At 49.9% G+C, this 461,373-nt stretch carries 364 protein-coding genes, 10 pseudogenes and 1 riboswitch (1 of these 375 only partly in view); of the genes and pseudogenes, 79 read left to right on the forward strand and 295 right to left on the reverse strand.

The features are described 5' to 3' along the window. The 7 genes and pseudogenes from PCH01S_RS01825 to PCH01S_RS01850 all read right to left on the reverse strand — a co-directional run. On the reverse strand, nucleotides 1–284 hold a 284-nt coding region (locus PCH01S_RS01825; RefSeq protein WP_042226320.1), incomplete at its 3' end, for an alpha/beta fold hydrolase. Nucleotides 285–563: 279 nt separating this feature from the next. After that, nucleotides 564–2,544, reverse strand: a pseudogene (locus PCH01S_RS01830) (GTP-binding protein). Nucleotides 2,545–2,720: 176 nt separating this feature from the next. Then, nucleotides 2,721–3,185 (reverse strand): annotated as a pseudogene (locus PCH01S_RS31175) (MFS transporter); the annotation flags it as partial. Then, nucleotides 3,145–3,495, reverse strand: a complete 351-nt coding sequence (locus PCH01S_RS31180) for a class I SAM-dependent methyltransferase (protein WP_409372151.1) — start codon at nucleotides 3,493–3,495, stop codon at nucleotides 3,145–3,147. The gene PCH01S_RS31180 and the pseudogene PCH01S_RS31175, both read right to left, overlap by 41 nt. Before the next feature lie 220 nt (nucleotides 3,496–3,715). After that, complete coding sequence (locus tag PCH01S_RS01840) at nucleotides 3,716–4,204, reverse strand: YfbM family protein (protein ID WP_042226322.1); 489 nt, start codon at nucleotides 4,202–4,204, stop codon at nucleotides 3,716–3,718. A 296-nt stretch (nucleotides 4,205–4,500) separates the two neighbouring features. After that, on the reverse strand, nucleotides 4,501–4,926 hold the full coding sequence (locus tag PCH01S_RS01845; RefSeq protein WP_129112504.1) for a hypothetical protein: 426 nt from the start codon (nucleotides 4,924–4,926) through the stop codon (nucleotides 4,501–4,503). 132 nt (nucleotides 4,927–5,058) lie between these two features. Then, complete coding sequence (locus PCH01S_RS01850) at nucleotides 5,059–6,402, reverse strand: D-serine ammonia-lyase (RefSeq protein WP_407670189.1); 1,344 nt, start codon at nucleotides 6,400–6,402, stop codon at nucleotides 5,059–5,061. A 161-nt stretch (nucleotides 6,403–6,563) separates the two neighbouring features. On the opposite strand from PCH01S_RS01850, the gene PCH01S_RS01855 reads away from it, so the two are divergent. After that, entirely contained in the window at nucleotides 6,564–7,109 is a 546-nt protein-coding gene (locus tag PCH01S_RS01855; protein WP_042226326.1) for a helix-turn-helix domain-containing protein, read from the forward strand. Between the two features lie 129 nt (nucleotides 7,110–7,238). Here the strand turns inward: PCH01S_RS01855 and PCH01S_RS01860 are convergent, their stop codons facing one another. The 4 genes from PCH01S_RS01860 to PCH01S_RS01875 all read right to left on the reverse strand — a co-directional run bounded on the left by PCH01S_RS01860 (nucleotide 7,239) and on the right by PCH01S_RS01875 (nucleotide 10,102). Continuing rightward, on the reverse strand, nucleotides 7,239–8,075 hold the full coding sequence (locus PCH01S_RS01860) for a hypothetical protein (protein WP_042226329.1): 837 nt from the start codon (nucleotides 8,073–8,075) through the stop codon (nucleotides 7,239–7,241). Between the two features lie 13 nt (nucleotides 8,076–8,088). Beyond that, nucleotides 8,089–8,568 (reverse strand): zf-HC2 domain-containing protein, encoded by a 480-nt coding sequence (locus PCH01S_RS01865; RefSeq protein ID WP_042226332.1) that lies wholly within the window; start codon nucleotides 8,566–8,568, stop codon nucleotides 8,089–8,091. Nucleotide 8,569: 1 nt separating this feature from the next. Next, nucleotides 8,570–9,103 (reverse strand): RNA polymerase sigma factor, encoded by a 534-nt coding sequence (locus PCH01S_RS01870; protein WP_042226335.1) that lies wholly within the window; start codon nucleotides 9,101–9,103, stop codon nucleotides 8,570–8,572. 336 nt (nucleotides 9,104–9,439) lie between these two features. Further along, nucleotides 9,440–10,102 (reverse strand): undecaprenyl-diphosphatase, encoded by a 663-nt coding sequence (locus tag PCH01S_RS01875; protein WP_053228618.1) that lies wholly within the window; start codon nucleotides 10,100–10,102, stop codon nucleotides 9,440–9,442. A 393-nt stretch (nucleotides 10,103–10,495) separates the two neighbouring features. On the opposite strand from PCH01S_RS01875, the gene PCH01S_RS01880 reads away from it, so the two are divergent. Beyond that, on the forward strand, nucleotides 10,496–11,251 hold the full coding sequence (locus tag PCH01S_RS01880; RefSeq protein ID WP_042226336.1) for a YheC/YheD family protein: 756 nt from the start codon (nucleotides 10,496–10,498) through the stop codon (nucleotides 11,249–11,251). Nucleotides 11,252–11,276: 25 nt separating this feature from the next. On the opposite strand, the gene PCH01S_RS30150 is transcribed toward PCH01S_RS01880, so the two are convergent. The 6 genes from PCH01S_RS30150 to sufC form a co-directional block, all read right to left on the reverse strand. Then, nucleotides 11,277–11,459 (reverse strand): hypothetical protein, encoded by a 183-nt coding sequence (locus PCH01S_RS30150; RefSeq protein WP_129112505.1) that lies wholly within the window; start codon nucleotides 11,457–11,459, stop codon nucleotides 11,277–11,279. A 98-nt stretch (nucleotides 11,460–11,557) separates the two neighbouring features. After that, nucleotides 11,558–12,049: a MarR family transcriptional regulator gene (locus PCH01S_RS01885; RefSeq protein ID WP_042226337.1), complete on the reverse strand. Its 492-nt coding sequence runs from the start codon at nucleotides 12,047–12,049 to the stop codon at nucleotides 11,558–11,560. Between the two features lie 101 nt (nucleotides 12,050–12,150). Beyond that, nucleotides 12,151–13,638 carry an MDR family MFS transporter gene (locus PCH01S_RS01890; RefSeq protein ID WP_042226339.1) on the reverse strand — a complete coding sequence of 496 codons (1,488 nt, stop codon included), beginning with the start codon at nucleotides 13,636–13,638 and terminating at the stop codon, nucleotides 12,151–12,153. Nucleotides 13,639–13,744: 106 nt separating this feature from the next. Next, nucleotides 13,745–15,130 (reverse strand): Fe-S cluster assembly protein SufB, encoded by a 1,386-nt coding sequence (gene sufB, locus PCH01S_RS01895; RefSeq protein WP_042226341.1) that lies wholly within the window; start codon nucleotides 15,128–15,130, stop codon nucleotides 13,745–13,747. A gap of 27 nt (nucleotides 15,131–15,157) precedes the next feature. Continuing rightward, nucleotides 15,158–16,474 carry a Fe-S cluster assembly protein SufD gene (gene sufD / locus PCH01S_RS01900; RefSeq protein ID WP_042226343.1) on the reverse strand — a complete coding sequence of 439 codons (1,317 nt, stop codon included), beginning with the start codon at nucleotides 16,472–16,474 and terminating at the stop codon, nucleotides 15,158–15,160. 16 nt (nucleotides 16,475–16,490) lie between these two features. Continuing rightward, nucleotides 16,491–17,318, reverse strand: a complete 828-nt coding sequence (gene sufC / locus PCH01S_RS01905; RefSeq protein ID WP_042226344.1) for a Fe-S cluster assembly ATPase SufC — start codon at nucleotides 17,316–17,318, stop codon at nucleotides 16,491–16,493. A 439-nt stretch (nucleotides 17,319–17,757) separates the two neighbouring features. Here sufC and PCH01S_RS01910 point away from each other — a divergent pair, with 439 nt between their 5' ends. Continuing rightward, entirely contained in the window at nucleotides 17,758–18,153 is a 396-nt protein-coding gene (locus tag PCH01S_RS01910) for a winged helix-turn-helix transcriptional regulator (RefSeq protein ID WP_042226346.1), read from the forward strand. 77 nt (nucleotides 18,154–18,230) lie between these two features. Here the strand turns inward: PCH01S_RS01910 and PCH01S_RS01915 are convergent, their stop codons facing one another. After that, on the reverse strand, nucleotides 18,231–19,655 hold the full coding sequence (locus tag PCH01S_RS01915) for a hypothetical protein (protein WP_042226347.1): 1,425 nt from the start codon (nucleotides 19,653–19,655) through the stop codon (nucleotides 18,231–18,233). Nucleotides 19,656–19,977: 322 nt separating this feature from the next. Between PCH01S_RS01915 and PCH01S_RS01920 the strand changes: the two genes are divergently transcribed. Together PCH01S_RS01920 and PCH01S_RS01925 are read left to right on the forward strand one after the other, a co-directional pair. Continuing rightward, the gene (locus PCH01S_RS01920) at nucleotides 19,978–20,829 is read left to right on the forward strand and encodes a CPBP family intramembrane glutamic endopeptidase (protein WP_241688678.1); all 852 of its coding nucleotides are present in this window, start codon (nucleotides 19,978–19,980) and stop codon (nucleotides 20,827–20,829) included. 18 nt (nucleotides 20,830–20,847) lie between these two features. Beyond that, nucleotides 20,848–21,456 carry a TetR/AcrR family transcriptional regulator gene (locus tag PCH01S_RS01925; RefSeq protein ID WP_042226352.1) on the forward strand — a complete coding sequence of 203 codons (609 nt, stop codon included), beginning with the start codon at nucleotides 20,848–20,850 and terminating at the stop codon, nucleotides 21,454–21,456. Between the two features lie 97 nt (nucleotides 21,457–21,553). On the opposite strand, the gene PCH01S_RS01930 is transcribed toward PCH01S_RS01925, so the two are convergent. The 20 genes from PCH01S_RS01930 to PCH01S_RS02025 all read right to left on the reverse strand — a co-directional run bounded on the left by PCH01S_RS01930 (nucleotide 21,554) and on the right by PCH01S_RS02025 (nucleotide 62,908). After that, on the reverse strand, nucleotides 21,554–22,747 hold the full coding sequence (locus PCH01S_RS01930; RefSeq protein WP_042226353.1) for a MalY/PatB family protein: 1,194 nt from the start codon (nucleotides 22,745–22,747) through the stop codon (nucleotides 21,554–21,556). Continuing rightward, entirely contained in the window at nucleotides 22,740–23,093 is a 354-nt protein-coding gene (locus PCH01S_RS01935; protein WP_042226355.1) for an immunity protein Imm33 domain-containing protein, read from the reverse strand. Before PCH01S_RS01935 ends, PCH01S_RS01930 begins: the two co-directional genes overlap by 8 nt. Nucleotides 23,094–23,397: 304 nt before the next feature. Beyond that, nucleotides 23,398–23,727: a hypothetical protein gene (locus tag PCH01S_RS29540; protein WP_084706498.1), complete on the reverse strand. Its 330-nt coding sequence runs from the start codon at nucleotides 23,725–23,727 to the stop codon at nucleotides 23,398–23,400. An 88-nt stretch (nucleotides 23,728–23,815) separates the two neighbouring features. Further along, nucleotides 23,816–24,850: a nitroreductase family protein gene (locus PCH01S_RS01940; RefSeq protein ID WP_042226357.1), complete on the reverse strand. Its 1,035-nt coding sequence runs from the start codon at nucleotides 24,848–24,850 to the stop codon at nucleotides 23,816–23,818. A 97-nt stretch (nucleotides 24,851–24,947) separates the two neighbouring features. Beyond that, nucleotides 24,948–25,250: a hypothetical protein gene (locus PCH01S_RS01945; protein WP_241688679.1), complete on the reverse strand. Its 303-nt coding sequence runs from the start codon at nucleotides 25,248–25,250 to the stop codon at nucleotides 24,948–24,950. An 898-nt stretch (nucleotides 25,251–26,148) separates the two neighbouring features. Beyond that, nucleotides 26,149–27,099, reverse strand: a complete 951-nt coding sequence (locus tag PCH01S_RS01955; RefSeq protein ID WP_042226362.1) for a LacI family DNA-binding transcriptional regulator — start codon at nucleotides 27,097–27,099, stop codon at nucleotides 26,149–26,151. A 314-nt stretch (nucleotides 27,100–27,413) separates the two neighbouring features. Continuing rightward, nucleotides 27,414–28,457: an NAD(P)/FAD-dependent oxidoreductase gene (locus PCH01S_RS01960; RefSeq protein ID WP_042226364.1), complete on the reverse strand. Its 1,044-nt coding sequence runs from the start codon at nucleotides 28,455–28,457 to the stop codon at nucleotides 27,414–27,416. Between the two features lie 206 nt (nucleotides 28,458–28,663). Continuing rightward, entirely contained in the window at nucleotides 28,664–30,031 is a 1,368-nt protein-coding gene (locus tag PCH01S_RS01965) for a PepSY-associated TM helix domain-containing protein (RefSeq protein WP_042227367.1), read from the reverse strand. Between the two features lie 359 nt (nucleotides 30,032–30,390). Then, the gene (locus PCH01S_RS01970) at nucleotides 30,391–31,779 is read right to left on the reverse strand and encodes a M20/M25/M40 family metallo-hydrolase (protein ID WP_042226367.1); all 1,389 of its coding nucleotides are present in this window, start codon (nucleotides 31,777–31,779) and stop codon (nucleotides 30,391–30,393) included. 14 nt (nucleotides 31,780–31,793) lie between these two features. Further along, nucleotides 31,794–33,074 (reverse strand): ACP S-malonyltransferase, encoded by a 1,281-nt coding sequence (gene fabD, locus PCH01S_RS01975; protein WP_042226368.1) that lies wholly within the window; start codon nucleotides 33,072–33,074, stop codon nucleotides 31,794–31,796. Nucleotides 33,075–33,095: 21 nt separating this feature from the next. Beyond that, nucleotides 33,096–33,812 (reverse strand): thioesterase II family protein, encoded by a 717-nt coding sequence (locus tag PCH01S_RS01980; protein ID WP_084706499.1) that lies wholly within the window; start codon nucleotides 33,810–33,812, stop codon nucleotides 33,096–33,098. Nucleotides 33,813–33,851: 39 nt separating this feature from the next. Then, nucleotides 33,852–34,823, reverse strand: a complete 972-nt coding sequence (locus PCH01S_RS01985) for a hypothetical protein (protein ID WP_042226370.1) — start codon at nucleotides 34,821–34,823, stop codon at nucleotides 33,852–33,854. Nucleotides 34,824–34,856: 33 nt separating this feature from the next. Next, complete coding sequence (locus PCH01S_RS01990; protein WP_042226373.1) at nucleotides 34,857–45,122, reverse strand: non-ribosomal peptide synthetase; 10,266 nt, start codon at nucleotides 45,120–45,122, stop codon at nucleotides 34,857–34,859. 13 nt (nucleotides 45,123–45,135) lie between these two features. Then, nucleotides 45,136–45,906 carry a CPBP family intramembrane glutamic endopeptidase gene (locus PCH01S_RS01995; RefSeq protein ID WP_241688680.1) on the reverse strand — a complete coding sequence of 257 codons (771 nt, stop codon included), beginning with the start codon at nucleotides 45,904–45,906 and terminating at the stop codon, nucleotides 45,136–45,138. Between the two features lie 29 nt (nucleotides 45,907–45,935). Then, nucleotides 45,936–46,745: a CPBP family intramembrane glutamic endopeptidase gene (locus PCH01S_RS02000; protein ID WP_042226377.1), complete on the reverse strand. Its 810-nt coding sequence runs from the start codon at nucleotides 46,743–46,745 to the stop codon at nucleotides 45,936–45,938. Nucleotides 46,746–46,749: 4 nt separating this feature from the next. Next, nucleotides 46,750–47,622 carry a CPBP family intramembrane glutamic endopeptidase gene (locus PCH01S_RS02005; protein WP_042226380.1) on the reverse strand — a complete coding sequence of 291 codons (873 nt, stop codon included), beginning with the start codon at nucleotides 47,620–47,622 and terminating at the stop codon, nucleotides 46,750–46,752. A 306-nt stretch (nucleotides 47,623–47,928) separates the two neighbouring features. Further along, the gene (locus PCH01S_RS02010; RefSeq protein ID WP_042226382.1) at nucleotides 47,929–60,081 is read right to left on the reverse strand and encodes a non-ribosomal peptide synthetase; all 12,153 of its coding nucleotides are present in this window, start codon (nucleotides 60,079–60,081) and stop codon (nucleotides 47,929–47,931) included. Nucleotides 60,082–60,109: 28 nt separating this feature from the next. After that, nucleotides 60,110–60,493: an aspartate 1-decarboxylase gene (gene panD, locus PCH01S_RS02015; protein WP_042226385.1), complete on the reverse strand. Its 384-nt coding sequence runs from the start codon at nucleotides 60,491–60,493 to the stop codon at nucleotides 60,110–60,112. Nucleotides 60,494–61,155: 662 nt separating this feature from the next. Continuing rightward, complete coding sequence (locus PCH01S_RS02020) at nucleotides 61,156–62,217, reverse strand: glycosyltransferase family 2 protein (protein WP_042226387.1); 1,062 nt, start codon at nucleotides 62,215–62,217, stop codon at nucleotides 61,156–61,158. 262 nt (nucleotides 62,218–62,479) lie between these two features. After that, nucleotides 62,480–62,908 (reverse strand): MarR family winged helix-turn-helix transcriptional regulator, encoded by a 429-nt coding sequence (locus tag PCH01S_RS02025; protein WP_042226389.1) that lies wholly within the window; start codon nucleotides 62,906–62,908, stop codon nucleotides 62,480–62,482. Nucleotides 62,909–63,071: 163 nt separating this feature from the next. Here PCH01S_RS02025 and PCH01S_RS02030 point away from each other — a divergent pair, with 163 nt between their 5' ends. Beyond that, nucleotides 63,072–64,382 (forward strand): amidohydrolase family protein, encoded by a 1,311-nt coding sequence (locus PCH01S_RS02030; RefSeq protein WP_042226391.1) that lies wholly within the window; start codon nucleotides 63,072–63,074, stop codon nucleotides 64,380–64,382. A gap of 111 nt (nucleotides 64,383–64,493) precedes the next feature. On the opposite strand, the gene PCH01S_RS29550 is transcribed toward PCH01S_RS02030, so the two are convergent. Continuing rightward, entirely contained in the window at nucleotides 64,494–64,703 is a 210-nt protein-coding gene (locus PCH01S_RS29550) for a LysR substrate-binding domain-containing protein (RefSeq protein ID WP_241688681.1), read from the reverse strand. Nucleotides 64,704–64,959: 256 nt separating this feature from the next. Here PCH01S_RS29550 and PCH01S_RS30155 point away from each other — a divergent pair, with 256 nt between their 5' ends. After that, the gene (locus tag PCH01S_RS30155; protein WP_129112506.1) at nucleotides 64,960–65,304 is read left to right on the forward strand and encodes a hypothetical protein; all 345 of its coding nucleotides are present in this window, start codon (nucleotides 64,960–64,962) and stop codon (nucleotides 65,302–65,304) included. Between the two features lie 309 nt (nucleotides 65,305–65,613). Continuing rightward, nucleotides 65,614–65,988: a hypothetical protein gene (locus PCH01S_RS02035; RefSeq protein WP_042226394.1), complete on the forward strand. Its 375-nt coding sequence runs from the start codon at nucleotides 65,614–65,616 to the stop codon at nucleotides 65,986–65,988. 180 nt (nucleotides 65,989–66,168) lie between these two features. Here the strand turns inward: PCH01S_RS02035 and PCH01S_RS02040 are convergent, their stop codons facing one another. Together PCH01S_RS02040 and PCH01S_RS02045 are read right to left on the reverse strand one after the other, a co-directional pair. Next, nucleotides 66,169–68,100 carry a fructose-bisphosphatase class III gene (locus tag PCH01S_RS02040; protein ID WP_042226396.1) on the reverse strand — a complete coding sequence of 644 codons (1,932 nt, stop codon included), beginning with the start codon at nucleotides 68,098–68,100 and terminating at the stop codon, nucleotides 66,169–66,171. A 271-nt stretch (nucleotides 68,101–68,371) separates the two neighbouring features. Beyond that, entirely contained in the window at nucleotides 68,372–68,971 is a 600-nt protein-coding gene (locus PCH01S_RS02045; protein WP_042227370.1) for a DJ-1/PfpI family protein, read from the reverse strand. Between the two features lie 48 nt (nucleotides 68,972–69,019). Continuing rightward, nucleotides 69,020–69,099, reverse strand: a riboswitch (ZMP/ZTP riboswitch). A gap of 305 nt (nucleotides 69,100–69,404) precedes the next feature. Between PCH01S_RS02045 and PCH01S_RS02050 the strand changes: the two genes are divergently transcribed. Then, nucleotides 69,405–70,709, forward strand: coding sequence for an erythromycin esterase family protein (locus PCH01S_RS02050; protein ID WP_042226398.1), 1,305 nt, complete (start codon nucleotides 69,405–69,407; stop codon nucleotides 70,707–70,709). 226 nt (nucleotides 70,710–70,935) lie between these two features. Here PCH01S_RS02050 and PCH01S_RS02055 read toward each other — a convergent pair whose 3' ends face one another. After that, nucleotides 70,936–72,141: an MFS transporter gene (locus PCH01S_RS02055; RefSeq protein WP_042226401.1), complete on the reverse strand. Its 1,206-nt coding sequence runs from the start codon at nucleotides 72,139–72,141 to the stop codon at nucleotides 70,936–70,938. A 126-nt stretch (nucleotides 72,142–72,267) separates the two neighbouring features. Between PCH01S_RS02055 and PCH01S_RS02060 the strand changes: the two genes are divergently transcribed. After that, the gene (locus PCH01S_RS02060; protein ID WP_042226403.1) at nucleotides 72,268–72,897 is read left to right on the forward strand and encodes a TetR/AcrR family transcriptional regulator; all 630 of its coding nucleotides are present in this window, start codon (nucleotides 72,268–72,270) and stop codon (nucleotides 72,895–72,897) included. Between the two features lie 229 nt (nucleotides 72,898–73,126). Here PCH01S_RS02060 and PCH01S_RS31075 read toward each other — a convergent pair whose 3' ends face one another. Genes PCH01S_RS31075 through PCH01S_RS02075 form a run of 3 tightly spaced genes read right to left on the reverse strand, consistent with a single transcriptional unit; the run spans nucleotide 73,127 to nucleotide 75,093 of the window. Beyond that, nucleotides 73,127–73,342: a hypothetical protein gene (locus tag PCH01S_RS31075; protein ID WP_255246819.1), complete on the reverse strand. Its 216-nt coding sequence runs from the start codon at nucleotides 73,340–73,342 to the stop codon at nucleotides 73,127–73,129. 29 nt (nucleotides 73,343–73,371) lie between these two features. Further along, complete coding sequence (locus PCH01S_RS31080) at nucleotides 73,372–73,632, reverse strand: FAD-dependent oxidoreductase (RefSeq protein WP_241688683.1); 261 nt, start codon at nucleotides 73,630–73,632, stop codon at nucleotides 73,372–73,374. A gap of 42 nt (nucleotides 73,633–73,674) precedes the next feature. Beyond that, complete coding sequence (locus PCH01S_RS02075; RefSeq protein ID WP_042226406.1) at nucleotides 73,675–75,093, reverse strand: MDR family MFS transporter; 1,419 nt, start codon at nucleotides 75,091–75,093, stop codon at nucleotides 73,675–73,677. 239 nt (nucleotides 75,094–75,332) lie between these two features. Here PCH01S_RS02075 and PCH01S_RS02080 point away from each other — a divergent pair, with 239 nt between their 5' ends. The 4 genes and pseudogenes from PCH01S_RS02080 to PCH01S_RS02095 all read left to right on the forward strand — a co-directional run. Further along, the gene (locus tag PCH01S_RS02080) at nucleotides 75,333–75,800 is read left to right on the forward strand and encodes a MarR family winged helix-turn-helix transcriptional regulator (protein ID WP_042226409.1); all 468 of its coding nucleotides are present in this window, start codon (nucleotides 75,333–75,335) and stop codon (nucleotides 75,798–75,800) included. Between the two features lie 355 nt (nucleotides 75,801–76,155). Beyond that, a complete protein-coding gene (locus tag PCH01S_RS02085) occupies nucleotides 76,156–77,502 on the forward strand; it encodes a glycoside hydrolase family 64 protein (RefSeq protein WP_042226410.1) in 1,347 nt (448 codons plus the stop codon). Nucleotides 77,503–77,807: 305 nt separating this feature from the next. Then, nucleotides 77,808–78,281, forward strand: coding sequence for a MarR family transcriptional regulator (locus PCH01S_RS02090; protein WP_042226412.1), 474 nt, complete (start codon nucleotides 77,808–77,810; stop codon nucleotides 78,279–78,281). A 155-nt stretch (nucleotides 78,282–78,436) separates the two neighbouring features. Next, nucleotides 78,437–79,060: pseudogene (locus tag PCH01S_RS02095) on the forward strand (MFS transporter); the annotation flags it as partial. 226 nt (nucleotides 79,061–79,286) lie between these two features. Here PCH01S_RS02095 and PCH01S_RS02100 read toward each other — a convergent pair. Continuing rightward, the gene (locus PCH01S_RS02100) at nucleotides 79,287–79,967 is read right to left on the reverse strand and encodes a TetR/AcrR family transcriptional regulator (protein WP_042226414.1); all 681 of its coding nucleotides are present in this window, start codon (nucleotides 79,965–79,967) and stop codon (nucleotides 79,287–79,289) included. Nucleotides 79,968–80,108: 141 nt separating this feature from the next. Here PCH01S_RS02100 and PCH01S_RS02105 point away from each other — a divergent pair, with 141 nt between their 5' ends. Then, on the forward strand, nucleotides 80,109–81,461 hold the full coding sequence (locus tag PCH01S_RS02105; RefSeq protein WP_042226415.1) for an MATE family efflux transporter: 1,353 nt from the start codon (nucleotides 80,109–80,111) through the stop codon (nucleotides 81,459–81,461). Nucleotides 81,462–81,618: 157 nt separating this feature from the next. On the opposite strand, the gene PCH01S_RS02110 is transcribed toward PCH01S_RS02105, so the two are convergent. After that, the gene (locus tag PCH01S_RS02110; RefSeq protein ID WP_241688905.1) at nucleotides 81,619–82,194 is read right to left on the reverse strand and encodes a TetR/AcrR family transcriptional regulator; all 576 of its coding nucleotides are present in this window, start codon (nucleotides 82,192–82,194) and stop codon (nucleotides 81,619–81,621) included. Nucleotides 82,195–82,694: 500 nt separating this feature from the next. Here PCH01S_RS02110 and PCH01S_RS02115 point away from each other — a divergent pair, with 500 nt between their 5' ends. Next, complete coding sequence (locus PCH01S_RS02115; RefSeq protein WP_042226420.1) at nucleotides 82,695–83,663, forward strand: ABC transporter substrate-binding protein; 969 nt, start codon at nucleotides 82,695–82,697, stop codon at nucleotides 83,661–83,663. Between the two features lie 166 nt (nucleotides 83,664–83,829). Here the strand turns inward: PCH01S_RS02115 and PCH01S_RS02120 are convergent, their stop codons facing one another. Next, entirely contained in the window at nucleotides 83,830–85,332 is a 1,503-nt protein-coding gene (locus PCH01S_RS02120) for a monooxygenase (RefSeq protein ID WP_042226422.1), read from the reverse strand. Nucleotides 85,333–85,356: 24 nt separating this feature from the next. Then, nucleotides 85,357–85,758: a RidA family protein gene (locus tag PCH01S_RS02125; RefSeq protein WP_042226424.1), complete on the reverse strand. Its 402-nt coding sequence runs from the start codon at nucleotides 85,756–85,758 to the stop codon at nucleotides 85,357–85,359. 296 nt (nucleotides 85,759–86,054) lie between these two features. On the opposite strand from PCH01S_RS02125, the gene PCH01S_RS02130 reads away from it, so the two are divergent. Then, nucleotides 86,055–86,531 (forward strand): MarR family transcriptional regulator, encoded by a 477-nt coding sequence (locus PCH01S_RS02130; protein ID WP_042226426.1) that lies wholly within the window; start codon nucleotides 86,055–86,057, stop codon nucleotides 86,529–86,531. A gap of 343 nt (nucleotides 86,532–86,874) precedes the next feature. On the opposite strand, the gene PCH01S_RS02135 is transcribed toward PCH01S_RS02130, so the two are convergent. The 16 genes and pseudogenes from PCH01S_RS02135 to PCH01S_RS02195 all read right to left on the reverse strand — a co-directional run bounded on the left by PCH01S_RS02135 (nucleotide 86,875) and on the right by PCH01S_RS02195 (nucleotide 97,694). Then, a complete protein-coding gene (locus PCH01S_RS02135; RefSeq protein WP_042226428.1) occupies nucleotides 86,875–87,360 on the reverse strand; it encodes a hypothetical protein in 486 nt (161 codons plus the stop codon). A gap of 625 nt (nucleotides 87,361–87,985) precedes the next feature. Next, nucleotides 87,986–88,588, reverse strand: coding sequence for a DUF998 domain-containing protein (locus PCH01S_RS02140; RefSeq protein ID WP_241688684.1), 603 nt, complete (start codon nucleotides 88,586–88,588; stop codon nucleotides 87,986–87,988). 29 nt (nucleotides 88,589–88,617) lie between these two features. Next, the gene (locus PCH01S_RS02145) at nucleotides 88,618–89,490 is read right to left on the reverse strand and encodes an alpha/beta fold hydrolase (protein WP_322786822.1); all 873 of its coding nucleotides are present in this window, start codon (nucleotides 89,488–89,490) and stop codon (nucleotides 88,618–88,620) included. 3 nt (nucleotides 89,491–89,493) lie between these two features. Continuing rightward, nucleotides 89,494–89,559: pseudogene (locus tag PCH01S_RS31190) on the reverse strand (hypothetical protein); the annotation flags it as partial. Next, nucleotides 89,532–89,921 (reverse strand): SRPBCC domain-containing protein, encoded by a 390-nt coding sequence (locus PCH01S_RS31025; RefSeq protein ID WP_255246820.1) that lies wholly within the window; start codon nucleotides 89,919–89,921, stop codon nucleotides 89,532–89,534. The gene PCH01S_RS31025 and the pseudogene PCH01S_RS31190, both read right to left, overlap by 28 nt. Further along, nucleotides 89,881–90,027, reverse strand: coding sequence for a hypothetical protein (locus PCH01S_RS30755; RefSeq protein WP_164977138.1), 147 nt, complete (start codon nucleotides 90,025–90,027; stop codon nucleotides 89,881–89,883). Before PCH01S_RS30755 ends, PCH01S_RS31025 begins: the two co-directional genes overlap by 41 nt. Continuing rightward, nucleotides 90,024–90,359 carry an ArsR/SmtB family transcription factor gene (locus tag PCH01S_RS02150; RefSeq protein WP_042226433.1) on the reverse strand — a complete coding sequence of 112 codons (336 nt, stop codon included), beginning with the start codon at nucleotides 90,357–90,359 and terminating at the stop codon, nucleotides 90,024–90,026. The genes PCH01S_RS30755 and PCH01S_RS02150 overlap by 4 nt, the downstream gene beginning before the upstream one ends. A gap of 165 nt (nucleotides 90,360–90,524) precedes the next feature. Next, nucleotides 90,525–91,187, reverse strand: coding sequence for a nitroreductase family protein (locus tag PCH01S_RS02155; protein ID WP_042226435.1), 663 nt, complete (start codon nucleotides 91,185–91,187; stop codon nucleotides 90,525–90,527). Nucleotides 91,188–91,320: 133 nt separating this feature from the next. Continuing rightward, nucleotides 91,321–91,734 carry an RrF2 family transcriptional regulator gene (locus tag PCH01S_RS02160; RefSeq protein WP_042226436.1) on the reverse strand — a complete coding sequence of 138 codons (414 nt, stop codon included), beginning with the start codon at nucleotides 91,732–91,734 and terminating at the stop codon, nucleotides 91,321–91,323. A gap of 172 nt (nucleotides 91,735–91,906) precedes the next feature. Beyond that, entirely contained in the window at nucleotides 91,907–92,818 is a 912-nt protein-coding gene (locus tag PCH01S_RS02165) for an NAD(P)/FAD-dependent oxidoreductase (protein ID WP_042226438.1), read from the reverse strand. A 53-nt stretch (nucleotides 92,819–92,871) separates the two neighbouring features. Further along, a complete protein-coding gene (locus tag PCH01S_RS02170; protein ID WP_042226439.1) occupies nucleotides 92,872–93,771 on the reverse strand; it encodes a class I SAM-dependent methyltransferase in 900 nt (299 codons plus the stop codon). A 139-nt stretch (nucleotides 93,772–93,910) separates the two neighbouring features. Beyond that, complete coding sequence (locus PCH01S_RS02175) at nucleotides 93,911–95,356, reverse strand: MDR family MFS transporter (RefSeq protein WP_407670220.1); 1,446 nt, start codon at nucleotides 95,354–95,356, stop codon at nucleotides 93,911–93,913. A 113-nt stretch (nucleotides 95,357–95,469) separates the two neighbouring features. Continuing rightward, nucleotides 95,470–95,952 (reverse strand): DinB family protein, encoded by a 483-nt coding sequence (locus tag PCH01S_RS02180; protein WP_042226441.1) that lies wholly within the window; start codon nucleotides 95,950–95,952, stop codon nucleotides 95,470–95,472. A 57-nt stretch (nucleotides 95,953–96,009) separates the two neighbouring features. Further along, complete coding sequence (locus PCH01S_RS02185) at nucleotides 96,010–96,642, reverse strand: ThuA domain-containing protein (RefSeq protein WP_042226443.1); 633 nt, start codon at nucleotides 96,640–96,642, stop codon at nucleotides 96,010–96,012. Between the two features lie 172 nt (nucleotides 96,643–96,814). Further along, a complete protein-coding gene (locus tag PCH01S_RS02190; protein ID WP_042226445.1) occupies nucleotides 96,815–97,216 on the reverse strand; it encodes an Rrf2 family transcriptional regulator in 402 nt (133 codons plus the stop codon). A gap of 130 nt (nucleotides 97,217–97,346) precedes the next feature. Beyond that, nucleotides 97,347–97,694, reverse strand: coding sequence for a VOC family protein (locus tag PCH01S_RS02195; protein ID WP_042226447.1), 348 nt, complete (start codon nucleotides 97,692–97,694; stop codon nucleotides 97,347–97,349). Nucleotides 97,695–97,919: 225 nt separating this feature from the next. Between PCH01S_RS02195 and PCH01S_RS02200 the strand changes: the two genes are divergently transcribed. Then, complete coding sequence (locus PCH01S_RS02200) at nucleotides 97,920–98,777, forward strand: arginase family protein (RefSeq protein WP_042226448.1); 858 nt, start codon at nucleotides 97,920–97,922, stop codon at nucleotides 98,775–98,777. A 163-nt stretch (nucleotides 98,778–98,940) separates the two neighbouring features. On the opposite strand, the gene PCH01S_RS02205 is transcribed toward PCH01S_RS02200, so the two are convergent. The 4 genes from PCH01S_RS02205 to PCH01S_RS02220 form a co-directional block, all read right to left on the reverse strand. After that, the gene (locus PCH01S_RS02205; RefSeq protein WP_042226450.1) at nucleotides 98,941–99,471 is read right to left on the reverse strand and encodes an AAA family ATPase; all 531 of its coding nucleotides are present in this window, start codon (nucleotides 99,469–99,471) and stop codon (nucleotides 98,941–98,943) included. A gap of 89 nt (nucleotides 99,472–99,560) precedes the next feature. Continuing rightward, on the reverse strand, nucleotides 99,561–100,274 hold the full coding sequence (locus tag PCH01S_RS02210) for a CPBP family intramembrane glutamic endopeptidase (protein ID WP_042226452.1): 714 nt from the start codon (nucleotides 100,272–100,274) through the stop codon (nucleotides 99,561–99,563). Between the two features lie 290 nt (nucleotides 100,275–100,564). Continuing rightward, a complete protein-coding gene (locus PCH01S_RS02215) occupies nucleotides 100,565–101,803 on the reverse strand; it encodes a 2,3-bisphosphoglycerate-independent phosphoglycerate mutase (protein ID WP_042226454.1) in 1,239 nt (412 codons plus the stop codon). Between the two features lie 17 nt (nucleotides 101,804–101,820). Next, on the reverse strand, nucleotides 101,821–103,308 hold the full coding sequence (locus tag PCH01S_RS02220; RefSeq protein WP_042226455.1) for an SLC13 family permease: 1,488 nt from the start codon (nucleotides 103,306–103,308) through the stop codon (nucleotides 101,821–101,823). Between the two features lie 246 nt (nucleotides 103,309–103,554). On the opposite strand from PCH01S_RS02220, the gene PCH01S_RS02225 reads away from it, so the two are divergent. The 5 genes and pseudogenes from PCH01S_RS02225 to PCH01S_RS02235 all read left to right on the forward strand — a co-directional run bounded on the left by PCH01S_RS02225 (nucleotide 103,555) and on the right by PCH01S_RS02235 (nucleotide 106,976). Beyond that, nucleotides 103,555–104,457 (forward strand): LysR family transcriptional regulator, encoded by a 903-nt coding sequence (locus PCH01S_RS02225; protein ID WP_042226457.1) that lies wholly within the window; start codon nucleotides 103,555–103,557, stop codon nucleotides 104,455–104,457. A gap of 462 nt (nucleotides 104,458–104,919) precedes the next feature. After that, a pseudogene (locus PCH01S_RS31710) lies at nucleotides 104,920–105,147 on the forward strand (response regulator); the annotation flags it as partial. Beyond that, a pseudogene (locus tag PCH01S_RS31715) lies at nucleotides 105,124–105,229 on the forward strand (DNA-binding response regulator); the annotation flags it as partial. The pseudogenes PCH01S_RS31710 and PCH01S_RS31715, both read left to right, overlap by 24 nt. 95 nt (nucleotides 105,230–105,324) lie before the next feature. Further along, nucleotides 105,325–105,555, forward strand: a complete 231-nt coding sequence (locus tag PCH01S_RS31720) for a winged helix-turn-helix domain-containing protein (RefSeq protein ID WP_409372154.1) — start codon at nucleotides 105,325–105,327, stop codon at nucleotides 105,553–105,555. After that, entirely contained in the window at nucleotides 105,552–106,976 is a 1,425-nt protein-coding gene (locus PCH01S_RS02235) for a HAMP domain-containing sensor histidine kinase (RefSeq protein WP_042226460.1), read from the forward strand. Before PCH01S_RS31720 ends, PCH01S_RS02235 begins: the two co-directional genes overlap by 4 nt. 137 nt (nucleotides 106,977–107,113) lie before the next feature. On the opposite strand, the gene PCH01S_RS29565 is transcribed toward PCH01S_RS02235, so the two are convergent. The 5 genes and pseudogenes from PCH01S_RS29565 to PCH01S_RS02260 form a co-directional block, all read right to left on the reverse strand. Further along, nucleotides 107,114–110,266: a fibronectin type III domain-containing protein gene (locus tag PCH01S_RS29565; protein ID WP_084706501.1), complete on the reverse strand. Its 3,153-nt coding sequence runs from the start codon at nucleotides 110,264–110,266 to the stop codon at nucleotides 107,114–107,116. Nucleotides 110,267–110,763: 497 nt separating this feature from the next. After that, a pseudogene (locus tag PCH01S_RS02245) lies at nucleotides 110,764–111,051 on the reverse strand (penicillin-binding transpeptidase domain-containing protein); the annotation flags it as partial. A 122-nt stretch (nucleotides 111,052–111,173) separates the two neighbouring features. Next, complete coding sequence (locus PCH01S_RS02250; RefSeq protein WP_042226462.1) at nucleotides 111,174–114,338, reverse strand: hybrid sensor histidine kinase/response regulator; 3,165 nt, start codon at nucleotides 114,336–114,338, stop codon at nucleotides 111,174–111,176. 194 nt (nucleotides 114,339–114,532) lie between these two features. After that, a complete protein-coding gene (locus PCH01S_RS02255) occupies nucleotides 114,533–115,540 on the reverse strand; it encodes a zinc-dependent alcohol dehydrogenase (RefSeq protein WP_053228626.1) in 1,008 nt (335 codons plus the stop codon). Nucleotides 115,541–115,664: 124 nt separating this feature from the next. Continuing rightward, complete coding sequence (locus PCH01S_RS02260) at nucleotides 115,665–116,498, reverse strand: AraC family transcriptional regulator (protein ID WP_042226464.1); 834 nt, start codon at nucleotides 116,496–116,498, stop codon at nucleotides 115,665–115,667. Nucleotides 116,499–116,660: 162 nt separating this feature from the next. On the opposite strand from PCH01S_RS02260, the gene PCH01S_RS02265 reads away from it, so the two are divergent. Next, the gene (locus tag PCH01S_RS02265; RefSeq protein ID WP_042226465.1) at nucleotides 116,661–117,638 is read left to right on the forward strand and encodes an arsenic resistance protein; all 978 of its coding nucleotides are present in this window, start codon (nucleotides 116,661–116,663) and stop codon (nucleotides 117,636–117,638) included. Nucleotides 117,639–117,731: 93 nt separating this feature from the next. Here PCH01S_RS02265 and PCH01S_RS02270 read toward each other — a convergent pair whose 3' ends face one another. From PCH01S_RS02270 to PCH01S_RS02310, 8 genes are all read right to left on the reverse strand, one after another. After that, nucleotides 117,732–117,947, reverse strand: a complete 216-nt coding sequence (locus PCH01S_RS02270) for a DUF6366 family protein (RefSeq protein ID WP_042226468.1) — start codon at nucleotides 117,945–117,947, stop codon at nucleotides 117,732–117,734. Between the two features lie 130 nt (nucleotides 117,948–118,077). Then, nucleotides 118,078–118,974 carry an RCC1 domain-containing protein gene (locus tag PCH01S_RS02275; protein WP_042226470.1) on the reverse strand — a complete coding sequence of 299 codons (897 nt, stop codon included), beginning with the start codon at nucleotides 118,972–118,974 and terminating at the stop codon, nucleotides 118,078–118,080. Nucleotides 118,975–119,447: 473 nt separating this feature from the next. Continuing rightward, complete coding sequence (gene cysC, locus PCH01S_RS02280) at nucleotides 119,448–120,011, reverse strand: adenylyl-sulfate kinase (protein WP_042226472.1); 564 nt, start codon at nucleotides 120,009–120,011, stop codon at nucleotides 119,448–119,450. 47 nt (nucleotides 120,012–120,058) lie between these two features. Next, entirely contained in the window at nucleotides 120,059–121,855 is a 1,797-nt protein-coding gene (locus tag PCH01S_RS29570; protein ID WP_084706502.1) for an ATP-binding cassette domain-containing protein, read from the reverse strand. A gap of 25 nt (nucleotides 121,856–121,880) precedes the next feature. Continuing rightward, nucleotides 121,881–123,722: an acyltransferase family protein gene (locus tag PCH01S_RS30760; protein WP_164977139.1), complete on the reverse strand. Its 1,842-nt coding sequence runs from the start codon at nucleotides 123,720–123,722 to the stop codon at nucleotides 121,881–121,883. 115 nt (nucleotides 123,723–123,837) lie between these two features. Continuing rightward, nucleotides 123,838–126,834 (reverse strand): sulfotransferase, encoded by a 2,997-nt coding sequence (locus PCH01S_RS02300; protein ID WP_042226474.1) that lies wholly within the window; start codon nucleotides 126,832–126,834, stop codon nucleotides 123,838–123,840. A 278-nt stretch (nucleotides 126,835–127,112) separates the two neighbouring features. Then, nucleotides 127,113–127,820 carry a DNA alkylation repair protein gene (locus PCH01S_RS02305; protein WP_042226476.1) on the reverse strand — a complete coding sequence of 236 codons (708 nt, stop codon included), beginning with the start codon at nucleotides 127,818–127,820 and terminating at the stop codon, nucleotides 127,113–127,115. Nucleotides 127,821–127,861: 41 nt separating this feature from the next. Continuing rightward, on the reverse strand, nucleotides 127,862–128,770 hold the full coding sequence (locus PCH01S_RS02310) for a LysR family transcriptional regulator (protein WP_042226478.1): 909 nt from the start codon (nucleotides 128,768–128,770) through the stop codon (nucleotides 127,862–127,864). A 143-nt stretch (nucleotides 128,771–128,913) separates the two neighbouring features. Here PCH01S_RS02310 and PCH01S_RS02315 point away from each other — a divergent pair, with 143 nt between their 5' ends. Next, nucleotides 128,914–129,933: an alpha/beta fold hydrolase gene (locus PCH01S_RS02315; protein WP_042226480.1), complete on the forward strand. Its 1,020-nt coding sequence runs from the start codon at nucleotides 128,914–128,916 to the stop codon at nucleotides 129,931–129,933. Between the two features lie 227 nt (nucleotides 129,934–130,160). Here PCH01S_RS02315 and PCH01S_RS31815 read toward each other — a convergent pair. From PCH01S_RS31815 to PCH01S_RS02400, 18 genes and pseudogenes are all read right to left on the reverse strand, one after another. Next, nucleotides 130,161–130,247: pseudogene (locus PCH01S_RS31815) on the reverse strand (NAD(P)-dependent oxidoreductase); the annotation flags it as partial. 85 nt (nucleotides 130,248–130,332) lie between these two features. Then, nucleotides 130,333–130,812: a GyrI-like domain-containing protein gene (locus PCH01S_RS02320; RefSeq protein WP_042226481.1), complete on the reverse strand. Its 480-nt coding sequence runs from the start codon at nucleotides 130,810–130,812 to the stop codon at nucleotides 130,333–130,335. 307 nt (nucleotides 130,813–131,119) lie between these two features. Beyond that, a complete protein-coding gene (locus PCH01S_RS02325) occupies nucleotides 131,120–131,614 on the reverse strand; it encodes a DUF4358 domain-containing protein (protein ID WP_042226482.1) in 495 nt (164 codons plus the stop codon). Between the two features lie 4 nt (nucleotides 131,615–131,618). After that, the gene (locus PCH01S_RS02330; RefSeq protein ID WP_042226484.1) at nucleotides 131,619–132,776 is read right to left on the reverse strand and encodes a DHHW family protein; all 1,158 of its coding nucleotides are present in this window, start codon (nucleotides 132,774–132,776) and stop codon (nucleotides 131,619–131,621) included. A gap of 14 nt (nucleotides 132,777–132,790) precedes the next feature. Further along, on the reverse strand, nucleotides 132,791–134,197 hold the full coding sequence (locus tag PCH01S_RS02335) for an MBOAT family O-acyltransferase (RefSeq protein ID WP_042226486.1): 1,407 nt from the start codon (nucleotides 134,195–134,197) through the stop codon (nucleotides 132,791–132,793). 33 nt (nucleotides 134,198–134,230) lie between these two features. Beyond that, nucleotides 134,231–134,944: a GDSL-type esterase/lipase family protein gene (locus tag PCH01S_RS02340; protein ID WP_084706528.1), complete on the reverse strand. Its 714-nt coding sequence runs from the start codon at nucleotides 134,942–134,944 to the stop codon at nucleotides 134,231–134,233. Between the two features lie 59 nt (nucleotides 134,945–135,003). Beyond that, nucleotides 135,004–135,819, reverse strand: coding sequence for a polysaccharide deacetylase family protein (locus PCH01S_RS02345; RefSeq protein WP_084706504.1), 816 nt, complete (start codon nucleotides 135,817–135,819; stop codon nucleotides 135,004–135,006). 187 nt (nucleotides 135,820–136,006) lie between these two features. After that, nucleotides 136,007–136,711 carry a response regulator transcription factor gene (locus PCH01S_RS02350; protein WP_042226488.1) on the reverse strand — a complete coding sequence of 235 codons (705 nt, stop codon included), beginning with the start codon at nucleotides 136,709–136,711 and terminating at the stop codon, nucleotides 136,007–136,009. A 131-nt stretch (nucleotides 136,712–136,842) separates the two neighbouring features. Next, on the reverse strand, nucleotides 136,843–138,669 hold the full coding sequence (locus PCH01S_RS02355; protein WP_042226490.1) for a sensor histidine kinase: 1,827 nt from the start codon (nucleotides 138,667–138,669) through the stop codon (nucleotides 136,843–136,845). Nucleotides 138,670–139,046: 377 nt separating this feature from the next. Continuing rightward, nucleotides 139,047–139,592, reverse strand: coding sequence for a 50S ribosomal protein L25 (locus PCH01S_RS02360; RefSeq protein ID WP_042226491.1), 546 nt, complete (start codon nucleotides 139,590–139,592; stop codon nucleotides 139,047–139,049). Nucleotides 139,593–139,954: 362 nt separating this feature from the next. Further along, nucleotides 139,955–140,722 carry an ABC transporter permease gene (locus PCH01S_RS02365; protein WP_042226492.1) on the reverse strand — a complete coding sequence of 256 codons (768 nt, stop codon included), beginning with the start codon at nucleotides 140,720–140,722 and terminating at the stop codon, nucleotides 139,955–139,957. Further along, nucleotides 140,723–141,493 carry an ABC transporter ATP-binding protein gene (locus tag PCH01S_RS02370; protein ID WP_042226493.1) on the reverse strand — a complete coding sequence of 257 codons (771 nt, stop codon included), beginning with the start codon at nucleotides 141,491–141,493 and terminating at the stop codon, nucleotides 140,723–140,725. A gap of 15 nt (nucleotides 141,494–141,508) precedes the next feature. Next, nucleotides 141,509–142,375 (reverse strand): pentapeptide repeat-containing protein, encoded by an 867-nt coding sequence (locus PCH01S_RS02375; protein ID WP_042226495.1) that lies wholly within the window; start codon nucleotides 142,373–142,375, stop codon nucleotides 141,509–141,511. A gap of 14 nt (nucleotides 142,376–142,389) precedes the next feature. Continuing rightward, entirely contained in the window at nucleotides 142,390–142,719 is a 330-nt protein-coding gene (locus tag PCH01S_RS02380) for a PadR family transcriptional regulator (RefSeq protein ID WP_042226496.1), read from the reverse strand. A 325-nt stretch (nucleotides 142,720–143,044) separates the two neighbouring features. Further along, nucleotides 143,045–144,256, reverse strand: coding sequence for a macrolide family glycosyltransferase (locus PCH01S_RS02385; protein WP_042226498.1), 1,212 nt, complete (start codon nucleotides 144,254–144,256; stop codon nucleotides 143,045–143,047). 72 nt (nucleotides 144,257–144,328) lie between these two features. Next, complete coding sequence (locus tag PCH01S_RS02390; RefSeq protein WP_084706529.1) at nucleotides 144,329–145,708, reverse strand: MFS transporter; 1,380 nt, start codon at nucleotides 145,706–145,708, stop codon at nucleotides 144,329–144,331. Nucleotides 145,709–146,168: 460 nt separating this feature from the next. After that, a complete protein-coding gene (locus PCH01S_RS02395) occupies nucleotides 146,169–147,068 on the reverse strand; it encodes an EamA family transporter (protein WP_042226500.1) in 900 nt (299 codons plus the stop codon). A gap of 202 nt (nucleotides 147,069–147,270) precedes the next feature. Further along, entirely contained in the window at nucleotides 147,271–148,158 is an 888-nt protein-coding gene (locus tag PCH01S_RS02400; RefSeq protein WP_042226502.1) for a LysR family transcriptional regulator, read from the reverse strand. 179 nt (nucleotides 148,159–148,337) lie between these two features. Here PCH01S_RS02400 and PCH01S_RS02405 point away from each other — a divergent pair, with 179 nt between their 5' ends. Further along, nucleotides 148,338–149,345, forward strand: coding sequence for an alpha/beta fold hydrolase (locus tag PCH01S_RS02405; protein WP_042226504.1), 1,008 nt, complete (start codon nucleotides 148,338–148,340; stop codon nucleotides 149,343–149,345). A 139-nt stretch (nucleotides 149,346–149,484) separates the two neighbouring features. On the opposite strand, the gene PCH01S_RS02410 is transcribed toward PCH01S_RS02405, so the two are convergent. From PCH01S_RS02410 to PCH01S_RS02430, 5 genes are all read right to left on the reverse strand, one after another. Then, complete coding sequence (locus tag PCH01S_RS02410) at nucleotides 149,485–150,246, reverse strand: SDR family oxidoreductase (protein WP_042226506.1); 762 nt, start codon at nucleotides 150,244–150,246, stop codon at nucleotides 149,485–149,487. A 67-nt stretch (nucleotides 150,247–150,313) separates the two neighbouring features. After that, nucleotides 150,314–150,760, reverse strand: coding sequence for a MarR family winged helix-turn-helix transcriptional regulator (locus PCH01S_RS02415; protein ID WP_042226508.1), 447 nt, complete (start codon nucleotides 150,758–150,760; stop codon nucleotides 150,314–150,316). A gap of 217 nt (nucleotides 150,761–150,977) precedes the next feature. Then, complete coding sequence (locus PCH01S_RS02420; protein ID WP_042226510.1) at nucleotides 150,978–151,964, reverse strand: ABC transporter substrate-binding protein; 987 nt, start codon at nucleotides 151,962–151,964, stop codon at nucleotides 150,978–150,980. A 70-nt stretch (nucleotides 151,965–152,034) separates the two neighbouring features. After that, a complete protein-coding gene (locus tag PCH01S_RS02425; RefSeq protein WP_042226511.1) occupies nucleotides 152,035–152,880 on the reverse strand; it encodes a helix-turn-helix domain-containing protein in 846 nt (281 codons plus the stop codon). A 421-nt stretch (nucleotides 152,881–153,301) separates the two neighbouring features. Next, entirely contained in the window at nucleotides 153,302–153,718 is a 417-nt protein-coding gene (locus tag PCH01S_RS02430; RefSeq protein WP_042226513.1) for a fibronectin type III domain-containing protein, read from the reverse strand. Nucleotides 153,719–154,005: 287 nt separating this feature from the next. Between PCH01S_RS02430 and PCH01S_RS02435 the strand changes: the two genes are divergently transcribed. Then, the gene (locus PCH01S_RS02435; protein ID WP_174446775.1) at nucleotides 154,006–154,659 is read left to right on the forward strand and encodes a glycosyltransferase; all 654 of its coding nucleotides are present in this window, start codon (nucleotides 154,006–154,008) and stop codon (nucleotides 154,657–154,659) included. Nucleotides 154,660–154,990: 331 nt separating this feature from the next. After that, nucleotides 154,991–155,230, forward strand: coding sequence for a hypothetical protein (locus PCH01S_RS02440; protein WP_042226516.1), 240 nt, complete (start codon nucleotides 154,991–154,993; stop codon nucleotides 155,228–155,230). A 157-nt stretch (nucleotides 155,231–155,387) separates the two neighbouring features. On the opposite strand, the gene PCH01S_RS02445 is transcribed toward PCH01S_RS02440, so the two are convergent. From PCH01S_RS02445 to PCH01S_RS02455, 3 genes are read right to left on the reverse strand one after another with little or no spacing between them, the layout of a single operon-like run. Then, a complete protein-coding gene (locus PCH01S_RS02445; protein ID WP_042226517.1) occupies nucleotides 155,388–156,071 on the reverse strand; it encodes a hypothetical protein in 684 nt (227 codons plus the stop codon). Nucleotide 156,072: 1 nt separating this feature from the next. Beyond that, complete coding sequence (locus tag PCH01S_RS02450) at nucleotides 156,073–156,942, reverse strand: ATP-binding cassette domain-containing protein (RefSeq protein WP_042226518.1); 870 nt, start codon at nucleotides 156,940–156,942, stop codon at nucleotides 156,073–156,075. Nucleotides 156,943–156,948: 6 nt separating this feature from the next. Next, the gene (locus PCH01S_RS02455) at nucleotides 156,949–157,335 is read right to left on the reverse strand and encodes a GntR family transcriptional regulator (RefSeq protein WP_042226520.1); all 387 of its coding nucleotides are present in this window, start codon (nucleotides 157,333–157,335) and stop codon (nucleotides 156,949–156,951) included. A 233-nt stretch (nucleotides 157,336–157,568) separates the two neighbouring features. On the opposite strand from PCH01S_RS02455, the gene PCH01S_RS02460 reads away from it, so the two are divergent. Then, a complete protein-coding gene (locus tag PCH01S_RS02460) occupies nucleotides 157,569–158,273 on the forward strand; it encodes an ABC transporter ATP-binding protein (RefSeq protein ID WP_042226522.1) in 705 nt (234 codons plus the stop codon). Further along, entirely contained in the window at nucleotides 158,273–160,600 is a 2,328-nt protein-coding gene (locus PCH01S_RS02465; RefSeq protein WP_042227389.1) for an ABC transporter permease, read from the forward strand. The genes PCH01S_RS02460 and PCH01S_RS02465 overlap by 1 nt, the downstream gene beginning before the upstream one ends. Before the next feature lie 166 nt (nucleotides 160,601–160,766). On the opposite strand, the gene ppsA is transcribed toward PCH01S_RS02465, so the two are convergent. Both ppsA and PCH01S_RS02475 read right to left on the reverse strand, forming a co-directional pair. Continuing rightward, nucleotides 160,767–163,361 (reverse strand): phosphoenolpyruvate synthase, encoded by a 2,595-nt coding sequence (ppsA, locus tag PCH01S_RS02470; protein ID WP_042226524.1) that lies wholly within the window; start codon nucleotides 163,359–163,361, stop codon nucleotides 160,767–160,769. Nucleotides 163,362–163,690: 329 nt separating this feature from the next. Continuing rightward, on the reverse strand, nucleotides 163,691–164,149 hold the full coding sequence (locus PCH01S_RS02475; RefSeq protein ID WP_042226525.1) for an SMI1/KNR4 family protein: 459 nt from the start codon (nucleotides 164,147–164,149) through the stop codon (nucleotides 163,691–163,693). A 320-nt stretch (nucleotides 164,150–164,469) separates the two neighbouring features. On the opposite strand from PCH01S_RS02475, the gene PCH01S_RS02480 reads away from it, so the two are divergent. Then, the gene (locus tag PCH01S_RS02480) at nucleotides 164,470–176,310 is read left to right on the forward strand and encodes a DUF7507 domain-containing protein (RefSeq protein WP_042226526.1); all 11,841 of its coding nucleotides are present in this window, start codon (nucleotides 164,470–164,472) and stop codon (nucleotides 176,308–176,310) included. A 487-nt stretch (nucleotides 176,311–176,797) separates the two neighbouring features. On the opposite strand, the pseudogene PCH01S_RS31820 reads toward PCH01S_RS02480, so the two are convergent. Continuing rightward, nucleotides 176,798–177,592: pseudogene (locus tag PCH01S_RS31820) on the reverse strand (transposase); the annotation flags it as partial. Between the two features lie 246 nt (nucleotides 177,593–177,838). Between PCH01S_RS31820 and PCH01S_RS02490 the strand changes: the two are divergent. After that, complete coding sequence (locus tag PCH01S_RS02490) at nucleotides 177,839–178,258, forward strand: GNAT family N-acetyltransferase (RefSeq protein ID WP_042226528.1); 420 nt, start codon at nucleotides 177,839–177,841, stop codon at nucleotides 178,256–178,258. A 231-nt stretch (nucleotides 178,259–178,489) separates the two neighbouring features. Here the strand turns inward: PCH01S_RS02490 and PCH01S_RS02495 are convergent, their stop codons facing one another. Further along, on the reverse strand, nucleotides 178,490–179,089 hold the full coding sequence (locus PCH01S_RS02495; protein WP_042227391.1) for a DJ-1/PfpI family protein: 600 nt from the start codon (nucleotides 179,087–179,089) through the stop codon (nucleotides 178,490–178,492). Nucleotides 179,090–179,553: 464 nt separating this feature from the next. Between PCH01S_RS02495 and PCH01S_RS02500 the strand changes: the two genes are divergently transcribed. Beyond that, complete coding sequence (locus PCH01S_RS02500) at nucleotides 179,554–181,341, forward strand: sulfatase-like hydrolase/transferase (protein ID WP_241688686.1); 1,788 nt, start codon at nucleotides 179,554–179,556, stop codon at nucleotides 181,339–181,341. 75 nt (nucleotides 181,342–181,416) lie between these two features. On the opposite strand, the gene PCH01S_RS02505 is transcribed toward PCH01S_RS02500, so the two are convergent. From PCH01S_RS02505 to PCH01S_RS02525, 5 genes are all read right to left on the reverse strand, one after another. After that, on the reverse strand, nucleotides 181,417–182,634 hold the full coding sequence (locus PCH01S_RS02505) for a sialidase family protein (RefSeq protein ID WP_042226529.1): 1,218 nt from the start codon (nucleotides 182,632–182,634) through the stop codon (nucleotides 181,417–181,419). A 45-nt stretch (nucleotides 182,635–182,679) separates the two neighbouring features. Next, nucleotides 182,680–183,045, reverse strand: a complete 366-nt coding sequence (locus PCH01S_RS02510; protein WP_042226530.1) for a hypothetical protein — start codon at nucleotides 183,043–183,045, stop codon at nucleotides 182,680–182,682. Nucleotides 183,046–183,448: 403 nt separating this feature from the next. Beyond that, nucleotides 183,449–184,633, reverse strand: a complete 1,185-nt coding sequence (locus PCH01S_RS02515; RefSeq protein ID WP_042226531.1) for an aminotransferase class I/II-fold pyridoxal phosphate-dependent enzyme — start codon at nucleotides 184,631–184,633, stop codon at nucleotides 183,449–183,451. Next, complete coding sequence (locus PCH01S_RS02520) at nucleotides 184,626–185,564, reverse strand: D-alanine--D-alanine ligase (RefSeq protein ID WP_042227394.1); 939 nt, start codon at nucleotides 185,562–185,564, stop codon at nucleotides 184,626–184,628. The genes PCH01S_RS02515 and PCH01S_RS02520 overlap by 8 nt, the downstream gene beginning before the upstream one ends. Before the next feature lie 27 nt (nucleotides 185,565–185,591). Beyond that, nucleotides 185,592–187,082, reverse strand: a complete 1,491-nt coding sequence (locus PCH01S_RS02525; RefSeq protein ID WP_042226533.1) for an aminotransferase-like domain-containing protein — start codon at nucleotides 187,080–187,082, stop codon at nucleotides 185,592–185,594. A gap of 307 nt (nucleotides 187,083–187,389) precedes the next feature. Here PCH01S_RS02525 and pdxR point away from each other — a divergent pair, with 307 nt between their 5' ends. Further along, nucleotides 187,390–188,841, forward strand: coding sequence for a MocR-like pyridoxine biosynthesis transcription factor PdxR (gene pdxR, locus PCH01S_RS02530; RefSeq protein WP_042226535.1), 1,452 nt, complete (start codon nucleotides 187,390–187,392; stop codon nucleotides 188,839–188,841). On the opposite strand, the gene PCH01S_RS02535 is transcribed toward pdxR, so the two are convergent. From PCH01S_RS02535 to PCH01S_RS02545, 3 genes are all read right to left on the reverse strand, one after another. Next, a complete protein-coding gene (locus tag PCH01S_RS02535; protein ID WP_042226536.1) occupies nucleotides 188,838–189,581 on the reverse strand; it encodes a YggS family pyridoxal phosphate-dependent enzyme in 744 nt (247 codons plus the stop codon). The genes pdxR and PCH01S_RS02535 overlap by 4 nt on opposite strands. A 50-nt stretch (nucleotides 189,582–189,631) precedes the next feature. Continuing rightward, the gene (locus tag PCH01S_RS02540) at nucleotides 189,632–190,168 is read right to left on the reverse strand and encodes a pyridoxamine 5'-phosphate oxidase family protein (protein ID WP_042226538.1); all 537 of its coding nucleotides are present in this window, start codon (nucleotides 190,166–190,168) and stop codon (nucleotides 189,632–189,634) included. Between the two features lie 245 nt (nucleotides 190,169–190,413). Then, nucleotides 190,414–191,736, reverse strand: a complete 1,323-nt coding sequence (locus PCH01S_RS02545) for an erythromycin esterase family protein (RefSeq protein ID WP_174446784.1) — start codon at nucleotides 191,734–191,736, stop codon at nucleotides 190,414–190,416. A gap of 351 nt (nucleotides 191,737–192,087) precedes the next feature. On the opposite strand from PCH01S_RS02545, the gene PCH01S_RS02550 reads away from it, so the two are divergent. After that, on the forward strand, nucleotides 192,088–192,963 hold the full coding sequence (locus tag PCH01S_RS02550; RefSeq protein ID WP_042226540.1) for a CPBP family intramembrane glutamic endopeptidase: 876 nt from the start codon (nucleotides 192,088–192,090) through the stop codon (nucleotides 192,961–192,963). A gap of 242 nt (nucleotides 192,964–193,205) precedes the next feature. On the opposite strand, the gene PCH01S_RS02555 is transcribed toward PCH01S_RS02550, so the two are convergent. The 7 genes from PCH01S_RS02555 to PCH01S_RS02585 all read right to left on the reverse strand — a co-directional run bounded on the left by PCH01S_RS02555 (nucleotide 193,206) and on the right by PCH01S_RS02585 (nucleotide 199,293). Continuing rightward, nucleotides 193,206–194,072, reverse strand: a complete 867-nt coding sequence (locus PCH01S_RS02555) for an SDR family oxidoreductase (protein WP_042226542.1) — start codon at nucleotides 194,070–194,072, stop codon at nucleotides 193,206–193,208. After that, a complete protein-coding gene (locus tag PCH01S_RS02560) occupies nucleotides 194,069–194,578 on the reverse strand; it encodes a hypothetical protein (protein ID WP_129112507.1) in 510 nt (169 codons plus the stop codon). The genes PCH01S_RS02555 and PCH01S_RS02560 overlap by 4 nt, the downstream gene beginning before the upstream one ends. Nucleotides 194,579–194,686: 108 nt before the next feature. Continuing rightward, entirely contained in the window at nucleotides 194,687–195,253 is a 567-nt protein-coding gene (locus PCH01S_RS02565) for a MarR family winged helix-turn-helix transcriptional regulator (RefSeq protein WP_042226544.1), read from the reverse strand. Nucleotides 195,254–195,462: 209 nt separating this feature from the next. Continuing rightward, entirely contained in the window at nucleotides 195,463–197,718 is a 2,256-nt protein-coding gene (locus PCH01S_RS02570; protein ID WP_042226546.1) for an ATP-binding cassette domain-containing protein, read from the reverse strand. 308 nt (nucleotides 197,719–198,026) lie between these two features. Next, nucleotides 198,027–198,446 carry an SRPBCC family protein gene (locus tag PCH01S_RS02575; protein WP_042226547.1) on the reverse strand — a complete coding sequence of 140 codons (420 nt, stop codon included), beginning with the start codon at nucleotides 198,444–198,446 and terminating at the stop codon, nucleotides 198,027–198,029. Beyond that, entirely contained in the window at nucleotides 198,443–198,796 is a 354-nt protein-coding gene (locus tag PCH01S_RS02580) for an ArsR/SmtB family transcription factor (RefSeq protein WP_272509795.1), read from the reverse strand. The genes PCH01S_RS02575 and PCH01S_RS02580 overlap by 4 nt, the downstream gene beginning before the upstream one ends. Before the next feature lie 155 nt (nucleotides 198,797–198,951). Further along, entirely contained in the window at nucleotides 198,952–199,293 is a 342-nt protein-coding gene (locus PCH01S_RS02585; RefSeq protein WP_042226550.1) for a winged helix-turn-helix transcriptional regulator, read from the reverse strand. 105 nt (nucleotides 199,294–199,398) lie between these two features. On the opposite strand from PCH01S_RS02585, the gene PCH01S_RS02590 reads away from it, so the two are divergent. Next, complete coding sequence (locus PCH01S_RS02590) at nucleotides 199,399–199,791, forward strand: RidA family protein (RefSeq protein ID WP_042226551.1); 393 nt, start codon at nucleotides 199,399–199,401, stop codon at nucleotides 199,789–199,791. Between the two features lie 26 nt (nucleotides 199,792–199,817). Then, a complete protein-coding gene (locus PCH01S_RS02595) occupies nucleotides 199,818–200,165 on the forward strand; it encodes an SMI1/KNR4 family protein (RefSeq protein WP_255246826.1) in 348 nt (115 codons plus the stop codon). Nucleotides 200,166–200,516: 351 nt separating this feature from the next. On the opposite strand, the gene PCH01S_RS02600 is transcribed toward PCH01S_RS02595, so the two are convergent. From PCH01S_RS02600 to lpdA, 4 genes are all read right to left on the reverse strand, one after another. Continuing rightward, nucleotides 200,517–201,530 (reverse strand): hypothetical protein, encoded by a 1,014-nt coding sequence (locus PCH01S_RS02600; protein ID WP_053228630.1) that lies wholly within the window; start codon nucleotides 201,528–201,530, stop codon nucleotides 200,517–200,519. Further along, nucleotides 201,527–203,362, reverse strand: coding sequence for an AAA family ATPase (locus tag PCH01S_RS29165; RefSeq protein WP_053228631.1), 1,836 nt, complete (start codon nucleotides 203,360–203,362; stop codon nucleotides 201,527–201,529). The genes PCH01S_RS02600 and PCH01S_RS29165 overlap by 4 nt, the downstream gene beginning before the upstream one ends. Before the next feature lie 271 nt (nucleotides 203,363–203,633). Further along, on the reverse strand, nucleotides 203,634–205,640 hold the full coding sequence (locus tag PCH01S_RS02610; RefSeq protein ID WP_042226555.1) for an endonuclease MutS2: 2,007 nt from the start codon (nucleotides 205,638–205,640) through the stop codon (nucleotides 203,634–203,636). 413 nt (nucleotides 205,641–206,053) lie between these two features. Next, a complete protein-coding gene (gene lpdA / locus PCH01S_RS02615) occupies nucleotides 206,054–207,439 on the reverse strand; it encodes a dihydrolipoyl dehydrogenase (RefSeq protein ID WP_042226556.1) in 1,386 nt (461 codons plus the stop codon). 196 nt (nucleotides 207,440–207,635) lie between these two features. Here lpdA and PCH01S_RS02620 point away from each other — a divergent pair, with 196 nt between their 5' ends. Further along, nucleotides 207,636–208,202 (forward strand): TetR/AcrR family transcriptional regulator, encoded by a 567-nt coding sequence (locus tag PCH01S_RS02620; RefSeq protein ID WP_042227403.1) that lies wholly within the window; start codon nucleotides 207,636–207,638, stop codon nucleotides 208,200–208,202. A 36-nt stretch (nucleotides 208,203–208,238) separates the two neighbouring features. Here the strand turns inward: PCH01S_RS02620 and PCH01S_RS02625 are convergent, their stop codons facing one another. From PCH01S_RS02625 to PCH01S_RS02645, 4 genes are all read right to left on the reverse strand, one after another. Continuing rightward, the gene (locus PCH01S_RS02625; protein ID WP_042226557.1) at nucleotides 208,239–209,102 is read right to left on the reverse strand and encodes a hypothetical protein; all 864 of its coding nucleotides are present in this window, start codon (nucleotides 209,100–209,102) and stop codon (nucleotides 208,239–208,241) included. Nucleotides 209,103–209,235: 133 nt separating this feature from the next. Then, a complete protein-coding gene (locus tag PCH01S_RS02630) occupies nucleotides 209,236–209,517 on the reverse strand; it encodes a hypothetical protein (protein ID WP_042226558.1) in 282 nt (93 codons plus the stop codon). Between the two features lie 290 nt (nucleotides 209,518–209,807). Further along, the gene (locus tag PCH01S_RS02640; RefSeq protein ID WP_042226561.1) at nucleotides 209,808–210,335 is read right to left on the reverse strand and encodes a GNAT family N-acetyltransferase; all 528 of its coding nucleotides are present in this window, start codon (nucleotides 210,333–210,335) and stop codon (nucleotides 209,808–209,810) included. Nucleotides 210,336–210,492: 157 nt separating this feature from the next. Continuing rightward, on the reverse strand, nucleotides 210,493–211,359 hold the full coding sequence (locus PCH01S_RS02645) for a DMT family transporter (RefSeq protein ID WP_042226562.1): 867 nt from the start codon (nucleotides 211,357–211,359) through the stop codon (nucleotides 210,493–210,495). A 197-nt stretch (nucleotides 211,360–211,556) separates the two neighbouring features. On the opposite strand from PCH01S_RS02645, the gene PCH01S_RS02650 reads away from it, so the two are divergent. Beyond that, nucleotides 211,557–212,933, forward strand: coding sequence for an aminotransferase-like domain-containing protein (locus PCH01S_RS02650; protein ID WP_042226564.1), 1,377 nt, complete (start codon nucleotides 211,557–211,559; stop codon nucleotides 212,931–212,933). 84 nt (nucleotides 212,934–213,017) lie between these two features. Here PCH01S_RS02650 and PCH01S_RS02655 read toward each other — a convergent pair whose 3' ends face one another. The 4 genes from PCH01S_RS02655 to PCH01S_RS02670 form a co-directional block, all read right to left on the reverse strand. After that, nucleotides 213,018–213,239 (reverse strand): helix-turn-helix domain-containing protein, encoded by a 222-nt coding sequence (locus PCH01S_RS02655; RefSeq protein WP_042226565.1) that lies wholly within the window; start codon nucleotides 213,237–213,239, stop codon nucleotides 213,018–213,020. 9 nt (nucleotides 213,240–213,248) lie between these two features. After that, nucleotides 213,249–213,731, reverse strand: a complete 483-nt coding sequence (locus PCH01S_RS02660) for a DUF2975 domain-containing protein (RefSeq protein WP_042226566.1) — start codon at nucleotides 213,729–213,731, stop codon at nucleotides 213,249–213,251. Nucleotides 213,732–213,975: 244 nt separating this feature from the next. Then, entirely contained in the window at nucleotides 213,976–214,629 is a 654-nt protein-coding gene (locus PCH01S_RS02665) for a M48 family metallopeptidase (protein ID WP_042227404.1), read from the reverse strand. A gap of 400 nt (nucleotides 214,630–215,029) precedes the next feature. Continuing rightward, a complete protein-coding gene (locus PCH01S_RS02670) occupies nucleotides 215,030–215,302 on the reverse strand; it encodes an LCI fold-containing protein (protein ID WP_042226568.1) in 273 nt (90 codons plus the stop codon). 420 nt (nucleotides 215,303–215,722) lie between these two features. On the opposite strand from PCH01S_RS02670, the gene PCH01S_RS02675 reads away from it, so the two are divergent. Continuing rightward, nucleotides 215,723–217,210, forward strand: a complete 1,488-nt coding sequence (locus PCH01S_RS02675) for a carbohydrate binding domain-containing protein (protein WP_042226569.1) — start codon at nucleotides 215,723–215,725, stop codon at nucleotides 217,208–217,210. Between the two features lie 104 nt (nucleotides 217,211–217,314). Here PCH01S_RS02675 and PCH01S_RS02680 read toward each other — a convergent pair whose 3' ends face one another. Beyond that, nucleotides 217,315–218,193 (reverse strand): LysR family transcriptional regulator, encoded by an 879-nt coding sequence (locus PCH01S_RS02680; protein ID WP_042226570.1) that lies wholly within the window; start codon nucleotides 218,191–218,193, stop codon nucleotides 217,315–217,317. Between the two features lie 114 nt (nucleotides 218,194–218,307). Here PCH01S_RS02680 and PCH01S_RS02685 point away from each other — a divergent pair, with 114 nt between their 5' ends. Beyond that, entirely contained in the window at nucleotides 218,308–219,690 is a 1,383-nt protein-coding gene (locus PCH01S_RS02685; RefSeq protein ID WP_042226572.1) for an MFS transporter, read from the forward strand. Nucleotides 219,691–219,762: 72 nt separating this feature from the next. Here PCH01S_RS02685 and PCH01S_RS02690 read toward each other — a convergent pair whose 3' ends face one another. The 3 genes from PCH01S_RS02690 to PCH01S_RS02700 all read right to left on the reverse strand — a co-directional run bounded on the left by PCH01S_RS02690 (nucleotide 219,763) and on the right by PCH01S_RS02700 (nucleotide 221,960). Continuing rightward, the gene (locus PCH01S_RS02690; protein ID WP_042226574.1) at nucleotides 219,763–220,260 is read right to left on the reverse strand and encodes a MarR family winged helix-turn-helix transcriptional regulator; all 498 of its coding nucleotides are present in this window, start codon (nucleotides 220,258–220,260) and stop codon (nucleotides 219,763–219,765) included. 54 nt (nucleotides 220,261–220,314) lie between these two features. Further along, the gene (locus tag PCH01S_RS02695; RefSeq protein ID WP_042226575.1) at nucleotides 220,315–221,337 is read right to left on the reverse strand and encodes a hypothetical protein; all 1,023 of its coding nucleotides are present in this window, start codon (nucleotides 221,335–221,337) and stop codon (nucleotides 220,315–220,317) included. Nucleotides 221,338–221,573: 236 nt separating this feature from the next. Continuing rightward, the gene (locus PCH01S_RS02700) at nucleotides 221,574–221,960 is read right to left on the reverse strand and encodes a flagellar basal body-associated FliL family protein (RefSeq protein WP_042226577.1); all 387 of its coding nucleotides are present in this window, start codon (nucleotides 221,958–221,960) and stop codon (nucleotides 221,574–221,576) included. Between the two features lie 358 nt (nucleotides 221,961–222,318). On the opposite strand from PCH01S_RS02700, the gene PCH01S_RS02705 reads away from it, so the two are divergent. Beyond that, nucleotides 222,319–222,771: a VOC family protein gene (locus tag PCH01S_RS02705; protein WP_042226578.1), complete on the forward strand. Its 453-nt coding sequence runs from the start codon at nucleotides 222,319–222,321 to the stop codon at nucleotides 222,769–222,771. Nucleotides 222,772–222,926: 155 nt separating this feature from the next. Here the strand turns inward: PCH01S_RS02705 and PCH01S_RS02710 are convergent, their stop codons facing one another. The 4 genes from PCH01S_RS02710 to PCH01S_RS02725 form a co-directional block, all read right to left on the reverse strand. Then, complete coding sequence (locus PCH01S_RS02710) at nucleotides 222,927–223,904, reverse strand: alpha/beta hydrolase (protein ID WP_042227405.1); 978 nt, start codon at nucleotides 223,902–223,904, stop codon at nucleotides 222,927–222,929. A gap of 115 nt (nucleotides 223,905–224,019) precedes the next feature. Beyond that, a complete protein-coding gene (locus tag PCH01S_RS02715) occupies nucleotides 224,020–225,009 on the reverse strand; it encodes an alpha/beta fold hydrolase (RefSeq protein ID WP_084706507.1) in 990 nt (329 codons plus the stop codon). 217 nt (nucleotides 225,010–225,226) lie between these two features. Then, nucleotides 225,227–226,594 (reverse strand): sensor histidine kinase, encoded by a 1,368-nt coding sequence (locus tag PCH01S_RS02720; protein WP_042226581.1) that lies wholly within the window; start codon nucleotides 226,592–226,594, stop codon nucleotides 225,227–225,229. After that, on the reverse strand, nucleotides 226,591–227,265 hold the full coding sequence (locus tag PCH01S_RS02725; protein WP_042226583.1) for a response regulator transcription factor: 675 nt from the start codon (nucleotides 227,263–227,265) through the stop codon (nucleotides 226,591–226,593). Before PCH01S_RS02725 ends, PCH01S_RS02720 begins: the two co-directional genes overlap by 4 nt. Before the next feature lie 360 nt (nucleotides 227,266–227,625). Here PCH01S_RS02725 and PCH01S_RS02730 point away from each other — a divergent pair, with 360 nt between their 5' ends. Beyond that, the gene (locus tag PCH01S_RS02730) at nucleotides 227,626–228,747 is read left to right on the forward strand and encodes a winged helix DNA-binding domain-containing protein (protein ID WP_042226585.1); all 1,122 of its coding nucleotides are present in this window, start codon (nucleotides 227,626–227,628) and stop codon (nucleotides 228,745–228,747) included. 202 nt (nucleotides 228,748–228,949) lie between these two features. Here PCH01S_RS02730 and PCH01S_RS02735 read toward each other — a convergent pair whose 3' ends face one another. The 10 genes from PCH01S_RS02735 to PCH01S_RS02780 form a co-directional block, all read right to left on the reverse strand. Next, on the reverse strand, nucleotides 228,950–229,339 hold the full coding sequence (locus tag PCH01S_RS02735; RefSeq protein ID WP_042226586.1) for an OsmC family protein: 390 nt from the start codon (nucleotides 229,337–229,339) through the stop codon (nucleotides 228,950–228,952). 166 nt (nucleotides 229,340–229,505) lie between these two features. Then, a complete protein-coding gene (locus PCH01S_RS02740) occupies nucleotides 229,506–230,078 on the reverse strand; it encodes a hypothetical protein (protein ID WP_042226587.1) in 573 nt (190 codons plus the stop codon). Nucleotides 230,079–230,330: 252 nt separating this feature from the next. Further along, nucleotides 230,331–231,200 (reverse strand): methyl-accepting chemotaxis protein, encoded by an 870-nt coding sequence (locus PCH01S_RS02745; RefSeq protein ID WP_042226588.1) that lies wholly within the window; start codon nucleotides 231,198–231,200, stop codon nucleotides 230,331–230,333. A 21-nt stretch (nucleotides 231,201–231,221) separates the two neighbouring features. Further along, the gene (locus tag PCH01S_RS02750; protein ID WP_042226590.1) at nucleotides 231,222–232,676 is read right to left on the reverse strand and encodes an aldehyde dehydrogenase family protein; all 1,455 of its coding nucleotides are present in this window, start codon (nucleotides 232,674–232,676) and stop codon (nucleotides 231,222–231,224) included. A gap of 209 nt (nucleotides 232,677–232,885) precedes the next feature. Continuing rightward, on the reverse strand, nucleotides 232,886–234,430 hold the full coding sequence (locus PCH01S_RS02755) for a choice-of-anchor Q domain-containing protein (RefSeq protein ID WP_042226592.1): 1,545 nt from the start codon (nucleotides 234,428–234,430) through the stop codon (nucleotides 232,886–232,888). 107 nt (nucleotides 234,431–234,537) lie between these two features. Beyond that, the gene (locus PCH01S_RS02760) at nucleotides 234,538–235,494 is read right to left on the reverse strand and encodes a carbohydrate kinase family protein (RefSeq protein WP_255246821.1); all 957 of its coding nucleotides are present in this window, start codon (nucleotides 235,492–235,494) and stop codon (nucleotides 234,538–234,540) included. Continuing rightward, complete coding sequence (melA, locus tag PCH01S_RS02765) at nucleotides 235,494–236,795, reverse strand: alpha-galactosidase (protein ID WP_042226595.1); 1,302 nt, start codon at nucleotides 236,793–236,795, stop codon at nucleotides 235,494–235,496. Before melA ends, PCH01S_RS02760 begins: the two co-directional genes overlap by 1 nt. 23 nt (nucleotides 236,796–236,818) lie before the next feature. Next, a complete protein-coding gene (locus PCH01S_RS02770) occupies nucleotides 236,819–237,643 on the reverse strand; it encodes a carbohydrate ABC transporter permease (RefSeq protein WP_042226596.1) in 825 nt (274 codons plus the stop codon). 15 nt (nucleotides 237,644–237,658) lie between these two features. After that, a complete protein-coding gene (locus PCH01S_RS02775) occupies nucleotides 237,659–238,594 on the reverse strand; it encodes a carbohydrate ABC transporter permease (RefSeq protein ID WP_042226597.1) in 936 nt (311 codons plus the stop codon). A 16-nt stretch (nucleotides 238,595–238,610) separates the two neighbouring features. Next, on the reverse strand, nucleotides 238,611–239,747 hold the full coding sequence (locus tag PCH01S_RS02780; RefSeq protein ID WP_241688687.1) for an ABC transporter substrate-binding protein: 1,137 nt from the start codon (nucleotides 239,745–239,747) through the stop codon (nucleotides 238,611–238,613). A 390-nt stretch (nucleotides 239,748–240,137) separates the two neighbouring features. Here PCH01S_RS02780 and PCH01S_RS02785 point away from each other — a divergent pair, with 390 nt between their 5' ends. From PCH01S_RS02785 to PCH01S_RS02800, 4 genes are all read left to right on the forward strand, one after another. Further along, nucleotides 240,138–241,181 carry a LacI family DNA-binding transcriptional regulator gene (locus PCH01S_RS02785; RefSeq protein ID WP_042226600.1) on the forward strand — a complete coding sequence of 348 codons (1,044 nt, stop codon included), beginning with the start codon at nucleotides 240,138–240,140 and terminating at the stop codon, nucleotides 241,179–241,181. Nucleotides 241,182–241,516: 335 nt separating this feature from the next. Next, entirely contained in the window at nucleotides 241,517–242,311 is a 795-nt protein-coding gene (locus PCH01S_RS02790; RefSeq protein WP_174446776.1) for a DeoR/GlpR family DNA-binding transcription regulator, read from the forward strand. Continuing rightward, entirely contained in the window at nucleotides 242,301–243,446 is a 1,146-nt protein-coding gene (gene nagA / locus PCH01S_RS02795) for an N-acetylglucosamine-6-phosphate deacetylase (RefSeq protein ID WP_042226604.1), read from the forward strand. The genes PCH01S_RS02790 and nagA overlap by 11 nt, the downstream gene beginning before the upstream one ends. Nucleotides 243,447–243,539: 93 nt before the next feature. Further along, nucleotides 243,540–244,934: an alpha/beta hydrolase family protein gene (locus PCH01S_RS02800; protein WP_042226605.1), complete on the forward strand. Its 1,395-nt coding sequence runs from the start codon at nucleotides 243,540–243,542 to the stop codon at nucleotides 244,932–244,934. Between the two features lie 14 nt (nucleotides 244,935–244,948). On the opposite strand, the pseudogene PCH01S_RS29585 reads toward PCH01S_RS02800, so the two are convergent. Beyond that, nucleotides 244,949–245,198 (reverse strand): annotated as a pseudogene (locus PCH01S_RS29585) (ATP-binding protein); the annotation flags it as partial. A 338-nt stretch (nucleotides 245,199–245,536) separates the two neighbouring features. Here PCH01S_RS29585 and PCH01S_RS02805 point away from each other — a divergent pair. After that, the gene (locus tag PCH01S_RS02805; protein ID WP_042226607.1) at nucleotides 245,537–246,094 is read left to right on the forward strand and encodes an RNA polymerase sigma factor; all 558 of its coding nucleotides are present in this window, start codon (nucleotides 245,537–245,539) and stop codon (nucleotides 246,092–246,094) included. Next, a complete protein-coding gene (locus PCH01S_RS02810; protein ID WP_241688689.1) occupies nucleotides 246,091–246,996 on the forward strand; it encodes a hypothetical protein in 906 nt (301 codons plus the stop codon). The genes PCH01S_RS02805 and PCH01S_RS02810 overlap by 4 nt, the downstream gene beginning before the upstream one ends. 159 nt (nucleotides 246,997–247,155) lie before the next feature. Here PCH01S_RS02810 and PCH01S_RS02815 read toward each other — a convergent pair whose 3' ends face one another. From PCH01S_RS02815 to PCH01S_RS02840, 6 genes are all read right to left on the reverse strand, one after another. Continuing rightward, complete coding sequence (locus PCH01S_RS02815) at nucleotides 247,156–248,184, reverse strand: lytic polysaccharide monooxygenase (protein WP_084706508.1); 1,029 nt, start codon at nucleotides 248,182–248,184, stop codon at nucleotides 247,156–247,158. 287 nt (nucleotides 248,185–248,471) lie between these two features. Further along, the gene (locus PCH01S_RS02820) at nucleotides 248,472–250,208 is read right to left on the reverse strand and encodes an ABC transporter ATP-binding protein (RefSeq protein ID WP_042226609.1); all 1,737 of its coding nucleotides are present in this window, start codon (nucleotides 250,206–250,208) and stop codon (nucleotides 248,472–248,474) included. Further along, entirely contained in the window at nucleotides 250,177–252,009 is a 1,833-nt protein-coding gene (locus PCH01S_RS02825; protein ID WP_042226612.1) for an ABC transporter ATP-binding protein, read from the reverse strand. The genes PCH01S_RS02820 and PCH01S_RS02825 overlap by 32 nt, the downstream gene beginning before the upstream one ends. A gap of 40 nt (nucleotides 252,010–252,049) precedes the next feature. After that, a complete protein-coding gene (locus PCH01S_RS02830; protein ID WP_042226614.1) occupies nucleotides 252,050–253,012 on the reverse strand; it encodes an ABC transporter substrate-binding protein in 963 nt (320 codons plus the stop codon). Between the two features lie 193 nt (nucleotides 253,013–253,205). Then, nucleotides 253,206–254,189, reverse strand: coding sequence for an AraC family transcriptional regulator (locus PCH01S_RS02835; RefSeq protein ID WP_042226615.1), 984 nt, complete (start codon nucleotides 254,187–254,189; stop codon nucleotides 253,206–253,208). 165 nt (nucleotides 254,190–254,354) lie between these two features. Continuing rightward, entirely contained in the window at nucleotides 254,355–256,025 is a 1,671-nt protein-coding gene (locus PCH01S_RS02840; RefSeq protein WP_084706509.1) for a DUF6138 family protein, read from the reverse strand. 329 nt (nucleotides 256,026–256,354) lie between these two features. Between PCH01S_RS02840 and PCH01S_RS02845 the strand changes: the two genes are divergently transcribed. Continuing rightward, entirely contained in the window at nucleotides 256,355–257,173 is an 819-nt protein-coding gene (locus tag PCH01S_RS02845) for a DUF2935 domain-containing protein (protein WP_129112508.1), read from the forward strand. A gap of 113 nt (nucleotides 257,174–257,286) precedes the next feature. Here PCH01S_RS02845 and PCH01S_RS02850 read toward each other — a convergent pair whose 3' ends face one another. Beyond that, nucleotides 257,287–258,063, reverse strand: a complete 777-nt coding sequence (locus PCH01S_RS02850; RefSeq protein WP_042226616.1) for a class I SAM-dependent methyltransferase — start codon at nucleotides 258,061–258,063, stop codon at nucleotides 257,287–257,289. 132 nt (nucleotides 258,064–258,195) lie between these two features. Continuing rightward, the gene (locus PCH01S_RS30165) at nucleotides 258,196–258,357 is read right to left on the reverse strand and encodes a hypothetical protein (protein ID WP_164977140.1); all 162 of its coding nucleotides are present in this window, start codon (nucleotides 258,355–258,357) and stop codon (nucleotides 258,196–258,198) included. 175 nt (nucleotides 258,358–258,532) lie between these two features. Between PCH01S_RS30165 and PCH01S_RS02855 the strand changes: the two genes are divergently transcribed. Further along, nucleotides 258,533–259,756, forward strand: a complete 1,224-nt coding sequence (locus PCH01S_RS02855; RefSeq protein WP_042226618.1) for a leucine-rich repeat domain-containing protein — start codon at nucleotides 258,533–258,535, stop codon at nucleotides 259,754–259,756. A 160-nt stretch (nucleotides 259,757–259,916) separates the two neighbouring features. Here the strand turns inward: PCH01S_RS02855 and PCH01S_RS02860 are convergent, their stop codons facing one another. Next, on the reverse strand, nucleotides 259,917–260,360 hold the full coding sequence (locus tag PCH01S_RS02860; protein WP_042226620.1) for an SMI1/KNR4 family protein: 444 nt from the start codon (nucleotides 260,358–260,360) through the stop codon (nucleotides 259,917–259,919). A gap of 374 nt (nucleotides 260,361–260,734) precedes the next feature. Here PCH01S_RS02860 and PCH01S_RS02865 point away from each other — a divergent pair, with 374 nt between their 5' ends. Then, nucleotides 260,735–261,364: a cysteine hydrolase family protein gene (locus PCH01S_RS02865; RefSeq protein ID WP_053228632.1), complete on the forward strand. Its 630-nt coding sequence runs from the start codon at nucleotides 260,735–260,737 to the stop codon at nucleotides 261,362–261,364. Nucleotides 261,365–261,667: 303 nt separating this feature from the next. Here PCH01S_RS02865 and PCH01S_RS02870 read toward each other — a convergent pair whose 3' ends face one another. Next, a complete protein-coding gene (locus PCH01S_RS02870; RefSeq protein WP_042226622.1) occupies nucleotides 261,668–262,690 on the reverse strand; it encodes a serine hydrolase domain-containing protein in 1,023 nt (340 codons plus the stop codon). 37 nt (nucleotides 262,691–262,727) lie between these two features. Further along, nucleotides 262,728–263,552, reverse strand: coding sequence for a MerR family transcriptional regulator (locus tag PCH01S_RS02875; RefSeq protein ID WP_042226623.1), 825 nt, complete (start codon nucleotides 263,550–263,552; stop codon nucleotides 262,728–262,730). Nucleotides 263,553–263,861: 309 nt separating this feature from the next. Between PCH01S_RS02875 and PCH01S_RS02880 the strand changes: the two genes are divergently transcribed. After that, nucleotides 263,862–264,218 (forward strand): winged helix-turn-helix transcriptional regulator, encoded by a 357-nt coding sequence (locus tag PCH01S_RS02880; RefSeq protein WP_042226625.1) that lies wholly within the window; start codon nucleotides 263,862–263,864, stop codon nucleotides 264,216–264,218. 79 nt (nucleotides 264,219–264,297) lie between these two features. Here the strand turns inward: PCH01S_RS02880 and PCH01S_RS02885 are convergent, their stop codons facing one another. The 11 genes from PCH01S_RS02885 to PCH01S_RS02935 form a co-directional block, all read right to left on the reverse strand. Next, on the reverse strand, nucleotides 264,298–264,858 hold the full coding sequence (locus PCH01S_RS02885; RefSeq protein ID WP_174446785.1) for an NAD(P)H-dependent oxidoreductase: 561 nt from the start codon (nucleotides 264,856–264,858) through the stop codon (nucleotides 264,298–264,300). A gap of 213 nt (nucleotides 264,859–265,071) precedes the next feature. Next, entirely contained in the window at nucleotides 265,072–265,974 is a 903-nt protein-coding gene (locus PCH01S_RS02890; RefSeq protein WP_042226629.1) for an SDR family oxidoreductase, read from the reverse strand. A gap of 296 nt (nucleotides 265,975–266,270) precedes the next feature. Beyond that, nucleotides 266,271–266,750, reverse strand: coding sequence for a cysteine hydrolase family protein (locus PCH01S_RS02895; RefSeq protein WP_042226631.1), 480 nt, complete (start codon nucleotides 266,748–266,750; stop codon nucleotides 266,271–266,273). Between the two features lie 398 nt (nucleotides 266,751–267,148). Next, nucleotides 267,149–269,065, reverse strand: coding sequence for an ABC transporter permease (locus PCH01S_RS02900; protein WP_042226634.1), 1,917 nt, complete (start codon nucleotides 269,063–269,065; stop codon nucleotides 267,149–267,151). Beyond that, nucleotides 269,049–269,834 (reverse strand): ABC transporter ATP-binding protein, encoded by a 786-nt coding sequence (locus tag PCH01S_RS02905; RefSeq protein ID WP_241688690.1) that lies wholly within the window; start codon nucleotides 269,832–269,834, stop codon nucleotides 269,049–269,051. The genes PCH01S_RS02900 and PCH01S_RS02905 overlap by 17 nt, the downstream gene beginning before the upstream one ends. Before the next feature lie 81 nt (nucleotides 269,835–269,915). After that, on the reverse strand, nucleotides 269,916–270,938 hold the full coding sequence (locus PCH01S_RS02910; protein WP_042226637.1) for a sensor histidine kinase: 1,023 nt from the start codon (nucleotides 270,936–270,938) through the stop codon (nucleotides 269,916–269,918). Between the two features lie 12 nt (nucleotides 270,939–270,950). Further along, nucleotides 270,951–271,634: a response regulator transcription factor gene (locus PCH01S_RS02915; RefSeq protein WP_042226638.1), complete on the reverse strand. Its 684-nt coding sequence runs from the start codon at nucleotides 271,632–271,634 to the stop codon at nucleotides 270,951–270,953. Between the two features lie 219 nt (nucleotides 271,635–271,853). Next, complete coding sequence (locus tag PCH01S_RS02920) at nucleotides 271,854–273,935, reverse strand: serine hydrolase (RefSeq protein WP_053228633.1); 2,082 nt, start codon at nucleotides 273,933–273,935, stop codon at nucleotides 271,854–271,856. 375 nt (nucleotides 273,936–274,310) lie between these two features. Continuing rightward, complete coding sequence (locus PCH01S_RS02925; RefSeq protein WP_129112509.1) at nucleotides 274,311–275,759, reverse strand: catalase; 1,449 nt, start codon at nucleotides 275,757–275,759, stop codon at nucleotides 274,311–274,313. 253 nt (nucleotides 275,760–276,012) lie between these two features. Beyond that, nucleotides 276,013–276,522: an SRPBCC family protein gene (locus tag PCH01S_RS02930; protein WP_042226640.1), complete on the reverse strand. Its 510-nt coding sequence runs from the start codon at nucleotides 276,520–276,522 to the stop codon at nucleotides 276,013–276,015. 35 nt (nucleotides 276,523–276,557) lie between these two features. Further along, nucleotides 276,558–276,896: an ArsR/SmtB family transcription factor gene (locus PCH01S_RS02935; protein WP_084706532.1), complete on the reverse strand. Its 339-nt coding sequence runs from the start codon at nucleotides 276,894–276,896 to the stop codon at nucleotides 276,558–276,560. 333 nt (nucleotides 276,897–277,229) lie between these two features. On the opposite strand from PCH01S_RS02935, the gene PCH01S_RS02940 reads away from it, so the two are divergent. From PCH01S_RS02940 to PCH01S_RS02950, 3 genes are all read left to right on the forward strand, one after another. Beyond that, the gene (locus PCH01S_RS02940; protein WP_042226642.1) at nucleotides 277,230–277,682 is read left to right on the forward strand and encodes an Lrp/AsnC family transcriptional regulator; all 453 of its coding nucleotides are present in this window, start codon (nucleotides 277,230–277,232) and stop codon (nucleotides 277,680–277,682) included. A gap of 48 nt (nucleotides 277,683–277,730) precedes the next feature. Then, nucleotides 277,731–278,711 carry a drug/metabolite exporter YedA gene (gene yedA, locus PCH01S_RS02945; RefSeq protein ID WP_084706510.1) on the forward strand — a complete coding sequence of 327 codons (981 nt, stop codon included), beginning with the start codon at nucleotides 277,731–277,733 and terminating at the stop codon, nucleotides 278,709–278,711. A 342-nt stretch (nucleotides 278,712–279,053) separates the two neighbouring features. Continuing rightward, on the forward strand, nucleotides 279,054–279,431 hold the full coding sequence (locus tag PCH01S_RS02950; RefSeq protein ID WP_042226644.1) for a hypothetical protein: 378 nt from the start codon (nucleotides 279,054–279,056) through the stop codon (nucleotides 279,429–279,431). A gap of 86 nt (nucleotides 279,432–279,517) precedes the next feature. Here PCH01S_RS02950 and PCH01S_RS02955 read toward each other — a convergent pair whose 3' ends face one another. The 9 genes from PCH01S_RS02955 to PCH01S_RS02995 form a co-directional block, all read right to left on the reverse strand. Then, on the reverse strand, nucleotides 279,518–280,567 hold the full coding sequence (locus tag PCH01S_RS02955; RefSeq protein ID WP_241688691.1) for a DUF1835 domain-containing protein: 1,050 nt from the start codon (nucleotides 280,565–280,567) through the stop codon (nucleotides 279,518–279,520). Between the two features lie 62 nt (nucleotides 280,568–280,629). Beyond that, a complete protein-coding gene (locus PCH01S_RS02960) occupies nucleotides 280,630–281,385 on the reverse strand; it encodes a sulfite exporter TauE/SafE family protein (protein ID WP_042226645.1) in 756 nt (251 codons plus the stop codon). Between the two features lie 357 nt (nucleotides 281,386–281,742). After that, complete coding sequence (locus PCH01S_RS02965; RefSeq protein WP_042226647.1) at nucleotides 281,743–282,483, reverse strand: YheC/YheD family protein; 741 nt, start codon at nucleotides 282,481–282,483, stop codon at nucleotides 281,743–281,745. A gap of 15 nt (nucleotides 282,484–282,498) precedes the next feature. Beyond that, a complete protein-coding gene (locus PCH01S_RS02970; protein ID WP_042226648.1) occupies nucleotides 282,499–283,611 on the reverse strand; it encodes a 2-aminoethylphosphonate aminotransferase in 1,113 nt (370 codons plus the stop codon). Next, nucleotides 283,608–284,768, reverse strand: coding sequence for a phosphonopyruvate decarboxylase (gene aepY, locus PCH01S_RS02975; protein WP_042226650.1), 1,161 nt, complete (start codon nucleotides 284,766–284,768; stop codon nucleotides 283,608–283,610). The genes PCH01S_RS02970 and aepY overlap by 4 nt, the downstream gene beginning before the upstream one ends. After that, nucleotides 284,768–285,667, reverse strand: coding sequence for a phosphoenolpyruvate mutase (aepX, locus tag PCH01S_RS02980; protein WP_042226652.1), 900 nt, complete (start codon nucleotides 285,665–285,667; stop codon nucleotides 284,768–284,770). Before aepX ends, aepY begins: the two co-directional genes overlap by 1 nt. A gap of 42 nt (nucleotides 285,668–285,709) precedes the next feature. After that, entirely contained in the window at nucleotides 285,710–286,438 is a 729-nt protein-coding gene (locus PCH01S_RS02985) for a YheC/YheD family protein (protein ID WP_042226654.1), read from the reverse strand. 345 nt (nucleotides 286,439–286,783) lie between these two features. Continuing rightward, a complete protein-coding gene (locus PCH01S_RS02990) occupies nucleotides 286,784–287,836 on the reverse strand; it encodes a flavin-containing monooxygenase (RefSeq protein ID WP_042226657.1) in 1,053 nt (350 codons plus the stop codon). A gap of 36 nt (nucleotides 287,837–287,872) precedes the next feature. After that, nucleotides 287,873–288,463 carry a TetR/AcrR family transcriptional regulator gene (locus PCH01S_RS02995; protein ID WP_042226658.1) on the reverse strand — a complete coding sequence of 197 codons (591 nt, stop codon included), beginning with the start codon at nucleotides 288,461–288,463 and terminating at the stop codon, nucleotides 287,873–287,875. Nucleotides 288,464–288,696: 233 nt separating this feature from the next. Here PCH01S_RS02995 and PCH01S_RS03000 point away from each other — a divergent pair, with 233 nt between their 5' ends. After that, nucleotides 288,697–289,404, forward strand: a complete 708-nt coding sequence (locus PCH01S_RS03000; RefSeq protein WP_042226659.1) for an HAD family hydrolase — start codon at nucleotides 288,697–288,699, stop codon at nucleotides 289,402–289,404. Nucleotides 289,405–289,461: 57 nt separating this feature from the next. Here PCH01S_RS03000 and PCH01S_RS03005 read toward each other — a convergent pair whose 3' ends face one another. The 3 genes from PCH01S_RS03005 to PCH01S_RS03015 form a co-directional block, all read right to left on the reverse strand. After that, on the reverse strand, nucleotides 289,462–290,382 hold the full coding sequence (locus PCH01S_RS03005) for a VanZ family protein (RefSeq protein WP_042226661.1): 921 nt from the start codon (nucleotides 290,380–290,382) through the stop codon (nucleotides 289,462–289,464). A 231-nt stretch (nucleotides 290,383–290,613) separates the two neighbouring features. After that, nucleotides 290,614–290,925 carry a hypothetical protein gene (locus PCH01S_RS03010; protein ID WP_042226663.1) on the reverse strand — a complete coding sequence of 104 codons (312 nt, stop codon included), beginning with the start codon at nucleotides 290,923–290,925 and terminating at the stop codon, nucleotides 290,614–290,616. A gap of 72 nt (nucleotides 290,926–290,997) precedes the next feature. Further along, nucleotides 290,998–291,612: a TetR/AcrR family transcriptional regulator gene (locus PCH01S_RS03015; protein ID WP_042226665.1), complete on the reverse strand. Its 615-nt coding sequence runs from the start codon at nucleotides 291,610–291,612 to the stop codon at nucleotides 290,998–291,000. 200 nt (nucleotides 291,613–291,812) lie between these two features. Here PCH01S_RS03015 and PCH01S_RS03020 point away from each other — a divergent pair, with 200 nt between their 5' ends. Next, nucleotides 291,813–292,805, forward strand: coding sequence for an NADP-dependent oxidoreductase (locus PCH01S_RS03020; protein WP_042226667.1), 993 nt, complete (start codon nucleotides 291,813–291,815; stop codon nucleotides 292,803–292,805). A gap of 181 nt (nucleotides 292,806–292,986) precedes the next feature. Here PCH01S_RS03020 and PCH01S_RS03025 read toward each other — a convergent pair whose 3' ends face one another. Both PCH01S_RS03025 and PCH01S_RS03030 read right to left on the reverse strand, forming a co-directional pair. After that, on the reverse strand, nucleotides 292,987–294,216 hold the full coding sequence (locus PCH01S_RS03025) for an MFS transporter (RefSeq protein WP_042226669.1): 1,230 nt from the start codon (nucleotides 294,214–294,216) through the stop codon (nucleotides 292,987–292,989). Between the two features lie 3 nt (nucleotides 294,217–294,219). Continuing rightward, the gene (locus tag PCH01S_RS03030; RefSeq protein WP_042227420.1) at nucleotides 294,220–295,215 is read right to left on the reverse strand and encodes an ROK family transcriptional regulator; all 996 of its coding nucleotides are present in this window, start codon (nucleotides 295,213–295,215) and stop codon (nucleotides 294,220–294,222) included. A gap of 327 nt (nucleotides 295,216–295,542) precedes the next feature. Between PCH01S_RS03030 and PCH01S_RS03035 the strand changes: the two genes are divergently transcribed. The 3 genes from PCH01S_RS03035 (at nucleotide 295,543) to PCH01S_RS03045 (ending at nucleotide 299,437) form a co-directional block, all read left to right on the forward strand. After that, nucleotides 295,543–296,481, forward strand: coding sequence for an ABC transporter substrate-binding protein (locus PCH01S_RS03035; RefSeq protein ID WP_272509790.1), 939 nt, complete (start codon nucleotides 295,543–295,545; stop codon nucleotides 296,479–296,481). A gap of 135 nt (nucleotides 296,482–296,616) precedes the next feature. Beyond that, the gene (locus PCH01S_RS03040) at nucleotides 296,617–298,281 is read left to right on the forward strand and encodes an AraC family transcriptional regulator (RefSeq protein ID WP_042226673.1); all 1,665 of its coding nucleotides are present in this window, start codon (nucleotides 296,617–296,619) and stop codon (nucleotides 298,279–298,281) included. Between the two features lie 94 nt (nucleotides 298,282–298,375). Then, the gene (locus tag PCH01S_RS03045) at nucleotides 298,376–299,437 is read left to right on the forward strand and encodes an NAD(P)/FAD-dependent oxidoreductase (RefSeq protein ID WP_042226675.1); all 1,062 of its coding nucleotides are present in this window, start codon (nucleotides 298,376–298,378) and stop codon (nucleotides 299,435–299,437) included. A 341-nt stretch (nucleotides 299,438–299,778) separates the two neighbouring features. Here the strand turns inward: PCH01S_RS03045 and PCH01S_RS03050 are convergent, their stop codons facing one another. Next, the gene (locus PCH01S_RS03050) at nucleotides 299,779–300,534 is read right to left on the reverse strand and encodes a putative protein N(5)-glutamine methyltransferase (RefSeq protein ID WP_042226677.1); all 756 of its coding nucleotides are present in this window, start codon (nucleotides 300,532–300,534) and stop codon (nucleotides 299,779–299,781) included. Between the two features lie 247 nt (nucleotides 300,535–300,781). Beyond that, nucleotides 300,782–301,450 (reverse strand): helix-turn-helix domain-containing protein, encoded by a 669-nt coding sequence (locus PCH01S_RS03055; RefSeq protein ID WP_042226679.1) that lies wholly within the window; start codon nucleotides 301,448–301,450, stop codon nucleotides 300,782–300,784. A gap of 185 nt (nucleotides 301,451–301,635) precedes the next feature. On the opposite strand from PCH01S_RS03055, the gene ytaF reads away from it, so the two are divergent. After that, nucleotides 301,636–302,265, forward strand: coding sequence for a sporulation membrane protein YtaF (ytaF, locus tag PCH01S_RS03060; protein WP_042226681.1), 630 nt, complete (start codon nucleotides 301,636–301,638; stop codon nucleotides 302,263–302,265). Between the two features lie 430 nt (nucleotides 302,266–302,695). Here ytaF and PCH01S_RS03065 read toward each other — a convergent pair whose 3' ends face one another. The 3 genes from PCH01S_RS03065 to PCH01S_RS03080 all read right to left on the reverse strand — a co-directional run bounded on the left by PCH01S_RS03065 (nucleotide 302,696) and on the right by PCH01S_RS03080 (nucleotide 305,154). Further along, nucleotides 302,696–303,118: a DUF3995 domain-containing protein gene (locus PCH01S_RS03065; RefSeq protein WP_042226683.1), complete on the reverse strand. Its 423-nt coding sequence runs from the start codon at nucleotides 303,116–303,118 to the stop codon at nucleotides 302,696–302,698. A 478-nt stretch (nucleotides 303,119–303,596) separates the two neighbouring features. After that, nucleotides 303,597–304,112 (reverse strand): TetR/AcrR family transcriptional regulator, encoded by a 516-nt coding sequence (locus tag PCH01S_RS03075; RefSeq protein WP_042226686.1) that lies wholly within the window; start codon nucleotides 304,110–304,112, stop codon nucleotides 303,597–303,599. 43 nt (nucleotides 304,113–304,155) lie between these two features. Further along, on the reverse strand, nucleotides 304,156–305,154 hold the full coding sequence (locus tag PCH01S_RS03080) for a phosphotransferase (protein WP_042226687.1): 999 nt from the start codon (nucleotides 305,152–305,154) through the stop codon (nucleotides 304,156–304,158). Between the two features lie 170 nt (nucleotides 305,155–305,324). Here PCH01S_RS03080 and PCH01S_RS03085 point away from each other — a divergent pair, with 170 nt between their 5' ends. Continuing rightward, entirely contained in the window at nucleotides 305,325–306,512 is a 1,188-nt protein-coding gene (locus PCH01S_RS03085) for a multidrug effflux MFS transporter (RefSeq protein WP_042226691.1), read from the forward strand. A 106-nt stretch (nucleotides 306,513–306,618) separates the two neighbouring features. Here the strand turns inward: PCH01S_RS03085 and PCH01S_RS03090 are convergent, their stop codons facing one another. From PCH01S_RS03090 to PCH01S_RS03100, 4 genes are all read right to left on the reverse strand, one after another. Continuing rightward, complete coding sequence (locus PCH01S_RS03090) at nucleotides 306,619–309,003, reverse strand: polyprenyl synthetase family protein (RefSeq protein WP_042226694.1); 2,385 nt, start codon at nucleotides 309,001–309,003, stop codon at nucleotides 306,619–306,621. 241 nt (nucleotides 309,004–309,244) lie between these two features. Continuing rightward, a complete protein-coding gene (locus PCH01S_RS03095; RefSeq protein ID WP_084706512.1) occupies nucleotides 309,245–310,972 on the reverse strand; it encodes an ABC transporter ATP-binding protein in 1,728 nt (575 codons plus the stop codon). Nucleotides 310,973–311,211: 239 nt separating this feature from the next. Beyond that, nucleotides 311,212–311,382: a DinB family protein gene (locus PCH01S_RS29595; protein WP_084706513.1), complete on the reverse strand. Its 171-nt coding sequence runs from the start codon at nucleotides 311,380–311,382 to the stop codon at nucleotides 311,212–311,214. A gap of 75 nt (nucleotides 311,383–311,457) precedes the next feature. Further along, a complete protein-coding gene (locus tag PCH01S_RS03100) occupies nucleotides 311,458–311,862 on the reverse strand; it encodes a hypothetical protein (RefSeq protein WP_042226696.1) in 405 nt (134 codons plus the stop codon). Between the two features lie 241 nt (nucleotides 311,863–312,103). On the opposite strand from PCH01S_RS03100, the gene PCH01S_RS03105 reads away from it, so the two are divergent. From PCH01S_RS03105 to PCH01S_RS03115, 3 genes are all read left to right on the forward strand, one after another. After that, nucleotides 312,104–312,808 carry an MBL fold metallo-hydrolase gene (locus PCH01S_RS03105; protein WP_241688692.1) on the forward strand — a complete coding sequence of 235 codons (705 nt, stop codon included), beginning with the start codon at nucleotides 312,104–312,106 and terminating at the stop codon, nucleotides 312,806–312,808. Nucleotides 312,809–313,240: 432 nt separating this feature from the next. Beyond that, complete coding sequence (locus PCH01S_RS03110) at nucleotides 313,241–314,209, forward strand: ABC transporter substrate-binding protein (RefSeq protein ID WP_053228635.1); 969 nt, start codon at nucleotides 313,241–313,243, stop codon at nucleotides 314,207–314,209. Between the two features lie 96 nt (nucleotides 314,210–314,305). Then, entirely contained in the window at nucleotides 314,306–315,919 is a 1,614-nt protein-coding gene (locus PCH01S_RS03115) for an AraC family transcriptional regulator (protein WP_042226700.1), read from the forward strand. Between the two features lie 74 nt (nucleotides 315,920–315,993). On the opposite strand, the gene PCH01S_RS03120 is transcribed toward PCH01S_RS03115, so the two are convergent. From PCH01S_RS03120 to PCH01S_RS03270, 32 genes are all read right to left on the reverse strand, one after another. After that, the gene (locus PCH01S_RS03120) at nucleotides 315,994–316,344 is read right to left on the reverse strand and encodes a DUF1801 domain-containing protein (RefSeq protein WP_042226702.1); all 351 of its coding nucleotides are present in this window, start codon (nucleotides 316,342–316,344) and stop codon (nucleotides 315,994–315,996) included. Beyond that, nucleotides 316,341–316,793, reverse strand: coding sequence for a YciI family protein (locus tag PCH01S_RS03125; protein ID WP_042226704.1), 453 nt, complete (start codon nucleotides 316,791–316,793; stop codon nucleotides 316,341–316,343). Before PCH01S_RS03125 ends, PCH01S_RS03120 begins: the two co-directional genes overlap by 4 nt. Before the next feature lie 108 nt (nucleotides 316,794–316,901). Then, a complete protein-coding gene (locus PCH01S_RS03130) occupies nucleotides 316,902–318,167 on the reverse strand; it encodes an RNA polymerase sigma factor (RefSeq protein ID WP_042226706.1) in 1,266 nt (421 codons plus the stop codon). Continuing rightward, nucleotides 318,164–318,598, reverse strand: a complete 435-nt coding sequence (locus tag PCH01S_RS03135) for a YciI family protein (protein WP_042226708.1) — start codon at nucleotides 318,596–318,598, stop codon at nucleotides 318,164–318,166. The genes PCH01S_RS03130 and PCH01S_RS03135 overlap by 4 nt, the downstream gene beginning before the upstream one ends. 189 nt (nucleotides 318,599–318,787) lie before the next feature. After that, nucleotides 318,788–319,624, reverse strand: a complete 837-nt coding sequence (locus tag PCH01S_RS03140; protein WP_042227426.1) for an alpha/beta fold hydrolase — start codon at nucleotides 319,622–319,624, stop codon at nucleotides 318,788–318,790. Between the two features lie 352 nt (nucleotides 319,625–319,976). Continuing rightward, nucleotides 319,977–321,245 carry an MFS transporter gene (locus tag PCH01S_RS03145; protein ID WP_042226711.1) on the reverse strand — a complete coding sequence of 423 codons (1,269 nt, stop codon included), beginning with the start codon at nucleotides 321,243–321,245 and terminating at the stop codon, nucleotides 319,977–319,979. 160 nt (nucleotides 321,246–321,405) lie between these two features. Then, the gene (locus PCH01S_RS03150) at nucleotides 321,406–323,427 is read right to left on the reverse strand and encodes an ABC transporter ATP-binding protein (RefSeq protein WP_042226713.1); all 2,022 of its coding nucleotides are present in this window, start codon (nucleotides 323,425–323,427) and stop codon (nucleotides 321,406–321,408) included. A gap of 14 nt (nucleotides 323,428–323,441) precedes the next feature. Next, nucleotides 323,442–325,190 (reverse strand): ABC transporter ATP-binding protein, encoded by a 1,749-nt coding sequence (locus PCH01S_RS03155; RefSeq protein WP_042227427.1) that lies wholly within the window; start codon nucleotides 325,188–325,190, stop codon nucleotides 323,442–323,444. Between the two features lie 54 nt (nucleotides 325,191–325,244). Then, entirely contained in the window at nucleotides 325,245–326,759 is a 1,515-nt protein-coding gene (locus PCH01S_RS03160; protein ID WP_042226716.1) for a GMC oxidoreductase, read from the reverse strand. Nucleotides 326,760–326,797: 38 nt separating this feature from the next. Further along, the gene (locus PCH01S_RS03165; protein WP_042226719.1) at nucleotides 326,798–327,046 is read right to left on the reverse strand and encodes a DUF6137 domain-containing protein; all 249 of its coding nucleotides are present in this window, start codon (nucleotides 327,044–327,046) and stop codon (nucleotides 326,798–326,800) included. A gap of 16 nt (nucleotides 327,047–327,062) precedes the next feature. Beyond that, nucleotides 327,063–327,704 carry a histidine phosphatase family protein gene (locus PCH01S_RS03170; protein ID WP_042226721.1) on the reverse strand — a complete coding sequence of 214 codons (642 nt, stop codon included), beginning with the start codon at nucleotides 327,702–327,704 and terminating at the stop codon, nucleotides 327,063–327,065. A 38-nt stretch (nucleotides 327,705–327,742) separates the two neighbouring features. Beyond that, nucleotides 327,743–328,768, reverse strand: a complete 1,026-nt coding sequence (locus tag PCH01S_RS03175; RefSeq protein WP_042226723.1) for an LLM class flavin-dependent oxidoreductase — start codon at nucleotides 328,766–328,768, stop codon at nucleotides 327,743–327,745. 27 nt (nucleotides 328,769–328,795) lie between these two features. Beyond that, nucleotides 328,796–330,082, reverse strand: coding sequence for a type III PLP-dependent enzyme (locus PCH01S_RS03180; RefSeq protein ID WP_042226725.1), 1,287 nt, complete (start codon nucleotides 330,080–330,082; stop codon nucleotides 328,796–328,798). A gap of 28 nt (nucleotides 330,083–330,110) precedes the next feature. Then, a complete protein-coding gene (locus PCH01S_RS03185; RefSeq protein WP_042226728.1) occupies nucleotides 330,111–331,370 on the reverse strand; it encodes an ATP-grasp domain-containing protein in 1,260 nt (419 codons plus the stop codon). Beyond that, nucleotides 331,367–331,630 (reverse strand): acyl carrier protein, encoded by a 264-nt coding sequence (locus PCH01S_RS03190; protein WP_042226731.1) that lies wholly within the window; start codon nucleotides 331,628–331,630, stop codon nucleotides 331,367–331,369. Before PCH01S_RS03190 ends, PCH01S_RS03185 begins: the two co-directional genes overlap by 4 nt. A 69-nt stretch (nucleotides 331,631–331,699) precedes the next feature. Next, nucleotides 331,700–332,608, reverse strand: a complete 909-nt coding sequence (locus PCH01S_RS03195; RefSeq protein WP_042226734.1) for a BtrH N-terminal domain-containing protein — start codon at nucleotides 332,606–332,608, stop codon at nucleotides 331,700–331,702. Continuing rightward, nucleotides 332,589–333,008 (reverse strand): gamma-glutamylcyclotransferase family protein, encoded by a 420-nt coding sequence (locus tag PCH01S_RS03200; RefSeq protein ID WP_042226737.1) that lies wholly within the window; start codon nucleotides 333,006–333,008, stop codon nucleotides 332,589–332,591. The genes PCH01S_RS03195 and PCH01S_RS03200 overlap by 20 nt, the downstream gene beginning before the upstream one ends. 73 nt (nucleotides 333,009–333,081) lie before the next feature. Beyond that, complete coding sequence (locus tag PCH01S_RS03205) at nucleotides 333,082–333,780, reverse strand: SDR family oxidoreductase (RefSeq protein ID WP_042226740.1); 699 nt, start codon at nucleotides 333,778–333,780, stop codon at nucleotides 333,082–333,084. A gap of 11 nt (nucleotides 333,781–333,791) precedes the next feature. Next, complete coding sequence (locus tag PCH01S_RS03210) at nucleotides 333,792–334,841, reverse strand: zinc-dependent alcohol dehydrogenase (RefSeq protein ID WP_042226743.1); 1,050 nt, start codon at nucleotides 334,839–334,841, stop codon at nucleotides 333,792–333,794. Between the two features lie 23 nt (nucleotides 334,842–334,864). Continuing rightward, on the reverse strand, nucleotides 334,865–335,692 hold the full coding sequence (locus PCH01S_RS03215) for a PIG-L deacetylase family protein (RefSeq protein WP_042226745.1): 828 nt from the start codon (nucleotides 335,690–335,692) through the stop codon (nucleotides 334,865–334,867). A 2-nt stretch (nucleotides 335,693–335,694) separates the two neighbouring features. Continuing rightward, nucleotides 335,695–336,801: a 2-deoxy-scyllo-inosose synthase gene (locus PCH01S_RS03220; RefSeq protein WP_042226747.1), complete on the reverse strand. Its 1,107-nt coding sequence runs from the start codon at nucleotides 336,799–336,801 to the stop codon at nucleotides 335,695–335,697. A gap of 2 nt (nucleotides 336,802–336,803) precedes the next feature. Further along, on the reverse strand, nucleotides 336,804–338,102 hold the full coding sequence (locus PCH01S_RS03225; protein ID WP_042226749.1) for an aminotransferase class III-fold pyridoxal phosphate-dependent enzyme: 1,299 nt from the start codon (nucleotides 338,100–338,102) through the stop codon (nucleotides 336,804–336,806). A gap of 41 nt (nucleotides 338,103–338,143) precedes the next feature. Continuing rightward, entirely contained in the window at nucleotides 338,144–341,818 is a 3,675-nt protein-coding gene (locus PCH01S_RS03230) for a hypothetical protein (RefSeq protein WP_042226751.1), read from the reverse strand. Between the two features lie 46 nt (nucleotides 341,819–341,864). Continuing rightward, nucleotides 341,865–343,679 carry a hypothetical protein gene (locus PCH01S_RS03235; protein WP_042226753.1) on the reverse strand — a complete coding sequence of 605 codons (1,815 nt, stop codon included), beginning with the start codon at nucleotides 343,677–343,679 and terminating at the stop codon, nucleotides 341,865–341,867. Further along, entirely contained in the window at nucleotides 343,669–344,907 is a 1,239-nt protein-coding gene (locus PCH01S_RS03240; RefSeq protein WP_042226755.1) for a glycosyltransferase family 4 protein, read from the reverse strand. Before PCH01S_RS03240 ends, PCH01S_RS03235 begins: the two co-directional genes overlap by 11 nt. 18 nt (nucleotides 344,908–344,925) lie before the next feature. Continuing rightward, complete coding sequence (locus PCH01S_RS03245) at nucleotides 344,926–345,678, reverse strand: radical SAM/SPASM domain-containing protein (protein WP_042226757.1); 753 nt, start codon at nucleotides 345,676–345,678, stop codon at nucleotides 344,926–344,928. A 29-nt stretch (nucleotides 345,679–345,707) separates the two neighbouring features. Further along, nucleotides 345,708–346,964: a DegT/DnrJ/EryC1/StrS aminotransferase family protein gene (locus tag PCH01S_RS03250; protein WP_042226759.1), complete on the reverse strand. Its 1,257-nt coding sequence runs from the start codon at nucleotides 346,962–346,964 to the stop codon at nucleotides 345,708–345,710. A 651-nt stretch (nucleotides 346,965–347,615) separates the two neighbouring features. Continuing rightward, nucleotides 347,616–347,786, reverse strand: a complete 171-nt coding sequence (locus PCH01S_RS30175; protein ID WP_156972782.1) for a hypothetical protein — start codon at nucleotides 347,784–347,786, stop codon at nucleotides 347,616–347,618. A 111-nt stretch (nucleotides 347,787–347,897) separates the two neighbouring features. Further along, nucleotides 347,898–348,959: a suppressor of fused domain protein gene (locus PCH01S_RS03255; protein ID WP_042226762.1), complete on the reverse strand. Its 1,062-nt coding sequence runs from the start codon at nucleotides 348,957–348,959 to the stop codon at nucleotides 347,898–347,900. Nucleotides 348,960–349,083: 124 nt separating this feature from the next. Next, nucleotides 349,084–349,701, reverse strand: coding sequence for an NAD(P)H-dependent oxidoreductase (locus PCH01S_RS03260; protein WP_042226763.1), 618 nt, complete (start codon nucleotides 349,699–349,701; stop codon nucleotides 349,084–349,086). A gap of 47 nt (nucleotides 349,702–349,748) precedes the next feature. Beyond that, complete coding sequence (locus PCH01S_RS03265; RefSeq protein ID WP_042226765.1) at nucleotides 349,749–350,402, reverse strand: TetR/AcrR family transcriptional regulator; 654 nt, start codon at nucleotides 350,400–350,402, stop codon at nucleotides 349,749–349,751. A 156-nt stretch (nucleotides 350,403–350,558) separates the two neighbouring features. Beyond that, on the reverse strand, nucleotides 350,559–351,353 hold the full coding sequence (locus PCH01S_RS03270) for an iron-hydroxamate ABC transporter substrate-binding protein (RefSeq protein WP_241688694.1): 795 nt from the start codon (nucleotides 351,351–351,353) through the stop codon (nucleotides 350,559–350,561). Nucleotides 351,354–351,840: 487 nt separating this feature from the next. On the opposite strand from PCH01S_RS03270, the gene PCH01S_RS03275 reads away from it, so the two are divergent. Beyond that, on the forward strand, nucleotides 351,841–352,386 hold the full coding sequence (locus PCH01S_RS03275) for a DUF6022 family protein (protein ID WP_042226768.1): 546 nt from the start codon (nucleotides 351,841–351,843) through the stop codon (nucleotides 352,384–352,386). Nucleotides 352,387–352,553: 167 nt separating this feature from the next. On the opposite strand, the gene PCH01S_RS03280 is transcribed toward PCH01S_RS03275, so the two are convergent. From PCH01S_RS03280 to PCH01S_RS03300, 5 genes are all read right to left on the reverse strand, one after another. Next, entirely contained in the window at nucleotides 352,554–353,120 is a 567-nt protein-coding gene (locus PCH01S_RS03280) for an NADAR family protein (RefSeq protein ID WP_042226771.1), read from the reverse strand. Continuing rightward, nucleotides 353,117–354,007 carry an NUDIX hydrolase gene (locus PCH01S_RS03285; protein WP_042226774.1) on the reverse strand — a complete coding sequence of 297 codons (891 nt, stop codon included), beginning with the start codon at nucleotides 354,005–354,007 and terminating at the stop codon, nucleotides 353,117–353,119. Before PCH01S_RS03285 ends, PCH01S_RS03280 begins: the two co-directional genes overlap by 4 nt. Nucleotides 354,008–354,250: 243 nt before the next feature. Continuing rightward, the gene (locus PCH01S_RS03290) at nucleotides 354,251–354,835 is read right to left on the reverse strand and encodes a YdeI/OmpD-associated family protein (RefSeq protein ID WP_042226776.1); all 585 of its coding nucleotides are present in this window, start codon (nucleotides 354,833–354,835) and stop codon (nucleotides 354,251–354,253) included. Nucleotides 354,836–354,916: 81 nt separating this feature from the next. Further along, a complete protein-coding gene (locus PCH01S_RS03295) occupies nucleotides 354,917–355,483 on the reverse strand; it encodes a UbiX family flavin prenyltransferase (RefSeq protein ID WP_042226779.1) in 567 nt (188 codons plus the stop codon). Nucleotides 355,484–355,551: 68 nt separating this feature from the next. Next, on the reverse strand, nucleotides 355,552–357,045 hold the full coding sequence (locus tag PCH01S_RS03300) for a UbiD family decarboxylase (RefSeq protein ID WP_042226782.1): 1,494 nt from the start codon (nucleotides 357,043–357,045) through the stop codon (nucleotides 355,552–355,554). Nucleotides 357,046–357,182: 137 nt separating this feature from the next. Here PCH01S_RS03300 and PCH01S_RS03305 point away from each other — a divergent pair, with 137 nt between their 5' ends. Next, nucleotides 357,183–358,082: a LysR family transcriptional regulator gene (locus PCH01S_RS03305; protein ID WP_042226785.1), complete on the forward strand. Its 900-nt coding sequence runs from the start codon at nucleotides 357,183–357,185 to the stop codon at nucleotides 358,080–358,082. Between the two features lie 134 nt (nucleotides 358,083–358,216). Here PCH01S_RS03305 and PCH01S_RS03310 read toward each other — a convergent pair whose 3' ends face one another. The 3 genes from PCH01S_RS03310 to PCH01S_RS03320 form a co-directional block, all read right to left on the reverse strand. Beyond that, complete coding sequence (locus PCH01S_RS03310) at nucleotides 358,217–358,822, reverse strand: VanZ family protein (RefSeq protein WP_042226788.1); 606 nt, start codon at nucleotides 358,820–358,822, stop codon at nucleotides 358,217–358,219. 278 nt (nucleotides 358,823–359,100) lie between these two features. Then, nucleotides 359,101–359,781 (reverse strand): metallophosphoesterase family protein, encoded by a 681-nt coding sequence (locus PCH01S_RS03315; protein ID WP_042226789.1) that lies wholly within the window; start codon nucleotides 359,779–359,781, stop codon nucleotides 359,101–359,103. Between the two features lie 202 nt (nucleotides 359,782–359,983). Then, nucleotides 359,984–361,084, reverse strand: coding sequence for a threonine aldolase family protein (locus PCH01S_RS03320; RefSeq protein WP_042226791.1), 1,101 nt, complete (start codon nucleotides 361,082–361,084; stop codon nucleotides 359,984–359,986). A gap of 177 nt (nucleotides 361,085–361,261) precedes the next feature. Between PCH01S_RS03320 and PCH01S_RS03325 the strand changes: the two genes are divergently transcribed. Continuing rightward, nucleotides 361,262–361,762 (forward strand): NUDIX hydrolase, encoded by a 501-nt coding sequence (locus PCH01S_RS03325; RefSeq protein ID WP_042226794.1) that lies wholly within the window; start codon nucleotides 361,262–361,264, stop codon nucleotides 361,760–361,762. Between the two features lie 435 nt (nucleotides 361,763–362,197). Beyond that, nucleotides 362,198–363,634 (forward strand): MFS transporter, encoded by a 1,437-nt coding sequence (locus tag PCH01S_RS03330; RefSeq protein WP_042226798.1) that lies wholly within the window; start codon nucleotides 362,198–362,200, stop codon nucleotides 363,632–363,634. Nucleotides 363,635–363,781: 147 nt separating this feature from the next. On the opposite strand, the gene PCH01S_RS03335 is transcribed toward PCH01S_RS03330, so the two are convergent. The 4 genes from PCH01S_RS03335 to PCH01S_RS03350 all read right to left on the reverse strand — a co-directional run bounded on the left by PCH01S_RS03335 (nucleotide 363,782) and on the right by PCH01S_RS03350 (nucleotide 369,515). Next, nucleotides 363,782–365,320, reverse strand: a complete 1,539-nt coding sequence (locus PCH01S_RS03335; RefSeq protein ID WP_042226801.1) for an ABC-F family ATP-binding cassette domain-containing protein — start codon at nucleotides 365,318–365,320, stop codon at nucleotides 363,782–363,784. 401 nt (nucleotides 365,321–365,721) lie between these two features. Then, the gene (locus PCH01S_RS03340) at nucleotides 365,722–367,443 is read right to left on the reverse strand and encodes a proline--tRNA ligase (RefSeq protein WP_042226804.1); all 1,722 of its coding nucleotides are present in this window, start codon (nucleotides 367,441–367,443) and stop codon (nucleotides 365,722–365,724) included. A 551-nt stretch (nucleotides 367,444–367,994) separates the two neighbouring features. Further along, on the reverse strand, nucleotides 367,995–368,549 hold the full coding sequence (locus tag PCH01S_RS03345) for a GNAT family N-acetyltransferase (protein WP_042226806.1): 555 nt from the start codon (nucleotides 368,547–368,549) through the stop codon (nucleotides 367,995–367,997). A gap of 177 nt (nucleotides 368,550–368,726) precedes the next feature. Further along, entirely contained in the window at nucleotides 368,727–369,515 is a 789-nt protein-coding gene (locus PCH01S_RS03350) for a GNAT family N-acetyltransferase (protein ID WP_042226808.1), read from the reverse strand. A gap of 190 nt (nucleotides 369,516–369,705) precedes the next feature. Here PCH01S_RS03350 and PCH01S_RS03355 point away from each other — a divergent pair, with 190 nt between their 5' ends. Next, entirely contained in the window at nucleotides 369,706–369,912 is a 207-nt protein-coding gene (locus PCH01S_RS03355; RefSeq protein ID WP_042226810.1) for a hypothetical protein, read from the forward strand. A gap of 22 nt (nucleotides 369,913–369,934) precedes the next feature. On the opposite strand, the gene PCH01S_RS03360 is transcribed toward PCH01S_RS03355, so the two are convergent. Both PCH01S_RS03360 and PCH01S_RS03365 read right to left on the reverse strand, forming a co-directional pair. Beyond that, nucleotides 369,935–371,584, reverse strand: coding sequence for an AraC family transcriptional regulator (locus PCH01S_RS03360; RefSeq protein WP_042226812.1), 1,650 nt, complete (start codon nucleotides 371,582–371,584; stop codon nucleotides 369,935–369,937). 19 nt (nucleotides 371,585–371,603) lie between these two features. After that, nucleotides 371,604–372,587, reverse strand: coding sequence for an ABC transporter substrate-binding protein (locus PCH01S_RS03365; protein ID WP_042226814.1), 984 nt, complete (start codon nucleotides 372,585–372,587; stop codon nucleotides 371,604–371,606). A 281-nt stretch (nucleotides 372,588–372,868) separates the two neighbouring features. On the opposite strand from PCH01S_RS03365, the gene PCH01S_RS03370 reads away from it, so the two are divergent. Continuing rightward, nucleotides 372,869–373,510 (forward strand): beta-class carbonic anhydrase, encoded by a 642-nt coding sequence (locus PCH01S_RS03370; RefSeq protein ID WP_042226816.1) that lies wholly within the window; start codon nucleotides 372,869–372,871, stop codon nucleotides 373,508–373,510. A 126-nt stretch (nucleotides 373,511–373,636) separates the two neighbouring features. Here the strand turns inward: PCH01S_RS03370 and PCH01S_RS03375 are convergent, their stop codons facing one another. The 4 genes from PCH01S_RS03375 to PCH01S_RS03390 form a co-directional block, all read right to left on the reverse strand. After that, complete coding sequence (locus PCH01S_RS03375; RefSeq protein WP_042226818.1) at nucleotides 373,637–374,287, reverse strand: DedA family protein; 651 nt, start codon at nucleotides 374,285–374,287, stop codon at nucleotides 373,637–373,639. A 57-nt stretch (nucleotides 374,288–374,344) separates the two neighbouring features. Next, entirely contained in the window at nucleotides 374,345–375,115 is a 771-nt protein-coding gene (locus tag PCH01S_RS03380; RefSeq protein WP_042226820.1) for a TerC family protein, read from the reverse strand. Nucleotides 375,116–375,166: 51 nt separating this feature from the next. Next, a complete protein-coding gene (flgB, locus tag PCH01S_RS03385; RefSeq protein ID WP_042226823.1) occupies nucleotides 375,167–375,568 on the reverse strand; it encodes a flagellar basal body rod protein FlgB in 402 nt (133 codons plus the stop codon). A gap of 511 nt (nucleotides 375,569–376,079) precedes the next feature. Further along, on the reverse strand, nucleotides 376,080–376,997 hold the full coding sequence (locus PCH01S_RS03390) for a DMT family transporter (RefSeq protein WP_042226824.1): 918 nt from the start codon (nucleotides 376,995–376,997) through the stop codon (nucleotides 376,080–376,082). A gap of 124 nt (nucleotides 376,998–377,121) precedes the next feature. On the opposite strand from PCH01S_RS03390, the gene PCH01S_RS03395 reads away from it, so the two are divergent. Next, nucleotides 377,122–378,546: an aminotransferase-like domain-containing protein gene (locus PCH01S_RS03395; RefSeq protein ID WP_042226825.1), complete on the forward strand. Its 1,425-nt coding sequence runs from the start codon at nucleotides 377,122–377,124 to the stop codon at nucleotides 378,544–378,546. Nucleotides 378,547–378,852: 306 nt separating this feature from the next. Then, on the forward strand, nucleotides 378,853–379,011 hold the full coding sequence (locus PCH01S_RS30180; RefSeq protein WP_156972783.1) for a hypothetical protein: 159 nt from the start codon (nucleotides 378,853–378,855) through the stop codon (nucleotides 379,009–379,011). A gap of 216 nt (nucleotides 379,012–379,227) precedes the next feature. Here the strand turns inward: PCH01S_RS30180 and PCH01S_RS03400 are convergent, their stop codons facing one another. The 4 genes from PCH01S_RS03400 to PCH01S_RS03415 form a co-directional block, all read right to left on the reverse strand. Continuing rightward, complete coding sequence (locus PCH01S_RS03400) at nucleotides 379,228–380,457, reverse strand: cytochrome P450 family protein (RefSeq protein ID WP_042226827.1); 1,230 nt, start codon at nucleotides 380,455–380,457, stop codon at nucleotides 379,228–379,230. Nucleotides 380,458–380,536: 79 nt separating this feature from the next. After that, nucleotides 380,537–381,157, reverse strand: a complete 621-nt coding sequence (locus tag PCH01S_RS03405) for a TetR/AcrR family transcriptional regulator (RefSeq protein WP_042226830.1) — start codon at nucleotides 381,155–381,157, stop codon at nucleotides 380,537–380,539. Between the two features lie 269 nt (nucleotides 381,158–381,426). Beyond that, entirely contained in the window at nucleotides 381,427–382,341 is a 915-nt protein-coding gene (locus PCH01S_RS03410) for an NAD(P)/FAD-dependent oxidoreductase (RefSeq protein WP_042226833.1), read from the reverse strand. A 49-nt stretch (nucleotides 382,342–382,390) separates the two neighbouring features. Beyond that, nucleotides 382,391–382,882 (reverse strand): RrF2 family transcriptional regulator, encoded by a 492-nt coding sequence (locus PCH01S_RS03415; RefSeq protein ID WP_042226835.1) that lies wholly within the window; start codon nucleotides 382,880–382,882, stop codon nucleotides 382,391–382,393. A 233-nt stretch (nucleotides 382,883–383,115) separates the two neighbouring features. Here PCH01S_RS03415 and PCH01S_RS03420 point away from each other — a divergent pair, with 233 nt between their 5' ends. Continuing rightward, a complete protein-coding gene (locus PCH01S_RS03420) occupies nucleotides 383,116–383,574 on the forward strand; it encodes a hypothetical protein (protein ID WP_042226838.1) in 459 nt (152 codons plus the stop codon). A 107-nt stretch (nucleotides 383,575–383,681) separates the two neighbouring features. Here the strand turns inward: PCH01S_RS03420 and PCH01S_RS03425 are convergent, their stop codons facing one another. Both PCH01S_RS03425 and PCH01S_RS03430 read right to left on the reverse strand, forming a co-directional pair. Continuing rightward, nucleotides 383,682–384,560 (reverse strand): NAD-dependent epimerase/dehydratase family protein, encoded by an 879-nt coding sequence (locus tag PCH01S_RS03425; RefSeq protein WP_042226840.1) that lies wholly within the window; start codon nucleotides 384,558–384,560, stop codon nucleotides 383,682–383,684. A 99-nt stretch (nucleotides 384,561–384,659) separates the two neighbouring features. Continuing rightward, nucleotides 384,660–385,745, reverse strand: coding sequence for an AI-2E family transporter (locus PCH01S_RS03430; RefSeq protein WP_042226842.1), 1,086 nt, complete (start codon nucleotides 385,743–385,745; stop codon nucleotides 384,660–384,662). Between the two features lie 193 nt (nucleotides 385,746–385,938). On the opposite strand from PCH01S_RS03430, the gene PCH01S_RS03435 reads away from it, so the two are divergent. Beyond that, nucleotides 385,939–386,847 (forward strand): LysR family transcriptional regulator, encoded by a 909-nt coding sequence (locus tag PCH01S_RS03435; protein ID WP_042226845.1) that lies wholly within the window; start codon nucleotides 385,939–385,941, stop codon nucleotides 386,845–386,847. Here PCH01S_RS03435 and PCH01S_RS03440 read toward each other — a convergent pair. Further along, entirely contained in the window at nucleotides 386,844–387,833 is a 990-nt protein-coding gene (locus PCH01S_RS03440; RefSeq protein WP_042226848.1) for an aldo/keto reductase family protein, read from the reverse strand. The genes PCH01S_RS03435 and PCH01S_RS03440 overlap by 4 nt on opposite strands. A 263-nt stretch (nucleotides 387,834–388,096) precedes the next feature. Further along, nucleotides 388,097–388,813: a TetR/AcrR family transcriptional regulator C-terminal domain-containing protein gene (locus tag PCH01S_RS03445; protein WP_042226850.1), complete on the reverse strand. Its 717-nt coding sequence runs from the start codon at nucleotides 388,811–388,813 to the stop codon at nucleotides 388,097–388,099. A 195-nt stretch (nucleotides 388,814–389,008) separates the two neighbouring features. On the opposite strand from PCH01S_RS03445, the gene PCH01S_RS03450 reads away from it, so the two are divergent. Beyond that, nucleotides 389,009–389,377: a VOC family protein gene (locus tag PCH01S_RS03450; RefSeq protein ID WP_042226852.1), complete on the forward strand. Its 369-nt coding sequence runs from the start codon at nucleotides 389,009–389,011 to the stop codon at nucleotides 389,375–389,377. 59 nt (nucleotides 389,378–389,436) lie between these two features. On the opposite strand, the gene PCH01S_RS03455 is transcribed toward PCH01S_RS03450, so the two are convergent. The 8 genes from PCH01S_RS03455 to PCH01S_RS03490 form a co-directional block, all read right to left on the reverse strand. Further along, a complete protein-coding gene (locus PCH01S_RS03455) occupies nucleotides 389,437–390,618 on the reverse strand; it encodes a NupC/NupG family nucleoside CNT transporter (protein WP_042226855.1) in 1,182 nt (393 codons plus the stop codon). Then, nucleotides 390,615–391,328, reverse strand: coding sequence for a purine-nucleoside phosphorylase (deoD, locus tag PCH01S_RS03460; RefSeq protein WP_042226858.1), 714 nt, complete (start codon nucleotides 391,326–391,328; stop codon nucleotides 390,615–390,617). Before deoD ends, PCH01S_RS03455 begins: the two co-directional genes overlap by 4 nt. A gap of 129 nt (nucleotides 391,329–391,457) precedes the next feature. Beyond that, complete coding sequence (locus PCH01S_RS03465; protein ID WP_042226861.1) at nucleotides 391,458–392,897, reverse strand: helix-turn-helix domain-containing protein; 1,440 nt, start codon at nucleotides 392,895–392,897, stop codon at nucleotides 391,458–391,460. Nucleotides 392,898–393,129: 232 nt separating this feature from the next. Beyond that, on the reverse strand, nucleotides 393,130–394,863 hold the full coding sequence (locus tag PCH01S_RS03470; RefSeq protein WP_042226863.1) for an ABC transporter ATP-binding protein: 1,734 nt from the start codon (nucleotides 394,861–394,863) through the stop codon (nucleotides 393,130–393,132). Continuing rightward, nucleotides 394,860–396,686, reverse strand: a complete 1,827-nt coding sequence (locus tag PCH01S_RS03475; RefSeq protein WP_042226866.1) for an ABC transporter ATP-binding protein — start codon at nucleotides 396,684–396,686, stop codon at nucleotides 394,860–394,862. Before PCH01S_RS03475 ends, PCH01S_RS03470 begins: the two co-directional genes overlap by 4 nt. Beyond that, nucleotides 396,676–399,924, reverse strand: a complete 3,249-nt coding sequence (locus PCH01S_RS03480; RefSeq protein WP_042226868.1) for a non-ribosomal peptide synthetase — start codon at nucleotides 399,922–399,924, stop codon at nucleotides 396,676–396,678. The genes PCH01S_RS03475 and PCH01S_RS03480 overlap by 11 nt, the downstream gene beginning before the upstream one ends. A gap of 106 nt (nucleotides 399,925–400,030) precedes the next feature. After that, nucleotides 400,031–414,952 (reverse strand): amino acid adenylation domain-containing protein, encoded by a 14,922-nt coding sequence (locus PCH01S_RS03485; RefSeq protein ID WP_409372152.1) that lies wholly within the window; start codon nucleotides 414,950–414,952, stop codon nucleotides 400,031–400,033. An 89-nt stretch (nucleotides 414,953–415,041) separates the two neighbouring features. Then, entirely contained in the window at nucleotides 415,042–427,479 is a 12,438-nt protein-coding gene (locus PCH01S_RS03490) for an amino acid adenylation domain-containing protein (RefSeq protein ID WP_053228637.1), read from the reverse strand. 834 nt (nucleotides 427,480–428,313) lie between these two features. Between PCH01S_RS03490 and PCH01S_RS03495 the strand changes: the two genes are divergently transcribed. Beyond that, entirely contained in the window at nucleotides 428,314–429,177 is an 864-nt protein-coding gene (locus tag PCH01S_RS03495; protein WP_042226871.1) for a hypothetical protein, read from the forward strand. A 247-nt stretch (nucleotides 429,178–429,424) separates the two neighbouring features. Here the strand turns inward: PCH01S_RS03495 and PCH01S_RS03500 are convergent, their stop codons facing one another. The 15 genes from PCH01S_RS03500 to PCH01S_RS03570 all read right to left on the reverse strand — a co-directional run bounded on the left by PCH01S_RS03500 (nucleotide 429,425) and on the right by PCH01S_RS03570 (nucleotide 447,272). Next, nucleotides 429,425–429,808: a nuclear transport factor 2 family protein gene (locus tag PCH01S_RS03500; protein ID WP_042226872.1), complete on the reverse strand. Its 384-nt coding sequence runs from the start codon at nucleotides 429,806–429,808 to the stop codon at nucleotides 429,425–429,427. A 21-nt stretch (nucleotides 429,809–429,829) separates the two neighbouring features. After that, a complete protein-coding gene (locus PCH01S_RS03505; protein ID WP_042226873.1) occupies nucleotides 429,830–430,420 on the reverse strand; it encodes a TetR/AcrR family transcriptional regulator in 591 nt (196 codons plus the stop codon). After that, a complete protein-coding gene (locus tag PCH01S_RS03510; RefSeq protein ID WP_042226874.1) occupies nucleotides 430,420–431,178 on the reverse strand; it encodes an alpha/beta fold hydrolase in 759 nt (252 codons plus the stop codon). Before PCH01S_RS03510 ends, PCH01S_RS03505 begins: the two co-directional genes overlap by 1 nt. Before the next feature lie 155 nt (nucleotides 431,179–431,333). Further along, complete coding sequence (locus tag PCH01S_RS03515; RefSeq protein ID WP_042226875.1) at nucleotides 431,334–431,786, reverse strand: GNAT family N-acetyltransferase; 453 nt, start codon at nucleotides 431,784–431,786, stop codon at nucleotides 431,334–431,336. Nucleotides 431,787–431,988: 202 nt separating this feature from the next. Beyond that, complete coding sequence (locus PCH01S_RS03520) at nucleotides 431,989–434,238, reverse strand: ATP-binding cassette domain-containing protein (RefSeq protein ID WP_042226877.1); 2,250 nt, start codon at nucleotides 434,236–434,238, stop codon at nucleotides 431,989–431,991. 109 nt (nucleotides 434,239–434,347) lie between these two features. Next, on the reverse strand, nucleotides 434,348–435,214 hold the full coding sequence (locus PCH01S_RS03525; RefSeq protein ID WP_042226878.1) for an aminoglycoside 6-adenylyltransferase: 867 nt from the start codon (nucleotides 435,212–435,214) through the stop codon (nucleotides 434,348–434,350). A gap of 534 nt (nucleotides 435,215–435,748) precedes the next feature. Beyond that, nucleotides 435,749–437,179: an FAD-dependent oxidoreductase gene (locus PCH01S_RS03530; RefSeq protein ID WP_042226881.1), complete on the reverse strand. Its 1,431-nt coding sequence runs from the start codon at nucleotides 437,177–437,179 to the stop codon at nucleotides 435,749–435,751. A 441-nt stretch (nucleotides 437,180–437,620) separates the two neighbouring features. Then, nucleotides 437,621–438,223, reverse strand: a complete 603-nt coding sequence (locus PCH01S_RS03535; RefSeq protein ID WP_042226883.1) for a hypothetical protein — start codon at nucleotides 438,221–438,223, stop codon at nucleotides 437,621–437,623. A gap of 27 nt (nucleotides 438,224–438,250) precedes the next feature. After that, the gene (locus tag PCH01S_RS03540; RefSeq protein ID WP_042226886.1) at nucleotides 438,251–439,594 is read right to left on the reverse strand and encodes an alpha/beta hydrolase; all 1,344 of its coding nucleotides are present in this window, start codon (nucleotides 439,592–439,594) and stop codon (nucleotides 438,251–438,253) included. After that, a complete protein-coding gene (locus PCH01S_RS03545) occupies nucleotides 439,591–440,949 on the reverse strand; it encodes an alpha/beta hydrolase (protein ID WP_042226887.1) in 1,359 nt (452 codons plus the stop codon). The genes PCH01S_RS03540 and PCH01S_RS03545 overlap by 4 nt, the downstream gene beginning before the upstream one ends. Before the next feature lie 26 nt (nucleotides 440,950–440,975). Further along, on the reverse strand, nucleotides 440,976–441,890 hold the full coding sequence (locus tag PCH01S_RS03550; protein WP_042226889.1) for a LacI family DNA-binding transcriptional regulator: 915 nt from the start codon (nucleotides 441,888–441,890) through the stop codon (nucleotides 440,976–440,978). A 32-nt stretch (nucleotides 441,891–441,922) separates the two neighbouring features. After that, nucleotides 441,923–443,761, reverse strand: a complete 1,839-nt coding sequence (locus tag PCH01S_RS03555) for a glycoside hydrolase family 13 protein (RefSeq protein WP_042226890.1) — start codon at nucleotides 443,759–443,761, stop codon at nucleotides 441,923–441,925. Between the two features lie 37 nt (nucleotides 443,762–443,798). Continuing rightward, a complete protein-coding gene (locus PCH01S_RS03560; RefSeq protein ID WP_042226892.1) occupies nucleotides 443,799–444,632 on the reverse strand; it encodes a sugar ABC transporter permease in 834 nt (277 codons plus the stop codon). Nucleotides 444,633–444,650: 18 nt separating this feature from the next. Further along, complete coding sequence (locus PCH01S_RS03565; protein ID WP_042226893.1) at nucleotides 444,651–445,949, reverse strand: carbohydrate ABC transporter permease; 1,299 nt, start codon at nucleotides 445,947–445,949, stop codon at nucleotides 444,651–444,653. Between the two features lie 36 nt (nucleotides 445,950–445,985). Continuing rightward, on the reverse strand, nucleotides 445,986–447,272 hold the full coding sequence (locus PCH01S_RS03570) for a sugar ABC transporter substrate-binding protein (RefSeq protein WP_042226895.1): 1,287 nt from the start codon (nucleotides 447,270–447,272) through the stop codon (nucleotides 445,986–445,988). Between the two features lie 408 nt (nucleotides 447,273–447,680). Between PCH01S_RS03570 and PCH01S_RS03575 the strand changes: the two genes are divergently transcribed. Continuing rightward, nucleotides 447,681–448,079, forward strand: coding sequence for a RidA family protein (locus tag PCH01S_RS03575; RefSeq protein WP_042226896.1), 399 nt, complete (start codon nucleotides 447,681–447,683; stop codon nucleotides 448,077–448,079). 215 nt (nucleotides 448,080–448,294) lie between these two features. Here the strand turns inward: PCH01S_RS03575 and PCH01S_RS03580 are convergent, their stop codons facing one another. The 11 genes from PCH01S_RS03580 to PCH01S_RS03630 all read right to left on the reverse strand — a co-directional run. Then, entirely contained in the window at nucleotides 448,295–450,007 is a 1,713-nt protein-coding gene (locus tag PCH01S_RS03580; RefSeq protein WP_241688695.1) for an ABC transporter ATP-binding protein, read from the reverse strand. 402 nt (nucleotides 450,008–450,409) lie between these two features. Then, nucleotides 450,410–451,438, reverse strand: a complete 1,029-nt coding sequence (locus tag PCH01S_RS03585; RefSeq protein ID WP_042226900.1) for a response regulator transcription factor — start codon at nucleotides 451,436–451,438, stop codon at nucleotides 450,410–450,412. A gap of 184 nt (nucleotides 451,439–451,622) precedes the next feature. Continuing rightward, nucleotides 451,623–452,948: an ABC transporter substrate-binding protein gene (locus PCH01S_RS03590; protein WP_042226901.1), complete on the reverse strand. Its 1,326-nt coding sequence runs from the start codon at nucleotides 452,946–452,948 to the stop codon at nucleotides 451,623–451,625. Between the two features lie 309 nt (nucleotides 452,949–453,257). Next, nucleotides 453,258–453,911, reverse strand: a complete 654-nt coding sequence (locus tag PCH01S_RS03595; protein WP_156972785.1) for a hypothetical protein — start codon at nucleotides 453,909–453,911, stop codon at nucleotides 453,258–453,260. Then, nucleotides 453,893–454,762, reverse strand: a complete 870-nt coding sequence (locus tag PCH01S_RS03600; RefSeq protein WP_042226904.1) for an ABC transporter ATP-binding protein — start codon at nucleotides 454,760–454,762, stop codon at nucleotides 453,893–453,895. Before PCH01S_RS03600 ends, PCH01S_RS03595 begins: the two co-directional genes overlap by 19 nt. A 30-nt stretch (nucleotides 454,763–454,792) precedes the next feature. Further along, nucleotides 454,793–456,364 (reverse strand): ABC transporter permease, encoded by a 1,572-nt coding sequence (locus PCH01S_RS03605; protein WP_042226905.1) that lies wholly within the window; start codon nucleotides 456,362–456,364, stop codon nucleotides 454,793–454,795. Nucleotides 456,365–456,452: 88 nt separating this feature from the next. Then, a complete protein-coding gene (locus PCH01S_RS03610; RefSeq protein WP_042226907.1) occupies nucleotides 456,453–456,827 on the reverse strand; it encodes a hypothetical protein in 375 nt (124 codons plus the stop codon). A 657-nt stretch (nucleotides 456,828–457,484) separates the two neighbouring features. Further along, nucleotides 457,485–458,639, reverse strand: coding sequence for a TolB family protein (locus PCH01S_RS03615; RefSeq protein WP_241688696.1), 1,155 nt, complete (start codon nucleotides 458,637–458,639; stop codon nucleotides 457,485–457,487). After that, entirely contained in the window at nucleotides 458,636–460,099 is a 1,464-nt protein-coding gene (locus PCH01S_RS03620) for a sensor histidine kinase (RefSeq protein WP_042226909.1), read from the reverse strand. Before PCH01S_RS03620 ends, PCH01S_RS03615 begins: the two co-directional genes overlap by 4 nt. A 4-nt stretch (nucleotides 460,100–460,103) precedes the next feature. Continuing rightward, the gene (locus PCH01S_RS03625) at nucleotides 460,104–460,811 is read right to left on the reverse strand and encodes a response regulator transcription factor (protein ID WP_042226911.1); all 708 of its coding nucleotides are present in this window, start codon (nucleotides 460,809–460,811) and stop codon (nucleotides 460,104–460,106) included. Nucleotides 460,812–461,008: 197 nt separating this feature from the next. Beyond that, a protein-coding gene (locus PCH01S_RS03630; RefSeq protein ID WP_042226913.1) for an MFS transporter crosses the window boundary here: on the reverse strand, nucleotides 461,009–461,373 show its 3' end. 856 nt of this gene lie beyond the right edge of the window; only the last 365 of its 1,221 coding nucleotides appear in the window; the start codon falls outside the window, past its right edge; the stop codon is at nucleotides 461,009–461,011.

Consider the following 461,373-nt stretch of genomic DNA (forward strand, 5'->3'; position numbering starts at 1 on the left):
CCAGTAGAATATCCGCACAAGAAAAATTTATCGATGCTCAACCGGTCCATCAACTGTTTAATATCCTCAACGATTAAAGGATAGGTAACCGTTTGTTTGGAAGGCTGACTCTTACCGTGTCCTCTGATGTCAAAAGCAATGGTTCGAAAATGAGGCGATAGCCCTTGAATTTGGTATGTGAAATTTAAGCTTGTAAGAACCGGAGGATGAATGAAGAGGATGGCGGTTCCTTTTCCTTGATCGATATAATGCATGGAGTATCCGTTTATGTCGGCAGTAGTCATCGTCACACTCCATCTCCCATTTTCGGAATTGTTTTATGACCTTACAATCATCATTAGGATCTCTAAACAATCGAATAATAATTTAACCGATAAGGTTGAAAAACATTCATACAAGTTTAACTTCTAAGACCGGCCTTGCCTTGAGCTAACGTTTGGTACAGCCCCTTGTTCGAAATTACACCTTAAAGCTATCGCCCATGCTGCGCGCACGACAAACAACCCGAGTGGAGCATTTAGCTGCACTCGGGTTGCAAATCCTATACGTGAACGCACACAGCCTCAATAAGCGCGCAGAACATGAAGCAAATATTCTTTCCGATTCAACGGATTGTAATCGGTTCGCTCTCTTGTCGGCAAGTCGCCGTTTATCCGGATGAATCCGGCCGGCTCGACCAGCATGACGCCTTCACCCCGGGTAAATGTATGCAAGCTTCTCTTGAAGCCTTCGGTGGCGGCTACGGGGATGGTGCCTGTTATATAAAACGTGTCGTTATGCATAGCCGTTTCGTGTACAACCGCTTGTACGGCGGATAGTTTGAATACCGCTTTGCTCAATATCGCGGCGGGGACTGTTAACTCGAACGCATGAATAGGCTCATATACATGGGTACCCGCTTGCGCCAGCGCCTCCATCAATACAAGGGGTACCAGCTTTCTAAAATCACCCGCTGCCGATGTCGGGCTAAAATAACCGGTTTGGGTCAAGGAGACGACAATATCGGTGACTTCCCAGCCGTACAAGCCTTGTTTCAACGTAGTGCAAACCGTCTCCTCAATGGCTTTATGGAAGGCAAGCGGCAGCGAGCCCAACTCGACTTCCAGACGGTAGTCGATCCCGCTTCCGGGCAAACCGGGCTCGACTTTTAGTCCTACAGTCGCAAAAAAGGGATTATTGGCCTCCATGATAATCTCCACCGCCTGCCCCGTTCCTGCCGCTTTTTCCAGGCAGATGGTTCTCGTCTCCGAGAACCGGACATCTAATTCATAATCCTCCTGCAAGGCCGCCTCAATTACTTCTTTTTGCACTTCGCCGAAAATGCGGATATACAGGTCTTGATGAAAATCATCTTTCACCACTTGGATTAACGGATCTTCCTCCGACATGCCAATAAGCGCCTGGTACAGCAGATGCGCTTTGTTTGGTTCTACCGGTTCGATTCGCGTCTCCATTTGCGGAACGGCGAAGCTGAAGCGCTTGATCAAATCGGACCGCTCGCCGACGACATCCCCGATCTGCACATTCTCGAGTCCCCATACTTTGCCCAAATCCCCGGAGGTTACTTTGGCAGCGGGAACTGACTTTCCGTTTATTAGGGCATGCAGTTTTTTGATTTTGCAGATGCGCGTTTCATATGCGTCCTGCTTGTTTTTTCGCTGCAGCTTTACTTGTTCCCTCATGTTCATGCTGCCAGAGAACAGTCTGACATAAGCTGCCTTTTCGCCGGACGGCTCCTTCTCGAGCTTGAACACGACACCCGACAACGGCTCTTTCTCCACATGCTCGTTCACCGGAAACCACTCGGTCACACCGGAGAGCAAATGGGATACGCCCTCTCCCGTCACGGCGGAACCGAAATAAACCGGATATACATTCGCTTTGCCTTACTTGCTTACCGAATTTTTTCTTCACTTGCTCTTCGGATATACCTTCGCCGTTAACGTAAGACTCCAACAATTGCTCATCATACTCTGCCACGAGTTCGATGCATTGTTCCAGAAAAGCTGGATCCGTATTCCAGTCAAAACGGTGTTCGGCTACAGACGCCATCTTGGTTCCTGCATGTTCAACCCGGCAAAGGGAAATAGCGTTCGGGGTCAGTTTGTCGCGGATCCGCATGATCGTGGCATCGAAATGAGCGCCGGTGAGATCTATTTTGTTCACGAATAGAATCGTGGGAAGTCCCATTTTGTTCAAGACGGAAAACAATATTTTGGTTTGCGCTTGTACACCTTCCACCGCCGAAACAACCAGTATAACGCCGTCTAATACGCTCAGGGACCGCTCCACTTCCGCGATAAAATCCGCATGGCCCGGCGTGTCGATTAAATTGATCTTCAAACCATGGGCGACAAAAGAAACGACGGACGCCTTAATCGTGATGCCTCTCTTTCGTTCCAATTCCATAGCATCCGTCTGTGTATTTCCTTGGTCGACCTTTCCCAGCTCATTGATGACATGCGTATCGAACAAAATACGCTCAGCCAAACTCGTCTTCCCGGCGTCTACGTGCGCGAGAATCCCTATATTCATAGTATGCATTCGTGAAAATCCTCTTTTCTTTGTTCATGTCATAATGTTCCTTTCGAATATGATTGAGTTGCCGCATTATAATCACTCCTATTCAAAATTTGTGCCCTTTTGTGTTGGGCTTCGGCTTTATTTTACAAAAAAAGGATTCATTTTGAAGATGGATCAAAATGAATCCTCCGGTCATTCTAGAAATCTCTTTGTGAACGTTTATATACCTTCATAGTAACCAGCCAACTGATGGCGATGATTCCTGCAAAAAGAAATAGCATATTGCTGTACAAATAGGTGGATGGATCAGCGTTCATAGGTAGCAGCCTTCGATCCAGTAAACCGATTGATAATAAGCCACCTACAACTGCAATACCCATCCCTTCTGATAAAAAGCTTGTGAAATTAAGCAAGCTCATTCCAGCACCCGTTTCCTTTTGTTTCAAACTACCCGAAACAATGGTGGATATAACTGTTTTCGTAAAAGAAAGTCCTCCAAAAACAAAAACTAATACAATTGTCATGAGCCATGGTGTTGCTCCAATAAATAAGGCAGCTATCAAATAGCTGATGGAAAGAAATGCAACTCCAATGGTTAACACGAATAAAGAACCTTTCCTATCAACAAGTAATCCCCCAATGTAACCGAGAAATAGGACACTCGATTTGGCCTTGCAATTGCTGCTCCAACGTGTGGCCGAATTCAAGTGGTATTCTATTCTTGGCAATCTCTTCTTCTGTTGAATAATCAAGTTCCAAATATGGGATGGAATGCTTCACTTGAAGGACCCCTTCCTCTTGAAGATCCCAATCAAATAAATAAAATACGGGATTCATAAATCCGCTGATTAGGCTGCCTCCGGGCTTCAACACACGAAATGCTTCTTGCCAGACCGGCTGAATTTCAGGCACATACAAATTGGATACCGGATGTACAATCAAGTCAAAGCTATCCGCGTCAAACATACTCAAATCTGTAAATGTTTTTATTATGCTCCATACTTTTCATATGCTTATGCCCTCCCCTAACTACGATTAATTATGAATCCTCCATTAAATAAAAGTTTCACGACCCCGAACTTTATCTAAGCTCGGGGTCGTTCCTTATGTCCGACAATATGAAGTTAGGCGAGGAATCTTGTGAGCCTATGTAATGATTTTTTGCCGTTTGCGATGACTTAAATTATTGGAATTAGAAAATATAGAAGATGAGACCTTTGCCCTCGGCTGCAGTTTGGCTGTAGAAACGCCGGATTTCGTTAAAATGCTGAAGCATGTAGGCAAATAACGCGTCCTCATCCTCGTCTGAAACAGTGCCCGCCTCAAGAGGATACACCTCTTCTTTGACCATGGCCGGGAAATCATACCGCAAGCGCAGCTGCGCTTCATCCAGCTCAGACATAGCCTGAAGCGCTTCTGCAACTTGCTCGGCGCGTAAGGAAAAAGCCCCGAATGAGCCAAAATCGATGCCTTTGTCTGACGTCAGCGGAACAACATAGCCAAGAGGGGGCTCTCCATCGGAAATATCACCACAAAGCAAGTAGTGAATCGCCTCCCAGGATCTATCAATGTCCAGTCCGGGATAATTGTCTATTTTCAAACTCTTCAATGCAATGTCGCCTGCCGCGATTTGCTGCACCAGATTGTCATCCAAAGCAAAGTAATATCCACGCATTCCCATGTCGTCAGCCTTCTTTCCATTTTTAGTAGTAACTATACTGCTCTATTAAAATGTAACATCTGGGAATTGTGTATTTCAAGGCACATTATATAACCGGGTTTCCCGTTTCAATGCTGTATTCGTCTTCTGGAGCTCCTCCAGCTAAAAGACCAACAGGGTCCCAGCTATTAATGATTTCCGTTAAAACCTTCACGTCAATATTCACCAATTTATCTCCTTTATACCGTAACGAAATGTCCGACTTCTCCCATGGCGTGTTCACTTTATCGCTTTTAGATTGTTCCTTCGAAGCCTCCCTATAATCCAATGAGTGTAATACACTCGTTTGTAATTAACTGTTCTTCAATCCACGTAATCAAATCATTGATTATTTCATCAATCAGAACCCTATTTTTCAAATACTTTTTTAAAAAGCTCTCCGTTTGTGTCTTAAAATGTGGTTGTATGTACTCGGCCAGTTCAGTCGTTTGATGATTATATAAATATTCCCTTATTATGACGAATCCACTTATGATCTGAACCCAATTTTCCTTTGGAATTTCAAAACGATTGAAACTTTCGAAAGGTTCATATCCGTTTTTAATTGCGGGTCTTAAAAAGACAAATAAGTCATCTTCAATATAAACGGACTCAGCATTACTATAGCCTTTTGTTAAAACACCTGGGAATAGTTCATAGTAATTTTTATTTTTCATTTGATTTAATCTTAATAAATGACTCAATTTAGGACTCCCTTGTACGTGGTTAACGAAATAAATTTTGCCGTACTCCTTTTTCTAAAATTAAAAAGTGAAATGCTCAATGACTTGGTTGCTCTTCCATATATAAAATATAACAAAAAAAGACCCCCGCAATTAGGGGTTCTTTTTTGTTCGTGTTAAATTCAATCCTTTTTGATAATACTGCCTCATCATATCTTCAGGAACCATATTTCCGCCAGTCCCCCAAATAATGTGAGCACCCTTACTCATTTTTTCCGTTAAATTATGCTTGAGTAAATAATCGGTTCCTTCTTGACTTAATTTAATGGGTCCTATCATACCCGCCAGTGCTGAAGGTTCTAAATGAATCCCCTCTGTATCAACTAATTCCTTTAATAACGTATACAAGTGTTCATCGCTAACCGTATAATTACCACTCAGAAACGGTTCTATGGTTTTACCCACAAATCCGGATGGTCTTCCAACAGCAAGTCCGTCAGCATCTGTAACATTATCAAGCCCAATATCTTGTACGGAAATTTTATCGTGAAGTCCGGTCATTAAACCAAGTAACATGCATGGAGAGTGGGTAGGTTCTGCAAAGAAGCAGTGAACATGATCTTGATACAATAACTTCAATCCAAAAGCTATACCGCCAGGACCCCCACCTACTCCACATGGAAGGTAAACAAACAAAGGATGATGTTCATCAATTGTTATCTCTAACTCTTCTAATTGTTTTTTTAATCGAGATGCTGCTACTGCGTATCCTAAAAACAGATCATGAGAATTTTCATCATCTACAAAATAACAGGAAGGGTCCCCGTCTGCTTGGAGCCGGCCTTCCTCTACTGCTTTACTATAATCCGATTCATATTCAATTACATTCACATTTTTGTTTCGGAGCAAGTCTTTTTTCCATTGTTTTGCATCAGCCGACATATGAACGGTCACATTAAAGCCTAATTTCGCACTCATTATGCCTATGCTAAGTCCTAAATTTCCAGTCGAGCCTACTGCGATTGAATATTGGGAGAAGAATGTTCGAAACCGAGCACTATCTAAAATGGAATAGTCATCTTGAATCGTCAGCAATTGATGTTGAAGAGCTAATTCTTCCGCATGTTTGAGAACTTCATAAATCCCGCCTCTTGCTTTTATAGACCCCGATATAGGAAGGTGACTATCACACTTAAGCAATAATTCACCTAATATAGGCTGCTGATAATTTTGCTCTAAGAATTGTTTCATGGAAGGAATTCTCTTTAAAGGAGATTCTATTATCCCATTCATCGGTTTTGTTTCCGGGAAAACCTTGGCAATATACGGAGCAAAACGCTTCAACCGTTCCTCTGCATCCCTAACATCATCTTGAGTAAGGGGGGATTTTGTGATTCCTGTTTCAAACTTTTCAAGTTTAGGATTTAACCACAATATTTCCTTCGTGGAGATGAGTTTGTTTAGTAAAGGCAGCTCGCTGAATTCAAACTCTTTCACTTGATCAATCCTCCTCATTGACTTGATTATCGTCATCAAAACCAAGTAAAATGTAACTTATAAATGTTAAATACAGTTTAACACGAATGGATTCTTTTGTTAAGTTACATTTAATAATGTTAAATGAAAATTAACGATTGATGATCAAGGGGTGCATTGGAATGGAAAATATAGATATCGGTAAAAAGGTTGAAAAATATAGAAAAGCTAAAGACTTTAGTATTAGACAATTAGCAAAGTTAGCTGAAATCACGCCTTCCATGTTGAGCCAAATCGAACGCGGCTTAGCAAACCCTTCTATTCAGACTATTAAGGTTTTAGCGAAATCTCTAGAAGTTCCTACATTCAGTTTTTTCATGGAAGAAACAAACACGGTTGATTTAGTGGTTAGATCTACTAACCGAAAGAAAATGGTCATGGATAACATCTCTTATGAGCTAGTTTCGCCTGATTTTACTGGAAACCTGGCAACAGCAATTATGAATTTGCCACCGAACACCGCTTCATCCGAGAAACAGATGGAACATAAAGGAGAAGAGGTTGCTTTTGTGTTAGAAGGGAAAATTAAAGTAATTTTAAACGATGAAGAATACGTATTGGAACCTGGCGACAGTGTAAAAATACCGGCACAAATGAAGCACAAATGGGAAAATAATTTTAATGAACATGCTGCCATACTTTTTTCGGTGACTCCGCCAGCTTTTTAATTTGGCTGATACGAATATGCGGTGCTCATAGATCCTCCGTTGAAATAATTGACTTCCGAACGAAACGCTTACCGAATTTTGACTAGCTGCTCTGCTTTTTTCTGTTCTCACTAAAATGCTGAACACCTTTTAGCGAATTTCCCTCGGCTTCCTCCTGCGAAGTGAAGATAAGCATTTCGTAAAAGTACCAAGTGAAAATAACGTTAAGAACAAAATCATTAGCCACCCAAGGACTGGGATGTTCGCGATCGCCGCAATTAGAGAAGCTCCGATGATTAGTCTAACCCATTCATTGGGTACCCACTTTTCTTGCAAAAATCCCCCAACCAGATAACTCAGGGATGTAATCCCTACGATGTAGGCGATCATCAGTAAAAGGATGGCAAGTAGCAGAAGCGGAATACCGATAATCGTCACGATACACAGCGTACAGAAAGCTGCTAAAATGATGAAGCTTAAACCGCCAAGATATAATTGTCTTTTCCAGGACAGATCGGGCTGCCGTTTTATCCACCCTGCAGCTTTACGTCCTCCGATTAAATAGGTCAACACGGGTATCACAACTAGCAATAGACTACAGGTAAGTTGGACGGCCCATACCCCCGCAACCAAACCTCCTCCAATAAGAAGGCTGTTCTGCGTAGCAGTATCAAGCGTAAAATTAAGAATATCATCACCAGTTTGAGCGCCTTCATCTTGTGTAATCCGCCCGCCGATGACCACGATAGCTCCGTCGACCTTCGCGGTTGACGCGAGATGTAGGTTTCCATTTACGACAACTACGGTTCCTGTTACATGATCAAGAATGTCGGCATCCCCCCCGAGCACATACAAGTTGTCCATCGTCTGTCCCGCGGGAACAGTTGTCGTTGAATGCTCAAAAAAACTGCGGGCGGAGGCGTCTTGGGGAATAAAAATTAATATTACCGCAATAAGGAGTCCAAGCATTGAGCATATTTTTTTCATAATTCTACTCCCCTCATACAGTAGCCGATCTAAGTAACCTGCGAAGCGATAGTAAGGAAACTACCAGTACAGTCAACGAAAGAGCGACCGTAACTCCTGCAACGACTGGCATACTTGACACTGCATGCGGTATCGTAAATAGAAGCGCTTTTCCGATCACTAATGCGCCATTCATGAAATGAACAGCGACGGGCCATGCTGCGATTGTAAGCAGGATAACCACCACCGCGGCTAACAAAGGTACCAAAAGCCATAGCTTCCCGAGATTACGTATTTTACTTTCATGTGCGACAGCCTGCATGACACGATTTTCAAAACCTGCCGGTTCGGCAAGCGCGAACATCTCTGCTGAAAATGACTGCTTTAGCTCCATGAATTCATTCAGCAACAAACGGCAGGACTGACAATGAGCTAAGTGCGATTCGATTTCGAGTCGCTCTTCTTCATTCAATTCCTCATCCATGTAGGCTGACAATTGTTCTTCGGGGCACAAATTAGTCCCCCTCCCCTCGGTTCCATATTTTCCGAAGTGCCATTCTTGCGGAGAATAAACGGGACTTGACTGTCCCAATCGGTATTCCTGTTTGTTCGGCGATTTCTTCATAACGAAAGCCCTGCACGTCATGTAAGAGCAGGATTTCTCTGTGATCGACCGAAAGATGTGACAGCGCTTCTTGTAATGAGACCTTCAAATTCGGATCACGGGCGGAAAAATCAGGAACAGTTTCGTTGGACATTTCCCCGATCTCCACGGATCTGGCTCGTTGTTTCAGTTTATCTTTACATAAATTCGAGACAATGCGCATGAGCCAACTATAGAATGCATGAACATCATCCAGCTTTCCCAGCGCAAAATAGACTTTCATGAATATTTCCTGGGCCGCATCTTCGGCTTCTCCCCGGTCGCCCAGTAAACCGTAGGTATGACGAAAGACATGACCTTTAAAACGAGTAACGAGTTCCGAGAACGCTTCCTCATTGCCTCGTCTTGCTCGCTCAATAATTTTACTTAGCTCCTCATCCACCACGTGTTTTCAACTCCTGCCGATAAGGAAGCTTTCCCCATAATGCCATAATTCTATCCTTAATCCGCTTTGTTCTGTCAGATATAATCTAGGCGCTCATTCCCCCCATGCGGTTGCCCCGTCATGCTTGGATCAAGATAAACGTCGACAGGGATGATCCCTGTCCCACCGGAGACTAAGCTATCAAAACCCTCCCCTTTGGTCATAGAACGGGCCAGCCACTTATTGATATCTTCTCCTTTTAAGCCGGCCTTTAACACTCTTTCCTTGTCCGGCGCAATTGTATTTGCCGGGTATCAACATTACGACACTCATGGCGCCGCTGTTTGTTTCATCCTATCAATTAGTTTTTTTATCGCAAACCTCTTCTTGTTTCTTCTCATACTGAAGGGATTTTGAAATAAAGGCACTGGAACTTGTGTGTTTCGGCCAAACACTTACTTCAAATCGCTCATACACTCGGATAACTTTGGTTAAGCATATCTGAATCCATTTTGATTTAGCGATGCAACTATGAATACCGATAGCTGTTCCTACACCCAAAAGACATCCGGCAATCACATCAAGAGGATAATGAACGCCTGTCCAGACCCTCGAAACGGTAATTCCTGCAGCCAAAGCCAACCACCACCATCCGTCCTTACGCCGAGTACACCAAATCGCTGTTGCTACTACAAAAGCAGCGGTAGCGTGATCACTTGGAAACGATGCATTAGGTGCGTGCTGGATAAGAAGCTGCACGTGGTGGTCGACAAACGGGCGATTGCGATAGAACAGACTCCCCAAGACCGCCGTGATCCCAAACGCGATACAAGCCGAAACCAATGCTTCCATGACCATGCGGCGATTGAGCTCGGTACGCGTAAACCAGTACACGATGATACCCAAGATGAAAACATACTCGCCGTCATTGGAGAAAAACTTCATGATTGCATCTAGAGACGAATAATGACCGACCATTCCATTAATGATTTGAAACAACTGATAATCGATACTTAACATGGTGTGTACCTCTTTCTTTGATTTGTTTTACACATGAAAAGACCTCGGTTTTTATCAAATTGTTCATTTGAAATTTTGGTATTTTTTTTCGTGAGTCCTAATATCAATTGAGAATTATCTTCAATCGCGGTTAACGAAATAAGTTCTTGTCATCTCACGTTTCTATATGAAGATGTGTCACATTGTATAAATATAAAAAAACGACCCATTCCTAGTAATGGATCGTTTTGAATTTTTGTCGAATCAAGAACTTTGGTACATGAATGATTAGATCTTGAGGACATTCCTATTCCAAAATGGTCGCAGGCTCATATCATAGTTCAAGGCCATCATGGAGACTCGCTCTACTTTTCGGCATATGCTAAACAAAAACTAGAGGTGAGTCCCTCAACTATGGAATATAAAAGTAGCATCATCCAGAGTAAGTGGAAGAAAACTCAATGGTTGCTTAAAGATTCCTATTTTCGAAAATACGTACCGCACACATTACCGTTTAACAAAAAAAATCTGTCCGCTATGCTGGACAACTATAGCAGCGTCTTCTTTAAGCCAACCAATGGATCAGGCGGAACAAACATTATCCGTATCCGCAAAACAGACAGGGGCTACCTAAGCCAGATGAATGCTGCCAAAACGTCATACTCAACTACAAATCAATTGTATCGTGATCTGAACCGCTTTGCAGGGAGCAGATCATATCTGCTGCAAAAAGGAATTAACTTAGCCCAAAGCAATGGCAAGCCATTCGATATCCGGGTTATGGTCCAGAAAAACAGACAGGGAGATCGGGTCAGCACCGCCCTATTCACCAAAATCGGCAACCCCAACAAAGTAACCACCAATTATACTCAAGGCGGCACCGTTAGAACATTCAGCGAGACGATGAACGGTACCGATTTCAGCCCCACCTTCACCCCACAGATGGAGTCGAAACTTAAAAGACTTGGCGTTGCCGTAGGCAAAAACTTTGACCGCCATCACAAAGGATTCCAGGAGCTCGGCTTGGATGTGGCTCTCGATTCAAAGGGGAGACCTTGGATTCTGGAAGTGAACACGCGGCCGCAAATATACCCGCTTAAAGCATTAAAAAATAAGAACTTATATGATAAGATTCTGTCTTATGGGAAGCATTATGGCCGTTTTAAATAACCGTAAAGGTAATGGAGTTTCTTGATCAATCTTCATCATCATCATGATCATGCTCGCCATCATAATGCCCGCTCAACGCCACTTCGCCGCTGGCCTTGTAGGAGACATGTCCCTGCCGTTTCGAGGATGATATTTTTCGTCCGAAGAAGCTCAAAGCTAAATCAGCAGCCTTTAATGTTCCATATCCTTTAACAAAAAAAAGCCGCATTTTGCGGCTTTTAAAGTCTTCAAGTTCTTGTCATCAGAATTCTTTTTCGAAATATTCCGCCACATAGATCACTCTCCACGGTTCTCGCAGCCGTTCGCTTACTCCGTCTCTTTGTTAGCCCAATGCGAGGATACGTTCTGCAGAAATCTCAGAATAACGTGTAACTCTGCTTCCGCAAACGGCTCGAGTAATTGCATAAACCTCTCTTCCTCCAGTTTGTGGAGCTGCTCATGAAGTTCAAAAATTTGTCTGCCCTTCGCCGTCAGACTGAAGTAGATTTCCTTCTTATTGTCATTCAGTTGACTTCGCTTTATAAATCCTTCCTCCAACAGCCTCGTGCTAATTTTCGTAATGTTAGCCTTGGACAAGTTCATCCTCTCGGCAAGCGCCGTATTGTTGATTTGCTTGTTGTTGCCGATGCAGTCAATCACGTGCACGCTTGTCAAATGACGCGGAATCGACTGCAATTGCAGCTCCTTTGCATATTGAAAGATATTGCCTTGCTCTGATTCGATCATTTGCTCGCTCAGATGCACATAATTCAGGACTTGATCATAGACCATCCGTTTGGTTATCTCCAGTGAATTCATCCTCTTGCACCTCTATAACACGGAATATTGTTAAACTAGAAACAAATATATCATATTCCGGCGCCGGAGGAGTATCTTATTCTACCAAAGATAAGAAATGGTTAACGTACGGGATCGCTCAAAGCGCCGTCCACTGCCCGCTCCTTCTTCCGTTTAGAGGGAATTGCAAAAACAAACGGCAGAGCCAGAACGACAATAAGCGTGGATAAAATGTTTAAATCGTTAATGCCCATTGTCGTGGACAGGTGGGCTAACTGCGGTCCGGCATCCTCATTCGTCAGCTTAGCGGCGTGATCGGCACTGCGTGAAGACAGCAGCGTGGTGAAAAGTGCCACACCGAACGATACGAATACATTCCGCAACCAGTTCTGAATGGAGGAGGCATGGCCGATGTACTCGTGGGAAATCTCCTCCATCCCGGCAGTCGTCGCCGGCATTAGCACGAGAGCTAGACCTATACTGCGGATTGTCATCCACAAGAGCGTATAAGCAGATGAGCTGTCGATTTGAAGCCAAGCCAGCGGCAGATTTCCTACGATCAGCAGCAGCACGCCAACTAGCAATAATGGCTTGGGACCAACCACTTTATACAGCTTACCGACAACCAAGGACATAACGGCCATGGCTAGTGTAGACGGTAACAAAATGATCCCCGTATCAAGCGGCGAATGTCCCTGAACGTTTTGCAGGAAGACGGGAACGAGAAGCATGCCCGAAAAAAAGTTGATCATTACGATACAGAGTAATAGGAGCGTCGACGTGAAGCGTCGGTTCAGAAACACTTTGAGCTGCAAAAGCGGAGACTCGATGGACATCTCACGCCAAAGAAAGAGCGCCAGTGCCAATAGCCCGCTTCCCAGACAAATCAGCGTACTGGCCGATCCCCATCCCCAACCGGAACCTTGCGACAACGTGATCAGCAGCAGTGAGCTTGCAGCGGTGACCGTCAAAAGCCCCCATAGATCGAATCCCTTCGGTACCTTCAGACGATAGTAAGGAATGAAGAAAAAGGCAAAAACGATGGCAAGCAGCCCGAGCGGCACATTGGTCCAGAAGAGCCATTTCCAGGATCCGTGCTGGATAAGCCAACCTGCAAAACTCGGTCCGATAGCCGGCGCCACGATCGAAGCGGCAATCCAGATGCTCATGGCGGCAGACTGTTGGTGTCGTGGTATGGTCTGGAATATCATGGTCATCGACGCGGGCACTATAATACCGCAGAATGCACCTTGAATAATGCGGAATGCGATCAGCATCGGCGCGTTCCAGGACAAGGCGCACAGCACGGAGGCAACCGTCATGCCGAGCAAGGCGAACATATACAATCGCTTGTAACTGAAGCGTTCACCGAAATAGCCGGCAGTAGGCGCGAACGTGCCAAGCGCCAACATAAAGCCTGTCAATGTCCACTGCACGACGCTCAGGTCGGAAGCAAACTCTTTTTGCAAAACCGGTAAGGCAATATTAATCGTATTGCTGTTCAACAGCGAGAGGAAACTTCCCATGAAAATCGCAATAATTATGGGTACGAGCTTCACAGGTTTCTGTGTTTGCTGCTCTTCCGTGTTGGTTAAATTCGTTTTTTTCATAGCGGGTGTTACCGTCCATTTAATGATATCGTTTACTTGTTAACAAAATAATTATTTTGATCTTATTCTCTATATGCTGCTCGCTCCCGCTGCAACCCTGTGGCTGCTACCCTATACTGCCTTCCATCTCCAGCTTGATGAGCCTGTTCATTTCAACCGCATATTCCATGGGCAGTTCTTTCGTGAACGGCTCGATGAAGCCCATCACGATCATCTGGGTCGCTTCGTCTTCGGACAAGCCGCGGCTCATCAAGTAGAAGAGCTGGTCCTCGGATACCTTGGAGACGGTCGCCTCGTGTTCTAGCGTAACATTGTCGTTCATGATCTCATTATAGGGGATCGTATCAGACGTGGACTCGTTATCGAGAATGAGCGTATCGCATTTGATGTTTGACTTAGCTCCGGAAGCATTTCGTCCAAAAGAAGCCAGACCGCGGTACGTGACTTTACCACCGTGCTTGCTGATCGACTTCGATATGATGGTCGATGTCGTATCCGGAGCCAGGTGAATCATTTTGGCACCGGCATCTTGATGCTGCCCTTTGCCGGCGACCGCAATCGAGAGCACACTTCCCTTGGCTCCGCGTCCTTTTAACAATACGGAAGGGTATTTCATCGTCAGCTTGGAGCCGATATTGCCGTCCACCCATTCCATAGTTGCGTTTTCTTCGGCTACCGCCCGCTTTGTCACCATGTTGTAAATATTGGGCGCCCAATTTTGAATGGTTGTGTATCGCGCACGGGAATTTCTCTTACAGATGATTTCCACAACGGCACTATGCAGCGAGTTCGTGCTGTAAATCGGTGCTGTGCAGCCTTCTACATAATGCACAAAGCTGTCTTCATCCGTAATAATGAGCGTCCTTTCGAATTGTCCCATGTTCTCCGAATTGATGCGGAAGTAAGCTTGCAAAGGGACCTCGCATTTTATCCCTTTCGGAACATAGACAAAGCTTCCTCCTGACCATACTGCGCTGTTAAGAGCGGCAAATTTGTTATCGCTCGGCGGAATAATGGTGCCAAAATATTGGCGCAGCAGATCCGGATGCTCACGCAGCGCCGTATCCGTGTCTGTGAATATGACCCCTTGTTCCTCCAGCTCTTTCTGAATGCTGTGATAGACGACTTCGGATTCATACTGGGCCGACACGCCGGCAAGAAACTTCTGTTCCGCTTCCGGTATACCGAGCTTATCAAAGGTTTGCTTAATCTCAATCGGCACTTCCTCCCAGGTTTTCCCCTGCTTTTCGGAAGGCTTGACATAATATTGGATATCATTAAAATCTAGCTCTCGCAGATCGCCGCCCCAAGCAGGCATCGGCATATTCTGGAACAATTCCAGCGACTTCAGTCGAAAGTCGAGCATCCAGCCGGGTTCACCCTTCATCTCCGATATGGTGGCAACAATCTCACGAGTCAGTCCCTTGCCGGATTGAAACACCGCTTGATGCGCATCTTTGAAGCCATATTGATATTCTCCCAGCTCCACCAATTCCTTGGCCGTATGTTGTCATCCTCCTTATTCTGATAGGCTTGCTTGATCTGTTTCCCTGATTTGCCCCAGCTTTTGTTCCACGAGCGCTTGCATCTGAGCGGCTACACCTTCCAGCGGCACTTCGGCCACGACAGGAGCGAGGAAACCATACACGATTAACTGCTCGGCCTCTACACGGCTAATTCCTCTGGACATCATGTAGTACAGCTGTTCCGGATTGACTTGACCGACGCTGGCGGCGTGTCCGGCTTTCACATCGTCTTCATCGATCAACAGGATCGGGTTGGCGTCGCCGCGCGCATGGGGATGCAGCATCAGTACTTTTTCTGTCTGCTGTCCGTTCGCCCCGCTTGCTCCCTTCTCAATTTTGGTGATTCCGTTCAATATGGCGGTTGACTGCTCTCTCATCACCGCTCTGATTACCATATCGCTTGGCGAATTCTTACCGATATGGACCGTCCGGGCTGTAATATTCATGGTCTGACTTCCGGATCCCACCAAGATGGATTTTATATCCGAACCGGCCCCTTCGCCTTTGAGTATGGATGCTGTATCGCTCATCGACTTGCCCCAATTCATTTCGCCGATCAACCAGTTCACTCTTCCGTCTTGCTCAACGATTGCACGCCGATAAGTCAGGTCGATCGAGTCTCTTTCCAGTTGGTGCAAGGACACGACATTGACTGCTGCCCCTTCGCCTACGAATACTTCCATAACGGCTTGATTCACCGCCGCGCACTTATCTAACGAGGACATTGTATGTTCCACTAGCGTTACGGAACTGCGCTCCTCGGCTACCACTAAAACATGCGGCATAAAGAGCGTATCGGATTCGTCTACATAAAAAAGCGTCTGAAGCGGGGTCTCTACATGAACCCCCGCCGGAACGTAAATAAAGGCTCCGCCGCTCCAGTGCGCGGCATGCTGCGCGGTAAGCAGATTCTCTTCAGCATGCACCGCTTGCATGAAATAAGGCTCTACAAGTTCCGGATACTGCCGTGCTGCTGTTTCCAAATCGGTCAGAATAACTCCTTGCTTCTGCAGCCGTTCTGTCAAGTGCTTGATTAATGGGCCCGAATTCCGCTGTACCAGCATATCGTCAGAGTACACCCATTTCCTGAGGGATTGCGGCAATTCATCGAGCGACATCATCAGCTCTGGCTTACGGCAAATGCCTTGCTGCCTTAAAGGCCAGCGCCGCAGATTCGTCTTTTCCAGCTTGGGCAGCTGCAGGCTGCTGAGGGCATTGAGGCCTTTCTTCCTTAGCCTGGTCAGCCAATCCGGTTCCGCTTCATAGTGAAGTTGCCCGGATACCCGGTTCTCTGCACGGTTCATTGTCATGTTTGTCTCTCCCCTTTCAGATACGCGGTGACTTGGTTTGCATCGGAATTTGAAACGACTTTTCTTCGTCCGGCGCCGCAGCTTCCTCTGTAATCCCCAACTCTTCTTTGATCCACTCATATCCGTCTGCTTCTAACCGCTCCGCTAATTCCGGCCCTCCAGACTTTACGATGGTTCCTTGCATCATGACATGTACGAAATCCGGTTTGATATAATTAAGCAGTCGCTGATAGTGCGTAATAATTAAAAATCCGCGGTCTGCACTGCGCAAAGCATTGACCCCTTCAGCAACGATGCGCAGCGCATCAATATCCAGACCGGAGTCGATTTCATCCAGAATGACCATAGACGGCTCGAGCATCATCATTTGCAAAATTTCATTTCGCTTTTTCTCCCCTCCGGAAAAGCCCTCGTTCAAGTAACGATGCATAAATTCCGGGTTCATCTCCAGCGTCTGCATGCTGGATTCCATCATGCGCACAAATTTGATGAACGAGATTTCCTGGCCTTCTTCACGCTTTGCATTAATCGCACTACGCATGAAATCGGAATTCGTGACTCCGGTGATCTCACTCGGATATTGCATAGCCAGAAACAATCCCGCCCGTGCCCTTTCATCCACTTCCATCTCCAGCAGATCTTCTCCGTTCAGTGTAACCATCCCCTCCGTCACTTCGTACTTGGGGTGTCCCATCAAAGCGGAGGCCAATGTACTCTTTCCTGTTCCATTCGGTCCCATCACGACATGAATTTCACCGCCATTTACCGTAAGGCTGAGACCTTTCAAGATTTCTTTCCCTTCTACTGCCGCCCTCAATTGTTCAATGCGCAGGCTCACTGTCATTTCATCGCCACTCCTTTTCATATGCGTTGTTCAACCCGTACTCTTACAAAAACTACCGATCAGATACCTATCAATTTCATCGTATATTCAGTGTTTTAATTTTCCCTTACTTCCTCCAATCACCATTATTTTGTTCACTAGTAAACATAATAAATGATAATGATTATCAATGTCAATAATTGTTTGAGAAAGTACCCTGTATCTTCCGGTCATGAAAAGCAAAAGTCTCGAGATTTACTTCACGTCATATGCATGTAGTAATCTCTCCCGCACCCGCTTTTTGAGCAAGTCCGGAGCAGATATACGAATCGATCCGGAAGTCGTTGACATGGGAGCCTAGTTAATTTTAATATATGGAATAATCGATCTTTGATTCTATTTGGCTTAATTTGAAACTCATGGTTTTTGCTTCATTCTTCTGTAAAGGATGTGTCGGCAGATGATTACTTTTAGAGACAAAACATATCGCTGTACCTCGGAAATTATACTAGGCTTAGTCAGCGGAAAATGGAAAATATCTATATTAAACCATTTATCAAAAGGCCCGGTACGGTTTAATCAACTGCAGCGGCTGCTTCCCGATGCAACTCAACGCATGCTTACGATGCAGCTAAGAATGCTGGAAAGCGACGGACTCATTATTCGCAAGGTTTATCCGGTTTCGCCCCCAAAAGTGGAATATGGTTTGTCCGAGTTGGGCGAACAATTGGCTCCCATGCTCACGATGTTATGCGATTTTGGCACCACCTATATCGAGAGTTATCCCGATGAAGTATCCTACACCGATCAAAAGCATACCTTAGAAGTCGCTTCAAAAAATTTAAGAGGTACCTAGGTTGGTACCTCTTAACCTTATACTCCTTCATCCTGCTCCTATCCAGATGGACAGTGAATCTAGTTTAGTTTAAAGACTTACAGCACTAAAAATTGCGTTCCAAACCCCTTGCCGGAAACATAAGCCGCCTCCAGCTCCTGCTTATCCCCTTTGTCCAATAAAACCACATTTTCGGGATACAGTTTGCCCAGCAATGCCCATACCACGAGTTCATTCCCGCCGGTTGGAATGAAATGAATGCCATCGGTATTCGTCACCAATCCGGAATGCGAGAGAATGTCTGCCGCAAGGTGCCGGCTGAGGGAGTCTCGCTTCGCAGCTGCGGCATCGGCATTGTCCTTTCCATACGGACGATATAAAAACCGGTGTCCTCTAAAAAGCTGACCGAGATCTACCGCAAACTCGCGGCCTTCCATATCCAAACTGAAACGCAGGATCGATCGATCGGTATCGGCATTTGGCAGTAACCGGGCGATGGATGGTTCATCGTAATGCTCCCCCGAAACAGGAAGTGTTTCTTTGTTCCCTGGTTTACCTGCTCCCGCCTCGTTACGGGGCGCGGCATAATAATCTTCATATTCATAATCGAAGGAAACCGCAGCTGGGTCTTGTGCTTCATGTGCCGCTACGGTTTGTACCGGATGCCACTTCAGCAGATACCGCGCAGCCGTCCTTGCCGACTCTCCCAAACCCGCCGGCAAGACGGTTCCCAGACGATATTGAAAACCGTAACCGGTTTTAATTAGACCGGAGCTGACGACACTTTGCGCATATTGAACAATCGATTTGTGAGTCAACTTCTTCCCGAGCAATTGCGTTAAAAAGATCTCCCGGGCCGGCTCCAGAAAACGGAGCCCTTTGAATCCCGCATGTTCCTCGACTTCAAACGGAACTTCCTCCCAATTGGCGAACGGAAGCAAAGCATCCCGCAGCAGAACGAATTGGTGCAGGTATTCATTATAAATCTGCATGATCCTTGGGCCGCCAATGGGTCCCCATACCTGAGCAACGGCTTCCGGAGTCAGGGAATGACCATAACAGCGGCTTCGAAATTCCAACTTTTCGAGCGCTTCCGTCCCATACTTAACGACCCCCTTTTTCTCGGAATTCATTTCACGGGCCCAGCTTACCAATTGCTCGCCGATGCGCTGCGCCTGAGCCGTAATCTCGGCGCCGGCTTTATCCTCAAGAGCCAACGGCCCCAGCGGCAAAGATGACAAACGTCCGGAAATTGCCAAATTGGCTTGAAGACTGTCCAAAAGCAAAGTCGGATCGCCGTTCACCGGTTCGCCAAGCTGAACCAGTATCGCCTCGAGCATCTTATCGAGCTCTAGAACGACCTCTTTTGCCCGATATATACCGGCAGGCAAATTCCAATCCAAGGCCTCGTTCGCGCCCTGTCTGATGGAGTCGCTTGGATACTGGCCAATAAGAGACTCAATATCGATAGCCTTCCCCCATACAATTCGTTTATCTTTCAAAGTAAGTTGATATTCCTGCATATCTTCGCACCTCACCTCTGATTTTTTTAACGACCATACCGCTCAACGAAATCTGGATCGATCGTTCTTTATGTAGGTTATCAGGTTCCCCTACGCCTGAATAGTACGCACTTTATTGTAGGGTCCGATCAATTTTGTAAGGTAGGATACTTTTTGATACTGGTCTGCTCAAACATTTCCCCCGTCGACGAACTGTCCTCTCTGCTCTAAACCATAAATAAATACGGGTTGTGGTCATTGTGTTGACAGATCTGTATTGGATACGTATATTGTAGTTACCGACTACATAGTCGGTATATACGATAAGAATGAGGTGGATGTCATGGAAAAAAATTATGGGCTCGAACCGCCGATACCATTCAGCTTCAAATCTTTCGCAGGGTTTATCGTCATTTTCATTATTTGGCAAGGAGGCGCTTTATTATGGGTAAATCTAATTCATGCTTTAATTCCCGCTGCTCGCTCAGGATTACCTAGTTTGGTCACGCTCTATTTGTCCTTTATTTTCCTGATTCTCGGAGTCTACATCGTTACCAGATATTTTTTCGACATTCGTTTTAGAGCATTTTTGTTTGAAGATAAAAGGCCTAATTACCGAAAATTTGCGACTTATTTTTCGCTGTACGTATTGGCACTTATCTTGTATTTACTTGTCGATATCGTCGTGCACCCGCAAGCCTTTACGCTTCATTTCAATCCGCTTCCGTGGTTAGGGGTACTCCTTGTTACTGCCCCTTTGATTTTGCTTCAAAGTGCTGCCGAAGAGATTTTGTTCAGAGGGTATATGTACCGTTTGTTCAGATCATTAAGAGGCGGTGTATTCTGGTCGATCTTCCTCACTTCCCTGACATTTGCCCTGGTCCATGGACTAAACCCCGAAATGCTAAACTACGGAATTTTTGGACCGCTGTATTACCTGCAAGGAGCATTCTTTCTGGGAATCGTTGCTTATCACACCAATGGGCTGGCCGCTCCAATCGGGATTCATTTTGCCACAAACATTTTCAATACATCTATTTGGGGATATGGATCATCGGCTTTGGATAACATGGGGCTGCAAAGTATTGTTTACCGCCATACGTTGGATATGAGGTTTGCATTCTTTGGGATTTTTGCTATCGTTATCTCATATAGCGCTTTTCAATTTTTCAAAGAGAAGAGGAACCGGTTGTAAGGTTCCCTGGAGGAGCTTATGAGTAGAAGGCGGCTGCCGGCAGAAGAAGCAAAAACGATTATTTTAAACCATGCCAAGTTGTTATTTATAGAAAAAGGTTATGATCGGGCCACAATGGACGACTTATGTGTCTTGACACAGATGAGTAAAGGTAATTTGTACCACCATTTTAAAAACAAAGAGGTGCTCTTTCTCCAATTGCTTACCCAGCATTCGGAACAAATGTCACAAAAGTGGCTTCATTTGGCCGAGCAATCCAACTCTCCCAGCCAGCAGTTGCTTGAAATGGCTGATTTATTCGGAAGAGATTGTGAAAGTCCGTTACTCCATGCACTCGAAGAGTATGGCAGAACACTTTCCAGTGAATCCGAAGCATTGGCTGCATTGAGAGAGATCACAGATGCAGCCTATCGTGCAATCAAACAGGTGCTGCAAAAAGGGATCGACCAGGGAGTTTTTATTCATGAAGATATCGAAACGTTGAGTTTCGGTGTAATGTCCACCATGGCTGGCGCAACGCAGCTCTGCCTAACGATGCCAAAATTAAGCGGGGAAGAATATGCAGCCCTGCATGTCAAGGCGATCAAACTGCTTTTGAAGGGAATATCGATTGATGATTCCGACTGATGTGTCATCAGACAAGACAAAGAACGGCAGCCGGTCATGGCCAGTTGCCGTTTTTTGAACTATAGTTTTCCATTCGTTTAACTGGCTCCGACATGGTTTAAACTTCTATTTCAACATCCTCGAAACTTTTCTTCAATCTTTCTAAAGCTTTCTGTAGCACGCTTCTGGGACAAGCAAAATTGATTCTTTGGAAACGTTCTCCTCCGGTACCGAAGATGTAACCATCATCCAATGCAACATTCGCTCTTTTTCGCATCATTTCTTGCAGCTTCATATCCGACAGGTTATAGGCGCCAAAATCTAGCCAGGCTAGATATGTAGCTTCGGGTACAAGCATAGTTACTTTGGGCAAATGTTCTTCAAGAAACTTTTTAATGAAATCAAGATTGCCCTGTAAGTAAACAAGAAGTTGCTCCAGCCACTCCTCGCCCTCATTGTAGGCTGCAATTTGTGCCACAGATGCAAAAGAGCTTGGGTCAATATCAATCGAAGCTAATTTGTGTTCCAGTTCTGCTCGGACACGATCATTCGGAATGATAATGTTCGAAACATGCAGCCCGGCAAGATTAAATGTCTTGGAAGGAGCTGTGCAAATGATTGATTTCATCTTAAGCTGCTCTGCAATTTTTCCGAATGTCACAAACGAATTCCGTTTATATACCAAATCCGAATGAATCTCGTCTGCAATCACGAGTACATGATTCTTTAAACAAATCTCGCCCATTCTTTGCAGTTCTTCGCTCGTCCATACACGTCCAACGGGATTATGCGGACTGCATAAGAAGAATAACTTTGTTCTGCTGTCCCGTGCAATTTTTTCGAACTCATCGAAATTAATTTCATATCTGCCATTGTTTCGGATTAGCGGGTTATTGGCAATTTGGCAGCCGTTATTCTGGATTATATTAGCGAAAGGATAATAGACCGGAGTTTGAATAATGACTTTATCCCCTGGGTTGCAAAAGGTTTCAACAATGAAATTTAATGCCGGAATAATTCCTGGTGTAAACAAGATCCATTCTTTTTTTATGTTCCAGCCATTTCGTCTTTGCTGCCAATTCACCACTGCGTCCAGAAACTCATCGCTCTTATGCCCATAGCCAAAAATGCCGTGCTCCGCCCTGCTTATCAATGCATTTATAATAGGCTGAGCGACTTTAAAATCCATATCCGCAATCCACATCGGAATATTATCTTCATCGTCAAAATTTTCCTTGAGATGTCTTCTTGACCACTTAATTGAATCTGTTGTACTTCTATCAATAATTTCATCGAAATTGTATTTAATCATTTGCTTCCCCTCTGGATTCTAATAAATTGGGGTCAAACCAAACATCCTCATAATTGTTTGCGATTATAAATCTCCAGCCAGGTGCTAATCCCAGGTATCTTTTAATTTCCGGATTCCATTCATCTATATGTTCAACGTGTAAAGGAACAAAGAAATCAGGGTCTTCAGAGAACTCTTCGCCTGCCCAGATGTACCAACCAGTCGTATCTCCCTCGGGATTAATCCGCAGACCATGAATAGGCACGATTCCTTCTTTAACATTTAACGCAATACCTAACTTCAAATCATGGTTAGCTGCAAGAAAATCAGCCTTATACTTTTTGCATACTGCTTTTTGTGCGTCCATGGTATCCCCCTTATTAACAGTAACGGCGGGCAAATTGATGTTCAAGCATCGCTTTGCTTTTTTAGCCAATAAGATTATATCACTCGGTTAGCATTAGCGTAATCTGCCTGTTAGCTTAATGATTATGTTGTCAATAATTCGATCGCTGAAAAAGGGTATTGGCGTAAGGCCCCATTGACACTGCAAACATGAGCAAGCAATGTAATTATAAGCATGGTTGAGCCTAGAAATTGAAAAAGCGACGGCCAGGGATGAGAAAATAATGTCCTAGACTGTCGCTGTTTTATTGAACTAACGTTCTCTATTAGCTTAATCTTCTTGTTATTTTTAAACCATTGAAATCAAAAACAACTGGTTTTCCTTTAACTTTTGGGATCCACCCTAAGTCAAGCGCCTGACAAATAAAAAACTCAACATCTTTAGGTCTGACAATTTTCAAATTAAGATGTTCTGTATTGGGGAATTTCACCCATACGCTGTCGATATCTGAAGTTATATAAATCTCTAAACGATTCCCTCGGCTTACTTCATGTTCAACGATCACGATGATATATCCATCGTTTGGAGAAACAGTCCAAATATAGCTATCATCTCTAACCTTTATTCTTCTTGAACTCTTTTTGTTTATTGTCATTTGCTCTGTCCCTATTTATAAAATCATCTCTTCAAGATGTGACTCCGTGGTACAAATATTTTACTCGGTTCTGCTCCTAGCAGTATTGTCATAGATGTGAGATGTTCAGCAATTGGGGAGCAGCCGGAGCGGGTTCCGAGGATTGAGCGTCTCCTCCGAGCTCCAGCACCGCTACGATCCGCTCCTGCGGCCGAATCCCAAACGGCTTGCACCATTCCCGGTCATAAATCCATTCCGGAACCGTGCGCCGCACGTGCCAAGGCTTGGATTTGGCTAACAACTGAAAATTTTGGATCAAACAGCATACCGCCGCGTAATCCTCCTCCCGCTTGTGGGGATCCGCTTCTTCCTTCGCCACGATCAGGAGAGATGCCGGCGACGCATCCCCATACGAAACTCGGAGCTTGCCGGCCGCTTCGCCGCCCGTCACATAGATAAAGCGCCACGGTTCCCTTAGTCCATCGTTTGGCGCCCAGACGGCGTCATTCAGCATTTCGAGAATGCTTTGCGCGGGAATTCGGACGTTATCCAACTGCGGCCCATCTGGCTCCCCGCCTCCACCGATTGTGGTCCATTTCTGCTTCGCCGGCGTTCTTCTCCGGGATCTCGGCGCTTTATCGAAATATCCCGCATGCAAAATCCCTGCAAGCCTTTCACCTTCCCGCAAACCGATTTCCGCAAGAAACGACTCGCTTTGAAGCATGGGGTCCGTGTCCCACAGCATGCCCAACCCGCGCTCCCAACCCAACAGTTGAAAATTTTGCATGACACTGCAAACTGCTGCGTAATTTTCGTCGCTCTGCCGCCGATTAGCGGCGGATTCTGCAATGAAGATCAGGTGAGCGGGAATATCCTTTATTCGTTTTATGAGAAAATCGATCATTTTGACAGGAATGAGCTTCCCGAGTTTGCTTTCCTTCATCTTAGCTATCATGCTCTCAACCAGCCTTTGACGCGACTCCGGCGTGCCGGCGTAAATACAACGCCAGCGCGGCGTACCCTCGGCCTCGTACAGGCTTGCCGCTCCGTTCAGCAAGTATACGAGCAGTTCCGGCGCTACCGGTGTTGTGTTGAATCTACGGATGGTTCTACGTTCTCTAATCGTTTGGGAAAAATCCAACATAATCCCTCCTCGTGAATATAGTTTACAAGTGAACAAAAATAATAAAAAAATTTAGCTTATCTCTCGCCAACATACCGGGTCATGCCTTGAAAAAACTTCAAAATCGTCTGATGCTCACTATCGGAGTAACTGTCCAAAAACCGGATAAAGCTCTGCTCCTCCGCTTCGCCTTCGACAAATTTAATTTATCCACAATCGCGGAATGATTGATCGGTTCGTGATTGCCGATGCAATCCAGGACATGGATGGTCGATAAACTTCCAGGGACGCCTTTCAGCTGATGAAGCTGCACCAACTCTTTGATTTCTTTAAGTTCCAGCTCCAGCCGCTGTTCTTGCAAATGGAAAAAATGAAGCAATTGATTATAAATTAACACCTTGATACTTTCAGGATAATCCATGTTCCGGTTCACACTCCATATTGTTTCCATTGAAACTAAAATATCACAGTTTGCAGGATTCAGCAAGTGCCGCATTCCAGCACAGAGATTTAAAAAGCATTATATTATCCCCTAGACATGTAAAATCTCCCCTCACAGTAGCAGGTTATATTATTTCACTGTTTACCGTAAGGGGAGCAGATCATGGTTGGCTGCTCGCATTTCTTTATGGGCTATCGTTCCTTGTTAGCGCAACGCGTTTCGGTAAAGTAAACAAGAGTTACCTATTAGCTTGTACTGTTCGTCTGGTAAGTTGTCCTTAGAGTGAGATCAGAAGGTGTATGAACTCATCAAACTCATCATCTCTTATACCAGGCTGATTCCATTCTGGGGCATCGTCTGCAGCTCCGTAAAAACAAATCGAAAATGATAATAGATCTGAACTTATTTTCTCAACAAAAAGTAAAGCTCTCCGTAGTCGGATTGTATGAACAGTTAAGTTGAGTGTTATTTGATCAATCATTACACTATGAGGGTCGTCCTCATCATAAAGATAGCCCTCGTAGTATAGGTATGCGAGCATAACGGACTTCAACAAAGCGCTTGAACAGTTGGCCATGAAGTCAAAATCGATTATGTTGACTTGTCACCTCTCTTCGCCGCCAACAAAATCCGTTACGCGGACAACGGTGTTCACTTCAAGCCTGATTTCTATCCGCTTCTCCTGAACTACTTAAAAATACACTTTAAACTATGAAACTGCTGCATTTTCAGAATTAGTCGGGTGATACTAAGTTCTTGTCATTGTTTTTTGACAAGAACTTAATATCATAAAATAAAAAGCCGCATAATCAGCGGCTTCTAATGTTACTATTTTGTTGTCACCCGACATATTCAGCAAATTACTTCAGGTCAACAGCTATATCGATTGACGTAAAATTATTCTGTAAGGAATCTCTACCTTTTCCTTAGATTTTTCAATTGTTAGATCGAAGGCTAGTTCACCGACTTTCACAAGTTGATGATCAACCGTGGATAGTTCCAGTCCAATTCCAACAGGCTGGTTCTCTTGTCCAATGATTGCTAAATCCTCCGGCACCCCAATCCCAATACTCCTTGCATACTTGTAAATACCTGTCGCAACCTCATCGCCATTCGCATAAATAGCGGTTGGATTTAACTCACTCTGAAGAAGTTGTTGTGCCGCTCTTACACCGTCGGCAATGCTGTAGCAATCCTTGATATGATATTCCGGTGGAAAATTCCCGAATATTTGCTGATATGCTTTTATCGTCAGTTGAGTACTATTGCTTTCTTCTCCTCTTGCTGTCGTAAAAGCGACGTGTGAATGTCCTTTATCCTTTAGAATTTGAAATGTCTCTAAGTAAGATCCATACCGATCCATATAAGCACAACCAATTTCAGGATGTTCTGTATATTCGCATGCGACGATTGCCCCATATTTAGTGAATGGAATAATGGCATCCCAAGAATTCGCACGAGAGGTGATGATGATTCCATCTAGTTGTTTATTTTTCAGCTTATTTAAATAGCTGAGCTCTTTTTCTGTGTTGTACTTAGTAGGCAGAACCATCACTGTATAATCACGTTCGACCGATCGATTAAGAATACCGTGAAGCAATTGATCAAAGGCTTGATTGTTATTGTACGGCATGATTACACCAAAACTTCTTGTTTCCTTGCGAATTAAATCGACAGCCGAGCGGTTTGGAACATAGTCCAATTCATCAATCACACGCTGCACAGCAGCCTTCTTCAATTGTGATACATAAGGATGGTGGTTCAACACTCTTGATACTGTAGAAACTGACACTCCTGCACGTCTTGCAATATCATTAATATTTGCCATAGTCACCATCCCGTACAACTTCATCAAGAACTTGTATCGTTAAATAACAAGAATATATATCGTTTCCCGTGCCGGTTCAATTGCCGCTCCCGCTACTGCGTTAATGGCGATGACATCATTATAGACGAAATATACATCAGTTTCTCAAGAAACTTTACATTTAACAACTGAACCAGCTTTTAGGATCATCTTTTTCTTTGGCGTATAATCTAGCATCTCCCCACACGGGTATGAAGTCCCTGAGCTGCAACTTTCTTAGCTATTCCGGCATTTACTGCTTCTTCTTCCAGTGCTGCAACGTAATACTCAAACGTTTAAAATCTGGATAACCGGCAGCTGTCTAATTCTTTCATTCGTACGTTGTCTATGATTTCGCTTGCAGCCAAGTGACTAATAACAGGAGCCAGCGTAATGGCTGCATGCATAACGGTTAGATACAGCCCCTTTACCTGATTACAAAAGCCAACAATGGGGTATCCGTCTACGGGCATAGGTCTCATTCCTACCTTGATACTTTCCAATTCCAATTTCTCTCCGCCTTTTAAACCATGACGCAGGATTTCAAACGTTCGTTTTCCAATTTCCTCCGGCCCATTTTCTCCGGACTCATCCCTGTAATCTTCGGCCGCTATGAGCGTATCGTCGGTTAGTTGTCTTGCTTCAAATTGTGAATTCGAGATTAAAGTATGGATTAACTTTTCATTCGATTTCATGCGAATAATAATAGAAGGCGAAGGAGCGACAGGAACATCAAGGCCTAACGGCTTGCAAAGTTCCGGTAAAGCAGCGCCGGTTGCTACTACGATAACATCCGATTCGATAAAACCGTTTGAGGTTTGAACGCCAATAACCTTGGCATCCTCTGTCCTTATTTTCATTACTTTCGTATCAAAAAGTATTTTCGCTCCCTTTTCTTTAGCCTTATCCACCAAAAGCTTTGTTGTCCAAATAGGATCAATAGCGCCTTCTTCACGCGCGTAAGCAGCTTCTTCGGGATATTCCCTCAAGTTAGGCTCCAGCTCCATGATCTGCTGTCGATTTAATTTTTGTATATAAGACTCCTCCATACTTGCAGGAACTCCCCATGTCAGTGCGCCGTGCCAGTTTATCTTTAACTCAGTTAGTTCTTTTTCTAATGCATGGTATTCGGTTAGTGCTGCATCATATAAATGCCGATAATTTTGTAAAACCCGGCTTGATGAATGAATCCAAGCGAAAGATTTTTCGGTTACTTCACACGCAGCCGTTGAATTGCACTCGATTAAAGTGACATCCTGATTGCGCTTTGCCAAGTTGTAAGCCATTGATGCGCCAACAATCCCTGCACCAATCACTACAATTTTTTGTTTCCTAACCATGAATGTTTCCTCCCACCTTCCTATTTCGCCTTAACCATACAATAGATATCTAAATATTTCTTAGGAATGTATCGTTATAAATTAATTTTCCTGCCAGTATGAGGAAAAGGCTGCCGATTGTGTCGGTAGCCTTTGTTATGAGATTTGATTGTTGAACATCTGTTTGGTCGTTTCCTCCAGGTTTCATCGGGTACTACCTGAAATGTCTACTTGGCAATATTCATATTTTGAAATTTCTTTTTAAAAGAAAGAATAATTTCAATCAACACGGCCAAAATTAAGGAAATGCCAAATAGCGGCATCATACATCCTAATAAGAGCATGAAAATAATAAATCCAACCGATAACTTACTTGATAGGTTCGGTGGAGCCGACAAGGAATTCTTCTTTTTCCGAGTTAACCACGTTCTAAAGCCCCAGAAAATAACGAGTAAGAACAAAAGACATACAACCAGATTCAGTACTTTATTGAGCCAGCCGAATAAGTGGCCTTCATGCAGCGGGATTCCCCATGTAAACCATTTGGCTAGAATTCCATAATCTTCAAAACCGACCTTTGAAATCAATTTACCGCTATACTGATCAAAATAGGCTGTTACTTCATCATACGGGCTAACGTCTAAGCCGGTCACTCCCGTATTACTACTTTTAGAAACGGTATATACCCCTTGCTCATTTTTTGGGTAAATGATGGAGTATGGCTTGGAAATATCGGCTTGCTTAACCTCGTTCATCAACTGTTGGACCGCGATCATCCCGCTTGGGTTGGACGTATGATCCATGGCAGCCATCCCGTTGTGTTCAGCATGAGATCCTCCGGTTGAAGCCGGCGGCTCATTTTTACGAGTAGCCCAAGGAATTTCGCTTATATCCGAAGTAGGCGGATTTTGTTTTAATGCCGGAGTTCCAATAGACGGATACTTTTGAGCTGCGGAGTATATAAAATCACCCATAAGAGCTGACCAAGGCAATCCGGTAAAAATAATGATCACCATTGGAATTGTAATGATCGTACCTATCAGCGCATGCCATTTCAGATTCTTTTGCCGCTTGCTTGGATTCGGCTCCTTCTTCAATGCCCTTCCTTTGAATGTCATATAAATACCGGATAGAAGCAGGAAGATTGCCCAGCATGCGGCCAATTCAACTAAGTAGTTAACAACAGTTCCCCCCACAAATAGTGAACTATGGACCTCTCTCATCACATTGGAAAACGTATATTTTGGATTTTGGCTGCCGACAATTTGATAATTCGAATCTAAAAATACATATTTTTGATCGCCATCTTTATTTGTCATCGTTAAACGCGTATTGTACGGATCCTCTAACACAATAACTTTTGAAACCGAATAGTCCTTGAATGTTTGCTTTGCTTTCTCCATACCTTGATCGATCGTCAATTGTTCGGTTTGGCTGCTTTGGTTAAAAAATTCATTCTTGTACCAATTATTTTCTACATTTGTATAAAACAAATACCCAATACCGCTTAATGTTAGCGTAATAAGAAGCGGCGTAATAAACAATGCGGCGTAAAAATGCCATCGCCAAAAACGAGTATAATTTGTTTTTTCCATCATCATTTCCCTTCATTTTTCTTGCAGTCTTTACTAATTATAGCCATACGGTTTCTCGTTACAATGACTCAATTGGGCTATTTCTAGCATTCTCGAGACACAAGTTGTTCATATAACCATGGTCGGCGAATTAATCTCCGTTGCGCTTAAGGATACAAGTTCTTATCCCTACAAAAACACCTTCAAAATTGTCCTCCGCGTCTTACGACTTGGAAGATTTTTTTGAAGGTGCTTCTATTTGTCTCACGCTATGAGGTTAGTTCCCGGTGAACGTCGCCCTGAACTTGGGCTATTCTTCAATGCACAACTTGCATGTTCCTTGCCGTCAACGGTTAACGGCATGTGCATGGCAAGCTGCTCTAACCATCCGATGACAGCGGCTGCGCTCCGTACCGCTCCAGCACCCGGTAAATCGCATCCGTGCCGAACCCGATCGCTTCTACGGGAATGCGTTCATCCGCCGCATGAATCAGTTTGGTAAACTGCATGTCCTTGGGAAGCGGCATTGGCAGGAAACCGTAGGTTTGGATGCCGAGCCTCGCAAACAATCTTCCGTCCGTTCCTCCGGGCAGCAGCATCGGCACGGGAACGGCCTCCTTATCCGCTTCTTTCAGCACATCGGACAGCAAACCGAACATCCCCATGTCGGGAGCTGCGGCGCATGGGTCATGGCGGAGGACTTCCAGCCCGATCGAATCATGAATCGCGAATCGGCGCAGTTCGTCCATAAATTGCTGCGGAGTGACGCCCGGCAGCGTTCGGCCGTCCAGCTCGACCGTAATTTCGCTTGGATGAACGTTGATTTTCTCGCCGCCGCGAACGACGGTCGCGCTGACCGTATTTCGCAGAAGCGGGGCGAACGTCTCGCCCTTTTCCCCCAGAAGCTTCAGGATGACGCCCCCCAGCCGGGGGCGCAGCAGCCCTCTCAGCAGCAGCGCCGGCAGCAGCGGCAGTGCGGAGGCCATGCCTTCAATCATCAACCGGGCGGCCGGTACCGCACGGATCGGCAGCTTATTCCTGCTAAGCGATTGAAGCATGTTCCCCAATTGCGCCATACAGTCGGCTCCCGGATTGCCCATGGAGCCGTGGCCACCGTCTCCTCGAATCGTCGCTTTGAGCCAACATAGCTGCTTCTCCGCCACCATAATCGGATAAAAGGTTTTCCCCAACGCATGAAACGAGAAGCCGCCGAACTCGCCGAGCGCATACTTTACGCCCGTAAAATAATCGGCATGCCGCTCTACCAGGAAGGAAGCCCCGTATTCGCCCCCTGCTTCCTCGTCGCTGACAATCGCCAGAATGAGATCGCCGCGCAGCGGCAGCTTGCGGACATGCGCGCGGAGGAAAGCCGATACGAGCATTGCCACGCCGCCTTTCATATCAAGGGCGCCACGTCCCCAGACGAAGCCGCCCTCAATGTCGCCCCTGAACGGGTCGCGGCTCCAGGCTTGCTTGTCTGTGCCAACGACGTCGACATGCCCGTACAGCAGCAGCGGCGGTGCCTCCCCGCTGCCCTTTATCCTGGCCAGCAGATTGGGCCGGGCCGGATCAAGCGCATAGATCCGCGTCTCAATGCCCGCATTCTCAAGCAGTCGCCGGATATACATGATGCATGCGGCTTCCTCGCCCGGCGGATTTGTTGTATTAAAGCGGATCAATGCCTGCAAAATCTCCACGGGAGACGGCAGCTCCGCCGGGCGCTCGACTTCATCTTGACCCAACTCATCATTTGCCAGCCGGATACCCATGCCCACGCTCCTTCCTATACTAGACTGCCCGCGTATGGCCGGTCGGCAGGAGAAACGCCTGGCAAGCCGCGCAGGCCGAACTCACCCTGCAGTCTTGCATACCGCCGCTCCTGCTCTTCGGCGGACGTGCCTTTGGTGCGAAACACCGATTCCAGCATCGCCAGCGCTTGCCGAACATGCGCTTCCGCCACTTGCTCTCCCGTCTCCCGCAACCGATCGACCAGCTGCTGCACGCCGCGGTAAGGCGAAACCACGCCTTGTTCATATTCACCCTTGTTCCAGTTGCGGTTGCGGACGCAAGTGGCGATAGCCAGACAACGATTCAGCAGATCAATCGAATAAGCGTCCGTTTGCCGGCTTGCGGCAACCAGATGCGCCTCATCCTCCTTGTCGTCAAAAGCGAATACGCGCAGTGCGTCCGATGGAGCCAGCCGTTTCAATACATTGCCCGGACCCAGTTCCACGGCAGCGGCAACGCCAATGCTTTTCTGGAATGTAAGGACCGCCGGCCAATTGACGGGGTCCGTCAATCCCCTTGCCAGCATACCCGGGATCTCCGCCGTATTTCCGAAAGGCAGACCCGTCAAGGAGGAAACTACGGGAAAATCCATTTCTCCAAACGAGACGCGGGTCAGCACTTCGGCAAATTGCGCCGCCGCCGGCGCCATCAACGGACTATGAAACGGCGCGCTTACCTGCAGCGGAATGACTGCGGCCCCGTGGGCGGACAGTCTTTCTGACGCTTCATGGACGGCCTCTTTGTGGCCCGAAATCACCGTTTGCCGCTCTGAGTTCATATTCGATACCACAACAATACGACTTCCGTCCGTGCAGCCTGCGCTGATTTCCAAGCATACTTTGGCGACAACATCGGGACTCGGCCCGTTCACGGCGGCCATCGAACCGATCCCCGCAGCGGCGGCCCCTTGCATCAACTCGCCGCGGCGGCGTACAAGCCTGAGCGCATCCGGGAACGTTATGGCTCCCGCGCAGGTTAAAGCGGTAATCTCGCCCAGGCTGTGGCCGGCGGCCATCGCAGGTAGGTATCCCCATTCCCGGCTGTAGACGCGGTACATCGCCACGCCAAGCGCAAGAATGGCGGGTTGGGCATTGTCCGTCCGCGTCAGCTCCGTTATCGGGCCTTCATACATCAGGCTGTCAAGGCGCATGCCCAGCGCTTCGTTCGCTTCCTCCATCGTCGCTTTGACAACCGGATGCCGCTCGCTCAGCGTTTTTCCCATTCCGACGCGCTGCGAGCCCTGACCGGGAAACCATATCGCATGTTTGTTCAGCATCTTCCATCACGCTCCTCAGGGTCAGATCGGGGCAGGCGCCTCGGTCAGCATTTTGTTTATCACCGATACAACATCGGATTCCCGCTCATGCAGGAAAAAATGTCCGCCTTCAAACAGCATCAGCTCGCAGCCTCCCGTCGCATAACGCTCCCATTCACAGAGCGGGCCTTTGACGGAGTCGTCATCCTTGCCGCTCAAGATGGTGAGCCGGAGCGGCAGCCGCGGCCGCATCCGATGCTCGTATTCGCCGACAAGCTTGAAGTCGGCTCTTAGGATCGGCATAAACATATCCAGCAGCTCCCGATGCCGGAACAGCTCGTCCGGCATGCCTCCGAGCCGTTTCACTTCCTCGAGAAACTCGTCATCCGGAAGCGTATGGATCCGGCGAGCCTTCTCCTGCTCGCAATGCGGCGCCCCTCTGCCGGAGAGGAAGACTGCCGCAGGCAGCGGGAATCCTTCCTCCCGCAGCGCATGCAGCACCTCATACCCGAGCAGGCTGCCCATGCTGTGGCCGAAAAAAGCATATGAGTCGGAGCTAAGGGCCGTCTCCCTCACCAGCGGCAGTAAATCCCGCACGGCTTCCGCCGCGTCCGCATAGAACGGCTCGTCCATGCGGCTTCCTCTGCCAGCCAGTTCGGCCGGCACCAGGCGCACGCCAGGATGAAGCCGGTTTGTCCAGCGTTTGTACACTTGGGCAGAGCCTCCTGCATAGGGCAAACAAATTAAAGATATCGTCATAACGCCCGCCTCCCGGGTAACATGTTGACGCAGCGGCCTTTACGCGCCGGCGACAAGCGTGGTCCAGAACGCTTTTTCCTTCGCAAACAAATCGTCCGCGAGTGCCAGCTCTCTGCCGCGTTCGAAGTCCCCCGTCACAAAGCGGTCCTTCACCAGATCCCATCCGTCCCTCACTGCGCCAAGCTGAACGGACAGCGACTCATGCAGCGCTTCGCCGATCAGCCCCTTCTCCCGCATGGAGCGGAGCAGCGACATGTTGGCGATATGCCGGTTGCAAATGATGTTGACGCCGACAAGGCCATAGGTTAAATGTGCTTGCTTCTTCTCCGGGTCGGAATCTACATTCCACATGCCCTCTATTGAGAACTCGGCAAGTTCCCTTGCCAGCCGCTCCGCATTTTCTACCACCTCAGCCAGCTTCAACTCGTAGGGCTGAATCTTTTCATGCAGGTTGTATACGTAGAAGGCAGGTCCCAAATAGCTCGGGTTCACGTTGTATTCCGAGTTGCCGTACGCCTTGAGCAGCCTTTCCTCCGGCACTTCGTGCTCCTCGTAGCCCGCAAGCGTATCGTCAATAACGTAGAAAGTGCCGCGCTCCTTGTCGTAGCCGTTAAACAGCGAATAATGATACCAATGGAATTTTTTCCAGGCCATACTGCCCGGCAGCCAGTCATACAGATCGACGTTTACGCTCAAGTTGCGTCCGCCCTCCAGCATCGCCCTGATTTCATCCGGCACCGTCTCTTTGCTGCGGAAATGACCGGGCTCGATATAGCGGATCACCTGCGACAGCGGGAATCTAGCCGGATCGTCCATATAATACAGCGTGTCAATTGTCGGATAGCGAAAGTCCTTGTCTGTTGCGGCCTCCCAAGGATAGTACCGGTAAATGTTCAAATACGCCGCATCCCTGTAGCTGGGCTCCACCGACACCGCAATGGAAAACGCCTGGTTCAGCATGCAGTTCATCCAAAACTCGTTAAACGGTTTCCTTTCCATCGACAGCTTCATCGTTCCCCGCCTCCTTAGGCTTATAATGTTGGTTCAAGCAAGCTTGCTTGCCGCAAGCACAGCACTGATTTTTTTCTTTGCTCCGTCTTCGACCAGCGCGTGTATGATCGCCGTATAATCATCCGCCAGCGCCCAGACGTTCTCTTCGCGGAAAAGACTTGTCGCAAATTCCAGCGTAAAGCCGATCCTGCCGTCCCGCTCCGCCGCTTCAAGCGTCAAATCGAATTTGCTGACGCCCGGATCGAATTCCTTGGGATCGAATTCAATGCCGCCCGAACGATAAGCGACGCGATCGATATTTTGCAAAATAAACATCGTATCGAACAGCGGATTGCGGCTGCGGTCCTGTTCGATTCCCAGCTTTTGCACCAAATCCTCAAACGGGTAATTCTGGTGTTCCAGTGCTCGCAGCACATCCTCATGCAGCTCGGACAAATAATCGCCAACGGTCCGGTACGATTCCGGGAAGCTGCGAATCGCAACCGTATTGACGAACATCCCGATCAGCCCTTCCAGCTGCGCGTGATTACGGCCTGCTACCGGCGTGCCGACAATGATATCCTCCTCACCGCTCCATTTGCTCAGCAGCATCGAATAAGCACCGAGCAGCACCGTGTACAACGTCGTGCCGCGCTCGCGCGCAAACGCCTTGATCTTGAGCGTCAGCTCCTCATCCAGTCTGAAGTTGATCAGACTGCCCTTGAAGTTTTGCAGTTCCGGTCTTGGCAGGGCCGTCTTGAGCTCCAGCGTCGGCAGCTCCCCTTCGAACGCCTCCAGCCAGTAGCGCTCATGTCCCATATAGGCCTCGCTGCCGATTTGTTCTTCTTGCCATACCGTGTAATCCCGGTACTGGATATCCAGCTCCGGCAGCTCGCCGCCGCCGTACAAAGTGGTCAGTTCCTGCAGCAGGACGCTGACGGAGACGCCATCGGTAATAATATGATGCAAGTCCAGCAGCAGCAGATGGCGCTCCTCGCCAAGCGGAATCAATCCGGCACGGAACAGCGGGAGACTTCCGAGATCAAACGGACGGATAAAGCGCTCCATCAGCGCGCTGATACCGCCGAATAATCCTTCGTCTCCGCCTTCCGCAAGCAGCTTGCCCGCCGCCATTCTCAGCCTGGCGCCCTGCTCCAGCGTAAAGACCGGCTCCGCATGCACGCGCTGGCGGAACTCGTCCTCCTCGTGATGGAACGTCGTTCTGAGCGATTCATGGCGGCGCATTATCGCAAGGAAAGCTTCCTCCAGCCGCTCCACATCGAGCTTGCCTTGCATATGCACGGCGAACGGCACGTGGTACATCGTTGCCTCGTCCGAGATCAGCGCCATCATAAATTGGCGGCGCTGTGCCCTTGACATCGGGTAATGCTCGCGCTCCGGCTGCTTCGGAATGCGTGCGGCCGCCATGGTTCCGCTATTGTCCAGATGGGCCGCTAAACCTTCAAGCGTAGGATTCATAAAAATATCGCGCAGCGGCATTTGGATGCCAAATCGTTCCGCAATGCGGCTGATCATGCCCGCCGCCTTCAGGGAATGGCCGCCAAGATCGAAAAAGCTGTCTTTGGCGCTGATCGCATCCGTACCGAGCAGCTCCTTCCAAATCTCCGCCAGCTTGCGCTCGGTATCCGTCGACAGAGGAACAAGCTCGCGTTTGCCCGCATCGGCCGGTCCCGGCTTCGGCAGCGACCTTCTGTCGATTTTGCCCGTTGGCGTAAGCGGAATCGCATCCAGAACGACCATGAAGGCCGGGACCATATAAGAAGGCAGCTTGTCCACGAGATATTCGCGCAACTGCCTGGTCAACGGGTCGGATGGCGCGGCGCCGTCCGGCTCCGCATCCGCATCCGCCGCGTTCTGCATGACGACATACGCGCAAAGCGCATATTCCTCATCCTCTTCCTGAAACGCGGTGACGACCGTTTCCTTCACCTGATCATGGCGAAGCAGCAGCTGCTCAATTTCACCGATTTCAATCCGGTGGCCTCTGATTTTCACCTGGAAATCGCGGCGTCCCGCGTAGGCAAACTCCCCATTTTCAAGCCTGCGGCCAAGATCGCCCGTGCGATACATGCGTTCGCGCGGCGCATACGGATTCGGCACAAAAGCGACATCCCATTCGGGATGGCTGAGATACCCGCGCCCGACGCCCGGCCCGCCGATGCAAATTTCGCCCGTCACGCCTGTCGGCTGCAGCTTCAGTCCTTCGTCAAGCACCATCATGACGGAACCTTCGATCGGCGTGCCGATCGAAATGTCCTCGCCTTCGGTCACTTCCCGGATTGAGGTCCACACCGTCGTCTCCGTCGGACCGTACAAATTAAACAATCTGGCTCCGGTAGCGGCGCGCAGCCTGCCGAGCACATCGGCCGTCAGCGGCTCCGCCCCGATCATCAATATGCGCAGCTTCTGCAAACCGTCCGTTTCGCCTCGCTGATTCATCCACCATTTGAAGCGCGACGGCGTAATTTGCAGCACATCGACGTCGTGCGCGTCAATCAGGCCTTGCAGCAAGGCGGCGTCGCCCCGTTCCTCTTCGCTCGCGAGTACAATCCTCATGCCCAGCGTGAGCGGAAGCAGATTTTCAACGACAAAAATATCAAAGGAGGCCGATGCCATCGCCAGGATGCTCTGGCCCTTCTCAAACGGAATCCGGTTTCGGAAGCCGCTGATAAAATGCGACAGCCCGCGATGCTCGATCATCACTCCTTTGGGACGCCCGGTCGAGCCAGACGTATACAGCACATACGCCAAATGGTCCGGCGTATGGACAAAATCCGGATTTCCTCTGTCCGCCGCATACAGCTCAGGATCGTCCAGATACCACTCGGCAACGGCTCTCGTTACGACTCCGGCATATGCTTTTTCGGTCAGCAGAAGCGCTTCGCCGCAATCCTCAAGCATCCAGTCGATTCTCTCTTTCGGGTAAGCGGGATCAATAGCGACATATGCGCCTCCGGCTTTCAGAATACCCAAAATGCCGACAAGCAGCAGCGGGCTGCGGGACGCCATCAGCGCGACAATTCGCTCGGACCCCACGCCCTTCGCCCGCAAGGAATGGGCAAGCCGATTCGCGCGTTCGTTCAGCTCGGCGTACGTCACCGTCTCCGCACCGAATTGAATCGCCGTCGCATCCGGCGTGCGCGCCGCCTGGCGTTCCACTTCCTGCACAAACCCCGTCCAATTCGCCGTTGCTTGCGTGAAAGCCGCCGCCGCGTCTCCTTGCCGGTCCGTCATGCCTTTCTCAGCTCGAATTTCCATCCTACCATTGCTCCCCTCTCTACTCGCAGCCTGTAGCAGCGTGCCTCCTCCGGACAACAGAGCCAGCAATTGCTCCCGCTCGCTTTCACTCATCAGCTCAAGCTCGCCGACCGTGCGACCCTGCGATTTGCACATCTCCCGCACGAGTACGGTATAGCTTTCCGCCATGCGTCGCGCGGTTTCCTCATGAAACAAATCCGTGGCGTACTCCAGTTGAAGCTCGATTTCCGCTTCCCGTTCTACCGCTTCAAGAGTCAGGTCGAACTTGCTTGTCCCCGCCTCGAACGGCATTTCGCCAAAGACGACGCCGTCTGCTTCCATCACCGCCCGGTCCATATTTTGCAAGACAAACATGACGTCAAACAAAGGATTGCGGCTTCTGTCGCTATCTGCCTTCAGCCCTTCAACCAGCTCCTCGAAAGGATACGTCTGGCGCGAAAGCGCCTCTACGACATGGTTATGCAGCTCCGCCATATAGGCCCGTACCGTCTTGTCCCTTTCCGGCCTGGTCCGCAGCGCCAGCGTGTTGACGAACATGCCGATCATGCCATGCGTATCGGCATGCTCCCTGCCGGCGGCGGGGGTGCCCACAATCACTTCGGCTTGCCCGCTGTATTTGGCCAGCATCGCGGCAAAAGCGCCCAGCAGCACCGTATACAGTGTCGTCTTCGCTTCCCGCGCCAGCTTTCGCGCCTCCGCCGTTGTCCGCGCGTCCAGCCGGAACGAATGGCGGCGGCCCTTATAGCTCGGCAGAGACGGCCGCGGCCGATCCGTCGGCAGTTCCAGCACGGGAAGCTTGCCTTCGAAGATTTCCATCCAGTACAGCTCATCCTCCGCATAAGCGGCATTTTCAAATCCGGCTTCCTGCCACACCGCATAATCGCTGTATTGCACGCGCAGCTCCGGCAGCGCTTGTCCGGCATACAGCTGCGACAGCTCATTCACCAGCAATCCGGAGGATACGCCGTCCGTAATAATGTGATGAACATCGAGCAGCAGCAGATGATCTTCCTCATTCAGCCGCAGCAGCCCCGCCCGCAGCAGCGGCAGCTTGTCCAGATGGAACGGGCGCTGGAAGACTTTCATCAGCCTCGTTACCTCGGCGCCGTCCGGCAGTGCTCCCCGCAGCGCTTCGTCCCCGGTCAACGCTGTGTAATCCAGCGTCTCCAGCTTGAGCGCATACGGCGGATGAACCGTTTGCCTGAACTCGTCCTTCGTCATATGGAAGGTCGTCCGCAAACTTTCGTGGCGAGCGATCAGCGCCGTAAACGCGTCTTCCAGCCGCGCCGCATCCAGCCTGCCCTGCAAGCGGAGCGCGAACGGCACATGATACATGGTGGCGTCTCCGGCCAGCATCTGCATCATATATTGGCGGCGCTGGGCACGTGACATCGGATACCACTCGCGGCGCTCCGCCTTCGGGATCGGCTCGGCCGCCGCAGCGGCGCCGTCTCGTTCCTTCAGCCAAGCGGCCATTTCCGCAATGGAGGTAAGCTCGAATATCTGGCTGAGCGGCACTAGGGCGCCCGTCGCCTGCTGCAGCTTGCCCGCCAGCACGGCAGCCTTCAAGGAGTGGCCTCCAAGCTCGAAAAAGTCGTCGTGAATGCCGATTGGCCCGGCCGTATCGCCCAGCACTTCTTCCCAAATGGCGGCGACGCGCTCTTCCATCCCGTCTCGCGGCAGCTCCGGCTTTCCCCGCTCCCGAAGCCCGAATTCCGGCTCCGGCAGTGCTCGCCGGTCCACTTTCCCGTTCGGCGTCAGAGGTATCGCGTCAATCGCCGCGATATAGGCCGGAATCATCGCCTCCGGCAGCTTGTCTTTCAGCTTTCTTCGCCATTCCCGCGAAGGGAGCTTGTCCGATGCGACCACATAAGCGCACAGCTCCTTGTCGCCGCTTGCCTGCTCGCGGACGACCACTACCGCATCCTCCACTTCGGGAAGGGAAATCAATTGCGAGCGAACCTCGTTCATTTCAATTCGCACGCCTCTGATTTTTACCTGTTGGTCGGCCCGGTCCACATACATCGCGTTGCCGTCCGGCAGCCACTTTGCGATATCGCCGGTTCGATACATGAAGCGTCCCTCGCGGTACGGATGCGCCAAAAAGCGCTCGGCTGTCATATCCGGCTTGTTCACATAACCGTCGGCAAGGCCGCTGCCTGCAATATACAGCTCCCCGGCTGCACCGATAGGGGCAAGTTGGCCGCCATAGCCGAATATATAAATTTCGACATTGTGCATCGGCCCGCCAATCGGCACATAGCCGCCGCGATAAGCGCCCGGCTTGTATGCGTACATATTGGAGCAAACCGTCGCCTCCGTCGGGCCGTAGCCGTTAATAATCCGAATCCCGGGATTAAGCTTCGTATACAGCTCCAGCGTTTCGTCTTTAATCGGCTCTACCCCAACGAGCATTTTGTCCAGCGTAATCGCGGAAGCCGATTGCTCCAGCAGTCGTGCAACCTCTTTTAGCAAAGACGGCGGCAAATAAGCGAATGTAATCCGCTCTTCCGCAATCACTTCGGCAATTCGCCGCGGATCAAGCAATTTAGGTTCCGGATAAAGTACCGTGCAAGCCCCGAACATAAGCGGCATAAACAACTCCGCTACGCTGACGTCAAATGAAATATTGGTCAGGCTGAGGCATCTGTCTCTCTCGCCGTATTGTCCGTCGAAAAACGTTCTAAGCGAATGTCCGAAATTGTAAAAGCTGCGGTGCGGCACAATGACGCCCTTCGGCTGACCCGTAGAACCGGAGGTATAGATGACATACATCGGATCGGCGGCGTCCTGCGGCCATGCGGCGACGGCGTCGTCTTCGCCGGAAAACAGCGTCTCATCCGCAATGTCAAGCACTTGCAGGGAGGCCGGCACGATTCCCGCGGCTCCGGAACGCGAACCGTCCACGAATACCAGATCCGCGCCGCTGTCCTCCAGCATATAGAGAATGCGCTCCTCGGGATAATGCGGATCCACAGGCATATAAGCGCCTCCGGCTTTCATCACGGCGAGCATAGCGGTCAGCATAGGGATCGAGCGCTCCGCCATGATGCCGACGATGCTGCCGCGTCCCACACCTTTGGCGCGCAAGGTTCGCGCCAGCGCATCGGTACGGCGATCCAGCTCCCGATAGGTCAGGGATTCACCGCCGCAAGACACGGCCGGGAGGCCCGGAACGGCCGCCGCCTGTTCCTTGAAGCAATCATACAGACAGCGCGGCGGCGGAAAGTCCGCTTCGCGTCTCCCCAGCGCCAGCATGTGCAGGCGCTCCTCCTCCGTCAGCATCTCCGCTTCGCCGAGCGCGGCGTCGGGACGAAGCGTCAGGCTGCGCAGCAGCTGCACATAATGCCGCATGAACCGCTCGGCTGTCGCACGGCGAAACAAATCGGCATTATATTCCACGACAAGCCGCAGTTCCGCACCATTTTCTACAGCCTGAATCATCAAATCGTATTTGGCCGTGCCATGCTCAAAGCGCTGGTGACGATACGACAATCCCGCAGACGAAGCGTTTGGAATACCCAGGTTTTGCATAATGAACATCGTGTCAAACAGCGGACTCCGGCTGGCGTCTCTTCTATCCACCCATTGCGCGATTTCCTCGAATGGATAATCGGCGTGGGCGTAAGCTCCGGTCGCCATCTCTTTCACTTCGGACAAAAAGGTTCTGAACGGCTTATCCGCGCGCGGATAAGCGCGCAGCGCCAGCGTGCCGGTGAACATGCCCGCGATCGCTTCCAGCTCGCGCCTGTTCCGTCCCGCAATCGGCGTGCCGACTGCGATGTCCTCGGCCCCTGTATAGTGGGCGAGGAAAGTGTAATACGCCGATAGCAGCACCATAAACGGAGTTGCGCCCGATTCGGCCGCGAGGCTGCGCACAGCCGCCGTCAAACCGGCCTCGACGTAAACGTCGAACGTTTCACCCCGATTGCTTTTGACAGGAGGACGAGGGGCATCGGTCGGAAGCGCAAGCGTCGGCCAGTCTCCCCGGCATTGCTCCCGCCAATACCGTTCGGCGTTCCCGGAGAGCGGCCTGCTCTCCTGCCATACCGCATAATCCTTGTATTGCAGCGATAGCGGCGGCAACGAAGCACCCTGATATAAAGTCATCAGGTCGGACAAAAGAATGCCCGCCGACATGCCGTCGGATGCGATATGATGCATATCAAGAAACAGCACGTGGCGCTCAGGCCCCAGCGTCAGCAAGGCTGCGCGGAGCAGCGGAGCCGTATCGAGCGTGAACGGCTGGTACAAGTTTTGCAGCACGCCGTCCGCTTCCGCTTCATCGGCCTCCATGCGAATCAGGCGGAAAGGAGTGGCGGCGTGAATGAGCTGCCTGATCTCTCCGTCGATGACGTGGAAGGTGGTGCGAAGCGTCTCATGACGCTCCACGATCGCTTGCAGGACAGCCTCTAGCCGGTTTGCATCAATAGCCCCGTCCAAGTGCAACAATTCGGGCAAATTGTAGCTGCGATCATCCGGCATCGCCTGCTGCTGCAAATACATGCGTTTCTGCGGCGATGAAACCGGATAATGCTCTTGCGGGGCAGCCTTTGGAATCGGCTCCAGCGTATCGCCGGACAAAGAGTCGGACGCTTGGCCGGTTAACGGCCCGACATGCCCGCCGTCCGCTCCTGCTCTGTCACGGCCGCCGTTCGCCCCTTGCCCGTCATGACCGCTGTTCGTCTCGTGTCCGCCGTTCCCGACGTCCGTCCCTCGCCCATCGTGCTGAGCGTTCGTGCTTCGCGATGTATCCGCGCCGCTCTCTCTGAGCCGCCGCTCAATGAGCGCCGTGAACGAAGGCAGATCCGCATGCCCCAGCAAATCCGTCGCCTGAATGCGGACGCCCGCAAGCTCGCTGAGCCGGTTTACAATTTTGAGCGCAATAATGGAATCTCCGCCCAGCTCATAAAACCCGGCATCCGCAGGCAATTCGTCATAACCGAGCAGCTCTCCCCAGACATCCGCGATTTGCTGCTCCCATTCCAGGCCGGAACGCTCTCCGGTTAACGTAACGCCGCTGCGGCGCTTACTGGTCATCCCGCCGCTGCGCTCCAGCGCGGTTTGCCATCTGGCAAACGTCTCGTTTATTTCTTGTCGGAGCTCCTCGGGAATATCTTCACCGAGCGAATTTCCTCTCCAAGCCGCAAATGGCGTAGGAAGCGCCGCTTCGGCGCGCGCCTCCTCCACCCAGCAACGGTGAGAATCGAACGGATACGTCGGGAGCGGCAGCCGCTTTCGGCGTTGTCCTAGGTAGATCGCCTTCCAGTCGATCTCGTATCCGCCCACGTAACGTTGACCCAGCTCCAGCGCTTCCATTACCCGTTCGTTTGGAACGGGTTGCTGCCGCATATTCCCGGCCGCAGCCGAGTCGGCCGTCCCGAAGCGGACGTTCGGCAGCGAAAGTCCGGTGAGGCCGCTTTCGGCTGCGGCATGCAAGGTCTCGGCAAGCTCTTCCCAGCCGCTCACCGCAATCGCCAGGCGATACCGGTGGGCTCCCCGGCCGACGGCCAAGGTGTAGCAAAGGTCGGCCAGGCTGCGGCTCTCGTCGTCACGATGCTGCAGAGCCCAGTCCCGCATCAGCAGCACGAGCCGCTCCAGCGCCGTCATGCTGTGCGCGGACAAGCAGAACAGCTCCGCTCTGTCCGAGCGAGCCGAAGGGATCCCGGCGGGAGCCTCCTCCAGCACTACATGGCAATTGGTCCCGCTCATGCCGAACGCGCTTACTCCGCATCTTCTTGCCTCGCCGTCCGTCTCCCATGGCGTCAATTCGTCATTGACATAAACGGGCGAATCCACAAACTGAATGTTGCGGTTCGGAGAGCGGTAATGAAGCGTTGGCGGAAGCTGCTTGTGGACAAGCGACAGGATCGCCTTGAGCAGCCCTGCAATGCCGGCGGCATGGTCGAGATGGCCGATATTTGTTTTCAGCGAGCCGATGGCGCAAAATTGCCGTTTATCGGTATATCTCCGGAAGGCACGCGTCAGCCCGTCGATTTCGATCGGGTCGCCCAGAGAGGTTCCCGTGCCGTGCGCCTCCATATACGTCACCGTTTCGGGATCAATATCCGCATCCTGCCAGGCGCGCGCAATGACATCCTCCTGTGCGAGGGCGTTCGGGGCGGTAATGCCGACCGAGCTGCCGTCCTGATTCATCGCGCTGCCTTTGATGACGGCATAAATAGGGTCGCCGTCCTCCTGCGCGCGGGACAGCGGCTTCAGCAGCAGCGCAATTACGCCGTCACCGATGCCCGTTCCGTCCGCCGAATCGTCGAACGTTCTGGCCCGGTTGTCGCTTGACTCGATGCCAAGCCGTATGCCGGTATCGAGCGGCAGCACGTTAATTTTGACGCTGCCGGCAATTGCCGCCTCGCATTCGCCGCTGCGGATCGATTGGCATGCCAGATGGACCGCTACCAGCGAGGAGGAGCAGGCGGTGTCGACGCTGATCGCCGGTCCGCGCAAATTAAGCAAATACGAAATCCGGCTCGGTATCATGGAGCTCAGATTGCCGGGCGCCGCCATCGACAAGGCGTCGGGGTCCAGTGCTTCGATGATTCGCTTGTAATCATGCAGTGCGTCCCCGTTATAGCCGATAAAGACGCCGGTGCGAGAACCATGCAGCGCATCTCCGCCGTACCCCGCATTCTCAAGCGCACCCCAGGCTGTCTGAAGGAACAGGCGCTGCGCCGGACTCATCAGCGAGGCTTCTTTGGGCGAAAGCCGGAAAAAAGAATAGTCAAAACCTGAAATATCTTCGATATACGCTCCGTCAAAAAAGGAAACGGAGCCGTATTGCGCCTCCATGCGGCGCAAATACGGCTTCAATTCCTCCTTGCGGGAAACCGGAAATCCGCCTACCAGGTCCTGACCGCTCCGAAGAAGCTCCCAGAAGGCTTCGTGCGATTCCGCACGAGGCAGCTTGGCGGATATCCCGACAATCGCAATATCCTTAAGGGAAACATTGGAGACGGAGCCTCCGCTCCGCCCCTTCCGCCCGGATGTGTTTTTTTTGGTATCCAGCAAATCCAGTTGAAACATGGCGCCTTCCCCCCTAGCTAGTAATGGAATCGCTGACGGCCCGTCCTTTTTCCACCCTTCCGCCGCTCCCGCGCAGCAGCAGCAACACATGCGCCGCGATGCCGAGTCCGCTGATCAGGGCTAATAATCCAACCGTGCCGGACTGCCAATCGCCCGCCCATTGCAGCACGATATACAAGGTGCCTGTGCTGAACACATGAGCCGCAAGCGACCCCCAAAGCGAACGCGAGCCGGCGCGAACGGCGCCGTATACGATCGCGCCCAGCGCCGCAAATGCGCCAACCGTCACGTTCATAAATACCGCGCCGAACAATACGGCCTGGAGCAGAACCGTCCACGGAACCGAAAGACGTTGACGCAGCGTATGGAACAGCATTCCTCTGAACAACCATTCCTCCAGCAAAGACCCCAGCAGCAAGCTGCCGAGTACAAAAATGATCAGGCTGCCGCCGGCGACAAAAGCGACCAGATCCGAAATGGCCGGAAACGTCGCTTTTATCCACGGAAGACGGGTAAACGTGGCGATAAACAAGCCGAGCCAGACGCCCGTCCCTGCGGACAACAGCAACGAACCGCCGCGCGCAGGAACAAACCCCAAATCCCTAAGCGAAATTTTTTGCCAGCGCAATAGCGGAAGATAGACGGCAAGCACGATGATATTGGATACAATCAGCACAATGCCGGAATTGCCGGCGATCCATTCTTTCAGTCCGGGATCGCCGACCCAGTTGTAGAGCGCTTGATTGACAAGCATCACAATGGCCGCATAAATGACCAAGTACAAGACGGTACTTCCCGCTATTCGCAATCCCCTCACGCCGACGTCACCGCCTTGGAAGATAGCGGCGCGGAGACCGAAGAACGATGCTTGACCGCAAGGAATATGCCAACCCCAATCATGGTGGCCGCCACAGCCATCATGATGGACATGACGGTGATATCCGTCGTCTTCGGCCCGTAATGCCAAAGCAGGTATTGGCTGCCCTGACAGGCGACTTGCGCGGTAATCGGCGCCCAGATGGATTTAAACCAGACATACAAGAGCGCAAAAATAACCGCGCCAAGAAAACCGTACAGTGATAGCGGAATGTCTCCCAAAAAGAACAACGCCCCGTACAACACGCCCTGAATCACAATTGCGATCCAAACCGGGAGCACGCGTCTGAACTCATTCATCAGAATGCCTCTGAACAACGTCTCCTTGTAAATATTTCCGAGAATCAGGAAAACCAGAAATACATACCATTCCGCGCGGTTCAGGTAATCAAACAATTCGTTGAACCGGTACTTGTCCGATGCAATGACGGGAAGCCGGGAGAAAGCGACCGTAAACAGGCCGGCTCCAAGCCCGATCCATAAAGCGATCGCCACCGATTTGCCGCCCATCACGCGGAATTGGGCCGCTTTAAACAGATTTTCTTTGAATATAAACCTCCAGGCCAGCAGCATGAGCGGCAAACCCACCATATCGTTCAAAATAATGACGGTTACCGTGTTCTGTGCAAACCACGTGCTCCTTGGGTATACATAATCGAAAAATAATGTCGTCACGGTAAAAAACCATGCAAAATACAGGCCGATAACAACGGCCACGCGAGCCAACATCGTTCCCCACGCCTTCATGCGGTCAGACCCCCTTTTGTGCTGCCGACGGCGCGTCAGCCGTCAGCGCTTGTCCGGCGCGTGCGCCGATACCGCCGTTGCCGGAGGTCCGCCAGACATAGACGGAACCTCCAATCAACGCAGCCAGACAGAGTGCTGTAATGATATACAGCGAAACATCGCCCAGCTTGTCAAACCATTCGTAGAACCCGATGTATTTAAATAGAAAGATTGTGCCCATGGCGGTATTTTGTACCAGAATAGGCGCCCACAGCGATCCGGTGCGCAAATACAGCGACCCGTAAATCAGGCCCGAACCGATGCTGATGACCGAAAGCGCCGCACTCGGCTGGAAGTAGGCGTAAGCCGCGGCTTGCAGCAGCAAGGCCGCATATACCGGCATAACCCTGCGAAGCTCTCTGAAAATGAGGCCCCTGAACAATATTTCTTCAAATGCCGGGCCGATCAAACCGGCGCCCAGAATGACGTACCAGATCGAATCCCCCCTGATCATATCGTCGACCAGCCCCGGAATGGACGGAAATTGCCGCGCAATATCGTCAATGACGATAAGGCCGATGCTGAACAAGCTTCCGGCAAGACCCAGGCCGATCATCAACAAGACGCGCGAGGCGCTCAGCCGTTTGAAGCCCGACGCGCGGAACAGATTTTTTTCCGCATGGGGCCAAATCCATCCTTTGATACGAAAGATGAGCATGTACACGAGCGTAATGAGCGTGAACAGAACGACCATAAACATGGCCGGGTTGCGATCCAGAAACTTGGCGAAGGACAGCGTCACTTCGTAATTGTAAGTAGAGCGAAGCAGATAGAGAAGCGCATAAAAGACCCCGAGATACAGCGCGATATTCCCTATCATGGCCAACACTTTTTTCACAGGAAAGCTCCTTTCTTCTTCTGTCAGTACGTGTTTAAAAAGTCAGACTTTCAGCACCGAAGCTTATGCTTCCGATGTGCGTTTTTACAAAACGCTTCAGTTGGATGAAGCCAGGGACTGAGGAGCGGAGCTACACGTTTCCGTAGGAAACATGGCTTCGAAAGCATCCGCTCAGGCCCGGCTGAATTCAAGATTCGATGTCGAATAAGCTTCCAGAATAGCTTCGTGATTAAAGGGGGGACTTTTTAAACAACCTCTGTCAGTACGTATTCTCAGGGTCAGGCACCAACCAAGGCTTGGCCCATGCTACGCCCCCGAGACGGTGCTGCCTGTAGCGGCGCGATATTGCTCGACCACACTCAACAGCAGCTCCTGATAAGCGGAAGCCCAATCCAGTACCGCCTCCTTGCCGAGGCGCCGGGCGTTGTACGTCCATACCCCGCCAAGCTCTGGCCCTTCCGCCCCGCTTGGTGCGGCGGCGCCATCCATGTACAGCACAACATCGAATCGTTCCAGCAGCGCCTCCCGCTCCTTGAACCCGTGCTGCGCTGCTCCCGCAAATAACGGGAACAAGGCAAATCCGGCTTCGGCTTGCGGCTGCCTTCTGATTTGCCGCGCGGTATAACATTCTCCCGCGCTCGCCCTCTTGGCGGCATGCCGCAGCAGCGTATCGAAATCGCGCACCTCCGCAAAGTCGATTTCCTTCGGGGCAATCAGCCCGTTGTCCGTCATTGCCGGAAGCACAAGCCGGCCCATGCCGGACTCGCCGCGCCAGAAGTACAGATAGACGGCAAAAGCCGCGGCTTCCAAAGTCACTGAGCGGGATGCCGCAAGTTCCGCAAGCCCTTCCGCAACCGTCCGGTCCAGTTGGAACTGAACACTGCCGGTACGTTCCGCGGTATAACCGCTGCTGACGCAGTCGTCTGCCACAGGCAGGCCGCTCCAGCTCCAGCTCATGAGCTCGCGATTTCTCGACTCCAGATAAGCCGCAAGCGATGCGATCGTCGGATAGGTGAACAAATCCGTTACGCCGAGAGCGCCGGGATACAACTCCTCCAGCCGTTGATGCGCCCGCACCAGCAGCAGCGATTCTCCCCCAACATCGAAGAAACGATGGTGGATGCCGAAGTCGTCCCTTTGCAGGATTTCGCGCCATACGGCGGCAATCGCCAGTTCGATATCGCTTGCCGCTTCGACAAACGGAGTGCCGCTATCCGCCGCAAGCTCCGGCTCCGGCAGCGCCTTCCGGTCGATTTTGCCGTTTGGAGACAGGGGCATGGCCGGCAGTTCCACCACGGCCTGCGGAACCATATAATCCGGCAGGCGCAGCGCTGCAAACTCCCGAAGTTCCTGATGGTCCGCAGGTTCGGAGCAAACGATGTACGCGCATAAATATTCGCTTCCGCTTGCAGCTTCCCGCTTCATGACCACCGCTTCCGAAACCGACGGATGACCGAGCAGTACATGCTCGATTTCCCCGCATTCGATGCGCTGGCCCCTTATTTTTACTTGATGGTCGATTCGACCCAAATATTCGATCGTTCCGTCAGGCAGCCATTTGGCAAGGTCTCCTGTCCGATACATCAGACTGCCCGCCGCAAACGGATTATCGACAAACTTTTCTTCCGTCAAATCGGGCCGGTTGATATAACCCCGCGCCAGGCCCGCGCCGGATATGCACAATTCCCCGGCAATGCCGACAGGCTGAAGCTTCATCGCTTCGCTCACGATATAAAGCGAGATGTTGTCGATCGGCTTACCAATCGGCACTTGGATCGGAATATCGCCGTCAGAGCAATCGTAATAGGAAACGTCAACCGTGGCCTCGGTCGGGCCGTACAAGTTCACAAGCCTGGCATCGAACGGAACTCCGATCCGCTCGCGGAACCGCCGCACCTGATCCGCGGTCAACGCTTCGCCGCTGGCGAACACATGACTCAGGCTCTCCAGCCTGGCCTCGCCGCGCAGTAAGCCGGGATGCTCCAGGAACAGGTGCAGCATGGACGGCACAAAATGCATCGTCGTTACGCCATGCCGCGCTATCGTATCCATCATAAGCGAGGGGTCCTTTTCGCCACCCGGAGGCAGCAGGACCAGCTTGGCTCCCGCAAAGCTCCACCAAAACAGCTCCCAGACCGATACGTCGAAGGTAATCGGCGTTTTCTGCAAAATGACTCCGCTTGCGTCCAGTCCGTACTGCTTCTGCATCCAGCCGATCCGGTTGACGACGGAATGATGCTCGATCATAACCCCTTTGGGCTGTCCGGTCGATCCCGAAGTGTACAGCACATAAGCAAGCGAACGTGAATCATGCACCTTCTCCACAGGGAGGTCGTCCCGCTCCTGCGCCAGTGCCTCATGAACGTCCATAAATGGCAGGAACGTCTCCAGCCCTTCCGGGGCTTTGCCCTTCGTCAAAACAAGCTTGGCTCCGGAATTTTCCAGCATGTAGCGGATTCGCTCCGGCGGCAAGCCCGGCGCAACAGGCACATAAGCTCCGCCCGCCTTCAGCACGCCAAAGATTGCAATCATCATCTCCAGGCTGCGTTCCATCACGACGGCCACGCGTTCCTCGCGCTTGACGCCTTGCTTTCTGAGCGCCTGCGCCAGCCGGTTCGATCTCCGGTTCAATTCCGCATACGTCAATGCCCCGTCCTCCGCAGCAACCGCAACGGCCTGAGGCGTTTCCGCCGCTTGTCTTTCAAGGTAAACTTCTACCGTGTCGCCGCTTGCATACGGCGCGGCCGTACGATTGAACGCTTCGCTCTGCTTCTCCGCTGCCGCGGCGCCCTGCAGCCCGATTCCTCCAAGCGGCCGCTCCGGTTCGGCCAGTGCAAGGCCGACAATACGGAAATACCATTCCGCCATTCTGTGTATGCTGTCTTCTTTAAATAGCGCCGTCGCATATTCGATCGTCAAGGCTGCGCCTTTTGTACCCTGATCCGCAATCTCAAACGTCAAGTCCAGCTTCGATACGCGATTGTCCGGCACTTGCGCCTCGAATTGCAAGGCATCCGCCGCCGCCTGTCCGGCCTCCATATGCTGCATGACAAACATCGTGTCAAACAGCGGATTGCGGCTCAGGTCGCGCGGCACATCCAGCATCGTCACCATATGCTCAAACGGGAGCAAGCCGTTGCCCAGTGCCGAAAGCGCAGTTTCTTTGAGCTGCTCGGCGAACGCTCTGAACGGCAGTTCGCCGGATGGCCTGCTGCGAATCGGCAGCGTATTGACAAACATGCCGACCAGAGGCTCGGTTGCGGGATGGAAGCGGCCGGCGATCGGCGTGCCGACAATAAGATCGTCTTGCCCCGTCATCAGATGCAATAACGTATGGTAGGCGGCAAGCCAGAGATGGAATGGCGTAACGCCCCATTGCTCCGCCGCCGCTCCGATCCCCTCGGCAAGCTCCGCCGGAATCGGCAGCGCAAGCTTGGCGCCTTCGAAGCTTTGTTCAGGCGGACGAGGATAATCGGTCGGCAGTTGCAGCACAGGAAGCGTGCCCGCTAGCCGGAATGCCCAATATTGCTCTTGCTGCTCTCTCGCCTCCGAAGCCATCCACTCCTGCTGCCAAACGGCGGCATCCTTGTAGTGAATGGGCAGCGGTTGCAAGGAGCCGCCGCGATACAGTTGCTCAAAATCGCGCGCCATCACATTCATGGACACGCCGTCGGCGACGATGTGGTGAATGTCCAGCAGCAGCGTATGCCGACTTTCGCCGTCCGTCGCGAGAAACGCCCGAATTAACGGAGCCTTTCGCAAATCGAACGGGCGGACGACCGAGCGCGCAAATGTATTCAAGTCCGCCGCATCCATCAAGGCATGTACGGCGAGTTCAAACGTAACCCTCTCATGGACACGCTGTATCGGCTTGCCGTCTGCCCAGTCAAAGCTGGTGCGCAGCGGTTCATGGCGGTCAATCAACCCTTGAATCGCCTGGCGAAGCCTGTCCGGATCTAGCTTGCCCGTCAGGTTCAGAGCGAGCGGGAGATTGTAGGCCGTGCTATCGGGATAAAGCTGCTGCAGCACAAACAGCCTGTTCTGCGCGAGCGACAACGGGTAGAACGGCCGGCTTTCCACCGGGGCAATAACCGCGGCCCGCTTGGGGACCGCGTGGTCGATGCGGGCCGCCATGTCCCGCAGCAGGGGAGCGTCGAACACATCCTTCATCGCAAACGCCGCTCCATAACTCTGCTCGATCAAGCCCGCAAGCTGCGCGGCGCGCAAGGAATGGCCGCCCAATTGAAAGAAATGGGCTTCTCTCCCGATCGTCGCCGGGTCGTTCGGCTCGTCGGAGGCCAGACCGAGCACCTCCCGCCAAAGCTCGGCCAGCCGCTGCTCCGTCGGCGTAGCCGGCGCCTCGCCGCAAGCCGACGGTTCAGCGAACCGGGGCTGCGGCAGGCGGCTGCGGTCGGCTTTGCCGCTCGGACTTAGCGGAAAAGCTTCCATAGCAACAAAATACGAAGGAATCATATACTCGGGCAGCAGTTCCTTAAGTGCGGCCCGAAGGCTCGCTTCCTCCGGCATCTCCCCGTCCGCTGTCACGAGATACGCGCAAAGCGCCGGCTCTCCCGCATGGTCCGTCACCGCCGTCACCACGGCATCGCGAACTTCCGTCTGCAAGAGCAGCGCGTGCTCGATCTCGCCGCATTCGATGCGGAGACCGCGCAGTTTGACCTGATGGTCAAAGCGTCCCAAATATTCAATATTGCCGTCCGGCAGCCACCTTGCAAGGTCCCCGGTACGGTACAGCTTCTCTCCTGCGGCAAACGGATTCGGAACAAAGCTTTGCTCCGTTAAATCCGGCCTGTTGCGATATCCGCGTGCAAGACCGGCACCCGCGATGCACAGCTCGCCGGACACGCCGATCGGTTGCGGTCTCATCCGCTCGTCCACAATGTGGAGCCGGATGTTATGGATTGGCTTGCCGATCGGAATCGTACCCGCACCGGCGTCCAGACAATCGTAATAGCTGACATCGACCGTCGCTTCCGTCGGGCCGTACAAATTAATGAGCCGGGATTGGCCGCAGCCGCGCTTCATCAGGCTGTAAAAACCTGCGACATGCGCGGGCTTGAGCGCTTCGCCGCTCGCAAATACGTATCGCAAGGAACAAAGCTCGCCGGCTCTGCCGCTGTCCGCCGCATAGGGCAAGAAGACGCCCAGCATAGACGGCACAAAATGCATAACCGTCACCGCCTGCTCCTTAATCGCGCGCAGCATGACCGACGGCTCCTTCTCCCCGCCGGGCTCCAGCAAATAAAGCGAAGCGCCGGCAAAGCTCCACCAGAACAGCTCCCATACGGAAACGTCGAACGTAATCGGCGTTTTTTGTAAAATAACGTCGCGCTCATTCAGCGGATAAGCCGTCTGCATCCAGTTCAGCCGGTTGATCGCCGCGCGGTGCTCCACCATCACGCCTTTGGGTTTACCGGTGGAGCCTGACGTATAAATGACATACGCCAGATGCTCGGGACCCGCTTGAGGCGACAGGTCCGTCTCTTCTTCGCCCTTCGGCAGCTCCGATGCGGCGGTAGCCGCAAGCGCGTCCAGATCGAGCGTTTCTCCCTGGAAAGCCGGGAGCGTATGAATCCATTTGGCCCCCGCCAGAAGCAGCTTGGCCCCGCTATCCTCCAGAATTCCGCGGATCCGCTCAGGCGGATGCTCCGGGTCAATCGGCAAATAGGCACCTCCCGCCTTGAGCACCGCCATGATCGCAATCATCATGGACAAGGAACGCTGAGCGGCAATCGGTACAATCGTTTCGACCGCAACGCCCTTGTCTCTTAGCACGGCAGCCATGCGTTCGGCGCGGTCATTCAGCTCTCCGTACGTCAGCGAGCCTTCGGCCGACCGCACCGCCGTGTAGTCCGGCCACCGCCGGGCGGACTCGGCGAACCATCCGTGAATCGTCTTCTCCGCCGGGTACGAATGTCCCGTATCATTCCATGCCGCAAAGGCGGCTTCTTCGGCAGGCGTCGCCATAACGACGTCGCCACAGATCAGGTCGGGGCTGGCGGCCGTTTGCTCCAAAATGTAAAGCAGCCGATCCGCCAACCGCTCCATCGTGACTTTATAAAACAATCCCGTATTATACTCCAGCTCCGCCCGCAGACCGCCTTCGCCATCGCTGTACAGATCAAGCTTGAAGTCCAGCTTGGACGTTCCGTGGCTGACGGGCAAAGGCTCCATGCTCCAGCCGTCGCCGCGCGCCGCCAGCTTCTCGTCTTCAAACTGGTTGTGAACGATCAGCATCGTATCAAACAGCGGGTTTCGCGACGGGTCATGCGGATACCGGGCCGCTTCCATCATGTGCTCGAAGCTGACATCACCATGCTCGTATGCGGCAAGCAAACGCCGATGGGTCTCACGGACAAACGCCAGGATCGGCAGCTCGTCCGCCACCCGCATCCGAATCGGCAGAAACTGATTGAACATGCCGATCATCCGGGCGGTGTCCGGATGCGTCCGGCCTGCCGCCAAAGAACCGATTGCAAATTCCGACTGAAGCGTCGTTCCCTTGAGCAACAGCGCGTAAGCCGCAAAAAGCAGGCTGTTCATGCTCGCTCCGGCGCTTGCGGCCGTCTCTTTCAGCCGTGCGGCGAGCGCCGCCGGAATGTGGAAGGTATACGTGTCGCCCGCAAATGTCTGACGGTCGCCGCGCGGCCGATCCAGCGGCATATCGAGCGGCGCCGCAGGCTCTGCAAGCTGCTCCGTCCAAAACGCTCGGCTTGCCCTTGCCCGCTCCGAGCCGGACTGTCGCTCCTGCCAAACGGCATAATCTTTGTAATGCAGAGCCAAAGGCGCAAGTTCCGCGCCGTCGATCAATGCGGTCAACTCCTCCAAGAGCAGCTTGACGGATATGCCGTCCGCCGCGATATGGTGGATGTTGAGCAGCAGATAGGCCTCCGCTCCTTCCGATTCGGGCCGGCAATAACATGCGGCGAGCAGCGGCGCTGCGGCAAGCTCGAGCGGCCGGTAAAACTCGCTCAAGCATTCCGGAAGCGTCGTCTCCGCGAGCTCCGCCGTTTGCAGAGCAAAGGCGGCCGAATCGTGCACGATCTGGGCCGGAACGCCGTCGATCCAATGATAGGAGGTCCGCAGCGGCTCATGCCGTTCGATCAACTTCTGAAGCGCTGGCCCGATTCTGGTCTCACCCACCGCACCCGACAGTTTGAGCGCAAGCGGAATATGGTAGGTTAGTCCGATATCAGCCATGCTTTCCGCCAAAAACATGCGCCGTTGCGGCGGGCTCAGCGGATAGGATGCGGCTTTGGGCGCGTCCGTAACAGGTTCGTACGCTTCCTTAGCAGCCCTGTCGATCCAGGCTGCCTGCTCTCTAACCGTCGGCAGCTTGAAAATTTCCTGAAGCGGCATGCGCACCCGGCAATGCTTGTAGATTGCCGAGGTCAATGCGGCCGCCTTCAGGGAATGGCCGCCATGCTCAAAGAAGTGGTCAAGCGCGCCAACCTGCCCCGTATGAAGCACTTCTTGCCACAATTCTGCGACAATGATCTCCGTTTCTGTGGAGGGCGCTTCATAGGAGACCGCGCGTTCCGGCGCAGGTAGACGTTTTTTGTCCACCTTGCCGCTCGCGTTCAGCGGCAGTTTCTCCAACTGTACAAGCGCGCTGGGAATCATAAATGCCGGCAGCTTGCCTGTCAGTTGGCTCCGAACGCTAGTCTGCGCATCGGTTTGCTCCGCAACGATATAAGCGCATAAATACGGCGCGCCGTCATTCTCGATCAGCGCCACAAAAGCTTCCTTGACGCCCGCGCAATCCATCAGTCTGCTTTCGATTTCACCCAATTCAATCCGGTAACCCCGCAGCTTGACCTGGCTGTCGATCCGGTCCAGAAACTCCAAATTTCCGTCAGGTAAGCGGCGCACCAGGTCGCCGGTTCCGTACACGGTTTCGCCTTCCCGGAACGGATGCGGCCGGAACTTCGAAGCGGTCTGCTCCGGCAAATTCACATAGCCGGATGCGACACCGTCTCCCGAGATCCACAGCTCGCCCGGCACCCAGTCCGGCTGCAATCGGCCCTGCTCATTCAGCACCAGCGTTTCCGAACGCGCGATCGGCGTGCCGATCGGCACGGTGGCCGTTCCTTGTCCGTCCCCTATCTCCGTGATCGGATAGCAGGTTGCGAACACCGTCGTTTCCGTAGGACCGTAGACATGCAGCAGCACGCCCGGTCCAAGCGCGCGTAGCGCTTTGCGGATATGCGGCACGGAAGCCCGCTCTCCGCCAAATAAAATATGGCGCAGGCCGCGCAGCGACTCCAGCCCATGATCGACCAGCGTATTGAAAAGCGCCGTCGTCACAAAGAATAAGGTAATGCCTCTGCCCTCAATCAGCTCGGTCAGCCGCATAACGTCGGCAACCTCTTCCTCGCCGACCAGCGTCAGCTTCGCGCCGTTCAACAGCGCTCCATACAAATCGAACGTTGAACCGTCAAAGGCGTAGTTCGAAAGCTGCAGCAGCGCATCGTTTTCCGAAATGCTTACATAATCGGTCTGGAGGGCAATCCGGGACACATTGCGATGCGAGGTCATAATCCCTTTCGGCTTGCCCGTCGAGCCGGACGTGTACATGATATAAGCGAGATCGTCCGCTGAGCCGTCGATGTCCAGATCATGGCCGTACTCGCTGGCCCATCCCGTATCGAGTTCATCCATGTCGATGACATCTGTGCTGTCTCCGGCAAGCCGGGCGCCCATCTCCATCGTTGCAGCCGCAGTCACGATCGCCTGCGTTTCCGTATCCTGCAGCATAAACAATATCCGCTCTTCGGGATATTGCGGGTCGATCGGCACATAGACGGCTCCCGCTTTCAGCACAGCCAATATCGCCGCAATCATATCGGGCGAACGCAAGAGCAGCAGTGCCACCTTCGCCCCCGGTGCGACGCCGCGCCGCGCAAGCGCGCGCGCGAACCGGTTGGCACGTTCGTTCAGCTCGCTGTAGGTATACGCCAGCTCGCCCATTTCAACGGCAATCTGCTGCGGTGTCTCCATCACTTGCCGTTCAAACAGCCTGTGCAGCGACAGCTCCTGCGGCGGCGCGGCGGATGAACGGCCAAGCCGGAGCAGCCGTTCCCGCTCCTCTGCATCGACGGGATCAAGCTCGCCAAGCGCCGTATGCGGCTGCGCGGCGATTGCCCGGGCCAGCGCTGCATAATGCCGGGCCAATTGCGCAGCGGCCCGCTCATCGTACAAATCCAGCGCATACTCCAGCGTAAATGCGATGCCTGCGCCGTTATTCACGCACTCCCAAGTCAGGTCGAACTTGGCCGAGCTGCTGTCCATTGTTTGTGGCGTATAAACGACATCCTTGCTCCGCCATTCGGGCAGCTCCATATTTTGCAGCGTGAACACCGAATCAAACAGCGGATTCCGCCCGTATTCCCGTTTCACATTCGCCAGCTCGGCTATTTCTTCATAAGGCACATCCCCGTTACCGATAGCCGCCAGCGCCTCCCCATTGACCTGCTTCAGCCATTGATCGAAGCGCAAACCGCTTTGCCCGCGCAGGCGGATCGGAACCATGTTGACGAACATCCCGACTACGCTTTGCAGCTCCGGCCGCACTCGTCTCGCGGCTGCCGTGCCGACAACGATGTCGGATTCGCCCGTATATTTCGCAAGCAGCGCATAATAGATCGAAAGCAGGACGGTGTATAACGTTACGCCCTCGCGTCTAGCCAACGCCCGCAGCGATCCGGCCAGCTCCGGCTCCAGCTCGAAGCGCTCAATTGCCCCGCGATAGCTTGACGTCTGCGGCCTTGGACGGGGGGACGGAAGCGACGGCGACGGCACGCCATCCCGAAAGATTTCGCGCCAGTAAAGCTTCTGGCGCTCCAGCCAGCCGCCGCTTCGTCCCGCTTCCTCCCATAGCGCCATATCTCCGCCATGAATGGACAACGGCTCCGGCGCGTTCCCCTCGTAAAACCTCGTAAGATCGGACATCAAAATACCCATCGACGTTCCGTCCGTAATGATATGATGCATATCCAGAAACAGCACGCTTGACTCGTGCTCCAGGCGCACAAGCTCCATGCGCAGCAGCGGCGCTTGCTCCAGACGAAACGGCTGCAGGAAGCGCCGCTGCCGCAGCGTGAGCTCGGCAGCCGTCCAGCCGCTTCCGTCAACCACGGCGAGCGGCGGCTCGACCCCCTGCTCGATGCGCTGCATCACATTGTCTTCTTCCCTATAAAAGGACGTCCGCAGCGCCGGATGCCGCTCTATCAGCGCCCGCCACGCCGAGCGGAACCGTTCGATATCGAGCGGGCCCTTCACCTGGACCGTAAAAGGCAGATGGTAGTTAAGGAGCCCCGGATTCAGCTCTTCCAAAATGAACAGCCGCTTTTGCGCCGAGGTCGCCGGATAAACCGTCCGTTCCTCCGCTTTGGCCACCGGCGGCGCAACGACGGCGGCAGTTCCTTCGCCTTCCTGCGCCTTTTGCTCCAGCAAAGCGGCCAGCGAACTCACCGTATCATGCAAAAACAGTTCGGTAAGCGTAAGCTCGACGCCAAACGCCTCTTGCAGCCTGGCGGCTGCATAAGCCGCCTTGAGCGAATTGCCTCCTTGCTCGAGAAAGCCGTCCTTCCGGCCTATGTAATCCTTTTTCAACACCTCGCGCCAGATGGATATGATCCGCTCTTCCGTCTTCGTAGCCTGCTCCAAGCCGACATCCCCGCACAAGGCATCGCCGCTTTCGGCATCACACCGCTTAAGCGCGGCCGCCGTTTCCAGCTCCGTCAGCTCGGCAAGCGCTTCGGCAAACTCGCCTTCGCGCAGCGCTTCCGCCAACACGTAGCGTTGAATTTTGCCGGAGGTCGTTTTCGGAATTCGCCGAACGGGGACGACAAAAGCAACGTCCAGACCGGCCGATCCGTTCAGCAGCTTTTTCACCTCGGACATCAGCGGTACAAAACCGCCGGTCTTGCCGCGATGCTGAATAAAAACTGCGATCGCATCCCGTTTGGTCGTCGCATCCTGAACGGCGGCAATCGCCGTTTTCCCGATTTCGGCCCCTTTCAGGCCGCTGATCAACGCCTCCAGGTCATGCGGATACACATTTTGCCCGTTGACGAAAATGACGTCCTTCATTCGGCCGGTCACATATAAACGCCCTTCCAGCAAGAAACCCAAATCTCCCGTATTCAGCCAGCCGTCCGGGGAAATCGTTTGCTTGTTTACATCGGGCCGCTTATAGTAGCCGCTAGTCACGTTGCGGCCTCTAATATGAATCAAGCCTGTGCTGCCTGCTGCCGAAGGGTTTCCCGCTTCGTCGCAAATGCGCACCTCGCATTCTTGTACGGGGAAACCCAGCTCGACAATCTCGATCGCGGTCTGATCCCCGTGGGCGGCCATTTGTACAGGCTGTCCGACAGCGAGCGATTGACGATCAAGCTTAACGGTATTCAGGTGATCATCCGTTCCCGGAAACGTCACGGCCAGACTCGCTTCCGCAAGCCCGTATACCGGAAAAATGCAATTTTCCTTTAAGCCGTACGGCTTCATCGCCTCCAGAAAATCGCGGCAATGGGCGGCCGATATCGGTTCGGCCCCGTTAAAAATGAGCCTGACGCAAGACAAATCCCATGCCGCCGCTCCTTCGGGCTTCCAATGCTGCAGAAAATGCACATAACCGAAATTCGGCGAAGAGAGACATGTCACCCGATGCTTATGCGTAAGTTCCAGCCATTTCATCGGATGAAGCACAAACGTCGAGGTCGGCAAGTGCAGCTGATTCATGCCGCAAAACAGCGGCGTAAGATGAAAGCCGATGAGCCCCATATCATGCGTCAGTGGCAGCCAGCTTAGCGAAGAATCCCGCTCCGTCGATTGCGCCCCATGGATAATGGCGCGCATGTTCGACAGAAGATTGCCGTGCGTCAGCACGACCCCCTTCGGGTCTCCGGTAGAGCCCGATGTAAACTGGATGAATGCGGTGTCCGTCTCAGCTGCGTCATACGGCTCAGCTTCAGGACGGCCGGCATCCGCGGCCGCCGCAAGCACTTCCGCAATCGGCACGCTGCCGGATTCCAGCTGTGCAAGCGCCTCCGCCTCCCCGTGCTTCAAAGCGTAGCCTTGAATTCCCGGCCACAGTTCTTCATCGCAGAGCAATGTAGGCGCTTCCAACTGTTTGAATACCTGGATCAGCTTTTTGCGTCCTTCGTCCGTACGCGCCGCCGTCACAGGTACGGGGACAATGCCGCCGAGCACGCAAGCCCAGAACAGAAGGATAAACCGTTCGTTATCTTCCGTCTGCATGACGGCAAAGTCGCCTGGACCCAGGCCCTGCTCGCGCAGCAGATGGAGCGCCCTTCCGGCCGATGCATGTAATTTGCCGTACGACAAGTAACGCTCCCCACCGCTTTCACAGAATAAAATTCCCGCATCGTTTTCCTTGCGCGCCAGCAATACGCCGGACAAATTACGGATGGTTCTCATAGTCGGCAGCCCTCCGTTCTGTCTTTTATCACACCGTGGTGGAATGCAGTTCTTGATAATCCTCCGTTACGATGCGATTATGATCGTCCATTATGACGACATGCGGACGATACGTGCGGGCTACCGATTCCTCCATCATCGCGTAAGAAATAATAATGACGCGATCGCCCGGCTGCACCAGTCTGGCAGCGGCGCCGTTCAAGCAAACCACACCCGAGCCTCTAGGTCCGGTAATGACATATGTCTCCAGCCTGGCTCCGTTATTTATATTGACAACTTGTACTTTTTCGTTCTCCAGGATGTTCGATGCATCCAAAATATCCTGATCGATGGTGATGCTTCCTACGTAATTCAAATTGGCCTCTGTTACGACAGCCCGGTGAATTTTGGACTTATGCATCTCTCTAAACATGAGTACACTCTCCTTATGGAGTAGTTTGTAGTTTGGAAAAATTAAAACGTACTAATTTCTACAACGAACGTTGCTGTCCGGCTATTCTTTTACGGAAATTCAGAGCGCAAACACACTTACACGATTTCTCTGTTATAACGAAAAAGAACCGGCCGGAGCAATTCAGCCGTTATAAAAAAACAAAATCTGCGGCAAACGGGTGCCGGTGTGGCTGTCATACGGAGTAAGCAAGCTCATGCTTATGCATGGAAAAGCTGAATGAGGAACTTCGTTCGATAGCGAGGAGTCATGTTGACCGGCAAGTGGTTCTTCCTATGCGGGATCTTGTTGTTTGCGTACGCCCATCCGTTGGATGAGGTCATACTAGTTAAGCAGGTTACGCGATTGTGAGGGATCTAGATGTTTGAAAATTCAGACAAAAAACAAAACGTGGTTTGTACATCGCAGCTGCTCATGACACAAACAGTGAAAGCTGCGAAGGAGAGGAAAAAAGATGTCATGTAACCGAGTGTAGCGGCAATGGTTTAAAGCATTGAAGCGAAATTTACTTTTTTTTCTTGTAACCTACCCTAATAGTAGGGCTAAATGTTTACTTTCGATAGGGTAATAATCTTCCAATAGAGGGGGAAATTCTTTTATTTATTAACTTATTTTGGTTAAATCTACCAAATATTAAGAGCTCTTTGCAAAAAAACATTTCCACTCTTGCTTGAAAATAACAGCTTAACAAACAAAAACAGATTAAAAATCGAAACTTTGTAACGAAGGGATCGGCGGCAATAACGGAGCGCTTTTTTGCGGTCATAACGGTTCAAATAGCTGAGCGTATAATATTTGCTTGCGATGCCGATGTCAATGTAAGAGAGTTGTTTCGCTTTATTGCTGAAGGACTCGGACTGAGCGACCAAATCCCGGATATGCTCACGCACCTTGATAGATTTGAAGCTAAGTCCCTCGATTTTTTTATATAAATCCTCGTTGAGATGAATCGTATCGGGATCAAGCTGCCAGCGGTCGCAGAAAAAGTAGAGGCTGTCGGGAGATTCTCGGTAGACGGAATGAGGTTTGGTTTGAAGCGCAATTCTGTATTTGTCGAAAAAGCGGACCAGATAGGTCGTATCCTCCCCCAGATAAAAATGTTCGTTGATCAAGCCGACTTCGTCCAGCAGCTCCCGGCGGAATACCATCGTGTTCAGCTGAAAAAAATTGCGCGTATGCGACAAAAACGCCTCGAACAAACCTTTTTCGAAAACAATCGTTTCTCCGTCATTCCATGTTTCGAACGTTGTTCGCATCGAATGCAGCAAATCCCGCTCAACCTTATTGTCGAAGTTGTAGGAGGTAATATCCCCGTGCCGTTCCAACCATAGCGCAAAGCTGATATCGGCTTTCGTCTGCGCATGCGTCCTCATGCTGTCCGTCAAATGGCGAGGATACCATTCGTCATCGGAATCAAGAAACGCCAAATATTCGCCTTGCGCCGCCAGCATCCCCGTGTTTCTCGCGCCTCCCGGTCCTTTTTCCCGTTCATTGCACACATAGCGGATGCGCACATCTTTGCGTGTCCACTCGCGGATCGTCTCTTCCGTATGATCCGTGCTTCGGTCATCAACGACGATCAGTTCCCAGTTGGCGTAAGACTGGCGCAAGATGGACTCGATCGCGCCGGAAATGATTTGCGCCCGATTATACGTTGGCATCACAATGCTTATCAACGGCTCCACTCGCTTCACTCCAATCGTCACAAAATAGTTGCCTTAAATCATCGTCAGTGTAAATGCGTAAGCGGGAAGCCGTCAAGTCTGAAAAGCGTACGGCGGTTTAAGCACGCCCTGCTTATGAGTTAAAAACATGCCTGATTCCAAAACGGATATGCCAGCTTGCTCGCAGCCTTCCGCAACGCAAAAGGCGCTCCGCTTCATTTACGCGGAGCGCCACAGTTCGCATTGGAAGATGTCTCCATAATTTCATAGGAAATCGTCTTCTTTATATGCGTTCATTGATTTTGATCAACAATTTCTTTAAGACTTGCTTCTCCTCGTCGGTAAGGGCTTGAACAATTTCCTCCTCCACCTTTTGGAATGAGTCTTGAAAGTCTTCAATCAGTTCAATCGCTTTGGGCAGTACATATATATTTTTTTGCCGTTCATTATTGGCCGGGATTTTACGCTCGATGAACCCTTTTTGCTCCAGACCTTGAAGCATGCTTGTAATGCTGGCCCCACGCAGATGAAACCGATCTGCTAGGTCCTTTTGAATAAGATGATTATCTTGGTTCTCGTAAATATAGTCGATTACTTTTCCTTGCTGAGCGTTTAACCCCAGCTCTTTTATACTCTCGTCGGCTCTTTTCTTTAACTTAAGACCGATAATCTGAAACAAATCCAGATAAGGCGTATCCTTTCGGGATTGCATGACCGTCCCCCCTCCCCCTGTAATTGTTAGAAAACTAATTGTAAGCATTTAAACTATACAGTGATCCTATAGGCATGTCAAATAAATATTAGTTTGTTGACAGTTAGAAAACTAACAGTTATACTCCGAATTGTTGAAAGACAAACACCTGGGAGGAATTCAAATGGAGAATGTAGCTCAAAATGCTGCGTTAGAACAAGTTACGGCGATTACAAATGTACGGATCTTTGATGGAGAGCAAATTATTGCGCCCAGACATATTGTCATTAAAGGGAAGTCCATTATTTCAGTGGGCGGAGATCTTCCGGCCGATGCAATACTTATCGATGGAGAAAATGCGACTCTACTGCCTGGTCTGATTGATGCACATGTCCACACCTCAATCGGCGGATTACGAGATGCCTTAAAATTCGGCGTTACAACCGAACTCGAAATGAACGGCGATTTTACTAAAAGAGGGCGCGAAATTCAGTTGAAAAATGTGAATGACGTCGCAGACGTCCGTTCTGCCGGCACAGCGATCACCGCTCCAGGCGGACACCCGGATGAATTACTGCCGGATGGAGATGAAATACCGGAATTCGTATTAAAGGAACTAGAGAAATTATCGGAGGAAGACCGGGAGGCGATGTTGGCCGCTTACGCTCACGATCACGAAGAAATACCGCAAGTGACGACGGTGGAAGAAGCGATTAAACATGTGCACACTCAAGTGGAGAATGGAGCCGACTATATTAAGATCATGATTGAAGAAGGAACGGTTATGGGTGCACCCGGCCTGCCTGTACTAAGCGACGAGATTCTAAAAACAGCCGTGACAGAAGCCCACAAGTTCGATAAGCTGGTCATCGCCCACGTCTTGACGGCTCGTTCATCGCAAGAAGCTATCGATTTTGGAGTCGACGGTTTGGGTCACTTGTTTATCGACAGACCCGAGTATACGTCCGAGTTAGTGAAATCCATAGCGGATTCAGGCGCTTTTGTTACACCGTGCTTGGTGTTGAATTCATCGATTATTGGAAATCCGGCCTCGGAATTGGCGAATGATCCGCGTGTTCATTCCAAATTAAGTCCGGATTGGATCGATATTTTGAACTCCAGCTTCAATACGTACCCGCAGGGCAATATGGAGAACAGCTTCAAGAATGTGATGGACCTTCACCGTGCCGGAGTTGATATTCTGGTAGGGACGGATGTCGCGCCGGTTCCCGTTCCGAACCTTGGCGGCCTTGCTCATGGGGCCAGTGTCCACCACGAAATGCAGCTGCTGGTGAAGGCCGGGTTCACTCCGATCGAAGCTCTTCAGTCCGCTACTTCCAAACCGGCCCGCTGCTTCGGACTTCACGATCGCGGCCGTATTACCGAAGGTGCGCGCGCTGATCTTATTCTCGTAAACGGTGATCCGACCACTACTATTTCGGATACCTTGTCGATCAAATCCTTGTGGTTCAATGGTACGCAGCAGCTAGGTTAATCAGCTTAGATTTCCCTGTACAATGAAAACTAAACCTCCGTGCCAAAGCACGGAGGTTTAGTTGATGTAATGGATTATTATAAGTCGATGCTCATCGCTTCCGTTCGCTATTTAACCAACCAGATCATCAGCTTTTGCCATTGACTCTCGAATCATATCGGAAAATGCTGTGAACGCTTTACTTTTAAACCGGTCTTTGCGGTGGATAAGACTTGTTTGAGTGAATCTGTATTTTTCCGGAATCGGATAGATGCCAAGATCAGCACATTCCCCCGTTAAAACCGATGCGGGCAGCAATGTGGCGGCAAGCCCGGTTTGCACAGAGCTTTCAATAAAGCGAAAGCCGCAGGTTATGATAATGACGAACTCGCCGCTGTTATGAAAGTGTTGCGGTAAGAAACCTGACTTTCTATGCAGAACCGACTGAACGAGAAATCCGGTTACATTTTCTCCTCACTATTTATTTCTTCAACACAATCCTGATTATATTTTTTAAAACAAGTGAATTGACAAAAAAATAAGATATATAGTAAATTTTTACTGTAACCATACTAAATTAATTAAAGGAGTGGTAGTAGTGCTTAAAAAGAAATGGCTAGTATTGCCTGTTTTATCTTTGTCCATGATGACGGTCTTTGGTTTTAGTTCAGCTGTGCTTGCAAGTACGTCTACACAAACTCAAAAATCTTCTGTAGTTTCAGAATCAGAAAAAGCATCATTCAACAAAATTTATATTGATAAAACACAAAGACTATATCCTAAGACAAGCTACCCTACCTTTAATGATACTTACGATACGTATCACTATTATGACGGACAATATGAAGGTGAACTTAACAGAGATTCCGCCTACACTGAGGACAAATATTTCTTCTATGTTACTTATTCCGGTTGGGCTTACAATACTGACTTACAATCATAAACCGATAAACACTATCCCCTGTTTTTCTTAAAAATTCAGGGGATTTTCTCTTTTTTGAGCCAATTCTCAACATATATATCACCAAGATAACCCTGGAACTACTCATATTTTTATAGACACCGGCACAAAAAGTAATGTATATTTATACCTAACAGCCCAGAATACCCCAATTACTCTACTGTTGGGAGGTGTTCGGCCAAGCGAAGACATTCAATTTGAAAGCGAATTCAAAAACGGAAAAGACCATCCGCCTGGATCAAAGAAAGTGCTTGTCAAGTTCATTCTATGAAAAAAGGAGCTTGAGATGGTATGAAAAGAAAAATCACGTCTATCGCTTTCATGCTTGTCCTGCTGTTAAGTTTTGCTTCCACTAGTTTTGCGGCCTCTAGCGGACCGGGTACAGGCAACAATACTTGGGCACCGGTCCAAGCCCACGGCAATATTTATATCGAAGGCAACTTCATAAACGACGGGCAGATCAGCCTCGGGGTTAATTTTAGGCTGTACCGGGTTACCCCGAACGGAGATGTGCTGGTAGGGAGTAATTGGACGAACACCATTGTGGCCGGTCAAACTGCACGTCTCAAGATTCCCTTGGCTTCGAATCAACCCGACGGACAGTATAGACTTGTCTTAGACTCGCCGGGTGATTTCACCGTCATTGCTTATCTGGGCTACAATTAAACGTTAAAACCTCCAATGCCACTTTGCTCCTTACAGTGGCGATGGAGGTTTTGTTTCTTCAGCTTAACGCAGTTGCTCCTTCGATCTTGGCTAACCGCGGTCAAAAACCCCAGATACTGAGGTTTTACCCCCTCCTTTCTTATGAGCTAGGTTGAGCAATCTTTACCCTTAGCATCTGTTTCATTTCATGTAGCGATATTCCAGGAGATTCTTCAAATTTGAGATTTTCTGCAGCAGCTTCTCCCCGACATTGGTTTCCCTCACCAGCTTTCGCTCCAGTTCTTTGTCCACCAGTCTTTTTACAGACAATACGTCCGTTCCGTTACATAACACATCTTCTTTTGAATTAAATTTCTTATGGGCGACGAGCTGCATGCCAAAGGAATTATACAACAACGTATATCCGGCGATGCCCGTTGTGGATTGATAAGCTTTGGAAAAACCGCCGTCAATGACGATCATTTTCCCATTTGCTTTCACGGGGTTCTCTCCACGAATTTCTTTAACTGGCGTGTGGCCGTTAATAATATGTCCATGATCCGGATTCAAATCAAACTCCAGCAGGATTTTCCGGCAGATCTCATCATTTTCACGCAAATGGTAGTAAGGGTTCTTTCTCTCCTTATGGGTCTCTTTATCTTGGATAAAGTACCGTTCAAAGGTGGTCATTTCTCTCTTTCCAAAGAGCGAGGAACATTCCCCTGTCCAGATGTACCATACCATGTCCGTTGCCAGATCATCCGTCTCTTCCGGATGCGCAAAGGCGTAACGTAAATAATATTCAAAAACATCGATCAGCTGACGGCCCGAATACGTCTTGTCTTCAATCTGCATTTTTTCCATGTTTCCTTCTTCATCCAAAGGAATACAGCCGTGGATTAACAAATTCCCGTTGTATTTTAAATAAAGGCTGCCCTTTTTCATAAGAAAATTCATATGTCTGGCCAGCTTTTCGGAATGCTGGAGGAAGAACAGCAGCTTCTCCATCACCTGCTGTTCTTCCTCCAGCAATTGTTCAGGGTGCTGTGGATTTACGGTTGCGAAACAGGTGTTTTCCAGTGGGTAAGTTTTTCCGCCGATCTTGATCTCATTTTTGTCGTAATCGATCTGCTCAAGCAAAAGCCTTTCAGACATATGAAAGTAAGGGCGTCTCTTGATAATCGGGATTTCAAGTTTAAACTGGATCATGGCAATGGCTTGATGAATTTTGGTAATCTGCAGGATTTCCGACTCCGATACGTTATGGTCGGCCGGCAGCTTCGGTCTGAAGCCCGGGTTGTTATCATAGTATTTCTCCGCCAGGTTCAGCAGTGGGCGAAGATTGATTCCGTATACGTCTTCGATGATGTCAAGATTGTTGTATCTGGCGCAGATCCGGATAATATTCGCAAGGCAGACCAGGGAACCCGCATAGGCGCCGATCCAAAGGACATCATGGTTCCCCCACTGAATGTCTACAGAATGGTAGTTGATCAGCGTGTCCATAATTTTATCAGGGTCAGGACCGCGGTCATAGATATCTCCGACCACATGAAGATGGTCAACCACCAGGCGCTGGGTCGTATAAGCAAGGCCGATAATGAGCTTGTCCGCTTGGCCCAAGGAGATAATTTGCCGGTATATTTCATCATAATAGGGGTCTTTATTGTTGGTCGAATCCGTCTTGTATAGAAGCTCTTCTACAATATATACAAACTGCTCCGGCAGAGCTTTACGCAATTTCGAGCGCGTATATTTGGAAGAGGCATAAGAAATGAGCATAAGCATTTGTTCAATCGTTTGTCTATGCCACTGGTTCAAAGCTTGTTGATTGCACAGTTCTGCTTTAACCAGCTGTATTTTTTCTTCCGGATAATAAACTAATGCCGCAAAATCATTGATTTCATTATCCGTCCAAACCTCACGGAATAAATCTTTGATTTTCTCTTTTACATTACCCGAACCGTTTCTTAGTACATGCTGAAAAGCCTGGTACTCCCCATGCAAATCACTGACAAAATGCTCGGTTCCCTTGGGGAGATTGGAGATCGCTTCAAGGTTGATGATTTCTGTTACGACTTTTTCTTCCGTATCATATTTCTGGGCCAATAAATCTAGAAACTGTGCATCCAAAACAGATGTCCTCCTTCAAGGAAATATGGTGATGTATAGCCGGGTGTATTTAGAAGCCCTATTCCTTTTAAGAGGATTTTAATTGGGCTAGCCGCGTAACTTAGTGTAAACAGTAGGAATATATGTTCAATAGATATGGATAAATATCCTTTTCCCTAACTTGAACTTTTTGGAAACTTCTCTTCATATTGCGTTAAACTCCCTGCCCGTTACTTTAATGAACGAAGGGGAACTTGCCGCGCGGCAAATTCCCCACTACCGTACTCATCGCTTAATCTCTTTTCCAATCATACTCCATAATATTAGCAGCTTCTATAGCTGTATCTTCACCCAATAATTTTTCTACAACATATAACGCTGCGTCCATACCTGCGGATACTCCGGCAGATAATACAATTTTCCCGTTATCAACATAGCGGGCTTCTTCTAATATTTCAGTAGAAGTAGGTACAACATCCCTTAATTCATTTATAGCCAAACGATTTGTTGTAACTTTTAATCCATCCAATAAAGTCGCTTTTGCTAAAAGTAAGGCTCCAGTACAGACGGACAGGATGATTTCAACATCATTTGATGTCTCACGAATCCAGTTCGTAATCGTCTCATTGTTCATTTCTTTTCTTGAACCCCATCCTCCGGGAACCACCAAAATATCAGGTTTAGGACAGTTAGCAATCGTATATGCTGGATTGATGCTTAGTCCTCCCGAGGCTTTTATCGGACTGTCATTTTCCGCCACAGTGAACACATTGAAGTCTTGCCCGCTATTACTGCCTGCAATAAAAACTTCAAACGGTCCAGCAAAATCCAAAGGTTCAACCTGTTCAAAAATTAATACGGCTACATTTCTTGTCTGCCGTACCTGTTCCATATTATCATCTCCCATATAAAAAAATAAAAGCATTAGGTCTAAGACCAAATACTTTGCCCAGGCGTATGGCATATGAAATATGTGCTCCCTCGTGGTTCTCCACGTTTACGCCAGTCACACATACCAAATATTCACTTTATTATAATCTAAAAATTAAAACAAATACCAGCATTTGTTGCGTTATCCTGCCCGTTAGCGGAAAAGAGACCAATTGTTGCACACTGCATCTTCGTGAGGAAAAGTAAGGATGGTATACCAAAATATCGTCCACATCTCAATTCCTCCGTTTTTTTGTTGATTCCCTTTTTCTTCAATAGGGTTCCCAATTACTTAACAAGATATAGAAAGGCGCCTATGCGCGAATCGTTTGCGGTTAATGATCAGATAAATCGGAGATAATTCAACACATACCGACATCTGGAGGAACTGCCACATGAATTCCAACGATCAATCGACCGGGCAAAATGCCTATTTGAAAGAGCTTAATGCCCTATTTATCCCTTTTAACGAAATGGAAAACCTGGACCGAATAGTTGAAGCCATTGGAGACGCGGATATGGTGCTGCTTGGCGAAGCAAGCCATGGAACCTCGGATTTTTACCGGGTGCGGGCCGAGCTTTCGAAGAGGCTGATTACAAGCAAGGGTTTCAACATCATCGGCGTCGAAGGAGATTGGCCCGCCGCTTACCGGCTGAACCGTTATGTCAAAGGAAAGGCAGGAGCCGATTCCTCGGCGGCCGAGGCGCTCGGCGATTTTACCCGCTGGCCTACCTGGATGTGGGCGAATACGGAGATTCGCGATTTCGCGGAGTGGTTGAAGGCGCATAATGCGGCAAGTCACGGGAACGGCAGCGAGCGTCAGAAGGTCGGATTTTACGGCATAGACATGTATTCGCTGTGGGAATCGATGGAGGCCGTTATCGGCTACCTGGAAAAAACTCGGTCTCCCCAGCTTGAACAAGCCCGCATGACCTACGCCTGTTTCGAGCCCTACAGCAGGGACCATCAGACGTATGGTATCGCGGCAGGCTTGCTCTCGGAGAGCTGCGAGGATGAAGTAGTCGAGCTGCTGAAGCAGATGCGGAGCCGGCGCATGGCACATCCGGGAAGTGAGGAAGAATTGAGTGCGGAGGTGAATATGCTGGTCACTTCCAGCTCGGAGGCCTACTATCGGACGATGGTCCGAGGCGGACCGCAGTCCTGGAATGTGCGGGACCGGCATATGGTTGAATCCCTGAAACGAATTATGTCCTATTACGGGTCCTCCGCCAAAGCCATTGTCTGGGAGCATAATACGCATATCGGGGATGCACGGGCAACAGATATGGCGCAAGAGGGCATGGTCAACGTGGGGCAGCTGCTTCGGGAAGATCCGGAGCAGCGGGTGTTTGCCGTTGGCTTCGGTACCTATCAGGGCGAGGTGTTGGCCGGAAGTGCCTGGGGTGATCCGGTGGAGAAAATGACCGTACCGCCCGGACAACCGGGAAGTTGGGAAGATTATATGCACCGGGCCGGAGGCGGAGTGGACGGCATGGTCATACTCTCCGAGGCATCCTCCGTGTTCCAGACGGTCATTGGCCACCGTGCCATCGGTGTCGTATACGATCCGAATCATGAGCAATTCGGAAATTACGTGCCTTCGAGCATGAAGGACCGCTATGATGCGTTTGTTCATCTCGACCGGACTACGGCACTTCACCCCCTGCCTATCCTTCGGCCAGTTGCGGAAAAAGTATAATTGTCGAAGGAAGACGTCTGAATGAATGCTTATATGTAATTACTTCATTCTAGGTATGCATTGATTTCCTGTTTGGTAATTGCTTTCTACGTTTGAGTCAGCCTTGTAAAACACGAAGGAGCCAAGTAAGACAGCCTGCTGGTTTCAGCAGGCTATTTTGTCGATTACATAGTCAAACACGAATTCCGCAAGGTCATTCTCGTTTGGGAATTATTCTGACTGGTATTCATTGCTTTCCGGGAAAACCATGTTTACTCGCACTCCACGCGACCATCAACGAAACGATGAGCAGGATCAGCAGCGCTCCCGGAAACGACTGAACACCCAAAAGTTCCAGCAAGGCACCGCCTACGATGCCTCCGCATGCGATGGCCAGATTCCAGACGGTCGTATTAATCGGCATGGCGATGTCTACCCCTTCTTCACCACTTGCATTGGCTTGCGCGGATTGCAGCAAGGTGGCCGCACCGCCAAAAGTGAATCCCCATAACGCCACAGCTGAGTAGACAATCGTCACAGAGGTGCCGCCGATCCATAGGGCAATGGATACCAGCGCAAAACCACTCAGGCTGATCAATACAAGCATACGCAGTATCCGGTCGATCAAGATTCCGACAATCCAAATGGACACAAGGGCGGCTGAACCAAAGACCAGCAAAACCAAATCAACACGTCCGGCGAGTCCGGAACGCTCGAGGAACGGCGCAATGTATGTGTATAAAATATTGTGCGCCAACATCCAGGTGAGCACCACGGTGAGAATCGGGCGCATGCAGGGCATGACGAAGACCTGCCTTACGGTCATTCTTTGGTTTGCAGGTTGTCCGGGGTAATCAGGCACTTTCCACAGAACCCAGCCGATTAAAATAAGAGCGAGAAAAGACATGAGTACGAATACAGCGCGCCACCCGATCTGGTCACCTAGCAAAGTGCCGACGGGCACGCCGAAGGTCAGAGCAATCGGCGTTCCTACCATTGCGACGGCTAAAGCACGTCCTTTCAAGGCGTCTGGAACCATGCGCCGCGCGTAACCGGCGATCATGCCCCATGCCGCGCCGGCAGCAACTCCGGCGAAAAATCGAGCAATAAGCGTCAACGCATAGCTGGTCGACAAGGCGGTAATCGTGTTGAACACCAAAAAGCCAACAATAATGGCGAGAAGCAGCGGACGACGCCGAACTCCGCCGGTAAGCATGGCGAACGGAATTGCCGCCACAAGCGAGCCTATCGCATAAAGAGTGACAAGCTGCCCTGCCATCGCTGTTGTAATATGCAGCCCATCTCCGATTAACGGCAGCAGCCCGGCCGGAATGGTTTCGGTGAGAATGCATATAAATCCAGTCATCGCCAGCGCCAGCAATGCCATCCAAGGAAGACGGGCAGGCATGACTGCCGCTTGAGCTGTACCTGTAGATGAAGAATGTCGTGACAAATGAACTTCCTCCTTTGCATAGATATGAATTATGGATCGATCACTCCATAAAAGTTAACCATCCGGACTTTACTTGTCAATAACTTGTGGATCAATTAGTATAGAATTGATGAAGGAGGTCATTTTATGCCACGAACGGGACGTCCACGCGCATTTAATCGTGATGAGGCGGTTGCTGCGGCTATGTTTTTGTTTTGGGAACACGGTTTTGAATCCACTTCGCTTACACAGCTCCGCGAAGCAATGGGAGGCATATCGGCGGCGAGTTTTTATGCGGCGTTCGAATCCAAGGAGGCGCTGTTTTACGAGGCGATGAACGTATATAAATCCACATATGGACAGGTTTCAGATAGTTTCCGGGATAGAAGCTTGACTCCGAAAGCAGCAATCGAACAAGTGCTTCGACGAGCGGCACGAATGCAGACAGACCGTTCTCATCCTTTAGGTTGCCTACTGGTTTTGTCGGCCGTAAACTGTTCCCCTGAACTAAATCATATACAAGAGATGGTTGCCAAGGAGCGCCAGAAGGTGCGGGGCTGGTTGAAAGATTGTTTATCGCGGGCAGCGGAGGATGAAGAATTGCCCCCTACTGCGGATATTTCGGTGTTGGTTGCTTTATTTGATACATTTCTTCAAGGTATATCCACACAAGCCCGGGACGGTATTCCGTATGAAACCATTGACGAGGCCATCACTCAACTGATGCGGATATGGGATGTATCATCGGCTAAACCAGACATTCAGGGGATACATTGATTTCTTGAATCTTAACACGACCTCCCCCTCCTCTCTTGTCATTCTTCTCCCGGACCGCATGCCGTAGTTTTTGCACCCGCTTGTTGCGTATCGAACAATACTAGGCTCACACACTTATACGTGAAAAAGGACAGCCCCGTTATGCCGGGACTGTCCTTCGTCATGCGTTGCTGATCCAGCTCCGCCGCAAGCCGTTTGCCTGCACAATGCGGTTCACGATTACTTCAATTCACGAAGAAAATCTTTCTTTCGAAACGAGGATGTCGATGAGTCCGAACGGTACGCGGTCGTCGAAGCAGAATAGCTCGTGGTTTTGGTGCGCCACTGTGGTGGCGGCCTCGCTGCGGGGGAAAAGCGCCTCTTCGTAGGTGCTCAGTGCCGCTTCTACGTTGTCGGGGTGCGCGGGGGTCGCCTTCCCCAGCTCGGCGCCGTCGAACATGGCCAAGTTCGCACCCTTGCCGGCGAATGGCGACATCAGGTGTTCCCGTGCGTGTCAAGCACCCGCACCGCTTGACCGCCTTTGTGGATCAGGCCGAGGAACTCGTTGAACAGCCCAGCTGCCTGGAGTGCAAGTTGTCCGTTGTACTCGTGGATGTCGAGCTGCCCGACCTGCGCGCGGGCCTCCGCCGAGGGCTCCGCCTCGTAGATCGTTGCGGGGACGCCGTGGACGTGGAGAACACGTGCGAGGGTCAGGCCTCCCAGGCCGTCGCCAACGATCGTAACGGGTGTCGTCATTTTCCGGATCCAACTTTTTTTGTCATGTTACTCCTCCCCTATCTAATTACCTACGGCTGCCTTCCCATTACGGCTTTTTAACAAAGAAGAACCTACTAAGCCGACAATCCCAAATACAAAGATTCCAATGAAAGCATAATTTATTCCATAAACCTGGGACTGGGCAACTTCGTTAAGTCGTCCGGATTCAACGGCGTGACTCGATACTTCCGTATAGATGGTAATCAATAATGCAATTCCGATCGATCCGCCAACCTGTCGGAACGTATTAATCATTGCCGTTCCATGATTGATTAAATGATCCGGCAGCGCATTTAACCCTTCCGTAGTCATTGGCATCATGATCATAGAAATACCCACAATCATGAGCGCGTAGAACAATACGATCATCCAAAGCGCCGTTTGTGCATGCATGAAAATAAATGGAATTACGGAGACGGCAATCAGAATATAACCGATTACGCCCAAGTATTTACCGCCGATCCGATCGTAAATTTTACCGGCAATCATGGAAACAATGCCGTTTACAACCGCACCGGGCAACAGAATGAGTCCGGATTCAAGAGCCGTCATCCCCCTAATGTTTTGAATATAAATAGGCAGCATCGTTTGTGGACCCATTAAGCAAATAAAGGAGATGACCACGGCAATTGTCGATAAAACAAAGGCATACGACTTAAATACCCTAAACTCAAGCATGGGTTTTTCCGACCTTAATCCCTTTAAAATCAGTAGAGTTAACCCAATTGCGCCAACAATGGACCACAATGCTGCGCTTAGAGCGCTACCGGAGCCGGCAATGCTAATCCCATACAATAATGCGCCAAAACCAACCGTGGATAAAAATACAGAAGGAATATCTATCTTTTGCCGCTTGTTCACCTCTGTGACATTCTTCATGTAGAGTAGGGTAAGAATTAACACAATGACGGCAACAGGAAGCACCATGATAAAGATATATCTCCACGAGAAATGGTTCATAATCAAACCTGAAAGCGTCGGACCGATCGCCGGCGCAAAAGCCACGACTAATCCAACCAACCCCATCGCCGCCCCCCGCTTCTCTCTGGGGAAAATGATGAAAAATACAGTCTGCATAAGCAGCATAGTTATGCTTGCTCCGCAGGCTTGGATGATGCGTGCAATCAAAAGTAAAGTGAAGTTTGGCGATACAGCCGCAAGCGTTGTTCCTGCAATAAATAAGGACATAGCCACGATCATTAATTGACGAGTCGTATATTTGCTTATAAAGAATGCCGTCACCGGAAGAAGAATACCGTTAGCCATCAAGTAAGCCGTAGTTAGCCATTGTCCAGTACCTGCACTAATTCCAAAATCGATCATGATCTCGGGCAAGGCGGTAAACAAGACCGTTTGATTTAAGATGGTTACAAACGTTCCTATTAGAAAAATACATGCAAGTAAGGTTCTATTAAAGGTAAGACTGCTTTTTTCACTCATCACCATGTTCTCCTTTAAGTTCATTCCTGCTTCATTGCTGTCATCCATCCGAGATGGGGAAAAAATCACTCAAAACCATGTTTTCTCCTTCCTCTTTGGCTTATACTAATATCGATATCGTTTGACTCTCATCCGTTTTTGGATTGAACATTTAATGATGAGCCATGTAATAGTGAGGCGCCACACTAATATAGAGCAAGCGTACTTCTCAATTTATTTTTTGTCAAGGGAGAATAAGGATGGATCTTTCAAAAGAAAATGCCGTTTTAGCGGTTGAAGTTCTTGATCTGCTGTTTCGTGCCACGCGCCATATCCAACAGGAATATGAAATGAAACTGGAGTCGCTTTCTTTACCGTTCCAGCTTTCAGGACCTAGGCTACGCCTATTGCTTGTGGTTTGGCGTGCGGAAAAAATTCGGATGAATGAACTAGCGAGCAAATTGGGCGTGAAACCCAGAACCGTGACTGAATTGGTTGATGCATTGGAACGGGATGGTGTTCTTCACCGAACCCCTGACCCGAATGATCGCCGGGCAACGCTTCTGCATTTAACCGAAGAAGCGCTGAATCAGATTTCTCGTGTTCGGTCTGTGCAAATGCAAATTTCGGATGAAATTTTGCAAAAGTTTTCAGCAGAACAGCGCACCCAATTACATGCCTTATTAAGCAAGATTTTTGAAGGAATGGAATTTGATTTTGTCTATTAACTGCATGCATGCAGTTTCGTAGTGTATCCATCAAAAAATCCCCTCTGAGTAAAAGGCAGTCCGCCCACTCAAAGGGGAAACAATTTTGGGTGCCGGGGCCCAAGGTCGTCTCGTTCGAAAAGTCCTGCGCGTGCTCGATACATACATGCACACTGCTGGGCATCCGAAATTGTGGGCCATATTCCGAAATTCCAATGTCTACCACATTTTGGTGCATAGGTTTATAATTTTTTTGTAAGCGCATACACGCTTAGGCTTCAGACAACCAAATACCGTCAGATCAAAGGGGGGGATGCCGTTTTAAACCCGATTGCGAGCTGATTTTATCCCCATTTTTAAAGGAGGAATTCTGATCATGCGAAAGGGAATGTCTTACCTGTTGATCCTGTCGTTATTTCTGACCTGTTTTTCCATCTTCGCTACGAAAGCCGAAGCCGCGGACTATACGCGCGGCGTCGAATTATCCGGAAGCGCAGCCACTATATGGTTCAAATCCGCTGTCAACACGAGTTGGGTCGATGTCCACTACAAAGTGAACGGCGGCGAACAGCAAAATTTTAGAATGGCCTACAACGCCGGCAAATCCCGATATGAAAAAGCCGTCTCAAACATTTCCGCCGGCTCCGTAATTACGTATTCGTTCACTTACAATAACGGAACTCCAGCTTACGACACCGAAGTCTTTACTTACACCGCGGGTACCACGCCGCCTCCCTCTTCTTCCGGCTCTATTTATGACATTCTTCCATCTTCGATTCCCTCACCGCCAAGCGGCGCCGTTTCAGTGAAGGTCATGAATGGCACCAAAGGCGCTTACTCCGACCAGCAGATATACTGGGGCGTTATCGGCATTAATCCCGCCAACAATAAGTGGAGCTATCTGGACCTGAACGGCAATCTGATTCCCATCTCCACCGCCTTGAATGATGCGCCGGGGCATCTAACCAAAAAAGGCATCAGTTACGCCAACATTTACAATAAGGTCAGCGATGCTTCCTGGGTCACCTTGCCTAAAATCACGGCGGGCCGAATGTTCCTTAGCGTCGGTACACCCCTGTACATCAAAACCTATAACGATGGATTCGCCGGTCCCGATATCAATAATCCGACCGATCCAAACCGCGATATCTATTTCGATTTCGCCGAGTTCACGATTGATGCAGCCGGCTATCACGGCAATACGACACGCGTCGATGGATTCGGTTTCCCCATTCAGCATCGACTGGTCAACAAATCCGGTTCCTTCGATCGAACCACGGGTGAACTGGAATCCGAGACCCGAAGCGGAATCTTCACCAAATTCCAGGCTGAAGTTCCCGCCGCTTTCAAATCGCTGGCCATCGTTCAAGCGCCTTACCGCATCGTCGCGCCGATTCACGGTTCTTTCGCCCAGGGTGGCGCTAATGCCAACTATTTCGGCGGGTACGCTCCATACAGCACACAGGATATTTTCCGGTGCGACGGCGCTTTGACCAATGCGGCAACTTGTGCAGCCATTAATCGTCATGTTTACACGACGAGTGACTGGAATAACGTGTCGAATTACTATAAAGCCGCGCCGGCCAATTATTACGCGAAATTTTGGCACGATCACAGCATTAACCGCTTGGCCTACGGGTTTCCGTATGACGATGTCAACGGCCAATCCTCTTATCTTGAAGTAGGCGATCCGAAAGGCCTGATTATCCGTGTCGGCTGGTAAATATTGTGTTGACAATGTTCGAAGTATACTGTTACCGAAACGGAATATCTTACCTAAAACCTATTTGGGATGATGTGGACTTTTCTGGAGGGTAATCTCTATTTTCGCCACACAAAGGCCGTACGGTCGTTTGTGTGGTTTTTTTGCGTTCAATAAAGGAGGAAAATGAAGGACTGCGTTCACACGGCCGAGGTGCGCACCAGTGTTCCTTCTTCTCCTGCATAAGCAGTTCCACAATGATGTTGAAATAGAAACAAAAATTTGAATATACTATTGTTAATGCGCAACGGGTTGGAGGACAGGCCATGAACAAAGAAGAACAGGTCCTAATGGGTTTCAGGGACTTATTTAACAAGCTGGTTTGGCTTAATAAGGGGAAGATGGAAAACAGTCTTAAGGGGTATAAGCCTTCTGAAGTACATTGCATCGAATACATTGAAAAAAATGTAGATTCCAACGTGACAAAACTTGCGGAGTCCTTTTATATGACCCGCGGTGCCATCAGTAAAATAACTAAGCAGCTCCTAAAAAAAGGCCTTATCGAAAGCTACCGGAAGCCGGATAACAAGAAAGAAATTTATTTTAGGCTTACTGAAAAAGGGAAAGTCATTTATAACATTCATGAGGACCTGCACAAAGAGTTTCAAGAGCGGGATAAAGCCGTATTCGAACAGATAACCGAGGAACAATTTGACAGTATGCTTAGCTTCGTGGAAACGTACAGCAGGCATTTGGATGCTGAAATAAAGAAACGTGGGATAAGTATTGAGCCGGAATAAATTTGAATCATGAAAATGAAACCACAAGCAGCCGGGTTCTATCGAGAGCGGGCTGCCTTTTTATTGTTATTATTTTGTTGACGCGGAAACAAAAATGTAATACGATAAATTTGTTTCCAAGGAATCAAAATAACGAGTTTTGAGAGGAGAATGTCATGTTCAAATTCAAATCACCCCATGAACAGGACACAGAACAAACCATAGATAAACATGCTTTACTATTCGGTCTTATCTCTGTATTTCTTTGCGGAATAGGCTTCAGTATTATCACACCTGTCGTCCCGTTCTTAGTGCAGCCTTATATAAGCAATCCGGGAGAACAAGCTATAGTTGTTACGCTGCTGACCTCTGTTTATGCATTGTGCGTGTTTTTTGCGGCCCCCGTACTTGGAGCTTTGAGCGACAAATATGGCCGTCGTCCATTGCTCCTGGTATGCCTGTTGGGTTCCGCAATCGGGTACTTCGTTTTTGGCATAGGTGGAGCTCTATGGGTACTATTTGCCGGGCGCATAATAGAAGGCATAACAGGCGGGAGTATAGGCACGATCTTCGCCTATTTTGCCGATATCATTCCTCCGGAACAGAGAACCAAATACTTTGGTTGGCTAAGCGCGATTGTAGGCGTAGGCACCGTCATCGGCCCGACTGTAGGCGGATTACTTGCCAAGTTTGGTTATTCTGTACCCATGTATTTTGGAGCCGTCATAACTTTATTGAATGTTGTTTATGGGTTCTTTTTTATGCCTGAGAGCCTTAAGGCGAAGAATAGACTGAAAGAGAGGTCAAATCTATGTATCACTTGGTCATGCCGCACCCGCTTTTATGGGGATGATCCTTATAGCGGCGGCCATACCCGTTTTATATAAGAGAACGCATGTAACTAGGTAACTGCCTGCATAAAAACTTGCGGAATGCCCTTTCTTTGATCTCCCGTTTATAAAGGGCACAAGATTATAAACCTCATTGAAAACGCTCATCCGATAACCGGATGAGCGTTTTTGCATTCTACTTCCCCTGCTCCTTGATCACCTGCTCAATCCCGAGCAGAATCAGCCTCAGGCCAAACTCGAACGCCTTGTCAGTCCCCATCAGTTCGAACAGCCCGTTCGTGAACATTCTCCGGAACAGTCCCGCATCCGTCTCGCTCATGGAGTCCAGAAGTCGGTCCATTTCCCCGACCGGAAGCTCCTTCTGCTCCTTCAGGATAGCGGTAACATTGCGCTGATGCTGATAATCATCCAGAACGAAGTAGTAGACATAGTTCACAAGGGTGAGAATGACTTGCATCTTCTGCTCTTGGTCAAGCGGCGTTGACTCCACGCAGAGCAGCATACGGTTGGTAAACCGGATGATATCCGGTTCGTGGGGCAGCGTCATCATCATGAGCTGTGTGGAGCAAGGATACCGGCTGAGTACGCTCCGTACCGTTACCGCAAGTCCCGTCAGCTGCTCCTTCCAATCCCCCTCGGACCGGAACTCCTCCAGGATCATTTTCGATACCTGGTTGGCCAGACGCTGGTAGAGATCCTGCTTGCTCTTGAAGTACCAGTACAGAGAGGGAGCCTGAATCCCCAACCGGTCGGCCAATCGTCTCATGCTGAATTTCTCGATGCCACCTTCCCCTAGAAGTTCCCAAGAGGTTTCCAAAATTTTATCCTCCGAAATCTGAGGCTGCTGCTTTTTCATCGATATCCGCCCTTTTATCTAACAGTGTAAGTTTATGCTTTACAGGTTCATAGGTTCATGATATCATCTAACACTGTAAGGTTCAACCTAACACTGTTAGACTTGCGTATTCCAAATTATATAAAGAAAGTAGTGACCCACATGGATGCAGAAAACCTCCATTACTTTGAAAAAGCACCGATCGCAAAAGCCGTAGCCCACTTCGCTGTACCGATGATGCTAGGCACATCAATGAGTGTCATCTATTCCATCTTGAATGCCTATTTCCTTGGTACACTGGGCAACACGGCCATGTTAACCGCACTCGCACTAACCTTGCCGTTATTCGCGGCCATTATGGCGCTAGGCAACTTGATTGGTATGGGCAGCGGTACATTCATCTCCCGTTTGCTGGGAGAGAAAAAATATGAGGTTGTAAAGCATGTGTCTTCATTCGCCTTTTACAGCAGCTTAGTTCTCGGTCTTATCGTGATGGCCGTCGGCCTCCCGTTGATAGATTCAATCGTTCATGGCCTGGGAGCGACGCCTGACTCCTTCGGTTTCACGAAGGACTATGTCACGATTATGCTGATCGGTTCACCATTTGTCGTATTATTTTTCACGCTGGAAAATATCGTACGCTCGGAGGGTGCGGCAATCACATCGATGATCGGTATGATTCTCAGTGTTGTTGTGAATATTATTCTTGATGCGCTAGTCATTTTCGTCTTCCATTGGGACGTGATTGGCGTTGCGTCTGCTACGGTCGTTTCTAATTTGGCTGCGAGTATATTCTACGCCTTTCATATGAGAGCTAAGAGCCAATTCTTAACCGTCTCCATAAAATGGTTCAAGGTTACGAAGGACATTCTGAGCAATGTGATTAAAATCGGAGTTCCCGTCTTTATTATGAGTATCTTTTTGGGTGCCATGTCGCTTATCTTTAACCATTTCCTTGTCGAGTATGGGGATCAGTCCGTAGCGGCTTACGGAATTTCATCACGTTTATTGCAATTTCCGGAGTTTATTCTGATGGGGTTATGCGAGGGAGTCGTGCCGCTCATTGCCTTCTCTTTTACAGCGAATAAATTACGCATGAAACATACGATTGGATTTACGATCAAAGTGATTGTGGCGTTAGCCGTCCTGTTCGGCATCATCGTCTATTTGATTTCCGGCCACTTGATCGGTTTATTTACGAATGACCCGCAATTGATCGAAATGGGCAGCTACATTCTGCATGTGACGTTCTTATCCTTGTTCATTACGGGGATGACCACATTGTTTACGGGAATCTTCCAAGCGACAGCGCAAGGAACCGCCGCGTTTATTATGTCGGTTATTCAAGGAATTACTCTCATTCCAGTGCTCTATATCGCCAATCGAATGAACGGCTTCCATGGGGTGGTCTGGTCGCTCGTCATTGCGGATGCCGTCGCGTTCCTTGTCGGTGCCATCATGCTGTATGTTTTGCGGAACAAATTGCAGCCGGATTTGGATCATTTAGTACAGTAGTAACCTATAACACGCAAAAAGGCAGGATACGGGCACTCCCCGCTCCTGCTTTTTTTGGGTTCATGGAATAGGCTGTGTCGTCCCGATCCATGAGCAGCATATCTGACGATCCGAGGAGCGGGCTTCTCATTTCCTAGCGATCAGGACTGCTTCGGCTTTATAGGTACGCCCGGATCGAAGCGGTCAAATCGCTAACCACACTTCCGATTTGTTCCGGTGTCAGATGAAAATCGTTCAGTGTCCATTCGATCAGCATCATATGCACGATGGAGGACAGCGATTTGCCGGCGTACAGCCCATGCGTATGCATCGCTTCCTCCCCGTTTTCGCCCGGCTCATTTCTTCTGCTCGCGAGCAGCTCGTCGAAGTAATCACAAATGCTTTTATAAATGAGCTGCCTGATCTTGCGGTCTTTGGTCAAAATACTATGGATTAAGGCGGCAGGGGCATTGCGCTGCCAATTGCGAAACAGCAGGACGAACATCTCTTCGTCGAACGTGGTCTTCATCCCGACGCCCACATCGTGCCACATCCCTTTCATAAATCCGTCCAAATAGTTTAGCAGGATAACGTCCTTGTCTTGAAAATTACGATAAACGGTTTGCCGTGCAAGCCCGGCCCTATCCGCGATCTCGGTGATCGATATGTGGGAGTACTCTTTTTTTTCCATAAGTTGAAACAAAGCCGTTTGAATCCATTCCTGCGATCGTAGAGCAAGCTTGCCTGACTGCACGTTCAAAGTGTGCCACATCCTCTTGTCGTGTAAATTTGATCTTATTCACTCCACCCGCGCTGCATGAAAAGCTTTCTCGTAACCGATACAACTATACCATAGGTTACATCTCTACCAGGAATGCTTGTTCAAAAAACCATTGTGCTGCGCTGGGGTTAACCGGGCAGCGCGATGCTCTCGTTCTCGTTGTCTCCGAACAAACGGGCAGATTTCCTGCTGCCTTAAACGGACACCCTTCCCCGTTACGACCCGCGAAGTAACGTAAACATTGAAAGTGTGACACATTCTCTTAAGTGTCTATTTTCAGTCTCATTTCCTCGACAAGCATTGCATCCCAAAAGGTTTTATATTAAGGTAGACAAGGATCACACGTGTGACATCTGTAACGTTTCCGTTTTCATGGAGAGACGCATCATTCAAATTAAGGGAGTCGTCTGTAAGCTTCTATTGAGAATGATAATCATTTTTACAAATAAGGGAAACCGAAAGGGGTATTACTGTTGGGAAAATCAAAAAAATGGATGGCGCTGCCTCTCCTCCTCATCATGTCCTTACTTGTCGCAGCCTGCGCCAAACCGAACGCATCCCAGCCGCCGGAAGAGAAAAGCAGCGGAGCTCCGGTCCGCATGATTAAACATGCGATGGGCGACACGCCCGTTACCGGAACGCCGCAGCGCGTCGTCGTGTTGACGAACCAGGGCACCGAATCTTTATTGGAGCTTGGCATTAAACCGGTCGCTGCGGTAAAGTCGTGGATTGGCGAGCCCTGGTTTGATCATATCAAAGATAAGATGGACGGCGTCAAAGTTATCGGCGACGAGACGCAGCCCAATTTGGAGCTTATCGCCAGTCTGAAACCGGATATTATTTTAGGAACCAAGGTCCGCCACGAAAAAATATATCCGCAGCTTTCCGCTATTGCGCCAACCGTCTTTACGGAAAATCTCGGCGATAGTATGATTGAAAACTTCGAACTGGTTGCGAAGGCGCTAAACAAAGAAGCCGAAGGAAAAGCGGCGCTGGATAACTACAACAAAGCCATTGAGCAAACGAAAGCGGCCCTGGGCGATAAAACGAAAATGCGTGTTTCGCTGGCCCGATTCCAGCCCGGAAAAGTACGCGTCTACTACAAAAACAATTTCGCCGGCGTCGTCCTTGAACAGCTGGGTTTTGCCCGCCCGGAAGCTCAAAACAAAGATAAGTTCACCGACGATCTTACAACGGAACAAATGAACGTGCTTGATGGCGATGTGTTCTTCTATTTTACTTCCGACCGCAAAGGTGAAACCGATGCCTCCAAAACGGCGGACGAATGGCTGAAAAGCCCTCTCGGACAAAATCTGAACGTTGTAAAAAAACAACGGACGTTCAATGTCAATGAAGCGGTATGGAATACATCGGGCGGCATCATCGCGGCCAAGCTGCTGGTTGAGGACATTAAAGTCCGGTTCGAGAAGCTGAGTTTATAGGCAACCGTGCTTTTACCGTCATCGATTAGAATTAATAAAATAGCTTCCGCCTTATGTAATAGGCGGAAGCTATTTTATTTAGTACCGGGAAGTAAAGCAGCCGTGAATCAAATTGCGTAGGCTCGATTCATCGATCCGCTTCGACACGCGGTAACCTTCACCAACCCTATTCAGTAACGTTTCCGCACCAGCGGGCAACCCCTTCCTTAATCGTTTGTCTAGGATTTGAATTTGAGCGGGATATCGCCCATGCAATATGGCCATCCGGCCTGATGAGTGCTGAGTGGACATCGTTCCAATCGTCGCCGGTTACGTCCAACGATGCAGACACAACTTGAAGGTTGCGATACTCTTCCCGATTCTGTTCACTCTGTTCATTACAATTAAGCTGCAAGAGAAGAAAAGTACCCTTGTGCAGGAGCTGATACATGCTAACCCGTTGTTCGTCTTTCAGCCTTAGCGCAATGTCCTTAGAGCGTTTCCCGTTTAGTGGATGGGGCGGTGCTTCGGCGTCTGGCGCATAGTGCACATCAATTGCGGCAATCTGAGCCGAGATTTGATAATTAGCCTCCGGTATGCTGAGAAGCTTGGACAACATGCTTCGCATTTCCATGATCGGAGGTGCCGCGTCCAAAAGCAAGGTCTGGACCTCGGTATTCCGAAGCAAGGCCGTATTCCATGGGAAGCGTTCCGTATGATAACTGTCCAGCATCCAGTCCGGGGCCCAACCCTTAATGGCGCCGGCAAGCTTCCAGCCTAAATTCATCGCTTCTTGAAGACCGACATTCATTCCTTGTCCGCCGGCCGGAAAATGAATGTGCGCCGCGTCACCCGCCAAGAACAATCGGTTATTCCGGTAGCGGCCCGCTTGCCGCGTCGCATTACCGAACCGGGACAGCCATCTTGCCTCGGTCAATCCAAAGTCACTTCCTGCCGTGCGGATTAGCGACGCACGAAATTCTTCAACCGTTAAGGGTTCGTTCTTAGATACATGGGAACGTTCCGGATCAATGATCAAAACCCGATAGAGATGTTCATTGATCGGCATGACACGGACTAAACCTTTTTCAGAAATTCGGGATACAACGCTCTTGGAAGGCAGCTCGGCCAGAACGGCATCTCCCAGAATAGCGGTGAAGGTCGCATCGGTACCTTCGAAAGAAATACCGGCTTGTTTGCGAACCAAGCTTCCGGCCCCATCGGTTCCGACCACATAAAGAGCTCTTAACGCCGTCTCTCCGTCAGGTCCTGCAAGTTGAACATCGACCCCATCCTCATCCTGATGTACAGACAGCGCCTCAACCTCTCTTCGGATCTCCGCGCCTAGGCCAAGAGCCCATTCTTCGAGCACTTTCTCCGTCTCGCTCTGCGGTAGAAAGAGCGTATAGTTGGAGGTCGAATCCAACACCGAGAAATTCAATGGCGTGTCCAGTTCCGCGAAGTGCCCTCTAGGCAGCGGACGCCCTTTATTCATCAGCTTCGACTTCACGCCCCGCATATCCAATATTTCAAGTGTCCGTGGATGTACGGTAAGCGCGCGGGAGAAAGGAGTCGTTTCTTTTAACCGTTCCACAACGCAAACCTTTATGCCGGCCAATGCCAATTCTCCTGCCAACATCATGCCGACGGGCCCGCCGCCGATTACAATAACCTCATATGCATGTTCCATACGTATAACCTCTTTTCTTAACTATTAGGGGAAGGTAACGATAGCGTCTACTTCGATGAGCCAAGCAGGATCGGCTAGTGATTGAACGCCTATATATGTACTTGCCGTCTTCGGCCAGTTAGATCCAAATACCTGAAGCCCGGCATCAAATATGACCGAGACCAATTCCGGCCTGTGGTTGACTACAAAAATATTCATTTTAGCCATCTGCAGCGGATCCGCTCCGGCAGCGTCCAACGCATACTTGAGATTGGTGAACGCTTGAATCGCTTGTGTACGATAGTCCCCGGAACCCATTAATTTTCCTGTTTCATCCACCGCCACTTGACCTGATATGAAGGCTAGCTTTGAGGCCGTAGTTACAACGACATGGGAAATGACAGACGTGACTTTATCCGTCAGTGTCTTCGGATTCAATAGTTCCATGCATGAGCACTCCTTCTTCCCTAACGAATGGCTGTTCAAAAGCAAAATAACGTAAATTTACTCCGGGTCGCATCTTCATAAAAACCTCCGATCCTACTTATAGTTTCGATTGAATAAAAGAAAATCATCTAAAACAAATGGTTTGTTCCACTTAAAACTATAACATGGTTTCTTATGAAACAATATAATTGTACCCGCCGATTTTCTTACTGTCAACCTGCAAGAATATATTGTTTCACAGGAAATAATTTGTGATATAATAAACAAACTAAACAAAACGAGGAGCCAGCAAAATCATGGATGCAATCAAGACAAACAAAGCCGCGATTCATGAAAGTTTTATTGGGATTCTTCAGCAAAAAGAGCAGTACGAATCCCGGATAACCGGATCTCATCTCGAGGAAATTCGAAAAATCATAGGTGCGGAATTTAGCTTGAACATGACGGAACTGCACACCATTGCATGCATCGGAGAACAGGAGCCGATTAACGTTACATCCATCGCGGCCATGCTAGATTTAAGCAAAGGGAACACGTCTAAGGTCACCAATAAATTATTGAAGGCCGGGTGGGTTCGAAAAGCCCAGCTCAACGACAATAAGAAAGAAGTGTATTTTCGGCTGACGCCGGTCGGAAAAAAGCTGTTTGCCCTGCATGACGAGCTCCATGCCAAGGAAGCGCAGAGAATGAACGAATTTTTGGGGAAATACACCGAGGCCGAGCTTGAATTTACCAAGCGATTGTTTGGCGATCTGGTTGACTTCTATCGCTAGAACGATGACGGAAGTGCTGATCCCCCCTATCAAAGTTAACGCGGAATCGGAAATGAACTTAGGATCCGGTTCAGCTTAACGGGCCTATTGGCGAAATAATGCGAAAGGAGCTGCCTTCGCAGCTCCTGTTATTTCATTTTGAACAAGTCTCGGATTTCAGCCTAGTTCGATTAATATGCGCTGCGCTAGCGCACTGTCTGCAGCCAGCTGATTCATTCTGTCGTTGATGAGAGGACTGATTCAGTACGGTGTCCTGTGAAGTTTTTGCAAAAAAAACAATGCAGATACAACGGATGTTGTACCTGCATTGCAAGATCATATCGCTTCTGTCGTCCTTATTTTTTTATTGCCACGGAGTGTCAGAACTTTTAAGAACAACTTGTCCTTTTGGAAGACCTGATCCACCGTAAATAGTCACGGTATAATTGCCTGAGGGAACCGTCGGGCTACTATCATTATTGATCACTTCAACCGATTTACCTGCTTCAACGGTTTTATCAAAAATAACCTTATTCTTAGTGTCGTGCTTTACTTCGATTCTAAAATCTTTTGATCCTGTATTTTTTGCGTACAGTTTAACATTTGGATATCCACCTGTTACGGAATAAGATTTGCTAGGGTCCACTACATTGCCAGTTAAATCCCAAGTTAATGTATCCTTAATTGCATATGGAGTAATTCCTATGGATTTTAAACCGTCATTTACCGAAACAGCACTAGAATCTCCAGCAAAAAGTGTAGTAGCAGCGCTCGCAGGTGCCACGGAAATTAATAAAGCAGTTGAAAGGATAGTTGCAGAAGCCACTAATTTTGAAAAATTCTTTTTCATTGTGTAACACTCCTTTTTTTGGATTCAGAATGAATTTCAGTAATTTCTTAAAAAACCACGACTTTACTACTCCAATACCTGAATTAAATTTTGTGACAATAACTGTCTTTTAATCACTTCCAATCTTTATCATATTTTTCTTAATATTACATTTACATTATACATTTACAATTCCTTAATTTCTAGTCCAGCTATGTATCCTGTCATCCGATTACCAAAAAAGGTCATTATATTACCATTTACAAATATGATTTTACATAAGAACCAATACCATTTGCATATGGCGATATAAGTTCTTGTCTTCCCCATTTTTTGTATTACAGTTTTGTCTCGCGTTTTTAGAGCGAAAGCAGCCCATAAAGAGAAAAATGAACAAAAAGAAACGGACTAGCATTTGAACTTATGCTAGTCCGTTTCTTTTTGCACCGAGTCACAACATATAACGAAAATGATTACGAGGCATGTCTGGTACCGCGGCTTTCCCGAACATAAGAGGATCGCCCATATCCTGGCCAAAAACCGGAGTACATACGAATCTTTTCTAGCACGATTCTTTAAAAACTCTGCTTGTGAAGCTTGGCCGCATGAACTCCGACGATCAGAAGCCATAGCAGGTCGGCTATTATCAAGACTCGTCCAAACAGTCCTGCCAGTACTTCGGGACCAAACTGATTTGCAGGACAAATACGATCATGGCTGCGAGTGCAATGCCAGCGCTTGCGAACAACCGATTCCGAACGGGTCTCCAAGTGTTGTCACGTGTTAGCGAAATGCTGAGCAGAAGCGCCGCAACGGGAGTATAGTCAAGCATGGCACCAATGGAATGCATCCTGCCGCTGAACGTTGCACCATCCGGACTAATTGATATCGGATCGGTGATGAAGATAGCCGCGATCAAGACTCCGATTGCGCTAATACCAAGAATAACGAGCCCGATATATCCCGTAACGGTTCGAATTTGGGGATATATCGCCACTGCGACACAGATCTGAACAGCAGCCAACAATCCGAATGCAAGCCGCATCATCCAGCCGAAACCGCCCAAAGCATATTCGCTGATAAAACGCCATGTCGGATCGAATTCAGGCTCCAGAAGATGGAGGCTGCAAAGCACCAGAATGAACCATGTTCCTGAGAAGACCGACACAAGCGCAAATCTGGAAGCGGTCACTGTTACCGGTTTTGCAGTGACTGGCGGTTTAGCCACTAACGTTTGAAGATCCGTCATGTTTATATTCTCCTTATGTAAGATGTCTCTTACAATTCGAAATCGACGACAGTCTTCGCCAGCACTTCCGGTGCCGTTATTACTGCAGAATGATCCTGACCTGCCAGCGTATGAATCGCAGCTTTAGGCAGAAGCTTAACAAGAGCTTGTGCGGCGTCATGGAATAGAGGCTCGCTGTTTTCCCCTGTCATGATCAGCGTTGGAGCGTTCACTACCCATCTGTTCGTTGGCAGCGGCTTGCCTGACTGCGTGGTGCCCATAATCAGACCGTCATACGCGAGTGTGTGCGATAAATCCTCCATCTTATTCCAGGAGGGATCGGCCTTCATGTAGCCGATAAATTCTCCGGGAATGCCAAGAGCCTCGGATGCGAAATATTCGACGGCATCAGATCTTTTACCGGCTTCAGTCAGTGAATTCAATTGTTGGACATAGTCAACAGGCACAGGCTTGCGGCTGTCATTAATAATGAACGGCGGTTCATACAGATAGAGCTTCGTTACGCGATCCCCCAGCAAGCTTGCCGCCTCAAGCGCCAACACGGCTCCGGACGAACTTCCGAACAGGCTGGCTTGGCCGCCGGCGACTTCCGTTAAAGCTGCGATATCTTCCACTTCTCTCTCCACGCTATAGGGAGCTGTATCTGTACTGTGGCCCCGCCCACGACGATCGTAATTGTAAACGGTGAAATGAGATGTCAATTGCTCCGCCAATTGAGCGGCATCCTGATGGTCTGCCACCGCGGACGATACCAGGATAAGAGCGGGTCCGTTCCCTTGTTTTTTATAAGCAATCCTTGTTCCATCTTTTGAAATAACCGTGTTCATAGGTCCTCCCATTAATGTTTCTAAGTATTCTTCAAGACGATCGTACGCATCCTTGAATCCTTCGATCATTCCCATGGCTTCAGCATTGTCCAATTGTTCGCTAGTAGCGAATCGCGTCACGATGCTAATCCGCGTACCTCCAATTCCTTCCTCGAACAGGACTGTCGTGAACATCTCGCTATCGGAAACGATATTCCAGTCATTGGCAGCAAAAGAGTCTCGGTATACACCAGTTTGCGAGGTGCCTCAACCTCTTCATATACGGCTCTGCAGTACGCTTCTTCACCACTGTTGTCATCGGATTTCAGACTGTACCGCCAAACGCCGCCTGGCCTTACGTCCATTTCATAAACGGTTGTCGTCCAGTTCTTCGGCCCCCACCATCGTGTAATGTGTTCGGGCTGAGTCCAGCCTTCCCAAGCAAGCTTAGTGGGTATCGCAACGGTGCGTTCGACGGTAAGCTCTCTACGCTCGCGGTTTTTGCGAATGATTGTTTTTCTTCTCATCTGTATTCATCCTTTTTAGGTAAATTTCAAGCGCGTCAAACCGCTCGTTCCAGATTTTCGGGTCGTTCAGCGTGCAGCTCGCGATAAAACTGTTGAGACCTTTCATTGTTCCTCCTTCTTCTTGTAATCCAGCATATAGTCCTCGAAATTGTCCAGACGCTCTTCCCACAGGATGCTGAAGGAATCAAACCATTCATCCAGTTCCTGAAAAGGTCCCGCCTCGAGGCTGTATATACGCTGTTGTGCCTTGCTGCGGGATCGTACAAGTCCAGCCTCGCTCAAGATGCGCAAATGACGAGACACATGCGGCTGGCTGATGCCCAGTGCCTGAACGATTTCTCCCACTGATCGCGGTCCCTTCTTTAGGAGTTCAACAATGTTGAATCGATTCGGTTCGGCGAGTGTGAGTAACGTTAATTGCATGACAGATGTATTCATGACTTCAATATACACTTACCTGTATATACACGTCAATATATATTAATTCTGGACCCGTCGTTTGCTTTTGAACCCTTAAAGCGCTGTCCTTTAAAACCGTCGGCTAAACAAAAAAGACACCGGGATCCCATTGGATCCTCCGGCGTCTTTTCGTACTGAATATGTTTATGCCTTGGGCAGTTCGTTGTAGAAAGTGACATCCTCAATCGGCAATCTTAACGTCGGATGTCCCGGCTTCGCCGCCTTCCCGATGGCGATAAGCATAACGGGAGCGTACCGTTCTGAAATATTGAATGCTTCCACAAACTTGGCCTCGTCATAGCCGGCCATCGGAACCGTATCGTAGCCTTTGGCGCGGGCTACAAGCATGAGCTGCATGGATATCAATCCACCGTCAATGGAAACGATTCGGCGAATAGTCTCCGGAGGCATGCTCGAAAAGATTCCTTGGTAGCGTTCCACGAACGATTTAGCCGTCTCTGCAGGCATGTGACCCGCATCAACTGCCATTCCGTAAATTTTTTCGGCCAATTTAATGCTCTCCAAATCTCCTAAGACCGCAATGACGGCCGATGCCTCGATCACTTGCTGCTGATTATACGCGATCGGAAAAAGCTTTTGCTTCAGCTCCGGCGAGTCGATAACGAGGAACCTCCACGGCTGCAAATTGGCGCTTGAAGGAGCCAGCGTCGCTTGCTGCAAGATTTCGTTCATTTCCTCCCGCGAAATCTTGACTTCGGGATCATAGCTGCGGACGGACCGGCGATCCTTAATAACATCGAAAAACTGCTGCTGCTCCACGGTTAGAGATGGTTGTGAAACGGACATCATTCTCTCCTCCTCAATAATTACTGTGCCTAATTTAGGCACAGTATATCTTAAATAAAAATGCAGCCGACGACCAACTGCAATTCATTTGATTACAGTATATAACGTTCCGGCTCACATTGCAATCCGGAAATTAACCTTGCATCAAATCGGCTAACGTATGCTGCTTGAGCAGTTCGACAGTCTGCTTCTGTACTTCTCCCATAATCGCTTCGAGCTTCGTATCGATTTGCAGACCTGTGGCGCAATCGGGTTCAACCCCCTGTTCACAGCAATCCGATTTGACGGCCATAAATATATCCGCCAAGGTAATTTGATCCGGACGACGCTTCAAATAGTAGCCCCCACCACGCCCTTCTCTCGCTTCCACAATACCAGTGTGAGTGAGCTGCGCCAATACTCTGCGGAGGAAGGTCGCATGCGATTGTACACAGCCGGCTATGGCCGCGCTGGAAAGCATTCCTTCGCATTGGGCAAGCAGAATCAAAGCATGCACGGCAACGCCGAAACGCGGCGGACCGATTTGGGTGCCTCGGTTAGATATCATAACAACTCCTCCTGTTTACAGCGTACCCCGGAAACGGATGTCCACATATGATATGTAACATTATATGAAAATACAGCAGATTCATAGATTCGTCAACGGTGGGAACATTCGTGCCTCCAAAAAACAGCAGCTCTGGACAAAATCCAGAGCTGCCAGCCGATGGTTGGATCATTTATTGCGTTTTCCGCCAAGCTTCTTGATTTAATTCTCCATTTATTGCTGCCCCGGCTGCAGCCCCCGATGCGGCTGCAGCAATGGATTGATGCATGAGTGAAGACGTGTCACCCGCCGCGTAAACGCCAGGGACACTGGATTTTCCGAATTTGTCGACTTCAATCACCCCTGTATCCGATGTGCGGCAGCCAAGGGACTGCGGCAAATCCGTTCCCGGAACCAGATCCGACTTGAAGAAGATTCCCGTGCATGGAATTTCTATCCCATCCTCAAGCACAACGTGGTTCACCATACCCTCGCTGGATAATATGGCACGAATCGGCGTATCGAATAGCGGAATACCATGATCCCGCAATTCATCGCGTTCAGCCTCACTCAATTCATCGGGGCCATTCGTGCAAACGACAAACCGTTTCGTCCACCCCGACAACAAGGGAGCGAAATGCAAGAGTGCCGCTCCTCTGCTAATGACAACCAGCGGCTCATCCCTTAATTCCCATCCATCGCAATACGGGCAAACAAAGGCACTCTTCCCGTAGACCTCGGCCAATCCCGGAATCTCGAGCTTGTGATCCTTCATACCTGCGGCAAACAGCAGCTTTTTGCTGGCGATCTTCATCCCTGTGGCCGTCTCCAGCAAGAAGGATCCGTCCTCGCCCGAAATGGACACAACGGTATCTTCCGCCTGGGAAACCGATGGATAGACGCGCAGCTGCTCCTGCGCAATACGTCGGAATTCACTCGGGCTGATTCCGTCTCGCGTCAAAAAACCGTGCGCCTCCCGGGTCACGCCATTGCGGGGACGTCCCTCGTCAATGACAATCGTCCGCTTCCTCGCGCGTCCCAGCATAAGTCCGGCGCTCAAACCTGCGGGACCTCCCCCGATAATCGCTACATCCACTTTGTTCATGTTGTTTAGTCCTCCTCGTTAGTATGCTATTCGGTATTTATGGCGACTGCAGGCTAGATACGGTCTTCTCTGTCGTACATATGCTGATTTTGCAGACGAACAAGCACTTTGCCGAACCGGCCGCCTTGCCGGATTTCCACTTGTCCGCCGGGATAGCGCGTGTCCAAGTAACGGGAGACAATATCACGAACCCTATCGTCCGCCGCGATACCGTACATTTTCAACCAATTGATCGTCTCCTTGAATGCCGTCTCCTTGGAGACTGTCGTTATTTTCATTTCTTCGGTTACCAACGATTGATACGAGTATCCCTTTAGCAGCAGTAATTGGGTCAGGTAAATCATCTCCAAATGTTCGGTCTCTCGGGGGCGATCCGTGACAAGCGGCCATACCTCGTCGACCAGGCTGTGCTTCCTGGAACCTACCGACAAGCTCATGTAGCAGAACGCTTTCGCGCAGCTCAGCACCTTCTCCACACTGGCCCAATCGCTCAGAACCGGGCACATGGAGACAAAGACGAGATCAAACGCTCGCTCCCATCCCCTTACTTCAAGATCGATGTTTTCGAAAGGTTCGTGAACCACCTTGACCGTTCCATTCGTCAAGCCCGAACTATTTTGCTCCAGGAGCTCGATCAACGGACGAGAAGTTTCAACTGCGGTAACATCCGCTCCCCGCTCCGCGAAAGGTACGGAAAAGCCACCCGACGCCGCACCTATATCCAGAACAGAAGATCCCGAAAATTCAACGCCCTGGTCCTCTAGCCAGTTCATAATCCGCCTGGCCCTTCGCCTGCCTTCTTCGCTGAACACCTCTTTATTGAACGACTCGGCGGCTGAATCAAGTGAATGCGCCGGATCGATGCCGGCCCTCTTCATCTTGTTTACTCCCGTATACGGATCTTCCTTCCAGGCTTTTTCCCATACCGCCGAATCAAATAGTTCATCTCTCATCGTATTTATCCCCCTTTTTTCTCCTAATAAAGGTTTGAAGTGGAGCCCTTGGATAGCGGAAGTCAATCGACGCAAACCTTGGTATCGCGGCATCGGTCCGCAGCAATTTCGCCGCGGAATCCTTTGCCGTTAGCTGTCGTTATTTCTGCTCCGGTATGTGAACACGTTTCATGAACAGAGAGAAGACGAAACCTACAATCGCAACGACAATCGCAATTTCGAAAACGTTCTGTATTCCCGCTGTCAAAGCAAGCGTCACGTTGGCCGGGTCCGTCTGGTCTGCCGTTTGTTTCAGAAAGCTGCTCATGCCCACAGACATGATACTTACCGCAACCGCTGTGCCGATCGCACCCGCCACCTGCTGGACTGTATTCATAATCGCGCTGCCGTGCGGGTAAAGTGAAGGAGGCAATTGGTTCAATCCATTCGCCTGCGAAGGCATCCAGACCATGGAGATCCCGATCATCAAGAAGGTATGAAGCGCAATGATTTGGGGGATTGTCGTCGTTGTCGTAATTCCGGATAGGAACCAGAGCACGACGGATACCAAGGCCATTCCTGCGGGAACAACCCATCTTGGCCCAAATTTATCGAATAATCTGCCCATAATCGGTTGCATGACTGCGTTCACAATCCCCCCGGGCAGCAAAACAAGTCCGGTAGAAAATGCGTTTAGACCTAAGCCTCTAATCAAATACATGGGCAGCATAAGCATAGCTGCCATCATCACCATTACAGCGATCATAAGCATAACCGTGCCAACCGTAAACATCGGCTGTTTGAATGCCTTTAAATCCATCACGGGCTGCTTCATTCGCAATTGCCGTACCGCAAATATCACAAGCGCCAATATGCCGACAATCAACGGAATCACGACCTTGGGCGACCCAAGTCCCCCTTCTCCTTCCCCGGCGCTGCTCAAAGCAAATACAATCCCGCCGAAGCCAAGTGTGGATAAGATAAGCGAATAGATATCTATTTTCGGCTTGGTAATGATCGAAATATTTTGCATATATCGCATTCCAAACAGAAGAGAAAACGCCAAAACGGGAAGAGACAATCCGAAAATCCAGTTATAGCTAAGCTGCTCGATCAACAGGCCGGAAAGAGTAGGTCCGACAGCAGGAGCAACCACGAGGACGAGCCCGATTAGCCCATAAGTCATTCCCCTCTTCTCGGGTGGAACAATGACCAGCACGGTGTGAAACATCAGCGGCAGTATGAGCGCTACGCCCGCGGCTTGAATAACCCGTGCAAGCATGAGCAGCTCAAATCCCGGGGCAACCGTCGCCACCGCCGTGCCGAGTAAAGATAACAGGAGCGAAGCCGTGAACAATTGCCTGGTTGAAAACCATTGAAGAAACAACCCCGATACCGGAACCAATATGCCCAGGGTCAGTAAGTAACCGGTCGTCAGCCATTGGGCCGTTGCGGCGGTGATATGAAACAGGTTGATTAAATCGCTGAGCGCTACGTTTAAAGCCGTCTCGTTAAACATCCCAATAAATCCGCTTAACAGTAAGGAAACCATGATTGGAATAACTTTATACTTTTGCACCGCACTATGCTGTGCTTCTGTCGTCACTGCTTGCATACTCTACACTCTCCCAGTTAAAATTCGATATTTAGACTTTAAGGATACTAGATATCTTTAATTGCTTTAAAAAAAGAGTTATGTACCTACATTCAGTTCCCGGTTCAATGAAATCGCTTAAGTTTAGCGAGGTTCATTTTCGGCGGGATATACCCGAGCTGCCTGCCCATTTTTAACATTTGTCCTCTATGATGAAATTCGTGGGTGGTGGTGTGCGTAAATAGCCATAATTCGGTTAACTCTACGCTGTCACTCTGCCAGGAGGCTTGAACGGTAGGGTCCCATTTGTTTTTAAATTCACTCAGAAATTCATGAACCAGGGCATCCGTTTTCTTAAAAATTTCACGCATTTCCTGTACATTGTCAATGGATTCTGGTTTTATTTTGGGAAGTGATTTACCAAGGGCACGACTCCCCAACCATACCCGGTAACAATCGGCTACATGAGCCTGTAGACTGCGAATAGAATCTCCGCCTAAGGCTTCAACTTCTTTAACATAATCTGTTTTGGAAAAAGTTTCGCAATAACGAAATAATGATTCCCTTGTGCGTTGGATCATTTCATACTGGCTTTTGAGTACGTCCATCTTCTTGCTCCTCTTTTGATAATAGGGGTCAAACGGGGGATTTCTCCCCCTGGTTAACTACTCTACGAACCTCTGGGCAGCCCACATTCCGCTATTTCGAATCAGCTTGCGTACGGATTCTACCCGGAAAGATGGAAGATGATGCCCCGGCATCAGATATACCACGCGTCCGGAGCCATAGGTATGTGCCCACGCTGCAGGCCACCGCTGGCCATCATGGTCATATTCGGCAAGTATAACCGCCGAGTCATGCGGACTCAGCTCGAACCGGAAAGGTTCTTCATCTATCGCAAAATCGCTTAAATTCCCCACAATCGGGTGACTCCCATGATTATATCGAATTGGCAGCGACGTATATTCCGGATGTCCCGTAACCCTGCCGCCGATTAACTTTTCGAGCTCTTCGCTTTGCTGCAGAGAGATACCGTTGTGAATAGCTAGCAGCCCCCCGCCGTTTTTCACATAGGATAGGAGCGCTTGTACCTGATCTTCGGGGATCTCCAGATCCGAAAAGTCGGTGTACGATATGAACAGATCATAACCCTTCAGTTTATCCTCCTGAAGCACAGCGTAATCATCCGTACATTCAACGTCCATAGCCTGTTCAAATATGGCTTGCAATTCGTGATCGATATACGTGAAAGGATGATATTTCGCGCCCTCGTATTGTCCAAGCGCAATGGCTTTCATATTCATAGTCTCCTCTCTTTCCCATTTACCAGGGTTATCCTATTTCCCTAATTTCATTTGAGCCGATAGCCGCCATTCACCCCCTTTATCGATTCAATCCTAGCCATTATAAAACAATATTAAAGATATAAAAGATAATTAATATCTTTAATTGACTTAAAAAAAGAAATTATTATATGACTATATTGTATTCCCGCACAAGATCAGACATTTTCTGATTTCTCAACTGTTCTTCCATCTTCTCTTCTGCCAATAATACCACCTTCTGAATCGGGCATCCAGGTCCATGTTCGAAACTGCAATCGAACAAAGAGGCCGAGCCTTCAATCGCATGAATGATATCTAGGAACGAAATATTTTCCCAATTTCGTTTGAGTCGATAGCCGCCATTCACTCCCGTTATCGATTCAATCATGCCCGCCTTCACCAACTTGGTCAGTATTTTGGACAAATAGGTTGGAGACACACTTTGCCGCTCCGCCAACTGCTGTACACCTATTGGTTTTTGGGGAGTCGCCGCAGTAAGAAAGAGCATCGTATGGAGGGCATAATCGGTAGCCTTGGAGTATTTCATTCATAATCACCTCAAACACAGACTTAACAAGTCTATAATAACTATTATGCTTTATTACGTCAAGCTTCAGCAGATGAAGGTTTGTTTCGATCTATTCCATGGCACTATTCATCCTGTCCAACCAAACACGTTATTTCTCCCAAAGTTCGACCAGTCGGCCTTCAGGATCTTCAATCCAAATAAACTTTCCAAATTCACTAACCTCTTTATTCTTTGCAAGAGGTACACCAATATGTTCAAGATGCTTAATAGTCTCGTCCAGATTATGTACTTCGAAATTTAACATCACTTGTTGTTCTGCCGGAAAATAATTGTCATTCTCGGTAAAGAAAGAAAAGATCGTCTCATTTCCTGATTGGGGTTTTATCACAGTCCCATTCCAGTTTTCTATTTCAATCTGCAGCACTTCACTGTACCATTTTTTTATTACATCCATATTCTTAGTTCTCCAAAAGATGCCTCCAAAACCTTTTATCATTGTATCTAACTCCTGTCTTTCATCAATTTTTAAATCTTAATGCCAGCAACTGAAGATTGCCCTTTCGTTTGCTCTTGGCCTTCCGGATCCCGAGGACTCATCGCACCGCCACGGTTTTAATGCTTACACTATCCTTTCTGGAAGTACCTATCAATTAAGTGCGTACTGTTTTTTTGCGGGTCTACATTTTATACTGGCTTTACTTTAAATAAAGGAGAGAAAAAAATGACTAAAAAAACAATACGCCTACTGATGCCGCAATGGCAAGGGGGAAACAATCCTAACTACTCTTTTGGAGCCGAACTCCTTGCTTGGCTAGCTCCTGACAATGATCAGCCCCTTATTCATGTCCCCGTTCAGGCTTATGACGGAATTCCGCTTGAAAACGAGAACGGTACGTATGGAAGAAAACAGCTGCTTGAGCAATTAGAGGCTGCTCATCATATCATTGATGCTTATAAACCGGATCGTATTGTTATGTTTGGTGGTGACTGCTTAGTCGAACAAGCCCCATTCGCCTATTTAAACGAACGATACAAGGGGGAATTAGGTTTGGTTTGGATGGATGCTCACAGCGATTTAGGCAGAATTGTAGGGTATGATTATGGGCATACCTTACCTCTCGGGAACTTGATGGGAGAAGGTGATGAAGAGTTCGCCAAACATGTAAAAATTCCTTTAAACCCTGAAAATGTGTTTATTGCAGGTATAAATGTACAAACAGATTTAGATACAGAAATCATTCAACGACTAGGTATTAAAACTGCTGGAACCCAAGAGTTAATGAACGGCACTAAATCTATAAAGGAATGGATTAAACAAAGTAACATTAAGCACCTAGCAATTCACCTTGATTTAGATGTGCTTGACCCTAAAGCATTTCGTTCTTTATTATTCGCCAACCCTGAAACCCCTTATGAATTTTCTGCTGCTGGAACCATGCAAATGTCCGGGCTCCTTAATCTGATTAAAGAGCTGTCTGAAGAAACAGATGTGGTTGGATTGGGTATAACAGAGCATTTACCGTGGGATTCTATTAACTTGAGGAAACTGCTTGGAGAAATACCTATTTTAAATAAGTAAAGTCATTAAAACGCACTCACGCACTATATGTTTGAACTGTACTGAATCCGTTCTTCTAAGCTTATTCCACTCCATGTCATAGGCATAAATCTTGACTACCGACAATTTCTTATTAACTTAGGAGAGACTCCGGACCTGCTGCTGTTTCAGCATGTTATTCAACTTACGTCCGTTCGCTCAATCCATTAAATTTTCTGCGTTCCCGTTCCAACAGTTCACGCAACGTCATCAAGCTTTCGGCCGCAGTTTGATGAGCTGTGTCGATGATGATGTGATCTCGGTCCCAAACATCATACTGCCGGTTCCTGACCTTCTCCCAAGTAGGTAGAACAAAACCGGGTATATCGGCTGCACGCGTTTCGACTCGATGCCTGTGTTCACGATCGTCAGAGCAGATCACTTCGATTTCCACAAACGGAGTTTCAAGGGATTCCGCCACGCTGCGCCAAGCTTGACGCGTTTCATGGATAGGATTGACTGTATCTGCTATGACGTCAAGGCCCAGCCGGAGATTCTGCGATGCAATCGCATAACACACGATGTAACCCGCAGGTCCATCGTCCCAAGTTCCGGCAACCCGCATAGCCTGCTCCACGACATCGACTCGCAGATACGCTGCTTGTAACTCTCTAGCCAGAGCGGATGATAGCGTGGACTTCCCGGTGCCTGGTAACCCGCTAAAGATATAAAGCATAAAGCTCTCCTCCTTCACAGCAACATCAGCATAACGTGAGGTACTCGTTCACGTTATGCTGATGTTTTATTTTTTTATTCTACGCCTTATCAGAAAAATGCAGTTTCGCCTCTGGGACGATTTCGTATCTTGTACTTGATCCAGAGAAACAGTATGAATGGCAACGCTGTGTTCGAAGCGATAAAGAACAATAGCGACGGCAAGCCCGTGAGCGGCACATACTCGGCACCTTTAAACGGAATAAACAATTGATCGCCAATAGGACTGTCAGAGAATAGGATTGCCGAAGCTGCGTTCCAACCGAGATGGCTGCCCGCCGCGATTGCCATGGAACCCGATTCTGAGTACGCATATGCCCATACCAGTCCCATCACAAAAGTAGTTGCAAACATAAAAATCATAACGGGGATGTTGCCGAACAAACCATGCGAGAACCAATGATAAACCCCAAAGGCGGCTGCCGAAAGAACAATTCCGGGGCGAACACCGAACCAGCGGATCAGTATAACAAGCAGTGCTCCCCGAAAAAGCAGTTCTTCAAACCAAACAGACTTAAAACTCCACCAACTGGCAGCGAAAAAGTCAGTCCATCGATAGCCGGCGTTTACTTCCCAGCCCGCTGACGTAATCAAAGACTCTGTCCATTTGACAACCGCACAAACGACCAGTCCAATCAGTAAAGCAATTCCAAATTGCCGCAGGCGCAGACCAATTGGATTGTACCCGAGTACGGACAACGGCTGCCTAATCGTGAAGCGAAGCAAAAGCCATGACAACAGTACCATTACGATCATGCCTAACATAACAAGTCTCCATCCCCTTTATCGATTTTATTCTCGCATGACTGTTCTTTTCGAAACTCATGCATTTGCAAGAGACAGCTTACTGATGTGGGATGATTTGCTGTGAATGTGAGGAGCCGACTTCTTGGATCCGTGCTTTACTTACGAATGTACAAAGAAAAAGTTTCCATACCTGGATTGTACGTCATTCAAACGGATAATAAAAAAGAGGCTGGGAAAATTCCCAGCCTCTCTTGGATAACGATTACGGTTCTTTTGAAGTAGACTAAGCTATGTGGATTGTGAAATAGCTAATTCCCCAGCTTTTTCACTCGGCCCATAAGACCGTAGAGCGTTCGGACAAATTCATTTCCGGTTAAATGTCCTAGCCCTCCATAAGCACAATCAATTTCATTGTACCGCCAATTCCGGTCTCTTCGGACGCTGGGCCCGTAAATCAGAACCGGAACGGGATCGCCGGTGTGTTCTCCTACCTCACAAGGCGTTGAGTGATCGGCAGCCAATGCGAGATAGGTGTTATCAGGCAGTCCCTGAGCGATAAGCCCCACCATTTTATCGAACTGCTCGATCGCTTTTGCTTTTTCAAGCGGTTCATTATCATGACCTTTCAGGTCAGGTGCCTTGAAATGTACCAAAACCATGTCACTGTGGGCGATTTCTTCGATCGCCAGTTTAGCTTTCAGCTCAATATTCGTATCGATATTTCCTGTCATACTGCTGTCCGTGATGGCTTTAAAGCCGGCCAGCCGTGCAACGCCGAGAACCGTACTTTCTCCCGCGATGCAGCTTCCTTTTATGTTTAGTTCATCCGTGACCGGCTCAAGACGAGCCAACTTCCCGGCTCCCCTGGTAAGAAGAAAATTAGCGGGCAGTTTGCCCTGTTCGACACGTTTTGCATTGACCGGATGATCCGATAAGATGGCGTGAAATTTAGAAAGAAGATTATTCAGGATCGATGCCGTTCTCTTGGACTCCTCCGAATCGTCCAGCGGCTGTACCTCTTGATAGGGACATCCGTCGTTCGGCGCTTTAGGGTCCGAATCGCTGATATTTTCGCTCAATCCGGCTCCCCGCAGGATAAGTACAGCTCGATGTTCCGTTGCCGGTTTAACATACACCTTTACCCCTTGAAGCTCCAAACCGTTGATCGCATCCGCGATTTCATCTGTTCCCTGCCGGATCCGTCCCGCTCTGCGATCGACAACGATTCCGTTGTCGTCCACCGTGGCGAAATTACACCGAAGCACGACGTCTCCCTCTTGAACCTCCATTCCGATTCCCAGAGCTTCGATCGGCCCCCGTCCGGGATAATGATGCGGCTGGTAGCCGAATAAAATCATATGCCCCATATCCGTCCCCACGGGAATGCCCGAACCGATCAAATCCATCATGCCTGAAATGCCCATCAAAGCCAGCTTGTCCAAATGAGGCGTCTTCGCGAATTCCAACGGCGTTTCATGATTAAGCAGTGGGTGGGGGCGGTCTCCTACCCCGTCAGCAATGGCTAAAATAACTTTTCTCTGCAGCATGGTATCCTCCTAATAATCTATATTCCGATGACTTTAAACCAGGTGAATATGGCCAAGCTGATCACGCAAGCACCGATAAAGCATGTCACGACCGCATATTTCACTTGATCCAATACGGTAAAATATCCTGTGCCGAAATAGATGGTATTCACCTTGGAATGCGGCGGAAGCGTGATGGTGTACGTCATGGTCATGGCTGCGGCTAAAGCTAGCGGGACAGGGTCCAGTCCGAGCGTTTTGGCCAGTGCGATGAATGCCGGTATCAATATCGTCACTCGTACGGTTTTGCTTGTAAAGATAAGATGGCTGTACATGCTGAGGAACACCACCACGATATAAACCAGAGCATGGTTCATTTGCTCTAATCCCAGAGCGTCTACGACCTTGCCGATGATCCACTCCGCGCCTTTCGATTTATCCAGCGCATTACCGACCGCGTAGGCACCTGCCGCGAAAATCATCAGCTCCCATTTGATGTTGGTCTCTTTCCATGTCAGCAAACCGACTCGGGGCAAGAGACACAGGAGCGCAGAGAGCACGGCCGTTTGTTCCGTACTGATCTCGAAACCGAACCAAGCCTTGTGGTAGTCACCGGTCGCCCATAGAACTACAGTAAAAATAAAGATCGCCACAGCCTTCTTTTCATCCAGGGAGAATGAACCCAACTTCTTTAACTCATCCTTGAGTGTATCCATCGCGCTTGTGAAATTGGTTTCATCCTTGAATGAAAACAGCTTTAATCCGACGAAGAACGTGATGAGCATCGTAACGATCGCAGTGGGCATAGAGGCCAGAAGCCAATCCATGTAGCCGATGTTACCTCCTGCCTGATCATTAATGAATCCGACTGCGATAATGTTTCCCGAAGTAGCCGTCATGACACCCGATGTCGCAATCGCGTCGGCTTGAACCCCTTGAAGCATCATCGTCTTGCCAAGGTTGCTTTTACCCGGTATCGCTTTGTAGACTTCCAACAAAATTAGGCAAATCGGCACCATAAGTGTAGCTCTAGCCGTAGTGGAAGGAACGAAGAAGGCGAGAATAAAATTGATGACAATCAATAAAAACAACGTCGTTTTCGGCGTCTTACCGAACTTTGTGACCATCCATAACGATAATCTTCTGCCCAAATTCGACTTGATCATGGCAGCGGTGAGAATAAACGCGGAGACCATCAGCCAGATGACGTCATACCCTAATGTTCCGAACGCGACCGATTGATCCTTAACAGCTCCGACTAGAGGAAGCAGTAAAATGGCCATAATGGAGGTCAAATAAATAGGAATCGGGGTGGTAATCCAAAGAATGAGCGCTCCGGTGAAAATGGCGATCGAACTTTGGGCTTGCGCGCTCATGCCTTCAGGCGTCGGCATAAAGAACAGCAGCAATCCGACCGTTATGGCCAGGGGAATCCCCCACTTCTTCATGCTTTCTTCCATCTTGCTCTTTTTCTTGATCGGCGGCTGTTTGTCATCACTTTCTAAGTTCCCTTTGATCTCGGACATCTCGTGCCCTCCCCGTCTAATGATAACGCTTTCATAATAGACAATATTTTTTGTTGAATCAATCCGATTTTATTCTTGTAATCCTCTCATCTTGTTATCAATCCAGATTCATCGAATCCCCATCCTTTTATTTATTTTCGTTTGCATTTTTAGTATAGTAACGATGATTGTATCAATCAATTTGATTATCTTTTATAAACAATAACAAATCATTATAATACAATTTCCTTGAAAGGTGAACTGCCCATGAACTTCAGCAAACTGCAAACATTCCTCACTCTATCCGAGTGCTTGAACTTTACGGAGGCGGCCGAATTGCTCTATTGCTCCCAACCGTCCGTTAGCATGCAAATTCAAAGCATGGAGGCGGAGTTGGGGGTATTACTTTTTGACCGGATCGGCAAAAAGCTTTACCTGACGAAACAAGGCGAAGAGTTCAAGCCTTACGCGGAGCAAATGATCAACCTGCTGCATTCAGCCAAAGATCATATTAGGCAGTTGGAAGACTTATCCTATGGAACATTGTCGTTCGGTGCGAGCAATTTTGTGGGCGTCTATCTGCTTCCCATGATCCTGCGCAATTATTCCAAAACGTTTCCAAATATTAAAATCAACATGAGTATTACTTCTTCTAGCCATCTTATTCACATGTTGGAATCTAATAAAGTTGAATTTCTTGTTCTGTCTGATCGGGTATTGATGGATGAATCCCGTTTTGAACGTAAAACTTTTTACGAGGACGAGCTTGTCCTTATTGTCAACCCTCTGCACCCGCTTGCCGCAAAGCCGGTTTGTACCCTACAGGACTTGGCCAACGAAACGTTCATTATCAAACCTGACAAATCGGCCACGCGAGGTTACTTGGAAGGAAAGTTTGAGGAATTAGGGTTTACTCCACCCAAATATCTTGAAATCAGTAACTTGGAAGGAATTAAACAAGCGGTTATTCATGAACTTGGCGTATCGATTGTTTCTAACTTTGCCATTCAACAAGAAATTAAAAGCGGATTGATCGTCAAAATACCCGTAAAAGGGGTTACCTTCACCAGAGGGATCTGTTATGTCTATCATCGTCAAAAGCATTTTTCTCCTGCGGCCAAACAACTTGTTTCATTATTAGATCAATTCTATGACGTCAATTCCAACTAATGGGCGAAGCAACCGAAGTGCGATAGCCGTCTTTGGCTTGTTTCTTTCGGCACTTCTCGGTTGTTATCGCAAAATATGAAAATGACCGGGCAAGCAACAGCCTACCCGGTTCATCCGCTTTACTGCTATTTGTAATACAAGTTCAGCGTAACATCTATAGAGCAAAATTTAGATCTGGCATTCTGAGTATCGATTTATTGAATCAATGTGCCATCAACATAAACCAACCTCCTCATTTTAGTTGACTCAAAAATCATTCCTTTATTCTCCTATCAAAATACAGATGTACTTTTCTTAATAGATTCTTAATGAATTGCAGTAAATATGTATTTCTCTATCTATTATTGATATGATTTGATCGTGATCAAGATTGGCTTTATTTCGCTGAAGTAGGAGGAATGATTCACCATCAATCAAATTTTAATAGTAGACGATGAACCCGGAATTCGTCAGTTAATTAGGATGCATTTAGAACAAGCGGAACTTCAAGTCATAGAAGCCGGTTCAGGACGACAAGCTATTCAATACTTACAGGAATATGCCATAGAATTAGTGATATTGGACCTCATGATGGATGATGGCAACGGGTTCGAGGTACTGCAATATCTACGGGACGCAAATATGGAATCATTAGTAATTGCGCTTAGTGCAAGACGAGAAGTGCAAGACAAAATCTTGACGCTCGGATTAGGTGCAGATGATTATGTCACAAAGCCTTTTAGCCCAGTGGAATTGGTTGCTCGCGTACAAGCACAGTTAAGAAGACATCGCCCTCATTCTTCTTATCCTGCTAAGATTCTACGTTTAAATAAATTAGTGCTGGATATCGAAAATTATCTTTTGCGAAATGATGGAATATCATTTTCTGTGACCCCGGTAGAGTGCCGACTTTTAGAAATGTTCATGCAAAATCCAGACCGCGTTTTAACCAAGAGAGAAATTTACAAGCAGGTGTGGAATCATGAAAACTTTGATGATAACAATTTAAGTGTTTTTATCAGCAAACTGCGAAGCATTCTTGAACCCACGGAGGATTCGCCTCATTACCTTCACACCATACGTGGAATTGGTTACAGATTCTCAGGTGATGGACAATGAAAAATCGAACAAAGCTTTGGCTACTTATGCTCATTAGTGCAATCACTAGTATTCTTCTGTTTAGTTCACTTAGTCTCGTTATGGGTAAAATAGGAGATAGGGGTTATGATCTGAAAAGCCTGAACGCCCTCTCGCAAGAAGTACTTAATACGATTGCAACGCATCAAGCTTTTCAGATCGAAGACATCACGCCAATATTGGATAATGCTCATAGCAACCATCCTGATATTCGTTATGAATGGATTTCAGCAGATGGATCGACGATTTATGATACCTTCGGAGAAAAGAAAACCTATGATTTTGAGCAGCTTGCAAATCGAATGCTTAATATGCCTCAGAACCTATGGGGGGTCGATGAACCAGTTACGCTTACTTTTTCTATTAGCCAAGCTCATCAACCCTATTATTTGTTGATGAGCTTGTCCAGTGACGACATGAAAAATGGGCAAGTTTACTTTTTCATGCGCACCTTTAAAGCCCTGTCTACTTTTATGCTACCGTTAATTGTTGCTTTATTAATTCCCTATCTACTGTCTCTATGGTTTTTCTCTTCCATGGACAAACGAATCAATAAGCTCAATCATGCTTTAGGGCAGCTTAACCTCCAAAGTGAACTCACTGTACTAGAGGATACGAAAAAGGATGAGATTGGCCAACTCACTACGCATTATAATGCCATGGCTCGCCGTATTCAAAATCAAGGCGAACAAATCAAGCAATTTGACGCCAGACGAAATCTGCTGCTATCTAATCTCTCCCATGATCTGCGCACCCCGCTAACGATGATTTTAGGCTATGCGGAAACGATTCGCGCTGGATTATATAAGGATGAGAAGGAGCTGCAGGCGAGTGCCAAAGTTTTGCTGCAGCGCTCTCGTTATATCGATAAGCTATTAGATCAATTGTTAGATATTACTCGTCAGGACGAGGGGAATTTAGAGCTTCATGTTGACTTGCATAATGTATCTGAGATGATGCGAAAAGTGGCTGCAGACTACCTGATGTTTCTTGAGGGGCAAAACTTTACTGTTGAAGTCAATATCCCCGACGAGGATATCCAAGCCTGGATTGATGCCTCCCTAATCGAACGTGCGCTGCGAAACCTGTTGGACAACGCGATCCGTTACGGATCAGAAGGCCATTATCTTGAGGTCGGGCTTACGGAAAAGTATGATGCCCTATTCATGACGGTTATCGATAAAGGACGCGGCATTCCCTTACAGGATCAAAAACATGTTTTTGAACGGTTCTACCGTGTCGATGGCAGCAGAAAAGGCGAAGGACTCGGCATTGGACTATCCATTGTCCAAGAAATCATTTCCCTCCATGACGGATCAATTACCTTCACGAGTGTCCCTTTTGAAAGAACAGTATTCGAGGTCCAGCTGCCAAATCATCAGCGTGAACAATCAAAGTCATAATAGGTAATGTAATAGGGCACCCAAAAGGTGCCCTATTATCTGTTAATCGTATATAACTCTCCAAAGACGCTTGTGCTTTTTTTAAATAGCTTCCCTTAAAACTGGAATCATGTTTCTGATAACGGTGATCGCTTGCTTTAGCTCTGCTTACTCTTTTGATCGATCATCTTTAGCAGAATTGTTACGGCCTCCGCTCTAGTTGCCTTATCATGAGGAGCGAATTTGTTCGAACCTTGGCCTGATATCAGGCTAAGATTCTTCAACACTGCTACCTGAGCCTTTCCCCAGCTTGGAATGTCTGCGTCGTCCACGAAGTCGGTTATAGTATTCACTTCCACCTTCAGTGCTAGCGCTTTAGCGATCATCACAGCCATCTCTGTGCGTGTAATTTCTGCATCTGGACGGAAACTGCCATCCGAGTAGCCGTTAACGATGCCCGCTTGAACAGCTTGCTCTATCGCTTTCTGCGCCCATGTTCCAATCTTCGCCGAATCGTTGAACGTAAGCTTCGCAGCTTCCTCTTGCCGTTTCAACGCCTTCATCAGCATCACCACAAATTCAGCCCGAGTGATGATGGCATTCGGCTTGAACGTGCCATCCCCATACCCATTCACGAATCCGCTCTGTACTGCCTTATTGATGTCGGATACTGCCCAGTGCCCGGCTATGTCACTAAAGTTAACTTCCTTCGACTCGTCTATCGAGGGTGCTCCAATGGGCAATCCCGACGCCCGATCTACCACCAGCACAGCAAATTTCATGAAGTTGTCCACCTCTACGCTGATGCGATTGCCTTCGATTTTGCCGTTCTCGATTTTCACCCATGTTTTCGTAGCTTCATTATAGTGAAAAATCGCTACCGTTTGGTTGCTATTCACTTGGCTTTGTTTAAATACCATAGTCAACGTAGCTGGCTTACTGAGATTTTCTGGAATATTCTTCTGAACGTCGAACACCGGGCTTGCCGAAATTTCATTATGTGCAAAAAGATTTTGCGTATTCGATACCTTCTCAATGTTAATTTCCAACGGTTTGCTGGTAGCATTAGCCGGAATACGTATGAAGATCTCTTGATCCAAGCTCACTTCACCGGTGCTTCCTAACGGAAGTGTTAGTTTCCCATTCGTTGAGTAAATGGGGCTGCTGATTGAACCATGGTTACTGCTTGAACTTCCGCTTGAACTTCCGCTTGAGCTGTTTCTTGGCGTAACGGGGTTGGATGGGGAGGAAGTTGGGCTTGATCCGGCGCCATTCGTCGAAACCACCGTGAACGTGTATTCTGTTCCGTTCGTCAATCCCGTGACCGTGACCGGACTCAAGGTTGTGCTCGTGCCTGTGAATCCTCCTGGACTCGACGTAACCGTATACAGCGTGATCGCACTTCCCCCATCACTCGCTGGGGCGTCGAAGCTGACCGTTGCTTGTCCATTACCTGCGGTCGCCTGGACATTCGTCGGTGCACTCGGCACACCGATCGGTGCAACGGGCGTCACACTCGACGTTGCCAATGATGCCGCGGAGTTACCTGCACCATTCGTCGCAACTACTGTGAACGTATACGCCGTTCCGTTGGTCAACCCCGTGACCGTGACCGGACTCGCGGTTGTGCTCGTTCCTGTGAATCCTCCTGGACTGGACGTAACCGTATAGCCCGTGATCGCACTTCCACCATCGCTCAATGGGGTGTCGAAGTTGACCGTCGCTTGTCCATTGCCTGCGCTCGCCGTCACATTCATCGGTGCGCTAGGCACACTGATCGGTGCGACGGGCGTCACACTCCCTGATGCCGCTGATGCCGCGGAGTTGCCTGCGCTATTCTTTGCAACTACTGTGAACGTATACGCCGTTCCGTTCGTCAATCCCGTGACCGTGACCGGACTCGCGGTTGTGCTCGTTCCTGTGAATCCTCCTGGACTCGACGTAACCGTATAGCCCGTGATCGCGCTTCCCCCATCACTCGCTGGGGCGTCGAAGCTAACCGTCGCTTGTCCATTGCCTGCGGTTGCTGTCACATTCGTCGGTGCGCTAGGCACACTGATCGGTGCGACGGGCGTCACACTCCCTGATGCCGCTGATACCGCGGAGTTGCCTGCGCTATTCTTTGCAACTACTGTGAACGTATACGCCGTTCCGTTCGTCAATCCCGTGACCATGACCGGACTCGCGGTTGTGCTCGTTCCTTTGAATCCTCCTGGACTCGACGTAACCGTATACAGCGTGATCGCACTTCCACCATCGCTCAATGGGGCGTCGAAGTTGACCGTCGCTTGTCCATTGCCTGCGGTTGCCGTTACATTCGTCGGTGCGCTCGGCACAGCAACTACTTTAAACGCATTTGAATGAGAATATCCTGCTGCATGACTTCCATTCTGATCGTCAACACGAATGTGCAAATACCACGTACCTACAGCAGAAGGCGTAGAAATGGACTCTTCGCTCGTGAACTCTACCCACTCCACATTCGGCCAATCGGGCACCGTTACCGCTGTTGACCATCGGTAATACGTTTTGGAAGATCCTACAAAATCAGGAACAGTAACCGTTACCTTTGTTGAATTAGCTTGCTTTCCCTCTGATTCGCCGTTTGGAGAATAGCTGACTCCGTAAGATAAAATATTGAGGAATGTATGCCCCCAATCAGAAGCATACGTCTTCGCTATAGAAGGATCAAAGGCTATCACCGAAACAGGTTTAAAAGAATTACTAAACGCATTAGTTCCAATTGCAGTTGAATCCCCTTCAATAATCACGCTTGTTAATCCATAATTATCAGAAAATGCAAAATCACCTAAGCTCGTTACACTGTTTGGGATCGTTACACTCGCTAATTCGTTCCAATAAAATGCATTATTACCTATGCTCGTTACACTGTTTGGGATCGTTACACTCGTTAATTTGTTCCAATGAAATGCAGAAACGCCTATACTCTTTACACTGTCCGGGATCGTCACACTCGTTAACTGATTATTATAAAATGCTGCATCTCCTATGCTCGTTACACTGTCCGGGATCGTCACACTCGTTAATTGTTTATTATAAAATGCAGCATACCCTCCTATGCTCGTTACAGGATATCCATCTATTGTAGCAGGAATATCAACCTCTGTGTCCGTTCCAGTATATCCTGTAATGGTTACTTCTGAGTTACTTTCTGTGTATTCATAATCTCCGGATACTGCCGCCTTCGCCTCCTGAATACTACCTCCTGTCCATGAGCCTAGCGTAATCAAAGCCAGCGTGAGTAGACAAATGATCAACTTCCTTATTTCCAACAAATTCGATCGCATCATGTGACTGTTGCACCCTCTTCTATTATTATTCGATTGCACCACTCCACATTTTACTAGAGAATTCTAACTTGAATCTTAATGGATTCTTAATAGATAATGTAAATTTATGTAATTAAAAATCGGGAACATTACACTGTTTCACTGTACGTGCGTTCGTGCTGATCAGGCGTTAGATAGCCATCTCGCCACCTTGTAAGCCAGCCCACAGCGTAATCGACGTGAAAAACGACTCACCGTATAAGGCACCACAAAAAAGACCCGCATCCGCTCATAACCGAGCTAATTGAGCCTCTTCAATCTCCAGCCCCTACCTAGAAAAAAATGATGCGCCCTTGCGATTACTCGCGACGGTATTGCATCAGGGTGAGCGCGGTTTGTACGATATCGGGCATGCCATCCTAGAATGGACAAGTATGGTCCTCCATTTTAATGAACCCGACATACCATCCGACCGAGGGCTTATCGCTTCCTCCCGTTTTCCTGTATATCGCGGATCATCATTCTCTTCCTGGATGATGATCCGCGAGGAAATCGACTTCCTCAACCGGAGATATCTTCAGAGAGCTATTTAACCAAAGTCGGTCGATCCCGCCGCTAAAGTCCTTGCTGCCATAATCCGCTCTATTCACCCATTCTTGCATTCGTTCCTTGCCAATATCGCGAGCCATCGCTTGATAGTACCACACAACGGAATAACGCATGGCTGATGCCGACGTATGATCTTGATTCCAAATTTCGCGGGCTCGTCTATTCCCGTCCCACTTCTTCACCGTGTTCTCATCCGCAACGGTACCCGCACCTCAAGCACTCACTTTTCTCCGTTTTATATCAACAAGTAGCACTATTGAAACATTGTAGTCCCTTTACAATCCAACAGCCATAAATTTCGCCCTATTTGTGGTACCCTTCAGCTTAACGGGTTTATCGTATCCGCGCTATTCGACCTGTTACGCACACGAAAAGTTACCTTTGTCCCATTATCTATCGTACTTTGTATATCGAGCCCTGTTCCAAAGTGCCTTTTTAATCGCTGATCCGTATTAATCAATCCGACTCCCGAACTACTGTCCGCTCTTCTTTCCAGTATTCTTTGTAATTGATCTTTGTCCATTCCAATTCCATCGTCTTCAATGGTTATCTCTGCATGCGTATCATAGACAGAAACCCGGATAACAATCTTCCCTCCGCGGGGGCGATTCATAACTCCATGTCTTATCGCATTTTCAACGAGAGGCTGGATCGTAAGAAACGGGATTTCTAATTCCGCATAGTCATCTATCTCCCAATTGATCTGCAGCTTTTCTTCGAAACGGATCTTTTCGATATATAAGTAAGAGCGCACTAGACTTAGCTCCTCTTCAATCGGAACAAGTCCATTCGGATTTTCGAATTTAAATTTATTTCTCAAAAAATTACTGAGCTCATGGAGCAAATTACCCATCTTATCTAAATTAATTTCTTTTAAAGCTATGACGGAATTTAAGGCATTAAATAAAAAATGAGGCTGAATTTGCGCTTGGAGCCATGCAGCTTCTAATTGCAATTGTTCACGAATGACTTGCTTAATCGTGGTTAGAGCCTCGATCCGTGACTTTATTTCTATGGCCTCCACCGGCTTCGTCACATAGTCGTTTGCCCCCGCCAAAAATCCGCTCTGAATATCTTGCGGTTGACTTCTTGCGGTGAGGAGCAGAATAGGAAGCTCAGCGAGTGTATATCGCTCACGAATGATCCGTGTCAGCTCATAACCGGACATCTGCGGCATCATAATATCAGAAATGATCAGATCCCATTCCTTGGTACCCAGTACTGCTAACGCTTCTTTACCGCTCGTTACCATCGTCACCTCATAGTCTTCCGGCGGTAGAATGGTTTCAAGCACTTGAAGGTTGATAGGATCATCATCAACAATTAATAAGTGCGGACGATCGCGATGCACGTCTAATAAAATGGTTGGTTTCACGACCGGCGGGATATCCGCCTTTTCCCCGTTTTCCCAGACATTTTCTTGAATCGGCACGGATCGTAATGGCAATGGCTCAAGTGCGCTCGTCCTATCGTTCTCTTCCTCCGCCACCAAGTCTGCCAGCTTTAATGAAAATTTAAATTCAGAGCCTTCTCCTGCAACAGAGGACACGGCTAACGTACCTCCCTGAAGCTCGACCAGCTGCTTGCTTATACTCAAACCTAACCCGAAGCCGCCTTCAATCATGGTCTCACGCGTGCTGGCTTGTTCATACGGACGGAATAGGCGCTTAAGCATGTTCTCATCCATCCCGATACCGGTATCCGCAATAACGATACAGGCTTGTCCCTCTTCCACATAAGCTCGAATCGAAATGACCCCATCGTTTGTATATTTCACTGCGTTATGAAGTAAATTGAAAATAATTTGAGTCACCCGGTTCTCATCCGCATGTACGGGAGGAAAATCTTCAGGAATATGATTTACAATTTGCAGAGACTTCACTTCTGCATTTAATTGCAGCATATCAAGCACGCCGGTTACAATTGGCTGAATAAACAGGACTCTTTGCTGTATACGCGGATTGCCTTCCCGTAAACTCATCACATCAATCAAATCGTTTAATATCAATGTCATTCGACGTCCTACAGATAAAACCGTTTCAAGCTCTTTGATACTCCTTTCCTGCAACAAATGCCGCTCCCGTTTTAAAACGGATTGTGACATATTAAGAATACTATGAAGCGGATTTTTAAATTCATGAGAAGTATTTGCTAGGAATTGATCTTTATGGTCATTCATCCTTTGCAAGGTTGTCGCAAGCTCTTTCGTGTTCGCATGCATGATTAAATAATCTTTAAACCATACAGAGGCTAAACAAGCCATCGCAATAATCATATCGAACGGATAGTAGACAAGACTTAAACCGCTATCCAGCAAGATTAACGACCAAAGAGAATGGTTCATCAACGCAAGAAAAGAGAAAAGCAGTAAAAGATTGCTCTTTAAATCTTTAATTACTTTTTTAAACATCGTAATCAGCGTTATAACTGCAGCAGTACCGCCTAATACATAATAAATAGGGAAGAGCATGATCACTTGAGTTGGATTTAAAAACAACGTGATGCTGGCAGTCCCTAGACTCATTATTTTATAGACAGGGTACATCCTACGCCAATATGGAAGCTCGCGATGATTCGTACACTGGAGCAAAGCATAGGCTGCAATAACCAAAGCAAAATTAGTCAGCCTAAAATCCCAATTACTTCCAATGTAAAATAATTGATGGAACAACTTCTCATCCGTACTAAAGACACTCGTGATCGTTACACATAATGCAAGCAAACTGAAATAAAGCAGCTTCTTTTCCTTATTTCCTAGTAAATACAAAATAAGTGCATAGACAGCATGCATAATAAATATAATCGCTGCCAAAAACTGCATAAAAATGGAAAATTTCATCTCTTTGGCAATGGCTTCTTCTGAACCGAATTTAATGGATCGGACAATGCCCCCGCTTCGACTATCCACATAATTTGCCGCCTGAATGACGAGTTCGATTACACCATTGTCATCTGCTGTAAAGGTTGTAGAATAAGGTAGGTCCTTCGAAATATATTCATCCTTTATCGTCGCAACCTGTCCGGATTTAGTAAGTAATCGACCGTTTACATATAATTCTGATGCAGTGCGTACGCTGGGCACACGAATACTATAATTCAGGTCCTTTTCCGGATTTACATAAACTCGCAAGCGATAAGAACCGAATCCGTATGGAGTTGACTTCCCGGCATGCAAAGCTTCATTCCATCTTCCCGGAACCCCAATAAGCCTTGGCTTACTCTCGCCAAATCCTTGTAGCTGCCTGCCATCCATCAGCCGTTGTGAGGGATAAAACTCCCATTCTCCATCAAGTAAAACAATTTCCCCGTCCTCTGCATTCCAATTGCGCAAATCGAATTGCCCGTTTTTAATCGGCTCATGTTTTTGATCATGAAACATTTCCATCCACAAAATGCGCGAACCGGATAAAATAATCAATAACAATCCTAGCATTACTAGCATATTGCTCTTCTTTATTTGGTATTTGGATGAATGATTTGCCAAGAAATATACCTCTCCTATTCGTTCTCATCTAAAAAATTTATGTAGGCACTAACTCCTAGTTTACTTTATGCCATGAATTTCCTTGTGTCTATTATACAGCCATACATACTTAGCAAACTTTAGATTTTTATTGAAATAAAAAAGAATGAGCCAAAATGTCCTTTGCCCATTCTTTTATGAATTCGATTCCTTATTTAGCTCTGATCTTTTAAATTCGTCCAATCAAAAAGAACCCCCATGGCTGAGCTGCGGTTCTGCACCAGTGAATCATAGACCTGAGCGGCCTCTAGCGGGGAATAACGATGGGTAATCAACGGGGCTACATTCATTCTTCCTTGCGTAATATAACTCAAATACAGAGCCGCCATATCGGGATGATCCCAACCTTTGTAATTCATCGTTCCATGGATACCCAGAATGGCAACGGAGTTGGATACCACATTGCTTCCGATTCCCTGTGCAGTAGGAGTAGCGGTATCTCCGAGTAAAATCACGCGTCCGAACTTGTTGACGAGTTGTGTGGCCTCAGCTAATACTGCCGGATGACCCGTAATATCGAAGACAACGTCAAGCATTTTCCCCTTAGTCTTCTTTGAAATTTCCGCCTTAGCTTTCGCCCCATCCATAGCCATCCGGTGGATACCCGCCTTTTCAGGAAGGAGTCGGATTCGGCTCTCCGCCGGATCAATGGCGTATATCTCTTTGGCGCCAGACAGATAGAGGTATTGGGTAACCAATTGTCCAAGGAGTCCAAGTCCGATCACACCGACCGTTTCTCCGAGAAATAACTCCGCTCTCCTTACCCCAAGCTGCGTTGTTTTGGCAAGACTGATCCATACGCCTTCCTCAGAGCTGACCTCATCCGGAAGCACAGTTACATGGGTAGCTTCTGTCTTAAAATATTGGGTATGCGGTCCATCGACAAATACGCGATCACCTTTGTGAATGGCCCGGACATCCTCACCGACTTCAAGTACTTCAGCGACCATGGAATAACCGGGGTAAAACGGATACTTAACCCAGCTAGCCCAGTTTGTATCCTTGTCGAACACGCCTCTAAGACATTGAAGCTCCGTACCTGTACTAATGAGTGAAGTGATAGCCGCGCATAAAATTTCTGTCTTTCCGAGTTTGGAATCGAATGATTCCTTGCGAATCTCTACCTTTTGTTTTTCAGCGAAAACGATGCTTAATGTTTCCATCTTCATTCCTCCTCCGAAGGGATGATTTACCCTTGTGATTAGCTTAGATGGATCGGATTAGGAAAAGAAGAGCATGGTTTTGCAGAAATTTAACACTTATACAGGTCAAAATGTCGGATGAATATTAGAGGTTTTTATCAAACAAACCCTTGTATTGACTTGGGGAAATACCCGTGTACTTCTTGAAAAGACGGGTAAAGGTTTGGACATCGTTAAAACCAAGGCTGGTGCTAATTTCCGTCATGTTCATTTCCTGTATTTTCAAAAGCGATTTGGCTTTTTCAATTTTGATCTCCCGATGCAGCAGGATGGGCGATTTGCCGAACATTTCTTTGAAACGGTTACTGACATAGGTTGGATTCATATGTAATTCCTTGGCGAGATCCGATAACGAAAAGGAAGCCTCCGGCTGGGATACGATCTTCAGTAAAACGGATAAAAAGCTGTGAGACTGCTGCCTCATCTCGGCGACGTGAACTTTTTCAAAAGCATTGTCTACTAGTAAATACAGTAATTCCAGCGATTTAGCTTTTTGCAAAATGATGTTGGATATGTAGCCCCCTTGTGTCCTGGAGAGCATAAATTCGTCAAATACAGCTTCGAATTTTTTGTGGTTTTTCAGCGGATAAATGTAGGGGATTTGTAGAAGCGGCAGAACATCAACCACATTCTGAATCTTAAAAGTGAAATTCCACCATAGAAACTCAGTCTCCTCATCATTATCTTTATATTGATCATATTCCAAATCAGGAGGAATAAAGATGACGGTTCCCGGATCAATGTCATAGATTTGGTTCTGAACTCTAAGTTTAGCTGATCCTTTTCTTATATAAGTCATCATATAAAATTCTTTAATGATGTTCTTTCTATAGTTCATCTCCGTACGGTGATGGATATCGAACGTCAAAATTTTCAACTCAGCTGTTTCCAGCAGAGATGAGAGGATGTCATCTTTCATAATAAGCACATCCTTTTACGGAAAATGTTTTTAATCGATTTTCTAATTTAGGGACATTAATAGTTAATGAGATTAATTATGCTAATATGAGTGCTAGAGCGACGGTTGACTCGATACCGATTCGTTCTAGAGTAACTCTTGTTAGAAAGGACCGTGCAAGAAATGATTTCAAGAGAACAATTAGAAAAAAATCAAGTATGGCTTTATGCTTTCGTACTAATCATCGCCGCTGGATTTGGTTTGTTGTGGCCGGATTCCAGCGAAAACTTAGATCGTATGATTTCGTTTGTACTTGCCATCTTAATGTATGGAATGTTTGCCCAAATCCCGTTCTTTCGTTTAAAAGAGGCGCTAGCGAATCGAAAGTTCATCTATGCGCTATTGATTACAAATTACCTAGTCGTGCCTGTCCTAGTTTGGGGATTAACCCGGTTTCTTCCTAACGATCCGGCAATCCTGTTAGGTGTACTTCTTGTTTTGCTTACTCCCTGCATTGACTACGTTATTGTCTTTACACATCTTGGACGCGGCAACGAGAAGCTTATTTTGGTCTCAACCCCTATACTCTTCGTGACTCAAATGCTTTTATTACCGGTTTATCTATGGCTTTTTATGGGCAAGACAGCGGCAGAAATAGTGAGCGTCGGGCCGTTTCTCGAAGCATTTTTAGGTCTTATTGTGGTTCCGCTGGTTCTTGCTCTGCTTACTCAATGGTGGTCAAGACGACAACCGCTGGGAGAACGTTTTCTTGACGCGACAGCATGGCTTCCCGTACCTTTTATGGCACTAACCCTGTTTGTTGTCGTTGCATCCCAGATCTCTAAACTGTATACCTCTTTTGATTCTATTATCCAGGTGATTCCCGTCTATGCCGCATATATGGCCATCATACCCATTATTGCCCGCATAGTTTCTCGTATATTCCGTTTAGATACAGGGGCGGGGCGGGCTCTTATCTTTAGTGCGGGAACTCGTAATTCTCTTGTCGTTCTCCCCTTTGCCCTGGCGCTGCCTGAACCTCTAAACGGGGTAGCGTCTGCAGTAATCGTAACGCAAACAATTGTAGAACTTATTGGGGAATTACTGTATATTCGACTTGTTCCAAAGGTACTTTTGCGAGACACGGAAGTGCCGAATTAGTAAGGGTTGCGGTACCATAGCATCACTATTCATAGAAAAACAAGACCACCCATTTAATATGAAGGTCTTGTTTTTTCTTTGGAGCGACTAATCTTACTTTAAGACTATTGATGCAACCACAATACCTATTATGATTACAAGAATAAGGATTCCAGTGCTTTTCCAACCTAAACTACCTGTTAAATCAGTAAGGTTTCCATTTTCAGCCCTATTGAACGCATCGCTCATATTTCCGGTCGGATTTCTTTTTAATTCTTCGTGTCTTAGTCTTTCTCTTCTTCTTTCAGGAGTTTCTTTCTCTTTACTCATTACGACACCCCCGTTTTCACTAATTTTAACATAGGTTATTGACAAATTTCCCCTTTAAAAACAATATTCTTATAGAAAAACACCCCAAAACAAAAAAAGCCGCAAGGATGCGACTTACTATATTGAAAATCTAATCTATGGGCAGTCGGATGCCGCGCCAACCGCTTACATCGCATTGACCATATTCATTATCACCCACAGCAACCATCGTTCCGTCCGATTTAAGGCCGACAGTATGAGCGCAGCCCGCCGCTACCGCCACCATATCGCGCCAGCCGCTTACATCACATTGGCCATGCTCATTCCGGCCCGCAGCCACTACAGTACCGTCCGCTTTAAGGCCGATGGTATGATAACTGCCCGCGGCTACCGCCACAATACCGCGCCAGCCGCTTACATCACATTGGCTATGCTTATTCAAACCGACAGCCGCCACCGTTCCGTCCGATTTAAGTCCGACGGTATGAAGGTACCCCGCCGCAACCGCTACCATATCGCGCCAGTCGTTCACATCACACTGGCCATACCGGTTATTCCCCACAATCGTCACCGTTCCGTCCGATTTAAGCCCGGCGGTATGCCAGTCGCCCGCCGCTACCGCGGCTATATCACGCCAGCCGCTTACATGGCATTGGCCTTCATTATTTCGGCCCGCAGCCACCACCGTACCATCCGATTTAAGCGCGACGGTACGGCGCCAACCCGCAGCAACCGCTACAATATCGCGCCAGTCGTTCACATCGCATTGGTTATGCTTATTCCAACCGACAGCCGCCACCGTTCCGTCAGATGAAAGGCCGATTGTATGAGCATTACCCGTGTTCGTCGCCATGTGAACATTGCCAGCCGCCACCGCCACCATATCGCGCCAGCCGCTTACATCGCATTGACCACATTTATTATCTCCTACAGCCGTCACCGTTCCGTCCGATTTAAGACCAACGGTATGACGACGACCCGCCGCTAGAGTCTCTTTAGGCCACCGTTTCACCTGTAACGCCGCTTCAATCGGTGAAATAGAGTCCATGTTTTACCTCCTTGAAAACAAGTCCTATTTTATTTCAACCACCATATACTTCTGTATCCAACTAAAAGAGATTTTCCGAGCAACAATAATCGGGTGTCTATTGCCAGCATCAAACTGATCATAAAGTGAACAAAAACCGGCAGTTCGTGGCACGCTGAATGCGACTTGCGTGAGTTGAAACCCCAGCGGATCGGTACCAAACACCCCATACACGGCGGAAAGAGGCAGCGGAAGTCAGGGCGTGACATAAGCATTAGGCTCCGTTTGATTATAGCCAAGTATTCCGGTCTCCAAAAATTGCTTCGCCATCTTGCTGTAGAACATGGCATCGCGCCGGAGGGGGAAACGAGTTGCTGAGAATATAGGTGAGCCTAAGCGCCAAAGCGCTCATAAGTATATAAGATAAATCCATCTGAAGCGCATTCGTTCAGCCTCGTTTTCATAAAATTCCTGTGATCGGAAACTCATCGTCATTACAACTGGCAGTCACAGAGAATACTATCCACGAGAAGTTGGACGCAATGCTCTGTGGGCTCGTGTTCTGTATCCACCGTCAGCTCCGCTTCCAGAGGAGGCTCATACAGCGAGTCGATTCCGGTAAACTGCTTGATGAGACCGGACCTCGCTTTGCGGTACAGCCCTTTGGGATCGCGCTGTTCGCACGTCTCAAGCGAGCATTTTACATAGACCTCCGTATAGTCTTCGGGCCCGAATCGCTGCCGAATCGTGTTCCTGGTTTCCGCCGAAGGGGAGATCATGGGCACGAGAACGACAAATCCGACGCTTAAAAAGAGCGCGGCGATTTCCGCCGCGCGCCGAAGATTCTCGTTGCGGTCCTGATCCGTAAACCCCAAGTCGCGATTGATGCCCGATCGAAGCTGGTCCCCGTCGAGCACCACGCACCGGATGCCTCGCCGGAACAACTCCCTCTCGGTTTCGGCGGCCAGCGTCGATTTGCCCGAACCCGACAATCCCGAAAACCACAGCACCTTGCCCTTATGGCCGTTCACGCGATTCCATTCACTTTTTTCTATCATGATATGCCTCCTTCAGTTCCAATCTTTATGCTCCCGTTGAACGCTTATCAGTCCCAAGCGTAAGCTTCTCCGATCAACTCGAACAACCGCCGGTTCGGTTCCGTGTAGTAGTTCCGCAGCCATTCCATCGTATCCTTCGGGATTAGCCGGTCGTTTTCGCCTTCATTTAACGAAGCATACCCGCCCGGCTCCCACAGCGGCATATCTAGAAAGGCCAGCACTTTCCGATAGCTTTCCGCGGGATTTCGGAACAAGGTCTCACTGCTCATGACGAGGATCTGATCCTTGGGGAAATACCGGTACCATCGCTCCAATTGCTCCGCGTATAACCCGCGCTTCAAATACGAGTAAATCGAGCAGTTCTGACTTGTGAAGCGGGGGTCCCGGCTCATGCGGTCATACTCCCCTTCCACCCTGGAGCGCTCGGCCTGCAGTGCTTCCGGAAATGACATCGGTTCCAAACCTCGTCTGACCATCATCTGATAATGCGAATAGGCTCGGTGGATCGGATTGCGCAAGAGTGCAATCAGTTTAACGTCAGGCAGCCATTCGCGCACCCTGCCGGGCGTCTGGGGATGGAACAGATAGTAGGGACTGGCCTCTCCCGTTATACTGCCTTCCGGCAGATCGGGCGGGAAATTTTTCTTATACCAGTCATAACCGAAGTGATACTGCTCATCGAAAAAATGAACCTCCTTCACCGCGGCGGATTTGATGTTCGGATTCTGCGTGAGGTCGTGATACAGGGAGGTCGTGCCTCCCTTCTGCGTCCCGATAATCAGAAAAGCAGGCTCTGTCGTTGTGTTATGGAACAGCTTTGTCCGGGCGGATCGTACCCATTCCACGTGGCGTTTGCTGTTGATGAAATGAACGTGCTGGACAACGCTTTCCATATCCGTGCCCTGCGGCGCGGTCTCCAAACACCGAACGGCATCCTCGCTCGCCTCTTCTTGCATGCCTAATTCCAGATACACGGACGAACGTAAAATTTTAACGGAAAATTCATTGTAGCCCTTGTCGAGCGATTGATCAAAAAACTGCAAGGCCTTTTCAAAGTCCTTCTGCTGCTGGCTCCTGCAGCCCATCCGGTAATAATATTCCGCCAGATAATCATGGGCAGCCGCGCTCTGCTCATAGGCCATGACCACGTCGCGCGTCGGCCCGCTGAGCTTGATCCGGCCATCCTCGAGCCAGATCGCCAGATCGCAAATGATTTTTGCCTGTTCGCCCGCGTGACTGACGAATACAATCGTGGTGCCCGCGCTTTTCAACCGTAAGATCGCGTTGATGCACTTTTTCTGAAATTCATGGTCTCCGACGGCCAGCACCTCATCGATTAGCAAAATGTCCGGTGTCATGTGGATAGCTACAGAGAAGCCCAGCCTCATATACATGCCGGTCGAATAGCTACGCACCAGTCTGTCGATGTCTTCTCCGAGCTCGGAGAACGCGATGATGCTGTCCATCTTCTCCTGAATCTCCTTGCGTGTAAACCCGAGAACGGAACCGTTGAAGTAAATATTTTCTCTGCCGGTGAAGTCGGCATGGAACCCGGCCCCAAGCTCCAGCAGCGTCGCTACTTTTCCCTCGACCTTGACTCTGCCGGAGGTAGGATGCAGGATGCGGCTGATCAGCTTCAGAAGCGTGCTTTTGCCGGAACCGTTTTTGCCGATCAACGCCAGGCTTGTCCCCTTCGGTATCTCCAGCTCGATATCGCGCAGGACCCATTTTTCCTTCGATGCCGCAGGCGTGGGCGTCGTCACGATGTCCTTGATCGTATTTCGCTGCCCGCTAAGCTTGTTGAATTTTTTAGATACCCCATGCAGCTCGATTGCGTTTTTCATGTGCTCACTCCCGTTTCTAAGCCATTCATACTTCCTCGACCACATGCTTCTGCAATAGCGAAAATACGGCGAGTATCCCCATGTTGACGACTGTAAGAACGAACAGCATCGGGAGAAGAATGCCGAAGTCCGGCCACTGGCCGTATAAAAATATGTCCCGGTAAGCGTCAATGATCGGGGTCATCGGATTGTAATCGAATACCCATCGGAAGGAGCCCGGGATCAGTGATAAAGGAAATAAAACCGGGGTCAAATAAAACCATACGACCATCAGGACGTTAACGATATGCTCCATATCTCGAAGATAAACCGTACCCAGAGCAGACAACATCACGATGGGCAAGATAAGCAGCGTCTGCGCTAGTAATATGATCGGAAAAGCCGAAAGGGTCGCTGTGAGTGGAATTCCGCTAAGCCAGAGAGCCGGGATTAAAATAATTAGCGTAAGCAAGTAGTTGACCAGATTGCTTCCGATGACCGATAGCGGGATCACTTCTCTCGGAAAATAAACTTTCTTCATAAGCTCCGCATGATTAACCAGGCTTCTGGCGCCGCCGGAAATCGACTGTGAGAAAAAATTCCATGGCAGCAGTGCCACCAGAATGAATAATGGAAAATGGGGAATATCCGCCTTCATGATGAAGGAGAACACCGCAGCGTATACGCCCAGCATCAGAAGCGGATTCATGAACGTCCACAAGAACCCAAGCGCCGAGCCCTTGTAGCGCGTCCGCAAATCTTTCAATATCATGTTCCGAAGCATCTCCCGATATTGGTAGATGTCCTTCAGCGGATGAATCGAATTTCTCTCTTCGAAGATACGGACGGCTAGCTTAAAGATTTCCTTCAACGCATAGAGGCTCCCGAGCCAAGCGAGATTGATCAAGAGAGACAATGACATGATGACGACGGCGACGATCGGCACATAACCCAGAGGATTTCCATGAATAATGTCCCACGGCCGACGCTCGTAAAGCCACTCCATAATCAGCACATGACTCAAGTAAATATGGAATACGGATGAGCTCATAAAAGAAAGGAGCCGTGGGCCGCCCGTAGTTGCCTTACGGAATCCGAACTGTTTGACTCCAACGAAGACCGCAGCAGCTGTAAAGAGGACGGGAACAGACGTATATTTGTAAAAATACATATTCGCAGAGGGGTACGTGCTTAAAATCCAATGGCTTCCGCCCGCGATGGCCATAAACGACAAAAGACCGAATCCGTAGAGGAGTCGTCTCTTCCCCTTGTCCAACTCTACCCTCGACAATACGTAACCGAGCAGAAAATAACCGATATAGCCTGGCAAGCTGGAAGCATCGATCACGAAACTCCAGCTTTTCCATCCTGCCAGCGTCGCTAAATTGGAGAAAGCCAGTCCCGCCCCTCCGATATAGAATACGGCACGCGGCGGGACGCGTCTAACCAGCACCCGAAGAAGAGGTGTAATCAAATAAAGAAGAATGATCATGTATACGTACCAGAGATGGTAGTGAAGCGTCCCCTTGACCAAACCTGTGGCTAACTGGTCCCAATTGAAAGAATGCATTTCCTTGCGAAGGTCCCACAAATAATAAATCATGCTCCATAGGAGAAACAGCGGCAGAAGTTTGCCGAGCCTTTTTCGATAAAAAGACATAGCCGATTCGTTCCGGCCATGAGCTAGCAGAAGCGCCCCGCTAATCATGACGAATACGGGAACGCTCCATCGGAAGGCGGCGTTAATGATGTGGGCCGTCCACCAATAGTGGATATCGCCGATGTCGCTCCTGATTCCAATGATCGGAGCGGTTATGTGTATGAGCACCACTCCGATCATCGCCGCGATTCGGAGAACATCCGTATAGATCCATCTTGATCTTGCCATATCGTATTTCTCCCAACATAAAATTCCGCCGGCCTCACGACTTATCGGTTAATGAGCCGTTTCAGCAGCGTTTTTCTTTGCCTGATCCCATTCGCGCATATGGATGTGGTAACGATCATGAACGAGCCTCTCTTTTGCCGGAAGGCAAATGGTTGTATTCCAGCACGTAACGCGCCCGATCCCCCGACACATAGTTTCGTACATGCTCGGGATCGAACAAAAATGCTTTAAGTTCATCCTCGCCGCTCAATACCTTGCCCAGCTCCGGATGCGCATCGATGGTCACGGCAATATTGCCGCTTTGCGGCGAGGTGAGGACGGGCACGCCTGCCGCGATCGATTCCTGGAGCGTGTAAGAGTAGCTCTCCGGAACAATCGACCATAGCAATACCAGGTCGATGTCTTGCGCGATCAGCAGATTGGGCGCCCCCATCCTTCCTTCCAGGAGGAAGGAATAGCGATGTACCGAGACCTGATCGGCATACTTTTCTTGCGAGCCTATATGATGGAATTCATACAGGCGGCCGAGGGCTTCATCTTTATACAAACGTTCCCACACCGACCATCCTTTGTTTTCCATTTTATAACCGAGGAAAGCGATCCTGATTTTACGATTCTCAGGCGGGGACTTGTAGATGATCGTTTGTCTGTCGAAGATCAGATGTCCCCTGACCCGTATTTTATCCGTCATATCCGGATAGACGGCAGCGACCGTCTCTTTGACAAAATCAGAAGGAACTACGATTCGATCGGACTGATGAAGCACAGGCCGCAGGGCTTCCCGCCACTCCGCGAGCGCTATGCCGTGCGTACAGTTCTGACAGATGGCCGCATCGGTTCCCGCAGTGGTGATGATATCGGCAATGCAGGTACGTCTTTCTTTGGCTTCTTTGATGCTCTGGCGGATTTTGGGCTGATACATCATGTGATAGCTGGAACATAACGCGAAAAAGTCGTGCATGAAAAACGTATGGGGAAGGACGCCCGCCTCTTCCACGTTCCGCAACAGTGCCGTATAATCGCTTATTTGCCAGTTCAACAGATGATGGGTATAAATTTCAGCAAGATGCCTATGAATTCGGGAGAGCCACTCCGTAATCTCTTGCACCGAATAAAAGCCTCTAAATTGATCGCTCACGACCACTCCGTAAAAAGTGTCTTCCTTTGTGTTCAACAAGGAATAGCTCTGGCCCGGATAGATCTGAATGATACCCACGTTGTTCTGAGACAAGTACGAAGCTTGCTCATAAATATACTTCTCGGTACCGCCCATGGATTCCAAGTAGTTCGTATGGGAGAAGATCAACGCATACTGCTTATAAGGAAGTCTGCCGGTCAAGCCGGCGTGCAGCGAGTGCTGGTTCCTTCGAATCGCGTATCGCTGCAGCAAGCCCTTGGCCCATCCTTTGAACCGACGCTTGGCGCTACGCTCGATCTCTCTCCCCATCCGAAGCGGCAGGGTTATCTTCCAAGACAACGATCCCGAATATGAAGCTACCTCCTGCCGGTAGTTTTCGATTTCCAAATCCTTTTGCCGAATCAGCAGGACACGCTCTTCCTTCGCCTGCTGCTCTCTTCTTTCTATCTCGGCGTTTAACCGGCTCGCTTCGGCTCGTTGTTCTTGCAAATCGCGGCTTATAGCGGCAAGCTTCGCCTCGCGTCTCCTGCTGTCCTCGCATAGAAGCTCGAGCGTATCGATCTGCTCTCCGATCTGTTTGGCGGCCAGTTTAAGCGCTTTCTCCTTCTCGGCATTCGCTGTCAGCAGTCGTTCGATTCGCAGGCCGGCATCGTGAAGCGCAGCGGACAAGGCAACTTCGGCAGAATGTTGAAGCTGAAGCGCCTGAACCACATCTTCTCCTATTTCGAACGAGCAGCTTAGCTCCAGGCGCAAGGTTGCAGTCTCTCCATGCGGGGGCAAATCTCGAATCAAAAGCTGCGACGTATTGCCCGTGCTTATACCGGATACGCAATCCGCTTCTTCACCCACCCCTGTGAAGGCCAGGAACTGTACGTACTCTTTGGCATAGCCGCGAAGAAGATTGGCTTCTTCTCCTTCATAAACAAGACTAAGTTTGGACAATTTGAAATACGCGGGCTCGGTAAAAAAATCGATTCGCAAAACCGATCCGAGCGATTCGCGAATTTCGACCGTTTGAAGACTTTTCTGTCCTTTCGCGCTCACAGTTATATATGTCGATTTATCCTCTGTGAACCGCCCGTCCGCTCCCGCCCAATAAATCCGAATTCGGTAAGATTTTTCGTGGTTCAAGAGCCGATCGATTTGGACCATCTGGTCATAGGCGTTTTGGACATTCTCGCGCAGCTCGTCTGTACACAGCGCATCAGAGTCTCTCTCGCCGCTCAATCCGATTTGATAGGTTTGTCGTACCATGGCGGGGACTAAGCGGTCCTCCCACACATCCTGCATCGAGAAACTGGAATGCCGCAGGCCAGGCTTCGGCAAACCGCCGACTCTCGCCCGCTCCGCAGCGCCGTACGGAATGTTTAGAAAGTCGCTGATTCTCTGACCCGTCTCGACAGGCTGTTCCAGCAATCGGTCGTAGTCAATTACGATTCGCCGCTTATGGCTCGTGTAATACAAGCTGGAGAGGACATATAAATTCCATATTGCGAAAGACTTGTCATGTAGAAAATGATCTCTTTTATACAGTGAAGCGGCTACATTTAAAGGATTGCGCAGACTGAGAATATATCGGGGTTCCATGTTTAGTTCTTCAAACACGGACTGCCACAACGGGAGCAGCAGACACGTCCGCGGATCCTTGAATCCCCATACTGGGTGTCCGGAGAAGTCTCTGGAGACAATATCGACCAGTCTCGCCCGGCTCGCCATTCCTCCCTCGGTCAGCCACCACTGCTCGGGCAGCGGCTTTGTGGCATCCCAGGACGAAGATAGGCGCTCCAGCAGCTCATCGTGAACAGCTACGATCTCGGCGTGTTCCCAGAAGCCCTCAGGGTTGTCCTCCCTGGGTGGTACCATCTGATGCTCATGACCCATATGGACGCCCAGCGATCTAACCGTTTGAGCCAGCAGCGAGGTGCCGCTTCGATGCATTCCCAGGATGATTACCGCTATTGGTTTAGCTGACATTGCTGCACCTCTTTTAGATAAATAACGAACAACAACTTTAATGCAACACTCGACCATATTCGACATAATCTCGCATGATTCCTTCTAACGATGTTCTATGTCGTTTATTTATCCCTGCCCCATTCGCGAGATGGATATTGCTCTTAAATCTACAGATCGAGTAACGGACGGCTAATCGTTCTGGCTTCGGCAGCGAAACGCAAAAAAGAGGGGGGGCTGCCCCTCTCTTTCATTGCGCGGATCAATTGGCCGAAAATTTTCCATACCTGATGAATGGATTAACACCTGACATATTTTCGTTTGAAGCCGATCTGGCCTTTATCTACCGCTTTTTGAATAGTAACGGAAGCGTTCAAAAACTTGCTTTTTGAGGTATCGCGATTAACTTCCACGGGGCCTGTTTCCTTCGCAATCGCGACTGCCTTATCATGGAGAGGCAGATAGGATACTCCCACCGTGTAGATGAAATTGTTCATCGCGTACTTCGTACGATTGGGGGCATCATGAATCGTATTTTTAACAAGTTCCAACATACCGGCCATTTTCTCTTCGGAAAATTCACGGTCCGGACGATTCCCGAGCAGCCAGCAGTAACAGCTCCAGCCCGCCGACCTTCTTAGCTCCGTATCGCTTGCAATCCATGTATCGGAAACGGTTTGCGCTATATCCGTTTCTGCCAAAGTTACGGCTACCACATAGTCCGATAGCATATAAAAATAAGCTTTATCCATCCACCGTTCAAAATCCGCTTCTGTCATTGCTTCAGGATCCGCGATCATTCCGGCAAAGTACATAGCGTCATAATTCCCTGTAGCATAGAGCTGCTCGGCCAACGGTTGATTTCGTTTTATTTTCCTAAAAAGAGGCTTCATTGCACCTGTTGCCACGCCAAAAAGCGGTTCGTGCGCGCCGTTGGCTTGGTATATTTTCTTCGTGCGTTCCTTACCGAGAGCTTCAAGCTCTCCCATGACCGTTTCCAGATTCATTATTTGCACGTCCTTTTTATTGGTTTCTATCGCTGAATAGGCTAAACGGTTTTATTCTCCTCCTCTATTCCGATAACCTCCCTTGCCGCTTCTATAAAAGATAACAGGATGGGTGAAAGCCACTTGTCTTTATGCCATAACATCTGTGTGTACACGTGCAAGTCCGGAATTTGCCAAGGAAGAGCGACAAGTTCGCCCCGTTCAACTTCGGCTTTCGCTGTTATTTCTGGAAGAAAGGCAATACCGATTCCCGTAATGGCACATTGTTTAATGGCTTCCGCACTTTGAAACTCTAAATACGTAATGCTGTCAATGCCCTCTTTCTCAAATGACCGGTCAAACATGGTTCGATAAGGACAACCTTTTTCATTCGTCAGGAACACTTCTCCGTGAAAATCTTCCAACTGCAGGACAGTTCGTTTCGCAAGGGGATGGTCTGGGGCCGCGAAAAAGCGAAAGGTTTCTTCCAGCATCGGTTCCACGGCAAGTCCGCTTGAGCGAATGGATTCGTCCAGCATAAAGACGACATCCGCGGTTCCCTCAAAGAGCGTTTGCTTGAGTTCTTGGTTGGGAACGGAACGGAAAATGAGACGAACTCCCGGATGACGCGAACGAAATAAGTGAAAGACAACGGGAAGCCGATAGGCGCAAAGAACCTCGTTGGCACTTATCGTTAGGGTGCCGCTTAGATTTTCAGTGTCATGAACGTCACTGCGGGCTTCGTCCAATTTGTTTAGAACCTCTTGAGTATGAGTTAAAAAGCGCTTCCCCGCCGTGGTGAGAACGAGCTGCTTGCCCAAGCGGTCAAATAGACGAACGCCAAGCTCATCCTCCAATGCTTTTATTTGCATCGTGACGTTGGAGGGAACATAGTTCAGCACTTCCGCAGCCCGACTGAAGTTTAAAGTGAATGCAACCGTACGGAACGTATTCAGTTGGCGCAATTCCATCCTTCCATCCCCCTTTTACTTTCAATATTATTGAAAACTACTATGAATTTTATTCACTTTTATTGAGAGTATCACGGATCTATACTAACAACAAGAAATACATTCTAACCGGATGGTTTCATTTTGAAGGGAGCGACTATACGATGGATTATGAAATTTTTGATTTGGGTGACGTAACCTTGCAATCTGGAGTGACGTTACCGAGCGCTTTTCTTGCTTATAAGACTTATGGAAGATTGAATGAGAAGAAGGATAATGTCATCGTTTATCCCACTGCTTTTGGCGACCACCATGTTCAGAATGAATGGTTGATTGGAAACGGTATGGCACTTGATCCGCAAAAATATTTCATTATCGTTCCAAATCTGCTGGGCAACGGATTATCTTCGTCCCCCAGCAACACGCCCGCCCCATTCGACCGGGCTAATTTTCCGCAGGTAACCATTTATGACAACGTTAAATTCCAGCATCGCCTGGTGACCGAAAAATTCGGCATTCAAAAGATCGCTCTCGTAGCGGGATGGTCCATGGGAGGCATTCAGTCCTTCCAATGGGGGGCAAGTTATCCGGACATGGTGGAACGAATCGCGCCTTTCGCGGGAGTTGCCAAGACTTGGCCCCAAACGCATGTGGTTCTGGAAGGAATGAGAGCTCCGCTCATGGCTGCAGTCCGTTTCGATTCAAGTAAACTAAACGAATTGACTTCGGAAGACATGCGCGCCGTTGGCCGTGTCTATGCGGGATGGGGTGTATCGGAGGCGTTTTACAGAGAGGAACTTTATCGGGAGATGGGATTTGACTCCTTGGCGGATTTTATAGTCGGCGTCTGGGAAAATAGCTTTATGCAGATGGATCCGCACAATGTCCTGGCTATGTTATGGACGGGCCAGCATTCAGATATTAGCGCAAACCCCGACTATAACGGTGATTTCGATAAGGCGCTCAGAAGCATTAAAGCGCATGCCTGCGTGATGCCAGGGAGCACGGATCTCTTCTGCCCGGCGGATGATAACGAATACGAGGCTAAGCTTATGCCTAATGCTGTTTTTAATCCTATCGAGTCGATTTGGGGGCATTTTGCCGGTCGCGGAATCAACAATGCCGACAATCAATTTATTGATGACAACCTAAAACGCTTGTTGGCGCTTCGTATAGACGGATAGTTCATCGTCAGAATGGGGGCGATCCTTCCTTCCGATCGTAGTATGAGGTCACCAGAACTTCCTGGTCGACCTCTTTTTTTATGCGGTCGTGCTCGCTGAGCAATTTTGCCCATTAACTCTGAGAATGCCGCCGATCAAATCGCCCGCAGCTCGTGCAGCGGCAAGTTTAAAGGCCATCCCGCAAGGAATGGCCTCCTATTTATGGACGAACACCGGATGATTCCTTGTCCGGGATCCTCACCTCGATAGTCCGTACCGGTAAGGACCTCCAGATCTTTTCGGTAAGCCTCGAAAACCTCTTCTGGTCCGCTATAACCTTATGCTTACGCCGGTCAATCGTGACAGCTCGCTTATTTTCACCCCGCCCTATCCTCCTTCTATGTTCGGTGACCTTAAGTTTCATCCAATTTCAACGGGGATCATGATTACAAATTCGGGTTCCTTTGAGTAAGGGTCTTGATGCATCGGGTATTCTTCAAAATGAGTAACATCGCCTTTATGAAGCTTATAACCTTGACTCTCAATCCAGGCATACATATTGTTATAGGAACTATCAATCTTCTGTCCTTTTTTGTGCTCGCATTTAGCATAGGTTAATGTCGGAAGTGTAACGCTTGTCATTCCTTCGGGGATATCCTCGACTTTAGCGACTTCAACAACGGCATAAAGGGTAAATCCACCCTCGTTAATCTGGTAAGATAACCCCAGAAGAAGCTCCGGATTCAGGATATGTTTGATTTCCTTTAACCGATTGCGCATCTCGTCATGTACAACCCGAATTTCTCCCGCGTTCGCCTCTGCGAATGTACCTGCCCATTTCAACCCAACGGCTCTAAAAGACTCTTTTGTAATAAGTCCAGCTTCATTCCTCTGTTCCATTTGTATCGCCTCCCAAATAACCATGGCTTCGTTTACATGTTCTATTTTAAAATAGAACTATGACAGATGCTGTCAGAATATCATGTGAACGGGTGAAAAAGTTGACTAAAACACAGCGTCTGCATGATGTCATGCCTCGGATTTACGAAAAACAGAAGTTTACGGTCGATGAACTGGCACAAGAGTTCCATGTATCCTATCGAACCATGCTTAGATAAGGCACCTCTTCATCGCGCGGCTGCACTTTAAAAGCTTTTCTTAATATCTACAAAAATGAAGCTCGCATAAAATGCGGATGTCCCTTCAATCATTTTCCAAGAGCCTCATCAAAAGCACGTTCAATTAACCGGGCATCTTTTGAAACCGCAAAAAGAACGTAGCTCCCTTTTACCTTCAAAACATGCTTGTTAATTAGAGCATATTCGTCGGGCCGATAGTCTTTGAACTTTACGGTTTGTTCGTCAATTCTCTTCAATAACCTCTGTTTCACGTAATCGGACTTCCCTTCTTCCTTCAGACGAATGACTGCAATTTCATCCGCTTTTACATTGGAAGTAGCGGTATACAAAATAACGTCTTCCACAACTTCCGCTTCTAGCCCATACAGTTTCTGTACTTTTTCTAGGTCTCCCTTCTTCAGATTATCTAAGTTCACGGACTGTTCGATACGCTTTCCTATCTCATCGACCGGAATAACTTCACTCTTTCCTTTGCCTGAGCATCCCGCAGCTATACATAAGCCGGCAAGCAGTAAAATCAGCAGCGCCCCTTTAAGGCTTCTGTTCGTTAGGTTGTTGAGCATGGTGTTAACTCCTTCCTTTTTCCACGGGCCCTACCATTCTATAGAGAGACTCGTCTTCGAAAAAAGTGTGTAAATTATAAAGCACTAACATGTCATGAATCTGGTTGTCATCTAGCAGTTTCCGGATATCCTCTTCGTAATAACGGGGATCGACCACAAAGATTTCACTGAAATGCGGTGTCAAAAAAGGAACCAAACTGTTGGCGTATGAATCTTTGACAACAAGCAGCTTCCTCTTTTCCTGGCTGCCGGTTTTGATTTTCACAAGAGCATGGTTGCCGTTCATAAACAGCGCATACTTATCCTTTTTGCTTAAATATTCAAAATTGTATAAAGAAGCGGACGTCTGCTTTTCAGCGGTATATTCTACCGTATAGTCGTCGGGAACTTTAGGAAGGAACAAATTCACACTGTCAGGCTGCACGAGTTTATAGCCGCTAGCGGAATATTGCGTGCCATAGAAAGCATTTGATACCTGACGTATCGTAAAGTCTTTTTCTTCTTTAGGCACGAAGCCCATCTGCTTACCCAACTCCCGATAAGCGTAGAAAGCGCCTCGCATCGTCCAATGATGATCCGTACGATAGTAGATCTCTTCATTCCGCTTCGTATGCAGCGCCGGATACACATCGACGAAAGAGACATTTTGAAGCTGCCCGCGTACTTTCTCCATCTTTTCGAGCATCTTCTCGCCCGCAACATAATTCGGGACCTTCTCTGTAAGAACACTGAGAGCCGTAGGTGCAAGCATGACATACGTATGTACGCCAGGTGCCATGCTTGCCAGGCCGTTTAAAGTATCCGCCTTCTTCTGCAATTCGCTATCGGCAGGCGGGTTGAACTTCTGCAGCAGATATCCGTCTCTGCCGATGTAGACTCCGTTGCTCTCCTTCTTCCCCAAAAGCTGATCGGTACCTGATTTTATCCCGATCCAGATATCTCTCAGCATAAACTGATCGGAGATGTATCTCTCGAAATCGGACGTAAACGTTCCATCCAGCAGACTCCCCAGCGATAAGGACGGCAGCTGTTCGAGGCTGCGGTTTTCCGCTTCGGAAAAATCCCGGGAGGGCATCAGAAGATTAACGGCAAAAATCAAATAGATTGCGGTCAATAGAACAAACGTCATGCTTGCAGCCGGGGTATTAAAAAATCTTTTCATGCCGCATCCCCCCTTTAAAATCGGAAATATAGAAAGGGATTATACGTTGCATTGACCAGATAAGCGGTCGATAAAAGCAGGAACAAGGCGTATAAACCCGGTATAATAACAGCGCCGGTTTTTTTGTATTTTTTTGTAAAAGCAGACAAAGCCTTCTCTGGAAGCGGAGTGGCGCACACGGCGCACACAATCAGCAGGAGAATGTTGGTGGAGAGGGCATACATGGAGGCCATGTCCGTGATCACGTGCCCTCCTATACCGAAAAGGATTCCGATAAAAACAACGGCTTCCGGCAGTTGTTCATTCTCGAAGATGACCCATCCCACGATCACTATAACGAGTGTATACAAGTGACCGATGAAAGCGGGTTTCTGTTTGAGCCAGTTCAGTACATACAATTTCTCCAAGGAAATGAAGAAGCCGAAATACAGTCCCCATAAAATGAAATTCCAATTCGCTCCGTGCCACAGTCCGGTTAACAACCAGACGATTCCCATATTTCGTAATTGTTTGAGGCGCCCTATCCGGTTGCCGCCTAAAGGAATGTAAACATACTCCCTGAACCAGGAACCGAGCGATATATGCCACCTGCGCCAAAATTCCGTAACACTTCTGGATATATACGGGTAATTAAAGTTTTTCATAAAATCAAATCCCAGCATTCTCCCGAGTCCCCGCGCCATATCCGAATAGCCGCTGAAATCGAAGTAAATCTGCAGCGTAAAAGCGAGGATGCTTATCCAGGCGGATAGGACGCTGAGTTCCGTGAAGGGCTCCGCTTTTACGCTTGTCCACAGCAGCCCGATGTTATTGGCGAGCAGGACTTTTTTGGCCAGTCCCCGAATGAACAACCGGGCTCCCTCGCCGAAATCGTTTAGCGTCACCTTCCTCTCCCTCAATTGTCCGGCTACGTCCCCGTATTTGACGATCGGACCCGCGATAAGCTGCGGAAACATGGATACATAAGCGCCAAAGGCAATCGGATTTTTTTGCGCGGGTATTTTATTTTGATAAACATCGATGATGTAGGATAGGGTCTGGAACGTATAAAATGAAATCCCCAGCGGGAGAGGAAGATCGGTTGCGTTCATATGAAGCCCAAAGGCTTCATTCAGGTTATTCACCACAAACCCGGCATATTTAAAGAAACCGAGCATCCCCAAGTCCACAAGTAGAGATCCCATAAAGACAGTTCTGGCGATTCGTTTCCGATCCCGGTATTTCTCAATCAGCAGCCCGTTCATAAAGCCGAATAATGTTGAAAAAATCATAATGACGATGTAAACGGGCTCGCCCCATGCATAGAACAGCAAGCTTACGATAAGCAGGATTGCATTGCGGAATGGTTTGGGAGAAACATAATAGAGCAATAATGTCAGGGGAAGAAATAAGTAAAGAAACATGAGACTGCTGAAGACCAACTCTATTACCTCCTAGGTCTTTCTATGGCGCCGTTATTTCACATAACCTTTCAAAGCATCCAGAAAAATCGTATAATATCCGGATTTGAAATGAATGCCGTCCGAATCATATAAATCAGGGCTATATTGAATGAGCGATGTCAGATCAACGAAGCCGGTTTTCTCGCTTGCCGCCAGTTCTTTCAGTCCCTGGTTGTAATCCGCGATATTTTTATAACGGGGTTCTTTCTTCTCCGCCTCTTCCGTTACGGGAGTGACGGTCAGAATGGTAATCTTGGCATTCGGGAGCTTTTCTTTAATTTTTGTAATCAGTGTTTTGTAATGCTTCAAGGAATATTCCTTAGGATTTTCAGTCGGCCATAAAATGTCATCCGAACCGAGTTGGAGAAACACCTGCTTGGGGTTACGTCCGGTTAAATCGTCTATATCCTCAGCCATCAGGGAGAACTCGGCCGTTTTTCCGGCCCCGGCCAAAACGTTTGCCTTGTCCAGAACATCATGAAAGGACAATCCTTCCGTAATGGAGTCTCCCAGGAAAACAACCGATTTAAACTGCGTTTTATAGGAAGACGTAGAGGATGTGGGAACTGGAGACTGCGATGCGGTGAGAGGCGTCTTCTGTCCGTTCTCCTGATTGACAGTCCCGCAGGCCGACAAGCTTAAGACAAGAAGTCCCGCAAATGCGGCCACCGCCCATTTTTTATAAGCTGTGTGTGATGTTTTTGAAGTTGTAGCAATTGGTTTCATATCCATGTTCCTCTCCGATTCTAGTTTAATTTCAGTACTAATGAGCAGAGTAAACTTTCTCATAGCCGTTCATCTTTCGTGAAATTCAGCGGAAAATGCTTCACATCGTCATAGACTCCGAATGTGTAGCCCTGTTTTTTATAGAAGTCTATAATGTCCGGCAAGACCTTAAGGGTTTGCGGCTTTTCATGAAGCAGGACGACCTCGGTTTTCCGTTTGGTCGTATTCTTGATCGTGGTCAGTATTTCTTGCGGCCGGCCACTAAGATTCCAGTCATTGGAATCGATTGTCCAGTCCCATACTTTAATTTTTGCTTCGGCCAGTTGGTCGCGGATTTTCTTGTTCGCCAGCCCCGGTGCGGAACCGTAGGGAGGACGTACGAGATGCGGCGACTTGCCGGTTATATCGCGGATGAGAGATAACGTCTGCTTCATTTCGTTTACAAACTGTCCTTCTTCATACAGGGTCTTGTAAACATGCGTCATGCTGTGCCCGCCGATATAATGCCCCTCGAGCGACGCGCGTTTGACAACGGAATGCAGCTTTTCCCGCTCCAGATTTCTCCCTTGCATGAAGAAGGTTGACTTAACGCCCTTCTCCTTCAACACGTCCAGAAATTGATTAGTTAATTCGCTCGGTCCATCGTCAAACGTTAAATACACAACCTTACCGGATGTTGACGGCGCCGGCTGAGCGGCTTTTTCATTTACTAGCACCTTCTCGTTCTGCAAGGCCTCCGCTTTATCCAAAAACGAAGGAAACTCGTAAAATCCATAAAGCAGCACAAGGAAGGCCCCCGTAAACAATCCCAATCTCCACTTCCGCCTGCCGATTCTTCTTCTTTGTTTGGGTCTGCCATGTTGTTGCCGGGTCAACTTCTACTCAACTCCTCTCTCTGTTAATTGAAAGTTTAGTAGAGCCGTATAAAGATGAGATGCAGACCAAATCCAGTTCACTTAAAGTTTGAACGCATGAAATAAAAAAAAGCGGAGAGCCGTAAGCTCCCCGCTTTTTAACTTTGCGTTTCTATGGATTTCTAATAGGCCGGCCTCCCGCCGCCGGTCAGGATAAGCCTTGCTCTTGCGGCTCCTCGAATTTGTAACCGGAGCGAATAACTGTCACGACACAGGCGGATTTATCCCCTAATTTAGAGCGCAAGTTCCGGATGTGGCTGTTCACCGTGCGTTCGTCGCCGACAAAATCGTAGCCCCATATTTTAGTGATCAGTTGATCTCTTGTAATGATATTGCCCTTGTTCTGCATCAGACAGGCAAGCAGTTCGAACTCCGTATGAGTCAAAAAGCAAGGCGCGCCGTCGACCGTAACCATGCGGGAAAGAAAATTAAGTGTTATCCCGCCGCTGGACAACAAGTTGCCCGTCTGTTCGCTAGCCTGCCCGTTAGCCTGGCGTCCTTCCAGCAGTCTCTTCGCTCTTGCTAGTAAAATAGCGGGGCTGTACGGCTTGGTGACGTAATCGTCGGCTCCCAGTTCGAACCCGAGCAGCGTATCGTCCTCATCCATACGTGCGGTCAGCATAATAATGGGAACGGTTGAATTTTTGCGGATTCGCTGACAGACGGACCAGCCGTCCAAGCCGGGCAGCATAATATCGAGCAGAATCAGATGAACTTCATGGTCGTGGAATAAGTCCAGCGCTTCTCTGCCGTCACCCGCCTCCAGTACTTTGTATCCTTCATCGGTCAAGTAATCTTTCATAATTTCCCGTAAAATGGGTTCGTCTTCAACAATAAGAACAGTTTTATTCATCCGGTAAACTCCTGTGAGGAAAATGTTGTCGCAAGAAACTTGTAAATTGGAAGATCAGGGCCGTTCAACAATACACGGTGCAAGCATAACAGGGACCTGTGCAGATAAGATGCAGAAGTCCAGTTTTGCGCCTACTTTTCTTTTTTATTCAAATAAAAGTAGAAGATAACCCCGTCGGATGTATTGGTTACGCCATAAGGCACGTCATGCATGTCTAAAATCTTCTTCGAAATAGCGAGACCAAGACCGGTTCCTCCGGTTGACCGCTGGCGAGAAGGTTCGACCCGATAAAATCGATCCCAGATCTTTTCCAGTTGTTCGTCGGGAATGTGCGCTCCTTTATTTTCGATGCAAATTTTAACCTTATCCTGTTCTTCCATTGTTGTTATGAGGATGGACTGCCGTTCAGGTGTATAACGTATGGCGTTGGTAAGGAAATTAATGATGACTTGCTCAATCCTCAGCTCGCTCCCCACTACTTCCACATGTCCAACCGATGTGTGCAGTTGCAATTGCTTGTCCGAGATATCAACCGCCAGTTTTTCGCATATCTGGTTGATGATCGTATCGATATAAAAAGAGCCCATCTTCATTTTATAGGTTCCCGATTCGTATTTGGCCAGCTCCAGCATATCCGCGATCATCAGATTCATTCTTTTGACCTCGTCTTCCATCGCGTTAAAATAATAATCCCGCTTGTGGCTGGCAATCCCGTCTTTAAGAATCGAAAGACAGCTTTGGATGACGCTTAACGGTGTCTTCAGTTCATGCGAAACCCCGGAAATAAATTCTTTTCGCGTATGTTCCAGCTGCTTTTCTTTCTCTATGTCTTCATTGAGACGGAGGATATGGGAATGCAGCCGCTCGGAAAGCGCGTTAATGTTGTTCGACAAATCGCCGATCTCATCCTTGGTCGTAACCGGAATTTTTTTCGAAAAATCAAGGCCGGCCATTTGCTTCGTCATACTGGTGATACGCAGCAGCGGCCGTGCGATCCGCCGGGAATAATAGAACGATGCCAGCAGCACAAGCAGCAGAGTGGCTAAGGCCGTATAGACATAGTAATGCTGCATAACTCCCGCGGCTTCACTTACCGGTTGCAGCGATGTCATCGCAATAAGGTAGGCGGGATTTTCATCTCGGTCTTCAAAACTATTCACGAACATTTTGTAGTTCACGTGGTTTTCTTCATAGTCTATAATTTGATTCGCATCACGGGCAGGATCATAGTCACCGTACAACAGATTGGCCTCGAAAGCTTTGATACGCTCCAGAAACAAGTGGTTCATATAACGCGCATTTCCTGCACCGTCCGGTATTTGTATGTTCGTAATCGTTCCGGAGGCCAAGATGTTGGGATACTTTTCGTGATATTGGGTAGGACTTGGGTATCGGGTAACGACTTCGTATTCCTTGGTCACCATCTGCCGATTTTCCAACCGATTTTCTTCCCGAAGATTAGCAGGGTTCCACCCCATCCGCTGAATAACGAGCTGGTTGTTTATCTCTAACCCCTCAAAGGCAATCGATTCCCCTTCTTTGATCCATGGAGCCGTAAACGTGTTTCCGTTGAAAAAATCCTCTACATTTATAAATTTATAAAGCGGAATCTTTATCGTACGGCCCGAATAGGCAGGATCATTATTCGAATGATTCAGCCTGATCTCCATGAAAAAATCTTCGGTATTTTTCAAACCGCCACGGGAATCCAGTACCGCGTACCACGTGTTATACTTTTGATAAAATTGTTGTTCCAGCCTCGCGGCAGTTTGTGCATCCCCGGCGTTTTTTAGGTACTCGTTTTTATAAGCTAAGAGACCGGCGTTAACATCCTTCACTTTTTGATTCACATAAAATTGTTTGAAAAATACGGTTTGTCCAATAAAAATAACAGCCAGAATGAGCATACATAATGCGGTCGTTAACAAAAAAAGCTTAAGAACAATGCCTTTTCTCATATTTGCTCACCTGTCGATAATCCTAGCGAACGATTGTAATACCGACTCATTATTTATTCATCCTTTAGATAGGTTAATGCCCCCATCATACCACACGATTGAAAACGGTAAACAAAAAGGCATTTCAATTCCTTTATTTCACCCCGCCCGCCAACATTTCACCTCCACACGACAACCCCTTTTTCACCGTCACTTGTGGTATGGTTCACCGTGCATGATAGCGCGATCCATTTATCGCTTCCGAGCGGTGCATCGAGCTTGCGGCTGGATCAAAAAGAGCCCGGTACATGACCGGACTCTTTTCAATACAATCTTCATAAATATAATTTTACCCAATTTCCCAGGTCACTACACGGATGCAGCGGACATTATGGCCACTAAGGTTTCGACACCGATACGAGAATCTTATTGACCCCTGAGACTACCGTCAATTCAGGCGGTAAATTGAGGTCTTTAACGAAACACGTATCTCCGATTTCCATTGCATGGATGTCCAGCTCGACCGAATGCGGCAGGTTTTTCGGTAAAGCCTCCACTTCCACATGCGGGTCTTGGATTTGCACAACTCCTCCCGACTTCGTTCCGACGGGGGTGCCTATGAACTTCACCGGGAGCTTCGTACGAATGATCTCCCCCGTCTGGACGAGCTGAAAGTCAACGTGCAGAAGTGAGCCGGTTACCGAATCACGATGAAGATCCTCCAGCAGTACCGTCAGCGATGGACCCCCGTCCATCTTCAGCTCAATGAAGCCGGATGCCCCTTGCCTTAGCCATTTTTCAAATTGTTTAGTGGAAATGTGTATGATTTCGTTGTCCGCGTTTTTACCGAATACGACCCCCGGCAAACGCCCCTCTTGACGTAAGTTTCGCAATCCGGATGGATTCAACCGCGGACGTCTTTCTGTATGAATGTATGCAGCCATGCTCTACCTCTCCTTTATATGAAGTGATCTTAGCGCTGTAACAGCAGCCGTCGAACCTCCCCTGAGCGGGGATAAATAGAGAAACATAGCATCACAACCTCCATGTCTTTCGGTTAGTCGGAATACATTTAATGTAAAAAACCCTGAATACATACGAAGGCACCCCACTCTGAGGAGTGGAATGCCCATGGGTTTCCTTCACCATATCATAGTTTCGTGACCATGTCGATTCAATCTTCACCAACTCTCAATAAAATCATAACTTGCGTCTCAATAAGAAAGGGTAATTTCTTGGCAAGCGGGTTAACCGGCTCAGCTCAGGCTGTTAATCCTCTTCGCCTGCTTGTTTAAATGCTAAAGGTTCATCCCCGCTTTTTATACACTCTCATTGCAAAGACATAAGCGAGGAGCATAATTCCGACACACCACGCGATCGCGATCCATATATCGCTTCCGAGCGGCTGACCGGACAACAATGCACGGATGGCTTCTACGATTGAGGTGACAGGCTGGTTTTCGGCAAAGACGCGAACGGCGGTAGGCATGGATTCGGTTGGCACAAATGCGGAGCTGATGAAGGGCAGGAAGATAATCGGGTAGGAAAAGGCGCTGGCGCCATCGACTGTTTTTGCGGACAGTCCGGCAATTGCCGCGACCCAAGTCAGGGCCAGAGTAAACAGCGCAAGTATGCCGGCTACGGCAAGCCATGGCAGCACTCCCGCGGACGAACGAAACCCCATAAGCAGCGCTGCGAGAATGATGACGACCACAGATATGGCGTTAGATAACAGCGAGGTCAGCACATGCCCCCAAAGCAAGGCGGAACGCGAAATCGGCATGGTGTGAAAACGCTCGAATATGCCCCGCTGCACATCGGTAAACAAACGGAACGCCGTGTAGGATATTCCGCTGGCAATTGCCATAAGGAGGATTCCGGGTAACAGGTAATTCACATAGTTATCCGTTCCGGATTGAATTGCACCTCCGAACACGTAGACAAAAAGCAGCATCATCGCGATCGGCATGATGGTAACCGTGACGATGGTGTCCATACTCCGGAAAATATGGCGCATGGAACGTCCAAGCATAATGCTAATATCGATGAAGAAATGTTTCTTCGCCGTCTCCATTTATTTCCCCTCCTGTTTGCCGACGATTGCGAGGAAGATTTCCTCTAGTGTCGGCTGTTTTTCCACATACACAGTCTCTGCGGGCGGGAACATCTTTTTTAGGTCTTGGAGCGTGCCGTTCGCGATAATCTTGCCTTCATGCAAAATGGCGATCCGGTCGGCAAGCTGTTCGGCCTCCTCCAAATACTGCGTGGTGAGCAGTACCGTCGTCCCGCCGTCGGCAAGCTCTTTGACAATCTTCCAAACCTCGATCCGTGCCTCGGGATCAAGCCCGGTGGTCGGCTCATCCAGAAAAATGATTTGCGGGTTGCCCACAAGGCTCAAGGCAATGTCGAGCCTGCGGCGCATACCGCCCGAATAAGTGGATGCCTTGCGGTCGGCGGCGTCTGTCAGGCCGAAGCGTTCAAGCATATTATCCGCCACCTGACGCGGATTTTTGAGGTATCGCAGCTTGGCAATCATGATCAGATTTTCCCGTCCGGTCAATATTTCGTCTACGGCGGCGAATTGTCCGGTCAAGCCGATCGCCTGCCGCACATGATCGGGCCTGAACACAGTATCGAATCCGTTTATGACTGCGGTTCCGCCGTCTGGTTTGAGCAGGGTGGTGAGGATTTTGACAACCGTTGTCTTGCCTGCCCCGTTGGAGCCGAGGAGAGCGAAAATACTCCCCTTTTCCACCTCGAAGTCAACGCCCTTCAGCACTTGATGCTGCTTGTAGGATTTTTGCAGTCCTTTTACTTCAATGGCCTTTGTTTGCACGGTTTGCATCGGATTTTCCCTCCCTTAAATGACGGTAACTTTTGACAAGTCGGCTTCCATGCCTTTAAGAGCGGCATAGGTCAGTTTATCCATCGTTGCGCCATCAAAGCAGGTGGCTTTGATCATACGATAGTACTTTTTGGTGAAGGTAAACCCAGGCTGGAAAGAAACATTTTTAAAGGTGGCTCCCTTGAACGAAACTTCGGTTAATGCCGCTTTTTCAAACTTAACGCCGATAAACGTCTGTCCGTCAAAGCACTGCCCGCTCAGATCGGAGTAATTGAAATCAACCCCGTCAAATACGCAACCTTCAAAAATCGTTTTTCTAAGATCGATCATTGATAGCGAGACGTCGGTCAGTCTTACGCCTATGAATTTGGCTCCGGCAAGGCCCGACTTGCTGAAATTGGTTCGTACAAGGATCGTCTTATTGAAGCTTGCATTTGCCAGGTCAAGCGCGGACAGGCTGCAATCCGTCAAATTCGCGTCGTCAAAATTGGCTTCGCGTACGTCGCTGCCCTTAAACGAACTGCCGGTCAAATCCGCGCCCGAAAAGTCGGAACCGTGCAGCGCGCTGCCATTAAACTGACCTTTATGGGCCCTAACGCCTGCAAAGTCGCTCTCTGCCAGGTTGCTTGCGCTAAAGTTAGTCACTACTTGCCGCTCCAGCGAGCGGGAGAGGTTGGAGACCTCCAGAATCGTCTCCTCTATATCGCCGATGCTCTCAACGGTCATCTTAAACGCCGTTTCATCGTCTTTGCCCTCGGCTCTGAGTTCCGTGTAACGCTCCTGCAAATCGGAGAGCAGGTCAGCCTTTAATTCGGTGACGCTTTTGACCCCGTCGTATGGCGTAAAAATGCTGTTCAAATAATTCGTCAATTTCTGATTCATCCCATCAAATCTCCTTATAATAAGTTTTCTAACACGCGCTTTGCATACTCCCAATTGCTTTTGTTGCGGGCGTATGTATCCTTGCCTTTATCGGTAATCCTAAAATATTTGCGCCGTCCGCCCTGTGATTCATCGCCCCAGTACCATTCGATGTCGCCGTCCGCTTCAAGCCGCCGGAAGCTGGAGTACATCGTGGCTTCCTTTAATTCATACTCGCCGCCCGAACGCTCGGCAATCAGCTTGACAATCTCGTAACCGTAATGATCCGCTTCGGACAAGAGCCGTAAAATCATCGTATCCGTATGTCCGCGCAACAGGTCGGATGTGATCTTGTTCTCGCTCATTCAATCACCTCCATATCAGCATAATAAGACATATTACTATGACTGTCAAGGTAGTGTTTTGATTATAATACTTTGTCTTAAATAATTTGTGCATCCCGAATAAAAAAAACGCGCAGGGCGCGGTTTTCTTGAATGTTCATTTTATAGGTTCATCCTCTATTATGCCTGCGCCACCCGGTCACTTAATCGCAATGAACAAAAGCAGCGCTGTTTGTAAAAGCAAAAAAGCAGACCATCCGGTCTGCTTTTTTCAATCTGTGCTGTAATCACAAAACCTCTGCCGCTGGAGTCCAAAAGACGTGAAATCGAGTAAGGACTATGCGGATTATACCTTCGCAAAATGATTCATAATCATATCGGCGGCACGCTTGTAACCGCCGGCCTGACCTAAAGATTCACCGATGAGGCAAGCCTGCTGTTTATAAAGCGGGTTGCTCAGCACTTCCGCTAATGCCTCTCGCAAAACAGCCGGACTGAGGTTATGTTTATCCAAAGCTATGCCCGCCCCCAGCGCCTGTACCCGATTGGCGACAAGAGGCTGATCCGACGTTAACGGAATCATCACCAACGGAACGTTGTAATAAAGCGCCTCGCTGGTACTGTTCATTCCGGCATGCGTAATAAAAACATCCGTATGCTGCAGCATCTCCAACTGCGCAACGTATGGCTTGACGATAAAATTAGCGGGAATTCGATCAGCCAGCGGCTTCATATCCGTGTATCTTCCTGAAGATAGAACAACATTCACCGGCAAATCCCCAAATGCTTCAAAGCAAAGCTGATAGAAATCCAAGTTTTTATTCAAAATGGTTCCCATGGAAATGTACACGGTGTGCGGGTACCGTTCACGAAGCAGTTCGAACGGGAAGGCCGGGGCATCTTGACGCGGTATGATCGAGGGACCGGCGAAAATAAAGCTGTCGTCCAGCTTTTCCGCCTCCGGCTGAAAATAACGGCTTGTATACACGAGCTTTAACCGACCTGCATGTGCCGGAATCTCTTCCATGGCCGGAATACTCACTTGAAACTCATGGGCTAACTCACGCGTTATCTTCATCGTGGCCTCATACAGTTCCTTCGTATCGGTCTCCTCCGCATTCAAGCCTTGATCAGCCCCCAAAGGCTCTACGAAAGCAAAGGAGGCAATCGAACACACCGCGGGAATTCCCAGCTTCTCCGCAAGAATAGTTCCTCCCCAGCCCATCAGGGAATCAAAGATCAAATAATCGAACTTTTGATTTCCTATCACTCGAAGCACCTCGGGGACCATCCGCCGAATGATACCGCCTACCATCATATAAATGAACTGATACGGATGCTTGTATTCCTGCGGTTTCATCACCGGATCATGAGAGAAAGCATCTTGCGGAAATGGATAGGTAAGTAACTGGGCTCCGGTTTGTTCAATTCGGGAACGGTACTCTTCCGTACACACATAGACAACTTCCTCGCCATTGTCCGTCAACTGAGTGACTAATCCTAACGACGGATTCACATGGCCTTCGGCCGGAGTAATTACAGCTAACACACGTGCCATCTCGCCCACCTCCGAATTCAATAAATTCCCCCGCTCTTCATGATGTAGTTGCTGCGACGTATCATTTATCCGTTACATGGGAAGCTTGTCCTGCGCATGACCCGTCGGATGATGTTCTTGATGACCGAGTTCTGTGATTCTTATGGATGCCAAGAAACTTAACAACACAAAAACCAATTGGAGCGTTAGCACGATCAAAACCCCTGCAGATATGCCCCACTGTAAAGTTTCGGCCAAGGCGATTACAGCGCCGCTTACTCCAATGCTCACTCCCATACAGAAAGAATCCACAAATTGGAGAGTCGCGGACACTTCTCCCTCATTGCCAGGCTCGGCATGTTGTAAAGCGATGGTCCCGGTTGTAGGGTTGGCTAAGCCGACGCCGAATCCTGTAATCAATTGCGACAGCAAAAAGAGCATAATTCCATCACCCGACAAGAGAAGGGCCAGGATCACAAGTACAGTTCCGGCGATCATAATCCCGATTCCCAGCATGACTCTGCGTTTTCGGCCGCGGCCGTGGTCTCGTGCATCAAGCTTGGCTTGCAGCCACGCTGCGGCGGACCAGCTTAAAGAGCCTGCGGCTACAAGCAGGCCTGCAAACTCTGCCGAGACCCCCTTCACTTCGGTTAGCGCCAAGATCACAAAACTCTCCGTTGCAAAATAACAGGCGACATACAGCCCTCTGGAAACCAGAGTTGCGGGCAGCCCTTTTTTCACCGAAAAAGTGCCTATGGGCATCAGCTTGCGCAGGAGCGGGATCATGACGAATAACCCGCCCAAAGTGAGGACAATTCCTTTCCAATCGGTTATCATACCGAGCCCGGTGAGTAACAGCCCCGTTCCAATGGCAAGTAGAATCGCACGGATAACCTTCGGGTCGGCTAGTTGAGCTGAACCCGTTTGGGCCGGACCGGTCAAAGCTTGCCGGAGCTGCAGATCACGGAAAGAGCGGAATGTTAGACTCAATGCCAATACAAGCAACGGTAAAACAATCCAGAAAACAAACCGCCACGAGATATAGGAGGCAATAAGCCCTGCCACATAAGGTCCGATTAAGGAAGGCAGGAAAAATGCCATGGAAAATGCCGCTAAGATTTGAGTGCGAAGAGCATCCGGATAATGTAACGTTACACTGGCATACACACATGTGATCAGGGCTCCCGCCCCAAAACCTTGAAGGACTCTTCCGGCAATAAGCATAGGCATATCGAAGGAAACAGCCGCAACCACGATACCTAGTACAAAAATACTAAACGACACGAGCATGGATGTAAAAACGCCGCGCTTGTCAACCTGCTGCCCCATGAACAAGGTCCCTACAAGCTGAGATAACAAAAATGCGCTGAAGATCCAACCGTATAAATGAATGCCCTGCAAGCTTTGTGCGAGTTTCGGGGCAATTGTCGTAATGGCCAGCCCCTCGAAAGCTACGGTTGTCAGAACCAGCATAATCCCAATCGTCAACGCTCTGTACGGAGTATCGAAAATCCCAATCTGATTAGAGTTCTTTGGCTCCCCCACCTCCATGATCTTTAATGTAAAAATACACCATATTTGGCACTGCAAATATATAATAACTACATTACTTTGTAAAGGAAAATCTTTATAAAGTAGCATTTTGCCAACCCGATTCACTCCGGTTTTGGTCGTTCCCTTTCTTCCACGACAAATCGAATACCCCCATTCCTACATCGGCATGCGGGTAACGAAAGACGGTATATTCAGCATGAGCGGCTGCCGAAAGGCCGGTATGGTTCTCAGACAGAAAAATAGCAAGAAATATAATTTTTATTAATGAGGTTAATATTTAGCTGCATTATTTCGTATGATGTAAGTCCGAACCTTATACATAGACCTATAACGTAAAAAAAGCCGCAAATATGCGACTTTTTTATTGGCGCTGCAGAGCTCATGTTGCGGAACTTTGCTGGACGGCGGCTTTTTTAGAGAACGTTACGTTCCCTGCCGCTATGCCTCCCAAGATGAGGACTACCCCGATCCATTGCAAAAAGTTTACATGTTCGGACAAAATGAGAGAAGACATGGACACCGCAACCGGGAGCTCGGAGGCTGTCAGGATCGTGCCAAGACCCGGACCGATACGCGGCATTCCGATCGAAAACAACAGAGGCGGAAGAACGACTCCAAAAAAACCGAGCAGCAGCCCATATGGCACAATCCCCACCAAGACGGACATATCCAGCAGGAACGTCGGCGGAAGTAATACAAATACTACGATTAGACCACCGGTGGAGAGCAAGGCGCTTTTCTGAACGGGCGCAACATCTTTTCCGACGGAGCCGCTGAGAAAAATGAATGCAGTGAAGGTCAAAGCCGAGAGAGAAGCCCAAGCCATTCCCTTCCAGGAAAGCACGATTCCGCTTTTGGAAACGAGATTGGCGGCTAGAATGGAGCCGATCAGCAGGACGGCTATCGAGATTATCTTCACTGCGCTTGGTTTTTTCTTATAAAGAATCCATTCCAAAAGGGTCCCGATCCAAACAAACTGAAATAAAAAAATAATGGCGAGCGAAGCGTTTAACGTTAACAGGGAATTATAATAAAATACGCCTGTCAGGCCAAACGGAATTCCGGATGCAAGCAGTTGAACGATCCGTTTAAACGGCAGCTTTCGTTTTTTGGTAACCATCACTAATAACCAGGAAAGCAAAGCCCCGAATAAATACTGGCCGCCCGACACTGCCGAAACCGAAAAACCTGCCGAGTATGCAAGCTTCACAAAGGTCGATAACAACCCATAGCAGCATCCGCCCAAAAAAACAATACATGCGTAGTGCCAAGTTTTCATTGTTTTCCTCCTTATTCAAATAAAAAACCACACGGTTGTCGAAAGACAACCGTGTGGCGAAAATAGAGTTTCCTCTGTAAAAATCCACGTCCTGGATGAAACAGGTTTTAGTATTCAAATTCTTACCTAGTATAAGAGCAGCTCTAAAAATTGTCAATGTCCATTTGCCGTGCGGCTTTATGAAGATTTCAATCGACACACTTCAATGAGACAACACACTTCTAGCCATTTCGATAAAGCCCCTAAACGATGGTGAAATCCATTTCTCTTGATGCCATAACATTTGAGTAGCAAATCGTATTTCAGATAAATCCCAAGGCAAAACGATCAGTTCCCCTCGCTCGACTTCCCCTTTGATCACCATTTCAGGCAGCAGGGCAATGCCGAGCCCCGTCATTGCGCACTGTTTAATGGCTTCCGCACTGTTAAACTCCAGCTCGGTCAAGCTGTCGGCCCCTTTTTTCAACAATGTGCGATAGAAATAGTTCCGGTAAGAGCAGCCCTTTTCGCTCAACAGAACATGCTCTCCGTGAAAGTCCTCTATGCTTAATGTTGAACGCGAAGCTAACGGATGATCGGGGGAAACGACCATATGAAAGGGTTCGTCCAGCAACAGCTCCGTATGAAGGTCCACAGATACGGCAGGTTCGTCCAGCATAAAAACCACATCCGCTTGTCCTTCTCGCAGACTCTGTTTCAAATTGTGACTGGATAAGGGCCGGAACAAAAGACGAACGCGCGGATAACGCTCGCGAAAAAGCCGGAGCAATGCGGGTAACCGATACGTACAGAGTACTTCGTCTGCACCGATTATAACGGTACCGGTCAACTCCCCGCTCTGACTTGAGACATGCCGCGCCTCTTCAATATCATTTAAGATTTTGTTGGCGTAGGGCAAGAACTGGTAGCCTGCGTCTGTTAGCACTACTGTCTTGCCCAGGCGATCCAGCAGCTTGACCCCCAATTCTTCCTCTAAAGCTTTGATTTGCATCGTTACCGTAGACGGAACATAGTTCAGTGATTCGGCAGTGCGGCTAAAACTGCGGGTGGAAGCAAGCGTCCAAAATGTTTTCAGCTGGCGGATTTCCATGGGGAAAGCACCTCTTCATTCAAAATAAATGAACATTCGAATCAAAAACGTTTCATTGATTTGATAGTAATCCTATCGTAGAGTAAAAATCAAGCTTCACCGCTTGGAACGTGCTGATCCGCAGCCGGATGGCACGCTAGTCAAATACACAAAAAATACGATACGGGGAGAATCGGATCATGAGAGATTACGAAATATATCCGCTCGGGGATGTCGAACTGCAATCGGGCCGCACGCTGCCTCAAGCCTTTCTTGCCTATAAGACCTATGGAACTTTAAACGCCGCCAAAAGCAATGCGATTATTTATCCGACCTGGTTCGCGGGCTTGCATAACGATAATGAGTGGTTGATTGGGCCGGGCAAAGCGCTCGATCCCGATAACTATTTTATTATTGTACCTAATATGTTGGGAAACGGTCTGTCATCCTCGCCAAGCAATACTCCCGCCCCTTTTGACAGAGGGAATTTTCCGCTCGTCACGATTTACGATAATGTCCGGCTGCAGCACCGGCTTGTAACCGAGAAGTTCGGCATTACGAAACTTGCTTTAGTAGTAGGCTGGTCGCTCGGGGCGCTGCAAACTTTTCAATGGGGTACAAGCTATCCGGAGATGGTTGAGCGAATTGCGCCATTCGGCGGAACGGCAAAAACCAGAGCGCATGCTCAAGTGGTTTTCGGGTCGCTGATCGCCGCATTACAAGCCGACTCCAATTGGAAGAATGGATTCTATACCCGACAGCCTGCAGCAGGACTTGCCGCAATGGGACGTGCTTATGCTCCTTGGGGGTTCTCTCAAGCCTATTATTTGGAACAGCTTTATCAGGCGGAGGGATACCCGACGCTCAAATCTTATCTGGAAAACTACTGGGATAAAGTGTTCTTTTCTTTCGATGCGAACGACTTGATTGCCATGCTCCGCACGGGGATACACGGGGATATTAGCGCCACTCCAGCAGACAACGGAAATTTTGAACAGGCATTGAACCGGATCACCGCCCCTGCCCTTGTTATGCCGGGTTCGACCGATCTATTCTTTCCTCCCGGGGACAACGCGTATGAAGTAGAGCATATGCCGGATGCTGTTTTCCGGCCTGTTGAATCTAAGTGGGGCCACTGCTTCGGAATCGGAGCGAACGAACCGGATTCGTTCGTAATCGACACCCATCTGAAACAATTTTTACAGTGAGTCATGACTTTCAAAATTGGATAACATTTTAAGGAGCTCAGTTTGACTGAGCTCCTTACGGTCATCTCTGCAAGAAGATAGAATGCCCGAACAGATTCGGGGCATTCTTAGCCTGATAGAAAGTGAAATCGGGCGGCAGCTATTCAATGGAAGCTCTCATGGCGTTGTACATTTTTTCTGCGTACTCGTCAACTTGATCTCGTGTCATCCGCAAGCGGTCAGCCGAGGTACTGTATCCAATTTCCGCTCTGCCTTCTTCCAATCCTTTGAAAATACCGTCTGCGAAAGCATCTAACGGTTCTACATGCGTACGCAGCCAAGTTCCGCCTAAACCCGTATCGACTGCCGGCGGGACGACTTCAATGACCTCTATGGATGTAGCTGAAAGCTGGTGTCTGAGGCTCATCGTAAAGGAATGAAGCGCGGCTTTTGTGGCCGAATAAATCGGAGTCACCGCTAGCGGAGTAAAGGCTACTCCGGACGTCATGTTAATCATCGCCGCCTCTCTTTTTTCAGCAAAGAAAGGTGCGAACAACATGGAAAGATGGATAGGCGCTTCAAGATTAGCAGTAATTTCTTCACTGAAGCGGCTCCAATTGTACTTCGCATCTGCTTTTAACACATTGAAATGCTGTATAATTCCTGCATTGTTGACTAATACATTTACTTCCGGATAATTCACGGTGACCCAATCAAATAATGCGATACGCTCGGATTCTACCGTCAAATCGCATGTACGCGTAAGGATGCCTGGGAATTGTTCTTTGGCTTTTTGAAGGACGTTTTCACGCCGCCCGCAAATGATTACTTGATTCCCCGCCTTTATAAAACGTTCTGCAAAAGCCAACCCGATTCCAGAACCTCCACCCGTAATGAGGATGGTGTTGCCCGTCATTTTCATTGTGTTTCCACCTTTCATTCAATGGATTATCTTTAATTAGCTAGGCTAACTAATAGATTAAAAAAAATTATAAATCGATTTTTCTTAGCAAATGAAGCAAACAAACGGTCTCTTCATCTGTTAACTTGTTAGTGAGATTCGCGCAGGCCTGCCAATATTGAGGTAAAGCGAGGTCTAGAAGACGATAACCTTCTTCGGTTATGGTGACACGGACCATTCTCTGATCTTCAGGATGTACGGTTCTTGTAATCAAATGATGTTCTTCCAGCCAAATTAACTGCTTGGTTACAGATGCTCGCCGTATTCCTAACCGATCGGCAATCTCGGAAGGCTGTAAGGGCTGGTCTCTACTTGTAGTGAACAGCATGAAAAGTAAAGCGAATTTGCTTTCGGAAATATGGAATTCATTCAGCGCAGCATTTATAGCATCTAGAATATCGTCGGATATCTGTAACAGCACTTCTCCTACCTGCGCTCTTGTGCTAGGGGGGATGGCAATAGATGGTTTCTCCACAAAAAAGCTCCTTCTGCAATTAGTTTCCTTGGCTAATTAAAAGTATAGCGATGAAAAAAAGAAATGTCAACATTTTCCGGTTGTACGTGATTTCCAAGCTGAGCCCAGTAGACTGTCGCCCAATTCTCTTCCAATATCCTTTTTGCTTATATTCATCGGTAAAACAAAAAAAGCCGCAACCATGCGACTTCTCTGCGTTAACTGTGCTTGTCGTTTTCTACTGTGCCAGCATGTTTTTCATAATCGTCTTGACTCCCAACTCGATTCCGAGCGGTCCGCCTGCCGCGATCGAGCTGTCTAACGCATACATCCGCCCATTCTTGATTGCATTCAACGATTTCCACGCGGAGTTGCTTTCCAAATCGTTCAGGTAACCTTTCAGCTTTTTCGAAGACCCGCCGATATCCGCTACAAACATATAATCGGGGTTCATGGCTGCCAGCCCTTCCAGGGAAATCTGCTCCCCTTTGGTCGACATATTGACATATTGGCTTGGCGGCTTCAAAGCAAGACCACTTTCCTTGTTGAAAACAAATTGTGTCGTAAAGCCCCAAAATGCCTTGTCTCCCAGCATAATGACGCCAAACGTTTTGTCACTGAATTTCTTCAACTGCTCTTTTGAATCAATGATCAATGCTTCAATCCGTGTAATTTCTGTCTCAGCCTTTTGCTCTTTGCCGAAAATTTTTCCATATTCCCGCAGGGCTCCCTGCCAGTTGTTCTCGTTGCTATCCACCGTAATGACCGGGGCGATTTTCTCCAGTTGGTCGCCGTAGCTGCCGTACCGTGCGGAAACCATAATAATCAGGTCGGGTCCGACTTCCAGCAGCTTTTCCAGATTAGGGTTTGTCATGGAACCGATATCCGTTATTCGGCTCGATTTGTAAGGGGCCAATGACTCCCATTCGTCCAGAACATTCAAATCTGTCGCTGCCGCAGGAGCTTCATCCAGCAAAAACACATGCTCGAAGTTACGGAAGAACAAGAGCGCTACTTTCTCCGGTTTCTTTTCAAGCACGATTTCACGACCCAGCACATCTAGATACTTTCTCGGCCATTGGCCCCCTTCTTTCTTGGCTTCTGCAGCTTTTTCGGGTGCTCCTGCCCCTGCTTGGTTATGGTTAGGCTCCGGCGTTCTGGCGCATCCCGCTAAAATGCCTGCCAAAAGTGCAACCGATAAAAATAATCTTATGAGTGCTTTCATGCTGACTCCTCCTATGGAACGTAAGTTTTGCTTGACTGATCAAACTATGGTCAGTGTAGCAAAACGCATTTTAGATAGGAATGGGGCCATCCTGAAATCCATATGGATTATTCCTGAAACTCCCGCGAAATTCGGCCGGAGAAACACCCACCTGCTTTTTAAAAATACGGCTGAAATACAGCGCATCCTCATAACCCAAACTTTTCGCAATCTCGCCAATCGGTGCGTCATTCGCAAGCAAGCTCTCTTTCGCCCGATTCAGACGATAGGCCATCAAATACTTGCCCGGTCCCATTCCCGTATGCTTTTTGAAGACATAGAATAGGCGGTTTTCATTGATGTCATTTTGTTCAGCCAAAGCACGCACGCTAAGTCCGTCCATATAGTGCTCATGTATGTACTTCGATACTTGCTCGAAAAGCGCTTGTTCTCCATCGCTGTTTTGATTGCGGGCGCAGACAAACAGTTCTTCCAGAATGCAGCGGAAGAGCGTCTCTGTCTGAAAAGTCGAGATTCCGCCGGGTTCTCTCGATGAGCGCCACAATAGCTTCAACAATTCCAAGAGCCGGGGGCTTTGCCCCGTGTTCAGTTGAAAATGCGTGTCGGACAAGCAAAAACCCGACGGCTCCGGTGCGCAGATCCGGTACAAAACAAGCAGATACTCCCATTTCGTATCGCCGAGAACACTTCGGTTCAGCGGCATTCGCGCCCCGCCGTGAACCACGTTACCCGAGGTCAGCGTATACACTTTGCCGCTGAAATCAAAATCGGCCTTGCCTCTTAACGGGAAAACAAATCCCGGAAAAGGCTCCGTATAATCATCGCAGCTCTTCCCCGGCTCCCGCACATAACGGCAGACCTGCTCTACCCGGAACGAGGTGCGCGCATAATGTTCCGCTAGCTTGTTAATGTCCATATTTCCTTACCTCCTGCAATCAAAGCCATGATTACTTATGACCGCACACTCCACTGCCGCGGCCGACAATCTCATTAGTACATCGGGGGTGAGTACATTTCGCCCTTTTTAATTGAGATTGATAATCATTCTTATTTATAATAGCACTTGTCATGCTCGGAAGTGAAGCTATTCTTCCAACTATTCCTTGCACAAGCGAGGTATATTCATGTTACAAGCCAAAGAACCCCTTGATTCATCAAGAGGTTAAAGCGAATGAATCGTACAACTTACCAGGATTAAAGGGTGCGGCTCTGCCCCTTTTTCATCCGCTTCTGTCAGAAAAAAACCGCGTCCTTCCCGGCATGGAAAGAACGCGGCTTCGTCGTACCCTATCTCAAACCCTAATAGCTTACAACTGTTTACCGTCTGAAGCTCTTACTTATTTTAATGCCCCGAATTGCCATACTATGATACCGCCAATCTCACCTACGGTCTTCTTTTCCTCTGTTTTCTGAGCTAACAATTTCCCCTTACTATCATATGCGGCAACCCAAACCCGATATTGAGTGTTGGATTTAAGATAAGGAGCTTTGAAGAGTGTCTCTTTTCCCAAATCAGTCACTGGCACAATCGGAGGATCTAGTGGCTTATCTACTCTCACCATTTTGATTTTATAATTTGTAGCTCCACTAACCGCATACCACGAGACTTGATATTCCACAACCGCCGCGGGTTCAATTAAGCTTGCAGTTTTCTGGTTGTAGTTTTCACCTTGAACATTCTCGGCTGCTAATGCAGCTTGTCCAGACGCTAAAACTGAAGCTAACGCAGTTAAGATAATCAATTGCTTTTTCATAGAAATCCTCCTCATAATAAAATTAATTAACCAGGTGTCAAAAAACCTTTTGTAAACCAAATATATCATATTATTCCAATTATAGATAGTTTTAATTGTTATTCGCGATCCATTATCTCACATGATTACTTGCCATTCTCCGAGTATTGAAAAAAACCGAGTGTCGGGTCCACGAATCCGATATTAATCTTGGCGGAATGCCTTCCATCACCCTCTGCATAAATCAGATGTTTTAGCCCATAATAAAACAGCCTGTTTGACTTAAACTTATAGAGGAACAGATGAGTGTGAAAAACAAATGGTTGGTGGCAATATTGTCAATCTCGGTGCTCGTTTTTAGCATGACGCCGGCCGTAGTATCCGCGCAAGCGAAGGCGGTCGAGAAGAAAGATTCGGCTTGCCTAAGTCCCAAAATGGTGCAGTTGAAAGTTGATATGCAGAAGGTTTGGATCGACCATACGATATGGACAAGAAGCTACATTGTCAGCGCCATATCTAATCGTCCGGATCAGAAAGACGTATTGGACCGGCTTTTGCGGAACCAACAGGATATAGGCAATGTGATTAAGCCGTACTATGGAGAAGCGGCCGGCAATAAGCTGGCGGATCTTCTGAGAGAGCATATTCTGATCGCTGGGAAAATTGTAGCGGCGGCCAAAGCGGGCAATCAGGCGGATGTGAAAAAGCTTGAAGCGGATTGGCATAGAAACGCCGACGATATCGCCAAATTTTTAAGCACGGCGAATCCGAACTGGCCGTTTAAAACGCTGCAAGATATGCTGTACACACATCTTCAGTTGATTACGGAAATCGTTCTTGCCTGTCTCAAAGGAGATTGGAAAGCGGATATTGCGGCAACCGACAAAAACGAGATCCATATGATTCATATGGCCGATTTCCTCACAGATGGCATTGTCAAACAGTTTCCCGATAAGTTCTAAGCCGGCGCCATAGCCCTCAATGATATTAGCTTTCCATGGCAGGCTGACGATTCAGTGCCGAGGCACTTTGAAAAGTCGGCCTTTTTGTTCATTTACCTTGCCGAGTTGACCGGCACGTTATCATAATCCCCAAACCGCATCTCGTCAAGAGATAATGTGCGAATGCGCGGCATAGCGAGGGATCCCCCCTTATGCTTTCGAAATAGGAATGAATTTCTGAGTATGAAGAGCGATATCGCTTTTTCCAATTCATCCGATTTCACGTAAAATTTTCTTCAGGCCTACGGGGAGGTAAGGGATATAACACAAAAAACAGAAAAGGAGGATCTGCATGAACAGCGTGGACAAAATCAGATTTATGCTCCTTTACGGCGAAGCGCCTGAAGCAAATTGTTACGGGTACATGGAGTTGAATCAGTATGGCGATATGATCGCACTCTACAATTGGTACGGGGAGGAAATAGACATGTATGGCGTACATGAATTTGTCAGGGTGCGGTCACTTGGCAAATTTGATGACGAGGACCGCGATAATTTTTATTCCTTGTTAGAAAGTGATGGCGTAGGATAAACTGCACGTTTTACTGTTCACCGTCCCGGTTGTAACGGCAAGATTTAGGGCCATCCTATTGCAGGATGGCCCTCTCTTTGCTCTCGTCTTTTTTTGTAAATTGAATAGTTTTCCCTTGAAAACGCGACGTTTCTAACTTCTAAATAAAGGAGTTTATTCAGTGCGTCCTTCCTCTGGTAAAAAGCCAGCCGCCTGCTACAAAAACCAAACAAAGAAGTAGGTTGAATCCGATGCCCGCAAGCAGCGAGCCGTTAAATAACAAGGTTTTGAAAAAAGAGACGACATGAACGCGCAGCGAAGGAATCGCCGTTCCGACGGGGATCGCCGCAATGAGCAGTGCCCACAGCAGCCACCCCACAGGGTGGTAGTAACCGGATATCAGCATGCTGAGCAGCGCCATCGCCATCAAATAAAAAGCGGTTTGGTACAGGAAACAACCCGCCAAGCCAAAGTCATTCCAATGAAAAGCCGTAATCATATTAACAGGAATCGGGTAATTTCCGACGCCATTCGATTCGAGTGCCGACCAGAAACAATTGATCAGAGCGATGACTGCCGCGTAGACGGCAAAGACGAATAGAAGTCCCTTGAAATATTGCTCTCTGCTTGCGCCCAAATGTACGATGCGTTTGTAATAAATGAGCGGAAGCACGATAGCGATAAGGGGCAAAATGAGAATCAGTATGTTACCGCCCGAAAGGCCCCTGCTTTGGCTGTTGTCTATAAAGAGACCGACAATGAATTCCGCTGTTTTCCCAAGCAGGAGAAGAAGAATGACGCACCAGATGTAAATCCTCATTTGCAAATAGGTTGCCTTTAAATGAACGGTCAATGCCCCCACTTCAATGACCTCCTTGGATTAAATACGAGAAGAACGATTGAAGCGTCAAACTTTCGATCGAAATATCCATCTCACGCGCCAGCCGCCTGTCCCCGTCATTCAACTTTTCGTAAATAGCGGCAAGTGTGCCGTGGCCATAAGTCTCCTTATGCAAGACTCGCTTTCCGGCTGTAAAGGAAGCCACGGCCTCCGAATTGCCCCGGATCAAATGAGCTGCCATGCGTATTTCATCCATGTCATCATGAAGCAGGATCGAGCCGGCTTCAATCATATAAACTTTTTCCGCAACCGGGGCGATTTCGTCAATTAAATGTGTAGACAGTAAGATCGTGCGGGGGTGATTGGCGCAGTCTTCCAACAGCGCTTTGTAGAACTTTTCCCGCATCAAAACATCGAGTCCAAGCACCGGCTCGTCAAATAACGTCAGCGGCGCCCGGCTGGCCAGACCGATGATGTTGCCTACGAGCGATTCCGTGCCTCTTGAAAGCTGTCTGATTTTTTTGTCCGGATCGAGCCGAAACGCTTTGAGCAGCTCATGAGCAAAGGTCCAGTCCCAGTTTGGATGAAAACTTGCGGCGAATTTCAACACTTCGATAATCCGCCCTCCTCTGAAGTGTCTTGTATTCTCGCGTACGAAACAGAAATCGTTTGGAAGCTCTCCCTTCCCAAGCTTCTTCCCTCTTACCTCGATTGAGCCGCTATCCGGGGAAATGCCGCCGGCGATCGTGTTAAGCAGCGTCGTTTTGCCGGCGCCGTTCCGTCCGAGCAAACCGTAAATAACATTTTCCTCCAACTGCAAATCCAGATTGCACAAGGCGTAAGTCCGGCCGTATTTTTTGGTTAAATTGCCGCAAGTCAATGCTATGCTCACGATTCGCTATTCCTCTCTCAACTGTTTGATCATGTTCATAATGTCTTCGGTTGTCAGTCCGAGTTTGTCGGCTTCATCCAGCAGATCGGATAACAGTTCCTTGTGGAAACGTTCTCTCCGTTTAATCTGAATCTTCTGCTTCGCATCGGCCGCGACATACATGCCAAGCCCTCTTTTTTTGTACAGAATCCCTTCATTTACGAGCAGCCCGATTCCCTTCACTACAGTCGCGGGATTGATCTGAAACAGCTGGGAAAACTGGGCCACGGAAAGAATTTGTTCATCCACACGGAAAGTGCCGTTCAGAATATCGTCCTCAATGATGTCGGCTACCTGTTGAAAAATCGGCTGCTTATCGTCGAAAGTTACACTCATTCCCTCACCATTCAGCATATTAGTATGTTACCTATCCAGCACACTATAATTTATGGGCCAAAAATTGTCAATCAAGGCTTCAAGCAGTTTGCGCCGCCACGGGAAAATACACATCCATCCAGTGATTGACAATTATTCACAAGCGTATTATAGTATGCTACATTAGTAACATACCAACATACAAACTAAACTAACTTAGCGCAAAAGAACTTCCGAAGTTTCAATAAACCCAGTACGAGGAGATGTCCTAAGTGAACAAGTTAATCGAATTCAAGAACGTAGCGAAAGAATACAAAATAGGCGAAGTGCAGATCAAAGCGCTCGATGGCGTTGATTTTTCCATAACGGAAGGGGAATTCGTCGTTATTTTGGGTGCAAGCGGTGCCGGTAAAAGCACGATTTTGAACATACTCGGCGGTATGGATACGGCTACGTCAGGTCAAGTGTTTGTTGGCGATCAGGAAATCACTAGCCTTGGCGAAAAAAAGTTAACGCAATATCGCGGCGAGAAAGTGGGATTTGTGTTCCAATTTTATAACTTAATTCCGAATTTAAACGCATTGGAGAATGTGGAGTTCGCCACGGAAGTATGCAAAAACTATCTGGATGCGAAACAAATTTTATATAAAGTCGGACTGCAGGACCGGATCAAAAATTTCCCTTCCCAGCTCTCCGGAGGCGAACAGCAAAGGGTTGCCATAGCCAGGGCGGTTGCCAAAAACCCTCTGCTTCTGCTCTGCGATGAACCGACCGGAGCTTTGGATTATGTGACAGGAAAGTCCGTCTTGAAGCTTCTGCAAGAGTTGAACAAGGACACGAAAACGTGCGTCGTTCTCGTCACCCATAATTCCGCTATTGCTCCGATGGCCGACAAAATTATCAAGGTTAAAAGCGGAAGGATCGAAAGCGTTACGCTGAATAAAGAAAAACAAAATGTGGAAGGGATCGAGTGGTGATGAAGCTGTTTTCCAAATTAATAAGGGATATTAGACAATCTTCAGGGCAATTTATAGCGCTGGTATTGGTTGTTGCTGTGGGGGCTTTTTTCTACGGGGGCCTGGTCAGCTATAGCGATACTCTCCGTGCTTATACGAAAGATTATTTTAAAAGCCATAATTTAAGCGATTTATACGTCTATTACAATCAAATATCCAAAGAGGAAGCGGCAGGCTTAAGCGAAATTGAAGGGATACATAAATTAGAAGGACGTTATACGTTGGAGGCCAAGCAAGTCTTTGAAAACGTGAAAACTTCGTTAACCGTTCATTCGATTCCCGCGAACAATGAAATCAATACGCTTACGATAGTCGAGGGCAGTATCCCGTCAAAAAAGGGAGAAATCGTATTAGATTCCCATTATGCCGCTGAACATCAGTATCGTGAAGGCGATACCATTCGTATCTATACGGACGGTAAAGAGTTTACGTTTACGATTAGCGGCTTGTGTGAGAATGTGGAATATGCCAAGAAAAACCGGACCCAAGACCACAAAGCTCAAGGATTCGCATACATCTCCGAAGAAACCATTCCGGACATTCTGGGTGGCGGCTTTACCTATAATGAAATCATGATTGATGCCCAAGAGGGTTACGACGTGGATCAATTAGGCAAATCCATTGAAGCGCAGTCCTCCCCGCTTGCCTATTTAAACCAAGTAAATAAGGAGCGGACCTTCAACTATTCCCAAATTACGCAAACCATCTACAATAACACCATGATGAGTAAGGTTATCCCTTTGGTACTCTTTTTGATTGAGGCGATTATCGTCTTGCTGATTATGTCGAGACTGATAGATTCTCAAAGAAATCAAGTGGGCATCATGAAGGCTTTGGGCGTCAAAAGCAGAAGCATCCTGCTTCATTATATGGGATACCCTGTGCTGGTAAGTATTGTAGGCTCCATCCTGGGCTGTGCCATTGCCGCACTTGTATTCATCCCCTTGGTAAGAGGGTCGAACGCACGGGCCTACTCGCTGCCTGACATTACATTCTCGCTTTCCTTATTCACCCTTATTCCTCCCATCATTTTCTCCGGTGCTTTCGGAAGTTTAGCCTGTTATTTAAGCGGAAGAAGCGTATTAAAAGAACGTGCGGCTCAGGCCATGCGTCCTAAACCCCCTAAGAAGATGAAAAAATTGATCATCGAAAAAATTCCGGGGATCTGGAATCGTATTCCCTACAGCTACAAACTTATTTTCCGAAATCTATTTTTAAATAAACAAAAAGCTTTGGCAAGCTCAGTTGGCATTGTTGTTAGCACGGTTTTATTAATCACGGCTTTTGGCACTCAGACCGCCTTGCAAAAAGTAGCCGGCCAAACTGAAGATGTCCATACCTATGATTTAAGAGTGGATTATTCGGTGGGACCGATTCCTGATCCGGCAGAGCTGCCCTCCGGTATTAAAAACAGGTATGGATTAGCCACCTTCCCTGTTGAATTTATCAAAGATGACGGGCATGAAAATGCCACTCTGGTTGTTACTGAAAAAGATAACTCTCTCCTTCATTTCTTTGACGATCAGGACAACAAGATTTCATTGGAAGAAGGCGGTGTGCTGGTACCCAAATCTTACGCCGACAAATACCACATTGCAGAAGGGGACAGGATCAAATTAAAGTTTGCAGATCCTGAGCTTAAAAACAAATCCGTTGATATGAAGGTATTGCACATATCCACCCAGTACTCGAATCCGTCGTTTTATATCACACCGGCTTATTTAAAGAGCTTTGACCTGGATTACAGCCCTTCCTCGCTTTTAATTGAAGCCGCCGGCCCTGCAGATCTTGCAAGCATTCGTCACTTCTTCGAACAAGATCCACAGGTAGATGCCCTTACAGATAAGACTGATCTAAAGAAATCAGCTCAATACATTTTGAAGCAAAACAGCTTTGTGTTTATCATGTTTATCATTTGCGCGGTCCTGCTTTCTTTTGGCGCCATCTATACGATAACTTCCATCAACATTTACGAAAGAAACCGCGAGCTCGCAACCCTGAAAGTATTGGGCTATCAAAAAAGTAAAATAAACCGTCTCATCTTTTTTGAAAACATTATTCTCACCACCTTTGCGGTTCTTGTAGCGTTACCAATCAGCGGCTATGTGTATTCACTTGTTGTAAAGGCCCTGTCCAGTACCCATCAGCAAATCCCGAATCAATTAAATCTGTTCGTCATGTCGGTTGCCGTTATCGCCGCCTACTTACTCACCCTGCTCTCTAACTTACTGCTTCGGCGAAAAATAACCCGGATTAATATGATCGAATCTTTGAAAAGCGTAGAATAGATGGGATCGCCTAAGCCCCCGTAATGTCTTGACACCATCAGCAAAAAAATAGCCTTGGCCATTAGTCGGCCAAGGCTATCTGCATACAAGCGAAGCGGAGCCGATTCGCGCGGCTCACCAAGCGGTGAGGATCAGAGCTCAAGACATGCGTGTTGAGCGGCAACGATTACAAGATTTCGATATACCCTTCTGTTCCATGCACGCGAATTCGCTGCCCATCTTTAATCAGTTTGGTAGCATTCTCCACTCCGACAACTGCCGGCAAGCCATATTCACGCGCGATAACCGCTCCATGGGTCATCAGTCCGCCAACTTCGGTGACTAGACCTTTTATGGATACAAATAATGGCGTCCAGCCAGGGTCGGTAAAGGAAGTGACTAATATATCCCCATCTTCCAGATTCGCATCTTCCATGTTTAAAATGACACGCGCTCGCCCTTCTATGACTCCGGAAGAAACCGGCAGACCCAAGATAGCTTCGGCCGGGAGATTTTCTCGCTTGTACTCACCTGTAATGATTTCACCATCAGATGTGATGACACGCGGCGGGGTTAGTTTTTCATAGAATGTATACTCGTCTTTTCGTTTGCCGATGATGGAATCATCCAGTTTCTTCGTGCGTACGACTTCGTGAAGTTCTTCAAAAGTGAGATAGTATATATCTTCTTTGTTACGGATAACGCCAGCTTGGACGAGTCGTTCGGCCTCTTTCAGTAAAGCCTGCTTATAAACGAAGTAGCGGCTAATATACCCGTATTTGGGATATTCCCGGTAGCCGATGAAATTCCGGATGAGGTCGATCCTTTGTTTTGTTTCTTTGGCTTTTTGTTCACCATCCGGTAATTGCTTCAATTGATCGAGCAGCTCTTGTTCTTTTTCCAAAGCTTCCCGGCGCCCTTGCTCAAATTTTCGCTTGCCGGCATTAGGCTCAAAGTTCTTGATGTTACCAAGAATCAGGGGGACAAGTGTAATTGGTTTTTCACTCCAACGCGTTCTCGTAATATCAATTTCTCCGGTACATCGCATTCCGTATTTGCTTAGATAATCATAGATAGCGTTTCGGGCTTCTCTTCCTCCATCAAACTTAACCAGTTCCTCCAGAAAGTGATCTTCTTTTGCATGCTGCAAATAATCAATCACTTCCGGATAAGGGCGAATCGCATCCGCGACATCCATTAGCGCCAGACCCATTTCCGAAGTAATATTGCCCGGTACGGATTGAGAAAGCGTATCTGCCGCGTTTTTTTCGCCTAACCACTCCTTCATGTTCTCATTGATCCATGATGAAGCGTTTATAGCAGCCATAAACACGGCAGTACTTTGGGGGTCAAATAAGATCTTCTTTAATTGCTGGATATCATCCAGAATAAAATCGCACAAATCCGATCCCGATTTCGTTTGGATGTTTTGTTTTAACTCTTCTATTGAAGCTTGACTACGCTTAATCAACTCGGAGACGATTGTAGGATCGTTTTCGATTGGTGCCCTCATATCTGTATTGTTTCTGCCAGGACTTGGCGCTGTTTGATCATTGGGTAACAATTTTATAAAATCTCGCTCTATTATCGTCTTGATTGCGCCTATGATGAGCGGATCGGAACTCAGGTTATTTAAAAAAGTTTCCCGGCCGACAGGTGCAGCGAGCATAGGTGCAACATCAACAAACAGCCTTCCGCCGGCTTTACGCATACGTGCAGGCGTAATTAACAGGTAAAAAGACAATCCCAACGGCTTTATGGGATCCGTCATCATTTGTTGATGCCCGACAGAGAGATAGACGTGATTTTCTTGATCATTCGCTTCAGGGATCGGATATAAAGTCGTGATCGGCCGACTCTGGACCATATAAAAGGTATCATGGGCCAAACACCATTCGATATCCTGGGGACAGCCAAAATAGGCTTCGATCTGTCTTCCGATGCGTGCCAGCTGTAAAATTTGTTGTTCAGTGAGTGTTTGAGCCATTTGCTGATCGGGATTGAGCTGCACGGTCTCTGTTCCGCCTTCTTTTCGTCCATAGATAGCCAATTTTTTGGTTGCGATCCTCTTGTTGACGACCTCCCCTTCCTGCACTTGATAACAATCGGCAGATACCAAGCCGGAGACCAGAGCTTCTCCGAGCCCAAAACCGGCATCGATGGATAGCCGCTTTCGGTTAGAAGTAATCGGATCAGCGGTAAATAAAATCCCCGAAGCCTGCGGGAAAACCATCCTTTGAACGATAACGGATAAATAAACTTGACTGTGGTCAAATCCGTTTTGCATACGGTAGATGACCGCACGATCCGTAAATAGGGAAGCCCAACATTTGCTGATATGCTGCAGGATCGCATCGACGCCGATGATATTTAAATAAGTGTCTTGTTGACCCGCAAAAGAAGCATGCGGCAAATCTTCGGCGGTCGCACTGGAACGCACTGCGTAAGCATGTTCTTCACCAAACCGGGAAAGATAGTGAGCAACTGCTGTCACAACATCGGAAGGAATTTCTGCTCCCCTAATGATGTTCCTGATCTTCCTGCTGATCTCACCAATTTGATCCCGATCATCTGCTTTTAGCAAAGTTAGCCGATTGAGCAAAGCTTGATACGTCTCGTTTTGTTCGATGGCTTTCCGATATCCCGCTGTTGTAACGCAAAATCCTTCCGGTACTTGGATTCCTTCCAATTTGGATAGTTCCCCTAAATTCAACCCTTTTCCGCCAACGAGCGAAAGCTGCGTTTTTTCCATTTCTTGAAAACCGAGTACCAAAGAACTCATTCGATATCTCCCCTAACCATTAAATTGAGAAAAACAGTTGACAAGAGTTCACCGGCACGGTACACTTAAAGTGTAAGATGCATTAATTATGTCCGTATATTTAAAAAAAAGAGTCGCGATCTGATTATATCATCGTGTCTGTTTATATGCAAGACTAAAGAACCTGATAATACTACTCAGGTTCTTTTTTGATATTCCGCTATTATTCCTATCAAAAACTGTGGTTCGAGCCGAACTCCGTCATAGGATCACCAGACGATTAAAGACAAAAAAACCGCTCCTCTTTTCAGGGAACGGTTCGTTATTTTTTTACGGAACCTTTTCCGAATTTAAGAACGCTCGTCGATCAGCTGTTCCAAAAACTCCGCGAACGTCAAAGCATAGGTTTCGATCAAGTCATTCATGAGATCATAGCGCATAATCGGAAATTCACCCTGTTCATTCTTGGAAGACGTATCAAAATAATAAAGCTCGTCGTCATCCGGAACGAACAAGTCGAGTCTGTGGGGAAACCGGCTTACGAGCCATTCTTCTTCTTTATTCAGCCTATGTATATAGAGAAGGTCGCTGTCGACATACTCTCTATGCTCCGGAGAAACGAGCGTCAGAATGTTCCCGCCGTTCAACGAGGCATTTCCGTAATGAATCAGCCACCAGCGGTAAGACGGAGGCAGGCTGAATCCCAATTCCTCTTCCGCTTCCGCTATCCAGCTCTCTTCCGCCCCGTGACCGGGAAACCATTTTAAAGCAGTAGTCGTCTTCAGTTTGTCTGCCAAACGCTCATACATGAGTTGCATCCTTCCTCTCTCGCACCTGTATAATTTCCAAATTCTGCTCCTCCATTATAGCACATTAAATTCACCGGCATCGGTGCCCGACATCCCGGCTCTTCGATTTCACTAAAGATACTTCTCGACTTAACGGATCGATCGGCGATAATCCACCGCGGTTCGTAACAACTAACGCTCCTGCCTATTACGGCGCTTCGGGATTTTCACTTTCCTTTGCGGTTCTCTTTTTATGCATAGGGTCAAGAATCCCTTTCATAGGTATAGTCGAACCTTCCATAACCGGGAGTCGATAAACCTAACTTGGAGGATATGCAGCGATGGCCTTTTTGCAGCGATATGCCGCAAACCAGACAGGTGCCATTACATTTACAGGCAATACACTCGGATTGAGCCGATCCGAAACTGCGGGCGTTCCAGGAACAGTAGACAGCATAGGGGCTTACATAACTACGGACACGACACTCCAGTACGGTACATATCCGGCAGGAACGACAAGCCTATACACCTCCAACAGCTCTGCCGCAGTTCTCACTCTTCCCGCAGGGAGTACGGTATTGTACGCAGAGCTCATCTGGGGCGGCTCCTATCTGGACGGTACGGTCAACAATACCGCTTTTATCAACAACCCCATCACCTTCACCACACCGGCGGGCACATCGAGCGTAACTCAAGATGCCGCTACCGTCTATAACGTGACGTTTGCGGTCTCTCCGAGTTCTGTTCTGGCATACGTCCGCACGGCCAATGTAACGGCTTTAGTCAGTGCCGGAGGCACGGGAACCTACACGGCCAAAAGCATCGTAGGCACGCTTGCCGTTCCGGACCCCACAGCCAATCACGCCGGATGGACTCTCGCAGTCGTGTACCAGAACCCGAGTCTACCCTTCCGGAATCTCTCGCTGGGTGTGGGCGCGGAGATTGTCCAGTCGACTTCGGGGGCCGTCAATGTAGTCATCTCCGGCTTCGCCACTCCGGCTCAAGGGACGTTAAAAGGCCGTGCGTTAATCAGCGCGCAGGAAGGAGACGCCAACAAAACCGGGGACCAGGCTCTATTCGGTCCGACGGCATCGAGTCTGACGGCTCTATCAGGGGCTAACAATTTCGCCGCGAACTTTTTTGCGTCCCAAATCAACAAAGATGACGGCACGCTCGACACAAGCGGAACGTTCGGTACGCGCAACGCCGTCAACGGGGCTCCGGGCACGCTGATCAGCGGTGGACGCCAGGGATGGGATATTACCAACGTGGATATATCCTCCACGCTGAAAAACGCCCAGACCTCCGCGATTTTACAACTGACGACGTCCGGGGACGGGTATATCGTGAATGCGAACGCCATTCAAATCGACATTAACGCCCCCCTCGTATCCGTGACTAAAACCGCCAGCGTAACCGGAGCCGTCATCGGCGATACGGTCACGTTCACCATCGCCGTTAAGAACACCGGATTGGTCGACGCCTCCAGCACGGTCCTCACCGATCCGATTCCGGCCGGTTCCGCACTCGTCGCGAACAGTGTGACGGTCAACGGGACCGCTCGCACGGGTACCGATCCTTCAGCCGGCATCCTGCTCGGGACGATAAGCGCGGGCAGTATGACCACCGTGACGTTCCGGGTGACCGTGACTTCCCTCCCATCGCCCGCTCAGCTTTCGAACCAGGCGACAGCCAGCTTCTCGTTTCAGAGTGTAGCCGGGGGACCGGTTATTTCCGGGAGCGTTCCCTCCAACACACTTGCCGTCCCGGTCTACCAGCCGGTTATCGGACTCGTCAAAACGGCAAACACTTCTACAGCGACCGTGGGAGATACGGTTACTTACACCTTGACGGCTGCGAACACGGGGAGTATCCGCGCGGCCGCCACGTTGACCGATCCCATACCCGCAGGGTCCACATTTGTGACGGGCAGTGTAACCGTCAATGGGACGTCCCTGCCGGCCGCAAATCCGGCGACGGGATTCACCATCGGGAACATCGATGCCGGAGGCGGCGTCGTTACCGTCACGTTTCAAACGGTTGTGGCGTCTGTCCCCACCGGGGGAAGACTAATCGATCAGGGCACGGCAAGCTACACGTATTCTCCTCCCGACGGGCGGACGCTTTCCGGTTCGGCGGTATCCAACACGCTGTCCATTCCCGTCTCGGCGCCGAACGTTACCGTGGTCAAAACCGCCGGTTCGACGGACGCTGTCGTCGGAGACACCGTGACTTACACCATTACGGCGACGAATAACGGGATTGTGCCCGTCACCGGTGTGGTCGTAACCGACCCGATTCCGGCCGGCTCCTCTTTCGTTACCGGCAGCGTAACCGTGAACGGCACGGCGGTTCCGGGCGCTAATCCGGCGACAGGAGTTCCCGTCGCATCCATAGCAGCGGGTTCTTCGGCTGTCGTCACTTTCCGTGTTAATGTAACATCCGTTCCATCGCCCGCTCAGCTTTCCAACCAGGCGACTGTCAGCTTTTCGTCCGGTGCATTTACCGGCTCGTCCTTGTCCAATACGATCACGCTGCCTGTTTACCAGGCGGTCGTTTCAGCGGTGAAAAGCGTCAGTCCCGCAAGCGCAACGGTCGGTGCGACCCTCACATATACCGTCACTGTAAAAAATTCCGGCAACCTTTCCGTCTCCCTTAACGTGAGTGATCCGATACCGGCCGGTTCCACGTTTCTTGCCGGCAGTGTGACGGTTAACGGCACGCCTTTACCGGCGGCGAATCCGGCAGCGGGCTTCGCGGCGGGAAGTTTGGCGGCCGGTGCAAGCTCCGTCATCACGTTCCAGACGGTCGTCACTTCCCTGCCCGCTACATCCCGGCTCGTGGATCAGGCGACCGCGTCCTACACGTACCAGCCCCCGGACGGGCGGACGCTCTCGGGAAGCGCCGTTTCCAATGAAGTGTCCGTTCCGGTATCGGCGCCGAACGTCGCTGCCGTCAAATCGGGTTCCAAAACGGCTGCCACCGTCGGAGACGTCATTACGTACACCGTTGTCGCCGCTAACGGCAGCAGTGTCCCGGTCACCGGCGTCGTTATAACCGACCCGATTCCGGCGGGCACCACATTCAATGCCGGCAGTGTAACGGTTAACGGGACCGCGGTCCCGGCGGCCAATCCCTCCGCGGGAGTGCCTGTAGGCACAATCGCCGCCGGAGCTTCGACGACGCTGCAATTTACCGTTGCCGTCACCTCGGTGCCCTCTCCCGCCACGCTGGGAAATCAGGCAACCGTCAGTTTTACATCCGGTGCATTTACCGGCTCTTCCGTTTCCAATACGGTATCTGTTCCGGTTTACCAACCCGTGCTCTCGGCTGTCAAGAGCGCCGATACGGCAAGAGCTACTGTCGGAGACAGTGTGACCTACACGGTGAGTTTGACGAACAGCGGCAACTACAACGCGAGCATTACGCTGACGGACCCGATTCCCGCCGGTTCCTCGTTCGCCCCGAACAGTGTAACGGTTAACGGACTTCCGCTGGCCGGCGCCGATCCGGTTACGGGAATATCCGTCGGAACCGTTTCGCCGGGAACGACGTCAACCGTCACTTTTCAGACGGTAGTAAATTCCTTGCCCGCGCCTCCGCAGCTAAGCGATCAGGCGGTCGCCGCGTACACGTATCGGCTGCCGGACGGAAGAACGCTGACCGGCACGGTGTCGTCCAATATGCTTACCATCCCGGTGTCAGCGCCTAACGTATCGGTTGTCAAAACCACTTCCGCCACAGATGCCATAATCGGCGATACGGTGACGTATACGATTGCCGTCACGAACAACGGGATAGAAGCCGTATCGGGTGTCGTGGTGACCGATCCGATTCCGGCGGGCTCTTCGTTCGTATCGGGAAGCGTGAATGTACGGGGAGCGCCCCTGCCTACCGCCAATCCTGTCGCGGGCATTCCCGTCGGAAGCATTGCGGCGGGCGCTTCGGCGGCCGTAACGTTCGCCGTGCAGGTCAATACTCTGCCCTCCCCGCCGCAGCTTAGCAACCAGGCTTCCGCCAGCTTCGCCAGCGGGGCGTTTTCCGGAACGGCCGTCTCCGATCTTCTGATAGTGCCTGTTTATCAGCCGGTTCTGGCCGCTGTGAAAAGCGCCGGCACCTCCCGTGTCACTGTCGGCGATACCGTTGCCTATACCGTCACGATAACGAATTCGGGTAATCTGTCGGCCCAGCTTACCGTAACCGATCCGATCCCGACCGGTTCATCTTTTGTCGCCAATAGTGTGACGGTCGGCGGCGTTCCGGTACCGGGAGCCAATCCAGCCGCAGGCATCGCCGCGGGTGTTGCAGGACCGGGGGCGGCCGTCACGGTAACATTCCAGACCATCGTCAACACCCTGCCCTCCCCGCCTGTTTTGACCGACCAGGCCCAGGTTTCCTATACCTACCGTCCGCCAGACGGACGTTCACTGACCGGTTCCGTTTCATCCAATAGTGTTACGCTTCCCGTCTCTCTGCCGAATGTTACGATTGCGAAAAGCCCGTCCGCACCCGATGCGATTCCGGGGGATGTGATAACCTATACGTTGACGGTTTCCAACAGCGGGACGGGTGCCGTGTCGAACGTCGTGGTAACCGATCCGATTCCCGCCGGTTCCGTCTTCGTTGCAGGGAGTGTAAAAGTAAACGGCACCGCCGTTCCGGCCGTTAACCCGGCTAACGGTATCTCTGCAGGGACCATTGCGGCCGGAGCTTCATCGACTATTGTCTTCTCGGTGCAGGTCACGTCGCTGCCGTCCCCGCCGCAGCTCGTAAATCAAGCATCCGTCAGCTACACGAGCGGTTCCTTCAGCGGTTCTGCAGCGTCCAATACGGTCAGTCTTCCTGTCTACCAACCCATTGTCATCGTAAAGAAAAGCGCAAATCTCTCGCAAGGAACCGTAGGCGATCTTGTCACCTACTCGATTACCGCCTCCAACAGCGGAAATATCGGCGTTACCGCTTCGATCACCGATGCCATTCCGGCCGGCAGTTCGCTTGTGTCCAACAGTGTCGCCCTCAATCAAGTCCCCCTTCCGGGAGCCAATCCCGCCGGCGGAATCGCCGCGGGCACGCTGGCACCCGGTGCTTCAACGACTCTGACATTTCAGGTGGTGATTACTTCCGTGCCAACGCCTCCACAGTTAGTCGACCAGGCCGCCGTGTCGTATACGTATCAGCCTCCGGATGGACGGACGGTTTCCGGTTCCGCTTCGTCCAACACCGTCGTGATCCCGGTTTCCGCTCCCAATGTTGTCATAAGCAAAAGCGCAAGCGCTGCGGATGCGGTCGTAGGCGATACGATCGCTTATACGCTTGTCGCGGTAAATAACGGCATTGAGAATGTGACGAACGTAATCGTGACCGACTCTATTCCCGACGGCACAACGCTCGTGCCGGGAAGCGTAACGGTCAACAGCGTTCCCGTGCCGGGCGCAAACCCATCCGTCGGCGTACCGGCGGGTCTGATTGTCCCGGGGGGAGCGGCTGCCGTAACTTTCAGCGTGCTCGTCAATTCGCTGCCCGCCTCCGGACAGCTAGTGAACCGCGGTTCCGTCAGTTTTACAAGCGGCACGCTCTCTTTCTCTTCGTTATCGAACACCGTTACCGTTCCCGTCTATCAATCCATTCTGTCCATAGCCAAAAGCGCAAATACCGTCAACGCAACCGTAGGCGATACGATTACCTACACGCTCGTGCTTTCCAACAGCGGAAACATTGCCGCTTCGACAACCGTGACGGATCTGATTCCCGCCGGTTCCGTTCTGCTCGACAACAGCGTTACCGTCAACGGTTCTCCGCGTGCCGGAGCCGATCCTTCGACCGGAATTCCCGTCGGTTCCGTCGCGCCCGGCGTTCCCGTGACGGTTACGTTCCAAACGGTCGTAAACTCCGTTCCGGCCTCATCAATCCTTCTCGATCAGGCTTCCGCAAGCTTTGTATTCGTCCCCCCGGACGGACGCTCCGTTACCGGTTCAGCCGTGTCCAACACGCTTGTGATACCGGTCTCGGCTCCCAACGTAACCGTTACGCTTACGACGGCTTCTACGGATGCCGTCCTCGGTGATATCGTCTCCTACACCATAACGGCGACCAATAACGGCATCGAGAACGTGACTGGTGTTCTCGCCACGGACTCCATACCGGCAGGGTCGGTATTCGTTGCGGGCAGCGTGGTTCTAAACGGCACTTCGCTGCCGACGGCCAATCCCTCTGTGGGTGTTCCCGTAGGCATCATTGCGCCGGGCGCCTCGGCTGTACTCAGCTTTCAAACCAGCGTAACGTCTCTGCCTTCTCCGCCCGTCCTGTCCAACAAAGCAATCGTCTCCTTCACTTCGGGCACTTTTACCGGGTCCAGCACGTCGGGAACCGTTCTTGTGCCGGTCTATCAGCCGATTCTAGCGGCCGTTAAAACGGCTAATTTCTCCAACGCCACGGTTGGCGATACGATCGCTTACACGATTGCGGTAACGAACAGCGGAAATATTGCCGCCAGCCTCGTCGTAACCGATCCGATCCCTCCGGGCTCCACTTTTCTGGCTAACAGTGTGCTTGTGAACGGACTGCCCCTCCCCGGAGCGGATCCCACGACAGGAATTACGGCGGGCTCGCTTCTGCCGGGAGCGACGACATTGGTTTCGTTCGAAACCGTTGTCGTATCCGTTCCACCGTCTTCAAGACTGAACGATCAGGCCGCAGTCGCGTTTACGTTCCAGCCTCCGGACGGACGCACCATCAGCGAATCGGTCAGTTCGAATCCCGTTACGATTCCCGTATCCGCGCCGAACGTTGCGGTTACGAAAACCGCCGGTTCCACGGATGCCGTCGTCGGCGATACCATCGCCTACACCATCACCGCCACAAACAGCGGTATTGAAAATGTGGCCAACGTCGTTATTTCCGATCCGATCCCGGCCGGCTCGGTTCTTGTCCCGGGCAGTGTAACCCTAAACGGACTGCCTGTTCCTGCGGGTAATCCGGCTGCCGGCATTCCTGCCGGAATTATCGCGCCGGGCGCATCGGCCTTTCTCCGTTTCCGAGTAACGGTCACTTCTCTGCCTTCTCCGGCCCAACTCCTGGATCAGGCTACGGTTAGCTTTACTTCCGGCGCTTTTACGGGATCTTCGGTCTCCGCGCCGCTCTCCATTCCCGTGTATCAGCCTCTTATCACCTTGGCCAAAAGCGGAAATTCAACCAACGCAACCGTAGGCGACACGATCACCTATTCGATTCTGGTAACCAATTCCGGCAATATCGACGCTGCCGCTACGATCACGGACCCGATTCCGGCCGGTTCCGCCTTCTTTGTGAACAGTGTCGCCGTGAACGGCACATCGTACCCCGGGTCCGATCCGTCCACGGGCATTGCAGTCGGGTCCATTGCGCCCGGAAGTTCCACTCTAGTCACCTTCCAGGTGATTGTCACTTCCGTTCCGGCACCGCCTTCGCTCGTCAACCAGGCTTCCGCCAGCTTTACTTTCGTTCCGCCGGACGGACGTATTATCCAGGAATCCGCCGTCTCCAACGTAGTCTCCATTCCAGTATCGGCCCCCGATATCTTGGTCACCAAAACGGCCGGTTCCACGGATGCGGCAGTAGGCGATACGATCACCTACACGATTACCGCTTCGAACGCCGGTATCTCCGGCGTGACTAACGTGATCGTGACCGATCCCATTCCAACCGGTTCCGCATTGGTCCCCGGGAGCGTGACCGTGAACGGGATCGTTAAGCCCGGCGCTGACCCGGCTTCCGGTATCGCAGTCGGCTCTGTAGCGCCCGGGGCGGTAGCGACGGTTTCTTTTCAAGTCACCGTCACTTCCCTGCCGTCTCCTCCCGTCTTGTCCAATCAGGCGAGAGTCAGCTACACATCCGGAGCTTTTTCCGGCAGTTCTCTCTCGGACCCGGTAGTCATCGGCGTGTATCAGCCGATACTCAGCGTTACCAAAAGCGCGAACACCGCCAATGCCACGGTGGGCGATACGATCGTCTACACGATCCTCGCGGCCAATTCCGGCGATATCGCAGCGGTAACGACGATTTCGGATCCGATCCCCGCCGGTTCGGCATTTATAGCCAACAGTGTGGTCGTGAACGGACAGCCGATCCCCGGAGCGGATCCGACCGTCGGGATCGCAGTCGGTCCGATCCCGCCTGCAGGCACGGCCGGAGTGACTTTCCAGGTTGTCGTTACTTCCGTCCCGTCTCCGCCGACACTCGTCGACCAGGCAACCGCCGCTTTCACCTTCCAGCCGCCCGACGGACGGACGTTGAGCGGTACCGCCCTTTCCAACGCCGTCAGCATACCTGTATCGGCTCCGAACGTGACCGTGGGCAAGAGCGCCAGCGCAGCGGACGCTGTATTCGGAGATACGGTGACGTATACCATCACGGCGGCAAACAACGGAATCGAAGCGGTAACCGGTGTTATCGTAACCGATCCGATTCCGGCCGGCTCCGTTTTCGTTCCGGGCAGCGTAACACTGGGCGGTGTGCCTCTTCCTTTGGCCCGGCCCGACGCGGGTATCAATGCCGGAACGATCGCAGCGGGCGCAACTGCCACCGTCACCTTCCAGGTTACGGTTACATCCCTGCCGTCTCCGCCCGTTCTGTCCAACCAGGCTGCCGTAAGCTTCACATCGGGAGTTTTCTCCGGCACTTCTTACTCCGATCCGGTTACGGTACCGCTCTATCAGCCGATTCTTCAACTCGCCAAAAGCGCAAATTTCTCCAATGTGACCGTCGGGGACACTCTGACTTATACGATACAGACAACCAACAGCGGAAATATCGCCGCCGCCCTCCTCCTATCGGACCCTATTCCCGCAGGATCGCAGTTTATTGAAAACAGCGTCAGCGTAAACGGAATTCCCGTACCGGGCGCTTCACCCGTTGCCGGTATAAATGCCGGAAGTGTTCTTCCGGGAAGTACGGCTTCCGTCATGTTCCAGGTTCTCGTTACATCGGTTCCCAATCCGCAGCAGTTGACGGATCAGGCCACCGCCGCTTTTACTTTCCTGCCGCCCGACGGACGCATCGTAAACGGCTCCGCCGTTTCCAACACCCTGTCCATTCCGGTATCGGCTCCGAACGTATCTGTCGTGAAAGGGACGACTGCAGCCGATGCCATCTTCGGGGATATCGTCACGTACTCTATCGCCGTCACGAACAACGGAATAGAAGCCGTGACCGATACAGTCGTGACCGATCCTATCCCGCCCGGCTCCGCTTTCTTACCGGGCAGCGTCACGGTAGGAGGCACAGCCAGGCCCGGAACGAGCCCGGTTACCGGTATTCCTTTGGGTACCCTTGCGTCAGGTTCCACGGCAGTCGTTACTTTCCAAGTCACCGTCCAGTCTCTGCCGACGCCTCCCCAGCTTTACAACCAGGCGTCCGTCGCGTTTACGAGCGGGGCCTTTACGTTCTCATCGGTATCGAATCCCGTTGTCGTGCCGATCTTCCAGCCTATCCTTACCGTTGCCAAATCAGGAAGTTCGGACAACGCAACCGTGGGAGACACCGTCACTTATACGATTGTCCTCACGAATACGGGCAACCTTGCGGCGAGCGCATCGGTAACCGATCCGATTCCGCCGGGATCTTCCTTCGTGCCGAATAGTGTCACGCTGAACGGAATACCCTTGCCCGGAACCGATCCGGTTACGGGAATACCCACGGGATCCATTGCTCCCGGAGGGTCCGCTGCCGTCACCTTTCAGGTGCTCGTTACGGCTGTTCCGGTTCCTCCCCTGCTTATCGATCAGGCATCGGCGCAGTTTACTTTCGTTTCTCCGGACGGAAGGACGAATACGGGATCGGGTGCATCGAACACGGTCATTGTTTCGGTATCTAACATCGCTGTCACCGCGGTCAAGGAGACTGATTTGCGAAGCTCCATCCTCGGCGATACTATCCGGTATACGATCACCGTAACGAACAAGGATGCCGATCTTATCCGGGAAGTCGTGCTCACCGATCCGCTTCCGCAGGGTTCCGCTTTCGTGAAAGGCAGCGTCACTGTGGACGGTGTTGCCTTGCCCGACGCCGATCCCAATACGGGCATCGCTATCGGGCAGCTGGCTTCCGGAGCATCGGTCGCGGCTTCCTTCCAGGCGTCCGTCGTATCGCTTCCATCTCCTCCGGAGCTTACGAATCAGGCTGTCGTTACTTTCGTCAGCGGCGCAGAAGCCGGTTCGATTGTTTCCAACTCCGTGACCGTTCCCGTTCTTCAGCCGATTCTGACGGTTCCGAAGACGGGCGACACAGACAGCGTGGCGGCCGGTGATACCGTTCTCTATACGATTACAGTGGCGAACACCGGTTCCACCGGTGCATTTACCACGATCACGGATGCACTGCCGCCTGAAACGATTCTTGTGCCGGACAGTGTTACCGTCAACGGCACCGTAATTCCCGGCGCCGATCCCGCCGCGGGAATCACGGTCGGCACCATTGCTCCGGGGGCATCTGCGTCGGTCTCCTTCCGTGTGCGGGTTACCGTGATACCACCGGAAGGCGTTCTTGTGAACCGGGCGCTGTCCGCCTTCTCGTTCCAGACGCCGGACGGCCGGACGCATGAAGGCAGCTCCGCTTCGGAACCGGTTGTGATCCCTGTCACGCCGCACTCTGTCAGTCTGTTCAAAAACAGTACGGTAGAGGCTGCCGCAATCGGAGATGTCCTTGCGTTCGGCATAACCGTGACGAATGGAGGGCAGGCCCCCGCTGCCGATGTGATCGTCACGGATCTCCTGCCGGAAGGTACGTCCTTCGTGCCGGGAAGTGTGACGGTCGACGGCACCGCTCTTCCGGATGCCCAGCTTCAAGCCGGAATTGCCTTGGGGTCGGTTCCGCCGCAGAGCACAGTCCTGATCGGATTCCAACTGGAGATCACCTCCATTCCGGAAGCGGCCCAGCTCGTCAATACGGCATCGGCAAGCTTCACGTATGCGGACCATTCCTACACGGTATCCGCCAGTTCCGACGCCATATTCGTCTACAAGTATGGGATCGAAGCCGTGAAAAGTTCGGATCAAACCATTGCCACGATCGGCTCCGAAATCGCTTATAACGTAGTGGTGACGAATACCGGAACGATTGACGCGAGCTCGATCGTCCTGACCGACCGGCTGCCGGCGGGGACGCAGCTCGATGCGGGCAGTATCCGTATCGACGGACAGCTTCAGCCCGGTGCCAATCTCTCCGCAGGATTATCCCTGCCCTCACTCGGACCTGGGGGTTCAGCGAGTGTATCCTACTCGGTAACGGTAACGGAGCAGCCCGATTCGGGCCAAATCGAAAACCAGGCTCGGATTGAAAGCTCGTATGTTCTCCCGGACGGTAAAACCGAATGGGAGGTGGTTTCATCCAATCTCATCGGGATAAGCGTGCATTCCCCAGTGATCATTGCGGAAAAATCGGCGTCACCCGGAATCCGCGTCCTGGGAGATGTCGTAGAATACACCGTGGCGATTCGGAACAGCGGTACACTTGCAGCGGATGTTACCCTGCAAGATCTGCTTCCGCCCGGCTCGGCCTACGTCCCGGATTCCGTGACCGTTAACGGAGAGCCTCGTCCAGCGGCGGACCCTTCCGATCTGGCAATCGGACTACTGGCTCCCGGCAGTGCTGTAACGGCCGCTTTCCGTTTAACGATTACGTCGCTTCCGGCGGAGGGACTTCTCCGGAACCGGGCTACGGCAAAATTTACGTACCGGCTGCCGGATGAAACAGACATTTATACGGGCGCAGCCGCATCTAATGAAGTCGTCCTTCCGGTTTTTGCGCCGGCTGTTTTGATTCATTTGAATGTTGACAGCCATGAAGCGGCTTCGGGAGATATACTGACCTATACGGCCGTCATTACGAATACAAGCCGCGCTCCGATCGTTGAAATCTTTACGGAAAATGACCTCTCCGCCGGTCTCGCTTTCGTATCCGGAAGCGTTCGTATCAATGGGATGTCCGCTCCTAACGCGGACATAACCGCGGGAGTCCTGCTCGGAGAGCTTCAGGATGGCGAAAGCACCACCGTTCAGTTCGCTGTCGCTATCCTTCCGGCTACGTACGGGTTAGTTACGCTTCGGCAGACGGCCGGATTCTCTGTCAGGCTGCCGGATAACCGCATTATTTCAGGCAGCCAGCAGTCAAATCCGGTCACGATCCGAATCGTTCAACACGAGGAATAACAGAGTACCGCATGAAAAGACCGGGGGAAGGTTCCCTCCGATCGAATCCAAAGTCGCTTTATATGCGGATGAGGCAGCCCGAAAACCCCCTGCTTCCATAGATTTCGCTTTAACACCCTCCACGACTGTGGTCAGGGTGTTTTTTTTCATATCAGCCGTGCAGCTGTATCTGTGGTGAATGATCTTTCAGATCACGAGGCTGTTGCCGTGATTCAGAGGCAACCGCACGAGAACAACGTGTGCCGTCCGTTATCAATTGCGTCGCTGTCCCTACTCTACGAATACATTGCCGAACCTGTATGGCAATGTATGGTTGCACCTTTGGATCTCCACATGTGCTCATGGTGGTCACCCCTCCCACATCTCACAGAGTCTACGCTCCCACATTCCTTCATTCAACCTGTCCATGAGGTGGAGGTCAGAAATGCTGCCCGACAGGATCTTCGATCGTAAGGATAGTGCCTTTCCGGCTCATCCGTGCTTCTTGTTATCTTGCTCTGCTTTGGTCATCAACATAAAAAAACCGATCATTAAGCTGCTTGTGGTATCTCCCAAATCGAGGGATATCCGGGATCATCTTTTCTTCACTAAACTCATGTCCCTTCTGCAAGATACCGAAAAGGATGCGTATGAGTTTGTTACATAACGCGATGAGAGACTGCATCTTTTTTAATGGATTCACAGGCCGTTTGGTGTAATAATCGTGTAGGGTTCGAAAGGCTGAATTTTTAGCGACTAGCGGCATCATCACTCTAAAGAGCAGAGCACGAAGGCGTTTCCTGCCTCTCTTTGTGATCCTGGTTTGTCCTATATGTGTGCCGGATGAATTTGTTTTCAAATTCAGTCCAGCAAGCTTTGTGATCTGTTTCGGATGTCGGTACTGATAAATGTCTCCTACCTCGGCTAAAAAGTCAGAGATGGTATCCCGGCCAATACTTGCTTTACATGAGGGATCTGCGCTAGTAGTTCATCTAACTTTGCTTCCAATTCCTCAAGCTTATTTTGATGCCATTCGTACTGTGTCAGCAACAACTTTAGCTCCGTTTTAGCCAACTCAGAACCTTGCCTGATGCCAACAGAACAGCCGGCTGCTGCCTTCAGATTCTGTATTCGACCTAGACCAAGCCCGCGCTTTGCAGCTTCTCTTAATTGCTGCAGCAACGTCTCGTCTGGCACAGAAACAAGCTCATGTGGCAGTAGATGAAGGCTTAGCATTTGGGATGGCGGACTTGCACTCCCAGTCCTTAAATACCGTCAGAAACTCTGGAAAATACCGATCTAGCAGTCTCCTTGGTTTTGTTTTTGGATCCGACGCTGGCCATCTATAAGGAGCTGTCCTTGTGGCAGCTCCACACATTTGTACCCGTTAGTTGAACAAATTAGCTTTGTCGTCTATGATAATAATATTCGTGGCTCAGGCGTAAATGTAACAATAACACAGTGAATCAGAAAAGTTCTCACGTTAAAAAGAATCCCACCATTTCTCTTATCATGGCGCATAATATATAAAGGAAGCGAGAGTGAAGATGTGAATATTAGAGTAGCAAATGAACTTGACTACCCAGCTTTAAGAAAAATATACTTGGAATCCCGTCGTAAAAGTTTTCATTGGGCCGACATAGAAGCAATGACTTTAGATGATTTTGATAAGCATACAGAAGGAGAGCATATCTTTTTAGTAGAGGAGAATAATCAAATCCTCGGATTTGCTTCTCTGTATTTGCCTGATAACTTTATCCATAATTTATTCGTCCACCCCGATTTCTCTGGTAAGGGTGCTGGTGGTCTTTTACTCCAGGCCTCTATAGAAAAAATGGAAAAACCGATCAGATTGAAGTGCGTATCAAAAAATCATGCGGCAACGAAATTTTACGAGAGTAAGGGCTGGAAGAAAGTCGTTGAAGAAGGTACTCCACACGAAAAATATTGGGTTATGGAATACAATTGACCTCTCTACGCATGAAAGCAAGGAATTCCCTGGCTAAGTGAGTATCCACCACCTTACCCATACCCAATTTTTCGCTATTACTCATGATACGGTTCACCGCTAATGATCTTAAACTATACTGCCTGATAGCTGAGTGAAGCAAAGAGAATCACGGAATCTAAAACAGGCGATGGACCGGGTCCATCGCTGCACTGCCGGTTCCTTTTTGAAAAGCATTAAAACGAATTCAACTTAACTCCAAACAACACCTCGCCGCTCATATTCCATTCTATATTCAACGGCAGCTGCAATTTTGGCACCTGCGAACCTTTCCGTGATCCAAAGTCCCAAATCAAGTCCTGAAGTGACTCCTCTTGCAGTGATAATATTCCCTTGATCTACAATTCTGTAACGAAGCAGATCCGCCCCGTATTCACTGATTTCATCGTGCGCCAAATAGTGCATCGTCGCCTTTCGACCATCCAATATACCGGAGGCAGCCAGCAGCATCCCCCCTGTACAAACTCCGGCAACGATCGTTCCTTCGTTGTGCATCTCTCTAATCATTGCGGGCAGGGTTCCAAGCTCCGCTTGCTTTCGTGCCCCATGTTCAGCTTTATGATTCCAGCCACCGCCAGGTACAATTAACAGATCCGGACGATTATCCATTCGTAAAAAATCATTTAGTTTCACCGTAACCCCGAACGAAGCAGCAATTTCTTGTTTTGGTTCGCTTGATATCAGATCAACCGTAAAAGGGGCCCCTTCTTCTATCGCTCTTTTGAGTACCTCAAAAGGTGCCAAAGAGACAAGCTCACCGAAGCCGTCAAACAATACAATTTGTATTTTCATTTTTAGAACACCGTCCATGTACTTAAAGAATTTTGTACTCTTCTGCCCGTTAGCTCAGGGAAACCAAGATAGGCTTTTTGCGACAAAATGCCCTTAATCTATGCATGTCAATAAGTATGGCACATTCCGAATGGGCATGAAAGTACGTCTTTCATTAGAAGTTGAGTCGGCAGGACCGAGAATCGTGCATCCGCAGAAAAGAAAGCCAGGGAACTGGCGAAATATCTTCGCGCAGAACGGCCGGACTATGGTTATCTGAAGAGTCTGTTTCAACATGTTAGAGTCGTCAAAAAAGCTGCCTTATGTACCAACAGAGGAGGAATTGAAACGATTTTATAAAGTCTTTCGGAAAGCTAAAAATTTTCAAGACATGAGATCGTAAATCCCATTTTGAAGTCCTGTCGTAAGGTTATACTTTTTTTTCGCCGGATCACATATTTTAGGATAAAAAGATTTCCGAGGATGTGATTCCCATTAGCCGCCATTTAAAAAGGCCTAATTTTTTGGTGTTCCTAGTCGATGAGGAACGGTACGCGCCTGTTTATGAAAACGAGGAAATTAAAGAATGGCGTGAACGGAATCTTGTCGCTCAAAATCTTTTGAAGTCTCATGGATTGGAATTTCACAGACATTATATAGGAAGCGCAGCGTGCTGCCCCAGCCGTGCCACCTTAATGACGGGTCATTATCCGTCTCTTCATGGCGTCACCCAGACAACGGGAATCGCTAAAGAAGCTTTTGATTCGGATATGTTTTGGCTGGATAGAAACACCGTACCTACGATGGGCGATTATTTTCGCGCCGCCGGATACCGGACGTATTATAAAGGGAAATGGCATATATCTCATGAAGATATTACCGTACCCGGTACTCACACTAGCCTTCCAAGCTACGATCCTTTGACAGGTGTACCGGACAAAAGCCTCGAAGCTCTATATTCGAACGCCGACCGCTTGAACGATTTCGGATTTTCTACTTGGATCGGACCTGAACCTCACGGAAGAAACCCGCGCAATTCGGCCTCATCGGCCGGGATCGGACTAAGCGGCAGAGACGAGATCTACGCTGCGGAAGCGGTCGAACTTATAGAGGCCCTGGACCGATTGAACCGTCAGGACAATCTTGCGGAACCTTGGCTGCTCGTAGCTTCCTTTGTGAATCCGCACGATATTGTTTTGTACGGCGCTATTACCGAGCGATTGCCCCAGTTTAAATTTGAAGTGGAACCTATGCCGGAGGTCGCTCCTTCCCCAACCCTAAACGAATCGCTTTTCACCAAACCGCGCTGTCAGGCAAGCTACCGGAATCTGTATCCAAAAGCTTTACAGCCTATTATAGATCAACCGTTCTACCGTAAACTCTACTACCAGCTGCAAAAAAATGCCGACCGGCAAATGCTTAAGGTGTTCGATGCCCTCACCCGCACTTCTTTCTATGACGAAACGATTGTTATCTTTACATCGGATCACGGGGAAATGCTTGGCGCTCACGGCCGTCTTCATCAAAAATTTTATTGCGCCTACGAAGAGATTCTGCATGTTCCCTTCCTCATCCACAATAAACATTTATTTCCGCAGCATGCAAGCCTCCACACCCTTACAAGCCATGTGGACCTTTTGCCTACTATGCTTGGACTGGCGAATGTGAACATCGAAGAGATTCAGAACAGCTTGCGAAACACATTCAGCGAAGTCCATCGTTTTGCCGGGCGTGACCTCAGTCCCTGTATCCTTGGGAAGGGCCCGTCCACCATCGACGAACAGCCGGTTTTTTTCATGACGGACGACGACGTTACCCGGGGGCAGCACCAGATCAGTCCATTGGGGGTGCCCTATTCATCCGTTATTCAGCCCACCCACATCGAGACTGTCATCGCACCTTTATATAGAAACGGAAGGAAAGAATTATGGAAGTTCTCCCGCTACTTCGATGATGTTCAATTCTGGAGCCAGCCGGGGATACAAGACGTGACGCTCCACCCCGTTGGAGGGGCTGCTTCCGGCACTCCGGATTCGCAATGGGTCACCCAGGTCAAAACCCAACCGGTTCCAGACGAGTATGAACTATATAACATAACCCTTGATCCATTGGAAACATGCAATCTGGCTCATCCCGCCTATGCAACGGAACAAACGAGAACTATTCAATTGCGGATGATGCATCTGCTGGCCGATCAGCGTCAACAAAAGCGATTAACTCCCGTTAAAAAACACTTCCTAGCCCCCCACACAACCGCTCAAACAAATTTTTAGAGAAGCCAGTCGGGTATGGAAAGGTTTGATTTTAGATTGTACGTAAGCGTATGGTTTTTCAGGTTCGGCATAGGTTTATTGATTATCTTCAAACCAGATGTTTGCAATTCCTGTCCGTGTGTCAGTCCAAACGGTTACAAGGCGGTCTGTCTGCGGGACAATCGCATTGCCGATGTAGTCCCCGATTACAAGAAGACCCGCGACACTAAACGAAGTCGTCGTCAGGCGAGTGTTTGTAAACGTTACTCCACCATCCCTGGATGTTGCGAGAAAAACGTCAAGATCGGGCGGATTGACCCGGTTGGTGTAATAGGAAACAAACACGGCTCCGTCCGAAGGGGAAACTGTGATAGCCGGGAAAAAGTTCTGGGATCCGACCGGACTGTCTGCTATCGGCATCGGCGCCCCCCAATTTACACCAAAGTTTGTGGAGATTGAAAGATAGATATCGGAATAACCTTGTCGATAGTCTTGCCATACGGCGTAGACGTTTCCCCGCGTAGACGGAACGTTTGAGATGTCTCCCGACAAGGAGGGATACGTCAAGCACCTGAATTGATAGCCGGGTAACGGCGAAGGTACAACAACGACGGATGTAACCATGGTTTCCCCGTCAAATGTGGTTCCGCCATCTTGTGAAGTACGGATATTAAAATCGCTTACGCCGGGAGGCTGGGTAATCCATCCCACGATGAGTATTCCATTTAATGTAATCGCGATACCCGGAAACTCCTCGAATTCGGTGACTGAAGAGAGAAGTGTCGGGTCCGAGTACGTGTTTCCGCCGTCTTTGGAACGATTGAAGAATATAGTATTTCCCGGTGTGAACTCCGTGTTGTAATCGTGTGTATAGCCCGTATATATGGATCCCAAAAACGGACTGGATCCCGCTTTATCGGTGGTAACTACGACTTGATCGTTATTGACAAACTGTCCATATCCTTGGTTGACAACCACAGGCGGTCCAAACGAGGAAGCATTATCGTTAGAGGTATAGCTTATTACCGTACCGCTGAGGCCATTCTCATCAAAGGCATGTGCCAGCACAACAAAGGAATTCGGAAAAAGATAATCGATATGAGGCGATTCTATGCCTACGAACCCCGTTGGTAACGACAGCAGCGTCGTGCTCCATGTTGCGCCTGCGTCAATGGATTTATAAAGGCCAATGTTCGGCGATCCCGTGCTAAAATCCACAGCTACGACCACCATAACAGAGGGATTTAGCCAGTTCACCGCTATGCTTGGCTCAAACTGCATACTGGTACTTGGTGAAATTTGTATATTGGCCACCTGTACTTCTCCCTTCTTTATCATGATAACGACGGTTACTTCAATTTAAGGGCTGAGTTGCCCGATTTGAGTGAGTTCTTGTTGCAGGATTCTTTGATGTTGAATTACGTTTCCGGACGAATCCGTTCCGAATACCGTGATGACTGTATCGGTCGGTACCGTGCCTGTAACCAGAAATTGAACCTGGTAAGCAGAATTGCCTGTGATGCTGAAATTAAGGATTTGGCTGGTGTTCGCATTGATAAACAGTGAGTTCGAATAAACGAGTGCTTTGCTCACCAAGTTGTTCCATACGTAGATACGATAAACAACGTTAGATGTAAAACTAAGATTATCGTTGTCAATGTTGATTACAAGGTTCGTTGCAGGGTTGATCCCGGTATTCGTAATGATGCCCGTTGTTAAAGGCATGGAAGCACTCCCTCTCCGCTGGTTTAGCTTAGTATATGAACACCCTGTCCGAATAGCGTGGACAAAGTCACGGGACAGTGTGCCTTTTTTTACTCTCTATTGAAAAAGCATTAAGCCCTCCACTCAGTAGATGGAGGGCTTAATACGCTTTGTTAATCAACCCGATCCAGATAGAAAATCTTTCACGCGGTTCTTGGACACTTCCCGTTTTTGATAACCCGCTTACAGGCGGTTGTTCACAGCGGAGGAATCTCCGAAGAAGAAACGTTCGTAGTCCGTCTGCCTGCCGCCAAACACGCTCACGCTCGTGGGAATAAATCTCGGGAAATACGCATTGGCGTTTTCTTCTATATGCTGAAATCAGTTTCGATGAAGATAGCTTCGGTGAATGGTGATAGTCTCATCAAATCGGCTGCGTCGCCCGCATAAACCTACCCATCCGCTCCAGCCCCTTCTCCAAATCGAAGAGGGAGGCTGCATAGGAGCAGCGAATAAAACCCTCACCGCCAGATCCGAATACATGTCCCGGCACGACCGCCACCTTTGCTTCCTCCAGCAGCCGGAGAGCGAACTGCTGAGATGACATGCCGGTAGAAGCAATTGAAGGGAAGGCATAGAACGCCCCCTCAGGTTCGTGACAGGTCAACCCGATTGCATTCAAGCCTGCTACAAATAGCTTGCGGCGTTCATTGTAGCTCGCCACCATCTCATCCTTGGCAGCCAAGCCATGACGCAATGATTCGATTGCGGCGATCTGTGCAAGAGTCGGGGCGCACATGGCCGTGTACTGGTGGATTTTGAGCATGCCGGCTATCAACTCGCGCGGGCCGCAAGCATAGCCCACCCGCCAACCTGTCATTGCGAACGCTTTGGAAAAACCGCTGATGACAATCGTACGCTCCTTCATGCCCGGAAAGGAGGCGATACTGACATGTTTTCTCCCATAAGTCAGCTCGGCATAAACTTCATCCGAAATGACAACCAAATTATGTTTGATGATGAGCTCTACGATTGGCAGCCAATCCTGATCAGTCATAACTGTTCCGGTCGGATTACACGGATAATTGATCATCAAAGCCTTCGAATGAGGCGTAATCGCCGCTTGAAGTGCTTGTGGGGTCAGCTTGAACTGCTCCTGTACCGCAGCCGCCACCTCCACGATTTTACCGCCGTGCAGATGGGTAATCGGTTCATAGGCAACATAGCTTGGTGCCGGAATGAGTACCTCATCACCCGGATTAATCACGGCTCGCAGAGCCAGATCGACGGCTTCGCTGCTCCCCACTGTCACGATAATTTCCTGCTCGGGATCGTAGGAAAGCGTGAAGCTGTCTGCAAGATAAGCCGAAAGCTCCTCCCGCAGCTCCATCGAGCCGGCATTTGAGGTATATTGCGTCTGCCCTTCGCGCAATGCTTGAATGCAGGCTTCACGTACCTTTTCCGGTGTAACGAAATCCGGCTCTCCGACTCCCAGGGCGATTGTATCTCCGCCTGCTGCATTCAGATCAAAAAAAGCGCGAATACCCGATGGCCGAATATCCCGTACACGCGAGGATAAAAACCGCCCTGTGCCCTCTTCACTAAACATCTTGCACCATCCCCCACTCCTGCTTCCGCTCAAGGATCGAGCTGGCAATAATACGGTCCAGCAGCTGTGTAAACGTCATCCCAGATGCTGCTGCGCTCTTCGGAAGCAGGCTATTCTCGGTCATTCCCGGTAAAGTGTTTACTTCCAGCACGTAAGGTACATCCTCACACAAAATCATATCGACTCTTGCATAGACCTTGCACTGCAGCAGCCGATAGCTGGCAAGCGCTGCTTCACGTACTCGCTGCCGGGTAGCTGGAGGCAGCTGGATCACTTTCTCCTCAGCGCCGCCAGGCTCATATTTCGCTTTGTAGTCGAACCACTCCGAATGCGCGGATCGAATGCCGATAATCGGTAATACCTCGCCGTCCACAATCGAGCAGGTAAGCTCCGTTCCTTTCATATAGGGCTCAATCAAGATCGCCTGATCGAAACTGCCGGCTTTCCGAACAGCCGTCAGCAATTCCTTCTCATTATGCACAAGTTGGATACCGATGCTGGATCCCCCCATATTCGGCTTCACAATAACCGGGTAACCCAACTGCTTCACCGCCTGCGGTTCATAATCGTCCGTCCCCTGCCAGCAAAGGCCTTCAGGCGTATGCACGCCTACAGTCTTCAGCAGCCTTTTGGATAGCTGCTTATTCATGCATAGGCTGCTTGCCAGGACACCGCTGCCTGTATACGGAATGCCCAGTGTCTCCAGTGCTCCCTGCACCGTGCCGTCCTCGCCGTACTGGCCGTGAAGCGCCAATAGCGCGAGATCTATGCCTGCCTGTTGAGTCTGTATGATTAAATCCGCTCGCCGATCGATCACAATTGGAACCACCTCATAGCGGTTGCGATCCAAATGCCGGATCATCTCTTGACCTGTCTGCAGAGAAACCTCTCGTTCAGAGGAAATACCACCCATAATAACGCCGATCTTCATCATGATCCCTCATTCTCTTAAAAATCGTTATGCCTGAAGAAAGCTGCGCGCCTCTTGGCCGATGATCCGAATACCCCGCTCGATATTTTCATCCGTCACTCGTGAAAAACCAAGCCGCAATGTATTCGTCCCTTCGCCTTCTTGAATAAAAAACTTGTCTCCCGGCGTAAAAATAACACCCTGTTCTGTGCAAGCTTCCAGCAGTCGGCGTGTATCTACGCTTGCCGGAAAGGTAAGAAACAAATGCAAGCCCCCGTCGCCGGACAGTTGTGCCTCAGGGAGATGTGCTTCACAACACGCCTTCGTCAGCTCATATTTGCGCTTATATTCCATTCGCGCTTTTTTTATATATTTATCGAAATTTCCGTTGAGCAAGTATTGATATAAAATCGATTGATCGATTGTTGATGTATGAATGGCGCGTGCACGCTTAATGCTTTCCAGATGGTTGATCAGCGCCCGGTCTCCAAGCACCCATCCCACTCGCAAGCCTGGGAACAGCACTTTGGAGAGGCTGCCAATATAGATGACTCCGTTTCCTTGCCCTGCTGTCGCTATTAACGGGGCAACATGCGCTCCCGAGTAGCGCAGCTCCTCATTGAATCCATCCTCGATCACGGGGATCTGATAGCGGGTCATTAATTTTATAACGGCGCTGCGCTTCGCCGGCGACATGACGATGCCTGTAGGATTGTGATAGGAAGGAGTCAAATAGGCCAGATCAAAGCTGTTTGTCTGTTTCTGCAACACCTTCTCAAGCCGGTTCACATCAATACCGTCACGCTCCATCGGAATGCCGGTAATTTCAAATCCTTGCAGTTTCAAATTTTTGATCGCGGTATGGTGGGTCGGATTTTCACAAATTGCCGCTCCGCGGCGCGCCGAAGGGCGCAGTGCCGACAACACAATGTCAAAGCCTTCTGTAAACCCGCTTGTAATCAGCATATCTTTGCCGCTTGTATCGATGCCCTTATTCTCCATATAACGTATCAGGTAATCGATCAGCGGCTGATAGCCCTTGGCATAGCCGTAGTTAAGCAGCACCTGCCCTTCGATTGCCATCCGATCCATAAAGGCTCGCCTTACATCCCCTAAATCAAACAGCCCCTCATCCGGAGCGATGCTTGTGAAAGAGATGACTCCTTTGTTGGCGCGAATGCCCTGCTTCATCATATCCAGCTCCACAGCCGATACAGCATACTCGTTCATTCTGGCCTTCCAGTCGATCTGCCAGGCGGCAGAGCCGTCAGCTCCGCCGGCGTCTGTAGTCAAATGCCCCTCCGTAGCGGCCACATAGCTGCCTTTGCCGGGAATCGCATACCTAAATCCGTCATCCTCCAGACCCTCATAGGCTGCAATGACTGTATTGCGGCTCACCTTTAGCAGACTGCTCATTTCTCGTGTGGAGGGCAACTTCTGATCCGCCTGAAGCACCCCTTTTATAATTAACCGTTTGATGTATTCTTTCACTTGCAGCGCGACCGGACGGTCACCGACGAGCTTGAAATCCTGGAACATCGTTCATCGCCCCCATTTATTCATGATGGCATAGGAAACGAGAGAAAAAAAGAACCACCGCACTGGATTTTTAATCCTTCGGTGGTTCCTCCGCATTTTATCTCTGTACGTCCTCATTCCATGCATCGGTTTAAGCGATTATTTCAAAGTGAATCTTGCCGATGGTCAGGTTTAAAATTCGATCATTGTATCGTTTGCAACAGCAACTACTGGTATGATAATGTATCAGTCAATGGAGTGTTAATAAACATTCATATATAAGCTTTTAGAACAATCCATAATTCCGAAGAACACTAGAGGTGAATGAATGCTAAAAGTAAACCGAGATGACGAACGTCCCATCTGGCAGCAACTTCTAGACCAAGCGATTCATAATATCACAACCGGAAAATGGCCGCCGGGCGAATTGCTGCTCCCATCCCGCGAACTCGCTCCATTGATTGGCGTTTCCCGTTCAACCATACAGATTGTTTACGAGGAATTATTCAGCCGGGGGTACACCGTAACCTCTCGTCGCGGCGGGACAAGAGTCAGCAAATGGACCTATGCGTCTCGTCCTACGGAGGTTGCAGCGCCACAAGGACCCGTCCTTCCCGAATTGCCTGTATTAAACTCGGCAATCGGCCATTTGCACAGCTGGTTCGGAGACAAAGAAAATCGAAAAGCAGAGATCGATTTTAGTCCCCATGAGCCATACTTAGACGAACATTTTCAAAAGAATTGGAGGCAATCCTTTTTACATGCCTCCACTAAAACAGACCTGGACAGTTGGGCTTACGGCGATTCCTACGGATTCCTGCCGCTGCGAGAACAGATTCAACGTTATTTGTCACTTGAACGGGGCGTTCATGTAAATACCGACCAAATCCTGTTAACCTCAGGCGCACAGCATAGCATCGATTTGATCGCACAAGCCCTTTTACACGAAGGAGAAACGGTTTCGGTTGAAGATCCCGGCTTCCCTGCCGCCTGGATGGCGATGAAGTATCGGCGTATGCAAGTTGTACCCGTGCCGGTCGACGAGTACGGGCTATGCGTGAACCGCATTCACTCTCAATCCAAACTTGTCTTTGTTACGCCATCGCACCAGTGTGCGGTTGGAGTTATTATGTCGGAGCCTCGTAGACAACAATTGTTGCACATGGCTGCCGGGCAGCGGTTTTGGATTGTTGAGGATGATTACGACAGCGAATTTCGCTATCGCGGTGACCCGCTTCCAACCTTGTTCAGTCAGCGACCTCAGAACACGTTGTATATGATGAGTTTTTCCAAAATGGTTGCTCCCGGTATTCGGATCTCGGCAATCATTGGCCCCAAAGAGGCCATTCGTCAGCTTGCCCGGGTCCATGAATTAACCTATCGTCATCTTCCGATTATGGAGCAATTAACGCTTACTCATTTTATCGAACATGGTCATTTCATGCGTCATATGAGACGAGTTCGAAATATATACCGGCGCAGGCACGAAGCTATGACGAAGGCCATCATCACGACAGGTCTGAGTGAACACTTCAAACTAAGCGGCGTAGAAACGGGATTGCATATGCTTCTTGAAGCTAATAAATCATTTGACGAAGAAGCCGTGACGAACCTGGCACTCGAAAAAGGAATACGTGTTTATCCGCTTAGCACGTATTGTTTGGAAAGCGATCGTAAAGGATGGGTACTTGGTTTCGCTAAAGTAGATGAAGAAGCCATTGAAGAAGGCATTTCTCGTCTGGCGGAGTTGCTTTTATCCTACAAGCATCTCCACCCCTAATCGTCCCGGTGCGCGTTGTCGTTCCAGTAATAGCTATCCGGCAAGTAACGTTGGCCGAATACGCTTGTCCCTACGCGGATCATAGTAGCTCCTTCTTCTATGGCCACACGGAAATCACAGGACATGCCCATCGAGAGGATATCCATTTCTACACGCGGAATCTTTTTCTCCCTAATTTGTGATTGGATCAATTTTAATAGTCGGAAGCAGTGCCGGGTCTCGTCGTTTGCAGCATTCAGTTTTCCAATCGTCATTAAGCCTTTCACGTTTAACGTTTCGAACTGTGACAATTGTTCCACCAGCTCCAGTGCCGTTTCCGGAGGAACACCAAATTTACTTTCTTCGTAGGACGTATTGACCTGCACCAGAATATCCATGGTCTTGTTCTCTTTGACGAGCTGATGGTGCAGGGCCTGCCCCAATTTCAAGCGATCAACAGAATGAATGAACGTAACATATTTGACAACATCCTTCACTTTATTCGTTTGCAAATGTCCGATAAAATGCCATTCCACTTGATTATATTGCTGCATAAGCGGAAATTTGTCCCGAAGTTCTTGCGCTCTGTTTTCTCCAAATAGAGTCTCACCCGCTTGTATGGCCATTTGCAATTTATCAAGTGGTACGGTTTTGGTTGCCAACAACAATTTCACGTCCTCTATCTTGCGCCCCGAGGCTTGGCAAGCCAGTTCCATCTGCTGCCTCACGATTTTGAGATTCTCTTCAACTGGATGGCCCATTTCTCTTCCCCTCTTTCCGCCCACGTTTGTGAGTGATCAATAAAAACATCTCACACGGTTTTTCCGGGTTTGAACATTTTTTCTTCTTCTACTGCATTTTCTTTCGCGGTGATATGGTATGGATCAATTCTGTACACCTGAACGGGACCGCCAAATACCGCTGACCGGTATTTATCTACGTGCTGCCGGGGTAACGGCCGATTATAGTAACCAGGCACATACTTATGCATCATTTCTTGCAGCATGTGTGTGGCTTCATCCAGATCGACGATAGGCTGTGCCTTGCCAAAAATCATTACACTCATATAGGCAGTGTCCGTTTTGGCCGGCACCGGATCAGTGATCGTTCCATATTCTTCACAAACCGTAAAACAGACCTCCGGATTAGCATCCATCACCTGATTTCTTCTCCCGCCGGTGGCTCCGTGGAAATAAAGCTTCCCATTTGTCCAAACGAAATTGAGCGGAACGACATACGGCAGATGACCATCGACCATACCAAGTTGTCCGATTCGAGCTTGCTGCAGAAATGTATCAATCTTTCTCTTGTCCAACACTTCTCTGATCTTGTAACGTACTCTATCCATTGTTATCACTCCTATGTATTCAAGTATTGTGAGGTAAGTTTATCAGTAATTGGAATGGATATTAATGTCCATAAATATATAATTTCTGCAATCCATAATTAGCGCAATCCATCTTCTCATACGATGGAAATAAAAAATACTCATCCATGACGGATGAGTATTTTGAAGAGTTGCACGTGGACCCCGGAATCAGTAAGTCGAGATCCTGTTATATGTACCTGATCGGTCTTGTGCAGTGCAGGCGGTTACTTCATATGGGACGGGCTTGTTTTCCGGATGTGAAAAAGAATATCAAATTGTTCCCGTAAAGACGCGTCGAAGTATACCGGCGCGTTCGGGAGCAGTTGTCCCCCTAGGCTCAGCAGAGGTCGCTTTTCACCAACCCATTGCTTGGCCGGTCCTTCAAGATGACGGGCATCAAGCAGAAACATTTGCTGGGAAACTTTTCCAAGCATGTAATTGGAGCTGTTCACATCCTGTGGAATTTTTTCCGTTGAGAGCTTACTGTTGCCGTCAGGTCTGTATTCACTGAATAAGGTGAAATCGCCCTCCGAAGTGGTGCTTCCCATGACGATATATTGGTCGCCAAGACGCTTTTTCAAAAAATTACCGGAACCATCCGGATATAATTCTTTGTCGATAATTCCTTTGGCTACGTGGATGTTGTGACCCCATACCATCGTTTTTCCGTCTAACGCCTCCCCGGCCCAAACCGCATGGTCGGCCATATATTGCTCATGCAGCTTTATCATGCTTGGATAATCATCCGGAATCAACATAGACGTGAAATTCCGTATAGCCGTCGCGGTTCCTTTCGCCCAGATAAGCTCGGTTGTTTCTGCTTTTTTGTCTGCCTGTTTGGTCTTCTCTTCAAGCAATCGGACGACTTTCTCCGCGTTACCCTTAAACCGCTCTCTTACCTCGGGAGACAGCTTCATGTAATCCTGCAAGCTTCCGGTTGATAACCGAAGCTCTTTGTAGTTAAGCTCCACTTCAGCCAGCATATCGGGATAATGCCGCTTAACATAATCTGTCACTTGTTGATAGACGCCTTGATCCAGCGATTTTATGTCAAGTCCGATAAATTGAATTTTCCTCTTGTTCGAAGGATCGGCGTTATACTCTTTCATCCAATCTATCATCACTACAATTTCATCCGTCGGATACAGCAGATTCAGAAATTCTCTCGGATTCCCTTTTCCCGTTTGGATATATTCATTCAGCTTTAAACCGCTTCCCCAATCTTCTTCCATCCCAAAATTCGTAAAACCGAGCTCGGTGACCAAATACTTCACAAGCCGAAACTTCATCGTAAATATTTCGGAGCTTCCGTGAGTATTCTCTCCCAATCCCACATAACGGGCATCCCCGATCATGCTCTTTAGCGGCTGCAAATCATCCATAGGTTGTGTCGGGTCAACCGTCTTCAAAGGCTTCGCCTGCGATTTAATGGATGAGATCACATCGTTTTGGACAGGCTCAGCTGATTCGGTAACTACCACCGTTTTAGTCTCCCCTTCTTTTGCGCATCCTCCAACCAGCAGCGCGGCACTGACCATCGCTACCATTCCGCCGTACATCATTTTCTTTTTCATCGTCTCCACCTCATTCAATTAGTTAAGCAAGATAATCCGCAAGTGAAAGTGCGTCCATCGCTTTGATCCGATTGTCACTCATTTACGATCATTTTTCCTAGTGACGAACCGTCATTAAAACGTTTTGACAAAACATCACACAGAGAGAAATGACTTTCTATCACTGGCGATAATGACAATTCCCCGGTGATAATGAGCTCATCAAAACGCAACTAAATGATTCCGAAAAAGGATGTGAGCTAGATGAAAAATCCCGACAGACGCCTGTAGGTAAATAATTCGATCGGATAAGTAAACTAATGAATTGGGAAGGAAAGGGTTACTATGATATCTAATGCGGCAACGCTCTCTACCGAGGAGCAAGTTCATCGTGCCAGAAAAGGGCTTCGGCTCTTTTTAAGCATCCTGCTCGTTTTTTCTATTATCATGAATACAGCCGTAATCTTGACGAAGAGCATTCCGCTCATTGTTGTGTACATGTTTACGCCCGCGCTCTCTTCCATTCTAGCCCGGCTTCTCTTACGTGAAGGGTTTAAAGACGTATCGTTCAATCTCGGCAGCGCGAAAATATGGAAAGGCATCGGATTGGCCGTACTGATACCTATCATCATCTGTTTCATCACCTACTCCATCGCCTGGTTTAGCGGACTGGCTATCTTTCAACTTCCTGTGGGCGGTTCGTTAGAACCGATCTTCCATATGCTCGGACTGCAGCATCTGCCAACCCCGCTGAATTTCATTCTGATCGTTGTCGTGACCGGAATTCTGGGAAGCTTGATCAACCTGATCCCGGTTATGGGAGAAGAAGTCGGCTGGAGGGGATACATGCTGACAAGACTGGTCAATGCCAAAGTTCCGCGTCCCGTCCTCGTTAGCGGTTTGATCTGGGCAACCTGGCATGTTCCGATTGTCATTGCCGGTTTATATGTGGAAGGGCCGTCCATGATTCTCACGGTAGCCGGCCTCTACTTATGCATCGTTCCGTTCGGCTATATCATCGCCTATTTGCGTCTTGCCACAGGCAGCGTCTGGCCTGCGGTTATCATCCATTCCGCGTGGAATGCCGTTGTTCAAGGACCATTCGCACGTGCAACTACCGGAAATCATACTGAAATTTGGGTCGGAGAATCCGGCATGATCACGGCGCTTATTATCTTGATTGCCGCGATCCTTGTATCCCGAAGAAAACTCATTAAGTAGGCTGGAAAGCTTGCAAATGTATGGCTAATTAAAAAGCAGCCTTCGTCCGGTCGTACACCGAATGGAGGCCGGGGACCTAACTTAAGGAAATTAAATAACATAAAGGGTTCTACATATTATGCATGACTAATATGTGGAACCCTTTATGTTTCACTATCGTGTCCCGTTAGCTCAATGACTTGTATGAGATCGGAACAAAATGCTGCCGACGACACAAATTTCAAAATAGGTGGACTCCGCCTCTACCGGAAATTTTCTACACATTCATGCAGAAAGGCTTCTAGCGTGCGTGGCTCTCTGCCGAGCAGGCGTTTCACAGTGTCATTTGGACTTTCCGGCACCACCGTAGACATGGTTTGAATTTCCACAACGTGGTTCGCGAGCCAAGGAGGCATATGCCCGTTTTCGATAAGATTGCGGAGTAGTACTTGGGGTTCCAAGTTAATGTAGCTTATCGGCCGATTAAGCAGGACGGATAGTTGACTCGCGATCTGGGGATAACTGAAAGTCTCCGAACCGGTAAGCGTATATATTTGGCCTGATACTTTGCGGTTGGTCAGAACTTCTGCGGCAACATCCGCGATATCGCGACAGTCAATGAAGTTACACGGTGAATCGCCCATGGAGCCGAAGAAAACATTTTGGGTTGTAATCGTTGGTGCAAGGCGCATTAAGTTTTGCATGAACGCATAAGGGCGCAGCACGGTGTGGGTGAGACCCGATTCCCTCAGCGTTCTCTCGATTTCTTGATGCCAGCCCGCCACTGCCACTGGAGATCTCTGCTCAAAGGCTGGACTGGATATTTTTACGATGTGTTCGATACCAGATTCGGCGGCAATCTGAATGATTGAAGTTTCCAATTCGATTTGTCTCGGACTGTTGGCCATGGTTAGGAAAAGCTGGCTGGCACCTGTAAACGCGCGGCGCAGCGATTCGGGGTCGGAAGCATCCGCCGATGCGATCTCGATAGTCGATCGGCCTTTTTCTCCGATCTGATCACGCAACTTCTCCGGCTCTCTGCTCAGCGCCTTGGCGGGTACGCCAAGATCAGCCAAACGTTCCAAAAGCGCACTGCCTATCGTACCTGTTGCTCCCATAATAACTATCATTTTTTTCTTCTCCTTTTGGATGAAAAATTAGTTGTGGCGGCAAGACGCCACCGCCATGTCACTATCGTGCTTGCTAGGAATCCGGACAACGGGAAATCGATCCAGACACGACCGACCCAGGCCAAATGATTGCTCGGAATCATAAATTCCAGTAAACCAGATGTCATCCATGCAGCGCATAGGCCAAACGAGGACCCGGCCAATGCGAACACCCCTACCACAACCAAGTGAGGTGCACCGATGACCCATCGTATATGGCCCACTCGGCTGCGCAACAAAAGGCCAATCATCAGGGCCATCAAGGCCGATGCACCGCCGATTGTAGTCAATGCCCCTATTTGAAGACTCCTATCGGCAGTAACCAATCCCCCGATACCTGCCATGATGGCAGGAGCAGCATAGGCCATTACAACTTCACGCCATAGTACAAAAGTCTTTTTCTTGGAACCGGCAGCCTTGATGCCGTAAACATCATCTGTCTGATTCGTGTATTTCATCTTGTACATTTACTCGCTCCCTTCTTCTTTGAAATCGTTCAACAATTGCTTTCAGTGAGATATAATTAGCGTCCTAACTATATAAGAATAAAAATAGGCTAGCTTCACTAGCCCATTTTACTCCTTACTGATGTTTCCCTTTGGTTTCGAGTCTAGTTCGTCCGTAAGTGCCGAGATGCCTTGTGTAACTCGGCCCAGCAAGTCGAGAAATACGCTGCGCTCATCGATACTGAGTAAGCCCACCATTGCTTCCAGCCGAGCAAAATGCTCAGGAGCCATTTCACGGAGCTTCTTCGCCCCTTCTTCCGTCAAAATGACCGATCTCTGACGGCCATCGTCTCGGCTTGATCGCCGAGATACTAGCCCATCTCGTTCAAGAGTGTCGATAAGACCTGTCACTGTAGCACGTGTAACGCCTAGATGCTCCGCTAATTGCGAAGGCAGCTCTTCTCCTTCGTTATCTTCAAGATCTGCCAATAAACGATATCGACCTGTTGATAAACCGAATCTGGAGAAATGAATCTCCGAGGCATGTCCAAGCTTGGCTCCCGCCGCCATTAGTCTAGACGCGACGAGTATAGCCTGTGCGTCTATGTCTAGGTTATAGCGATCAACCTGACGCTTGGATTGTGCAAGCGAAGGAATAGCGTCCATGTCATTTATTCTTTTATGATTGTTGTTCATATATATAGTATGGCTCCTAACTACTTTTTTTGTCAACACATTTTTATCACACAGCAACACCCCGCCCTCGCCTTCCGACCATCGTTTCGAATGAATCAATATCGCGCACACCCGTACATTTTAAAGAGCAGTTGCCGCAGCAAACTGCTCTTTGTTTTTTATAACTTTAGTTTCCCGTTAACGTAATGAATGAACTTGTTTCTTGATGATTACATCAAGTACCTTCCCGTGATCGACTGCTCCGCTTGGATGATCTGCGGCGGTGTGCCTTCGAACACCACCTGACCGCCCTTGCTGCCTCCGTCCGGTCCCATATCGATGATCCAATCCGCTTGGCTGATCACATCGAGGTTGTGCTCGATGACGATTACCGTGTTGCCGGCATCCACGAGGCGGTTCATAATCTCCAGAAGGTGACCGATATCCGACATATGCAGCCCGGTCGTCGGCTCGTCCATCACGTAAATGCTGCCTTTCTTATGCAGCTCGCTTGCCAGTTTGATACGCTGGCATTCCCCGCCCGAAAGCGTACTGAGCGGCTGGCCGAGTGTAATATAGTTCAGCCCCACATCGCTCATCGCCTGGAGCTTGCGTACAACCTCTTTTAGCTGGAAAAAATCCAATGCCTGCTCCACCGTCATCTCCAGCACTTCCGCAATTGACTTTCCGTTCAGCTTGTAAGCGAGCACTTCTTCCTTGAACCGTCTACCTCCGCATACATCGCACGGCAGCTTTACGCTGTCGAGGAATGAAAGGTCTGTATACACTACACCCAGTCCTTGGCAGTTCTCGCAAGCTCCCTTGGAGTTGAAGCTGAACAAGCCTTGACTCACCTTGTTCGCGGCGGCAAACGCCTTGCGCACATCATCCATAATGCCTGTGTAGGTTGCGGGATTCGAACGTGTCGACACACCTACCGCCGACTGGTCGATGACGATCGCATCCGGATGCCGGCTGAGGAATTCTTCATTAATCAGCGTGCTCTTGCCCGAGCCGGCCACACCTGTAACGACGGTCAGCACTCCGGTCGGGACATCTACACTGACGTTTCGCAGATTGTGTAATGAGGCATCCTTGATGGACAGCTTGCCGGATGGCTGCCTGCAATCTTGCTTCATTCGGAGCTGCCGCTTCATATGGGTGCCGGTCAGTGTATCTGCCTCGAGCAGGCCTTCGAAGCTTCCTTCATACACGATGGTACCGCCGCGGCTGCCGGCGTGAGGACCGACGTCGACGATATGATCCGCCACCTTGATCACATCGGGATCATGCTCGACGACGATCACGGTATTGCCCTTGTCGCGCAGCTTTTGAAGCAATTCATTTAGCCGGTGTACATCACGGGGATGCAAGCCAATGCTGGGCTCGTCAAAGATGTACGTGACATCCACGAGACTGCCGCTTAGATGCTTCACCATCTTGACCCGCTGCGACTCGCCGCCGGACAATGTATCCGTCTCGCGGTCCAGCGTCAAGTAGTCAAGTCCGATGTCCACCAGATGCTGCAATCGCTCTGTCAGCGACTTAACGATCGGCGCGGCGACAGAATCGTCAATCTCCCGAATGACGCGAATGAGCTGGCCGACCTCCATGGAGGACATCTCCGCAATGTTGCGTCCTTGGATTTTGCAGCCGAGCGCGGCCTGACTGAGTCTTGCGCCGTGGCAGCTGGAACAGGGACCCTCGGAGATGTACGGCGCAACCGTTTTTTGTGTACGCTCGGACTTCGTCTTCACATCCTGCTTGATGTATTTGTTGGTGAACTTCTCAATGACGCCTTCCACCGTAATGTTAATTGTCTTCCCTCCGAAAAGCGTCGCCACTTTTCTCGCCTTGCCGTACAGCAGTTGTTCCAGCTCCTCCTCCGAATAATCGCCCAGCTTCTTGTCGGGATCGAAGGGCCCCGACTGTACGATTATCGTCCAATCCATGCTGTCTACCGAATAGCCCGGCAGCAAAATTGCCCCTTCATGGAGCGACTTCGACTTGTCCAGCGCCTTGCTCATATCGATGCTCAAGCTGCGGCCGATCCCGTTACATTCGGGACACATGCCTTGCGGATCGTTAAAAGAGAACATGTTGGCTTGTCCGACATAGGGCTGCCCCACTCGTGAAAAAAGAAGACGGAGAATGGGAGAAATATCGGTAATCGTGCCCATCGTGGAATGGGAACCTCCGCCCAGCCGCTTCTGATCGACGATAACAGCCATGCTCAAGTTTTCGATCGCGTCCGCATCCGGCTGCGGATAGCGAGGCAGGAAAGTACGCACGAACATGCTGAAGTTCTCATTCAGTAAGCGCGTGGATTCTGCGGCAATCGTATCGAAAACGATCGATGACTTGCCGGATCCGGATACCCCAGTGAATATCGTGATCTTCCGCTTGGGTATGCGCAAGGACACGTTCTTGAGATTGTTTTCCCTCGCAGCCGAGATGACGATATATTCTTGATTAGATTCACTCATGATTAACATCCTTCCGGCAGTTTAATTTCCATTTAAATTCATTGTACCATCGTCGTGCATAGAACGTTTGCTTAAATAAGAACGGTAATGCGGCTCTTGGCCAATGGTTCGATCACCTACTAGCTTTATCCATACGCATCTAGTGTAAACATATCCCGAAGCGACAAGAAATCAGACTATCCGGAAAAGGTAATAAACCGGCTGCAAACGATATGCAGCCGGTTAATGTTGATTCGAGTCAAACCTGGTTCATCTATCGTTCCCATAGTTATAGCTTTTAGGAAAGAGATAGCTAACACCGAATACGATTATTGTTCCAACACGTTTTCAAGCCCGCCGCACCATTTAGTCCAGCCATACTTGGCTCCATTAAGTGCTTGTTCATTCGAGATGCCGGTTTGTTCGAGATGAAGGTTCACCTTTCCGTCCCCCAAATCCTCCAGCGTCCAGGTGACCGTGTGTTTTTCTCCACTGGCCCAAGTATAGGACAAGCGGTTGGGTTCATCCACGACAAGCACTTCGCCTTCAATTATTCCGTTCCACCATTGGGTCGGCTGCGCACGGAACTGAAAACGGTGCCCTACGACGGGCTTAAAATCATTCTCCATTGCCTGACCGGTATGGATGTCGGCCACCCACTTGGCAAGCTTGCTGGAATCGGTTAGAGCGGACCAAAGCTTTTCAATCGATGTTTTGTACTGAAAATCAAGGGATAATGTTAAACTCATTCTTCTTCCTCCTCTAATAGTTGGCTTAAACGCAATAAATTCGTACTCCAGAACTTGCTGTAGAAAGCCACCCAATCTTGAATTTCTCTGAGCGGGGAGGCGTTTAGCCTAAATCGCGTTTCTCTGCCGACTTTTCGGTCATGTACAAGTCCGGCTTCTTTCAGGATTGTCAAATGCTTGGATACCGCTGTACGTCCCATTTGAAACTGTGCCGTTAATTCATGAAGAGGTATCTCTTCTGCCTGAGCTAATAAATGAATGAGCCGACGCCTAGTCGGATCTGCAATCGCGTCAAACACATCCCGCAACTGATGGTCTTCGCTCACAACACCCTCTCCTAAGTCGTTCATTGATTTTCTTATTGGACACCATTTGGTGACACTTTGATTATATGACACCATTTGGTGTCTCGTCAAGCGGAATTACGGCTGCTTTCCTTTTTATAGTTTGTAAGAACATGCAAAAAAAACCGCGCACTGCGCGGAACTTAACAAATAAACCGGATTCAACTAGGTTGGTTTTTTACTCCCCACTCACATAAACCTTCCAAAATAGGCAATAAGGTTTTCGCTTTATCGGTGAGACTGTACTCGACTTTAGGGGGAATTTGGGGATACTCTTCCCGTTTAACCAGGCCGTCCGCTTCCAATTCTTTTAATTGTGAACTCAATGTTTTATAAGTAATTGCTCCTATTTGTCTTTTCAGATCATTAAAGCGAACCAACTGGTTTTCTGCCAAAAGATAAATAATAACCATTTTCCATTTGCCGGAAATGACGGACATTGTATAACCAAAAGGTGTATCTTGAATGTGTTTAACTTTACCTTTATATTCAGCCATACTCATATTTACACTATCCTTTCGGGTAGTACCTATCAAAATAGTGCGTACTACTTTTTTATTTGTGCTCATTTTATACTAGCCTTACTTTGAAGTAAAGGAGAGAATAAAATGACTACGGCTAAAACATACAATCACGGTGTCGCGTGGGAAGAAGCTTGCGGCCTTTCCCAAGGCTACAGCGTCAACGGCACGATCTACATTTCGGGGCAATTTTCCCACGATATGCAGGGTGCGTTCGTTGGCGAAGGCGATTTCGAGGCACAGGCCCGGCAGACACTGGAGAACCTTGATCGCGTGCTGGCGGGATTCGGTGTCACGAGGTCGCAGATCGCCGAGATGGAAATCTTTCTGACAAACCCGCAAGAGCATTTTGAAAAGTGCGTCGTTTTGTATAAGGAGTATGTGGGCGACCATCGGCCGGCCGGTACCCTCGTTGGCGTGTCGGGTCTAGCGTTCCCTCACCAGCTGATTGAAATCCGCGCCGTCGCACACACCGGCTAACCGGGCCATATGCCGCAGCCTGCCTGCTGCCCCCGCCGGCAGCCGAGGAAGAAATTCAGCGCTTGGAACGCACGCTGCAAGTCACCTTGCCGACCGCTTTTCGTGATTATTTGTCTATCATGAACGGGCAGCACGATGAGATTCCTTTTATCGGTTATAACTGCTTTTTATCGATCGCGGATATCATCGAGACATGGTCCATGATGAATGAATTGTTTGAAGATGAAGAACAGGTGGATTGGGTAAACGAAGACCGGATCAAGCCGGTGATTTGGAGCAACAAATGGATTCCGTTCACTGATTTTGAGGCTTCCTCCAGGCTGATTCTGGATTTGGACCCCGGAAAAAATGGCATCACCAAGACAAATCTTTAAATATACGCCCGGTATGAGTTACCAAGACGTGATTGCGTACTCGTTTGAAGAGTTTTCCAATGAAATGTTAAAGCGATTGCAAGCCAACCAATATTCGTTTGTTGACGATGTCATTGCGTTTGATGATCTGTACGTTTAACCGCCCGCCGCACACAACAAAGGCTGTCTGTAAGCGAGACAGCCTTTGTTCTAACATATGGGAACATGCGGGTTTTATGCGATGTGGATTTTCGTTAGTCCGCAGCGCTTTTTAAATCATCTTGCACATCACCTCGCACCGCTTGACCCTTCTCTGTGCTTGCGCCTCTCTTCACAAGAACGTCCGTTACATGCATCGTATTGTCGTCGTACTCATGACAAACCGAACTCCTTGGCAATATCCATCGTCAGTTTGGCGAGCACCCTTTTATCGGCATCCTCGGCTTTCGTGTAGTTAGCCGTCAACATGCGAAGCACATCTTCACGGCTTCGAAACAACTGCGGAAAGTCGGCCAGCAGCGAACGGATATGCGCGTCGTCGTAGATTTGGGCTTTCACTACCAGTTCAGCGGCGTAGTCTTTGTGAAATTGATACAATTCTTTTATCTTAAACGTGCGCGTAGTTCGTATCGCCCTCTTCAGAAACGTCAAAGGCGCCTTTGTGCCCGGATCGGCCTTCAGCACAATGTCGAATACATCGCTGTTTCCCACCCAGAGCTTCGTATAATCGGTGGAGCTCCCTTTAAACCGGACCGAAAATCGAATATGCTCCCCGGTTCCCTCCAGATAAGGATGCAGGTGTGTCCGGATTGAAAATGTTTCGCTCCCTTTCAGGCTGCTGTTACAAACGGAACAACACGGAATGAGATTATACATCGAGATCGCCAAATACGGATGCGTCGCTTTATCCAGAAAATGATCAAAATGCGGCCGGACTCGCCCGATGTCGGAATTGTAGGTATGCGTATATTGCCGGTTACAGTACACGCATACTTGTACGCCCAGAAGCATTGCAAGCCGATAAGCACCCCATTTCGATGAATCGTACCGTTTTGTGAATGCCTCATAATTGAACAGCTTCCGGACTTTCTCGGGAAAAGGTACCGGTTTCCCTTTTTTGGGTTTCTTCGCTTGTCTTAATTGCGCGACGACAGCCGGATATTGCCGTTCGGTTTCCTCCGAGAATCGTTCAAGTTCCTCCGGTGATCCGATCAAGATCGTTCTAAGCTTGCTACGGACATGCTGTAGAAAAGCGCGCTGCTCTCGGGGCAACCGGCCTGCCAAATAGGTATCGATCTTCTTCTCGATCTTGGATTGGTAGTAGGCCAAATGTTCCGCGGCAATATCATCCAAATTAACCCTGCGGTCTTGATTAATTTGAATCATTTCGACGCACCGCGCAGTTCGTCAATTTGCCTCTGCAGGTCGTTGATTTGATCCTCGATGTTCAAAAAATGAACAGCGATTCTGTCGTTCAGCATAGAAATAAGCTTGGCTTTGATAACCGGTTCTCCGATCAAGTGGATCGTTTTCTCGATGCGCTCTTTGTTCGCCTTAATTTCCGATGTCTTGCCGTGCACCAGCAGTTCTATGACCGCGTTAATTTTGCTCTTGGCGAACTCGCCGATCAACCCGTTTTCCATAAAAAAAGAGTGAGCCAGCAGCGTATGAATGTTCGAAGCAAACGTTTGTTTATGATCGTCTAGCCCGTCCACTACTTGACTAAGTGCGCCGGTTTTTCGCAAAAAAATAATATTAGATGCCGGCAAATCGGATACGATAAACGGCGAGTTCGAAGTAATCACGATCTGTACGCTGCGACGCCGTTCTTCGGACCGAAATAATCCGGTGAAAAATTGCAATAGATGCAGAAGCAGCGACTTTTGCCACTCGGGATGGAAATATAATTCGCCTTCGTCAATCATGATCAAAATATGGTCATGTTTAATTACGTCACGCTTCATCAAGGTGTTAAAACGGGCGTACATGCCTAGCAGCGCTTGTTCGCCGGAACTTAAATCCCGCCAGTCGTAAAGCGCATATTCGTGAGTAGCCAAAGAACGGGCATACAAACCAAAGAAAGACTCGAAGGTATCCGATTCACTGACAGGCATGCGCAGACCTTGATTATCAAGAGTAAACTTGCCATTCCGGATTTCCAGATCCAAATAACGGTACAGCTTGACGGTTCCTTCGATGATCCGTTTTACAGCGTTTATGCCTTTACCTTTTCCCAATTTTATTCTTACGGTTTCCAGCCAGGAAATAACACGATCGCTCCAAGTCTTTCCGTGTGCAATGTTGTATATTTTAATATGTTCCGTTACATGGTGATCCAAGTCCATATTGCAAATTTCAACGAAAATGTGATTGACAAATGTTAAAAGCAGCCGTTCTTGAAGCGTACCGGCAGACACTTCATACTCCATCCGTTCGAAGAGTTCAGACAGCTCAGACGACGAATTGGGCAGCTCATCCAAATCCTCGTAAGTAAAGTTAATCGCTAGCGTCTCCGGCTCCGCGAATGGAAGGTTGACGTCAAGATGATAACGCATATTGAGCAGATGAAGCTGCCGTTCGATCTCGCGGCACCGGTATACAGCGACTTCATGGGTTTGTAAATATTGCGAGTTTTCCTTTACGTCGGACAACAGATGATTAGTCGAAAGATTCACGACGTCTTTCGGTGTCTGTTCACCGCGTAAATCGAAGATGTTCGAGAAATAAACGGACGTCATTGCCTGTAAATCGGGTATTGAACCAATCCTTGTACGCGAACCGTTCCCGATTTTTGCCGGGATCTTAGAAGATTCGATGATGTAGGGCTTCCGTTTGAACTCGGGCACTTCGCCTGATCTTTTGACGGTAAGTTCCATTCCGAGCGGGTAATAGAGGGCATAATTTCCTTCCGTGTCCTTAACGGCTATGATCGTGTCCTGTAATACGCGGCCTGAGCTGATCTGACGTTTGATCAAATCCAGCAAGGACGATTTGCCGGCTCCGTTTTGCCCGACAATAGCGGTTACGTTGCTTATGTAAGCAAGATCTTCGTCAACGGACTCCGGGCTGAAGAAGCCTGGAATGTGGTGATTGTTTGGCTTAACCGTCAGCGCCAACGTATCCGCATTATAATGAAAGCGAAAAGGTCCTCCGAAATTAAATCCCTGGCGTTCAAACAGTCCGTTGTAATGATCCACCCATATGTAAAGTAGTTCCATAAACCCATTCCCTTCGGAGTGAAAATACGAATATTCTAGTGCTTATTGCCTATACCTTAATGCCTTCTTTCTCTGCATGTCAAGCATAGTGAGCCGTGATTTCCCAACGAACGGGCCGCATGACCTTGTCTTCCGGCGTACATATGCAGACGCGCAAAAGAGCCGACCGTCCTTAGAAGACGTTGGCTCTTCCATCTTTCAGCCCCGAAGAAGCTTCATGCGGCAGGCTTGCGCTCTGCCCGATCGTTAGCACATCACCTTGAAAGCCATCTCACTCCTCCGGTTTGATCTCGATGGTTACGCCCGGTGCGTGCTTGCGGCCCATCAGCTTGCGTTTTTTGCGGTTTTCTTTCGTCTCGAACACGATGTCCAGATCGTAATCGTCCGGGTACAACTCCTTGCTCTCGATGTGCATCTTCAACCGCTTCCGGTTGATTTTGAACTTCTGTTTCTGGATCATCACCCCGACGTTGCCCCGGGCATCCTCGGTTTCAAACACAATACCGGTGCGGCCCAAATAAGCGATATACACGCAATCGCCGAGCTGGAAGCTCCCAGGGACTGCCGGAACCGTAGTATCCGCGCCGTCTTCCGGCTCCGGCTCCGGCTCCTTCTCCTTCTCCGATGGAGGCAGAGGCACATTCATCACGGGCATTTCTTCCTGCGGACCGTCCGTATCCGCCGCCGCGGGGGCTTCTTCCGGCTCCGCCTCAGTTCCGGCGGTCTGTGTCCCTTGCGGCAGGCTTTCCGGTAAGCCGCGCACGGTAATTTCGCGGGACCGCTCAATAAGGCCGGCAGGCAGACCCAGCTTCAGCGCGATCAGGAAAGCGTAGCTCTGACCCGCTTCTCCAATCCTCAGACGGTACAGCGGCCGCAGCGTGTCCGTATCGAACTCCATACGGGCATTTTCGAACCCCGGCGTCACGTCGGCGAAGTTTTTGATTTCCGTAAAATGAGTCGTCGCCACGACGGTCGCTCCCCTCCGGTGCAGTTCTTCCAGAATGGCCACCGATAAGCCGACACCTTCCCCCGGATCGGTTCCGGAGGCCATCTCATCGATCAGAATGAGCGTCGAATGATCGGCAAACTGCAGCATTTCATTGACATTCCGAATATGCGCGGAGAAGGTGCTGAGCGCATGCTCGATGCTTTGGCCGTCCCCGATATCAACGGCGAGATGGTTGAATACGGAAAGCAGGCTTCCTTCCCGTACCGGAATCAATAAGCCCGACTGCGCCATGACAGTCAGCAGTCCGACCGTTTTCAGCGAAAGGGTTTTGCCTCCGGTATTCGGTCCCGTAACAATTAGCGACTTATATCTTCGTCCAATGACGAAGTTCAAGGGAACCATCGGCCGGTTCAACAGCGGATGCTTCGCCTCGCGCAGGTCGATGATCCCTTGATCGTTGAGCTCCACATTGGAGCCTCCGATGGCCAGAGCATATTTGGCCTTGGCAAATATGAAATCGTAGGTGCCTACCGTCTCGATGTTCGTCAGTAACTGTTGATCGCAGCTTTCCGCCAGCGCGGTCAAATCGCTGAGTACTTTCAGCTCCTCCCGGGCTTCCTCCGCTCTCAGCCCCGACAGCTCGAATTGAATCGTCATGACCTCGGCCGGTTCGATATACACCGTTTGGCCGCTTGCCGACTCGTCGAGCACCGTCCCCTTCACCAGCTTACGGTGCTCTTTCTTGACCGGCAGCACATAACGTCCGCCGCGCGAGCTGAGGACATGCTCCTGCAGAATAGAGCGGTGGCGGCTCATCAAGGAGTCCAGCTTACTCTTCAGACGTTCCTCGAATACGGCCAGCCGCTTGCGGACTTTCATGAGTTCCTTGCTCGCGGAGTCGATCAATTGCCCATGACGGATGCACCGTTCGATCTCCGATTTCAGCGCATCCATCGTATACATGGAAGCCGCATAAGAGCTAATCTGAGGCGCTGCCCCGCTTTTCGAGGCCATATACCTCATGAGCTGTGCGCAGCTGGTCAGAAATTGGTGAATGTGCATAAAATCCTTTTCACTGAACACGTAGCCCGTTCCCAGCAGGTCCAAAATATTTTCCATCCCTTCCAATGAAGGAATCGGGACGCTGGCGCCATGCTGAAGCAGGAACTTCGCTTCCGCCGTTTCGTCCAGCTTCGCACGCACGACGGACATCGCCGATAAAGGAAGCAGCTCGGTAATTTGCCGCTTTCCGAGATACGATACGGCATATTCCGCCAGAGCTTCTTTGATTTTGCCGTATTCCAAACGCTGCAATGCTTTTTCATTCATGGGTGATCTCTCCTTATAAGAAAATAAAAAAAAGGCAGAGAATGAACGTGCTTCATTCTCTGCCTTTTAATGTTATGCCTAAATAAGAGCGCCTGATAAAACAGAAAATCCGTGCTGAACTCAGCACGGACGATAGGCGCAATGATAGGCATATACCTATGGCATTGTATGATATCCGTTGTTCTTAACTAATTCCGAGTCGCCCGTAAATCCATAGTTAAATAAACCTTGCTTAACAGCAAAATTCATCCATGAATCTCCAGAACTCTCAATATGGAATTTGATTAGTTAAGAACGTTCACCGACATCAAAATCTCTCCCTTAGGCAATAATTGTCTTAACAATACCTTACTCCTCCGGTGAATGTCAAGTCCTGTAAAATCTTACGGTTCTTTTCGTCACATTTGCACTTTTTAACTATTCATCCTCATTTTTTTGACCGCGTTTTCGGCAGCCTCCATGATCACTTCTCCCAGTGTAGGATGAGGGTGAATCGTCATAGCCAAGTCCTCCACGGTTGCCCCCATCTCGATAGCTAGCGCAAGCTCCGATATGAGTGTCGATGCCTCCACGCCAACGATTTGTGCACCCATCACGATTCCGGAGGCCGGGTCCGCCACAATCTTGACAAACCCTTCGGGTTCCCGCAATGCCAATGCTCTTCCGTTAATCCCGAAAGATGCTTTGCCAATCACAGCCGGGATGGCGTTTGCTTTTGCTTCCGTTTCACTTAAACCAACGCTGGACAGCTCCGGTTCAGAAAAGACCACGAGCGGCATGGCTCTATAATCAACCGCGGACGGAAGGCCTGCAATAGCTTCTGCCGCCACCTTGGCTTCATAAGACGCCTTGTGAGCGAGGGCCGGGCCGGCCGTAATATCTCCAATTGCAAAAATATGCGGGATAGCCGTTCTGCACTGTTCGTCCGTCGCGATCAATCCCCTGCCCGTCACGGGCAGACCTATGCGTTCCAGTCCTAACTTGCCGTCCGTATTTGGTTTTCTGCCGATAGTGACTAACACATAGTCCGCTGTAACATGGTGCTGCTCCTGATTTATTGAATAATGCAGGGTAATTGAATCCGTAGCCTGCACTACGTTCTCAGCAGTCGCCCCGGTAATCAGGTTAATACCATCGGCTTTCAACTGCCGGACAACCGGGACCACGAGGTCCGCCTCGAATCCGGGCAGCACTTGTTCTCCTCCCTCCAGAATCGTTACCTTTGTTCCGAATTTGGCAAACATTTGCCCCAGTTCGACACCGATATATCCTCCGCCTATAACGACCAGGCTAGCCGGGACCTCAGGGAGCGACAGAGCTTCTGTTGAAGACAAAACACGCCCTCCAACCGGGAATGCTTTCAGCTCAATCGGACGAGATCCTGTTGCCAGTATGGCGTACTTAAACGAAATGGTTTGCTCCTGTCCGGCATGTTCGATAACAGCTGTATGTTCATCGACCAATCTAGCCTCTCCTTCCAGAATGCTCACACCTGCATGGTTTAATAAATAACGGACTCCGCCTGCCTGCTTAGTCACAATCCCTTGCTTAAAATCCTGAGCATTCTTAAATGACGAAGCCGCATCTGCAAGATTGAACGAGCGGAGCAACTCATAGCGATGTGATTCTGCAATTAATGCTTTGGATGGAATGCAGCCCACGTTCGTGCAGACTCCGCCAAGCTGACTGCGTTCGACAATCGCCGTCTTCATACCAAGCTGCGAAGAACGCAGCGCCGCCACATACCCTCCCGGACCTGATCCAATAACCAACGTTTCTACGGATTCAAGTATACTCATATCCCGATACCTCCAAGTTGAAGTCGACTTATATTATGATGATCATAATATATTATAGTCATCATATTTTAAATCCGTCAACTACCGTCATTAGCCTTTCATGAACGGACCGTTCCCTGACCTCTAAATTGACAGGCTTTATTATGACGCTTATAATATTTTGAAAGTGAAATTATGAAGTTGTGGAGTGATTACCATACCGTATCCCAAAGGCCATAAGATAAAAGTCCGGAATAAGATCGTTGAAAGTGCTGCCCAGGCTTTTCGCACCCATGGTATCCACGATGTAAGTGTTCCGTTCATTATGAAGGGGGCCGGATTGACCCATGGAGGGTTTTACGCACACTTTGACAACAAAGAACAGCTAATTGGCGAAGCCTGCCGGTTTGCCATCAGCGATACTATCGCACTTCTGCAGAAAGCCGCCGATCAGGAGAAGCAGAACCCCAAAATCAATACGGTCATTGATTATTATTTAAGTTCATATCACCGCGACAAAGCCGAGATGGGCTGCATCATTCCCGCCCTTTCTGCCGAAGTCTCCCGTTCTTCAGAAGACGTCCGGCAAATATTCACCCACGAAGTGGAGCGGATGATTACGTTTATCTCCACTCTCGCGGAAATTGACACGTCCAAAGGCAGCGCACTGTTCAGTACGATGGTGGGCTCTCTTGTTCTTGCACGGACTGTGAATGATCCTGAGCTGAGCGACAACCTTCTCTCGGCGGGCAGGCAGTATGCCAAAGAACTGGTCAGGGCTTAATATACTGGATAGGAACCGCTGCACCTCTTGTCCATTCTATAAATAATCTCCAAACAGCTCCGTCATGATCTCTTCATTCGGCTTTAACGAACCTCGCCATCCCGCCCAAGGCATCTCCATATCCGAGCGTCCTTTCGTGTTACTCAAGCGATCCTCACTGGAAGCGATATCTCCAAAATCCGTCCAACTGTACGGGGTCAATGTTAAAAACGGATTCGGGATTACCCCCACACTGGCCAGGGAATCCAATATACCTCGCTTCGTATATTTGTCGCCGCTTAAAATCTTGTCGGATGTCAGACGTTTTTCAAATTGGCCCGGTGTTTCATCTTCGGGGGCGTTCCGAAGCAAATCCAATAAGGTAGAAAAGGTTTGAACATCTTGCACGGTCGGTTGTACTGCAGGCGCATTCACAAGATGTTTCAGATTGAGGTACGCGTAATGGGGCTGAGACGTATAGGCATGTCCGAGATAGAGACAGTATTGAAAGTAAGCGCCATTCTCGAACAGCGGCTCGTCATGTCCCTGACAAACCCAGCAGCATGCGAAATGACCTTGCTCATCGTACCTATGCAAACTCAGCGTATTTAATTTGTGCCAGGCCGATAAAACGGAACGCCCTCGGGGATAACTTCCGCCTACCCCGGCAATAAAACTTTCTATGCATCTTTTTTGGCTAAGCGCGGTGTTGTCTTTCAACGAAAGCAGCTTTTGCAAAATATCATCATGATTAGCAAAATATACGATATCGTTGGCACTCCATCCGTATTGCTCCAACATGTCTCGTTCTTTTTCCGACAGTATGCTTTCAGAATAGATAGAAACCGAACGCTCACGATCGTATTCGTAATTGTCGGCTCGATACAGTTTTTTGAGTATACGCATGATCTGAGGGGTCATACAATCCATCCTTTCCAATGGCTCGTTTCCGTTACACTAGCACGGGCTGGTATTTTTTCCAAGATAAAAAGCCCGCAATCTACATGCAGGCTCTCAGATTTGGGGAAGGATACGTTTAATCTTCGGTAAATCCTTACGATGTTGGATCGCTCACTTTGTCCCGCGTGATCGGGTCCAGCAAATTCTGCAAATCATCCTCATCGCACCAGAAAAGCGGCTCCATAACATGCCGGATCCTAGGGCTTCTGATTAGGTCGAATTGAAGAAACGCAGTCTGAGTCTGCTCGTGAGCCGCTTCTTCCTTTTGCGCGGACTGGCCTGTCTTATTCGGGGCTAACAGAGCCGTTCCCGGCGTGCATGTTACCGTTGATAAAAGAAGAATGACCTCCCTGGATATTCTGATGAGTTCTCTCATTCGTTCCCTGCCATCTTCGATAATCGTGTGTTGAGAGCCGGACGGAGCATGGCGGTTGCAAAGAAAATACCGGACGTTATAAGGAAAATTCTCCAGAAGTCCTTGACCAAAACAAGCCCGGCATATGCAAGAGCGGTAACAAGCAGAGAGCCTTTTATGACCTTAATGGGAGATAACAAGAACTGAGTAATTCCATAAGCTGCTACCAGTAGTCCCATCGCCTGCCCGCTTACTCCAAATTGAGTGATCAAGATAACATAATGGCTAAGGTTTTGTTAGGGAGAAAACGATTAAAGTCGTTTAATCATATGAATATCGTCCGGCTCTTTTTCAAATAGTTCCTCATCGACTTCTGACGTAATGGCCGAACCGCAGCTTGCGTAGAAATTTACAGCGGATCCCGTTTCTGTAGAGGAGATGTATAAATACTTCGCGCCTTTTTCGATTGCCGCTTTACTCAACTCATCCATGATCCGGCTGCCTATTCCTTGTCTCCGGTAATCCCGGGTAACATACATCAGGTCTATCTGAAGCCGGTCCTTCTCTTTGCCTCTAAACTTATTAGCCAAGACGCCGAACCCGACTAATTTACCCCCGTCGTACGCTCCAAAAGCTGTACCGCCGTTTGCGAGCTCAACCTCATACCGCGAAATGATAGCCGTATAATCGTCTTCTTGCCAGTTAGGGCATTCATGACCCGCTTTAATTTCCTCAAGCACTTCATTTTTACACGTGTAGATGAGATCGATTGTTTCGGAACGATCTATATCGCGTATTTTAAACGAATCTTCAAGTTTCATCTGAGTGATTGAAATCATACTCTTCCCCCTATTGCAGCGCTGCATTTTACTCCATATTAGTTAATAACAGGTCTCTAAGCAACCAAGAGCGGCTGTTTCGCTGAAGTATTTCCTTTTGGACCACTGTTCTTTTTCACTAAAAATAGCTCCGGGCTGTCAAAGCTGTCCTTGAAAACTATTTTGTTGCGAATCGCCGTGCAATCGCCACGCATAGTACGACGCCGATATTTACGACAAAGATCGGCCAGCCGATCGACTCGTGCAGAATGACAGCCGAAAGAAGCAGGCCGAAGAAAGGCTGGAGAAGCTGCAGCTGACCGACCGCGGCTATGCCTCCCTGGGCAAGACCCCGATACCAGAATACGAAACCGATGAGCATGCTGAACAGGGACACGTAAGCAAGACTTAAAATCGCGGAAGTACTTATCCCCGCCCATGAACCCGGCATGTAATAAAACGAGAGCAGTGACATAACGGGAAGCGAAAGAACGAGCGCCCAGGAGATCACCTGCCAGCCCCCGATCCTCCGTGAAAGCCGTCCCCCTTCCGCATAACCGTAACCGCATACGATGATAGAAGCGAGCATTAACGCATCACCGACCGGTGAAGCTGCGGCTCCTTGTGTCAAGGCGAATCCTGCTACGAGGGAGCTGCCTAGAGCCGATAAGATCCAGAAAGCCGGCTTTGGGCGCTCACCGCCCCGGAGTACGCCGAAGATCGCTGTCGACAGGGGCAAAAGTCCAATGTAAATGATAGCATGCGAGGATGTGACGTACTGAAGCGCCAAGGCTGTCAGCAGCGGGAAACCTACTACCACGCACAGGGCCACTAACAATAGCGGAACGATGTCGCTTCGGGCAGGCCGCTGCTGCCGGAAGACAAGGAGAAGGGCTCCGGCCATCAACCCTGCAATTGCGGCACGGCTTACGGTAAGGAATATCGGATCAAGATCCGCCACAGCCAGCCGTGTTGCGGGCAGCGAGCCGCTGAAGATAAGCACGCCTGCGAAACCATGGATCCAGCCGCTTGTCGTTTGGTTCATTACAATCCTCCCCTAAATGTTTGCTGTACAAAAATGCACCCGATACGTTGAGCAAACAAAATAATAAATTAATCGCATCCTATACTTCTGTATGAACAGTTGTATTATAATGGTTACAAAATAACCTGTATATTGATTATTCATTCAACTGTATGGGTACAGATATCGCACCAAACCATTCGAGTTGGGAGAATTTTATGGCCAATAAAAAGAACACCATTTTGCAAATTATCCGTGCGGACATAGTCAATGGGCTCGTTAAACCGGGTGAGAAGCTGCCCTCTATCCGTATGCAGAGCCAGAGATTCGGCTGTAGTCTTAACACCATTATTAGTGTTTATCGGGAACTCGAAGATCAATATCTTATTTATTCACGTCCGAAGAGCGGTTATTTCGTCGTAGCCAAAGAAGTACTGCTTCCCCTGCTGCAAACAAAACGAATCGATTTTGCGTCAGCGGCTCCCGACCCCTCGTCGATCCCGCAAACAGATTTTCGTCAATGTTTGAACAAAGCGATGGAATTATTTGAGACGTCGATATTCACTTATCCCGATCCGCAAGGTTTGCTTTCTCTTCGCCAGGAGATCGTGAAGCTTTTCCGGCGGCAGCAGGTTTTCCCTTCGGCACAGCAGGTTTTTATATTTTCAGGCACTCAGCAAGCTCTTCATATTCTGGCCGGGATGCCTTTTCCCAATGGAAAAACGAACATTCTGGTCGAGCAGCCAACGTTTTGGGGAATGCTAGCCGCACTTCATACACAAAAACAAACCGTAATCGGGATCGAACGAACTCCAGACGGGATTGATTGGACAGCTTTGGAACGCCATTTTCAAAGCAACCAGATCAAGTTTTTTTATACGATCCCGCGTTTCCATAATCCGCTCGGCACTTCTTATACAGCCGAAGACAAACAGCGGCTGGCTGAACTCGCCAAAGCCTATGACGTTTACATTGTGGAAGATGACTATCTTGCGGACTTGGATACAAACAGCAAAGCAGATCCCATTCGCGCTTATAACGGGGCCAGTCATGTCATTTATCTAAGAAGTTTTTCCAAAGTGATGCTGCCCGGATTAAGGATCGCCGCTGCAGCAGTACCCGATTCGTTTATTCCTATCCTCCAGTGGCACAAGCATTCGGCGGATTTGAGCACTTCCGTGCTTTCGCAAGGTGTGCTTGAGATTTATATGAAGTCCGGAATGTATGCCCATCATGCGAAGCAAATGCAGTCCTTGTACAATCGCCGCATTAAACATCTCGGGGAAGTTTCACAGCGATTATTGCCCCAAGAGTGCTTATACACCATTCCCTCATGCGGAGGGCTTTTCTTTTCCATTCAACTTCCGGACACCATTGATCAGGAAGATATGGTCAACCGTTTGGAAAATCGCGGTGTGGACGTACTGTCGGGCGACAGGCATTTCCTTCCTTCTTTCCCCAAACCTAACTTACTGCGCCTTAGTATTATTCGGACCGATGAGCAGCAGATTGAAGAAGGGATTCGCATCATTTCCGAAGAATTGGAGCGTGCTCCGCTTACAGGCAGATCGCCTAAGCCTTTCTTCCGATTATGAGAGGAACATGCACAGGATATTTCTCCGCAAAAAAACCTGTCGTTTCGACAGGTTTTTAATCATTTATACGGTCCATTGTTCATTTTATTCTTGAGCGTTGTCGTCCATTTTGTATTCCAAAATATCTCCAGGCTGACAATCCAGAGCCTTGCAAATCGCCTCTAAAGTTGACAATCGAACCGCTTTTGCCTTCCCGTTCTTCAATATGGAAAGGTTAGCCATCGTGATTCCAACCCTCTCCGAAAGTTCCGTTACGCTCATTTTTCTTTTAGCCAACATCACGTCAATATTGATTATAATCGCCATATTATCACCTCAGACCGTCAAATCATTTTCTGATTTTATATCTATCGCTTCTTTTAGCAGCTTTTGGAGAACAGCCGCAAAAACGGCAATGACCATGGAGGCAAAAATAAGGACCATTCCGATCACGATGAAACCCGGAGCGTCGTCTTTCTCCGCCATAAGATAGAAGAGCGGCATGCCTGCGACATACAAACCGCCGAAAATGACGGCACAGATTTTTATAATCTTCAATGCCTGTACGGATAACTCCGAGAAAGCTTTATTCTTGTCAATGTAGCTTAAAAGTTTGAAAGCCTGATACAGGGCAAAGTAAAAAGGCAGCGCCGTTGCATACAAGTCGATCCATAGGAGATATTTCAAGTAAGTATGTTCCGGATACAATTCCGCTGCAAAATTCCCAATTCTGGGCACCAAAAAAATGCACATAGCAAGAACCGGGATTCCGATAATAAGAAGAGCTATTTTTAAAAAGAGTGTTGTTCCTCGTTCCATAATGCACCTCACTTAGTTATTGTTCGTATTGAATTTATCACAAAATTTATCGCAAAACAATATATCTTGATTGATTTAGAATATTTTTCGATTGTTTTTCATCCTTCTTGATTTTGCGCAAAATTAAAAAACATTTCTCTTGGCAAAGAAATGCTTTTTAACTAAACACTATTCCATTTTTGACCGGATCAGTTTACGGCGGCTTTGAATCAATGACAGCGCCCTAATAGCATGTATCTTTTCATTACAATGTCATGGCGTGTCCATATCTCGCGAGGAACGCTTCCTTCTCTTTGTAATCCTTCATCACGCTTCCGACGCGCCGCCAGAAGGATCGATCGTGATTCATATGCAAGAGATGACAAAGCTCGTGTATGACGACGTAATCAATCACGTCAATGGGCGCCATTGCCAAACGATAATTGAAGGTAAGATGCTTAGCCGAACTGTAGCTGCCCCACTTCGTTCGGGACTCCTCGATGATGAAAGATTTGGGTGTGACTTTCAGCTGCTTCTGATAAATTTTTATGCGCTCCCCGATCACCTTCTTACAGCTCACGAAGTAAAACTTCTTCAGATCATCTTGAAGCTCTTGTTCCGTCCGCCCATTCGTCTCGATTAATTCATGAAGCAGGTAATATCGGCCAAGATGAAGAAACTTCCCTTCCTCTTCGTATTCCCTGATCTTCATAGGTGTGCGGGCAGCCTCAATCGCTTGCAGCTGCTTCAGAATTTTACTCCCATGCTGCTTTACGGCGTTCATCACCACATCATTCCCTGTATGATTCGGAGCCTTCACCGTGACGAGTCCCGAAGGATCAATGTGGAGCGAGAGCTTTTTGCGCGGACCGTATTCCACGTGAACTTCTATTTGTTGTTGGCCGAGTTCAATTTTCATCATCAGCATCTTTTCTGTTCGTTTTATTGAGAGCAATCATACGTAAGCAGCGGTCTCCAAATCTTTTATAACCCCCGACAGCTTCAGAATCCGCATGCTTTGGACGCCCCTCTCCAAATGGTATCTCAGCTTTTAGTTTATGGCTACCCTTTTATGATCGATCACACGGTGATTTAAACTTTACGCAGCTATGCTTCACTCTGTTGTTCTGAAAATCGCTTTGCGATTCCCACGGCAGTGCTCGCCCACGCCGTTTTCAGTTATGAGTAAATCGGGTAAGAGTGGTTAAAACGAAACAGCCCGGTCATAATTGACCGAGCGGTTCCCGGAAAGGTTATTTTTCTGAACGGTTGTTCTTGCCGGATTCACATGTTACGAACGATCTGCGGGGATAAAAACATCAGCCGCAAACATGTGCCTGATAATGGGCCGTATACACAACGTATCCGCCATCATTCGAAACATGCTCGGAAGTAATTCCCTTAATGTACCATGTAGTCCCGTTCTCGGTGAAATGATCCGAAAAGATGCCGGTCCGATTTTTTAAATATCTGTCCTGGATCGTATCTTTACAAGTAGTGGGAGTCGAAGTGTCTACTGCGGCAAAAGCCGGTGCAGCGGAGAATAACAGAGATAACGAAAGAGCCGAGTTGATTAAAATTTTCTTCATCATAGTTTAACATCCTTTCATAACCGGGTTATTTTATTCAATTTTACAAACAATGCCCGTCATGCTTGATTGGCAGCGAACAAAACTAAAGCGGCCTGGATATAGACAAAATACCTGTTAAACGAATAGGTTAAATTTTGGGGCATCCTCCTCTACTTTCAGTTTGAGAATGAGTACTCTGATCTCGAATTCAAATTAACATTTATGGTTTTATTTAACAATATCTGTATATATGTTCGTCATCAGGTTGCTATATAAAGCAATTAAATTACCATAAAAAGGATACAAATCGTTTTAAGTGTTTATTTTTCACATTCCATGTCTATTAAAAGTCTAAAAACCGGCTTATATATACTATTAAATCAAGGCATGGTACCATTAATATGTATTTAAACCAATCTATGATAAAAAGGAGACATGCTGATGAAAAAGTTTATGTACGCACCTTTGTCGCTTGGTATGGCATTTTCCCTCTTATTTGGCCTCTCGGGATTGCCTTCTAATGGACATGCCGCGGGTAACGATTTACTGCTGAATCCTGAGATCATTAGCGGATCGACAGATCGTACCGATTCGGGCTCGGCTGTTTTGAATTTGGGAGATAATCTGATCACCAACCCGGGATTTGAAGACAACTTGGCAAGCTGGACCAACTGGGGAAATACCGCTGCCGTCACTTCTCCGTCATTTGCGGGAGCCAAATCGGCACGTATCGCTTCCGGTGAAGGGGGCGCGGGGCAAATCATTTCCGGCATTCCGTCAGGAAAGACCTATGTCTTGTCTGGACACGGCAGCGTAAGCGCAAGTACAGATACGGCCATTGTCGGTGTAGATTGTTTAGATGCAAATAACAATGTACTGGCCAAGAACACGTTGAGATTTAATCAAACGCTGTATGAATTTAAATCGACCGCTTTTACGACCGTTCCTGGCACCGCCAAACTCCAGGTATACATATATAAAAATGCCGACAGCGGGGCAAACGCCTTTTTGGACGATCTAAGTCTTAAAGCCAGAAGCGGCGTCCAAGCGATAAATAAGGACGTCAAGGCGATGTGGGTCTGGCAGGAAACGACTTCCGCGCTGCAGGATTCAGCGGAACGTTCGACCCTGTTCCAATTCGCTCAGGACAAAGGGGTTAATGTGCTTCTTCTTTACATCAACAAAACCCATTTGACCACAAATAACACACAGCTTAAGCAATTCATCTCTCAAGCACATGCCCAAGGGATAAGGGTGGAAGCGGTAAGCGGGGAAAAAGAATGGGGATTGACAGACAATCATTCGATAGGGCTGGAAAGAATAACCGATGTCATTACCTTCAACGGAAGTGCGGCATCTAGCGAAAAATTCGACGGTGTCCATCAAGATATCGAAGTTTACCTTAATAAAGAAAAATGGGAAAGTAACAAAACGGATGTCATGAAGCAAGCTCTTGCCTATATCGATAAAGCCACGGCACTTATGAGCGGAACCGGTATGACATACGCCCAAGATATTCCGAGATGGTATGACGGCCCCGAATACACGGTTACGTACAACGGCGTCGACAAAGGGTTTTATAAACATTTGATCGACCGGCTCGATTGGGTTGGACTTATGGATTATACCGATCGGTATTCCGATGGCCAATGGCAAGCCGTCCGGGACGCCCAGAGCGAAATCGACTATGCGGCACAAGTCGGTAAAAAAATTACTGTGGGGCTTGAGACGATCGATCCCGTAACGGCCGGCGGGGACAGTATAACCTTTTATGAAGAAGGTTTGGATGATCTGGATCGCGCACTGGCCGCAATAAAAGCTCATTACGACGGAAACGCCGGTTTTGGCGGCGTTGCGGTGCACAGTTACGGCAAACAAAAAGGAAACGCCTATTATTCTCTACCGGTTAAAGCGGATAATCATTATTAGGCTGTACCCTAAAGAAGCAGGGCACTCTACTAAAGAGTGCCCTGTTTCTTCAGGTGCCCGCTCCCCGATCACCTTACTCTTCTTCAGCTCCGTTTTGAACTTATCTATTCCGGGTTCGTCCCGAAATAGTCTACAACGACCTTACGGAATTCCGAAGCAGCCCGCGAAATGTAACGGCTCCTGTGCCATATTAAAGCGATCTCCCTTACTAATTCGTGGTCCTCTACTTGGAGATAACGGATATTTTCCCGAGAATTCCGAGCCGTGCTAGGTATGAAGGCTATGCCAATTTCAGCTTCCACCAGAGCGCTTAGTCTTGCAGGTTCATCTCCCTCGTACACATATTTGGGCGCAAACCCAACCGAGTTGCATACGGAATCCACCAAATCACGAGTGCCATAGCCTCGTTTTACACCGACAAACCATTCTTCCCTTAGTTCCGTCAAAGATACGCTAGTTCGCTCAGCCAGCCGATGCCCCTTCGGAACAGCTACAAGGATCGGATCTATGCACACGATTTGACATTCAATATCTTCCCCTTTTATCGGAGGTGAAGACAAGCAGAAATCGACCTCTCCTCTATGAAGAAGCGTAACCATTTCCTGCGTGGCAAGCATTTGTACATGAAATTGGATATCCGGCATTTTTTTCCTAAATGCTCGAAGAATATTAGGCAGCGTGCTTGCGGTGGTCACCGCCAATTCGAGCGTGCTATGTTCCAGGCCGGATAGATCCCTCATCTCCTGCTTCCCCTGTTTCAACTCAAACAAAGCCCTTTCCGCACGACGAAGGAACCTGATTCCGAATTCATTCAATCGCAATCTCCTGCCTGTTCGATCGAATAGAGGGACACCCAGATCCTCTTCCAGACGTTGAATCGTTTTGCTCAGCGACGATTGAGTAACGTGCAGACTTCGTGCAGCTTCGGTCATATGTTCTAAACGGGCTACCGCAAGAAAATATTGCAATTGAAGAAGTTCCATTTTGAACGCCCCCATACATTCCTTCAAGTCTATGAAATCATACCATGAAATGCGTTGGAGTAAATACTTCATTTCAAGTAGGCTATCATTAAAACACTTTAGGGGGACGCCAAAATGAATGCCCGCAGCTGGTGGTTAATGATTTCCGTTGGACTGGGGATACTCCTCAATCCATTAAATTCTTCAATGGTTTCCGTTGCTATTCCAAATCTGCAGCATGTATTCCGACTTGACTTTACACGTGTTTCCTGGATTATCTTCTCTTTCTACATTGCAAGCAGCATCGCTCAACCTGTCATGGGAAAAGCCAGCGATCTATTCGGCCGCAGGAAGATATTTCTTACCGGGCTAGTTGTGGCCTTCCTGGCCTCCACATTGGCTCCGTTATCGCCAAACTTCGGGTGGCTTATCGGATTCCGCATTGTGCAATCTGTCGGAACAAGCATGATGGTTGGAGTTGGAATGGCCATAGTTCGCATGCATATTACAGAGAATCAAGCGACTGCGCTGTCCGTTTTGTCCATATTCCTATCGGGAGCGGCAGCCATCGGACCTTTTATCGGCGGAATTTTGATTCATATGTGGGATTGGCCCTCTATCTTTTTCGTCAATATTCCGTTTGCGGTCGCCAGCTTTCTATTGGCTTGGAGGACGCTTCCTAAAGACGAACCGCCAACATCCGTTACACGGGACATGTCCATTCGTAAATGGTTGAATGTGATTGATGCGTCAGGGGTTCTGCTATTCGCAGTAGGGCTGGTTGCCCTGCTCATCGGACTACTTTCGGCCAAATCATCCGGACATCTCTCACTCGGGAATGTCATTGTCGCGCTGATCGGACTCCTTCTGCTTTTGGCTTTCGTACGACACGAGCTAAAAACGACGTCGCCCTTTATTCCTATACGCACATTCGCCGAATATCCTGCGATGACTTGGGTCAACGTCGAATTTATGCTCGTCAACGTGCTTTATTACTCGCTCTTTTTCGGGATTCCGTCCTACTTGCAAACGGTGCGTCATGTCAGTGGTTTCCATACCGGGATTCTCATGTTAAGTTTAGGCTTGTGCTCGCTCGCTGCTTCTCCGCTGGCAGGTCGATGGATCGATAAATCAGGTCCCAGACCGGCATTGTTCCTTTCCGCAATCTTAATGACATTTGGGTCGGTATGGCTCGTGACATTGAACCCAACTTCACCGGTTATCAGCGTATGTTTGGCTTTGATCGCATTCGGCATTAGCAACGGATTGAACAATGTGGGTATGCAAGCGGCCTTGTTCCAAAGTTCACCGAAAGAAATAATCGGTGTGGCATCCGGATTATTTAACACATCCAGATACCTGGGTACCATTCTCTCTTCTCTGTTGATTGGCACTGTCATGGGAGGTACATTCAGCTTCGAGGGCTTTCGAACGCTTGGGATTATCCTTACGGTACTTTCGTTATCTCTAGTTTTCATGAGCCGGCGTCGCGGGGATTCAGCACAATTGCAGAAGTAAATGCGTGCAGGACCCCCTGTACAGCGGAAGCATCACCAAAGCCCGGTCGGATGACTGGGCTTTGGCTGCTTCTCATTTCTCGTCGTTTTCATCCGCAAGCAAACTCCGGATATAAAATTCCTGCTGTTTAAGCATATAATCCGAAGCATTTTTCAGCAGCTCGGCAAAGAGCAGGCTGTGCTTCTCCCCTAGATGTTCAACGAGACCGACGAACATATTGAGGCGGGCTTCATTAATGTGTCGGATATACTTTTTGCCTTTATCCGAAAGCCGGATTCTGACAACCCGCCGATCGGCGGGATCGGCGTGACGCTCGACAAGTTCCTGTCCTTCCAGACTGTTGATATGCTGGGTTACCGTTGGCGAAGTGACATTCAGTTTTCCGCTGATTTCCGAAACTTTCATTCCCGGACTTTCATCTTCGACATTCATACTAATGAAATAAAGAACCATTATTTCGCCCGGCTTTTGATTGTGTACCGCCCGATTCTGCATCATATTTCCGCCGACCTGCGCTTGGAAATACGATTCCATTAACTGCTCTGCGATTTGCTTCCGCTCATCCGCCAAACCATTCACTCCCCTAAATCTGAATAACATTTGAGACGCCAAGACACCATTGTTCTATGATTTCATTGCGGCTTTATAGCACGCTGCGATAGTGTGAAAGACTTCCTTGGGCTCCCAAGGCATGTCGGGGTAAGCTATGCCGCACCTTTCCGGCAGCACCCTTACAACCCCGTATGAGGCTCGATCAAAATCACGATCGGGATCTTCGTCGTACGGCAAGTTGTGGCTGGCAAAGGTGCACCAGAAAGCCGTGTCGACTCCGGCATCTTCGAAAATGTCGACGCTGTCGTTGAAATACCGGCTTTGTTCGGACTCGTCTCGCTCGTAGCTTCCTTTCAGTCCAACTGCCTGCGCACCGTCCCACTCTACCATGAACATTCCACGTGCCCCCAGATCGGTCGCACCCTTGAAGGTTGTGCATCCGAACTCGGAGATCACCAAAGGTTTGTTTGAGCCGGCCAGCTTCTTGATTGAATCCGCATAAAGATGAGCAACCTCGGCAGAATTGTAGGCGTCAACAGCGATGAAGTCGAAAGGTTCCCAGTTCACAGGTTCGCTGGGCAGGGCAGCATATGTAACAGGGCCCCCGAACCGGGCTCGCACGACGTCTACGGCACGTGTCAAAAAGCCGTTGAGCAGAGCCGGTAATTTTGCGAACGCGGACGGGCTAACCGCCCGTTCGGACAATGCCGCGAGGCGCTCCGGCAAAGTCTCGCCGGGTAGGAAACCACGGGTAAAGAGCATGAGTTCGGCACCCGTTACCATGACCACCTTTGCCCCCGTAACCCGGAGCCGTTCGGCGCGTTCTGCACAGTCTGCGAGCAAGTCAAGCAATTCATCTTGGTCCAGATCGTTTGTGAACGGCGAGAACCATACCTCAAGGCCTGCTGCCGCCGCCGCTTGTGAAGCGATTTCCAAGCGAACGGGCTCGCCGCCCGTTACGCGTACGGCAGTGCAGTGCAGATCATGCCGAATAATTTGCATCTCCCTGCTCACTCGCGTCGCATCGAAATCGGGGTGCGTACTGGTCCCCTCACTTAGAAATCCCGTGTCATAGGTCACTCCACGCATGCGCATAATGGACGAACTCCTCTCGTTTCCAAAATGAATAGGACACTTATATATTAGGTAATCAATTAAATAGATAACCTAAGTATATGCACGTGAACGCAGATAGTCAACTGGTGACTGCTCAACCCTTAAACAACTATTCCGGTCACCTCTGCTTTTGCTCAAACGAATCATGATCTTGTAAAAGAAAAAGCCCGCGATTTACGCGGGCTTAACTCGACCTATGACACAAGTTTCAGGATTTAGAAGGGACTAATGGATATACCGCCCCAATCCGATCTTGGGGCTGTGGAGTACACCTTAATTACGTATTCAGTCCCGGTGACTAAAGGAAGAAATTGCGCGCTTGAGGCAAAAGAGCGGGGAGAATAATACAGAGGAAAGAAACGCTCCTCTCTGTCCAGGTCTTCTTCTCCCCAAGAATGGACTTTAAATAATGCTGCTCTCAAGCTGGGTGTGCTGCCGCTCCCCGAGTAATAAGCATTCAGATTGTAGTTAAAAGTCCACAGCGGTCCTTGAAATGTAAATCGGTAGCTGTACACTTCCTCTTCGCCGCTTGCCGCTGCCGTTGAAGATATGGAGAATAAAAGGGTCAAAAATACTAAAATCATACTAAATCTTCTTTTCATTTCATCCATCTCCTTTTTGAAAACAACTGGATCCTGACCAGAACACTCAACCCATAACCCAATATTTTCCTGTTTGCACGATTATATCACGAAGCCGCCATTACAACCATATATTATATTTATTAGAAAATATTACAACACAGAACAAACGTTCTTGATTTAGGCTCTGTTAAACTTTGTTGTTGATATTGATATATACGAACTAACGTTCTATAATCAAGGTAAATACTGTGACTTATCTTTGTTATCATGAACGGTGACAAGATGTTAATCGTTTAGAAGGAATCAGTAACTCTTGATAGAATAAATTTATGAAGATGATCAGGTAATAAATTTGTACACATAAGGAGATAAAACTATGTCAAAAAACAAGTTACTAAGAATGGACAATGTTGGCATCGTTGTAGAATCCCTTGATGACTCAATCTCTTTCTTCGAGGAGATTGGCTTGAAGCTCGAAGGACGAGCTACTGTCGAAGGTGAATGGGCTGGTCGCGTAACCGGGCTGGGTTCACAGTGTGTAGAGATTGCGATGATGGTTACCCCAGATGGCCACAGCCGACTTGAACTTTCGCGATTTCTCACCCCACCACCTATATCAGATCACCGAACTGCTCCTGTAAATGCCCTCGGTTATCTGCGCGTCATGTTCACCGTTGAAGACATTGACGAAATGGTATCCAGACTCACTAAGCATGGTGCTCAGCTCGTTGGCGAAGTGGTTCAGTACGAGGACTCGTACCGGCTCTGCTACATTCGTGGAAATGATGGACTTCTAATCGGTTTGGCGGAACAACTCGGTAATAAATAAGTGACGTTTAAAAGAAGACTTATCGTAAAAACCAACATCAGGATTTAACATAGCCTTGATTTAAAAAGCGGGAACAAATCCATTGGACTTGTTCCCGCTTTTCCGGCTTTTGAAAGTTCTTCAGTAAGCTTTTACTTTTGCCCGGCCAAGAGCACTCATTTTATTTCTGCCTGGAATTCCCTCAAGCTTTCAACGATTTCTTTGAATTTGGTATGGTGTAAATAATGCGTTCCGTCCATTGTCACTACTTTTCCGTGTACAGAGTCTTTTATTTGCCCTTCATGCAGAGGTATCCATCCTTCTACACTTGTATTATTCGTTTCTACAAAGAGAAGAAGGGGAAGATTTTTAGGGAATGTTAAATTTTGAGCCCCCTTAAAGTTAGAATAAATATTTTTCATTTCATTTAACATCGTGTTATTATTCGCGTTTTTGTTCATAATCATCTTCATTTGTTCCTTTGTTTTATCATCAAATAATAAGGATGCATAGGGGTCACTACCTACACTCACGAGGAATCTTTGAAGGCCTGATTGCTTAAGAAATTTAAGCATGGTTAATGGGAATTTAACATCCATACCCGGTTGTGTGGGTACACTGCTATCGATTCCGACAAATGCACTCACCTCGTTTGGATATTTGTTCACATAATCCAATCCGTAAATGCCTGCAATGGAATGACCCATTAGCGTATAACGGGTTATATGAAGCTGCTGTAAGGCTTCATGAATTTCACTTACAATATTCTCCGTGGTGCGCTCCTTCTCGGTTTCATCACTTAATCCATAACCGAAAGGATCAATCGCAACAACTTTGTAGTAGGGCGTTAATTCATCGATAAGCAGTTTAAAATCAAGTGCCGGTGCTGCCGTTCCGTAACCAGGCAGAAGCACGACTGTTTCTTGACCTTTTCCTTGAATTAAAACATTCATCTTTTTCCCGTCTATGGTTACGAACTGGCCATAAGGTTCTATTTTTCCTTGATCCGATTTACTGGCGACCTTATCCGCAATAAAAACAACAGCTAGAAAAAGGACGATTACTATAGCTATAGCTCCTAAGTATTTAAGTAGGATGCGTAGCGGTTTACCCATCCTCTTCTTCATTGCCTCTTCTTTTGGTTTCACTTTCATCTTCTCCTGTCTCATCTGTTTATAGGGCTTCCTAGACGTTAAGGCAAGCATACACGATGAAGATGTACTCCCTATGTCGGCAATATGAACGGAGTATGAACAGGATTAGGATGACTTATTTTATTTCTTTCATAAATTCTCTAAAGTTCTCCGCGATTTCTTTGGAATGGGAACGATATAAATAATGTCCTGCTTCCAGTAGGACCACTTTTCCATGTACAGAATCTTTTATTTGCTTTTCATGCTCGGGTATCCATCGATCCGCTGCCGGATGATTTGCTTCGATAAAGAAAATAACAGGAAGATTTTTGGGGAATGTTGAATTTTCAGCCCTTTTAAAATTAGCATACATATGTTCAATTTCATTTAATTGGTTGGGATTAACCATGTTTTTGTACATAAGAATTCTGATTTGTTCTATTGTTTGATCATCATAGGGTAGTTCAGCATATACGTCGGTATCCGGTTTCATTAGCAATCTGGTGAAACCTGATTTTTTGAGTAGTTTAACCGTTTCTATTTCTGAAGATGAAAACCTCTTCTCGCTTATCGTTGGAACACTGCTATCGAGCCCGACAAAGGCACTCACTTCGCTGGGATACTTGTTTACATAATCGAGTCCGTAAATCCCTGAAATGGAGTGGCCCATTAGAATATAACGATCAATATGAAGAGCCTGCAGCGCTTCATGAATTTCACTCCCTATATTTTCTGTGCTTCGTTCCTTTTCGGTTAAATCACTTAATCCATAACCAAATGGCTCAACCACGACGATTTTGTAAAATGGGGATAGCTCTTCTATTAGCGGCTTAAAATCAAGAGCCGGTGCTGCCGTTCCAAAACCAGGCAGGAGCACGATGGTTTCTTCGCCTTGTCCCTGAATGGTAACATTCATATTTTTCCCGTCTACCGCTACGTGCTGACCATAGGGCTCTAATCTTTTTTGCTCCGAATGATTGCTGATTTTATTAACTGTAAATACAATAGCTACAAAAAGCATGATTGCTATAAGGATTGCTCCTATGATTTTAAGCAAAATTGTTAGTACTTTCCTTGTTCTCGTTCCATTCCTCGTCTTCTTTTTATCTTGTTGTGTCACTTTCATCTTCTCCTGTCCTCATCTGTCTATTGGCCCTACCTTAAATCGCCGTCAAGAAAAGCTTATACGACGAATAAATACTCCCTATGACGACAATATGAACGGAGTATGAACAAGAAAAAAATGCTACGGCGTCACATGCAAGGAAGCTTGCACACGATACCGTAACATGGAGAATACGGGGACATCGTTTGACAATCCGAATTTTACATGAGGAATCTAGTTACTCAGTCGGCGTTGTGATCGGCAAAGTGACTATGACAGTCGTTCCTCGGCCGGGTTCGCTTTCCACTCGGATGTCGCCTTGATGAAGCGATACGATTTGTTTAACAATGGCGAGTCCCATACCGCTACCGCTATACTTGCGACTGTGGGAACGATCGGCCTTAAAAAATCGCTCGAATATACGCTTCTGGTCCTCTAAGGAAATACCGATCCCCGTGTCGGATATTCGGACGATTACGTTTTTAATATCTTGCAGGATGGTGACGCTAATTACGTCGCCATCCTTGGAAAATTTGATGCTATTGGCAATTAGGTTCGTCCATACCTGGTTTAACAGATCATAATCAGCCGTTAGGCTAACGGCCTTCAAATTGAGCTCGAAACGGATGTTGCGAGCCGACCATTGCGGCTGGATCGCGACGATGACTCGTCTAATCTGTTCATCCAGGCTGAACGTGCTGAGCCGGAGCTGCTGTGACTGCGATTCAAGCAAACTTAGCTTGAGCACACTATCGCTCATCTTGGACATCCGCTCTGCTTCCGCGATAATAATATCGAGATAACGGCTTCGCTCGTGATCTGCGATATTTACTTGCTTAAGCGCTTTAGCATAACCGGATATTGAGGTGAGCGGCGACTGAACTTCGTGCGATACGTTCGATACGAAATCTCTACGCATCTGCTCAAGTTGCTGAAGATCATGCATCATATCTTCGAAGCTGCGAGCCAAAGTACCCAGCTCGCCCTTTTGCTTAATATTCAGCTTGACGTTGAAATCTCCGGTAGCTATTCGCTTGGTTGCTTTTGTCAGCTTTTTGATCGGTTTTACCAGGAATATAGAGGCAACCAGAATCAATAAGCTTCCTGCAATCAACGAACAGGTTGCAAAGATCCAGGCCCACTTGACGACAAAAGAGGCGGAAGGCGGGGCGAGCGTTTCCAGAAACATCGCTTTCGTTCCCGTTTCCGTTTTTAGCGGCAGTCCTAAGAGGACGGAGGCAATCCCATTCGGAGTGTCTTGAACGACGCCGCCGTCGATTACTTTCTTCAGCTGCTCCTCCGTCACAACGGCCGGTTTGTGTCCGTTAAGTTTTCCGTAAGACTGGAACTGACCCGTTGCTTCGTAAATTCGAATGTAATAAGAATCGAGCTGCTTCATTTCGCTTACGAACGAATCCGCTTCACGCAGCGGAAGGGTTTTGTAAATCCGGACGATGTCTTGGCCAAAGTTACGCAAGTTGATTTGTGCGTTTTCGTTTAATTTATCTTCAAATATCCAAGTGGACACAAAAAAAGCAATGACCGTGCCTGCGATGACGCTGACTAGAAATGTAAGAACAACACGTATATATAAGGATTTGATCATTCACAAACCTCAAGCCGATAGCCGAGCCCGCGCACCGTTTCGATCCGAAATTCGGGTGTCGAGGCGAACCGTTCACGCAGACGTTTAACATGCACGTCTACCGTCCGATCATCTCCGGCGTAATCGATCCCCCATATCTGATCGATCAACTGACCGCGCGTATAAACTTGCCCGGGTGTTCCGGCGAGCTTATACAGGAGCTCAAACTCTTTGAGCGGCAGCGTGAGCGACTCCGTCCCTCTCATTACCTTATAGGTCTGCCGATCGAGGATGACGCTGCCGAACTGGATCGTCTGCGTGGAGCCAATCCGGTATCGTTTCAATAATGCCTTAACACGAACCGTCAATTCCAGCGGATCGAATGGTTTCGTCAAATAATCGTCCGTCCCGAGTTCAAAACCTTTCACTTTCTCCCATGTTTCGCCTCTCGCAGTCAGCATAAGTAAGGGCAGATCGGGATTGGCTCTTCGGAGTTCCTTGCACAACGTCCAGCCATCCATAATCGGCATCATAATATCGAGCACGACAAGATCAATATGCGTCGAGGTATAGACGGCCAGTGCTTCTTTGCCGTCTGCCGCTTCCGCTGTTGAGAATCCGTCGTTCCGTAGAAACAAACAGACGAGTTCGCGAATGTTCGCATCGTCATCCGCAACCAGTATAGTAGGCATCTGCTCCCTCTTTCCTGTTTTCCATCCTGTATAGTAGTAGATATCATTATACTATAAATAGGTTTGATGTACCCTTCTCCTATTATTTCTATAAACAGCAGGGTACCATTCATCTTCGATAAAATCGACAATCGAATCCGGATTCAAGTTTCCGCATCTCTTTCGCCGCGCAGACATTAATTTAATACCGGGCTATTTTGATCCAAGCGAAGTTGATCTTCCTTTACGGGCATGGTAGTATTCCCCTTATCAAATAAGGTTTTTGTCACAGGGGGAACTTTACATGAACTGGAATCATGATACGAAAGCGTCCGGCTGTAACCGAATTGGTCTGGAATTTCTTCGGCCGCTCCCGATTTTATGAAAGATCAGGCAGCATCCGGTTCCGTGCTCAGTCGGCATGTACTGAACCGGACCCTGCTCCAGCGGCAGCTTCTGCTCAGCCGGCCAGATTTGTCCGTGCCGGAAGCCATCCGTCATCTGGTCGGCCTTCAAGCTCAGGCGTCCAATCCTCCTTATATCGGGCTATGGACACGGCTTGAAGACTTCCGTCATGAAGACTTGTCTCAACTGCTCCTGGAACGGCAGGTGGTACGAATCGCTATGATGCGCTCTACCCTTCACCTGGTTACAGCTCACGACTGCCTTGGCCTGCGGCCGCTTCTGCAGCCCGTGTTGGACCGCGGCCTGAAAGGCTCTTACGGCCGTAAGCTTGCCGGTCTGAACATTGGAGCGATTGCAGCTGCCGGGAGAACGCTGGCCGAGCAGGAACCGCGTACGTTCAGCGAACTAGGATCGCTTCTGGGCAACCAGTGGCCGGACACAGATCCTGCAGCGCTCGCGGCCGTCGTCCGCACACTCGTGCCGCTTGTCCAAGTGCCGCCACGCGGAATCTGGGGCGTCGGGGGCCTCGCCGCCCACACGCCTGCCGAGACTTGGCTCGGCAAGCCACTCCAGGCCAGCACCGGGCCGGACGAGATGCTCCTTCGCTACCTGACCGCATTCGGCCCTGCCACCGTGCAGGATATGCAGGTCTGGTCCGGACTGACTCGCCTGCGCGAAGCGGTAGACCGTCTCCGTCCGAGACTGATGACGTACCGCGACGAGCATGGAAGCGAGCTGTTCGACGTGAGCGGATTGCCGCTCATGGACCCGGACAGCCTGACTCCGCTGCGTTTCCTGCCGGAGTTCGACAACATGCTGCTGTCTTATGCCGATCGGAGCCGCATTATAGCGGAAGAGCACCGCTCCCGAGTCTTTACCGTCAACGGCATCATCCGGGCCACCGTCCTTGTCGACGGATTCGTAAGCGGTACTTGGAAGGTTGAACGATCCCGCGGTTCAGCAACCCTGGTCATAGAGCCCTTCAAGCCGCTGTCCACGGAGTACCGAACGGCTTTGGCCGAGGAAGGCTCCCGGCTCCTCCGGTTTATTGCGGAAGATGCGGAAACATACGATATCCGTTATGTTAAGCCTGAATAAGGCTATGATCTAAAAAAGCTGACCACATCACTCCGAAAGTGTGATAGGGCCAGCTTTTTACTTTAGGCTATGTTAAATTCTAATGTTGATATTTGAGCATAAGAAAACCACCTTGGTGAAAAGGCGGTTCATTGAGCAATCGTTTCCGTTATTGGAAATACAAGATCATATCACAACAATAAGCAAGCAGAGAAATTCTTACTCAAATAATATTGCAATCATTAATAAATTCCAGCTGTTTTGATAGTGTTTTTTTTACGGGACAGTTCGCTACCCTTTTCAATACTTCCTCCCTGGTTTCTTTATCGATTGATCCGGAAATATCAATTTGATACTTAAAAATAGTCTTTTCTTCATTGCTTCTATCTAGTTCAACTTTAACAGTAACCCCATCATAAGATAAATTCATAGAATCCAACACCATTCTCGTTGTAATATTCAAACATGAAGCATAGCCGGATTCAATCAGATCATGTGGTCTAAAATATTTACCACTTCCCCCTTTCTCTTTGGTAACATCTGAATCAATTTTCGAAGTACCGTTATAAAGCTCGGTAATATAAGCTTCGCTTCCACTTGTTGAGATAACCATAGTCTTCCCTCCAGTTATAAATTTTTCACTTTATAAATCAGGATAACTCTAAAGACACCATTAGTTAAATACATTAGATCAATTTACTTAATAGATATTACCTATAAACTTCATCCATTATCGAAACATTTTGATCCGTTCATGATCTCCTTTTTGCAGATCGCTGCTACAACCATTCCAGAAATTGATCCGGCGTATGCACGTTATCGTCTAGAACCGCAGTATAAATGTCATAACTCCTCACGGTTTTGCCATATTCAGCACGTTCGGCCCATATACTCTTGATTCTGAGGATGGAATGACGCCTTTCCGGAGTTAGGCGTTCCGGCATTGTCTTAATATGTCCAAGATCAGGCTGCCTTTCCGGTTCATCAATAAACCAGATGTCTAGCTTCCAATCCTTATCTTGCCCGGACCTATATTTCAGGCCAAGGTACAATCCGTCAGGATAGGTTGGATCCGTATTCCAAGTGCCAGAATCGTTAATAAATTTCAGCTCCCGCACGCCCGTACGGACCATAATTTCCGAAGCAATCTGAGCTACAACATTTTGATCAAGCCGCGAACAGATGACCGTGATATCCAAATCTCTCCAGACCATCAGCCCGAGAGCCGAACTGCCGACCCGAACCGGCTCCCCCGCTTGGCTCAACAAATCGTTGAGTTTCAGTTCTTCTGCTATCTTTCCCGCTTCAGTCTGCAGAGCTTTCTGCTGCAAAATCAATTCGTTGTCGGACATTGTCCCCTCTCCTTTATGTTCATCAGCGAACGGAAATGAAATACCCGGATCATAGCAGGGCAAGTTGAAAGTATCTTCAGCTAGGTAATGATGGACAGAGGTCCTCCCGTCTTTGTTGTCCTCTGTCATTATCTGGACTTAGACCTTCTTACATAGTAACCCCGGAAAAAAGAAAAAACAAAAGAAGAAGTACATTACAACTGCACTTCTTCTTTGTCGATTCGTTCAAAAGCGAATAGGGTTCCTTTTTTCCTATTGCTTGCTTTCGCTTGAATAAAGGGTTGCTTCGGCAACTTGCGCTAAATCCTCCGCTTTCGTACTGATTTCCTGGATCGTTGCGGAGAATTCCCGGATCGCCTTCGACTGGGTATCGGTAAGCGTGTAAATGTCGGAGAAAGCATGATTTAACCGCAGCAAAAGTTCCTGAATATTTTTAGTGATGCCATTAATCTGATCCACATTCTCTTTGGAGCTGGTCGCCAGCTTCCGAATCTCATCGGCTACGACGGAGAAGCCTCTCCCGACTTCACCCGCTCTTGCCGCTTCAATGGCAGCATTAAGTCCCAACATGTTGCTTTGATCCGAAATCTCCTTAACCACAGCGGAAATTTTACCGATCTGCTGCGCACTGGAGCTAACGTCCTGCATTTGGTGGGTAACGTCGGTCACACGGTCGGTAAGGTTCGAAACGGATTGGCTGATATCTCCGATAGACGCCGTCGTTTGTTCGACAATTGCGGAAAAGCTTTCGGCCATTTCAAAAAGCTTGTTCGCTTTCTCAAGGCTTGTCCCCATGCCTACGCCGCCGATAACCCTGCCCTGCTCGTCATGAAGCGGGATAGCGCGTGCGGCAAGAGGAAAACCAAACAGCTCTTTCGGAACGACTGCCGTTAGAGGCGTATTATTCCGGATCGCATTGGTTACGATATCTCCCTCCATTAGCGGGTCCCCCGGGCTGACATTCAGCGAAAAGGTTTTGCCCGGAATGTTGATGATCAGCTTCTCCGTGTCATAAATGCCAATTGTGATGTCGTCATGATTCAGACTGGACAACAGTGGAGCTACCTTTACAAAGGCCCTGATCAATTCATGCTGTGTCTGCGCTTCTGTCACGTTATTCATGTTCTCTTCTCTCCCCAGCCCTTAATACGGGAATTTCCTTTGTTTGTAATTAACCGAAATCCACTTCAGCGTCGTAAATTCATCCAAGCTCCATTCGCCGTTCAGACGGCCCAAGCCGGACTGTTTCTCCCCGCCAAAAGCTACGATCGGCTCGTCGTTAATTGTGATATCGTTCACATGGATCATCCCGGTGTGGATCTTCTTCGCCATTTCTACTCCGCGCTCAAGATTGGAAGTGTGAATGGCTCCGCTGAGCCCGAAACGTGTATCGTTGGCAATTTCAATCGCGTCTTCTTCGGTTTCGAACGGGATGATACACACAACCGGACCGAACAACTCCTCTTGAGCAACGGCCATATCCGGTTGAACATTTACAAGAACGGTAGGCTCTACCATTCTGCCGGTAATCTTCCCCTGCACCAACGCAGAAGCGCCTTGCTCAATGCCGCTTGCGATCAGCTTCTCCAGTGTTTCGGCTTGACGGTTGTTGATGACGGGGCCAATGATGGTCTGCGGATCACTAGGATCACCCGTTGTGAGTGTGGAGACCTTGTCTCTGAATTTATCCGTAAAATCCTGATAGATCGTCTGCTGAACGAGAATCCGGTTGGCCGACATACAGATCTGGCCTTGATGCGTGAATCTGCTGAATGTCGCGGCTTGTACCGCATAGTCGATATCCGCATCCTCCAGGATAATGAACGCACTGTTGCCGCCTAGCTCCAAAAGCGGCTTTTTGAAGTTTTTGACGGCCAGTTGGCCGATATAACTTCCCACCTTAGTCGAGCCCGTGAAGGAAATGACCCTCGGAATCGGATGCTCGACGAACGCGTCGCCAATCTCCTTAATATCCGTCACCACAACATTCAGCAAGCCCTTCGGTACTCCCGCTTCTTCGAAAATCTTGCCGATCAGAGTACCACCGGTAATCGGTGAATCCTCGTGCGGCTTCAGCACCACGCCATTGCCGGCCCCCAGCGCCGGAACAACCGACTTCATGGACAAGAAGAAAGGAAAATTGAACGGGCTGATCACCCCAACCACGCCGACGGGGATCCGGTACAGCCGGTTCTCCTTCCCGTCCTCTACGGAAGGCAAGATCTTGCCCTCCATTCTAAGCGGGAACGTTGCCGCTTCCTTTATCATATTTTTCACAAGCCCGATCTCAAAGGCAGCCTTCAGACGTGTTCCACCCAGTTCTTGAACAATAATGGACGTAATTTCTTCCTCATGAGCTTCTATGTATTTAACCGCGTTCTCAAGGATATCGCGTTTGGCGTAAGGGTTAACCTTGTCCCATTCCAGCTTCGCTTTATAGGCAGCTTGATAAGCGCAATCTATGTCCGCAACATTGGCTATTTGAAAAGTGGCGATAACCGCATCATTATACGGATTGATGTCAGGCAGCGATTTAGTGCTCTTGCCGTCTCTCCATTCGCCGCCTATAAATTGTTTGCCCAACTGTTGGAAGTCCATATAATCCCCTCTTTGACTGTTAATTAATAGCAACGTATATATCGACAATCTGGCGGATATTGTTAAGGTCCCTCAAGATTACAATTGTGTGAAGGACATCCTCCCGGTTGAATCCGTCAAGGACTGCCAACGCAAAACCAGCCTTCCCTATTAAAGGAAAGGCTGGTTCTCTTTAAGCGGCAAGCGCTTAGTTCCGGCTGCGGCGGTTTTTATTCATCCGCTCCTATATTCACTGCTGCGCCCCGTACACGAGGATCGCCGTCGATATCAAGCGAGCCTATAATGTCCGGCTCGGTCGATCCGGCGTCAATTGCCGGGGAGCCCGGCTTCAGATGGAAATCGCTCGATGCCGCATTTACGAAGGAGGGATCGGCAAACAGCGAGTGAGCGTCATTGCCCGTGCCTTTTTTATAGGCGGCAAAACCGTTGTACGTCACATTTTTCCATGTCCAGGCCGCATTGGTACTGCCCCCTGGCGCAAAGTACAAATTATAATCCACAATGTTGCCCGAATTTTTCGTATATTCGTTATAGATCAGAACATTCGAAGAGCTCGCTACGAAAATATTATTTTTAATAACATTGTTTTGAGTATCGTACTGGACATACAGTTGTCCGCTGCCGTCACCCAAGGTGTCGTTTTTATAGAAGGTATTGTTCACGATTACGCAGTTTGCCGTTGCTCCCCGCTGCTTGTCGTAACCTCCCATAGCCAGCCCGGTCAAGCGGTTGTTGTAGATCATATTGCTTCGGACGGTAATACGGCTGGTCGCTTTGCCCGCGTGTTCGGAAGCGATCTCGATGCCGATATCGTTGCCGTAGCTGTAGTTCCTCTCGATCAGGTTGTCTTTGCCGCCATCGACATAAATGCCGCCTGCCGAATTGCTGTTGTTCGGAAGTTTTTTGCCGTACGAAGGGTTGTTATTGGATGAAATGTTGTATACGCGATTACCGCGGATGACTCCGTTTCTGGCCTGGTCATATGCGGCATCCGGCGCCTTGCCTTCGAAACCGATCACGTCGATGCCGATGTTGTCGTTATCGTGGATCGTGTTGTTCGTCACGGCGAACGTGTCGACGTTGCCGTTGAGAACCAAGGACTCGCTGGAACCCAGCACGAGATTGTACAGCTCATTCCCGTCAATCGTAACGTCGTGGATCGACTGGGGAGCTTTCGTCCCGTACACAGCGATGCCGTGGGCGTCCCTTCCCAGAAGGTCGGTGCCTACCGGAGCGGCCGTGTTCTTGATATCATGCACTTTGTTGCCGGACAGGTTTATGAAGCCTCCGGCACCGTGCACGTAAATGCCGACCGGCATGACATTGCTTTTGGCCGTCGTGTAGTTGCGGACCTCAAATCCTTTAATGTTGACATAGCTGGCATCGGTGAGGTCGATCAGCCCTTCCGTTCCGCTGACCGAAAGTCCCGTACCGTCGATAACGGCGGCCTCGGAATTGTAGGACGAGAACGTGATCGGGCCTTGCTGCGCAGAACCGGATTTCGTGATCTTCAATTTCTCGTTGTACACGCCGCCCCGGACGTAGACGGTGCTGCCGGGACCCGCTTGATTCGCCGCATATTGCAGCGTCTTCCACGGCGAGCTTAACGTACCCGGATTGGAATCGTTCCCGTTCGCCGCCACATAATAGTCGGGGCCTGCAGCCGATACAGACGGCGATTGGGCAATGCCCAGTCCTAAACCCAGCACGGCGGTCAGGCTTAAACTCGTAATGAACGTTTTGCCGATTTGCACGAATAATCATCTCCCTGATTGGTTAATGTAGTCGGTCTTTGCTTCGCTTCAACGAAACCGCGTATACCTCTGCGAGAATGTGTGGGCCTCACCTCCCTTGTCCGAGTTTAGACGGCGGCCTGCTCTTTCAGCAGCCTGCCGACGGCGTCAGTCGTCGGCAGATTGCCCGTTCCCCCGACGCCGAGCGTGGACAGTGCGCCGCACGCGTTGCCGTGCCGGAGCAGCTCCTCTCCTTTCAGGCCTTGGAGAGAAGCGTATATGATGCCGGCGTTAAAACAATCCCCGGCTCCCGTCGTATCCCGGGGAGATACCCGGAACGGTGCGGCTGTTACGACGCTCCCGTCCGGAGCAAGCAGGCTCGCGCCCTTGGACCCTTGCTTGACGGCCACCCGTCCTGCTGCGTTACCGAGCTTCTCGCGGATATCTGCGATCCGGTCCGCCGCGAAAATATGCAGCGCCTCGTCCTCGCTCGGCATAAACAAGTCCGTTTCCTCCAGCAGGGAACGGATCCCCTCGGAATCCCACTCCTTGCGCACGTCCCAACCCGCGTCGAATGAAGTACGCGTTCCCCGGGCCCGGGCCTCTCTGAAAAGATTTTTCCAATGCGGTCTCATGCCGTCCTGCAAAAAGTAGGAACCGAAATGCAGATGATCCGCTTCGCGCAGAATATTTTCCGGAATATATTCGGGTACTAACATCGGGATACTGCCCGGATAAGTCAAGAGACCCCGGTCGGAAGGAGTCGTGAACGACAAGGTGACACCGGTCTTAACATCCGGCAGTACTGTCACTCCGTCGGTGTTCACACCCATACGCTGCAGCTCACCGATGCAGAAGGCGCCAAGATCATCTTGGCCCGCAACTCCCACGAACCTTACATCTACTCCCAGACTGGCCAGCGCGCAAGCGGTAATCGCAGAAGAAGAACCGAGCACCGTTTGGAACCCGTCGACGATTTTCTCCCGGTTCCACTCGGGTATTACATCCCTTCCGGATACGATCAAATCCGCATTAATCTCGCCGGCGACGACAACGACCGGTCTACTTTTGCTGCCGGTATGCATCATTTCAGCACCGGAACGAAGTCCCGCTCCGCTTCGTACAGCTCCTCGAACATCTCGCCGATTTCTTCGAGCGAGCATACGGCTGCGGATAACGGGTCCACCATCAGGGCATGGCGGGCCATTTCTTTATCCTTGTGGAGCACGGCGCCTGCGGCCAGTTCGAAAAAGGCCATATTGGAGCGGCACAAAGCGGCGAGATGCTCCGGCAAGCTGCCGAAATGACAAGGATGAATGCCGTTGCGGTCGATCATGCAGGCTACTTCCACGATACCGTCGGACGGCAGATTTGTGATCAGGCCGGTATTGGGCACGTTGCCGTAGATGACTTTCGGCTCGTTTTTGAGCATGCCTTCGATAATGATGGCCGCATACTCATTGCTCGGCTGGAGCTCAAGCGGCCGTTTTCCTTCGAGCTGCTCGATGATTTTCTCATCGTTTTCCTTACGCCATATCGGCCAGTTTTCCGCGTAATAACCGGTCGCCCCGTTGTATCCCGAATTGCAGTGCCGGTCGATTAACGATTGGCGTTTGCGGTAATAAGGAATGTATTCCGAGAAATGCCCGCTCGATTCCGATACGAACGCCCCTAGATATTTCATCGCGTCGAAGCGTACCGGATCTTTTTTCAGCAGTTCGGGGTCCTGAATTTTCTCCAGAAGCAGCGGGTACAAATCTTGTCCTTCATGAGTCAGTTCGACAAACCAGGACATATGGTTGATGCCTCCCGCTTTCCACTGCATCTGCTCGTATGGTACCCCGGCATATTTGGCCAACTGACTGGACGTGTTTTGAATCGAGTGGCACAGGCCCACAACGGGAAGCGTCGTGATGCGGGACGTAAGCAGCGTGACGGCCGACATCGGGTTCGTATAATTGAGAATCGTCGCATCCGGGCACAAATCCTCGATATCCCGTACGATGTCCATCCAGGCGGGAAGCGTCCGCAGCGTTTTAAACAGCCCCCCGGGCCCGAGCGTATCGCCGATACACTGATTTACGCCGTATTTCAACGGAATTTCATATTCGTAACGGACGGTCTGAAGCCCGCCCACTTCAATCTGATTAATGACGAACTGGGAGCCGCCGATTACTTCCCTGCGGTCGGTAGAAGCGATTACGTTCCATTTCTTCCCCGTTTTCTCGATAATCCGGGCCACCAGCTTGCGGGCAATCTCCAATCGTTCCCCGTCGATATCCACGAGTGCGAGGGTGCCCCCCTCTATTCCTTCGATCAGTAAAATATCTGTCGTTATTTCCTGCGTAAATGCGCTTCCCGCGCCGATAATTGAAATTTTAGTCATAGTTGTTCTCTCCTTATCAAGGTCTATTTCATGCCGGTCATCGTCAAGCCTTTAATAAATTGCTTCTGGAAAATGAGAAATACGATAATCACCGGAATCGTTATTAGAACAGCCGCCGACATGACGACGTTATAATTGACGGTATGCGTTCCGTTAAAATAAACGAGAGCCAGCGGCACCGTCATTTTCCGGGTGTCGTCCAATACGATAAGCGGCCACAAATAATTGTTCCATGAATTCATGAAGGTAAAGATGCCAAGCGCCGACAACATAGGGAAAATAAGCGGCGTGATAATTCGGACCATCAACCGCAGTTCCCCCGCACCGTCTATTCTGGCGGCATCGAGCAAATCCTGCGGGATGTCCTCGATAAATTGCTTGGCGAGAAAAACACCGTACGAGCTGACCAGACTCGGTAAAATAATCGCCAGCAGCTGGTTGACGAGACCGAGTTTGGCCGTAATCAAATAAGTCGGGATCATGACGACCTGAAACGGGATCATCATCGTGGCCAGAATGAGCAGGAACAAGATCTTTTTTCCTTTGAACTCGTGTTTGGCGAAAATATAACCGGCCAGCGCGCTCGTAAAAAGAGTCGCTGCCGTAATGACGACGGATGTCACCGCGCTATTTAGCAGCCATCGTACAAAAGGCGCATCCACAAGCACCGTGCGATAGCCCTCCAGGCTTGCCTCTTGCGGGAACAAGGTGTGCGATCCGGAGACAATTTCCATATTGCTCTTCAGCGAAGACAGAACCATCCAAAGATAAGGCAGCAGCATTAAACAACCGGCAGCCGCCAGTACGATCAGAATCGCTCCGTCCAGCCATCTGTTTCTACGTTGCATCTACTCGAGCCTCCTTCAATGTTCCCAATCCGTGCGGCCCCATTTAAGCTGCAGGACGGTCACGGCCAGAATAATCATCAAGAAAACAGTTGCCATTGCCGACGCATAGCCCATGTTGGAGTTGGAGAAAGCCATCTCATAAATGTGCAGGGCAATCACTCTCGTTTCGTTAAACGGTTCTCCCTTGGTCATAATCTGGAATTGGGCGAAGGCCTGAAAATAAGAGACGACCGTAGTCACGGATACGAACAGCATCGTTCTCCGCAAAAGCGGAAGCGTCAGATACCGGAATGAATGCCAGCGGTTCGCTCCGTCCAAGAGAGCGGCTTCATAATACAGCCCCGGAATGGAATCGATTCCGGCGATGAACAGGACGATATTGTAGCCGATGTCCGCCCACAACGTCATGATAATGACGGAATACAACGCATAATGCGGGTCGCTCAGCCATTGGACGGGCGCCATATGCAGCTTCTCAAGCAGCATGTTGAACAGGCCGTGATTATAATTGAACATCGTGCTCCACACGATAGCCGTTCCCGCAAGCGGGGCGATCGTCGGCAGAAAAAACACCGTGCGCATTAAATTGCGCAGCCATCCTGTTTGCAGCCGCTGAATGGCCACCGCAATGAGCAGGGTGATGGCTATATTCACCGCAACGGCAACGACTACGAATTTAACCGTCACCCAGAGCGATTTCAGAAAGACCGAATCTCCCAGCATCCGTGCGTAGTTCTCCACACCGATGAAAGTCGTGTTGGAGCTGAGGGGATTATATTTGAAAAAGGACAGCCCGAGACTCCAGCCGATCGGAAGAAAAGCGAATGCGCCGAATAACAGCAGGATTGGAATCAGCGACAAATAAACAAACGCGCGCGCGTTCTTTCGGCCTTTATGTTGAGCTGCCGGTGGAATCTTTCGAGTTCTGCCTGCTGCCGGTTCAAGATTCATACTCCGATCACTCCGATCATTTGTGTTGATCCTGATTGTCGTTTATTGATTTTTCAATGCCCCTCAGACCCGCTTCCACGGTTTCCTGTCCGCTTGCCATTAATTGAAAATGATCGTTGATCACTTTGAAGAAATAATCCCGGTCCGTAATCGGTCCGATCCACTCTCCCAGCGTCAAAATATCCAGCGAAGTTTTCATAAACGGATTGGCTTTGAGAAATTCGGGATTTTCGGCCACCTCTTTTTTGGCGGGGACCGTAAACGTACTCAGGTTCCATTGCAGCAGATTCTCGTTGGAAGAAACGAATTCGATGAAATCGACGGCGGCTTTCCGCTGCTTGCTTTTTTGTGAGGCTACTAGTCCCCAGCCGGATTCGGCAGCGTATGAGGGCGGATTCGCCGTGAAAGACGGCACCGGCACATACTCGAAGTCTTCTGCCTTGTATGTATTTAAACCGGCGGCTATGGACCAGGGTCCGCGATACGTCATCGCCGAACTTCCCTGAAAGAAATAGTCGGAGATGTCAAGCTCTCCGCCGAACGTCGTGAGGTCCGCGACTTTATCGTCTTTGATAAGCGAAACTAGAGCTTGCATCGCTTTTTTCGCCTCCGGCGTCCGAAAGTTCACGTGATCGTTTTCGCCCCAATACTTCCCGTTTTGCTGCAAAATCATGGACAAGAACGTGAAGGTGATATTGTCGCCGGATACAAAATCAAACCCTTTCACCTTGATGCCCTTCCCGTCCCGGACCGTCAGTTTACGGGCGCTCTCCACAAGCTCTTCCCATGTAGACGGAGGCCCTTCGATTCCCTTCTCCTTCAACATTTTCGGATGGATCAGCATGCCGCCGTTTTCGATATTGAATTCGAGCGGAAGTCCGTAAAGCTTGCCGTTCAATGAATATCCCCCAAGCGGTGCTTTGTAATAGCCGTCCCGGAGACGTTCGCCGTCCGGTATTTCCGCCAGCAGCCCGTTCGTGGAGTAGACGGGAACCCAGGTGCCGAACATCTCGGCGATGTCCGGAGGATTTTTGGCAATGAAAGAAGCTTTTAGCTTCTGAGGGTAAACATCGTATGGAAAGGATTGATAGTCGATCTCTACTTCCGGATGTTTTGCCTGGTAAGCGGCAATCAAATCTTTATACGCATTCATAAAGGCATCTTCCTGATGGCTCCAAAAAACGAGTTTTACTTTACCGTCCGGATTTGCAGAATTATCAGCCGTCGTTTCTTTATCATTCGTGCAAGACGAAACAATAATCATTGCAAACAACAGAGAAATAAATGAAAAAAATCGGACTTTTTTCAATTTGTAACCCCTTTCTTTTTATTTCAACTGGAATTTTCTACGTCCACATAGAAATAATACCTCCATAAAAATGAGACGTCAATATTTATTTTGCAAATTAGTTGCATTTTTTTGATCGTAAATTGCAATTTATTTGTTCTTATTTTCAGTTGACCTGCGTTTTTATTTTACTTAACATAGAGAGTAAGAATTTTTGTTCGTTCATTCTTAAATGAAATGAAGGCAGGTTATAGCATGCCCACACTAAAAGATATAGCGGACCGGGTCGGTGTCTCCATTTCTACGGTTTCCCGTGTTCTGGCTGACGATATCAGCCGTGCCTCCCTTAGCAAAACTCGCCGGAAAATTTGGGACGCTGCCCAAGAACTCGGCTACACGATCAAGCTTTCCGCACAAGAGCCGGTGAAGAGAATCGGCTGTATCGTTTCCACGATGCAGGGAAGGCGCTACCATCCCTACTTCTCCGTTATTTTCGAGGGAATAGAGAAAGAATTGGCTCTTCACGGGTATCAGATTGCGTTCACTTATACGCAAGAAGATTTGCAAAAACCTGAAATTTTGCAGCAGGTCATCCACAAAGACCAAACCGGAGGCCTCATTATCATCGAGGGCATCGAGAAGAATTTGTATGACTATATCCGCAAGCATGTGGAGCATATCGTCGGAATCGACGTGTCCGACCCGGATATTCCTACCATCTCCTATGACCGGGTCGAAGCCGCTCGTACTGCCGTCAAACATTTAACGGATCAGGGCCACAGGGACATCCTGTTTATCGGAGGCACCGGCTTGTCCGGAGAATTCCAGAGGGAGAAACGCTACCGGGGTTACAAGCTGGCACTGGAGCAAGCCGGTTTGACGGTTCAGCCGCAGTATGTGCTTAACGCCGAGTGGGAACCGGATCAGGCTTACCGTCTCGTCCTGAATTACATCGACGAACATCGCGGCCACCTGCCTACCGCGGTTTTTGCGGCCAGCGATATTATGGCGATGGCGGCTATGCGCGCCATTTCCGAGAAGGGCTATGGAATCCCGCAAGATTTCGCCATTATCGGTTTTGACGACAACGAGCCTTCTCGTTACACGGTTCCTCCCCTCTCGACGATTCATATTCCTACCCTTGAAATCGGAAGTGTCGCCGCAAGAACGGTCCTTCAGGAAATGCAGACGCCGTATCCTCTCCCAGTCAAAATTTTACTGCCGTTTCAACCTCTATTTCGCCAGTCAAGCGACCGTCGTTTGCAGAAGCTTCAAGACAACAATAACGAAACCCGCTAAACACGGCTGCCCGGCAAAAGTCATCCTCCTCCGTAAGGACTTTATTTTCCCGGTCGAAGTGATACCTCGACTTAAAGGCCGATCCGTCTATTCACATAAAACAAGCCATCCTGGGCTAAAGCGAAGGATGGCTTGTTTTTTAATTTTTTTTCGTTAAATTTCAAAATCTCCTAACATTAGTTACCCACTGTCTCGGATCATTAAGATCGGCTGAATTAGTTTTGTTTTATTCGACTCTTATTCCTACGAAAACCAACAAAATACTTACAGTTACTTAAAATATAACTTGAAATACTTATATATTGTGATACATTTACTTATAAGAGGTGAGATTGTTGTATCAAGAAGAACGATTATTGAAAATACTCGACTATATTAAAAAGCACCACGCGATGAGTGTTATGGATATTTGTTCTCTTCTTCATGTATCCAGGGATACGGCCAGAAGAGATATTGTTAAATTAGTGCAAGAAGGGGTCGTCATTCGTACACATGGCGGTGTCGCTCTGCCTCAATTGCAGAAGGAAATCGCCACTTATCAAGAACGTTTAATTGATGAAACAGACAGTAAGCGAAAAATAGGGAAACTAGCGGCTAAACTGGTTCAAGATCACGAAACCGTCATTTTAGACGTATCCACTACGGTACAGTCTGCAGCCGAACAAATTTCTGCTAAACATATTACGGCTGTCACACACTCCATAGACATTGTAGGGATTCTGTCCGGCCGTGAAGATCTGCAAGTTTATGTGCTCGGCGGCTACTTACATGCCAAAAATCGGTTGTTATACGGACCTTCCGTTATCGAAAAGCTGCGAGAATTAAGAGCGGATAAGGCAATTATCGGAGCTACGGCCATACGAGCCGACGGGCTTTATTTTCCGTACGAAGAGGATGTTTCCGTGAAAAAAGAGATGGCCCGCAGATCGGATCAGGTCATTGTTGTGGCGGATTCTACGAAGTTTACAAGCAAGTCGGTTTATCGTTTAGATTTTGACTTTGTGGATATTTTGATTACCGATCAGGAAGTGCCTATCGATATTAAAGAAGTACTTCATAATAAAAATATAGCGCTTATACAATGTGAGGAGAAAGACAATTACGAGGAGGACGATAAGGATGAGTATTAAAATTTTACACCATGTAAACGTGATTCAAGAAGATAACTCCACTCTGTCTGTCACACTTTGGATACGGGACGGAATCATTGAAAAGATAGAAAGCGGTCTGGCTACTCTTCCGGAAGGTGACTATGAATATATGGACGGTCAAGGCCGCTTATTAATCCCAGGCATGATCGATGTCCACATTCACGGCGCCAACGGTTTCGATATGATGGATGGAAGTGAGACGAGTATTCAGGAGGTTTCGCGGGCTTGTGCGGCAACGGGCTGTACCTCGTTTCTGGCTACCTCCGTCAGCTCGACTATCGAAGACTTAATAGCCATGATTCGCAGTGTGAAACGTGTCGCCGGTCATGAAGTCGGGGCCAAAATCGCCGGGCTTCACCTAGAAGGTCCTTACCTGAATCCGAAGCGTAAAGGGATGCAAAATGAGCGGTTTTTACGGCATCCGGATCTTGCTGAAATGAAAGAAATTTTTAATGAAGCAGATGGGCTGATCAAGATGGTTACAATAGCTCCCGAATTACCCGGCGGGATGGAACTCATCTCTTTTCTGAAGGAAACGGGCGTAATTATCGCCGTCGCGCATTCTGATGCCACATACGAGGAAGCCAAACAAGCCTTTGAAGCAGGAGCCAGTCATGTTACGCATTGTTTCAACGGCATGCGTCCGATTCATCATCGGGATCCCGGACTGGTTGTAGCCGCTTTTGAAGAAGAACATGTAAGCCTTCAAGCGATTGTAGACGGCATTCATTTGCATCCCGCAATCGTTCGAATGATGCATCGTCTCAAAGGACCGGATGACATGGTTCTTATCACAGACGCTTTGCAAGCCATGGGACTCGGCGACGGGAAATATATGTTCGGCGGGCATCACGTTACGGTTTCCGAAGGTGTAGCACGCCTGGAGGACGGGACTTTAGCTTCCAGTACGGTTACGATGAATGAGGCGCTGCGTTTAACCGTAGATACCGGCATTTCTTTAACAGACGCGGTTAAAATGGCGTCAAGTTCGCCTGCACGGCTGTTAGGTCTCGCTAACAAAGGGAAGATTTCCGTCGGTTTCGATGCCGATCTTGTCTTGTTAGACGAACAATTTCAAGTACAATGGACCATGATCAAAGGTTCTATCGTCTAATTAACCGACATTTAAACTCGCTCCCCCCTCAACTTTAACCTTGGAATCTTACAATCGGAAAGGTAAAAAGATGAAAAACGGGGAGAGATTGCTATGCGTTTGTTTGAAGCCCTACTTATAGGCTCAAATCTGTTTCTGCTGGTCGTACTGCTTTTCATGAGGAATCGAAAAATCGGTCTGGGTGCAGGCTTTGCGGCTATCTGCGCACTGAGCGCCCATCTGATTTGGGAAGGATACCGCTGGCAATTGGCTCCCTCCTACCTCGTTTCGGTTATCTTGTTCATTCTGGTTGCCATAAGGATTTATCGAAATCCGAAATCCGTTAATCTCCGGAAAAAAACACGATACATCGGCTATTCTGTACTCACTGTGCTGCTGGGTTTTTCTGTTTTCTTGGCACAGGCGGTGCCGATATTGGTTTTGCCAAAGCCAGGCGGAGAGGCGGCGGTAGGAACGCAACTCTTTCACTTTACGGATTCCACGCGGCAGGACAGCTATCCTAATCTTCCCAAAAATGACCGCGAGCTTATGGTTAGAGTGTGGTATCCCGCAAAACCTCAACCCGGTAAAGGTGAGCTGCTGTTTCCCGAAGATCCGGTGCAGTTCAAAACATACAAGGAAAACTTCTCAGGAGTGTTCGGGCTCCCCGCATTTATTCTCGATTACTGGAAATATACGCGCGGCAATTCCCGCCTGAATGCTGAACTTCTCCCCGCTTCCGCGCCTTATCCGTTGGTACTGATTAGTCATGGTATGGGTACCGGCAGCGTGCTGCATGTCTCTCAGGCAGAAAACTTAGCCAGTCACGGGTTTATAGTAGCCGCTATCGACCATACCTACAGCACGGCGGCTACCCTTTTTCCGGACGGGCGGATAACCGGATTTGAGACAAAGACGCCGGCAAATGATTTTTACGCGTATGCTAAGCGTGTCGGAGCTGTGTGGGCAGCCGATATTCAGTTCGTCCTTTCGGAAATGGAACATTTGAATCAAGACCCCGAGTCCAGTTTGAAGGGCATGATAGATGTAAACCATACCGGTATCATGGGGCATTCGTTCGGAGGCGGGACTGCTTTTAACGTCACCTATTCCAGCGATAAGATCAAAGCCGGAATCGATATGGATGGAACGCTCTATGACCTGGAGGATAAAGGCCAGATGCCGAAGCCGTTCATGTTCCTTAACTCCGACAAAAGATCCACGCTTTCTGCGGCGATAAAGAACAATGAGGTTCCGGACAGTATCCGGGCACAACTGGTGAAGGAACAACAGGCGATGGACAGTATCGGTGCCCGTAACGGACAGGTCATTCATATACGGGGAACGGACCATTTCAATTTTACCGACCTGCAGTTCTATACGCCGATGTTAAAATATACAGGTATGACTGGGGACATTGACGGTTACAGAGGGGCTGCCCTTGTCAATTCTTATGTGCTAGATTTCTTTACCAGACATTTGAAAAAGAATGGCGGTAAACCTCTTTGACGACGGCACCATTTCTAATCCGGACCACCTGCCGGGAGCCAGCCTTTCAGCAGGGCTCCCCCCTCGGGATGGTTACTAACGGCAAGGTCGCCTCCGTGCCGCCTGACAATTTTTTTGTGAAATGGTTAGCCCCAGAACGCTGCCTCCGGTTGAACGATTTCTAGAGCTTTCCCCACGATATAACAGTTCAAAAACGCGCTCTAGTTCTTCCGAGGAGAAGCCCGGCCCTGAATCACGTATCGTAAACGTTATTTGATTCCCGTCCGGCGTCAAGCAAATTAACAGGCAAACGGATTTCCTGATCCGGAATTGTAATACTGCGACCGTTTCTCGGCATTGTGCCGGGGAACGGTCGTTTAGCTTTTTTGAAAACATTCGTCGTTGTGGAAGGAATCAATAAAAGAAATAGTGACTTTCCTTTTATTTTTTATTTTGTTACTTTAGGTCTTGTCGGCTTCACGGCCTTGAAGCACAAAGTGCCAATCTTCGCCTTTGAACAAAAACACTTTTTGCACCCTTTTGGAAATCAATTCCGCAACCGGAGCGCCTCTTTTCCTACTTTATAAGTGAGGGCCTTAAACAAACCGAACGGAAGTGATGGAGTGGAAGACAAAGAAATCATACAGCTGTATTTTGCGCGCAATGAAAGAGCCATAGAAGAAACAGCCAAAAAGTATAAACATTATTGTGTTCGGATCGCCCTTAATATTCTGTCCAGCGTGGAAGACGCGGAAGAATGCGTGAACGATACCTTTCTGGGAGCGTGGAGAGCGATACCGCCGAAGTCACCCGCTAAGCTTTCGTCTTTTCTTGGGAGAATCACGCGGAATATCGCCTTGGATAAATACGATTATCACACGGCCAAAAAACGCAGCAAAGAATTTGAGACGATACTTGATGAACTGAACGATTGCTTATCCTCTTCCGATAACGTCGAAAGCCGGTATGAAGAAGAACAAATGGCCGAAGCGATCAGCCAATTTTTGAAGACCCTAAATGAAGATCATCGTAATATTTTCGTGAGACGATATTGGTACTCCGATTCTATGTCGGATATCGCGTCGCGATTTTCGATAAGTGAAAGCAAAGCCAAATCGGTTCTGTTCCGAACACGAAAAAAACTCCAAACATACCTTAAGAAAGAGGGTTATTCGGTATGAATAATAAAGATCTCTTTAAAACGATCGGGTACATAGACGACCAACTTATTGAAAAAGCTCATACGGCGAGACGCGCGACTAAAAAATCTTATGCGCTGTGGGGTTCGGTCGCTGCCTGTGTCGCACTGGTATCGGGGTTGGCGCTTTATGAGTCCCCTCCTATTCCCCAGCCTGCCACACCGCAAATTTTCCAGCAGTCCCTGCCCGCGTCTCCGACCGGAATCCGGAAATTGTTAACGTACAACGGTTATCGTTATGCATTCGTCGACGACGGCGCACCGTTTAAGTTCACGGGAACTGAGCCGGTAAAATCGCTCGGAACGTTAGTAGCGGATACCGGCCCCGAGACCGGGAAGAACACTGAAGGCAGCAATGTGGAAAAGGACTATACCGCAACTTTCGCCATCGGGGGGAAACTGTACGAGATTCCTGCGTACCCGTCCCATTTCCGGATTGCGGTTCAATATGAACAGAACTTCTACTTGGCGGAGATCGTCGCGAAGGTAAACGACTCCGCAATTTCCGCAAAGGAATACCTGGATATGTCCAAACTTAAGGAACATGTGCGGGACATTCATATTCTGAATCATGCGGGGAACGACGTGCTGAAGAAAATGACGGACTCCGCTTCTGTGAAGTCCATCGTCGAAGGCCTTTACACGGCCAAAACGGCGGATTTAACCAACCGGGAATTCGAGGGCATCGCGGAGGCGCAATCCCAGGGGAAATCGTATCAACTGAAGTTTAACCTTAAGGACGGGACTGGCATGGCCATGTATATCATCCCGGAGTTAAAAATTGTGTCGATGGGAGACGCGTATTATCAATTGCCCGATCGTTTCTTGGATCTGTCCGGCGATTTATTTAAAAACCTGAAACAAGACGCGCTGCCGTTATACTAATCCTGTTAACCTGATGCCAAGCCTGCTTATCCATTCCTCATGCGATTTCTAGAGGATGGATTCTTGACAGCCGGCAAGCGCTTCGCTTGGGATTCCATTTCCATGCAAAAAAAGCCCTGGAGGTTTCCGCCTCCAGGGCTTGCTGCGCTCGCGCTAACGTTATGGAATGACCTTCCATACGTTGGTGCCGGTCGGCGTTTCGCCTTGGGTCCACCATTTGGCCTCATAGTTGACACCGTTGTAGGATACCTTGTTTCCGCCTACATAAACCGTAGTCGCACTCCAGGCCGGATACGTGGTTGTGCTGCCGCCCGTCGTTTTGACCGTCACTACGGAAGAGGATGGAGATGCCTTACCCGAAGAGTCGATTGCGCTTACGGTAAAGCTGTAGGAAGTGCCGCTCGACAACCCCGTGTTCGTATAGGAAGTCGAAGTTGTCGTGCCTACCGCAACGTTATCGCGGTATACTTGATAGCTAGCCGCTCCCGCTACCGATGCCCAGCTCAAGGAAACGCTGTTGTCCGTTACGGCTGTGGAAGCCAGATTCGCCGGAGCGGGAAGTGCGCTGCCTCCGCCGAAATCTGCATCCGTCACATTGACGTAAGCGGTAGGCGCTCCGGAGACTTCCCAGATAGCCAGGATGACATGATAACCGGTTCTTTCGGGAACGTTACAATTCGTGGTGTAATAGTTGCTAGGGCTTGCACCGTTCAAATCCACCTGGCAGAAAGGCGTCAGGTCAAAGGAAGCTCTCGTCAGCGGGGCGTTCGGATTCCAGCCCGGCTTGGTGATGAAATACTTAAAAGTCGTTGTAGCATGTGCGGCGTTCAACTGCCATTTGAACGCCTGCGGGCCCGACGTCATAGGAACCTTGCTCCAACGTGTCGAGGTTTGCTCGTCAAGTTTGGGGAAGGTGTTACCGGCACTCGCGATGTGACCGTCGGCGGGGCCTCCGTTAGGAAAGCCTTTGCCCGCTTCGGCGCTTTGCGGCTCGTAGGAGGCTCCTCCACAATCCTTGTTCACGTTGTTTTTGCATAAAAGCGCACGGCTGGCGGGAACATCCAAATACCCGTGAGCCGAGCCGGTTTCGGGAAACAAGACCGTCAGTAAAGCGAGCATCAGCAGCATTCCGCATGCGGCAATCAGTTTTTGCAGCAAGGTTCCGTTCGGTAAAGCCAAATTCATCATTCATTCCTCCTCAGATTTGGGTTTTCAGCGCCAAAAGCGCTTACATTTCGTTAGTTTAAACGACATCACCTCCCTTAAAAGTCTAGCAGCGATCTTTGGTAGAAACATACATTTCGTGATTATATCTTCCATATTATAAGTCGGATTGGAGCAGATCACAATATTTTTCTAACAAAAAAAGGAGTTCCTGTAACGGAATGTCTCCTTTTCTGCGAGGATATACGGTTAAAGTATGATAGAAAAGAGCATTTGTACCTTCTTGAAGGAATACCTTCTAGAATACAATTTTATTCAATCATTTTCCAAGTATCCGCCTGCTGCTGGATATCCCACAATCGGGCGTACAACCCTTTCGCGGCCAGAAGATTGGAATGGCTGCCCTGCTCGACGATGCTGCCGTTATCCAGCACGACGATATGATCCGCACTTCGCACGGTTTTCAGGCGATGCGCAATGACGATGACGGTCTTGCCCTGTACAAGCCGGTCGATCGCCTCCTGAATGACGGCCTCGTTCTCCGGATCCAGCGATGCCGTAGCTTCGTCAAGCAAGACGATAGGCGCATCTTTGAGAAGCGCTCTGGCAATGGAAATCCGCTGCTTCTCACCTCCGGAGAGCGTACTTCCTCCTTCTCCGACAAGGGTGTCGTAACCGTTCGGAAGTTTCATGATGAAATCGTGACAGCAAGCCTGGCGCGCCGCTTCCTCGATCTCTTCCATCGTGGCGTTATTGCGTCCGAAGCGGATGTTGGCCGCAATCGTATCCTGAAACAGATATACATCCTGAAAAACCATAGATATTTTGCTCAGCAGCGCTTCGGGCTCCATATCCCGGATATTGTTGCCGCCCAGCAGAACCTTTCCCCCCGCAGGATCATAGAAACGCGCGATCAAGCGTAAAACCGTGCTTTTGCCGCTGCCCGAAGGACCTACAAGTGCCGTAAACGTACCGGCCGGGATGGACAGATTCACTTCCCTTAGCACCGTTTGCCGGTTATAACCGAATGTGACCTGCTCCAGCTCGATGTCATAAGCCGCCGGAGGCTGGCGTTTACCCGGCATAACCGGCTCCTGAAGAAGCCGTACGATGCGTTCACCCGCTTGTTCGTGATACCGGAATTCCGCATAATTTACAAGCACCGTGGTTAGCGGATCGTAAATCCGGGTGCCCACGATGAGAAAAGAAACGAACACGATCAGATCCAGGCTGCCTCCAAGGAGGAGATGAACGCCGACCATGATCATGAAAGTAAGGCCGGCGCGGATACAAGCAATCGCACTCAGGACGATCGGCCCGAGCAGCCCTTCAATCCGGATGCTTTGCCGCATCAGCTCCCTGAACGACAGGGTCAGCCTTGCAAAGCTCTCCCCCGTCATGTTGTAGGCCTTGATGACACGGATGCCGTTCAGATACTCCTGCAGACGGTTGGCGGCATCGATTTTGGCGCGCATATGGTTGGCGCCAAGCTTATGCTGAATTCCGGAGGTCAGCATCACGAGCGCGACTGCCAGCGGAAACGCGGCGAATAAAGCAAGCGCCATACGCCAGTCCAGAAATGACAATCCCGCAAGAGCGAGTACCGGCATAACAAGCGCGCCGATCATTTGCGGAACAAGATGAGAAATGCCATGCTCGACCATGGTAAAGTCGCCCATCATCATGTTTGCGAGATCTCCGGGATCGCGTTTGTTCAGATAACCGAGCGGCAGCTTGCGCAAATGCTCGGCCAAGCGCGTCCGCCCTTCCGCCGCGGCGCTGTAGGCTTGACGGAACTGGGAACGGTATGCCGGAACTTCGCTGGCATACATAAGGATCAGAGAAACGGCCATGCCTCCGCATACCCACCACAGCCGCTCTGTTTGAAGAGCGGTCCCGGGTGACGCAAACGGTTCGAAAATGAGCCGCGCAGCTTCCACTAGCAGGGCGAACGGAACAATTCCGATCAGATTGGCCAGCGTCGTATACAACACCGGCTTGATCAACGCGCGGGGGTTACCTGCCGTGATGTTGCGCAGTAAATCCATCGTTTGTCGCCTCCTTCTTCATGCCGATATGCCATCTTTCCGAATCCGTGTAGGTGCTCCACATTTTGGCATAGAGACCGTTAGCGGCAACCAACTCGTCGTGCTTGCCTTGTTCAGCAAGTCTGCCGCCGCTCAGAACGAGTATCTGATCCGCATCGCGGATCACATGAAGCCGGTGGGCAATGACAAGAACCGTCTTCCCCCGGATTAACTCTTTGAGGGCAAGCTGCATCTTATTTTCGTTCTCGGGGTCCGCGAATGCGGTGGCTTCGTCCAGTACGAGAACAGGCGCGTTTTTCAAGATAGAGCGCGCTACGGCAATCCGCTGTTCCTCGCCCCCCGACAGATAAACGCCGCCTTCGCCGATCCGGGTCTCGTAACCTTGGGGAAGCCTGCCGATAAACTCGTGGCACTGCGCCGCTCTTGCGGCCGCATACACGTCTTCCGCAGCGGCATCCGGCCGACCTACCGCGATATTGTTATACACCGTATCGTAAAAAAGAAAGGTCTCTTGAAATACAAAAGCGACCGTATCCATTAAGTCCGTAACGGTCATATCCCGCACGTCGACGCCGCCGATACGGATAGCTCCATCGTTAACGTCCCAGAAGCGGGGAACCAGATTGGCTACGGTAGACTTGCCCGCTCCGGAAGGGCCGACGAGCGCCGTTACCTGCCCTTGTCCGGCAGTGAACGAAATATTCGAGAGCGCTTCGCCGCTTCCGGCTTTAGCCTCATACGAGAAGCTCACCTTATCGAATGTGACGTCATATTGAACCGGCTTAACCGGGCGTTCGGGTTCCGGGATCGGTTTTTCCGCCAATAAACGGTCGATACGTTCTACCCCTTCGCCGATATCACGCAGGGTGGACATCAAGTACATAATCTTAAACATCGGAGCCGACACGCCCGGCGCCATCACAAGGAAAAACAGCAGCACAGAAGCGAAAGCGGCGTTGCCCGGATCGCGGCTGAGCAGAAATACCCCGACCGGCAGCACGAAGGCCGCGAACGAAACCAGAATCACTTTAAATATCAGAAAACCGTTCTGAAACTGGTCGGTGTATTTCACGCAGTAATCGCGATAGTAGATCATATCGGCATAAAACTTGCGGAAAGAATGCACTGTTTGCCCAAATACCTTCACGGCAGGCATTCCGCGCACATATTGAATCGCCGAGCCGTTTAATCTCTCCAGAGCGTCATGGTATTTTTTTACGTTCTTCTTCGTCTCCGGTCCTGTCATCAAAACGATTTGTACGCCGAAGCCGACCAGAATCGGCACGATGCACGCAAATGCCAGCCATACGTTTAAGTAAAACATAACGGTAATCATGAGAAGAGTTGACACCGCGACGTGAATGAGATCCGGCAGCTGATGGGCAACGAATGTTTCAATTTTCTCCACGTTCTGCTCCAGCGTCTTCTTGACCGCTCCGGTAGACGTGCCGTTCAACCAGCCTAAAGGCAGTTTTCCGATGTGGGAAGAGAGCTTGATTCGCAGGCCGTACAAAATCCGGAAGGCGGCGATATGGGATAACAACCCTCCCGCGTACATCAGAACAAGACTCCCGATCAGCCCCAGGAGAGCAATGATTCCCCAACGGACCATGAACGGACCGTCCGCTCCTGCAGGATGGGCCGCATGAACAAGCAGCTCTTTCAGGATAAAATAAACCGATATGTAGGGAATCAGCTGGCCGATCGCGCTAAGTGCGGACAATATGCCGGAGGCCGCGAGAAGACCTCGCTTCTCTCCCGCGATCTGCAGCAGCCGAGCCACGCCGGACTTGTTGCTCATAGTATCGCTCCTATTCTGTTAACAGTGGATTAATTCCCATTTACTGTCCGCTCATGGCTTTCATAATCTCGTCGATCGCCACGATTTTTCCGAGCGGCATCGGCCCGATAACCGAACTGTCGTCCAGGACAAATACACGGTTGTTCTTCACCGCTTTTAACCGGTTCCAGATCGGGTTGTCCTTCATCGAAGCCATCACACCGCCGGCAACGGGTTGGACATAGTTATTCACAACGAACAGATAGTCCGGATCGGCTTCCGCCAGTCCTTCCAGATTAAAATTTCCTCCCTGCTTAAACGCCTCGACCGGTGTTAATCCCAGATCTTCATAGAAAACCCGCATCCGGCTCATGTTGAAAGAAGTGAATTCCTTTCCGCTGAACATCGCGGCCAATACCGTCTCTCCGCGTTTTGACGCCAGCTTTTCTTTGTATTCGGCCGCTTTTTTCTCATAATCGGCAATGACGCTTTCCGCCTTCTCTTCGGCTCCGATAACTTTAGCGATGATCCGAAGCTGCGCTTTCCAGTCCTCACTGTGCGGTATAATGACAGTCGGGGCGATTTTGTTGTATTCGGTAAACTTGTTTTCATCTTCCGAGATGATCAGATCGGGGGATGCGGCCAGCAGCTTTTCCATACTCGCTTCGCGGCCAAGATCCAATACCTGCTTGCCTTCGAGCCGTTTCTTCAAATTCGGGAAACTGCCGATCATGTCCATCCCCTGTGAAGCGTGCGGCGGCTCGTCGAGTACGGTCAAATAGTCCAAATAAACGATATATGGAGTAGCTACTTTCTCCGGCTTCTTACCGATCTCAAGCGATCCTTTCGCATGTTGGATCGTACGCGGGAACGCCTCCTTCTCACCGGTCGTTTGTGCCGCGGTTCCGCTTGACGGGCTATCCGCTTCCGGGGAAGCGGTTTTCTCTGCGGGGGAACATCCCGTCAAAAGAAGAATAAACAGGGCCGCTGCCCAAAAAGGCAACGTAATCCGGCTGCGTATCATTGTGTGCAAACCCTCTTTCTTTATTGATAATGATTTTCACTCTCGATCAATCAACATCCTATACCAATTCTTGTTTCTTCTCCGCCTCCAGACGGATTTTAAAGCGGTCAGACGGATTTTTTTATCGTGCGAATCCAATAAAAAAACACCGGATGCAGGCATCCGGCGTCTCTTAAACGAATGAACGTACCGATCAAAAAACAGTCGAGGAACTCCGCAATAATTCTCCCGGATTAACCCCATAATGCTTGCGGAAAGCATCGGCAAAATAACTGGCATTCGTATAGCCCACGTAAGCCGCAGCCTCCCCCACCCGGAACCGGCCGCTCAGAAGCAATTGCTTCGCTTTTTCCAGTCTTTGCTCGCGCAAATATCCGAATACGGTCGTGCCGTAAACTTTCTTAAATCCGGCTTTCAATTTAAAATCGTTTAACCCTGCAAGCCGGGACAGCTCCAGCAAAGACGGCGGACACTCCATCCGTTCCAGCAAAATTTCCCTGGCGCGGCGAATCTTCTCCAGTTCGCTTCGTGTCATGGAAAACGCGGAAGGACCGGGTTCGTTTTCAAACAGAAGCTGTTGAAACGATAAGGATAGCATTTCAAGAACTTTACATTCCAAATGGATATTGCGGATTGCCTGGGAGTAAGGCATATGAACAAGCTGCCGGACCAGTTGGAGCATGGCGGGATTTATCGCTTGTCTGTACTGGCGGAAAGATTTCGCGCCGAGCAGACGTTGGAAATCGACCGTTCGGCCCTGATCGATGTTTTCGAGATAATAATTGAAAGACGATACCGGAATATAAATGCTCGCCGTTACGAGAGAGCGGCCGCCGACAAAGCAAAACTCTCCGGACCCCTGTCCCATAAGACCGAGATTAACCATATTCGGACATAGCGGAACCTCAAGGCCGTTAACTTGTCCGGCTCCTTCCCCTTCCAGACAGATCGACAGTTCCACCATCGGAATGTCGAACCGGAAATTAATCTGTGTGTTTTTATGTAACGTACAATTGGTGAGAACAATGATCAGTTCAGGTCTCGGTACGATGCGCAAAGCAAAACCTTCGCCTGCCGAATCGCTTCTCTCCATATTTTCCGTCCGGTTCAAAGAACGATAGAAAAAATCCATTTGATCAAAAAACTGATTCACGTTGTCATGAACAGATTCCGTCATACCTTTCCCACCATTCCGAATTTTCTTATCACTAGCTGTTTTAATGATATTGATAATCATTATCATTGTCAAGATGTTCAACTTCTTATTGATGACATGAACTTATCGTATATAATCAAAAAAGCCGCCCATTGGGCGACTTCTTTAAACGTGCGGGAAAGCTGATTACCGGTGACCGGAGAGCTGCAACAGCTCGGAAAGCCATTGCCGACGATCCCCTTCCGCCTTGGCGGCCATTTTCTTCAGCTTGTCCGTTCCGCCCCAGATCAAATAATGGATATGCTCCACCTCATAGTTCTGAAGGTCGCGAACCTGTTCAAGCAGCACCCTAAGGTGCGAGTCGTCTTCCATATCCGCTTTGATCTTCAGCTTCAGCGAATCCGTACTGTGCAGCATGCATTTCACCAGCGTAGGAATCGTTTCCGAGTTAACGCCATGCCGCTCGGCCAAAGCGACCGTGAAGTGGTTCTGAACGTACTGGTGTTCTTCGTCAACCTTCCCCATGTATTCTTCCACTAACGGAAAATAGGCCCGATCCGCCAAGCCAAGCCCGAAGACGGCATAACTGCCCGGCATGCAATTCTTTTCCCCTTCCGTATCCGCATACCATTCGAACGGTTCCATCGCCGCTCGGGCGTACTCCTCCAGCAAGGGATGCAAATTCCGATATTCCAGGGCTTGGGCGAAAAAGCGGTGTGTTCCCGACTTGGCCAGCCCTTTGACAGGCAGCCATTGTTTGACGCCGGATTTCAGCTTGAGTTGATAGCTTTTGGGAAAGCCCAGGCTTAGCAAGCGAGTCAGAAACCGCAGCGCACGCCCGTAGCTCTCCTCTGTTTCCTGCTTAATAACCAGGGTAACCTCGGCAAACACATCGTTGGCTGTGCATTCCACTAGTTCGTCGCGAGAGTAGACGTCTTCCTTGGCGAACGCGCCGCTGCCTTCCATGGTCAGACGTTTTGCCCTGGCACTTCCCAGCTCGATCGCGCAATTCAATATATCCAGTCCCGTGCTTCTGCTGTAGGAGGGTTCGTATTTCAGAATCAAGATTGCGGTATATAGAATAAGTTCGATCGGACCCTGCTCGGTATTTTCCAGCCGGGCCCCGCTTTTTTTCTTAAACTGTTTCTGAAACTCTGTCCCTACCTGATCAAAATAGCGGGGCAGCCATTGATCCTCCGCCCAATTCCGCAAAGCTACTACCAGACAATTCCGATGCTCCGCAAGATGTTTGTTTCCTTTGTTCACTTGTTGAATCTTCTCGAAAAGAGAAATGATCCGCGCGGCATCAACATCTGGAAACAGCCTCTCGTCCAACAGATGCCTGGAGAGGAAAAACGTCTCCAAAGGTTTGGTCGGATATTCTCCCGCTTCGAGCTTTTTCGCGACATAGAAAGAGATTCGTTCCAGCAATCGGTTCTTCTTCGCCTCGTCGACGTATTTATAAATACGAACGCATACCTCGCCTTCCCTCGTCTGGAATTTTCCAGTGAAAGTAAAATGATAATCGATTAAAGCAGGTGTCAGAACGTCCAATGTTTGCCCGATATAAGCGGCAAGTTCAGGAACGATCCGCTCCCGCACTAGTTCCTCTGTCAGGGTTTCCGCGGAATCGCCACGTCTGGCCGCAGCTCTCGGCACTGTAAAATCAAGATTATTATCCGACACGCTCGTCCTGCCATTGGCGTATTCCAGCAGAGCGTAATCGTGAATGCCTACCTGAAGCGAAGTGCGCTTCACGATTTGGTCCGCGTCCTTATCGCTAATATAGGCGGCCCATTTATCGATTTGCCGTTTCATTTCGTCCAGAATCGTTTCCGGAGTGTGATCCATGTCCATCTAATGCTCCTTTATTTGCGTTATAGATTGGTCTGCGTGCTCCCCTTTATCTGTTCAACGAAAAAAAGATAGGTATGCCGCCGTTACATTCATTCTGCCTAACTAGGCACATTTACTTTATTTTACTATACGATAACATCTAGCAGCAGGGCGATCAAATGAAAACGTGCCCGGTATCGATGACTTTGATGACACCTTCGACTAACGGAACATTAGCGTGCAGATCGTGGTCGGCAACCTTACCGCAGTGTGCTTTTTTGCAGCCATCTGTATTTAAACAAGCCGGCCTGCTCATATCCTTTTACAAAAGTACATTGGGGAGGCTTTGCATGGCGGATCTATTTGTTTCTCGTTCATTAGAGGAGATAAGGTTCTGGTCGCGCATTATGAAAGAGCATTCCTTTTTCTTACGCTTAGGTTTTAGATGTGAGGACACCCAACTGATCAATGAAGCAACCCAATTTTACCGTACGTTTGAAGCAATTGAGCAAAAAGCACTCTCTTTTCCCGAGGAAACCGATCCGGCAACAATCTATGCATTTAATCAAGAAGTACACACGGCTGTTTCTCATATTTGGGTTTTTAAACGAAAAGTACTCGGCCTTATTCTAACTTGCCGGCTGCCGGGTCAAACAAACTTCCCTCTTTTAGTGGATCATGTCAGCAGAGAAGCAAGATATTTCCGAAATCGGTTAGAAGAGTTGAATCAAGGGAAACTGGAACCGCTTCCGGATGCCATTATTGATGAAAATGTTTTTTTCTTACGTATTATGGCGGACCATGCAAAATTTATCGGTCATCTCTTAGACCCATCGGAACGAAAATTAGTGGATCAAGCCCGGGATTTTAGCCATGATTTCGATCAATTGTTGTATCAGGCAAGGGATATGGATTCTATGCGCCCGCAATCCCAGACAGTCCCCTTGTTAAACCAATTTCTTGATCAGAATCGAGTATCGGTTGCATCTCTGAAAGATTTCAAGAAAACCGCAAGAGATTTAATTGAACAATGTAAAATCAAAAGCATCATACATCCCTTATTAGCGGATCATGTTTTTCGTGAAGCAGAAAGATTTTTGGAGATTATTGAGTTGTTCGAGCGGTCATTAACAGGCATAAGCAGCAGTAACCGTGTACTTCATCATTAGTTAAGCAGTGTTATAAAGATAAAAACACCCCTAACAGCATCTCTGCTATTAAGGGGTGCTTTCCTTTCATGGCAAATCAACTTGCATCCATGATAGGCCGCTAAAAGCTGTCCTTATACGGATTTCTTGAAGGCTACGATGCGCAATCGGCTAGTGTCGACCATCCACTGACCTTCCCGCTCAAGGTATGGCTTAACTTTTGCCTCGATGGCTCGGAAGATGGACGCTTTGTCAGCTGGGGTGACGTCCCGGAAGAAATATTCGGAGAAACTGTCCAGCCATTTCCTAATTCCCATATCTCCCTTGAGCGGAGTGGGCTTGTCGAAGTGCTGAGCCAGCGTGACACGGAAGCCGGTCTGTTCCAGAAGACTGGCGTATTCGCCAATCGTGGGAAAGTACCACGGATTCCGTCCCGCCCACGCATACCCATGCTCCTCCAGCGCCTGCTCCATGGCGGCAGTCAGCAAGGCGACATTGCCGCTGCCGGCGAATTCGGCAACGAATCTGCCGCCCTCGCGGAGGGCCAGCCAAATGCTCCGGGCAACAGCTGGAGCATCTTTGACCCAGTGCAACACCGCATTGGAGACTACAGCGTCGAAGGGGACCTCCGTCCGGTAATGACAAACATCTTCCACCTGAATATTCAGTTCAGGGTACTTCTGTCTCGCCCGCTTCACCATTTCTTCCGACAAGTCGATACCTGTAGGGTTGGCTCCGGCGGCTGTGAGCTCAGCCGCTAGGTCCCCACTCCCGCATCCTACGTCCAGGATTAGCTCCCCGGGTTGCGGCATCAGCAAGGACAAGACCCCTTCTTCCGGTTTGACGTTAAAATACGGTTTAACACGGTACACTTCCGAGTTTGAGTGATTGGTACTGGGTTTGCTGCACATAGGATCAGTCTCCCTTTTTTAATAAGATGTAGATACAAAAAAATGAATCGTTCGATTTACTTTTATATAGAATTTACAGATATTTAATATCTATAATTAGTCAAATCTTACCTTAGCTTTGCCCTGCAAGGATCATACGGCTTGACCGGCTTCCATAAAAACATTACTCAGATTTAGTAAGGTGATCTCCTCCATTCTGTCTCGGCCGGTATCAGCGGTTGGTGCCTGTGGCGGATCAGTTGGATTTTCAGCGGTTTTCTCGGCACCCGATAATTGTGGACTTTGTGCATCCATAATAACCATAAACTCCTCGACCTGTCAATCATCTTTTGGAAGAGGCGTTTGACAAGCGAAGGGCCCAGACTTGCAATAACTTTGGAAATAGATTACTTTAAATCTGTTAAAGTTTGTCGCATAACAAGGCTTTTTGTCGAATGAACGGAAAAACCATATCGCGGGGAGAATTGTCATGGATATTACCCAAGATTTCGTGGATGAACGTTTTAAAACTTTTGTTCTGGACCGTTTTTGCGAGAATCGCGGACGGATTCAAACAAGCGATGTGGAAGGAATCGTCTCCCTTCAGCTTGCGAATCTGCGATTTTCCAGTCTGAAAGGGCTTGAACACTTCGCTTCTCTTGAAGAGCTTGATTGCTCGTTTAATCACTTGACGGAACTTGACATCAGCAAAAATGCAAATCTTACATTTTTGGAGTGCAATGGAAACAAACTGCATGTTCTGGATACAGGCCATAACTTGAAGCTGAAGAAGCTGTCTTGCAACAACAACGAAATCTATTCCATAGATTTGGAGGCCAATGTGCAGTTGGAAGCGGTGGATTGCAGTTTTAACCGCCTTAGGCATCTGGATGTCGGCCGCAATCCCATGATTACTAAGTTGATCTGCTCCTGGAATATGATTTCAGACTTGCATGTAGAGCAAAACCCCCACTTGCAGGAACTCAACTGCTCCTATAATTCCCTGTTCAATTTGGAACTGAAGCGGAATGCATCCCTCATGTACCTGGATTGCGGAAGCAATTATTTGATCGAAATGAATATAAAGGATGGCGCCGGCCTCGTTGAAATACGCTGCAACAACAATCATTTGAAGCATTTGGACGTATCTCAGTGCCCGGTTTTAGAAAGTTTAAGATGCTTCCAGAATCATCTTACAAGCTTGGATCTCAATCATAATCCGCTTTTGAACGAGCTATACTGCTCGGAAAATAAACTCACCGAACTCAATATCAGCTGTAACCCGATGCTGAAGCGGCTCGATTATGCCGATAATCTGATCGTCGAGCCGGATCATACAGTCAAGGGCATGGGAACTTTTCGATACGACGGCTCGTTATGTTCCTATCAAACCGCACTTCTCTATAAAGACAAGGAACTATCCGTTAGAGCCGATGTACCCGCCAAGGCGGATATGAAACGTCTGTCACCGGTAATCAAGAAGACCTGGGAACAACTGGATCAGCTCCATGAGCAGGCAGCAGACCTGATTGCCCATACACACCCTGACGAAGATGTTACCGAGCTAGTCCTTTCCGAGCTCGAATTCGATAAAGACGCCACCATTCGGATAGGATACGATGCAGGCGAGTCTCCGGCCGGACACCTGTACATTTACGCCGTTTTTAACCGTAAGCATGAACTGAGCAGTCAACTCGTATATGAAACTTATTAGTGAACCTGTAAGGGCCTTTGGCATTTTAAAATCATAAAAAAGCACTTATGCGGAGCCTGCGAAATCTCAAATTTATTACAGCAGGCTTAAGCAAAAGTGCTTTTCGTCTATAATTCATTCCTTCTCCTATCTTGTAATAAGCCTTTAGTCTTTTGGAAACTCACCATTCACAAAATTGTTCCTCGATCAGCGCCTCGAATGAATCCGCTATTAACTCCATCTCCCCGGTATCGTGATCACCGATAACAACCTGTCCGGACTGATTGATTAGAATCGGATTACCGGAACCATCCATGGAGATGACATAGCCGGTTCGCAAAACCTCTGCAAAGGGAAGCCCCTTAAATTGCTCCCGGAACTCCAGCGTCAAATCGACAACCGTTTCATTTCCGAGACTGGAGCCATTAGAGAATGCATGTACCGCAAGACCTGCGTACGCTCCCCCAAACGTCCGGATAAAATGCGAGTAGTCCTCATGAAAGCTTACATTCAGCTGCTGCTCTGCATGAGCAATTTCCTCTTGGCTCGCCGGACTGCCTACCAGTGTGCTATTATCTTTCCGGTGAAGGAAAGCCTTTAATCTCTCCATTAACGCCTCTTTCATAAGGAAATCCTCCCACCCTGCATTTTATACGATCAAATAGGACATAAATTGAGACTGATCCATTAAAAGAAACAGCGGCGGACCAAGACTTGAAAAATAAAGTCTTAGACTGCCACTGTTGTCATTCAACTAACGTTTCCCGTTAGCATACCTTCTGGAAACATTTCGTCAAAGTTGCACACTAATTTCTATAACAAAGGTAACCAAACAAACTACAAATACATATAGATGCCTATAGAGTTTTTAATGACTATGTACTTGTTCGGTGCATCTGTCGTGTCAATGCTGAACATTTTTAGAAAACAACTTCTCTATCTTCCCTGAACAGGTTGCAAACATTTCCGCAAGCTTATGCTGCGAGGGAGGTAAGTAATTTGCCGTTTAAACCACATCCCAATAATACTGCTATTGTAATCACAGACCCACAAAATGACTTTATGAGTCCTGGGGGAAGAGGCTATCATCTGACTAAAGGAACTATTGAACGAAACAATACTTTACAAAACCTTGAACTATTAATGAGAACTGCCATGAATAAGGGATACCAACTTTTCATATCGCCCCATTATTTATACCCACATGATTATGGCTGGCAATTTACAGGAAATGAACAAAATATGCTATTAGGTCTTAGAATGTATCAAGTGGCAAATGCGTACACACCACCGTCATTTGGAGCTGATTTTGTTCATTCTTTCAAACCTTATATTTTTGATAGAAGAACCGTCATTGCAACTCCTCACAAGGTTGCCAGCCCACAAACAAATGACTTGGAATATCAGTTACGACAACATAGAAAAGAGAAGATAATTATTGCAGGGGTGCTTTCCAACATTTGTGTAGAGTCCCATATGAGGCATCTAATCGAAACTGGTTTTGAAACAGCTGTTGTATACGATGCCACCGCAACAATTAGTGAAGAGGATTTTCAAGCTGCCGTTACCAATTATAAAGCATTTGCCAGTGCTACTTGGACGACACAGGAGGCTATTTCAAAATTATAAATCATCCCCAATGGTAATTTCCTATACAACTTGTCCGAACTGTCCCTTAGTGGTTGCTTGGTCAGAATAAGGGCTTGGAATAACGGATGAATTTAGATAGCACAACCCCCTCCAATCTGTTCGGAGGGGTTATTCTTGCTTGGCACAAACATAAAGGAGCCATTTCCATTCTTAAACTAAACTGCCCGTTTAACACCATCGCCAATCTAATACTTTATTTTCTTTGGACAATTGATGAACATGCACTGTTGAGATGTAACCCCCTTCTCCATAATTTCACCGAATTTCTTCCATGTGATCCATTCAGCCTATTGCAGCCGGGATAATATGATCCTTAATCAGTGTCCACCTGTCCCGGGGATGAGCGACGAATTCGGATGTAATTGCGATAACCAGGTCTTTTTCCGGGATGCAGCAAATGACATTTCCCCCGTCCCCTAGTGCCGAGTAAGCATAGACCCCTTCCTCTTCGCGCAGCCACCATAAATAACCGTAATTATTGGCGTTCATTGCCGTGGATTCGTTCACCCATGCCCCGGAAATAATCTGACGATGATTCCATAAGCCACGGTTCAAATAGAGAAGACCGAAACGCGCCATGTCACGGGGAGTTAGCGTAAGTCCCCATCCTCCGGTGGAATTCCGGTTCGGGTCTTGTACCCATCCTCTTACCTTCTCCCCGAATAAGTCCTCGAACCCGAACGATTTCATTTCATAATCGGGGATTTCTTTCATGCCGATAAGGTTAAATAACCGTTCGTTGGCGAACTCACGGGCACTTTTTCCCGTGCTGCGAGTGATGATGGCCGACAGCAGGTGCGCCCCTGCGGTGGAATACTTAAACGTTCCGATTTCCCCTTTTTGACCCAGCATATCCAGCGTATACTTGACCCAGTCAGACTGCATGCACATCTTGTCCAGCGGTTCGTGCCAATCCGCGAATGAATACGGAGCCGTCATGGTGAGAAGATGACGCAAGGTGATTTCCCTTTTCTGGCTATCGGAGGCATCGGGAACATAGTCGGGGAAGAAATCCAGAACCTTCTGGTCCACATGTTTAATGGAGCCTGTATCTATGGCAATGCCAATGAGGGCGGACAGGATACTTTTCGTTACCGATGCCACATGATGCGTATTGTCAGGGCCACAGCCGTTGTAGTAACTCTCGTGAGCAATAGCTCCGTTCCTCACTATAACCACACCGTTTATATTGCCGTACTCGGATTGGATGACAGGTTCAAGCTCTGCGAGCTTTTCAGGGTCCATTCTTAAGAGCGCCGGGTCTACCGCTTGCCATTCTGCAGTCGGCCAGTAAGTTGTTGGCATGATAAATACCTCCCAAGGATAATGTCAAGTCTTTCGGCTATTTTTTCTTTACAGGAAAATAAACCTCGGTCACAATATCGCCGGAATCTTTGGCTTGAGAAGGATCGGTTATATACACTTCGTAAGGGGATCTTACCACTTTGTATCCTTCATTCTCGATCCATTCCATCAGTCTGGCATATACCGAGGTCAAGTCTGAATAGGCACCCTGAAGAACGGACTTCGCGCAAAGCCCTCCGGGCATATCCCGAGTTCCCTTTACGAACTCCCCTACCGGGATGGCAAACTCCGTATCATTTCCGGCAGGATTGTATTCGGAACTGTGATAAATAGTCATTGGCTTGCCAAGCAGGGTGAGTTTTTCAACCGCGATCTTTTCATACAGTTTGCCGAAATAATTCTCATATCCCCGAACTAAGTCATCCCGGCTCATCATTTGACGCGTATACAGGATATTCACGGGCTGGGTTTCAACCAGCTCCACTTCTATCCGGTCAAGGTGGTACAGAATGGGCATGCCCTTCTGTACGTTTAAAATATCCGTGCTTATCTGGTTTAGGGTGTATTCAAAAGCAGTCAGCTTATCCTGGATTTCCTTTCGCTTGCGAGTAAGGGCGGAACAAAGCTTTTCTTCCGATTGATCTCCTTCCAATTCCAGCATGGCTTTGATTTCTTCCAGAGAAAAGTGATAAGATTTCAACCGATTGATCAAAAGCATTTTTTTAAGCTGCCTGATGGAGTAATACCGATACCCGTTCTCGGGGTTAATCTCATCCGGATGGATTAATCCGATCTCATCATAATATCGGAGCGTTTTTGTAGACACTTCGCAAATTTTCGAGAACTCCCCAATCGACAGCAAGAGGTCACCTCCCTTTTCCTGTTTTTTTATGGTTCATAGGATACTATCCTTGCTTTGTTCACCTTCAATGTACAGCTTGCCCTAGGGGCAAAGTCAACCGCAAAACGATTCGGCATTGGCTGTTCATGCCGCCTCTCTTGAGCCCCGAATACGGCAGCAGTGCCAAAGTGGCGAGGCTGGCGTTCAGCATCGTCGTCAAGTTCGGACTGCAGCCGTCTATCTTTACATGCTTACCAAAAGATTGCATAATGATCTATTATACCGTATATCCATTTATGTCCTATACTCATCCAAAGGAGAGTGTAATTTGTGCGTGAAACCTGTGTTCCCACCGGCGTGGCACTAAAAGACACCGGTTTTGGCTATACGTTGTCTTTAATAAGCGGTAAATATAAAATGATCATTATATATTGGCTGGCTGAGAACAAAGTGATGCGGCATAATGAACTGAAGCGAAGTATCGGAAGCATCTCCTTTAAAACTTTAAGCATCATGTTAAAAGAGATGGAAGCGGACGGGCTTATCCTGCGCAAGGAATTCCCCCAAGTTCCTCCGAAAGTCGAGTATTCCTTATCGGAACGCGGCCTTTCTCTCCTTCCGCTGCTAAGCATGATGTGCAAGTGGGGTGAAAACAATTGGCCCGATTCCGAGGCCGCACAGCGGTAGGCAGAAGGTATTTGTTTTAAAAAAAGAAGTATCTCCTACAAGGAAATACTTCTTTTTTATAGTTCAATATAATTGCCTCTTACAGATTATCGATAAACCTGACATAATCTTGTGCGCTTTTTTCCAAACCGTTTGCCGGCGATTCATTTTCCGAACCGGGTACATTTTCGCCAGATTCGGTTTCTGTGCCGTAATACGCAAAGAGCGAACGATAGTCCGCATCGCAGTATAGGAAGGTGATTTCAAAAGGGGATAGTAAATGTTGGAGCGTATAGCGGTATCTCCCCTCTTCCCTATAGTCCTCTTCTTTAATTGCGGCAGAAACCGCTAAAGCCGCTTTGCGATTCCTTAATTTATCGCCGTTGGAACCATAGGCCCATCCGTAAGTAAAAACATCGTCGAGCCACTTTTTAAGGAGCGGCGGACAATTAAACCAATACACAGGGAATTGCAGGACAAGGTTGCCATGCGATTCAATCAGCTGCTGTTCTCTCTTCACGTCTATGTTTCCGTCGGGATAAATCTTATGCAAGTCGTGTACCGTATATTTTTCCGGGTATTTTTCGAGTTCTTCTATCCATCGTTTATTGATGACGGATGTTTCCAGGCTCGGGTGTGTAACGATAACAAGAGTTTTCAGCATATTTTCCTCCTAACAGTGTATTTACTTCTTGAGTATAGAGTCCAACCTATAACTATGTAAGTACGCACTTTTAGTACATATACTTACAAAAAGGTAAGTGCCCCGGGTTCTATGGGTCCGTTCCCGTTGTTAAACCTAAAAAACCTTACCTGTCTTTATTAAGACCGGTAAGGTTTTTATTTAACGGTTTGAACATGAATTCCGCTAAGGTCAAGGCGTTGGCGTACCGCCGTTAGCGTTAAGGGTTTCTCCGCTGATATAGCTGGATTCCTGACTGGCCAAGAAGACAAAAGCCGGAGCCATCTCGGCAGGCTGTCCCGGACGGCCAAGCGGCGTATTCGTACCGAATTCCGCCAGCTTCTCGGTCGGTTGTCCTCCCGCAACTTGCAGGGGAGTCCATACGGGGCCCGGCGCCACCACATTTACCCGAATGCCCTTGCTCGCCACCTGCTGTGCGAGGGCTTTGCTGAAGGTGTTAATCGCTGATTTCGTAGTCGCATAATCCAAAAGAATCGGGGATGGTTTATACGCTTGAATGGAGGACGTGTTAATGATGGAGCCGCCCGGCTTCATATGTCTGATCGCAGCTTTGCAAAGCCAGAAGAGAGAATAGACATTTGTCTTGAAAGTGGCATCGAATTGTTCGGTTGTCAGATCCGCAATGTTCTCCACGAACTGCTGTTTGCCGGCCACGTTGGCAAGAATATCGATTCCGCCCAGTTTGTCTACCGCGGTCGCAATCAGCTTCTCGCAGTATTGCTCGTCCTTCAGATCGCCGGGAAAGGCAATGGCTTTACGTCCGGCTTCTTCGATCAGTTTGACGACCTCTTGCGCATCCGCCTCTTCCTCCGGCAAGTATGACAGCAGCACGTCAGCACCTTCACGGGCAAACGCAATCGCCGCCGCGCGGCCGATTCCGCTGTCGGCTCCTGTCACCACTGCTTTGCGTCCGGTTAATCGTCCGGTTCCGCGGTAGCTTGACTCCCCTGCATCGGGCACGGGAGTCATTTTCTTTTGGAGACCCGGCTCAGGCTGCTTTTGCTTCCATTCAGGTGTCGGCTTCGGATATTGAGCGGTTGGATCTTGCACTTTATATTGATCTTGTTCAGGCATAGTGAAGTCCTCCTCCTGGTCCTATCTGTATCAATCGGCATGCTGTAAAAAGTGTCTGACACTTCTCTTTGTAACCAGGATCGGGAGCATTTAAACGGTCGCCTCAAAGAATCCTGCCGTGCAGTTAACACCACGTTTCCTTTTTTTGTGCCCTGTTCCACAACACGATAGCGGCCTTTGGTCAGGCCCCGTTGAATACGGTGCAATGGGATTGCAGGACCGAAATCTTTTCCCTGAAAATAAAAAAATCCGCGGGTTCGCGGATGTCCGAATTTATTTTTTACCTTTCTGGCCCGTTATGACTGAACCATGAACTCAATGACCGGATACGAGATCACATGCCGATCACGGTACATCAGGGCAACAAGATCTTCTTTGGCACTCAAAATTCCATGCTGTAAAATAGCGGCCTTAAACCCGCGCTCAATCGCGCCATTGTATGTAAATAAGACGCAATTCCCGGCGTCAAAGCCTGCTATTACAACAAGGCCAATCTGACGGTCAAGCAGAATTTGTTCCAATTCGGTTTGCCAGAAAGCATTGGAGAACGTCTTCTTCACGATAAGGTCGTCTTTCTCCATTTGAATCTCGGGGATGAACTCAAGACGTTCCGGGCTGATCGTCCCGGCCTCTTCTACATCTTGGATATGAATGACCGGGTGTCCGCCGGAACGTAAAATTTGAGCGGTATGATTAATATACGCGCTTGCGGTTGACACCGGACGGTCTTGCAGGAATTCAATTTGCATATCGACGATTAAAAGTGCAATGTTCACCGCTTCACTTCCTCGCATACAGGGGTATTTTTTACTTTACTATAACAAAACGAGGCAAGAGTTGTACATTCATTTGTAGTGCCGCTATACAAGCAAACTAGCGTTCATTCATTTGTTCGGTTCGGCTCGGTAGAGAAGCAGTCCAAATGGTTGTGCAGCAGGGAGACGAGATCACGGCTGTCCTCATATTCCAGCCACTCCTCCAGGGAGTGCTGCCATATAGACCGCGACCTGGAAACGCATCTCATTGCGGTCCCTTGCCGGTTCGAGGCGGGAGCAGACGGCTTTGCAGATGGCCGGCTCGGTCTCCCGCAACGCAGTGTGCGGCGATGCCGTTGCCTTTTAACAAAAAAACTATTGCACGAATAACAGGGACGGCGGAGTCTGGCCTTGGTCTTTCACTCCGCAATCTTCACCATACGGCGGTAATGGGTGACGGTGAGCACAGCAAACACGAAGTAGACAAGCGTGTATACCGCCATGGCAATAGCTGCCGGGAAGGTAATATCCGACAACGTGAGCGCGGAGGCCGCTTTTACGGCGAAGATGGAATGCATTAGCCCGATCGCCAGCGGTACAGCGAACATAAACAGCTGCTTGCGGATAATGCCGCTCATTATTTCCCGTTCCCCGAATCCGAGCTGACGCAGAATCGTATAGCTTCTCCTTTCCTGCTCCGCCTCTGTGATTTGCCTGAAATACAGAATGCTGCCTGTCGCGATCAGAAAGATAAGACCGAGAAAACCTGCTGCGAAAATGATCAGTCCGAATTTATGAAGCGATTCCTTGAAGTACGTGTAGAAATCCGGCCTGTACTCGTCAGTCTTGACATATTTCGCATATAATCGGGATGCCGCTGCGCGTTCACTTTTATCCGCAATCCGGTAGGTGTCCAAGCGAATGGCCTCCTCCTCGGGAGAGGCTGACGTCTGCTCACGAACAGCATCCAGTGTCGTCTCCGGTACGACGAGTTGACGGCCTTTCACGCTGAAATTCATCGTATACCGGTCAACAACTTGGGTCACCCGGATGATGAGAGGAACTGCGCTTGTTCCCAAAACCATCGTTTGCGGAAGTGCAGCCGTCTCCGCCTCCTTGCTTAATACTCTCCTCTGGCCTTTATACCAGACGGCCTCCCCTGCCTCCGGCATGATTATATCGGTGCCGTCCGCCTGTATTTGTTCCGCCGAAAGCAGCAGAAGACTGCCCCCGTCCTCCCCTTCTTTGCCGGAAAGGCTTGTCAGCCGAACAGCCTCAACCGGTTGATGAACGTATGCATACCCGGCCTTATCCAACTCGGCACGAAACAACTTCGCATCCTGCTCATTGTTTTCAAAGATGAAATCGTAAGGCAGCATGGCCCTGGATTCACTCTCGGCCGAATAATATAACGAATAAGCGATTGCCACCATGGTCAGTGTCATTGCAGACAGTACCGTAATCAGCGTAAGAGAGCTCGCATTCCCTTTCATACGGTGCATAATCGGCGCGAGGGACAAGCTGTTTGTCAGACCGAGCTGTCCGTTCTTGCTCCTTCGAAACCGATCTAACAGCCAGCCGAACGTTACACGAAACACCAGATAGGTTCCAAGTATCGTCAAGGCGAGAACGACCGTTAGTTGCACAACGAGTTCACGTCCGGGCAGGCTGCCGGACAGCACATAGCCGGTTGTGATCAGCCCTATTCCGATCAGGCCCATCGCAGGGGCCAGGGCCGATTCGGGCTGTTTCGGCCGATCTCCTTGCCGATCCGCCTTGAACAGGTCGAGAAGCGCAGTTCGGTAAACTTTGAACAGCACTTGGATCACGGTAAGGCTGATAAGCACGGCAAACGCAAGAGCAGTTTGAATGGCGGCAGAGGCGGAGAAGGTGAGGGCTATTATGCTCTCGTTACCGATCAGTTTCATCAGAATCAGCAAAAAAAGCCGCGACCCTAGCGTGCCGGCGCCCATCCCAATCAGGAGAGCGCCAATGCCGAGGAGCACATGTTCAGTAACGAGCAATTGTCCCGCTTCTCTGCGCGTCAGGCCAACGAGCTGATACAGCCCGATTTCCCTGCTCCTCATTCTCAGAAATATGCTGTTCGCGTTGATCATAAAGATTGCCATAATCGCAAGCAGAAAAATTCCTGCCCCTTCAAATAACGATGCGAATTGAATATCGCCGAATGTCGCTGCCAGAAGGGAAGTATCGTTTTGCAAGGCAGCAAACACAAAATAAAGGGTTGCACTTGAACTAAGCGCGAAAAAATAAAGAGCGTACGGCTTGCTGTTTTTCCGCATACTGCGGATGACCAGCTCAAACAAGGTTAACATGGTCACCTCCAAGCACGGCCTGGACATTCAGGATGTCTTTGAAGAAAGCTTGCCGTGTCTTGCCGCCGCGATATAATTCGGAATACAGCATGCCGTCCTTCAGAAACACGACGCGGCTGCAGTAGCTGGAAGCTACCGGATCGTGAGTCACCATCATGATTGTAATCCTGCGCTGACGATTCAGCCTCTCCATCATTTCAAGCAGCGAGGAGGCTGATTTCGAATCCAGCGCGCCTGTCGGCTCATCGGCAAATACGATAGAAGGCTTGTGGATCAATGCGCGTGCCGCAGACGTCCGCTGCCGCTGACCGCCCGAAATTTCATGCGGATATTTATGGGCCAGCTCCAAAATGCCAAGATCTGCGGCAATTGCCTGATATTCAGCCTCGGCCGCTTCTTTCTTCATCTTTCCCAGCGAGACTGGGAGCAGAATATTCTCTTTTACGGTCAGCGTGTCCAGTAAATTGTAATCCTGAAAGATGAACCCGAACTTCTTACGCCGGAAAGTAGACAATTCCGTGTTTTTCATAGCCGAGATGTCCGCATTATCAACTGCTATTTCCCCTTCGGTCGGCTTATCAAGCGTCGCCAGGACATTGATCAACGTCGATTTCCCCGACCCGGAAGGCCCCATAATTCCGATAAATTCCCCTTCCAGCACACGTAAGTCGATGCCCCTCAGCACCTGCTGGACATGGCCCCGCGCGCCAAATGATTTCCGGACTTGCCGCGCGTGCAGCACGGTTTTTTGCAGATGGTTAGGATTCAACTCCACAGCCTCCCGTTCTGATCCCGCCATATATTTAGAAAAAAAGTGTGCCCACCGCTAACATTGGATGACTTCTGATCGTCATATCCGCACAGATTCAAACGAATTGCTTACAGGGAAAGTCATCTCCATTGCGGTTCCTGCCTGCAGCTCCGACTGTACCGTTAGGGAAATCCCGATTTTGAGCGCGACAATCCGTGCAAGATACAGCCCCAGTCCGGTTGCCGCATTTAGCAATCTGCCGTTTCCTCCGGTAAATCCTTTATCGAAAATACGCGGCAAGTCATGCGGGGCAATGCCCGGACCTTCATCTTTAATCGTGATTCTGATAGGACCGTCAGGCAAGACCGTCGTCGACAGAAGAATCATTCCACCTGCCGGACTATATTTGACCGCATTCGTTAACAATTGTCGGATGATGAACCGGCACCATTTGCGGTCGGTCCTTACATAAGCCTCTTCGCCGTAAAATTCCACGGCAATGTTTTTCTCCACACACCAAGAGGCCAGCTCGCGTACTTCCAGGGCGGCAAGTTTCTGAATCCCTGTCTCTTCCAGCAGGTAGTCCGCCTCCAGCGATGGCAACCGTGAAATGTATAATTGCTGGTCGATGAGCAGATGAATCCGCAGCCATTCCGATTCAATTTTGCGCAGCGCCGGATCGCTTCTAAGTGTATCTATCGTTAATTTCATCGCGGTCAGCGGCGCTTTCACTTCATGGACCCAGGCGGCAACATACTCCTCTTCTACCGTCCGGGCTCTACTGCTGTCTGAAAGTTTATGCGAGTACCAGTGCCCGGCCGCCCGCAAGAGCCGATTCGCGGCTTTTTCATGATAGAAGTAAGCGGGGGGCAATGCTTCCATCCAATCTTCTTCCAGCTTTTCCGCCAGTTCCGCCACGGCGCGTCCGAATTTCATTTCTTTTCGAAAGCGCCACCCGAGAAAGATTGCCATGGACACAAGTAACAGCATGTTTAAATACAGCATCGAGACAGCTTGTATCGCAATCCCCCTGTCGATCCATAGCAGCAAGTCCACGAATAACAAGGAAAGCAGATAGAAAACAATCCAGCTTTTCCTGTCAGCCAAATAACGGAGCAGCAAGTCCTTTCCTCCTCACATCGTGGCGGCCATATAGCCGAACCCTTTCTTCGTTACGATGGCTTCTTCCAGTTGAAATACCGTAAGTTTCTGGCGCAACCGGGTTATATTCGCGGTCAGCGTATTGTCATTGACGAAACGTTCGTCATCCCAAAGCTTGCGTATCAAATCGTCGCGGGATATCACGGTATCCCTCGCCTTCACGAGAACAACGAGTATATAAAATTCATTCCTTGTTAAAATCACGTCCTGCCCATGTTTGCGGATCAGCCCGCGCTTCAAATCAATGACGGAGCCGTTCCATACGATAAGATCGGCCGCTTCCTCCGCGTAAGCATACGTCCGGCGAAGAATGGCCTGAACTTGGGCCAGAAGCACGTCCATATGGAACGGCTTTTGAATATAATCGTCCGCTCCCATATTCATTGCCATCACCATATCCAGAGGATGATCGCGCGAGGATAGAAACAGAATCGGCACTTTCGAAACTGCCCGAATCTCCCGGCACCAGTGAAACCCGTCATACATCGGGAGCTGGATATCGATAATGACCAGCTGGGGCTGCACGTTAATAAACGTGTTCATGACGTCATCATACCGCTCCGGCCCCGTAACGTGAAACGACCATTGCTCCAATCTCTCCTTCAAGGAACGAAAAATGGCAGCATCGTCTTCGATAATAAAAATGTTGATATCCATAACGGCCAACCCCCTTTTCACCATTGTCCGCTGTTATGGTTCCTAACGCAATGTATCCGCAACTTTTTTCATCCCATCATTCTCGTTCGGCATATGGAAAGAACATTCGCACCGTTATTCCCCAAACAAAAAGGAGGAGAAAATATCTCCCCCTGAACACTTGTTCTAAACAAAATATGCGTTCTCACCTGCCGCGTCAGCGGATAAATGTCGGTTTCCTTACTTGGGAAGCAGCATCGTGAACAACATGGCCGCCAGCTCCTGCTTGTTTAACGCCCGCTGTGAGCCATAGTCGATCACGCCGCCGGATTCGGTTACCTCCGGTCCGTGCAGCTTCCAGATCACTGCGGAACTGACGGCATCCGCCGCCCATTCCGACGTGCCGGGCGCGAGTCTAGCCGTCGAATCCGGTACCCTGATTCCCGTTTCAACCAGTAAGCGGAAAACGATAGATGCCGCTTCTTCCCGGGTAATCGGACGGTCCGGTTCGAACAAGCCGTTGCCCGTCCCATTCAGGATGCCGGCCTCGACGGCCGCTTGGATATCTTTTCGATACGGAGAAGTTTCTATGTCTTTAAATGAGGATGGATGTGCGGACCCGGGAATGCTCCATATCGCGTTAAAAGCATGGATGAAGGCTCCCCTGGAGACCGCTTCCTGCGGTTGAAACGGCTGTGACCGCTCATCCGTCAAGAAGCCGAGCGACTTCAGGCCAAGGATGTAGGTGGCATACGGATGACCGACCGGTACGTCCGGATACCCTTCCTGGTTCTCCGGTATTTTGGCCCCATAGCTGAATACATTTAAGTATTTCAGATAGGCTATGCGTCCATCGGCATCCTTCTTGAAGGCAAGCGGTTTTCCTTGTTCATCCACAAACAGCAGATCGTCGACCTGCTTCAGCCGGTGGCGTCCGGATACATCGCTCACAAGAAGAGAACCGTCTCCTGCCGCTTCGACTCGGGTCAGTAATTTAATCCGCAAATCGGAATACAAGCCCTCGAATTTGGCGAGAGCATTCTGGGGCTGAGGCTTATAACCCTCCGGCCCGAATGTCGATTTACGAGCGGCATAATAATGATCCATAAAGGCGGCAAATAAGTCGTTTCGCAAATCCCCGTTCGAATTATAAGAAACGAAAATACCTGTTTTGCGGTCAGGCAGCAGCCACAACAATGAGCTAAAGCCTAGAATATCGCCTCCTTTGGAGATGACGTCTTCCCCGTTTGCACGAGAGGGATCCACAGGAGATTCAAAGCCATAGGTCATATCGGGAACATCCCGATGGATGGCCGTGTGGTAGGTCGACATCCCCTTCACCGATTCAGGGGACAAAATAACCGTGCCGTCAGGAGCCCGGCCGCCGCCGAGGAAAGCTTTCATGAACAGAGCCATATCGGAGGCTGTCGATATCATACTCCCCTCCGGCCATTCGCGCGGTGACAAATCGTACACCGGAATGGCGCTGTTCGCCGGATCGTAAGCCTTTACCAGCCGCTCGGACAATTCATTGTTCAGGCTGAAGCTGCTTGAGGTCATCCCGAGCGGATCGAACAAATTCTTCTGCATATAACTCCCGAAAGGTTCTCCGCTTGCTTGCTGGACGATGTACCCTAGCAGCTTCGACGCGAAATTATCGTACATGTAGGACATTCCCGGCTTTCGTACGACCGGCGGAAACTGATGGAAGATGCTTTCTTTTAATGTAACCGGCTTCTGAGAATCATTCGTCAAAAAATCGGCATCTGAAGCTTCGCGCACTTCAAAACCGGTTGTATGCGTCAATAGATTCTCGATTGTAACCGGTGTATCGAAGGGATTGGTTATTTTGTACCCGTCCAGGTACGTTTCAATATTGTCCCCAAGCGAAATTTTCCCTTGTTCGACGAGTTGCATGACGGCAGCCGCCGTGAACACTTTGGAGACAGAAGCGATTCGAAAGGTAGACCGGCTTGCGTCTACCTGCGATTGCGACATTCGATCGGTTACGCCGTAACCTTTGGAGACGAGCACTTTCCCGTCATGAACGACGGATATCACAGCCGCCCCGGCTTTTTGCTTAATGGCATCGTTGGCGAAGAAACCGTCCAGAAACGCCTCGACTTCCTTGCCGTCATGCGGACCGTTCGTAAAATCTCCCGGGGCGGGACTTCCGATTGAGGAAGGCCGTTTACCGGAAGCAAGCGAGTTCGGTGCCGGCTGGTGAAATGCATACACAGCTGATTCCGCAAAGAGGCTCTGGGCCAGTAATGCGGCCAGAATGCAAAACGTGCGGCGGGATCGATTTTTTTGTTTATTCAATTTAAATCCTCTCCTTACTCTGTATTCATGAAACTTGTAACCGCAGGCGACAAAGAATTTAGGTTTGGGGGGAACTCATTTAAGGTTGAACGGCCGTCCGTACACCGTAATTGTATGGTTTCGATTCGGCACTGTCGTTGGATTTCGGTGATAATCTAGTGGGGAAACGTTACAATGTTGTCACGTTCGGATCCACTCCCTATCATTGGGGGATTGAATTAGTAGTACCCTCCGACTCGTCCATACACGGAAAAGGATAGATGTTCTTGTCCGGTGCGAAAGACAAGAACATCTATCCTTGTTATAAAACGGATTGCGCTCTAAGCCGGTCTAACCTTGCGTGCTGCCCTGAGCAGCCTTTAATTTTGTGGGGGATTATCCCTTTGTCTGCGTTTGAATTTGCCGGGCAACCCGTTCTCCCAGTTCCGCCGACGCTTGGTACAGATAGCTTAAGACCACACTTTGCGTTCCATGGGATATGCCGGCAAGATCGGCGGAAAGGTTCTCCGCCAGATGCTCTTGCTGCACAGGAGGCAGAGCGCGATAGTACTCGCCAGCCTGTGTAAAATTGTCCGGTTTGGGCAGTTCGGACCGTATGAGACGGCCCTCCACATATCTGCCGTTACCACTGGTCACAAGGGAATCGGGCGACCAATTTTGTTGATGATTGACAGGAATTTTGCGGAAATCCGGACCTAACCGCCGGCGCTGAGAATCCCAGTAAATATTCGCGCGGCCTTGCAGCAGCTTATCGTCCGATAGCTCAGCTCCATCCAAGAGATTGGACGGCGAGAAAGCTATTTTCTCCACCTGATCCATATAGTTGTCCGGATTGCGGTTCAGTACCAGCCGGCCTACCGGCAGCAAAGGGTATTGCTTCTCGTCCCAGACCTTCGTATCATCCAGCGGATCAAAAGGAAGATTGGCTTCATCGTCCGGGTTCATAAGCTGTACATGCAGCCCGTATTCAACGGTTTTGCCCGCTGCCAGGGTATCAAATAAATCTTTGCCTGCAAAATCCGGATTCTCGCTCAATCGGGCCGCTTCACGACGGTCTATAACCTGTACGCCGGCAAACGGTATCCAGTGGTATTTTACATAGGTGCGGACGCCCCGTGCGTTTCTCCACACATAGGTATTTACACTATGACCCGGAATATGGCGATAGCTCTTAACCGTGCCCGCGTCCGAGTAGAGCCTGACCAGGAAATGAGTGGATTCGGGCGCTCTGGCAACGAAGCTCCACAACCGTTCCGGATCGATCAGGTTGTTTACCGGCGAGGGCGAAAAGGCTTGAACGAACTCCGGAAAACGAATGGCGTCCCGTACGGAAAATACGGGAATATGATTGCAGAGCAAATCAAAAACACCTTGTTCCGTGTAAAACTTGGTGGAAAAACCGCGCACATTGCGGGAAGTGTCCGGGGTGCCTTTGTTGCTTACGGCAAGGGAAAACCTCACGGTGACGGGAACCTGCTGGCCGGGATTTTGTAAAAAGCAGAGCTTGGTGTAGGCCGCCATGGAATGGACGGTCTGAAAGTAACCGAAGGCACCGGAGCCTTTCACGTGCACCGGCCTTTCGATCATTTTTGTATGTACAAAGGTTTCCAGTGTTTCGTGTAAAAGATTGTCCTGCTCGAGTACCAGACCTCTTTCGCCTATCGTCTGTGAATGGAAGACTTCCGGTGTGTTCCCCGCCCATTGCGCAGGAATGCGGCCTCTAGGAGGCTCCTCCTTCGGTACATGCTGTGCCGCAGGTTTCTGCGGAGAACCGCTGCGTGAAGATGCTGCATCTGATTGAAACCGTCCGTTGTTTCCTTCCATAATCATCGTCCCTCCCACACGTCCATTTTTCCGGCTACCTTATTGTATATGTGGAGCTTCGGAACATTTATACCCCTGTACCGTCTATCCTGGAACGACATTGGCTTTATTTTCTACTACGTCACGCGCCCGCCCCCGGAAATGCCCATAGACGGCTATCCATAAATAAGAGAAGAAGATCACCCCGGGGAGTGATCTTCTTCTCTCATGTATGGATTTTAAAGCTGACTGACCGCGTGATCGGCCGGCTGTTCTACTGGATCGATTCCAGGTGCTCGCCCAGACGATCCCACGTTTCGGTGATGCCTTGCAGCATGCCCATATCCAGCACCTGCTTCAAGCCCTCGGCCGTTGCATATTCGCCTTTGCTGATGACTTTGGTGCCGCCTTCAACTTCGATGAACGTCAGCGTGCAGACCGTGGCCGGCATCGTTTCCGCAATGTTGCCTTCCGCGTCGGAGAAATAGTCCGTGTACACGATCTTCTCCGGTGCCTGGATCTCGCTGTATACCGCTTTGCCCCACGATTCCATACCGTAGAAGTCGCCCTGATTTTTGTCCTCGCATTTCATGCAATAATGCCAAACGCCGCCGACACGGAAATCCATGTTGCATACCGGAATGCTCCAGCCTCTCGGACCCCACCAGTGCTTCAGATGCTCGGCCTGTGTGAAGGCCTCGAAAACCAGCTCACGGGGAGCTTTGAATACGCGCTCCAGCGTCAGTGTTTTGTCTTCTACCTTGGATGTCATTGGATTGGTCATTGTAAATTCCTCCTCAATAATTGGGTTCTCTTCCATCAGTCTTGCCGATCTTCCCCGCTTTCCCGGCCCTGCAGCTTCTGCAAATAGTCGTCCAGACGGTCGAATCGTTCCTCCCAGATGACGCGATAGCTTTGGAGCCATTCATCCAGTTCCCGGAAAGGTTCCGGCTGGAGGCTGTAGATTCGCCGATTCGCATCCGCCTGTGCCTTAACAAGGCCCGCTTCGCTCAGAACACGCAAATGCTTCGATGCCTGAGGCTGGCGCATCTGCAGCCGCTCCGCAATTTCCCCTACGGTGAGCGGACATTCTCGGAGCAGATCCAAAATCAGCAGCCGGTTGGGCTCGGCAAGAGCACTCATGACGCGAGCGTCCATCGTCATCATCCATTCTCTGCCGGTCTTGTAAGGATGTGTCCGGAGTCGTTGTTCGGATTGCTTTTCCTTGCTGAAATCAATATACCACATAAGGAATATTCCCGTAAAGGAATATTTATATCCGCTTATAGAGTCATCATCCCTGCCGGATGACCGCCTCTATTATCGTTACGTTTCGTAAAGACTGAAGTGTATTTGTATGCGAAGACCGGTGATTTTTCCCAAACTCAAGGCCGATTCTGACGATTCGTTTGATTTTATCTTATAGGGATTACGAATAGTTTCCGTTTGCCGGTTGCGTGCTATAATTTACCCGAGGAGGTTAGCGTATAGATGGACTCTATCGACATGAAAATCATCCGGTTGCTTGAAGAGGACGGGAGACTTTCTCATGAAGAGATAAGCAAATGTCTTCACATTTCCCGTCCGGCTGTTCATCAGAGAGTCGCGAAGCTTGAAAAAAACGGAATTATTAAAGGATATCGCGGCATCGTAGATTGGAGTCGATTGGAACAAAAAATCAAAGCTTATATTTATGTCAAAATGAAGTGTCTAAATTTTAGAGAGACTTCGGATAAAATCGTGGCTCTCCAGGTCAGAGATGTTACTATCCTGGAATGTCAACGGCTTGCGGGAGAATGGTGCATGATGCTTAAAGTGCGGGTATCCGCCCCCGAGCAACTTACCAATTTAATCGATGAAATGGTTAAAATTCACGAGGTTCAGGAAACCTCCACGACTTTCATTTTGTCTACCATGTATGAAAATGGGCGAAAAGAAAATTGAGTCCGCCCTATCCGTAGCGTTTTTGATTAGACAGGAAGGAGCAAGACTATGAAACAGCCTCCGGGGACAGATCTTACTCAGGCGGGAACTTCCAAATTTCTCGGCACTGCAGCCGCTTTGATGTCGGTTTATTTGTTCTGGGGCGGGACCTACCTCGGAATGAAAGTCGCTATTGAAACGATCCCGCCTTTTACGATGGGAGGAGTTCGTTTTCTAAGTGCCGGGTTAATCTTATACGTGCTGGCGCGATTGACAGGGGAAAAACGCCCCAACGCCGAAGAATGGAAAGGCGCGGGAATTACAGGCGCCTTGCTGCTGCTAGGCGGAAACGGGGTCGTAGCTTGGGCCGAACAGCGTGTCCCCTCCGCCATTGCCTCTCTGCTGGTCGCTACCGTTCCTTTATGGATGCTCGTATTCGGTTGGATGGGCCGCAGCCGAAATAAGCCCTCAACTGGTATCGTGGCGGGCCTGTTACTTGGTTTCGCGGGAATTGTCATTCTGGTCGTCCATCCCGGTTCGTCTTCTGGCGGAAATCTGGATATGCTGGGGATCGTCTCTCTCCTGCTCGCTTCCGTCTCCTGGTCAATCGGTTCTTTGTATTCCCGCAAAGCCAATCTTCCCGAATCGCCGCTGCTGTCTACCGCTCTCCAAATGATCATCGGCGGAGCTTTGCTTTTAATCACTGCGCTTGTCCTGGGTGAATGGTCCGGATTACAACCGAGTACAATCACCCTTCGTTCTTATGCGGCCCTCGGATATTTGATCGCATTCGGTTCTATCGTCAGTTATACGGCCTACATCTGGCTGTTAAAACATGCGGAACCCGTACTGGTTTCCACTTATGCCTTTGTCAATCCCGTCGTTGCCGTATTTCTGGGCTGGTCCCTGGCCGGCGAACAGTTGTCCCCCAATTCGCTGACGGCCGCTGTCTTCATTGTAGCCGCGGTTGTCGTGATTACGCTCTCCCGAAAAGGCAAAGGCGCGAGAAAACCACCCGGCCGGTCGGCATCCGTTACCAGCCGCGATTGAACGACATTTTAAACGGTTACGCCAAAAAACAAGCCATTCTCTTCGTCCGATCTAGAAGAATGGCTTGTTAACACAGAACCATACTATGGTTAATAAGCTTCTGTGGTGTTCAGGGAAAATACCCTGCAACTTAATAAGGTTACGGTTTAATAAAACGACGACAGGCCTTAGGAGATTAGGGTTTGTCGTTTTTTGATGAATAAAACGTACAAACAGCGCTCACATTCATGGAGTAATAGTAGTCTGGTTTAAAAGTTTACTAATAGGATAGATTATCATCCAATCAATTACTGGCAGCCGTTCATATCCTATAGCAAATCTACCAAAAGGAGAGGAATGTGTATGCCATTTTCTACAGGTGTAATTACCAATACGAGAGACTTCGGTACCGCATCTTCTAACATTGTTATGAACGTCAGAAACTTGGATACCACAAACCCGGTAACCGTTACGGTGCAGATATTCGCTTCTGTAAACTCCACTACATTCTACACGGCCTATCTGATATCGTATGTAGTTCCTGCAAATTCTTATAATGTTAGAGAATTTTTTATTGCCGGGAACACCTCTTATGAAGTTCAAATTAACACGACTTCCGTTGTAACTCCCAATGCGTTACTCTCTGTGTTCGGTATCGACGGATTTGGAAACCTTGTCACGGATCAACGTATTCTTCAATCCGAATTAAGCTTTATTCCGTCACTTAGTCCAGTTATGTAAATAGGCTTTCTTGTGAGTGCCATACTTTCAAAAATACATTCTTCACATTCGATTGTGAAGGATGTACATAAAAATGTTCACCCTATTTACGTGATCTTTTTACGTCCGACGCTATAGCGTCTCATCGAACTGGGAACACCTTTAATCTCAAGAATACCGTCATAAATCAACTGCCTCACCCGGTATTCAAAATAAGCGTCTCCGATAAATTGCTCACAATAGCCCATCGCTTCTCCAATCAGACGAGCTGTTTTCAGATAACCATGATCAGAGGCCGGTCTTAGCTTGTCCAGCTTGCCCAGCAAGTACATGTCATAATAATTATCGGGCACCTCAGCCACTGCTCCATCACGCCAAATTCGAAGTGTTCCGCTTTGCTTCGAAATTGTTTGCCATTCCCGCTCCAACCGTGTCCTATCCGCATCTCTCAGGCAGCTGTTATCCTTCATGCGGACAAGCGCCGCCTGCAGTTTGTCTGACGGAATCTCTCCCGAGTGCCTGTAGCTGATCGCGGCATCCGGACGGTTATCAAGCTCCTCACAGATTGCGCAAGCATCATAAAGCACTAAAGAATTGGACCGCCCGCTTAACAAACGGATCGCGTGCAGCATTCCCGTCTGCTCGCATGCGTTGCGGCTGGTCCAGATAATTACCTTCGCCTGTTCCGGAATTTTGTTGACCTGTTCCAGTAACTGATTGTAATCCTCTTCCGGGTCATCGCAAACTTCACATGCCTCGGTAATATGGTCCTGAAACCAGTCCCACCTTGCTTTCCATCCTTCGTATAAGTCCAAGCCGCGAATCGGTCCAATGGCGTAGTTCTCGCTCAGCGTAATCACCTTGTGAGTGCCCGACCAGTTGAGCTGGTTCAGAGCCACTTTTAGGCTGCCCGCAAAAGAATCGCCTACAACAAAATGGACATGGGTACAGGTCGGAACCGGGTCCCAGGCCGCCCTTTTTTCTGCGGATTCAATTAATTCGTCATACAGCTCAATGAGTTCGGAAATCGCTTTTTCCCGCGGCGCTTCCCGCTCTTTCAGCTTCCTGATTTGTTCCAAAGCAAATCCCAGATAAAGCTTCGTGCCTTGATTCCCCAAACGATCAAATACCCTAGCGATCCCCGGTTTACCACCCATTTCTATCCTCCCTCTCTTTTCCTTTAGAAGCTTTTCAATATAAATTTTACAGCCTTTTACGCCTAGGCAGAACCGCTTGGCAGGATTAACAGAAACCCAAGTAAGATAATCATCATAAATAAATAACGTTCAAATTTATCGGCCGAAATTCGCTTATTCAAAAGAACACCCAGTCCGGTAGCCGCGAGAATAGCGGGTAAAGAGTACCCGTACAAAACAAATGCATCCAACGTCCATAACCCGCCAAGTGCATGTCCTGTCACAACGAGTAAGCCGGATATAAGAAAATGAGCCTGCAGCGTCCCCCGAAAGCGATCCGGATTCCAGCGCCGCAAAGTACCGTAAACAACGACCGGCACACCGTTAAAATTATAGGCGCTGCCAAGAACTCCGGAAGCAAAACCGAACGGCAAAACCCATCCTCGGTTGTTAAGCAGCGGCCGCCCGATTTTCCGGGAGAGTATCTTCTTCAATAAGGAATAGCAGCCGAAAATGATTAAGAAAATACCAAGTGCGGAAGTAATCACGATAGAAGGAACAAGATGAAGCATAATAAGCCCGAAAGGAATACCGATTACGGTGGAAGCGGCCAATCGAATCAGGACAGGACGTTCAACATGGCGCCAACCGCTGAACACGGTCAGCAAAGCAACGGTCAGTCCCACCAAACCGATCAGGGCAACCGACGTTTGTAGAGGCACCGGCAGCAGGGCAAGCAAAGGCATGCTCACGATCGCCTCCCCGAAGCCGAACATAGATTTCATGAAGACGCCGACAAAAACCGCAGCAACCACCAGCACGATCAGAGAGATAGTCATAGTTCCCTCCCGCCGGCTAAGTAAGACCGCCCGTTCAACGAATTTGCATCAAAAATTAAATAACGCATAGAACCCCTCCTTTTTATACAGGACTATATAATATCACACTATATTCCTGTATAAAATACGATTTCTAACGGGTTATATGCGGTATATATGCGTTTCAAAGACTATCAAACAAGATCCTACACATAAGTTTATTGCGAAGGCCATAAGCGCGCACACATGGGTTCTGATAGGGTGTTGAATTTATGAATTGTTCCATTTGCAGCCGCATGTTTCTCCTTCATCAGAAAACGATACATGTCTTTGACCTGGGACAAGAACATGTATCGTTAACCAATCACCCATTTTGTCTTAACCGTTTTTGTAATCCATAATGCGGTAATACATCTTTCTATCCTTCAGTTTAAGGAAATGGGAACTTGCCGGATAAAGATTAGCTTCAATAATTCCGATACGTCCTTTCCGGTTTATTCCGACGTCCAGTCCATATATACGGTGTCCCGGAAAAAATGCGCTTAATCTTTTCGCGGAACGTATGGAAACACGATCAATATGGGACTCTAACGCACTGGCGGACAGGTGCCGAACGGAAGATCGTCTAATGCCGGATTTAAAACGGTGCAATGTCCCCTTACTCCGTGTATGGTTGGAAACGATATAACCTTTACCTGCAACTTTGATGACCTTTCCTGTGACTACCCATTCAGATGAGTACATTCTCCGTTGAATGATGACTCTCATATCAAAAGGGCGTTTGTTGATGGTTGGACGAGTAATTCTGCGTTGAACCATATAACTGGCGTATCCGATTTTTCTTCTAATATAACGATACGTATTGGTTCGACCCCGAATTATAATTTTTCTGTTCTCGTAACGTACGGCGTACTTATGATTTCCTTTCCATGAGACTTGAATGACCCCCCGTCCACGGCTCCCCCACACCGGTTTCACGATAACATGCGTGTACTTGGAGAGAAGTTTCGAAAAATTATGCCGGGTCAGGAGCCTCGTTTTGAGTACGTAACGTTTTAGAGATGCATGCCTTCTCAATATCAAATATTTGTACCACTTATTTCTTGTATTCGATCCCATAGGACTCCACCTTTCTCATCCGCATTTTAGGCTACTGAGATAGCGTTCAAGCAGTTCCAAAAATAATTCCATTTCCTTGTACGTTATATCGCCTATATTGGCAATCCGGAACGTATTTAGTTTCTCAAGTTTGCCGGGATAAATCATCATGCCGTTGCTGTAAAAATAATCATGCATAGATTGAAAGTTATAACCCGCACATTGAGGTTCGAGAATGGAAGTAAGGATTTTGGAATGATGCTCTTCGGGGACGATATAGGTTAGCCCCAATCGGGTTAACCCGTTAATTAAGGTTTTCCAGGATGTCGCGTACCTTTCGTACCTTTTATCTACTCCCTCCTGCTTTAATTCCTCAATCGCTTGTTTAAGCGCATATAAGGTTTGGACTGGAGGAGTAAACCGCATCTGCCCATGTTCCGCAAAATAGTTGTATTGAGCATACAAATTCAAATAATAGCTTCTTGGTTTCTGGTCTTTCAAATGCTCCAATTTATTTTTTTCGGCTATCACGAACGATACCCCGGCCATTCCCTGTAAGTTTTTGTTGGAGCTAGCCGCCAGATAGGCAATGTTCATTTCCTTCAATTGAATCGGAATGGCCGCAAATGAACTCATGGCATCTACAATCATGTCGATTTGATACCTTTTGCATAATTCTCCGATATCCTTTATCTTGTTAAGCAGACCGGTTGTCGTCTCATGATGTACGACGGCCAGATGGGAGATGGTGCGTTTGGAGGATTGGATGTGCCTTTCTAAATCAGCCAAATCAATAGCATCATCGGGAGGGCTTTTGAATTCAAAATAGTTCACTCCATAAACCTTCGCTATCTCGCACATCCGTTTTCCATAGGCTCCATTATTGACAATGACCACCGTATCGTGATTCGGGACCGAACTGATGATGGATTCTACCGCTGCCGTACCCGATCCGCCAAACAATATGGTCGTATAATGATCCGGATCTGCAACCAGCCGGGTAAGTTCTGTGGAAATATACTCCATAATTTGACCGAACTCGGCTTCGCGAGGACAAATATCCGGAACCACCTGTGAGCGTTTCACACTTTCTGTAGTCGTTGCCGGACCAGGGGTAAGTAAGACGTTTTTCTTGACGGAGGAATTCATGAACCGCCCACTTCCTTGTCCTTCAAAGGATCGTTATGAATAAAACGCTGCAGACGTTCTTTTACTTCGTGAGGCTTCATATGCGGGCGAGCAAGCTGATCCTTGGAATTTTTGGATATTTTCAGGAGCACGAACGTAAGTCCTTTGTTTACTTTCCATTCCTGTAAAAAAGTTTGCAGCTCCTCGAGACTGTGAACGTGAACCGAGTTCGTATATCCGCAGGAAGCGGCAATATCTATAAAATCAATAGAATGGGATACCGTACTTTGCCCGCCTGTCGATTCATGAGCGTTATTATCGAGCAGAATATGAATCATGTTGGCCGGATGATAATACGCGTTGGTTGCCAGGCTTCCCATACGCATCAGGAGAGAACCGTCTCCGTCAATGACGACGATATCTTTGCTTGGTTGGCTCAAAGCCAACCCAAGTCCTAAAGAACTGATGCATCCCATAGAACCTACCATGTACAGGTTGTTATCCGCATCTTCGATTTCATACAATTCGCGTCCGGTTTTACCCGTTGTCGCGAGCTGTACGGTATTGCCGTCTTTCACGGAGTTAATCGCAGACAATGCATCATACCGCGTAGGCATTTGATGATCCGCATAAGCATGCTGACGGATCTGATTTAAATGAATGGAGGTTTGCTGATTTCGCAGCTGCACTTTGTCAAAAGTGCCTTTCTTAACGACAAAAAAGAACGGGCGATTCCGGGCAATGTGCTCGTCAGCCTGAATCAGCTGCTTTTTTGCCTCCTCAAAATCTTTGGAAAGATACTGCCATTCCACATCCATCAAATCCAGCATTTGCGTTGTAATCTGGCCCATTAGTTCATGCTGAGGCTCATCAGGTATGCCCGGCTCTCCGCGAAGGCTGACAAATCCGAGCAGCGGAATAAGAAAAGGGTAATTAAGGGAGGTCAATGGCGAAACAGCGTTGGTTAGTCCTGAATTTTGCATAAGGACTACCGACTTCTTTCCCCCTACATAAGCTCCCGATGCAATAGCGACCGCATCTCCTTCGTTAGCCGCTGCAACATAATCGCATTCGTTTATGGCATAATTGATCAAGTTTTTTAAAAAGGAACAAGGAACACCGCTGAAAAAGGTATATCCTAATTTTTTCAACTCTTCTCCTAACAATTTGGTGTCCATTATGCATGCTCACCCGAATCCGGTTCTGACGACGGAAGGTATTGCTGTTCCGCAGCTTCCAGCTCTTCGGCCCCTTGAAGTCTGAATACTTCTTCCAGGGGTGCGACGTCTTTTTCGACATGAACCAGGCTTTGATCTCGATAAATTCGGTCAGATAAGTGTTTCATTGCTTGAATGGATGCCCTCAAATTATGGTTTGCCCAGATCACAAGGCTAATCCCCATCTCCTGAAACCTCACGGTTGGGGTCGTATAGTATTTGGTAGGCACGATCACTACCGGCAATCTTCCGGCCCATTCCTTCATAAACGCTTCAATCTCTGCGACATCCGATCTTTTGCTGTGTATAAATACGGCATCGGCTCCCGCCTTCCGGTACGCCTCCGCCCGCTCCAGCGCCACTTTAAGCCCTTTCCCCGTAATAAATGCTTCGACTCTGGCCACCACCGTAAAATCCTCGTCCGTTTGGGTATCTTTCATCGCCTTAATTTTTCCGGAAAACTCTTCGATATCAGCCAAAGACTGCTCTTGACCGTTAATAAAAGAATTCGTTTTGGGGAACTGCTTATCTTCAATACATACTCCCGCAATATGACGCTGCTCCAGCTTCTTCACTAGCCGTCTTGCGTTATTAAAGTTGCCGTACCCCGTATCTCCGTCCAACAAAATCGGGATGGAAGTAGCATCACTCATGAATTCCAAAACATCCAAAACTTGCGTCCAGGAGGCCTCATTGTTGTCCCTTACTCCCATCGCTGCAGAGATGGATAACCCGCTGGCCCAGATTCCTTTAAACCCCGCCTCCTCCACTATTTTGGCCGACAGACCATTATGGGCTTCCATAATAAACTCCGGTTTTTGTGAATGGATCAAGTCTCTAAACTGCTTTGTTTTTTTCATTGAAATGCTCTCCTTCTCCCCCTAGAGTAACGTGCATGGAACCTACTTTCGAATAAGTCGCTTGTTTCTTCGGATGGTCTTGATCATCGTACGATCGGAAAGTTGAGTAAATAACATGTGTCCAGGGCGTGAATTGGCCTCAATAATCCAAATACGGCCTTTTTTATCTATGGCAATGTCAACCCCCAATTCACGAACCGGGTGCCGTTTATTAATCGTTTTGGCTATGATGACGCACAGTTTGGAAATTTTGCGCGAATAGGTATTCGCTTTTGTGCGGTTGTGCTTAAAAAGACTGTAAAGTACCCGATTCAAAGATACTGCATGCCCTCCTTTAAGATAATTGGTAACATACTTACGAGGTGCCGCGACACGAGCGACCTCGCCGGAAACAACCCATTTCCCCCTCGGCTTCTGTAAGTAAATCCGGATGTCAAAAATCGACCCGTGGTACTTGGCTAAGCGAAGTCCTTTCTGTACCAAATACTGATGTCCAGGATTCCGGTATGACTTAATGGCTTTAAAGAGAAAACGAGATCGAACAACCTTTCGTCTTGAAGCACTACGAACCTCGTATCGTTTTTTCAATCTCTTGACCCGGATAATTCCGCTGCCGCCACTCCCGTGATTAGGTTTTATGAAGACCGATGAATAGGTTTTCAGCATTCGCTTGGTCCTCGATTTCGTAAACCAGCGGGTTTTAGGTAAATGCCGACGCAAAACGGGATGTTTCAACATGACTTTGTACTTTTTCATTTTTCCAACGGACACTGGTCATCCCTCTCGTCTTAATGTTTTGTAAAGCATGCTGTAAGCATATGCATCCGGATTTCCGCCTGCGTGGACCTCTGCCACGGTTTGAAATCAAGATTCATTTCATAAACGGCATATCCTTGCGGTTATAATTAAGAAAAATCCAAGGAGACAACCTTTCGGATAAGCTCAGTGTTCGGGATAAGAAAATAGACTGTCGCCAATCATAAAAATCCGCTGCCGGAGAGGTGGCAGCGGATCTTTTATTTCCAGCAAGATGATGGAAACGAAGCCTTAGTCAGTTTAATTCTTCATCGGCAGACTTCTAATGTTCATTCTTATCGTTAGTCCCGTCTTTCATCTTTATCGCTTAGCATGCTGTGCGATGACATCCGCCAAGTGTTCGGCATCTCGCCCCATCCATCCTATCAAAGCGGAGCCTCTGCAAGTTTGCCAAGGCAATCCCAAATAATACAATCCCTTCACTTTGCTGACACCGCCGCGATGAATCGGTTTCCCGCTGACATCTGCCGTTTCCGGAATGTCGCTCCACGAATAAGCGCTTCGAAAACCGGTGGCCCAAATGACAGTAGATACCTTCATCCGCGTTTCGTCCTTAAAGAGGACCCCTGCGGAGTCTGCATCTATTGCTCTTTGTTTCAAAGAAACGATTCTTTTTTTCAGGAGGGATTTTAATTCGGTCCCGTATACTTGCTCGGGCAGCTTTTTCAGCCAAGAACCAAGGAGAGACTCCGCGTTCGCTTTCAGCAAACCGAATCTCTCAAAATACCAGAAAATGTTTCTTCCGAACAATTGCATAGGCTTAAAACTCATGGGTCGGCTCACCGAGATCGTGACCTGCCTGCGACCGGAAAGTTCAACCGCGATTTGCGCACCCGAATTTCCGCCGCCGACGACCAGTACGGGACCGTCCGCAAGCTGGGATTCATTTTTATAGCCGGAAGAATGCAGCTGAACGATTTCTTTCGGCAGTTTTTTCGCAAAATCCGGGATGACAGGTTCTTGAAAAGGCCCCGTGGCCACAACCACTTGACGGGCAATAAAAGTTTCCTGTCCGGTTTCAATTTTAAACCCCCCTTCATGTTTTGAAAGGGAATGCACCTTCGTCTGATGCCGGATAGGCAGGGCGAAAGCCTTGGCATACGCCTCCAAGTAATCTGCCGTTTCATCCTTGGAAGGCAAACCGTCAGGCTCCCCCGGAAAGTTCATGCCCGGAAGGCTGCTGTACATCCTCGGTGTAAATAAAGTCAAGGAATCGTAGCGGGCTCTCCAGGAATCTCCGGTTCGCTTATGGGCATCCAGAATGAGGAAGGTTACTCCTTTCTGTTTCAGAAAATACCCCATAGCGAGACCGGCTTGTCCTCCGCCGATAATGATAACTTCCACATCGTTCATCTTCACATTTCCCCTGGCTGCGATTTTATCGTTTATCTAAGGTTCCTCCGACAAACCTTGAGCGAATGTACGAACACCGTACTGTAAAAAATCTTCGACTTTTACGATCGTTATTTTTTGACCGTAGAGCGAAGCGGATATAAAATAGCCGAGATTCATCCAAATAAAAGTCATCGCCGACGCTTCAAAATCGGTTCTCCGGATGACACCCTTCTCGTGCATACGCGTTAAATAGTCGACAAGCAGCTTCTTTAATTGAATCGGTATAGCGGCTGTTTTTTCGTCCAGTTCAGGAAACTGCCCGGTCTCTCTTAATCCGATCAACACCATCTCGCCATTGTGCTTCATAAACTCCTGGTACGCTTCCGCAACGCGGATCAGGTCGGATTGAAGCTCTCCCGTCAAGCTGTCAAAGACTTGATGAATGCCGGGAACATAGGAATACCGGTCCACTAAGGCGTCCAAAATCCCTTGTTTATTAACGAAATGGCGGAAAATCGTACTTTCGTTCACGCCGGCCGCTTGTGCGATTGCGCGTGTCGTCATGCCTTTGTACCCTTTTACCTTCATTAAAGAGATGGCGGCGGTTAAAATCTTATCCCGGGTTTCTTGCGCACTTTGTTCCATCTGCATCACCTTTCATGCATGCAAGTACTTGCTTGCATAGAGTATAACATGCCGGGACACCTTTTGAAAGGATCGTTCCGGCTGCATCGGCGTGACCAGAGGCGCCTGGATTGGATACAAAAATCGTAGAGAGCGGGACTAGGTCCTGAGCAGCCTTTTAAACCTTTAAAAGAAGGAGCTTATATGCTAGCATTGGGTTGTAATCCGCGCTGTATGTCAAAGGAGGAGTTTCATTGGAGGATTTAATCAAATCCGCACGGAAGGCAGCTTCCATAGAAGCGGTTCTATTCGATATGGACGGCGTCCTTATAGACAGCGAACCGATTTATTTTGATATTGAACGCAGTTCGTTCAACCATTTCGGCGTGCCCGTAAGCGAAGAAGACCATCATAGTTTTGTGGGGGTAACGCTGGAATCCATGTGGGAGCAAATACTGGACAAGCACCGGATTCCGTTTGCGCTGGAACAGGTGTTAACGTATCACAAGGACAATGTGATGAACATTTTGTCCGGACATACGGAGCTTACGGCCATGCCGCAAGTGGAGCGCTGGTTAAGCTGGCTGAAAGAAAAGCAGATTCCGATAGCAGTCGCCTCCTCTTCCCCCCGGCCGCTTATTGAGCTGATTATGGACAAGACCGGCCTTGGGTCCTATTTCGACGTATGGGTCAGCGGAGAGGAAGTCAAGCACGGGAAACCGGCACCGGACATTTTTCTTCATGCGGCCGGCTTGCTGGGAGTGGAGCCCTCTTCCTGTCTCGTCATCGAAGATTCGCGCAACGGCGTCAAGGCCGCGAAAAGCGCCGGTATGCGGTGCGTCGGAATTCAAAATCCCGGTTCGGGCAATCAGGATCTTTCGCTCGCCGATCACCGGGTAAGAAATTTTGAAGAGCTGTGGGCCTTAAAAGATTCGCTGCCTTTTGCCCCGTTTTCTTCGTAAAATTAACCTGCACAAAAGACGACAAAAGCTTGCCTTCTAATGAAGACAAGCTTGTTGTCATTCCCACCAATGCTTCCTTTCACTGATTGTAACATCCCACAACTTCGCATTTCCTTTAAGGGTAATCGTAAGTTCGTTTAGTTGATCGAACGGTATGTCTACAGGTACCGCTTGTATACTCTCCGTGTAATAAACTCTCTCCTGGCCATCAGCCGTAATAATCAGTTCACCGGCAGAATCGCCGTTATCGGGGATTCCATAATAAGCATACAAGTGGGCTTCCTTCTTGGCGGCCCAGTTATAAGTATAAGTTTGGCTCTCTTTCCCTTTACTGCCGTACACATTTAGGTTCGGCTTTATTTTCTCGCCCCCGACTGTGAATTCGGGTAAATCTTTCGTCAGCGGTCTATTGTCCGCAGCTTCTTTCATTTCATTCAAAGCGAGAAGAAGCCCTTCTTTTTTTTGCAGCGTAAAATCAATGAGCTCGGATAAGCTCATAATTCCGATCAGCAGGACGGCAACGGTTAAACCCGAAGCCATCAGCTTTTTCCAAAAAATTTTCGGGGAAGCGGCAACCTTGTACACACACCATCCAATAGAAGCTCCCAATGTATTCGAAATGATATCATCCACGTCAAAAGTACCCAGAAACGTTAACGATTGCAGAGTTTCCAAGCCTATAATCGCCATGACAAACCAGGATAAAAACTTCCAAACATGTGTACGATGCAGCAAGGGCACGAATATTCCGTAAGGGATGAAGGCGGCTATGTTGCCCAGGTTATAGATCCACGAAAAGGAGAGATCCGAGAGATCGGGAAAAAGAAGCGGGACCGCTTCGGGAAGCAGCATAAATACATATCCGTACTCACTGTATTCATGTTCCACTCTATTAAAGGCAAAAAACATAAAATACAAAATCAACAGTGTATACAGAACGATTCCGGTCAAAATAAGTTTTCGTAATTTCGTTTCCATGGTGTCTCCTTCATTTTCGGATGTAAGAACAGACGGCTTCTCGCGAAGACTTACACCTAGTATAGAAGGAAACCGTCATGGATCGTATTCCGCTTGATTACACGAAACTTACAGGTTTGTAAGGAAAGTTCGGCCCCTCACCCGCAAAAAAAAAGCCAACCGGACTAATGTACCCGGCAGGCTTCCCGCATTCGTATGATTCAGTTTAGGCAGGACACGGATTGAAAAGATCTACTCTTCCTGCACATCCGCCTCTAATTCGCTCGCAACTTCAATGACTACGGGAATGACGACTTTATTCGTACCGGATACGTAGAGGTCGCCGTCATAATGCCTGAACGGAATCTGGGTATCCTCGTCGTAGCTCCAAATGAAAAAATCACCCTCAATAGACATGCTGGTAGAGCCTTTCACCGTAAAAACGGATGTATAAGTAAAATCAGCTTTGGACGAAAAAATCTGTTTGCACTCCTCCAAAGAGATGGTTTTAGCGGAATTGCCGTTTTCCTGAAACGCTCTTGTAATTCGATAACGCTGGCTCATTGAAAAGCCTCCCCTATTTTTAAGTACATCTATTATAGCTTAGGAACTCAACTCTCGCAGCAACGAATTAACCTAAGGCGCTGTCGGAGAGTCGTTTAAAACTTCATCGCCATTGCGATACAGCCCCAGACCGTTCATTACATAGGGACGAACGATGTCTACAAGCACATCGGCTCGATCTTTTTCCCGGGCATTTAACCAATGATGCGCAGCGCCATAGATTGCTGAACCTGTCATGGCCGCCATAATTTTTATACGATGCCTGTCCGCCCCATGGCCGGTATCCCCTTTCAGAAAAATGTTTTCTATGGCTTGCTGCAGCATCTTCTTTATTTTTTCATCGACAAGCGTAGCCATCGGATAGGAATCCATTCTGCAGATCCGATAAAAATCCACGATGTATCGGTGCGTCATCAAGATCAACTGGTTACATATTTCATCCGTAAATTCCTGTGCATCCGCCACTTGCTCCGGAATCATCTCATGAAAAGCCAGTTCTGTGATTTCGTCAAGCAACGCATATTTATCTTCAAAATGGGCATAAAAGGTGGCACGGTTAATGGTAGCTTTCTGAGCGATATCTTTGATGGTGATTGCATCAAATTCTTTTCTCTGCAGCAGATCTCTGAACGCTTCCCTAATTAACTGTCGTGTGCGCAGCACCCTCGGATCTTGCTGATTTACCATGGCTGTGTCCCCTCTTTAGACATCAAATATCGCAATGTGTTGCCTATGCAACTTTCTTCTAACTCTGCCGGTTGAAATCATAAGCATGCGATACTATTATCTTATCAAACAGGTGTTGTTTAAACAATCCGTGACTAATTCTTTGAGTGGAAAGCAATTAACGGATCATGCCAAGGATTCAATTTAAGAGGAGGATAATCATGAAAGCAATCGCTTTGACAAGCTTTGGAATCCCCGAAGTGCTAGAGGAACTGGAAGTGCCGGTTCCCACAATCACCGACACACAGGTTCTCATCGAAATGCGTGTCTCGTCCATCAACCCCGCAGATATTCTATTGCGCAGCGGCGCGATTCTTAAGAGTCCGATGGCCGACAAATTTCCGGCTCAATTGCCGCTTGTTCTTGGTAATGAAGTAGCCGGCATCGTAAAAGAAGTTGGAGAAAAAGTGCGTCATTTCAAGCCGGGGGATCGTGTTATGGGCATGATTCCGATGGGTTCCTACATGGACTATGTTGCGGTGGAGGAAGATCATCTTGCCATTATTCCGGAGAGTCTTTCCTTCGAAGAGGCAGGTGCCGCGCCTGCGGTTGCCCTGACAGCTTGGCAAGCGCTGTTTGAGCATGGCCGTCTTCAACCGGGACAACGCATCCTCGTTCAAGCCGGCGCCGGAGGTGTGGGGCATGCGGCGGTTCAGTTGGCCAAGCAACATGGAGCATACGTTATCGCAACCGCGAGGGACTATAATCACGATTTCGTCAAAGGACTCGGTGCGGACGAGGTGTTCGACTACACGAAAGTCGACTTTGCCGCCCAAATAACAGAACCTGTTGATCTCGTATTGGATTCCGCTATGGACCCATCCACTTTTGGATCCACTTTCGGTACCGGGTTACCGGGAGAAATCGGAAAGAAGAACTACTCGGTCATCAAGGATGGCGGAACCTATATTTCATTAGCGGCATTCGCGATTAATCAATATCCGAAGGTCCGCGACATTGACGCATATTTCTTCCAGGCAAGACCTAACCGTACTGATTTTGAATCCATTGTTCGCCATATGAAAGAGAATAAATTGAATATCCATATCGATGAGACCTACCCCTTTACTGCACAAGGCCTACTTGAGGCGTATCGCAAAAGCGAAGAGATGCCGAAACGGGGAAAAATCGTCCTATCGAAAAACACGGGATAAACCTCTTGCTTAGTGAGATGGGATGTCTCAAAAGTAAGTTTGCGTACTTGACGGATAGCTTGCCTGATCAAATCATCTTGCAAAAGTAAAGCTATGGCGGTGCCGGGTTCCCCCTACACCGCTGTTTTTCCGGCAATTTAAGCTGCGAAAATTGAGTTAAGAATGCATAAAGACAAAATGATCAACCTGTGAAAGTCGTGTTGTTCTTCAATGCATTCTTCCTGGCCGTTAAGAAGGCATTCAGTTTTTCGGAGAACAAGAGCATGGCTGCGGCGGAAAGTACAATATAAAACGGGAAAACTCCGATGCCGAAAAGAGAAGCCAGAAAACCGAGCAGAGGAGGCATAAACGTGCTGCCCACATAGGCTACGGCCATTTGGTACCCCATAATCGATTGGGAGTGCTTCCGGCCGAAACGCACGGGCGTTTCATGAAGCATGCACGGGTAGATAGGCGCCAAGCCCAATCCCGTTATCATAAAACCCGCAAGCGAGAAAACAGGCGGCAATGGCAGAATCAGCAAGGCCGCGCCGGCGAGAGCGGTGATTTGGCCTGCCCGGATAAGGGTTCGGTTAGCCACTTTGAATGTAATAAACCCCGTAATCATTCTGCCGACTGTGATTCCCGCATAATAAAGGGACACCCACTGCGCCCCGACCGCGGCCGGCACTTCTTTCATATTCACCAGAAAGCTGCTTCCCCACAGCCCGATTGTCGCTTCCGCTCCGGAATAAAACAAGAAGGAGACCAAAGCCAGCTTAACGCCCCTGACCTGTAAAGGCTTTACGGAACTCTCGGAACGCTGATCTTCCGCCCCGTGCAGATCTTCCTTTTCTTCACCTAAAGCGGTGTGGTTGTTCTTTGCTACCCGGTTCCATAGGGGCAGGGTAACGAACAGGAGGATCACCAGGGCAAACTGAATCCCGGCAACCGTCAAGTATCCGTCCCGCCAGGAGTCCGGTCCCGAAATATATTGCGCCATAATAATCGGCCCGAGCGTGGCCCCTACTCCCCAGAAGCAATGAAGCCAGCTCATATGATGCGCTTTGTAATGTGCGGCAACGTAATTGTTGAGCCCCGCATCTACGGCGCCTCCGCCCAATCCAAGGGGGATGGCGCAGAGCATTAACCAGACAAGCGACGGGGCAACAGCGAAGCCGAGCAGAGCACCGGCCGTCATGATGCAGCTGATGAGGGTGAGTTTCCCCGTTCCGAACCATTTAAGCAGGGTTCCGCTTGCCATACTGGAAACGATCGTGCCGGCTGTGACGGTCATAAACAGCAAACCGGCGGTTTCAAGCGGCACGCCAAGATCCGTCTGCATAACGGGCCAGGCCGATCCCAGCAAGGAATCAGGCAGTCCCAAGCTGATAAATGCCATATAAATAATCAATAAAAAGAAAGTAGCCATAGGTCACCTCTTCTCCCGAATCATAAGGTCAAGCCCGAGGCGCTGTAATCCCCGTAAATAATCCCGCTTCCAGTCACTGGTCGTAAGTTCCGGAAGATGCTCTTCCGGTATGTAAGCGGCGCTCCTGCTTGCGATTCGATCAAGAAGTTGTCGGTTTGCTTCATCGTCGCAAAAAATAATCGCATGGGGATTAAGAATAGCGGTAAACGAAGCGACCAGCCTGCTGATGGCGTCTATCTCCTTCTCGCAATCGGCTATTTCCTCCGGTCCCGCTTCCCGCTTCAAAGCCTGGAGGAAATTGCGGTCATCATACTGAGGTACGAATGAAACTTCTCCCGAGAAGAACGTACTTCCCCGTACCACGTCCCCATTGACCAGAATGCCGGCGCCGGGCCCGTTTTGTCCGAAATACAGATAGATCATGGACGGGTTTTCCGTCTTGGCCGCGTTTAAACTATACCCGAGAATCGCCGCATTCATATCGTTCTCAACCGCTACCGGGACGGAAAAACGCTCTTCAAAATCGCTCTTCAGATCAAAATGATGAAACTGCTCGTATCCGGGAATGTAGATGATGCGGCCGTTATTGACCGCGCCGGGCACGCCGACCGCTATGGACCCGATTTTCGGGTATTTTGCGAGGATTTTACCGATTTGTTCCGATAAGCAAATAACAGGGTCCAGCAGCACACCGGACGTTGTTCCTTGTTCTTTTATCTCTCCCGAAGCATTAAATATCGTGTAATTCGTTTCGGCTTTCTCCAAAAATAGAGCCAAGCCGAGCAGATAATCCGGGTTATACACGTACCTTTTGGCTCTTCTCCCCCCGCTCGAACCATCAAGACCGGCTGAAAAAATTTCCCCGTCCTTCTCCATTTGCGTCAGAAACTTACTGACGGTCGGAAAACTGATTCCTAGTTTGTGACTAAGTTCAACCTTCGTTGCACTTCCCAGCTCCAGAAGAGCCGCGCGTATGCTGCTAAGGATCGTTTTCTTCATGCCGTCATTGGATGTAGGAGGCAGCTCACTCACCCTGTATCACACTCCTCACTAACTTATTAAATACATTTAATAAGTCGTTCTGATCATAGCAGAAATTTCTTAGGTAAGCAATCAAAAAGAAACCGGATACTCTACTCCATTAACAAATAGATCTGTAAATTCAAACCTTTCATATCCTGCCTATTTACATTTATCCAAATAAATCGTTGCGTTTTTTCCATTGCCCCCCCTTTTCGCACAAACTATAATAACACAGAGAATGATAATCATTTTCAATTGAATGCGAAATAGAAAGGGGTAACAAGTGTGAAGAGACATCACGGAATGCCAATTATGTTATGGGGAGGTATTTTCCTCCTGTTATTAATAGTATCGGCATGCAGCAATGCTGGAGGCCATGCATCTGATGTACAGCTAGAGAAAAACGAGAAAACATTTCAATATACAACGATTACAGGTGAACAGATTGAAATACCTGCACAACCCAAACAGGTCGTTTATATCGGTCCGACGCTCGGCGATTTCTTGGTGATGGATATTCCAATCGTTGGCAGTAATCTTATCCATACTACTCATAGTTACTATAAAGGTAAAACGGAAGGAATCGTTGATGTTGGCAATCCGGGCGACTTAGAGGTGATTCTGAGTTTAAAACCGGATTTGATTATTAATAGTTATTACAATGCGGATGCGGAGAAAAATGCGGCATTTTCGAAAATTGCTCCTACTATCCCCTTCAACCCGGCTCTTCCCTATGCGGAACGTGTAAAGGAGATGGGAAAAATCTTTGGCCAACAGGAAAAGGCAGCTCAATTGATTGCTAAGTTTGAAACACAGTCGAAAGAAATGTTTGATAAGCTTCAATTAGCAGATGGGGAGACAGCAACAGTTTTCTACCAGCTAGGTAAAACGCTTTATGTAATGGGCAATCGTTCACTTGGTGCCGTTATTTATGGAAAGAACGGCTTTGCCATCCCACCCGCTGTACAGAAAAATATTATTGATCAAAAAGGGGTATCTTTCGTTAAGGTTTCAGAAGAGCTGCTTTCGGAGTTTGCCGGTGACCATTTGTTTGTACTTGTACAAGATAACAGTGAAAGTAAAACAGAATCTGACCAACTGCTAAAAAGCCCGATATGGGGAACTCTGCCTGCAGTCCAAAAGGGAAATGTTTACGTTGTTTCTGCCGAATGGAATACAGATGGTTTGTTAGCTTTGGAGCAATTGTTTAAAGAGCTGCCACAATGGATGCAGCGGAAGTAAGAAATTGTATCTGCCCACTCCGTTCTTTAAACCATTCGTTTTCTAAAATAGCGCCTATTCGAACTGCGATAGTTGAAAGCAGCTCATTATATGTTATGATAATGAGAATCATTTTCATTATTGGAGAGTTGCTTAATGAATCCAGCACCCCTGTATATTAGGCTGCAGCACTATGATAGGTTTCAAGTTGACCGGTTGATGCCGGCGAGCAGCCATAATGAGGCAATTGATTACAAGGGAACAAATTTATGCACCTTATTGATAGCACTCAGTCATGGCATACGGCTGTATATAGACAAAATTGCAGTCGATCTACGGCAAGGGAGCTGCATTCTAGTTTCACCTGTACAACACTACTCTGTGGAATCAAGTAACGGAGAGGCACAGCTTGCGCGCTTTATTTTTGAAACCTTTGAAGTAGAAGGATTGATTTTGAATCCGGTAGCTCACCCGCCGCTGCTTTGTGGTTATCCTTATAGTCTGTTCTTTTCTCAAGTCAAGCAAGTATTAGGGAACGAATCATGGATGAGGAATCGATTTTGCTCCTCCCTATCTACATCGGAAATGGCTATGATGCAAGGCAGACTTCAGCTTATTCTAGGGTTGATGGCCCAGTTAGATCAGCAAGCCGCCCATTTGCAGAGCGAAGAAAAGATAAAAATGATTCAATATACTGTCCATTATATGGAACAGCACTATGATGAGGACTTGACAGTAGAACAACTAGCTAACATGGCAGGAATGGTCAGATGGCAATATAGTCAACAGTTTAAAACATTGACCGGCCAAAAGCCGACTGATTATTTAGTGCATCTACGTATAAAACATGCAAAGAAACTTCTTTGCAATTCCACCGAGCCATTGAGCAAAATATCCCGACAAATCGGGTTCAAGGATGAATACTATTTCAGCCGGTGCTTTCGTAAATTAACTGGAAATACTCCGCGCGAATATGCCAATATCCATCTACATACTCAGCTAAGAACAGTTATCGATTCACTTGGCAGAAAAGTTCATGTTCCTAAAAATGCAACGCGTATTGTGACGGATGGCAAATATACACTGGGAGAATTACTCGTTTTAGGCATATCCCCTATAGGAGCGGCCATCTCTATGAAAAATAATGTGATTTATCACAATAAGTTGCGAAATATTCAAAATATCGGGCACTGGGCGGATCCCGATAAAATAGCACCGCTGCAGCCTGAGTTAGTATTGCTTAGCTACCATCATCATGCACAAGATTTACAAGTACTAGATGCGATCGCTCCTACTGTTGTGTTGGACCATAAGTTTAGACTATTTGATCGGTTACGATATATCGCCAAACTATTTGAGCGTGCTAAAGCGGCGGAGAAGTGGATTGCTACATATGAGGATAAAGTAAGACGGGTACGCAGGCAATTAGCAGATGCTTATGCTGCTGGGGAGACAGCTGCTGTTTATCTCAAGTTAGGTGCAAAACTTTATGTTATGGGCCACAACGGGTTTGCAGCCACTTTGTACGAATCACTTGGCTTTCGTCCCTCTGCCAAAGTGATGCACCTAATCGAGCAAGGGCAATCATGGATAGAAATTCAGCAGCATCAATTGAATCACTATGCCGGAGACCGCAATTTCTTCTTGGCTTCTCCCCTAGAATTGCAAACAGCTGCTCACTGTCCACAGATCGAGGCTATAGCCGAGTTAACTCCCGGTAAGGTTCATTATATGGATGCTACATGGAATTATGAAGATCCCATCACACGTGGACGGTTATTAGAGATGCTGCCGTATATTTTTAAAAGGAAAACGATGTGATTAACGGCATTGCGCTCCTCCATATCGCATGATCTGCACGGTTTGCATAAAAGTGGAGGAAATTAAGGACTCAAACCATACAGGAGGTAGCGGCATGACACAAGCGTTGGAGCTTTATGATATGACGATCATTGGCGGGGGGCCCGCCGGGTTGTATGCGGCTTTTTACAGCGGCATGCGCGATTTGAAAACGAAGCTGATCGAAGCGAAGGAGGAACTGGGCGGAAGGCTGTTGATTTACCCGGAGAAAATGATTTGGGATGTCGGCGGAGTTACGCCAATCCGTTGCGAGCACCTCATCCGGCAAATGATCCAGCAGGCTCATACGTTTGATCCGACTTTCGTATTGGGACAACAGATTAGCGGACTGGAGCGGCTCGAGGATGGGACAATGCTTCTGACCGCCGTAACGGGTGAACAGCATCGTACACGTACGGTCGTTTTGGCGCTGGGACATGGCGTGCTGAAGATGGCGAAGTTGGACATCGAAGGCGCTGAGCGTTATGAAGTGACGAATTTGCACTATACCGTACAGGAGCTCGAAAGCTTTCACGGCAAGCGGGTGCTCATCTCCGGTGGCGGTGATTCGGCAGTTGACTGGGCCAACGCACTGGAACCGATTGCCGCAAGTGTCACTGTCGTGCACCGCCGTGAACGCTTCGGCGGACATGAGAAGAATGTGAAGCGGATGAAGGAATCATCTGTCGATGTTCGTACACCGTATGTGTTGGATCGGCTTCATGGCAATGTTAGCGGTGACGCCATTGAAGCGGTATCGATTGCACGGGTGAATGCAGAGGGCTTAATAATGGAAGAAACGGAACAATTAGTGATAGATGCCGTGATCGTCAATCACGGGCTGCGCGGTGACTTCGGTTCGATTGTCGATTGGGGTATGGATATGGGACAGTGGGATATTAATGTGAACGAAAAACTGGCAACCAATTTGCCTGGTATTTTTGTCGCCGGGGATACGGCGAACTACCCCTCTAAAGTGAACCTGATCGCCGGGGCTTTTACCGATGCAGTGTTGGCAGTCAATAGCGCCAAGCTGTATTTGGAACCGGCGGCAGCGAAGGTGGCCTATGTTTCTTCGCATAATGCCAAGTTCAAGGAAAAGAATAAAGCACTTGGCATGGCAGAGGAAGATGCGTAGAATGATTCTACTGTAACAGGAAAATGGCAAACCGGATCGAAAGACTGGGACGCAAACTGTCAGATGGCAGGAACATCTAGACCATGAAAGTCGCGTAAACTGCGGCTTTTTTTGTTTTAAGCACCCAAGTACTTGTCCTAACTCAATGACAAGAACTTGGGTACTTTGCCGAAAATGGCAAGAACTTGCGCACTTAGTCCATTAGCCGATTAGCTGAGTACCTGTCGCGCAACCGGTTAAGCTAACGGGCAGGTTAGCGCATCTTGCCACCGCGCGAAGCTCCCAGCGCGCGGTGCTCGGCGTCACATAACGGTGTTCAACTTCCCATTATCCCGGATCTCTCATCGGCTTCCGATGACGACAGCGACGTCCAGCTCGTCGGAGCAGACAACCCTCGCATTCAGCCCGCTGCGGGCAAAAATCTCGGCGGTCTGCGGTGCCTGCCGCCGGCTTGTCTCCACCGCCAGGTGTCCGCCGGGTGCCAGCCATACCGGCGCCCCTGCGGCTACCCGGCGCTGGATGTCAAGCCCGTCCTCCCCTCCGTCCAGCGCCGCCCGGGCCTCGTGGATGCGGGCCTCGGCGGGCAGCAGTCGGACCGACCCGGTCGGCACGTATGGTGCGTTGGCCACCAGTACATGGACGCGGCCCCGCAGGTCGGCGGGCAGCGGATCGTAGAGGTCGCCTTCGTATACGCGGCCCCCTGCGGCCGAGACGTTGCGGCGCGCGCACCGCACAGCGGCGGGATCGATGTCGACGGAGTACAGCTCGATCCGCTGCAATGCGGAGGCCAGGGCGACGCCCACCGCGCCCGTCCCGCAGCAGAGGTCGACAACCACCGCATTCTTCCCTGCAAGGGCTGCAACCTGGCGTACAAGAAACTCGGTACGCTGCCGGGGAACGAAGACTCCGTGATCCACCGCGATCCGCAGACCGCAAAACTCCGCCCAGCCGATCACGTGCTCAAGCGGGAGACCGGCAGATCGCCGGTCCACCATAGCGGCAAGTTCGGATGGCGTTTGTGCGGCGGAAATCAGCCGCCGGGACTCCTCTTCCGCGAAGACACAACCGGCTTCCCTAAGCGCAGCGGCGACCCGCATAAATGTCCCGTCTCCGTGAAGTTCGTCACCGGTGTTCCTTAATCTTTTTAAATCCATATATCCCCTCTATTCGTAACGTATACAAGAAAGATGGTTTTATTTTACCCCCTCCATAAGGTTCAAAACAGGGACAAAACCGTTATAGGAAACTCTCCTATTTTAAATGCTCCATCGTATGAGAAAGGCAACCGTATCTTTATTCCCTCTTCATCAATACCCGTCCATTAAAAAAACCGCCTCTAGGCGGTCAAAGTTTGTGCGGAAACCCTCTTTGACTCAGCCTGTCTAGAACAAGATAAACAGCCATGGCATCGTCCACGTAACCGATCGGAAACATATAGTCGGGAATAATATCGGCAGACAGAATGAAATACAACAAAGCGCTTCCGAGGATAGCCTGATCGGTTTCGGAGGCACTTTTGGCGCAGTAGAGCGTATACATTTCCTTCAGTTGGTCGATTAACGGCCCTACCCCGTTTACTTGTGCCAGCTTGGCTTCGAATTCCCGGCAAATCAAGCCGTGTCCTTCTTCCGTTTGTGCATATACCTCGTATTTGGCCAATTCCTGCTCAATGCGCCCCGTCGTCGCTTTTAAATCGGACACGCTGGAGTCCCCGAACAATTCCAGCAGCACTCCCAGTGATTGATGAATATGAGAATAGCCGGTTTCTTTAACAGGGTTCACTATATAACCGGAAGCTTCGATCAACCTATCCAGCGACAGATCCAGGTATTCGGAAAAAAGCTTTAGATGAATGAGCTTGGGCTCCTGTTTGCCGTTTACGATCCGTGAAATCGTAGCGGTGTCCATTCCGGAGAGACTGCTGAGCTTACGCATGGAAAGCGATTGCTTTTTCAATTGAATCTTAATGAGTTCCCCAATCGTGCTTTCTTTCGGCGGATCCAGGGCTTCCATCGGGGCATCTCCTTTCTCGACCCTTTATGAACCAGTATATGAAAGACTGTTGAAAAATTTACCTTGTCTTTGTCCGTAAAAATGTGAAGTTTATTGAGTTCATTGAGTTTTTTGGTTGTACTGGCACTACTTTCTCAACGGCACATACCCTAAAAGCAAATACAACATAACGAGGTGTTGAGAAAATGGCGTGGCTGCTTATCTTAGGTTTTGCAATTTCATCGAGTCTCGATAATTTAGGTGTGGGAATTTCTTACGGGATTCGAAAAATCCGAATCGGAATGTTGTCCAACTTGATCGTTGCCGGTGTCTGCTTCTTGTTCAGTTATACGGGAATATGGTTTGGAAAATGGATTTCTTCCGTCCTGCCCGGCATGCTCCCCGTCCTTCTGAGCGCGTTTAGCCTGTTCTTCATCGGAATACGGATCATTTTGATGGCAGCTCCGGGAAAGGAACCCGAAGTAGCTCCCTCTCCGTCAAAGAGGAACGGAAATGGATTACGGTCGATTTTACGGAATCCCGAGCAGGTGGACCGGGACAATTCGAAGCATATCGGAATCGCCGAATCGTTCATTCTGGGGATTGCCCTTTCGGCCAATGCGCTGACCAACGGGTTAAGTGCGGGGCTGCTCGGCCTCTCTCCCTTTGCGATATCTCTTACGGCGGCTTTCGGAAGTTTTCTGACCGTATGGCTTGGAGTCTGGCTGGGCGGTAAAGTTGCCGGCATCCGCATCGGTTCCTTTACGTTGGGCCAATTCGGCACCCTGGTTAGCGGCATGATGCTTCTCGTGATTGCCGCCAACAGCTTACTGTAAATTCGTTCGGATAGAAAAGGTGAACGATCGGCCATGAATACACGGTCCTCCGTCCCAATCATGAAGTTATGCATGAAATTGTGCGGTATACGGATCAATTCTAAGTTCCCATTCTATTCACTCTCGCATTATCTATAGTATTCAGAGGAAAGCGAGGTGATTAGTATGGCCCGCATAAGAAGAGATGTAGTCGAAATCAAGTTTAGACGCAGTATCATAACCGGACGAAGAATTATCATCGCCTTCCGTATAATCGGCAGCGCCAGACCATGCAGCCGTTTCTTATTCTTTGGTGGTCGCGTGTTATTTGCTGAACGATGTCTTTTAAGAAACGGTTTCCGGCTTGTGATATCCAAACGGAATGTTCTAGTATTTGAACGAAGAATCTAATTTCCATGAAGCGGCAACCCTCAGGGGTTGCCGCTTCATTTTAAAACAGAAGAATCGCACACGTTAACCCTAAATACAAACAAAGCGGACTATACAACCACGTATCATTTCTTGCAAATACCGTGTGCTTTACTTTTTTGAAAAATCCTACATGTCTAAAGTCGCCAACCGCCCGCAAAATGAAAACAGAAGCGCAAACGATACACCCTGTTCTTGTAAGGGCATTTGCCGGTAATGGATCTATATAACTGCCTTGCATCAGGAGTATGACACAAACAATTAAGAGAAGAACAGCCACCAAGAGCGTAGCCGGTTTCCCGGGAGTAAAAGCAGGCTTGTACTCCCCCGCTTTCGAAGGTATCGCGGCACCGATTCCCCAGCGCCCCCCATAGGCCCAATAAATATGTAAGATGCTGATTAGAGCCAAAATACTTACGGCTGACAAAACCATAACGGATTTCATTCAATCCGCCTCCCCATTCGGTTTTTAAAATTTGACCAGAAAACCTGACAAGGTTTCCAAGAACATTAAACATGCGAACAATTTCGTCTGCGGCCTAGGAAGTACACGAACCAGAATAAGTGAAAACAATAGAGTCAGCGCATTATTTGCATAACAAAAATAATCCAACATGCCGCTTTCCGGCTTCGTGCTAATCCTGGCTAAATTAAGGGTAGCGTTTGAAATGATCGCCAACCCGCCGCTTACGAACCATATCGATTCCGGGGTCATGGCTTTGAATACTTTGGGTGTGATGCAAATATGAAGAATCCCCAAAATCATAATCGCTATGGCCACAACAAGGTATAGGAGGTTGATAGGAAGGCTCCTTTCTTCATCTAAGAAGGGGTAGTTAACACGCGAAAACATACGCATCCGTATGTTAGTGCATTTTTTATGTCCCCCGCAGCACTTACAGCCGCATGAGGGACATCGGTGTTCAACTTTTTAATAGAATCTCAAACATCTTGACGATATCAAAATTGGTATTGCTCTCAAACCGGGTCATCCATCCCACATAAGTTAAATAGGTAAGTCTGGCTCTGTCAGCGGCCTCTGAAAACGTCAATCCCCTCTTCTCGTACAAGACGGTAACAAAATGAATTCTTTGTTCCTCGATATCGACCAATCGGGATGCTACGACAGGATCATGTTTAGCCCAGGCATAAATGCCGATCTCCATTTTCTTGTCCCGGTTGTTGATACTAAGATTAAGCAGTTGTTCCAACGAGAAGCTATCTTGTTCTACATTCTGGATGATCCGTTTGGTTGCATATTCCTCCCAATAATCCAGCATGGAATCCAGAAGTTCTTTACGGTCTCGAAAGTAGTGGTAGAAGCTGCCTTTACTTATTTTCAGTGCCTTGGCAAGCGCTTCGACACGAACTTCATGGATGCCGGCTTCGGCGAGTTTATTTAATCCGGCTTTTACCCAATCTTCCCTGGTTACTTGCATGACTCCCCCTTAAGATACGGCAGCGTATGTTTTTATCAGAATACTATTCGGGTTTTATTTTGTCAATGGAGTGCTGTGTACCACACTTCAAAGACTCCAGTTCATGGATCAATTGCTTGAGGGTGCCTTCTTTTTCCGGCTCACTTTGCTCGTCATATAAAAATTGTTCCGTAAATTCCCAAATATCTTCAAGCAGCCTCCTGATTTTATAAAACCGGAGCGCTTCTTCATCAATGATATAGTCGGGATGAATTTTTTTATATAAAGCGAAGAAATCGTGAAAATAAGTTTCATCCGTCAGGAACATCAAGTCGGCTTCTACCGGTGCCAGCTTCAAACCTTCCCAATCAATCAAAATCAGCTGATGATCGCTCTGCATCATGTTCCAGGGATGAATATCCGTATGACACCAGCGCAAAGGCAGCATGCGTCCGGCCAATTTCAATGATAGGTCCTGCAAAACGGATATATGCTCAAACAACACGTTTTTGTAAGGTTTTATTGCGGATCTTAATCTTGGAGATAAATCGCGGGCTGCCATCGTTTCGTTGAGTGCATTCATAAAAGGGACATGAAAATCCTCCGTCAGATGTTCCGCGGGCACCGAGATGGAGTTTCCGGCCTTGTGCAGCTCGGCCAATATAGTTGTCAGTTGTTCGATCTGAGTTTGGCTTAATGCTTTTTCTCCGATCGTTTCCCCGTGAATATACTCGTAAAGAAGAAAAATACCGTCCACATTTTCACATACATATTCCCCTGATTGAGTTTTCAGAGGCACCGGAATTTTACCGGCCAGGTTTGTGTTTTCGTTAAGCCAGCAGGTTACCGGGATATATTTATGGAGCCGTGCGGTTAATTTGGGAGTCGACGACCGTTTTTTCTCATACTCTTTCAAAAAATAGGTCGAGTTGCTTGGGGTCTCGATCCGGTAAGCCAAGGAAGCCCATCCCCCTTGCTGCCGGTTGATGCTAAGCGGCTCCAGATGATAATGTTCCGTAACCAATTTTGTGAGCCGGGCAAGCTTCAAGCTCTCTGTCTCCATTTATTTCCCCTCCAAATAGAATTCTTGCTATAATACTCGTTATAGTCCCCCTATAAAAAAAATAAGGTGAAATTACATGCTGTCATTTGCCCGATTGATTAAATGCAAGCCCCCTATCCCGTAATACCCGAGACGAATTGAGATTTTTCAATTTATAGGGGGCATGAACTGTGTTAACAAAAAAAATCTCAACACCATCTATCCTGCTGTTTATTATTCTTGTGGGTTTTCCGCAAATTAGTGAAACGATATACACGCCTTCTTTACCGGATATCGCGGATCATTTCCACGTCAGCCAGAACTTGATCCAACTGACGCTCAGTGTCTACTTCCTGGGCTTCGCCCTTGGTGTTTTTTGCTGGGGAAGGCTCTCGGATGTGATCGGACGGCGTCCCGCGCTGCTTTGGGGAATCCTCGTTTATGGTCTCGGAAGCTTGGGGTGTTATTTGTCCGGCACCGCCGAATGGCTATTGGTATGCCGGTTTCTTCAGGCTTTTGGAGCCAGTACCGGCTCGGTTGTCACGCAAACCATCCTGCGCGAGAGTATCGACGGAGCCAAACGTCACGCCGTTTTTGCCCAAATTTCCGCAGCGCTGGCCTTCACTCCAGCGATCGGCCCGTTAATTGGCGGGTGGGTAGATCAAGCGCTCGGTTTCAGGGCGGTTTTCCTCACGCTTGTTATCATGGGCGCGGCCGTTTTTGCGTATACGTTCGCTGCACTTCCTGAGACAAAAGGAGCCGTAACGACCACCATCAAAATCCGGTCCGTATTCCGGCGCATGATTGGCGATAAAAAGTTATGGGCGTTCGGTTTTCTCATTGGGGCAACGAATGGTCTTTTGTTCAGTTATTATGCCGAGTCACCGTTTATTTTTATAGAGTATTTTCATCTGACACCGGGCGAATTCGGACTTTTCGGCATTCTAGTGGCGCTTTCTTCCATTCTCGGAGCCTTGTTGTCGAAAAAACTGTTAACGAAATGTACCGCTGAAAAGATCATCGTCACCGGCACGGTCCTCTCCGCTTTCGGAGCGGCCTGCATGACCGCCCTTATACTGTATAAGGCGAGTCCTTCGGCAATCTTTCTAATCCTTCTGGCCACCTGTATTTTCATCTTCCTGTTAGGAATCGGAATGGCTATACCCAACTGTCTAAGCTTGGCTCTGGTCCGATACGGCGATGTACTCGGGACTGCGGGCGCCATCTTCGGCTTGGGCTATTATATCCTTGTCAGCTTGATCACGAGCGGTATGAGCTACCTTCACAATGATTCTTTGCTCACCATGCCGCTTTATTTTCTCGTCTTGTCGCTGATGATGGTATTCGTAAGTAAGAGGCTGCCGCATTCCGTAAAATAAAGAGGCCATCTCAGGTAAACGTTCTTCTCTGCGAAAGCCGATTTTCTGAATACAGAAAATCGGCTTTTTTTCTTTTAAAGAACCACCTGTTTGTTCGCCCGCTCGTTTAATGATCCCGGCCGACTATATAAGTCAATAAATGCTTCAGGAAAGCGGTATTGCGCGGAACCTCTTTCAACGATTCCATAGCCAGACAGTAATGTTCCCACATTTCTCTACCTGCGCCGTCCTGCCCCAGTATCGTCACGAAAGTCGAGTTGTTGTTTTCGATATCCTTGCCGGCAGGTTTACCGAGCACCTCCACGTTTCCTTCCGCGTCAAGCAAATCGTCTTTGATCTGGAAAGCAATGCCCGCATGATAAGCGAATTTTTTCAAGGCGTCTATCTCGGCGGCCGGTACCTCCGCAAGAATGGCCGGCATGACGAGGGCCGCTTCGAATGCGATTCCGGTCTTATAAAAGCAGATCCGGTTCAACTGCTCCAAGGTCAACGCTTTGCCTCTGGCCTGCAGGTCCATCGCCTGTCCCATGCACATCTCTTCGGTCTTTTCGGCCGAATAGCGGATAAGCGCAAGGACGGACTTGGCCGGAAAACAGTCCAGCGATGTCTGCTCTTGGGTGGCCTTCTGGATCAGGTACAGACCGGTCAGCTCAGCGGTGGCAATGTTGTGCACCTGATGCAGGGTCGGCCGTCCTCTTCTCGTGGACGCATTATCTTGGGAAGGCAGATCGTCGAAGATCAGGGAGGCGGTATGCATATATTCGAGCGATTTGAGAAGCGGGATGATTTCTTTCGCCTTCAGCCCGTACTCGTTTACGCCCATAACCCAGGTTAAAATAGGCCGGATACGCTTTCCCGAGCCTTCCAGACTGTAATTGGCGGCGTCAATAAGCGCTTCACCCATCCCGGGCGTTCCGTGAGGCTTGGAAATGTGCAGGAAGCTGTTGATCTGATCACGTACGCTAGCGACCGTAGCAGAGAAGGCCTCTTTCTCCTTCTGGTTGTTTTGGAGAACGGCAACCACCTGATCCCGCAGCAGTTTATCGAAAAAATCAACATCGTCCGCTTTACTTACCATAGTTTGGATGAGACGGTTGAATTCGGGGTCTCCGGACGCGAATATATTCATAAGCTCGTTGTACTTTTCGGCGCCGAGACGTTCTTTACATCGTTTGAGACCGTTGATCGCACGATCCAGGATGACCTCACGGGTCTTCGCATCGGAGCGGTACACGTTATGAATCAGATGGGAAATAACCGTCCAGTACAATTCATAAGGGTTAATCAGATCCGGACGGCGATCCCGGTATTTTAAATAGTAGGTATAAGGGGTTACCGCACCGTCTTTCCTGTCGTCGAACATATCCGCGAAATCATCGGCCAGTTGATTGTAAATGCCGTAATAAAAAGTCCGGTTATCGAATCCTTCGTCCGCATCCGCACTAAGTACGGAACGCACAATCAGCCGGGAAGAAGAAGATTTTAAGATGATGGGGATATACAGCTCTTCATTCGTGTAAGACTCACAGGACAGATCCTTTATACGGTCCAGCTCTTGGGAGTGGAAAAAGACATACGATTGTTCGTAAAAGGTACTAAGTGCTTCCGGCCGCTGGTACGCCTGGATCGACTGAAAAGCATCCCGCAGCTCCGCATGTACGAATTCCAGCAAAATCCGATTATTCTCGGACCACTCGCCCAGTTCAGGCACGGTACCCGTAAGAAGGGCGTTTCGTATCATGCCGGTAAATTGTTCTTTCTCCAGGTCGGTTAAGATCCCGGAATCGAGGAGATCGTCTATGAAAGGATAGGTCAGACCGTACGAATATCCGAGCCGGATGGCTTCATCCAGTCTGCGGGACCGTTCGTCCGGCGGCGTTTTATCGTCCATATCGTCGTCTACGTGCAGAATGACCCCGAGAATGATTTTGAGCAGTTTGCGCTGGGCTTGCTCGGCATTCATTTCTTTCGGGATGCGGGTAGAAACGTTTTTGAGCTTGGCTATTAACCAAATTGCCGCGGTTTCGATCCCTTCCTTCTGGGCCCACCGGTACAAACCCGCCCAGCTTATATAATCCGGCTGATCTCCCCCGTCCGCTTTGGCGGAATCCATCAATTGGTTTTTGATATCGCCGATCAGTTTATGGACTTTCTTCTGTGTGGCGGGAGAATCCAGGGCTTGGCCCAAATCCCGCAAATAAATGTAAGAGATGCTCCGGTCCAGATAATCGTCCAATTTTCCTGTGTAACGGAGCCATTGGATATATCGGGAATAATCCCGTGAATCGGGCTTTCTTTTTCTCCCGGATAAAAAGGAAACTAGCGAAAAAGGCGGGATATGATCTTTTTTCCAAACGCGGATATCTTCAGTCAGGACCGGCACATAGCTCTTCACCTTGACCTGCTCATAAAGCGATGCGAAATACTGCGCGGCTCTCTGCTCAGCCAGCCGGCACCAGGTTTCGGCCTGGTCTGTAAATGTCTGGTTCATAGGTTGCACGACCTCGACTTCTATTTGGTTAAACCGCGCTTAGAAGAACAACTCTCTCGCGGACGGCAACCGATTTTGTTCTATTTATACGGGAAAGAATCGTTTGGGTTACGAAATGTTGATCCCGGTCCGTAAAAAACGTTCGAATAGAAGGCCAAGCGAAACAAAAGAGCGTCTGTGATTGCCACAGCGCTCTTTTTTGAACATCTCCGCGTGATCCCTGCAGGCATATCCGCCGCGCTTAATTCGACTGCATGTTATACAGCTTCGCGTACGTCCCTCCCTGTCTCATAAGCGTCTCATGGGTTCCCTCCTCGGCGAATCCCTGTTCCGTAAGCACGACAATCCGGTCGGCATCCCGGATCGTGGACAATCGGTGGGCAATGATCAAGGCGGTGCGGTTTCGGGTCAGCATCTCCATACTGTGTTGAATGATTCTTTCGCTTTCGTTGTCAAGTGCGGAAGTGGCTTCGTCGAAGATCAGGATGGCCGGGTTTCTCAAAATAACGCGGGCGATGCTGATGCGTTGTTTCTGCCCGCCCGAAAGCTTGTTTCCCCTCTGGCCGACAAAAGCTTCGTAAGCGCCCGGTAAACCCGTAATAAATTCATGAGCATGCGCCAGTTTGGCGGCTGCTATAATTTCCTCATCCGTTGCGTCCGGTTTTCCGTACCTGATATTATCGCGTACGGTTCCCGCGAATAAATACACGTCCTGCTGAACAATTCCGATTTGACTGCGCAGCGATTTTAGCTCCACGTCTTTAATGTTCAGATCGTCCACGTATACATTTCCTTCACTGGGGTCATAGAAGCGGGGAATCAACTGACACAGAGTCGTCTTGCCTGCTCCGGACGAACCGACAAGCGCAACGGTTTCACCCGGAGATACGGTTAAGTTTAAATGACTGAACACGGGGGAATTGTCGCCCGAATACCGGAAACCGACGTTTTCGAATCGGATTTTCCCCCGGACCCGGTTTAACGTTACGGCGTCTTCCGAGTCGGTGATAGCGGGTTTTATCGAGAGGATTTCTACAAATCGCTCGAAACCCGCCGCCCCGTTTTGCAGATTTTGCGTAAAGTTAACCAGTCTTTTTACCGGGTCGGTGATGGTGTTTATATACAGCAGAAAAGTAATCAATTCCGTCAAGAGAAGCATGTTATTGCTGATAAGAAGCGCGCCCGCGACAACGACCGCTATATACATCAGCGACATGAATGAAGTCAATCCGTTGAAAAATAGAGCCTCGGCTTTATAGCCTTTTTTCCTGCTCCCAAGGAACACCTCGTTGCCGGCTCTGAATTTAGCGGTCTCTACCTCTTCGTTGGCGAAAGACTGGACGACGCGGACGCCGGCAAGGCTGTCTTCCAGTTGCGCGTTAAGATCTCCGATTCGTTCGTTGTTCTTTTTCAGCGCTTCCTTTACCTTGATACTATAGCGGTAGGCAAACAGGAACATGAACGGCAGAACCGATAACAGAGTGAGCGCAAGTACGGGGTTTAGCTGCCACAAAATAATCGCCGATCCCGCGATTCTTACGAACGAGATGACCAGATCCTCCGGACCATGGTGCGCAAGTTCGGATATGTTAAACAAATCATGGGTAGCGCGGGACATAAGCTGACCGGTGGCTGTCTTGTCATGGAAGCTGAACGGAAGCCTCTGAACATGCCGAAACAAGTCGTTTCGCATATCCGCCTCCATCGCCGCGCCCATCGTATGGCCGTAATAGTCCGTATAAAAGCCGCTTCCATACTCGACCGCCATCAAAAATAAAAAAACGGCTATCATTTTGACAAAAAGCGCAGCGGCAATCCCTTCCTCACTGATCGCGCTCGTGGTCATGAAATGGACTAGCATCGGAAAGGCAAGCGCGCACATGGAAGCAAGCGCCGCAAATATCAAATCGGCAATCAGTACCTTTTTATAAGGCTTGTAATAAGTCACGAACCTTTTTATCATTTTCACCCGGATACCTCCGCTTGGTTTGGATTGCACGGCCGGTTTTTTCGGCCCAATCGGCATACTTTCTAGTTTTGGCTATCGGATAAAATGTCATGGTTATCACTCCCGTTGTTTTTTATTAGGATATCATTACTGAAGTTTGGCAAACAAAGGGTTAATCGGTTTGTAGTTATTTTTTACAGGTTCTTTTTAGATCGTTTTATTCACAAAAAAAGATGACCTCACTGTTAATAAGGACATCTTTACAGATGCTGTGTCGCAACGAGCTCGGAATCCGCTATATGGATCAGGATCTGGTGTATACTCCATTTGTCCAGTGCCGGTTTGAAACGGAATTCCTTATCGGTTAATCCTTCAACAGCTTCCCGCAACAGCTTGTATCCGCGGCTGTATTCTTCTATTAGGGCTTGCATTATGTAAGTGAAAGAGCTTGATAAAATAAAAACCGCGCAGTGCGCGGCTTACGGATAGATTCACTTCTCGGATAATTATCTTTCCTTCGGTTTATCTCCGATTAAGCCCAACAAAAACATTTGTGAATAAGCGTATCCTTTGTATGTTTTCGAGATAACGGGAGGAATAGTCAAATCATGATCCAAGTAGGTGGTCAGGATAAGCTGTGTAAATTCCTTTTGATCGGTCAAGGAATATTCCTGCAGCTGTTTTGCAAAATCCTTACTGACCTTGTCTCTCCCCCCAAGGGCTTCTTGAAGCTGATATCCTGCGACATACAGTTCCGTCGCTGTCTCTTCGTCCGAATTTCGATACTCAGCAACATAAGCCGAAATCCAATCACGAACAAGTGACGAGGTGTCTTTATTATTTTGCTTAGCGACCTGTTGAAAACTCTCTTTCAGATCTTTTGATATGCGTATGTGCAAATTCGTATCCATTCAACTGCGGCCTCCTTATTAAGGGTAACTTAATTGTAAATAAACACACGCACAATGTCAATACATTGTGTTTACATCTTGTATACAAAGATGAACAATCACATCGCTATCCATTGACACATAAATATTTGAATTTTAAAATAAACTCATCAGTTTCGTACTACGAGAGGAGGCAGCCGGTTCAGCCCGCCGACAGAGGGCTCGGACCGGCATTCACATGCGAATTGCCGAAGGTATTGAAATGTTGGAACTGCAATTAGGACCGATGACGATTCATCCCGTTGTCGTGTTCGATCAGGAATCATGGACGCTGATCGACACAGGCATGCCGGGGTCCGCTCCGGCCATTATGGAGCTGGCAAAACAAGCGGGCACCGGAGATCTGCCGCTTCGCTCCATCCTTTTAACGCACCAGGACATCGACCACATCGGGGGACTGCCCGGCATCTTGGCTGCCACCGGCGGCTCGGCCCCCGTCCTCGCCCACCCCGGCGACGAAGGCGCCATTAACGGCACGCAGCCGATGCTGAAAATGACGCCGGAACGGCTGGCCGGATTTCTCGGTCAAGTGCCGGCAGAGGTCCGGGAGCAGTTCGAGCGGACGTTCCTGAATCCGTCTCGCCCCAATGTGGACCGGACATTTTCTGACGGAGAGACGCTACCATACGGCGGCGGATTAACCGTTATCCATACTCCGGGGCACACGCCCGGCCATGTCAGCCTGTACCATGCGCCCAGCAAAACGCTGATTGCCGGAGACGCCATGATCGCGAAGAACGGTGAATTAACGGGACCTAATCCTGTGAATACGCCTGACATGGGACGAGCGCTGGAATCGCTGAAGAAGTTCGCGGCCTTCGATATTGAGCGGGCAGTCTGTTTCCACGGCGGTCTCGTTCAGGGCGGTGTCAACGAAAGCATCGCACGAGTGGCGCGGCAGGCGTAGCGAATTTTGCGGGTAGAGCATGACGGGTTCAAGGGGCGGAATTTGTTACGATGTACGGCTTCTTCCGCTTGATTTCTCAGCTTATTACACGGTAAGAAACAATCAACTTTCGATAAAAAAGCACGGATTAACTTAGCGATTCCATATTACCTGTATCAGCAATTTCAAAAAGGCACCCGCCAGGGTGAACGGAACCCCGAATAGGGTCACTTTATAAAGTGTCCACTATTCGGGGTTCCGTTCAAACATTGATCAAAACAAGTTCTTTCAATAAAATCATGAATTTTGTTTATATAAAAATTGTTTGGTAAGTTCAATGATTCTACGTCTAAAACTACAAAAAACTTGCTCAATAATCCATTGATAGCTAGTTGTCCGTATTTTATAATTGAGAATGATTATTATTACCAATACAATACTAAGGAGAAAAAAATGAAAAAGATAAAGTATATCCTGCTAGTGACGAGTCTTGCTGCTATACTCCTCTTATTAGCAGCTTGTTCTAGCAATGAAATTGAACAACAATCAACGCCAAATACGGAAACAAAAACGTTTAAACATGAGTCAGGCGAGACAGTTGTGCCAGTTCATCCACAGCGTGTTGCTTCTGATCAGTATATGGGGCAGTTATTGAAGTTAGGGATAAAACCAATTGGTGTACGTGATAATATGTTGACAGAGCCATGGATTAAACCAGCTAACTTAGAAAAAGGCGCACTTGACGGTATTAAAAGTTTAGGCGGATTTCCTCTTAACCTTGAAGCTCTTACCTCTCTAAATCCAGATGTCATTATTAGCTCGCTTCCAGACAATATAGAGTCTTATAGCAAAATTGCTCCGACTGTTCATATTCCATATGCTTCGCCAAATTATTCGTCCCCAATGGACAAGTTTTTTAAAATAGCTGAACTGTTTGATAAAACGGAGCAAGCAAAACAGTGGATCGACCAGTTTGAACAAGAAGCTGCTCGGGTGCAAGAGCAAATCCTTCAATCCGGAAAAATTAAAAAAGGGGAAACTGTTTCTGTAATGGGGGTTTTCAATAAAAATGTTTATGTTTTCGGGCCTAAAGGTTCGTATGGAGGGAGTATGATTTACGACTATGTGAAACTACAGCCGACACCTCAAGCTGAACAACTGCGGGGACAAACGTTTCACAGCGCACAGCTTTCACTTGAAATGGTACCAGAATATATGGGCGACCATGCCTTTTTTGCAGTCATCGATGAAGCTAAAGGAAAAGAGTTAATGGAGAGCAGTTTTTGGAAAACGTTACCTGCTGTAGCAAACAATCAAGTTTATTTTTATGATTCCCCTATTTTTGCGATGGATGACCCTTACTCAATGGAAGCACAGTTAAAAATTATCCATGATCTATTCATGCCAACAGAAAAACAATAACACAGTAAGCCGACTTTTAACCGTTCTTTGCGTAACTGCGAAGTACGGTTTTAGTCATTTCCAATGCAGGGTTGAAGAAAATGGAGGAAGATATTTATGCGCAACATTACTCCCAGCAGTTTAGCTTTCCATTTGTTGTCGTTGGAGCGGATAGAGGCAAATGAAAAAGCAAAGCAATTTTCAATAAATAGCTTTGGCCTCATTGCCGTCGTTCAGGGAAGTTTACTCAGCGAAGATCGAAATCAAAAATTGACGATGACAGCAGGTGAAGTAGTTGTATTTAATCCGACTACCGAGATGTTCGTTCATGGAGAAAATTGTACGTATTATTTTATAAGCTATCAAGTTTTCCAGCCGAACGCAAAGGAGATGTCAAATCCTTTCTTCCACTTTAACAGCAAAGAGCATAGTCCCGCCAAAGTGAAAATACCGATTCGCTCACTCACAAGAGGTTTGGAACAAATGTATCGTCATGCATGGAGTACGGATGTTTTACAGCAATGTACAAATCATATGTATTTTCAAGAATGGATGACGCTTATTCTTACAGAACAATTGAAACAAACGAACCAAGAACATAATAGCGTCCAAGCGGTAGAACAAATAATTGCTTACATACATGCCTTTTATTATGAAGAACTTACGGTAGAGCAACTTGCGATAAAAGCCGGGACGAGCAGGCGGCAATTTACCCATGTATTTCAGAAGCTGACAAACCGCAGTGTTACTCAATATGTAACAAATATTAGAATTGAAGAGGCTAAAAAGTTATTAGTCCAAAATGAAACACTCGCTTCGATCGCAAAAGTAGTTGGCTATCAAGATGAATATTATTTTAGTCGCCGATTTAAACAAGTAGTCGGAAAATCTCCTCGACAATATGCAAAGCTTAAAAAAGACGGAGTTAAGGCTGTCAAACTTCCGGTTATTCCACAACGAATAGTGGCGGACCAATATATGGGGCAATTATTATGTTTAGGTATTGCACCGATTGGTGCGAGAACAGATATGTTGAATAAAGATTATATCGCTCCGTTACAATCAACATCTACACTTTTACATCAGACCATTGATTTGGGAAAAGATTTTTTTATAAGTCCAAGTCGAATTGTGCAGCTACAACCAGATTTAATTATTACGCAAAATGAAGCTAATTATAAAACGTTTGGGTCAATAGCGCCTACGGTTGTAATTCCGTATCCTCACACATCTCCACTAACAAAGTTGCGTCTAATTGGTGAAGCGGTTGGAAAACTGAAGCAAGCAGAGCAGTGGATTGCAAGATATGAATATCGCGTTGAACGTATAAGGTCACAAATGATTAGCCGGTTAGGTACAAGTTTATCCGTTACAAACTTATTGCTCCTTACGAATAAGTTGTATGTACTGGGCCCTTATGCCGGATATGGCAGTTATAGTTTGTATCAAGCCTTACAACTCCAGTCACCTGCCAAACAACATAAAGAATTAACTGAGTTATCTTTAAGTGCGGAAATTCCCATTTCTAATTTACCGGAATATGTCGGAGATCATATCTTCTTATCTGCCTATGGCGACACCTCGATTTTGACTGAAAATGAAGCTTGGAAAGAATTAAGTACTGTACAAAAAGGAAATGTTACCTTTTGTAATCCTTACCGTTTTGCATTTGAAGATCCATATTCTTTAGATGAACAGTTGACGACGATTAAGCGTGCTTTACTAATCTAGAGGAACGATAAAAAAGCAGGAATTGATTTAGCGTGTGCTAAATCCGTCCCTGCTTTTTTTTGCGGCTCTCAAAACTAAAGCGCGCTTGAAGCTTGTACAACCAGAGGAACCAGAAGCCCGGAATCAAACGTCTCCCCTTTACGCAGCTTCAACGTTTTTCTTTCCGGAGGGCCGTCAAACATTCCTTCGGGGAGCTGAAGATCGGAGGCGTTAAAGATCGTAAAGCTCACCGCATCTTTCGAGGTCGAAATGACTGCAGCGTATTTTCCGTTTTTCAGAAAATGGGGCTTCTTGTATTGAATCCGCTCCGACACCTCGGGAATCGCCTGATGAATGACCTCACGCAGCCCGGCGGACAGTTCTTTTTGCCATGGTTCCTTCAACGCTTCAATAAAATCGGTTACTTCCTGGTTTGTGGGGTTCATATTTTTGTCTCCTTTAGGTATGTTTTCAGCAGTTCGAGCTGATCTTCCAAATCCGCTACTAAAGCCCGATTTATCGGGTTTCTTGCATAATCGGCTTGTTCTTCGAGCTTCCGTACTTCGATTCCGAAAGTTCCGAATCCTTGCGGAACCGGCATCCGCAGCGCCCAGTTCACGGCCTCCTCTTCGGAATTCACCTCAATGAGTGTGTAACCCGCCAAAAGTCCTTGCCCCGTTACAAAAGGCCCCGCCTCGAATACCGGTTGTTCTTCACCCGGGAAATACTGTATTCGGATTCCGGCGGAACTCGGCTGCAGCTCTTCCGCTGCAAGCAGCGCACCGGCCTCAGCCAGTGACTTGCGGTATGCGGCCATCGCTTCACTGTGCGCCGGGCCGGGTTTTACTCCTGCCTCCGAATAACCTGTCGCTTTTAAAATCAGCATAAATCGCATGCCCGTCTCCTCCTTGCGGGAAAAATAGTTGCGTCAGTGTGCTGCGCACCTCTTCCCCTTATTAGGACAACGAACGGGAAGCTTTGAAATCGACAAGCCGGCACAAAATTATTCCGCGGCTTCCGTCCCGCATTCAGCGGCCCGGTTCAGCAAAAGCTCCCGTTCCCGCGCATTGCGCGTCATGGAAGCCGCCCGCTCAAATTCCGCACGAGCTTCCTCCAGCCGTCCGAGCTTCACGAGAAGGTCGCCGCGGACGCTCGGCAGCAGATGGTAGCCCTTCAGAGCAGGCTCGCCGCTCAGTTCGTCCGCAATCTGCAGCCCGAAGGCCGGACCGAACGCCATCGCGACGGCGACGGCCCGGTTCAGCTCGACGATCGGCGACGGCGCCGCTCTGGACAGCGCTTCGTAAAGAGCGGCGATGCGGATCCAGTCGGTCTCGGCGGCGGTCGGCGCCTCCGCATGACAGGCGGCGATGGCAGCCTGCAGCGCGTAAGGTCCGAGCGGGCGTCCGAGCTTCCGGCTACGTTCCAGCGCCGCCAAACCGCGCCGGATCAGCAGCCGGTCCCACTGCGCGCGGTTCTGGTCCATAAGGAGGACGGGCTCGCCCGCTGCGCCAATCCGTGTACGGAACCGCGAAGATTGAATTTCCATCAGGGCAACCAGACCATGAACTTCCCCTTCCCCGGGAGCGATCTCGGCCAGAACGCGTCCCAGACGGAGCGCTTCCCGGCACAGCAGCGGCCTGATCCAGTCTTCCCCCGACGTTGCCGAATAGCCCTCGTTGAACATGAGGTACATGACCTCAAGCACGGCCGTCAACCGTTCCTTGAGCGCTTCCCCGGCCGGTACTTCAAACGGCACTTTTGCCGCGCTCAGCGTTTTTTTGGCGCGTACGATCCGCTGGGCCACGGTCGGTTCCGCAGCCAGGAACGAACGGGCGATTTCATCCGTCGTAAGTCCGCACAGCAGGCGGAGCGTCAGCGCGACCCTGGCCTCTTGCGAGAGGACGGGATGGCATGTCATAAAGATCAGACGAAGGAGATCGTCACCGATCTCCCCGTCCAGTGTGGCATTGAGGTCTTCCTCCGTATACAAATCCATGTTCTGGGCCATTTCGGCGTATTTGCGGTCACGCACCTTCGTTCTTCGCAGGAGGTCAATCGCACGCCGCTTCGCCGTCGTCATCAACCAGGCCCCGGGATTGTCCGGAATACCGGAAATCGGCCATTTCTCCAGCGCGATCACGAGGGCATCCTGGGCGAGATCCTCCGCAAGACCTACGTCCCTCACCATCCGCGTCAGTCCCGCGATAAGTTTGGGCGATTCGATGCGCCATATCGCATCGATTGTCCGATGTGCGGAAGACTGCTTCACGCTTTTTTCTGCTCCTCAACTTGCCTGCGGAGTGATTTTTCCTTCTCGACCGTCTCGGGATTACTCATCAGATCTTCCACCTCAAACACCTGTCTCAGCTCGATCTCGCCTTGTCCATATCCGTGCGGATCCGGCATACGCATAGCCCACTCGATAGCTTCTTCCCGCGTTTTGACTTCAATAAGCGTGTAGCCCGCAATGATTTCTTTCGCCTCGGTGAACGGTCCGTCCACCACCTTCGGCTTGCCCCCCGGTTCCGGATAGGAAATCCGGATTCCGCCCGAGCTTGGCTGCAGGCCGTCGGCGGCTAGCAGAACGCCCGCTTTTACCAATTCTTCGTTGTACTTCTGCATCGCCTCGATAAGCTCCTGACTGGGCATGACCCCTGCCTCGGAATCCGTCGTCGCTTTCACAATCATCATAAATCTCATCGGTATATTCCTCCTCTTTTTTGTGAACCTTCACTTATACGACGAACCGGGATCTACAGGATCGACAGCGAATCCCATTTTTCCATTTCGATTTTTCAAGTTAACTTTGGTTACTAGTTTTCGGCGGAAGCAAGTCTGTTTCCTGCCATTCGGATCTAGGTCACATTTCGGATGCACCACTTCCCCCGCTTACCTGTTGGCTGCAATTCGAACTTCACTGTTTCCTGTAAAAAAAGCCGAAAGTTCCGCTGAAATTAATTTTGCGGGGAGTTTTTTCGTATGTCCGAGTCCTTTCTTGCTGAGCAATTGCGCATTCGGAAGAGCTTGGGCCAGTGCCTGAGCGCCATGACGCAGGCCCGCCGGACTTTCCGTGCCCTCAAGCACCAGAACGGGCTGCGTGACGGAGCGCCATAATCCGGCAGGCAATGGCTTTCCTTCCATATACCCATCGAGCAGGGCGGCATCGTAAGGGAGCGTATGGGCGACGTCCATCAAGTTTGACCAGACACCCGGCATCAGCTTCATCATGCCGACCACAAACGAAGGCGCTCCCATGCCCTGAGTCATAAAATATTTGATCGCCTCGGCACGGCGTCCGGCGGCAATTAGCTCGCTTACATGCGCCGTAAAATTGTGCGGCGGCTTCCGGTCGGCCGGATCGACCACAAACGGAGGCTCGTGCAGAGCCAATTTGGCGATGTCCGCTCCGTTCGCCGCCGCCTGCAGGGCTAGGACCGCTCCGGAAGACAATCCCCAGACGAAAGCGGAGCCGCCGGCTTCGTCAATAACCGCCTGCAAATCCTCGATTTCGCGTTCGATGGCATAAGGCTGTTTGTCTCCGCTGTCTCCTCTTCCCCGCCGGTCGTAGTTGTACACCGTGAATTGCGCGGACAGCAGCTCGGCGAGCTGCACCTGTCCCGGAAATTTGCGGTAGCTGAACGCTCCCGTCACCAGAATAAGCGCCGGGCCTTGCCCCGTTTTGTCATATACGATTGTAGTGCCGTCTTTCGAAGTTACCGTGTTCATCATGCTCGTGCTCGTCTCCTTTTCTGCTCCACCAATTATTTAGTTATCTTAAAACGGAACGCTGGTTTTGGAAAGTACTGGCCGTTGCAGACGGGTGTCTTTCCACCGTGCCTATCTTGAACCGTTACTTTCTCACCTTTTCTTTTCAGCTTTCTCTGGTCCGGATCGTCCCGAATGAATGCTTCATCGGCCGCCTTCTATTAAGACGACGAAGCATAAATGACAAAATCGACAAACCTGCTCAAAAAAGAAATTTTTTTTATTTCATACGGTCCGCTCTCCGCAACAAAAAAAAGAAAGCCTTTCCGGCTTTCTTTCAAGTGCGTTCATTTTACTCCCGAGCGTTTCTTAGTCACACGGCATCCGCTTCCCGCTGGGGGTCGTAGTAGCTGGCAGGAAGCATTTTAAACACGCGTATATATAGAAGAGAACTGAGGATGGTAACCAAAAAAATAAACCCGAACACCACTAGCGGAGGAAACCAGGTAGAGAGCAGAACCGTAACGGGCGCAAACAGCCGGCCCACCGAAAATTGAAGACCGGATGCTCCCATATACTGGCCTCTGGCATGGTCCGGCGCATATTTGCTGATGAAACTTTCGGTAACCGGGCTGCGTGATATCTCTCCTATCGTGAAAATAACCGTGAAAATCAGCAGCAGCCATAGCTGTGTCGTGAAACCGAACAAAAACATTCCCGCTCCGAACAGCAGCGAAGACAGGATAAGCACGTTGCGTTCCGGCCATTCTTCAAACCATTTCGTTACGGGCATCACACCCAGGACGAACAATAGGCCGTTCAGACCGAGTATCAAACCGAATGCCTGCGAACTGCTAAGGGAAAAGCTCCAATCTCCGATGGTCAGCAGCTTCTGCGCCGGTACGTATTCGGTCACGTACACCGCCAAGTACATGTCGAGCTGCATAAAGGCGATCGTAACCAGTATGCCTGCGGCGATATAGAGTGCAAATAGCTTATCCCGGAAAATGACGCCGTAGCTGCTCACCTGCTCCTTCAAAATTCCCGACAGCCTCATGCCTTGCCGCGCGGCTACGGCCGCCGCCGGTAGTGTTTCCTTGATCATCAGCAGGATAGCCAGCGAATACAGCAGCGTGACAGCCGTGCATGTCCAGAGCAGCTCATGCCGGTACTGGAAAAAGAAGACCGCACCGAGCGCGGGTCCGAACACGGCCCCGATGTTCCTGCCGGTCACAAAAGTGGCATAGACCATCCGCCGGTCTTTAACCGGTGTCAAATCCGCCACCATAGCCGAGCTGGCCGGCATATAGATGGCTCCCCCGAGGCCGATACCGATGTAAGCGAAATAGTCCAGCCAGTGAGAGGACGATAACGCAAACAGGGCAAACATCGAAGCTTGCATAAACGCTCCCAGCAGCATGGCCGGCCTCCTGCCCAGGCGGTCCGACAGAAAACCGCCGAACAAACCGCCTGCCAGGCTGAATATTGGCGGCACAGCCATTAGCACGCTGGCAACGGATTTACCGAACGCTTCGCTGAAAAACAGGGTGATGAAAGGGAAATACATCCAAAAAAGCAGATTGAACACGGTATCGCCTGTTAATCTGATCTTCAGATTCAGATCCCATTTGAGCCAATTCATGTGAAATAATCCTCCCGATTCTTACTGGATAGGAGCTAAATTACCATGAACAGGGAACTTTTACAACCCTTTATTTCCACAGATTTTTCTTATCACCGCCTATTCGCTTAGAAAAGCAAAAAAGCAGCAGCCGCACGACGCGGCCGACTGCTTTCTTGAATTATACGGGAACGTTCGCTCTATCACGCATTTGCAGTTGATACATCTGGTAGTAGATGCCCCTCTGCCGCATCAATTCGTCGTGATTGCCGCGTTCCGCGATTTGGCCCCGGTCCATCACGAGAATGAGGTCCGCATGATGGATGGTAGACAACCGGTGGGCGATGACAAACGTAGTTCTTCCTTTCTTCAACACTTCCAGCGCCGATTGGATCATCCCTTCGGTCTCCGTATCGATATTGGACGTTGCTTCGTCCAGGATAAGGACAGGCGTGTTGTAGGCGAGCGCCCTTGCAAACGAAATCAGCTGCTTCTGTCCGACCGATAACGTACTTCCTTTTTCAATCACGGGTTCGTCTAATCCCTTGGGCAAATGTTGAAGCACGCGCTCGGCTCCGACCGCTCTTAGCGAATCCTCGATCAATTCACGGCTGATGGCCGGATTGTCCAAACTGATATTGCTGGCAATCGTGCCTGTGAACAAGAAAGGTTCCTGCAGAACGATGCCGATCTGTTTCCTTACCTGCTGCCTGGAGAGGGTCTGGATATTGTGCCCGTCAATCGTAACGGTTCCCTTTTGCAGTTCGTAAAATCTCAGCAGTACGTTCATGATGGAACTTTTTCCCGAGCCCGTATGCCCGACGAATGCGATCGTCTGCCCCTGCTTCGCTTCGAAAGAAATATCGCGAAGAACGTAATGATCGTCCGAATAGGCAAAAGAAACATGCTCGAATTTTACGTTTCCTTTCAATCTCGGCGTTTCTTCGTCCTTGACATCGGAGCCTTCCTCTTCCATCAGCCTGAAAACCCGTTCGGCCGAAACGAGGGAATGATTCAACTGAGCCAGTTGATTCACCATTCCGACAAGAGGCTGAAATAAGCGTTCGACATATTCCACGAAGGCGAAGATCATGCCGAAGGTGAAAACGGATTGCCCGCTTAACGCCGCTCCGCCAAAATACCAGATAATCGCAGTGAGCGCCAGACTTCTCAGCACCGTAACCAGATTATTGGAGGTGAGCGCTTTTAGGGTGAGCAGTTTATTGGAATACGTAAAGTAACGTACATTTTTATCCTCAAATTCCTGCCGCACGGTGCGCTGCCGGGAGAACGCGCGTATGACAGGCATACATTGAATGGCTTCGTTGATCAATCCGTTGATATCGCTCAATGTGGAGCGAATGGTTTGGCTGTATTTGGATGCAAATTTCTGATACAAGTAGATCCAGCCCGCAAGGGCGGGGATGATAAGCGTGCAAATAAGCGCGAGCCTGACGTCCAATATAAAGAGGGCCGTTAAGATTCCGGTTATGTAAACGGCTCCGGTGAAAAAATTTCTTAACACGGTAACAAACAATTCTTTCACGGCTTCGGTATCGTTGGTTACAAAGGAAACGATCCGTCCGGCCGGTATTCGGTCGAAGTACGGAATGGGAATCCGGTGGATTTGCTTTAGAACGTCTATCCGCATTTTTTGAATGACACGGTTGGATGAGACTTGCAGGGCATACGTTTGACCGTATTCGAGCAAGCTGGCTGCTGCTACGAATCCGAAATAAAGAAGGATTAAGTTGACGATTTTCCCCAATTCCGGTTCATAAAAGAGAAACAAGTCGCGCGTGGAAAGAATTTCGGCCGGGTACGTCCCCGTTTCCGCATTTCGCTTGATGATGAGTTGTTCGCCTTGTACAAGGCGCTCACCGTCCACCTTCACGGCTTCCGGAACGAATACGAACTGCCGCTGCACCTGCAGAATGCGGACCTCTTGCCCCTTCTCTTCCTGTTCGTTAAAATAATCGCCTCTTTTATAGTACTTCCCTTTATACGTCACCGTATTTTCCCCGGGTTCCCGCGTTTCGTACCAAGGTTTTTCAATCCCCAGAATATGCCGGTCGATCAACTGTTTGGCGATAAGCGGTCCGGACAATTCCGCCGCTACCATCAGCAAGAGAAGACAAAGCGCCCCGATAAACGATTTCTTGTAATAAAGAACATACTTGAACAGTTTCTTTCCTACATTCATAGGATTTTCCACGCTCACTTTAACAAGTTCATTTGCAATTTTTGTGACTCGTATTGTTCTTTATACCAACCGTGGCAGGCAATCAATTGAACATGCGTGCCGCATTGGACGATTCGTCCCTGATCCATCACGATGATGAAATCGGAATGTTCCACAGCGGATAACCGGTGCGTCGAGATGAGCGTCGTACGCCCCTTTCGCTCCGCAATGAGGTTCGCGATTATGCTCGCCTCCGTTTTGGCATCGACAGCGGATAAAGCGTCATCCAGCAGCATAATTTCGGGTTCGGAAATGATCGCCCGGGCAAAAGCGATTCTTTGCTTCTGTCCGCCCGACAAGGACACCCCTCTTTCCCCTACCAGGGTATCGGTCCCGTCCGGAAGCGTATGAATATCCTGCATAAAGGAAGCCAGCTCCAGAGCCCGGAACACTTCCTGTTCGGTCGAGTTCTCCTTGCCGAATTGAACATTTTCTTTGACCGTTTTCGAAAATAACATCTGCTCCTGCGGGACATAACCAATCCATTTGTTCCAGGTTTCAAGCCGAATGCGTTCCAACGGGATGCCCGAAACGGTGATTTCGCCTCTGTCTGCCGGATACTCCCTGAGCAGTTGTCTTAACAGGGTAGTCTTGCCGCTTCCTGTCCGGCCGACGATGCCGACGGTTTGTCCGCGGTTAATGTGCAGCGTAATATCGCTCAGGTTATCGACTGCGGAAGACGGATAGCGGAAGCTTACCTGGTGGAATTGGATGGTATGCGGCAGCGCGATTTCCTCTTCAAGACCCTCCCCATCCCTTACATCAGGCGAATAGGTCATGATCTCATCCAGACGGTCCAAGGAAGCGCTCCCCCGCTGCATAATATTAATCAGTTCACCGATCGCGTACATGGGCCAGATCAGCATGCCCAAATAGACGTTGAACGTGATCAGTTCGCCCAGTGAAATGCGCTGCTGAAAAACCAGATAGGTCCCGTACCCGAGACCGATCAAATAACTGATCCCGATTAACATGCGGATGGTGGGCTCGAACAAAGCTTCGACCCGCGCGATGGCGACATTTTTCCGGAACAGATCTTCCGCCATGGTTTCAAAATTTTTCTGATTCGCCTCTTCCCGCACATAGGCTCTAACAACGCGAATGCCGGTAATGGTTTCCAGCACTTGATCGTTAAGCGCGCCGAAAGCGTCCTGGGCGATCGTAAAGCGGCGGTGAAGGTATTTTCCGAAAAAGGTGATGACGACCGCGATAAGCGGAAGCGGCAAGATGGTGACCAGCATTAAATTCCAATCGATAAAAAAGCCCATCGTAATCAGGATCGTCACCGAAAATAAACAGGAATCGACTAAGGTCAAAATGCCGGCACCCGACGTTTCTCCGATAGATTTGATATCGTTGGTCGCCCGGGCCATGAGATCTCCGGTCCGGTATTTTTCGAAAAAGGACGGTGTCATCTTTAACAAATGGGCCATCATGCGCGAACGCATTTTGAGCTGCAGACGGTTCGCTCCGCCGTGCAATTGAAACATCCAAGCGTAGTTTAGGGTATAGATGACGACGGCGAGTCCGAGAATAAATCCGATATACTGCGCCAGACTCGCCGGGGTCAGCGTGTTTTGCTGGATATGGTCAAGAGCGGATCCCAGCAGCAATGGCGGCAGCATTTCGACCCCGTTTACGAGGATCAGAATGAGTACCGCCAGCGTGTACCGGATTTTATGCTCTTTAAAAAACCAGCCGAGCCTCACTAAAACAGAAACGATAACGATCACTTCCCTGCTTCCGGATTTCCCGTCTTACACAGGTATCGCCCGTAATCAGACACTCATATTTTCGGCTATTCGTAAAGCGTTGGCCTGGATCGTCAAGGTCGGGTTGACGCCGCCCGCAAAAGGCATGAAGGACCCGTCCGCCGCAAACAAATTGTCGATCATATGGAATCGGCCGAATTTATCGACGACGGACGTCAGCTCATCCGTGCCTGCCCGGCACGTTCCATGCAGATGCGCGCTCCCCAAATAGTAGTAGGACGGGTTGCATTGGATCTGCTTGGCTCCCATGGCCGTCAAAATTTCTCCCGCCCTCTCGATCATAAAGCTCAGCCGGCGCTTGTCCCATTCATGTGTCTGATAATCAAGGACGATTTTGGGCACCCCCGTCGCTTCTTTATCGTTCGATAACCGGACTTTATTGGTCACCATAGGCTGGTCCGCGATGATACATTCCAATTGAACATACATACCGCTGCCTTCATGACCGTAATAGGTCCACGGGTTCGCTTCGTAAATCAGCCCGCCCAGGCCGGAATGACAATGCGGGTCCTGATAGTAATCCGTAATCGAAACGGTGGAGTACAATCCTTTCAGCGGTTCGTTCAACTGCTCGTAGGGATGATTATCTACCCAGCCGGATACGTACTCGCTGTTCTTGAAGCTTAACCCCGAGCCGACCAGGCCGGATTTGTTGCCTACCCCGTCCGGCCACCATTTGTTCGTTGAACGCAGCACGAGCGCGGCGCTTTGGATGGCGTTTCCGGCCAGAACGAATTGTTTCGCACGGATATGGAATCTTTCTTTCGTGGCTAAGTCAAGACACTCCAAAGAGTCGATCTTGGAAGGGTCCGTCTGGTGGAACGCCAGCGCTTTCGTATTTTTCATAAGCGTCACATGGTCCAGCTTCAACACCGGCTTCAAAATGCGCGTGAAACTGTCCGCTTTGGCGCCGATCGGGCACGCGTAATCCGTGCAGCTGGTTAGGTTGTCGCAGCCCGGATATCCGTTATGATCCGTTGTGTTAACCGCCAGCGGAGTCGGAAACGGATGCAGGCCGAGCTCTTTGCCCGCCTGGTCGATCAGGGCTCCCTGCTGGCTGTAGGAATGAGCCGTCCGGAGCGATCCGGTACCGGCACTGTTTTTGAACGGATCGGCATTCAGATCCCCGGACACCCCAAGCCACTGTTCGATCTTGTTGTAGTAGGGGTCCAAATCCGAATACCCGATGGGCCATTGGGGGTCCAGGGCATCCGGCGCCACATACTCCCTCGCATCGAAGTCGACGTCTTTGTATCGGAACGAGATACCGGCATAAAAAATCGTTCCGCCGCCTACCGCGCTGGCCGACCACGGATATCCGTTATCTCCCCAGGTGCCGTCCGATTCTCTCGCGTAGGCTTTCTCCGCATGGCTCATGACCGAATCTATATTCGTTCCCGGTTCAATGAGTTCTCCCTGCTCCACGATGACAACTTCCAGGCCTTTTTCAGCCAAATACTTGCTGACAACGGAGCCGCTGGCTCCGCTGCCGATCACACATACATCGAATTGCTTGGTCAAGGTGATTCCCCCATACTTGATTATTTCAATTGCCAGGACTAAACGTTTAGCTTTGTAATCTTAGTCACGATCTCATCGGCATGTATCAAATAAGGACCTTCCAAATTCATATCCAGTGTGCAGTCGAAGAGAGATTCCACCCGTTGAACGATTTCAAAAAAATCCCGCTTATCCACTTCCAGCGGTCCCTGTTTAAACGTTTCCACGAGCTCGTCCCCGTCTTCACCGGTAACGCCGGAAATCGCGTAGATCACTTGATACAGCGTATTTCGCTCTTTGTTATCCATCTCATTTCGTCCTTTCTTATCCGGTTGTTTGGAGATGCGAACGGTTGTTCAGACTCTCCAGGAGGAAACTGCCGCTCATCGAATCGTAATGAATGATGTGCATCGCCGTATTGCTTGCTTTGATTTGCCATTGCAGGAGCTGTTCGTTCCCGAGTCCTAGAAAATACAGGATGGACAACTGGATGCTGAAAGCGTGGGTAAAAATGACGATATTGCACGCTTCTCCCGCATACGTCCCAAACAGATCTTTATAGAACTCCTCGATCCGTTCCCGCTGTACGTCAAGCGACTCCAGCCCCTTGACGATTTCCAGATGAGGCGATTGGATCCGCTGCTCCAGATACAGATCCCACTGCCCCTGTGTAATCGGCGGGACAAAAGACTCCGGAGCTTTCAGCTCGCTCAAGCGATCGTCTTCGATGAAAGGCGCGGCCGGAAACCGCTGATGGAAAATGGCCGCCGTTTCCCTCGCCCTTTTCAAAGGACTGGAATAAATGACCGACGGAGTCAGAGAAACCGGGTATTCGTCCCGGAGTTTCACGGCCTGGCCGATCCCCGTTTCCGTCAGTTCGCAATGAGGATCGTACGCGTCCATAAGAGCGTCGTCCTCCAGAATGTTGCAGTGGGCCTGCGCATGACGGATTATAATCAATCGCATGCTATCTCTCCTTCCGCCGGATTGTTCGTTTCGGTTCCCTAGACCGGATTCGAAATTCCTTCCTTCACCCGGCTGAAATGAATAAAATCCTCCTCGCTGTACATGGAACCCAGTAACACGGCTTTCACGCCGAGTTTATAGTACTCGTTCAAATAAGCGGCCACTTGCTCGTAATCCCCGACTAACACGGGACTGTAAATTCCGCCGTTCATGTACCCGCCCATCCAGAAGACCCCATCGTACGTTTCGCTCGCTATAGCCAGTTCGGCCAGCGTCCGCTGCCAGCTTGATTCCGAGTTTTTTTTCATCCGGAGCTGTATCGTCCCCTGCCGGTTGCCGGGATAACGGGCATGAGCGACCTTCCACGCTTCTTCCGCCGATTCTCTGGCAATAATCTCGATTCTTATGGCACTTTGAACAGCCGATCCCTGCACCTTATCGCTAAAATGGCGTTTAAAATGTTCCAGCGGTCCCGGATGAGTAACGACGAAATCCGCCGCTTTCAACCCCGTTTCAAGGCCTTCCTCGGAAGAACCGGACATAAAGATGCGCGGGAAAAGCTGTTTGTCCGGCAGCGGAGGCTTGAACTCCAAATTGTTCAGCTCATAATAATCGCCTTTGAACGAAACGGGAGAATCCGATTCAAGCAGCAGACGAAGTACTTGAACATATTCGTGCAGTTTCTTGTAGCGGGACGAATGGTCGATGTAACCCCCGGTTTGCTGGAGCTCGCCGGTAACGGCGCCGGTGATCATATTCAAGTCGATCCGCCGGTTGTACAAATACGTGAAGCTCTGAATTAACTTGGCGGCCGTGTAAGGCGGGTACATATAGGGCTGAAGCGCAATAAGAGGAACATGACGTTCCGTATGCTGCATAATAACCGAGCTGACGGCCCAAGGGTCCAATACCGAATGGTTAAAAAACGACAGGGACCCGACTATGCCGTAAGCATCGGACAACTGCGCGATTTTAATGGAGTTTTCCATAAATTCTTTCTTGGAGGCATAATGGCCGACGCCCGGAATTTGGCAATAATACTGAATCGGATCCAATGCGATCATCCCCCTGCTTTTCGTCTATTGGGTCTTCTATTTATCCGCGAACAAGAGATCCGGTTCCGTCTGTAACTGGGTGACGACTAAATCTTCCGGAATTCCTTTCCGACGGATCAGCTCGTATAAACCATTGCGTTTGAGAATTTCAATGGGTGTCGGGTGCCCCAGAAAATGAACCGGGCTGAAGCTCAGTCCGTAGGCGCCCGAGTTCAACACACATACGAGATCGCCCGGATATAAGGCCGGCAGTTGGACATCCTTCCCTACACAATCCTCGGGCGTACAGAGAGGACCGGCAATGGTGACTTTTTCGAGTTCGCGCCGGCCGGGGTCTTCGCTAACGGGAATACACTCCATGGGGTAGTTGCTTCTCATACTTCTTCCCCGGAAAGTGGAGGCCGCATGATGGTGCATTCCGCCATCCACAATCACAAAATTCTCTCCCTTGGACGTTTTCCGGTAGAGCACCTCGGTTACATACACGGCCGCTTGAGCCAACAAATATCTTCCGCTTTCGATAATAAAGGTCGTTTGCGGGAAAAGGGTATCTCTCGCCTCTTGGACGTAATCGCTGACCTCATCCGTGATTTTGCCGATATCCAGCGCCTTTTCGTGTGCAAAATAGGGCACTCCGAACCCGCCGCCAAGATTAATAAATTCGCAGACGATTCCGTATCGCTCATAAATGCTTCTGCCCAGATCTACGGTATATTTCATCGACTCGATAATGCTGTCGGTATTCAGATTCTGGGTTCCCGTATAGACGTGTATCCCGATAAATTTGGTGAATCGGAGAGACCCGATGGCATCAAACACGGTATCGAGCATAGATTCGTCTATTCCGAATTGTCTCGGTACCCCGCCCATTTTAATGGCCGTGCTGCCGAAGCTTTTGTCGGGATTGATGCGCACCGCTACCCGGACCGTTTTGTTTGCTTGCTCGGCCAGTTCTTCTATGTAAAGGAGTTCCTGGACGGATTCCGCGATGATGCAGTAAATCCCGCTTTCAACCGCTGCCTGGAGTTCGCTTCGCTTCTTCCCCGGTCCGGAAAAAATGATGTTGTCCGCTGAAAATCCCGCATGACGGGCTAAAGCCAGTTCGCCGGCGGATGCGACCTCAACGCCCACTCCCCACTGCCGGAACAGCTTGGCGACATGAATATTGTTGTTCGCCTTCAAGGACAAATAATACTGAATCGCCGGATTCGTCCGGCTTCTTAATTGCCGGTAATGCGCTTCGATAAAATCGCCGTCATACAAATAAAAAGGAGTCTCGAACTCTTTCGTTAAGGCTGTGATTTCAGCATGATCCAGGTTCATCCTTAAGTCCCCCTTCCTTCTTCATGACTTAATGAACACCCGTCGTCATTCTCGTATTCAGCTCGTCAAGCAGGCTCCGGGCCTTTGTCAGCTGTTCGGTATTATGGGCAGAGACTAGCACAAAGAGCTTATACGTATTTTTAAAGGCGCCCGAAGCTTTGCAGAAATTGTACAGATCGATATGGACCGGTAAATCCCGTGTCACTTCCGAGAGATCGTTTACGTAATCTTCGAAACCCAGATCCATCCCGGAATTAAACACCAGCACCCTGCTTTCGACAAACTCATACCGCTTCTTCTGTTCGATAACCAAAGGAAGAATATACGTGACTTGAGTAAGCCTGGCGTTAATCTCGATGACCGGAATCAGTTCACCGTTCGTATCGATGATTGAATCGATTCCGAGGACGCCCCTATATCCCATCTGCCGGATCAGTTCTCCTGCCCGCAAAATTTCTTCGCGATATTCGGCCGATTCCGATTGCGATAAGGAAGGCGAGAAATTCGTTCCTTTGTAGACACCATTCGGGTCTACGATTTGCTCGGTGACGGCCAGAAGATGGACTTCGTATTCGGAAATAAACAACTGGGACGTCAAGCTGAGCCGGTGGGGATGCCAGCCTTCCAGGAGCAGGTCGACGCTTGTCTGCCGGTTTTGAATATAATTCAGCAAAAACCGGAAATTCCGCTCGTTGTCGATGACTTTGAGCCCTTTACCGGAAGAGCCGTACGGAACCTTTAACACACACTTGGAAAAACCCGCGGAAACGAGCTGATCGTAGGCATGCTCCAAGCTCCCGATATCGCTGCAGAAATAACCGGTTGTGACGTTGAACCCGTTCCTTTCCATCCGTCTTCTCGTGCTGAACTTGTCATTGATTTCCCGGCAGACCGTCAATTCAGGGGCAATGATGTCCATTTGCGGGTAGCGCTCCTTCAGTTCAAGAAGCCGCTCCGAAACGATGAACGGGATAATCGTATGACGCGCCAGGTCAGGCACTTGCGCAAGCTCGTCGCAGCAAATGATCGTCGGCAGCACGAGGTTTCGTTCTTTCCAATAATCCAGGAAAGCCGGCTCCGGCATCGCATGAAAAAATACCGTGTCCTGCGGCCTCGCCAGGAAGAGAAGCTGATGCTCCTGCTGCACCACAATCTTCTCGGATTGAAGGTCCTTGACGGAGGGAAAGTAATTCGACGCCTGGCCGTCCTGCTCATCGCCGATATTCATATACCAGAGGATTTGTTTGCCGCTCAAACGATAATAATCCAGCGGATGAGTGAACTTCATAGAGTTCCCTCAAGTTTTTCCGTCACATGTTCCGTTATTTTCCGGACCGTTGAAAAATTTTCTACGATCAGTTCGTCGTCGTTAAACGTGATCCCGAACACGCCCTCCAAGCTGACGATCAAATTAACGGCCGTTACCGAGTCCAAACCCAGCAGAAACAAATCGGTTTCCGGGGTTATCGGGTCCTTTGTCTGCAGGATTTCATTCACACAGGATATAACTTGAGCGGTCCTTACGTTTTCCTTCGTTTCCAAAGACATCACATTCAGCTCCTTCGGTCCTATAATGTTGACGATTTCCGCGTAACAGTCTGGCCGTTTGCCGGCGTATTAAGCGTAACGCCGCTTCAGCTTCCGCATAAAATCGGCTTCCTGCTCTCTTAATTGCCGGATCTTGCTAGCTGCACCGTCCCAATCGATCTGCCTCGCGATCATGTACCGCCTGACGATGGTCGCGATATGGTTAGCGAGTTGATGGTTACGGATAAGGAGGTCGGCTTCCTCCGGGGCGTCATCTATATAATGAAGAAACTTGGAGAAAACATGCCGGGATGCGGCGATTAAACGGAGTCCGTGATCCATCGAGATCAGCCGGTTTTCCTCATAATCGCGCATTTCGAGCAGCACCCGGTCGTAGAAGATATAGTCGTCCTCGAAGGCTTGCAGCCACTGCCGGAACAAGGCCAGATCTTCTTGTTTGTTTTCCCGCATTTCCTCGTCGTTAAGTTCCAGAACCAACAATGTCCTCATCTGCCCGGACAGACTGTCGAAAGCCGCTTCCACATGCGCAGCCGGCAAATATCCGTAGAGCCCGTCCCAATCTTCGACGTAGTACGCCTTGTTCTCACCGTCATAGTCCGTGACGACAAACGAATGAGTGGAATGAATGACATGGAAGGCTTCTTTCCGGTAAGGCAGATAATACTCGTCCCCCCATACGAAAACGAGTTTACGCCGGGCCAGCAACTCTTTTAAACAATCCGAAGCCTGGCTGAAGTCGGGAAAAGAAGCCCGTACAGGCGTAATTCCTTTTCTCAGTAAATCATCATCGGAAAAGGAAGGCTCCGAATACTTCCATTTGCTCTTATTTTCGATAAAGATCTGGCGGTAAATTTCAGCTGTGCTTTGATAACTGTTATAAAAGAGAGGGATGACGGGAACGCGGTTTGAATCCAAGTAAGCGATTATCTGCGATTTTCTGCAATCGAAAAATTTCTCGTCATAACGAGTGAGGCACATCTTGCTTCTCCTCTACTCCGGAAGCATGCTGCAGCCGGTATTGTTTCCAGTCGGAAAACCTTGTTTCCAGGTAATCGTCCCGGTTGTAAACGTACGTCCAACCCGCATGTGTTCCGCCGTTCTCGGTTACTTGGCATTCGATTCGGTCAAACAAGTTTCTTGTATCCCCGGGACCGAAATACTCTTCCAGCTCATCTATCCGTTTCAGCGTGTCTTCCGAGACTTCATACCACTCGCCCGCCACCCGTTGATTTTCCAGCAGTAATCCGGGATAACCGTTGCCGGTATCAACCAAGGAGCCGGCTATGCTCGCCTTTCGTGAAAGCAGGGTGGCATCTTTCATATACTTGTGATTGTTTTCTCCCTCACGCAAGGTCCCGTAGACAAATAAGTTGGGCATGAAAATTCTCCCCTTTAAACGGCTTAATAAAAACTTTCATCCGGCTGATCATCGCCTTGAACATTGAACTCCCTCATAAGGCCATGCGGTTTCCAAGATGATCGACGATGTTGAAATCATGCTCCTTTCCGGACGATTCCGTGAGGCGTTCGTATAAATGCCGGGCGATTTCACCTGGATCGTAGGGGGCGTCCTCTCCCCCCATTTCGGTTTTCATCCAGCCGGGGTGAACCGCAAGCACCTTAAAGTTCTCCGGTTTCAGTTCTCTCTCCAGCATACGGGTAAACATATTAAGAGCCGCTTTGGAGATACTGTAGCCGTAGGTTTTTAACGGCAGTTCGGAAATACTGCCCGCCTCGGAGCTGATATTTAGAATGCTTTTGACCGGACTGCTTTCCATCATAGGCTTCAAATGTTTGATAATGGCCATCGGACCCAAAACGTTCGTTTTCCACGTTTCTTCGAAATCCGCGATGTCCACTTCCCGGATCTTTTTGCATCGTATGCCTTCACGGGCCGCATTATTGATAATCGCGTCCAGCTTTGGCGTCACGGAAGCAATCAGGGAATAAGCCTGCAGGATTGAATCCTCGCTGCTTACATCCACGGGAATGATGCTCAGCTTTTCCTTGTATTTGGTTATTAACGGCTGCAGCCGCTCGGCTCTGTTCCTATTTCTCACTCCGGCAAGAACATGATGTCCCCGTTCCAGAAATACCTCACAAAGACTCAGTCCCAGCCCGCGGTTAGCACCGGTTATGAAAACGATCATGGGCTTCCTCCTTAAGAGTAGGTCAGAACGACCTGCAGGACTTCATGCGGATGTTTATCGATCATGTCATAGGCTTTCGGCGCATCGCCGAACGGAATCCGGTGGCTGATCAGGTTACCTAATTTCAACTTGAGCAGCAGATCTTTCCCGATATTCCTTCTTCTCGCATCGTTATACATATGGCTGATGGAAGGATCGATCCCGAGGGTTTGCGAAGCGCGGATCGTAATCCGGTTCTGGTGAAATTCTTCGGACAGATTCAGCACCGATTGCTCGCCCTGATACCAGCCTACGGCTGTAATTACCGTGTCCGGTGCCGCTATGCGAATCGCTTGATTCAAAGCCGTTGAATGACCGGATACTTCAAAGACGGCGTCGGCACCCCGGTTATTCGTAATCTCTCTGATTTCCTTGGCGACATCCGTCCGATTCGGATTAAACACATGGTCGATTTCAACTTCTTTGGCGATGTTCAGTCTGTTCTCAAGCGGGTCCACTCCAACGACTGTGGCGCCCGACAGTTTGGCTAATTGAGCGATTAACTGCCCGACTACACCGAGTCCCGATACGACGACAACGTCCCCGATTTTAATTCTCGTGTCCAATACAGCGTTATAAGCCGTCATCAGGTTTGTGTAGAAAATGCCGAGCTCAGGCTCCAAGTTTTGGGGTAGTTTGAATATTTTTTTGTGATGCTTGCACACGATCGTTTGATGCCTGCCGTGGGAGAACACGATATCTCCGACCGAAAATCCTTCGACATCGGCTCCGACTTCAATGATTTTTCCCACGTTCGAATACCCGATAAACCAGGCATCGTCCTCGCAGCTCCGGATCGGATACTTAACTTTGTGCTCTTCGGCCAGGTCCTCGAACAACCGGGTTTCGGAATCCATATCTCTTGTGAAATAAGGAGCGATTCCTCTGTAAGCCCCCATTTCCGTACCGTGGCTGATCCCCGAATAAAGGGACTGTATCCGGCATTCGCCGCTTTTTAAAGGCAATTCTTCTGCCGTTTCCACGATTAATTGACTTGGACCCGTGTACGTTAAAATTTCCATGTCAAGCACTCCTTTTCTTTGTGTCAGGTTTGAAGCGGTTCGGGACTTATTGCCCGGAATACCGGCCAAACTTGAGTATCCGTTTCTTGTATCCAAAACAGCTCGGTTTCGCTAAGGACTCCGCCGCTGCCGATTTTCGTTTCCGCCTCTTCGCCGAACAATCCGAGCAGCTGCGTTTTGTATTCCAATACAGCGGCTCTTTTTACCGGCATGTAGACGCTGTTCCTCAATTCCAGCTGATGCCATCCGTCCTGTGAAAATTCATTGTACTGCTGCCAGTACGGAAATTCGGAATAGAAAAGCACCGGATACCCTTGCGACATCAGTCTCAACCCGGCTTTGGTCAGAAGCTGATGATCGACATGTTTGGAGACGGCGGGAAATACCCAGGTGTATTTGCGGGCAAGATCGCAGGACTGCAAATAGGTTTCGATTTTAGGCAGAAAATCGGCTTCGTCCTGTTTGTCCGGAATGCCGAATAAATCTTCCTCCGTCCGGTAATAAGGCTGCCCCTTATTTTCCCTGTAGATGGCATCCGGAAAGGTCAGCACTTCGACCTGTACCCCGGCAAGATGCCGGAATGCCCGCTGATCCTCCTGAAGGCGGCGCGCCACGAGTATGGACAAGTGCTCGCCCTCTATTTCATCCTCGAACAGCCCCAAATCCTCGGCCGCATACTGTCTGGCAATCTCGCCGGGCTGAAAGCGGACCGACGGGCAGCCCCCGAATACGGTCAGCACCTTGCAGGTGTGCCCCTGATTCACCAACTCCATTAAAGTCGAGGCGCACGACAGAACGACATCATCGAAGTGGGGTGAGATAAACATAAAAGCACGCTTATCCTGGTTCATCCTTACAGCCCTTCCCGGATCACTTCTTTTATGAGCGTTTTTCTGACAGGGGTAAGCAGCGATTGGTTGTACACCGCCGGTTTCCCTACTCCGTTAAGTAAAATCATGCCCAAGTTATCCTCATCGAGCTTAAGATAGCCTCTCTTGTTATCGTGGTTTAAATAGTGGAAGATCGAATCCGGGTCCGATTTCAGCGGAATGTCCTGCAAGGCCCCTATTTTATTTAAAAGCCAGTAATGCGCGGACACATCATGCTCGGACAGCAGGTTCATCCGGTTCGCTATTTTAGCGGCGTAAATCATGCCCACTGCAATGGCTTCCCCGTGCGTGATTCCTCCCTGCTCGGCAAGCTCGATCGCATGACCGATCGTATGGCCGTATTCAAAGATCAGGCCCTTCTTTTTCTCGTAAATATCTTCGCTTAATACCGACATTTTGGCCGATATGCAGAAGTTAATGAACGTCTCCAACTGCTTCGGAGAATACACATTGGTTGAATTTAAATCATCCTCTGTAAATTCCAGGTTGTCGTTTTCCAAGATCAGCATATTTTTTACCAGCTCGCACATTCCCGCTTTCACCTGACGGGGCGGCGACTCCGACAAAATTCGGGTATCGGCGAACACGAACCGGGGCGGATAATAAAAGCCGACCAGGTTCTTTCCGCTCGTTAAATTGACCGCCTGCTTGATCGAAAGAACCGAGTCGGAGGCCGCCAAAAACGTGGTGGGGACGTGAATGAGCGCAATCCCGCGAAACATCATACCGGCCGCCACTCCCGCAACGTTCCCGGTTAACCCTCCGCCAACCGCTACGATAGCGGTTCTGCGGTTGGCTCCCAGGGCAATTGCCTGCTCTTGCAAATCTGTCACGGTTGAGAGTGTTTTGTATTCTTCTCCTCCCTGGAAGCGAAGAATATGTACAGGGGCGAGTTTGCCGAAGTACTCGGCGGCATGATGAACAATAGAGTCCGGTACCCCCGAGTCCGAAATCACGATATACCGATCGAATTCATCCCGGGGAATATAGTCTTCAATCGATTCCAAAATATGTTCGCCGAATGCAAAGTTAAAACACCGGTCCGCAAAACAAATTTGTTTAGTCGTCATGTTTAACCCCCACCGATCAGATTATCGAGAAGTTTGAGCTGTTTCTCATAGGGGAGCAAATCCGAGGCCCCGTCAATCATGTTCCAAGCGGTCCTGAACGTTTGCTCGGCCGTAACCTCTTTTCCCCTCAGGTGCTTGTATTGCTCCGATAAGACATCGGTTACGTTCGTAAACCTGCGAATCATGTCCACTTGGACGTCTTTGTCCATGCACAGGGAAAGCGATTGATTGTCACCTTCAAACAAAATGAGTCCCTGATTAAAAGCTTCCCGGTAAAACGCTTCTTCCAGTTTTTCGTCTCCGAATACCAGCTGAAAAATGGAACTTCCGTTGACTTCGATAGGCAAAGCCGATTGAGCGAACAGCTCCTTTAAGTTCCCGGTCAAGGCATGGCCGTAGAAACGTATCAAATCGTAGCCTTTTCCAGCTTCCATTTTTTTCAGGGTTTCCAGTGAAGATAGGATCGGCAGCATTTGGTAATAGGACGTATACGTGTGTTCCTTGGTCTCCGCCATAATTTCGTCCGTACTCACCAGGCATGAAATCCGATGTCCGTTCGACAATCCTTTGGAGAAGACGTACATGTCGGCCTTCTCGGCCGTCACCATCTCGAGCGAGGACCCTTGACGGTGCCGGTAGCCTTGTTTCACATCGTCGCAGCAAACCAGGACTCCGTGTGCCCGGCATATGCCAAGGATTCTCTCTATCGTTGAAGCCGATAAATACGTATAGTCCGGCGAGAACAGAACCAGGGCGACTTGATCCTTATGTTCCGTCAAGGCGCGTTCCAGCAGCTCGGGGATGAAATAAAACTCGATCACCCCGTCCTCATTCGGTTCCAGCAGGGCACCCTGCTGCCTCCACATGGGATCCCAGCCGTGATACCCGGAGCTGAGGACGATTTTCTTGCCGCTGTAATCCCGTGCGGCATAAACGGCCGCTCTGCAAGCGGCGGTGCCGGTCGCGTAGAACGATACTTTCGCATCCGGCAAAGCACTGTCTTTCCTGATCCGTTCGGCCAGCTCGACGATCGGTTTGGACGGACCCGTCACAATTTCCCGGTCCTGCTCCAGAAAACTCCGCAAAGCGGCGTTAAGGTGAGGATCGTTATGGCCCAATATAATCGAGCCCTTCCCGTTCATCAGGTCGATATAATTGCCGCCGTCGTAATCGAATAAGTAAGCCCCGCTTCCCCTTGAAAACATCACTCTTTCATTGCGAAAGGGATTGACCGGCGAATCGATATGAGTACCGAGTACAGCCAGCAGCTTTTCCGAATTTTCAACCATATCCTGTTTCATTTCATCGCTCACTCCTTAGTCATGACATGCGGTAATGCAGATCAGATATACAAAATTTCTTTTTGAATGTCATATCTCTTTTTCCCGGGATCCGTCAAACATTTATCCAGCCTTTGATTTTGCGCCTCGGTCACGGCATAAGGGACATACTGTAAGTCGTCGATGAATGGTTGTAACATGTCTGGTTCCAAAGAGTCCGCATACGCGTTGAGCAAAACCTGCTTGGCGCGTTTAAACGATTTGCCCCGTTTGGAGAGCTCCTTGGCCACGTCGTTTACAGAGGAAACGGATTTCAAATATTTAGCCGGACAATAGTGCAGCAGCTTGTCCGTCACACTGGATTGCAGCGCTTTATCCCAGGACGGCAGCGTCTCGATAACTTTACCGGCGGCATCTTTGTGCTTCAGCAGGTTTCTGGATACGATATCGTACGTCAACTGACGCTCATACAGCGACTCCAGTTTGCCCACTGTCTCCAGAGGATAAATGGCGGCAAGGAATAAGGCGATGTAGGTCGCCGCTTCATAATGCTCGAGCCATTCCGAATAATGATCGGCGCGTGCCATCCCGTCTTCCAGTACGGCAAGCTCACCGACCATACGATCGAACCCTTCCCGGTACAGGGAAAGCAGGCGGTTCCGCAGAGACGGCGAAAGGCACAGATACGTGAAAAAAGTAGACATGGCGAACAATTTCAAGTTGATAAACTGTCCTTCATCGTCAAAACGGACACGATAGTTTACCAGCTTCCCGAAAATGTCTTTCCATTCCGGTTCATCAAACTGAGCGGACAAATCCTCAACGGCAGAAAGCGGGTTGTGCGAAAAATCGTACGAGCTGTCCAAAACAAACCGGATGATGTGAAAAATCGTTTTGTAGTCGCTTTGCTTCAGAGCGCCGTCTTCGCTGGATTTTACAGTCATATAACAGGTCCAGGTTCCGGCTACCTTCTCGTAATGAGTGCGGAAACGATAAGCTTCGAACCAGTCGTTGCACTTGTGCATAAACGACGCAAAAGCCGACAATCTGGCGATTTCATCGTCATGCACGGAAGGAGGTTCGCTAAATTCAACCGAAACGGAATGCTTGTAGAACATAAATCCTGCCTTGTGCGTACACATCGCCAGCTCGATTTCAAAAAAGTCCTTTTGCATCCGCAATAATCGGTTTTCCTGTTCGGAAAAAGATTGGGCGAACGCCACCATTTCTTTGACGAAAAGCGGCATATGAGCGCCACTGGACGCGGGAACCAAATGTAACGACCACTGGTGCAGCACGTTGTGAAGCTGATGCAAATTGGTTAACGACAAGTTTTCGGCATTACCTGCCTCGGCTTCTTCTATCCTTGTTTTCCAATGAATTTCTTCCAGGAAGTAATCTTCGATCTCCGCTTGCCGGTCTTGTTGGATTTCGATCCATTCAAGGAAGGTTTGAATCACTTTCTCGTTCTTATCGAACTGCCGGATTAAACCGAGCCATTCGGTCAGTAGTCTGGTATACGCTTCATAATAGGACGGACTGCCGTCATCAATTACACTTAGAAGAATTTCTTTGGCCGATTTATCGTATGTTTCGACGACCGTATGAAAAATAGAGCTGCTCAACTCGCCGAGCGACGCGTATTTATTCATCTCGTTGTTCAATTCAACGAAAACCTCGTTAAAATACGGGAATCTGCCGATAACGCTCAAATCGTACGGAATGACGGCAAACTCTTTGCTGACCAGAGAGTAGTTCCGGTAGAGATCGAACAATTGCCGGTTTTCAGTGGCATGCTTTAAAAACTGGCACAGGTGACCGGCGTTAAAAATCCCGTTGCGGGCTAAATCCAGAACGATCGGCAGGTCTTCATCCTTCACGGAAGAAAGAATACCGATAAAGCTTTGGATCAGCTCCTCTTCCTCCGGCTTCGAATAAATACACAAGGCATCCAGATATTGCTCGAATAAAAACAGCACGTCCAGCCGCAATTCAATAACGGCCGAGTTCGCGTTCATTTCCGCACGGACCCGCTCCAAAAGCGTTTCCCGGTCCCCGCTGCTGCATTTGGCCAAGAGAGGATGGATGCGCAGCACCTTCCAGTACACGAGCGTTTCTTTAGACCCGCCCGAGTCTTCCGCCTGCCGCTCGAAATAAGCGGCGATGTTCCTGTCTTTGAGCAAATTTTTCGCATGAAACAGAGCCAGGAAATATTTCGCCGATGCTTCCGGCCACTCACGGCTTTCTAAAAATGCTGGAGCCGTTTCACCCGTCAACCGATCGGCGGCGTTTGCATAGTAACTCGGTGAGCGGACACCGTCTTTCCCGTGAAAAATGAAGCTGTAATCCGGATAGGCACTGTTGGCCGCCAAATGCTGTCTAGTCTTTTCCGAGAAGAAGGGCTTGTTTAACAACTCGTTGAAATACTCGTCCGCCGTGACCACCATAGCTTCCGGCTGCTTCTTCTCTTCACGGTCCTGAACAAGAATGCAGTTGTCCGGAAGTGGAATAATTTCCCTGGTCCCGTATTCCAACGCCTTGGCTTCTTTGTTGTGGCTGTACAAACGGCACTGCAGGGAAAAAGGATCAAGGACGATATAATTCATACTTTCCGGTATAAGCGCAATCTCGATACGTATGACCGGGATTCCGACCTGGTTAAACATTATCCCGGCATGTTCCGTTCTCGTACCGAATTCCACCAGAATGGCGGCGATATCCTCTTTAACGTCTTTGCTGGTGTACTGAAGATAGGCGTTCCAAGCTTCGTTCAAGGTAACCGCCTTAATAAATTTGCCGAAGAACGGCTTGCCGCCCTGCGAGATGAACTCCTTTGCATCCAGACAAAGGGCGCAGTCCTTTTCCAATTTCTTTTGGGAGGAATCCGACAGCTCGTAAACAGGCTGGAACAAGCGGTAATTCTTGGCCGGTCTTGTCTGCACCAGAAACAAGCTTTGCATGTTCACTTCCTGAAAACTATGCCCCTGCCACAAGTTCAACTCGTCGCCCGGCAGCAAATACCGGACACTATTGTTCGCTTTCACATGCTGCGTAGAGAAAAGATCGAATCCGAAAGCAATCTGCCCCGTAAGATTTCCGCCGGCAAGTTCCGTTAAGCTTGTCATGGAAATCGTTCCGAAATCCGAGTCTCCTACCCATTCGCAATCAAGCGCATAGTCCGGCATGGTGCTGTGAAGGTTTTTAAGCAGACCGATGATCGTTTGTAAATCTTCTCCCCTGACATAAGGCGTTGCATCATGAGGAACATGAAGCCCGGCATGCTCCGATTGGACCAGTGGCTGGACAAAAACGGGAATAGGCTCATGATCGTGCAAATTCCGGTTCACGAAACGTCTATTCTGGTTCCTGGCGTGCTCCGTGCTTCCGCTGAGCATGACCTGCGCAAGCACATCGTAAAAGTTATCCCGGTGCTCACAAACTAAACTGAGATATGCGCCGGCATTCGTCGTTTCGTTTAAGTCTTCTTCCCCGGAGCTTCTGACAATCCATGGCAGGTCCCCGCAGACCTCTCTAATCTGATCGAACCGGGATGGTTCGCGCTGCTCGATGTACCGGGCCATCTGGCCCGGCAGCTCCTCCTCGGTACCGCTGTATTGTTCCAGAAATTCAACGGCCGGTTTAGGATCGATTGGATATAGAGGGGGAATATGCGCCGTAAACGTCTCATTGTTCCTCAGCTCCAACAATCGCTCGCATTTTATTCCGAAGCTATTCATACAAAGCCTCCTCAAGCATGTACATGGTTTCGTTCGACCGTGACATTTATCTTACATCCGAAAGCTTCGGCTTCATGGCCTGAAGATACTCGAATGATTGCATCGTTTCCGATAAAATCAGCTCTTTCGACAAACGGCTTTCACCTTTCGCCTGTTTTAAAAGGTTCGCGACTTGCAGGATGCAAGCGATCGGCAGGGCATCGGCGACTGCTTCAACGGTTAAGGATTCGGCTTCTTTTTGCACCTGATTTACCAGCAGACGGAAGTCATCGGGCCTCACCCTGTTTTCCAAAAGAAACGAAGCCAGCTCCACCTCGATACTGGAAGTGCCGCCCCAGGTGGAATCGACGTGAAAACGGTACGTTTTCAGGCGCTGCCCGGCTGAAAGCCTCGCTCTCCAGTGCCCATACTGGTTCGCGTAAGGCAAGGACGTGTAAACATGGGCGGACGAAGTCCATTCGGTATGCAAACTTTGTTCGAACCAATCCGGATCAGAGGGCAGCTTTCTCCCGATGAAGTCCTCCATCTCTCCCAGATAGGCTTGCCAATGATCGGCTAAAGGATGAACGGGATGACCTCCGCTTACTTGGCACGAAGCAAGCAGCGTTTTCCAGTAACCGGACATGTTTTGGCAAATCTCGTTTGTCACGGCTGAAGGCATGTTGACGAACAGGTCTCTCATTTCCCGTAATTCCGGTTCATATTTGGTCACCACATAACCGTCCTCATACGCTAAAACATCAGGTAAATACTGTTCAAACTTTTTCAGCTGATGAAATTGAAAGTCGCCGAAAAGATCTTTCCCGATAAATTTTGCGAATGCGACCGGCTCATTCGTGCTTTTTTGCCGGATAAAAAACGGTGTTTTCTTCGGGTTAATCCGGAAGGGAGCGTCATGGCGATACATCGGATCATTCCAATGAGGCACGGATTTTGAAGGGACCGTTTCCAAATCCGCCGGACGTGCGTCAGATATCCCGAGCTTCGGCAGAAGAAACTCCACCACTTCTTCCGAGCTGCCGAGCATCTGCCATATGCGCTTTTTTTTCGCCGCATTCAGAGGGATACGATCGCTCCGCTTCACAAGCCGGCCGTTCTCGATTTTGAACAACCGGCCCGGAGAAGAAACCCAGACCGACTTGTTCAGCCGATACTTCACGCTAAGTCTTCCGGCCAGTTCCAGAACAGTCCCGCCCGTATGCGGCTGATCTTCCAGAATCACGATATCCGTATCCGGATCTATTGCGTCCGGCAGCATCGAGAGTTCCTCGGGCAAATACAAGGACGCGCCCGGGTCCGAAGGCTTCCGCAGGGCTCGGACTGTGTGATAGTGGGCATCACTGCCCCACCTCTGCCGCAATGCCGATGCCCATAACGGGGCGTAGAAAGCACCTCCGGTTCGAACGCCGATGAGAACTGGCGGTGAAGACGGATCGGCATGGTCTCTCAGCCAGTGCAGAGCATCCTCCCGGCAAACCTCCAGGTCGCACAAATCATACCCGGAGCATTCCGGGGTACGAAGCTCCTGCATCACTCTGATTAAAGAGAACAGCTCCGGTCTTTTCTGCGTAACGGATGATTTTGCAACCTTGTAGTCCGGCCATGCCGGTGTACTCCCCCACGCCTCCTGCGTACCTTCCGCAATGTCGGAAGCAGCCTGCACGCATAGGCTGCGTTGAGAGGCCAGCCGGACAGCCAGACGATCACTGTCCTCAGGATGCACGCCGCACCGGCTCAGCAAGAGCAAATCCGCTAACCGCTGCTCCAGGATACAGGCGTACATGTAATGGTGAAGGCGGTCCTTGCTTCCTCTCACGTAGCTCTCCAATTCGTGAAACAAAGAGATCGGATTATCCTTCATGGACGGCAGCCTCTTTTGAAGCGTACAAATTCAAATAATTCGGATACACGCAGTGCGGCAAAAATTTACTGACAACCTCGGGTCTCGAATGGAGCCGCAGGGACTCGGCAACGGAGTCGTTCGTCAATATTTTATAAGCCTCGTCAGCAATCCCCTTCACGTCGCTCGGGTCCGTTAAAATCGCGGTTTCACCGTGTGTGAAAATATCGGCGGGGCCGCCGTTATTGGTCGAGATGATCGGAACTCCCGCAATGGCGGCTTCAATAAGGCTTCCACCGAATTCCTCATGGTGAGAGGGCAGCAGGAACAACTGGGCATGGTGCAGATAACAGGAAACAAATTTATGTGAAATAAAACCGGTGATACGGAATTGGTTTTGCAAATTCGCCGCTTTAATTTGTTCTTCCATCGCCTCGCGCTGGGGACCGTCCCCGCACACGATGAATTGCAAATCGCCGATTTTGTCCGCAAGCTCCTTCGCAACGCTTACAAAGGTTGCCCAACCTTTCTCGTGTGCGATTCTGCCTAGAAACAAAACCGTTTTTTTGCCGAGAAGCTCGGTTTTTAACCGGTTGCAAAAAGGACAATCGATGGAATGACTGAGATGATTCGATCCGATACAGTCGCTGATCGCCGTCACTTTCGACGAATCCTCAAGGAGACGGTTATAGCTGTCCAGTCTCTTATCCGTAAGAACGACGGCTTTATGGCTGAGTTTAATGCTCTTTAGTTCCACGGATTTAACAAAATCGTGCACGAATTGATCCCACTTGTTCATGGGCTTGTATGTAAATATCCGGCTGCAATGAATCGTTAAAATCAAAGGCTTTTTTAAAAATTTTTGAGCGAACATTCCGGCGAGCAACGGCCATACCACACCGCTTGCATGGACATGAATCGCGTCGTAGTTCTTCTTTTTCCCGTTCAGAACGATCCATTTGACAGCCCCCATGAACCAGCTCTGATCGAGAAACAGCGTTCCCGTTTGACTGGATTTAAAGGGCAGCGTCATAAAACGGACGGAATGAACGGTCAAGCGCTCCCGAATGGGTAATGTTCGCGGGATGCCGGGAATGCCGGTTGTGAGTACATCCTGCCGGACCCCTTGATCGGCCAGCCATTCCGTCAAATTCGTGATTTGAACCTGCATGCCGCCCATCGGATCAAACCGGCTCGGCCATTCGGTAGTCTCAAAGTAGTAATGAGGGGTAAGCCGCAAAATATTCAAACGTACACCCCCTCTTCGTTACAGCACATAATCGTACTGATCTTCTGTCTGCACACTTACATTGTTGCAATTTTTGCATAGATCCGATTTGCCCCTATGCCCTTCTTTTAGCAATTTCCGGAAAGAAGTGAATTTCTCATTGTGCCAAATATCCGAAATATGATGTTCGCCGATATTGCCCATAACCATCTTTTGATTGAAATCTTCAAAGCATGGCAGCACGTTCCCCAAAACGGTAACAACGACCAGATTGGAGGGCACCATGCACGACATGTTGGCTTTCGAAGCTTGGGGAATATTATCCATAATCCCACCCCGATTGGATAGAATCAGATCCGAATGATCGAGATAGACCACTTTTTCTTTTTCCGCCCCCGCCAGTTGGTCGTATACGCCTCTGAATTTGTGCTTGGCTCCGGCATGCTGGGTCACAATGAACTTTTGAATGCCCAGTTCCGTCAAGGTCTTTAACCGTTTTTCGGTAAGAAAATCGCCGTTTGTGTAAATAATGGGCCTTGCTCTAGGAATATATTCCGTTGTCATGCCAACAAACAGATCGAGATTTTTGCACAAAAGCGGCTCCCCGTAAAAGTGAAACGAAATGCGTCCCGCAAAATCCAGCGAGCTTAACTGTTCCATCAGCGATTTATACAAGGCGGGGTCCATCTCTCCGTTCTCTTTACGCTGGGATACACTGTTGGGGCAGTACCAGCACGTGCGGTTGCATTGAGAATTGACTTCTACTTCGATCATCGAAAACAGCTTATCCATCCCAATTCCTCCTCGCTAATCATCCTTCGTTAATGAGTCACGCAAAATTTCCGGGCAAGTTCGGCTACGGCATCGATCAGAAGCGACAGATGCGAGGGTTCGGCCAGTAAAATAGCATGGTGGATAACGATGGATTGCTCGGAAGCTCGTTCGGAGACAGGGTAATGAAGCCCTCTCCAATAAGCTTCTGTCTTACGGACCGATTTCAAATAACGGTTCTTTGTCCAAGGGCAGAACAACGGATTTTTGTGTACGGGGAGATACGGCGGATGCAGGTAAAACGTCCCCATATTGAGCTTTTCGCGAAGAATTTCACAGAACTGATCCGCATTCAAACCACCGAATTTCACCGGATCGAACCGGAATACATACCCGTAATACGTTTGTCTGCTGACTTGAGGAGGACGCTTCATCACCTTAATGCCGTCAATTTTGCTTAAAGCATCGTTTAAGAACATGGCGTTCTTTTCCCGGATCGCGTTCTTGTCATCCAGCTCCTGCAGTTGATCCAGAAGGATGGCCGATTGAAATTCGGACAAGCAATAGTTGGAGCCTTGAATGTCCCCTTTTTTGACCAGCTGCATGTCGCCGTGCATCAATTCGGAGGAATCCTCGCAATAAACCCTGGAATCCGCTCTCAATTGTTGGATGAGTTCAAAAAAACGGGGATTTTTCGTCACGATTATCCCCCCTTCTCCGGCCGTTAGCACTTTGCCCTGCTGACAGCTGAACGCCCCTATATCTCCTATCGTTCCGGCACGCTGGCCGTTCCATACGGAACCGTGGCTTTGCGCGCAGTCTTCAATCACAAAAAGATTGTGTTCTTGCGCAATTTCGCTTATTTCATCCATATTCGCCATACTTCCGAACAAATGGACAGGGATAATGGCTTTCGTTTTGTCCGTGATGGCCGACTTGATCAATTGTGGATCGATACAATAGGTATCCTCTTCGACATCCACAAAAACAGGAAGCGCATTCACGTTTAATACGGCGGTAGCGGTTGCAATCCAAGTCAGACTGGGAACGATGACTTCGTCTCCTTCGCCTATTCCGAGCGCTTCAAGCGCAAGCATTAAAGCCGTGGAGCCGCTCGTCGTCGGTACACAGTAAGGAACCCCGTTGAAATCCGCAAAAGCCTTTGCGAACTTCCGTTCCATGCTTTCCTCTCCCGTCCAATATCCGCTTATCGCCCATCTGTTCGACTGAAACACTTCTTCAATTTTCTGGCGGGTACGATCGGAGTGTTGAGGCCATTCTGGCCACTGGTCAAATGGAATGGTCATGATAACTCTCCTTTGGATATTTAAAGTTTATTAATCGACTTTAGTTTCCATAATGTGTTATTTATGGATACATTTACATCCTATAATTACCAAAATTAAATGTCAACTACCATTTTTGGGAATTAACTGGTTTTTTAAATTTTGTTTTAGAGGTAAAAAGAATGAGATATAAACCATAAATAGTTGAATTTTTCCTATATTTGGGTTTTTCTCTTCTGCTTTTACGCACAATCCGTGTTTCGGTTGCTCCTTTTGCAGGAAATAAGGCTGGAGTCACAACGACTAGGTCTGAGCTGTCAACGCGGTCATCCTCTTCTGCTTCTTTCGTACCTAACGCTTGCCGGTTCTTTAATCGGCATTTTATGACAATAACCGGTAAAAAATTAGCTGCTTATAGTCTCAACGAATTATATGCAGGGTCTTACATCCGTGAAATTCCGCTGCACAGGTTCATTTCGGATAAGAAGCGGGTAGAGCCGTTACCCTGCACGCTCCTAAGACCTACGGTATCTCCTGTTTTCTCAGCCGCACAAAAAACGGCCCCTTAACAAATGGGAACCGTATCCCCCCTTCGTAAGGAACCGTTTTTGCTTTTATTTTCGACAAAAAAAGGCCCGTTTCCGGGCCCTGATCTCCATGCGATATAGTCCGTTAATCCTGGATTTGCAGCGAATTCAAAATCTCTCCGATCTCCTCCTGCTCAGCCGCAGCGCTGAACACCGCCGGTTCGCGGCAGCTGCCCCTTGAACGGCAAAAAGGCCGCTCTACGGCAGCCTCCCAGCCTTCCCTTATGTCCAAGTGAATCGTCCGTCCGCCAATCAAGGGAATTTGACTCCAAACATCACGCCAAAATTCGACAAGATCACCGTTACGTCAGCAGCCTTCCCTCCTCATTCCATGAATCTCCAAGTTCGGAGGGAAGGTTACCTCAAGTCAGCCGATAACTTCCACTACGTTTCCTTCGCTGTCCTTAATGTCGGTTTTCACGATACGAATGACGATTCTCTGCAAAGACGGAATCTCAAGCACGCTTTTTTTAGGCACTAAGCCTCTGCTCAGCTCGCCGGCAGCCTGCTCATTGAGAATGATCCGGACCTCGCCTTCTCCGGCCGCATACCCCGGCTCTTCTCCCGCTTTAAAGATCACGCGGACTTCCGGTCCCACGAGAGTGAGGTCTTTTCCTTTCAAAATCCGCCCTTGCAGCAGCTTGCCGATAATGCCGGCTTGTTTGGCCCCCACCGTAAGTACTGCGGGAGCTTTGCTCAGCCAGCCTTTTCTACCCGGCTCCCACTCAAGCTGATCCACAAACAGAAAGCCGGTATTGGAGCCGTCTTCCCGCATTCCTTTCTCAGCGGCTTCGGATACGGTTTCCACTTTAAGCAGGGAATCCCGCGATAAATTCGTTATGTACTTTGGCATATACGGCAAACAAGCGGACAGCATACCAAGCGTATTCCAGGTTTGCATGGCTTCCAGCTCGTCTCTCGTGATTCCGACCATCTGGATAAACTCCAACCGCCCGTTAGGCGTATCGATTGCGGAAAGCTCCGGGTCCCGGATGAAAGCAAGAGCGGTCAGGCAGGTATCGGAACCGAGGCAGATCGGACCGTTGGCGTCCATGTAATCACCCGACCGAAAAATATTGCCGCTGTTGAATACGTATCTGCCCATATTTTGCAGCAGGTTGATCGCCCAAGCCGGAGGCTCTTCTTCTTCTGCCCCACGATCCAGCCGAAACGTCAATTCGAATCCGTAGCCGCTCTCTTCCGGATTGTCGGATTCCTTATCGTAAAGTTCCGAAAATCCGTACGTTACAAAATGCCAATGCGCGGCAGGTTCGTCCGTTTTGTACGCACTGATTCCGTCCAGCGGATCCGGCCCTCCCAGCGCATAGGAGATAAGGGTACCGTAATGTTTCGGTTCCTGATCTCCGTAAAGTTTTACGAATTCCTTGTCAATGGCGTCCCAGCCCGCCGTATTCGGTTCTGTGCTCATGTCCGACTCCTCCCGAGTTCTCACCATGTGATTGTTTGGAACAAACCATTCTCATTATACCCCTCCGGAATCCGAACGTCATATAAGCCGAAGTTCCTCGTATGAGGAGCATCGGCTTTGCATTTTACAGGGAGGCCTGCATCTTCTGTTTCATCTCATTAAGCATTCTCACCCGGGCAATCCGGGGATCAAGCTCGGGAGTCAAGATATGCCGGACATATCGCCCCGCGCTGCTCTCGATCTGTTCGTCCGCCGCCTGATTCGCACCGTGAAATTTGAAGTGCGGAAGCATCGTCATGCCGATCTGACTGGCAAAAGCTTGCAGAGGGCGGGTCAATTCACTGATCGTGTACCCGATCAGGCCCCCTGCCTCGTAAGTCTCCTCCGCCCCTCCGATAGAAACGGCGAGCAGGAGTTCTTTTCCGGCAACGGCTTTACCGCCCGGACCGAACAGCCATGCCATTGTGAACACTTCATCGAGCCACTGCTTCAGAAGCGGCGGAGTGCTGTACCATTGAAGCGGAAACTGCAGCACGAGACGTTCACATTCCGCCAGCAAAGCCTGCTCCCGCCCGATATCCAATACCTTCTCCGGATACTCACCGTACAGTTCATGCACGGTAATCTCGCCGGAATGTTTCCTCAATTCCTCCACCCACCGTTTGTTGACTCGAGACTGCTGCAAATTCGGATGAGCCACGACGACTAACGTTTTCAGACAAACATCACTCTCCTTTCCCATATTTTATTTTTGATTGAGTTACAAGTCAATATTAAAAGTAAAAAAAATTAGCGCACCCTTAACATGGCAACGGACGACTCCACCACCTGATTCAATGCCTTCTCCCATTGCTCCTTCTTTTCCGTCTCCGGCATGCCGTTTGCCATCCATTCCTGCTGGGCCTGATCCAAGTAATTCATCCCTTGCGACACCGCTCCCCAGAACTGTCTCGCCATCAGATCGGAATTACCCGGCCGAATCGTGCCTTCCCCGATCCCTTTTTCAATGGCCTGAGTCATCTCCTGCAAAAAGCTTTTCACCCACTCAAACGGAGAGAATTCTTCCGGCGTATACAAATGATGCACATCCAAACTGACCCGCATGTAAAAACGCGGAATCACGGGATTAACCCGGACCCGATCACAGACGACCCGTGCATAACCCTCAAACAGGTCTGCCACGGCCCCCTCTTGCTCAAAATAGGATTTCGTAAAGCGTTTGGATTCTTCCATCATGGTTTCGTAAAGCTCGCGGAACAAGGCTTTCTTGTTTTTGAAATAATAATAAACGAGGCCGTGAGCAAGTCCCGCCCGATCCGCTATATCCCCCATTTCGGCCGCCGCATAGCCTTTGTCGACATAGACCTGAATAGCCGCCTGCAGCACTTCTTGTTTGCGCTGATTCCGGATCGCTTCGTTCTGTTCTTTGGTACGTGGAGACATGCCGCTTCACCTTTAGTTCCGTCTTTAAAATCCCTGCCATTATAGAAAAAATAAAACGATGTTGTCAACCGGTGGCCGCCTTGACAAGCAGACACCCGACAACCGCCAGGCTGCCGGTTATCAGGTGTATTGCCGTTTCTCACGGATATGTGGCGGTTATTTTACGGATAGCAGACTCTCCGATATGAATTTCAGCCCCGCTTCAAGCGATACCGGGTCATTAAACGTGTCTCCCTTCGGATTGAGCTGGAAGACATGTCCTTTTTTCACTGCGGGCAAGCCTTTCCATACCGGATTCTCATACACCTTGCCGGGATCGCTCGTATCGCCGGACCACGGACAAGTGAATACAATGTCTCCCGTGAACTCCGGAAGCTTCTCCAGTGAGATGGATGCCCAGCCTGTTCCGCTGTCAATGGCGGCTTTTTGCGCTTCCGGCGGAGCTTTCAAGCCGAATTCCCCGTAAATGATTTCCCCGCCGCGCCCATAATTGTGCCCGAACACATATAACCCTTTGGCATACGGATTTAGGATGGACACCGTTTTGTTGCCCACGGCGGCTTGGATCTGCGGCTTCAGACCGCTGATTTTTTGCTCCCACCGGTCGACCCATTCTTTCGCCTTGTCTTCTTTACCGGTCAGTTTACCGAATTCAAGCAGCTGATCTTTGTAATTTTTTTTGCCGTAATCAATTGCAACGACCGGGGCGATTTGTTCCAGTTTATCGATATCCTTCGTCCCCGTGAAGGTAACGATCAGGTCGGGATTCAGCTCGAGAATGCTCTCCGGCGAAGGTTCCTTGCCGATGCTGCGGACACCGTCCAGCATTTCTTTAAAGTAGGGATTGTCCATCGCTCCTTCTGAAATTCCGACCGGTTTAACCCCTATCGCGAGGAAATAACCCGTGTAGAAACTGGTCGTATCCACGATCCGCTTCGGTTTTTTGGGCACTTGAATGTCCCCGTTGGCCGCGTGGAAGGTAACCGTCTCCCCCTTTGTCCGAAGATTCCTTGTTGTCTGACGGAAGGGCTGCGGCGCCTGTTTTCTCCGCTTCTCCGGACGAACCCCCCGCATTTCCCGCCGTTTGGCCGCAGCCACCGAGAACCATAGTAAACAGCAAAATGAAAACCAATAAAGGATAAGATCGAACAGATTTGCGCAACTGAATTCACTCCGCCTCTAATTGATATTGATAATCATTATCAATATAGCATGTGTTCCATAGTCTGGCAAACTATTTTGCCCGTACGCTATTCAAAAAGGAATTCGGATTCGCTGTCGCATAATCATGTCCCAGCTTAAAGCACTTGCTAATGTTTCGCGCCTAAACCGGCTTCGGCAGCCTGCTTTGTGAAGGCAAGCTTACCATTTGCATGCATGTTGTAAGATGAAATTGTATTCCAAAAAATGGGTAACGCGAAGGGAGTTCACGCCTCATATGCCTACAACCAAAGCATTAAGCGATTTCTTAAAAGAACAGCCGCAAAACAAGATCGGGGCCGTTGCCGCCTTCATCGAATCTCATATTCGAGAGAACTGGCAGGAGATTCTGGTTAAAGAGAACGACCGGCTGCTGAAAGCTTACGCGGAAGCGGGAGATCCGGCTTACGGAACGTACTTGAACCTGCTTCTCCTGCCGGTCCACCGTCAGCTGAATGAAGCCGGATTGCGGCCGGAACCCCGCCTCCCGGGTAATTTCGATATTTCCCGCGAATGGGGACGGAATCCGGACCAAAGCGATCAGGAGCGGTGGATGTGGAGTACGCTTCATCCAACCGAGGGTCCGCCTGTCGGAACGATTGTCACCGTTACTTACCATGACCATACCCGGTTTCGTATTCCCCGCCAGCCAGGAATTATCGCTCTTACCGAGACGGGGCAGCAAGAAATCGTAGAAGTCTTGTCCCGCATGTCCGCCGATTTCAAACAAGCGCTCGAATTCAGCGTCGAGTATGAAAATTATTTGCGCAGCCTGGAGCAGTAAACCAGACTGACCGGGCGTCACAGGTTCAGCTTTTCGCATTCCTTGCGGCAAAAAAACCGTACCGGCTATCCGGTACGGTTTTTGTTGATTTGCTTGTCACTCCGGAAGACTGGGCCACTTCAACCATGCTGTTGCGTCAGAAAGTCAACTGCGGAGTGCCTGCCCTTCTAGTTACGTTCGGCTTCTTCTTGCAGAAGAATGTCTCTCACCTCGGTAAGCGCAAACCCCAGCAAATTCTTTCCCCGCCATTTCATCGGATTATCCGCGTCCGGATGGTCTTGCGCCATCCCGATTCCCCATATGCGGTCAACCGGACTCGCTTCGACCAGAATGCGGTTTTTCGTCGCTCTCATATAGCTCCACAGGTCATCGTTTTGCCGGAACTTGGCAAGATTCCCCTTCTTCACGATTTCATAGCAGCGGCTTTCCCACACATTCGCATCAAAAGATGCGACCGCTCGTCCGAACGCTTTCATCTCCTTGGGATGACCGGCGTTCATAATCGCCTCCAGCATCTTCTTGTCGCCGAAAAACCTTGCCTTCTCGGCCATCATATACTGCTCCGTACAGGTGTAAGACTCGTCGTCCACGATAAAACCGGACCTCCACCACTGGCTGAAGCAGCTTGAATTTATGCTGCCGTCAGCCGGTGGCGTATGTCCCCAGAAGAAGAGAAATTTTCTTCTATCCCCCGCTTGGTAGGCCTTTCGCAGTTCTTCAATTGTATAGTTCATTCTAATTCCTCCCGGTTTCTCCGGTACAGCCGGGATGGACGGTGCCCGGCATTCTCCGTATATTGGTCGGTCGCTTCGACAAGCGGAGCCGCTTTGCGGCGGAATGCCGCCTTTAATAGTTCCTTGTCCAGAATAACTTCGTATACCTGCTGCAGTTCCGTTAACGTGAAAAGCTCCGGCAGCAAATGCAGGGCGATATCCGTCTCATCCAGCTTACCGCGCAGCCGTTCTATGGCACAGGCGATTATTTTGGCATGATCGAAAGCAAGTTCGCCACTTGCGGCAACGGCATATTCCACAGCCGAAGAAGCTTTAGCGGATTGCTTTCTTTGCTCCACTACAGACGTTAACGTGTCACGTTCACCGGTTAGCTTCAGTTCGTAGCGCCTCGTTATGCTGTAACCGTCCTCCAGACGCAGTTTCTCTTCGCTAAGAAGCCGGCAGGTTACATCGAACCAGGCAGCTTCCGCCGCATCATCCCCCGCTGCTATCTTCACCTGGGAGCTGTCGATCAAGGCCATATAAGCACAGCTCATGACCCAACTCCGCGGGTCGCGATCAGGCTCGCTAAACGTATAAAGCTGTTCCAGATAAACGTTGTCCACCGATGTTTCTTCACGGAGTTCCCTTCGCGCAGTCTGTTCCGTCGTTTCTCCGGGACGGACGAATCCTCCGGGCAGTGCCCATTTACCGAGGAATGGGTGCTCCCCCCGCTGAATAAGCAGAACCCGCATGTTTTTCTTTGGCAGCTTTCGGTAGTTTAACTCCGTGGTATCGGCCACCGTGAGGATTACCATATCAGCTGCAACCGACGGGCGCACATAGTCTCCGGCACGGTATTGAGCCAGGAATTGTTCCTCCGTCAGCCCGTTACGGTCTCTTTTCATATCACAGCCACCTGTTCGTAACGATATGTTATTATCAATTTGTTACTAACAAGATACAAGATCAGGTTTATTTTGTCAACTAGGATTGGATCTGACATGGGTTTAAAGTCCCTAAGCATGATAAAAAAGAAGACTGATTCTCTCAGTCTTCTTCGGCGGCTTGTCCGTATTTCACCGGCTCTTATTTATATCAGCCATTAAGCGGTTTCCGATATAAGCCGCCGATTCCCGGTTCCCTCCCGATCAGGGATAAATTTTTTCGCCCCGCTCCAGCATTTCGACAAACTGTAGAATGCGTTTTTCCCGGGTTTCCTGCTTTTTGACATTCTGGATTCTAAAATGGATCGCAAACTTGTTTTGCTTGTTTAACGTATCGTAAAACGCTTTAGCCCGGGCATTAAGCTCCAGCCTGGCGGCGAAATCTTCCGGCACGGAACCGCTGCTTTGCGGTTCGTAAGCCTTGTCCCACTGTCCGCTGCGCTTGGCGTCTTCAATCGCCCTGAGACCCCCGGGCTTCATTCTCGCATCCGCGATGAGCTGCTCCGCTTTGTCTTTATTCACCTTGGACCAGATGCTCCTGTTCCCGCGCGGCGTAAACCGCTGAAGCCACGACTGGTCGTCGAATGTTTTCTTCTGGCTGTCGATCCATCCGTAACAGAGCGCGCTTTCGAGAGCTTCCTGATAAGAAACCGTAACAAGGCGGGCATTTTTTTTCGCGATTTGCAAAAGGATTCCGCGGGATGTTTCATGATTGCTTTCGAGCCAAATCTCAAACGCTTCTTGATTCTCAAAACAAAGAACCGGCAACTCGGGGGCCTTCTTGCTCATGGGTTCCGCTTCCTCCCTGTCCTTGATAGTTAGGCAAGATAGTTCAACTATACGTCATGAGAAGGTTGGATTCAATGCCGGTCAAGCTTCCTTCATGCCGCCCCATCTTTTGGCCGCAGGCAAGGATACGCCCAGCTGATCAATTGTCCGGACCACGATATGCCGGATAAGATCTTCGATATTTTGAGGATGGTTATAAAAGGCCGGCACCGGAGGGAAAATCGTCGTTCCCATTCGGGACAGAGCCAGCATGTGTTCCAAGTGAATATCGCTGAGCGGCGTTTCGCGCGTTAACAAAACAAGTTTTTTCCGTTCTTTTAAAAGTACATCCGCTGCTCGCGCGATCAGATTGTCGCTTAAGCCAAGCCGGATCGAGGCCAGTGTCTTCATGCTGCAGGGCGCGACGATCATCGCGTCCATCCGGTAAGAGCCGCTGGAAATGACGGCTCCCAGGTCTTTATGCGCGTAGGAGTAGTCCGCAAGCTGTTCCACTTCCTTCACCGTATAGGCCGTTTCCAGTTGAATGTTGGCGGCGGCCCAAGGGGAAATGACAACGTGCGTTTCGATCCCCGCCTCCTTTAATCCCTCCAGCAGCCGGATTCCCAGAATGGCCCCGGTCGCGCCCGAAATGCCTACAATTACTTTCATACCTATCCTCTCCTTCCTCGTGATTTATTCTTAAACCGCCGGATCGCCGCCTGGACGTTTACCGCTTCTTATCCGCGTTCACCGGTAAATCCGCAGCTTTTAAACCGCTCGCGAACCTGTTCCCGGAGTTCATCCGGGTAGCCTGCGAAAGAAGCTTCCAGCGGCCTGTAATCTTTGGGCCATTCGTCGGAAGACAAGCAGTTGTATACGACCTTGGTCGTTGTTCCCGCTTCCTTCTCATGCGCATCGAGATAAGCGACAAGCGGCAGAACTTTCTGTCCGGGAAAAAGAAGGGCTTTATCCGGATGGCTGCGGGTAGCGAGCGCCCAGACGACTTGTTCGATGGAGCCGGGATCGATGTCGTCGTTTACGACGATCACTTTAGGAATGTAGGACCCTCCGCGTGAGGAAAATACCGCTTCCCCGATTTGACGCGCCAAAGAATCGCCTGTCATCTCCGCCGCTTCCTCCGCGTGAGAGTTTACAGTAACCACGAGCCAGTGCACGGCCGACTCGAAAGGTATGAGACACGCGGTTACCGGAAGACGGCGCTTGCGCAGTTCATGCCGGATACTCGCCGCGATGGCGACGCCCCAGTTGGTATGATTTTCTTCCGGGGGCACGCCTGCGGCGACGACGGGCATGATCGGATCATCACGGTGAGTCATGGCCGTCACCTTAAAACACGGAACGGGCTTCCGGTGTCCCACCCAGGTGTACCCGGCATATTCGCCCATGGGGCCTTCGGGCACCGTTTCCTGAAGCGAAACCACCCCTTCGATGACAATTTCACTCGTGGCCGGTACTTTTAAATCGTTCGTCTCGCAGCGCACGACCTCAACAGGCTCGCCGTACCAGCCGCCGAGCAACTCGGCTTCGCTCGTTCCGTCGGGAAGGGGATATCCCGCTATCATGGCGATACCGGGATCGGCCCCGAGACAAAGAGCGTACGGCATAGGCTGCCCGATCTCTTTCCACTGCTCGTAGATCATGCCCAGGTGCTGTGTGGGAACGATGACTCCAGCCATAGTCCGTTCGTCGTGAAGCATCACCCGGGTAATCGACCAGTTCACCCAGGAACCGTCCGGAGACCGCACGATCATAACGCCGTAGGTGTTCAAATAACGCCCCCCGTCTCCGACATGGATATAAGGAACTGGCAGGCGGGTAAGATCGATCTCTTCACCGAAGAGCTTATTTGCCTTGCAGGGAGCATCTGCCGTCACCCGCGGCGGAATCGGTTCCGCATCCGGAAGATACGACCACTCTTCCACAAGTTCGGAGAGCGTCGAATGGGCCGGCAGGCCCAAAGAAAGCGCGATTCTCAAATACGGATGCCGCTTGTCGGGGCTTATGCCTACCGGCGCACCGAGTACTCGAAAGCCGGGCGCGCTGTCCTTTACTTTTGTAAAAAGAGGAGCCGGAGAAGGCAGTTCGTACGCGTATCGGATCATGGCGCCCATCTCCAGATTCCAGTCCGTCTCTTGATCCACGGTAAACAGATCCCCGTACCGGTCGAGGGTTTCTACATAGTCTCGAAAGCTTTTGATTGGCTTTTTCATCACGTACCTCCTGGCGGTATTCATTCATTCTCGCCAGTTCAGTTTACTTCTCCCGCTAAAAATATGTAAAATATATATAACAGACATTTAGCATATATAAAATATATTCACCCTTGAATGGAGTGCTTTCTTGCGCTATGGATATCAAAAAAATGTATTACTTCATGACGATTGTCGAAGAAGGGCAAATTACGAAAGCGGCGCAGCGTCTGCACATGGCTCAGCCTCCCCTCAGCTTGCAGCTCAAGGCTCTTGAGGAAGAACTGGGTGTTACCTTGATCGACCGCGAAAATAAGAGATTTGAGATCACCCCTGCCGGATGGACGTTCTATAAGCGGGCTAAAGAAATCCTGCACTCCATCGACGGGGCGATCGCCGAAATTAAAGAACAGCAGAACGGATTGAGAGGAACGCTGTCTATCGGCACCGTTATGTCCTGCGTCCCGTACTTGCCGTCCGTGATGAAGCAGTTCCGGCTCGGTTCTCCCCGCGTCTCTTTTCAACTATGGGAGGCCGATTCGTTCCGGGTGGAGGAACTCCTGCAAAACAAAGTGATCGAGATGGGAATCGTCAGACTTCCCTTGCAATCGTATTTGGCGGACCGCATGCCCAGAGTTTCCATTCACCGGTTGCAAACGGAACCTTTGGTGGCGGTATTTCCTCCCGAATGGAAAGTGCCGGACGGGACTTCCGTTCCGGTTAGTGAACTTGCCTCCTCGCCTCTGCTGATCCTCCGGGGCCAGGGCGATTACGGCGTCTACCACAAATTTATCGAAACGTGCAAAACGTCCGGCTTCGAGCCGAACCTGGTATGTGAGAGCCCCGATGTGTCGACGCTGATGATTTTGACGGACTCCGGCCTCGGGATTTCCGTCGTGCCCCGGTCGGCTTTGCTTCTCAAAAAGCCCGGGCAGGTCCGCTATGCCGAGATTGATCCGCCGATCGAATCCGATACCGCGATCATTACGCTTGAGCACCAATTTGTGTCCCAAGCGGCCCGCAATTTCAAAGAGCTGCTGATCGGTTCCCTCCAATAATTTCTGCACCGCAGTTGCCCGGCTGAGGAATTCTTGTAATCTTCTTGCGGGAATCCCATACTGCGAGCACATTCATGCGACACGAAAAACCCGCGCGCCGGCAGCAGCGTGCGGGTAAAAAGTGATGGACGGCCTTATTCAGCCCGCTTGGGCTGAACGCTGTTATACAGCACCACACTGTGCGACGGAGACTTCTGCGGCTTGAAAAGGTAGCCGTCGCCTCCTTTTTCCATCGAAACGTTCATCCCACCGACAGCGGCAACCGTACCGGCCGAAAGAAAGATCGTGATCCAAACAAGCCGTACGATGCCCTGCAAACTGTCCCGGCGGCCGGGAGCTAAGCGCTGCGCCCAGAAGCCTACGGCTGCTCCTAACGTATTGATCACGATGTCGTCGATATCGAAAGCGCCTAAGCGGGTAACCATTTGCACCGTTTCCAGACACGTAATCGACGCCAGGAAGCACACGATAAACGGGACGAATTTGCAGCGAAACAAGAGCGGAATGAGCAGCCCGAAAGGAACAAAAGCAGCAAAGTTGCCGAATTCGAAAAACCAGCTTTGAAAGTCTCTGCCCATCGGATAATGCAGCGGAATTCCTTGCGGAATCAAATTGTAGCGCATGCCCCGATCTACGATGTGAGAGCTGCGGTTAAATCCGATATATAAGAAATAGAAAATCAATCCGGTGTATAAGCCTAACAGGAGTAGAGTCATTTTACGCAGTGTACCTTGATACATGGGTGAGTATAATCCTTTCTTGTCTGCAAATTAGCGGCCGCACATGCAGTTCTTCGATGATAGATTTGTCGTTTTGAAGACGTTTGTTTGCATTATACAACGGAGGGCGGCTTTCATTCCGAAACGAAACGTAAAGCCTTTATTAAGGAATTGTTACTTTCTTCTATACAATCGTTTAGAAAAGAAAAAAACCGTTCAGAAACTGAACGGTTTTTAAGAGGTACTCTCGCTTCGCGAGTGCGTTTTTTCAAGAATCGTTTTCCGGTGCAAAAGGTTGTTTAGTCGACGGAATAGACGTTCCGCCCCGGCAGCTCGAGGCAGTGCAGCAGCCCTCCGTATACGGCTCCGCCGTCGATTCCGATGATGTTGTTGTCGCCGAAATAAACCTCCTTCTTGCCGTGAAGGGTTTCCGTTATCGTGTGCCCGAACACGACCGTTTTGCTGCCACGGTAGCCTTTGTGAAACTCGTCGCGGATCCACATCAGCACATAAGCGTCCGTCTCCGCAAGCGAGGTCGAAGGATGCACGCCGGCATGAACAAAAATGGTATCTTCGGTTTCATAATAGGTTTGAAGACCGCCCAAAAAGGCAAGGTGTTCCTCCAGCAGAGGCGTAAGCTCCAATGTATCGGGAGCAGGGGTTTCCGAAGCGGCCCCCGGATGTTCATAGCTGGTCAATGTCGCACGTGCCCCATTCCGGAACCAGCGTTCGATGAATACAGGGTCCCGTTCGAACGATTTGACCATCATATGATCGTGGTTCCCTTTGAGAACGATCGCGCCTTCCCGGTGTAGCTGCATCACCTTTTCCACCACTCGTCTGGAATCGGGCCCTTTATCCACGTAATCGCCGAGCAAAATCAACTGATCCTGCCGGGGGTTATAGCTCACCTTTTCCAGCAGCCTCGTAAATTTGTCTATTTCTCCATGTATGTCGCTGACGACGAGAGTCCGTTTCATATCGTTCCTTCTTTCGTGTGTATAGATGTCCGCCCGCGAAAAACGACTGAGCGAAAATAGTTAATGAGATTAAATAGATCATATAATTAACGTCATTAATGAATAATAGAGCTCCGGCTGCACGATTTAAGCGCCCCCATCCATCCTCTCCACATGACGGGCAGGATAAGGATGTTCCGGGCATCTAACCGGATTGCTCCGCTTATGCGGATAACGCCGCTTCCAACTTCTCCTTCAGCAGGCGGAATGCTTCCCGGATCTTCTCTTTGGGCACGCTCTCGTAGCTGTCCCCCACGCTGATCTCGGAGTAGCAGGTTCCCTCTTCACGTTCATGCAGCCAAGAAGTCACTCCTACTCCGGTAGCCTCGCATACTTCCCTAAGAATCGGGAGGACGGCCGTCTCCGGCAGCTTAAAATGGATATGGAACATGTTGGACACCGGAACCTCGGGATTTGTATAAACGCCTTCGCATTCATTGAAGATAGCGGCGAGTTCCTTCGCTTCTCCGAAGTACTGGGCCATCTTGCCGATCCGCCGGTCGAAATAATAATCCGACGTCATTATGTATGGGTAAAGACTAATCAGATCACCGCCGTGGCGTCTTTTCCACACTTTGGACCGCTCCGTAAAATCACTGCCGCCCGCCAGTATGGCTCCTGCAATTCCGCCGATTCCTTTGTAGAAGGACACGTACACGCTGTCAAAAAGCGCACAAATCTCAGCGGCCGATTTTTGGTAGTAAGGCGTAATTTCGAACAATCTCGCCCCGTCCAGATGAAGCTTAATGCCTCTTTCGCGGCAGTAGGCCGAAATGGCCTCCAGCTCTTCGAATGCCGGCAGTTGGCCGCCGATTTCCCGCTGCGGCAGCTCCAGAAGCAGACAGGAAATCTCACCGTCTAACGTCTTCACATCCTCAAGCGTAATCAGCCGGTCCTTGTCCGCCAGCAAAACCGGCTTTATGTGGTGCAGTTCCTTCAAGCCGTCTTCCTCATGAATTTCCAGGTGACAGAGCGGATGGTACGCGACCTCTTTGCTTCCTTTTTCATCGCACCAGATTCTTAGCGCAATTTGCTGCGCCATCGTTCCGCTCGGGAAAAATACGGCCGATTCCTTGCCCAGGTAGGCGGCTATTTTGCTTTGAAACGCCTCAATCAGCGTCCCCGCTCCGTAAATGTCACTTTCCTGCGTCCCCTCAATCTCGTCAAAAACCTGCTTCAAGATTCCGATATCCCGGGGCCCGTTGCCGCCCAGCTGATAAGGCGCCCGTTTAAAGGCCGCTTTTAAAGATTCTTTATCGTTCATCCGGCATCCCCCTACGGTAAAGTCTTATCTCTTAGCATACTAAATCCTATCCGACAAAGAAATTGATTTTTTTCAGTGGCAGATGACATTTTTCATAGATCCGGATACATAAGAAGGAAGTTCCCAATCAAGAACGAATACTACTGTTTTGCATAAAAAATTAAGGGGGGAGTCGAAATGGGAATGTCTGATTATTATAGAAATCTGCGAGAAAAAGTAGGCAGTGAATGGATCTTCGTGCCAAGCGTTGCGGGAATTGTTCGTAATGAGTCGGGAGAAATTTTATTACAAAACAAAGGAAACGGCGAGAAATGGAGTCTGCCCGCAGGAGCCATTGAACTTGGCGAGACGCCTGCCGAAGCGGTAGTTCGCGAAGTGCGCGAAGAAACGGGATTATATGTTGTCCCGAGCAAGTTGATAGGCGTATTCGGCGGAAAGGAATACCGCTATCAATATCCGAACGGCCATAAAGTGGAATATACCATCTTGATGTTCGATTGCGTCATTCATTCCGGCACCTTGAATCCCTTAGACAGTGAAACGGCCGAACTTCGTTATTTTAGTCCGGAACAGATGCCTGAACTGGCCTTGCCCTACCCTAAGCAATTATTTTCAAGAGAAGAAAAGAACGAAGTTTATTTTCAGTGGAAAGATGACTATTTGAAAAATCTTATGTAGCGGGGTTGTAAGCCAAGTTGTTTTTCTAAGCGTTATCGAATAAAATTAGAGACAATCTCGCAGGAAAGGAGGCAAAAAGCGATGGAAACGATTTTCGTGCCGGTACAAAATAAAAGCAAAAAATCCGGGGATCAATCTCTGACGGGATCAGTCTGCCTTTTTTCGTACAGTGTTAGAACGAAATTTCATAGTTATTACCGCCGGATGCTTTTTGCCTCGCGTAACGGAATCTGCAAAGTGAATGAACGTTTCTGATTTCTTGGCAGATTTTAATTCAACACGCAACGACTTGGCGCCGGTTTGTTGAGGCGTCTTTTTTGCGCACTTTTTTGCCCTTGTTCTTCTGCCTGAAGGGAGGTGACTGTTCGTGATAAATAAAACATGGGATACCCCTCCTAAGATTGAACCCACTTTAATTTTAGGAGGTAAACATACATGAACATTCAAACGGATTCTAAAAATAAACGGCAGCTTCCCCTGCTGCTTGTGCTCGTCTTTTCCTTATTCACGGCTTGTATGACAGCCGATATGGTCAATCCGGTTCTGCCTCTCATCGGCAAAGATTTCGCAGCTTCCGACGCTCAGGCAGGCTGGGTAGTCACCGGGGTTATGCTCGTGATCGCCATCGGTGTTCCGATCTACGGCCGCATTTCGGACTATTTCAGTTTACGGAGGCTTTATCCGCTCGCTCTCCTGATATTTGCGGCCGGAAGCCTTGTCTGTGCAGCCGCCCCTACTCTTCTGGTTTTGGTACTGGGCCGTATGCTGCAAGGAGCGGGCTCCGCGGCCATTCCGGTCCTTTCTGTCATCACCGTCTCCCGGGTTCTTCCGTCCGGAAACAGAGGCGCCGCACTCGGCATCCTTGCAGGCAGCATCGGCATCGGAACGGCAGTCGGGCCGATCTTCGGCGGTCTTGTCGGTCAACTGTTCGGCTGGCCCGCGCTCTTCTGGATCACTCTTGTGCTGCTGCTGGCGCTTATTCCCTGCGCTGTTTGTGTGCTGCCGGGCGGACGTCCCGGAACCGAAACCGCAAAAGATCGCCGTTTTGATCTGCTTGGCGGGATCGTGTTCGGCCTGGCGGCGGGTTTGTTCCTTATCGGCGTCACCCAGGGACAGGCGGAGGGATTCCGGTCATTATCCTCCCTGGGGAGTCTGGCAGGCGCTAGTCTTATGACAGTCGCCTTCGTCTGGCGAATTTTCACGGCGGAGCACCCGTTCCTTCCGCCTGCGTTGTTAGCAAACAAAGGCTACTTGGCGGCAGTATTGGCAGGCTTCTTCACGATGTTCGCTTACGTCGCGTCGCTCGTCTATATACCGCTTCTGATCGTCGAAGTGAGTGGCCTCTCCCCCGGGGCAGCCGGACTTGTCCTGCTGCCGGGTGCCGCGGCTGTAGCCGTCTGTTCACCTGCGGCCGGCCGTCTTTCCGACCGGATCGGGGCCAAGTTACCCGTCACCGCCGGACTTTTGGTCATGGGCATCTCGCTTTTGTTCATGTCCACTTTTGCAGCGGGGAGTTCTCCGCTATTGGCTTCAATCGGAATGCTCGGGCTGGGCTTCGGTGTCGCCTTTACGAATTCGCCGGCGAACAACGCTGCTGCAAGTACGCTCGAAAACGAACAGCTCGGCGCGGGGCTCGGAATCTTCCAAGGGGCCTTATTTCTCGGGGCCGGAACAGGCGTCTCCGTTATCGGAGCTTTTCTGGCGGCGCGTAAAGAAGCCGGACAAGATCCGCTGAACCCGTTCTATGTTCTGGGCGCCGCTCCTTACTCCGATGCTTTTCTGGCAATAGCTGTCGCGGTGATCATTGCACTTGTGTTTTCAGCCGGTCTGCAGAGCCGCAAACAGAAAAAATCGAGTGAAACTTCACGTTAATTAAAGCGGATCTGCAGGTCTCTATTTTCCTCCAGACAAAAAAAGCACCGGGACATTCGGGCCAAACGAAAACGGCCCGCTTCCCGGTGTTTTTCTTTTTTACACAGCTGTATACGATGGGACGCGTACAACCTTCCTCCTTCAAAATCAGCCCTTCCGGCTTCCGATTTCGAGTACCCGGTCCACCCACCCCTCATAAAATTTCTGTTCGTGAGAAACCAGAATCAGAGTGCCGCCGAAGTGAATCAAGGCGTCGCGCAAAGCGTCTTTCGCTTCGGCATCCAGATGATTGGTCGGTTCGTCCATGATGAGCACGTTGCAGGGTGTAAGCAGTAAACCGCACAGCTTCACTTTCGACTGCTCCCCTCCGCTCAGCGTACGAATTGTTTGGGTAGCTCTGGCTTCATTTACTCCGCACTGTGCCAAATGACGCCGGATTTCTTTGTTGCTCAGCTGCGGATAACCGTCCGCTATAAACTGAATCGGTGTTAGAGCATCGTCCTCCCAGATCAAGTCCTGCTCATAGTAGCCGGTCTTAACATGTTCCCCAAAACGGAATCCGCCGGAAAGTGCCGGAATCTTTCGCATGAGCGTTTTGAGCAGCGTGGATTTTCCGATCCCGTTAAATCCGGTGATGACGATCTTTTCCCCGTTTCTGACGGTAAAAGTTAACTTGGGCAGCAGAGGCTCCGCATACCCGGCTTCCAGTTCGTTTACGCTAAGAGCCGTCTGAGAACCAAGCGGCAGTTCCCTAAAACGGATGAACGGCTTCGCGACAAAAGCAGGCGCCTCGATCCGCTCGATTTTATCCAGCTGTTTTTTGCGTCCGCGGGCGATTCTGGAGTTAACTCCGGCCATATTTTTACGGATATACGCCTCCGTCCTTTGAATCGTTTTCTGCTGGGCGTTGTACTGCCGGATATGATCCTCCCGTAAATGCTCCTTTTGCCGGAGGAAATGCGAGTATCGGCCCGGGTATTTTTTGATCGATTTGCCTTCGATATCGCAGATGCCGGTCGTGATTTTATCGAGAAAGGCAGCGTCATGGGAAATCACGACGAACGCGTTCGTTAAGGACGTTAAATAATCCGCCAACCAACTGACATGCTCTTTATCGAGAAAATTCGTAGGCTCGTCGAGCAGCAGCACATCCGGTTTTTCCAGAAGAAGCTTGGCCAGAATGACCTTGGCCCGCTGCCCTCCGCTCAATTCTTGAATGGGACGGCCGGTACCGATGGCGTTCAGCCCGAGTCCGTTCACGACCTTCTGAATGGTACTGTCCACCTCATAAAATTGCTGCCTATCCAGCTCTTCCTGATAGTGTGCGGCTTTCAGCAGCGGTTCTTCCCTTCCGGTGCTTGCGCTTTCTTCATAGAGGGCGTTCATTTTCGTTTCCAGTTCGAACAGGGAGGCAAAAGCCGTCTTCAAATACTCCCCTATTGTCCGGTTTCTGTCGATGACGGCATGCTGGTCGAGATAACCGATCCGGATGTTCGACTGCCATCTCACCGTTCCCTCATCGGGTATAATCTCTCCCGTTAAAATGCCCAGCAGAGTGCTTTTTCCTGTGCCGTTCTGCCCGACGACACCCAAGTGTTCCCCTTTGAACAATTCAAAATCGACCTGTTTATATAACGTTCTGTCTCCGAACGAGTGGGACATGCCCGTAATCTCAAGCAAGCTCATGTGCGTCTTCTCCTTTTTTCCATAAAAAAAAGCAGAAAGATTGCGCCCATATGGCGCAAGCCTTCTGCTTTCTGTATTTTGCGTGCAAATACAGCGATACGATCTTCAGCCGGAAACTGAACAAGGTATCACAAAAGGCTGCAGACAAACTATTGTCTGCAGCCTTAATCTAACCGGCGGATAGCAGCCCAAATAAGCACGAGAGTTTCATGCGAAATTTGAAAGCTATCAGCCGATGAATGAAAAGCGGTTCGCTTCTCGATTAAGCTCCGGACAACGTTTCATCGTTTGGTTCCGATTGTTCGGAGCGGCGTTTCGGATATCTTTTTTCAGTTTCCCAGAAGTTCATATGGAATACTCCCTTTCATTTGGAGCTATTTTATAACGCTCTTGCGTCCTTGTCAATGCGCGGGTTTGGATAAACGAACCTGTTCAAGAATCTTCTCGCAAGCAGCTTGGAGGGTGACGGTTTCTTTCAACCCGCTTCTGCGTTCTACAAACTCCACCTTTCCTTGCCCGGCGTCTTTGCCGATCACAATGCGGAACGGAATCCCGATCAAATCCGAATCCTTGAATTTAACACCGGGGCGTTCGTCTCTGTCATCCATCAGCACCTCGATCCCGTTCTCTTGAAGACGCCGGTAAATGTCATTCGCCGCTTGAACCTGCACGTCATCTTTGATGGAGACCGGAATGAGATGAACCTGATAAGGCGCCAGAGCAAGGGGCCAGATGATGCCGTTCGTATCATGATTCTGCTCGATCACGGCGGAAAGAATACGGGAAACGCCGATTCCGTAGCAGCCCATGATCATGCGGGTGCTTTTGCCGGCCGCGTCCAAGAAAGACGCTTCCAGTGACTCGCTGTACTTCGTTCCCAGTTTAAATACGTGCCCGATTTCAATCCCGCGCGATAATTTCAGCACGCCTTCGGCACAACGCGGACACCTGTCTCCTTCTGCGGCCTGACGGAAATCGCCGACTTCCGATTCCGCCAAATCACGACCCGGATCGAGGTTTCTGTAATGATAGTCCGCTTCGTTCGCCCCTGCGATTCCATTCGCCATGCCGAAGACCTCTTCATCGACCAGGAGGGGAATGCTCAGGCCCAAAGGCCCGACAAAACCTGCAGGTGCGCCGGTTGCTTCCTCCACGGCTTCCGCATCCGCTATGGAGAGATCACCGGCCCGGAGATAATTTTTCACTTTAATCTCGTTCACTTCCCGGTCCCCTCTTACGACAACGGCGACGGGTCTGCTATCGGCCGTATAAACAATCGTTTTCATAATATCGGAAGAACGAATTCCCAGCGACTGAACGAGCTGACCGATCGTGCGGATGCCGGGCGTATGAAACTTAACGGCCTTTTCCTCCGATCGTTCGACGGAATCCGTCCGTGCGGCCCGTGATTCCGCTTGTTCCAGATTAGCCGCATAGTCACAAACGGTGCAGGCGGCAATCGTATCCTCCCCGATATCGGCCAGCGCCATAAATTCATGGGTGCCGCCTTCTCCGCCTATCGCACCCGCATCGGCCTCGACTGCACGGAAGTTTATTTCACACCGCGTCAGTATCCGGTTGTAAGCTTGAAACATCTGCCGGTACGACTCATCCAGCCCTTCCCAATCGGCATCGAACGAATAGGCGTCTTTCATAAGAAACTCGCGTCCGCGCAGCAGGCCGAAACGGGGACGCCGCTCATCCCGGAATTTCGTCTGGATCTGATAAAGCGTGACCGGCAGTTTCCGGTACGAATTTATTTCTCCCCGCACGATCGAAGTAATGACTTCCTCATGAGTCGGTCCCAGGGCAAATTCCCGTTCGTGCCGGTCGTTCAAGCGCATTAATTCCGGACCGTACACCGAGTATCTGCCCGATTCTTTCCATAGCTCGGCAGGCTGCATAACCGGCATGAGCATCTCCTGGGCACCCGCCCTATCCATCTCCTCGCGTACGATCTGCTCCGCCTTGCGCAGAACTTTTCTCCCAAGGGGGAGGTAAGTATAAATCCCCGCCGCCAGCTGGCGGATAAATCCCGCCCGCAGCATGAGCTGGTGACTGATCACTTCCGCGTCCGCGGGAGATTCTCGTAAAGTTGTCAGCAATAATCGGCTTTGGCGCATTGTTCCCACTCCTTTGTATCGTCATAATGAAGCCCGTAAAAAAAACAAAAAGACACATCCGTCAGGGACGAATGTGTCGTGTTACCACCCTAATTCGACCACGCAGGTGTGCGAGGTCCTCATTCGGATAACGGCATGACCCGGCAACGGTTAACCAACATTCTCAAATGAGGGTTCCGTTGCAGCTGGCAAGGCGGGAGAGAGTCCAATCGCTTCGTGAAACCTTTCAGCCGGCGGGTTTCATCTCTGTACGGCGATCGCTGAACTCTATATCCTTGATCAACGCTTTTCACGTGTAATTATTTTAATCAATTTACATGAAAGTTGTTCCGCCGTCAAGCGGGCATTACTAGAGGCAACGCTTTGTGCCTGGTGTGGACAACCGGTTCAGGTTAAAGTCTCCGGAAGCTTTCCGGCCGTTTCAGCCGCAGCGTCTACCGGCAGCCCGATCTCCCTGATGCGGAGCAGGTGCCCGTGCCCGAAACGCTGTGGCTGTCCATATAAAAAATGCCTCCGCTAAACCGCAGCATACGGTTCGGGAAAGCGTAATTTTAATCGAGCATCAAGTACCAGTACAGCGCTATTTCATTGTTTTGTTTGTCGAGACCTTTATACAAGCAGGCATCGAATCCGCCTAGGACAAACCCGCAGCTCTCATAAAATTTGCAGGCCCGGACGTTATTGTTTTGCGTCTCCAGCATGATTCCCGGCATTCCCCCTGCCTTCGCCCAGTTCTTCGCCTGGTCAATAAGCCTGCGGCCGACGCCGTATCTTCGGTAGGCGGCATCTACTTTAATGTCCTCGACGTAAGCGTACCCGTTCCAGTTCTTCCTGAGCTGAATTTGACCTGCGAACTTGTCACCTATGCAGGCGAGGTACATGACTTGATCGGGATTTCCGATATAGCCGGCATATCCGGTGTCCTCCGTTTCCCCGTCCGGCTCGTCCTCATACCTTTTCGTATAGCGGGGCACTTCTTCAACCGCATAGCCGATCCGCCCGTCCTCAAGAGTAAGAACGAGAACGGAATCGACGATAAAGCTCCCGTCCACTTCAGTGCCCTCAAATTCGTCATCCGCAGTCCATTCTCTGATCCGAATATCCATATCCATCCACCTCATTGTTTGTTTTTACAACCCTACAAGCATGAGAAACGAACGGATACCCGGTGGTCCGCGGACTTAACGAAACACGTATTTCTCTTTCATCGTTCAACCTCCCCAATCGAATTTCCAAGGAGCTTTCTTCTCCGGCAGCTTGTCCTCAGGCGGGAAATAGGCTTTCTATTCGGCACTCGGCAATCCGTACTTTTCTATCCAGCCGTCTATATTTTTCTCGAACTTGCTCCGGGTCAAAATCTCGTGTGTGATAAAATGACCGTTATAAAACAAGCTGTAACTCGTGTAAGGCGTCGGCGCGGATTGTGCTTCTCCGGCGGATGCGATTCTTCTGGTTTCGACCGGAATAGAACGCTCGCGTGCGCAATCCTCAAGTTCTCCCACATAATGATCCGTATAGGGACACTGGGCGGTGTACAGAACCTGAAATCCTTTTACAACGTCCGTTTTCTGCTCATGTACGCTTTGTTTAAATTTCGGTGTCGGGGCGTCTTCCTTGAACTTCAGCACAACTAACTCGAAATAAGGAGGCGCCTGGTCGCACACTTCGAATCCGTTATAGGTAAAAAAAGATTTATCGGACAAATAGGACCGCTTAGTCCGGCTCGTTACCGCTATCGCCCCATTCGTCGCGCCCGATTCCTCCAGGCATTCACCGAGAAGCTTTTTACCGTAGCCCATACCTTTGTATGAGCCCGCTACCCAGAAGCAGTTGATAAAGATGTAACCGGGAGCTTCTACCGGACACCAGGCGTACTCCGCCGGAATATATTCGATGAACACTTTCTGCCGGACATCCAGCTTTTTGAAACGCAAACCTTCCTGAAAGCGCTGCTGGAGCCATTCTTTTTTCAACTTGACTCCGTTGGCACATTTCTTATCCGATATCGCACAGCAAATATGTTCCCCGCCGATATTCTCGGTGTTTAACGTAACAATTCCCGGTTCGTTCATCCCGGCCCCTCCCTGATTCGTATACGTTAAGTTTACCTCAGCCCGGCGAAAAAAGCACGGACAGGATAGCGTATGTCAGGTACGCGGCTGAGGCAAAAAAAGACGCATCCTGTAAGAATGCGCCAGCCGGGTATTTAAGAGAATATATCCGTTTACTTCCTTTTGGATGATATAGTGGAGTTAAAAGGAGATGAGTCTTATTCGAAACGTCTTCCTCGTTTTAATCGTTGTAAGTATGCTTCTTCGGGAAGAAATCGCACTCCTCATGTTGTATGTCAAAGAGGAAACGACTTACTTTGGACTTAGCTTATCCAATGCTGCCTTGTGGTCGCATGTGCTCGCTCTCGCAGCTATTTTAAGTTTGTTCGGCTATTTGAAAAGCAAACCGCGCCAATGACACCGCGGGTTATAGTAAAACCTCAAGCCAACACTCTCAAGACATCGTCGATTTTTTTGCCGTGGGAGAGAATGCCGTAGTTCATCCAAGTCAGGAAATCGACTTCATAGACGCTGTTGTTCCGCACTCCGGGCAGCAGGGCGATCCGCTCGTCTTCACGGGCTCCGGCCGTGTATCCCCAGCGCCTGTCAAACGTCACAAACAGATGATCCGCATCCAGCTTGGCCAGCCATTCGGGAGTCAAGACGACACTTCTGCGCGAGCGGCCCGTTAATTGGCTGACGAGGCGGTGCGGGGCCAGCCCTAAATCTCCGTAAAGAACGGGGCCCGTGTAGCCTTGCTCCGGCCCGCCGTACAAGATAACGGCTTCGGCTGAAATGCGCAGGAACGCCACCGTCTGATCGCGAACGGAGCGTTCGAGGGCCTGTCTTGCTTTGTCCGCCCTACTTTCGTACTCGCCGATAATGTCCCGGACGCGGCTCTTCTTTCCGAGCAGATCCGCCGTTATACCCAGCGTGGATCTCCAGTCCTCCCCCGGATGATCCATCCGGTACGTGGGAGCAAGGCGGCTGTAGCCCGGAAGATGCGTACCGCTGTCCAATAAAATAAATTCGGGCTTCTCCTTCGTAAGCCGCTCCAGACTGCCGTCCGAAACGTCGAATACAGGCACATCGTCCATGCCCAGATAATCCTGTTTTCCCCATCCCTCGCTGAACCACTGCATAACCGGTGTAATCTCAAGAGCCAGCAAAAAATCTTCCAGGCACGGAGCGAACACCCGGACTTGCTCCCGGTGATTGCGCCGGTATTGTCCCGGCGTAATGCCGACCGTCTGCTTAAACCGCCGGTTGAAATAATATTCATTGTTGAAACCGGCATCTCCGGCTATGCCCGACAAAGGATCGTCGGTCAGCACGAGCAACCGCTTCGTTCGTTCGATGCGAGTCCGGTTCAAAAAATCGAGCGGAGTCGTACCCGTCCGTTCTTTAAACAGACGGGAATACTTCCAGCGGTCCAAACCGGCGGCCGAAGCCAGCCTCTCTACCGTTAGCGTGCTCCGGTAATTATCCCGGATAACGGCAATCGAGCGTTCCACCGCCTGCATCGGATCGAGGCCACCGGAATCGGCGGCGCGCTGCTGCAGGAGGAAGCGGAGAAATTCCTGAAACCGCACGTAGGTATCGAACGATTCGAATTCGCCGGCCGGCCGGCGCCGCTCATACAGCGCCTCCAGCATCGCAACGCAGGAGGCAAAGGACAGGCAGACGATTTCGCCCGGTTCGAGCAGGTTCTCCTGCTCAGCTCCCGGCATCCGGGAGGGCACTTCGCCGCGTCTGTCGGCAGCGTCCGCGAGGCCGCTTGCCGCTTTCTCGCCAAGTGTTTGCCTAGCCAGGACTTCGAACTTCAAGAGGTAGAAGCTTAAATCCGCTGCAGCCGAGTGGATGCACGCACCGCTTCCGGGAGCGGCCAGGTAGCACTTCCCGCGCCCCGCGGCATAACTTTCTCCGTTCAGCGCCATACCGCCGCTTCCGCCCGTTACCGCCATAACGTAGTAGCTGTCCGCTCCGGCAGCCTCCTGTTTCCATCCGGAAGAAGCCGTTTCTCGGCTAATACCGGTCAGCTCGTAAAACGAGGCGCGCCGAGCAAACGGTCTGTCTTGATTGTCATTCATGATCACTCATCCTCACGAGTTACTTGACCAGCAGCTTTAGCAGATCGTCTATTTTCATACCGTTAGCCAAAAAGGCGCCGGTTTGCCAGTGAGTACGTTCCACTTGGTAGACGTGTCCTTTTTTGACCGCAGGAACCGACTTCCAGAACGGGCTTTTTAGAAGCTGAACGGCATCTTTGTTTTCTTCCGAAGCCCAAGTGCCGTTGGAAGGCAGCAGGATAATATGATCGGCGTCAATCTGTGGAATCATTTCTTCGGAGATGATTTGCTGGAACTCCTTCATCTCTTTGACCATCGGAGGCGGAGTAAGTCCCAGATCGCGGTACAGAATGGAACCGATAAACCGGTTGTTGATGCCGAACAGCGTAAACGTTTTTTCTCCCACGTTCAAACGGATTACGGCCACCTTTTCAGTGCCGACGGCTTTCTCCAGAGCCGTTTTCGCATCGTCGACCTTTTTCCGGTATTCCTTGAGAATAGATTCTGCCTTATCCGGCATTCCCAGCAGATCCGCCGTAGTTTTAAGGATAGCGGATGCATCGTTCAGCATTTCGTCAGGCAGCCGGTAAGTCGGAGCGACTTTAGAATACATGTCATATCTGGCTTTGTCTGCCCCTCCATCTACGATAATCAGATCGGGAGAGGCATCTAAAAGAGCCTCAATGCTTCCGGTCATATCAAACTTTGGCACATTCAGCTTCAAATATTCCTGAATCCCCCAGTTAGGATGATACCACTGGACTACCGGAGTGACACCCAAAGCCGATACATAGTCTTCCATGTAGATGGCCGCCACCCTTTTCGGCTTGGCCGGAATTTCAACTTCACCGAAAGCGTCTTTGACGATACGTTTATCTCCCGTTGATTTCTCCCCTGCGGGGGTACTGTGTACGGCCGCTTCTTCCGCTCTCTCTCCTTGTCCCCCGCAACCGGTTATACTTGCCGCTAAAACCAGTACACCCATCAGATTCCACACGGCCTTTTTCGAACTTTTCTCTCTCATCTATCCATTCGCCCCTATCATTGATTTTGATAATCATTCTCAATTATTTAGGATTAGTCTACCTCACTTTTGCGGATTTTCGCAATGCACATCGGGTATATTTTTTTATACATTCGTGAAAATGGATTATTTTCAACAAAGAACGGACATTTAATTGTACAGTATCATTTTTCGTTGAATTTTATTATTTACGAAATCCAAGGCACAAATTAACATAAATATGTATTTTTACTAATTTTGGAAAATGAAATTTTAAACTTACGGAAAGGAGGTCGTTTTACATGTCAAACATACGTGAAATACTCGCTCATAACCGGATTTTCGTGCAGAAAAAACAGGCTCTCCCCTTTCAGGCAACCCGATACCTGGAAACCAAAATAGTGATCCTCACCTGCATGGACACTCAGATTCCGGAGTTCCTGATCAAAGCGCTCGGAATTCGAAACGAAGATGCCACAGTCATTCAAAATGCCGGCGCAGTCGTGTCTCATCCGTCCGGAAGCATCCTGAGAAGCATCCTACTTGCCATTTGCAAACTGAAGGCTAAGGAAGTATACGTGATCGGTCATCACGAATGCGGGCTGGCGAATTTTAGAAGCGCCGAAGATAGCGAAAGCGTCCGGCAGTTCGTTGATTCAGATCCTTATATGCAGACGCTGACGGATGCCGGTATTGATCTGGACGGGTGGCTGACCGGAATTTCCAGTATAGAAGAGAGCATTGCAAACAGTGTTTCCATGGTACGGTCACATCCGCTGTTCCCGGAATCGGTTCTTGTACACGGACTGGTTATTCATCCGGTTACCGGACGGCTCGATGTAGTCGTTGAGGGAAAACACATTCAGCCGAAAGAAGGTGTGTCCGCGCTTCTGAATGCAGAAGCCGCTCCATTAGACGCCACACTGGATAGGGGGAATGAATAGCGCAGCAGAAAATGGAAAGGGTGCCCGCGGAAAATGCGGGCACCCTTTATTGTCTTTCCGTTCCCTCCCGGAACGGATACGGTTTCTTTTGCCGGAATATCTTGGCGCAAAGGCTTGTCCTGTCCGTTACTTATCGGGATCGATCTCGAACGATTTCTTCTCCCTTTCGCTCTTTACGATCCGCCTGCGCACGTAGAGGAAAACGATAAGCGCGCAGGTCAGAGCCAGTCCCGAATAAATTACGTTCGAATAGATGTCCATATAGCCCACAATCGTCTCCCAAGATGCGCCTACGGCAGCCCCGACATAGACAAGTACACTGTTCCAAATAAGCGAACCCGCCGTAGTGAGCAGCAGGAAAGGAACGAAACGCATTCCGGCACTTCCCGCCGGGATTGAAATCAGACTGCGGACCAGAGGCACGAGCCGTCCGAGAAACACGGCCCATACTCCGTACTTGTCGAACCAGGAGCCCGCTTTTCCGATGTCTTCCGGTTTCAGACGGAGAATCTTACCGTGCCGCGCAACTAAAGTTTGCAGGCGTTCCATCGACATCAGCTTTCCGACCCCGTACAGGCAGACGGCCCCCGCAACGGAACCTGCGGTTGCGGCCAGAATAACGCCGACTGCCGTCAATGCGGATGTGGTCGTCATGAAACCGCCCAAGGTCAGGATGACCTCCGAAGGAATCGGAGGGAACAAATTTTCCAGTGCAATCAGCAGGAAGATGCCGAAATAGCCGAATGACTCCATCGTTTCCGTAATCCACTGCTCCATCCGCATCTCTCCTCCCCGTCTTTTGTTAAAATAACGGAATTCTGCCTCTCAGCTCTGTCAGACTGCCGTTTCCTTTTTTTCTTTCGACAGAAACCAGCCGCACAAGGCAATAAGCACCAGAACGGCATAAAACGTATATTTCCAGGCCGGCAGCTTCGCAAATCCTTCGGGCAGAACGGAAAGCGCCGGATGCGACAAGGTATACACAATCAGCTTGACCCCTACCCATCCCACAATGACAAACGCTGCAATTTCCAGGCCGGGTCTCCGGTTAAGAAGGTTCACGAAGTAGGAAGCGGCGAAACGCATAATAATCAATCCGATGAGTCCGCCCGCAAAGACGATAAAGAATTGTCCGCCGTCCATCCCTCCGATTCTGGGCAGGCCGCTTTCCGGCAGGGCCACGGCCAAAGCGACAGCCGCGAGAATAGAGTCGACCGCAAAAGCGATGTCAGCCAGCTCGACCTTGAAAACCGTCGCCCAAAATGAAGAGCCCGCTTTGACCTCTTTCTCTTTTTTGATGCCTTTTTCGCCCTTCTTGACAAGAACTTTGCGGAAAATATGATTGAGTGCGATGAAGATCAGATAAACCGCGCCGATGGCTTGAACCTGCCAGACGTCAACGAGAAAAGAAATAATGAAAAGCGATAGAAAACGGAAGACGAAAGCGCCCGCCAATCCGTAGAAGAGCGCCCTTTTCCTTTCTTCATCGGGTAAATGTTTGACCATGATGGCGAGCACGAGGGCATTGTCCGCCGCGAGCAGTCCTTCCAGACCGACAAGCACGAGCAGCACCCAACCGTATTCGAGAATTAGCGAAGCATCCATACGTTATCCTCCTGCAGTTTAGAGTTTGAGTTAAATCATTGCCCGGGCGGCTTATTTCAAATCTCTGAGCAGCCCGTTCATTTTCTTGTAATGTCCGCTTACACTTTCGGCGAAAACCGAGTAAGCCAGCTGATTTTTAGCCATCAAGGACATCTCGTAATCCATATCCACACTATTGCCATTGGTATTGAAAACATACGGACCGAGAACCGCGATTTTAATGAGGCCGGCTTCTCCTGAACCGGAAATCTTGAAATGCCGCTTGTGGGACGTAATCCCTTCTAAAGGCATCTTTCCTTCCGTCGCTTTCTCCAGCTCCTCCTCGAAAGAAACAAACCGACTCTTGTAAACGGGGGTATCCGAGTTTGCAAGATTGCCCAGGATCGCTTGATGCCTGGCCGCCGCAATGTCGAGCGCCTTCTCGTTCATCCGGGTCGTTGAAGAAACTAACATGAGTTGACATTCCTCCTCGTATTATCTTGATGCTGCGTTAATGAGATTAACTCGATAAACGGCGCCGCTTTTCCTCCCTCCCCCGAAATAGGGCCAAAATAAAAGCAGCCTTCACCGGTTGGCCGGCAAAGGCTGCTGTTTTGCTAAAAAATAAAAGACCAATGCCGTAAGGCAAAGGTCTCGCTAACAACGTGATCAATCTTACGTCGCATGCAAAGCCGGAGGCAATCAAGCCACGTAATGACGACTAAGCATGTACAAGCTACTCCCCTTTGAAGGGTATGAAATTAATTTCAAGTTAACAGATTCATTTGACCTTGTCAATCTTTTTATTAAAGAAAATGCGTCATATTTCGCCGAAAATTGCACGTTACGCAAAATCAGCCTAGCGATACCGCTGTTTTCTCGCTTTTTACGAATCTTTTAAACAAATATCGGGCAATCGGACCTACAATAAGAAGATGCAGAGGCAGAATGGTTCCTACCTTAGTCCATCCCCTCGCTGCGGGATCTAACTTCGCTCAACCAAATGGGACCGGGCACCCGCCAATTGCCGCAGGCTCTTGAGGTTAATCAGAAGAATGCCCGCGATAATGGTAACGCCTCCTGCCAGCGACAACAACGAGAGAGGCTCGCCGTAGAGAACCACCCCAAGACTTAGCGCGATCAGCGGAGAAATATAGAGCCAGGTGGACGGAAAGACGGGATTCGTCTTGGCTACAAGCCAGTAGAAGATCGTGTGTCCCGTCATCGACCCGAAGACGATCAGATACAGCAGCGAAAAAACGGCTTCGGGAACGAGCATGGCTTCCATATGTACTTGCTCGGTGAATAGCGACAAAAGCAGAAGCATGAGTCCCCCGTACAGCATCTGCGCCGCATTTAATGCGATCGGAGACGTATCGGAAAATCTCCGGATAACCCGCCGGGAATACACCGTACCCGCGGAATAAAAAACCTGTCCCAGCAGGACCGCGACGCATCCCGCTGCCCAGATCCCGCTGAATGCGACGGTCATACCGGGTACGAGCAGAATAACGACACCGGCAAATCCCACCAGACAGCCTGCCCAGGATGAAGCGGACATTTTCTGCCGGGTTATGCCTGTCTGCAGCAGCATAATCATAAGCGGAGCCGTTGCCGACAAAACGGCGGCGATGCCGGAGCTTACATATTGCTCCGCCCAATAGAGGCTTGCAAAAACACCGAAAGTGAGCCCGAGCCCGGTCAGCATCATCTCTTTGCGGAGCAGCAGCGAGAGCCGCGCCTTTTTTTGTATGACCATGACAATAAACAGAATAGCCCCGGCAAGAAAAAACCGGACCCCGGCCGAGAAGAAGGGGGACACCCCCGCATCGATCCCCACTTTGATGGCCAAAAACGTTGTCCCGAAAATCAAACACATCAGGACATAGTTGAACGGGATCATTTCCATTCCTCCTTTTCCCCTAGTATAAGCAGGAGCACACAGAACAGTTTTCAATGCGCAGAACAGATTGCGCCGATATCGGCTATACTAGAGGAAACCAACCTCAGGAAAAGAGCGATGTGTCGTGGAAAGAGAAAACCGTTCGAACGTTCATAACGATAAGCTTTTCGAACAAATTTACGATTACCTGCTGGAAAGAATCCGGCGCGGGGAATGGAAGGCGCATGACAAGCTTCCTTCAATCCGCTCGTTGGCGGCGGACTTGCGGGTGCATCGGCTGACTGTTTTTAAGGCATATCAGCTGCTGAAGCGCAATGGGGATGTGTACGTGAAGGATAAATCGGGCTACTACGTGCATCCCGGCAGCCAGTCGATGCTGGGTCCGCTAAACGATCCGATCGTTTCCGCCTATGTGCATGAAAGCCACCTCTCGGAAATCCATCAGGTGCAGGCGGACTATCAATTTTCCAAGGCGCTGCTCGATCCTAATCTGCTGCCGAATTTATATTTATCGGAGTATGTAAAAAAAGTGTTCGATCTGTATCCGAAAGTGCTGGGCACCTACTCTACCGTTCAAGGGGACCAGGAGCTGCGTGAAGCGCTTTGCGGCTATTTCACGAAAGGCTTTCATTTCTTCGTGTCTCCCGAGGAATTGTTGATCACATCCGGTTCCCAGGAGGCGATCGATCTGGTCGCCCGAGTCCTCGTAAGGCCGAGGGATGCCATCATGCTGGAACGGCCTACTTACAGTCCGGCCATAGACGTTTTCAGCCGCCAGGGTGCCGAAATTATCCCGGTTGATATTTATCCGTCCGGCTACGATCTGGAGCAGGTGGAACGGATTATGCAAACCAGCAGGCCTCGCCTTTTTTACCTCAACCCCACTTTTCACAACCCGACGGGGTTCACGGTTCCGGCCGAGCAGCGCAAGAAATTGGTGGAGCTGGCGGAAACGTACAAGTGCCTACTGATCGAGGACGATCCGGGGCGTGACATTTATTTTGGCGATGAGCCTCCCCTGCCGCTCTTTTCCTTCGATACCGCCGGATACGTCATCTATCTCCGCAGTTTCAGCAAATACATCGCTCCCGGGCTCAGCATCGCCGCTGTCGCCTGCCGTCCGTCGTTCATGAACTACCTGATCCGGACCAAATCGTTATCCGACAGCGGGGCTCCCCTGCTGAATCAGAAGATTTTTCTGCACTATTTCTTTTCCGAACGGATGCAGCAGCATTTGGCGAAACTGAGAATTGCTCTTGCCGTACGCAAGGACATCATGGAAGAGGAATTGTCCGGAACCGGATGGCAATGGACTAGCCCTGCTGGAGGTTTTAACCTATGGGTGGAACTGCCGGCTTCGGTGCCGATGGACCGTCTGCTCAGCCGCTGCATGGAACAGTCCCTCACCTTCGTCCCCGGTACGATCTGCGATCCGCTGCGAGAGTCGACATCCCGGGTGCGCATGAGTTATTCCTATTTGAATGAAACAGAGCTTCGCGCGGGGTTAAGGCGGTTTAAAGAAGTGGTTTTTTCTTTGACGACCTTTTAACTTATCTTCGAAACAGTGGATGTTATCCAATTTATTCTGGAATTCGTCTAGAAGAACATGCCTAGTTTCATTATCTAAGCAATAGGCGATGGACTATAACATCTTTTTCCAATAATTATAGTAATTACCATAAAAAAGCTGTATACTACTATGTAGAAGATATTTACACAGATCCATACCGGACGCAATTGAAAAAACGGTGTTAAGCGAACCCCACGTGGACGCAGGATATAAAACTTATATGGCTACTATAGATTACTACGGTAATTAGTTTTTCGAAATAAGCAGTAAGGCGGTGGTAACGTTATGAAAACTCGTACCCAAAGAATAATGCTGACCACCCCTTTTACACTTGCAGTCCTTATGATTGCAATAAAAATAGATACCATTTTATATATTCTTGTGGGTACTTTTATTGTGGGTCCTGTTTGTGCTTGGGTCGGTAGAGGAACTAAAGAGGAATAGGTCAATACATCTTGTATTAGGTAACAAATAAAAGCCCTGTCCAATTGGATGGGGCTTGCTTGTTTATATATAGACTAGGTCTGTTCTAAAACACATCAGATTCCTTGATGAACGCGAAGCGATAGTGGAAAATGCGGGGGAATGCTGCGATTGTCGGATGCCGATTCAGGGACGGTGCCTGGCATGCGGGTGCCGCCCCGAATCGGTGTCTGGAGGTCAGAAAAGAACAGGCAGGCCGGTGAGCGAGCGCAGCTTTCCGTAGTTATAAACCAGCCGCTCCGGTTCAACCGCGAGCCGCAGGTCAGGCAGCCGCCGCAACAGCGTGCCGAAAGCGATCTGCCCTTCAAGGCGGGCAAGCGGAGCGCCGAGGCAGTGATGAATACCTTTGCCGAAGGCGAGATGTTCATTCTCTTCCCGGGTGATATCAAACGTATCCGCATCGGAAAATTTATGCGGGTCCACATTGGCGGCGGCAAGAGACAGCAGCACAATCTCGCCTTGGCGGATGACTTTGCCGTGCATGGCGATGTCCTCTCCGGCGAATCGGCTCGCGATGACAATAGGCCCCTCCATGCGCAGCATCTCTTCTACGGCACCCGGAAGAAGAGATGGAGTTTCCCGGAGCAGGCGCATTTGTCCCGGATGCCGAAGCAGCGCGAGCATGCCGTTGCCGATCAGGTTGACCGTCGTTTCATGTCCGGCGATGATAAGCAGCCAGATCGTCGAGAGAAGCTCGTTCTCGCTCAGCTTGTCGCCCTGCTCGTAAGCCTGGACAAGACCGCTCGTCACATCCGTGCCGGGATTGCGGCGTTTGTCGTCCAGCAGCGTCCGGATGTACCCGATGAACTCCTCCAGCGCCTCTTCCACCGCGGAACCTTGCCTTGGGTCCACTGCGGCATGCAGGAGCTTCTGAGTCCAGCCCCGGAAAAGGTTTCGGTCGGCCGCCGGTATCCCCAGCATCTCCGAGATGACGGTAATGGGCAACGGATAAGCGAAATCCGCGACAAGATCCATCCGGCCCCGCTCTTGGACGGTATCCAGAAGCTCGTCGGCGATCTGCTGGATGCGGGGACGCAGGCCCTCGATCATCTGCGGCGTAAAAGCTTTCGAAGCGAGCCTGCGCAGCCGGGTATGATCGGGCGGGTCAGCCGATAGCATATTCGGCATATTCCTCAACCATTCAAACAGTTTGCCCACATACGTGCTTGCCTCCGCTGCTTCCGGCTCGTTCTGCGGCACGTATTTCCTCATATCCTTGACCAACCGAGGATCTTTCAGCATCGCGGCCACATCATCGTGACGAAAAGCGATCCAGGCCCCTCCCATCCCGTAAAAATCATCCAAACGGATAAGAGACTCCTTCTGTGCGGCCAGCCGCTTATAGAACGAAATGATATCACGCATCGTTTCGGGCGAATTAAGATCGTCGCCAGTCATTTTTTCCATGGAATTACTCCCTTCTATAAAAAGCGAATAAGCGGAAAAACGGCAAACGTTTATGCGGAAAATATCGTGCTGCAGCCTTTTAAGTATGGTCCTGCGAGATTCCTTGACGGATCATTGCGCAGAACTCATTCATTTTCGTGAACATGTTTTCAATATATTCGTCATCGATGGCGCTAAGATCCGTGACCTCCGCGACGAACTTATTCTCGAAATGCTCCAGTGTAATCACAATCAGCTCAAATGCGTTCTTGCGGTCCACTCCGTTTCGAAGGGGCACTTTGTCAAATAACCGTTCCCACACCTCATACTTGGAAGCAAACACATGCCCGTATTTCTTGGCAATGTCCTCTTTCAGCTCTTCCGGGGTGGAATAATAGACCTCGTAAATCAATTTGATTTCGTCCGGATGCTTGCGGAAATAATCGAGTTTTTTACGGCTGTACGTATCAATCGCTTCAAAAAAATCCTCGTAGTCCGGAACGGTGTCCACCCGGAGTTCTTCCCTCGCCTTCTCGAAGCAGTGATCCAGCAAGCTGAGGTACAGCGTTTTTTTGCTTTTAAAATGGTGAAAAATCAGTGCCTTGGAAATTCCGGCCGCCTCCGCCAGCATTCCGGTCGAAGTGTCTTTGTACCCGTGGCGCGCGAAAACGGAAAGACAGGCTTCGAGAATCTCTTTTCTTGCGTAAAGTTGTATAGGCAACCGGTATCTTCCTTCCCTTATGCTAACCGATCGGTTAATAAAAGTGTATCGGATGCTGACCGGTTAGTCAATATAGAGAACGAGGCGATCCAAACAAAAAAACGGCCACAGGAAGGGCCGTTTTTTGGGGCTTTAAGGTGATTGCCTGGAGGGAGCGAGGCTATCGGTTTGCGGTTTGCGGTTTGCGGTTTGCGGTTTGCGGTTTGCGGTTTGCGGATTGTCGCTTGCCGCCTGCTGCTCGCGCATCCGCGAATTTTCGGAAACCGCAGCTAGATCCGGCTTTCCCAGGTTTCCGCAAGCAGTTCGGAGTTTATCCCGACGGCGGCCAGGGAACCGAGAGAAGCGGCCGTAATCGCCTGGTACATTTCGGATGCGGCATCGCCGGCGGAGAAGACGCCCGGTACGTTCGTTTTACCGAATGGATCGGCCACGACCGAGCCCCCTTCCGTCATGCGGCAGCCGATCTCACGCGGCAGATCCGAACCGGCAGCGAGTTTGGGCGCGAAGAAAATCCCTTTGCACGGGATTGCGCTGCCGTCTTCAAGCACAACCTGCTCCACCATACCGCCGGTCGATTCAATGCGCGCGATGGGAGCATCGAAAACCGGTATATGACGCGCCTTGAGTTCCTCGCGCTGCTCTTCCGTCAGCTCGTCGGGACCGTTGGTGCAGATCGTCAGCCGCTTCGACCAGCCGGAAACCGTCCGGGCCGAATGCAAGGCGGCACCTCCCTTGACGATCAGAACAAGGGGCTGGTCCCTTAGTTCCCATCCGTCGCAATAAGGGCAGACAAACGCGCTTTTGCCGTAAACGTCCGCTAAACCGCTAATATCGAGCGGAAGATCCTTTTTTCCTGCGGCGAAAAGAAGCTTTTTACTCGTGTAGACCGTTCCTTGCCCCGTGGTGATTTGAAAATTGCCGTCCGCCCCCGTGACCGTCACCGCTGAATCCGTAACGAAACGAACGGAAGGATACGCCGCAATCTGCTCCCTCGCAATACGCCGGAACTCCGCCGGGCTGATGCCGTCCCGGGTCAGAAAGCCGTGCGATTCGCGGGTAACCCGGTTGCGCGGACGCTCTTCGTCGATGATGACTACGCTTTTTCTTGCTCTGCCCAGTACGAGCGCCGCATTCAGCCCGGCAGGCCCCCCGCCGATAATGATGACATCGATTTGTTGTTCCATATTATCACCCTCCTGGACCTTTAATGTCCATAATTAGTCTGCAAGAAGTTTATGGCTTCTTGTTAATTCCCTTGCCGTTTCCGGCGGACGCCGAATCGAGAACGGATTGGATCGTGTGCGACCTTAGATAGTCGTTCAAATGCCGTTCGGCGCCTATCATCACTTTTTTGACCAGACACTCTCTGCTGCCCGTTCCGTCTGACGATTCAGGCTCCAAAACTTCCGATTCGAAAAACATCGGATGATGATCTTCGCTGATTTTGAAACATTCGTACATATGCTGACGTCCTTCGATCACCTGAATCACGTCGAGAAAAGTGATTTGATCGGTCTCACGCGCCAGTTCGTAACCGCCGCTTGCCCCAGGAACGGCACGTACGATACCGTCCTGCCGAAGCTTGGACATAATTTTGGACAAATAGCTTTCCGACACGCCGAGCCAGGCCGATAATTCCTTAATGCCTACATTGCGCCCGCGTTCCGTATGCGCCAGATGAATCAGTGCATGCAGAGCGTACCCTGTGCTTTTGGAAAATTGCATAATTTGGCTTGTACCTCCTTCCGGTGCGAATTTAAAAATGAGTGAGAAGTTGTAAGGAACTTTAGTCAACTTTAATTATGGATCTATAATATCCATATTATACAATGCCTCTCTGTTTGGCAAGCGGAAATACAGAATGAATCGCTGAGTACTCAATCGTTAACGCGCTAACTACCAAAAGTATAAACACTATGGTAAATTTAACCTGTAAGATTTAAGGGGGATTTCTTTCTATGAGATTAAACAAAACGGCGTTTATTTTTGTTTGGTTAATCGGGGCCGCGATTCTCTTTTACGGGATCGGAAAACTGGAATTGTATCTGAATGCCGAAAGTATCAAATCTGCCTATTCAATCATTCTCTTGTTCAGCGGCATCAAAATTATGTTGTATATGCTCACGGGTGTATACAGCGGCACGCTGTTCCTGACCAGTCAACTGACTGTTCACCGGGCCTTGTTTCTTGCCGTATTTATTCTGTTTTTCATTTTGAGCTTCTATCCGCTTCTGATATTCGCCGTACCTATGCCAATGACGGATTCCCTTATTCTCCATTACCAAGAGTTTGCGTTCATAGCAGGTTTATGCTTATTTATGTCGCTCTATAAATTCAGGGGAACCTCTGCTGTCCGCCCACAACCGGCAGGTGAACCCGCAAATGCAAATGACCGGACCGCAGGCTTCCGGGATTGACGGCAGCAACTGACTTTAGACCATAAAAAAGCACGCTCCCTTGTAAGAGCGCGCCTTTTGGGGGCCGTAAACTCAGTACCTAGCCGGTTCGGTCCGCCGGTTCCCTTCTAGCTTTCCCCGGCAAGCTTGCGGATCAAGTCAGGCAGCCAGTCATCCAGACGACGGAACGTATAGCCCGCTGCTTCGGCTTTGGACGTGTCCATGTACCAGGATTCCGGCACGCCGAACGGGGACATATGCTCTGCGTCCGTTTCGTCCTTAACGTGCGCCTGCTTGTTCAAGGCTTTCTCGATAAGGGAGACGATTTTACCTGGCGTAGTCTCTCCCTTGGAGCAGGCGTTGACGGGTCCTTCCAGCGCGGAAGTGCCGAGCCAGCCCAGGAAAGAAGCCGCCTCATCCGAGTCGATGAACGTCAGGAGCGCATCGCGGTTCGGGATCCCGAGCGGAAGTCCCTGCTTGATATGCTCGACATGAAAATGCAGCCTGCGCGTATAATCATCCGCACCCAGGACGATCGGGAACCGTACGGCCGCTGCCGGAAAAGGCGCTTTGCGGAACAAGACGGCTTCAACGAGCCGTTTGCCCTCCGCATAGTCCGGCTGGTCCGGGTAAACGGACGGCAGCGGATAGCCGTAAGGATCGAAATCGCTCTCTTTTTTGCGGGGACCTCCGAACGGGTAGACGCTTTTCGATGAGGTCACGATGTACCGGCCGGTGCGACCGGCAAACAACTGCACCGCTTGTTCCGAATCTTGAGGCGTGTAACAAATATTGTCGTAGACCACGTCGTAATCCGCAGACCCGATCACCTGACGCAGCGCAGCCGCATCCGTGCGGTCGGCATGAAGCCTTTTGACGTCCGGACCGAACGAATCGGCAGTATTGCCTCTCGTCAGGATGGTTACATCCGCCCCTCCGCAGAGCAAGTTCGCGGCCAGCTTTTTACCGAAAAAGCGTGTTCCGCCTAAAATAAGCACGTTTTGCATCGTCAATCCCCTCCTTTCGTAAATTTTACCATCTTCTTTCCCTAAATCTCAAAAAGAAAAGACTGCCTGTCGGCAGCCTTTGTTCAAGCAAGCAAACCTCTATTCCACAAGCTCCTCCACTTTCTCCGCCAAAAACAGCGAATAAATGCGCACGATAATGATTTTCAGCACAATGTAAGCGGGAATCGCCAGAATGACGCCCAGGATCCCCGCAATATCCCCGGCAACCAGAAGCAGAATGACGGTTGTCAGCGGATGGATATCCAGCCTTTTCCCGTAAATGTGAGGAGACAGCAGGTTTCCTTCGATTTGCTGGGCGATTACCGTCACTACGAGCACCCAGGCGACCATGGCGGGCGATACGGTAAAAGCGACGATAATCGTCGGGATAGCGCCGAGAATAGGCCCGATGTACGGAATGATATTCAAGATCGTAGCCGCAATGGCCAGCAGAAGCGAGTACGGAAGATCAATAATCAGAAACCCTATGTACAGCATAACGCCGAGCAAACTGGTAATGATGACGCGGCCCACGATAAACCCGCTAAGCGCAGAGTCGATGTTAGCGAGCACCTCTTTACCGTCCCGGCGGTAGCGTTTTGGAACGACAGTCAGAATCGAGGACGGGATATGCTCGCTCTCTTTCAGCATGTAATACAGAATGATCGGAACCGTCGCAATAATGATCACGAAATTCGTCAAGATCGAAATCACGTTGGACACATAGTCGGAAGCCGCCGTAATCCCCCGGTTCAAATACTCCGAGAGCTTCGTCGACAGATCCGATTCGCTTCCCGCGAACATGGAGAACATCCGGTTCTGCTGCAGCCTGCCTATCTGTTGTTTAAAATTCTCGATCAGTCCCGGAACCCCGTTCACGAAGTTTTCCACCTGATGCTGAAGGGTCGGCCACACGCCGACAACAAATACGATGACAATCGCACTCAGCACAAAATACACCAGAAGAATGGACAAGACTTTGTTCATTTTCCGGGATGTTAAGAACTGGATCACGGGGCGGAGCAGATAATAGAAAAAGCCCGCCATCATAAACGGAACGATCAAAATATTGATCATCGTGATCAAGGGGTTGAACACAAAGCTGATTTTACTGAAAAGCAGAATAATCAGAAGCACGGAGATAATTCCCAGACATACGCGGAAAAAACGGCTCTGAAGGTACATGTTCCTCTCCCCCTTTCCTTTTGACGGCAAGCGCCGAATTACGTTATGCCATACATTACCCGGATCGGAGGAAACTCAATAAAAGAAAAAACACAGACCGGGACTCGGAATTTTGCCGCCTCGTCAGGCCTGTGATAAAGTGAATTTGCACAGGAAAGACCTATTTTTTTCTTGCGGGAGGACATTCGATTTTATGGATTTGAAAAAACTGCATTATTTTATCGCAGTGGCGGAGGAGCTTCACTTCAACCGGGCCGCGAAAAAACTGAATATGACTCAGCCTCCGTTAAGTCAGCAAATCCAAGTCTTGGAGGAGGAACTCGGGGTTAAGCTGTTCGAGCGCACCAAGAGACAGGTTCGGCTGACTCCTGCAGGAACAGTGTTTTTAGAAGAGTCCAGAAACCTTGTCGCTCAACTGGAACAGTCCATCAAAAAAACACGGCTCGCCGGACAAGGAAAAATCGGGAATCTGTCCATCGCATTCGTGGATTCGGCTGTCGGCGGAACCATGGTCGATGTTTTAAAAGCGTTTCGCGAACGGTTTCCGGATGTTCAGCTTACGCTGACGGAAATGACAACCACCGGGCAGCTGCAAGCTCTGCACGAAGCCAAAATCGATGTCGGCTTCCTGCGTTCGGCTGACCCTTCCCCGCATGTAACCTCGAGGCTTTACACAAATGAATCCCTGCTTGCCGCATTGCCCGTCACGCACCGGTTAGCTAAACAAGAGTTCTTGTCCGTGCATTCTCTGGCAGATGAACCTTTTATTTTATTCCCGCGCGATAAAGGAGCTTCTTTTCATGATCTGATTCTTTATTTTTGCGGGAAGCATGGGTTTCAGCCCCGCATTGTCCAGGAGGCGGTTCAAATGTATACGATCGTTAATCTGGTAGCTGCCGGGATCGGGATTTCAATTGTTCCCTCTTCGGTATCCGCTTTTCGGCGAGAGGATGTCGTCTTCCGCTCCTTCAGTGAAGTAGCGCCGTCCGTTCCTCTTTATGCTTCTTGGAAAACGGACAGAAACGAAACGGTGCTGATGAATTTTCTGGACGTCCTGGAAGAAAAGACAGCCGGCGAGGTTTCCCGGATTTCCCATTGTTAACCGGTTTTGCTCGGATCAAATTCCGCAATGCCGCTCAGAATAAGATCGATTTGCCTCATGACCTCCGCGTCAAGCCGGACTCCCGCCGCCTTTACATTTTCTTGTACCTGCTCGGGCCTTGAGGCGCCGATAATAGCCGACGATACTTGCGGGTTTTGCAAAACCCAGGCCAGCGCGAGCTGCGGCATGGTCAAACCGGATTCTTCCGCCAGCGGACGGATCCGCCCGACGGCCTGGAGGACTTCGTTATTCAGCCACTGTCCAGCCAAACGATCGAAAAACGGGGCACCCGCTTCCGCCGAAGCGCGGGAACCTTCCGGCACCGGCTCGCCAGGTGCATATTTACCCGAAAGAATCCCCTGAGCCATCGGCGACCACACCACCTGTCCGATGCCTTCACGCTCGCAAGCCGGGATCACTTCGCCTTCAATCACACGCCACAGCATGGAATATTGGGGTTGACTCGCCGCGAAAGGAACGTGAAGTTCTCTTGCCAGAGCCGCACCTCGTTTGATCTGTTCCGCGGTCCACTCGCTGACTCCGATATATAGAACTTTCCCCTGACGGACGAGGTCCGAAAACGCTATAAAGGTTTCTTCGAGCGATACGTCCGAATCGAAACGGTGCGCGTAATACACATCGATATAATCCGTCTGCAATCTGCGCAAAGAAGCGTCGCACCCTTCCATGATATGTTTGCGGGACAATCCTCTATCGTTGGGACCGCTGCCCGTGGGATGGAAGACCTTCGTGCAGAGCTCTATGCTGTCACGCCGTATCCCCTTGAGAGACGTTCCCAGAACGGTTTCCGCTCTCGTCTCCGAATAAACATCCGCCGTGTCGAAAGTCGTGATCCCGGCATCCAGTGCGGCATTCACACAGGCCTGCGCCGTGCGGTCATCCACTTGGGCCCCGTGTGTGATCCAATTCCCAAGAGCCATTTCACTCACCGACAAGCCGCTTTTGCCCAGTTTTCTGTATTTCATTTTCTTTCCTCCCTCCCGTTTGAACCCGATTATAACAAGCTCCATTTGATCTTAAAAATATATAATAACCGATGGTTTAATATGTTTTTCCTATTTGTTTGGAGTCCCTAATAAAAAGACTGACCGCCCGGTTCCGGTGCGATCAGCCTCTTGCGCATACCGGTGCAAGTTACCTGCGTCTGCGCGTTATTCGTTCCGCTGCAAATCGCGCAAATCGCGCCATTTGATCAGCTTAATATTCTCTTTTGCAAGAATGAGGAAGGCTACGACTGGTCTTGAAGCTTCGCCGCAAAGCCGTTTATCAGCACGCCTAGTCCGAATTCGAACTCCTCCGCCCAATTCGTGTTCGTCGTATGAGAGGCAAGCCGAATCAAATGAGGAAACCGCTCTTCGGGAAGCTGCCTGAAAAAACGGCTGTACTGTTCACCAAGTTCCTCCGGCGTTGTCTGAACCCCACCGGCAAAAGCGTAAATTCTCGCTTCTTCGGCGGCGAATCCGAGCACGTAGTTTTTGACTATCGAAGCGATCCAAGGGATCTGATCGTCCTTAAATCCCGCCGTAACAAATAACCCGTACAGTTTCTCCATCTGCGTTAATCGTTCGTATCCTCCGCCAAGGCCGGAATTGAACAACTCCACCGCATCCCGGTGCGAAAGCAGAACGTGCTTGAATTGCTCCGCCCACGATATCAACTGCTTATTCCAAGGAAGCGACGAGTCCGGCCAAGCCATAGTCTCGCATATTTGATCCAGCAGCAGCTGCATCAGCTGTTCTTTATCTTTGACGTGATAATAAAGAGAGGCGGTTTTAACCTGAAGCTTATCCGCGATTTTTCGCATGCTCAGCTCTTTCAGGCCGCTTTCATTCAGAAGCTGAAGCGCCGTTTGGACAATCCGGTTCCGGTCCAGCGGAGTATGAAGATTTTCATCCTCATTACGCCCGGTTGGCGGATGAACCGAAACGGTCCGTTTTCTTGCCATAAAGCTCCCTCCTTTTTTACTTGACAAGTATAACATAGTCCTATATTCTAACACCATTAGATTATTCTAATGCCATTAGATAATAGTCGTTTTTGTTAAACCCGTTCTGTAACGGCTTCGGCATTCACCCCGTAAGCCGCACGTTAAATTACGTACCGAAGCCTGGATTAAATGAACCCAAAAGGAGAGAAAATCATGAAACTTAACCATTTGAATCTGTGTGTAAACGACTTGACGGAAGCCCGGCTTTTTTTCGAACAAATCTTTGACTTTCAGCTGCTCGGACAGAAAGGGGACGCCATTGCCGCCATGAGCGACGGTGAAGGATTCAGCCTCGTTCTCAGCAGTTTTTCTAAACCCGGCGCACAGCGTCCCGCCTACCCCAAAGACTTTCATCTCGGTTTTTACAGGGATACGCCGGAGGAAGTGGACGCTTTTTACAACCGGCTCCTCAGCTTCGGCATTCCGGTGGAACAAGGCCCCAGAAAGATCCGGAACGGCTACACCCTGTATTTTACCGCTCTGGACGGAATACTTTTCGAGGTTACGAGTTTTGCCGGTTAGTCTTAAAAGCTCCTCGGTTTCTTCTTTTGGGCGGAGTCTATCTTAAACAGGCGGTTCCGTCAGAATACGATACTTATGATCGTCGCCGACAGAAAGCTCACGAGAGCCGCTCCGTATAATAGCTTAAGCCCAAACCCCGCCACTACGTTGCCCTGCTTCTCGTTCAGCCCTTTAACGGCGCCGACGATCGTGCCGATCGATCCGAAGTTAGCGAACGAAATCAGGAATACGGACACGATAGCCCGGGTACGTTCACTGAAATCGTTTTGAATTTTCACAAAATCAAGCATAGCCACAAACTCGTTCGCCACTATTTTGGTCGCCATGACACTTCCCGCTTTTACGGCCTCGTGCCAAGGAACACCCATGAGGAAGGCGAACGGAGCGAGAACGTACCCGAGTATGTTTTGGAATGAAATTCCGAATACACTGCTGAAAATGCCGTTAATCATGGCGATGAGCGCAACAAACCCGACCAGCATGGCGCCGACGATTACGACAACTTTGAAGCCGTCCATAATATACTCGCCAAGCATTTCAAAAAACGTCTGTTTCGACTCGTCCCGGGCTTCCAAAATATCTTCTTCCGGCTTCACCTCGTACGGATTGATGATCGAGGCGATAATAAACCCGCCCAGAAGATTCAGCACCAATGCGGCCACCACATATTCCGGCTTCAACATCGTCATATAGGAACCGACAATCGACATGGATACCGTCGACATCGCTGACGCGCACAACGTATAGAGACGGTTTCTCGGGAGCAGCCCGATCTGTTTTTTGATCGAGATAAAGACTTCGTTCTGTCCCAGAATCGCGGAAGCGACCGCATTGTAAGATTCCAGTTTACCCATTCCGTTCACTTTACTTAAGGCAAGCCCGATATATTTGATAATAAAAGGCAAGATCCTGTAATACTGCAAGATTCCGATCAGAACGGACATGAATACGATAGGCATCAAGACGTGAAAGAAAAACGAGTGAATCCCTTCATTTACGACTCCGCCGAATACAAAATCCGTTCCTACGTTGGCAAAGCCGAGCAGCTTGGCAAACCCGTCCGCGAATCCTTTTACCAGAAATTCTCCAACGCCCGTTTTAAGCAAAATCAATCCTAAAATGATTTGCAGGGCAATCATCACGAGGACCGGCCGGTACTTGATTTTTTTCTTGTCCGAACTGACAAGCCACGCGAGCGACAAAATGACGATAAGGCCGATCAGAGCCAGTACGTATTTCATACGGTATCCTCAATAATCGTTTGCAAGGCGACTTCGGCCATCTGATTGAAGGATTGCTCGCTGTCTTTGTGCGCGGAACGTTCGTTTGTAAGAAGCTGACTGCCTACCGTCAAAATACTCAGCGCCTTCACTCCGTATTTGGCGGCAAGCGTATAAAGCGCGGTGCTTTCCATCTCGACGGCGAGAACGCCGAACTCCATAAACGTATGCAGCCTGTCGAGGGTATGGCGGTAAAATTCATCGGAATTGTAAACATTCCCGGCAAATACGTTGGCGCCGCTCCGCTTGGCTCCTTGATATGCCTGCATCAGCATGCCGAAATCGGCCGTGGGGGCGTAACTGCAGCCATGGAACATTTTGTCCGTCATGTTGCTGTCCGTGGAGACCGCTTGCGCCAGCACAAGATCGCGGATCTTAAGATTCGGCTGCATTGCGCCGCAGGTACCGATCCGGATCAGTTTCTTTGCTCCGTAATCCCGGATTAACTCCGTCACGTAAATGCTCATCGAAGGATTCCCCATGCCTGTACCTTGAACCGAAACGGGAACTCCTTTATATAACCCGGTATAGCCGTACATCCCTCGCACTTCGTTATGGCAGCGAACCTCATCCAGAAAATGCTCGGCCACGAATTTAGCGCGCATCGGATCTCCCGGCAGCAGGACGCGTTCGGCGATTTCTCCGGGTTTGGCTTCCAAGTGGATACTCATGTTGTGTTTCCTCCTCGATTGTCGTGAATCGGCGGTACGCAACCGCTTTCAACCACAGCATAAAAGAAATCGAGGCGGGAAACTAGACACATATAAGCCGTTGAATACGGAACAATCGGGACCACGCGGTTATTCGAGCAGCTCTTTGCGAATGTTCTCCAGGTCTCTTTTCGTCGGTATGGCGGAAATAATCACGGCCGGTACGGTTTTCAGCGCAACGGGCATCGTGCTTATAATAAAATCAATCTCCCGCTCACGGACGGTTTCATCGCTTAGTTCATGCAAGATGGAAGTTTCGATCGTCAACTCGTCACCGATCTCTCTTTTAATCCGGTTGGCCACATAATGACGGACGGAAAACTCTTCACCGATAATGAGAAAAGCCTTCTTGCTTTTATACCGGACATTGGAGCTGACGATAAAACCGAGCTTGACGAGATGGTACGAGCTGACCGATACCGCGGGGTGTTCACGGCTCCACCGGTTTATGCACTCCGTTACCCCTTCGTAAATAAGAGGCTCTTCCCGGCGCATGTAGGCGATCAGGCGGCTTTTCGATACCGCCATCAGTTCGGGAACGGCATTATCGATCATCAGCTTCTCGAAAAACTCGCACATTTCCATTACGAACCGGTGGCCGGCAGCTAACGAAGGGAAGGTTTCCCTGAGCAACGGTAAAAGGTTGTTGAGCATCCGGTATTTGGGCTCCTCGTTCCGATGGAGAGCCTCCTCCTGCACCAGGGCCATTTCCCTTTCGTTCCGGTAGTGATATTGACTCAGGCTGCATAACGACTGCAGAAAATAAATTTCTTCCCCGGCAATGTCCAGGCCGTATTCTTGTCCAAGCTTTCCGGCTAAACGGCGGACGGATTCATAGAAAGCGCCGTTCTCCCAGTCGTAAAGCTTCCCGTTTACCGAAACGGAATGTCCCTGCCGGATTCTCTCCAGCGTAACGGCGATCAGGAAAATCAGGCTTCGTTTGGAATTCAGAAAATAAACGATTCCTTGTTCCTCTTCGAGGTCCGTTATCCATTCCTGGATCTGCCCAAAATCAATCTCTGCAAACGGCCAGCCTGTATACGGGTGTGAATCGGAAAATAATTTCCAGTAAAAATACCGGATGTGTATTTCATTTCCTTTAAGCGCCGGAGAAGAATACGCGAGCCGCAGGCAGGACGGCTTCAGATCTTCCCGATTCAGTTGAATAATGAATTTTTTAAACGACGAAGCGCTCATATAAAGAAACTCCGCAAGCTCCTCGGCGGAAGCCTGGCCGCCGTAGACGAACAACCTGTGCATGAGGCGGTAATAAGAGGTCTGCCTAAATTGCTCCACAAGGATTTCCCGGATAGTCGGACCGTGACGTTCGCGGCGGAAGAAGATGCCCTTGCCTCTGGAGACTTCGATACTCATTGTGCCCGGCAAAAGCGCCGTTATCTCCTCCACCAATTTCCGGACCGACTTGTCCGATATGCCAAGCTCCCTTTCAGCCTCCCCGAAAGTAAACCACCGTTCCTCGGAATCCAGCAGCTCGATCAGCGCCTTCATCAGCTTAAAATCTTTGTTCATTTCATCACCTTCCAGATCCGGTATCGCCCGACTTTCGTACCCTCATTATACCGGTATGGAGCGGATTATCCATGCTTCCAGTCCGAATCGGCGTATACACGACAATACCTCTCTTCTACAAGTTGTTCCCTTCCGTACGCAAAATAACCGCAGTCCGGTTAACCGGACTGCGGTTAGGATGTTCTGCCCTGCGCGGGCATGAAGACACAACTTTCTGACCGATCCAGGTCTATCAGCCGTACAATCTAGCGTAATAGCCGCCCTGTTCCAGCAGATCCCGGTGCGTTCCCCGCTCCACAACCGTTCCCTGGTTCATCACGGTAATGGAATCCGCCTTCTCCACGGTGCTCAGGCGGTGGGCGATCAGGATCGTCGTCCGCCCCTTCATCAATTCGTTCAGAGCCTGCTGCACCCAATGCTCCGACTCGTTATCGAGTGCGGACGTCGCTTCGTCCAGGAGCAGAATCGGGGCATTTTTCAGGATGGCTCTGGCAATCGCGATACGCTGTCTTTGTCCGCCGGACAAAGACGCTCCCCGCTCCCCTGCCTGGGTTCCATACCCGCCTGGCAGTTCCTCGATAAAATGATGGGCATACGCGGCCTTGGCCGCTTCGATCACATCGTCCGTTGTCGCCTGCGGGTTGCCGTAACGGATGTTCTCTTCGATCGTTCCGCTAAACAGAAACGGCTCCTGCGGGACATAAGCGATCTGCCCGCGAATTTCGTCCAGTGTATAGCTGCCGAAGAGTTTGCCTCCAAGCAAAATTTCCCCGCTGTCCACGGGATAAAAGCCGAGCAGCAGCTTGATCAGCGTGCTTTTGCCGCTCCCGCTCGCGCCCACGATAGCCGCGACTTGTCCCGGATATACCTTCATGGACATCCGGTACAGCACTTTTTTGTCCGCCTGATAGGAAAATTCGACGTCCCGGAACTCCACCATCGCCTCCGAGGACCTCTTAGGATCGGGCAAGCCCAGCCTTTCCGGCTCTTCTTCCTCCGATAAAATTTCCTCAATCCGGTGTGCGCCGGCTAACGAATTTTGCGCCATAGACAGCACCGTCCCGAAATTCATAATCGCATGAGTCAGGTTAATCTGGAGAACGGCAAGCGCCGCAACGCTCCCCATCCCGATCAGCCCGAAAGCGTACAGCAGACTCCCGATGACGATAATTCCGCAGAACGTGACATAGCTGACAAAATGGTTCACGGCAGCCTGCAGCCCGTTCTTCTTTGCGGTCTGCTCGGCAAGCCGGGTGACGTCTTCGTTCAGGCTCCGGTACTGGGAATAAACCGGCCGGATATGAAACAATTTCACGAGCTGAATGCCTCCGATAAAGTCTTTAAACTTTTCGGTCATCCGTGCTAAAGTTTGCAGCGACTTCTCGGAAAGGACACGGATTTGCCGGGCAAACCGGGCACTGATCGAGAAAGAAAGGAGCAGAACGAGCAGCGATACGGAGGCGAATCTCCAGTCGATCAGCACCATCGAAATAATGGAGCCGACACTGAACACCACTTGCAGCAGCAGCATGAAATAAATGCTGGAAAAGGTGAGTTCTACCGCGGCCACATCGTTATTTACCCGCGACATCAAGTCTCCGTGGTGCGTCTGTTCCAGATATTTCGGCCGGAGCCGGCAAAACTTCCTGTACAGACGCTCCCGCACGTCTACGATCGTAAATTCGACGCTCCGCTGGTACAAATACGTAAACCAGGGAGAAATCACATTTTCCAAGAATAAGGCTCCCGCCAGGATATAAAACGCCCGGTACATCAGCGCCGAATCCCGGTAATCGGCAAAGTTGACCAGATTCTGCACAACCAGACTGAAAGAAACGAGAAACAGCGTCTGGTTGACCGCCGTAATACCGAGACCCGTGTAGTACTGAATTTTGCGTCTGCGGTTCATGAATCTCATTAAATACCCGAGTTCTTTCACCTGTGAGACTAACCCGCCGCCTTTCATGTGTAGACCACCTCCTTGCTTTCCGCAAGTCCGGCAAACTCCTGGAGGTACGATTGAGCGTACAGTCCTTTCTTCTCCAAAAGCTGCGCATGAGTCCCGGCTTCAACAAGCCTTCCCTGCTCCAGAACCCAAATTTCATCCGCATTCTGAACGGTAGACAGCCGGTGTGCGATAACGATTGTCGTTCTTTCGCTCATCAGAACTTGCAGGGCTTCCTGCACAGCGCCCTCGGATTCCGGATCCAACGCGGATGTAGGCTCATCGAGCAGCAGAATGGGAGCATTCTTGAGAAGCGCCCGGGCAATGGCGATCCGCTGACGCTGGCCCCCCGAAAGAAAGCCCCCCCGTTCCCCGACATACGTCTGATACCCTTCGGGCAGACTCATGATAAAAGCGTGCGCTTGCGCCGATTTTGCAGCCGCGATCACTTCGTCCATGGACGCGTCTTGCCGGCCGTACGCGATATTGTCGGCCACGGTGCCGCTAAACAAGTACGACTCCTGGGTCACCACGGAGAAGTGGGAGCGCAGCTGCTCCGGATTGCTGCCTTTTACCTGCTGACCGAATACAGAGATGTTTCCCTGCCCGTCCTCCAGCGGATAAAAGCCGCACAGCAGCTTGAAAACCGTGCTCTTGCCTCCGCCGCTTGCGCCAACCAGGGCGATCGTCTTTCCTTCCGGCACCGTAAAACTCAAGTTTTGAAGAATGGGAGATCCGGTTTCATAAGAAAAGGAGACGTCCCGGAACTCGACCGGCGGCGAGGCGGTTTTTGTAATCGCGTGCCCCTCCTGATTTTCAGCAGGCTGTTCCAAAATATCGGAAACCCGCTTTAAAGCGCCGGACATCTCGAACGTATGCGTGATCAACTCAGGAATATGATCCAGCGGCTCCAAACACAGATTCAGCAAATAAAGAAACGCGATCAATTCTCCGGTCCCGAGCTCCCCTTTGGAAATCAGATAACTTCCATAGCTCACGGCAAAAATGATCGGACTGAGCATCAGCGTGGACAGGAGGGGGTTGACCCACGATTCCCTTTTTTTCACGGCCAGTTTCTTCTGGGCCGTCAGCAGCAGAAGCGACTGATAAGAACGGAACAGCATACCCGACAGCAAGTAACTCTTCACCACCGGCATTCCGCCAAGCGTGTCCTGCAGGTTCATATTCATCCGTCCCATGTTCGCCTGGGCTTCTTCCGTCAGCTGCTGAAGCTGCTTGCCGATCCAGTGAGACACAAGCAGCGAAACGGGAAAAAGCAGCAGACTGTACATCATCAGCTCCCATTGAATCCAGATCAGATACGTGAAACAGCCTACGAACAGCAGCGGATGATAAAACCACTGGGCCAAATCCCGGCTCATAAATTGATGAATAAGCTGAAGATCGCTGCTGATACGGGACAGGATATCGCCGGAATGCTGTTTTTCCACATAATGAATAGGCAATTTGCCGATATGGTTCATCACATGATTGCGGATATCTCTCACGGCGAAAGCGCTGCTCTTCTCAACTCCGTAGATCATCAAGTATTTCGCGGGCACTCCGATCAGGATAACCAAAAAAACGGTCCATACGATTTCGATGACAACCGGCCCCGCTCCGTTCTCGGCCTGGGATGTCAGCTGTTCGATCAAACTGCCCGTCCACACTTCGATAATGGCTGCCGCAATGGCGGATACGGTCCCTGCGATCATCCAGCCTCTGTGACGGCTTACAAAAGTTAATAACCAGCGGAATGCTTTCCATGCAGCGTATACGCGTTTGCTTTTTGGTGCCGCCATTGGATCCCCCTTCCCGGCGATGGACTGTAGGTCAGCTTCCATGCAGCACCTTCGACGATGCTCCGTTTCGCTGTGCGACTTCCTCCAGAATCCGGAGGATGACCCCAGCCGTCCCGTCCAGACATTCCGGCTCAAGCAGCTTCTCGTGCGCGCCAGCAAGCTTGTACTCCGTGTAGGTATCCTGAGCCGCTCCGCGCCATGTCGGCAAACCTTGCTCCAACCGGAAAGCGTCGCTGTCTTCGGCGATCAGCTCGTGGATACGCCCTTCGACCGTACCGCTGTTAAGAAGCTGCGCTTCATACGTCAAAGTGGCGCGCACCTTGATGCTGACACGCTCGCGGATAACGGGATTCGCCATCATTTCTTTTTCCGTATCCGACAAATCCTCCAGTATTTCCTGCCATTCGCTTTCAGTCGTCTCTGCGGGCGTCAAAGTCTCCTTAATCCAGGAGTCCACCATGATCAGGTCCGAGACGCGATAGCCTCTCTTCTCCATTCTTTGAGCGACTTCGAACATCAAATTCCCGCCGAAACAATAGCCGAGCAGCACGTAAGGAGCTTCCTCTTGAATGCTTACGATTTCATCGATATAGTCATCCAGCATCTCTTCGTAGCTTTTCGCCTCTTCCTTAAAATCGGTCCCGTACAAGACGAAACGGTCGTCCAATAGGTTCGCAAGTTCCCGGTACCCGATGCCGAATCCGCTTCCCGGAGGAAAGCAGAATACATTCAAAGCGCCGTTTTTATTCAGCTTGATAAACGATTGGCCCTTCTCCAAGCCCGTTTCTCCGCTCCCGAACGCCATCGCTTCCACGGTCAGATTCTTGAACTGCTGGTTCAGCGGCACTTCGATTCCGGTTTCGTCGTAGACCGCCTGAATCAAACGCATGAGGCTCAGAGAGCTTCCTCCGAGTTCGAAGAAATTGTCTTTCACGCCGACCCTCCGGAGACCGAGCACGTCCTTCCAGATTTGGGCGATCTTCACTTCCATCAGCGTGCGGGGCGCGATATACTCTTCCGCCTGCTCCACACTCTCTTCCGGGGCGGGCAGCGCCTTCCGGTCGATTTTGCCGTTCGGCGTCAGCGGCATCCGGAGCAGCTGCACGAAGTGCGCCGGGATCATGTAACCCGGCAGCTCTTTAGCCAGCGCTTCCTTCAGTGCGGCGGCCGTCAGCTTCGATTGCGCCACGAAGTAAGCGCACAACTGCTGACCGTCCGCCTCCTCCCGGGCGATGACGATCGCTTCTTGTACGGACGACACTTTCAGAAGCTGCTCCTCGATTTCGCCCGTCTCGATGCGGTAGCCGCGGACTTTCACCTGATGGTCGATCCGGCCCCTGTACTCGATGTTCCCGTCCGGCAGCCACCTAGCCAGGTCTCCGGTCCGGTACATCCGCTCGCCCGGCGAAAAGGGGTTGTCCACGAACTTCTCGGCCGTCAGCTCGGGACGGTTCAAATATCCTCTCGCCAAGCCGACGCCCGCGATGCACAACTCTCCCTCTACACCTACAGGAACCGGCTGCCGATAATCGTTCAGAATATAAATCCGGTGATTCTGAATCGGCCGGCCGATCGGGACCGATTTTAGTCCGATATCGCCTGTGCAGGCAGTCCAAACCGAGGTAACGATCGAAGCTTCCGTCGGTCCGTATGCGTTGAAATAACGCACTTTGTCTTTCCACTGCTGGACGAATTCAGCCGATACCGCCGAGCCCCCGGTAATCAGCTTTTGAAGGTCGGGCATATGATCCGGGTTTAAATAGGCCGCATACGTCGGCGGCAGGATGGCGGCCGTAATTCCGTTTTCGTGCATGTAACGCTGGAACGACCGGTTATCCAGAATGGTCTCGGCTGTGGGGATGTAGAGTGCGGCCCCGAAAAACAGCGCCTTGAACACTTCCCAGCACGACGCGTCGAACGACAGGCTCGCGAACTGGACGACTCTGTCCGTTTCGGTGATGCCCAGCGTGTCCCGGAACATGTTCTTCAGACTGACCAGGCCGTGGTGTTCCAGCATCACGCCCTTCGGTTTCCCCGTCGTGCCGGACGTATAGATCACGTAAGCCAGGTGCTCCGGTCCATTAACCGGCTCCAGATTCGTTCCGTCGCCGCTGTAGGAACTCTCGTCGTCAAGCGTCAATACGGTTCCTTCGAACGGAACACGATCCAGCAGCCGCCGCTGAGTCAGCAGCAGCTTCGCACCCGAATCTTCCAGCAGGTAGCGGATGCGCTCCTCGGGATATTCGGGGTCGATCGGCACATACGCGCCGCCCGCTTTCAGCACCGCCAAAATGCCGACCGCTATTTCCAGCGAGCGTCCGGCCATCAAGCCGACAAGCTGATCCGGCTGCACACCGGCCGCACGCAGCGTACGCGCCAGCCGGTTCGCCCGCTCGTTCAGCTCCCGATAGGTGAGACGTTCCTGCTCGTAAACCACGGCTGTCGCATCCGGAACGCGGGCAGCCTGCTCTTCGATCAGCCCATGAATCGTTTGCTCCCGTTCATAGTGCGTTTCCGTGTGATTAAAATCAACAAGAAGCTGCTGCTTTTCGTTAGGCGAGAGCATATCCGCGTCGCCGAATTCAAGATCCGGCTGAACTAAAAGGATGGACATAAGCTGCACGAGATGTCCCGCGGCTTTTTCAATAAAATCGCGGTTATAGCGCCCGCTGTTAAAACTCACGTTCATCCCGATAGAGTTTTCATTCGATTCGAATTGAAAAACGGTATCTGCAGCGGCCTTTCCTTGAATATCCGCTTTATGGATTTTTTTGTAGGTAACAATCGTATTTAGAACAGGGGTCCCTTCGGGAGTAGTTTCGATATTCAGGGAACCCGTCATTTTCCGGAACGGAAGATGCTGATTTTCCAGCGCTTCGCCTATCGCCAGCTTAACTTGACCAAGCAGGGATTTGAACGTGCTTTGACGGTTTATGTACGTTTTAATCAGGAGAAAATCGTGGATCGACGGTTCGTCTCCGGGTCCCGTTGCGGCCGGAATCCCGACGAGCACGTTGTCCCGCCTTGCGTAATTGTGGAGCAGGCAGTTTACTCCCGCCAGCACGATCATAAAAACAGCCAAATCCGAACCGTTGGCAAGCCGGAGGATTCTTTCGGACAGCATGGGCGGCAGCGTGAGGCTGACAACGTCCGGTTTCTCTTCGGAATTCGGTTGGCCCACAGCCTTGGAGGGTGGATTGTAAGGAAGAAAAGTCAAGCTGTCATCGGGATTGAACTTTTCTTTCCAATACATTTCTTCCTTTTCAAACAACGATTTCATGCGTACCTCCCCTAAAATGATATCGGCTCATACCCGGAGTGCATGCCCTCTTTCTTCGGGCACACACTCTTCAGATATGAACAACTAGTACCTGGCAGGGCTTCGTTTAAAAAGCGAATTCAATCGCTTCGACCGAACTCTTCGTGCCGCTCGAAGGCTTCAGGCATTGGATCTCGCTTAACCGCTTTTCGGGATTTTCGCAAATCTGGGACAAGATGTGCAAGTAATCCTGGACCATTGTCCGGATTCTCGCTTCTTTGAACAATTTCGTCCCGTAAAAGAACCCTCCACTGAGCGTGCCGCTATCTTCCGACATGAACAAGGTGAGGTCGAATTTCGCTTCTTCCAGATCGTCCAGCTCATAAGGCTTGAGACGAAGAGTTCCGAGCGAAGCTTCGTGTTCCTCGATATTCTGCATATCGAACACCGTATCAAACAGCGGATTGCGACCGGCATCCCGCTTCACATTCAAGCGCTCCACGAGTTCTTCGAACGGATAATCCTGATGCTCGAAAGCTCCCAGCGCGGATTCCTTCACTTCCTCTAGGAAGGAAAGGAAGGTTTTGTCGCCGGCAGGCCGGTTGCGGATCGCCAGCGTGTTGACGAACATACCGATAACCGGCTCCAGATCGGCATCCGTTCTGCCTGCAACAGGCGTTCCGACAATCACATCTTCTTGCCCGCTGTATTTGGACAGCAGTACGTTGTAGGCGGATAAAAGAATCATGAACATGGTACTTCCGGACCGGGCCGCCAGAACACCCAGCTCGGCGGTGAGATCCGCACCGACTTCAAATTCCAGATGAGCGCCCTCATAACTACGTACCGGCAGCCGATCATAATCGGCCGGCAGCTCCACGTCGGGCAGATCGCCGGCCAACGCTTCCAGCCAGTACGACTCCTGCTGCCGTGTACGTTCCTTGTACGTTTCGCTCTGCTGCCATGCCGCGTAATCCTTGTATTGAATGCGCAGCGGAGGAAGCTCTTCTCCCGCATATAGCCGGGAAAATTCGTCCACCAATATCGACATGGAAACACCGTCGGAGACCATATGGTGCATATCGAACATGAGAATGTGCAGCTCCGGCTCCAGCTCAATCAAGCCTGCGCGAAGCAGCGGCGGTGTCCGCAAGTCAAACGCACGGACGAAGCTGCGGGCGATTTGCGCCGCGTCTTCTTTTGCGGATTTGCTCGTTTCGACTGCAAATTCCACTTGAGCGTGTACCCGTTGAACCGGTTCGCCGTGAACCATTTCAAATCCGGTGCGCAGCGTCTCATGCCTCGCGATCAATGTCCGGAAAGCTTCCTGTATCCGGTCGATATCCACCGGCCCTTCCAGCTGCAGCATTTCCGGCATGTTGTAAAGCTGATCCGCCCCTTCGAGCGTATGCTGGATAAACAGCCGTTTTTGCGCCGACGAGAGCGGATAATATTCCCGCTCTTCGGCAAGAGGAATAGAGACATGCTCCTGCCGTTCCATCCGCGCGATCGCCGCTGCCATTTCCTCAACCGTCGAATGACGGAAAACGTCTCTTAACGGCAGATCGACGTTCAGTTCCTTGTGCACTTTGCCGACAAGCGTCGTCGCCCGCAGGGAATGTCCGCCGAGGTCGAAGAAGTTATCGCGGATGCCGATTTCCTTCTGTAGACCGAGTACGTCCTGCCAAATGGCGGTCAGCTTCTCTTCCAGCGGCGTGCGTGGCGCGATATATTCCGCGCCGCCGTCCACGCCCGCTTCCGGCGCCGGCAGCGCCTTGCGGTCCACTTTCCCGTTCGGCGTCAGCGGAATCCGATCCAGCCGGATGAAATACGACGGGATCATGTAGCCCGGCAATTCCTGCGCCAGCGCGCTTCGCAGACTGCTCACGGCAAGCTCGCCGTCAGCCGTGAAGTATGCGCACAGCGCTTTTTGGCCGCCGCCGTCTTCGCGTACGAGGACGACCGCTTCGCGGATACCGTCCGCCTGGAGAAGCTGCGACTCGACCTCACCGGTTTCGATCCGGTAACCCCGGATTTTCGCCTGGTGGTCGATCCGCCCGATAAAGTCCACGTTCCCCTCTGCTGTCCACCGGGCCAAGTCGCCCGTACGATACAGACGCTCACCCGTGACGAACGGGCTGTCCACGAATTTCTCTTCCGTCAGATCCGGACGGTTCAAGTAGCCCCGTGCCACGCCCGGGCCACCGATGCACAGCTCGCCCAGTACGCCGACCGGCACCGGGTTCAGGTGCGCGTCCACGATGTAGAACCTCGCGTTCAGCCACGCTTTGCCGATCGGCACACTGCCTGTATCCGGCAGCTTCGCCAGCGGCTCGTCGTAGAAACTCGAATCAATCGCCGCTTCCGTGACGCCGTAGCTGTTGATGATCCGGAACTGCGAGCCGAAGCGTTCCTGCAGCACGCGGTAATCGCCTACGCTGCAGCTGTCGGAGCTGGTGATGAGCAGCTCCATCGAACTCATATCCAGCTCATGCTGCGCCACATGTTCCATGAACGGCACGATGAGCGCCGGCGTTGATTCGAACACGGTGATCTGTTGTTCGTGGATCCAGCCGTGTAGGCGGGCCGGGTCGATCCGGTCATCTTTCGGCACGATAACCATGGTGCCGCCGTTGTACAGCGTCCGCGCGATATCTCCGACGAACACATCGAAGGAGAAGCTCGCGAGCTGGAGCAAGCGGACCGGGAACCGGTCCAACCGGTATTCCCGGCGGTAGGCGGCCGCCGTGTTCACAAGGCTGCCGTGCTCGATCATGACGCCTTTGGGCCGTCCCGTCGTGCCGGACGTGTAGATCACGTAGGCGAGATCGTGCGGCTGGGTTTCATAAGGAATGCCGTCCGATTCGCTGTCAGCCGTGCTGCTCAACGCAGCGCCGTCTCCTTGACCCGCCGACACCCGAGCACTCTCTACACTCTCATTCGCATTCCCCACAGCTTTGCTTCCGACAGCAGCATTCTCTCCGTCCCCGCTGTACGACCTCTCGTCGTCCAGGCAAAGGATCGTGCGAAGCGCCGTCTCTTCCGCTTCCAGCCAAGCTTCGGCGTCCTCTCTGAGAGACGTCTCCGTCAGCAGCACCGTCGCTCCGCTGTCTTCGAGCATAAACCGGATGCGGTCGGCCGGATAATCCGGGTCAAGCGGCACATACGCGCCTCCCGCTTTCCATACGGCGATGACGCCGACGAGCAGCTCCACCGAACGATCGGCCAAAATGCCGACAATCGACTCTCTGCCGACGCCGTCCGCGCGCAGTCTTGCCGCCAGCCGGTTCGCCTTTTCATTAAGCTCCCGGTAGGAAAGCTGCTTGTCTGTGTAGACAACGGCCGCTGCATCGGGAGTAGAGACCGCCTGTTCCTCGAACAGCCGGTGGAACGTCTGCACCTGCGGAAGCTCAGACATGGCCGGATTGAACGCTTCGAACAGCTGCTCTTTTTCGGAAAGAGTGAGCAGTTCCAGCTCGGCAATTTTTGCCTCCGGCTTCTCGGCGATAGCACCGAGCAGCTGCTCGAAATGCTGCGCCATCATTTCCACCGTTTCTTTCCTGTATAAAGCGGTCGAATATTCAAAGCTGTAATCCAAACCGCCGCTGTCTTCCATTACATCCAGGCTCAAATCGAATTTCGCCATAGTGCTTTCGCTCGGATACGAGGTCAGCCGGAGACCTTCAAGTTCAAAATCTTTGTTATCCGTATTTTGCAGCGTAAACATGGTATCGAAAATCGGATTGCGGCTTAGATCCCTGGCAACTTGCACCTTTTCCACGAGCTCCTCGAACGGATAGTTCTGGTGCTCATACGCGCCGAGAGTCGTTTCTTTGACCTCCTGCAAGTAGGAGAGGAACGTTTTCTCTGCGGCCGGATAGCTGCGGATCGCCAGCGTATTAATGAACATTCCGATCAGCGGCTCCACATCACCATGGTTCCGGCCCGCAATCGGTGTGCCGACAATAAGGTCTTCTTGTCCGGTATATTTATGCAGCATGACCGTATAGGCCGCAAACAGAACCATGTAAAGCGTGGTTCCGGTTTCCGCCGCAAGCTGCTTCAGAGCATCGCTTTTCTGAGCCTCGAGGAAATATTCGAGCGTCCGCCCTTCATAGCTCTGGACGGCGGGACGGGCATAATCCGTCGGCAGTTCCAGCACCGGCAGTTCTCCCCCGAAAACGTCAAGCCAGTAAGCTTCCTGGCGTTTTAGCTGCTCTTTCTGCGTTTCGGACTGCTGCCAGACAGCGTAGTCCTTATACTGAATGCGCAGCGGTTCCAGCGATTCTCCGCTGTATAAGCGGACGAACTCTTCTACCAGCACGTCCATCGAAACTCCGTCGGACACGATATGATGCATATCGAACAGCAAAATATGCCGTTCAACCGCTAGTTCGACCAAGCCTACGCGCAGCAAAGGAGGTTTAGCCAAATCGAACGGTCGTACAAAATTCTGCACCGTTTCTGCCGCTTCTTCCTCGGCCGCCGAAAAATGTTCCACGGAGAAGTCCACGTCCGCATACACCCGCTGCACCGCTTCCCCGTTCACCATTTCAAAGCCCGTGCGCAGCGTCTCGTGGCGCCGGGTCAGACTGCGGAATGCTTCCTCGAATCGGTTCTGATCCAATGCCCCTTCGAGCAGCAGCGCTCCCGGCATGTTATAGCTCAGCTCCGCTCCCTCAAGCTGGTTGAGGATGTACAGCCGCTTCTGCGCCGATGATTGCGGATAATGGTCACGCTCTTCGGCAAGCGGAATGGAGACATGCTCCTGCCGTTCCATATTGGCGATTGCCGCCGCCATTTCTTCAACCGTCGAATGACGGAAAACGTCTCTTAACGGCAGATCGACGTTCAGTTCCTTATGCACTTTGCCGACAAGCGTGGTCGCCCGCAGGGAATGTCCGCCCAGGTCGAAGAAGTTATCGCGGATGCCGATTTCCTTCTGTAGACCGAGCACGTCCTGCCAAATGGCGGCCAGCTTCGCTTCCAGCGGCGTGCGTGGCGCGATATATTCCGCGCCGCCGTCTACACCCGCTTCCGGCGCCGGCAGCGCCTTGCGGTCCACTTTCCCGTTCGGCGTCAGCGGAATCCGCTCCAGCCGGATGAAATACGACGGGATCATGTAGCCCGGCAGTTCTTGCGCCAGTGCGCTGCGCAGACTGTTCACGGCAAGCTCGCCATCGGCCGTGAAGTACGCGCACAGCGCTTTCTGTCCGCTGCCGTCTTCGCGTACGAGGACGACCGCTTCACGGACGCCGTCCGCCTGGAGCAGTTGCGACTCGACCTCGCCGGTTTCGATCCGGTAGCCCCGGATTTTCGCCTGGTGGTCGATCCGACCGATAAAGTCCACGTTGCCGTCCGCCGTCCAACGGGCCAAGTCCCCTGTACGATACAGACGCTCGCCCGCGACAAACGGGCTGTCCACGAACTTCTCTTCCGTCAGATCCGGACGGTTTAAGTAGCCCCGTGCCACGCCTGGCCCCCCGATGCACAGCTCGCCCAGGACGCCGACCGGCACCGGGTTCAAATGCGCGTCCACGATGTAGAACCTCGCGTTCAGCCACGCTTTGCCGATTGGCACGCTGCCCGTCTCTGGCAGCTTCGCCAGCGGCTCGTCGTAGAAGCTCGAATCAATCGCCGCTTCGGTGACGCCGTAGCTGTTGATGATCCGGAACTGCGAGCCGAAACGCTCCTGCAGCACACGGTAATCACCCACGCTGCAGCTGTCGGAGCTGGTGATGAGCAGCTCCATCGAGCTCATATCCAGCGCGTTCTGCGCCACATGTTCCATGAATGGCACGATCAGCGCCGGTGTCGATTCGAACACGGTGATCTGTTGTTCCTGGATCCAGCCGTGCAGGCGGGCCGGGTCGATCCGGTCGTCTTTCGGCACGATAACCATGGTGCCGCCGTTGTACAGCGTCCGCGCGATATCTCCGACGAACACGTCGAAGGAGAAGCTCGCAAGCTGGAGCAAGCGGACCGGGAACCGGTCCAGCCGGTATTCCTGGCGGTAGGCGGCTGCCGTGTTCACAAGGCTGCCGTGCTCGATCATGACGCCTTTGGGCCGTCCCGTCGTGCCCGACGTGTAGATCACGTAGGCGAGATCGTGCGGCTGGGTTTCGGCCGGGACACCGTCCGGTGTGCCTGAATCGGACAAGCTGCCGGACGCTGCACTGTCAGCCGAATCTCCGTTTACGCTGCCTTCCAGAACGACTCCGACAGCCGCATTCTCTCCGTCTCCGCTGTACGACTTTTCGTCGTCCAGGCAAAGGATCGTGCGCAGCGACGTCTCTTCCGCTTCCAGCCAAGCCTCGCTGCTCTCTCTCAGAGACGTCTGCGTCAGCAGCACCGTCGCCCCGCTGTCTTCGAGCATAAAGCGGATGCGGTCGGCCGGATAATCCGGGTCAAGCGGCACATACGCGCCTCCCGCTTTCCATACGGCGATGACGCCGACGAGCAGCTCTACCGAACGCTCGGCCAAAATGCCGACGATCGACTCTCTGCCGACGCCGCCTTCCCGCAGCGTTGCCGCCAGCCGGTTCGCCTTTTCGTTCAGCTCCCGGTAGGTCAACTGCTTGTCTTCGTAGACAACGGCCGCCGCATCGGGAGTCGAGACCGCCTGTTCCTCGAACAGCCGGTGGAACGTCTGCACCTGCGGAAGCTCGGACATGGCCGGATTGAACGCTTCGAACAGCTGCTCTTTTTCGAAAAGAGTGAGCAGTTCCAGCTCGGCAATTTTTGCCTCCGGCTTCTCCGCTATGGCACCGAGCAGCTGCTCGAAATGCTGCGCCATCCGTTCTACCGTTTCTTTTTTATACAAGGAAGTCGCATACTCCAAGCTGCACTCTAGACCGCCGCTTTCTTCCACGACATCTAAGCTGAGGTCGAACTTCGCCATGCCGTACTCGCTCGGATAAGAAGTGAGCTTGAGCCCTTCCAGCTCAAATTCCTTGTTTTCCAGGTTTTGCAGAGAGAACATCGTATCGAAAATCGGATTACGGCTCAAGTCACGGGCCGTCTGTACCTTTTCGACCAGCTCCTCGAACGGGTAAGTCTGATGCTCGTATGCGCCCAGAGTCGTTTCTTTGACCTCCTGCAAGTACGACAAGAACGTTTTGCCGGCGGCCGGGTAATTACGGATTGCCAGTGTATTGACGAACATTCCGATCAGCGGCTGCACGTCCCCGTGGGTTCTTCCGGCAATCGAAGTTCCTACGACCAGATCTTCCTGAGCCGTATATTTATGCAAAAGCACCGTATAAGCGGCAAGCAGCACCATATAAAGCGTCGAGCCGCTTTCTGCCGCAAGTCGTTTTAAAGCTTCGCTCTTCTGTGCGTCGACAAAAAATTCAAGTGTCTGTCCTTCGTAGCTCTGTACGGCGGGCCGGGCAAAATCCGTCGGCAGCTCCAGTACGGGCAGCTCTCCCCGGAAAACATCGAGCCAGTAAGCTTCCTGCCGCTTCAACTGTTCTTTCTGCCCCTCCGATTGCTGCCATACCGCGTAATCCTTGTATTGAATGTGCAGAGGTTCCAGTTCTTCGCCGCTGTACAGCCGGACAAACTCCTCCACCAGCACATCCATCGAAACGCCGTCGGACACGATATGATGCATATCGAACATCAGAATATGCCGGTCTTCCGCCAGCTCAATTAAGCCAACCCGGAGTAAAGGCGGCGCCGCCAAGTCGAACGGCCGGATGAACTTCTGCACGGCTTCGACCGCCTCTTCTTCGCTTGCCCGGATATGCTCCACCGAAAAGTCCGCGTCGCTGTCTATCCGCTGCACCGCTTCCCCGTTTATGATCCCGAAACCGGTGCGAAGCGTCTCATGACGGGCGATCAGTCCGCGGAACGCTTCTTCGAATCGATGCCGGTCCAGCGCTCCTTCCAGCAGCAAAGCTCCCGGCATGTTGTAACTTTGATCCGCCCCTTCCAGCTGTTGAAGGATGAACAGCCTTTTTTGCGCGGAAGATAACGGGTAATAATCGCTTTCCTCTGCCTTGGGGATCGAAGAGAACGAAAGCTGCGCCAGATTTGCAATCGCTTGAGCCATCTCTTCTACGGTCGAATAAACAAAAACATCCTTCAGCGGGAAATCTACGTGAAGCTCTTTGCGTAACCGGCTGACAAGCGTTGTCGCACGCAGAGAATGTCCTCCGAGTTCGAAGAAATTGTCCTTCACGCCAACCTTCTCGAGTCCCAATACGCTCTGCCAGATTGCGGCCAGGTCCGTTTCCAGCGGAGTCCGTGGTGCCGTATGCTCCGTCCCCTCCTGCAAACTAAGTTCCGGCGCCGGGAGCGCTCTGCGGTCCACCTTGCCGTTAGTCGTTAACGGCATTTCCTCCAGCTGGACGAAGTAAGAAGGAATCATATACCCCGGAAGCTCCCGGGATAAGGCGCTTCTTAATCGGCTTGCCTGCAGCTCGCCGTCCGCCGTGAAATAGGCGCAAAGCTGTTTGTCTCCGCTGGCCGTTTCACGGGCGATTACAGTTGCTTTCCGGATGGATTCCACCTTCAGCAGCTGTGCCTCTATCTCGCCAAGCTCGATCCGGAAGCCGCGGATTTTCACTTGATCGTCCATCCGGCCCACATATTCGATCGTTCCGTCCGGCAGCCATCTCGCCACGTCCCCGGTCCGGTACATGCGTTCTCCCGGAACGAAAGGATTGTCCACGAATTTCTCCGCCGTCAATTCAGGCCGGTTCAGGTAGCCCCGGACCAAGCCTTCGCCGGCCACGCAAAGTTCCCCGGCTACACCGATCGGCTGCAGATTGTTGCGGGCATCCACGATATAGGCCGTCGTATTGCTGATCGGACGACCGATCGGAACATTCACGGCGTCCTCGGCCACTTCGTTCACTACATAGTACGTGGCGTACACCGTGCTCTCCGAAGGGCCATACAAATGAATGATTTTGCCCGGACCCAGATGATCGACCGCTTTACGGACATGACCGACCGAAACACGCTCTCCGCCGAACAGAATGGCCCGCATATGCCGCAAACAATCCACATTTACATCCACGAGCACGTTGAAAAAAGCGGTCGTAATGAGCGAAACCGTGATCCGCTGCCTTTCGATCAACTCGGCCAGCTGCCCGATTTCGAGCATGATCTCTCTCGGAATGAGAACGAGGCCCGCCCCGTTGACCAAAGCGCCGAAAATATCGGAAATCGACCCGTCAAAAGAATAACTGGACAACTGAAGAACCCGGTCCTGCTCCGTAATCTCGACGTAGTTCGTATTTCGTGCGATCCGGATAATGTTCCGGTGCGATACCAGGTTTCCTTTCGGATTCCCGGTCGTCCCCGAGGTATAGATCACACAGGCCAAATCGGCCGATTCGTTGATTCGTTCCAATTCCGACCCATCGGGGTGGTAAGACCCTTCGTCATCCAGTACGATCACGACTCTTTGGACGGGAATCCGTTCCTGCAGATGACGCTGCGTCAGCATAACCCGGGCGCCCGAGTCTTCGATGAGGTACCGGATACGTTCTTCCGGGTATTCCGGATCGATCGGTACATAAGCGCCGCCGGCTTTCAGCACGGCCATAATGCCGACGATCATTTCGATGGAACGTTCGACAACAATGCCTACGAGACAGTCCCGGCCGACTCCTTCGCCCCGGAGCATACGTGCCAGGCGGTTCGCCCGCTCATTCAGCTCGCGGTACGTAAGTTCCTTTTGCTCAAATACGACCGCCACTGCATCCGGTATCCTCTCCGCATGTTCCTCAAACAGCTGATGAAGGGTTTTGTCCCGCGGGAATTCCGTCGTTGTGTCGTTGAACGCTTCAATAATTTGCGACTTTTCAGCCGCCGTCGCGAGCTCCAAATCGCCCACTTTGACCCGGGGATCGTTCACGACTTGTTCGAGCACAAGCAGAAGTTGTCCCCGCAAACGCTCGATGTCCGCTTTCGCAAACACGCCCGCATTGTAATCGAAGCGTATTTCAATGGCTTCTCCCGGCACGACCGTCATGTTAAAATCGTAATTCGTCTGTTCCGCCATCTCGACATCCGCGATAGCCAGACCGCCCGTTTGGCTGCCGCCCGCCTGCTGCATCTGCTCGTCCATCGGATAGTTCTCGAATGCGATAATATGGTGGATAAGATCCTGCTTCTGGGCGCTTCGGGCCTGGATCTCATACAGCGGATAATAATCGTAGCGGCCGGATTCCAGCGCCTGCTCCTGCACCTTGGCCATGACCTCGGCAAAAGACGTATCCGGCTCGCTCGTCACCCGCACCGGTACCGTATTGATGAAAAGACCGATCATCTCTTCGATTCCCGGAATCTCAGCCGGTCTTCCCGAGACGACGCTGCCAAACACCGCATCGCCCGTCCCGTTAATCTTTTGCAAAACGACGCCCCATGCCGATTGCAGCAAGGTGTTTAACGTGGCCTGCTGCTGCTTGGCCACCCGCTCCATCCGTTCGCTCAAGCTTTTGCCCAGCTCGCAAACGACATGCTCCGGAAGAAACGGTCCGCTTTTCGCATCGGTCTTTTTGGGAAGCTCCGTCTGTCCGTCATACCCTTCCAGATAGCCGGACCAGTAGCGGGAAGCACTTTCCTCATCCTGTTTCTCCAGCCACTCGATGTATTGACTGTAGTCCGTTGAAGCGGTGCGTTCCGGCTTCTCATTCCGGACAAAGGCCGAGTAAGTTTCGAACAACTCCTGCGTAAGCTGCGGCAGGCACCAGCCGTCCATCAAAATATGCTGGAAGCTGAGCAGCACGTGATAGCGGTGTTCATCCGTCCGGAGAACCGTGACACGCACAAGCGCATCCCGCTCCAGATCGAAGCCCCGCAGCCTGTCTTCTTCCGCTTTCTTATCGGTATAGGCTGTGCGTCCCGCAGAATCCAGCTGCAGCAAATCTTCATATTCAAACCCGACGGGCTTGTCCCGGTACACGATTTGCATAGGTTCCGCGCCCGCTCCGCTGTAAAAATTAGTCCGCAGCACGACATGCCGCGCAGCCAATTCGGCCCAGCTTTTGGAGAAAACATCGACATCCAGCTCGCCCAGCAGCGTAAAACGCGCTTGCTCGAAGTAGGCGCCTGTCTGCGGGTCCATCGCGCTGTGGAACCACATCCCCTTCTGCATAGGCGTGAGGGTATAGATATTCTCGATCTCGCCGATAGGCGCCGTGTCTTCGGCAATCCGCTCCATGTCCGTAACGGTCAGACCTTTAAACTGTACGTCGCTAGGCGTCAGCTCCGTCTTCTCTTTAGCCGCGCAGTGGGCGATGATTTCACGGAGGCTCTGCTCCAGCAGCGAAACCAGTCTCTCTATTGTCGCTTTGTGGAACTGTTTCCGGCTGTAGCTCAGGTCAAGCGACAGCGAACCGTTCAGCACCATGCCGTTAATGTCCAGCACGAAGCTGCGCGCCTGCCGGTCGCTTGCCGGGCTTCCGCCCGGATACGGCGATAGACCCATCTCGTTATTTTGCAGATCGTCGTCGAACTGGCCCAAATAGTTAAAGTTAATTTCCGGTTCGGCGCCCCACACCAAGCCGTCCGTCTTCTCCGAAAGGTACCGGCATACTCCGTATCCGATCCCTTTGTTCGGAATCCGGCGAAGACTTTCTTTTACCGCTTTGATTTGATGCGACAAGTCTTTGCCGCTCTCCGGCTCCAGCACAACGGGGAACTTGCTCGTAAACCAGCCTATCGTACGCGTAATGTCGATATCCGTTCCGATGAATTCACGCCCGTGGCCTTCCAGATTTACAAGGACCCGGTCATGTCCGCTCCATTTCTGTACGGCGGCTCCCAGAGCGGCAATCAGGATATCGTTCATTTCCGTGTTATAGGCCCGGTGTACCCGTTTCAGCAGCAGCTCCGTTTCGTCGGGAGTCAATACGGCAAAGAGCGATTCGCTGTCCCGCTGCTGTGAGTCCACCTCATCCATATCTTTCGGCAAAGGAGGCACAGATGTACGTTCCACGCCCTGCCAATAGGCCTTCTCCATATCCATATCCGGGCTTTGCGCGTAGGCCGCAAGCTGCCCCGACCAGCCAAGGTAGGAATCGGTTTTCGCGGGAAAACGGATGTCTTGTCCCCGGCCTGCCTGCTCGTACCCGAGCGCGATATCTTCCATCAAGATCCGCCACGATACACCGTCCACGACGGCATGATGAACCGCGATAAGCAGATGATCGCCGTCCGCGCAGCGGAACAGGCCCGCTTTTAGGAGCGGCCCGTCTTCCAATCCGATTCCGCTCTGAATTTCATTCGCCTTCGCTTCGACCGCGGCTCCCGGATTTGCAGCCTTCCTGAAATCGGTGATTTCCAGGCTGTACATCTCACCTTCCCCGATTCCGCGGTTCCAGGCCGTATAGCCGTGCTCCGTTTTGCGGAACGCCATCCGCAGCGCATCGTGATGCTCCGTTAACTTCTGCAGCACTTTGCGGATCGCCGTCTCATCGAAACCGTCTTTGCGGTGCAGCAGAACGGATTGGTTAAAGTGATGCGCATCCGCAAATTCACGCTCGAAAAACCATTGCTGAATGGGAGTCAATACGGCGGCACCGGTCACTTCTCCCTGATCGACCGTCCGGGCGACAGGCTTCACGTGCAGGCTGAGCTGCGCGATCGTCGGATATTTGAACAAGTCGCGAATCTCCAGCTTGTAGCCGGCCTGGTGCAGCCGGGAGGAAACCTGAATCGACTTGATGGAATCACCGCCGAGCTCGAAGAAATGATCCGTGACTCCGACCCTTTCGGTATTCAGCACAGCCTTCCAAACGTCGGCAAGAGCTTGCTCCGCTTCGTTTCGTGGCGCAACATACTCGCCTCCACCGAGCGCGTTTCCTTGAGGGGCAGGCAGCGCCTTCCGGTCGATTTTCCCGTTCGGCGTCAGCGGCATCCTCGGCAGCTGTACGAAATGCGCGGGAATCATATAACCCGGCAAGTTTTGCGACAGCGCTGCTCTAAGATCACTGACAGTCAGCGATTGGTCTCCCACTACGTAAGCGCACAATTGCAGTCCGCTCTCTTCTTCGCGGGCGATGACGATCGTTTCCTGTACGGACGGAATTTTCAGGAGCTGTTCTTCAATTTCGCCGGTTTCGATCCGGTAGCCGCGGATCTTCACCTGGTGGTCGATCCGGCCCATATATTCGATGTTCCCGTCAGGAAGCCAGCGGGCGGAATCCCCGGTCCGGTACATCCGCTCGCCGGAAGCAAAAGGATTTTCGACGAACTTCTCCTCCGTCAGCTCGGGGCGGTTCAAATATCCCCTCGCCAGACCGACGCCTGCAATGCACAGTTCACCCGCTACTCCTTCAGGCACAGGCTGTCCGTGCTTGTCCACGATATAAATCTTGTGATTATGAATGGGTCGGCCGATGGGAACCGACTTCAAGCCGGTATCAGTCGGTCCAGCGGCCCAGACCGTAGTGACGATCGAAGCTTCCGTCGGACCGTATGCGTTGAAATACCGCACCTTGTCTTTCCATTGCTGCACGAATTCGGCCGATACGGCCGAGCCCCCGGTAATGAGCTTTTGCAGCCCCGTCATATGATCCGGGTTTAAATAAGCGGCGTACGTAGGCGGCAGGATCGCGGCCGTGATGCCGTTCTCGTCCATGTAGCGCTCGAAAAGCTGGTAATCAAGAATAGTGTCGGACGTCGGAATGTAGAGGGCGGCTCCGAAAAACAGTGCCTTGTACACTTCCCAACACGACGCGTCGAACGACAAACTGGCGAACTGCACGACTCTGTCCGATCCGGTGATGCCGAGCGTGTCCCGGAACATGTTCTTCAAACTGACCAGCCCGTGGTGCTCCACCATTACGCCCTTAGGCTTGCCCGTCGTTCCGGACGTGTAGATGACGTAGGCCAGATGGTCCGGCCCGTTAACCGGCTCCGGATTGGTGCCGTCTGCGCTGTAAGAGCTCTCATCGTCGAGCGCCAATACAGTTCCCGCATAGGGGACGCGGTCCAGCAGCCGCCGCTGCGTCAGCAGCAGCTTTGCGCCCGAATCTTCCAGCAGGTAGCGGATGCGCTCCTCGGGATATTCGGGATCGATCGGCACATACGCGCCGCCGGCTTTCAGCACCGCTAAGATGCCGACGACCGTTTCCAGCGATCGCCCGGCCATCAGGCCGACAAGCTGATCCGGCTGCACACCCTTCGCACGCAGCGTATGCGCCAGCCGGTTCGCCCGCTCGTTCAGCTCCCGGTAAGTGAGACGTTCCTGTTCGAAAACCACCGCTGTCGCATCCGGAACCCGTACAGCCTGGTCCTCGATCAGGCCGTGAATCGTTTTTTCCGATTCATAGTCCGTTTCCGTCTCGTTAAAAGCGTGAATAAGCCGGCGCTCTTCCTCCGGAGACAGCATAGCCGCTCCCGCCGCTTCCTGATCAAGGTTATTTAAACCGCCCGCCAGCAGACGATCCAGATGATCGACCACCCCGGTCATGAAGCCCTGGTGATATAAATTTTCGTTGTACCCAATTTGTAGATGAATCGAACCGTCCTCCAGACGGAATTGGAACAGGCAGTCGCAGACGACGTTCCCGCCGACATCCGTGCCGTGCAGCTCATTCAGAGAAACGAGCGTATTGACGACCGGCACGCCGTCCGTGTACTGAAGATCCAGCTTCTCCGTCATTTTGAGAAACGGAATCTGCTGATGCCGGATAGCCTCGGGAAGAGAAACCTTCAATTCGTTCAACACCGATTTGAAGGTGGACTCGCCGCCAATCCTATTTTTCAGAATTACCGTATGGTTAATGGGCCGCCGCGTCTCCTGCGGTTTCTTCACAACCGGCATGCCGACAAGAACAGCGGAATCACCCGTATATTTGTATAGCAGGACTTGAACTCCCGCCAGCAAAATCATATAGGCGGCCAGAGGCGCGCCTTTGCTCATTTGAATGACCCGCTGCGCCGCCGCATCGGACAAAGTTCCGGAAACGGACTGAACGCTTGGAGCCGCGTGGCTCGGAGCCTTACTGTACGGCAGCAGGGTAAGCGAATCATCTTCACCTGAAAATTTTTCGTTCCAAAAAAGGATTTCTTTTTCAAAAGCCACCTTCATCGTTCCCCTCTCTTTTCGTTAAAAAAAGCGATCCGGCGGATTGCATACGGAATGCGCCGTACGCACATCCGCCGGGTAAAGCTTTAGAAAACAATATCAATAGCTTCCAACAAGTCCTCTTCCTGCTCCGAAGAACCGTTTAAGGAAAGATCTTTCAGCAGGACATGAGGCTGCTCGCAAATTTTGGAGAGGATGGTCAGAAAGTCTTCGGCGAAATTGTCGATCATGTTCCGGGTAAACAGTTTAGTCGCATATTCAAAATGACCGCTCATGCCTTCTTCCTCATGCGTAACTTCCAGGGTCAGATCAAATTTGGCGACCGTCTGGGCCTCGATATAAGGTTCGACGGTTAACTCTCCGAAACGGCTGATCCGGTCTTCTCTGGTTTCCATCACAAACACCGTGTCAAATATCGGATGCCGGCTCAAGTCCCTTGCCGCCTGTACTTTTTCCACAAGCTCCTCGAACGGATAATCCTGGTTTTCATAGGCTCCCAGCATCGTTTCTTTGATTTCCTCCAGGTAAGAAAGGAACATTTTCTCGTCGGCCGGGTAATTCCGGATCGCCAGCGTGTTCACGAACATCCCGATCAATGGTTCCGTATCCGCATGAGTTCTGCCTGAGACCGGCGTACCCACAATGATGTCTTCTTGCCCGGAATACTTATGCAGCAGAATCGTGTAGGCGGCGAGGAAAACCATATACAAGGTTGCGCCGTTCTCGTCCGCGATTTGCCGCAAGGCTTCGCTTTGCTGCTTATCTATGGCAAAATCCAGCACATCTCCCTCGTAGCTGCGCACCGCCGGTCTCGCGAAATCGGTCGCCAGTTCAAGCCGCGGCAGTTCTCCGTCCAGTACGTCCAGCCAGTACGCTTCCTGTTTTTTCAGACGTTCGCTCTGCGCTTCGGACTGCTGCCAGGAAGCGAAGTCCTTGTATTGAATCCGCAGCGGCTGGAGGCTTTCACCCGTATACAAACGGAGAAGATCGTCGATTAAAATGCCGGTCGACACGCCGTCGGATACAAGATGATGGATGTCGAACATCAGAATATGCCGGTTCCGCTCCAGTCCGATCAGACCGACCCGCAGCAGCGGCGGTTGTTCCAGATCAAAGACGCGGACAAACTGTGCGGCAATTTCCCGGGCTCCTTCTTCGTCCGACTGCCGGTACTCCAGGGCGAAATTCACTTCCGGGTAAATAACCTGCGCCGGTTCGCCGTCCACCATCTCAAATACGGTACGTAAAATCTCATGACGACCGATCAGCCCGCGAAGCGCAGCTTCGAAGCGGCCGCGGTCCAGTTCCCCTTTGAGGACCATAAGGCCCGACATATTGTAGCTCAGCTCCGCGCCTTCCATCTGATGCTGGATGTACAGCCTTTTCTGTACGGAAGACAGCGGGTAATGAGCGCGTTTCTCGAGTACAGGGATGGCGGTATGTTCCCGGTGTTCCAATCCCGCTATGGTTTGAGCCATTTCTTCAATCGTCGAATGACGGAAAACGTCTCTTAACGGCAGATCGACGTTCAGTTCCTTGTGCACTTTGCCGACAAGCGTCGTCGCCCGCAGGGAATGTCCGCCCAGGTCAAAGAAGTTATCGCGGATCCCGATTTCCTTCTGAAGACCGAGCACGTCCTGCCAAATGACAGCCAGCTTCGCTTCCAGCGGCGTGCGTGGCGCGATATATTCCGCACCTCCGTCTACGCCCGCTTCCGGCGCAGGCAGCGCCTTCCGGTCCACTTTCCCGTTCGGCGTCAGCGGAATCCGCTCCAGCCGGATGAAATACGACGGGATCATGTAGCCCGGCAATTCCTGCGCCAGCGCGCTTCGCAGACTGCTCACGGCATGCTCTCCGTCCGCCGTGAAGTACGCGCACAGCGCTTTCTGTCCGCCGCCGTCTTCGCGTACGAGGACGACCGCTTCGCGGACTCCGTCCGCCTGGAGAAGCTGCGACTCGACCTCACCGGTTTCGATCCGGTAACCCCGGATTTTCGCCTGGTGGTCGATCCGCCCGATAAAGTCCACGTTGCCTTCCGCCGTCCAACGGGCCAAGTCGCCCGTGCGGTATAGACGTTCACCCGTGACGAACGGGCTGTCCACGAATTTCTCTTCCGTCAGATCCGGACGGTTCAAGTAGCCCCGTGCCACGCCCGGGCCACCGATACACAGCTCGCCCAGAACGCCCACCGGGACCGGGTTCAGGTGTGCGTCCACGATGTAGAACCTCGCGTTCAGCCACGCTTTGCCGATTGGCACGCTGCCCGTATCCGGCAGCTTCGCCAGAGGTTCGTCATAGAAGCTCGAATCAATCGCCGCTTCCGTGACGCCGTAGCTGTTGATGATCCGGAACTGCGAGCCGAAGCGCTCCTGCAGCACACGGTAATCGCCCACGCTGCAGCTGTCGGAGCTGGTGATAAGCAGCTCCATCGAGCTCATATCCAGCGCGTTCTGCGCCACATGTTCCATGAACGGCACGATGAGCGCCGGGGTCGATTCGAACACCGTGATCTGTTGTTCGTGGATCCAGCCGTGCAGGCGGGCCGGGTCGATCCGGTCGTCTTTCGGCACGATAACCATGGTGCCGCCGTTGTACAGCGTCCGCGCGATATCTCCGACGAACACGTCGAAGGAGAAACTCGCGAGCTGGAGCAAGCGGACCGGGAACCGGTCGAGCCGGTATTCCCGGCGGTAGGCGGCCGCCGTGTTCACAAGGCTGCCGTGCTCGATCATGACGCCTTTGGGCCGTCCCGTCGTGCCCGACGTGTAGATCACGTAGGCGAGATCGTGCGGCTGGGTTTCGGACGGGACACCGTCCAGAGTGCCTGAATCGGACAAGCTGCCGGACGCTGCACTGTCAGCCGAATCTCCGTTTGCGCTGCCTTCCAAGACGACTCCGACAGCCGCATTCTCTCCGTCTCCGCTGTACGACTTCTCGTCGTCCAGGCAAAGAATCGTGCGCAGCGCCGTCTCTTCCGCTTCCAGCCAAGCCTCGCTGCTCTCTCTCAAAGACATCTGCGTCAGCAGCACCGTCGCCCCGCTGTCTTCGAGCATAAACCGGATGCGGTCGGCCGGATAATCCGGGTCAAGTGGCACATACGCGCCACCCGCTTTCCATACGGCGATCACGCCGACGAGCAGCTCCACCGACCGCTCGGCCAAAATGCCGACGATCAACTCTCTGCCGACTCCGCCCTCCCGCAGCGTTGCCGCCAGCCGGTTCGCCTTTTCGTTAAGCTCCCGGTAGGACAGCTGCTTGTCTTCGTAGACAACGGCCGTCGCATCGGGAGTCGAGATCGCCTGTGCCTCGAACAGCCGGTGGAACGTCTGTACCTCCGGAAGCTCGGACATGGCCGGATTGAACGCTTCGAGCAGCTGCTCCTTTTCGGAAGGCGTCACCAGTTCAAGATCGGCGATTTTGACTTCGGGGCTCTTCACAATGGCATTCAAAAGCTGCTCATAATGCTTGGCCATTCGTTCTATCGTTTCTTTTTTATACAAAGAGGTTGCATACTCGAATAAGTAATCCAGGCCGCCGGAGGTTTCCGTCACATCCAGACTAAGGTCAAACTTGGATACGATTTCTTCGCTCGCATAAGGAGCCAGTCGGAGGCCGGGCAGCTGAAGCTCCTTGTTTTCCGTGTTTTGCAGCGTGAACATCGTGTCGAAAATCGGATTGCGGCTTAGATCCCGGGCAACCTGCACCTTGTCCACCAGTTCCTCGAACGGGTAGTTTTGATGCTCGTATGCGCCCAGAGTCGTTTCCTTGACCTCCTGCAGGTAGGAGAGGAACGTTTTGTCCGCGGCCGGGTAATTGCGGATAGCCAGCGTATTGACAAACATTCCGATGAGCGGCTGCACATCTCCGTGTGTCCTTCCGGCAATCGGCGTTCCTACGATCAAGTCTTCCTGGGCTGTATATTTATGCAGCATGACTGTATAGGCCGCAAACAGAACCATGTATAAGGTTGTGCCCGTTTCCGCCGCCAGCCGCTTTAACCCTTCGCTCTTCTGCGCATCCATGAAAAATTGGAGCGTCCGTCCTTCGTAGCTCTGCAGGGCAGGCCGGGCATAATCCGTCGGCAGCTCCAGCACCGGCAGTTCTCCCCGGAAGACATTAAGCCAGTAAGCTTCCTGACGCGTCAGCTGCTCTTTCTGCCCTTCGGACTGCTGCCAGACGGCGTAGTCCTTGTATTGAATGCGCAGAGGCTCCAGCGCTTCTCCGCTGTATAGGCGGACGAACTCTTCCACCAGCACGTCCATCGAAACTCCGTCGGACACGATATGATGCATGTCGAACATCAAGATGTGCCGTTCAACGGCCAGTTCGACCAAGCCTACGCGCAGCAAAGGAGGTTTGGCCAAATCGAACGGTCGTACAAAATTCCGCACCGTTTCTGCCGCTTCTTCCTCGCTTGCCACGACATGTTCCACGGAAAAGTCCACATCCGGGTACACCCGCTGCACCGCTTCCCCGTTCGCCATTTCGAAGCCCGTGCGCAGTGTTTCATGGCGCCGGATCAGACCTCGGGATGCTTCCTCGAACCGGTTCCGGTCCAGCGCACCTTCGAGTATCAGCGTACCCGGCATGTTGTAGCTCAGCTCTGCACCCTCAAGCTGATTGAGAATATACAAACGTTTCTGAGCGGACGAAAGCGGATAGAACTCTCTCTTTTCCACAGCAGGAATGGAAACATGCTCCTGCCGTTCCATGTTGGCGATAGCCTCTGCCATATCTTCAACCGTCGAATGACGGAAAACGTCTCTTAACGGCAGATCGACGTTCAGTTCCTTGTGCACTTTGCCGACAAGCGTCGTCGCCCGCAGGGAATGTCCGCCCAGGTCGAAGAAGTTATCGCGGATGCCGATTTCCTTCTGAAGACCGAGTACGTCCTGCCAGATGGCGGCCAGCTTCGCTTCCAGCGGCGTGCGTGGCGCGATATATTCCGCGCCGCCGTCTACGCCCGCTTCCGGCGCCGGCAGTGCCTTGCGGTCCACTTTCCCGTTCGGCGTCAGCGGAATCCGCTCCAGCCGGATGAAATACGACGGGATCATGTAGCCCGGCAATTCCTGCGCCAGCGCGCTTCGCAGACTGCTTACGGCAAGCTCGCCGTCGGCCGTAAAGTACGCGCACAGCGCTTTCTGTCCGCTGCCGTCTTCGCGTACGAGGACGACCGCTTCACGAACGCCGTCCGCCTGGAGAAGCTGCGACTCGACCTCGCCGGTTTCGATCCGGTAGCCCCGGATTTTCGCCTGGTGGTCGATCCGCCCGATAAAGTCCACGTTCCCCTCTGCCGTCCACCGGGCCAAGTCGCCTGTACGGTACAGACGCTCGCCCGTGACGAACGTGCTGTCCACGAACTTCTCTTCCGTCAGATCCGGACGGTTTAAGTAGCCCCGTGCCACGCCCGGACCGCCGATGCACAGCTCGCCCAGGACACCGACCGGCACCGGGTTCAGGTGCGCGTCCACGATGTAGAACCTCGCGTTCAGCCACGCTTTGCCGATCGGCACGCTGCCCGTCTCCGGGAGCTTCGCCAGCGGTTCGTCGTAGAAGCTCGAATCAATCGCCGCTTCTGTGACGCCGTAGCTGTTGATGATCCGGAACTGCGAGCCGAAGCGCTCCTGCAGTACGCGGTAGTCCCCAACGCTGCAGCTGTCGGAGCTGGTGATGAGCAGCTCCATCGAGCTCATATCCAGCTCGTGCTGCGCCACATGTTCCATAAACGGCACGATGAGCGCCGGGGTCGATTCGAACACGGTAATCTGCTTGTCTTGGATCCAGCCGTGCAGGCGGGCCGGGTCGATCCGGTCGTCTTTCGGCACGATGACCATGGTGCCGCCGTTGTACAGCGTCCGCGCGATATCTCCGACGAACACGTCGAAGGAGAAGCTCGCGAGCTGGAGCAAGCGGACCGGGAACCGGTCCAGCCGGTATTCCCGGCGGTAGGCGGCCGCCGTGTTCACAAGGCTGCGGTGCTCGATCATGACACCTTTGGGCCGTCCCGTCGTGCCGGACGTGTAGATCACGTAGGCGAGATCGTACGGCTGGGTTTCGGACGGGACACCGTCCGGTGTGCCTGAGGCTGCGCTGTCAGCCGAATCCCCTTTTACGCTGCCTTCCAAGACGACTCCGACAGCCGCATTCTCTCCGTCTCCGCTGTACGACTTTTCGTCGTCCAGGCAAAGAATCGTGCGCAGCGCCGTCTCTTCCGCTTCCAGCCAAGCCTCGCTGCTCTCTCTCAGAGACGTCTGCGTCAGCAGCACCGTCGCTCCGCTGTCTTCGAGCATAAACCGGATGCGGTCGGCCGGATAATCCGGGTCAAGCGGCACATATGCGCCTCCCGCTTTCCATACGGCGATGACACCGACGAGCAGCTCTACCGACCGCTCGGCCAAAATGCCGACGATCGACTCTCTGCCGACGCCACCTTCCCGCAGCGTTGCCGCCAGCCGGTTCGCCTTTTCGTTCAGCTCCCGGTAGGACAACTGCTTGTCTTCGTAAACAACGGCCGTCGCATCGGGAGTCGAGACCGCCTGTGCCTCGAACAGCCGGTGGAACTTCTGCACCTGCGGAAGCTCGGACATGGCCGGATTGAACGCTTCGAACAGCTGCTCTTTTTCCGAAAGCGTAAGCAGCTCCAACTGTTCGACGGGGATGTTCGGATCGGCCGCAGCCTGCTCGACCGCCCGGGTGAAATGCCCGTGAATCCCACGGATGTCTTCCTCGCTGAACGTATCCGCATTATAGGTGAACCGGATCACAGTCCGCTCGCCCGGAATAACCGTTATATCGAAATCGTAGTTCGTTTGCTCCGGGGCCTGAATGTTGGAAATGGCCAAAGCTCCGTTTCCTCCGATAAGCTGTTCGATCCGTTCCTCCATCGGATAGTTTTCGAATACCATGATATGGCTGATAAGATCGCGTTTTTGTTCGCTAAGCGCCTGGATTTTGTAAAGCGGGAACGTATCGTACGCGCCGGAAGCAAGCGCCTGCTCCTGGGTTTTTCGCAACACATCCGCCACGGATTCTCCCGCTTCGCTCCGGACCCGGACCGGAATCGTATTGATAAACAGGCCGATCATGCTTTCCACACCGGCGATATCCGCCGGACGGCCTGAAACGACGCAGCCGAACACGACATCCCGGCTGTTGTTATACACCTGCAGAACGAGACCCCAGAGCGTTTGGACGAACGTACTTAGCGTTACCTGATTTTGCCTGGACACGCGCTCGATCCGTTCGCTCAGTTCCCGGCTGAATTCGAATTCCAGTTCGACCGCGTTGAAACGTTCCCCTTTACGCTGCGCTTTTTCCTGAGGAAGCTTCGTGTGCTGGTCGTAACCGTTCAAGTAACCGCTCCAATAGTCGGCTGCCGCATTCCGATCCTGTTTCTCCAGCCATTCGATATAACGGGCGAACGGGGTAACGGGAGGAAGTTCCGGTTTTCTTTTTTCCAGGAACGCGAAATAGCTTTCAAACACTTCCTTGATCATGAAGGACATGCACCAGCCGTCCATCAGGATATGATGGTGGCTCCAGATCACATGCCAGGTTTGTTCATCGGTCCGCACAAGGGTCACCCGCATAAGCGAGTCATGCGCCAAATCAAATTTCCGGGCTTTGTCCGCCTCTGCCAGTTCTGCGAGTGCTTGCTCCCTCTCCGCCTCGTCAAGTCCGCTTACATCTTCGTAGTAAACTTCGCCTTTCCGCTGACGAAACACGATCTGAACCGGCTCATCTTTCCATCCGCTTATAAAATTGGTCCGAAGCGCTTCATGCCGTTGAATCAGCACGTCCAGCCCTTTCGCAAAAGCCTCAGCGTCGAGGCTGCCCTGCAGATCAAACGTCACCTGCTCGAAATAGGCTTCCGAATCCGCGTCCAGCAGGCTGTGGAACAGCATGCCCTTTTGCATCGGAGTCAGCGTATACACATTTTCCAGCTCGCCGATTGCGGCGGTGTGTGCCGTCAGCTGCTCCAGCTCTTCCACGGACAGCTCAGGCAGCAGGACATCGCTCGGCGTGAGCTCCGGCAGATCCTTGGACAAGCAGTGCGCAATTACGGCCCGCAAGCTTGTTTCCAACAGACTCCCCAGCCGTTCAATCGTTTCCCGGCGGTACTGCGTCGTTCCGTAGCGGATCGTAAGCTCGAGCGAGCCCTCCGTGACCATACCGTTCATGTCGAGCGCAAAATCCATCATCGCGTTTTCACTGATATCGTTCCCAGTTGAGAACGGAGAAGGTTCCAGGCCGCTGCTCTCATAATCCTGATCGAACTGTCCCAGATAGTTGAAACTGATTTCCGGATCGGAATCGAAAAGGTCGCCTTCCCGTCCTTCCGACAAATACCTCAGAATGCCATAGCCGATTCCCTTGTTAGGGATGCGCCGGAGTCCTTCCTTCGTCTGCTTGATCTGCTGCGAAAGCGTCTGATCCCGGCCGCTCTCCAGCAAGACCGGAAACTGGCTGGTGAACCACCCGACGGTGCGCGTGATATCCACTTCCGGCAGAATATCTTCCCGGCCGTGGCCTTCCAGATTCACCAGCACCCGGTTCTGCCCGGTCCAGGCTTGAACGGCCATACCGAGCGCGGTAAGGAGGAGATCGTTCATCTCGGTATTGTAAGCACGGTGCGCCTGTTTCAAAAGCTGCTCCGTCTCGCCTTCCGTCCATCTTACGGTGACGACATCGCTGTCTTTGAGCGTTGACTTCGCCTGCCCCAAATCTTTGGGCAGCAGTGTCTGCTCAAGCTGCCCGATCTGCCTCCAGTAAGCCCGCTCGGATTCTAGCGCCTCACTGTCCGCATAGCGGGACAACTGCCCGGCCCATGTTTGGAACGAATCCGTTTTATGCGGAAGCGAAATCGCTTGTCCGCCGAGAGCCTGTTCGTAGCCGGCCGCAAAATCTTCGAACAAGATGCGCCAGGATACACCGTCCACAACAAGATGGTGGATGGCCATGAGCAAATGGTCGCCATCCGGGCAGCGGAACAAGCCCAGCTTCACCAAAGGCCCGTTTTCAAGGTCGATGCTCCCCTGAATTTCGCTCGCCTTTGCCTCAACGGCTGCCTTGCAGTTTCCGAGGCCCGTGAAATCAGCCACTTCCAGGCTGAACAATTCTTCCTCCGTCCCCCGGTTCCATGCTTCATATCCGGCTTCGGTTTTTCGGTAAACCGTACGCAGCGCGTCATGGTGCTCGACCAGCTTAGCGATCGTTTTCCTCAGAGCCGTTTCCTCGAAACCCTCCCTGCGGTACTGCATGAAAGCCTGATTGCTGTGGTGCGGGTCGGCCGGATTTTGCCCGAAAAACCAGCGCTGAATCGGCGTCAGCGTCACGGCTCCCGTTACTTCTTCCTGGCTGGCGGTTTTACCGGCCGTTTGAAGCTGCGGACTGAGGGACGCTATCGTCGGATAGTGGAAAAGATCACGCATAACCAGCTTGTAACCGGCCTGAAGGAGCCTTGAAGAAACTTGCAGTGCTTTAATCGAATCGCCGCCAAGTCCGAAGAAATTGTCCGACAGACCGACTCTGTCTACGCCCAGCACGGACTGCCAGACGGCGGCAAGCGCCTGCTCCGCCGGAGTTCGGGGAGCGATGTATTTCACCTCGGCCTGTACGCTTCCTTCCGGCTCGGGCAGCGCCTTGCGGTCCACCTTGCCGTTCGGCGTAAGAGGCAGCCGGTCCAGACGCATCACGCGAGCCGGTACCATATGCGAAGGGAGCGTCTGCTCCAGGTACGCGTGCAATTCTCTGGTATCGATTTCAGATTCCGATACAACGTAGCCGCACAAATACTTCTGGCCCCGCTCGTCGGTACGGTCGGTCACGACCGCTTGGCGGATGCCGTCAAAACGCAGCATCGCCGTCTCGATTTCGCCGAGCTCGATCCGGTATCCCCGGATCTTCACCTGGTAGTCGATCCGCCCGATGAAATCCACGTTGCCGTCTTCCATCCAGCGAGCCAGATCGCCCGTGCGGTACAGGCGCTCTCCGGCAGCGAACGGGCTGTCCGCAAACTTCTCTTCCGTCAGCTCCGGACGGTTCATGTATCCCCGGGCGACGCCCGGCCCGCCGATGCACAACTCGCCCAGAATTCCTACGGGAACGGGGTTCAACTGAGCGTCCACGATATAAAATTTCGCATTCAACCAGGCTTTGCCGATCGGCACGTTTCCGGCTTCCGGCAGCTTGTAGAGCGGTTCGTCGTAGAAGCTCGAATCAATTGCCGCCTCCGTCACGCCGTAGCTGTTGATGATCCGGAACTGAGAGCCGAACCGTTCCTGCAGCAGCCGGTAATCTTCCACACTGCAGCTATCGGAGCTGGTGATGAGCAGCTCCATCGAGCTCATATCGAGCTTCTGCTGCGCCACATGCTCCATAAACGGGATGATCAGCGCAGGCGTCGATTCGAACACGGTAATCTGACGGCTCTGTATCCAGCCGTGCAGGCGTGTCGGATCGATCCGGTCGTCTTTCGGGCAGATGACCATGGTGCCGCCGTTGTACAGCGTCCGGGCGATATCTCCGACGAACACGTCGAAGGAAAAGCTCGCCAGCTGCAGCAGGCGTACGGGGAACTGATCGAGCCGGTATTCCTTGCGATAGGCGGCTGCCGTATTCACCAGACTCCGGTGCTCGATCATTACGCCTTTCGGCCGTCCCGTCGTGCCGGATGTGTAGATCACGTAGGCAAGGTCGTCCGGCCGGCTCTCCGCCGGCGCGTTCTCTCTTTCTTCGCTGTACGACTTCTCGTCGTCCAGGCATAGAATCGTGCGAAGCGCTCCGCCTTCTCCCTGCCACGTTCCCGCTCTGTCCCTCAGTCCGCTTTGCGTCAGCAGTACAGCCGCACCGCTGTCTTCGAGCATGTAGCGGATGCGATCGGACGGATAATCCGGGTCCAGCGGAACGTACGCGCCACCGGCTTTCCATACCGCCATGACGCCGACGAGCAGATCGACCGATCGGTCGGCCAGAATGCCCACGACCGATTCTCGGCCGATCCCGGCTCCCCGCAGCGAACCCGCCAGGCGGTTGGCCCGCTCGTTGAGTTCCCCATATGTTAGCTCATTGTTCTCGTACACCACTGCCGTCGCACTCGGGTTTAACACCGTCTGTTCCTCGAACAACTGGTGGAACGTTTGGACAGGCGGAAGTTCGGACGCCGGCGGATTGAATTCCGTCAAAATCTTATTCTTCTCCCCGTCGCTCAGCATGGACAGCTCACGCACGGTCTGCAAAGGATTAAGGACGATCTGGTCAATAATAGTAAACAACTGCTCCGAGATTCGCAGAATTTCGCTCTCATCGAACAACTGAACCCGGTAATCGATATTCAAATCAATTTCTTTGTCGTCGAGCATATCTACAACGTGTACGGCAAAATCGCCCACTTCGTGCCCGGAATGACTGCTTTTCCGAATAACGCTGAGGCCGTCGTAATAAGTCCAGTTCACGGGCAAATATTCGATGTCCACCCGGAACAATTCGGGAACGTCCCACTGCTTGTTCCGCTCTCTTAAGTCTTGAATAAGCTGATTGTACGGGTATTTCTGGTGGCGGAGATTCGCTTTCTGTTCTTTGGAAACATGCTGTAAAAACGCCAATACATGCTGATCCGGCTCGAGCAGCATTCGAGTCGCAACCGTACTCACGAACATCCCTAACGTCTCTTTTTCCTGCTTCGACGTCCGGTTCGCATAGATGGTACCGACTGTAATATCTTCATTTCCCGTTACTTTATGGAGCAATATGTATAGAGCCGCCAAAAACACCGTAAAGGTACTGATATTGTGCTCTTCGCTGAAACGCTGCAGCTGCTCGTAGCGCTTGCCCGCGAAGGGCACACTCACCCTGTCGGCCTCCGTGCTCACGGAGTAAGGCGAACTCGGTTTCATTCGTGTTATTTCCGAGAAGGATTCGAACTTGTCCAGCCAGTAGGCTCTGTCCTTCTGGTAGCGATCCGAACGCTCGTATTCTTGTTCGGCGTAGATGTAATCGAGATAAGTCCCTTTGGCTTTAGCGTCCGGTTCTTGGCCGTCGATTAATTTTGTATAGTTTTCCATAATCGTGGTGCAAATAAGATGAGATGCGATACCGTCCGCTATGCTGTGATGTATTTTTAAGTTAAACCAATGTTCTTCGTTATTTAGATTAAACAGGCAGAATTGATACAGTTGTTCGTCAAATATGGATAACGGCGTATGATTAAACCGTTCCAGCCACTCTTTCGCTTCGGCTTCGCTGCCCATTTCCAGATAATCGCAGCGCGGTTCAATGTCCGATTCATTCGCAAACCACTGGACGGGTTCGCCGGCATCGGAAGACGAAATCCGGATTCTGAACGCATCATGGTCCCGGACCAGCTTGTAGATCGCTTGCATCAAAGCGTCGGTATTCACGGGTCCGCGAATAAACAAAGTACCCACGATGATTCCGACCGATGTATTCGGATACATCATTTCCATACTCCATATTCTTCGCTGCGCTTGAGTTAAAGCAAACCGTTTGTTCGTATTTTCTCTCACATCGACACTCTCCTGGTATAGAGATTTCTTTTCAGGTATGCAAACCTGTTATCTAAATTCCACACTCCAAACTTTCAAAAAAAATTTGAACAAAAAGTGAAGGGGTTCTTTCTGCAGGCTCGTCTAATTCATTGTTCGGTCGGGTAAAATATATTCCAAAACTTGACATATGATGTCGGATAGAGATAATGAGTAAAGGTGTCCTCCCTTCGCGGTAGTTTTGCAAATGGGTGAATTTATCCCGTCTACCGGGTTTTGCAACAAGAGATTCTTGCGTTAGAAACTAAACTATTTTTGCTTTCAAGCTTTGTAGGAGTCCCATTTGCTTCCTCTTCTTATAAAATTACATAATTCACCATCAATTACCAATTATAACTGATGTCCTCTCGGTAATCATGGTATTTTTGAACTATTTTGTATTAATTTAATAATAAGGTCTATTTTTATCCATTTTTACAAAATATCAACACTTAATGTGACATATGTCATTGCCGACAAGTATACATTTGTCGATTAATCCCGCTTTTCCGCCCCCTCTCTACAGTCCACACCTCTATATCTTTCCAAAAGCAATGACGAACGCGGCTCATCGAGCACCCTTCCTATCCCTTTTTTATGTGGATTAATTCACCTACTCTGCGAATATAAATAACAGGCGACTCCCTCAAAAACACAAATCTTAGGCTTACAAATGCCCCGGCGCCCGCAATTATTCTTTTTAAATAAAACGGTATTTACAAAAATCGTCCTTTCCGTTTACGATGAGCTAATAAACGTTTTTTATTCTAAATAATGGGAAACTATTCAAGATGAGAATAAAGGAGAGATAATTGGATGTTTAAACGTTTGCTCCGCACCACCGCGCTTGTCTTGACCGTCGGTTCGACTCTGTTGACCGGAACGGTGATCCAGTCCGCACCTGCTCAGGCCGCAAGTAACATGGTGCCCGATTACGAGGTAAAGATTTTGATGAGCCCGTCGACCGTTCTGGGCTCGGATAACAAGCTCAAAAGCGACGTGCTGGATACGTTCGCCATGCCGTCCAGCGTTACCAAAATGAATGTGGCTTTCCTGGACACGAACGCCAAAAATATTTACAACGGCGGCTGGAGCCCCCGCATTCGCAAAACCGAAGGCGAGAGCAAATTCGAGCTGAGCTACAAAAAACGGTACCCGATCGTAAACAACGATATCAACGCCGCGCTTACGAAAGCGAACCAGGACGGATTCGACTCCAGCGACACGAACTACGAAGCGCAAGTCGAGTGGGGCTACCAGAACAAAACCTTGAGCATCACGCGAAGCAAAAATGCCAGCAAATCCGGTTACAGCGGCATGGATCTTCCGTCTGTCAGCGATGCCCGCAGCCTTCTGATCAGCAATGCGCCGGGCAAGTTCGACAACTGGCTCAGCAACGGCTGGGGCACGAGCCTGCTCGGAAGCTCCCGCTACTACGGGCCGGTGCTTGCCAAACGCTCGATCGGCACTTGGAACGGCTTGAAGCTGTACATCGAAGTATGGCCGATCCGGAACTCTGCCGGAACCGGCACCGACTACATAGTCGAAGCTTCGTTCAAGACGACGAGCGAATCAACCGCGTCCGCGAAGCACGATGAACTGATCGCACTACTGCAGAGCAAGGGCTGGTTCCTCGCGCAGGATTCGCTCAAGACTCAGTTGATTATGGATCGCTATTGACACCGGGGTAAAAAAATAACAGGTGCAGGCTATAAAAGCCTGCACCTGTTTGCGTTCGTACACCGCATATACACAGTCCAATGTACGCTTTCCAAATGAACCTTGAGCTGCTTTGCATGACGCGGTTTCACGGTTCGCATTATGCCGCCGTATGACCACCGCCGTCGCCGTGGATCAAAACCGCTCTCTACGGAGACAACCCTCAGCTTTCGCTGAAAGCACGATGAGCCCTCCCGGATACCGTTTTTTAACTGTAATCTTCGATTACGAGCAACTTGCCGTCTTCAATTGTAAATACCGACTTTCCTTTAAGAGCGAACTTTTCCCCTGCTTTAGGACCGTGGGGCAGATCGGCAGCAAGAGTTCCCTCGTAATCAATCTCAACTTCGACCCGGTCGCCTTTCACCGTATAATCCGTAATAGTCTGACAGCGCAGGGAGAACAGCTTTTTGGATTGCCCGGCTAATTCGCGAAAAGCGTCTTTTCCTTCCGTCTCCGCATTCACGACGCCGTTAGAGATGTTGCGGAACACAATCTTCTCTTGCATAAGCAGAAGCATGCCTTCGATATCGAAAGCGTTGTAGGCCTCCACGTACTTTTCAACCAAGCTTATCGCCGCACGGTTCTCCATCATGACGCTCCTCTCGAATAACTATTCGGTAACACAAAAATCACGAAACAACTGCTCTTTCACCTGCCGGACGGGATAATGCTCGGGATAGGTCGAGATCATCAGGGAAATCCCGTGGATGGCGGAAGAAAAATGAAGCGATCTAATTTCGGGATCGGGAACTCCGAGTTTACGGAACATCTCACACTGGAGCTGAAACTGCCGGGCCATCTCCTCATTAAGCATCTGGCTGTACCGGGACAGCAGCAGATCTTCTTCGGGCTGCGTTTGCAGATGCAAATAAAACCGGTAAATTTTCGGGTGGTGTAGCACATTGTCGATGGCGCCGTCGATGATATGTTTCAACTGCTCGGACGGAGTACCCAAAGCGGCCGCTTTTTGCATAACGTCTTCGATTTCTTCTATCCGGCTTTGTACCATGTCGCCGAGAAGTTCTTCTTTTCCTTTATAATAATTGTACAAAAGCCCTTTGGAAACCCCCGCCCTCTTCGCTATATCGGCAATAGAAGCGTTATAGTAGCCCTTCTCTATAAAAACTTGCATGGCCGAAGTCCGGATGTTTTCTTGGGCAAGCTGGCGGACGCGGTCGTTTTCTTCCTTGGAACGCGGCATCAGACAAGTTCCTTCAGGAACTGTTCGATATAACCGGCCGTTTCAGCGGGATGAGTCAATGTCAGCATATGGTCGGCACCTTCTATCCGGATGAATTTACACGAAGGCACACGCTTATATTCCTCCGCAACGCGTTCCATATCCCCCCATTCCACCGTTCCTTGCAGAAACAAAGTCGGCGCGCTAATCTCTTCCAAACGCTCCATCGCGGGAGGCTGAGGCCAGTTCACTTCGAAGCTCTTCCATTCCGTAAAAACTTTGCGCATATAGTCGGTATGCATTTCAATCAGAAAATCCCGCTGCGGACTCGACATGACGACCCGGTAATTAGGCCCGGCCAAAGAAGTATCGATCATTTTGTCGAGATCGGGGGCGAGTGAGTTTACTTGGGCTATCCATTCCGTAAATTCCTTCGAGTAGGGAAAACCGCTAAGCGACGGGGAGAGCAGGATAAGCCGACTCACCATCGAAGGATAAGTCAAAGCGAAATCCGCTGCCGCCTGTCCGCCCATGGAATGACCGACCAGGACAGCCTGCTCGATATTCAAGTGATGGAGCAGGCGCTTCAGATCTTCGACCAGATTGGCCGGAGCGGTCGGAGCCGGGGATTTCCCGGTTCCCCGACCGTCGAATGTGATCACCTGAAACGACTGCGCCAAAATCGGAGCGATGAACTTCCATTCACGAGAGTCTACACCGGGACTGTGGATAAATACGAGCGGAGTACCTTCCCCTTTTACCTCATAAAACAGATCCATGTACACGAACTCCTTTCAGCATGAAAAATATTCCTTTCAGGTTTATTTTATTATTGAATGAACGTACAGTCAATATAAAATTTAACCTTATTTGCACAACAGAAATAAAAAACCAGCCGTCCTTATCGGTAGGAACGACTGGCTTTTAAACCGAATTAGTCCAGCGAAAGCTTCATCCCCTCATGGCTGGCCGTAAAACCCAGCTTGCCGTAAAAGCGGTGGGCGTCTCCACGCGTTTTGTCCGTCGTGAGCTGGACGAGCCCACACCCGTGCATCTTGGCGATTTCAATGGCATGCTCGAGCAGGGCTTTTCCGATTCCGTGCCCTCTGTAACGGCTGTCCACGCGGACGCCTTCCACCTGCGCTCGTGTCATCCCCATGCGAGCAAGACCGGGAATCAGCGTCAGCTGCAAACAGCCGACCACCTCCCCGCCTATCTCCGCCACAAGGATGGAATTGCCCGTCTGCCCGGTGATAGCGGAAAATGCCTCCTCGTATGCCGGAGGCAGCGGTTTCTCATACCGCTCACGGTGGGATCCAAGCTCGTCATCGGCGAGCAGGCGCACGATCTCTTCCAAATCGCCGCGCTGCGCAGTTCTAATTTCCATCGGTATTCCTCCCCTGCATTTCGTTTAGCTGAACCATTTTAAGACCGTTCAGAAGTACGCTCCACACCTTGTGAAAATCTTCAGCGATTTTGTCCGGGTACCCTTCTTGCACATGACTTGCACATGAGCCGGATGATGAAAAGTTCCCGTACACAAGCTCTTCCACTTGCCCCGCATCGAAAAAAAGCGCAGTTCTCTTGGCTCAAACCCTTGTATCCCGCAAAAAAGGGCCGGTCACAGAACCGTCCGCTTCCGCCAATTCCAGCGGGGTTCCCTCGAATATAACTTCTCCCCCGTTCTTTCCCGCTTCGGGCCCGAGCTCGATGATCCAGTCGGCCTGTTTAATGACATCGCCGTTATGCTCGATCACAATGACTGTATTTCCCTTATCGACCAGACGATTCATCATCGCCAGAAGTTTGCTCACGTCCGCCATATGAAGCCCGGTCGTCGGTTCGTCCAGAATGTAAATCCTGCCCTGCCTGTGCAGCTTGCTCGCAAGCTTGATACGCTGACACTCCCCGCCGGATAACGTGCTGAGCGGCTGTCCCAACGCCAGGTAACCCAATCCTACATCGCGGATCGCCTGCAGGGGACGTACAATCTCTTCCTCCTCGAAGAAATGCAATGCCTCATGCGCCGTCATTTTTAACACTTCGTAGATCGATTTACCTTTATACGTATAACCGAGCACGTCTTCCTTAAACCGTTTGCCGCCGCACCTTTCGCAAAGCGTTTTGACCGGTTCCAGAAATGCCATGTCCGTTTCCAGAAAGCCGAGTCCTCCGCAGTCCGGGCACGCCCCCTTCGAGTTAAAGCTGAACAGTGAATCGCTGACCCCGTTCGTCCTGGCGAACAAATGCCGGATCTCATCCATGATTCCCGTGTAAGTGGCCGGTGTAGAGCGGATATTCCCGCTGACCGGAGACTGATCGATCACAACCGCTTCCGGATTCTCTGCCGCAAATACATCGTGAATGAGCGTGCTCTTGCCGGAACCGGCCATTCCGGTAACGACCGTGAGGACGCCGGACGGAATACGGACGGTAATATTTTTCAAGTTATGAAGAGAAGCGTTCTCAATCGTCAGCCAGCCGGAAGGCTTGCGCGGGTGCGGATTAAAAGGGATCTCCCTCTTCATGTTTTTGCCCGTCAGGGTGTCCGCTTCATAAAGGCCCTCTAGATTGCCTTCGTAAACGATGCGCCCTCCTTCCGCACCGGCTTCGGGCCCCATATCGACAATGTAATCCCCGATCCGGATCACATCCCGGTCATGCTCCACGACAAGGATCGTATTGCCCTTGTCCCTTAGTTTGCACAGGAGCCCGTTCAACCGCTCGACATCGCGCGGATGCAGGCCGGTGCTCGGTTCGTCGAAAATATAAAGCATATCCGTCAAGCTGCTGTTCAGGTGACGGACCATTTTGATCCGCTGGGATTCGCCGCCGGAAAGAGTTTTCGTCTCCCGGTCCAAGCGGAGATACCCGAGTCCCACGTCGAGCAAATGCTGAAGCGGCGGGATCATCCCGGACAAAATCGGTGCGGCCGTTTTGTCCCCGAGCAGGCTTTTCAGGAACGGGAGTAAATCTTCGATCTCTTGAGCTGCCGCCTCGGCGATATTTTGCCCGTTGATTTTGCAGCCCAGCGCCGCTTCGTTTAAACGCGTTCCCCCACACAGCTCGCACGGAGAGAACGTGATGTACCGCTTCACGTTATCCGGCAAGCTGGGTCCGTCCTTTTTGAAATAGAGCCGGATAAACCGGTCCACGACACCTTCGAATCGTTTGGAGGGCATTCCGCCGTCGGAAGGCAGCTGCAGGTTCTCCGATTTGCCGTATAAAAGCCTCTGCCACTCCACATCTGTGTAATCCCGAAGCTTTTTGTCCGGATCAAACAGACCGGTGAGCAGATGGTGCTTGGCATACCAGGTTCCGGCCGTGAAGGTCGAGAACCGCACCGCTCCTTCATTCAGCGACTTCGAGCGGTCGAAAAGCTTGCGGATATCCGGAACGGCTCTGGTGCCCATCCCCTGGCATCCGGGACACATCCCTGCGGGATCGTTGAACGAGAACGCGTTCGAATAGCCGATGAAGGGCGTTCCTACGCGTGAGAACAAAAGCCGGAGCAGCGCGTTGATATCCGTTGCCGTTCCGACGGTCGAGCGCGAGTTGCCGCCCAGTCTTTTCTGATCAATCACGATAGCGGTAGACAGATTCTCGATGCTGTCCACCTCCGGTTGACCGGTTTTCGGCAGGCGGTTTCGGATGAAGGTCGAGAACATTTCGTTCAGCTGGCGCTGAGCCTCGGCACTGATCGTATCGAAGACGACGGATGATTTGCCCGATCCCGACACGCCGGTAAACACCGTTATTTTTCTCTTCGGTATACGAAGATGAATATCCTTCAGATTATTTTCCCGTGCCCCTCTCAGCACGATATATTCCGGTCTCATTTTTGCTTCTCCTCTCTTTTCGGCTTGTGCTGTCCGTTTTGCTTCCACCGTAACAAAAAGACCCTGACAGCTATGTGTCAGGGTTCTTTATTATTTTCAAGATAGTTAACTAGATATCCCTCGCATCGGGAGCAAGGAGCTGGACTCGGCGCAAATAGGGTTTGATCTTCTCCGCTTCTTCCGCGGGATATGTGTACCCGAATTCGGCCGCCACTTGTAGGGCAACAGGCTCAAAAAGCTCTCCCGTCACGTACAAAGCGTTCCAAACCTGCTCATAATCGCCGGTTTCATAGGTCGACAAAAGCTTGTTCCAAGATTCTTCATCCAGGTACCGCTTTAAAAATTTGCTGTTCTTCCCGATACTGAGCGAGAAGCCGGTATCCATCCCGACCTTCCATTCCAGCATTTTGAGCAGCATCGCCCTAACCAGGTTCACATGATCAATCGCATACAAAATTTCCTGTCTCCACAGTCCTTTGGCGACATAGGTAGACACCCACCAGAATTCGTTGCAGCAATCGGCGAAACGTTGGGCGTCGGGCCGCTGCACCCAATAGTCTTCATCGGTCGGAGGCGGTAAAGCCGGCAGATCGTTGTCCTTGTCAAGCAGGATCACCGTCAGCTTGTCTTCCCGGCAGTACATCTCTTTCTCCTCTAGAGGAATAAGCGTCAGGTCTATGCGATTCCCGTCTGTAAATAACATGAGATAGGCAAAACGGTTTCCCGGCTCGTTAGGAAACAGGGCCATATCATCCGGCGTCTGCATAATCATCCGTTCCCCGAACACATTTACCCAATCCAGGTCGTTTCTAAAAGATTCCACATCCGTAACGAGATAGACGATATCGTAGTCTCTGAAAATGTCTTTGGAAACATTCGGATTCGTCCTCGAGCCGTTCAAACCGACCGCTCTTACGCGGCTGTCGTTCTCCGCCACTTTTATTATCAGATCAAACATTTCTTGTTCCGAACGCATGGATCGGCACCTCCTGAGTTTTCATGTTCACATTTTGGCACGAAAACGTTCCAAGGAGGTCCCCGGATATCCGGTAAATGGAGTTATATAAAATGTTCCGCAAATGTCATCCGTTTATCCTCCCGGTTAAAATTGTAAGCCAGGGCTGCCAAAAAGCCCGGTTCAGCGGCATATGCAGGTGACGGATTTCTTGCTTTGGTCAGATCGAGTCCAATGCGGTTTCGCACAGCCGAGACGCGATGCTGCGCTTCGTCGAATTTCCGGCGATAATTATTGAAACCGGACGTTTTTACCTTCCAATAAATTTTACCATATTCGTGAGACGGACGGAAATTTTCTGATTTTGAGATAAGAGTGGACGCTGTACAAGAGCCCCATTTTACGGGGCGGGAGTCAGTAGTTCGAGCCAACTAATGGTCATAAAGAGAAATACGAGCGAATAAAAAGAACCCGCTACCCTTATAAAACGGCAGCGGGTTCTAGGTTTGATCAAGCTTTGATTAACGGAGAAATTTTCCCGTAAGCTCTCAACGTTTATGCGACTCCGTATTTATCGGGAGTCCGAGCATCGGCACGTTCGGCGCCGGGTTCCATACGTTCCGGCTCTGTTACGGCTTTCTCCGTTTCATTCAGCCGTTGCATAGCGGCCAGGCCTGCCGTATTAAGCAGATTCCACGGTTTGTTATAGTGCGGCTGGAAGAAGAAATCCACAAAAGCAAGCTCCTGCACGGTCATCCGGTTCTGGATGCAAACCGACAGCGTATTGACAGCCGGGGTCATATCCGCTTTCGACATGACCTGTGCCCCTACCAGGCGGCCTCCTTCCGCTTCGAAAACCAGCTTCAGCATCACGTCGTCATAGGTCGGCATAAATTCCGGCCGGTTGTTCTCGTGAATGACGACGGCCTCCACATTCATACCTGCCGCGGCTGCTTCGGTCAAACCCGTCGAGGCGATATTCCAGTCGAACAGCTTGATGGCCGACGTCCCTTGGGTGCCCTGATAACGGACGGCCGGTTTCAACAGGTTCAGACCGACCAGTGTTCCCATGCGGACGGCATTCGTCGCCAGCGGGATATAGGCGGCTTCGCCCGTCGGGTTATACCGGACGGCACAGCTGTCTCCAGCGGCCAGCACGTCGGGATGGCTCGTGCGCATATAATCGTCCACGAGGATAGCTCCGCCCGGCAGCATATCCACCTGGCCTTTGAGCAAATCCGTTCCGGGACGGAAGCCGATGCACAGCACGACCATGTCGGTCTCGAAAGTGCCGTCGGTCGTCACGACTTCGCGGACCTTGCCGTCCGTCCCACGGAATCCTTCCACGGTCCGTCCGAGTGCGAGCTGCACTCCCCGTTCCCTAAGCTCATTGTCAGCGAGCGCTGTGAACTCGGGGTCCAGGTACTTGGCCATGACCCGGTCCATGTTGTCGATCAGCGTCACGTCTTTGCCCAGATCGCGGAACGCTTCGACGAGTTCGATGCCGATATAACCGGCTCCGATAACCGTGATGCGCTTCGCGTCCGCAGCGCGGGCGATGATTTCACGGGCATGGCCGTAGTTTTTGCACAGCTGGATGTTCTCCAGCCCGATGCCTTCCATCCGCGGAATGACCGGCCACGAGCCTGTCGTCACGACCAGCTTGTCGTAAGTGTCGCCGAACTCTTCCCCGCTCTCCAAATTGCGGGCCCGGAGCGTTTTGGCCTGGACATCGACTTCAAGCACTTCGTGGCGCATCCGGGTAACGACCCCGAGCCGTGCAAGCTCCTCCGGGCTGCTGTAGAATAATCCCTGCGCATCCCCGATCACCCCGCCGACATGAAGCGCGATTCCGCACGAAAGGAACGAAATGTTATCGTTACGCTCGTAAACCGTGATTTTCGCGTCGGGATATTGTGCTGCAATGTTTTTAACAGCGGCGGTTCCTGCGTGTGTGCATCCGATTACGGCAACTTTGAATGTCATGATGATAGCCTCCCGAAATTTTAATTAGTGAATTATTTCACATACTTTCTATAAAAAAAGAGCTGTTGGCGATTAACCAAAGCGTATAAATGATAACAACGAAGCAGGTTACGTCTGTGAAATAAATCACAATGTCTTATGGCCTTATCTTACACCTTTGCTTCAAAAGATGCAAGAGGTATTTATGCCTTTGCAAAATGCCTCAACGGCAACCGGCAAAAAGCCGCACCTAGGTGCGGCATCCAGCCATCTCTTTTAGCTCTTGTTCTTGTTCTTGTTCTTGTTCTTGTTCTTGTTCTTGCTCTTGCTCTTGCTCTTGCTCTTGCTCTTGCTCTTACGCCTATCTCAATCTGCCAAACTCTCTATCGCTTTCTCTGACCGATTCGCTCGATCTCGCTCTCTTCTTCTGTCCCCGTACTCCCGTCCGTCAGGCACCTGTCTTCAAAGCGTGCGGAACGTAAGGCCCCGGCAGTCTACGGGGATAGCAAAAGCCTGCTCCTCACCGTTGTTCCCGCGGATCGTCACATTCAGAGTGAGACGCTCGGGAGCTTCCTCGCTCCAGGCATCGCTGCTCAGCCACCCGTATCTTTCCTTGCCGGGCGGGATAACCGCCTGCTCGAAATCCGGGTTAACCTTCGCAGCGCGTACCTTCTCCGAGCTTCGGCCCGGCAGACCTTCGTTCGTCACGACGCTACCGCTTGTCAGGTCCGGCGTGATCGTCTCCCGGTCCGAAAGATTTCGGATCGTCACCTCGAAATCCGCTGTGCCCGCCTTGAGCCTCACGGCATGTACGGTGACTTCGATGTTATTCGCGCTCGTTGTCACGGGCAGGCGGACATAAACCTTCTCGCCGCGAGACTCCTCACTGCCCGAAGGCACCGGCACCTTAACGCCTGATATGCCGCCGTCTCCCGGAAGGACCGGCTTGCCGGCCGTCATACCGGAATCCGGCAGTACGGGCCGCATGGCAGTTCCGTTCAGCAGCAGGCTTCCGGAAACAATCAATGAGCCGAGCAATACGCTGACGATCATTTTGTTCATCATAAAATTTCCTCCATACCTACTGCTTCCTTACTGCGGACTCTTCCAGCTCCGCACCGTCAGTTCCAGCCGTCCGTCCGCTTCCGCCTTGTAAAAGCGCGTAACCGCCTGCCCGGCCTGATCCGCTTCAACGGCACCGTCCCCCCGGCTGATCCGGTACTCAAAAGCCGCATTAAGGGGAACGTCGAGACGCACGGTATATGCGTGCGGTTTACTCGCATCCTTGCGAAGGGGGACCCAACTGTACAAGGCCGCGTTTTCGGGCGTATCCGCAGGCACGTGCACAAACAGCTCAAGCGCGACATGCTCCTTAAGTTCTTCGGCGACACGGATCGTCCGGGCCGCGGACAACCCACCGAAGCTCGCCTCAACGGCGGTCTTCCCTTCACGCCCGGGTACTAGGGTGCCGTCTTCGAGCACCTCCAGAATCGTCCCGTCTTCGGCCGCGTAATCCGCTCTTAGCAATGACATTTTAAACCCGCTGTCAAATTCCGCGATCGGATTCAGACGCATTCCCGGCCCCCGGATGCCTGCGATCTCTTCTCCCTCCAGACTAAACTTGACAGGAGTTCCTTTATTCCCGAACATATGCAGAAGCGGAGACGCCACTCTCGCGGCCCAATCCTTTTCCGAATGCGTGCCGGTCGGGTCCAGGTAATATACGAGCTCGTCATCCGGTTTATAGCCCAGCCCCACAAGGCTTTCCGTCACTTCCCGTACGTGTTTTTCCAGAATGAGCGTGCCCTCGCGGCGTCCCAAATCGATCCAGATCCGGGATAACGGGACTTTGTCCGTCCAGGTATGATACTGGCGCGCTTCCTCCAAAGTTACGGGATCGACGCAGTAAAAATAGGGCGACAGGATGGCCAGCTTCCCGAACAGGTCCGGGCGGCGCATGCCGATATGGTAGGTCACTTGGCCTCCCCGCGACGAACCCATCATGGCCGTGTGCTCCGGCCCTTTTTTCGTGCGGAACAGCGAGTCTATATACGGCATCAATTCATCGGTGATGAACTGCTCGTAAAGCTGCCCTTTCGGCCGGATTTCCACTTTGTCGCGCAAATAATCGACGCCTTCCAGCTCGTGAGTGAATTCATCCGACCGCTGCATGCCCATATTCGCGATGCCGACTATGATGATTTCTTCCATCAGGCCGTTTTGAACGAGCTCGTCGGCCGTTTCATGAAGGTTCCACGAATAGCCGTTAAAGGCGGGATGAAAAATATTTTGTCCGTCATGCACGTACAATACCGGATAACGCCTGTCGCTCTCTTCGCTGTAACCGGGCGGAAGATAAACGAACAGATCGCGGCGGTTGTTCAGAAAGGCCGAATAAAACTGTTCGATTTTCAACAAACTCGACAGACTCTTCATCCGTTTGCCGCCTCCTTAGCTTCCGTATCCGGCGGAACGTCTACCCAGTGTTCCACTCTGTAAGACAGCTCCAGCCCCTCGCGGGCCGTAAATTTGCGGTAAGGGATTTCCCTTCCGCTTGCATCCGTTTCGTGCTTGCCGAGGCCCCGGGAAATGCGGAACTCGAAGGAAATGCCCCGCGGCACTTGGAACGTACCTCCGTATAGCCTTTCTCCGATCATCGGCAATTCGATGCCCGCATAGAGCTTATCCGTCTTCGGCGTGCACACCGGCACTTCGACGAACATCGTAACGCTGACCGTACCGGAAAGATGCGGAACGACGGTCAAGTCCAGACTCGCCGTCAGCCCCTGCCTTTTGTAGCGGACGGTGACGTTTCCTTCCCGCTTGGGAAGGAGCCTGCCTTCGGCCGTCACCTCGACGATACCCGGATCCGTCACCTCATAGTCCGCGTCCAGATCGGTCATCATAAAGCCGCTGTCATAATGAACGACAGGATTAAGCGCGCAGGACGGACCCTGCAGACCGATTCTTTCCGGGCCGTGCAGATCTATGCGTACGGGAGTTCCGATTTCGCCGAAAAAATATAGAAGAGGCGCATGAACTCTGGCCGCCCAGTCTTTCTGGGAATGGCCCGAGCCGACGGCGAAATAGTACATGAAATCGCCGCCCGGCTTGTAGCCCGCCTCCATCAGTGTATCCGCGACTTGTCTCACATGCTTCTCCATAACCGTGAAGCCTTCCGCATCCCCGACATCCATCCATATTTTCAGCGGTTTTTTATCGGTATAGACGGCGCTCAGCCACCGGTCTTCCATCGTGGCCGGATCTACGCTTACGAAGAAAGGGCACAGCGCTCCGATCATACCGAACGTTTCCGGCTGCCGGAAGCCGATGTTGTAGGATACAAGTCCGCCGGCGGACGATCCCATCAGAGCGGTATGCTCTTTCTCTGTCAAGGTCCGGTAAGTCGCATCTATGAAAGGCTTCACTTCACGAACGAGAAATGTTTCGTATAATTCGCCTTGATTGGTGGTCTGAAAAATGTTGTGGCCGTCCGGATTGGCGTGCATATATTCGGCGATGCGCGCGTCCTCCACATGCGAAACGGCGACGACGATGATTTCTCTCATCCTGCCCTGCGCAGTCAGCTCGTCGACGGTGAGATGAACATCCCAGGACTCGCCCTTCCGGTCTTTGAAAAAAACATGCTGGCCGTCCTGCATATACAGGACGGGATACCTTTTCCGGTCGTCCGAATGATAGCTTGGCGGCAAATACACATAAATCGTCCGCTCGTTTTTCAAGGTATAAGAATAAAAAGGATTGATTTCGATTAACCGCGATGAACTCACCGTGAACTCTCCTTTGAAACGGATCGTTACGGAGTGCCGGACAAGTAGTAAAATTTTTCAGGATCTACATAATCCGCATCTTGAATGTAACGATCCATTTTATGAACTATTTCCTGATAGTCATTCAAATCGAACGTAATCCTCCCTACCGTGCCCGGAAGGACCTGCGGACAATGGCACGTGCATACGGCGGCAATGCGAGCCGTTTTCTTCAGTACTTCAAGCGCCAGAAATTCGTTGATCACGATCCCCGGTTTCCCTTCAAAACGCGACAGAAAATCGTTCAGCTGTTCCGGATTGTCGTACACGCAAATCCGTTCATCCTCTAGGCCAGACTGTTCCCGAATGAAACCGGCAAGCTTCTCGTTGTTGTAAGCATCCGTGACCAGAAACTCCGGCCGGCCGCCAAGGGCAGCCTCGCAAGCCCGGAAGCTTTGCGCGAAATCCGGAATGATCTTGTGAAACAGCGAATCGTCGATATAACTGTCGATGACAAAAACGGGAATACCGAAACCGAAATAATTGGAGATCGTGCCGAACTGTTCCTGATCCGCATTTATGAGAAAAACGCCGTCCAAATTCCGCTCCATGATCATTTTGTAATCCGAAAGCTGGCTCCGGACCTGCATAAAAATGACATGGTATCCGAGTTGTCCGCAAATTTGTTCGATTTTGCCGACTGTTTTGGCATATTTAAAATCGGACCAGTAATGGCCTTCTTGCTCCTGAAACAGCAGAATGCCGATCAGGCCCGTTTTTTTGATTTTTAACGATTGAGCGGTCCGGTTGGCCACGTATTTAAGCTGCTGGGCGGCTTTCATCACCTTGACGCGCGTTTCGTCCGAGATGGACTGGGTCTTCACATCGTTCAAAATATACGAAACGGTGGCGATGGAGACGCCCGCCGCTTTGGCTATATCTTTGATGGTTGCTTTCTTCATCCTAATCGCTCCTACTTAAACGTTTAGGTTGATTAAAGCATATCCCCTTGTCCGGTGTCAAACCGCCACAGGGGCACCGATGCGACAAGCCAGCCGAATGGCGGCAATGCTGCCGAGAGACCGTTCTCGGTTCGGACAAACGACCCCTGTCCGAGAATCACTTCCGCTTCCGGACGGATGCGGTTTCCTCTCTCCAAGTCCGGAGGCGTTCCGAATTGCGCATCCGCATCGGAATACGCGGACTCCGGCTCGAAAACGTGGCAGGATGCCTCCCGGCTGCTGTTGTTCACGCAGATGTAAAGCTCCTCCTCCGCGTTCTTTCTCAGCACGATAAGCTGATCCTTCTCCGCGTAAACAAACCGGAACGTGCCTTCACTCAAAGCCCGTCGAGTCCGCCGCAGCTCGATCAGCATGCGGTAAAACGCGAGAAGGCCGTGATTTTGCCGTTCCGCATCCCACTGCATCGGCTTCCGGCAATCGGGGTCGGACCCGCCCTGCATTCCGATTTCGTCCCCGTAATAAATGCACGGAGTTCCGGGAAGCGTGAACTGGAGCATCACCGCCAGCTTCGCTTTCGCCTCGTCCGGTATCCGGGTCAGAAGCCGCGGGGTGTCGTGGCTGCCGAGGATGTTAAAGGCCGCCTCGTTCACCTGCTGCGGATAGGAAGCGAGCAGGCGGTTTATCCGGTTGCCAAGCTCCCGAGCATCGATTTCGCCCTTGGCGAAGTAATCGAGAATGGCGTCGGTGGCGGGATAGTTCATGACCGCGTCGAATTGGTCCCCCTGGAGCCACGGCATCGCATCGTGCCAAATTTCGCCCAGGATGTAGAAATCGGGCTTCAGTGCTTTCAGCTTCTTGCGGAATTCCCGCCAGAACTCGTGATCGACTTCGTTGGCCACGTCCAGCCTCCAGCCGTCGATATCGCATTCCCGCACCCAATACTCGGCCACGTCGAGCAAATAGTTTCTGACTTCGGGATTGGCCGTATTGAGCTTCGGCATGTGGGACTCGAACGCGAAGCAGTGATAAGACGGTCTCGGTTCCGTCCGCAGCGGATATTCCTTGATGTGGAACCAGTCCCGGTAAGGAGACTCCTGACCCTTCTCCCGCACATCCCGGAACGGGGCGAATCCTTCTCCGCTGTGATTGAACACCGCATCGAGGATCACACGGATGCCTCTTTCGTGGAACGCGGCAACCAGCTTTTTGAGCAGCGCCGTATCCCCGAAACCAGGATCGACTTTCTTGTAGTCGGCCGTATCGTACTTATGGTTCGTCGCCGCTTCAAACAGCGGTGTAAAATAAATCGCGTTTACGCCGAGCGAAGTCAAATAGTCGATGCGGTCGTACACTCCCTGCAGGTCTCCGCCGTAGAAATCGTACGACCCCGGATCGGAGTCGCTCCACGGGCGGACGCCGGGGGGATCGTTGGCCGGATCGCCGTTTGCGAAACGGTCGGGGAAGATCTGGTAGAAAACGGCTTCCTTCACCCACGCCGGCGGCTTCAGCACCTCTTGCGGCCACAAAAACGGATAATCGAAAAAAGTGAGCGGATCCTGCGATTTTTCCGTGCCGAACCCTTTCTCCGTCAACCATACGACCTCTTCTCCCGAAGTCAGTTTAAAAGCGTACCTCAGTCTGTAATGCGGCGGGACAAGCTCTCCCTGCCAGTAATCGAACAATTGATCGCTGCCCGTTTTGTACAGCCTTGTTTCAAGAGCTGTCCGCTCCCAATCGTATTTGTCTCCGTGCAGCGCGTGCACGGCGTCGACATCGTCTTTCTTCGTGCGCAGCCGGATATGCACGGTACGCTCGTCGTAGGCATAGCAGTAAGCCTGCCCCGACCGGTGGTCAATCGCTTCCAGTAACATGGCTTGCTCCTTTTCTCCTTGTAATCCGATAAATCAGTTATCCTTTGTCCGCCCCTGCCGCGATTCCGTGAATCAAATACTTCTGGAAATACATGTACAGGCAGGTAATCGGAAGAGCCACAAGCACGGCCCCGGCGGCGAACAGCGTAAAACTCGAATTCGTCTCGGTGGCTACCATGCTGTACAAACCTTGGGCCAGCGTCATTTTTTCCGAAGACCTCAGCACGATTTGCGGCAAAATAAAATCCATAAACGGCGTGATGAAGCTGTTCAGGGCCACGAAAGTAACCGCGGGCAGCGACAAGGGGAAAATGATTTTAAAAAACGCGTCGGCATGGCTCCCCCCGTCGATGAAAACCGCCTCCTCCAGGCTCTTCGGGATCGTATCGAAATGGCCTTTCATCACCCAGGTGCCCATGGATACGGAACCTCCCGCGTAAATGAGAATCAAGCCCGTGTGCGTGTCCAGCAGCTTCGTCTGAAGCAGGAGAACGAACAAGGCCATGACGGATAAGAAGCCCGGAAACATTTGCAGGATGAGCAGGGTCATTAAGCCCTGCTGTCTCCCCTTGAACCGGAACCGGGAGAAGGCATAGGCCGTCGCGGCCACAAGCGTTGTCGAAACGACGGCGTTCACCAGGGCGATCTTGATCGTATTGCGGTACCACAGCACAAAGTCCGTCTGCCTGATCAATTCGGCATAATGGGCGAACGTGGGATGATCCGGGATCATCCGGCTGACCAGGAGACTCTGCCCCGGATTCAGCGAAGTGCCGATCACCCACAGGATCGGGTAAACCGTTGCGACAAGCAGCGCGATAAAAACGAGATAAATCCCGGTAACGGTCAGATTGTCTTTAAATTTCCTCATGCAGACCCATTCCTCTTCTCAAAGTGCCTTCATCCGTCTGTAATTCCATAAGGAGAACAGGGCAATGAACACAAACATAATGATGGAGACGGCCGAGGCCATATTGAACTGGCTCTGATTCAGCGTCATTTTGAAAATCCACGAAATCAGGATATCCGTACTTCCGGCGTAGTAATAATCGGGATTGTTCGGCTTTCCGTCCGTCAGCAAATAAATCAGATTGAAGTTATTGAAGTTAAACGCAAACTGCATAATAAAAATCGGCGCCGTGGCGAGCTTCACAAGCGGCAGCGTAATTCCGAAAAATTTCTGCGCCGCCGTAGCCCCGTCCACGTCCGCCGCTTCGTACAAATCGCGCGGCATCGTCGTCAAGATCCCCGCCATCAAGGCCATCAGAAAAGGAGTCGAGAACCAGAGATTGACGAGCAGAATTGACGCTTTGGCCATCGTCGGATCGGACAGCCAGGAAACCGGCGGCAAGCCGAGGCTGGCCAGAAATCCGTTGACGGGACCGAACGAACCGTTTAACAGCACGCGAAACACCAGAATCGAAATGAACTGCGGGACGGCCCAGGGAAGCATAAAGGCGGTTCTCCAGAACTTTTTAAAACGGATACGCGGGTGATTGATCATCATCGCCAGAAGAAGTCCGCTAAAAAAGACCGTAATCGTTGAGGCCGCCGCCCAGACGATATTCCACAGCGAAATGCCGAGGAACGTCGACCGCCACGCTTTCTGGGCGAACAAATCGTAGAAGGTCCGGAGTCCGGTCCAATCGACCAGCGAACGATCCGGAATGTGGCCCGGCGCCGAATAGTTCGTAAACGCGATCATGACGTTAAACACGAGCGGGATCACCGTTACGAAAAGGACAAACACGAACGCGGGCAGCAGAAGCAGGTACGGGAAGTGTTTGAACTTCGCCTGCTTCACCGACGCCCGAAATCCGGGAACGGGCTTGCCTCTGTCTCTAAGCTCTCCGTTCTTCCATGCGTCCGCAATGTTCAGAACGTAGAATCCGATGAACAGAAGCACGATTACGCAGGTCATCACTCCGTTGATCATCAGAAAGATGGAGTGATCGCCGGGTACGACTTTGCCCCGGACCACTTTGGTCGGCACGTCACCCAGGCTGATCAGTCCGGCGATTCCCCGGAGGGCCAGCGGGCAGTAGCTCCAGATAAACAGCTGGGCCGAAAGGAGAAACAGAAGCCCTTTGACAATCTGCCTGTTGTAAAGCTGCCCCAGGCCGATGAGTACCGCCGAGCCCGCAGCGGCCCGTATCCGGTGCCGGCGATTGTTTGGATTTACTTGCATACGTCAGACCGCCTAACTTAGGTTTTGATGTTCCGCTTATTTCGTTGTTTTCATCGCCGTTTTGATTTGTTCCACGGCCTTCGTCAAAACGGCGGCCGGGTCTTGGTTCTCGTTCCACAGCGAGGAAATAGCGGTTCCGGCCGGCACCCAGACGTTGCCCATCTCGGGAATCGAAGGCATCGGCACCGAATGCTTCGCCTGCTCCAGGAAAGCGGGCGCGTAAGGATCGGAGGTAAGGACCGGGTCCGCCATAACGTCCTGCCTCGGAGGGAGCTGAGCCGTCATTTTAAACCGCTCGATCAGATGGTCTTTGCTTGTCGCATAGCTTGCGAACAGCTTCGCCGCATCGGGGTACTTCGTGTACGAATTGACGTACAGGGCCCGGATGCCGGAGAAGCTTACGGGATGCTCCCCGTTGGGCAGCAGCGGCAGCGGAGCGACGCCAAACTCGAAATTGGCTTTGGACAAGCTGGAAATAAGCCAAGACCCGTTAATGACGGAGGCTGTTTTTCCCTCCTGGAAAAAGCCGGTGATGATATTGTCGTTGATATCGTGGATATTCAGCGGCAGGATCTTTTTAAGCGATTGCAAATACTTGGCTCCTTCGACCGCTTGCGGACTGTTCAGCCCGATATCGTTCGGATCGGTGCCTTTCCCGCCGAAAACATACCCTCCGTAGCCCGCAAGGAACGAGTACGATTGGTACAGCTGCCCGACATCCCACATCAGAGCGAACTTTTTGTTCGCCGGATCGTTGTATGTCTCGGCAAACTTTACGATCTCCTCGTATGTTTTCGGAGCTTGAGGCATCGCTTTTTTGTTGTAAAAAAGCGCGTACGTGTCGATGGCCGTCGGATATCCGTAGAGGGCGCCGGAATAGCTCACGCCTTCCAAAGCGGAAGGGAGTAGCTGTTTTTTGTCCTCTTCGCCGAAAGCGTCATTTTCCAGCACGAGGCCGGTCATGACGGCATTGCCGAGCTGATCGTGCGGCGCGGAGAAGACGTCGGCCCCGATTCCGGCCGGACCGTCGGTGGTCAGCTTTTTCACGGTATCGATGGCCGGGACGGGTTCCACCTTTACGGAAACTCCGTATTCTTTCTCGAAGCTTGCAGCGACCGTTTTTAAATAATCCAGTTCGGGTCCCTTCGATTCCCATACGACGAGCTTGGCACCGCTTTCGGGTTTGAGCTCCTTCTGCTGCGAATTTCCTCCGCCCTGTTCCTGCGGCTGCGCGGAAGGCGAAGGCTGATCGTTTCCGCAACCGGTTAAGCCGGTCACGCTCAAGAGAACGACAATTCCGGCGGAAAATAAGCGTTTGGACATGATGATTCCCCCTTCATTTGAGTGCTGAATCGTTTAAGTACTGAAACGTTTAAGTAATGCTTAACCACATCATAAAGGGTAGCTTTCCAAGGAGTCAATGATAAAAAATGGTAAATGCGCTTGCCCTTATTCATAGGGTGGGCTTACTTGCAGCCGTTCAAACATTTTGACCCGTCATAAATTTTGACACCTTCCAGCATTTAGTCTACAATCAATTCAAATTGTTATCTTCGCATGTATAAAGAAAGGGGTATCCGGTCCATGAAGAAAAAGTCTTTGGGGTTTCTGTCCGTCGGTTACGGATACTCTACTGCCGTTTTTTTCTAGTATTCACTTTTATGGGAGAAGTCTGTCCGAAAGTGAGTCGTGAAAATGGCAGAACATTACTAGAATGCGAGGGAATCTAACATGGAAAACTCTAAAATCATTCGAAAAAATCCGGCAGGTGTACACAGTCCCGTAGGCAACTACACTCACCTTACCAAAATTCCAAGAAATTCTGAGCTGTATGTTACTTCCGGTCAAATCGGAGCGGATCAGCACGGTAACATTCCTGATAAGATGAACGAACAAATCCGGAACACTTTCCGTAATATCCAAACCGTCTTGCACGCTGAGGAACTATCATCCGAACATATTATCAAAGTCAATATATGGGCTACCGAAAAAATAGATTGGGATTTTCTATACGAAAAATGGGCCGAATTATTCGGCCTCGATTATCCCGCCATGACGGTCGGCTATATCTCGGAATTAGGCTTACCTGAAATAAAAATTGAAATTGAACTATGGGCGGCTAAAGTCTAATCCTGCTCCGTTCATCTCCCTCACGCAAATGATCATGCGTGGGGGTTTTTTGTTGATTTTAAGGCCGGACGGACACTTTTCTTCGTAAAAACTTGCGTCAGTCCGAGCTCTCGCCATCTTTCGTCTTACGCCATTGCTCACTGTACATCATAAAATAAAAAGACCGCGGTTATCGCGGTCCTGTAAGTGTGAATCCTGCGGCTTCGCCGGTACTTTCAAGGGAACTGTATCCTGTACAGTTCTTTATACCTTCCGTTTCGGCGGAGAAGAACATCATGCTTTCCATATTCCACAATTTCTCCATGTTCCAGAACGACAATCTGATCGGCATTCTGAATCGTGGATAGCCGGTGGGCAATGACCAGACAGGTGCGGCCGGGAAGAAGGCGTGACAGCGCCTGCTGGATTTTTTGCTCGGATTCCGTATCCAGGGCTGCCGTCGCTTCATCGAGGATGATCAGACGGGGATCTTTCAGGAAGGCTCTGGCGATAGACAGCCGCTGTTTCTGTCCGCCGGATAGTTTGACGCCTCTTTCCCCTATCGGAGTGTCGTAGCCTTGCGGCAAAGCGGTTATAAACTCGTGCGCGTTCGCGGCTCTCGCGGCCGCTTCGATTTGTTCGCCCGATGCGGCAGGCTGTCCGTACGCGATATTTTCGCGGATCGTGCCGTTCAGCAGAATGACTTCCTGCGATACGATTCCCAGTTGGCTTCGCAGAGACTGCTGTGTGACCGCCTTCAGCGGATAGCCGTCGATGTATATATCTCCCCGCTGCACGTCGTACATACGGGCGATCAGGTCCGCAATGGTGGATTTACCGGAGCCCGACGAACCGACCAGAGCCGTCGTCTCGTTCCCGCGAAGCTTCAAGAAGAAGCTTTCGAGCACAGGCTGCCCTTCGTCATAAGCGAAATCAACGTCGTAGAAAACGATTTCGCCCTTAACGGACGGCAGCACAATCGCGCCTTCCTGATCGCGGACCTCCGGAACCGTATCCAGAATATCTCCGATACGTTCGAAGGCCGCTGCCGATTGCTGGATTTTCGTAACCAGCCTGCTGAAGGAACGGATAGGCGCCTGCAGCAGGCGCAGGTAAGCGAGATACGCGACGACCTCCCCCACAGTCAGGTTACCCCGCATCGTCTGCCAGGCGCCGAACAGAAGAACAAGCGTCATCCCTATGTAGTTGAGCCAATCGGTCAGCGGTGAAAAGAGCGCCGAAAGCCGCGATGCCGAAACCGCTGCGATCCGGTTCCGGTCGCTCAGCTTCACGAACTGCTTTTCTTCGTTTTCTTCGCTTGCGAAAGATTTGATCATGCGGATACCGGACAGGGTATCCTGCAGGAAGTTGTTCAGCTCGGCGGAGATTTGACGCACCCGTCTATACGCGCTTTTGATCCGCAAGCTGAAAAAACGGGACGATATAAATAAAAAAGGCAGGGTCGCAACCGTCAAAAGCGCCAACTGCCAATCCACATAAAACAGATAGCCGCATATCGCGACGAAAGTGACAAAATCGGCAAGAATGGATAGGCTCTCGGCTGAAACCAGCTCCTGAAGCTGGTTAACGTCTCCGGTCAATCTCGCCATAAGATCCCCTGTCCTGCTGCGGTCAAAAAACTTCACATCCAGCCTTAACGTATGGGTGTACAGTTTATTGCGCAGCCCGAGAACGGCCTTCTGGCTGACAACGGTCATAACGTAACTTGAAGTAAAATGAAGGAGTCCGAGCACGAGAGCCGTCAGAACGATCAGCCCGCCCGTTTCCAGCAGGGCGTCTGCCTTTTTGCCCGGGATAATGTCGTCGATAACGGTTTTTGTCAGTTGCGGAATGATAAATTCACAGAACGAGATGAACAGGACGGCCAGCGCCCCGGTCAAAAGCAGGCCCCAATGGGCCTTTGTGTGTACGAACATCTCTTTGAGCATGCCGCGTACACTCATTATAGAGTGTGACCGGTCCGGCCGGTCTGTTGTTTGCTTCCTTTCTTTCATGGAGATCACGTACTTTCAACTATATTTAATTAGATTATCTAACTATAAAAGCACAATTTTCTTCACCTCTCTTCATCCCACTCTTTTTTAGTTAGATAATCTAATCACATGTCCAATATAGCTCATTGCTCCGAATATTGCAATTCCTGTTCTGCCGTTCATCGCCCGCTCTCCCGGATGAAGAGACCCGGCAGCCCCGCATCGGACGAGGTCTCCCGGTTTAGTCATCTCCTCTGAATGATTCCTTTCCAAGACGCGTTTCCAAGTTTAAGCGTTTTAATTTAAAAACAGTTATGTACTCATAAATGTATTCCGGTCTTCTCCCGCTTCCGCTGCTTAAACTAAGCCGCTTTTCCGATAATCCGAAGGCGTGTAGCCCAGCTCCTTTTTAAAGGCGCGGATCAGGCTCGTGACATCGTTGTAACCGACCTCGCTGGCAATTTGCGGCATCGACTTGTCGCTTTTAAGCAGCAGTTCTTGAGCCCGCTTCAACCGCAGTTGGGTGCGGTAGGCCATATAGGAGATCCCGGTCTTCAGTTTGAACAGATAGCTGAAATAAGGAGCGGAATATCCCACGGACGAAGCCAGTTCTTCCAGCGTGATTTCCTTGTTGTAGTGCTGCTGGATATATTTCTGCGCGTTGTAGATCGTGCGCTGGTTATCCGTGTACGCCGCCAGTTTGACGGCATGCTGCAGGGCTTTGAAATCGGCCGTGATCCAATTCGTCAGATCGGTGCCGTTTTGGCCGTGATAAGGCGGCAGAGAGCACTCGACCTCTCTTTCGAGCTTGGCCCCGGCACTCTGCAGAAGGATGCGGTGAAAGGCGCTGTGCCACTTCAGGCACAGATAAGGAGGCACCCCGTGCAGCGAAGCCAGCCATTTGCGGCCCGCCTTCTCCTGAGCGGAGCGGTTGTCCTGAAGCACCGCTTCGACCCAGGCTTCCGCAAGCCCTCTCCATCTGTCCGAGGTCTCGCCGATGGTATGAACCGTTTCCGGAAGCTCCTCCAGCGTCCTTCGTACGGAAGACAAAAAGCGGTCTTTGCTCAGCGGCTTCAAGAGATAATCTTTCACTCCGCAGACCAGCGCCTCTCTCACGTACTCGAATTTATCGTGCTCGGACACAATGATGGCGGGCGTGTACCGGAACTCCCCGGAAAGCTGACGACACAGCTCCAGGCCGGTCATATAAGGCATGCTAATGTCGGTTATGACAAGATCCGCCCCGTACTCGCGCATGATGCGGAGCGCCTCTTTCCCGTCGGAAGCCTCGAAAATGCGCAGAACCGGAAACCTGGAATTTTCCAGCATATAACGCATCAATTTAATTGTCGTTGAATCATCGTCAACCAGTAAGATTGTATACACCTTACGAATCCCCATTTCTAATGTCGAAGTATCCTGACGGACCCGTTTACAACCCGTATCTCAGCGCCATTATAGGCTCGTTCATCCCGCAGAGGCTATCATCAGAAGCTCGACTGAATCATTAAAATACGGAATCGGGCCGCTCAGGTCATGAAGCGGAAGATCCGGCCGGCTCTTTCACCGGTTATTCGTTCAGATACGTATTCGCACGATCCTGAATCTCCTTGGCCACTTCTTCGGCCGATTTCTGTCCCGTGAAAAACGCTTTGGACTCTTTAAGCAGCACATCTTCAATCATGGAGGTATTCGTAGGGATCGGGTGGATGAGCCCGGAAATCAGCTCCTTCTGGAACTCGATATCCGCCGGGTTAACGTCCACTGATCCGCCTTCCTCGGGGCCGTCCTCGATCTTGACTTTGCCGTTCTTCAACACTTGATCCAGCTGCCTGCCGTAAACGTCCTTGTTCAGCGGAAACCCGCCTAACCCATTGACACCCTGTATGTCATCAGACAGCATAAACTTAATGAACGCCCAGGCTTCCGTTTTCACCGTGGAATTCTCATTAATGCCGAGGATCTGCTCAGGCATATAGAATCCCCCCGGCTTCTGTCCGACGGCAAGAGGACTCCGATAAAGCTTGGGCTGCTTGTACAAGGCACGGGGAAAACTGAAAAATTCCTCGGGATTTTGAATGTAGGCGCTTTTGAACGAAACGACCGCCGGCTTGTCCGCAATCACTTTCCCGTCGAATAACGCCTTAACCTCGTTAAGCAGCCTGATAAAAGAAGCTTGATCGAATTTCGCCTTCCGGTTCGGTTCATCCACAAAGGACGAATAATCGGCTTTCACCATCGCCTTCAGCATGCTTGGCGGGCTTGCGGCATAGGCTGCCGGAGAACCGCTTTTTTTCATAGCTTTGGCTGTCTCGGCAAATTCATTCCAGGTCCAGACGGTATCGTCTATGCCGACTCCGGCCTTCCTGACCGCCCCTTCATCCCCGACCATAGTTTCCAGCATAAAACGCATCGGCATCCCGTAAAGGACTCCGTTTATGTGGAGATTGTCCAGGATATTGCCGAAGTACAGGTCTTTATGGAAAGAAGGATCTTGATCCATGAACCTGCTCAGATTAACAAGCGCGTTACTGCTCGCATATTTCCCCATAGGCAGCGGGTCCAAAACGAGTACGTCAGGACCTTTGCCAGACAGCATCTCGGCGTTCGTCGACTTGATGAACCTCTCCTGATCGCCTACTTTCCAGTTGTCTTTGGTTTGAACGTACGTAAGCCGAATCTCGACATCCGGATGCTTTTGCTCGAATTTCTTTTTCGCTTCCCTGAACACCTCGTCTAGAAAAAGCATCGAAACGATCACGGTCTTTTTGCCGTTCTTGTTTTCTCCGCGTGAAGTGCCGCCGGAATCCGGGGCTTGCGTCCGTCCCCAACCTCCGCAAACTGCGGTCGTCGTAAGAAGCAGCAGGGTCGTGATCAGCAGCAGCATTCTTTTCATTCCGCCCCCCTCCCTCCACATTTCTTCCGCCGGCGCTCACGGGTATTATCTATAGTTATAAGCCCCGTTTGTAAAAGAAAGCTCTCTAACTTGTAAACAAAATGTTTCCATTCTCGAAATCCTTGCCTAAACGAAAAAAATCCCCTGCAAGCCGCCGGGGCGGAGACAGGGGGTTGTCTTTACAGTCAGTCTTTATTGTTACGACATAATCGTCAATTTCCAAAATCAATATGACACTGTTTCTAATAATTAACGCGGAACAAGCCATCTATACCAATCCCATTGTCCGATTTTCAAAGATTTGCTGGTTTACGTGATTTTTAACAAATAAAAGCGATGGCGATATTTAACGAAAAGAATATGAAGCACGCATAAAACAATGACGGCTGCATATTGTACAATCACAAAATCGTTAACATCTGTATTGATTTTGGGTCTGTACCATTGCATGAGATAAAAGGGACCCTGACCGGCACCGCCTGTAAATAAACCGAAAAACACGTAAAATAAGGTCAGACATAATCCTATAGCGGAATTTTTAAATAAGGAGACCAGGGTTACCGTCAAGAAAAAAACCAACAGGAACGAAGGAAATGAATTTACTGCCATGTCAGCCGTCTTCGCGAATCCGTTGTTTGAATTGATACAGATTAAAAGAGCTGTTTCATAAAAGGATCCATATAGTACCGATAAGAAGCAAGGATATATCAGCCCGTATCGGACGGATGAAAGAGGAAGAGAAATGAATAACTCCTGTTGCCGGAGAGAGCCGATCTGATATGTCACGGCTACAGCCGGAAATACATGAATCCAAAACCCGACAAACACCATGAATTCAAGCCCGTTGAAATAGCCGTAGTAATTCCCCAAACAAGCGAATGTGTATACAAGGAAAGGCAAACAAATCAATATGGTTTGAGTTCGAAAGATAAAGAACAGCATGCTTAATTCTCGCTTAACCAAATCATATATCCCTCCTCCAGCGAAGGATCGGCGGGTGTAGCGTGTTCAATGGGCCGTTGGTTTGCCAGTACACGCACCGATAATCTGCCTCCCGTTTCCGATGTGGCAACAATCCGGCACTCATCGCTATCCCTGATTTTCGTAAATTCGTCCTGTGAAAGCTCCATACTCCACACTTTGTTTTCGGCCATTTGGGTTACGTTTGCTAAAGCATTGTAAAAATCCAGATGACCATTCTTCATCATGCACACACGATCACAGGTCATAGCCACATCCTCAGTAATATGAGTGGATAACAGAATCACTCTGTGTTGTGCTTGTTGGCGCAGCAGGCTTCGAAATCTAAGACGCTCCTCGGGATCGAGTCCCGCAGTCGGTTCATCGATCAGCAATAGCTTGGGCTCATGAAGGATGGCTTGGGCAATGCCCAAGCGTTGTTTCATGCCGCCGGATAATTTTTTTATCTTATCGTCACGTTTGGACTCCAAATTAACCTCTTGCAGCACTTGATTAATTCTTTGGCGACGTTTTTTGGAGTCGGTTAGTTTTCGTAATTGACCTACGTATTCCAGATATTCATACACAGTAATGGATGGAAATAATCCCACATGCTGAGGCAAATATCCACATAGCTCCCTTATTTTTTCCAGGTCATGTTTCCAAGTCCATTCATCCAGTTTGATTTCTCCTTGAGTCGGCTCATAAATGGTTGCCAAAATCCGGAAAAGTGTAGTTTTTCCTGCACCATTCGGTCCGAGAACACCTGTTACACCGGTTCCGATGGCAACATTGATTTCCTGTAAAACTTCACGTTTGCCAAAAGATTTTTTTAACCCCTTGATTTGCAGCATAGCAGTAATCCCTCCATATAGAACAACCTTTCACTTCTCTTTTTCCGGGAAGAAAACACGGAATATATTGGAATCTATCTTACTCTTGGTAAGTGTAAGAAAATATTCATCGGGATTTGCGCTAAATATAGACCTAGAATTTACGATAAAACCATGTTGAGGCAATGAAACAACTTTATCCGATGGCTGACGACCAGAATTTATAATTTCGGCTACTTGACTGACTGCTGCTCGCGCTTCTTTTAAAGAAATGAATTTGGGGATTGTAAGATCGGTTTCCTGTGTGAAAGGCCCGTATAGAAGTGTAGGACCATATGTGACTCCTGTAAGGGTTTGATTCTCATTTTTCGATAAATTAGTTACTAGTCCTCGAAAATCCTTTACATTCACTTTCACAGAAAATTTTTCCTTAATCGCATGATGCAACGGATCCTTAGCTTCTTTGGGATCCATAGGATACCAGGGAAGAGTTGATAATAATTCGAAGGAGGTCGGGTTCATGTCTCCGTACTTCTCCGAACGGACATGAAAGGATAATATACCCGTCTCCGTATGTCCGGATGGAAGCTGGACAAACAACAGATTTCGATCTCTGGAAAAAGGAACCGAAGCACCGTTCCAGCTTAAACTTTGAACATCCATGAAGTCCCATAGGGCTAGCGGAATTTGATCGGACTTTGTGCTTACATTCAAGTCTGCGACGTAAGAAAACAAATGATCCTCACGACCATGGTTGATTTGCATGTCATAAGAAGAAATAGTAAAGTCGGCGTAATCCGGAACAGCATCGTTAAACTTGTACTCGCTTGTAACATCCGTTATTTTTTGTGAGGGCGCAAAGCCTGCAAGACACGTAAAGACAAGAAGGCAGACAATCATAAGAATGCGGGCTTTTCTTCCTTTTCTTAGCAAAGGTATGGAAACGAAGAAAACGAAGAAGCATACGAGCACAGCTAGCGTTCTCTGCCAGAAAGCTCCGTCATTCAGAATCATATGTTCGGATTGATAATAACTTTGAGTTATTGAAAGGTTCGTGTCACCCACAGTCAGAAGAGGCAGCCAAGAAGGCGGTATAAATCCCACAAACGAATTATAAGGTCCTAACAATATCCAAATGCTGATTAATACGAGATATGCGGCAAGAGAAGGCCATAGCGTATAAATGGAGTAACCGAGTACAAGGGATACGAAAAAGGGAACCAGCCAGTTAAAAAAAGTATAGACCAATGTGATTCGGAACTGAAACAAAGTAGCATCATCATGAATCCCATATGTTACATATAACAATGCACAAACCAAAAAGATAACATACCAAATAAAAGCGAAGATAAACCAATAGAGAATCTTTTGAAGATAATACCATTTTCCTTTGGGCAGTGAAGCAATCAATTCCGGAATGTGATTGTTATGATCTGACCTCGCCTGCTCAGCCCCGTATAAAAGAAATAATAGATTAAAGCCCATCACAAAAAATATAAGGGAAGGAAAGTCCCTTAGCCCTTCCAAGTATTTCATGGGCAATAGGACGGAAGCCAATTCCGCAAAAATAAATAACAAGAGATATTGAGGTTGTCTCATTAATTGCTTAAATTCTTTAAGCATCTATAATTGTCTCCTATTTATTGAAAGATGCAAGAATAAAGAGTTAGGAAATGTCCTAACTCTTTAATTCTCTCAAGCAAATCAAATTTTAATAGTTCCAAACATTCCCTGCAACTTCATCATTGTTATCACCCGTTGCTTTGATGTAATAGAGGGTGCCTTCATTCATATAGTAAGTTTTGAGGTCATATGTTTTACTTGTTCCCAAATCAATAAAATCTACAGCTTGATCCGGCAATAATGTTCTTTGTTTATATAAAGTAACTCGGCCGTTATCTCCTTGTCGAAGTGCTGCATCATAACGACCATAGATGCCATCGCCTCCCACGTACCCGCTAGTTGCACTGCTAGTGTTAAGCCCTTTAACGGTATAAGCGTGATTAGGGGCGGCAAATGCAGTGACAGCAAATGATAGGGTAACTACAGCAGATACACCTAACGCAACAATTTTACTTTTTAACATAATAGACTTCACTCCAGTCTTATAATTTGATAACGACAATTAATGAAATGACTTGAGGAGACCGATTTTTAAAACGATAAATGAATTTATCTTTTTTTAATAAACAACCCCTTTTTTAGCGGATTAGCACGATTTCTATTTGCAAAGATTATTCCTTATAGTAAAGTTAGTATGTAGTCTTATTTCTTTGCAAAAAGAAATCGTGACTGCTCATAGAGCCGAACCAATCGCCCGGAAAAGCTAAATTGGTTTTGGCTGTTTATGTAGACAGGAGGATAAATATAATCCTTCTGTTTTACATCGACTTTCAATTTCAATATTCATCCATATTTTACTTATATATCCATTATATCAAACAATAATAATTTTGTATATGTTTCTATTCTCTATGGGAAAAATAGTAACCCACCTAATAATAGCACATGAATACATTTCCTGTAAAAAAACAGCCTTCCCACAGATGAGGGACAAGCTGCTGTATTCAGTATGCAACTTCATTTTTTTTCAAAACTGAGCACCTCTCTGCGCCCAAATGGCATACTCGTTCGTGCTTCATCGAAGAAGCTTTTTGTTTTATATTGAAGACAACCCAATGTTTTGATGAGGTATCGATTTTCTTCTAACACTTGATCATCTATTTGGACGCTCTTACTGATTTTATTTGAATTCGATCACAAGCGGGGTTTGTTCCGGATTGCCAGTAGCAGGCGCTCTGTCGTAAGACTTCCAGCCTGTTATCAAAATTTTCTTATTATCGGGACTCCAGTCCATTTGGGACAATACAAGACCTTTGTAGACCAATTTCTCCTTGATCATGTTATGGCCCTGCAGCTTTGCGACGTAGAGAGATTCTTCGTCCTTTGCGTAGGCGATCGTTTTATTATCGCCGGACAGGCGGAAAGTACTGACCCCCGCAGACAGTGCGACCGTATTCTCATCGCGCTCGTCGTAAAGCGTCAGTGTATTTTTGGCGTCGAGGAAAATAATTTGGCTGTCGTTCACATAATCAAACTGCCGCTCGCTGGCCGAATGTTCGAACTTGCGGGTCCATTTATCCTCCGTAACCGCTCCGAGAGTAACATACGAACCATCTTCGCCTATTCGCCCCATCAGAGCCGTGCTGCCGTCGTCCGCAAATTTAACCGAAATCACTGTATATTTGCTATCGCGTTTCAACGCCCGTGGAGCGGGCGCCTCGCTGTTTTCCTGCCATCTCGGCAGAGGAATTTCCTGTGATGTCCGGCTGTTCATGTCGTACACGACAATGGATTCGGTCCCGTACTCTCTGCTTTTCACCGTAAAAGACAAGTATCGGCCGTTGTTGGACCAGGTCATGGCGCTGGTAATCCCTTTCCCTTTGTCCGGTACCCCGGGGGCGAAGCTTTGCGACGTATTTAAATCGAGTACATACAAAGTCTCCCCGGTACGAGACTGGCCCGTATAGGCCATATACTTCCCGTCGGGAGAAGGTTTCCCGGTCTGCGCTTCCCCCGCAAGCGGGGTCAAACTCACGGCGGTCAAATTCCGGTAATCCACCAGTTGGATATCCTGTTTCGTCACCTGATTCTTGTAAGAACCGAGCAGAAGGCGGGAAGACATCCATCCCCATACATCCACCGCCTTGTTTCCGGGTAAGGAGAGTCTGTAAATTTTGTTCGTTTCAAAATCGGTGCTTTCCTCTTCCGTATGCGCGTCTTCCGCCGTATCTCCGATCACGATGGTTTTCGCCTTCGGCAAACCCGCGCAGCCGGCCGGCATAGCTAATGCCGCCAGAAGAAGCGGCAAGCTCAGCATAGATCGTCTTGTCATCATGCTTCCCCCTCCCCGGCCTCCTCGTAAGGCAATTCGATAATGACCGTCGTCACCTGTTCGGCGCTCTTTATCCCGATCGTACCGCCGAGCCCGTCCACAATCGCTTTGCTGATGCTCAGACCCAGACCGCTGCTGCCGGCTTCCCGGTCGTCCGGTCCGCTTACCCGGTAGAACGGCTCGAATATTTTAGCCAATTCTCCGGACGGGATCGTTTCCCCCTCGTTCTTCACGGAAATCCGGACGAATCCCGGCAGTTTCTCTGCTTTGACAAGAACCGTGGACGGAGACCGGCCGTATTTGATCGCGTTGTCGATAATATTGATGTAAAGCTGCCTGATTTTAGCCGGGTCCGCGACCAGGGACAGGTTTTCGTCCGCCTCACAATGAATGAATTTGTTGTACTTCTGGGCTTTCAGCAGCATTCCGTCGCATACGTCACGCAGAATAAGGCCCGGTTCGATCGTTTCCGTCGCATCCTGTCCGCCGGTTTCCCTGGATAGGGTGAGCAGTTGAAGCACCATTTCGTGCAGCCGTTTGCTTTCACTCACGATATGATTCATTCCTTTGGCAAAAAAAGCTTCGTCCCGGCTGCCTACTTCACGAATAAGCTCAGCGTACCCGATGATCGAAGTAAGAGGCGTTTTCAGTTCATGCGTGACATGATCGAAAAATTGCTTCCGATGCCGGTTCAGTTCTTCCAGGCGGTCTCGATCCTTCTTGATCCGCTGAATTTGTTTCTTGATCTGCACGATCATATTGCCGAAGTTGTGCGCAAGCTGGCCGATTTCATCTTTTCTGCGGAAGCCGATTTTGATATTTAAGTTGCCGTTCGTCACTTCCGAAGAAGCTTTAGTAAGTTTGATCAGGGGAATCGTAATGTTTCTGGACAACAGATAGGAAAAAACAAACGCCGCAATAAAAATAGCGACCGTCACAGAAGAGAAAACGTCCAGAATGTGTTTTCTTTGTTCGTACAGCAATGAAAAATCTTTGCCGAACCGCAGAATGCCGACTTTCTTGCCTTCGACAATAACCGGATAGGCATAAAACACTTCCGCCTTCTGGTCCGTGTATCGGATCCGGTAGGCTGTTTTTCCGACCAGTGCATACTGCAGATCGTCCGGGTTCGCCGACAAAAACTTCGCTTCGTCCGAAGCAAAAATCAGATCGCCCGCAACCGAATAAGCGCTTGTATGACTGGAAGTGACATGGTTCAGATCCCGGACCATTTCCTCCGCCATCTGCTGGAAGTACACGTCATCCGTGTTGAAATGGTTAATCAGAAACGCCTGTTTGACGTAAATGCTGCTGTTGTTTTTGAGCTGGATCAAATCCTGGGTAATGATTTTTTCATTGCTGGTTTCAATGATCCGGACAACGAAATGATGGAGCAGCAGAAAAGAAACGGAAAAGATGACGAACAGCCCGATCAGAAATTTGGCTCTGATGGTCCAGAACATGCCGCTAATCCACCTGTTTTTCAAATTTGTATCCCACCCCGAATACCGTCACGATCAGATCGCCCGCTCCCAGTTTTTTGCGCAGCCGTTGAATATGGATGTCCACCGTTCTCGTATCTCCCGTATAATCGTAGCCCCATACGAAATCCAGCAGTTCCGTCCGGGTGAAAATCTTGCCTCTGTACTTGCACAGCGTGAGAAGAAGATCGAATTCTTTCGGAGTCAGATCGACATCCTCGCCGCCGATTCTGACCGTTCTTTCCTGCTCGACGATTTCGACGTCCCTGAACCGGATCACGGCAGCCGCCGGTGCTTCCGGCATAACGTTGGCTTGGCTGACTCTTCTCAGCACCGTCCGGATGCGGACGGCCACCTCGCGCAAATCGAACGGTTTCGTAATGTAATCGTCCGCCCCGTATTCAAGCCCTTGAATCTTGTCGGTAATATCCGATTTGGCCGTAATCATAATGATCGGGATTTTATAGGTGGCCGTAACCTGTCTGCATACTTCGAGCCCGCTCAAATCCGGCAGCATCCAGTCGAGCAGAAGCAGATCAGGCCGCACCTGGCCGATCTTAAGCAAGCCTTCCGCCGCCGAATGGGCGGTGAAAGCCTCAAACCCCTCCCGGTTCAGCCCATACGCAAGCAAATCCGCAATAGCTTCTTCATCTTCGATGATCAACAGTTTGGTCTTCTCTCTAGTATTCTCCATACCTTCACTCCGTTCTAGATGAAATCGTAGCACAACCTGTGCCGCCGTTACCAGAAGCTTATTTACATTTATTTGCATCGGGAGACAAAAAAAGCCGTCCATCCGCTTCTCTGCGGACAGATGGCTCTATTTTAAATGACCGGTGTTTGCGGAAGGCACGTTGTTTAACCCCTCCCGTCACAAACCGATACGTTCCCTTACCGCGATTTTTTAACTTCCAAAGGCTCCTCCCGGTCAATCAGACAGGCTGCCGCCAAACCGATGCACAAAATCGAAGCGAGCAGAAGGAACGTAACGGGATAGCTGAAGCTTTTCATAAAAGAAAGCGACAATACCGGACCGAAGCTCGTTCCCGCAAACAAAACGAACGTATATACAGACACCGCGATTCCGCGCAGTTTACCGCCCAACTGGCCGACGAGAGAGACGAGCGAAGGAACCGCCAGCGCGATGCCCGCCACGAATACGAGACTTACCGCAACGAGAACCGGCAGACTGGAGATCAGCCCCATCGAAGCCAATCCGGCTGCCGCAAGCGCCAGAGCCCCCCGCAGTGTCATGT

The sequence above is a fragment of the Paenibacillus chitinolyticus NBRC 15660 genome (genome assembly GCF_000739915.1).
Classification (GTDB): domain Bacteria; phylum Bacillota; class Bacilli; order Paenibacillales; family NBRC-103111; genus Paenibacillus_F; species Paenibacillus_F chitinolyticus.

What these genes read in the sequence shown, in the direction of transcription:
- PCH01S_RS01840 (WP_042226322.1), bottom strand. Translation starts at nt 4,204, where the DNA reads ATGGGAATGCGTGGATATTACTTTGCTTTGGATGACAATCTGGTGCAG.
- PCH01S_RS01855 (WP_042226326.1), top strand. Translation starts at nt 6,564, where the DNA reads ATGGAAAATATAGATATCGGTAAAAAGGTTGAAAAATATAGAAAAGCT.
- PCH01S_RS01860 (WP_042226329.1), bottom strand. Translation starts at nt 8,075, where the DNA reads ATGAAAAAAATATGCTCAATGCTTGGACTCCTTATTGCGGTAATATTA.
- PCH01S_RS01875 (WP_053228618.1), bottom strand. Translation starts at nt 10,102, where the DNA reads ATGTTAAGTATCGATTATCAGTTGTTTCAAATCATTAATGGAATGGTC.
- PCH01S_RS01880 (WP_042226336.1), top strand. Translation starts at nt 10,496, where the DNA reads ATGGAATATAAAAGTAGCATCATCCAGAGTAAGTGGAAGAAAACTCAA.
- PCH01S_RS30150 (WP_129112505.1), bottom strand. Translation starts at nt 11,459, where the DNA reads ATGCGGCTTTTTTTTGTTAAAGGATATGGAACATTAAAGGCTGCTGAT.
- PCH01S_RS01885 (WP_042226337.1), bottom strand. Translation starts at nt 12,049, where the DNA reads ATGAATTCACTGGAGATAACCAAACGGATGGTCTATGATCAAGTCCTG.
- PCH01S_RS01890 (WP_042226339.1), bottom strand. Translation starts at nt 13,638, where the DNA reads ATGAAAAAAACGAATTTAACCAACACGGAAGAGCAGCAAACACAGAAA.
- sufD (WP_042226343.1), bottom strand. Translation starts at nt 16,474, where the DNA reads ATGACAATGAACCGTGCAGAGAACCGGGTATCCGGGCAACTTCACTAT.
- sufC (WP_042226344.1), bottom strand. Translation starts at nt 17,318, where the DNA reads ATGACAGTGAGCCTGCGCATTGAACAATTGAGGGCGGCAGTAGAAGGG.
- PCH01S_RS01910 (WP_042226346.1), top strand. Translation starts at nt 17,758, where the DNA reads ATGATTACTTTTAGAGACAAAACATATCGCTGTACCTCGGAAATTATA.
- PCH01S_RS01915 (WP_042226347.1), bottom strand. Translation starts at nt 19,655, where the DNA reads ATGCAGGAATATCAACTTACTTTGAAAGATAAACGAATTGTATGGGGG.
- PCH01S_RS01920 (WP_241688678.1), top strand. Translation starts at nt 19,978, where the DNA reads ATGGAAAAAAATTATGGGCTCGAACCGCCGATACCATTCAGCTTCAAA.
- PCH01S_RS01925 (WP_042226352.1), top strand. Translation starts at nt 20,848, where the DNA reads ATGAGTAGAAGGCGGCTGCCGGCAGAAGAAGCAAAAACGATTATTTTA.
- PCH01S_RS01930 (WP_042226353.1), bottom strand. Translation starts at nt 22,747, where the DNA reads ATGATTAAATACAATTTCGATGAAATTATTGATAGAAGTACAACAGAT.
- PCH01S_RS01935 (WP_042226355.1), bottom strand. Translation starts at nt 23,093, where the DNA reads ATGGACGCACAAAAAGCAGTATGCAAAAAGTATAAGGCTGATTTTCTT.
- PCH01S_RS29540 (WP_084706498.1), bottom strand. Translation starts at nt 23,727, where the DNA reads ATGACAATAAACAAAAAGAGTTCAAGAAGAATAAAGGTTAGAGATGAT.
- PCH01S_RS01940 (WP_042226357.1), bottom strand. Translation starts at nt 24,850, where the DNA reads ATGTTGGATTTTTCCCAAACGATTAGAGAACGTAGAACCATCCGTAGA.
- PCH01S_RS01945 (WP_241688679.1), bottom strand. Translation starts at nt 25,250, where the DNA reads ATGGATTATCCTGAAAGTATCAAGGTGTTAATTTATAATCAATTGCTT.
- PCH01S_RS01955 (WP_042226362.1), bottom strand. Translation starts at nt 27,099, where the DNA reads ATGGCAAATATTAATGATATTGCAAGACGTGCAGGAGTGTCAGTTTCT.
- PCH01S_RS01960 (WP_042226364.1), bottom strand. Translation starts at nt 28,457, where the DNA reads ATGGTTAGGAAACAAAAAATTGTAGTGATTGGTGCAGGGATTGTTGGC.
- PCH01S_RS01965 (WP_042227367.1), bottom strand. Translation starts at nt 30,031, where the DNA reads ATGGAAAAAACAAATTATACTCGTTTTTGGCGATGGCATTTTTACGCC.
- PCH01S_RS01970 (WP_042226367.1), bottom strand. Translation starts at nt 31,779, where the DNA reads ATGGGTATCCGGCTGGCAAATGATGAGTTGGGTCAAGATGAAGTCGAG.
- fabD (WP_042226368.1), bottom strand. Translation starts at nt 33,074, where the DNA reads ATGCTGAACAAACATGCGATATGGTTTCCCGGTCAGGGCTCGCAGCGC.
- PCH01S_RS01980 (WP_084706499.1), bottom strand. Translation starts at nt 33,812, where the DNA reads ATGACGATATCTTTAATTTGTTTGCCCTATGCAGGAGGCTCTGCCCAA.
- PCH01S_RS01985 (WP_042226370.1), bottom strand. Translation starts at nt 34,823, where the DNA reads ATGAAGCTGTCGATGGAAAGGAAACCGTTTAACGAGTTTTGGATGAAC.
- PCH01S_RS01990 (WP_042226373.1), bottom strand. Translation starts at nt 45,122, where the DNA reads ATGTTTCAACTGGATTTGCTGGATACCAAAAAAAACACATCCGGGCGG.
- PCH01S_RS02000 (WP_042226377.1), bottom strand. Translation starts at nt 46,745, where the DNA reads ATGAAGGCGTGGGGAACGATGTTGGCTCGCGTGGCCGTTGTTATCGGC.
- PCH01S_RS02010 (WP_042226382.1), bottom strand. Translation starts at nt 60,081, where the DNA reads ATGAGAACCATCCGTAATTTGTCCGGCGTATTGCTGGCGCGCAAGGAA.
- panD (WP_042226385.1), bottom strand. Translation starts at nt 60,493, where the DNA reads ATGTTTAGAGAGATGCATAAGTCCAAAATTCACCGGGCTGTCGTAACA.
- PCH01S_RS02025 (WP_042226389.1), bottom strand. Translation starts at nt 62,908, where the DNA reads ATGCAATCCCGAAAGGATACGCCTTATCTGGATTTGTTTCAGATTATC.
- PCH01S_RS02030 (WP_042226391.1), top strand. Translation starts at nt 63,072, where the DNA reads ATGGAGAATGTAGCTCAAAATGCTGCGTTAGAACAAGTTACGGCGATT.
- PCH01S_RS02035 (WP_042226394.1), top strand. Translation starts at nt 65,614, where the DNA reads ATGAAAAGAAAAATCACGTCTATCGCTTTCATGCTTGTCCTGCTGTTA.
- PCH01S_RS02045 (WP_042227370.1), bottom strand. Translation starts at nt 68,971, where the DNA reads ATGGAACAGGTACGGCAGACAAGAAATGTAGCCGTATTAATTTTTGAA.
- PCH01S_RS02050 (WP_042226398.1), top strand. Translation starts at nt 69,405, where the DNA reads ATGAATTCCAACGATCAATCGACCGGGCAAAATGCCTATTTGAAAGAG.
- PCH01S_RS02060 (WP_042226403.1), top strand. Translation starts at nt 72,268, where the DNA reads ATGCCACGAACGGGACGTCCACGCGCATTTAATCGTGATGAGGCGGTT.
- PCH01S_RS31080 (WP_241688683.1), bottom strand. Translation starts at nt 73,632, where the DNA reads ATGACGACACCCGTTACGATCGTTGGCGACGGCCTGGGAGGCCTGACC.
- PCH01S_RS02075 (WP_042226406.1), bottom strand. Translation starts at nt 75,093, where the DNA reads ATGAGTGAAAAAAGCAGTCTTACCTTTAATAGAACCTTACTTGCATGT.
- PCH01S_RS02080 (WP_042226409.1), top strand. Translation starts at nt 75,333, where the DNA reads ATGGATCTTTCAAAAGAAAATGCCGTTTTAGCGGTTGAAGTTCTTGAT.
- PCH01S_RS02085 (WP_042226410.1), top strand. Translation starts at nt 76,156, where the DNA reads ATGCGAAAGGGAATGTCTTACCTGTTGATCCTGTCGTTATTTCTGACC.
- PCH01S_RS02090 (WP_042226412.1), top strand. Translation starts at nt 77,808, where the DNA reads ATGAACAAAGAAGAACAGGTCCTAATGGGTTTCAGGGACTTATTTAAC.
- PCH01S_RS02100 (WP_042226414.1), bottom strand. Translation starts at nt 79,967, where the DNA reads ATGAAAAAGCAGCAGCCTCAGATTTCGGAGGATAAAATTTTGGAAACC.
- PCH01S_RS02105 (WP_042226415.1), top strand. Translation starts at nt 80,109, where the DNA reads ATGGATGCAGAAAACCTCCATTACTTTGAAAAAGCACCGATCGCAAAA.
- PCH01S_RS02120 (WP_042226422.1), bottom strand. Translation starts at nt 85,332, where the DNA reads ATGGAACATGCATATGAGGTTATTGTAATCGGCGGCGGGCCCGTCGGC.
- PCH01S_RS02125 (WP_042226424.1), bottom strand. Translation starts at nt 85,758, where the DNA reads ATGGAACTATTGAATCCGAAGACACTGACGGATAAAGTCACGTCTGTC.
- PCH01S_RS02130 (WP_042226426.1), top strand. Translation starts at nt 86,055, where the DNA reads ATGGATGCAATCAAGACAAACAAAGCCGCGATTCATGAAAGTTTTATT.
- PCH01S_RS02135 (WP_042226428.1), bottom strand. Translation starts at nt 87,360, where the DNA reads ATGAAAAAGAATTTTTCAAAATTAGTGGCTTCTGCAACTATCCTTTCA.
- PCH01S_RS02140 (WP_241688684.1), bottom strand. Translation starts at nt 88,588, where the DNA reads ATGACGGATCTTCAAACGTTAGTGGCTAAACCGCCAGTCACTGCAAAA.
- PCH01S_RS02145 (WP_322786822.1), bottom strand. Translation starts at nt 89,490, where the DNA reads ATGGGAATGATCGAAGGATTCAAGGATGCGTACGATCGTCTTGAAGAA.
- PCH01S_RS31025 (WP_255246820.1), bottom strand. Translation starts at nt 89,921, where the DNA reads ATGAGAAGAAAAACAATCATTCGCAAAAACCGCGAGCGTAGAGAGCTT.
- PCH01S_RS30755 (WP_164977138.1), bottom strand. Translation starts at nt 90,027, where the DNA reads ATGAAAGGTCTCAACAGTTTTATCGCGAGCTGCACGCTGAACGACCCG.
- PCH01S_RS02150 (WP_042226433.1), bottom strand. Translation starts at nt 90,359, where the DNA reads ATGAATACATCTGTCATGCAATTAACGTTACTCACACTCGCCGAACCG.
- PCH01S_RS02155 (WP_042226435.1), bottom strand. Translation starts at nt 91,187, where the DNA reads ATGTCCGTTTCACAACCATCTCTAACCGTGGAGCAGCAGCAGTTTTTC.
- PCH01S_RS02160 (WP_042226436.1), bottom strand. Translation starts at nt 91,734, where the DNA reads ATGATATCTAACCGAGGCACCCAAATCGGTCCGCCGCGTTTCGGCGTT.
- PCH01S_RS02165 (WP_042226438.1), bottom strand. Translation starts at nt 92,818, where the DNA reads ATGAACAAAGTGGATGTAGCGATTATCGGGGGAGGTCCCGCAGGTTTG.
- PCH01S_RS02170 (WP_042226439.1), bottom strand. Translation starts at nt 93,771, where the DNA reads ATGAGAGATGAACTATTTGATTCGGCGGTATGGGAAAAAGCCTGGAAG.
- PCH01S_RS02180 (WP_042226441.1), bottom strand. Translation starts at nt 95,952, where the DNA reads ATGGACGTACTCAAAAGCCAGTATGAAATGATCCAACGCACAAGGGAA.
- PCH01S_RS02185 (WP_042226443.1), bottom strand. Translation starts at nt 96,642, where the DNA reads ATGAAAGCCATTGCGCTTGGACAATACGAGGGCGCGAAATATCATCCT.
- PCH01S_RS02190 (WP_042226445.1), bottom strand. Translation starts at nt 97,216, where the DNA reads ATGAAATACTCCAAGGCTACCGATTATGCCCTCCATACGATGCTCTTT.
- PCH01S_RS02195 (WP_042226447.1), bottom strand. Translation starts at nt 97,694, where the DNA reads ATGATAAAAGGTTTTGGAGGCATCTTTTGGAGAACTAAGAATATGGAT.
- PCH01S_RS02200 (WP_042226448.1), top strand. Translation starts at nt 97,920, where the DNA reads ATGACTAAAAAAACAATACGCCTACTGATGCCGCAATGGCAAGGGGGA.
- PCH01S_RS02205 (WP_042226450.1), bottom strand. Translation starts at nt 99,471, where the DNA reads ATGCTTTATATCTTTAGCGGGTTACCAGGCACCGGGAAGTCCACGCTA.
- PCH01S_RS02210 (WP_042226452.1), bottom strand. Translation starts at nt 100,274, where the DNA reads ATGTTAGGCATGATCGTAATGGTACTGTTGTCATGGCTTTTGCTTCGC.
- PCH01S_RS02215 (WP_042226454.1), bottom strand. Translation starts at nt 101,803, where the DNA reads ATGCTGCAGAGAAAAGTTATTTTAGCCATTGCTGACGGGGTAGGAGAC.
- PCH01S_RS02220 (WP_042226455.1), bottom strand. Translation starts at nt 103,308, where the DNA reads ATGTCCGAGATCAAAGGGAACTTAGAAAGTGATGACAAACAGCCGCCG.
- PCH01S_RS02225 (WP_042226457.1), top strand. Translation starts at nt 103,555, where the DNA reads ATGAACTTCAGCAAACTGCAAACATTCCTCACTCTATCCGAGTGCTTG.
- PCH01S_RS02235 (WP_042226460.1), top strand. Translation starts at nt 105,552, where the DNA reads ATGAAAAATCGAACAAAGCTTTGGCTACTTATGCTCATTAGTGCAATC.
- PCH01S_RS29565 (WP_084706501.1), bottom strand. Translation starts at nt 110,266, where the DNA reads ATGATGCGATCGAATTTGTTGGAAATAAGGAAGTTGATCATTTGTCTA.
- PCH01S_RS02255 (WP_053228626.1), bottom strand. Translation starts at nt 115,540, where the DNA reads ATGGAAACATTAAGCATCGTTTTCGCTGAAAAACAAAAGGTAGAGATT.
- PCH01S_RS02260 (WP_042226464.1), bottom strand. Translation starts at nt 116,498, where the DNA reads ATGAAAGATGACATCCTCTCATCTCTGCTGGAAACAGCTGAGTTGAAA.
- PCH01S_RS02265 (WP_042226465.1), top strand. Translation starts at nt 116,661, where the DNA reads ATGATTTCAAGAGAACAATTAGAAAAAAATCAAGTATGGCTTTATGCT.
- PCH01S_RS02270 (WP_042226468.1), bottom strand. Translation starts at nt 117,947, where the DNA reads ATGAGTAAAGAGAAAGAAACTCCTGAAAGAAGAAGAGAAAGACTAAGA.
- PCH01S_RS02275 (WP_042226470.1), bottom strand. Translation starts at nt 118,974, where the DNA reads ATGGACTCTATTTCACCGATTGAAGCGGCGTTACAGGTGAAACGGTGG.
- cysC (WP_042226472.1), bottom strand. Translation starts at nt 120,011, where the DNA reads ATGATAGAAAAAAGTGAATGGAATCGCGTGAACGGCCATAAGGGCAAG.
- PCH01S_RS29570 (WP_084706502.1), bottom strand. Translation starts at nt 121,855, where the DNA reads ATGAAAAACGCAATCGAGCTGCATGGGGTATCTAAAAAATTCAACAAG.
- PCH01S_RS30760 (WP_164977139.1), bottom strand. Translation starts at nt 123,722, where the DNA reads ATGGCAAGATCAAGATGGATCTATACGGATGTTCTCCGAATCGCGGCG.
- PCH01S_RS02300 (WP_042226474.1), bottom strand. Translation starts at nt 126,834, where the DNA reads ATGTCAGCTAAACCAATAGCGGTAATCATCCTGGGAATGCATCGAAGC.
- PCH01S_RS02305 (WP_042226476.1), bottom strand. Translation starts at nt 127,820, where the DNA reads ATGAATCTGGAAACGGTCATGGGAGAGCTTGAAGCTCTCGGTAAGGAA.
- PCH01S_RS02310 (WP_042226478.1), bottom strand. Translation starts at nt 128,770, where the DNA reads ATGGAATTGCGCCAACTGAATACGTTCCGTACGGTTGCATTCACTTTA.
- PCH01S_RS02315 (WP_042226480.1), top strand. Translation starts at nt 128,914, where the DNA reads ATGGATTATGAAATTTTTGATTTGGGTGACGTAACCTTGCAATCTGGA.
- PCH01S_RS02320 (WP_042226481.1), bottom strand. Translation starts at nt 130,812, where the DNA reads ATGGAACAGAGGAATGAAGCTGGACTTATTACAAAAGAGTCTTTTAGA.
- PCH01S_RS02325 (WP_042226482.1), bottom strand. Translation starts at nt 131,614, where the DNA reads ATGCTCAACAACCTAACGAACAGAAGCCTTAAAGGGGCGCTGCTGATT.
- PCH01S_RS02330 (WP_042226484.1), bottom strand. Translation starts at nt 132,776, where the DNA reads ATGAAAAGATTTTTTAATACCCCGGCTGCAAGCATGACGTTTGTTCTA.
- PCH01S_RS02340 (WP_084706528.1), bottom strand. Translation starts at nt 134,944, where the DNA reads ATGAAACCAATTGCTACAACTTCAAAAACATCACACACAGCTTATAAA.
- PCH01S_RS02350 (WP_042226488.1), bottom strand. Translation starts at nt 136,711, where the DNA reads ATGAATAAAACTGTTCTTATTGTTGAAGACGAACCCATTTTACGGGAA.
- PCH01S_RS02355 (WP_042226490.1), bottom strand. Translation starts at nt 138,669, where the DNA reads ATGAGAAAAGGCATTGTTCTTAAGCTTTTTTTGTTAACGACCGCATTA.
- PCH01S_RS02360 (WP_042226491.1), bottom strand. Translation starts at nt 139,592, where the DNA reads ATGGCTGCATACATTCATACAGAAAGACGTCCGCGGTTGAATCCATCC.
- PCH01S_RS02365 (WP_042226492.1), bottom strand. Translation starts at nt 140,722, where the DNA reads ATGGAGACGGCGAAGAAACATTTCTTCATCGATATTAGCATTATGCTT.
- PCH01S_RS02370 (WP_042226493.1), bottom strand. Translation starts at nt 141,493, where the DNA reads ATGCAAACCGTGCAAACAAAGGCCATTGAAGTAAAAGGACTGCAAAAA.
- PCH01S_RS02375 (WP_042226495.1), bottom strand. Translation starts at nt 142,375, where the DNA reads ATGAATCAGAAATTGACGAATTATTTGAACAGCATTTTTACGCCATAC.
- PCH01S_RS02380 (WP_042226496.1), bottom strand. Translation starts at nt 142,719, where the DNA reads ATGAGCGAGAACAAGATCACATCCGACCTGTTGCGCGGACATACGGAT.
- PCH01S_RS02385 (WP_042226498.1), bottom strand. Translation starts at nt 144,256, where the DNA reads ATGGCACGTGTGTTAGCTGTAATTACTCCGGCCGAAGGCCATGTGAAT.
- PCH01S_RS02390 (WP_084706529.1), bottom strand. Translation starts at nt 145,708, where the DNA reads ATGCTGGTTCTGACAACCGTAGCTTTCGAGGGGCTGGCCATTACGACA.
- PCH01S_RS02395 (WP_042226500.1), bottom strand. Translation starts at nt 147,068, where the DNA reads ATGAAAACTTGGCACTACGCATGTATTGTTTTTTTGGGCGGATGCTGC.
- PCH01S_RS02400 (WP_042226502.1), bottom strand. Translation starts at nt 148,158, where the DNA reads ATGGAAATCCGCCAGCTGAAAACATTTTGGACGCTTGCTTCCACCCGC.
- PCH01S_RS02405 (WP_042226504.1), top strand. Translation starts at nt 148,338, where the DNA reads ATGAGAGATTACGAAATATATCCGCTCGGGGATGTCGAACTGCAATCG.
- PCH01S_RS02410 (WP_042226506.1), bottom strand. Translation starts at nt 150,246, where the DNA reads ATGAAAATGACGGGCAACACCATCCTCATTACGGGTGGAGGTTCTGGA.
- PCH01S_RS02420 (WP_042226510.1), bottom strand. Translation starts at nt 151,964, where the DNA reads ATGAAAGCACTCATAAGATTATTTTTATCGGTTGCACTTTTGGCAGGC.
- PCH01S_RS02425 (WP_042226511.1), bottom strand. Translation starts at nt 152,880, where the DNA reads ATGGACATTAACAAGCTAGCGGAACATTATGCGCGCACCTCGTTCCGG.
- PCH01S_RS02430 (WP_042226513.1), bottom strand. Translation starts at nt 153,718, where the DNA reads ATGAAAAAGCAATTGATTATCTTAACTGCGTTAGCTTCAGTTTTAGCG.
- PCH01S_RS02440 (WP_042226516.1), top strand. Translation starts at nt 154,991, where the DNA reads ATGAACAGCGTGGACAAAATCAGATTTATGCTCCTTTACGGCGAAGCG.
- PCH01S_RS02455 (WP_042226520.1), bottom strand. Translation starts at nt 157,335, where the DNA reads ATGCTGAATGGTGAGGGAATGAGTGTAACTTTCGACGATAAGCAGCCG.
- PCH01S_RS02465 (WP_042227389.1), top strand. Translation starts at nt 158,273, where the DNA reads ATGAAGCTGTTTTCCAAATTAATAAGGGATATTAGACAATCTTCAGGG.
- ppsA (WP_042226524.1), bottom strand. Translation starts at nt 163,361, where the DNA reads ATGAGTTCTTTGGTACTCGGTTTTCAAGAAATGGAAAAAACGCAGCTT.
- PCH01S_RS02475 (WP_042226525.1), bottom strand. Translation starts at nt 164,149, where the DNA reads ATGTATGAGCGTTTGGCAGACAAACTGAAGACGACTACTGCTTTAAAA.
- PCH01S_RS02480 (WP_042226526.1), top strand. Translation starts at nt 164,470, where the DNA reads ATGGCCTTTTTGCAGCGATATGCCGCAAACCAGACAGGTGCCATTACA.
- PCH01S_RS02495 (WP_042227391.1), bottom strand. Translation starts at nt 179,089, where the DNA reads ATGAAAATACAAATTGTATTGTTTGACGGCTTCGGTGAGCTTGTCTCT.
- PCH01S_RS02510 (WP_042226530.1), bottom strand. Translation starts at nt 183,045, where the DNA reads ATGCCTTTAACAACGGGCATCATTACGAATACCGGGATCAACCCTGCA.
- PCH01S_RS02515 (WP_042226531.1), bottom strand. Translation starts at nt 184,633, where the DNA reads ATGTTTAGTGAAGAGGGCACAGGGCGGTTTTTATCCTCGCGTGTACGG.
- PCH01S_RS02520 (WP_042227394.1), bottom strand. Translation starts at nt 185,564, where the DNA reads ATGAAGATCGGCGTTATTATGGGTGGTATTTCCTCTGAACGAGAGGTT.
- PCH01S_RS02525 (WP_042226533.1), bottom strand. Translation starts at nt 187,082, where the DNA reads ATGTTCCAGGATTTCAAGCTCGTCGGTGACCGTCCGGTCGCGCTGCAA.
- pdxR (WP_042226535.1), top strand. Translation starts at nt 187,390, where the DNA reads ATGCTAAAAGTAAACCGAGATGACGAACGTCCCATCTGGCAGCAACTT.
- PCH01S_RS02535 (WP_042226536.1), bottom strand. Translation starts at nt 189,581, where the DNA reads ATGGGCCATCCAGTTGAAGAGAATCTCAAAATCGTGAGGCAGCAGATG.
- PCH01S_RS02540 (WP_042226538.1), bottom strand. Translation starts at nt 190,168, where the DNA reads ATGGATAGAGTACGTTACAAGATCAGAGAAGTGTTGGACAAGAGAAAG.
- PCH01S_RS02545 (WP_174446784.1), bottom strand. Translation starts at nt 191,736, where the DNA reads ATGGTAGCGATGGTCAGTGCCGCGCTGCTGGTTGGAGGATGCGCAAAA.
- PCH01S_RS02550 (WP_042226540.1), top strand. Translation starts at nt 192,088, where the DNA reads ATGATATCTAATGCGGCAACGCTCTCTACCGAGGAGCAAGTTCATCGT.
- PCH01S_RS02555 (WP_042226542.1), bottom strand. Translation starts at nt 194,072, where the DNA reads ATGATAGTTATTATGGGAGCAACAGGTACGATAGGCAGTGCGCTTTTG.
- PCH01S_RS02560 (WP_129112507.1), bottom strand. Translation starts at nt 194,578, where the DNA reads ATGTACAAGATGAAATACACGAATCAGACAGATGATGTTTACGGCATC.
- PCH01S_RS02565 (WP_042226544.1), bottom strand. Translation starts at nt 195,253, where the DNA reads ATGAACAACAATCATAAAAGAATAAATGACATGGACGCTATTCCTTCG.
- PCH01S_RS02570 (WP_042226546.1), bottom strand. Translation starts at nt 197,718, where the DNA reads ATGAGTGAATCTAATCAAGAATATATCGTCATCTCGGCTGCGAGGGAA.
- PCH01S_RS02575 (WP_042226547.1), bottom strand. Translation starts at nt 198,446, where the DNA reads ATGAGTTTAACATTATCCCTTGATTTTCAGTACAAAACATCGATTGAA.
- PCH01S_RS02580 (WP_272509795.1), bottom strand. Translation starts at nt 198,796, where the DNA reads ATGAACGACTTAGGAGAGGGTGTTGTGAGCGAAGACCATCAGTTGCGG.
- PCH01S_RS02585 (WP_042226550.1), bottom strand. Translation starts at nt 199,293, where the DNA reads ATGAGTATGGCTGAATATAAAGGTAAAGTTAAACACATTCAAGATACA.
- PCH01S_RS02590 (WP_042226551.1), top strand. Translation starts at nt 199,399, where the DNA reads ATGACTACGGCTAAAACATACAATCACGGTGTCGCGTGGGAAGAAGCT.
- PCH01S_RS02600 (WP_053228630.1), bottom strand. Translation starts at nt 201,530, where the DNA reads ATGATTCAAATTAATCAAGACCGCAGGGTTAATTTGGATGATATTGCC.
- PCH01S_RS29165 (WP_053228631.1), bottom strand. Translation starts at nt 203,362, where the DNA reads ATGGAACTACTTTACATATGGGTGGATCATTACAACGGACTGTTTGAA.
- PCH01S_RS02610 (WP_042226555.1), bottom strand. Translation starts at nt 205,640, where the DNA reads ATGAATGAAAAAGCATTGCAGCGTTTGGAATACGGCAAAATCAAAGAA.
- lpdA (WP_042226556.1), bottom strand. Translation starts at nt 207,439, where the DNA reads ATGAGTATACTTGAATCCGTAGAAACGTTGGTTATTGGATCAGGTCCG.
- PCH01S_RS02625 (WP_042226557.1), bottom strand. Translation starts at nt 209,102, where the DNA reads ATGACCCCTCAGATCATGCGTATACTCAAAAAACTGTATCGAGCCGAC.
- PCH01S_RS02630 (WP_042226558.1), bottom strand. Translation starts at nt 209,517, where the DNA reads ATGAGAGAACTCATCAGAATATCCAGGGAGGTCATTCTTCTTTTATCA.
- PCH01S_RS02640 (WP_042226561.1), bottom strand. Translation starts at nt 210,335, where the DNA reads ATGATTTCAATCACTCAGATGAAACTTGAAGATTCGTTTAAAATACGC.
- PCH01S_RS02645 (WP_042226562.1), bottom strand. Translation starts at nt 211,359, where the DNA reads ATGAACCAAACGACAAGCGGCTGGATCCATGGTTTCGCAGGCGTGCTT.
- PCH01S_RS02650 (WP_042226564.1), top strand. Translation starts at nt 211,557, where the DNA reads ATGGCCAATAAAAAGAACACCATTTTGCAAATTATCCGTGCGGACATA.
- PCH01S_RS02655 (WP_042226565.1), bottom strand. Translation starts at nt 213,239, where the DNA reads ATGGCGATTATAATCAATATTGACGTGATGTTGGCTAAAAGAAAAATG.
- PCH01S_RS02660 (WP_042226566.1), bottom strand. Translation starts at nt 213,731, where the DNA reads ATGGAACGAGGAACAACACTCTTTTTAAAAATAGCTCTTCTTATTATC.
- PCH01S_RS02665 (WP_042227404.1), bottom strand. Translation starts at nt 214,629, where the DNA reads ATGAAAATTGAACTCGGCCAACAACAAATAGAAGTTCACGTGGAATAC.
- PCH01S_RS02670 (WP_042226568.1), bottom strand. Translation starts at nt 215,302, where the DNA reads ATGATGAAGAAAATTTTAATCAACTCGGCTCTTTCGTTATCTCTGTTA.
- PCH01S_RS02675 (WP_042226569.1), top strand. Translation starts at nt 215,723, where the DNA reads ATGAAAAAGTTTATGTACGCACCTTTGTCGCTTGGTATGGCATTTTCC.
- PCH01S_RS02680 (WP_042226570.1), bottom strand. Translation starts at nt 218,193, where the DNA reads ATGGAACTTCTTCAATTGCAATATTTTCTTGCGGTAGCCCGTTTAGAA.
- PCH01S_RS02685 (WP_042226572.1), top strand. Translation starts at nt 218,308, where the DNA reads ATGAATGCCCGCAGCTGGTGGTTAATGATTTCCGTTGGACTGGGGATA.
- PCH01S_RS02695 (WP_042226575.1), bottom strand. Translation starts at nt 221,337, where the DNA reads ATGCGCATGCGTGGAGTGACCTATGACACGGGATTTCTAAGTGAGGGG.
- PCH01S_RS02700 (WP_042226577.1), bottom strand. Translation starts at nt 221,960, where the DNA reads ATGAAAAGAAGATTTAGTATGATTTTAGTATTTTTGACCCTTTTATTC.
- PCH01S_RS02705 (WP_042226578.1), top strand. Translation starts at nt 222,319, where the DNA reads ATGTCAAAAAACAAGTTACTAAGAATGGACAATGTTGGCATCGTTGTA.
- PCH01S_RS02710 (WP_042227405.1), bottom strand. Translation starts at nt 223,904, where the DNA reads ATGAAAGTGAAACCAAAAGAAGAGGCAATGAAGAAGAGGATGGGTAAA.
- PCH01S_RS02715 (WP_084706507.1), bottom strand. Translation starts at nt 225,009, where the DNA reads ATGAAAGTGACACAACAAGATAAAAAGAAGACGAGGAATGGAACGAGA.
- PCH01S_RS02720 (WP_042226581.1), bottom strand. Translation starts at nt 226,594, where the DNA reads ATGATCAAATCCTTATATATACGTGTTGTTCTTACATTTCTAGTCAGC.
- PCH01S_RS02725 (WP_042226583.1), bottom strand. Translation starts at nt 227,265, where the DNA reads ATGCCTACTATACTGGTTGCGGATGACGATGCGAACATTCGCGAACTC.
- PCH01S_RS02730 (WP_042226585.1), top strand. Translation starts at nt 227,626, where the DNA reads ATGAAAGATCAGGCAGCATCCGGTTCCGTGCTCAGTCGGCATGTACTG.
- PCH01S_RS02735 (WP_042226586.1), bottom strand. Translation starts at nt 229,339, where the DNA reads ATGGTTATCTCAACAAGTGGAAGCGAAGCTTATATTACCGAGCTTTAT.
- PCH01S_RS02740 (WP_042226587.1), bottom strand. Translation starts at nt 230,078, where the DNA reads ATGTCCGACAACGAATTGATTTTGCAGCAGAAAGCTCTGCAGACTGAA.
- PCH01S_RS02745 (WP_042226588.1), bottom strand. Translation starts at nt 231,200, where the DNA reads ATGAATAACGTGACAGAAGCGCAGACACAGCATGAATTGATCAGGGCC.
- PCH01S_RS02750 (WP_042226590.1), bottom strand. Translation starts at nt 232,676, where the DNA reads ATGGACTTCCAACAGTTGGGCAAACAATTTATAGGCGGCGAATGGAGA.
- PCH01S_RS02760 (WP_255246821.1), bottom strand. Translation starts at nt 235,494, where the DNA reads ATGCATACCGGCAGCAAAAGTAGACCGGTCGTTGTCGTCGCCGGCGAG.
- melA (WP_042226595.1), bottom strand. Translation starts at nt 236,795, where the DNA reads ATGACTAAAATTTCAATTATCGGCGCGGGAAGCGCATTTACGCAGGAA.
- PCH01S_RS02770 (WP_042226596.1), bottom strand. Translation starts at nt 237,643, where the DNA reads ATGCAACGTAGAAACAGATGGCTGGACGGAGCGATTCTGATCGTACTG.
- PCH01S_RS02775 (WP_042226597.1), bottom strand. Translation starts at nt 238,594, where the DNA reads ATGAATCTTGAACCGGCAGCAGGCAGAACTCGAAAGATTCCACCGGCA.
- PCH01S_RS02780 (WP_241688687.1), bottom strand. Translation starts at nt 239,747, where the DNA reads ATGAATGCGTATAAAGATTTGATTGCCGCTTACCAGGCAAAACATCCG.
- PCH01S_RS02785 (WP_042226600.1), top strand. Translation starts at nt 240,138, where the DNA reads ATGCCCACACTAAAAGATATAGCGGACCGGGTCGGTGTCTCCATTTCT.
- nagA (WP_042226604.1), top strand. Translation starts at nt 242,301, where the DNA reads ATGAGTATTAAAATTTTACACCATGTAAACGTGATTCAAGAAGATAAC.
- PCH01S_RS02800 (WP_042226605.1), top strand. Translation starts at nt 243,540, where the DNA reads ATGCGTTTGTTTGAAGCCCTACTTATAGGCTCAAATCTGTTTCTGCTG.
- PCH01S_RS02810 (WP_241688689.1), top strand. Translation starts at nt 246,091, where the DNA reads ATGAATAATAAAGATCTCTTTAAAACGATCGGGTACATAGACGACCAA.
- PCH01S_RS02815 (WP_084706508.1), bottom strand. Translation starts at nt 248,184, where the DNA reads ATGATGAATTTGGCTTTACCGAACGGAACCTTGCTGCAAAAACTGATT.
- PCH01S_RS02820 (WP_042226609.1), bottom strand. Translation starts at nt 250,208, where the DNA reads ATGGATTTACTGCGCAACATCACGGCAGGTAACCCCCGCGCGTTGATC.
- PCH01S_RS02825 (WP_042226612.1), bottom strand. Translation starts at nt 252,009, where the DNA reads ATGAGCAACAAGTCCGGCGTGGCTCGGCTGCTGCAGATCGCGGGAGAG.
- PCH01S_RS02830 (WP_042226614.1), bottom strand. Translation starts at nt 253,012, where the DNA reads ATGATACGCAGCCGGATTACGTTGCCTTTTTGGGCAGCGGCCCTGTTT.
- PCH01S_RS02835 (WP_042226615.1), bottom strand. Translation starts at nt 254,189, where the DNA reads ATGACGGAATCTGTTCATGACAACGTGAATCAGTTTTTTGATCAAATG.
- PCH01S_RS02840 (WP_084706509.1), bottom strand. Translation starts at nt 256,025, where the DNA reads ATGGACATGGATCACACTCCGGAAACGATTCTGGACGAAATGAAACGG.
- PCH01S_RS02845 (WP_129112508.1), top strand. Translation starts at nt 256,355, where the DNA reads ATGGCGGATCTATTTGTTTCTCGTTCATTAGAGGAGATAAGGTTCTGG.
- PCH01S_RS02850 (WP_042226616.1), bottom strand. Translation starts at nt 258,063, where the DNA reads ATGTGCAGCAAACCCAGTACCAATCACTCAAACTCGGAAGTGTACCGT.
- PCH01S_RS30165 (WP_164977140.1), bottom strand. Translation starts at nt 258,357, where the DNA reads ATGGATGCACAAAGTCCACAATTATCGGGTGCCGAGAAAACCGCTGAA.
- PCH01S_RS02855 (WP_042226618.1), top strand. Translation starts at nt 258,533, where the DNA reads ATGGATATTACCCAAGATTTCGTGGATGAACGTTTTAAAACTTTTGTT.
- PCH01S_RS02860 (WP_042226620.1), bottom strand. Translation starts at nt 260,360, where the DNA reads ATGAAAGAGGCGTTAATGGAGAGATTAAAGGCTTTCCTTCACCGGAAA.
- PCH01S_RS02870 (WP_042226622.1), bottom strand. Translation starts at nt 262,690, where the DNA reads ATGCCAACAACTTACTGGCCGACTGCAGAATGGCAAGCGGTAGACCCG.
- PCH01S_RS02890 (WP_042226629.1), bottom strand. Translation starts at nt 265,974, where the DNA reads ATGCCTGAACAAGATCAATATAAAGTGCAAGATCCAACCGCTCAATAT.
- PCH01S_RS02900 (WP_042226634.1), bottom strand. Translation starts at nt 269,065, where the DNA reads ATGTTAACCTTGTTTGAGCTGGTCATCCGCAGTATGCGGAAAAACAGC.
- PCH01S_RS02915 (WP_042226638.1), bottom strand. Translation starts at nt 271,634, where the DNA reads ATGGATATCAACATTTTTATTATCGAAGACGATGCTGCCATTTTTCGT.
- PCH01S_RS02925 (WP_129112509.1), bottom strand. Translation starts at nt 275,759, where the DNA reads ATGGAAGGAAACAACGGACGGTTTCAATCAGATGCAGCATCTTCACGC.
- PCH01S_RS02930 (WP_042226640.1), bottom strand. Translation starts at nt 276,522, where the DNA reads ATGACCAATCCAATGACATCCAAGGTAGAAGACAAAACACTGACGCTG.
- PCH01S_RS02935 (WP_084706532.1), bottom strand. Translation starts at nt 276,896, where the DNA reads ATGGACGCTCGCGTCATGAGTGCTCTTGCCGAGCCCAACCGGCTGCTG.
- PCH01S_RS02940 (WP_042226642.1), top strand. Translation starts at nt 277,230, where the DNA reads ATGGACTCTATCGACATGAAAATCATCCGGTTGCTTGAAGAGGACGGG.
- yedA (WP_084706510.1), top strand. Translation starts at nt 277,731, where the DNA reads ATGAAACAGCCTCCGGGGACAGATCTTACTCAGGCGGGAACTTCCAAA.
- PCH01S_RS02950 (WP_042226644.1), top strand. Translation starts at nt 279,054, where the DNA reads ATGCCATTTTCTACAGGTGTAATTACCAATACGAGAGACTTCGGTACC.
- PCH01S_RS02955 (WP_241688691.1), bottom strand. Translation starts at nt 280,567, where the DNA reads ATGGGTGGTAAACCGGGGATCGCTAGGGTATTTGATCGTTTGGGGAAT.
- PCH01S_RS02960 (WP_042226645.1), bottom strand. Translation starts at nt 281,385, where the DNA reads ATGACTATCTCTCTGATCGTGCTGGTGGTTGCTGCGGTTTTTGTCGGC.
- PCH01S_RS02965 (WP_042226647.1), bottom strand. Translation starts at nt 282,483, where the DNA reads ATGGGATCGAATACAAGAAATAAGTGGTACAAATATTTGATATTGAGA.
- PCH01S_RS02970 (WP_042226648.1), bottom strand. Translation starts at nt 283,611, where the DNA reads ATGAATTCCTCCGTCAAGAAAAACGTCTTACTTACCCCTGGTCCGGCA.
- aepY (WP_042226650.1), bottom strand. Translation starts at nt 284,768, where the DNA reads ATGGACACCAAATTGTTAGGAGAAGAGTTGAAAAAATTAGGATATACC.
- aepX (WP_042226652.1), bottom strand. Translation starts at nt 285,667, where the DNA reads ATGAAAAAAACAAAGCAGTTTAGAGACTTGATCCATTCACAAAAACCG.
- PCH01S_RS02990 (WP_042226657.1), bottom strand. Translation starts at nt 287,836, where the DNA reads ATGAACGATGTGGAAGTTATCATTATCGGCGGAGGACAAGCCGGTCTC.
- PCH01S_RS02995 (WP_042226658.1), bottom strand. Translation starts at nt 288,463, where the DNA reads ATGGAACAAAGTGCGCAAGAAACCCGGGATAAGATTTTAACCGCCGCC.
- PCH01S_RS03005 (WP_042226661.1), bottom strand. Translation starts at nt 290,382, where the DNA reads ATGGAAACGAAATTACGAAAACTTATTTTGACCGGAATCGTTCTGTAT.
- PCH01S_RS03010 (WP_042226663.1), bottom strand. Translation starts at nt 290,925, where the DNA reads ATGAGCCAGCGTTATCGAATTACAAGAGCGTTTCAGGAAAACGGCAAT.
- PCH01S_RS03015 (WP_042226665.1), bottom strand. Translation starts at nt 291,612, where the DNA reads ATGGTAAATCAGCAAGATCCGAGGGTGCTGCGCACACGACAGTTAATT.
- PCH01S_RS03020 (WP_042226667.1), top strand. Translation starts at nt 291,813, where the DNA reads ATGAAAGCAATCGCTTTGACAAGCTTTGGAATCCCCGAAGTGCTAGAG.
- PCH01S_RS03025 (WP_042226669.1), bottom strand. Translation starts at nt 294,216, where the DNA reads ATGGCTACTTTCTTTTTATTGATTATTTATATGGCATTTATCAGCTTG.
- PCH01S_RS03030 (WP_042227420.1), bottom strand. Translation starts at nt 295,215, where the DNA reads ATGAAGAAAACGATCCTTAGCAGCATACGCGCGGCTCTTCTGGAGCTG.
- PCH01S_RS03035 (WP_272509790.1), top strand. Translation starts at nt 295,543, where the DNA reads ATGCCAATTATGTTATGGGGAGGTATTTTCCTCCTGTTATTAATAGTA.
- PCH01S_RS03040 (WP_042226673.1), top strand. Translation starts at nt 296,617, where the DNA reads ATGAATCCAGCACCCCTGTATATTAGGCTGCAGCACTATGATAGGTTT.
- PCH01S_RS03045 (WP_042226675.1), top strand. Translation starts at nt 298,376, where the DNA reads ATGACACAAGCGTTGGAGCTTTATGATATGACGATCATTGGCGGGGGG.
- PCH01S_RS03050 (WP_042226677.1), bottom strand. Translation starts at nt 300,534, where the DNA reads ATGCGGGTCGCCGCTGCGCTTAGGGAAGCCGGTTGTGTCTTCGCGGAA.
- PCH01S_RS03055 (WP_042226679.1), bottom strand. Translation starts at nt 301,450, where the DNA reads ATGGAAGCCCTGGATCCGCCGAAAGAAAGCACGATTGGGGAACTCATT.
- ytaF (WP_042226681.1), top strand. Translation starts at nt 301,636, where the DNA reads ATGGCGTGGCTGCTTATCTTAGGTTTTGCAATTTCATCGAGTCTCGAT.
- PCH01S_RS03065 (WP_042226683.1), bottom strand. Translation starts at nt 303,118, where the DNA reads ATGAAATCCGTTATGGTTTTGTCAGCCGTAAGTATTTTGGCTCTAATC.
- PCH01S_RS03075 (WP_042226686.1), bottom strand. Translation starts at nt 304,112, where the DNA reads ATGCAAGTAACCAGGGAAGATTGGGTAAAAGCCGGATTAAATAAACTC.
- PCH01S_RS03080 (WP_042226687.1), bottom strand. Translation starts at nt 305,154, where the DNA reads ATGGAGACAGAGAGCTTGAAGCTTGCCCGGCTCACAAAATTGGTTACG.
- PCH01S_RS03090 (WP_042226694.1), bottom strand. Translation starts at nt 309,003, where the DNA reads ATGAACCAGACATTTACAGACCAGGCCGAAACCTGGTGCCGGCTGGCT.
- PCH01S_RS29595 (WP_084706513.1), bottom strand. Translation starts at nt 311,382, where the DNA reads ATGCAAGCCCTAATAGAAGAATACAGCCGCGGATACAAGCTGTTGCGG.
- PCH01S_RS03100 (WP_042226696.1), bottom strand. Translation starts at nt 311,862, where the DNA reads ATGGATACGAATTTGCACATACGCATATCAAAAGATCTGAAAGAGAGT.
- PCH01S_RS03105 (WP_241688692.1), top strand. Translation starts at nt 312,104, where the DNA reads ATGTTGGAACTGCAATTAGGACCGATGACGATTCATCCCGTTGTCGTG.
- PCH01S_RS03110 (WP_053228635.1), top strand. Translation starts at nt 313,241, where the DNA reads ATGAAAAAGATAAAGTATATCCTGCTAGTGACGAGTCTTGCTGCTATA.
- PCH01S_RS03115 (WP_042226700.1), top strand. Translation starts at nt 314,306, where the DNA reads ATGCGCAACATTACTCCCAGCAGTTTAGCTTTCCATTTGTTGTCGTTG.
- PCH01S_RS03120 (WP_042226702.1), bottom strand. Translation starts at nt 316,344, where the DNA reads ATGAACCCCACAAACCAGGAAGTAACCGATTTTATTGAAGCGTTGAAG.
- PCH01S_RS03125 (WP_042226704.1), bottom strand. Translation starts at nt 316,793, where the DNA reads ATGCGATTTATGCTGATTTTAAAAGCGACAGGTTATTCGGAGGCAGGA.
- PCH01S_RS03135 (WP_042226708.1), bottom strand. Translation starts at nt 318,598, where the DNA reads ATGAGATTTATGATGATTGTGAAAGCGACGACGGATTCCGAGGCAGGG.
- PCH01S_RS03140 (WP_042227426.1), bottom strand. Translation starts at nt 319,624, where the DNA reads ATGAACACGGTAACTTCGAAAGACGGCACTACAATCGTATATGACAAA.
- PCH01S_RS03145 (WP_042226711.1), bottom strand. Translation starts at nt 321,245, where the DNA reads ATGAATTGGCTCAAATGGGATCTGAATCTGAAGATCAGATTAACAGGC.
- PCH01S_RS03150 (WP_042226713.1), bottom strand. Translation starts at nt 323,427, where the DNA reads ATGAATGTAGGAAAGAAACTGTTCAAGTATGTTCTTTATTACAAGAAA.
- PCH01S_RS03165 (WP_042226719.1), bottom strand. Translation starts at nt 327,046, where the DNA reads ATGGATAACAAAGAGCGAAATACGCTGTATCAAGTGATCTACGCGATT.
- PCH01S_RS03170 (WP_042226721.1), bottom strand. Translation starts at nt 327,704, where the DNA reads ATGCGATTGATTATAATCCGTCATGCGCAGGCCCACTGCAACATTCTG.
- PCH01S_RS03175 (WP_042226723.1), bottom strand. Translation starts at nt 328,768, where the DNA reads ATGATCGCATTGGATCCGATTCAGTATTATTGCCAAATTCCGGGCGTC.
- PCH01S_RS03180 (WP_042226725.1), bottom strand. Translation starts at nt 330,082, where the DNA reads ATGAACCTGGATCATGCTGAAATCACAGCCTTAACGAAAGAGTTCGAG.
- PCH01S_RS03185 (WP_042226728.1), bottom strand. Translation starts at nt 331,370, where the DNA reads ATGAAGTTCACTCATCCGCTGGATTATTATCGTTTGAGCGGCAAACAA.
- PCH01S_RS03190 (WP_042226731.1), bottom strand. Translation starts at nt 331,630, where the DNA reads ATGTCTTTGGAAACGAAGGAAAACGTAAGGACCGCTCAAGTTATATCC.
- PCH01S_RS03195 (WP_042226734.1), bottom strand. Translation starts at nt 332,608, where the DNA reads ATGTGCCTCACTCGTTATGACGAGAAATTTTTCGATTGCAGAAAATCG.
- PCH01S_RS03200 (WP_042226737.1), bottom strand. Translation starts at nt 333,008, where the DNA reads ATGCCCAACTTATTTGTCTACGGGACCTTGCGTGAGGGAGAAAACAAT.
- PCH01S_RS03205 (WP_042226740.1), bottom strand. Translation starts at nt 333,780, where the DNA reads ATGATCGTTTTCATAACCGGTGCTAACCGCGGGCTGGGACTGAGTCTT.
- PCH01S_RS03210 (WP_042226743.1), bottom strand. Translation starts at nt 334,841, where the DNA reads ATGGAAATTTTAACGTACACGGGTCCAAGTCAATTAATCGTGGAAACG.
- PCH01S_RS03215 (WP_042226745.1), bottom strand. Translation starts at nt 335,692, where the DNA reads ATGAACCAGGATAAGCGTGCTTTTATGTTTATCTCACCCCACTTCGAT.
- PCH01S_RS03220 (WP_042226747.1), bottom strand. Translation starts at nt 336,801, where the DNA reads ATGACGACTAAACAAATTTGTTTTGCGGACCGGTGTTTTAACTTTGCA.
- PCH01S_RS03225 (WP_042226749.1), bottom strand. Translation starts at nt 338,102, where the DNA reads ATGAAACAGGATATGGTTGAAAATTCGGAAAAGCTGCTGGCTGTACTC.
- PCH01S_RS03230 (WP_042226751.1), bottom strand. Translation starts at nt 341,818, where the DNA reads ATGAATAGCTTCGGAATAAAATGCGAGCGATTGTTGGAGCTGAGGAAC.
- PCH01S_RS03235 (WP_042226753.1), bottom strand. Translation starts at nt 343,679, where the DNA reads ATGAAGGATAATCCGATCTCTTTGTTTCACGAATTGGAGAGCTACGTG.
- PCH01S_RS03245 (WP_042226757.1), bottom strand. Translation starts at nt 345,678, where the DNA reads ATGGATAAGCTGTTTTCGATGATCGAAGTAGAAGTCAATTCTCAATGC.
- PCH01S_RS03250 (WP_042226759.1), bottom strand. Translation starts at nt 346,964, where the DNA reads ATGACCATTCCATTTGACCAGTGGCCAGAATGGCCTCAACACTCCGAT.
- PCH01S_RS03255 (WP_042226762.1), bottom strand. Translation starts at nt 348,959, where the DNA reads ATGAGCACAGAACCGAATACGGCGGGCTGGGACGCCATTGACAAGGAA.
- PCH01S_RS03260 (WP_042226763.1), bottom strand. Translation starts at nt 349,701, where the DNA reads ATGGGAAAGGAGAGTGATGTTTGTCTGAAAACGTTAGTCGTCGTGGCT.
- PCH01S_RS03265 (WP_042226765.1), bottom strand. Translation starts at nt 350,402, where the DNA reads ATGTCTCCACGTACCAAAGAACAGAACGAAGCGATCCGGAATCAGCGC.
- PCH01S_RS03275 (WP_042226768.1), top strand. Translation starts at nt 351,841, where the DNA reads ATGCCTACAACCAAAGCATTAAGCGATTTCTTAAAAGAACAGCCGCAA.
- PCH01S_RS03280 (WP_042226771.1), bottom strand. Translation starts at nt 353,120, where the DNA reads ATGAACTATACAATTGAAGAACTGCGAAAGGCCTACCAAGCGGGGGAT.
- PCH01S_RS03285 (WP_042226774.1), bottom strand. Translation starts at nt 354,007, where the DNA reads ATGAAAAGAGACCGTAACGGGCTGACGGAGGAACAATTCCTGGCTCAA.
- PCH01S_RS03290 (WP_042226776.1), bottom strand. Translation starts at nt 354,835, where the DNA reads ATGAGCAAGAAGGCCCCCGAGTTGCCGGTTCTTTGTTTTGAGAATCAA.
- PCH01S_RS03295 (WP_042226779.1), bottom strand. Translation starts at nt 355,483, where the DNA reads ATGAAAGTAATTGTAGGCATTTCGGGCGCGACCGGGGCCATTCTGGGA.
- PCH01S_RS03300 (WP_042226782.1), bottom strand. Translation starts at nt 357,045, where the DNA reads ATGAAAAAGCCAATCAAAAGCTTTCGAGACTATGTAGAAACCCTCGAC.
- PCH01S_RS03305 (WP_042226785.1), top strand. Translation starts at nt 357,183, where the DNA reads ATGGATATCAAAAAAATGTATTACTTCATGACGATTGTCGAAGAAGGG.
- PCH01S_RS03310 (WP_042226788.1), bottom strand. Translation starts at nt 358,822, where the DNA reads ATGTATCAAGGTACACTGCGTAAAATGACTCTACTCCTGTTAGGCTTA.
- PCH01S_RS03315 (WP_042226789.1), bottom strand. Translation starts at nt 359,781, where the DNA reads ATGAAACGGACTCTCGTCGTCAGCGACATACATGGAGAAATAGACAAA.
- PCH01S_RS03320 (WP_042226791.1), bottom strand. Translation starts at nt 361,084, where the DNA reads ATGAACGATAAAGAATCTTTAAAAGCGGCCTTTAAACGGGCGCCTTAT.
- PCH01S_RS03325 (WP_042226794.1), top strand. Translation starts at nt 361,262, where the DNA reads ATGGGAATGTCTGATTATTATAGAAATCTGCGAGAAAAAGTAGGCAGT.
- PCH01S_RS03330 (WP_042226798.1), top strand. Translation starts at nt 362,198, where the DNA reads ATGAACATTCAAACGGATTCTAAAAATAAACGGCAGCTTCCCCTGCTG.
- PCH01S_RS03335 (WP_042226801.1), bottom strand. Translation starts at nt 365,320, where the DNA reads ATGAGCTTGCTTGAGATTACGGGCATGTCCCACTCGTTCGGAGACAGA.
- PCH01S_RS03340 (WP_042226804.1), bottom strand. Translation starts at nt 367,443, where the DNA reads ATGCGCCAAAGCCGATTATTGCTGACAACTTTACGAGAATCTCCCGCG.
- PCH01S_RS03345 (WP_042226806.1), bottom strand. Translation starts at nt 368,549, where the DNA reads ATGGATATTCGGATCAGAGAATGGACTGCGGATGACGAATTTGAGGGC.
- PCH01S_RS03350 (WP_042226808.1), bottom strand. Translation starts at nt 369,515, where the DNA reads ATGAACGAACCGGGAATTGTTACGTTAAACACCGAGAATATCGGCGGG.
- PCH01S_RS03355 (WP_042226810.1), top strand. Translation starts at nt 369,706, where the DNA reads ATGAGTCTTATTCGAAACGTCTTCCTCGTTTTAATCGTTGTAAGTATG.
- PCH01S_RS03360 (WP_042226812.1), bottom strand. Translation starts at nt 371,584, where the DNA reads ATGAATGACAATCAAGACAGACCGTTTGCTCGGCGCGCCTCGTTTTAC.
- PCH01S_RS03365 (WP_042226814.1), bottom strand. Translation starts at nt 372,587, where the DNA reads ATGAGAGAGAAAAGTTCGAAAAAGGCCGTGTGGAATCTGATGGGTGTA.
- PCH01S_RS03370 (WP_042226816.1), top strand. Translation starts at nt 372,869, where the DNA reads ATGTCAAACATACGTGAAATACTCGCTCATAACCGGATTTTCGTGCAG.
- PCH01S_RS03375 (WP_042226818.1), bottom strand. Translation starts at nt 374,287, where the DNA reads ATGGAGCAGTGGATTACGGAAACGATGGAGTCATTCGGCTATTTCGGC.
- PCH01S_RS03380 (WP_042226820.1), bottom strand. Translation starts at nt 375,115, where the DNA reads ATGGATGCTTCGCTAATTCTCGAATACGGTTGGGTGCTGCTCGTGCTT.
- flgB (WP_042226823.1), bottom strand. Translation starts at nt 375,568, where the DNA reads ATGTTAGTTTCTTCAACGACCCGGATGAACGAGAAGGCGCTCGACATT.
- PCH01S_RS03390 (WP_042226824.1), bottom strand. Translation starts at nt 376,997, where the DNA reads ATGATCCCGTTCAACTATGTCCTGATGTGTTTGATTTTCGGGACAACG.
- PCH01S_RS30180 (WP_156972783.1), top strand. Translation starts at nt 378,853, where the DNA reads ATGAAAACTCGTACCCAAAGAATAATGCTGACCACCCCTTTTACACTT.
- PCH01S_RS03400 (WP_042226827.1), bottom strand. Translation starts at nt 380,457, where the DNA reads ATGGAAAAAATGACTGGCGACGATCTTAATTCGCCCGAAACGATGCGT.
- PCH01S_RS03410 (WP_042226833.1), bottom strand. Translation starts at nt 382,341, where the DNA reads ATGGAACAACAAATCGATGTCATCATTATCGGCGGGGGGCCTGCCGGG.
- PCH01S_RS03415 (WP_042226835.1), bottom strand. Translation starts at nt 382,882, where the DNA reads ATGCAATTTTCCAAAAGCACAGGGTACGCTCTGCATGCACTGATTCAT.
- PCH01S_RS03420 (WP_042226838.1), top strand. Translation starts at nt 383,116, where the DNA reads ATGAGATTAAACAAAACGGCGTTTATTTTTGTTTGGTTAATCGGGGCC.
- PCH01S_RS03425 (WP_042226840.1), bottom strand. Translation starts at nt 384,560, where the DNA reads ATGCAAAACGTGCTTATTTTAGGCGGAACACGCTTTTTCGGTAAAAAG.
- PCH01S_RS03430 (WP_042226842.1), bottom strand. Translation starts at nt 385,745, where the DNA reads ATGTACCTTCAGAGCCGTTTTTTCCGCGTATGTCTGGGAATTATCTCC.
- PCH01S_RS03435 (WP_042226845.1), top strand. Translation starts at nt 385,939, where the DNA reads ATGGATTTGAAAAAACTGCATTATTTTATCGCAGTGGCGGAGGAGCTT.
- PCH01S_RS03440 (WP_042226848.1), bottom strand. Translation starts at nt 387,833, where the DNA reads ATGAAATACAGAAAACTGGGCAAAAGCGGCTTGTCGGTGAGTGAAATG.
- PCH01S_RS03445 (WP_042226850.1), bottom strand. Translation starts at nt 388,813, where the DNA reads ATGGCAAGAAAACGGACCGTTTCGGTTCATCCGCCAACCGGGCGTAAT.
- PCH01S_RS03450 (WP_042226852.1), top strand. Translation starts at nt 389,009, where the DNA reads ATGAAACTTAACCATTTGAATCTGTGTGTAAACGACTTGACGGAAGCC.
- PCH01S_RS03455 (WP_042226855.1), bottom strand. Translation starts at nt 390,618, where the DNA reads ATGAAATACGTACTGGCTCTGATCGGCCTTATCGTCATTTTGTCGCTC.
- deoD (WP_042226858.1), bottom strand. Translation starts at nt 391,328, where the DNA reads ATGAGTATCCACTTGGAAGCCAAACCCGGAGAAATCGCCGAACGCGTC.
- PCH01S_RS03465 (WP_042226861.1), bottom strand. Translation starts at nt 392,897, where the DNA reads ATGAACAAAGATTTTAAGCTGATGAAGGCGCTGATCGAGCTGCTGGAT.
- PCH01S_RS03470 (WP_042226863.1), bottom strand. Translation starts at nt 394,863, where the DNA reads ATGAAAGGCGGCGGGTTAGTCTCACAGGTGAAAGAACTCGGGTATTTA.
- PCH01S_RS03475 (WP_042226866.1), bottom strand. Translation starts at nt 396,686, where the DNA reads ATGGAAGCTGACCTACAGTCCATCGCCGGGAAGGGGGATCCAATGGCG.
- PCH01S_RS03480 (WP_042226868.1), bottom strand. Translation starts at nt 399,924, where the DNA reads ATGAAATCGTTGTTTGAAAAGGAAGAAATGTATTGGAAAGAAAAGTTC.
- PCH01S_RS03495 (WP_042226871.1), top strand. Translation starts at nt 428,314, where the DNA reads ATGTTTAAACGTTTGCTCCGCACCACCGCGCTTGTCTTGACCGTCGGT.
- PCH01S_RS03500 (WP_042226872.1), bottom strand. Translation starts at nt 429,808, where the DNA reads ATGGAGAACCGTGCGGCGATAAGCTTGGTTGAAAAGTACGTGGAGGCC.
- PCH01S_RS03505 (WP_042226873.1), bottom strand. Translation starts at nt 430,420, where the DNA reads ATGCCGCGTTCCAAGGAAGAAAACGACCGCGTCCGCCAGCTTGCCCAA.
- PCH01S_RS03510 (WP_042226874.1), bottom strand. Translation starts at nt 431,178, where the DNA reads ATGGATCTGTTTTATGAGGTAAAAGGGGAAGGTACTCCGCTCGTATTT.
- PCH01S_RS03515 (WP_042226875.1), bottom strand. Translation starts at nt 431,786, where the DNA reads ATGGAAATTAGAACTGCGCAGCGCGGCGATTTGGAAGAGATCGTGCGC.
- PCH01S_RS03520 (WP_042226877.1), bottom strand. Translation starts at nt 434,238, where the DNA reads ATGAGACCGGAATATATCGTGCTGAGAGGGGCACGGGAAAATAATCTG.
- PCH01S_RS03525 (WP_042226878.1), bottom strand. Translation starts at nt 435,214, where the DNA reads ATGCGTTCGGAACAAGAAATGTTTGATCTGATAATAAAAGTGGCGGAG.
- PCH01S_RS03530 (WP_042226881.1), bottom strand. Translation starts at nt 437,179, where the DNA reads ATGACATTCAAAGTTGCCGTAATCGGATGCACACACGCAGGAACCGCC.
- PCH01S_RS03535 (WP_042226883.1), bottom strand. Translation starts at nt 438,223, where the DNA reads ATGATGAACAAAATGATCGTCAGCGTATTGCTCGGCTCATTGATTGTT.
- PCH01S_RS03540 (WP_042226886.1), bottom strand. Translation starts at nt 439,594, where the DNA reads ATGAAGAGTCTGTCGAGTTTGTTGAAAATCGAACAGTTTTATTCGGCC.
- PCH01S_RS03550 (WP_042226889.1), bottom strand. Translation starts at nt 441,890, where the DNA reads ATGAAGAAAGCAACCATCAAAGATATAGCCAAAGCGGCGGGCGTCTCC.
- PCH01S_RS03555 (WP_042226890.1), bottom strand. Translation starts at nt 443,761, where the DNA reads ATGTTACTGGAAGCGATTGACCACCGGTCGGGGCAGGCTTACTGCTAT.
- PCH01S_RS03560 (WP_042226892.1), bottom strand. Translation starts at nt 444,632, where the DNA reads ATGAGGAAATTTAAAGACAATCTGACCGTTACCGGGATTTATCTCGTT.
- PCH01S_RS03565 (WP_042226893.1), bottom strand. Translation starts at nt 445,949, where the DNA reads ATGCAAGTAAATCCAAACAATCGCCGGCACCGGATACGGGCCGCTGCG.
- PCH01S_RS03570 (WP_042226895.1), bottom strand. Translation starts at nt 447,272, where the DNA reads ATGTCCAAACGCTTATTTTCCGCCGGAATTGTCGTTCTCTTGAGCGTG.
- PCH01S_RS03575 (WP_042226896.1), top strand. Translation starts at nt 447,681, where the DNA reads ATGGAAAACTCTAAAATCATTCGAAAAAATCCGGCAGGTGTACACAGT.
- PCH01S_RS03580 (WP_241688695.1), bottom strand. Translation starts at nt 450,007, where the DNA reads ATGCTCAAAGAGATGTTCGTACACACAAAGGCCCATTGGGGCCTGCTT.
- PCH01S_RS03590 (WP_042226901.1), bottom strand. Translation starts at nt 452,948, where the DNA reads ATGAAAAGAATGCTGCTGCTGATCACGACCCTGCTGCTTCTTACGACG.
- PCH01S_RS03600 (WP_042226904.1), bottom strand. Translation starts at nt 454,762, where the DNA reads ATGCTGCAAATCAAGGGGTTAAAAAAATCTTTTGGCAAACGTGAAGTT.
- PCH01S_RS03605 (WP_042226905.1), bottom strand. Translation starts at nt 456,364, where the DNA reads ATGCTTAAAGAATTTAAGCAATTAATGAGACAACCTCAATATCTCTTG.
- PCH01S_RS03610 (WP_042226907.1), bottom strand. Translation starts at nt 456,827, where the DNA reads ATGTTAAAAAGTAAAATTGTTGCGTTAGGTGTATCTGCTGTAGTTACC.
- PCH01S_RS03615 (WP_241688696.1), bottom strand. Translation starts at nt 458,639, where the DNA reads ATGATGACAAGACGATCTATGCTGAGCTTGCCGCTTCTTCTGGCGGCA.
- PCH01S_RS03620 (WP_042226909.1), bottom strand. Translation starts at nt 460,099, where the DNA reads ATGTTCTGGACCATCAGAGCCAAATTTCTGATCGGGCTGTTCGTCATC.
- PCH01S_RS03625 (WP_042226911.1), bottom strand. Translation starts at nt 460,811, where the DNA reads ATGGAGAATACTAGAGAGAAGACCAAACTGTTGATCATCGAAGATGAA.